Raw genomic sequence first — 383,226 nt, forward strand, 5'->3', positions numbered from 1 at the left:
ATCTTCTGTCGAACCGCACCGGTCGCGCCATGCCGTGGCCGCTCGCACGCGGCAGCGAACGTAGCGAAGTGCTGCTGCCCTCGGTGATTGCCACCAACGATACCGACGTCCATCTGGGCTGCGCGCTGGATGGCCATGGCATTGCACGCATGTCCCGGGCGACGGCCGAGCCGTACGTCAACAGTGGCCGGCTGGTGGAAGTTCTGTCCGGGTGGCAGACCGACCAGTTGCCGATCTCGGCGATGTATCCGCAGAACCGGCACCTGTCGGCCAAGGTGCGGGTGTTCGTGAACTGGGCAGCCGACATCTTTTCCCGGCATCCGCATTTCGGTGCGGAGGCGCCAAAGCTCGCGGCCTGATCGGGCCACCCCCGAGCGAATTACCCAACCTCGCAACTCATGCGCGACGCATCCCCTGGGGCGCCGCTGCCGTGTGCCGGATGTGCAGTCGGCAACTCGTTTCGCTTTGATCCTTTTGAGCACTGTATTTAGCAAAAACAGTCTCGAAATTGCTAATCCGTAGACCTAAAGTGGAGGCTCACAACTAGCAGATGAAACGAACGCGCCAGAAGACGCCCCGTCCCGCCGGAGCCCCTGGCGCATCAATCCCGAAGATCAACATGACCACCGCAATCCACATGACCAACGCCGTTATCGAATGCATCCTGAGCCGCAGCGCCGCCAAGTACTACGACCCGGCCGCCACGTTGAGTGACGACCAGATCCGCGAGCTGGTGCGCATCGGCACCTCCGCGCCAACGTCCTTCCACATGCAGAACTGGCGCTTCATCGCCGTCCGCACGCCGGCCGCCAAGGCCCGGCTGAGCCCGATTGCCTGGAGCCAGCCCCCGATCATCGATGCCGCCGTGACCTTCATCGTCATCGGCCAGTTGGCTGACGCCAGCGTGATTCCGGACCGCCTGGCGCCGCTGGTGGCGGCCGGCGTGATGCCGGCGGAGATGGTGCCCGAGTGGGAAAACCCCGCACGTGATCTCTACAAGAACTATCCGCAGCGCCAGCGCGACGAGGCCGTGCGTACCGGCACCTTCGGCGCGGCCGCGATGATCTACGCGGCCCGTTCGCTGGGCCTGGGTTCCACGCCGATGATCGGCTTCGACGCCGAAGGCGTGCATCGGGAGTTTGGACTGGCCGCCAACGAAGTGCCGGTCATGCTGCTTTCCGTGGGCGCGGAGCGTCCGGGCAACTGGGCGCAGAAGCCGCGCCTGCCCGTGGCCGATGTGCTCGATCTCGTTTAACCGTCAATCCCAATCCATCAACCCCAAGGAGTCCAAGATGGCAAGAACCGCAGTGCTGAACCCGGAACAGGTACCCGCCGAATCGAAAGCGACGCTCGATGCGTTCACCAAGAACATCGGCTTCACGCCGAACATGATGGCGAGCTTTGCGCAGAGCCCGATTGCGTTCAACGCATGGGCGACGCTGCTGGGCGGCCTGAGCAAGGCGCTCGACGTGAAGACGCGCGACGGCATCGGCCTGGCCGTGTCGGAAGTGAATGGCTGCAACTACTGCCTGACCGTTCACAGCTTCACGGCCGAGCATATGGCCAAACTGCCGGCCGATGAGATTATCCTTGCCCGCAAGGGTCACGCCAGCGAGCCGAAGCGCGACGCGGCGCTGCAGTTCGCGCGCAAGGTCATCGAGACCCGTGGCCAGGTCAGCGACGCCGACCTGAAGGCGGTGCGCGATGCTGGCTATACGGAAGCGAACGTCATCGAGATCGTCGCGCTGGTGGCCATGTACTCGCTGACCAACTTCTTCAACAACGTGTTCGATCCGGACAAGGACTTCCCGGCGGTGGCGCCGGCCGGCTCGATCTGAAGCCAGCGGGGACGTGGCCTTTGCGGTATCAAGGCTGCGTCCCGCGTGCGACAAGCAATGAGGCGTTCAAGTGGATCAATATTCCGACGGTCAGGTGTCCCGGATCGACTGGCTCAGCCAGTTGCTGCAGATGATCGACGTCACCGGCCAGCTTCAGGTGCGCTGCGTGTACGGCGCGCCATGGCGCGTGGCCTGGGACGAGTCGGCTGCGCACGAGATTCCCTATCACATGGTGCTGAAGGGGCGGGCCGTCCTGGAAGATCCGCACACGCGCACGCTTACGGAGTTGGTGGCGGGAGACATCCTGCTGCTGCCCCACGGCGCGGCGCACGTGCTCCACGATGGCAGCGGGCATGCGCCGGGCGCTACCCACAATCGCCAGGGCTCCGCGGGATGGACGCTCAGCGAGAACGATGGCAAGGGCGAGCCGCTGGACATGCTCTGCGGGCGCTTCTTTATCGGGCCGCCGCACGACCGGATGATTCGCGACTACCTGCCCGCGACCTTCGTGGTGCGGGCGACGGACGCCAACGCTGACGATGATGCCATGTCAGCCGCCAAGGATCTGGCGCGGCTGATGGGGCTCATGCGTGTGGAAAGCGCCACCGACAAGCCGGGCGGATACGCCATGCTCAACGCGCTCAGCTTTGCACTGTTCACGCTGGTGCTGCGCGCGGCGAGCGAATCGGACCAGTCTCCGGCGGGTTTGCTGGCGCTTGCCGGCCATCCACGGCTGGCCCCGGCCATTTCGGCGATGTTCGCCGATCCGGCCAAAGCCTGGAACCTGACCGAGCTGGCCGACCTGTGCAGCATGTCCCGCGCCACGTTCATGCGGCACTTCCAGTCCAGTCTGGGACGCTCGGCCAACGACCTGCTGACCGATGTCCGGATGAGCCTGGCGGCGAACGCGCTGCGCAAGCCGGGGGTCACCACCGAGGCAGTGGCCGATTCGGTCGGCTATCGATCCGTGGCGGCCTTCCGGCGTGCGTTCACCGACAAGATGGGCATGACGCCGGGGGAATGGCGCCGCATGGCACGCCCGGGCGACTGACGCACGTCATTGATCCTTTCGGGCATCTTGTTGAGCCCATGCAGTCTCGAAATTCACTTCGCGTGACGCTAGATTGAAAGGCCAGTCACCCGAGCAACCCATACGGAAAACCCAAATGACTACTCTTGCAAACCAGCTTCGGCTGCAGATCGCCGAAAAGGGCGTTGAAACACTGTCTCTGCTGGCTCCGCTCAGGTGGACGCTGGTCATCGTGTTCCTCTGGTTTGGCGGCATGAAGTTCACCGCCTACGAGGCCAGCGGCATTGCACCGTTCATCGCCAACAGCCCCATCATGAGCTGGCTGCACACCTTGTTTGGCGTGCAGGGCGCCAGCTACGTCATTGGCGTGCTGGAGCTGTCCACCGCCGGGGCACTGATTCTCGGCAGGTTCCTGCCCATCTTCTCCGCGCTGGGCGCGGCGATGTCGGCGGCGACCTACCTGATCACGCTTACGTTCTTCTTCAGCACCCCCGGTGTGGCGGAGGCGACGGCAGGCGGCTTCCCGGCCATTTCAGCCATGCCGGGTCAGTTCCTTCTCAAGGATCTTGTCTTGCTGGGTGCCTCGATTTCGCTGCTTCTGGCGTCGGTCGAGCGCCCAGGGGCCGCCGGCAAGATCGTTCGATGACCTCGAACAGGCGGCTGCACGACGCGGCGACCTGCGCTTCGGGCGCCGTTGCCACCCCCAGCAACAGGCCCGATGACGCGGGGGATGGCGCGGCGAACCACTTGGATAGCGGCGACGGTGCCATCCCGAAGTGCATCAACTCCCGCGCGATCTCGATGTCGGGCGCGCCGTCCGGGAGCCTGAGCAGTATCGCCAGGCCGGTCTTCATCCACGCGGCATCGCGCATGCGCAACTGCTCGCACAGCGCGTCACGTTGCACGGCATACAGGCGCTTGAGCCGGCGGACACGGCGAACGTAATGACCTTCCCGCATGAATTGGGCCGTGGCCAGCTGGACGATCGGGGAGGGCGCGGGCGCCAATGCCGCGGCCACTTCCGAGAACGGGTGGATCAGTTCGGCCGGTGCTACGACGAATCCGAGTCGCAACGCCGGGCTGATGGTCTTGCTGAAGGTGCCGATATGGATCACCCGGTTGCCACCGCCCAACGATGCCAGGGCGGGTGCCACCCGGCCATCGAGCTGAAGTTCGCTGAGGTAGTCGTCTTCGATGATCCAGGCGCCGCTGGCCGTCGCCCACTCAAGCAGCTGCAGCCGTCGCCTGGCTGACAGGACCGAACCCAACGGTGCCTGTTGCCCGGGCGTCACGACGGCCAGGGCGGCGTCCGGGGCGTGCTCGATGCCGTAGCCAACGTTCATGCCTTCCGCGTCCACCGGCACCGGCACGCCATGCATCCGGGCAAGCTCCAGGGCTTTGCGGGTGACCATGAATCCGGGTTCCTCCATCCAGACCTTCCGGCCATCGAGCCCGAGCACGCGCAGTGCAAGGCCCAGGCCGCCGATGTATCCGGAAGTGATGAACACCTGCTCCGGCAGGCAGTGCAGGTTGCGGGAAATGGCGAGATAGCCAGCGATCTCGCGGCGCAGTTCGAGCTCGCCTCGGGGATCGGGATAGACCAGCGACGAGAACGCGCCTGTTTTCAGGAGATTCGAAGCGCGCGCCCGCGCGAACAGCCTGTCGGGCAGTCCTTCCAGCGCTGGAACGCCGAGCTGGAAGATCGCCGGCCCGCTGTTCATCTGGAGATAGCTACGCATGAATGCCCCGGGCTCTGGTGCTTCTGGCCGGGATATCGGCGCGCGTGACCGGGGCGCGACGCGGGTGCCCCGTGCGCCGAAGGCTTCGATGATCTGTGCGTCGGACAGGCGCTCATACGCTGCTTGAACGGTGCCGCGCGCCACGCCGAGATGCGCGGCCAGGTCTTGCCACGATGGTAGGCGGGTGCCAGGTGCGAGCACACCCGAGTCGATGGCGCGGGCAATGCTCAGGCAAATCTGTTCCGACAGCGGAAGCTTTGCCTTGCGGTCGAGACGAATTTGCAGTCTCGGGTCCATTTGTTCAGTACACACGGTAATTGGAAATTGGCAGGAGACGAAAAAGTGGTACGTATCGTCACGGACGTGCATCAGAGCCGAACCATCGGCATCTGGGCCAACACGGAAGTGGAAGTCCTCGAATACGGCGAACTGCAGGACGTGGCACGCCCGATCGGATCGCAACGTGTCAGCCTGCGTGCGGCCTTGCGTGAAACCGGCGGCCGGATCGAGGCGCGCTACAAGCCATCGCAGTCGCTGGCGGGGCGCTATCACGGCAGTGATCACCTCAGCCTGATCGAACAGGGCGGCGAAGCGTACGGCTACACCCGGTTCATTCGCGGCTTCCGTTGCGTGGCGATCCACTTCGACGATACCTTGCTGGGCGAAGCCTGCGGCACCGCCAGCGGTGCGGCCCATTTCCAGTCGCGGCTGATGTTCGAGCACAAGCCGATCTGGGCCATGGCCGACCGGCTGGCCCTGGCGTGCGTGACGCCACGAATCGGACAGCGGCTCTACTGCGAGAGTCTTGTCGGCATGCTTGCCGTGGAAATCGCTGGACTCGGCGCCATCGCGCCACTGCTGGCCTGCAAGGGAGGGCTCGCGCCGTTCAGGCTGCGCCGCGTCCTCGACTACATCGAAGACCATCTTGGCGACAGCCTGGCCGTCACGGAACTGGCGGCGCTTGCCGAAGTCAGTCTCCCGCATTTCATGCGCGCCTTTCGGACGTCCACGGGAGAAGCCCCGCTGCGCTTCATCATGCGGCGGCGGGTGGTGCGCGCCACGCGGCTGCTATTGGAAACCAGCGCACCGCTGGCCACCATCGCACAGGACTGCGGCTTCGCGGACCGCTCGCATATGACCACGTGCTTTCGGCGCATTGCCGGCAATACTCCGGCGCGCATCCGTCGCGAGAGAGCATGATGGGGCGGGGACGTCATGGGGCGCTTTTCCTTGTGCATGATCGGTTGGCAGCCGATGGTATGCGAAGACCCCACCGGGTTGAACGTCTGCGCCCGATTTAGCAGCAGGCTGGCGAACAACACGATCAAGGGAAGAAAAGACCGGCGGCGGCACGCCACGCCGGCTGCACTGCAAACAAAAAAAGCCCGGCGCAAGGCCGGGCATAAATGGAAAGTGTCTGGTGCGGTAGGTATCAGAAGCGGTGGCGCACCCCCACCATGGCGCCGAACTGGTTGTCGCCCGGGACGACCAGGCTGCCGAGATTGGCGATCGATCCACGACCCTTGTCGGTGCGGTTGTAGGCGTAGCCGAGATTCAGGTAGGTGCTGGTGCGCTTGGAGAACGCGTACTCGGCCGAGGCTACGAACACGAACGGGTCGGCGCCGTACTTGGCGAAGTCGTTGTAGTAGACCGAGCCCTTCAGCGTCAGGGCCGGCGTGGCGTGGTAGCCGACGCCAACCCAGTAGAGGTTGCTGCGGACGAACAGGGGGCTCAGGCCGGTCACGTTCTCCCAGCGATAGCCGCCGAAGACCTTGGTCGGGCCAAAGGCGTAGCTGAGCGCCACCGAGGCGCGCTGGACCTTGGCATCGTCGAGCGGCTGGCGCAGGTCGTACACCACGCCCACGTTGAGCGGGCCGGTGGTGTAGCGCAGGCTGGCGGCGTACTCGCGGCCCCGCTTGTAGTTGCCCGGCACTTCGCCGTTCATGTCGTAGCCGAAGCTGTACAGCGCGGAGGCGGTCAGGCCGCCGAACTTGCCCTCGTACTTGATGGAGTTGTCGGCGCGCGAGGCCATGCCAGGGTCAATGTTCACGATCGAGTACTGCGACGTGGCAGCCATCGGATCGAAGGCAATTGTGAAATCGTAGACTGGCGTCTGGTGGCGGCCCAACGTCAGCCCGCCGTACCGGCTCTGCAGGCCCAGGTAGATCTGGCGATTGAAGAAGCGGTCGCTGGTGTTGGCGCCGTTGTCCACGTTGAAGCCGCTCTCCATGACGAAGATGCCCTTCATGCCGCCGCCCAGGTCGTCGGTGCCGCGCATGCCCCACCAGGAACCGGTGGTGATGCCGTTGCCGGACTGCATGCGGACCAGGCTGTTGTCGCTGAGCGTGCGCGACAGGTATTCCACGCCGACATCGGCAACGCCGTACAGCGTCACGCTCGACTGGGCTTGCGCGCCCATCGCAAACAACGCGGTTGCCGCGGCGGCGGCCAGTTTGATTTTCATGCCTGGATCTCCAGTTGGGGAAAAGTCCCGCAATGATCGGGAGGCATGAGGCCGGCGGCTTTGACTTGGCTCGATTCTTCGCCACTTGGCAGCGGAAAATTCTTGGCGTCGCATGTGAACAACGGCGGACGACTACTCGCGTATCGTCGTTATACGAACTTGCTTCTCGAACAGTATTAAATTTGTTGCAGCTGAGCCGGAGCGTGCATCGTCGATGCGCGGTGTCGAGTGGTTATCGCCCGACGGCGCAGCTCAGAAACTGGCGGCCAGTCCCAGCGATATCCCTGAGACGTTGTTGCCGAACACGTATCGCACCACGGCACGCACACGCGTGACGAATACCTCGTGCGCGGTGGTGTCGAGTTCCAGGCCCAGGCCTACCGACGTCAGATGCTCGAACCCCAGCACGTTGGCCTGGCTGCCCAGGTATTGCGAGTGGGAGAGTTCCAGCACGTAGCGCACGGGCCGGTCCAGCGCAAACATGCCGGTGGGGGCGCGGTAGCGCGCATAGAGATTGGCGGTCTGGGCGGTGGCCGATCCCTTGACCCCGGACGTGGTGCCGCCGAACGTCTGCAGGTAGATGTTCGTGTAGCGCAACTCCACGTCGATGTCGTGCTCGGGCCGGTAGTGTTCCCAGTCCAGCATCACCGAGCCGCCCAGCCCATAGGCATTGAGCGTGCCCCGGTCCAGGAAGTCGATGCTGCTGTCGGTGGCCCGGTTGACCGCGAACTGGGCGACGGCCAGGTCGCTGGACACATTGCCGAGCGATGCATTGAGGATCGGCCGGAACACCAGCTCCTTGTCGGCCGTCAGCGGGAAGTCCCAGCCGATGCCGACGGTGCCGGCCACGCTGTTCCAGCGCGTGGGAATCGGACGCGTCTCGGAGCCGTCGCTGGCGATGAACGTCGGATCGTAGCGGCTGTAGGCAATCGAGCCTTCCACATAGAGCGGGAACGACTTGCTCAGCGTGAAGCCGCCGCCCAGCTGCGACATCTTGATGCCGGGGTTGCCGCTGGCCGCGTTGTTGATCGACAGCGAACTCGATGTCAGGTCGGGTACCACCGAGTAGGCCATCAGGGCCAGCACGCCGTTGGCCTGCTTCTGGACGTTGGCACCCACCACGCTGAACTGGGCGTGGGCGGGCAGGCTGGCACAGAGGCACAACGCGGCAATGGAGGCGGCTTTGTGAAGCATGCGTGACGGCGCGCAGGGGGAAGGGCGCACCAATGGTCGCAAGGATCGCCGCCGGGCGGAATTCAGTTTTGTCGCGGCGTGACTTTAGCAATTCCGGTGAAACGTGCCGCCGCGCCCGGAGTGCCGCAAGCGTATCGCGGGGCGGTGTGGTGCCAGTAGCGGCGTGCGAGGGGCGGTGCAGGGGGAACATGCACGGAACGTGCAACAAAGTGGCGCTGGCACATTCCGACAGCGGATTGCGTGCGTGTCCTACACAGCAGGCCGCGCGCCGTGCCTACACTGTCAATCAGCGCCGCACCCTGCCACCGGCGCCGGCCAGAACGGGCTGGGGCAGGGCCGGACATTCTGCAACCGACCATAGGAGTACGATCATGAACAAGGACCAGGTGAAGGGCCGCATGAACGAGGCCAAGGGCAAGGCCAAGGAACTGGCCGGCAAGGTTACCGGCAAGACTTCCACGGAAATGAAGGGCAAGGCCCAGCAGGTGGCCGGCCGCACGCAGGCCGCCTATGGTGATGCCAAGGAAGACATGAAGAAGAATCCGCGCTGATAGTTCAAGTTCAGCGCCGGGCCGGCCCGCGCCAGCGTGCACGGGCCGGCCCGGACGGAGGAAGGCGGGGCTACAGCCCCGCCTTTTTCATGCCGGCCGGTCCAGTTGCGGCAGCACCCGCCCCGGGTTCAGCAGGTTTTTCGGATCGAGCGCGCGCTTGATCTGCCACATCAGTTCCAGCTCGACCGGCGACTTGTAACGGCTCAGGTCGTCGCGCTTGGCCACGCCGATGCCGTGCTCGGCCGAAATCGACCCGTTCTCGGCGTAGGCCAGCCCGTCCACCAGGTCCGACACCGGCTTGTACCACTGCGCCAGGAAGCTCTTGGCGTCGCAATCCTTGGGCCGCAACGGGTTGAAGTGGACGTTGCCGTCGCCCATGTGGCCGTAGATCACCATGCGGGTGGCCGGCTCCAGGGCCAGCACCTCGGCCGACGCCTTCTCGATGAACTGGGCGATGCGCGATACCGGCACCGAAATGTCGCACTTGATGCTGCCACCGGTGCGGGTCTGGGCATCCGAGATTTCCTCGCGGATACGCCAGAACTGCTGCACATCAGCCAGGCTCGACGCCACGGCGGCATCGACCACCCATTCCCTGGTCAGCCCGGTCTCCAGGATTTCCATCAGCATGGCGCTGAGCGTTTCCTCGTCGGTGCCCGACGTCAGCTCGATCAGCACCATCCAGTCGTGCCGGCCCGGCAGCGGCGACGGCACGTCGCCCAGGTATTCCAGCACCAGGTCTAGCGCGGGTGCCGAAATCAGCTCGAATGCGGTAACGGCGCCGCCCGAGATCGCACGCGCCTCGCCCAGCAGCTTGACTGCCGCCTCGGGGCCGTCCACGGCCACGAAGGCCACGGCGGTGGAGCGCGGCTGCGGCATCAGCTTCAGCACCGCGCCGGTGATGATGCCCAGCGTGCCTTCGGCGCCGACGAACAGGTGCTTGAGGTCGTAGCCGGTGTTGTCCTTGCGCAGCCCCTTGAGCGACGAGAAGATGCGCCCGTCGGGTAGCACCACCTCGATGCCCAGCACCAGGTCGCGCATGTTGCCGTAGCGCAGCACGGCCGTGCCGCCGGCGTTGGTGGACAGGTTGCCGCCGATCTGGCACGAGCCTTCCGAGCCGATGCGCAGCGGAAACAGCCGCCGCGCGTCATCGGCGGCCGCGCGGGCGCCGGCCAGCGTGACGCCGGCTTCCAGCGTCATGGTGTCGTTGATGGTGTCGATGGCCAGCACGCGATTCATCTTCTTCAGGCTGATGACCACGGCCGTGCCGCTGTCATCGGGCACCGCGCCGCCCATCAGCGACGTGTTGCCCCCTTGCGGCACCACCGGCACGTCGTGCGCGTGGCACCACGTCATCACCTGGCTGACCTGTTCGGTCGTGGACGGCATCACCACCAGCGGCGACTTGCCGCGATAGATGCGGCGATAGTCGGTGACAAACGGTTCGGTGTCGGCTTCGGCGGTCAGGTAGCCGTTGGGGCCGACAATGGCCAGCATGGCTTCGTGCAGTACGTCGGGCGAGGGCAGGGCTTTGGAAGGCAAGGAAGACATCTTCGATACTCAGTAGGCGGCTCCGGGCGCGGACACCTGTTGGGCGCGCTCCGGCAGGAATTCGGCGGCGAGCTTGCGGGCCGCGTTGGCGTAGACCAGCACGTCGACCCCGGTGGCCACGAACGTGCAGCCCAGGTCCAGGTATCGGCGCGCGAGCGTGTTGTCCGAAGTCAGCGTGCCGGCGGCCTTGCCGCTGGCGATGATCGTGCGCATGGCGGCTTCGATCTGCGCCTGCACTTCGGGGTGGCCGGGATTGCCGCGATGGCCCATCGACGCGGCCAGGTCGGCCGGGCCGATGAACACGCCGTCCACGCCGTCGACGGCGCAGATGGCTTCCAGGTTCTGCATGGCGGTCACGGTCTCGGCCTGCACCAGCAGGCAGACTTCGTCGTCGGCCACGGCCAGGTAGTCCTTGCGGGCGCTCCATTGCGACACGCGCGCCACGGCGCTGCCCACGCCGCGCACGCCAAACGGCGGATAGCGCGTGGCGCGCACCAGCCCGGCGGCCTGCTCGGCGGTGTCGACCATCGGAATCAGCAGCGTGCGCGCGCCCACGTCCAGCAGTTGCTTGATCAGCGCGGTGTCGCCGGACACGGCGCGCACCACGGGCTGCGAGCGGTACGGCGCCAGCACCTGCAGCGTCTGCAGGATGGTGCGCACGTCGTTGGGCGCGTGTTCGCCATCCACCAGCAGCCAGTCAAAGCCGGCCGTGGCGCTGATCTCGGCCAGGTACGGCGTGGCGGCGGACATCCAGAGTCCGATCTGGGCCTGGCGGGCGGCCAGTGCGGCCTTGAACGGGTTATGGGCGGGCATGGGTCTGGGTCTCCTCTGGGGTCTGGTGGTGCCGTTGGGGGCGTGTTCAGTTCAACTGGCCCTGGCAGAGATACTTGGTATGCATGTAGTCGTCAAGTCCGTGACGCGATCCCTCGCGGCCGTAGCCCGATTCCTTCACGCCGCCAAACGGGGCCGCCTCCGATGCCAGCGCGCCTTCGTTGATGCCGACAATGCCGGTTTCCAGCGCCTGGGCCACGCGCCAGATCCGCCGCACGTCGTTGGAATAGAAGTACGCGGCCAGCCCGAACGGCGTGTCGTTGGCGTCGCGGATCACCTCCTGCTCGTCGGTGAAGCGGAACACGGGCGCCACGGGGCCGAAGGTTTCCTCCTGCGCCAGCGCCATGGCGGGCGTGGCGCCGGCCAGCACGGTCGGTGCGTAGTAGTGCGGGCCGTCGTCCGCGCGCACGCGTTCGCCACCTACCACGACGCGCGCGCCCAGGGCTACGGCGTCGCGTACGTGGCGGTCGATCTTGTCCACGGCGCGGCCGTTGATCATCGGGCCGATCTGCGCGGCCGGCTCGGTGGCCGGGCCCACGTGCAGCGCGCCCACGCGCGCGGCCAGCTTCTCGACGAAGGCGTCGTGCACGCCGGCCTGCACATACACGCGGTTCGGGCACACGCAGGTCTGGCCACCGTTACGGAACTTGGCCGCCATCAGGCCATCGACGGCGGCATCGAGGTCGGCATCGTCGAACACGATGAACGGCGCGTTGCCGCCCAGTTCCAGCGACAGCTTCTTGAGCGTGCCGGCCGATTCGCGCGCCAGATGCTTGCCCACCGGGGTCGACCCGGTGAACGTGATCTTGCGCACACGGGCATCGGCCAGCCAGGCATCCACCACGACCTGCGTGTTGGTGCGCGACGCCGTGACGATGTTCAGCACGCCGTGCGGCAGCCCGGCCTGTTCCGCCAGATGCACCAGCGCCAGCGCGGTCAGCGGGGTGTCCTCGGCGGGCTTGGCCACCACGGTGCAGCCGGCTGCCAGTGCCGGGGCGATCTTGCGGGCGATCATCGCCAGCGGGAAGTTCCACGGCGTGATGGCGGCCACCACGCCCACGGGCTCCTTCAGCACGATCATCTTGCGGCCCGGCACGGCCTCGGCCACCACGTCGCCGCAGATGCGCGTGGCTTCCTCGGCAAACCATTCCACGTACGACGCGCCATAGCGCACTTCGCCCACGCTTTCGTGCATCGGCTTGCCTTGCTCGGCGGAGATGATGCGCGCCAGATCCTGCTCGTTGGCCAGGATCAGCGCGTGCCAGCGCTTGATGATCTGCGCACGGTCGCGTGCGGTGCGCCGGCTCCAGGCCGGAAAGGCGGCTGCGGCGGCGTCGGCGGCTCGGCGGGCATCGCCGGCGTCGCTGTCCGGCACGCTGGCGATGGCGGCGCCGGTGGCCGGGTCGGTCACGTCCATGCGGGCTTGGCTGTCGCACCATTGCTGGTCGATGAAGTTCTGCGTGCGCAGCAGGGTGGGGTCGGTGAGGGTGGTCAGCATGGGGGTGTAGTGGTGGCTGGCGTGGGTGGTGACGGGAAGGCTTGCCCTCACCCCCGGCCCCTCTCCCGGAGGGAGAGGGGAGCAAACCGAGGGGGCGGAGAGACGTAGGGCGGGAGAGGGCGGGCGTCTGGGCTAGCTCACGATCCCTACGTGCCAGGGCACGAATTCGTGGTCGCCCAGGCCCAGCAGTTCGCTCTTGGTGGGTTCGCCCGAGGCCGCGCGCAGGATGTGTTCGAAGATGCGCTCGCCCATCTGGGGCACGCTCAGTTCGCCATCGAGCACCAGCCCGCAGTTGATGTCCATGTCTTCTTCCAGCCGGCGGTACATCGGCGAATTCGACGCCAGCTTGATGGTCGGCGCGGGCTTGGAGCCGAACATCGAGCCGCGCCCCGTGGTGAAGCAGATCAGGTTGGCGCCGCTGGCGATCTGGCCCGTGGCGGCCACGGGGTCGTAGCCGGGCGAATCCATGAAGACAAAACCCGCCTTGTCGATGTGCTCGGCGTACTCGTACACGGCCTGCAGCGGCGTGGTGCCGCCCTTCATGGCCGATCCCAGCGACTTCTCGAAGATGTTGGCCAGGCCACCCTGCTGGTTGCCATGGCCTACCACGCCGTTGAACTGCGCGTTCTGCCCGGCGGTATAGCGCTCCCACCAGGCCAGGCGGTCCAGCAGCTTCTGGCCGACCTCGGGCGAAATGGCGCGGCGCGTGAGCATGTACTCCACGCCGTGGATCTCGGGGGTTTCGGACAGGATGGCCGTGCCGCCGTGGCGGACCAGGATGTCCATGGCCGCGCCCAGCGCCGGATTGGCGGTGATGCCAGAAAAACCGTCAGAGCCGCCGCATTCCAGGCCGATCTTGATATGGCTGGCGCTCACGCGCTGGCGCTGGAACGCGTTGGCCGCCGGCAGCATGGCTTCGATGGCGCGGATGCCGGCCTCGATGGTGGCGCGCGTGCCGCCGGTGTCCTGCATGACCAGCGTGTGCAGGTTCTCGCCGGGCACCAGCCCCTGCGAATCCACCAGCGACGCTACCTGGTTGCGCTCGCAGCCCAGGCCCACGATCAGCACGCCGGCCAGGTTGGGGTGCCGCGCATAGCCGGCCAGCGTCCGGCGCAGCATGTCGAAATGCTCGCTCGGCGACGACATGCCGCAGCCGCTGCTCTGCGCGAACGCGGCCACGCCGTCGACATTGGGATACGCGGCCAGCCGTTCGCGCGTGAAGTGCGCGGCGATGTGCTTGATCACGGTGGCCGAGCAGTTCACCGACGACAGGATGCCGATGAAGTTGCGCGTGCCCACGCTGCCGTCGGGGCGCACATAGCCCATGAACGTGGCCCGTTCGGCCTCGGGCACGTAGTCCACGGGCCGCACGTCCTGGCAGAACGCCGGGTCGCGGTAGAAGTCCACGAGCTTGAGGTTGTGGCTGTGCACGTGGTCGCCGGGTGCGATGTCGCGGTCGGCCACGCCGATCACGGTGTCGTACTTGCGGACCTGCTCGCCGCGCGCAATGGCCCGCGCGGCGATCTTGTGTCCGGCCGGCACCTGGGCGCGCACGCGCACGCCCAGGTCCTGCAGGGGCTGGCCCAGCGTCAGGTCGCCCCGGGCGATCAGGACGTTGTCGTTGGCATGCAGGCGGATGACGGGGTTCAGGGTCACGATTGACAGAGGCGTGGCGGGTTAGCTCTGCGAGAGCATTTCCTTCAACTTCAGGCGCTGGATCAGCTGCGTTTCCTGGTCGTAGACCGTGGAGACGTATTTCTTGTAGTCGGGGCCGTCCAGGTACATGATCGGCGCGTCGATGCGCGCGGCCACGGCCTTGAACTCGGCGCTGGCCACGGCCTGGCGGAACGCGTCGCGCAGCTTCTGCTCGATGTCGTGCGGCAGGCCCTTGGGCGCGCCGATGCCGTTGGGCGCTTCCACCACCACGTTGTAGCCCAGCTCCTTGAGCGTCGGCGTGTCCTTGAAGCGCGGCGTGCGCTGCTCGCCCCAGGTGGCCAGCAGGCGCAGCTTGCCGGCTTCCACATGCGGCGCCCACGAACTGGAATCGGCCAGCAGGTCCACCTGGTTGGCCAGCACGTCCTGCAGCGCCTGCGAGCCACCCTTGTAGGCCACGGCGTTGAACTTCACGCCGGCCGCCAGCGCAAACTGCTCCATGCCGACGTGCGTGGCGCCACCGATGCCGGCATGCGCGTAGGTGATGCGGCCCGGATTGGCCTTGGCCTCGGCAATCACGTCGGCCAGCGTCTTGAAGCGCGATCCGGCCGGTACGGCGATGCCGAAGGTCTGGCCCGAGGTGCGCGCCAGGTAGGTCAGCTCGTTGCGCGGGTCCAGTTGCAGCATGCCGAGCTGCGAAAAGCGCGTGACCGAGATCGGGATCTGGCCGATCGTGTAGCCGTCCGGATTGGCGCGGGCCAGGGCCTTGGTGCCGATCATGCCCGATGCACCGGCGCGGTTTTCCACCACGACCGACTGCTTGAGAATCCCCGACGCCACCTGGCACAGCGCGCGCATCGACTGGTCGGCCGTGCCGCCCACGGGCCACGGGCAGATGAACGTGATGGGACGGTCGGGATACGCGGCGGCGGCGCGCGCCAGGCGCGGCACTAGCAGGCTGGCCGTGCCGGTGGCGGCAACGGCGGTGGCGGCGGCGCTGCCCAGCAGAAGCTGGCGGCGCGAAAGGCTGACGGGCTTGCCTTGCGTCATGGGGGATGTCTCCAGTCTTGTTTTAGGTCGCGGACCGGCATCGATGCCAACCCGCTCTGCCTGCGATTGTGGGCGCGCCGAACATAACCATCCAATAGCAAATTGGCATTGCTTCATAACCTTCCGGTTAGGTAGACTCGCTGCCATGGCACATATCGACCGGGCTTTCCGATCCAACATCAAGCTGCGCCACCTGCAATTGCTGGTGGCGCTGGACGAATTCCGCCACCTGGGCCGCACGGCCGAATTCCTGTCGGTGAGCCAGCCGGCGGTGTCGAAGGTGCTGGCCGAAGTGGAGAAGATGCTCGGCCTGACGCTGTTCACGCGGTCCACGCGCGGCACCGAACCCACGCCGGCCGGCGAATCGCTGGTGCGCTTTGCGCGCGCGGTGCTGGCGCAGTACGACGTCACGCGCGACGAGATCGAGGCCGTGGCCAGCGGCGCGGCCGGCCGCGTGCGCGTGGGGTCGATGAGCGCCACGCTGCCCGTGCTGCTGGCGCAGGCGGTGACCCGCCTCAAGGCGCAGTCGCCGCGCGCCACGGTGCTGGTGGAGGAGGGCGACCTCACGCATCTGCTGCCGCGCCTGCGTCTGTCCGAACTCGACGTGATCGTGGGACGCCTGGAGCCGGCCTACGCCGCGCCCGACCTGCTGACCGAGGCGCTGTACGAAGACCCGATGGTGGCCATCGTCGCTGCCGGGCATCCGCTGGCGCGCAAGGCGCGTCCGGGCTGGGCCGACGTGGCGTGCCATCCGCTGGTGCTGCCGCCGCCCTGGGCGTCGCTGCGGGTCAAGATCGAGCAGGCGTTCTTCCGGCATGGACAGGTGCCGCCGGCCGACCTCGTGGAGTCGTCGTCGTACCTGGCGGTGACCACGTTCGTGGCCCAACGCCAGGCCGTGGGCTTCGTGGCCGGCACGGTGGGGCGCCAGTTGCAGGCCGAAGGGCGCTTTCATGTGCTGGCGATGCCGGTGGAGGTGGATCTGCCCCCGGTGGGCATCATCACGCTGCGCGACCGCCGGCTGCCGCCGAGCGTGGCGGAGCTGGCCCAGTGCCTGCGCGATGCAGCAGGCGAGATCGGCGGGCCTCGCAAGACAGCAAAGACAGCAAAGACCGCAAAGACAGCAAGGACCGCAGACAGGACGTCATGACCGAAGCCTCCGCAAATTCCCGTCACTCCCGTCAATCCCGCCGCACCGACGTGCTGGTGCTGGGCGCCGGCATCGTCGGCGTGTCGACGGCGCTGGCGCTGCAGCAGCGCGGCCACGCCGTCTGCCTGGTGGACCGCAACGCGCCGGGCCGCGAGACCTCGTACGGCAATGCCGGCATCATCCAGCGCGAGGCCGTGCAGCCCTATGCGTTTCCGCGCGCCTGGCAAGCCATCCTGCGCGTGGCCGCCCGGCGCGGCAACGACGTGCACTATCACCTGCGCGCGCTGCCGTCGCTGGTGCCGTCGCTGGCGCGCTACTGGCACGCGTCGGCGCCCCAACGCTACGCAGCCATCGTCGATGCCTATGCCGCGCTGATCCGCCATTGCATCGACGAGCACGCGCCGCTGATCGAGCGCGCGGGCGCGCAGGACCTGATCCGCAAATCCGGCTGGCTCGAAGCCTATCGCACACCGGCCGCGTTCGAGGCCGCCGCACGTGAGGCCGATGCCGTCGCACGTGCCCACGCGCTGCGCCATGCCGTGCTGGACAGTGCGGCACTGGCGGCGGACGAACCGGTGCTGCAGCGGCCGATGGCTGGCGCGGTGCACTGGCAAGACCCGTGGACCGTCAGCGACCCCGGCGAACTGGTGGCGCGCTACGCAGCGCTGTTCGAGCGCGAGGGTGGAATGATCCTGCGCGGCGATGCCGACACGCTGCGCCAGTCGGGCAGCGGCTGGGCGGTGGACACGGCCGATGGCCCGGTCGACGCCGAGCACGCGGTGATCGCGCTGGGCCCATGGGCCGCCGGGCTTACGCGCCGGCTGGCCTACCGGCTGCCGTTGTTCGTCAAGCGCGGCTACCACCGCCACTACGCGGTGGCCGAGATGCCGGGCAAGCCGCTGCTTGACGCGGAAAGCGGCATCCTGCTGGCGCCGATGCGGCAGGGCTTGCGGCTCACGACCGGCGCCGAGTTCGCGCATCACGACGCCGCGCCCACGCCGGTGCAGTCGGTGCGCGCCGAAATGCTGGCCGGCGACCTCGTGCGGCTGGGCAAGCCAGTGGAAGCGCAGCCGTGGATGGGCGCGCGGCCCTGTATCGCCGACATGCGCCCGGTGGTGGGGCGCGCGCCGCGCCACGCCAACCTGTGGTTCCACTTCGGCCATGGCCATCAGGGGCTGACGCTGGGGCCGGCCACGGCGCGGCTGCTGGCGGAACTGTTCGACCGCGACACGCCGTACGTGGACCCCACACCGTACGATCCGCGCCGCTTCGGCGCCTAAGCCGACACCGCGCTGGCTGCCTGCGACTTGGCCTGCGCGCGGGCCTGCAGGTGGCCGACAAAGGCCGCGGCCACGTCGGAAAGCACCTCGTTCTTGCGGGTCAGGATGCCGAAGGCCTTCATGTCCTGGCCCACCGCCACGGGCAGCGTGGCCAGCAGCGACGCGCGCACGTGGTCGCGTACCACCGACTCGGGCAGCATCGCAATGGCATCGCCGGACTGCAGCAACTGCAGCGTGGCAAAGATCGACGAACACTCGATCACGTCCTCGGGCGACGACACCTGGGCCTGCGCGAACTGGTCTTCCAGCATGAGCCGCGCCGGGCTGGTCAGCGTCTGCAGCACCCACGGCCAGCGCACCAGCTCGTCCCAGCCGATGCGCCGCCGCTCTGACAGCGGATGCCCGCTGCGCACCACGATGCGCAGCGGTTCGTCCGACAGCGCGCTGAAATCGAACTTGTTGTGATCGAGCGGGCCGGCAAAACGGCCCACCGCCAGTTCGATCTCGTGCCGCTCCAGCAAGACGCCGATCTGGTCGCTGGTCTCGCCCAGGATGCGCACGCCCAGACGTGGCCGCTCGCGCTTGATGTCGGCCACGGCAGCGGCCACCAGGTCCGGCGCCGCGCCCATGATCGCGCCAAAGACCAACTGCCCGTGGCCGCCCCGGCGGCGCACCTCCATGCCTTCCAGAAAGCGGTCCAGGCTGGCCTGGGTGTGGCGCGCGTAGGTCACCACCTCCAGGCCCAGCGCCGTGGGCCGCATGCCGCGCGCATGGCGCTCGAAGATCGCGAATCCGAACGCCTGTTCGATATCGGCCAGCATCTTGGTGGCCGACGGCTGCGTGACATTGATCAGCGCGGCGGCCTGGTTCAGCGTGGGGGTGTCGGCCAGCGCACTCAGCAGCGCCCAATGCTTGAGTTTGAGTCGGTTCACCAGGCGGCGGGTCAGCGACATGAAAGCGGTCTCCTGGGCTAATTCGAGCGGTTCCCGTGCTATTCCAGAATGGAATCGCTCGCTCTTTTAAATTGATTGGAACGATATAGCCTGTGCGCTTACAGTGCAACGGATGCTTCTCACCCCATCACCATAAAAGACAGGAGACAAGATGAAGCTGATCCGCTACGGCTCGGCCGGCCAGGAACGGCCCGGCCTGATCGACGCCCAGGGGCGCCTGCGCGACCTTTCGGCCCATGTGCCGGACATCGCCGGCGCCGCACTCGCCCCGAACAGCCTCGCCCGGCTTGCCGCCATCGACCCGGCCACGCTGCCGCTGGTGGACGGCTCGCCGCGCATCGGCGCCTGCGTGGGTAACGTGGGCAAGATGATCTGCGTGGGCCTGAACTATTCGGACCACGCCGCCGAGTCGGGCATGCCGATTCCCACCGAGCCGGTGCTGTTCATGAAGGCCACCAGCGCCATCGTCGGCCCGAATGACGATGTCGAGATCCCGCCGCGAGCCGAGAAGGTCGACTGGGAAGTGGAGCTGGGCGTGGTGATCGGCAAGACGGCGCGCTACGTGTCGAAGGCCGATGCGCTGGACTACGTGGCGGGCTACTGCATCGTCAACGACGTCTCCGAGCGCGCCTATCAGCTGGAACGTGGCGGTCAGTGGGACAAGGGCAAGGGTTGCGACACGTTCGGCCCGATGGGCCCGTGGCTGGTCACGCGCGACGAGGTACCCGACGCGCAGGCACTGGAGATGTGGCTCGACGTGGACGGCAAGCGCTACCAGCACGGCAACACCCGCACGATGATCTTCGACGTGCCGACCGTGGTGTCCTACATCAGCCAGTTCATGAGCCTGCAGCCCGGCGACGTCATCTCCACGGGCACGCCGCCCGGCGTGGGCCTGGGCCAGAAGCCGCCGGTGTACCTGACGGTGGGGCAGACCATGCGCCTGGGCATTACCGGCCTGGGTGAACAGCAGCAACGGACCGTGGCAGCCAACGTGGGAGGCGCGCAATGAACCAGCTCGATCTGAAAGGCCGTGTGGCCGTGATTACCGGTGGCGCGCAGGGCATCGGCTACGCCGTGGCAGAACGCATGCTGCAGTCGGGCGCCGTGGTGTCGCTGTGGGACGTCAACGAGGCGCAGTTGACGCGTGCTTGCGAGGCGCTGTCGCGGCTCGGCAAGGTGACCGGCGAGGTCGTGGAACTGACCAACGATGCGGCCGTGGAAGCCGCCACGCAGGCCACCGTGGACAAGCTCGGCCGCATCGATGCGCTGGTCAACAGCGCGGGCATCACCGGCGGCAACGCCACCACGTGGGAGCTTGACCCGTCGGTCTGGCGGCGCGTGATCGAGGTGAACCTGATCGGCACCTACCTGACCTGCCGCGCCGTGGTGCCGCGCATGATGGCGCAGAAGTTCGGGCGCATCGTCAATATCGCGTCGGTGGCGGGCAAGGAAGGCAATCCCAACGCGTCGCACTACAGCGCGTCCAAGGCCGGCGTGATCGGCCTGACCAAGTCGCTGGGCAAGGAACTGGCCCAGAGCGGCGTGCTGGTGAACGCGGTGACGCCCGCCGCGGCGCGCACGCCGATCTTCGATTCGATGAGCGAGCAGCACATCGCGTTCATGCTGTCGAAGATCCCGATGGCGCGCTTTCTCGAAGTGGACGAAGCCGCCGCCATGATAGCCTGGCTGACGACCGAGGACTGCGCGTTCAGCACGGGCGCGGTCTTCGACCTCTCGGGCGGCCGCGCCACCTACTGAACCCGGATCGACAGGCATAGACCCCGGCGCACGCACGCCGGGGCGGCTACCTCAACCCATGCGCCCGGGCCGTCAGGGCTCCGGCGCAGAGGAGACACTCGTCATGACCACCCATCGTTCGGGCGCCAGCCTGGATTCCGTCACGGCCAAGGCCATCGCGCGCCTGGTGCCGTTCCTGCTGCTGATGTACGTGCTGGCATTTCTGGATCGCGCCAATATCGGCTTTGCCAAGAAGGCGTTCCAGCTCGACACCGGCATCTCCGACGCGATGTTCGCGCTCGGCGCCGGTGTGTTCTTCCTGGGGTACGCGCTGCTGGAAGTGCCCAGCAACCTGATCATGCACCGCGTGGGCGCGCGTATCTGGATGTGCCGCATCATGGTGACGTGGGGCCTGGTGTCCGCCGCGCTGATGTTCGTGCATAGCGAGACCGCGTTCTACACGCTGCGCTTCCTGCTGGGCGTGGCCGAGGCGGGCTTCTTCCCGGGCGTCATCTACTACCTGACCAAGTGGTTTCCGGCCAGCTCGCGCACGCGGGTGATGGGCCTGTTCTACTTCGGCGCGCCGCTGGCCTTCATCTTCGGCAGCCCGTTGTCAGGCCTGCTGCTGGAATTCGACGGCATGATGGGCCTGAAGGGCTGGCAATGGCTGTTCCTGGTGGAAGGGCTGCTGGCCAGCGTGGTGGGCGTGTGGGCCTACTGGTACCTGGACAACGACCCGCGCGATGCACGCTGGCTCAATGCCGACGAGCGCGAGGCGCTGGCGCGGGCCATCGAAAGCGAGGAGCAGCACAAGGCCGCGCATGGCCCCAGCACCGTGCTGCGCGCACTGGGCAACGGGCGCGTGCTGTTCTTGGCGCTGATCTACTTCCTGATCCAGGCCAGCGTCTACGGCGTGGTGTTCTATCTGCCGACGCAGGTGGCGGCGCTGCTGGGCAAGAAGGTGGGCTTCGAGGTGGGGCTGGTCACGGCGATTCCCTGGGTGTGCGCGCTCGTGGCGGCATGGCTGCTGCCGCGCCTGGCCGAGCGCCATGGCAACCACGCACGGCTGGCGCTGGCCACGCTGGTGGTGTCGGCGGCGGGTATCGCGCTGTCCGTGCATACGGCATCGCCGATGCTGGCGCTGGTGGCGCTTTGCTTCGCCGCTGCCGGGTTCATCGCGGTGCAGCCGCTGTTCTGGACATTTCCCACCAACTACCTGGGCGGCGCGGCCGCGGCGGGCGGCATCGCGCTGATCAATTCGCTGGGCGCGCTGGGCGGCTTCGTGGCGCCCAACCTCAAGACCTGGGCCGAGCACGCGTTTGCGTCGTCGTCGGCCGGCATGAACCTGCTGGCGGCCGTGACGGTGCTGGCCGGGCTGCTGTTCCTGGGCCTGCGCGGCACGCAGGCTGCGGCCGGGTCGCAGCCCGCGCCGAATGCGCCCAAGCATCGCCAATTTTCCTGATCCTGGAGTCCGCAAGATGAACATGCCCACCATCCGGCACGTCCGTGCCTTCACGCTGCGTGGCGCCGGCGCCGATTACCACGACCAGGGCGCCGGGCACTGGATCGACGACCATATCGCCACGCCGATGTCACGCTACCCGGAATACCGCCAGAGCCGGCAGAGCTTCGGCATCAACGTGCTGGGCACGCTGGTGGTGGAGATCGAGGCCAGCGACGGCACCGTGGGGTTTGCCGTCACCACTGGCGGCGAACTTGGCTGCTGGATCGTCGAGAAACACCTGGCGCGCTTTATCGAAGGCCAGAAGGTAACCGACATCGAGAAGATCTGGGACCAGATGTTCAACGCCACGCTGTACTACGGGCGCAAGGGCATCGTGCTCAATACGATCTCGGGCGTGGACCTGGCGCTGTGGGACCTGCTGGCCAAGGTACGCCGCGAGCCCGTGCACGCGCTGCTGGGCGGACCGGTGCGCGACGAGTTGCAGTTCTATATGACTGGCGCGCGGCCGGATTTCGCCAAGTCGCAGGGCTTTATCGGCGGCAAGATGCCGCTGCACCATGGCCCGGCCGAAGGCGAGGCGGGATTGCGCAAGAACCTGGAGCTGCTGGGCCAGATGCGCGAGGCGTGCGGCCCGGACTTCTGGCTCATGTACGACTGCTGGATGAGCCTCGACGTGGAGTACGCCACGCGGCTGGCGCAGGCCGCGTATCACGAGTTCGGACTCAAGTGGATCGAGGAAGCGCTGCCGCCCGACGACTACTGGGGCTATGCCGAACTGCGCCGCAACGTGCCGCGCGGCATGCTGGTGACCACCGGCGAGCACGAGGCCACACGCTGGGGCTTCAGGATGCTGCTGGAAATGGGCTGCTGCGACATCATCCAGCCCGACGTGGGCTGGTGTGGCGGCATCACCGAACTGATCCGCATCTCGGCGCTGGCTGACGCGCACGGCAAGCTCGTGGTGCCGCACGGGTCGTCGGTCTACAGCTACCACTTTGTGATCACGCGCCACAACAGCCCGTTTGCCGAGTTCCTGAACATGTCGCCGGGCGCCGACCAGATCGTGCCGATGTTCGACCCGCAGTTGCTTGATGAGCCGGTGCCGGTGAACGGCCGGATGAAGGCGTCGGCGCTGGACGCGCCGGGCTTTGGCGTGCGGCTGAATCCGGAGCTGCCGCTGCACCGGCCGTATCCCCGGTAGGAAGGTGCCGCCTTTTTTTTGCTCCCCTCTCCCGCATGGCGGGAGAGGGGGTGGGGTGAGGGCCGGGCGGTGGAAATTGCGACCCCCGCCGGCAAGCAGAACCTCGCTGCCCTCACCCCCAACCCCTCTCCCACGTTGTGGGAGAGGGGAGCAAAAACCGCCGCAACCATTCACGCCGCCTGCCTGACACCCACACCGGATTCCTGTCGATCCGCGCTTTTCCCGTGTCGGCGCGCGCCGCCCGGTGGTAATCTCGCGGCAACTCCACGTCCCGCGTCCCCCGTCACCTTGCGTCCCGTCGATCCCGATCTCTGGCGTACGCCCGCCGACCAGCGCGCCTACCTGGACGCGCGCCGCCGCGTGCGTGCGCTGCGTTTCTTCTACATGCACGCGCTGGTGTATGTGGGTGTCAATGCGGTGTTGGTGGCCTACAACGTGCTCGCGGCGCCGGCCCGGCCGTGGGCGCACGCGCCGCTGATGGGCTGGGGCATTGGCCTGGCGGTGCACGGCATCATGACCTGGGGCCGCGTCGGGCTGCTGGGCCGCAACTGGGAAGAGCGCAAGATCGCCGAGTACATGGCGCGCGACCAGGTGCGCACGCTGTCCACCGAGAAGCAGCTTGTCGAAGCCCAGATGCGGCTGCTGCAGGCCCAGATCGAGCCGCACTTCCTGTTCAACACGCTGGCCAACGTGGTGAGCCTGATCGAGCCGGCGCCCGCCCGCGCCACGCTGATGCTCGAACACTTCATCGCCTACCTGCGTGCGTCGCTGGCGGCCAGCCGCGCCACGCAGGGCACGGTCGCGCAGGAGGCGCGGCTGCTGCGCGACTACCTGGCGCTGATCAAGATCCGCATGGGCGACCGCCTGCGCTACACCGTGGACGTGGACGCGTCGCTGGACGCGGTGCCGCTGGCGCCGATGCTGCTGCAGCCCGTGGTGGAAAACGCGGTCAAGCACGGGCTGGAGCCCAAGATCGAAGGCGGCCAGCTGGTCGTCAAGGTGGAGCGGCACGGCACGCGCATGCTGGCCACGATCGAGGACGACGGCATGGGCTTCAAGCCGGGCGGCAACGCCGGGGTGGGCCTGACCAACCTGCGCGAGCGGCTGGCCGTGCTGTACGACGGCGCGGCCCACGTGCGGATCGAGGACCGCGCGCCGGGCACGGCGGTGCTGATCGAGATTCCGCTGCCTCATTCCCCACAATCACCCCAGCAGCCCCGACCCAACGGAAACCCCGCATGAATCCCACCGCGCTGATTGCCGACGACGAGGAACACCTGCGCGCGCACCTGCGCGGCAAGCTGGCCCGGCTCTGGCCCGAGCTGGAGATCGTGGCCGAGGCGGCCAACGGCGTGGAGGCGGCCGACGCCATCGCGCGGCTGGCGCCGGCCGTGGCGTTCCTCGATATCAAGATGCCGGGGTTGTCGGGGCTGGAGGTAGCGCAGGGCATCGAAACCGATACACGGCTGGTGTTCGTCACCGCCTACGACGAATTCGCACTCGATGCGTTCGAGCGCGCAGCGGTGGACTACCTGGTCAAGCCGGTCAACGACGAACGGCTGGGCCGCACCATCGAGCGGCTGCGGCGCGCGCTGCAGGACGCCGCGCCGCCGCCGGAACTGGCCCAGCTACTGAGCCAGTTGACCCGCGCGCAGCAGCCGCGCGCCGACAGCGCCGGCCCGTTGCGCTGGGTGCGCGCCAGCCGGGGCAATACCACCAGCCACGTGCCGATCCAGGACGTGCTGTTCTTCCAGAGCGATGACAAATACGTGGTGGTGCATACGCGCGAGGGCGAGCACCTGATCCGCACCCCGCTGCAGGAACTGATCGACGGGCTGGACCCGGAGGTTTTCTGGCAGGTGCACCGGTCCACCATCGTCAACATGGAGCATGTGGCTGGCACGCGGCGCGACGACTCGGGGCGGTTGTTCGTGCGGATGCGCGGCAGCGACACCGAGTTGCCGGTGTCGCGCGCCTATGTGCACAGGTTCAGGCAGATGTGACCGCCTTCACCGAGGCGAGGATTACTGCCGGTCCATGAATTCCTGGATCTTGCGGGACTCCCAGTCGCGGCCCCAGCGCGACAGCCGCGTCCAGACCAGGATGCCGTGCACGGCCAGCCCGAAGCCCCAGGCCAGCGTCATGTTCAGCGGCGCCGGCCAGCCCGAGGCCATGTGGCTGGACCACGACGGCGACGGGAAGTAGGCGTAGCGCAGCCATACCCAGCTATTCACCACCACATAGACCAGCAGGTGGATATACCAGCCGCGCAGCGCCCGCATCATGCGGCGGGCGCGCCAGTAGGCCCAGGCCTGGTCGTCGTCGGATTTCGGGAAGGGAGGGTGCATGTGTCGCATGGCTCGTTTCCTTTGGGGTCAATGCCGTTGCAATGCCCAAGTTATAAGCCACGCGCAGCGCACTTGCCAGGAGCAGGGGCTGAATCGACGGGTTTGCGGCGCCAGCGACGGCAGCCCGGCGCGAATGAAGGCCGAATCGCCAGTCCGCTAATCCGCTATTCAGCCCGCGATACCTCCACCAGGCAACTCATGGCGTTCGGTCCCTGGGTCAGGTCTGACGTGCCGATATCAAGCGTCAGTGTATTGGCGGCCCCGGCCCGGTCCACGCCCTCGGCATCGGGGTCGTACCAGGCGCCGGTGGCGATCATCGCCACGCCGCGCGCCACGCCGTCACTGACCGCCAGCCCGGCCGCCAGCGTGCCACGCGCGTTGTGCACACGCACCCGCATGCCGGGGTGCAGGCCACGTGCCGCTGCGTCGGCCGGATGCAGGGTGATGCGTTCGGCACCGGCGATCTTGCCCGACTGCGCCAGCGGCGCGGGGTCCAACTGGCTGTGCAGGCGGTCGGCGGGCTGCACCGACACCAGGTGCAGCGGATGGCGTCGCGCTTCCGGAGCGCCCAGCCATTCCACCGGCGGCTGCCAGTGCGGATGGGTGCCGCAATCTTCGGACAGGCGCCCGAGCGTGGGGCTGGACAGCTCGATGCGGCCGCTCGGCGTGCGCAGCGGATTTGCCTGCGGGTCACGGCGGAAATCGTCGAACAGCACAAAGTCTTCGGTGGGCGCGGGCAGCGCCACGTGTCCGGTGCGCCAGAACGCGTCGAAATCGGGCAGTTCGATGCCGGCGCGCGCCTGGGCTTCGCGGCACCGCGCATAGATGGCGTCGATCCAGCCGCGCTCGTCGTGGCCTTCGGTGAACGCCTGGCGATAGCCAAGCCGGTCGGACAGGTCCGTGAAGATATCGAGGTCGCTGCGCGCCTGGTGCAGCGGCGCGATGGCCTGGTGCATGGCCAGCACGTAGCGGTCGCGCGACGACCCGCCGATGTCGTTGCGTTCGAGCGCCGTGGTCACCGGCAGCACGATGTCGGCGTGGCGCGCGGTGGCCGTCCAGCAGATGTCCTGCACGATCACGGTCTGCGGACGCGCCCAGGCCTGGCGCAGCCGCGCCAGTTGCTGATGGTGGTGGAACGGGTTGCCGCCGGCCCAGTGCACCAGCTTGATGTCGGGGTAGTGGCGTGTCTCGCCCTTGAAGCGGTACGCGGTGCCGGGATTCAGCAGCATGTCAGAGAGCCGCGCGCACGGAATGTCGAGCCCGGCCGGATTGCGGCCCACCGGCATCTCGGGGCCCGGCGTGGCTACGCGCGGATTGCCCACGCCGTTCATCGAGCCATGCCCGAAGCCGAAACCGCCACCGGGCAGGCCGATCTGCCCCAGCATGGCCGCCAGCGCAATCGCCATCCAGTACGGCTGCTCGCCGCGATGCTGGCGCTGCACGGCAAAGCTGCAGGTCAGGTAGCTGCGCTTGCCGGCCAGTTGCGCCGCCAGCCGCTCGATCCGTTCGGCCGGAATGCCGGTGATCGCCGCGGCCCAGCCGGCTGTCTTGGGCACGCCGTCGGCGCGGCCCAGCAGGTACGCTTCGAGTTCGGCCCAGCCGCTGCAGTGCGATTGCAGGAAATCCGCGTCGTGCGCGCTGGCGCGGCATAGCTCGCCGGCCAGCGCCAGCATCAGCGCCACGTCGGTGCCGGGCCGGATCGGAATCCACTCGGCGCCCAGGAAATCAGGGCAGTCGTCGCGCGTGGGGCTGATGTTGATGACCGTGGCGCCGCTGGCGGCCAGCTTGCGCAGCCACGACTCCTGCGTGTGTTCGGCCGCGCCGCCCGACGACACCTGGCCATTCTTGAGCGCGAGGCCGCCGAACGCCAGGAACACCTCGGTATGCGCGATCAGGCTGGGCCATGCGGTGACGCGGCCGGTCAGCGGCCGGTCGGTGCCGATCACATGCGGCAGCAAAAACTGCGCGGTGCCCCAGCTATAGTTGCCCACCTGGTCCACACACCCGCCGCCCGCGAAATGAAAGCGCCGGATCAGCGAGCGGGCATGATGCAGCCGCCCGGCCGAAGACCAGCCATACGATCCGCCGAACACGCCCGACGGCCCGTAGGTATCGCGGACGCGGGCGATTTCACCGGCGACGAGGTCCAGCGCTACCTCCCACGACACCTCGACGAATTCGTCCCGGCCGCGGGCATGGCCGTCGCTGGCCTCACGTTGCGCCAGCCAGCCGCGCCGCACCATCGGCGTACGGATGCGCGTGGGCGAATAGACCATCGGCGCAATCGAGTCCAGCAGCGGCGACGGATTGGGGTCGGCCGCGAATGGTTCGCAGCGGACCAGCCGGCCATCCTCGACGACGGCGGTGAAGGCGCCCCAGTGGGCCAGTTGCGGGTAACGGCGGACGGTCACGGTATCAGTCGCCCTGGATGCCGGCCTTGCGGATCAGATCGCCCCATTTGGCGCGCTCGGTATCGAGCAGCTTGCCGAACTGCTGCGGCGTGTCAGACGTGGCATCCATGCCGGACACTGCCAGGCGCTGGCGGATGTCGGGGTCGGCCATCACCTTGACCAGCGCCTTGTTCAGTTGCGCGACGATCTCGGGCGGGGTGCCGGCCGGCGCCACCAGGCCGTACCAGTTGGTCACCTCGTAGCCGGGCACGCCGGCTTCGGCCACCGTGGGCACGCCCGGAAACTGCGCCGACCGCTTGGCGGTGGTCACGGCCAGCGCGCGCAGCTTGCCCGAGGCGATCAGCGGCTTGGCGGACGGATCGGAGAACGTGATCGGCACCACGCCGCCCATCACGTCGGTCAGCGCTGGCGTGGTGCCCTTGTACGGCACGTGCTGCATCTGCACGCCGGCCAGCATCTTGAACTGCTCGGCCGCGATCTGGCCGATGGTGCCGTTGCCGCCCGACGCGTACGAGAACTTGCCGTTGGCGCTGCGCACGGCGGCCAGCAGGCCCTGCACGTCCTTGTAGGGCGTATCGGCGCCGGTGACCAGCACGTTGGGCATCGTCACCAGCAGGCTCACCGGCGCGAAATCTTTCAGCGGGTCGTAGTTGAGCTTGCGCAGGTTGGGCCAGATCGTGAAGGAACCCGGCGTGGCCACGTAAAGCGTATAGCCGTCGGGCGCGGACTTGGCCACGATGTCGGTGGCGATCAGGCCGCCGGCGCCGGGTCGGTTGTCGATGATGACGTTGGCCTTGAGCTGCTCGGACAACGCCGGGGCCACGGCGCGCGCCAGCGCATCGGCGCCGCCGCCGGGCGGGAAGCCGACCACCATGCGGATCGGCTTGGATGGATCAGGCCAGGCGGCATGGGCCAGTGGGGTCAGCAGGGCAAGGCTCAGAACAAGGGCGCGGCGGGCAAACATGGTGATACTCCGGCAGGCAAACAATGAAAGCGGTAGGGCGGGCTCAGATCAGCGAGATGGTGTCTCTACGGTGTCCCATTCCCACGCCACGAACGCCAGGCGCTCGCCGGTGTGGACCACGGGGTCGCTGCGCAGGCCGATCAGCACGCCGTCGCGCGGCAAGGGCTTCACCGGCGTGAGCGAGGCGTCGAGCTTGAGCGTGTCGCCGATCGACGCGCCTTCGCGCACCAGGTCGCCGGCACGCGCGGCTGGAATGAACAGGCCCCCTTCGTCGGCGGTGATCCAGCCGCGCCGCGTTACGCGCCGCAGGGTGGTGGCGGCGGGCTTTGGCGCGGGGCCGTCGAGAATGCCCATCTGTACCGCCAGCGTGTGGAATCCGGTCTCGGCCACGGCGATGTTGTTGGCTTCGAAGCGGCTGCCGCTGCCCAGTTCGAGCATGAACGCGCAGACCCCGGCGGCCAGGCACTGGTAGTCGAGCGCGCCGGCGATGTTGCCGGGCAGTTCGCCTTTGCCGCCCACGTCCTGCTGGCAGGCCACGTGCGGATGGAACGGCGCCATCGCCGCCAACACGTCGGCTTCGCTTACGTTGCTGCCCGGATGCACCTTGTAGACAGTGTACGGTCGCGCATCGAACAGCGGGTTCATCGTATGCAGGTTGATCAGCACGTCGGCCACGCCGCGCACCTCGCTGATCAGCGCGTGCGCCAGACGCTCGGACACCAGGCCACCGGCATTGCCGGGATAGGTCTGGTCCAGGTCCAGTTCATCGTACGGATTGCGCTTGCGCCGCGCATCGAGCGCCTGCGGGTTGCCGGTGGGCGTGACCACCACGTTGCCGCGCATGGTGGCGGGGTCCAGGCTGCGCGCAAAGCGCAACGCGGCCACCATGCCGTTGATCTCGTCGCCGTGCACCTGGCCATGCAGCCAGAGCGTGCGGCCCGGGTGGGCGCCGCGTACGGCCACGTAAGGCAGCGTGACGGCCATGCCCGAGGCCATCGAGCCGACGGGCAACTGGCCGCTGGTGCGGGCGGGGCCGGATTGCTGGCGCAGCCAGTCACCGATGATAGGCATGGGACTTGTCCTTTTCTGGGGATTCGATGGGAGCGATGGTGGCAATGGCGGCAAATGCCTGGTCGAGGTCGGCCAGCAGGTCGGGCACCGCTTCCAGGCCGATATGCAGGCGGATCACGGTGCCGTGCGCCGACCAGTCCGTGACGCTGCGCGCGCGGCGCATGTCGGCCAGCACGGCCAGGCTTTCGAAGCCGCCCCACGATGCGCCGATGCCGAACAGTTCGAGGCTGTCGACAAAGCGTTCCGGGGCCACCGGGGCCTGCGAACGCAGCGTGAACGACAGCAGGCCGTTGGTGCCGTGGCAGTCGCGCTGCCACAGTGCGTGGTTGGGATCGTGCGGCAGCGCGGGGCAGAACACCTCAGCCACTTCAGGGCGGTCGAGCAGCCACTGCGCCACGGCCAGCGCGCCGGCCTGATGCTGCGCGAGCCGCGCGCCAAGCGAGCGGATGCCGCGCTGCACCAGGTAGGCGTCGTCGGGGCTGACCGTCATGCCGAATGCGTCGGCCATCGTGGCCAGCGGTTGCCAGGCGGCCTCGGTGGTGCAGACCGTGCCCATCATCACGTCGGAATGGCCGCCCAGGTACTTGGTGGCGGCCATCAGCGAGATATCGGCGCCCAGCGTCAGCGGGCGGTAGATCATGCCCGAGCCCCACGTGTTGTCGGCCGCCACCAGCGCGCCGTGCGCATGGGCACGGGCCGCCAGCGCGGGCAGGTCGCACATTTCATAGACCAGCGAGCCGGGCGCTTCCACGTAGACCAGGCGCGTCTCGGGACGCAGCTTCGCGTCCAGGTCGGAGCCATCGGCCGCGTAGAAGTCCGCCGCGATGCCGTGCTGGCGCAGGAAGCCGTTGGCCAGGTTGCGCACCGGCTCGTACACGCAGTCGGGCAGCAGCACATGCTGGCCGGGGCGCACATAGGCCAGGATGGTCATGGCGGCAGCAGCCAGGCCCGACGGAAACAGCCGCGTGCGATGGCCGCCTTCGAGCGTGGTCACCATGTCTTCGAGCGCGAAGTTGGTGGGATTGCCGCGCGCGCCGTAGGTGAACAGGCGTTCCGAGTCGCGGCGCGCGCGCATCTCGCGCTGCTGCGCCACGGACTCGAACAGCACGGTGCTGGCACGCACCACGGGTGGGTTGACCGGCTGGCCGCCGGGCACGCTGGCGGTGCGGCCGGCGTGGGCGATACGTGTGGAGAGCGCTTTCGTCATGGCTTGCCTGTGGGTTGCCGCTTGATGTGTGGGGACAGTCGCAAGGCGCGTGCCCGCGTCAGTCGACGTGCGCGCCGGAGATCTTCACGATCTGCGACCAGCGCGCGATGTCCTGCTTCAGCTGCGCGGCGAACGCATCGGAGCTGTTGGCCACCACGTCGCTGCCGCCTTCGTTGATGGTTTTCACCACGTCGGGCATCTGCAGCACCTGCACGATGGCGCGGTTCAGCAGCGCCACGCGTTCGGGCGACGTGCCCGCCGGCACGAAGAAGCCGTACCAGTCCTCGAAGCGTGCATTGCGATAGCCCAGTTCTTCAAGCGTCGGCACCTTGGTGAATACCCCGAGGCGGCGCGGGCTGGTGACGGCCAGCGCACGCATGCGACCGGTCTGGATGAAGCCGGCCACCGACGACGTGGACGTGATCAGCACGTCGACCTGCCCACCCAGCAGGTCGTTGATGGCAGGTCCCGCGCCCTTGTACGGCACATGCTGCAGCCCGACGTTGCTGTCCTTGTCCAGCACCACGCCCACCAGGTGCGACAACGTGCCGTTGCCCGGCGTGGCGTAGGTGATCTTCTGCGGCTGTGCCTTGGCCTGCGTGGCCAGTTCCTCGAACGTCTTCCACGGCGCGTTGGCCGATACCACGATGGCCAGCGGGGCCGCGTTGATCTGCGTGACCGGAATGAACTGCTTGACCGGATCGAAGCCAGGCGAGCGGTACAGCGTCGGGTTGACCGCCATGATCGACACCTGCGAGGTCAGCACCGTATAGCCGTCGGCCTTGGCCTCCGCCACGTAGCGCGTGCCGATGTTGCCGCCCGCGCCGCCGCGGTTGTCGGTGACCGCGCTCTGGCCCAGCACCTGGGACAGGCGCGTGGCCACGACGCGCGTCACTGCGTCGTTGCCGCCACCAGCCGGGAACGGCGAGACGATCCGCAGCGGCTGCGACGGAAAGCCGTTGACGGCCGGCAGCGGCTGCTGCGCCAGCGCGGCGCTGGACAGCGTGACCGCGCATGCGGCAACCAGGTACTGCGACAGACGGTATGACATCGGACGGAACATGGGGGGCGACCTCGTTCTTCTATGGCAGGTTGGAAAGGGTTTGGTGCGTGGGGTGCGGGTGCGTCAGTCGAGCGATGGAAAGCGGAACGTGGCCAGTTCGTGCGCGTCGAGCTGGGCGATCAGGCCCGTTTCCCACGCCAGGTACTGGCGCGCGGCGGCCTTGTTGCCGTCGTGGCGGTCATGCACGAAAAACAGGTAGTCGATGCAGCGCGCATCGGGCAGCGTGTCGGCGCCTTCGCGCACCGCGTGGCCGGCTTCGCGCCATGCCCGCAGGCCGCCGCGCAGGCGGCGCAGGTCGCGGTATCCAAGCGCCTGCAGGTCGGCTGCGGCCAGTTCGGCGGGATCGTCCGCGTCCGCGTCGCCGATCAGCACCAGCGTGGTGTCGTGCGGCACGCCGCGCAGGTCTTGCGCCAGCCGCGCACGGGTGGCCCAGCGCGAGCCTGCGACATGCCCGGCGCGATAGGTCATGCTCCCGCGCAGGTCCAGCGCCAGCATCGACTGCGTGCTCAGGCCCGCGGCAAGCTGGTCGGCGGTAACGGCGGGCAGTGCGGTGACTTCGTGCGCGGGACCGGACGCGGCGCGCAGGCCGGCGGCGAGCCCGGCTTCGAGGCCACCGGTCAGCACCACGGCGTCATGGCCCATCTGGCGCAGCCAGCTCGCCACCAGCGGCGCACGCACGCCATCGGCGTCGAACAGCACCAGCCGTGCGCGGCGTACGCCCACGTACTGGTCCGTGGCCTGCATCAACTGGCCGCCAGGGGTGTGTTGCGCGCCGGGCAGCGATTGCGCGGCGTATTCCTCGGCGGTGCGCACGTCGCACAGGAACGTGCTGCGTTGGGCGTCGGCCAGCCATGCGGCGGCCTGGGCGGTGTCGATATGCGGCACGTCGAAGCGCTGCGTCAGCGCTTGCGCGGCGTCGCGCGCGGCGTCGAGTCCTTGCGGCTGGCCGTTGTCCGGATAGCGCGCGGTGCCGCCGTGTTCCAGCGTGAAATCGTTCAGGTACCAGCCCTGCGTGCCGTTTTCCAGCGCGTAGACGGGGTTGGCCACGCCGAAGTTGATCAGCGACTGCGCACCGATGATGCTGCGCGTGCGGCCGGCGCAATTGATGACGATGGGCGTGGTGGTGTCGGGCACCAGGTCGCGGATCCGGTAGGCCAGTTCGCCGTTGGGGCAGCAGATCGCGCCCGGAATATTCATCTTGCGGAATTCGCTGGTCGGACGGCCGTCGAGTACCACGGGCGCGTTGGGGCCGGCCTGCATCTCGGCCAGTTGCTGGGCCGTGACGCGCGGGGTGTGATAGTGGTGCTCGGCCAGTTCGCCGAAGGTCTTCGACGGCAGGTTCACGCCGGCAAACAGCGTGTAGCCGGCGGCGCGCCAGGCCGGCATGCCACCGGTCAGCACGAACAGGTTCGTGTAGCCAAGGCGGGCCAGCGCGGCGGCGGCGGACTGCGCCACGCCATCGCCGTCGTCGGCCAGTACGATGCGCGTGCCGAGGCGGGGCGCCAGGCGTCCGGCATCGAGTTCGAGGCGGCTGTAGGGCAGGGGAACCGCGTAGAACGGATGGCCCTCGCCGTACTGGCCGTGTTCACGCACGTCGAACAGCGCGATCTCGTCGGCATCGTGCAACCAGCCCTTGAGGGTCACGGCATCCACGGCGGAGAAGGCGGTCCGGGCAGCTTGGGCGGTTTGGGTAGCCTGGGTCATGAAATTTTGGGCAAAAGGGGGTCCGTCCTCGCGCCGGGCAGGGCATGGCGGAGGTGCCGGGGGGTGTTCTCAGGAGTCGGGGCGGGCATGCCGCCCCGTCAGGCAGCGGTCTAGCGGCGGGTCTGGACGCCCACGTTCATGACCTGGCAGCGACCCGTTTCCAGGTCGAAGGTCAGCCGTTCGGTCAGCGTTTCGAGCGAGCGGCCGTACATGTGCAGATGGCGGATCACGGATTCGCCGCGGATTTCCACCGCGTGGATGTCGTCGGGCAGCAGCGCGATGCCGTGGCGCGGACCCACTTCGACGGTGCGGTCGTGTTCGAGCGTGCCGACGCCGGGCTGGCTGCCGTCGTCCGTGCGGTTGTAGACGTCGTTGAACTCCACGCCGCTCACGCCGGCCACGCAGGCCCACGTGGTGTGGTTGTGCGGCGGAATGCGCTTGCCGGGCCGCATCACGTTCAGGTACAGCGCGTAGGTCTGGCCCGGATCTTCAGCGATCAGGTAGCGCGCCTGGCGCTCGTTGGCCTCGGGCGGCGGATAGTCGGCTTCGCCCCAGAATTCGGTGCGGGCGGCCAGGTCTTCCACCAGCGGCAGCACCTGGGCCAGGCTGGTGCGGGTGACACCGCCTTTGTCTACGATATTCCTAATGGATTCGATGGTGTCGCCGACGGCGTTCTGGCGCTGTTCTGCGAGGGACATGGTGCGATCAATCCTTGCAATCTCGGTTTTTCGGGGGTAGAACGTTGCTTCGTGTTTCACTGTAATGAACACCTGTCCTGAAAACCACTTAATGCGCGACGAAAATCCATTAGCGCGGCTAATGAATGCGTAATCTCGATCTGGACCTGCTCCGCACCCTTGTGGCGATTGCGGATCATGAAACGTTTGGCGCCGCGGCCGAGGCCGTGCAGCGGACCCAGTCGGCGGTCACCCAGCAGATGCAGCGGCTCGAAGAGCAGCTCGGGCTGGCGCTGTTCGAGCGGCACGGCCGGGGCAAGCAGTTCACGCGGCACGGCAAGAAGCTGCTGGAGTATGCGCGCCAGTTGCTCAGCACCAACGACGAGGCGCTGCGCGTGCTGCGCGAGGGCGACCTGACCGGGTCCCTGCGGATTGGTGCGCCGCACGATGTGGCCGATACGCTCCTGCCCGTGCTGCTGTCGCATATCGCGCGGTCGTCGCCGGCACTGCGGCTGGAAATCCACGTGGGAAGAAGTCCGTTCCTGATGGAATCGCTGCGGCGCGGCGAGATCGACCTGACGGTGTCCACCCGCGAGGACAGTGGGCTCGAAGGCATCGTGCTGCGTACCACGCCCACGATCTGGGTCTGCGCGGCCGACTTCGTCTACGAGCGCGGCACGCCCGTGCCGCTGATCCTGGCCGACGAGCCCAGCCTGTTCCGCAAGCTGTCGCTCGAAGCGCTGACGCAGGCGGGTGTGCCCTGGCGCATCGCTTACCTGGCGCCGAGCCTGATCGGCATCAAGGCGGCGCTGCGCGGCGGGCTGGGCATCACGGCGCGCAGCATCGACCTGCTGCAGGCGGACATGCGCATCCTCGGGGAGTCCGACGGACTGCCGCGGCTGCCCGATGTCACCTACTACCTGTGGGCACGTCCCAATGCGGTCAATCCTGTCGCGCGACATGTGTTCTCGATGCTCAAAACGGCCTTGCAGCGCGGACTCGCCGGCGCCTGACGTTTTTCCGGGGCGGTTGCAAAGACGTGATCGTAGGGCGGCGCGCGCAGGCCGCGAACGAAGAAGATCGCGTATCGATATTCGACGGTGCCTTTCGATTGCCTTGCAGGCTTGATGGCAGTCAAGGCCCGGTCGAAGGCTTGAGAGCCTAATCCGAAGGGCCGTTCCCGCGCGGGACGGTTCATATAACGATTCGGAGTCCTCTCATGAAGCCAAGACAGTTCCTTTCTCTCCTGCTATGGATATCCGCCGCGACGGCGGTCGGCGCCGTGCATGCCGCCAAGCCGCAAGCCGAGCCCGTGCAGCCCGTTGCGCCCGCCAAGGTCACCGACCGGGCCCGCGTGGCGCTGGGAGAAAAGCTCTGGTTCGATCCGCGGCTGTCGCGTTCGGGCTTCATTTCCTGCAACTCGTGCCACAACCTCAGCATGGGTGGGTCCGACAATCTCAAGACGTCGATTGGCGACAAGTGGAAGCAGGGCGGCATCAACTCGCCCACCGTGCTCAATTCCAGCCTGAACTTCGTGCAGTTCTGGGACGGCCGCGCCAAGGACCTGCAGGAGCAGGCGCACGGACCGATCGCCAACCCGATCGAGATGGCGTTCACGCACGAACTGGCGGTGGACACGCTGCGGTCGATTCCCGAATACGTAGGCGAATTCCGCAAGGTGTTCCGCTCGGACAAGCTGACGATGAACGAAATCACGCTGGCCATTGCCGCGTTCGAGGAAACGCTGGTCACGCCGAACGCCCGATTCGACAAATGGCTGAAGGGGGACAAGCGCGCCATCGATGCGCAGGAGCTGCGCGGCTACCAGTTGTTCAAGACGGCCGGTTGCGTGGCGTGCCACAACGGCCAGAACCTGGGCGGGATGTCGTTCCAGAAGATGGGCATCGTGGCGCCGTACCAGACCAGGAATCCGTCGGAAGGCCGCGCGGCCGTGACCGGCAAGGATGCGGACCGCTTCAACTTCAAGGTGCCGACGCTGCGCAACGTGGCGCTGACCTATCCGTACTTCCATGACGGCGAGGCGGCCACGCTGACCGAGGCGGTGGACGTGATGGGGCGCCTGCAACTGGGCCGCACGTTCAGCAAGCAGAAAAATGCCGATATCGTGGCGTTCCTGCATACACTCACCGGCGACCAGCCGCGCATTGTCATGCCCATCCTGCCGCCGTCGAACGACAACACGCCGAAGCCGCGTCCGTTCGAGTAACGGGGCAACACGCCACTCAAACATCCGCTGCAAGGCTGCCGAAAGCAGACTGAAAGCCTGCCGAAAGAAACAGAATCCATGGACATCGGTCCCGGGGTTCCGTTCTGCGAAACACATTGAAATTCACTGTTGCGTGAAACGTGTATTGCGCCGCGTCAATAATCCCCTATCTTTGCACCACTGTCGTTCAAGATTCTGACCAGGAGGTGCCGACATGAACAACACAACCCTCGACGCAGGAAGCCAAGCCATCCGCGTGCAGGCCAAAGATGACGCCGTCACGGCCATCCATCATCAGGACATCGTTGCCGCCTTTACCGCACAACACGCGGCACAACCGGACGCAGCGCCGGTAGCCGTGCTGCACATGCTCTATCCGCGCACCGATGCCCGCACGCACCGCAGCCTCGATCACCTGGTGGGCGCGCTGCGCAACCACGGGCTCCACGAGGTGGCCACGCTGGTCGAGCGCGAGGCGCATTACCTGGTCTTCAAGGACGCCGTGCAGGCATGGCGCGCGCTGCACGAAATCCGCCATGACTCGCTGGCGATTGGCGTGCATCTCTACTATCGCGGCCTGTCGGGCGACGCCGCCGAGAAAGCGCTGGATACCGAAGCGCATCGCTTGCACTGAAACGACGTGAAGACGGGGCCTCGGCCCTGTCAGACGTGTTTCAAGCATTTTGCGATTACTTCAAGGCATTTCATCCTCCAGACTTCAAGCGTTCCGCCTCATGGGGAGACGGAAAAGCAACGCAAGAAGGATTGGAAGTCGTGAAAACCTCAAAACTACTGCAAGGCCTGTTTGTGACGCTGCTGGCCACAGCCTCAGTCGGCGCGCTGGCGGCCGAATCCGCCGACCTCGCAGTGCGAGGCACGATTCGCCCGGCTGCGTGCGACGTCACGCTCTCTGGTAACGGTTCGGTGGACTTCGGCACCATCGCCTCTCGTGGCCTGAGCGCCACGGCAGCCACCAAGCTGCCCGATCGCGAGATCACCATGACCATCACCTGTGACGCGGCGGCGGCCGTCGGCTACCAGATCGTCGACAACCGGGCGGCGAGCGTCGCAAACATTCTCAACAGCGTGGATTCCACCATTGCCAACACGATGGGGTTTGGCCTGGGTGAGGTCGGCGACCGGAGGCTCGGTGCCTATGCCATCCGCGCACTGCCGGCCGACGCCAGCGGCGACGGCGGGCCAATTGCCGGCAGTTCGCGCGCCACCGTAGGCGGCGCCTGGGCAGGCACCTCGTCGGCATCGAACTACGTGGCACCTTCAACCGTGTACACGTGGTCGACGACCGACGGCGGCAACCCGAGCAGCTTCACCACCGTCTCGCAGGTACTGAAGGTGACGGGCGCGCTGAACAGCACCGCCAACCTGCCGAACCTGAGCACGAACGTGGAACTCGACGGCGCAGCCACCATCTCGCTGCGCTATCTCTAAGCCTCGGGGCAGGTTCCTGATCCCTGCCTCGGCCCGCAACTTGCGATGCGGGCTTTTTTGCGTCTGCGATCAACGCGCCTTACTGCCGCTTCAGCAGCGCCACGGGCAGGGTCGCGAATACATCCTTGGCGCGCAGCCAGCCCGCGTGCGATGTCACCGGATGGCCGGTCAGCACGTCAGTCCACTCGCCGTCGCCCGCGCGCAGGCCGGTGTCGTGCCAGCAATGGGGCGGGATGCGCGGCTGCGCCGGGTCCACGTGGTGGGCAGCCAGCCGCGTCACGGCGACCACTACCTCCACGCTTCCGCACTGGCGCGCAAACGCCAGCACCGACCCCGCCAGGTCGCCGCTGACGGATACCGGCTGGTAGCTGCCTTGCGCAAACAGCGCGGCGTGCGAGCGCCGCACGGCCAGCACGCTGCGCACCAGTTGCTGCTTGATGCGGCCATCGCGCCAGTGCGCCAACCAGTGCGACCATCCGCCCCGGCATTCGAGCTGCGACTGCAGCCGGGCATAGTCCGGCGCGCGGCGGTTGTCCGGATCGACCAGACTGAAGTCCCACGTCTCGCAACCCTGGTAGCGATCCGGCACACCCGGCGCGGTCAGTTGCAGCATGGCCTGCGCCAGGCTGTTCAGCGCCGCCGCCGTGCCGATGCGTGAGGCGAAGGCGCCGATGGATTCCAGCACGCTGTCCGCGCCACCCATCGACATGGCGGCCAGGAACGCCTCGCAGGCGGCTTCGTAGTCTTCGTCGGGATGGGTCCAGCTACCGTGGCGCTTCGCTTCGCGAATGGCCTTGCGCTGCCAGGCCAGGATGCGGTCGACAAACGCGCGCTGGGCGTCCTCGGATTCCAGCACCCGCGCATCGGCCGGCCACGCGCCGATCAGGGTCTGGTACAGCATCAGGCGGTCGACGCCATCGGGGCCTTTGGGCGACGCCACCAGCAGCGGCGCCAGTTGCGTTTCCCAGCCGGCCACGGCTTCGGCCCACGCTTCGGACAGTTCGCTCAGCACCGCCAGTCGCATGCGCGCGTCCTCGCCGCGCTTGTGGTCGTGTGTTGCCACGGCCAGCATGGCGTGCGGAAAATCGACCGAGCGTGTCTGCATGCGCGCGTGAAAGCGTTCGGCGGCCATCGCCAGTGTGCCGGGATCGCTGCCCACTTCATTGCGTGACAGCAGCCGGCCATAGCGATAGAACGCCGTGTCCTCGGTGGACTTGGCCGCCAGCGCCGGCATCAGTTGCTGGAGCTTGGTGCGCAGCCGCCCGGCGTCGCTGTCGAGCGGGGCGCCAGTGCGCAGCGCGTCCAGGATGAAGTCGAGCGCGGCGGATTCGTCGGGGGCCAGGTGACGGCGTGCGGACTCGGCTGCGGCGTTCACCATGTCGTCGTCGACGCTGGGGTCGCGCGTTTCCTTCGTTTCCTTGTCAGCCCCATCGGCCACGTAGTAGCTGCGGTACACCGGAATCGCGGTCATGAATGACATCAGCGCGTGGCGCAGCGCGTGCGGCGACAGGTCGCGCGTGGCCGGCTGGCTGCGGGCCTGGTCACGCAGGCGGTGGCACAGTGCATCGACTTCGGCAACCAGATGGCGGGCCAGCACGCGATGCCGGCCCGCATGCACATACGCGGCAAACGGGCGGTCGTCGCCGCTGATCTGCAGCCACAGCATGTTCAGGCGCGCCTCGCCGTGCAGGTCGTGCAGCACCGCGCTGGCCGCATCCATGAAGTCGTAGCCGGTGGTGCCATCGACGTTCCAGTCATGCGGCAGCGGCTCGTGCTCGCCCAGGATCTTCTCGATGACCAGCCACGGGTGCATGCGCGCCAGTTCGGCCGGCCGGCCAGGCCGCAGGGCATCGAGCCGCTCGCGCACGCGGCGGCAGTAGCCGGCCGGATCGGCCAGCCCGTCGACATGGTCGATGCGCAGGCCGTCGATCCAGCCCTCGCGGTACAGCCGGAACGGCAGCGCGTGCACAGCCTCGAACACGTCGTCGCATTCCTGGCGCACGCCCACCAGTTCGGTGATCTCGAAAAAGCGGCGCCAGTTCAGCATGGCCGCGCCGGTGCGCCACCAGGCCAGCCGGTAGTGCTGGCGTTCCAGCAGCGCATGCAGCGCCTGCGCGTCGCCGGGAGTCTCGCCGTCCGTCGCGCTCAACGGCAGGTCGTGCTCGCCATAGCGCAGCGTTGCCGTGCCGTCGTGGCCGCGCCGAACCTCGAATGCGCCGGACTCCAGCGTCTGCCAGTACGGGTCGCCCAGGATCGGCAGCAGCACCTTGCCATGCAGGTCAGCGTCGGGCGCCTGCCAGTCGATATCGAAATAGTGGGCGTGTGCGCTCTGCTGGCCGTGGGCCAGCACGTCGCGCCACCACGCGTTATGCGTGGCGTCGGCCGCCGTGTGGTTGGGCACGATGTCCAGCACGATGCCCAGGCCGGACTCGCGGGCGCGCCGGGCCAAGTCCAGGAAGGCTTCCTCGCCGCCCAGTTCGGCGTTGATCCGCGTGAAGTCGGTGACGTCGTAGCCGTGCGTCGATCGCGGCCGGGCGGTGGTGATGGGCGACAGGTACAGGTGGCTGATGCCCAGGCCGGCGTAGTAGGGCACCAGTGCGGCGGCATCGGCCAGCGTGAAACCGGCGTGCAACTGCAGCCGCGCCGTGGCGCGGGGCACGCCGGCGTGATTCAGGTCGGCGGGATCGGTCATGGCGAGGGGGCTCAGGTGTAGGTCAGGCGTGTTTCAGGCCGGCTGCAGGCAGGCGACGCAGCTATATCCGGGCAGGATGCCGGCGGCCAGCGACGCGATGGCGCCGGACTGGCTGGCGTGCAGCATGTGCCCACCTTCGCAGTCGGCGTCGACCGACGCCTCGCCAAGGTTCAGCCAGATCGACAGCAGGCTGCCGTCGCCCATGCGCCAGCGCGCCACCAGCGCACGGTCGCCCAGTGGCGTGACACCGGCCGTCCGGCACTGGCGCAGGCGCGGCATGATCTCGTGGCGCCGGATCGACAGCAGTTCGCCGTAGTAGTGGTTCCACGCGCGACAATCGCCATCGGTGTCGTCGCACACGGGGCGCGACATCTCGAAGGTCTCGCGCGCGTTGGGGTCGGCAATCCGCGCGGCATGCGCATCGTCGCGGAATGCTGTTGATGCCGCGAACTCGCGGCGGCGGCCGTCGCGCACGGCCTGCGCCAGTTCCGGCGGATGGTCGGTGAAGTACAGGAACGGCGTGCGCGCGCCGTGCTCCTCGCCCATGAAGACCAGCGGAATCTGCGGGCAGAGCAGTTGCAGCGCCACGGCCGCGCGCAGCGCGTCGGGGTCCGCCAGCATGGTCAGCCGTTCGCCGAACGCGCGATTGCCGGTCTGGTCATGGTTCTGCAGGAACAGCACGAACGCGGACGGCGGCAACGCCGCGCTCGGCTGCCCGCGCCGTACCTCGTGGCCCTTATCGCCCGCGTCGCCCAAGTTGCCGCTACGGTGCGGCGATACCTCGCCCTGCCACGCAAAGCCCTCGCCCAGCACGCGCGCCAGATAGTGCAGGGCAGGGGTGCCGGTCTCGGTTCCTGACTTCATACCCGGCGGCGCGGCCTGGTATTCGCGATAGTAGCCATCGTGCTCGCCGGTCAGCAGCACGTGCAGCGCATGGTGCGCGTCGTCGTTCCACTGCGCGTCGTAGCAGGCCTGGATCAGGGCCACGTCGTTGTGGTCGTTCTCCAGCACCAGGTGCACGTGGCGGCTGGGCAGGCAGGCGCGCAGCTCCTGCGCCAGCCGGGGCAGCCAGCCCTCGTCCTCGATGGCATGCACGGCATCGAGCCGCAGCCCGTCAAAGCGGAACGATTCCAGCCAGTAGCGCGCGTTCTCGCCAAAGAAGCGGCGTACCTCGGCACGCCGGAAATCGATGGCGGGCCCCCACGGAGTCTGGCGATCGGTGCGGAAGAACGCGCTGGCGTAGCGCGGCAGGTAGTTGCCCTCGGGTCCGAAGTGGTTGTAGACCACATCCAGCAACACCATCATGCCAAGGCCGTGCGCGGTGTCGATCAGCGTGCGCAGTTCATCGGGCGAGCCGTAGCTGCGCTCCGGCGCAAACGGCAGCACGCCGTCGTAGCCCCAGTTGCGTGCACCCGGAAACTCGGACAGCGGCATCAGTTCGATGGCCGTGAAGCCCAGCGCCGCCAGCCGGTGCAGTTCGGCGGTCACGCCCGCGTAGCCGCCCGACAGCCCGACGTGCATTTCGTAGATCACGGCCTCGTGCCAGGGGCGGCCGCGCCATTCGGTGTGCTGCCAGTGGTATTCGGCGCTTTCTTCGGGCAGGCACAGCACGCTGGCGCCATGCACGTCGTCGGCCTGCAGGCGCGAGGCGGGGTCGGGCACGATGGTGCCGTCATCAAGCCGGAACCAGTAGCGCGCGCCGTGGCAGCAGGGCGCCACGGCTTCGAACCAGCCCTGTTTGCCTTCCACCATCAGCACCGGGGCCATGCCGGCCACTTCGAGCCGCACCGCATGGCCCTGCGCGGCAGCGTCAGGCGCCCACAGCCGAAAGCGCACGCGGCCATCGGCCAGCCGCACGGGGCCGAACCAGTACGCCTCGGCGCCGTCGTCGCCGCAGGGCAGCAGCCGGGCATCGGCGCCCAGCGTCTGCCAGTTCGGGGCAGGGGGCACACCCTCGCGGGGCGTGGGGGACGGCGCGGCGTTCATCATGGCAGGTGACTTTCATGCATCCATTGCGGGGGTCCGTCACGCGGCGCTGACCGTCGCGACGGCATCGACGGGCGACAGCGCCGGTGTGTCCGAGACCACCGGCACCGCCACCGGACGGCGGCCAGTGCGCGCCGGCCGCGTGGCGGGCGCCACTTCCACAGGTTCCACCGTCGTCACTGGCATGTCCGCCAGCACCGGGGCCAAGGCACCGTACATCGCCAGGTACTGGCGTGCGGGGCCGTCCCAGCCGAAGTCGGTCTGCATGCCGGTGCGTTGCAGGCTGCGCCAGTGGCGCTGCTGGCCATACCATCCTAGTGCACGCGCCATGGCGCCGCACATGGCCTGGACGGAATCGCCGTCGAACACCACGCCGTTGGCGCGCGCCGCCGGGCTCGGGCCGTCGCCAACGTCGCGCACGGTGTCGGCCAGGCCGCCCACGCGCGACACGATGGGCACGGTGCCATAGCGCATCGCATAGACCGGCGTCAGCCCGAATGGCTCGAAGCGGCTGCCGTGCAGCAGGATGTCGGCCCCCGCATGCAGCAGGTGGGCATCTTCCTCGCGATAGCCAATGGCCACGCCCACGCGCTGCGGCGCGCGGCGGGCCAGATCGATGTAGGCGGCCTCCAGCCTGGGGTCGCCGCAGCCCAGCACCACGAATTGCGCATCGGCGTGTGTTTCAAGCGCCAGTGCGATGGCGCCGAGTGCCACGTCCGCCATCTTCTGGTGGGTCAGCCGGCTGCCCATGGCAATCAGCGGGCGGTCGGCGTCGACGGGCAGGCCATGGCGTGCCTGCAGCGCCGCCTTGCACGCGCGCTTGCCGGCCAGGCTGCGCGCGTCGTAGCGCTGCGGCAGCAGCCGGTCGGTGCGCGGCGACCACGCCTCGGTATCCACGCCATTGGGGATGGCGCCGAGCATGGCCGCGCGATGCGCCAGCAAGCCGTCCAGCCCATGGCCAAACCTGGGCGTCAGGATTTCGCGCGCATAGGTATGGCTGACCGTGGTGACGCGATCGGCATACCGGATGCCGGCTTTCAGGAAATTGAGCTTGCCCCAGAATTCGATGCCATCTGGGGTAAGGCAGTTGGCGGGCAGGCCCAGCGGGCCGGCGGCTTCCATCGGGAACACGCCCTGGAAGGCCAGATTGTGGATGGTGCAGACCGTGGGGATGCGCAGGCCGCGCGCATGCATCAGCAGTGGCGTCAGCCCCGCATGCCAGTCGTGCGCATGCACGAGGCTGGGCACCGGCAGCGGTGTTTCGCCGGCCGCAATCGCTGTCGCGGCATGCGCCAGCGCGGCAAAGCGCTGCGCGTTGTCGCAGAAGTCGCGGCCGATGGCGTCAACATAGAGCGAGCCAGGCCGGTCGTAGAGCGACGGGCAGTCGAGGAATACCACGCGTACGCCACTATCGGGCATCGTGCCTTGCAGCAGGCGGGCGGGGCTATGCCCCGGGGGCAATGCCATGCGCAGGTGGATGGCACCGAGGCTGCGCACGTCGCGTGCCGCCGCCACCGCTCGTGGGTAGCCGGGCATCAGGATCGTGACATCGGCACCGCGTTGCCGCAGCGCCTGTGCAAGTCCACCCACCACATCGGCCAGCCCGCCGGTCTTGGCCAGGGGCTGGGCTTCCGCCGCCACAAACAATGTGTTCGCGTTCAAGGGAGACTCCGCTTGGTTTTGCTCTTGGTTGCTGTTCGACTGGTCTTGGTCTGCATGACTGCGGCATCCCTCGGGGATGCCGCGACGGTACGGCAATGCGAACTCTGTGCCAGCCTGGCGTCCAGGCGGAAATCGTTGTGATGTCGAAGGCGGCCGCGTGAGCCGCGCATGGCGCTGGCAATGGCGGTGTATAAGCTGCCGGCGCCGTTGTAGAAACTGCCGCGCGCACCAGGCAGCTCCCGGAAACTGCAAACGCTTGTTCCAAAGAGCGCCCGGCTGCAGCCCGTTGCACTACTGGCAGCGCTCGCTGAATCCGCTTGCCAGATCGCCCAGCATGCTCCCCGCCATACCCACCTCGCCGCTTCGGCGCGGCCCCTGCACCTGGCCGCTCGACCGCCGCAGCAGGCAGACCGGTACGGGGTCCACGTGCCATACGCGTTCGCTGTACTCGCGGATCGCGCGGTCTGACGAGAAGCGTCCCGAGCGGGCCGACGACAGCACCGACATGCGCTGCCAGCGATCGGTGTCGGCGTAGGCCGACGACACCTCGCGCTGGCACTGCAGGTACGACGCGAAGTCGGCCATCAGCATGTATGGGTCGTGCTGCAGCAGGCCGTCGAACAGCGGGCGGAACACCGCCGCGTCGCCCTTCGAGAAGAAGCCATGCTGGATCAGGTCCACCACCGCGCGCAGTTCGGGGCTGGACTCGTGGTACGTGGACGGGTGATAGCCGGCGGCGCGCAGCGCATAGACCTCCGACGCGTTCAGGCCGAACGGGAAGAAGTTGTCGGCGCCGATGGCGTCGCGCAGTTCGATGTTGGCGCCATCCATGGTGCCGATGGTGATGGCGCCGTTCATCGCGAACTTCATGTTGCCGGTGCCGGACGCCTCCTTGCCGGCCAGCGAGATCTGCTCGGACAGGTCGGCGGCCGGATAGATCTTCTGGCCGTAGGTCACGTTGAAGTTCGGCAGGAACACCACCTTGAGCCGGTCGCGCACCTGGGGATCGCGGTTGACCACCTCGGCCACGGACGTGATGAAGCGGATCATCAGCTTGGCATAGTGATAGCCGGGCGCGGCCTTGCCCGCGAACAGGAAGGTGCGCGGCGGCACGTCGGCGCGCGAGTCGGACTTGATCTGGTGATAGAGCGCGATGATATGCAGCACGGCCAGGTGCTGGCGCTTGTACTCGTGGATGCGCTTGACCATCACGTCGAACATCGACGACGGGTCGACGACCACGCCGGTGGTGTCGCGGATCAGCTGCGCCAGGTCGCGCTTGTTGTCGCGCCGCACGGCCTGCCACTGCGCGCGGAAGCCGGCATCGTCGGCATAGGGTTCCAGCGCCTGCAGCTGGTCCAGGTCCTTGATCCAGTCGTCGCCGATGGCGTCGCTGACCAGCCGGGTCATGCGCGGATTCGACAACGCCAGCCAGCGCCGGGGCGTTACGCCGTTGGTGATGCTGGTGAACTTGTCGGGCCACATGGCATGAAAGTCCTGCAGCACGTCCTCGCGCATCAGCCGCGAATGCAGCTCGGCCACGCCGTTGATGGCATGGCTGCCGACGCAGGCCAGCCCGGCCATGCGCACGTAGCGGCCGCCATGCTCGTTGATCAGTGACAGCCGCGCCAGCCGCGATTCGTCGCCATAAAAGCGGATGCGCACCTCGTCCAGAAAGCGCGCGTTGATCTCGCAGATGATTTCCAGGTGGCGGGGCAGGATGCGGCGGAACAGTTCCAGCGGCCACTGTTCCAGTGCCTCGGGCAGCAGCGTGTGGTTGGTGTAGGCAAATGCGTTGCGGGTGATGTGCCAGGCATCGTCCCAGGCCAGGTCGTGGTCGTCCACCAGCAGGCGCATCAGCTCGGCGATGCCCACGGCGGGGTGGGTATCGTTCAGTTGCACGGCAAATTTCTCGTGGAACCGGGACACCGGAATGCCGTGCGTGGCCAGCAGGCGCAGCATGTCCTGCAGCGAGCACGCCACGAAGAAATACTGCTGCTCCAGCCGCAGCTCCTTGCCTTGCTGCGTTTCGTCGTTGGGATACAGCACCTTGGTCAGGTTCTCGGACGTGATCTTCTTGTTCACCGCGCCCAGGTAGTCGCCCCGGTTGAAGGTGTGGAAGTCGAACGCCTCGGTGGCCTCGGCGCGCCACAGCCGCAGCGTGTTCACCGTGTTCACCCGATACCCGAGTATCGGCGAGTCGAACGGAACGCCCACCACGGTCTTCTCAGGCACCCAGCGCACGCGGTAGCGGCCCCGGTCGTCGGTGTAGTGCTCGGTGTGGCCGCCCAGGCGCACCTGCACCGCCCATTCGGATCGTTGGATCTCCCACGGATTGCCGTGGCGCAGCCACGTATCGGTGGTTTCCACCTGTTGCCCGTCGATGATGTTCTGGTGAAAGATGCCGTACTCGTAGCGGATGCCGTAGCCCACCGCCGGAATTTCCAGCGTCGCCAGCGAATCCATGAAGCACGCCGCCAGCCGCCCCAGGCCGCCGTTGCCCAGCCCGGGTTCTTCCTCCTGGGACAGGATGTCGTCCAGGTCGAGGTCCAGCGCGGTCATGGCCGCGCGCACTTCGTCCATGATGCCCAGGTTGACGAGGTTGTTGCCCAGGTGCGGCCCCATCAGGAATTCGGCCGACAGGTAGGCCACGGTACGCGACGGCTGCGTCTGGTAGGTCTCGGCGGTGCTGATCCAGCGCTGCACCAGCCGGTCGCGCACCGTGTGCGCCAGGGCCTGGTACAGGTCGTTGCCGCTGGCGTGGCCGGGCAGTTTGCCCTGGGTGTAGAAGACGTGGTCCAGGAACGCGCGCCGGATCGTCGCGCTGGACATCGCGGTGCGCGTGTCGTCGGCATGTTCCTGGGCAGCGTTGGGGGTGCTACGGGTTGCATCGGCAGGGGCCGGCCGTAGCCGGGGTGCATCGGTCATCACTTCACTCCTGAAGGCGTCAATTGAGTGGATGCTGCGAATGGCAATACAAAGGGACGACGGATCTGCAGAACTGCTATCAGGCTATAAATAAATGCGTGGCATTGCCGGAAGCATCGAATGCCAACGCTGGTATGAAACCTGCGACAGGGAAGGTCTTCCCATCCCTGCGACACACTGCGAGACGCGCCATGGCTACCCATATCCCGCATGACCCGGTGCGCCGGCCGGACCGTCGGCCCGACCAGAGCCCTGATCACAACAAGGAAAAAGGGGATCAGCCCGCCCGCAACCTGCCGGACAAGCACCCGCCGCCGCCCTCGGGCCGGTACGCGGCGTCGCGTGAACACTGCTAGCGCTTTCGGCACGACCTTGTAGTTTTTGCAAACGCTGACATGCGATCTCAGACAGCCGGGCATGACCTGCTCGCGCGGGCGCTGCTGGACGCGGTGGACGACACCGCGATCTTCGCGCTCGCCTCCGACGGGAATGTGACGATGTGGACCGATGCCGCCCAGCGCGTCCTGCTCTATACCGAGGAGGAGGTCGCCGGCTGGCATCTGTCGCGTTTTCACCCCGACAGCCCCGACGGCGCCATCGCGCGGCGCGATGCCGAGCGCCTGCTGGCGACGGCGCGCGCCCAGGGCCGCGCCGAGGAAAAGGGTTGGCGCAAGCGCCGCGACGGCAGCGTGTTCTACGCCAGCGCCGTGGTGACCACGGTGCCCGGCGATGCCGGCTTCGCGGTGGTGCTGCGGGACATCACGATCCAGCTCGCGGCCGAGGAGCATGCCGATCAGGTGGCGCAGCGCTGGCAACAGCTTCTGGACCTGGTCGACGACTGCGCCATCTGCGAACTCACCGCCGAGGGCCAGATCCGCGGCTGGAATCGCGGGGCGCAGGCGCTGTTCGGCTACACGGCGCAGGAAGCGGTGGGGCAGCCGGTGTCCTTGCTCGTGCCCCAGCCTGACCCCGCCACGCAGCCGGGCGGCCACGACGGTGCGGACGACGTGCTGGAGGCCGTGCGCGCCAGCGGCGCGTGGTCCGGCGAGCAGCGGCTGCAGCGGCAGGACGGCTCGCTGGTGCGGTGCCACGTGCGGCAGGAACTGCTGCGCGATGGCGGCGAAAGCGTGTCGGGCGTGCTGTGGACCGCGCGGGATATCACGGACGTCGCGCGGCTGGCCGACCTGGAGAACGCCGGGCGCCGCGTGAATGCATTCCTGGCCATCCTGGCGCACGAACTGCGCAATCCGCTGGCCCCAATCCGCAACGCCGTGGACGTGATCCGGCTCACGCCCATCAACGATCCGCGCATCCAGCATTGTGCCGAGATCATCGGCCGGCAGTTGCAACTGCTGACGCGGCTGGTGGCCGACCTGATGGACGTGGGCCGTGTCACGGCCGGCAAGCTCAAGGTGCAGCCTGTGCCGATCCTCTACAACGAGGTGGTGAGCACGGCGATCGAGGCAATACGTCCCGCGCTGGACAATGCGGCGCAGACGTTCGCGGTCACGCTGCCGGACGAGCCGGTGTTCGTCAACGGCGACGCGGCACGGCTGGAACAGGTGCTGTCGAACCTGCTCAGCAACGCCACCAAGTACACGCCGCGCGGCGGCACGGTGACGGTGCGCGTGCGCGCCGAGGGCGGCAATATCACCACCGCGATCTGCGATACCGGGCGCGGCATCGCGCCGGAGGCGCTGGACCGCATCTTCAACCTGTTCGCGCAGGAAGGCGACGAGACCGCGCGCTCGGGGCTCGGCATCGGGCTGGCGCTGGCGCGGGCCGTGATCGAGGCGCACGGCGGTGCCATCCAGGCCATCAGCGCGGGCGAAGGCCACGGCAGCACGTTCTCGATCACGCTGCCCGAAGTGCAGATGGACGGCGCCAGCGTGCCGCGTCCCGGCGCGGCCCAGAGCGTAGGCCAGCGCATCCTGATCGTCGACGACAGTGCGGACTCCGCTGACAGCATGGCCGAACTGCTGACCGTGCTGGGCCATCAGGCGCGGCCGGTCTACACGGGGCTGCTGGCCGTGGAGGCGGTGCGCAGCTTCGCGCCCGACGTGGTGCTGCTTGACCTGGAAATGCCCGACATGAGCGGCTACGAGGTACTGCATGCGCTGCGCGAGGCGAGCCATGGCAATGCGGCCGGCACCGGCAATAGCATGCGCATCTTTGCGCTGACCGGCCGCAGTTCGCCCGAGGACCGCCGGCGCACCGAGGCGGCCGGCTTCGATGCCCACCTTGTGAAGCCGTTGACCGTCGAGGCGCTGTGCAAGGCGCTGGCGGACGTGGCGCAGGACTGACGCGCTACGCACCGTCGTCTCCTTCACTCGTCGCCGCCACGCGCCGCGCCACCTCGGGACGGTCGAACACGTCGCGTACGTCGGCATCGAGCCGCCGTTGCCAGTTCGGGTGCCCGGATACCGTGCCGGGCAGGTTGGGCTGTTCGCGTAGCGCGAGCAGGTCTTCCACCGGCACCAGCCGCAACGGCGTGGCGGCGCGATGCAGCCACCGCAGCACGGTCTCGACCGGAGCGTCGTCCACGGGCGGCTCGGCGCCGTGCGCCACGCCGCCGTCGCACATGGCCTGCCACAGCGCGCCGCGTTCGACGCCGCGCATCGCCATCAGCCCCGCTTCGGTTTCGTCTGGCCCGAGCTGGCCCAGCCGGGCACGCCAGGCGATGTCGTTGCCCGACCACCAGCCGGCAATGGTCGGCAAGTCATGCGTGGTGGTGGTGGCCACGGCCAGCGGTGGCCACTGCTCGGGGGGCAGGAACGGCGCGCTGACCGGTTCGGCGGCGGTGGGCGCGTCGCCGGCCACGGGCGGTTCCTCATCGGCGGCACCAGACTCCGACTCGGGCTCGCGCACGAACCAGAGCACGTCGATGCCCAGCACGCCGCGCGCCTCCAGCGCCGCGTCCAGGGTTTCCGGCACGGTGCCAAGGTTTTCGCCGATGATGATCGCGCGGTGCCGCCACGATTCGATGGCCACCAGCCGCAGCAGGTCGTCGAGCGGATAGGCCAGATAGGCCCCGGCGCTGGCCGGCGCGCCTTCCGGCACCAGCCACATGCGGGCCAGGCCCAGTACGTGGTCGATGCGCAGGCCGCCGGCATGGGCCAGGTTGGCGCGCAGCATCTCGATAAACGCGGCATAGCCGTTGCGGCGCAGCCCGCGCGGCGAGAACACGGCTACGCCCCAGTCCTGCCCCAGCGGGTTGTAGAGGTCCGGCGGCGCCCCGGCGTGAAAGCCGTTCAGGATCTCGGCCTGGCGCGTCCACGCATGGCTGCCGCCGGGATCGGTGCCTACGGCCAGGTCGGCGATCACGCCAATCGCCATGCCCGCCGCACGGGCCCGGCGCTGCGCGTCGTCCAGCCCATCGGCGGCCAGCCATTGCAGGAACGCGTGATAGCCGACGGCGTCCGGGTCGGTGATGGCCTTGGCCGTGACTGCGGCGGCGCCCAGACTGCGCAGCGCGGCGGGCCATCGGCGCCAGTCGGCCGCGTCCTCGTGATTGCCGGACGCGATCCGCTCCGCCTGGATGGCCTCGAAGGTCGCGTGGGCCAGCAGCGCCGTGCCGCCACGCGCGCGGAACGCCGCGAACGCCTGCTTTTGCGCGGCGGGCAGCAGTGTGTCGTGGTGTTGCCATAACCAGTGCAGCAAATTGAGGCGCAGCGCGGCAATGACTGGCCAGTCGATCTCGGTGCGGCATTCGGCTTCGGCCAGTGCGCCGCCGATGCCCAGCGCCGTCACGCCCTGGTCCACGGCCGCCTGGCCGAATACGTGCGCCGGGTCCGCGTAGAGCGGATTGAAGAAGATGCGGCTCGACGGCGAGTAGGGGCTGTAGCGCTGCGGCAGCGCCGAGAAACCGGCATGCAGCGGGTTGATCGCGATGGCGTCGGCCCCGGCCCGTGCGGCCGCTTCGGCGCCGAGCGCCAGCGTGGTGAGGTCGCCCAGGCCAACGTCGGCGCCCCGGCGCAGGCCATACAGTTGCGCCGACAGCCCCCACGGCTTACGTGCCAGCACCGTGCGTGGCGACGCGGCGAGCGCATCGGCCACGCCGAAGCAGCGCGGCGGTGCCACGGCCACGGTGGTCTGCAGATCGCCGAACGTCAGGTGGTGGTAGCCCCATTGCGCGATTGGCGCAAGTTCCATGGTGCCGGGGCCGGAACGGTGCGCGATGCCATCGACGATGGTGCCGTCTTCCATTTCCAGCCGATAGGGACGCTGCGCCGCCGTGTCGTCCGCTGGCATGCTGACGGGCTTGCCCTGGTCGGCCGTGATCAGCGGCGGCAACGCGTGCGCGGCATCGTCGGCGGCCAGGCTGGCACGCGACGCCTCGCACTCGCCCACCGTGCCACAGGGCAGGTCCAGTGCGGTCAGCACCGTGTGCAGCGCGTCGCCCGACAGCGTCTGCGGCTGGTTCCAGGCGTCGCGCCAGCTCACCTGCAGCCCGGCGCGTTCGGCCAGCAGCCGGAGCGGGTCGTTCGTGCTCATCGCGAGGGGTCCTCGTCCTTGGGTACGGCAGCCACCAGCAGCGCCAGGCCGCGTGCCGGCACCTTGTAGGCCGGGCGGCCCTCGTCGTCGAGCGAGACGGGCTCGTCCTCCAGGTCGGGCGCGGTGCTGTCGAACAGCAGATGCCAGTCCTCGCCCGGTGCCGGCATGCGGAACACCACGTCCTCGTGGCTCGCGTTCAGGCACAGCACGATGACCTCCACCTCGTCGTCGGGGCTATGCATGGCGCGGCGCAGCGCCAGCGTGCGGTCCTCGGGATTGGCCCACTGCTCGCTGGTCAGCTCGTTGCCATCGGGGCCGAACCAGGCAATGTCGGCCAGTCCTGGCGCAGGCTGCGAGCGGCCGTGGACAAAGCGGTTCTCGGTCAGCACCGGCAGTTCGCGGCGCAGCGTCAGCAGGCGGCTCACCACGCGGCGCATCGGTGCATTCGACGGCAACGCGGCATCGTCCCAGTTCAGCCACGACAGTTCGTTGTCCTGGCAGTAGGCGTTGTTGTTGCCTTGCTGGCTGCGGCTCCATTCGTCGCCGGCCGTGATCATCGGCGTGCCCTGCGACAGCAGCAGCGTGGCCATCATCGCCCGCGCCACGCGGCCGCGTGTTTCCAGCACGGCCTCGTCATCGGTCGGGCCTTCCACGCTGCCGTCGGGGCTCCAGTTGGCGCTGGCGTTGTCGTCGTTGCCGTCGCGGTTTTCCTCGTGGTTGGCTTCGTTGTGCTTGTGCGCGTAGCTGACCACGTCGGCCAGCGTGAAGCCGTCGTGCGCGGTGAGGAAGTTGACGCTGGCCCACGGCTTGCGGTGGCGGCGGTCGAACAGGTCCGCCGACCCGGTCAGGCGCGCGGCCAGTTCACCGCGCTGGCCCGCGTCGCCGCGCCAGAAGCGCCGGATGTTGTCGCGGAACTTGTCGTTCCATTCGGCAAAGCCGGGCGGATGGTTGCCCACCTGATAGCCGCCGGGGCCTAGGTCCCACGGCTCGGAGATCAGCTTCACGCGCTGCAGCACCGGGTCTTGCAGGATCGCGTCGAAGAAGCCCGAGCCGGGGTCGAAGCCGTTGCTTTCGCGGCCCAGCGTGCTGCACAGGTCAAAGCGGAAGCCGTCCACGTGGAATGCCTCCACCCAGTAGCGCAGCGAATCCATCACCATCTGCAGCACGCGCGGGTGCGACAGGTTCAGCGTGTTGCCGCAGCCCGTGTCGTTGATGTAGTGGCGCTCGTCGCCCGGCATCAGCCGGTAGTAGCTGGCGTTGTCCAGGCCGCGCCACGACATCGTGGGCCCCAGTTCATTGCCTTCGCATGTGTGGTTGTAGACCACGTCCAGGATCACCTCGATGCCGGCTGCGTGCAGCCGCCGGATGGCGATCTTGACTTCGTGCTGCTGGCGGCCCGACAGGTACAGCGGCTCGGGCGCGAAGAACGCCAGCGTGTTGTAGCCCCAGTAGTTGCGCAGGCCGCGCTCGATCAGGAAGCGGTCTTGCAGGAACGCGTGCACGGGCAGCAGTTCGATCGACGTGACGCCCAGGCTCAACAGGTGCTCGATGAAGCGCGGATCGGCCAGCGCGGCGAACGTGCCGCGATACTGGGGCAGCAGGTCCTCGCGCAGCATCGACACGCCGCGCACATGCACCTCGTAGACCGACGTGGTCGCCCACGGCACCGCCGGCGGACGGTCGTCGCCCCAGTTGAAGCTCTCGTCGATCACCACGGCCTTGGGCATGGTGGGGGCGCTGTCGCGGCGGTCTGGCGTCAGGTCGGCGCGCGGGCTGTTGAGCCGGTAGCCGAACAGCGCATCGGACCAGCGCACCGGCCCGCTCAGTGCACGGGCGTACGGGTCGAGCAGCAGCTTGTGCGGATTGAAGCGATGCCCGCGCGCGGGCTCGTACGGCCCGAACGCACGCAGGCCGTATTGCAGGCCGGGCTGGGCATGGGGCAGGTAGCCATGCCAGATCTCGTCGGTGCACTCGGGCAGCGCCAGCCGCTGCACCTCCTTGCGCCCGTTCGCGGAAAACAGGCACAGGTCGATGCGGCTGGCGTTGGCCGAGAACACCGCGAAATTGACGCCCAGCCCATCCCACTGTGCACCCAGCGGGTAGGGCTTGCCCGGTAGCAGCCGGTCAACGGTAAGGCTCGCCATGCGTGAGGCTCCTCTTTATTTTTCGATGTGTGTGGCGGCGCGCCAGTTATGCACGGGTCTCCGGTACATATCGCAACAGCAGCGTGGCCAGCGGCGGCAACGTGAGCGAGAACGACGCCGGCTGGCCGTGCGACGGGGTGTCGTCCGCCTGCACGCGCCCGCTGTTGCCGACGTTGCTGCCGCCATAGATCGCGGCATCGGTATTCAGGCATTCCTCCCAGGTGCCCGCGAACGGCACGCCAAGCCGGTAGCCTTCGCGCGGCACCGGTGTCATGTTGACCACGGCCAGCACCACGCCGTCGCTGTCGGGCGCGGCGCGGCGCAGGTAGGCAAACACGCTGTTCTGGTGGTCGTCGCCGACGATCCACTGGAAGCCCTCGGGGCGATGGTCCATCGCATGCAGTGCCGGCAGGTCGCGGTACAGGCGGTTCAGGTCGCGCACCAGCGAATGCACGCCGCGATGGGGCGCCTGGTCCAGCAGCGCCCAGTCCAGCTCGTCGTCGTGGTTCCATTCGCGCCACTGCGCGAACTCGCCGCCCATGAACAGCAGTTTCTTGCCCGGATGCGACCACATGAAGCCGTAGTAGGCGCGCAGGTTGGCAAAGCGCTGCCAGTCGTCGCCGGGCGCCTTGCCGATCATCGACCCCTTGCCGTGCACCACCTCGTCGTGCGACAGCGGCAGCACGAACGCTTCGGACCACGCGTACACCATGCCGAACGTCATGTCGCCGTGGTGCCAAGGGCGGTGTATGGGCGAGTGACCCAGGTAGCGCAGCGTGTCGTGCATCCAGCCCATGTTCCACTTGAAGTCGAAGCCCAGGCCGCCCGATGCCACGCTGGCGGTCACGCCCGGCCACGCGGTGGATTCCTCGGCGATGGTCAGCGCGCCGGGGCAGCGCTCGTGCACCACCGTGTTCATCTCGCGCAGGAACGCTACGGACTCCAGGTTCTCGCGCCCGCCAAAGCGGTTGGGCACCCACTGGCCCGCCTCGCGGCTGTAGTCGCGGTACAGCATCGACGCCACCGCATCCACGCGCAGCGCGTCAGCGTGGAAGTGTTCGAGCCAGTGCACGGCGTTGGCCAGCAGGAAGCCGCGCACCTCGTTGCGGCCCAGGTTGTAGATCAGCGTGTTCCAGTCCTGGTGATAGCCCTCGCGCGGGTCCGCGTGCTCGTAGAGCGGAGTGCCGTCGAACAGCGCCAGCCCGTGCGGATCGGTCGGAAAATGCGCGGGCACCCAGTCCAGGATCACGCCGATGCCGGCCTGGTGGCAGCGGTCGACAAACGCCGCGAAGCGCTCGGGCGAGCCCAGGCGCGCGGTGGGCGCGAACATCGACAGCGGCTGGTAGCCCCAGGACCCACCGAACGGGTGCTCGGTGATGGGCAGCAGCTCGATATGCGTGAAACCGAGGTCGCGCACGTAGGGCACCAGCCGCTCGGCCAGGATGTCCCAGCCCCGGCCGCTGTCGTTGGCGGCGCGCTGCCACGACAGCACATGCAGTTCGTAGACCGACATCGGCGCGGCGTACGGGTCGGTGCTGGCGCGCTGCGCCATCCACGCGGCATCGTTCCAGTGGTACGGCGGCGCGGCATGGCCGGCGCACGCCACCACTGACGCCGTGGCCGGTGGCAGTTCCGTGGCCTGCGCCACGGGGTCGGCCTTGTCCGGCAGGGCCTCGCCATGCGGCCCGGTCATGTCGTACTTGTAGCGGCTGCCGGGGGCGGCGCCCATGCCTTGCGGGATGAACAGCTCCCAGACCCCGGCGCCGTGACGCAGGCGCATCGGATGGCGCGCCGGGTTCCAGCCGTTGAAGTCGCCGATCACGGACACGCGGCGCGCGTTGGGCGCCCACACGGCAAAGCGCACGCCGGGCTCGCCGTCGATGGTCAGGCATTGCGCGCCCAGGCACTTGCCCAGTTCCAGGTGGCGCCCCTCGTTGAACAGGTGCAGGTCCAGGTCTCCCAGCAGCAGGCCGAATGCATAGGGGTCAGCGCCGATCTGCTCGCTGCCGTCGGGCCAGCGGATGCGCAGGCGGTAGTCGGGCGCGGCCGGCTGGCGGTCGTCAAAGTCCGGCAGGCGGCCGGCAAACACGCCATCGGCGTGCAGTGGCACCATGTCGGCCAGGAATTCGCCGTCGGCGCGGGTCAGTTGTACGGCCGCCGCGCCGGGCACGATGGTGCGGACCACGGCGCCATGTTCGTCGCGCTGCGGACCCAGTACGCCGAACGGATCGGCCAGGCGCGCTTCGCGCAGGGCGTCGATGACCGGGCCTGGCAAGGTCGGCGCAGGCGGGGCGAGCGTGACGGCATCATCTCTGGCCATCGTCGTCTCCCAGGAGTTTGCGCACCAGGCGCGCCAGCCCGCTCGCCGGCAGGTCGATCCACGCCACGCGGTTGGCCGCTTCGTAGCCCACCTCGTAGGCGGCGCGCTCCAGCAGGAACAGGTCGAGCAGCGGCTGCAACTGTTCGCGTGTGACCCACGCGTGCGGCGCCGACGCCATCGACTGCTGGTAGCAGTTCAGGAATGCGTCGCCAGCCGTGGTGCGAAAGCGGTCCAGCAACGCGGCGCGGCGTTCGGCCTGCGCCGGCGGCAACGCCGCGTGCGTGCGTTCCTGGCGGTCGGTGCCCACCGTGGCGGCGGCATAGTCGATGGAACGCAGCAGGCCGGCCACGTCGCGCAGCGGCGAGGTCTTGCGGCGCCGGAACGCCAGCGGCTGGCGCGGCTCGCCCTCGAAGTCCACCAGGTAGGTGTCGTTCTGGGCAATCAGCACCTGGCCCAGGTGGAAGTCGCCATGGATGCGCGTCTGCAGGCTGCCCGGCGCGGCGGTAGCCAGCCGTGCAACCAGATGCGGCAGCTTGCTGCGTGCGGCCAGCAGTGTGTCGATGTCCTGAGCGAGGCCACCGGTGGCGTTGGTGCGGCGCGCGGCCAGCAGGTCGAGCGCTTCCTCCAGCGATTTCAGCGCTTCGTCTGCCCATTCGGTGGCCTGCGCCTCGGCGGCCACGACCGGGGCAAAGGCGTCCTCGTCGGTGGCGCGCGCCAGCACCGCGTGCAGTTCTGCCAGCCGCCGGCCCAGTGTGCCGACCATGGTCGCGTAACCGGCCATGGCCTCGGCGAATTCATCCTCGCTCTCGGTGGCGGGCAGCGCGTCGTCGATGGATCGGCCCAGGTAGTCGAGCGTCCAGTCCCAGCCATCGCCCTGGTTGAGGATGTAGCCCTGCAGCAGCATCAGCGTATGCGGCGTTCCGTCGGCGCCGGTGCGCACCACCTCGCCCAGCAGCGCGGCGGAATGCGTGTAGCCGTGGCTGGTCAGATAGCGCGTCATCTCGGCCTCGGGATGCACGCCGCCGGCCACGCGCCGCACGAGCTTGAGCACGCCCGTATTGCCATAGGCGAGTGAGCTGTTCGACTGCTCGGCCGACATCCACTGTACGGGTTCTTCCTCCAGCCGCGCATCGGCCAGGCCCGGTTCGGCCAGGTAGCGGATGGTGCCGTGCGTGGTCTCGGCGCTGACACCATCGCGCAGCGACTGCACCACGGCCCGGGCATAGGACTCGACCACGAAGCCGTCGGTGGCCACGCCCACGCGCGGGCCGCGCCGGATGCGCGCCATCGACAGGCCCGTCATCAGTTGCGACATGCCGTCGGGGCTTTCGCGGTCCCACAGCAGTGCCACCGGCAGCTGGTAGCACTCGGTGCGGCCGGGCAGCGTTACTTCCACTTCGCAATGCCAGACTTCCTCGCTGTTGCCCACGCGGGCCACCGGCCACGCGTAGGCCACCGAGGCGCGTTCGATGCGCTCGCCCTTCGAGGCAAACCAGCGGCGCCGCGCCAGGTAGTTGGGCAGCACCTCGGTCGTCAGCGTGCGGCGCGCCGATTCGGTCAGTTCGGAGCGGCCCCCGACGTTCTGCAATACCAGCGTGACCTGATCCACCATCTGTTCCGGAGCGTTGATGTGCCACGAGGGCGGTTGCGCGTCCTCGCTGAGCACAAACCAGTAGAAGCCGTAGGGCGGCAGCGTCAGCAGGTAGGTAAGCTGGCCGATGGCCGGGAAGGGCGTGGCGCCGAGCATTTCCACGGGCACGCGGCCATTGAATTGCGACAGGTCCAGTTCCACGGCCTGCGGCGCGCGCGACAGGTTGGCCACGCACAGGATGTGCTCGCCATCGTATTCGCGCAGGTACGCCAGGATCTTGCGGTTGCCCGGAAACAGGAAGCGCAGCGTGCCGCGGCCAAACGCGCGGTGCTGGCGGCGCAGCGCCAGCATGCGGCGCATCCAGTTGAGCTGCGAATGCGGATCGCGCGTCTGCGCTTCGACGTTGACCGCCTCGTAGCCGTACAGCGGCCCCTGCAGCGGCGGTAGCACCAGCCGCTCGGGGTCCGCGTGCGAGAAGCCGCCGTTGCGGTCGGGCGACCACTGCATCGGCGTACGCACGCCGTCGCGGTCGCCCAGGTGGATGTTGTCGCCCATGCCGATCTCGTCGCCGTAATAGATCACGGGCGTGCCGGGCATCGAGAACAGCAGGCTGTTCATCAGCTCGATGCGGCGGCGGTCGCGTTCCATCAACGGTGCCAGCCGGCGGCGGATGCCCAGGTTGATGCGCGCGCGGCGGTCTGACGCGTAGACCTCCCACAGGTAGTCGCGCTCGCTGCTGGTCACCATTTCCAGCGTCAGTTCGTCGTGGTTGCGCAGGAAGATCGCCCACTGGCAGTTGGGCGGCACTTCCGGCGTCTGCCGCATGATGTCGGTAATCGGAAAGCGGTCTTCGCGCGCGATGGCCATGTACATGCGCGGCATCAGCGGGAAGTGGAACGACATATGGCATTCGTCGCCCTCGATGCCGCCGTCGGGGCTGGCCGCGCCGGTGGTGTCGGCCGTGCCGCCGCCGCTGGCACCGCCAAAGTACTGCTGGGCATCCTCTGGCCACATATTGGCCTCGGCCAGCAGCATGCGGCCCGGATAGCGCTCGTCCAGATGACGGCGGATCTTGCGGATCACCTCGTGGGTCTCGGGCAGGTTCTCATTGCTGGTGCCTTCGCGTTCCACCAAGTATGGCACGGCGTCCAGGCGCAGCCCGTCGATGCCGATGTCCAGCCAGAAGCGCATGACAGACAGCACTTCGTTGAGCACCTGCGGGTTGTCGAAGTTCAGGTCCGGCTGGTGCGAATAGAAGCGGTGCCAGAAATAGGCGCCGGCCTCGGCGTCCCAGCTCCAGTTCGACTTCTCGGTGTCGCAGAAGATGATGCGCGTGCCCGCGTACTTCTGGTCGTTGTCGGACCACACGTAGTAGTTGCGCGCGGCCGAGCCCGGCTTGGCGCGGCGGGCGCGCTGGAACCACGGGTGCTGGTCTGACGTGTGGTTGATGACCAGTTCGGTGATCACGCGCAGGCCGCGGGCATGCGCGGCCGACACGAAGCGCTTGGCCTCGGCCAGCGTGCCGTAGTCGGGGTGCACGTTGCGGTAGTCGGCAATGTCGTACCCGTCGTCGCGGCGCGGCGACGGGTAGAACGGCAGCAGCCAGATCGTGTCGACGCCCAGGTTCACCAGGTAGTCGAGCTTGGCGTGCAGGCCGGCAAAGTCGCCCACACCGTCGCCGTTGGCGTCGAAGAACGACTTGATGTGAAGCTGATAGATGACCGCGTCCTTGTACCAGAGCGGGTCCGCGTTGAGCAGGGCGAGGTTGGTGCGTTCGGAGAGGGGCTTCATGCCGAGTCTCCCGGTTGTTGTTGTGGCCTGACGTGCCAGAGCGAAAACGGTAGCTCGGTCGGGTTCAGGCGAATGCGCTGGCGCTTGCCATGCCAGGTGAAGCGCGTGCCGAACATCTGGTCTTCGGCATCCAGCGCGGCGTGGTCGGGCAGGCCCCATTCCCACAGCGGCAGTTCGATTTCGGTCTCGCGCGCATGGCGCGGGTCCAGGCTGATGGCGGCCAGCAGCACGTCGTCGCCGAACGCGCCCGCCTGCTCGGCCCCGCTGGGCACGAAGCGCGCGAAGTACAGCACAGCGTCGTCGCTGGCGTGGTAGAAGCGCACGCCCAGGTGGCTCTGCAGCGCCGGATGGTTGGCGCGGATCTGGTTCAAGCGCGAGATCTCGGCCACGATGTTGCCCGGCGCCTTCCAGTCGCGCACGCGCAGTTCGTATTTCTCGGAGTCGAGATATTCCTCGCGCTCCACGCCGTTCAGCACCAGCGGCGCGCTCTCGCAGACCTCGAAGCCGTTGTACATGCCCCACAGGCCCGACAGCAGCGCGGCCAGCGCCGCGCGGATCAGGAACGCGGGGCGGCCGCCATCGTGCAGGAAGAACGGATTGATGTCGGGCGTGTTGACGAAGAAGTGCGGCCGGTAGAACTCGCGCAGCGGGCTCTGCGTCAGCTCGGTCATGTACTCGATCAGCTCGGCCTTGGTGTTGCGCCACGTGAAGTACGTGTACGACTGCGCGAAGCCCAGCTTGGCCAGCCGCGCCATCATCTTGGGCCGCGTGAACGCTTCGGCCAGGAACAGCGCGTCCGGATACTTGGCGCGTACGTCCGCGATCATCCATTCCCAGAACGGCAGCGGCTTGGTATGCGGGTTGTCCACGCGGAAGATGCGCACGCCCTGGTCGGCCCAGAACATCACCACGTCGCGCAGCGCCTGCCAGAGCTGTTCGCCGCCGGGCGGCGTGGCATAGAAGTCGACGTTGACGATGTCCTCGTACTTCTTGGGCGGATTCTCGGCGTAGCGCAGCGTGCCGTCGGGCCGGTGCGAGAACCATTCGGGATGCTCGCGCAGCCAGGGATGGTCGGGCGAGCACTGGATGGCGAAGTCGAGCGCCAGTTCCATCCCGTTCTGCGCGGCCGCCTTGCGTAGCCGCTGGAAGTCTTCGAGCGTGCCCAGTTCGGGGTGGATGGCATCGTGGCCGCCTTCGGCGCCGCCGATGGCGTAGGGGCTGCCCACATCGTCCGGCTCGGCCTTGAGGCTGTTGTTCTTGCCCTTGCGATGCGCCTGCCCGATCGGGTGGATCGGCGGAAAGTACAGCACGTCGAAACCCATCGCCCGGATGGCCGGCAGCCGCCGGATCACGTCGTCGAACGTGCCGTGGCGGTTGACGTCGCCGCTTTCCGAGCGCGGGAACAGTTCGTACCAGCTCGCAAAACGGCCGGCCAGGCGGTCGGCTTCCACGGGCATGGTGACCGGGTAGCGGCTGGCGAACGGTCTGCCCGCCGGCGTGGCCATGGCGGCGCGCATCGCGGTTTCGGCGCGCGGCGAGAGCAGGATCTCCAGCCGCAGCGCATCGTCGCCGGCCGCGGCGGACAGATCGGCCAGGATCGCGCTGGCATCGGCAATGGCCTGGGCGTCGCGGGTGCCCAGTGTCTCGGCCACCAGCCGTGCGCCTTCCTCGATCTCTAGCTTGATGTTGACGCCGGCCTTGCGCTTCTTGCCGATCTCGTCGAGCCAGCTTGCAAAGCTGTCGCGCCACGCCTCCACCGTGAATTCGTGGCGGCCCATGGCCACCATTGGGAAGCTGCCGCGCCAGCGGTCGTTGACGATATGGACCATCGGCGCGCTCTGCCAGTTCTGCTGGCCCGGCGCGCGCCACAGCACGTTGGCGGCCAGCTTGTCGTGCCCGTCCATCCAGATATCGGCGCTGACCTCCACGCGCTCGCCCACCGTGCGGCGCACGGCAAAGCGGCCGTTGTCGGCAGTGGGCGCCAGGTTCTCGATGGCCACGCGCGGCGCTTCCATGGCCTGTGCCAGCGCCTTGTCGGCCGCGCGGCGCACGGTGCCATTGCGTTTGGCCGGCGCGGCGACGGGCGCCGGCAGCGCCTCGAACAGGCGGATATCGGCGGGCGGCAGCGTGATCGTGCTGCACGGGGTCAGGTCGGTGCCGTCTTCGAGCGTGCCGCCCGGGCCGCCATCGACCGGGGTCAGTTTGGCGGCCGGCTGCGGCAGCGCGCCGAGCACGCGGTCCACGCCGAACGTGGCGGGTTGCACGGCGCAAGGATTGAGTACGACAGTCAGCGCCTTGGGGGCGGGTTGGCTGTCGGGCGTGGCAGGGCCGTTGGCCAGATGGCGCGGCAGGCGCGCCAGGACGGTCAGCGGCGCGTCGGGGCCGCTGACCTGGCGCACTGCCACCGCTGGCTCGGGATCGCGCTCGGCCAGCCATCGGTTGGCCTGCATCACCTCGTGGGTCAGGTCGTAGGGGGCGTCGACGATGTGGCCGGCGTTGTCGGGGTGGCCGTCGGACTGCGCGCCGGGCGCGGTGTCGCGCGCGGGATGGGCGCCCGCACCGGTCTCGAAACCGGACGGCACCAGCCAGCCATCGCCAATCGCGGCAGCCGTCCACAACGCGCGGCGGGCGGCCAGCACGTCGACGCCGTCGGGTGCCAGCGCCGGCGCGGCCAACACGCGCGGAAAGCGGCGCAGGCGCGCGATTTCCTCGGTCAGCCAGGCGCTGCGATAGTCCCACCAGGGCAGCGACGAGAATGCGCCGTCGAACGGCGCTGTCGCCAGGTCATCGAGCTGTTGCGGCGTCATGCCCGGCGTCCACGCCAGGAACACCGGATTGGCGGTGCCGCTGTTGCGGCGCGTGGTATGGATCAGCTCCGCCCAGTGCCGGCCCGCCACACGCGATGGCGCGCGGCAGCAGAAGCCCCGGGCGCCCGCGTCCACGGCATTGCCGAGTTGGGCGCTCCACCAGGCCAGCAGCTGGCCGGCGATGGCATCGTCGAACCAGCGCAACCGGACGCCGGGCAGGTGGCTGTCGGTGGCTTCGGGGCTGCCCGTGGGCCGCGCATGGTCGACCCAGCCTTCATGCAGGGCCGCCGCATCGTGCGGAAAGCGGTCCAGGGACAGGTCGAGCAACGGCGCAAGACCGTGGCGGTGGCAGGCTTCGAACGCCGCATGCAGGGCGTCGGGGTTGGGGTGGGGTGCCGACCAGCCGGCCAGCAGGATATGGTCGAATCCGAGCTTGGCTGCGCGCAACAGCGCGTCGTCGTCCGGCGCCCGCGATTCTTTCAGATTGATTTGGCAAATGCGCACGTCTCACGTCCTTTGGCCGTGGGGCGCCCGGAGCAGGGGCGGGCGCGCGTTTGGGTACAGTCAATTCTGTGGGGACACGCAGAGGGCATGCCAGAGCGTGCCGGGGGGGCCCGAGTCCGGCACAAAGTGCGGTGCAGCAAGGGATAGAACAGATATCTGCCAGACGGGCAAAAATGGCAGGTATGTAATAAATACACGGTGCCCGAAGTGCCTGAAGTAGTAATGCCCTGCGGCGCTGGCAAACGCACTTTTGCGGTTGACCCGAACGGGTTATGCGCAATTTTTTGCGGTGAAACCCGAACGGGTGATGCGGGATGCTTTGCGGCTAGACCCGAACGGGGGATGCGCGAGTGTTAAGTGACCCGAATGGGTGATGCGCGCGCAGGCGGCGCGCAGGGGAGGGCAAGCGAAAGGAGCACGCGGCGGCCGGGCTTCAGCCGGCCCGGTACACGTCGAGTCGGTTGTAGAGCGTCTTGAGGCTGATGCCCAGGGCCTTGGCGGCCTGGCGCTTGTCGCCGTCGAACTTGGCCAGCGTGGCCAGGATGATCTCGCGCTGCGTGTCAGCCAGCGTGGTGCCCACGCGCACGCTGACCACGCCATCGACCGTGGTGGGGCGGGGCGGCTGGCTGGCCAGGCCCGGATTGCCGATCTCCACCTGGCGGTCGGCCAGGATGTAGGCACGGTAGATCGAGTTCTTCAGTTCGCGCACGTTTCCCGGCCAGTCGTAGCGCACCAGCCGTTCGAGCGAGCCCGGAGAGAACGTCTTCTCGGTCTGCTCCATCGTGTTGAACTCGTCCAGGAAATGCCGGGCCAGCGGAATGATGTCCTCGGTGCGTTCGCGCAGCGGCGGAATATGCAGCGGGAACACGGCCAGCCGGTACAGCAGGTCTTCACGCAGTTGCCCGCCGCGCACCGCATCCATGGGGTCGCGGTTGGTGGCGGCCAGGATGCGCACATCGCTGACCAGCGGCGAGTCGCCGCCCACGCGATGGAACGAGCGGCTTTCCAGCACGCGCAGCAGCTTGATCTGCATTTCCAGCGGCATTTCGGTGACTTCGTCCAGGAACAGCGTGCCGCCCTGTGCTTGCTCGAAGTAGCCGGCCTTCTGCTCCAGCGCACCGGTGAAGCCGCCTTTTTCGTGGCCAAACAGTTCGGATTCGATCAGCGTGGGCGCGATGGCGCCGCAGTTGACGGCCACGAACGGCCCGCTCCGGCGCGTGCTGCGCTCGTGCACGGCGCGCGCCACCACTTCCTTGCCGCTGCCGCTTTCACCGACTGCCAGCATGGTGACGTCGGTGGCGGCCACGCGGTTGAGCTGGCCGATCAGCCGCTGCATGGCTGGCGAGGTACTTTCCCAGAGCAGGGACACCTGCGCGGGCGCGGCGCGGCGGCCCGGCGTGCGGGGCGGCGGGGCGGTACGGCCGGAGGAGAACGTGGCAGTGATTGACACGGGGGCGGAGGGGGCCTGACGGTCCAGCCCGGTGTTGCGGGGGCGGACAAAGCGCGCAGGCGCGTCGGTTTGGTGGAAGATGCCTATCATGCTATCTGTTCGCACGCCGGGTGGCTACCGCCTGAAACGCTGTCGCGGCAAGGTCCCACAGGCGTGTCAGACGGACACCGGCATAATGCGCAAGGCCCGCTCGCTACACTTCAGCCTATCCTCAGGCGCGTGCTGTCCGCGTGCGCCGTGACAATCCAGATATCCGCCCGCACGGGACCATGACAACCAGACGCCGGTCAGACGACGCTACCTCGACTTTCCTATGCCACATATCCTGATCGTTGACGACGACGAAAACGCCTGCGCGGCGCTGGCGGAGATTGTTGCGATCGAAGGTTTTTCTTCCGCCACGGCCGGCAGCGTGCGCGAGGCCCGTCTGCAGATCGGCTGGCAGATGCCCGACGCCATCCTGGCGGACCTGCGCCTGCCCGACGGCAACGGCATGGAGCTGTTTGACGAAGTGGGCTCCGCCGGCGTGGAAGTGATACTGACCACCGGCTACGCCAGCGTGGAATCGGCCGTCGAGGCCCTGCGGCTGGGCGCCACCGACTACCTGGTCAAGCCGATCAACGTCACGCGGCTGCAAACGGTGCTCAAGCGCATTGCCACCACCAGCGAACTGCGCGCCGAGGTGCATTCGCTGCGCGGCGAGCTGCGCCGCTACGGCCGTTTCGGGCGCCTGCTGGGCAGCTCCGAGGCCATGCAGGTGGTGTACGACCAGTTGAGCAAGGTGGGCCCCACCGAGGCCACCGTGCTGCTGATCGGCGAAAGCGGTACGGGCAAGGAACTGGCCGCGCAGACCGTGCATGAGCTGTCGGCGCGCCGCCGCCAGCCGTTCCTGGCCGTGAACTGCGGCGCCATCTCGCCCACGCTGATCGAAACCGAGATGTTCGGCCACGAGCGCGGCAGCTTCACGGGCGCCGACCGTCAGCACAAGGGCTATTTCGAACGCGCCGACGGCGGCACGCTGTTCCTCGACGAAATCACCGAGATGCCGCTGGAACTGCAGGTCAAGCTGCTGCGCGTGCTGGAAACCGGCAGTTTCATGCGTGTGGGTACCAATCGCGAAACGCACGCCGATGTGCGCGTGCTGGCCGCCACCAACCGCAACCCCGAGGAAGCGGTGGCCGAAGGCAAGCTGCGCGCCGACCTGTACCACCGGCTCAATGTGTTCCCGATCGAACTGCCGCCGCTGCGTGCGCGTGGCGAGGACGTGGTGCAGATCGCCAACACGATGCTGGAGCAGTTGAACGGCGAGCAGGGCACGCAGCGCCGGTTCGCGGCGGCCGTGCTGGAAAGCCTGCGCATCCATTCATGGCCCGGCAACGTGCGCGAACTGCGCAACTTTGTGCAGCGCGCGTTCATCATGGCTGACCAGGACGTGATCACCGAGGTCCAGATCCCGCTGCAGGTGGCCGCGGCGCCCAATGCGGGCACGGCCGTGGTGTCGGTGCCGGTGGGCATGTCGCTGGCCGAGGCCGACCGCCAATTGATTTTTGCCACCCTTGAACAGTGCGCGGGCGTGAAAAAGCACGCAGCGGAAATTCTGGGTATCAGTTTGAAGACTTTGTACAACCGGCTGGAAGACTACGCCGCCAAGGGCGAGTTGCCGGAGTGGCTGCGCGCATCGCGCAGCAGCGACGCCAGCCCGCCGCCGGCCGCATGAAAGGCGCACCCGGCCCGAAGGCTGGCGGTGCAAAGCGTAGTCAACGCCGCGTGCGTGAGCGGTGGAAGGTCCGAGCGCACGGTTCTTGCGTGGTGGGTTCCTATGACGGTTCCCGAATTGATTGCAGACCCAATGGCTGACCATGTCTGACGACCCGCGCATGCCCCCTTCAGCAGCCGACGCGCCCGCCCCGGCGGATAGCGCCGCCGACGATACAACGTCATCGGCCGTGATCGGCATCAGCGAAGTTACCGCGCTGATCGAACAGGCCGCCCATGACCTGAGGTCGTCGCTCAACGCCATCCAGAGCTGGAGCTACGTGCTGGACCGTTCCATCGATTCGCTGGCGGCGCCGGCGCAACGCGCGCTCGACGGCATGCGCTCGGGCATGCAGCAGCAACTGGCGCTGATCGAGGAGATGGAGGAGGGCGTTCACCTGCTGGCCGACGAGCGTGCGTCGGCATGGGAAGCCACCGACCTGAGCAAGGTGGCCGGGCTGGCCATCGACGACAAGCGGCCCGCCGCCGAGGCGCGCGGCGTTATCCTGGCCTCGCTGGAATGCAATAACGACGATGGCGGCGGATACGAGGTGCCCGGCGATTCGCTGCGCATCGCCCCGCTGCTGCGGCACCTGCTGGTGCATTGCATCTGGCGCGCTGCGTCGGGTGGATCGGTGCGCGTGCATGTGAGCGCGGAGCGCGATTTCGTCAAGTTCCGCATCACCGAGAGTCCGCCCGTGGAGCGCGGGCGCGGTGCGTCGCGCCTGGCCACGCTCAGCGACTTCTTCGGCCGCCGCGTGCCCGTCGGCAGCACGCACTCGCCGCGTCAAAGCACGGCGCTGCTGCTCACGCGGCGCATGGTCGAACTCCAGGGCGCCGTGCTGAGCGCCGAGAACGAGGAATGCGGCCAGAACGATCAGGTCACCACCTGCATCGCGGTGCGCTTTCCGCGCGTTACCGTCGCCCGTCTCGCCTGAGCAGTTTTTACCGCATGGCGCACAATTTGCAGCGCCATGCCGTGCCGGTTTCCCTTCTTTTTCTCCGCTATCCCCGCGCTTTTTCCCGGCTTTTCCCCGGTTTTTCCCAGCCAGGCCGCGCTGGCCCGCCGCTTGCATTGAAACTAGACGGAACCCCGCTGACGGAACCCCGCGTGCAGGGTACCGAATTCGATACCGAACAGGAGAGATGCCATGGCACATGCCCACGCTTCGAAGGGAACCCAGAAGCCTTCGGCCAAGCCGTCAACCAAGCCGTCGACCCAAGCCTCGGACAAGACCAGCAAGGCCAAGTCGGACAAGGCCAGCAAGACCTACCAGGCCGCGGTGGACGAATCGCTGGACATGACGTTCCCGGCCAGTGATCCGATTACTCCGGGCGCGGCGGAGCACGCCGAGCGCCAGACCGCCACCGGCCGCGACGATGTGGACTGGAAGCTCAAGAAGGGCAGCGAACACCAGCCGGCCGGCGAAAAGCCCGCCGCGCATCGCACTGGCGCCAGCGACCGCGACCAGAAAAAGCGCTGACCAGAAGGCCATGAGAAAGCCGCCCATGTGGCGTTCATGTCGCGTCATATGGGGGCTCGCCCACCTTTGCACTGCAACATGCCTTGAACGGAGCCTCAGGATGTCTACGATCATCGCAGGACGATTCGATACGTTTGCCCGGGCCGAGACCACCGCATCGCGTTTGATGGCCCAGGGCGTCAGGCAGGACGATCTGACCATGTTCTATGTGAATCCACCGGGACAGCACGGCACCTATCCGATTGGCGGCGACGAGGCCGTGGATCCGGCTGCGCGCCGTGCCGGCCCGGGCGCCGGGCGCGGCATCCTGATCGGTGCCGTGGTCGGCTTTGGCATCGGTGCCTGCCTGGCAGCCGCCACGCGCGCCTGGTTTGCGCCGGAGGCGGTGCAGCCATGGGTGCTGGTGCTGGCGATGGCGATTGCCACGGGCGTTGGCGCCTATGTCGGATCGCTGATGGGTGCGCTGGCCAAGACCGATCGCAGCGCCGGGCCGGTTCGACATGCCGGGGTCTTGCTGGCTGCACATGTCAGCGAGGACAACACGTCGCTCGTGGCCGGCGAGTTGCGGCGAGGTGGCGCGCAAGACGTGGAACGGGCCGAAGGTCAGTGGCACGATGGGCACTGGGAAGATTTCGATCCGCTGGCGGCACCGGTGCCGGCGGGTCGCGTCAACGGACCGGTTTGACCGATGATGTATTCGATGGATGCGGCAAGTCCTTCTTGATTGAATTGATGCTTGCCGCCCGCTGTTCGATTTTTCACGCTGGAGGATTGACACATGAAGCCCCTGGACCCGCAAGTACCGCCGGCCGGCACCCCGCCGCGCGGCGCATCGATCATTGGTGATGTCGACCAGACCACGGCTGCGGGATGCGGGCCGTTCGTGATGGCGTCCGATACGCTCGAAGGCAACAAGGTGGTGGACCCGTCCGGCGAGGAGATCGGCACCATCGACCACATCATGCTCGACGTGCTGGGCGGCCGGATTGCCTACGTGGTGATGGCGATGGGCGGCTTTCTTGGCATTGGCGAGAAGCTGCATGCGCTGCCGTGGTCAGCGCTGACGCTGGACACGCGCCGCAAATGCTTCGTGCTGGGCGTGGAAAAGGAACGCATCAAGGCCGCGCCGGGCTTTGACAAGGAGCATTGGCCGACCATGGCCAATTCGGAATGGGCCACCAGCATCCACGAGTACTACGGCATCTCGCCGTACTGGGAAAAGGACCGCTACGACCCGTGGTCGTAATCGGCGAGGGGTCTGACCCTCTGGCCTGAAGCATGCGCATCCCCGCTTCCGCACTGGAAGCGGGGGTGTTTCGTCTTACGCACTCACACCTTGTGGTTCACCTGGCCCGGCGGCTTGCTGGCGGGGTCGGCGTGCATGCCGCTGGATTGCGGCTGGCCCGGAGGTTCGACCGGGGGCGGCACGCGCGTGGTGAGCTGGTTGGAGACGCCCAGGATGCCGGGAGGCGTGGAGGCGGCCTTTTCGATACGCTGTGCGATGTCGATGTCGTCGACCAGGCCCGTGATCGTCACGCGCCGGTCCACCACGTGCACGGCGACGCCGTCGGGCATGTCGCCGCCGCAGAATTCCGCGATACAGGTACCCACGCGCTCGCGCATCATTTCGTCCTCGTCGTCGGGGCTGGTGCGGCGGGGGGCCTGGCTTTCCGTTTCCGTCATGGCGGTCCTTGTGCGTTGAGTGAATGACGCGCGGCATGCTGCCCGCGCCCGGAATCCGGTGAGACGCAATCGCCATGCCCACCGGCGCCGCCCGGTTCCGGATCGTTGCTTGTAAAAACGACATGTCACGGTGCCGGATGACATCCTTGTAGGACGCCACCGACTGAAACTGCAAGAGGGCGCTCCCTACAATGTAGACAGTCCTGCTTATTCCGGGAGCGATTCATGTCTCAGCCCGCGCATCGCCGCCTCTTGCACCTGTTCGACCACTTCGCGGGTGCCGCGACCCGCCAGGCCGGGTCGCCGCTTGCATTCGCGCTGGCCGTCTTCGTGGTGGCCGCGTGGGCCATCAGCGGTCCGCTGTTCGGGTACTCCGAGACGTGGCAGCTCGTGATCAACACCGGCACGACGATCGTTACATTCCTGATGGTGTTCCTGATCCAGCAGAGCCAGAACAAGGACTCGATTGCCGTGCACCTGAAGCTTAACGAGTTGCTGGCGTCGCACCGCGAGGCCAGCAACCACCTGGTGGCCATCGAGGACCTGGACGAGGAAGAATTGCGCGCGCTGGTGGCGTTCTATCGTCAGCTGGCCAAACTGGCCGACGAGGAGGGCGACGTGAAATGCAGCCACTCGATCGATGAGGCGCGCCAGAATCACGAGAGCAAGGCGGCCACGCGGCGCAAACGGCAGACACGTGGCGAACCGGTGACCGTGGCGTGAGCGCCCGCATCATCTGTCGGCTGAGGTAGAGATACACGCAACACAACGCGGCACCGCCGCAGAGGAGCCTTCCTTGGCCAGTCCAGCGACTCCCGATGCAGCAAGCAAGGCAGTAACCCGATCTGTCGCGGTGGATCCCGCCCCGACGCCCGCCCCGGAGCAGCGGAAAGTACGCGTGGTGGCGTATGGCCGCGCCGACTGCGATGACCCGGCCAGCCACCAGGGCGCCTCGCTGCGCGGCATTGCGGAGCGCGTGGCCGCGTTGGCCGGCTTCGCGTTTGCCGGCACCTACGACGCCGCGCGGCAGCAGCCGGCCGACGCCACGGATGACCGCTTCTACTTTGTACCGGCCCAGACGCTGGTCGGGCTGGACATGGCCCGGCAGCTTGGCATACAGGGTTTGCAGGACCTGCTTGGCGGCGTGGTGCCGCATGCGTTCATCGGCACCAAGGCGATTTCGCACGGTCTGGTGGCGCCCGACGCCACGGCACCGGAAGGATGGCACGAGGATTTTGCGGCGCGCGTGCGCGACCATGTGCTGCCGGGCTATACGGCATTCTCGATGGACGACGCCCGCCGCGCGGGCGTGGAGATGCTGCGCGCGGGCAAGGTCCGCGTGAAGGAGCCCTGCGGCATCGGCGGCCTGGGGCAGCATGTGGTGTCGAACGAGGCCGAACTGGACCGCGTGCTGGGCGAGCTTGACGCGACGCGCGTGCGCGAGGAGGGCGTGGTGCTGGAGCGCAATCTTGACGACGTGCGCACGTTCAGCGTCGGGCAGATCGAGATCGGCGATCTGCGCGCGAGCTATTGCGGCACGCAGGACCTGACGCCGGACAATATGGGCCAGCAGGTATATGGCGGTTCAACGCTGCGCGTGGTGCGCGGGACGCTGGACGATCTGCTGGCGCATCCGATCGAGACGCACCTGCGCGACGCGGTACGCGCGGCAGTGGCGTACCACGCGGCAGCAGAAGCGTGCTTTCCGGGCGTGATGGTGTCGCGCTGCAACTACGACGTGGCGTTCGGCACTGACAACGGCCAGCCGCGCCTGGGGGTGCTGGAGCAATCGTGGCGCGTGGGCGGCGCGACTGGTGCCGAACTCGCGGCGCTGGCCGCGTTTCGCAACGATCCGCAATGCGTGCGCGCCACGGCCAGCACGCGCGAGATATATGGCAAGGGCGCAACCGTACCGGAAGATGCGGACGTCTATTTCCAGGGAGAAGACCGCAGTGTAGGCGCACTGACCAAATACGCGAGACTGGAGTCCGTATCCGATGGCCACACATGAAGAATCGATTCAGATCCATACCGAAGGGGGCATGATCGCGGGCACCGTGATCTCGCCCGCCACCAAGCTGCCCGGCGTGCTGTTCGTGCACGGCTGGGGCGGCAGCCAGCAGCAGTACCTGGCCCGCGCCCGCGAGGTGGCGGGCCTGGGCGCGGTCTGCATGACGTTCGACCTGACCGGTCACGCCGGCACGTCGGCGCAGTACGAGACCGTCAGCCGCATGCGCAACCTGGCCGACGTGCTGGCGGCGTACGACATGCTGGTGCGGCATCCCGAGGTGGACCGCAATGCCATCGCGGTGGTGGGCAGCAGCTACGGCGGCTACCTGGCCGCCGTGCTGTGCGAACTGCGGCCGGTACGCTGGCTCGCGTTCCGCGCGCCCGCGCTGTACATGGACGAAGGCTGGGAATCGCCCAAGCGCCAGTTGCATCGCGACCAGGACCTGGTGGCCTACCGGCGCAAGGTGGTGGCCGCCGATACCAACCGCGCACTCCGTGCCTGCACGAATTTCAAGGGCGACGTGCTGGTGGTGGAGTCGCAGCACGACAACATCGTGCCGCACACGGCGGTGCTGAGCTACGTCGACGCGTGCATCCAGGCCAGTTCGATCACCTATCGCGTGCTCAAGGGCGCCGATCACGGGCTGACCAACGAGGACAGCCAGCGCGCCTACACCAAACTGCTGCTCGGATGGTTGCGCGAGATGGTGACCGAGGCCCGCACGGGTCCGGCGGTGCCGGCTCGGCCCTCCAAGCCGTCTTCCGCGCCCAAGGCGCCGCATCACGATGACGGGCTGGAACCGGAACTGCAGGGCGAAGACCACGCGCGCGTGGCGGTGCTGGCCGGCGATGACGACGAGAACGATCCGCAGGTTATCGCCGCGCAGCCACGCGCCGCCCGCGCGGGCGGGTAGGGCACTCAAGGGGGGCGTAGTTACGGAGGCGATGCCCCGCATTGCATGGTTTGCAACCGTTGCTCCGGAAAGCTGTCGGGGCAGGTAAGAAATGCAAAAGCGGTCGGATTTTGCTGGCGGTCGGGATGGCATGGCTCATGCGTACCCGCATGCACATGACACCGACGCTCACCGCCGAACCCGACACCCCAGCCCTTGACGCCGCGTTGCGCAAGGCCGGGCTGCATCACGTGGACGACAGCGAGCCGGCCATCACCAGGCGACGTGCCGGAAAGGGCTTTACCTATGTCGGTCCCGACGGCCGCCGTGTGGATGACGCCACGCTGGCACGCATCAACGCGCTGGCCATTCCACCCGCCTACGAATCGGTCTGGATCTGCGACGACCCGAACGGGCACCTGCAGGCCACCGGACGCGATGCGCGCGGGCGCAAGCAATACCTCTATCACCCCGAATGGGCCGCCCTGCGCGACGCCGACAAGTACGCGCGGCTGATGGCGTTCGGCACCGCGTTGCCGCGCTTGCGCGGCCGCGTCAAGCGCGATCTCGCACGCAACGGCATGCCGCGCGAGAAGGTGCTGGCGGCCGTGGTGCTGCTGCTCGATGCCACGCTGGTACGCGTGGGCACGCCGCGCTATGCCGAAGAGAACCGCACGTATGGACTGACCACGCTGAAGCGCAAGCATGTGGCCGTGCGCGGCAGCCGGCTGCGCTTCCAGTTCACGGGCAAGAGCGGCGTCACGCACGACGTATCGGTCAACGATGCGCGGCTGGCGCGCGTGGTGCGCAACTGCGCCGAGCTGTCTGGCCAGCGTTTGTTCAAGTACAAGGACAGCGATGGCGAGATCCGGGAGATCGGCTCTTCGGACGTCAACGCCTACCTGCAGGAAATCACCGGCGGCGAGTTCACGGCCAAGGACTTCCGCACCTGGGCCGGCAGCGTGCATGCGCTGGCGCTGCTGCGCAAGACGTCCGCGGACTCCGAGACCGCGCGCAAGAAGGCGGTGGTCGAAGTCATCCGCAGCGTGGCGCAGCGGCTGCGCAATACGGTGGCCGTCTGCCGCAAGTGCTATGTGCATCCCGAAGTGCTGGCCGCGTTCATGGCCGACGCATTGCACGCTTTACCGGCACCGCGTGCAGGGGTGCGCCTGCGTACCGACGAAGCGCGCCTGCTGGCCCTGCTGGAAAGTACCGCGATGGCCGCCCAGTCGCCACGTCGGGCCGCTTGACGACGACTGCCATCACCGGCACGGCATTTGCATCGTATCCGGGTACGAACAACAAGCAGAACATGCAGATAATCGAGGCCCACGGTGGAACATGCAGTCATCGGTTGCCTTCAGGCTGACAGCAGCAGCCCGGCAACCTGCCTTCTGGAAACGCAACCTGCGTTTCCCGCTGCTGAAACGCTCTCCCACTCCGTTGCCGCGGCGACCACGATCGCCCGGCTCGTCTCGCCCGCCAGACTGGCCGCGAAGGCGCTGCACGGCAAAGGCGCCAAGGCGCGCGCGCCGCGCGGGCACGACCTGCGGCAGGCCCGGGTGTTGATGCAGGCGCTGTGCGAGATGCGGCTGGAATTGTGCAAGTCGGACGAGCCGCTGTCGGCCGCCGCTTTGGAAACGCGGCATACGGCCACCATGGCGCTGTGGCAGAACCGCACCCGTTCGCTGTACACGCAGCCGGATGTGGAGCGCGGCATCGAGGCACGTCTCGATGCGGGATTCCGGCACGCACGCGGCGGCAACCAGCGCGAGGCCGCCGTGGAATTCAAGCGTGCCTACCTGCTGCTGTGCTGCGTGCTGACGCTGGCGCGCGACAAGGCACGCGCGGACGCGCGCCGGGGCGCTGGGGCCTAGCTATTTCTTCTTGCTTTTGGTCTTGCTTTGGCTCTTGCGCTTGCGCGCGGGCTTGCAGGGCCCAAGGTAGCCTGGCAGGTCCCGCGCCTTGGCACTCCTGGCGAGCTTGCAGCCGCGCGCCAGTGCCGCCGCAAACGTGTGGTGGGTGTCCAGCGGACCGTCGATGTGCTTGCGGAAAAAATCCGCCCAGCGAAAGTCCGAATAAGCGGTGTCCACCTTCTCGTACCCACCGGACAGTTGCACGAACGCCTCGAGGCTGCGGTAAGGATCGTCGCGCATGTCGTGCACGTTGGTCGGCAGCTCGCGCACGGGCCGGCGCTGGCCGTGCTCGTCGTACGGATGGACCATGTTCTCTTCGTCCATCTTCTTCCAGAAATCCCGCTTCGACAGATGGCTCAGATCCTCGCGTACCAGCGCGGGCACCATCTCGATCCCCATCTCCTGCCACGCGCGCACCCAGTGGTGGTGGTCGGCGATATAGAGCGCATGCGCGGGGCCGATGACCACGTGCACGCGGTGCTGGTCGAGAAAGCCCGGCAGGTCGGCGTGGTCCAGCCGGCGTGTCACATGCATCTTCTGCGCGACGTGGAACGCGCCCACCGTCATCTGCGTGGGCAACAACTCGTCGATACGAACCATCAGTCCCGCATCCTTGCCGATTCGTCTGGGCGCGCGCTTGCTCATGGGTCAGGCTCTCCGCAACTGGAACTGGCACCCTAGCAGCAAGGTTTGTGCCTTATGGCGACATCTGCAGCAAGGCGCACCGGTGTGGCGGCAGGAATCCTTGCCAGCGGTTTGTAAGCGTTACGCATGACCGATGCCGCGATACCCGCTGGCGTGGCGCGGTAGCGTCCGCGACGCGCGGCACGGAATTTGCGCGGCCCGTCTTATTGACGAATCGCATCGGGAATCCGCTCATGTCCACGCCCAGCAAGCTTCCCCAACAGCACCAGGACCGCCAGCCGGGCCTGGAGAACGACATGGTGCCGCGCCCCGACAGCGGCGCCGACGACTACGTCGGCAGCGGCCGGCTGCGCGGCAAGGTGGCGCTGGTGACGGGCGGCGACAGCGGCATTGGCCGTGCGATTGCCGTGGCGTTCGCACGGGAAGGCGCCGACGTCGCATTTGCCTACCTGGACGAGCACGAAGACGCCCGGGAAACCGAGCGGCTGGTCGTCGCGGCCGGGCAGCGGGCGCTGGCGATGCCAGGCGACATCGCCGACGTGGCGCATGCGACGCGCATCGTCGACGACACCGTGAAGCAGCTGGGGCGCCTGGACGTGGTGGTCAACAATGCGGCGGAGCAGCATCCGCAGGCATCGCTCGAGGACGTCAGCGCCGAGCAACTGGAGCGCACGTTCCGGACCAACGTGTTCGCGATGTTCCACGTCACGCGCGCGGCGCTGCCGCACCTGGGGCAGGGCGCTTCCATCCTGAATACGACGTCGGTGACCGCGTACCGTGGCAGCGCCCATTTGCTGGACTACTCTGCCACCAAGGGCGCCATCGTCGCGTTCACGCGCTCGCTGGCGCTGCAGGTGGTGAAGCGTGGCATCCGCGTGAACGGGGTAGCGCCGGGGCCGATCTGGACGCCGCTGATCCCGTCGACCTTCACCGCCGAGGAAGTGGCGGAGTTTGGCAAGAAGACGCCAATGGAGCGTCCCGGCCAGCCGTTCGAGGTGGCATCCGGCTATGTGTTCCTGGCCTCGGATGCCGCGAGCTATATCACCGGACAGGTCCTCCATATCAATGGGGGCGAGGTGGTCAACGCCTGAATACAGGGAGAACGATCATGTCTTCGATTGTTGCGGGGCGCTTCGCGTCCATTCCAGAGGCCGAGCAAGCGGCCCAGAAACTCTATGACCGCGGATTCTCCGTGTGGGATGTGTCGATCATGTCAGTGGACCCCGGCGGCGCGCGCCCGCCGGGCGTGCTGCTGGCCGCGCGTGCCAAGGGCGAGCGCCGCGACGAGGTGCTCGACGTACTGCGCGACGGCGGCGCCAGCGATTGCGAGGAAGCCAAGGGCAAGTGGGAAGGGGGCCAGTGGGCTGACTTCGATCCCCGGCATGTGCCTGCGCTGGTCGATGCGGAAGGCGGGGAGTGCTGGCCGATTCCCGGCAGCGGCAAGGAAGGCGATGCCGGGTCGCGCCCCGCCCATGCGGCTCCCGTCGCGCAGGAAGCCGTGGCGGAGGACACCACCGGCAACGAAGACCCCGGCAGCGAACTGGAGCATTACGTCGACCGCCAGGTCACCAACAACAGCTGAGCACGCCGAGCGGAGCGAGGATGGCCACAAAAGCCACACATACCAAAGCGGAACTCGATACGCTGCGTCCGACGCAAATCACGCTGGGCCTGTACCAGGTGCACGAGAAGATGGATGTATCGGGCCGGGAGCGCAGCCCGGCGGCGCTCCAGCGCTTTTTGAACGAGCATCGCATCCAGACCATTGCCGGGCCCGGTGGCGCGCTGTATATCGCCGATCATCATCACTGGGCGCGTGCGTGGCTGGAACTGGGCTGGCACGAGGCGCCGGTGGCTATCGTCGACGATCTCAGTGACTTGCCACCCGGCAAGTTCTGGAAGCGCATGCGTGCGCTGGGACACCTGCATCCGTACGACGAGCATGGCAAGCACCTGACGGCCAAGGACCTGCCGTCGACGGTGATGGGCATGCGCGACGATCCGTATCGCAGCCTGGCGGCATTCACGCGCAATGCGGGCGCCTACCGCAAGCCGGGCAATGCCTACGGCGACTTCCAGTGGGCGGCGTTCTTTCGCCGGCACGTGGCGGAAGACATGCAGAGCATCGCCGGCTTTGCGCGCGCGATGACCGTGGCTATCCCGCTCGCGCGCAGTGGCAAGGCCAGAAAGCTGCCTGGATTCGTGGGGCGCTGCGACGCGGAGGCCTGAGCGCCTTGCTGAAAACACCGATCCCCTCTTGCGCACGTGGCGCAAGAGGGGATCGGGATGAGGGCAGTGCCGGCGGCGGTCTAACTCTTCGACTTGTGCGCGGGCTTTCCCTTCTGCCTGGTGCTGGCCATCTTCTTGAGTTCGGCTTCGCTCATCGACTTGGCCATCGACTTCGAGGCGCCCTTGAGCGAACTGGATTTGCGCTCGCCACGCTTTGCTGACAACGCGGCGCCCGCCGCCATCTGCTGTGCCTTGGACTTCGCTGGCATGTCGATCTCCTGCAATGGGGTGAATCAGGGCCCTAGATGCGGCCCAATACAACCAGCAGCACAACGATGACGACGATCAGCCCCAAGCCGCCGCTCGGTCCGTAGCCCCACCCTGAGCTGTACGGCCACGTTGGCAGTGCGCCAACCAGCAGCAGGACGAGAATGATCAGAAGAATGGTACCGATTGCCATGGTGCGCTCCTTTGTTGTGGTGTTGCGACGCGGCGGATATGCATTCCGCCGCGCGGCTGTCCCGGTACTTTCAGGGTAGGACAGCACCACTCCGCACTGAGGCAGTCAGGGGCTGAAATCGGTGTAGGAATAAGTCGACTTCAGAGACGATTTTTCTACTACAGCGTTACTGCAGCGCCGCGCGGTAGATCGCAAACGCGTCGCTGCGCGTCACTTCGCGCGGATTGTTGACGAGCAGGCGCGTCTGCAGCATCGCGTCGTCGGCCATGCGGTCGAGGTCTGCTTCGGTCACGCCCACTTCGCGCAATGTGCGCGGAATGCCGGTGGCCACGATCAGGCCCTCGATATGCGCGATCAGCGCGGCGGTCTTGGTCTCGTCGCTGCCGGTCGTGCCGGGCAGCACCACGTCGCACAGCTCGGCGTAGAGCTTGCACGCCGACGGCGCGTTGAACTTCATCACATGCGGCAGCACCAGCGCGTTCGACAGGCCATGCGCCACGTGGAAGATGCCGCCGATCGGATACGCCAGCGCGTGCACGGCCGCCACCGGCGAGTTGGCGAACGCCTGGCCCGCGAACATCGCGCCCAGCAGCATGGCCTCGCGCGCCGGGCGGTCGTTGCCGTTGTCGCACGCGCGCATCAGGTTCTGCGACAGCAGTTGCAGCGCGCGCACGGCCAGCATGTCCGAGATCGGATTCTTCAGGTGGGCGCTCGTGTACGCCTCGATGGCATGCACCATCGCGTCGATGCCGGTGGCGGCCGTGGCGGCGCGCGGCAGGCCCAGCGTGAGATCGGCATCGAGGATGGCCAGGTCGGCCAGCAGCTGCGGCGCCACCACGCCCATCTTGGTGGTCTCGCCGGTGGTGACGATCGACACCGCCGTGACCTCGGAGCCCGTGCCGGCAGTGGTCGGCATCTGCACCAGCGGCAGGCGCGTGCCAGTGACCTTCTTCACGCCATACATGTCCTTGATGGACTGCGTGGCTGGCAGCAGCACGGCGATCAGCTTGGCCACGTCCATCGACGACCCGCCACCCAGGCCCAGCACCACTTCGGCATCGGCCTGGCGCGCGCGCTCGGTGGCCTCCAGCACGATGTGCTCGGGCGGGTCGGCCACCACGTCGTCGATGACGGTGACCTGCCAGCCATGCTTGCCAAGGTCATCCAGCGCCGGGGCCAGCAGCCCGCTCTTGGCCAGGAAACCATCGGTCACCACGCACAGCCGGCGGGCCTGCGGATAGGCCTCGCGCAGCAGGGCGCCCAGCCGGCGCGCGGCGCCGGATTCGACGATGACCGTGGGCACGGTCTGGAAGCGGAATGGGGTCATGATGTCTCCGGATTCGATGTCCTGTCGGTCAATCTGTCTGCGGCGCGCGCCGTGCCTTACATCTGCAGGCAAAGATACTTGATCTCGAGGTATTCCTCGATGCCATGGCGCGAGCCTTCACGGCCGACACCCGATTGCTTGATGCCGCCAAACGGCGCCACCTCGTTCGAGATCAGCCCCGTGTTCAGGCCCACCATGCCGTATTCCAGGGCCTCGCCCGTGCGCCAGGCACGTGCGATGTCGCGCGTGTAGAGGTAGGCGGCCAGGCCGAATTCGGTGTCGTTGGCGGCGGCCACGGCTTCCTCATCGGTCTTGAAGCGGAACAGCGGCGCTACCGGGCCGAAGATTTCCTCGCGCGCCACGCGCATCTCGGCCGTTGCACCGGCCAGCACGGTGGGCGTGTAGAACGTGCCGCCCAGCTTGTGCTTGCCGCCGCCGGTCAGCACGCGCGCGCCCTTGGACGTGGCGTCGTCCATCAGCGAGGTCACCTTGTCGATGGCGGCATCCTCGATCAGCGGGCCGATCACCACGCCGTCTTCCAGGCCATTGCCCACGCGCAACTGGCTGGTGCGCTCGGCAAACTTGGCTGCGAAGGCGTCGTAGATACCGTCCTGAATGTAGAAGCGGTTGGCGCAGACGCAGGTCTGGCCGCCGTTGCGGTACTTGGCGGCGATAGCGCCTTCCACGGCGGCATCCACGTCGGCGTCGTCGAATACAATGAACGGCGCATTGCCGCCCAGCTCCAGCGACAGGCGCTTGACGGTAGGCGCCGACTGGGCCATCAGGATGCGGCCCACTTCGGTCGATCCGGTGAACGACAGCTTGCGCACGATGGGGCTGGACGTCAGCACGGCGCCAATCGTCCTGGCATCGCCGGTTACTACCTGCAGTACGCCAGCCGGCACGCCCGCGCGATGGGCCAGTTCAGCCAGCGCGAAAGCGGACAGCGGCGTCAGTTCAGCGGGCTTGATGACGATGGCGCAACCGGCGGCCAGCGCCGGGGCCGCCTTGCGCGTGATCATCGCGGCCGGGAAATTCCAGGGGGTGATGGCGGCGCAGACGCCCACGGGCTGGCGCAGCGTGACCAGGCGCTTGTCGGCGGCCGGGCTGGCCAGGACTTCGCCATCCACGCGCTTGGCTTCCTCGGCGAACCATTCGATGAAGCTGGCCGCATAGGCGATCTCGCCCTTGGCCTCGGCCAGCGGCTTGCCTTGCTCGCGCGTCATCAGGTAGGCCAGGTCGTCGGTGTTGGCCACCATCAGGTCGAACCAGCGGCGCAGGATGCCGGCGCGGGCCTTGCCGGTCAGGGCAGCCCAGCTCTTCTGGGCGACTTCGGCGGCGGCGACGGCACGTTCGGTTTCGGCGGCGCCCAGGTCAGCCACTTTCGCAATGATCTCGCCCGTGGCGGGGTCGTTGACGTCGAATGTGGCGCCGGAGTCGGCTCCCACCCATTGGCCGTTCACATAGGCCAGTTGCCGAAACAGCGAAGCATCCTTGAGTTGCATGGCGAATTTCCCCGGTTGTGACGGAACAGGGCAGCACCGCGTGTCAAACGGGTACTTGCCTTCGTTCAATAGATTGAACTATATTCCGTATGTCGAACGATGGACAGATCATACCCCCATGGCGGGAAGACTGCCAGAGGCCGTTCGATGTTCCGCGCTTGCCCCTTGGAATCCGCTTATGCCCAGATCCGCCTATCTCTCCGCCAACACCGAAGGCGCCGCCGAACCCGGCGCAGGGAGCCGGCCCACGTCTCCGGCCGTGGTGCGGGCCGTGCAGGTGCTCGATGCCATCGCGGCCGCCGCCGATCCGTTGACGCTGGCTGACCTGACGCGGCTGACCGGCGCGCCGAAGAGCTCGCTGCACGGCATGTGCGACACGCTGGTCCAGTTGCAACTGATCAAGCGGTTGCCCAGCGGCGCGATGGCAATGGGGCCGCACGTGATGACCTGGGCCAACGCCTTCCTGTCCCAGACGCAGATCACCGAGGAATTTCGCGCGCTGTGGGAAGAGACCGACGCGTTTCACGACGCCACGGTCACGCTGTCGATGCTGGAGGGCACCGAGGTGGTGTACCTGGCCTGCCAGAACGGCGACCGCCCGCTGGGGGTGACGTTCCGCATCGGCATGCGCCTGCCCGCGCCGTACACGGCCACCGGCAAGGCCATGCTCAGCACGCTGCCATCCGCCGACGTGAAGCGGTTGTTCGACGATGGCCTGCCGCCGGCGCTGACCCGCGCGAGCGTGCCCACAGCCGCCGCCCTGGCGGCCGAGCTGGAGCAGGTGCGGGCCGTCGGTTATTCGCTCGACCATGGCCAGATGCGCGAGGGCATGACCTGCTTTGGCGCGCCGGTGTTCGACGCGCAGCGCTCGCGTGCGGTGGGGGGCATCGCCGTCAGCTACCTGACCAGCGAAATCGATGCGGCCACCGGCGAGCGTATCGGCCGGCAGGTGCGCGCGCTGGCCGACCGGCTGTCGGCCCGGCTCGGGGCGCCGGCTGCAATGGCGTCCACCGGGCTGGGCGTGGCGGGAGATCGCTGAGCCCCTGCGTCGTTTGCGCGAAGTCAAAGGCCCACTCTCGTCGAATCGCTAGCATCCGGGGGTTCCCCTTCCCGGATCATCACGCGATGACACAAACCACGGCGCATCCCGTGCGCCGCCCCCAACTGGTAGCGCCGGCCGGATCGCTCGCGGCCCTGCGCATGGCGCTGCAGCACGGCGCCGACGCCGTCTACCTGGGCCTGCGCGATGCCACCAACGCGCGCAATTTCGGTGGCCTGAACTTCAGCGAGGACGATATCCGCACCGGCGTGGCCGAAGCCCACGCGCGCGGCGCCGAGGTGCTTTTCGCCATCAACACGTTTGCCCAGATGGGCCAGGTCGAGCGCTGGCACCATGCCGTCGATGCCGCGGCTGCGCTGGGCGCCGACGCAGTCATCATGGCCGACGCGGGCCTGATCGCCTATGCCGCCAGGCGGCACCCGTCGCTGCGCATCCATCTGTCGGTACAGGGTTCCGCCACGCATGCCGATGCCATCGAGTTGATGCGCAAGCAGTTCGGCATCCGGCGCGTGGTGCTGCCGCGCGTGCTGTCGGTGCCGCAGATCGCCAAGCTTTCAAAGCAAACCGATGTGGAGCTGGAAGTGTTCGGCTTCGGCAGCCTGTGCGTGATGGCCGAAGGCCGCTGCCTGCTGTCGTCGTATGCCACCGGCGATTCGCCGAACAACAAGGGCGTGTGCTCGCCGGCCCATGCCGTGCGCTGGGACGAGCAGGGCGGCACGATGCATGCGCGGCTGTCGGGCATCCTGATCGACAGCTACGCGCCCGGCGAACCGGCCGGCTATCCCACGCTGTGCAAGGGCCGCTTCACGGTGGAAGGCGAGCGCGGCTATGTGCTGGAGGAGCCGACCAGCCTCAACGCGGTGTCGCTGCTGCCGTCGCTGGTGGATTTGGGCATCGCGGCCATCAAGATAGAAGGGCGCCAGCGCAGCCCGCGCTACGTGGCCGATGTGGTGGGCGTGCTGCGCGCGGCCATCGACGACGCCTGCCGCGACCCCAAGCGATTTGTCCCGCGCCAGGACTGGCAGGCCACGCTGGGCCGCCACGCCGAAGGCGACCAGGTGACGCAGGGCGCCTACGACCGCCCCTGGCGCTGATCCGGCACATGCCGCGACTTGTCTCACGATCCCATCCCAATATGGCAACGACCCATCCATCGAATCCCGCGCCGTTCGGCATCGCGCTCGGCCCCCTGCTGTACTACTGGCCGCGCGCCACGCTGCTGCAGTTTTATGCGTCGATCGCCGATACGGCGGTGGAACGTGTGTACCTTGGCGAGGTGGTCTGCACGCGGCGCCACGAGATGCGGCTGGCCGACTGGCTGGAAGTGGCGCAGATGCTGCGCGACGCCGGCAAGCAGGTCGTGCTGTCCACGCCGGTACTGGTGGAATCCGACAGCGATATCGCGCTGATGCGCCGGGTTTGCGCGCAGGAAGACTTCCTGGTGGAAGCCAACGACCTGGGCGCCGTGCATTGCCTGGGCGGGCGCCCCTTCATCGGCGGCCCGCATCTGAATGTCTATCACGCCGATACGCTGGCCTGGCTGGACAGCCTGGGCGCCACCGGCTGCACGGTGCCGGTGGAGATGGATGGCGCCACGATGATTGCGTTGTCGGCGGCGCGTCCCGCCGGGCTGGCGCTGGAAGCGATGGTCTGGGGGCGCATGCCGCTGGCGTTTTCGGCGCGTTGCTTCACGGCGCGGCATCACCGGCTGCGCAAGGACGCATGCGAATTCCGCTGTATCGACTATCCCGACGGCCTGGTCGCCAACACTGGCGAGGGCCAGGCGTTCTTCACGCTGAACGGTATCCAGACGCAGTCCGCCACGTGCCTGGACCTGTGCGAGCAGGCGCCGCGCATGGCCGACGCCGGCATCGAATACCTGCGCGTCAGCCCGCACGCCACGGGCACGCTCGAAGTGATTGCCCATCTCGATGCGATGCGTCACGGCGAGGTGCCGGCGTCGCCGGCACCGCTCATGCCGGCCCAGGCGCTGCCCAGCAATGGCTACTGGAGCGGCAAGCCCGGCATCCAGTGGATGTCGCAGGAGGCCATGGCATGACGACGCTCCAGTCTCTGATGACGCGCGTGCATCGGCACATGCCCGCGCCCCTGCGCGCCGCGCCGCTGGTGGTGGGGCTGGAAGCCATGCGCCGCGCGGGCCGGCTGGAGCCGCCCGCCGCGCTCGATGGCCGCACGTTCTCGCTCACGGTTGACGATATGGGGCTGGAGGTGAGATTCCACTGCGCCAACGGCCGCTTCCTGCCGGGGCCGTTCGATGGCCGCGAGACCGACCTGACACTGCGTGCGGCCGCGCTGAGCTACCTGCAATTGATCGGCGGCGATGCCGATACCGATACGCTGTTCTTCCAGCGCCGGCTGTCGATCCGTGGCGACACGGCGCTCGGCCTCGAGGTCAAGTACTGGCTCGATGCGGCGCCGCGCCCGGCATGGCTGGAGTCGCTCGCGCAGCGGCTGTCACTGCTGTTTCCGCAGCCGCGCGGCGCCTGACCCCTGCCTGTCGATTCCTGCGTCAGAACTCCGGCATGGCACCGCCATAGCGTGTGCCACGCTGCTTGTAGCACTGGCTCGTGCGCAGCACCGCGTGCGGCGCATCGTTCAATCCGCCCACCGCGTGAAAACGCTGCAGCACCGCATGCAGTTCGCCGGCGCTGCGGGCGTGGATCATCGCGAACAGGTTGTACTGCCACGTGGGCAGCCGCCGCGCGCGCCGGAAACACATGGTGACAAACGGCACCTGGGCCAGTCGCATGCCGATGGCGTCGACCCGCGCATCGGGCACGTTCCAGACGCACATGACGTTGTGGGTATAGCCGAACGGACGATGCCGCAGGATGGCGCCGAAGCGGCGGATCACGCCCAGGCTGCGCCATTTCGCCAGTCGTGCCAGCGTCTCCGACAACGCCAGCCCCGTGCGCCGCGCCAGGTTGTGATAGGGCTGCGGCGTGAGCGTCAGTCCCGGCTCCAGCGCGGCGGCCAGGCGCCAGTCCGCTTCGTCGAACGCGGGGCACACCGGCACGCTTGGTAACGACGGCGGCAACGGCCGGCGGGCCTGGCGCGAGGTGCCCAGCGGCAGGCCGAGGTCGGTCCGGTATTCGCGCTCGAGCGGCAGGTCGATGGGCCGCTGGCCGATGTCGACGGCGATGCGTGTCAGCACGCCGTCGAGCGTGGCGCGGTCGCGCGCGCCGGCCACGAACCAGAGGTTGTAGCGATGCCCGTCGCGGGCATGGCTCTGGCTGACATCGGGATCGCCGTTGATGCGTTCGACCACGCGGTCCATGCGCGCCGACGGTATCGACAGCGCGGCCACGGTGCTCGCCCCTATCGTGTTGGGAGCAAAGACGGCGCCGATGCGGCTGATGCGGCCGTTGCCCACGTCGCGGGCCAGCAGGCTCAGCAGCGCGTGCTCGGAGAGATCGAAGGCCGCGCCGGCACGTTGGTAGGGGCGGATATCGAGGGGGAAATCGTCCTGGATGCGGTTGTAGAGTCCGAATTCGTCAATCATGGCGTCGAACATGAGCGTGTGGGCGGTCGGATCAGTGCTGGGGTAAGCACGGGGACGATGCGCAGGCGCCATGTATTGCGACGAACCCATATCCGGAAGAATCACATCCAGACAAACCGGCGTCGCGGCCAACCATCACCGCGACCCACCGGGGCACACCCGCATCGTGCGGGCATGATCGTGAAGTTCGGTCGAGGCCTCGTTGACGGTTGTCAAGCCGGATCGAGATGGTAGGCATTGCCGCTGCTCGCCGCACTGCGCTCCATGCGCACGGCCAGCAATGCGATGCCCAATGCGGCCAGCGGTGCGATGGCCGCCACCCAGGGCAAGGCGGCAAGCCCCGGGCCGTGATCCACCACGGTGCCGCCCAGCCAGGCCCCCAGGCCATTGCCCAGGTTGAAGGCCGCGATATTGAAGCTCGACGCCAGGTTCTGGCCCGCGCCCTGCGCATGGCGCAGCACGCGAAGCTGCAGCGGCGAGACCGTGGAGAAGGCCGCGATGCCCAGCACGCCGACGAAAACCACCACCGCCACAGGGCTATGCAGCGACAAGGTCATGGTGGCCAGCACCACCGTCAGCATGACCAGCGCGCCAAGCAGTGCACCGGTGGGACGGCGGTCGGCCACGCGTCCGCCAATGATGTTGCCGATGATCATGCCGCCGCCGAACAGCAGCAGGATGGGCGACACCGCGCCTTCGGCAAAACCGGTGACGCGCGTCAGCAGCGGCTGGATGTAGGTGATGACTGCAAACGTGCCCAGGGCCTGCAGCACGGTCATCAGCAGCCCCAGCAGCACCTGCGGCCGGCCGATGGTCTTCAGCTCGTCGACCAGGCGCACGGGCGCGGCGTCGTCGCGGCTGGTGCGTACCAGCAAGGCGATCACCGTCAGCGACACCAGGCCAATCGCGGTCATGGCCCAGAACGTGGAGCGCCAGCCGAAGTGCAGGCCCAGCCAGGCGCCGGCCGGCATGCCGAGCAGCGTGGCCAGCGTCAGGCCCGAGAACATCACCGAGATGGCCGACGCGCGCCGGTTGGCCGGCACCAGGCCGGTGGCCACTACAGCGCCCACGCCGAAGAACGTGCCATGCGTGAGCGACGTCACCACGCGCGCGATCATCAGCGTGGTGTAGTCGGGCGCCAGCGCGCAGGCCGCATTGCCGATGGTGTAGAGGATCATCAGCGCCATCAGCACGGCCTTGCGCGGCATGCGCCGGGTCAGCAGCGTCAGCACCGGCGCGCCGGCGAACACGCCCAGCGCGTAGCCCGAAACCAGCATGCCGGCCGCCGCGATGGTGACACCGAGGTCCGAAGACACCTGCAGCAGCAGGCCCATGATGACGAATTCCGCGCAGCCGATACCGAACGATCCGGCGGTCAGCGCGTACAGGGCCGCCGGCATGCGCGCGCGCTCGCCGGCGGAAGGAGTGGAGGGGGTGGAGAGGGGCGCAGCCATCTGGAAATCTCCGGTGAGCCGGCCAACGGCCGGCGCTCGCGTGCGTGAAGGGTGGATAAAGCGGGAAAGGCGGGAAATGCAGGAAAGGCAGCAGTGTCGGTCTTTCCTATCTTCTGAAAAACGGGCAATATCGAGAATCAGTTTCAAGTTTTCATTGAGAACCATGGATCGGATTGGGGATATCGGACTGTTCCTGCGGGTGCTCGACCTGGGATCGATCAGCGCGGCGGCGCGCAGCCTGGACATTTCCGTGGCCGTGGCAAGCCAGCGCCTGCAACGGCTGGAGCGCGATCTCGGCGTGCGGCTGCTGCATCGCACCACGCGCCGGCTGCACGCCACGCCCGAGGGCGCGGTGCTGGCCGAGCAGGGGCGGGCACTGGTGGACGACCTGGAGGCGCTGTCCAGTTCCTTGCGACAGGCCGGCACCGGCATCACGGGCACGCTGCGGCTCACCACGTCGGCATCGTTCGGACGCCAGTACGTGTCGCCGTTGCTGACCGAGTTCCTGCGCCGGTATCCAGGCATCAACGTCAGCGTCAACCTGACGGATCACGTGCTGGACCTGGTCAGCAGCGGCTTCGACCTGGCCATCCGCATTGGAACGCTCGACGATTCGACGCTGGTGGCACGCAAGCTGGCCGACAACCGGCGCCTGCTGTGCGCATCGCCCGATTACCTGCGCGAGCACGGCACGCCGAAGACGCCGGAAGACCTGGTCCGGCATCAATGCCTGGTGCTGGTGGGCGCGCAGGGTCGCGCCGATGTCTGGCGGTTCGACGATGGTCGCGGTGGGGAAACGCCAGTGCGCGTGCGCGGCCGGGTCGAGGCCAATACGGGGGAGTTGCTGGCGGACGCCGCGCTGGCGGGTTTTGGCATCGCCATGCATTCTACCTGGCATGTCTGCGAGGACTTGCGGGCGGGACGCCTGGTGCAGGTATTGGCCGACTATCCCATCGCGGTGAGCGGCATTTACGCGGTGATGCCGCAGCGCCGGCTGGTGCCGCCGCGCGTGCGCGCGTTCGTGGAGTTCCTGGCCGAGAAGTGGGGCGAGTCGCCACCGGGCATGCCGGACTTGGATCCTCGCCGATCCTGACCTAGAGTGCTTTGCTGCGGCCGTGCGTCGGCGGGTGGCGCGCCTGGGAAGCGATGGTGGTGGCGACTGACTGCCTAAATCTTGGGCAGTCCGGTGCGATGACGCACAGACTGGGCCCCGGCGCCCAGGGCAGGCAGGATATCCACAGTTTCTGTGGATATCCTCAACGTGGGGCAGCCCACGTCCGCGCCACGGCAGGCAGGGTATGCTTCGGCACCAACCTCGGTCAACTGTCAGCTTCGTGCCCGCTATGCACAGGAATCCGATTGCCGCAGTGCCTGTTGTTGTCCCCGCTGCCATGCGGGCCACGTTGCTGGCGTTATTGCCGGCCGTGCTGGCCGGCTGCGTGACATATTACCGCGTACCTTCGGACGCGCCGTTCGCCAGCGTGCGCCTGATGACCAGTACCGATGACCGGACCACATTCAACGTGCTGGACCCCGCAAGGTGTCCGTCGCCGTGGCCCCAGGTGCTGGCCGGCACGGGCAAGCAGCTCGCGGCCATGGGGCGCGACTCGACACTGGATATGGCGGGCATTCCGCCGGAGCCACCGTCGCGCGTGCGTGAGCGCAAGTTGGTGCCGGGCAAGCGGATCTATGTGGCGGTGATTTCGTATGCGGCGCCGCCCGCGGAAGATGCGCGCTGCGCGGCCGGCGTATCGTTCGTCCCGCAGGTGAACGGGCAATACGAGATCCGGTTTACGCGCGACGATAGCGCGACCCAGTGCGCGGCGCGGGTGCTGCGGCTGCAGCCCGATGCGGAGGGCGGTGCGAAGGTGGTTCAGGAACCGTCGCAGCAGGGGTTCAGGGCGTTGCGCCCCGAATACCTGTGCGAGGCACGCTAGCGCGCCTCGCGAAAACCTGGAAACCTCAGGCCTGTTCGTCGATCAGGAAGCGCTCCGGGCGCTTGCCCAGCCATGCCGGAGCACGGCCACGGCCCGACCACGTCTTGCCGGTCTTCGGATCACGATACTTCGGCGGCAGCGCCGATGCCGCTTTCTGCGCCGCGCCGCTGCCAGCCGGACGGCCGCGACGGCGCTTCGGTGCGATGTCCTCGACGGTCAGATCATAATCGGCCATCAACTGGCGGATCTGCTCGATCACGCTTGCCACTTCATTGGCGCGTACTTCGCTGAGCTTGGCTTCCAGTGCTTCTTTTTCGGCCAGCAGTTGCTTGTATGTCGGCATTTTTGGATCCCCGTTCAGATTGGCGGCCCGTTGCATACCGCTGCAAGCGAGTACCGCATAACAAAAATATTACAAAGAATTATCCGGAAAAGCACGATTCAAACACGAACGCGAAAGAAATCGTAAAGGTTCTGGCATCAAAGCGGTATGCCATCTACCTGTTATCGCTGCCTGTTATCACATTTCCGGAAAGATTTGGCGCCCGCTTCGGCGTTGCGAAAGGCGCTGGTCCGCATCCTAACCAGAATAAGCAATGGGAGGCAACCATGGATTTGGCATATTCGTAAATCGTCCAGTGCACGAGCGCGGGGAATGTGGATTTTTTTTAGCCGACCGGGTTATGCGGGAAATTCGAATGCATGGACCTGACGCTCGCCGGCATGATTGTCAGCAATGATATTTTTAGCATGTTGCTGACTGACTCAGGACATCTGCGCGAATGCGCTGACAAACACGCCGGCAATAAAAAAGCCCTCGGGGGGAAAGTCCCCGAGGGCCATCGAAATCCACCGGTCATCCCAGGTGGAGGAGACCTCGTTGTCGCCGTAATGGCGGATTTTTTTAGCGTGGCAAGCCGACCTTTTAGATGGCCCAGCCGCCTGCGTAGAACGCGGCCAGTGCCACCGCGATGGCTACCGTGCCGATATTGAGCTTGCGCCATTCACCTGCGACGATGCGGCCGATGACCAGCGTGCAGAAGCCCAGCATGATGCCGGTGACGATATTGCAGGTCAGCACGATGAACACGGCGCAGACCAGGCCGGCCAGCGAGTCGACCAGGTCGTCCATGTGCAGGCGCGACACGCTCGACAGCATCAGCAGGCCCACGTACATCAGCGCCGGGGCGGTGGCGTACGACGGCACCAGGCCGGCCAGCGGCGAGAAGAACATCACCACCAGGAACAGCACGCCAACAGTGACGGCGGCCAGGCCCGTACGGGCGCCGGCGGCTACGCCAACCGTCGATTCGATGTAGGCAGCGGCCGGTGCGCCACCGAAGAATGCCGAGAAGATCGAGCTGACCGAATCGGCGGTCAGTGCTCGGCCACCGTTGTGGATGCGGCCCGTGGCGTCGAGCTGGTTCGCCTGGCCGGCCACGGCGCGGATGGTGCCGGTGGCGTCGAAGACCGCGGTCATCACCAGTGCCAGCACGCTGGGCAGCACGGCGGCCGACAGCGCGCCACGGATGTCCATTGCACCGATCAGCGAGGCATGGCCCGGGGCCGACAGCGACGGCAGTGCGAACACGCCGGTGAACTTGACGGCCGGGTCGAAGGCCAGGCCCAGCAGCGAGATCGCCACGATCACGAGCAGGATGCCGCCCGGTACGCGGCGACGTTCCAGGCCGAAGATCGCGGCCAGGCCCAGCACCGACATCACTACCGGAAACGCCGTGATCTGGCCCAGTGCCACCGGCAGTCCGGGGCCGGGGTTCTTCACCACCAGACCCACTTCATTCGATGCGATCAGCAGCAGGAACAGGCCGATGCCGATACCTGCGCCGTGCGCCACGCCAGCGGGCAGGTTGCGCAGGATCCAGGACCGCACCCCGGTGACCGAGATGGCCGTGAACACCACGCCCATCAGGAACACGGCGCCCAGTGCCACGGCGGGCGTGAGCTTCTGGCCCAGCACCAGGCCGAAGGCCATGAATGCGGTCAGCGAGATGGCGCAGCCGATGGCGATCGGCAGCTTGGCCCAGAGGCCCATCAGCAGGGACCCGAATGCGGTGGTCAGGCACACGGCCACGAACACGGCGCTGTTGTCGAAGCCGGCCTTGCCCAGCATGCCGGGCACGACGAACACGGCGTAGACCATGGCCATGAAGGTGGTGATACCCGCCACCACTTCGCGCCGCTGCGTGCTGCCACGGGCGCTGATTCCAAAATACTGGTCGATCCTGCCGCCCGGTTGAGCCGGGGCGGGGGGCGCGTCTGCGTCCGCGACGGACGGATACGGCTGTTCGATCATGGTCTGTCTCCTTGGGGCGCTGCGCACGTCCGCGTACGGATCGGCGTCAGCCTCGTCTCACGTGGTTCCGGGTGTGGAGGTCGGAGGTCCCGTCGGGCATCGGCAAGGGGGTGCGGGTGTCTCGTTCCTCGGTGTCCGGCCACTCGGGCCGGGGGCCGGTCGGCTACCTCTGGCGGGCAGGATCCGGCGAGGCTCAAAGGTAGGCGAGGCGCCTGCCATATTCATCATCGGGGGCGCATGCGGAACATGCCCGCGTCCGAATAACCACGGTGTGCCGGTGCTTCGCAAGGCTCAGGGATTTCCCTCGGTGGCGGCGATGTGCGCCATGCGGGGCCAGCCATGCGTCACAACTGGGCCGTCATATGTAGTTAGCGCTAAAGGTCACGGCGGGGGCGCCGATAGCCCCATGGCAACACCCATATCCATACACACCGAGCCAGCGGAGCAAGAGCATGACCAGCGCGATGAGGGACATCGACGAGCGCACCAACCTGACCAACAACAACCAGTTCGAGTTGCTGTTGTTCCGACTTGGCGACGCTGCGCACACCGAACAGTCCGAACTGTTCGGCATCAACGTTTTCAAGGTCCGGGAAATCCTGGTCATGCCGCCGGTCACCACCGTGGTCGGCGCCGAGCCGTCGATCCTGGGCATGGCCGACATCCGCGGCCAGGTGATTCCGGTCATCGACCTGCCGCGCCTGCTGGAATGCAAGCCGAAGTCGGGCCTCAACATCATGCTCGTCACCGAGTACGCGCGCTCGACGCAAGGGTTCGCGGTCGAGGCCGTCGAGGAAATCGTCCGCCTGGACTGGAGCCAGGTGATCTCGGCCGAGAACAGCGTCAAGGGCGGCCTGGTGACCAGCATCGCCAAGCTCGACGTGGGCGGCGACAACGCGCGCCTGGTGCAGGTGCTGGACGTCGAGCAGATCCTGCGCGACGTGCTGCCGACGCGCCAGCCCGACGTGGACCCCGCGACGGTTGGCCCGCAACTGAACCTGCGCCCGGGCAGCAAGGTGCTGTGCGCCGATGATTCCGCGCTGGCGCGCGGCCTGATCGAGAACGGCCTCAAGGCAATGGGCGTGCAGGTGGTGATGACCAAGACCGGTCAGGAAGCCTGGGAAATGCTGGGACAGATCGCCGACCTGACGGCCAGCCAGGGCAAGTCCATCCGCGACGAAGTGGCGCTGGTGCTGACTGACCTGGAAATGCCCGAGATGGACGGCTTCACGCTGACGCGCAAGATCAAGGCCGACGCACGTCTGAAGTCACTGCCCGTGGTCATCCATTCGTCGCTGTCCGGCGAGGCCAGTGAAGAGCACGTGCGCAAGGTGGGTGCGGATGCCTACGTGTCGAAGTTCCTGGCAAAGGATCTGGCGGACACGATTCGTGGAGTGCTGGCGCGGCATCCGTAAGCGCCTGCTGAATTTGCGGTTGTGTTTTTGATTTGCCCCTCTCCCTCTGGGAGAGGGGCAGGGGTGAGGGCAGGCGGTTCAAATTGCCATTAGTCGGCAAGCAGAGCCTCCATGCCCTCACCCCCAACCCCTCTCCCGCGAGCGGGAGAGGGGAGCAGAAATCTGCGCGCGATAACCTCCAAAACCCACCCTGCATAAATCCCTTCCCCACGCAACAAAACCCCCGGAACCGGCTTTGCCCAAAAAAAAGGCAGTCCAGCTCCCTTCAATACCGGCGCGGGTTTGCGGGCTGTCAAGAGGGCGATTATCCACGTAACCTGTGGATAGTTCCACAGGCCAGATGGATTAACTCAAACAGGTATACCGCCCTCTGCGAACAGGTACCTACTTGGGCTGTGCGACGGTGCGCAGGTACGGCTTCAGCGTCTTGAAACCATCGGGATATTTCTTCTTCGCGTCATCGTCGGAAACTGAAGTCGGGATGATCACGTCGTCGCCCGGCTTCCAGTTTACGGGCGTGGCCACGGCGTGCTTGGCGTTGAGTTGCAGCGAATCGAGCAGACGCAGTACCTCGTCGAAATTGCGCCCTGCGCTCATCGGATACACCAGCATGGCCTTGATCTTCTTGTCGGGTCCGATCCAGAACACCGAGCGGATCGTGGCGTTGTCCACGGCGGTGCGTGGGCCGCTGCCGCTGGCCTCGGGGTGGATCATGTCGTAGAGCTTGGCCACGGTCAGGTCGTGGTCGCCGATCATCGGGTAGTTCACGGCGGCGCCCTGCGTTTCCTCGATGTCCTTGGCCCAGCGCGAGTGGTCGCCAACGGGGTCGATCGACAGGCCGATGACCTTGGTGTTGCGCTTGTCGAATTCGGGCTTCAGCTTTGCCATGTAGCCCAGTTCGGTGGTGCAGACCGGCGTGAAGTCCTTGGGATGCGAAAACAGGATTGCCCAGCTGTCGCCGATCCATTCGTGGAAGTTGATCTTGCCCTCGGTGGTCTCTGCGGTGAAGTCGGGGGCTGTCTCGCCAATGCGGATGGCCATGGTCAGGCTCCTTCTGGATGGGTTGCGGTGGTTGGATTGGCAGGCCCGCGCTGCGCGCGGCTATCCAGTATAGGTACTGCGCGCGACGAATGGGCTCCTGCCGATGGCGGAGGCGCAATCGGTATCGCGGGCGTCACTCAACGGGCGTTCTAGTCTGGGCGCTCCAGATCCGCGATGACGGCACGCAGAAAGCGCGCGGCCTCGCCGCCGGTGACCACGCGATGGTCGAAGGTCAGCGACAGCGGCATCACACGATGCACGGCCGGCACGCCGCCCGCGGCCACCACTTCGTCGCGGATGCGTCCGGCGCCCAGGATGGCCACCGTGGGCGGCACCACGATCGGCGCCGCGTAGCGCCCCGCGATCATGCCGAAATTCGACAGCGTGATGGTGTTGCCGCGCATCTCCTCGGGGGCGATGGTGCGGGCCTGGATATCGGCACGCATGCGGTCCAGGCCCGTGCGCAGGTCGGCCGCGTCGCGCTTGCCCACATTGCGCAGCACCGGCACGAACAGCCCTTCGGGCAGGTCCGCCGCAATGCCCACGTCGATACGTTCCAGCACATGGCGGCGGCCGGTATGGCCTTCGTACCAGGCGTTGAGCGCCGGCTCGGCGCGCACGCCAGCCACCAGCGCACGGACCAGGCGGATCGTGATGTCGTGGCCGCGCGCCGTGCCGACGGTCTGCCACGCATGCAGGTCGGCGTCGTCCATGACCGTGGCGGCGGCCACCTCGCTCTGCGCGCGCGCCATGTTCTGCGCCATCGCGCGCCGCACCCCGCGCACGATTTCGGCGGGGCCCAGTTCCGCCAGCGTGGTGGCCACGCGCTGCACGTCGGTGGCCGTGATCACGCCATCGCGGCCCGACGGCGTGACCATGGCCAGGTCCACCGACAGCTTGCGCGCCAGCGCGCGCACCGCCGGCGTGGCCTTGATGCCGTGCCCGCCCTGCACCCCGGCGGCACCCACGCGCGTATCGCCCTCGTGTACCACGTGCGTGCCCACCTTGACCGCGCCCACCACGGTGCCGGCATCGTCCGACGCGCCCGCGCCCTCGAAGCCCACCAGTGGCGCGCCAAGGTGAACGATGTCGCCCGGCTGCGCGAACAGCTTGGCTACCTGTCCGCCGAACGGCGAGGGAATCTCGACGATGGCCTTGGCCGTTTCCACCGACAGCAGCGGCTGGTCCGCCTGTATGGCATCGCCGGGCTTGACGTGCCACGTCACGATCTCGGCTTCCTGCAGGCCTTCGCCCAGGTCGGGCAGCTTGAAGATCCGCATCGTTGTCTCCTGGTTGGGCAGGGTAGGTTCAGGCGGCGTCGAGCGCGCGTCGCGCCGCGTCCACGATCCGCTGTACCGATGGCAGGTAGCTGTGCTCCAGGCGTGCCAGTGGCACCACGGTGTCATAGCCGGTCACGCGCTGCACGGGCGCGCTGAGCGAATAGAGCCCGGCTTCGGCCAGGTTCGCGGCAATCTCGGCGCCCACGCCAGCGGTGCGCGGGGCCTCATGCACGATCACGCAGCGGCTGGTTTGCGCCACCGCTTCGAGGATCGTTTCCATGTCCAGCGGCTTGAGCGTGGCCACGTCGATCACGGTGGCGGAGATGCCGTCTTCGGCCAGCGCATCGGCGGCGGCCAGCGTTTCGCGCACCATCGCGCCCCAGCTCACCAGCGTGATGTCGGTGCCGTCGCGCAGCGTGAAGCAGGCGTCCAGCGGCAGCGCCTCGCCGTTGTCCTCTACCTCCTGCCGGAACATCCGGTAGAGCCGCGTGGGCTCGAAGAAGATCACCGGGTCGGGGTCGCGAATCGCGGCCAGCAGCAGCCCGTAGGCGCGTGCCGGTGACGATGGCATGACCACGCGCAGCCCCGGGATATGCGCGAACAGCGCCTCGGGGCTTTCGGAATGATGCTCGGGCGCATGGATGCCGGCGCCGCTCGGGGCGCGCACGACCAGCGGACAACTGAGCCGCCCGCGCGTGCGATGCCGCAGGTGGCCGGCATGGTTCAGGATGTTGTCGATGGCGGGATAGATGAAGCCCGCGAACTGGATCTCGGCAACCGGCTTCAATCCCATCGCTGCCATGCCGATGGCCGCGCCGACGATGCCGCCTTCAGCCAGTGGCGTGTCCAGGACGCGCGCCTCGCCAAAGCGGCCCTGCAGCCCGACCGTGGAGCGGAACACGCCGCCATTGAGTCCGATGTCCTCGCCCAGCAGCACCACATCGGGGTCGTGTTCCAGCGCGTGGGCCAGGGCCAGGTTGATGGCTTCCACCATATGCAGTTCAGCCATGATGGGTCTCCTGGGTCGGTGCGGCGTAGCGTTGCGCGGTGTCGAGCTGGTCGGCCATGGCGGCCGGCAGCGTTTCATACAGGCAGTCGAACATCGCGGAAACATCGGGGTGGGGCAGTTGCAGATAGGCTTCCACGGCGGCCCCCACCGCTTGCTGGCATTCGCGCACCAGCGCTTCCTCGCGCCCGGCGTCCCAGGCGCCCAGCGCGGCCAGGTAGTCGCGCATCCGCTTGAGCGGCTCGTGCCGCCAGGCTTCCTTGACCGTGGCTTCGTCGCGATAGCGCGAGGCATCGTCGGCCGTGGTGTGGTCGCCCAGCCGGTAGGTCACGGCCTCGATCAGCGTGGCTCCGCCCCCATCGCGCGCGCGGCCGATGGCGTCGTCCACGCGATGGCGCACCGCGATCACGTCGTTGCCGTCCACCTGCTCGCCGGGGATGCCAGCGGCGATGGCTTTCTGCGCCAGCGTGGCGGCCGCCGTCTGCTTGGCACGCGGCATCGAGATGGCCCACTGGTTGTTGTTGATGACAATGACCAGCGGCACCTGCCACGCGCCGGCCATGTTCATGCCTTCGTAGAACGCGCCGTTCGATGTGCCGCCGTCGCCGATGATGCAGACCGCCACGCGCGGCTGGCGCCGCAGCTTGAACGCATACGCCACGCCGGCGGCGTGGCCGACCTGCGTGCCGATCGGCACGCAGTTGCCGAAGTCGTGCGGCACCGCCGCAAATCCGCTGCCGCGTTCGTCGCCGCCCCAGTAGAGCAGGCTCTCCGTCATCGTGACGCCACGCACAAACTGCGCGGCGTGATCGCGATAGGAAGGCACCAGCACGTCGTCCGGGCGCATGGCCGTGGCCACGCCTACCCCAATCGCCTCCTGGCCCAGCGCCGACGCGAACGTGCCAATCTGGCCGGTGCGCTGCATCGCGATGGCCTTGAGGTCGAACTGCCGGGTGAGCACCATGGCGCGGTACAGCGGCAGCAACGCAGCCGGGTCACGGGCAAAGGCGGGAAGGTCCGGGGCAGGAATGCCCTCGGGAGACAGGAAGCTGGTGTAATCAATGTCAAAGCGCGCAACAGTGCCCATGTGGTGGTCCCCTTGTGGTTCGCTGTGTCCTGTGCGGCGCAGCATCTTGTGAATGCTGCTGCTTTCGACTATAGGGCACGAAACAGGGGACCGGGCGTGCGGTGGCGCACTTGATGGTGAGGATGCTTGAAGCTTGCTACTTGGTTTTCTCCCCTCTCCCGCACGGCGGGAGAGGGGCCGGGGGTGAGGGCCAGGAGGGTCAAATTGCGACTTGTCGGCAAGCAGAGCCGCTATGCCCTCACCCCTAACCCCTCTCCCGCTTCGCGGGAGAGGGGAGCAACACCCGGCGCGACGCTTACGCCGGCTTCCACACCGGCGATGCCGCCACCGTTACCTTGCGGGGCAGGATCGACTGGCCCGCGAACGCATCGGCGATGCGTTGCTGTTCTTCCAGCGCGGCCGCGTCCACCGGCTGCACCTGGTACGTGCGCCGGGCGTTGGCGGCTTCCACCGTGGCGGCGTCCAGGCCGATCAGCGGCGCATGCCATGCGGCCGCTTCCGTTGGATTGGCCTTGAGCCATTCGCCCGCGCGGCGCAACTCCTGGTAGACCGTGGCCAACACGTCAGGGCGGCGCTTCGCATACGGCGTGGCAGCCAGGTAGAAGCGGCGGTAGCTCGACAGCTTCGCGCCGTCACGCAGGATGCGCGCATTGGCCTGGCGCTGCACGGCCGAAAGAAACGGGTCCCAGATCACCCAGGCCGCCACGCTGCCGCGCTCGAATGCCGCGCGCGCGTCGGCTGGTGTCAGGTAGGCGGGTTCGATGTCGCGCATCGACAAGCCCGCTTCGTTCAATGCTTCGAGCAGCAGGTAATGAGCGCCCGCGCCTTTGGAGAACGCCACGCGCTGCCCCTTGAGCTGCGCCACCGTGCGGATCGCCGAATCGTGGCGCACCACGATGGCCTGCGCGGTGGGCGACGGCGCTTCGATGGCGTAGTACGTCATGCTGGCGCCGGCTGCCAGCGCGAACGGCGGCACGGCATCGGCCACGTCGGCGGTCAGGTCCAGGTTGCCGACGTTGAGCGATTCCAGCAGCGGCAGGCCCGACGTGAATTCGTGCCATTGCACGCTGACCTTGCGCGGCGCCAGCGCCTGCTCCAGCGTCTGGCGCGACTTCAGCCAGATCATCAGCGTCGAGGACTTCTGGTAGCCGATGCGCAGCGTCTCCGGTGCATCGGCGGCCATGGAGAGGGTGGGGGCAAGCGCGGCACCCAGGCCGGCCATGCCGGTCAGCACGATGCGCCGGCGGGTGGTGTTGGGGGATGACATCGGGACAATCCTTCGGAGGAACCAACCTGTCAGCGTACGGAGCGCGGCGCCGCACGGGAACGAAGGAAAACAAGCTTGCATATGCGCCGCGCCCCATATGCGGCCATCGCATAACGGCGCGCGAATTGATTCGTTGTCCGCTGCGGCCACCATCCCTAGAGTGCAAGGCTTGTGCTTCCCCCAAGGCCAATACCTGCCATGACGATTGCCGCCGCAGAGACCCTGCAGGATTTCGAGATTAAGCCGCTGGATACCGCACTCGGTGCGGAAGTCATCGGGCTCGACCTGAATCAACCGCTTTCCACCGAAGACTTCCAGCGCATCCATCGCGCGCATCTGGACTACCACGTGATGGTGTTCCGCGACCAGCGTATTTCGCCAGACCAGCAGATCGCATTCAGCCGCCGCTTCGGGCCCCTTCAGATTCACGTGCTGCACCAGTTCCAGCTTGCCCGCCATCCCGAAATCCTGATCGTTTCCAACGTGCTGAAGGACGGCAAGCCGATTGGCCTGGGCGATGCCGGCCACTTCTGGCACTCGGACCTGTCGTACAAGGAAACCCCGAGCCTCGGGTCGCTGCTCCATGCCATCGAGTTGCCGGCCGAGGGCGGAGACACGCTGTTCGCCAACATGCATGCCGCCTACGACGGCTTGCCCGATGCGACCAAACGCCGGCTCGAAGGGCTGACCGCCGAGCACACCTATCTGGCGCGCTATGCCGAACTGCAGAAGCGCAGTCCATGGCGGCCCAACCTGACGGCCGAGCAGATCGCGCAGGTGCGCCCCGTGGTGCATCCGGTGGTGCGCACGCATCCGGAAACGGGCCGCAAGGCGCTGTTCGTCAGCGAGCATTTCACGACCCGGATCGTCGGCCTGCCCGATGACGAAAGCCGCGCGCTGCTCGACGAACTGTTCGCGCACAGCGTGAAGCCCGCCTACGTCTACCGCCATCAGTGGCGTGAGCACGACCTGGTGTTCTGGGACAACCGGTCGCTGCTGCACCTGGCCGCCGGCACACCCGATGCGCTGCGGCGCGTGATGTACCGCACCACGATCGAAGGCGACGTGCCTTTCTGACCTGTTTCGACTTTCCCAAGACCGCGCTTCCCCGGAGTTATTCGCATGTCCCTGTTTTCGTCCGCCACATCCCTGAAGCGGCGCGCCGCGCTGGCCGCGGTTGCCACACTTGTCGCCGGCCTGGCCGTCACCGGCACTGCCCATGCCGAAGGCCGGATCCGCGTCGCCGAGCAGTTCGGCGTGGTCTACCTGCTGCTGAACGTGGCGCGTGACCAGCAACTGATCGAGAAGCACGGCAAGCAGCAGGGTGTCGACGTCAAGGTGGAATGGACGCAGCTCTCGGGTGGGGCGGCGGTCAACGACGCGCTGCTGTCGGGCGCCATCGATATCGCCGGCGCGGGCGTCGGCCCGCTGCTGACGCTGTGGGATCGCACCCACGGGCGCCAGAACGTCAAGGGTGTGGCGTCGCTGGGCAACTTCCCGTACTACCTGGTCTCGAACAATCCGAAGGTCAAGTCGATTGCCGATTTCTCGGACAAGGACCGCATCGCGCTGCCGGCGGTAACGGTGTCGGTGCAGTCGCGCGTGCTGCAACTGGCGGCCGCGAAGCAGTGGGGCGACAAGGAATTCAACCGGCTCGACAAGTGGACCGTGGCCGTGCCGCATCCCGATGCCGCGGCGGCCATCATTGCCGGCGGCACGGAAATCACCGGCCACTTCGGCAACCCGCCGTTCCAGGACCAGGAACTGGCTGGCAATCCGAACGCCCGGATCGTGCTCAATTCCTATGACGTGCTCGGTGGCCCAAGCTCGGCCACGGTGCTGTACGCCACCGAGAAATTCCGCAACGAGAACCCCAAGACGTACCGCGCGTTCGTCGACGCGCTGGCCGAGGCCGCCGCGTTCGCGACCAAGGACCCCGAGGCCGCGGCCGATCTCTATATCCGCGTGAACAAGGCGAAGATCGACCGCGCGTTGCTGGTGAAGATCCTGAAGAACCCGCAGGTGCAGTTCAAGGTCACGCCGCAGAACACGTATCCGCTGGCCGATTTCATGCATCGCGTGGGCGCGATCAAGAACCGCCCGGCATCGTGGCAGGACTACTTCTTCCAGGACGCGGCCACCGCGCAGGGGAGCTGATATGGCCGACGGCCTCCAGGCAAGCGCGGCGCGGCTGCGCGTGGTGTCCCATCCGCAGCCGCTGCTGCAGGTGGACAACGTGTCGCTCGAATACCGCACGCCAAGCCGCGTGGTGCGCGCCACGCATCGCGTGAGCTTCGACGTGCATGCGTCGGACCGCTTCGTGCTGCTGGGGCCGTCCGGCTGCGGCAAGTCGACGCTGCTCAAGGCCGTGGCCGGTTTCGTGCCGCCGGCCGAGGGCGAGATCCGGCTGGACGGACAGCGTGTGCAGGCACCGGGCCCGGACCGCATCGTCGTGTTCCAGGAATTCGACCAGTTGCCGCCGTGGAAGACCGTGCGGCAGAACGTCATGTTCCCGCTGCGCCAGGCGCGCGGCATGTCGAAGGCCGAGGCCAATGACGTGGCCATGCACTACCTGGACAAGGTGGGCCTGGCTGCCTTTGCCGATGCCTATCCGCACACGTTGTCGGGCGGCATGAAGCAGCGCGTGGCGATTGCCCGCGCGCTGGCCACGCGGCCCAAGGTGCTGCTGATGGACGAACCGTTTGCCGCGCTCGATGCGCTGACGCGGCGGCGCATGCAGGAAGAGCTGCTGGCGCTGTGGGACGACGCGGCGTTCACGCTGCTGTTCGTGACCCATTCGATCGAGGAAGCGTTGGTGGTGGGCAGCCGCATCCTGCTGCTGTCGCCGCATCCGGGCCGCGTGCGCGCGGAACTCAACAGCCACCAGTTTTCGCTGGCCAGCCAGGGCAGCGCGGAATTCCAGCAGGCGGCGCAGCGTATCCACGCCATGCTGTTCGACATCCCGGCGGAAACACCGGCACAGGCAGGCGCCACCATCGACCACGCGCGCCAGGCCGCCACGCACTGACCCATCATGAGCACCATCCAACCACCCCTGCGTCCCGAATACGAGCGTGTGCTCGAACCATTCACCGCGCTTCCGCTGTCGCGCGCCTTGCCGTGGTACCGGCAACTCTGGCAGCAGGGCTGGCTGCGCCGTGCCGTGATTCTGCTGACGCTGGCCCTGGCGTGGGAAATCGTCGCCCGCGTGCAGGACAACGACCTGCTGCTGCCGACGTTCCTGGCCACCGCGCGTGCGTTTTCCGAAGCCATCGCCAGTGGCGAGCTGCCGGGCAAGGCCGCCGTGTCGCTGTCGATCCTGCTGCAGGGTTATGTGGCGGGCATCGTGCTGGCCTTTGTGCTGACTACGCTGGCGGTGTCGTCGCGCCTGGGCCGCGACCTGCTCGATACGCTGACCGCGATGTTCAACCCGCTGCCCGCCATCGCGCTGCTGCCGCTGGCGTTGCTCTGGTTCGGGCTGGGTACAGGCAGCCTCGTGTTCGTGCTGATCCATTCGGTGCTGTGGCCGCTGGCGCTGAACACCTATGCCGGATTCCGGGGCGTGCCCGAGACGCTGCGCATGGCGGGCCGCAACTATGGCCTGCGCGGCCTGCGCTACGTGGTGCTGATCCTGGTGCCGGCCGCGTTGCCGGCCATCCTGTCGGGCCTCAAGATCGGCTGGGCCTTTGCGTGGCGCACGCTGATCGCGGCCGAGCTGGTGTTTGGCGCGTCGTCGGGCAAGGGCGGGCTGGGCTGGTACATCTTTCAGAACCGCAATGAACTCTATACGGACCGCGTGTTCGCGGGGCTGGCCACGGTGATCCTGATCGGGCTGGCGGTCGAGGGGCTGGTGTTTGCCACGCTGGAGCGCCTGACGGTGCGCCGCTGGGGGCAGCAGCACTGACGCTACTTGTCGTCGTCACGAAGCCGGCGTATCGTGCCGGGTCATGACGACGATCCATCATGCCGCCGCCTCGGGCTTCTCGTCCCAGGCCGATACGTACGCCCGCGGGCGTCCCGACTATCCCGCCGCGCTTGGCACCTGGCTGCGCGACACCCTGGGCCTGGCCCCCGGCAAGACCGTGGTGGACCTGGGCGCCGGTACCGGCAAGTTCACCGGCCTGCTGCTGCCCACGGGCGCCAGCGTGATCGCGGTGGAGCCGGTCGACGCGATGCGCGCGCAGTTGTCGGCCAAGCTGCCCGACGTACGCGCGGTGCAGGGTAGTGCCGAATCCATGCCGCTGCCCGACGCCAGCGTCGACGCCGTGGTCTGCGCTCAAGCCTTTCACTGGTTTGCCAACACGGCCGCGATGCACGAGATCGCTCGCGTGCTGAAGCCGGGCGGCCGTCTTGGGCTGATCTGGAATGTGCGCGACGAGTCGGTGGGCTGGGTGTCCCGGCTGACCGAAATCATGACGCCGCACGAGGGCGATGCGCCGCGCTTCTACAAGGGTGACTGGAAGAAGGTGTTTCCGGCCGATGGTTTCGGCCCGCTCGCGCTGACGAGCTTCCCGTACACGCACGACGGCGCGCCCGAGCAGGTGATCGTGGACCGCGTGATGTCGGTCAGCTTCATCGCGTCGTTGCCGCAGGCCGGGCAGGATGCCGTGCGCGCGCAGCTGCACGAGGTCATCGCCACCGATCCGGCGCTGCATGGCCACGACCACGTGTCGTTTCCCTACAGCACCGAGGCGTACTGCTGCGTCCGCCAGTAATTCGGTCGGAAATCAGGTGGCCGGCGCGAGCCGGTCACGGTAGCGCGCGGCCAGCATCTGGCTCAGTACCAGCGCCAGCACTGCGCTGGCCGCCGCGAACAGGTAGACGGCGGGGTAGCCGCCCTGCTTGGCGATAAAGCCGGCCACCGGGCCGGTCAGGCCCAGCGCGAAGTCGAGGAACAGCGCATAGGCGCCCAGCGCCGAGCCACGATTGGTGGCAGGCACGCGCTTGACGGCTTCCATGCCCAGCGCCGGGAACACCAGCGAGAATCCAAAGCCGACCACGGCCGCGCCCGCCAGCGCCTGCCACGGGGCATGTGCCATCCAGATGATGGCCAGGCCGGCCGCTTCCACGGCAAACGACACCAGCGCCACCGGATAGCCGCCGAACTTCGAGATCGCATCTGCCATGACCAGGCGCGTCAGCACGAAGCACAGGCCAAGCGCGGTCAGCGCCAGTGCGGCGTTGTCCCAGCCGTGGCTGGCGTAGTAGAGCGTGATGAAGGCGGTGATCACGCCAAATCCGACCGAACCCAGCGCCAGGCACAGGCCGAACGGCGTCATGGCGCGGAAGACGCGACGGAACGGCAGGCGGTCTCCCTTGAGAATCGGCACCGGCGGGCGGCGGCGCGCCAGTAGCAGCGCCACGCCGGCGATCAGCGTGGTGACCATGCCGATAACACCCAGACCGCCCCAGTGCGCCAGCACCACGCCAACCGGTGCCCCCACGGCCAGCGCGCCGTAGGTGGTGATGCCATTCCACGAGATGACCTTTGCCGTATGGCGCGCGCCCGCGCTGCCAATGCCCCAGGCAATCGTGCCAGTGGTGACCAGGCTTTCGCCCGCGCCCAGCACCAGGCGTCCGGCCAGCAGCCACGCCAGCCCCAGCCAGCCGCTGTCTGCAAAGAACGATGCAATCAGCGTCAGCACGCCGCTGGCCGTGACCAGCGCCAGCCCGGTCAGCACCGAGCGCTTGGGACCCTGCGTGTCGCACAGCGTGCCGGCCCAGGGGCGGCTCATCAGCGTGGCCAGGTACTGGATGCTGACGGCCAGGCCAGCCAGCACGGCGCTATAGCCCAGGTCGCCGTGGACGAAGCCCGGCACCACGGCAATCGGCAGGCCCACCGCCAGGTAGGCGATGAAATTGAAGAAAACGACGGCAAGAATGCGGCGGGTCACATTGCCGGTGGCGGCTTCGCCATGCGGCGGGGTGACAGACGGCTGGCTATGGGCGGACATGGGGTGATGCAAGGGGCGCGAGGGCTGACGATAAGAGCCGGGTAGTGCCCGTTCGCTGTATGACGACTCAGGGAAAACCCGGAAATCGCCATCATACGGCAATGCAGCAATCCGCGTACGGTGGCGGCGCGCGGTGTGGTTCCATTGACAACACCAGGGGCGTTCTATACGGTGGACGCCCGTTCCGATTGGCCCTCCCGCCGCCCGCACCATGCCCCGCAAAGCCGCCCAGCTATCCGAAGCCGACAAGCACGCCGCCGAGGGCGGTGCCATTGCCGTCGACCGGGCGCTGTTCGTGCTGTCGGTGTTCCGCGAGGGCGACACGGCATTGGGCCTGGCCGAACTAGCCCAGCGCAGCGGCCTGTACAAGAGCACGCTGCTGCGGCTGCTGGCATCGCTGGATCACGCCCGGCTGACGCAGCGGCTGCCCGACGGCCGCTACGCGCTAGGGCCCGAGGTAGCGCGGCTCAACGCGGTCTACGCGGCGTCGTTCTCGCTGGAGCAGGTGGTGGTGCCGGCCTTGCGCGAGCTGGTGCGCGTGACGCGGGAATCGGCCGCTTTCCACGTGGAGCAGGGCGAGCACCGGCTTTGCCTGTATCGCGTGGATTCGCCCCAGCCCGTGCGCGACCACATCCGCGCCGGCGACCTGCTGCCGCGCAACCGCGGCGCGGGCGGACGCGTACTACGCGCGTTTGCCGGCGCGCGCGGCGAGATCTATCAGAGAATCCGCAACGAAGGCGTCATCGCGCTGGTGGGAGACCGCAGCCCCGACATCGCGGGCGTGTCCGCGCCGGTGTTTGGGCCCAGTGGCGACCTGAAGGGCGCGTTGACTCTGACTTGCCCGACGCCACGCTTCAACGCGGCTTTCCGTGAGCAGGTTCTGGATGCGGCGCGTGCGTTGACGCATGCGCTGGGGGGGACGTTTCCGGAGGTGATGCCGGCTGGAGATGCGGGGCAGGGTGAGGCGTTGCAGTCGGACGACTGATTGCCCGATCTTCCATGCCCCTGGTTTGCTCCCCTCTCCCGCAACGCGGGAGAGGGGCCGGGGGTGAGGGCGCAGCGGTGCAAATTGCGACAGGTCGGCAAGCAGAACCGCCGGCCCTCACCCCCAACCCCTCTCCCGGAGGGAGAGGGGAGCCAAGCCGGCGGTCAAGCCAAACTCGGGGCGTGTAATCAGGCCGCAGCCATGGCCGGCAACGCGAAACCCGCGCCGACTGCGCGGTGCGCTTCCGCCAGGGCAGCCTTGGCGATCGACGCATCGCGGCCCAGGCGCAGCAGCCCGCCAAGCTGGTTCGGGGCCTTGAGCAGGCCAAGAATGACGGCGCGGACATCGGTGGAGCCATCGGCGGCCATGCCGGCGAAGGCCAGCGGTGGCACAGCGCGGTCGGCGGGGTCGATCACCACGCGCAGCGCGGCAAAGGGAATGCCGTGGGCTTGCGCGGCGCGGGCGGCGATGTGCGATTCCATGTCGACGGCGAACGCACCGTACGCGTCATGGAGCGCCGCTTTTTCTGCGACCGTCAGCACAGGCGTGTCCGAGCCGGCCAGCAGGCCGCATTCGGCATAAGGCAGCGCACGCCGCAAGGCAGCGGTCCAGTAGGGCGAGGTGCTGTACGACGTCTGACCGCTGCGCACGGCGGTAGCCACGATCACGGTGCCGGGTGGCAGTGTTGGATCCAGGCCACCGGCCACGCCAAAACTGATCACACCAGCGCAGCCCTGCATGAGCCGGACGTCCAGCGCCCTTGCGAGCATCACGTCACGATGGCCGTACAGCGTCTGCACGCCGGCGCCTGCCGCGATGCGGGCTTCGAAATCCATGCCGCAAACGGCCAGAACCTGGGACAGCGGAGCGGTCACGGTGCTCACAATCCCCAGGCCACCGCGTGGTTGCCCTCGCGCAGCAGGTTGCGGAAACGCGCCAGTGCCCACAGCGGGAAGAAGCGCGAATAGCCGTGGTAGCGCAGATAGAACACGCGCGGAAAGCCCACGGCCGTGAAGTACGGCTCGTCCCAGAAACCATCGCTGGCCTGCGTGCGCAGCAGGTATTGCACACCGCGCGCCACGGCCGGATGGTCGCCCGCGCCGGCCGCCATCATGCCCAGCATGGCCCATGCGGTCTGCGATGCGGTGCTCGGCGCCGTCTCGTAACCACGGTATTCAAGCTTGTAGCTGTCGCCCGACTCGCCCCAGCCGCCGTCGTCGTTCTGGATCGATGCCAGCCATTGCGCGGCGCGCTGCATCTCGGGCGCGTCGGCGCCGATGCCGGCCGCGTTGAGGCCACACAGGGTGCTCCACGTGCCATAGATATAGTTGGTGCCCCAGCGGCCAAACCAGCTACCGTCCGCTTCCTGCTCGTCCAGCACGTAGCGCAGCGCGCGCGCCGCCGGCTCGCTGTTGGCCGGCATCTGGCCCAACTGGCACAGCATGGCCAGGCAGCGCGCCGACACATCGGCGGTGGGCGGGTCCAGCAGCGCGCCGTGATCGGCAAACGGGATGTTGTTCAGGTAGAGGTGCGTGTTCTCGGGCTCGAACGCGCCCCAGCCGCCGTTGCTGCTCTGCATGCCGATCACCCACTCGCAGGCGCGCGCAATGGCGGGCGTGTAGCGGTTCGAGCAGTCACCGCGCTCGGCGCGGTCCATGGCGGCGGCCACCACGGCGGTATCGTCGACGTCAGGATAGTGGGCGTTGTTGTACTGGAACGCCCAGCCGCCTGGCCGCACGTTGGGACGCCGCACGGTCCAGTCGCCGCGCAGTTCCAGCTCTTGCAGCGGCACCAGCCAGTCCAGCCCGCGCGATGCCGCGGCAATCGCGCGCGGCTCGCCCACTTCCAGCAGCGCATGGGCGGCCAGCGAGGTGTCCCAGACTGGCGACAGGCACGGCTGGCAGTAGGCTTCGTCGTCGCGCACGACCAGCAGCTTGTCGATCGACGCACGGGCAATCGCGCGGTCCGGATCGTCGGCCGGCACGCCGAGCACGTCGAACATCAACACCGAGTTGACCATGGCCGGGAAGATGGCGCCCAGGCCGTCCTCGCCATTGAGGCGCTCGACGGTGAACTTGCGGGCGCGCTCGACGGCGCGCTGGCGCATGGCACGCGGGAACATCGGCTCGGCCACGCGCACCACGGCGTCGAGCGCGCGGAACACGCTCACCCAGAGCGGGCTCTGGTGCGGCGCGCGGCGCGGCAGGCGGGTGGACTGGGCGGGCCGTACGAACAGTTCGTCGATGCCGATCTTGCGCGGGTTGCGCGCCTGCGGCCGCAGGCTGTTCAGCACCAGCAGCGGCACCACGACCGTACGCGCCCAGTACGAAACCTTGGACAGATGGAACGGAAGCCACTCGGGCAGCAGCATGATTTCCACGGGCATCATCGGCACGGCCTGCCACGGCATCACGCCGTACAGCGCCAGCAGGGTGCGCGTGAACACGTTGCTTTGCTCGGCGCCGCCCATGGCGTGGATGCGCGCGCGTGCACGCGCCATGTGCGGGGCGGCGGGGTCGTCGCCGGCCATCTTCAGGGCGAAGTACGCCTTGACGCTGGCGCTTACGTCGGCCGCGCCCGCATGGAACAGCGGCCAGCCGCCGTCGGCGTTCTGGATGCGGCGCAGGTAGTTGGCGATCTTGCCTTCGAGTACCGGGTCGGGAGTCTCGCCCAGGTAGTGCACCATCAGGATGTACTCGGCCGGGATGGTGGCATCGGCTTCGAGTTCGTAGACCCAGTGGCCGTCTTCCCGCTGCTGCGCCAGCAGTGCATCGACGGCGTGCGCGATGCCATCGTCAAGCGGATCGGGCAGGGACGCCTCGATGGTGCGCCGGGTCGGCGCATTGTCGGCAGGGCGGGTGATCGTTGCAGCCTGGTTCATCTATTCGGGGGCACTTCTCTCATGGCGATGCCGCAGCCCGGGCCGCGCGCATCGGCATTAAACAGGGGGTCATGCAATGGCATGCCGCAGCAGGATCCAGGCAAGCTTGGCCTTGGGCACACGCACGCGCGTGCGCGGCGATTGCCAGCCACGGGCCAGCAGACGCGTCAGGATCTCGTGGTAGACCTCGTACATGATGCGCGGCGAGCGCACCACGCGCGACGGGCAGCGCGCCATGATGGCGGCCGATGCGTCGTAGTGGGCCTGTGCATCGTGGGCAATGCCACGGCAGACCGTGTCGATGGCGCGATGGTCGATGACTTCGCGCGGCGTGCCGACCGGAATGCCGGCCGCGGCCAGCGACTCGGCGGGCAGGTAGAGGCGGCCGATATCGGCATCCTCGTCCAGGTCGCGCAGGATATTGGTGAGCTGTAGCGCGCGGCCCAGGTGATGGGCCAGTTCGATGCCGGGCTGTTCCTCCAGGCCGAACACGCGTACCGCCAGGCGGCCAACGGCGCTGGCCACACGGTCGCAATACAGGTCGAGCGTGGCGGCATCGGGGGCGACGATGGTGGCCACCACGTCCATGATCATGCCGTCGATGACGGCACCGAAGTCCTGCTGTTGCAGGTTGAACGTGCGGATCTGCTCGTCGAGCGCGCGCAGTGCGGCGGGGGCGTTGCCGGCATAGCAGGCCGCGATATCGGCGCGCCAGTCTTCCAGCGCCGCCAGGCGGTCGGCATGCTGCGTGTCACCATCGGCAATGTCGTCCACGGCGCGGCAAAATGCGTAGATCTCGAACATGGCCTGCCGCTGCGACGGCGGCAGGATTCGCATGGCCGTATGGAACGAGCTTCCGGAAGATACGGCGGGTCCGGCGAGCGGGGCGCCAGGCGTTGCGATTTCAGTACCGGCCACGGGTTTCCTCGGCACGCTAGATATCAGGGGGTTCCCCGGTGGAAACCGCCTGGTTTTAGGGTTTTTAAAGTCGGGCGATTATAGCAACTTCACCGATTCGACGGATTTGAGACTGATGCGCCACTTTGTGTCGGGTAGCGGGCGTATGGAACGCCACGTGCCGGCGTTGCCGTGGTCTGGTCGATCACCTTTTCCACGTCGGGGATTTCGCGCAGCGCGGCCAGGAATGCCGGCCGGTTGAAATCCGCGGCCACGCAACCCTGCACGGTCACCCAGCGGCCGCGCACCATGATCCAAAGCGAGCTGTTCTGCCAGGCGGGCAGGGTGCGGCGCAGATCCGCCAGGCGACGCTGCAGCGTATCGGCAATCTCGCGGTCGTACTGGTATGCATTGGCAAGCCTGCAGCGGCCTTCCGCATAGCAGTGGTTGCCTTCTTCAATTCTGTGGTGCGCCTCGCGTTTCCATTCTTCCTCGGAAACCCTAGGTCCGGCGGGTTCCGGACAATCGGCAATGGCACCGGATGCGTGCACAAATGGATCATTGCCATGGTTGCGCAGCGTTTGAGCATGCACAGTATTTGTCGCGCATATAAACAAGCCGACAAACACAATGCCGACAATCCATGCCATTCGACAATTAATCGACCAGCCGGTCGAAACGTCAGCAAGGCAATACATTATCGATTCCCAGAAAGCAGAAAGCCCCGCCGAAGCGGGGCTTCCCAGGCCAAGATAAATGGCCCGGCCTGTTCAGGCTCAGACTGCCTGGATCTTCGTGGCCTGTTCGCCCTTCTGACCCATTGCCTTCACGTAGCGGACCTTCTGGCCTTCCTTCAGCGACTTGAAGCCATTGCCCTCAATCGCCGAGAAATGCGCGAACAGGTCGTTGCCGCCTGCGTCCGGGGTGATGAAGCCAAAGCCCTTGGCGTCGTTGAACCACTTAACGGTACCGGTTTCCATGTTTCTATCCAAACCTTGAATTTCAGATGAGCGTGATTGCCCGACCAAGCATGTTGCCCACAACGAACCGGAGCAATAACGCTACAGGCCGGTGCACATGCGAGCAGCCATTCTGCCGGTTTTTTTTCGCCTGTCAATCAGACTATGCCCCTAACGGTATTTCGGCATGCGAACAGCAGATATTAGAGATTTCTAGATCATTTCAGGGTTTGTCTGACATCAGACCAAATTCAGCCAAAGGTACGACATGTATTTCCGTATCTGTGGTACCGGCAGTTGATACCGTGCCGCAATGCTGACGGCCGGATCTTGTCATGTATGCCACAGATTCGTTCCGCCAAGGCTACGCCATTTGGACTATGGCTACCGATGGATGATGCCGGGACAATGCTGGGCATAACCACAACCGGGTAAAACGCGCAGCGTGGCGTGCATACCGGAACAGGTGGCGCCAACGTGCGCCGAAGGCTGGAACGGGGATTCAAATGTCAATGAGCAGTTAGCCAGGAAATCTGGTACGCGGGCCGCGCGGCGTCCGCGCCGGCGTCATGCCGGCATCCTTCCTGCCGCATTTTCCTGCGATGGTCAGGCACGTGCCGTGGCAAAACCCGGCATGGTGGCGTGCGCCCGTGTCCGGCGTATGTCAAGAAGGCTTCGGCACAATTTTTGACAATCTCCCATCGGCGAATGGCCTAGCATCCGACCTGCCAAAGAATTAGTAAAAACACTAGTTCGACAGAAGGGTGACGGCATAATGCGGGGCGCACGTCGTATGAGCGGAGCGTCAGGATGCGCGGCAGCGACCGCGCGCCAAACCAACACAGAAAAAGCGGACAACAGCAGTGAAGCAATTGCAGCGTTTAATCCGGGGACTTTTCCATGAGGTTGGCGACGATGCGCCGCGTCGCTCCATGGCGCGCGTCTGCCGCAATGCGATGCTGGCCGTGGCGGCCGTGGCATCGGCGGGTGCTGTCGTGCTGGGCTCGCTGACGCCGTCGGCCGACGCGCTGGCCCAGGCCAACCCCCAAGCCACCCCCCAGGCCGTGCCGCAGGCGCCCACCGCCCCCAATGTCGCCTTCCACTATGGCAGCCGGCCGCCCGTCGACCTGCTGCAGGCGTTTGACGTGGCCGTGGTCGAACCCGACAGCGGCTTCGATCCGCGTACTGCCAAGACGCCGAATACCGCCTGGTTTGCCTACGTGAGCCTGGGCGAGGTGCTGCCCAGCCGCGCCTACTTCCCGGACATCCCCAAGAACTGGCTCACCGGCAGCAACGACGCCTGGAACGCCCGCGTGGTGGACCAGGCCGCCGATGGCTGGCCCGCGTTCTACGTGGACCGCGTGATCGCGCCACTGTGGGACCGCGGCTACCGTGGTTTCTTCATGGACACCATGGATTCGTATCACCTGGTGGCCAAGACCGACGCCGAGCGTGCCCGGCAGGAAGCCGGCATGGTGCGCGTGATCCAGGCCATCAAGGCACGCTATCCCGAGGCGAAGCTGCTGTTCAACCGTGGCTTCGAGATCCTGCCGCAGGTGCATTCGCTGGCCTACGGCGTGGTGTTTGAATCGCTGTTCCGGGGCTGGAACCAGGCGCAGGCCACCTATACCGAGGTCAGCCAGCAGGACCGCGACTGGCTCCTGAACCAGGCCCGCATCATCCGCGACCAGTACAAGCTGCCGGTCATCTCCATCGATTACTGCCCGCCGGCCGACCGCAAGTGCCAGCGCGATACCGCGCGCCGCATCCGCGCGCAGGGCATTACGCCGTACGTGACCGATTCCGGCCTGCAGACCGTGGGCGTGGGCCAGATCGAAGTGATGCCGCGCCGCGTGCTGGTGCTGCAGGAAAGCCAGCCGGGCGTGTCGATCGACAACAGCGAAGGCGTGCGCTTTGTGTCGATGCCGCTGAACTACCTTGGCTATCGCGTCGACTTCGCCGAGACCCGGGACGCGCCGCCCGAGATCACGCCTGACCGCTACGCGGGTGTGGTGGTGTGGGCCAACGGCTATTTCACGCGCAACGCCGGCCGTTACCAGGCCTGGCTGGACAAGCTGACCCAGCAGGGCATACCGGTGGTGTTCATGAATGGCTTCGGCATGCCGGCCAGTAGTCCGCTGTTGCGCAACCTGGGCCTGAAGACGGTCAAGGGGCGTCTGACGGGGCCGGTGCAGATCGTGTCGCAGGACAAGATGATGGGCTTCGAGCAGCCCGTGGCGCCCGATGCCACCGAGGCGGTGGCCGTGCAGATCCAGGACGGCGCGGCCGACACGCGCTCGCTGCTGCGCCTGCGCGCCGGCACCGTGACCTACGATGCGGCGGCCATCACGAAGTGGGGCGGCTATGTCACCGGCCCGTACGCCGTGCGCCAGAACTACGCGATTCGCCAGAATTCGTCGAGCGACCAGGACCGCTGGATCGTGCAGCCGCTGGACTTCCTGCGCGAGGCTTTGCGCCTGCGCCAGATGCCGGTGCCTGATACCACCACCGAAAGCGGGCGTCGCCTGCTGACGATCCATATCGATGGCGACGGGTTTGCCTCGAAGGCCGAAATCCCGGGCGGCGGCTTCTCGGGCGAGGTGCTGCTCCGCGAAATCTTCGACCGCTACCGCCTGCCGATGACCATGTCGGTGATCGAGGGCGAAGTGGGCAAGACGGGCATGTACCCGAAGCTGACCCCCGAACTGGAGCCGATCGCGCGCAAGATCTTTGCGCAGCCGTATGTCGAGGTGGCCAGCCACACGTATTCGCATCCGTTCGAATGGGGCCGCACGGTGCCAAATGGCCAGCCAAGCGACGCCCGGGTGACCGAAGGCGACGACGAGTATCACCTGGCGATTCCCGGCTACAAGCTCGACCTGAACCGCGAGATCGGCGGGTCCATCGACTACATCAACAAGGTGCTGTCGCCGAACAAGCCGGTGAAGATGCTGCTGTGGCCCGGCGACTGCCAGGCCCCGCCCGAGGCGATCAAGCTGACGGATGCGGCCGGCGTGCTGAACATGAACGGCGGCGACACGCTGATCACGCGCAGCAACCCCACCTGGACGGCCATCGCGCCGCTGGGCATCCACAAGGCCGACCACACGTTCCAGGTGTTCGCGACCAACCAGAACGAGAACGTCTACACGAACCTGTGGCGCGGCCCGTACTACGGTTTCGAACGCGTGATCGAAACCTGGGAGATGACCGAGAAGCCGTATCGCTTCAAGGCCGTGAACATCTACTATCACAGCTACGCGGGCACCAAGGCCGCATCGCTGAAGTCGCTGCGCAAGGTGTATGACTACGTGCTGACGCAGAACCTGCTGCCGATGCACTCCACGGACTACGTGCGCAAGGTGCTGGACTGGCAGGGCATGGCCGTGGCACGCGAACTCGGCGATGGTGCCAATGGCGCGGCGGCTGCCGGCGCCTGGCTGGTGCGCGGCGACGGCAACCTGCGCAACCTGCGCTGGACCGGCGCGGGCGTGCCCGACGTGGCCACCGCAACCGGCGTGACCGGCTCGTCGCCGGCGCCCGGCGGCGGCGTCTACGTGCACCTGGCCGGCGGCAATGCGCGCTTCAACTTTGTGCAGGCGTCCACGCGGGCCGTGCCGGAGCTGCCCGAGGCCAACGGCCTGGTGCGCGACTGGCGCCGCGACGGCAATACCACCCGCTTTGCTTTCTCCGGCTACTACAAGCCGTTCTTCCGGCTTGCCAATGCCGGCCAGTGCAGTGTGACCATCGATGGCAAGCCCGCCCGTGGCGTGCGCGAGAACAACACGCTGCGTTTCGATACTCAAGCGGTAAATGATCCGATCAATGTCCAGCAACAAGTCGAAGTCCGCTGCGGCGCCTGAGCGCGAGCGGCTGTTGCCGCCGGCGCTGGTCCTGACCTTTACCGCGATGGTGGGGGTGGGCCTGGCGCTGATGTTCCCGCGCGAAACGCTGCGCGAGCGCCTGCTTGGCCAGGGCCGTACGGTCGATGGCCTGACCGTGGCCTACCTGGAAGCCTGGTCGCGCGTGGCGCCCAACGACACCAGCTTCATGAGCGTGCTGGCCGAGCAGTACGCCCGCAGCGGCCGCCTGGACGACGCCGAGGCGATGCTGGCCCGCATGCTTGCCGTGCAGGGTCAGGACCTGACCGGCCAGATCCTGCGCACGCGTATCGAGATCACGCAGCAGCGCGCCTACGCGGCGCAACCCGATACGCCCGAGCGCGCCGAGCGCCTGGCGCTGATGAAGGACCTGCTCAAGCAGGCCACCACGGCCGACGCCATGCGCCGCTGGACGCTGGCCGACCTGCAGACGCTGGCCACGCAGTCGCGCCAGATCGGCGATGCCGATGCGGCCAACGTGCTGTTCCGCGTGTTGGGCAAGCGCGATCCGGCCAACGCCGACTTCTATAACAAGCAGCTTGCCAGCATCGCGCTGGCAGGCGGCAACTACCGCGATTCGGCGCAGGCGCTGTTCGACGCGCAGGCCCGCTCGAAGAACCTGTACGAGCAGCGCACGCTGTTCCTGCAGGCATTGCAGACGCTGCAGGCGGGCAACCTGCTGGACGATGCGCTGGTGGAAGCCGAGCGCCGTGGCGGCAAGCTGCTCGACGACCCCGAGGTGCTGCGCTACCTGACGAAGCTGGCGCTGGCCGCCAACAGGCCGGACGTGGCGGCAAAGTACGTGGAGCGGCTGCTGAAGCTGTCGGCCAACAAGCCGTCGGACGCGGCACGCTTCGCGCTGGCCGAATTGCGCCGCGAACAACTGAGCCGCGACGCGGCTGGGGCGCCCGCCGTGCGCCGCGTGTCGGACACCGAACCGTGGCTGGCCCGTGGCTACGTGTACCTGGACGGCCCGCGCGGCGTGTCCCGGCGCGAGCAGATGGGCGATTTCGGCATGCGCCGCGTGCACGCCGACGCGTCCACGGCGCCGATGCTGGCCCAGGCCACGCCGAAGCCAGGCCCCGGCAATCCGACCCAGGCCGAGGCACAGGCCTCCGCCAAGGATGAAGTGGCCGCTGCCGTGGCAGGGGGCAAGACCTTCAATGCCGACGACTACGACCTGGCGTATCGCGTGTTCCTGGCCGCCGGCAAGCTCGATCAGGCCCAGAACGTAGCGCAGCTTGCCGTGCGCAAGCTGCCCAACGAGCCGATCTGGCGCGAGCGCCTGGCGCAGGTCTCCGAATGGAACCGGCAGCCGATGATCGCGCTGCAAAGCTGGCTCGAATACGCACAGGCTACCAACGACGAGCGCGCGTGGAACAACGTGATGCGCCTGGCGCCGGGCCTCAACGACGACCGCGCCTACCTGGCCGCGCTGCGCCACCGCGCCACGGGCGGCAACCTGAAGGTCATCGACGAGGTGGTGGCGGCCTATGAACGGCTGGGCGAGCCCGAAGCCGGCATGGCATTCCTGGACGGCCTGGCCAACGGCCCCAACGGCCGGCAGGTGATGGAACGCAACGCCGACCTGGCCGAGCGCGCAGGCAAGGACGATCGCGCGTTCGAGATCTACGGCCAGCTGGAAAAGCGCTACGGACCGACGCCGCGCTACGCCATGAAGCGCGCCAACATGCTGTTCGTGCGCGGCCGCCTGAACCAGGCGATGGACGCGCTGCTGCCGGCGCGCAAGCAGGCCGGCCCGCAGGACCTGCTGTACTGGCGCACGTACACCGAGCTGGCTCGCCTGACGCAGCGCGAAGATCTGCTCAAGGACGGCTACCGGCAGATGATGCTGGCGATGGCCCAGACCCACGACGATCACTGCCAGCAGTTTCCGGCCGGTGCCGCGCGCAACGACTGTATTGCCGAAGTGCGCGATACCGAGGAGGCCGATTTCGCGAACATGGTGCAGTACTATGACCGTTCGCCGATCGACGCGGGACGTATTGCCGAGGCGGGCTGGCGCAAGAGCGGCAAGTTCGACCAGTTCCAGCTCGCCGTGTACTACTACACGCGTGCACACGCCTATCGCCGTATCGAACTGCTGATGGCGGACCTGACGCCGGCGCAGCGCCGCGAAGCCGAAGCATCGGCGCTGTTCCTGATGCGCCGGTCCGAGTACTGGCGTCTGACGGGCAATCGCGACCGCTCGCTGGCCGACCTGCGCGCCGCCGCCGGGCAGCCCGACGCGGACAGCGAGACCTTCGGCGCGCTGCTGTGGGCGCTGGTGGATACCGGCACCGACAGCGAAGTACGCGCGGCCATGCTGCGCCTGAAGCCCAGTGCGGAGAACGACCCGAACCTGTGGGGTGCGTACGCCGCGGGCGCCATGCGCTTCCAGGATGGCCGCACCGCGCTGCACTACCTGAACAAGATGCAGCAGGGCAAGCATGCCGATCCGCTCTGGCTGGGCCTGACCGCCGACGCGTACGAGGCCATTGGCCAGACGTCGACGGCGTGGCGCATCCGCCGCCAGGCATGGATCGAGCTGCACCACGCCTGGGGCGCTGGCGGCGAGAACTGGAACAACGCCGCCGAGCGTGAAGACGAGGACGACGCGCAGGATGGTCCCGTGCGGGCCGACCTGCGCCGCCAGCAGGTAGCGCTGGGCCAGGTGTTTGCGTCGGGCGATGTGTCGCGCAGCCTGGTGATCGAGATGCTGCGCCGCGACCGTGCGGAAGTGGCCGCGCGCCGCGTAGCGCCGGTCGATTCGAAGTCGACGTCGCAACTGGGCAACATACCGGGCCTGCCGCCGCTGGAGGTGGCACCCCCGGCCGCGCTGGTCGATGCGCAGAATCGTCGCCAGAGCCAGATTTCGGCTGCCAGCCGCGAAGTGGCGCTGGCATGGGCCATGTCGGCGGAGTCGAACGAACTGGCCCGCGCCTGGCTGGCGCGGCAGTACGCCAACCGGCTGCAGCGTCCCGCCTATGCCGAGATCGCGATTGCGCTCGATCGCAACGACATGGACCAGCTTGATCGCATCATGGAGCGCCAGGCTGGCCGCGTGCCCGTGACCAGCACGATCGAGGCCAACCGTCAGCTCGACCGGCTGTCCGCCGCGCAGACCCAGGCGTATGAAACGCAGGAACTGGCGCGCACCGACGATACGCTGCAACAGACGCTGGAAGACGCGCTGCTGTTCAATGCCATGGCGCTGGAGCCGCGCGTGACGTTCCAGCGGCAGAAGCCGCTCGAATACTACGAATACAGCCTGGCCGGCGGCGCGCGGCTGTGGGAAGGCTATGCGCTGAACCTGCGCGGTGTGTTCCGCGACCAGCGCTCGGCCGATTCCTCGCAGCTCGTCAATGTGCCCGGCACCGACCGCCGCGGCGAACTGGCGCTGACCTACCGCGACAGCCAGAAGAACTGGGTGCTCGGCGTGGGCCGCCGCGACGGCCTGCAGAGCTTCACCACGGCGCGGCTGACCGGCAACTGGAACCAGGAAGGCCGCGTCCAGTACACGGGTACGGTCGGCTACAACCAGACGGCCGACGAATCGGCGCAACTGCGTGTGGGCGGCATGAAGGATGTGGCGGAACTGGGTGCCACGTGGCGCCTGGGCCTGCGCGAATTCATCGGCGGCCGCGTGCAGTACAACCATTTCTACGGCCAGGACCGCACGGCGCTGGGCCACGGCATGGTGTTCGACGTCGAGGCCGGCTACCGTATCCGCACGCAGTATCCGGACTACACGGTGCGCATCGTCGGCACGCGCGGCATCTACAGCACCAATGGCGGCACGCTGTCGTCGACCATGCAGCGGCTGGTGCCGCCCGGCGACGACGAGGCAACGCCGGCGTTCTACATGCCGCAAAGCTTTACGCAGGCGGGCGTGCTGTTCGGCTTCGGCACCGACCTGATTGACGACTACACGCGCAAGTGGCGGCCGTTCATGGAAGCCGGCGCGCTGTACGACACACGCGCGGGCCACAACTTCCGTGGCCAGGTGGGTATTGCCGGGTCGGTGTTTGGCAACGACCACCTGTCGCTGTATGTCTCGCACGACACCGCGGCCCGTACCACGGGTACGCCGCTGACCGAAGTTGGCCTGCGCTATCGCTGGCTCTATTGATTTTTTCAAGATAACGAGGGGGATCTATGATGAACAGGACCAATACCCGCATGGGTCGGCTGGTGGCATGGTGTGGCGCGATCGGCGCCGCGCTGTGGCTGGCGGGCTGCGCCGTGACCGACGTGGGCCGTGCGCCGCAAATGGCCGCGGGCGACACCGTGGCCGTGCTGCCGATCGTGAACTACACGGAAACGCCGCAGGCCGGCCTGCGTGCCGAAGCCATCGCCGAGTCGCTGCTGAAGACCGGCGGCGTGGCCAACCTGAAGCGCTACCCGGCGGCCCTGAACCCGGAAACGCTGTTCGAGCCGGCCGAGCGTGAGTCGGTGGCCAAGGCGCTGGAATGGGCCCGTGGCGAGCGCGCACGCTACGCGCTGACCGGTGCCGTGCAGGAATGGCGCTACAAGGTGGGCGTGGATGGCGAGCCGGCCGTGGGCATCTCGCTGCAGCTGATCGACGTGTCCACCGGCCAGGTGGTGTGGTCGGCCACGGGCAGCAATGCCGGCTGGAGCCGCGAGTCGCTCTCCGGTGTGGCCCAGAAGCTGCTGCGCCGCCTGCTGGCACCGCTGATGCAGGGCTGAGCCAGGCGCTCGGAACAGGTTGTGTACGCGCATGCTTTCGGTGCGCGTGGATTTGAGTTGAATATAAGGACGGGTGACAAGCGTGGCTAACACCGCGGAAAAAACGCGCCAGGCAACTCGCCAGGGGCAAGGCATCGGCCTTGGCGGGCGCTATGCGCGCTGGCTGGCGCCCGCGGGAGGCGGAGCGGCGGCGGTGCTGGAAATGATCGTCGTGATGCTGGTGGCCATGGCCATTACGTGGGCGATCCTGCCGCAGAATCCGCTGCTGCTGGGCATGGGCTTTCCGTGGGCCTGGCTGCTGCCGGTGATCCTGGCGCTGCGCTACGGCACGCTGGTAGGCGTGGGCGCCGTGCTGATGCTGCTGGGCGGCTGGTTCTTCTTCGACGGCATTGGCAGCCATCACGAGGCGTTCCCGCGCATGTTCTTCCTGGGCGGCCTGTTGCTGGTGCTGGTGGCCGGGCAGTTTGGCGACGTGTGGAACACGCGCCTGGCACGGGCACGCGCCGTGAACCGCTATCTGGACGAGCGGCTGTCCGCGCTGACCAAGAACCACTACCTGCTGCGTATATCGCACGCCCGGCTGGAGAACGACCTGCTGGCGCGTCCGACCACGCTGCGCGACACGCTGTCGCAACTGCGGGCCGTGGCCTTGCAGGATGCGGCGCGCGGCGCCCGCATCGAACGCCTGGCCGGCGCGCAGCCGATGCTGCAGGTGGTGGCGCAGGCGTGCCAGGTGGAAGGCGCCGCGCTGTACGCGGTTGACGGCGAGACGCTGCTGCCTGAAGCCGTGGCCAGCATTGGCCCCGGCTTTGCGCTGGACATGAACGACCCGCTCGTGCGCCATTGCATCGACACGCGCGAACTGGCGCACCTGCGTACCACGGGCCTGCAGCAGGACGCGCAGACCCGCTACGTGGCCGTGGCGCCGGTGCTGGCTGGCTCCGACCGCCTGATCGGCGTGCTGGTGGTGGAACGCATGCCGTTCCTGTCGCTGACCTATGAAAACCTGCAGCTGCTGATGGTGCTGATGGGCTACTACGCCGATGGCGTGGAGCATGCCCAGGCCACGCACGGCATCCAGGAACTGGCGCCGGCCATTCCGTACGCGTTCGCGCTGGACTACGCGCGTCTGTCGCGCCTGCGCCGCGAGACCGGCATCGAGAGTTCGGTGGTGGCACTGGTGTTCGACCTGGACGAAGCGCGCGACGCGCTGTTCGAACAGGTGGTGCGCAGCCGCCGGGCGCTGGACGTGGCCTGGCCCGCGCGCGGCGCGCATCAGCGCGCCATGCTGACGCTGATGCCGCTGTCCGACAGCCAGGCCGTATCGGCCTACCTGGTGCGGATCGAGGACATGCTGCGTGCGCAGTTCGGCACCGATTTCGCCACTGCCCATATCGGCGTGTACACGCTGCCGGTGCCGGCCGCCGGTTCCGAAGAGGCGCTGGTGCGCCTGCTGCACCGCTGCCACCTGGACGGCAACGCCTCGGCATCGGTCATGGCCGGCGCGGCGTCCGATACCCCCTCTGGCGCGGCTCCGGCCGGCGGCCAGACGCAGGCGGGCTGACGCATGGGCAAGCTGACCATCGGCGGCACCGCCTCGCAGATCGCGGCACTGTACCTGCTGTTCCACGGCAGTACCGGCATGCCGCTGCTGCTGTCGTTCCTGGGGCTGCAGGCGCTGGCCGCCGCGCTGCTGGGGCTGGCCGTGTGGCGCCTGCTGCCGCGCCGCTTCCGCACGCCGTTCGTGTGGAGCTACGCCTACGTGGCGGCGTTCTGCTTCTTCGTGCCGCTGGGCGGGACGCTGGTCTGCCTGGGCAGCCTGCTGTTCTCGAAGCTGTTTCCGAGCCTGCGTAGCGAAGCCGGCATCGCCTCGGTGGCGCTGCCCGAGTTCGTCACGCACCTGATCCAGCGCGTGACGCACGGCGGCGGGGCGCGCCTGCGCGCCCAACTGGGCAATACGCGCGCGCCGCTGCCGGAGCGCATGACGGCGCTGGTGGCGATGCAGTCGATGCCCACGCGCACGGCCAGTCCGGTGCTGCGCGAACTGCTGGCCGACAGCACCGACGATATCCGGCTGCTGGCGTACGGCATGCTGGACGGTGCCGAAAAGCAGCTCACGCAGAAGATCCTGGCGGAACTGCCGCGCCTGGAGTCGGCGGACTCGCCGCAGGCCCGGCTGGAAATCAACAAGCGCCTGGCCGACCTGTACTGGGAACTGATCTACCAGAACCTGGTGCAGGGCGACGTGTACCGCTACACGGCCAGCCAGGTGGAACGCTACGCCAGCGCCGCGCTGGAGATCGACGACGGCAATGCGGCGCTGTGGTACATGCGCGGCCGTCTTGCTTTGTCGCGTAACGCGCCCGGCGAGGCGCGCGAGTTCCTGGGCCGTGCCGAGTCGCTGGGCTTCGCGCGTGAGCGCGTGCTGCCGCTGCTGGCGGAAGCCGCCTACCTGGAACGCGACTATGCCGCGGTGCGCCGTCTGATGGCGGCTTTCGACAGTCCTTCGCCGCTCCCGCTGGTGCGGCCCCTGCTGCGGTACTGGCAATCATGAGCGAAATACTAGTCAAGGGAACGTCGGCCGACGTCATGCTGCTGCTCGAAGGCACGTTCCCCTATGTGAGCGGGGGCGTGTCGAGCTGGGTCAACCAGATGATCCGCGCGTTCCCGGATATCCGTTTCGGCATCGTCTTCATCGGCAGCCGCCGCGAGGACTATGGCGACATGGCCTACCAGTTGCCCGAGAACGTCGTGCACCTGGAAACCCATTTCCTGTACGACTTTCCGCCGCCGCCGCTGGTGCATGGCTCCCCGGGCGACACGCACGCGTTCGACCGCGCGGATGAGCTGCACGAACTGCTGCGCGAGCCGGGCAAGGAAGCCGAGGCCGGCGCGCTGATCCGCGAGCTGATGCCGGCGCTGCGCGAGGGCGGGGCACTGTCCGAAGACGCGTTCCTTTACAGCAAGCGCGCCTGGGACACGATCACCGGGCAATACCGCCAGTTCTGCACGGACCCGTCGTTCACGGACTACTTCTGGACCATCCGCATCATGCACAAGCCGCTGTGGCAGCTGGTACGGATTGCCGACGGCCTGATTCCGGCCAAGGTCTATCACACGGTGTCCACGGGCTACGCCGGATTCCTGGGCGCGATGCTGCGGCATCGCAACGGCCGGCCGCTGCTGGTGTCGGAGCACGGCATCTACACCAAGGAACGCAAGATTGACCTGTTCCAGAGCCAGTGGATCCGCGATAACCGCAACATCTTCGAACGCGACATTTCCCAGATCAGCTACTTCCGCGAACTCTGGGTGCGTTTCTTCGAAACGCTGGGCCGCGTCTGCTACGAGGCCGGCGACGAGATCACCGCGCTCTACGAGGGCAACCGTCGCCGCCAGGTGCTTGATGGCGCCGTGGCCGACCGCACGCGCAACATCCCGAACGGCATCAACCTCCCGCGCCTCGCTGCGCTGCGCGAGAAGCGCGCGCCGGGTGTGCCGCCGGTGTTGTGCCTGATCGGCCGCGTGGTGCCGATCAAGGACATCAAGACCTTCATCCGCGCGATGCTGACCGTGGTGCGCGAGTATCCCGATGCCGAAGGCTGGATCGCCGGCCCCGAGGACGAGGATCCTGAATACGCGCGCGAATGCCGCAGCCTGGCCGAGAGTCTGGGCCTGGGCGACAAGGTGAAGTTCCTGGGCTTCCAGAGGATCGACGACCTGCTGCCCAAGGTGGGCGTGCTGGTGCTGAGCTCGATTTCCGAGGCGCTGCCGCTGGTGGTGCTAGAAGGATTCGCGGCGGGCGTGCCGTGCGTGACCACCGACGTGGGCTCGTGCAGCGAGCTGGTCTTCGGCCTGCCCGGCGACGACGCCGAGCTGGGCGCGGCCGGCGACGTGGTGCGCATTGCCGATCCGGCCGCGCTGGCCAGCGCGGCGCTGGGGCTGCTGCAGCATCCGGACCGCTGGCAGGCGGCGCAGGCGTCGGGCATCGCCCGCGTGGAAAAGTACTACACCCAGGAACAGATGGTGGGCAGCTACCGCACGCTCTATACCGAGCTGATGGAGATGCCGGACAACACGCGCCGCGAGCGGTCGCAAGGCCCGGCCAGGTGTCCGGTGCACCACGGGGCCCAGGCAGGAGGACGCTGAGATGGCAGGCATTGGATTCGAACTTCGCAAGATGCTCCGGCGGGACAGCCTGTCGGGCATGCTCAGCGCCTACGCCTATGCCGGCGTGATCAGCTCGGGCCCCTGGGTGCTGTCGATCCTGGGAATCCTGCTGATCGGCCTGCTGTCGATCGGCTGGGTCATCCCGGGTGCGCTGATCACGCAGTTCCAGGTGTCGGTGACGTACCTGATAGCGTGCAGCCTGATATTGACCGGGCCGATGCAGTTGTCGTTCACGCGCTTCACGTCGGACCGCCTGTTCGAAAAGCGCGCGGACCTGGTGCTGTCGAACTACCACGCCGTGGCGCTGCTGTGCACGGTGCTGGCCGGCGCCATCGGGCTGGCGTGCGCGTTCTGGGCCTTCGACGAGCAGTCTGTGCTGTACCGGCTGCTGATGATGGCGGGCTTCGTGATCATGAGCAACATCTGGATCGCGGCCATCTTCCTGTCGGGCATGAAGCAGTACAAGGCCATCGTGTGGACGTTCTTCGTCGGCTACACGATCACGGTGCTGGCCGCGCTGGCGCTGCGCTCGCACGGGCTGGAAGGGCTGCTGGGCGGCTTCGTGTTCGGCCAGCTCTGCCTGCTGGTGGGCATGATCACGCTGATCTACCGCAACTACACGAGCCACCGGTTCATGTCGTTCGAGGTGTTCCAGCGGCGCTTTGCCTATCCGAGCCTGATCGCCATCGGCCTGTTCTACAACCTGGGCATCTGGATCGACAAGTTCATGTTCTGGTACGCGCCGTCCACGGGCCAGCCCGTGATCGGCCCGCTGCATGCGTCGATCATCTACGACATTCCGGTGTTCCTGGCCTACCTGGCCATCATTCCGGGCATGGCCGTGTTCCTGGTGCGGATCGAGACCGACTTCGTGGAGTACTACGACGCGTTCTACAACGCCGTGCGCGGCGGCAGTTCGCTGGAACACATCGAGGACATGCGCAACACGATGGTGCAGACCATCCGCCTGGGCCTGTACGAGATCGTCAAGGTGCAGGCCATCGCGTCGCTGCTGCTGTTCGTGGTGGGGGGCTGGCTGCTGCGCCTGCTGGGCATCTCCGAGCTTTACCTGCCGCTGCTGTACGTGGACGTGATCGGCGCCAGCCTGCAGGTGGTGCTGCTGGGCGTGCTGAACATCTACTTCTACCTGGACCGCCGCCGCGAGGTGCTGCTGCTGACCGGTACGTTCGTGGTGCTCAACTTCGTGCTGACCCGCCTGACGCTGGAACTGGGCCCGGCCTGGTACGGCTACGGGTTCGCGGTGTCGCTGCTGATCGTGGTGGCGCTGTCGCTGTACCTGCTGGACCGCAAGCTCGACCGGCTGGAGTACGAGACGTACATGCTGCAGTGATGTGGATGGTCCGCCGCCCATGGTTTCGTTACGCCCGCAAGGCAGACGGCCGCCTGCCGGGCGTCTGCGGCGTGCCTGCAACACCGGGGGCGGCCACTCCCCTCTAATGTAGCCTCGACTAGCCATGGCGCGTTTCGGTAACATGACGCCGCCGCGCCAGAGACAGGCCGCTTGTCATCAGAGGGATGTAATGAGAATTGCCTCAGTAGAGGACGATGCCGCCCAGGCCGGGCAGATCCGGCAACTGCTGGAGGAGGCTGGGTATAGCTGTGCAAGTTTTGCAACCGGTGCGGCGTTCCTGCGCGCGCTGCGCGATCAGGCGTTCGACCTGATCCTCATGGACTGGCAACTTCCGGACACCAGCGGCTACGAGCTGGTGAGCTGGGTGCGCCAGCACTCTGGCCGACTGCCGCCGATCCTGTTCCTGACCAGCCGCATCGACGAAGCCGACATCGTCGCGGGCCTGAGCGTGGGTGCCGACGACTACCTGGCCAAGCCGCTGCGCCCGGCCGAGTTCGTGGCGCGCGTGCGCGCGCTGCTGCGGCGCGCCTATCCCGACACCGTGCATGACGACGAACTGATCCGCCAGGGCGACTACGTGGTGGACGCGCGCCGGCGCACCATCGCGCTGGCCGGGCAACTGGCCGACCTGTCGCCGCGCGAATTCGACCTGGCGCTGTTCCTGTTCCGCAGTATCGGCCGCCTGCTGTCGCGCGAGGTGATCGAGCAGGCCGTCTGGGGCCGCGCCATGGATGCCGGCTCACGCACCCTCGATACCCATATCTCGCGCCTGCGCATCAAGCTGGCGCTGCGCCCCGAACATGGCGTGCGGCTGACCTCGGTCTATTCGCACGGCTATCGCTTCGAGGCCGCCGGAGGCACGGACCTTGCCGAAACGGGTATCCGTTAGCCGCGCCGCTACCTTTTTCCATCGCCGCACCCGCGTCGAGTGGGCGCTGCTGCTTGCCGCCGTGGTGCTGGTCACGGCGCTGGTGGCGCGCCTGGACTGGTTCGAGCGCACCGACCTGGCGCTGCTGGATTTCTCGATTTCCAGCCAGCCGCACGCGCCGCGCAATGACATCGTGCTGGTGACGATCGACGACGCCAGCATCGGGGCGCTCGGGCGCTGGCCCTGGCGGCGCTCGGTGCTGGCGTCGCTGGTCGACCGCATCGCGGCCGACCGCCCGCGTGTGATCGGCCTGGACGTGATGCTGTCCGAGCCCGACATCCGCTACCCGGCCGACGATGTCGACCTGGCGCAGGCGATTGTCCGCGCGGGCAACGTGGTGCTGCCCGTGCTGGCCGAAGCAGGCCCGGTCGGGCCGGCGATGCGGCAGTCGCTGGAGACGTTTCCGGCCACGCGCGGCCATATCAACATGAGTCTCGACACCGACGGCGTGGCCCGCTCGGTCTACCTGCGCGAAGGCCAGGGCGATGACGATGTGCCGCCGGTCTGGCACTTTGCCGCCGCGATGGCGGCCCAGGGCCAGGCGTCGCCGCCGTCGCCGGAATCGTTCCGCCACGAGGCCGCGCGACACGTCGACAGCAGCGGGTGGGTGGGGCAGGACCGCCTGCGGATTCCCTTCGCGGGGCCGCCGGGCACGTTCTCGCGCGTGTCGGCGCTGGACGTGCTGTCGGGCCAGCCCGGCCCCGGCTTCTTCCGGGGCAAGTACGTGATCGTGGGCGCGATGGCCTCCAGCACCGGCGACACGTTCGCCACGCCGGTCTCGCATAACGGACGCGGCATGAGCGGCGTGGAAGTGCTGGCCAATGCGTTGCAGACGCTGCGCGACGGCACTGCCATCGTGCGCGTGCCCGAACTGGCGGGCTGGTTCGCCACGCTGCTGCCGGTGATGCTGGCCGCGCTGGCCGCCTGGGTGCTGACCCCGCGCGACGCGCTGATTGCCGTGGCCGTGCTGGTGGCGGCACTGATCGGCGGCAGCATCATGCTGGTGGGCAGCATGCAGCTCTGGTTCGCCCCGTCGGCCGCGGTGTTCGGCTGCCTGCTGGTGTATCCGCTGTGGAGCTGGCGGCGCCAGGAAGCCGCGCTGCGCTTCCTCTCGGAGGAACTGGCGCGGCTGGTGCGGGAGCCGGGCCTGCTGGGCGCGCCGGCACGGGTCGATCATTCGCTCGATGGCCGCATGCAGGCGGTCTACGACATGACGTCGCGGCTGCGCGACATGCGGCGCTTCCTGTCCGACGGGCTCGAAAGCCTGCCCGAGGCCACCGTGATCAGCAATCTGGACGGCGGCATCCTGGTGGCCAATCGCCGCGCGGTGGCCCTGGTGCCGGCCGTGCTGCACGGCATCAACGACCTGCCGCAACCGGCCGGCCTGGGCGGCCTGCCGAACGGGCACCTCGATGCCGGCGCTTACGACGATGCTTACGGCGGGCTCGACCGGCCCGGGCTGCCCGACATCATCGAGACGCTGTTCCCGGTGCCCGGCCCCGGGCTGGCCTACTGGGACGCGCTGTGTGACGCGCTGGACGCTGACGCGCCGGTCATGTCGTCATCGGACTCCCATGGCGTGGAGCTGGCCACCGAGGACGACCGCCGCTACCTGTTGCACGGGGCGCCGCTGCACGGCGAGACGGGCCGCCCGGCGGGCGTGATCGTCAGCCTGATCGACATCACGACCGTACGGCGCGCGGAACGCCAGCGCGAGCAGACGCTGCACTTCCTGTCGCACGACATGCGGTCGCCGCAGGCGTCGATCCTGGCGCTCATCGACCTGCAGTCGCGGCCCGAGCGGGCCTTGCCGCAGAACGAGTTGCTGCATCGCATTGGCGACCATGCGCACCGCACGCTGGCGCTGGCCGACGACTTCATCCGCCTGGCGCAGGCTGAATCGCAAAGCCTGGCGTTTGCCGAGGTGGACCTGACGACGCTGGTGCTCGATGCCACCGACGAACTCTGGGCGCTGGCCAAGGCGCGCGGCATCGACCTGCAGCTTGACCTGGACGGCGATGGTGTGACGCTGCGCGCCGCGCCGGCCTTGCTGGTGCGGGCCATCGCCAACCTGGTCAGCAACGCCATCAAGTTCAGTCCGGACGGAGCGCCGGTGACGGTGGGCCTGCGGCGCCTGGGGCCGTACATGGCCATCGAGGTGGCCGACCAGGGGCCTGGCATCGCAGCCGAGGCCCAGGCGCGCCTGTTCCGGCCGTTCAGCCGCGTGCATGCGGCCGGCAGCGATGCGCCGGCGGGTAGCGGGCTGGGTCTGGTCTTCGTGAAAACCGTGGCTGAACGCCACGGGGGGCGAGTGATGCTGCGCAGCGCGGCAGGCGAGGGCGCCACGTTCTCGATCTGGCTGCCGCTGCGTTCGCGGGCCGGGTGATGCGAGTCTGGTAACTCAGGTCAGGTGATTCGTACCTCGCCCGACACAATTGTTGGCAATCGGTTTTGAAAAAATTGCCTACGATCTGTCGGGCCACGGACACCGCATCCGATGGTCTTGGCGTCCGCGTCGTGCCCCGATGCGGACGCGCTTTTTTGGTCCCCGCAGCAGTTACTAGCCGTTACTTCGCCGTGCCCGGTGCAGGTACTGGCGTGGCTGGCGTCTCGGGCTTGGCCGTGGCATCGGGCGCCGCCTTGGGCGCGCTGCCTGCATCCGGCGCCGCCTTGCTGGCCGGTGCCGCACCCGCACCCGCACCCGGCGCGGCCGCAGGCGATTCGTCATCCTCTTCGTACGACGGCAGGGCGTCGCCGCCGCCGCTCAGCAGGTACTGCCGGCGTTGCGAGTAGGCGTCGCGCACGAACGCGTACTTGTCCAGCGCCGCCTGCGACAGCAGGTCCGTGGCACCCAGCAAGTTGGTCCGCGTGTTGATCACGTTGATGCCGAACATCGAATTGCGCCACGCCACATCGAAGTAGTGCGCCGGGTCCATGTAGATGCCGCCCAACACGCCCACGCCGTCACGGAACGAGCTCGGGCCGAACAGCGGCAGTACCAGGTACGGGCCCGAGGGCACGCCCCAGGTGCCCAGCGTCAGGCCAAAGTCCGTGTTATGGCGCGGCATGCCGGCCGCAGTGGCCACGTCGATCAGGCCGCCAAGCCCCAGCACCGTGTTGACCGCCACGCGCATCATCGTTTCCACGGCCTCCACGGGTTTGCCTTGCAGCACGTTGTTGGCAAAGTTGCCAACGTCCGAGAAGTTGTTGAAGAAGTTGGTCACGGCCATGCGCGCGGGCTCCGGCGTGACGAACTTGTAGCCCTTGGCCAGCGGCTGGGCCACATAGGTATCGGCCTTGTCGTTGACCGTGAAGACCACCCGGTTCATCGGCTCCAGCGGGTCCGCCGGGTTGGCATTGGGGCCCGTGGCGCAACCGGTGGCCAGCAGGGTCAGCGATGCCGCGGCCAGCGCGGTGGGAAACCGGGACGGGAAAGGCGCCACGGCGCGCGGGAGCAAAAGGCGGGAGAGCATGTCGAGACGATCGTTATTGTTCGGTGTCTTGTCGAGGAGGGCGGCGTGCCCCGGGGTTGCCGGGGCGTAACTGCCCGAACTGCGCTGGCCGGCGTCCGGCTGTCCGGTCTTCGGCCTATCGCCGGGACTTGCCAGAATCTGACCCTGTAGATTTATCGGCAGATTGTGCCATGGTCGTAGCCACCGTGAGTGGGGGGAGCGACGGCCCGAGCGGGTCGCCCCGGCCCGCCAACTCGCGGCGCGGCCGGCCCATCAGGATCGGCTGGAAGAACACGGCGCCAGCCAGCGTGCAGACCAGGGCCAGCGCCAGCAGCTTGCCCATGCTGGCCGTGCCCGGGTGGTGCGACAGCCAGAGGCTGCCAAACGCCGTGGCGGTGGTGGCGGCGCTGTACAGCACCGCGTGCGTGAGGCTGGACTGCAGCAGCTTGGTCTTGCCATGCCGCCACGCAATCACGTAGTAGATCTTGAACGCCACGCCAATGCCCAGCAGCAGCGGCAGCGCGATGATGTTGGCAAAGTTCAGCGAGATGCCGAACACCACGCACAGTTCCAGCGTGACCAGCCCCGAGACCAGCAGCGGGATCAGCGTACGCAGCACGTCGCTCACGCGGCGCAGCGTGATCCACAGCAGCACCGTGATCGAAATCACCGCCCAGATGCCGGCGTGGATGAACGCGGTCATGATGGTATCGGCCGACCCCTTGATCGCGATCGGGCCGCCCGTGGCGTCAGGCTGCACGCGGGCCATCACGGCGATGAAATGGTCGAGCGCGGCTTCGCGCGCGGCCTGGTTCTTCGCGCCCGGCGGCGGCAGCTTGGGGCTGATGTTGACCAGTGCCTGGCCATTGGGCGCCAGCCAGTCGCGCGCCAGCTCGGGCGGCAGCGTCTGCTGGGTAACGGGTTCGGGCTGCAGCGCACGCTGCAGCGTGGCCAGCGCCAGGCGCAGCGGCAGCGCCACGGCCAGTTCGGCGCGGTCGCGCATGGCGGGCGGCGCGTCGGCCAGGGCCTTGAGCGCGCGCGACAGGTGTTCGGCCGATTCGGCGCCGGGGCCGGGGTGATCCAGCGCGGCCAGCGACAACTGGCGCGACGTGTTGCGCAGCGATGCCACGCGCAGCGCGTCGGTGGCCGGCGACGACGTCTGCTGCGTCAGCACCGGCATCAGGCTCTTTGCCATGCCGGCGATGATGGCCAGCTTGGGCGCCTGGTTGTCGGGGATGAACGTCTTCAGCGTGACCACGCGCTCCACCTCGGGCAGCGCCTTGAGCTTTTTGGCAGTCGCCTCGGCATCCTTCAGCGTCGGGGCCAGTACCTTGATGTCGTCGGTGCCGGCCTGCGGCGCGTCCTTGAGCGCCAGCAGCGTGGCCATCGATTCGGAATGCGGGTCCTTCAGGTGCAGCGGGTCGAAGTCGAAGCGCAGGTGCGGCAGCAGCGGGGCGCCGGCAATCAGTACGCCCAGCACCCCCACCAGCGTGCCCTTGCGATGGCGTTCGAAGAACGAGTCGGCCGGCGCGAGCCACCCGAAGCCCGGCATTTCCTTCTCGCCCGGGGGCGCCAGCACGCGGATCATGGCCGGCAGCATCGTGAACGTGGTGGAGAACGCGATCATCATGCCCACGCCGGCGATCTTGCCCAGTTCGGCCACGCCACGGTAGTCGGTGGGCAGGAAGCAGAAGAATGCGGCGGCGGTGGCGGCAGCGGCCAGCGTCAGCGGCCCGGCCACGTCGCGCGCGGCCAGTGTCAGCGCCTGTTGCAGGTCGTCATGGTCGCAACGCTCGGCGCGATAGCGCACGCCGAACTGGATGCCGAAGTCCACGCCCAGGCCCACGAACAGCACGGCGAACGCCACCGAAATCATGTTCAGCGCGCCCACCATCACCAGCCCCAGCGCCGCCGTGATGATCAGGCCCGCGATCAGGCTGACCAGTACCGCTGTAATCAACCGTGCGGACCGCAGCGCCATCCACAGGATGCCGATCACCACCACCAGCGTCAGCACGCCGTTCAGCGCCGCCCCTTCGCTGACCGATGCGAATTCGTCGTCGGCCAGCGGCTGCGGGCCGGTCAGCCGCACCACGGCGCCATAGCGCTCGGCCAGCTTCAGTTCCGTGGCGGCGGCGCGGATGGCGTCGCTGGCGCCGGCGCCGGCTTTCAGGTCGCTGAAGTCCAGCACCGGAGACAGGGTGACGAAACTGAACGCGCTGCCGTCGGCATTGGGCTTCAGGCTGTCGTCGACCAGACCCATCCACGACAGCGCCGCCGGCTTGTTGGCCAGCACACCGTCGATGGTCCTGGCGCTGGCGCCCAGCAGCCGGTCCATCTCCGACAGCTTGATCTGCCCCAGTTGCAGCGGCAGGTTCAGCGTGGTGGTAAGCAGGTCGGACAGGCCGCGCAGCGTGGGATCGTGCGCCAGGTTGTTCAGCAGCGGCCGCGCCTGGCCGAGCTTGTCGGCCATGTCGTGGACGCTGGCAGTATCGGCGAACAGCAGGCCGTTGCGCTCGAAGAACGGGCCGGAGCCGGGCTGGCCCACGGCGCGAAAGCGGTTGGGCTCCTGCCGCAGAGCGTTGGCCAGTTCAGTGGCGGCGGCGTCGGCCAGTTCCTTGGCGGGCGCCTGCACCACGGCCAGGATCATCTTGTCGCGCTGCGGAAAGGCGTCGCTGATGGCTGCGTCGTTCCTGGCCCACGGTTCGTCCGATTCGAGCAGCTTGCTGATATCGGTATTGATGGCGAAGTTGCGCGCCACATAGACGCCGCTGCCAATCGTGAGCAGCATGACGATACCGATCACGAGCCAGGCGTGGACGGTGGAGAATTTGACGGTGCGAACCAGCAGCGGTCTGATCATGAGTCCTGAATTTTCAACACCCGGCGCGGCGGGGGCGCGCGGGCGGCACCCGGAGTATAGCGGTTGAAACGTGCACATTCCGCATGGCCGGCGGGCCGGGCCAACAACCCGATCCGCTATATACTGGCCCGACTGGCCAGCCCGGCCGTGTTGCCTCGATCAGTCATGAACCGTTACGGAATTCTCCCCGCCGCCCTCATCGCGCCCATTGCCGCGGTGGTCTTTGTCTCCACCGCACATGCGCAGGCCAACACCAGCGCATCGCCGGACAAGCTCGTGCAGTCCGCCGTCGAGGGCGTGATCGCCAAGATCAAGACCGATCCCGAAACCCGCGCCGGCGATCTTGCAAAAATTACCGCCGTCGTCCAGCGCGAATTCCTGCCCTATACCGATTTCGGCCGTACCACGCGGCTGGCGGTGGGCAATGCCTGGAAGCAGGCTACCCCTGAGCAGCAAAAAACGCTCCAGGACCAGTTCACGGCCCTGCTGGTGCGCAGCTACGCCGTGTCGCTGTCGCAACTGCGCGAGCAAAGCCCCAAATTCACCTACAAGCCCGCCAAGACCGGCAGCAGCGCCAACGACTCGGTAGTGGCCACGCGCGTGCTGAACAACGGCGACGAGATGCTGATCGACTACCGTCTGCAGAAGGGCGCTGACGGCTGGAAGATCTATGACATCAACATGATGGGCGCGTGGCTGATTGAGGTGTACCGCAAGCAGTTTGCCGATATCGTCGCGCGCGACGGTATCGACGGCCTGATCAAGTACCTCAACAATCACAACGCCCGGGCCTAACGCCGGCCGGCGTCGCGTTCCCAAAACAAAAACCGGGGCATGAAGCCCCGGTTTTTTATTGCGCCATTGCGTGACTGACGCTGGCTTTAGTGCACCTGTGCGGCCTGCACGGCCTCGGCACGGCTGCCCTGTGCCTTCTTCAGGTTGCCGATCTCGTTCAGCTTGATCTCAACGTGGCGCGAGAACACGTATTCGGCGGGACGCTGCTTGTCCAGCGGAATGTCCGGTGCCATGTCGCCCTCGGTCTTCACGCCGCGCAGGGTCACGGCCAGTGCCTTGAGCGGGTGCGAGAACGTGTCGGCCACTGCAGTGGCTTCGAAACCGCTGTGGACCATGCAGTTGGCGCACTTTTCGTAGTTGCCAACCCCGTAGGCGTCCCAGTCGGTGCCTTCCATCAATTCCTTGAAGGTCTTCACGTAGCCTTCGCCCACCAGGTAGCACGGACGCTGCCAGCCGAACACGGTACGTGCCGGGTTGCCCCACGGAGTGCACTTGTAGGTCTGGTTGCCGGCCAGGAAGTCCAGGAACATCGTGGACTGGCTGAACGCCCACTTCTTGCCGGCGTTGCCGCGCTTCAGGATGTCGCGGAACAGCTGCTTGGTCTTGCCGCGATGCAGGAAGTGCTGCTGGTCCGGCGCGCGCTCGTAGGCATAGCCCGGCGAGACGGTGATGCCGTCGACACCCATGGCCTTGACCGAGTCGAAGAACTGCGCCACGCGGTCCGGCTTGGCGTCGTTGAACAGCGTGCAGTTGATGTTGACGCGGAAACCACGTTCCTTGGCCATGCGGATGGCTTCGACGCAGCGGTCGTACACGCCTTCCTGGTTGACCGAGTGGTCATGCATCTCGCGGTCGCCGTCGAGGTGGATCGACCACACGAAGTACGGGCTCGGCTCGTACTGGTCGATCTTCTTTTCCATCAGCAGCGCGTTGGTGCACAGGTACACGAAGCGCTTGCGGGCGATGATGCCGCGCACGATCTCGGGCATGTCCTTGTGCAGCAGCGGCTCGCCGCCGGCAATCGACACCACCGGCGCGCCGCATTCGTCCACGGCTTCCAGGCACTCGGCCACGGACAGACGCTGGTTCAGGATGGGATCCGGATAGTCGATCTTGCCGCAGCCCGAGCAGGCGAGGTTGCAGCGGAACAGGGGTTCAAGCATCAGGGCCAGCGGGTAGCGCTTTTGCCCGGACAGATGCTTGCGTGCGATGTAGGCGCCTACGCGGGCGACCTGGAGAAACGGAATGGCCAAGGGGGTGCTTCCTGTCAGTTTCAGTGGATCGGTTCAGCCGGCCGCCGTATGGTCAACAAGCTGGGCGTCACTGATTTCAGTTGTTCTTCTGGCCCCTGGGGCCAGCGTTGCATCGGCCAGTTCGGCCGGCAGGCGGAATTGGGCATGTTCCTCGATGCCTTCCATGACCGATACATCGACCGGTCCAAGGCGTCGCAGGGCGGCAATGACATCTTCCACCATGTCCTCGGGTGCCGAAGCACCCGCGGTAATACCAACGACTCCGGCATCGCGGACCCATTCCGGGTCCAGCTCGCTGCCGTCGGCGATCAGGTAGCTCGGTACGCCGCTTTCCGTCCCGATTTCGCGCAGCCGGTTCGAATTCGAACTGTTGGTGGCGCCGATCACGAGAATGACATCGACATGCGCCGATAATTCCCGAACCGCGCTCTGCCGGTTTTGCGTGGCATAGCAGATATCGCGCGTACTCGGCCCCACCAGGTTGGAAAATCGCCGGTTGAGCGCCGCAATGATATTACGGGTGTCGTCCACGGACAACGTGGTCTGCGTGATATATGCGACGGGTGCGTCGTCGGGCAGGTCAAGTTGGGCCACTTCGGCCTCGTTCTGCACCAGCAGCACCTTACCCGGAATCTGCCCCATCGTGCCTTCCACCTCGGGGTGGCCGGCATGGCCGATCAGCACCACATGGCGCCCGGCGGCGGCGTACTGGCGGCCCTGGTTATGGACTTTGATAACGAGCGGGCACGTGGCGTCGATGGCGTGAAGCTCGCGACGCTGTGCTTCTGCGATCACATCGCGGGAGACCCCGTGGGCGCTGAAGATCGTGACGGCATCGGCGGGCACCTGGTCGAGTTCCTCGACGAACCGTGCGCCTTTTTGCCGCAATCCTTCCACGACATGCTTGTTGTGCACGATTTCGTGCCGGACATACACGGGGGCGCCGTGCTTGATCAGGGCGCGGTCGACAATGTCGATGGCTCGCACCACGCCGGCACAAAAGCCCCTTGGCTGGGCAAGTATCACCTGCATCGAGACGGCCCCCCGACCCTCTTGTGAAGATTCGAAGACATCATTTTTTTGGTATTCCGGCATCACTTTGCCGGTGGACGGTGGTTACTATATACCGGCTCGGATTTTTGCGTTGACGGCCCGTTGGCTGTCGCCAACAAGGTCAGTCCGGTGAAAATGCGCTGCCGGGCACTGGTATAACCACGGATTAACGTTCAACGTGCACGCAACGCCAACAGGGGATTTGAAATTCACAATTGCATTCTCGTGACAGGAGCCTCGGGCTTTCTGGGTTCTTCGGTCATGCGCCAGGCGCTGGAGCGCGGCTTCCAGGTGCGGGTGCTGGTGCGTGCCACCAGCCCGCGTGCCAACCTGGCCGGCCTGCCGGTGGAAGTGGTCGAGGGCGACATGCGCGATCCGGCGTCGATGGCGTGTGCCATGGCCGGGGTGCGGTACCTGTTCCACGTGGCGGCCGACTACCGGCTGTGGGCGCCCGATCCCGAGGAAATCGTCCGTTCCAACGTGGACGGCACGGTCACGACGATGAACGCCGCGCGCGACGCCGGCGTCGAGCGCATCGTCTACACCAGCAGCGTTGCCACGCTGCGCGTGGCGGGCGCCACGGGGCCGGTGGACGAGACAGCGGCCATGGCTGGCCATGAAGCCATCGGCGCCTACAAGCGCAGCAAGGTACTGGCCGAACGCGAGGTGGAGCGGCTGGTGGCCGAGGGCCTGCCGGCCGTCATCGTGAATCCGTCCACGCCCATCGGGCCGCGTGACGTACGCCCGACACCGACCGGCCGGATCATCGTCGAGGCGGCTACCGGCAAGATTCCGGCGTTCGTCGATACGGGCCTGAACCTGGCCCATGTGGACGACGTGGCGAACGGTCATTTCCTGGCGCTGGACAAAGGCCGCATCGGCGAGCGCTATATCCTGGGTGGCCAGGACGTGCTGCTGCGCCAGATGCTGGCGGACATCGCCGGCATGGCCGGACGCAAGGCGCCGACCATCGAATTGCCGCGCTGGCCGCTGTATCCAATCGCCCGGATCGCGGAAACCATCGCCCAGTTCACGAAGAAAGAGCCGTTCGTGACCGTGGACGGCTTGAAGATGTCGCAATACCGGATGTTCTTCACGTCGGCCAAGGCCGAGCGCGAGCTGGGATACACGGCCCGTCCGTACCAGGAGGCGCTGCGCGACGCGCTGGGCTGGTTCCGCGACAACGGCTACCTGAAGTAGCCGCGTCCTGCCGGACCGTGCACCTTCAGGAGCGCACCGGCGCCTGGGTGCGGCCTTTCCACTGGCCGCCCCGGCGCAGATAGAAGCGGCGCGCCGAATCGAGCGTGGCACCCAGGTAGAACAAGGCCGTTACCGGCAGCAGCGGCGCCAGCCAGGCCGGCTGGCGGTATTCGCGCAGCATCGGCCGGTAGCTGGCGGCCATCAGGATCCACGCCAGCCAGGCCGGCCACAGCGCCGCGCCGCCGGCCAGCGCCAGCAGCGGGGGCGCCAGGTACGTCAGGATCATGCCCAGCGTGGCGCCGGTCAGCATCAGCGGCGAGTAGTGCAACTGGGTGTAGGCGCTGCGCGCGATCATGTTCCAGAGGCTTTGCCAGTCGTCATAGGGGCGCAGCGACACGCTGTCGTCCGCCAGATCCAGTCGGATCGACCCGCCCGCCTTGATCTTCGCCGCCAGGCTGCAATCGTCGATCAACTCACCACGAATGGCCTCGAACCCGCCGATGCGCGCCAGCGCCGAGCGGCGTGCCAGCATGCAGCCGCCGGCCGCGCCGGCCACCTTGCTGCGCGGGTCGGCGACGCTGCGGAACGGATAGAGTTTGGCGAAATAGAACACAAATGCCGGCACGATCAGGCGTTCCCACCACGATTCGCAGCGCAGGCGGACCATCAACGACGTTAGATCGCGCTGCTCGTGCTCGGCACGGGCCACCAGTTCGGCAATGGTCTTGGGGCCGTGCCAGATGTCGGCATCGGTCAGGAATACGAAGCGGGCATCGGGCATGCGCTGGTCGGCGGCGGCCAGCCCTTCGGACTGGGCCCAGACCTTGCCGCTCCAGCCCGCCGGCAGGTCGCGGGCGCCGATCACGGTCAGCGCATCGCCCTTGCCGATCGATACGGCTGCCGCACGCGCGATGTCGGCGGTGCCGTCGGTGCTGTGGTCGTCCACGACAACCAGTTGCAGCGGGCCGGCATATTGCTGGGTCAGCACGCCGGTCACGGCCCGGGCGATCACATCGGCCTCGTTGCGCGCCGGAATCACGCCGATCACGGGCGGCCAGACGGCAGGCGAGGGGGAGGGGGCGGGCTTTTGCACGCGCCAGAATCCGGCGCGCGCGAACACCAGCACGCACCAGACCACCAGGGTCAGCAGGGACAATCCAAACAGCAGCATCATTCTTTATTTGATGAAACGTCGCGCCAGGCGAGCCAGCTTCGGGACTGTCACCGGCCGCACAAGCCGCGCATCATACCCCGCCATGCGCCGTTCGTTCTCCACCAGGCACAGGTCGATCATGGCGCCGGCCGACAGCGTCTGCCCCAGCGATTGCGCCGCGTTCATCGGAAAATTGGCGTCCTGCGCGGCGCCCTCGGCCTTGACGTCGATGCCCTTGGCCAGCCCAATGCGCTCGCGGATCAGGAACAGCCAGACGCGCGCCACCTTGAGCGCAAACGCCGGGCGGCGCCACCACGGCAGGCTGGCGCGATACCAGGCTACCCAGTTGGCAAAAAACAGGATATGGCGGCCTTCTTCCTGGATCACCGGCTCGAACGTTTCCACCAGTTCGGCCGGAAAGAAGCCCGATTCCTTGGCTGCCGCAAACAGCCCGAACGCGGCAAAGCTGTCGATGCATTCGCTGTAGCCGGTCACCAGCCAGCCCCATTCCGCGTCGGCCGGCGGCAGGTATTCGGGCTCGGGCGCCAGCGCGATACCGTACGCCTCCACCAGCTTCGACAGCACCACCTTGTGGCGGGCTTCCTCGTCGCCATCCATTTCCAGCGCGCTGCGCAGCAACGCGTTGTCCTGGCGGCTGGCAAAGCTCTGCACGCGCACCGACGCGCGGCCTTCGGTCTGCACGGCAATGTCCCAGATCGGCAGCGAGGTCACGCGCTTGAGCGCATCGGGCGGCAGCCTGGGCCAGTCGATGACCGACGGTTTGTAGGGGTTGTGGGTTTGCAGCAGCATGTTGCAGAACATGCGTAGGTGCTCGGGAGAGCCGATGCGTACCGGCCCGTCGAGCGGATCGGTCCAGTTGCGCATGGCGTGGTCGGCCTGTTCGATCGCAACGCGGGCCACCGTGGCAGCTACCGCCGCCGCGCGTGCCTCACTGGATTGCGGGTTCCACGCGGCGCGGGCAGCGGGCAGGCTGTCCACTTCGCCATCGATTTCGAATGCTTTTTTCATTGGCGCTCCGGGCAGGGGTAGCGGCAGCCATTGTAGCCAGCCGGGGCGATTGGTGCAGCAAGGGGCAGTCCGGCACAGGCCGGGCAGTCAGGGGAGGGTTGTGGGCGGATGACCGGCGCGCACGCCGGTCATCGCAAAGGGTTTCCGGGCTGGTTCAGCGCACGTGATGCGCGCGCTCCGCCGGGCCGGGGGGTTGACGGTGCCATTCCTGCGCGATGTCCGGAAAGACATCGATTTCGCCACGGACGATGTTCTCGATCGTGGCGCAAATCCCTTCGGTACCACGTGGCCCCACGCAGACGAGGCTGCGCGGATGGTCCGAATGGGCCGGGATGGCGTACACATGCATGCCCTCGCGATAGAGGGGATGCTGGGTCAGCCGCTCGTTCAGGATTTCGACAAAGCGGCTGGGGCTGACGGTCGGCTTGTCCATCGCTTTTCTCCCTTAGGGATTTCCAGCCTATGGTGGGGACCGGCCATGTTCAAGCGGCCTGATGGTGCTTCAAGCGCTCATTGGGTCTCATCGTCACCGAATGTCACGCATATTCACGTATCGCAAAGATCAGTGATGCATTCGGGAGGTGCCGGCGTCGCTTGTGATGCGGCGTCCGTCGAGCATGCCGTTGCCGGCGGCCCAGCAGGCGGCTTCGGCTTCGGCGTGGGAGGGGTAGTCGGTATAGGCTTCAATGGTGCTGTCGCAGTCGGCGCCGCCGCATTTCTCTTCGACGACGATGCGCCAGGTGTAGCGCCCTGGCGGATCTTCCAGCACGTGCATGACCAGGGTGCGGCGGTGGTCGGACAGGGACATCGGATGGGTGGCCATGAAACTTCTCCCGTGGGGCAGGGGCCCGGTGGACTTTCAACATAGCACCGGCGCACGGCAATTCCAGCAGGAATTGATGCGGTGCGGCGTGCCCGGCCTTTGCGCGGTGCATCCGGGCTGATATTGTGTGTGCCCTTGGGTTTCCAGGTGCCAAAATGATCGCTTCCACCCCCCTTGCCGACCGCATTGCCGCCTTGCTGGCGCACTTCGACACCGCCGTGCTGCCGGCATGGACTGGCCCGGGCTGGAATGCGTCGACGGCGCTGGCCCACGAGGCGCTGGAGGCTGCCAGCGGCCAGCCGCTGCCGGACAAGCGCTATCGCACCATGGCCTGCGCGCGCCAGCTCTACGTGTTTGCGACGATGGGCAACCTGCCACATGCCGCCACGCTGTTCGATTCGCTGGTGCGGCATTTTGGCGATGGCGCGGGCGGGTGGATCTACAGCATCGACGCCCAGGGCGCGCCGCTCGACGCCACGCGCGACCTCTATACCCATGCCTTCGTGGTGTTTGCCTGCGCGCACTACTACCGCGCCAGCCAGGATGCCGCGGCGCTGGAGACCATGCGCCGGACCATCACCGTGATCGAGCAGCGATTTGCCGACGGCAACGGCCTGTATCACGCGGCATTGGCCAGCAACTTCGGCACCAACGACAGTGGCGTGCTGCAGAACCCGATCATGCACCTGACTGAGGCGTATCTGGCAGCCCTGGACGTCGCGGGCGAACCCTGGCTGGCGCAGCGCCTGAAGACGCTGGCCGACGCCGTGCACGGCAACTTCGTGGACCCCGCCAACGGCTGCGTGGCGGAGTTGCCGCAGGGCACGCCGGGCAACCGGATCGAGCCGGGGCATCAGTTCGAATGGTATTCGCTGGTCATGTCGGCGCCGGCGCTGTTTGCCGATGGTCCGCTGGCCCAGGCGTTGCCGCGTGCGTACGCGTTCGCGCGCCGCCATGGCGTGGCCGACGGCACGCTTGGCGTGTGCGCCGCGCTGGACGGGCAGGGCGCGATGCAGGATGCCACCGAGCGCATCTGGGCCCAGACCGAATTTGCGCGCGCGCTGATGACCAAGGCCGTCGCCGATAACGACGCGGCGCTGCTGGCCGAACTCGAAACGTGGATCGACCGCTTTCAAGCGCGCTTCCTGCATGCCGGGGGATGGTACGAGTGCCTGGCGCCAGACGGCGCCGTGGTGCGCGCCGAAATGCCGTCGACCACGCCTTATCACCTGCTGACGTCCTGGCAGGCGCTGCGCAAGCTGCTGCCGGCAGGCTGACCGGCGCGATATCCGTCGCTATTAGTCGATACGCGAGCGCAGGTCGCTCTTGCGGATCAACTGCAGCAGCGTGTCGGCCGGGCGGGACAGCCGCCGCGCGGCCAGTGTGATGAATTCCACATCGGGCAGCGCCGGCAGGGCATCGACATTGACGGGCGGCACCAGGCCGCCACCGGTCAGGTTCTTCGCTCGCACCGTGATGCCCAGCCCGCCGCGCGCGGCGGCGATGCAGCCCGAGTGACTGCTGCTGGTGCAGACCACGCGCCAGCGCCAGCCGGCCGTGGCCAGCGTATCCAGCACGACCGAGCGCGTGACGCTGGGCTCGTTGACGAGGATCAGCGGCAGCGGTTGGCCCACATCGACCACGGTGCCAGGACGCGCCAGCCATTCGAGCTGGCCCCGAAACAGTGGCACGCCACGCCGCTCGCCTTCACGCCGCTTGCCGACGATCAGGTCGAGCGTGCCCGCTTCGATCCATTCGTAGAGCTTGCTGGTCATGCCGATCGTGATTTCGAGTTCCACGTCCGGATGGGTGGCGCGAAAGGCGGCCAGCACGTTGGGCAGCGGGCCCTGCGCCAGGTCTTCGGACGTGCCCAGGCGCACGCTGCCCTGCAGCCTCGGCGCGCTGAACTGCTGCTCGGCGCGGGCCAGCGACTCCAGGATCAGCCGCGCGTGAACCAGCAGGGCCTCGCCGTCGGGCGTCAGGGCCAGCGAATGGGTGTCGCGCACGAACAGCCGGCGGTTCACGCTTTCTTCCAGCCGGCGAATATGGTCGCTGACCGACGATTGCGATAACCCGAGCTGGCGGCCGGCATCGGTAAAGCTGTGCGCCGTGGCCACGGTGGCGAAGGTTCGGATCCAGACAGGATTGAGCATCGGGGCATTGTCATCGGACTATCCGATAACAGTCAATATAGGCAGAGGGGTTCCCGATGGGGCCCATGGTGCGTACCATTCAGCCATGTATCCGGGTTTCCCCGGATCGCAGCGCCCCCCAGATCCCCGAATGAATACCGCAACACCCTCCGCCGCCCCCGATAAGGCTTTTTCCCAGAAAGCCATGTTGTGGATCGTCTTCGCCGGCTTTTTCATGCAGACGCTGGACACCACGATCGTCAACACCGCGCTGCCGTCGATGGCGCACAGCCTGGGCGAGAAGCCGCTCGACCTGAAACCGGTGGTGGTGGCCTATACGCTGACCATGGCGATGCTGACGCCGGCGTCGGGCTGGCTGGCCGACAAGTTCGGCACGCGGCGCGTGTACTTCACCGCGATCCTGATCTTCGTGCTGGGATCGGTCTTCTGCGCCACTGCCCATACGCTGCCGCAACTGGTGATCGCGCGGGTGCTGCAGGGCGTGGGCGGGTCGATGCTGCTGCCGATCGGCCGGCTGGCCGTGCTGCGCAATATTCCGGGCGAACAGTACATCGCGGCGCTGGCGTTCGTGTCCATCGCCGGGCAGGTCGGGCCGATCTTCGGCCCGGTGCTGGGCGGCTGGCTGGTGCAGAGCGCGTCGTGGCACTGGATCTTCCTGATCAACGTGCCGGTGGGGATGGTGGGCCTGTTCGCGGTGCGCCGTTATCTGCCGGCGGGCGAGGCCGGCGTGGCGCCGCCGTTCGACTGGATCGGCTGCGGGCTGCTTTCGCTGTGCATGGTCACGTTTTCGCTGGCGCTGGAAAACGGCGCGCACAGCCCGTGGAGTGCGCTGCTGGCCGCCGTCAGCATCGCCAGCGCGCTGCTCTATATTCCACACGCCCGGCGTCATGCCACGCCGCTGTTCCGGCTGGCGCTGTTTCGCGAGCCCAACTTCAGCGTGGGCCTGATCGGCAACCTGGTGTGCCGTATCGGTTCGGGCGCGGTGCCGTTCCTGCTGCCGCTGCTGTTCCAGCTGCAGCTTGGCTATTCGCCGCTGCACTCGGGGATGATGCTGCTGCCGGTGGCCATCGCCGGCACGATTTCCAAACGGTGGATCGTGCCGCTGGTGAACCGCTTCGGCTACGACACGTTCCTGCTGGTCAACACGGTGATCGTGGGCGCGTCGATTGCGTCGTTCTCGGCGATGTCCCCGGGATGGCCGCTGGCCGTATCGATCATCCAGCTGGCCATTTTCGGCGCCGCCAATTCGATGCAGTTCGCCGCGATGAACAGCGTCACGCTCAAGGGCCTGACCCGCGAGGACGCCGGCAGCGGCAACAGCCTGTTCTCGATGGTGCAGATGCTGGCCATCGGCCTGGGCGTGACCATCGGCGGCGGCCTGGTGAGCCTGTTCTCGGCCCAGTTCGGCGTCGCGGCACCGGCCTACCGGCTGGCCTTCCTGTCCGTGGGCATCATCACGCTGCTGTCGTCACTGGTCTTCCGCCGGCTCGACGCGGAAATCCTGAACCCCAAAAGCGTGAAGCGGGCGGCGATGCAGGCGCGCTGAGGGTGGCTCAGGACGCCGACGGCGGCCAGCCGTCCCGGCCGACCAGGTCCATGAACCACTCGTGCATGGCGGAGTCCTGTACCGAGTATTCGCCCCGGGCCGACTTCCACACCAGCGCGGGCGTTCGGTCGCGCAGGCTATCCAGCGCGGCCTGTACTTTCTGCGGCGACACCGTCATACCCGGGCAGCGCTCACGGTAGAACGCGAGCGCTTCGCTGTCGTAGGGCCGGAAGTCGCGCCCCACGGCCAGCATGCGCCACATCACGGCCTGTTCCAGTGGCCGCAGTCCAAGGTAATCCGATTGCATCTGCGTGGTGTCCTGCGCCTGGCGCTTGCGCGCCGCTGCCAGCACACGCAGCTCGAACCGTTGGCCGTTGTCGGCTTCCAGCGGATTGAGGGTTTCGCCAATCGCGGCGTGAAAGAACTGCGGCCGGTAGCCGAAGCGCTGGAAGGCGTCGAGCAGGGCCAGATGGTCCACCGGTTTCAGCTCGGGGCGCTGCTGTTCGATCAGGGCGGTGACGTGGTCGACGTAGCTTTTGCCCAGCGTGGGCATCTGGTGGATCGACGATCCGTAGAACGGTGCTGCCGTGGAGTTGACCAGGCGCAGCAGCTTGTCCCGGTCGGAGCCGGACATCACGAGCATCAGCGCGACGGTCTCGGGCGTATTCATCTGGTCGCGCGCCGCTTTTAGTGCCGCCATCACGGCTTCGCCCGCCTCGCTGGTCAGCGCGTGCTGGGCCTCGTCGATCAGCAGCGCGACGGGTTTGCCTGATGCGCGATGCAGCGCCTGCAACGCCTGCGGCAGCGTGGCGCCATCGATCCTGCCGATTTTCGAGGTGTCGATCTTGAGCGTGCCGGCAATCGTCACGCTTTCCACGCCCGCATTGCGGGCGGTGCGCGCCACCACGCCCTGATGTTCGTTCAACGCCGCCGAAATGCCGTCGGCAATCAGCTCGCCGGGGTCGCGCCGCTGGTCGGACCAGAGATCGACGTAGATCACCAGCACCTGCCGCGACTCCAGCGCGGGGCGCAGGTCGTGCTGCAGGAACATCGACTTCCCGGTGCGCCGGGGTGCCGCCAGGAACAGGCCGTTCTGGGCGTCGCCGAAGATCGCCTGCCCCAGCAGTTGCGTTGCCAGTTCGGTGGCCAGGGTGGGGCGGCTGAAGAAGCGCATCATTTATCCGGAATTATTTCGATTCGGATAATTTATGGAAATCGGGATAAAAGTCAATAATTGGGTCGCGGAGATCGCCAATAAATGATGTATTAGGCGCTTTTCTGGTTAGTCTTCGACGCCGTTTTCCCGCAGCATCCGGTCGCACTCGTCGAGCATGTCGTGGGCGAAGGCGGACTGGTAGTTGGGGTCCAACGCTTCCATCATCTCGTGCGATGCGTAGAGGCCGGCTTCGCGAGACAGCGTGGCGGCCAGTTGGCGGGCCAGTTGGTCGCTGAGCTCCGACAGCAGGCGGCGCTCGGACAGCGCAAGCTGCAGCTTCGAGCGCGACAGCCAGTTTCCTGCCAGCGTGGCGCCCTGGCCATCGGTCATCCACTGGCCGTGCTCGTAGAACGCCGACAGCCGCTCGGCCATCAACGCGAACATCAGCGCCTTGCGGGTGTTGAAATCGATGCGGGGCGGCGGCGAAGCGGGAATCATGTGAGAAGGATCTGATGGACAGGGCGCGCCATGGTAGCGCACCCGGTCATCTCGTCAGGCGAATCGGGCTTGCAGCCAGTCGCCGATGTCGGCAATTTCTTCCAGGCAAACCGAGTGCGGCATGTTGGTGTACGCGTGCCACGTCACCGGCTGGTCGCGCTGGACAAGAAAATCGCGGGCGCGGGTGCCCAGCGCCATCGGCACCACTTCGTCGGCCGTGCCGTGTGCGGCAAAGACCGGCGTGTCCGCATTGGCCGGCGTGGTGCCGGCGGCGATCAGTTCGGTGGACGGAATATAGGTGGACAGTGCGATCACACCGGCCAGCGTTTCGGGATGCGTGAGCGCAGTGGTGTACGCGATGGCGCCGCCTTGCGAGAAGCCCGCCAGGACGATGTTGCCGGTGGAGATGCCTCGGGCGTTCTCCCGCTCGATCAGCGCGCGGATGGCGTCGCGCGACTGCTCGATGCCGGCAACGTCGGCCTTGCGGCCTGCTTCGTCGAGCGAGTAGATGTCGTACCACGCGGGCATCACGTGGCCGCCATTGCAGGTGACCGGAATGGCTGGTGCATGCGGAAAGATGAACCGTACCGCCACGGTATCGGGCAGGCCCAGCTCGGGCACCACGGGAACGAAGTCGCTGCCGTCGGCGCCCAGGCCATGCATCCAGATCACGGCATGGGTCGGATTGGGTGCAGTTTCGATGTCGATGGCGGGCAGCAAGCTCATGGCCGTTCCTGTGGATGCGGGAAAGCGGCCAGTATCGCACGGGCGCTTGCGCGTCCGTGCGACGACCTGGCATCAGCCATCGATGGCGGAGTCGGGGTAGGTTCAGGCGGCCGAGGGCACGATCGGGATCGTGGACAGTCCCGGCGCAATGCGGGCGGGTGCCGTCTGGAATTGGGGCGTGTCGGCTGGCGGCGACTGCGCAAAGCGCCGGTCGGCCACGCCTTCCACGCCGGTGGCGTGTACTTCCTCGAGGAAGGCGATCATGTTGCGGTAATAATCAACTTGCATCTGCGCTTCAAGCAGGCGACGTTCTGCCTGGAAAAGCGTCAGCCTCATGTCTTGCAGTTCCTTCTCGGCGATCTTCTCTGGCGTCGGCGGACTGAACAAGTTTGCAAGCGAACGCATGGCAGTTACCTCCCGGGGCTGTCGTACGGCTGATGAGTCATTCGGTTTGTGCGCGCCATGCCGTCAAATATAGACGATTCGGCGCAAGGTACACGATGGGTCACCATGGCCGATGTGGGGTCCCCCACAAGAACGATTGCCGTCACCCGAACGGTGGAGTAGATTGACCGCCCATGAGCCGGGAATTGCCGCAAGGCAAGCCCCGGCTTTGTCTTTGGCCGGACGCTCATTGTCCTTTTTACCTGCCCCCATTTTTCGGACTTGCCGATTGTGGCGAAAGCTGCCGTTTGAAACTGTTATCACCGGCCGCCGCTACAAAATTCTGCCGTCGGTAAAAAAACCACAAGGCGTCAACATCGTGCAACAGCCGGCCGCGCCATGCGCCAGGCGTCGATGACAGCGCGATGACGAGCGGCACGACCACGCGGTTAGAATGCTGCGCCGGCGTCCCTTTCGCGCCTCCGACCCATCCAGCCTGCCCCCCGACGTGTTCGTACTTTCCGCCGTGTACCGGCGTCTGCTGCCGTTCCTGATCGGCCTGTGCCTGTTGCTGCCCGCGCTGGCCGGTGCGGCGCCGGTGCGCGTGGTGGTGGTGGCGTCGCAGACCCATCTGCTGCCGGCGGCGGCCGAAGCGTTTCGCGCCGCGCACGGTAGCGGCGTGGCGGAATTCACCTTCCCGACAACCGCGCCCGATGCCGAGGTGCTGTCCCGGGCCGACGTGATCGAAGCGTGGTTCGTGCCCGGCGCGGTGCTGCGCCAGATGGCCCCGGGCGTGCAGCGAGCGCAGGCTCGGGGCGCGTTGATCCTGGCCACGCCTGCCGAGACAGCCGAGGCGAACTGGCGGGTTCGCGTCGATGCCACGCGCAACACCGCCGCCCAGGCTTACTGGGATGCCGGCGGTGTCGACAATCTCGCGGGCTTCCTGGCCTATGTGGTCGCCGCGCGGCAGCAGGCGGCCGGCGTGCCACCCATCGCCGTGCCACCGGCCAGGCCGGCACCGGCTGCCGGCATCTATCATCCGCGCGCATCGCAACCGTTTGCGTCGCTGGCCGACTACCTGCGCTGGTATCGGCGCGACGGACGCGACGGACGTGTTGGCGCCGATGCGCCATTGGTCGGCATATCGTTCTACGCCACAAACTACCGCCAGCGCGACCTGGCCCACGTGGACGCGCTGGTGGATGCGCTGGAACGGCAGGGCATCGGCGCCGTGCCGGTGTTCGGATGGCCCATCTCCAGCCTCGATGCGTTGCTGACGCAGGATGGCGCCACGCCTTTGCGCGCGCTGCTGGCGCTGAACCTGACGATTCCACGTGCCGAAGACAAGGACTGGCTGGCCCGCCATGGCCTGCACACGCTGAACCTGATCGCCACGCGCGACAGCGCGGCGGCATGGCGTGCCGATGTGCGTGGCATTGGTGGTGATCGCCTGCCGTTGCTGCTGACCGCGCCCGAGCGCAGCGGCGCCACCGAACCGATCCTGTTCGCCACGCAGGAAGACAGCGATGGCGCCAAGGCCAGTGCCGCCGTGCCGGAGCGTGTCGACGCGATTGTCGCGCGCGTGCGTCGGTGGATCGCGTTGCAGGACAAGCCGGCCGCCAGCAAGCACGTGGCGGTGCTCTACTACAACAACCCGCCCGGGCGCGGCAATATCGGCGCGAGCTATCTGGCCACGCTGCCATCGCTCACGGCGATTCTGCAGCGGCTGCGCGCGGCCGGCTACGACACCGGCCAGGCATTGCCCGATACCGCCACGCTGACTGCGCTGCTGGAGGCCAACGGCCGCAATATCGAGACCTGGTCGCCCGGCGAGCTCGACCGCATGGTGCGCGCGGGACACGTCAAGCTGCTGCCGCTGGCGCAGTACCGGCGCTGGTTCGATGCGCTGCCGGCGCCGTTCCGGCAGGCGGTGCTGCGTGCCTGGGGGCCGCCCGAACGCAACCCGCTGATGCTGGCGCGCGATGCCGATGGCCAGCCCGCTTTCGTCGTGCCGGGCCTGTTCTTCGGCAAGGTCTTCGTCGGCCCGCAGCCGCTGCGCTCGACCTTTGCCCGGGCGATGGATGCGTCGCACGACACGATCACGCCACCGCCGCATTCCTACGTAGCCGCCTACCTCTGGTACCGCCATGGGTTTGGCGCCGACGCGGTGGTACACGTGGGGCGCCATGGCACGCTGGAATGGCTGCCGGGCAAGCAGGTGGGGCAGTCCGGCGACGATGCATCGGAGGTTCTTCTGGGCGATTTGCCCAATGCCTATCTCTATATTCAGGACGGTGGCGGCGAGGCCATCCAGGCCAAGCGTCGCGGCGCCGCGGTGCTGGTCAGCCATCTGGCCCCGCTGCTGGCCGCGGCCGGGCAACCCCCGGTACTGGCATCGCTGGATGAAGCCATCGAACAGGCCGACGCCACACGCGAAAGTGCGCCCGAGTTGTCCGCGCAATACCGGCGACAGGCGCTGGAGCAGATCCGCACGCTGAAGCTGGACCAGCAACTGGGCCTGGACGCCAATGCGCCGTGGGACACCATCGAGCCAGCCATCCACGCGTTCCTGCACAAGGTGGAAGCCGAGCCGATGCCGCTGGGTATCCACGCGCTGGGCCAGATGCCTCGGGACGCTGACCAGCTCGATGCGCTGGCCATGATGCTGGGCGCCCAGGTCAAGACCGACGCGGCACGGCTGCATGGCTGGGCCGCCGACCTGCTGGCCGGACGCGAACCCACCACCGCCAGTGACGCTGAACGGCGCGCACTGGCCGCCGGCCGCCAATGGCTGGCGGATCTGCGCGCGTCGCCGCAGGCGGAGCTGGACGGGCTGGTCACGGTGCTGTCGGGCCGCTACCTGCCAAGCGGCCCGCTGGGTGACCCGGTGCGCGTGCCCGACGGCCTGCCCACGGGCCGCAATCTGCACGCGTTCGACGGTGCCCGGATTCCCACGCGCGCGGCGTGGGCGCTGGGCAAGCAGATGGCGGGGCAGACGCTGGACCGCTTCCGGCGCGAGCACGGCAAATGGCCGGATACGGTATCGATGGTGCTCTGGTACGGCGAAACGGAGCGGCACCAGGGCGCCATGGAAGCCGAGGCGCTGTACCTGATGGGCGTGGAGCCGGTCTGGAACGCGCGCGGCACGGTGGAAGACGTGCGGCTTATTCCCGATGCCGAACTGGGCCGGCCGCGCATCAATGTGCTGCTGACGACTTCCGGCATCTACCGCGACGGGTTTGGCGACAAGATCGCCTTGCTCGACAAGGCCGCGCGGCTGGCCGCCGCTGCCGGAGAAAATGCAATTAGCCGCCATGATCGGGACGTCGCCGCAGAGTTGGGCCGGCAGGGCGTGGACCCGGAACAGGCCAGCAGACTGGCCAGGGCGCGCGTATTCGCGGCCAAGCCGGGCAACTATTCCATCGGCGTGCAGCAGATGGTCGAGCAGAGCCGTGACGCGCAGGGGCCGCCAGACGCGCTGGCGCGCCAATACCTGCGCTACATGAACTTCGCCTACTCGGCCGACGGCTGGGGCGAATCGGCGCCGGGCGCGTTGTCGAGCCACCTGAAGTCCAACCAGGCGGTGCTGTTCTCGCGCGCCAGCACGCTGTACGGCGCGCTGGACAACGACGATACCTACCAGTACGCGGGCGGGCTGACTGCCGCCACGCGCGCGGTCAGCGGCACCGCGCCGCCGCTGTGGCTGCACAACCTGCGCCGAGCGGGCGAAACGCAGACCGTGGATGCCCGCACTTGGCTGGCCACCGAGCTCAACGCACGGCAGTGGAACCCGAAATGGATCACCGCGATGCAGCGCTCTGGCTACGCCGGCGCGCGCGAGATGTACAAGGAAGTGGAGCACCTGTACGGGTTCCAGGCCACCGTGCCGGAGCAAATGGCGGGCGAGTTCTGGCAACGCACGTACGACGTATATGTGGCCGACAAGTCGAACCTGGGCATGGACGCCTTCTTCCGCGAAGCCAATCCGCACGCACGGCAGGGCATTCTGGCGCGCTTGCTGGAGGTGGACCGGCAGGGCAGCTATCGCTTTGCCGATGCCGAACGCCGCGACCTGCTGCGCAAGTACGCGGAGAGCGTGCGGCGCGATGGCCTGTCGTGCACGGCCAATACCTGCGGCAATCCGGTCCTGATGGCGCATATCGCGCGCGCCGGCCGGCAGGCGGGTATCGACATGAAGCCGGTGGGTCGCGAACTGGCGCAGGCAGTGGTGGGACCTGCCGCAGCACGTGCGCAGGTCGCGCCGCGCACCGCGCCGGCACCGAAGTCCTTGTCGCCCACACCGTCGGCCGCCGCAGCCCCTGCCGCGCCTGCCAACGCGCAGGCGCCCACCGAACACGTCAGCGGCCAGCGGCTGGCACCGCGCGTGGCGCCGGCGCCCAGTAGGGCCGTCGAACATGCCGCGCATCCGTTGCTGGCTATCCTGCTGGCCGCGCTGACCCTTGGCGCGGGCGCGTATGCCGGCTGGCGCAGGGCACGGCGCGCGTAGCGGCACCGGCGGGCGGCTACCCGCCACGCCCAAATGGACAGCCTCCGCGTATGTCCGTATCCTGATCGCCTTTGCAAATCCAGCCCGATTACAGCATGCAGACTTCCAAGATTCCGGCCACCATCGTCACGGGCTTCCTGGGCAGCGGCAAGACCACCTTGCTGCGCCATATCCTCGACAACGCCAACGGCCGCCGCATCGCGGTGATCGTCAACGAGTTCGGCGAACTGGGCATCGATGGCGAGATCCTCAAGGGTTGCGGCATCGGTTGCGACGACGCTGGCGAGCCCACGGGCCAGCTCTATGAACTGGCCAATGGCTGCCTGTGCTGCACGGTGCAGGAAGAGTTCTTCCCGGTCATGGAACAGCTGCTGGAGCGCCGCGACCAGATCGACCACGTGCTGATCGAGACGTCGGGGCTGGCACTGCCCAAGCCGCTGGTGCAGGCCTTCCACTGGCCCAGCATCCGCAACGCGTTCACCGTGGACTCGGTGGTGACCGTGGTCGACGGCCCCGCCGCCGCTTCGGGCCAGTTCGCGGCCAATCCGGCCGCCGTGGACGAGCAGCGCCGCGCCGATCCGAACCTCGACCACGAATCGCCGCTGCACGAACTGTTCGAGGACCAGCTTGCCAGCGCGGACCTGGTCATCCTGAACAAGACCGACCTGATGGACGCGGCGCAGATCGCCGCCGTGGAAGCGCTGGTGCGTCCCGAGATCCCGGCCGAGGTCAAGATCGTGCCGGCACAGGCCGGTTCGCTGGATGTGAACAGCCTGCTGGGGCTGAATCGCGCGTCGGAAGACACGATCCACCTGCGTCCCGACCATCACGGCAGCGCCGACGATCCTGATCACGCCGACCATCATCACGACGAATTCGACTCGGTGGTGGTGCAGGCCGGCACGGTGGAGCGCGATGCGCTGGTGGCGGCGCTGCAGAAGCTGGTGGCCGACCACACGATCTATCGCGTGAAGGGCTTCGCCACGCTGCCGGGCAAGGCCATGCGCCTGGTGCTGCATGGCGTGGGCCAGCGCTTCGACAGCTATTTCGACCGCGCCTGGCGTGCCGGCGAGCCGCAAGGCACGCGTGTGGTGCTGATCGGGCAGGACCTGGACGGCGCCGTGCTGCAGGCGTCGCTGGATGCCGCGCTGGCGGCGTAACCGCCAAACGTAATGCACCTGCTGTCCACCCGGCCCGGCGGCTTTGTCGATGACAACGCCGTCGTGCTGCGCATCGAGCAGACGCCGGGAGACATCGTCGTCCTGAGCGCGGCCGATACCACGCTGTCGCTGCTGGCCGGCGCGGTACCCAGGCTGGGTGCCGACTATCCGGCCGTGCGGCTGGCCAACCAGATGTACCTGCGCCAGCCGGCGTCGCTCGATTTGTATATCGACGAAGTGCTGCAGCACGCGCGCGTGGTGGTGGTGGACCATCTTGGCGGCGCCAGCGACTGGGCCTACGGGCTGGAACGCCTGCCCGAACTGGCCCGTGCGCGCGGCCAGTTGCTGGTGATGTTCTCGGGCGATCTGACCGAGGACGACAACCTGGCCCGCCTGGGCAACGCGCCGCCCGGCTTGTCGCATCAGCTCTGGGGCTATCTGCGCGAGGGCGGGGCGGGCAACGCCGAGCAATTCTTCCGCTGCCTGGGGCAGCACGCCTTCGGCCATCAGGCTCCCGTGCTGCCCGTGCAGGTATTGCCGCAGGCCACGCTGTACCACCGTGCGCATGGCGTGGCGACGGTGCAGGACTGGCGGCGCGAATGGGCATTGCGCGGCTGCGCGGGCGGCCCGGTGGTGGCGCTACCGTTCTACCGGTCGCACCTGCAGGCCGGCAACACCGATGTCTTCGATGCGCTGGCCGATGCGCTGCTCGATGCCGGCATATGCCCGTTGCCACTGGCTGTGAGTTCGCTCAAGGAGCCACTGTGCCGCGAGGTGCTGCAGCGGCTGTGCGACGCGCACGGCGTGGCGCTGGTGCTCAATACCACGGCGTTCTCGGTAGCATCGCTCGATGCTGCGGCTGACGCCGACGCACCGCTGGCCAACGACGCCCCGGTGCTGCAGGTGATCCTGAGCGGCGGCAACCGCGAGGATTGGCTGGCCGACAGCCAGGGCCTGGGCACGCGCGACGTGGCCATGCACGTGGCCATGCCCGAGGTCGACGGCCGCATCATCACGCGCGCGGTCAGCTTCAAGGGCCTGGCGTATCGCTGCCCCCATACCGAGGTCGACGTGGTGCGCTACCAGCCCGACGCCGAGCGCGTGCGCTTTGTCGCCGAACTGGCGCGCCGCTGGTGCCGCCTGCGCACACTGCCGGCCGCTGAAAAGCGTGTGGCACTGGTGCTGGCCAACTATCCGGCCAGCGAAGGGCGTATCGGCAATGGCGTCGGGCTGGACACGCCCGCGTCGGTCGTGGGCATCCTGGCGATGCTGCGCGATGCCGGATATGCAGTGGGTCCGCTGCCTGCCGATGGCGATGCGCTGATGCGCGGCCTGACGCAAGGCGTCACCAACGATCTGGACCAGCACGCATGGCGGCCCGCGTTCCAGAGCGTGGCGATGGCCGACTACAAGGCGTGGCTGGCGCAGTTGCCGCAGGCCGGGCAGGATGCCATCGCGGCGCGCTGGGGTGCGCCGGAGGCCGATCCGATGGTGCGCGACGGACGCTTCATGGTGGCTGGCGTACGCACGGGCAACGTGTTCGTCGGTATCCAGCCGGCGCGCGCCTACGGCGTGGATGGCTACGCGAGTTACCACGATGCCGAGCTGGTGCCGCCGCACGGCTACCTGGCGTTCTACTTCTGGCTGCGACACGTGTTTGCCATCGACGCGGTGGTGCACGTGGGCAAGCATGGCAACCTGGAATGGCTGCCGGGCAAGAGCGTGGCGCTGTCCGCCGACTGCTGGCCCGACGCGATCCTGGGGCCGCTGCCGCATCTCTATCCGTTCATCGTCAATGACCCGGGCGAAGGCGCGCAGGCCAAGCGGCGCACCCAGGCCGTGATCATCGACCACCTGATGCCGCCGCTCACGCGCGCGGAGAACTACGGGCCGCTGCAGGACCTGGAGCGCCAGGTCGACGAATACTACGAGGCGCTGAGTATCGATCCGCGCCGCGCCAGGCTGCTGCGGCGTGAGATCCTGAAATCGATCGTCGGCCAGCAACTGCATCGCGAACTCGGCATCGACGCGCCGGCCAATGGCGCCGAGGAAGACGCGCTGTTGAACCGCACCGATGCCTGGCTGTGCGAACTCAAGGAGTCGCAGATCCGGGATGGGCTGCATGTGTTCGGCATGTCGCCGCAGGGCCGGCAGCGTCGCGATACGCTGGCCGCGCTGGGGCGATTCCCGGTGGGCGATGGCGCCGACGGCCGGTCCGGGCTGCTGACCGCGCTGGCGGCGGACCTGTCGCTGGGTGATGGCTTTGATCCGCTCGATGCCGACTGGGCCGCGCCGTGGACCGGGCCGCGTCCCGACGTACTGGCAGCCATCGACGAATCGCCGTGGCGCCACCACGGCGATACGCGCGAGCGGCTGGAAGCACTGGTGCTGCGCCTGCTCGACAACGACGCCGCGCCCGGACCGCGCTCGGCGGCCGTGCTGGCACGCCTGCGCGAACAGGTGGCGCCGCGCCTCGATGCCTGCGGCGGACAGGAACTGCTGCAACTCGAACGTGGGCTGGCGGGCCGTTTCGTGCCGGCGGGCCCGAGCGGCGCGCCGTCGCGCGGGCGTCCCGACGTATTGCCCACCGGGCGCAATTTCTATTCGGTCGATACGCGCGCGGTGCCCACGCGCACCGCATGGACGCTGGGGCTGCGCTCGGCCAGCCAGTTGATCGAGCGACATCTGCAGGAGCACGGCGAATACCCGCGCGCGGTGGGGCTGTCGGTGTGGGGCACGGCGACCATGCGCACCGGGGGCGACGATATCGCGCAGGCGATGGCGCTGCTTGGCGTGCGGCCTAAATGGGCGCACGGCAGCCATCGCGTGGTCGATTTCGAGATACTGCCGATGACGGTGTTCGACCGGCCGCGCGTGGACGTGACGCTGCGGGTGTCGGGCTTTTTCCGCGATGCGTTTGCCAACCTGGTGTCGCTGTTCGATGCCGCCGTGCGGGCCGTGGCTGCGCTCGACGAGCCGGCCGACGTGAATCCCGTGCGCGCCCGCGTGCTGGCCGAACAGGCCGAGCTGGAGGCGCAGGGCCTGCCGGCCGACGCCGCACGCGAACGTGCGAGCTGGCGCGTGTTCGGCGCGCGTCCCGGCGACTACGGCACCGGGCTGCAGAACCTGATCGATGGACGGAGCTGGCAGACCGATGGCGACCTGGCGCACGCCTACCTGCAGGCGGGGGGCTACGCCTACGGCCAGCGTGCCGATGGCATCGAGGCACGCGACACGTTTGCGGCCAGGCTGGCCGGGATCGATGCAGTGGTACAGAACCAGGACAACCGCGAGCACGACATTCTCGATGCCAACGACTACTACCAGTTCCAGGGCGGCATGGTGGCGGCGGTGCGCCATCTGGGCGGCGTGCAACCGGCGATCTATCACGGCGACCACGCCAACCCGGCGGCGCCGCGCGTGCGCACGCTCAACGAGGAAATTGCGCGCGTGATCCGTACGCGCGTGGTCAATCCGAAGTGGATCGACGGTGTGCGCCGCCACGGCTACAAGGGCGCATTCGAAATGGCCGCGACCGTGGACTACCTGTTCGGCTATGACGCCACCGCGCGCGTGGTGGGCGATCACCAGTACGCGCTGGTGGCCGACGCCTACGTGCACGACGCCGCCACGCGCGATTTCCTGGCGCAACACAATCCGCGCGCGCTGCAGTCCATCTGCGAGCGGCTGCTGGAAGCCATGGAGCGCGGGCTCTGGCAGGAGCCGGGCGACCAGAAGGCGCGGATCGAACACCATCTGCTTGACAACGAACAGCGTCTGGAAGGGATGCAATGACCCACTCGGCTCACTCGGCTCATTCGGCCCAAGGCGCGGCAATGCGCCCGATCTTTCCGTTCAGTGCCCTGGTGGGGCAGTCGGCGCTGCAGCAGGCGCTGCTGCTGGCGGCCGTGGACCCCGGCATCGGCGGCGTGCTGGTCACGGGCCCGCGCGGCACGGCCAAGTCCACGGCGGCGCGTGCGCTGGCTGAGCTGCTGCCGCATGGGCAGTTCGTGACGCTGCCGCTGGGCGCCAGCGAAGAGCAATTGACCGGCACGCTCGACCTGGGCCATGTGCTGCGGCAGGGCGAGGTGCGGTTCCAACCCGGCCTGCTGGCGCGCGCGCACGACGGCGTGCTGTACGTCGACGAAGTCAACCTGTTGCCCGATCCGCTGGTGGACCAGTTGCTCGACGTGGCGGCCAGTGGCGTCAACGTGGTGGAGCGCGACGGCGTATCGCACCAGCATCCAGCGCGGTTCGTGCTGGTCGGCACGATGAATCCGGAAGAGGGCGAGCTGCGGCCGCAATTGCTGGACCGCTTCGGGCTGGCGCTGGCCCTGTCGAACTACGACGATCCGGCCGAACGGCAGGCGATCGTGCGCGCACGGCTGGCGTTCGAGTCCGACCCCGCCGCGTTTCGTGCTGCTGTGGCGCAGCGCCAGGACGAACTGGCGCGCCAGGTGGTGCGCGCCCGCGCGGCGCTGGGTGCGCTGGATTTTGGCGATGCCGTGCACGACCGCGTCAGCGCCTTGTGCCTGGAGGCCGCCGTGGACGGCGTGCGCGCGGATCTGGTAATGCTGCGTGCCGCGCGGGCACTGGCTGCATGGCAGGGCGCGGCGGCCATCGACGCCAGTCACGTCGATGCCGTGGCCGAACTGGTGCTGCATCACCGCCGCCATACGACAGCGCCGCAGCAGCCTGCCCAGCCGGCGCCATCGTCCGCCGGCAGTCATGCCGATGATGCCGAAGGTGCCGATGGCACGAACACCGGCGATGCCGAAGCCAATCCCTGGGGCGCGATGCCGCCGCCCCAGCCGGCCGGCATTGCCAACGTCAAGCCGCTGAAGCCGTTCAGGAAGCTGCCGCCAAAAAAAGCCTGAGCCACCGGCGGCCGTCGGCAACGGACCGGCAGGGCGGCCATCGGTGGCGGACACCTCGACCCATCGCACTCCGGCATGCCGTGCAGGGCGGGCAGCCCGGCAGCCGCATCCACTGGCCGCGCACGCTCGGTGCCAAACGGCAGGCGCCGCTTGATTCCGGCCACCTGCGCTTCCGGCGCGCCGACGCGCGAGCCGGCGTACTGCATTGCTTCGTCCTGGACTGCTCGGGCTCGATGGCCCATGGCGAACAACTGGCGCTGGCCAAGGGCGTGCTGGTGCGGCTGATCGAACGCGCGTACCAGTCGCGTGCGGACGTGGCGCTGGTCTGCTTTGCCGGGCAACACGCCGAAGTGCGGCTGGCGCCATCGCGTGCACGTCCGTGGAATGACGACTGGATCCGGCCGATTGCCGGCGGTGGTGGCACGCCGCTGCGGCTGGGTGTGGCGCGTGCCGACCAGTTACTGGCCCGCCAGGCCCGCCGCCAGCCCGCGCAGCAGCGCTGGCTGTGGCTGCTGACCGATGGCCGTAGCGCCGAGGCGCCGGCGCGCCCGGACTGTGCCGATCACCTCGTGGTGGTGGACGTCGAACGCCATGCGCTGCCGCTGGGCCTCTGCCTGCGGCTGGCGAGCGAATGGGACGCCGACTACCGCACCGCTGATTCGCTTGCGATCGAGGCCTAAAGTTTTTCGCCCGTACTTCCGTTAGCCCATCGATAGCCCCGGACCACTCGGGGCGGAAACGAGGAGCGGAAACGAATCATGGCCTGGGACAACTTGAGTATGCGCACCCGCCTGGGTGCTGCATTTGGCGTCAACCTGCTGCTGATGGCGGCCATGCTGGTGCTGGCGCTGGGCCAGGTGGCGGACGGCGGCACGCGTAGCTGGCTCTGGACGCTGGCCATCGTCGTGGTGGTATTCAGCGTGATTTGCTGGTTCCGGCTGGCGCACGCGATCGAGGCCCCGCTCAAGGAGGCGGAATTCATCGCCGAGACCGTGGCGGCGGGCGACCTGAGCAAGGATTTCGAGACCGAGCGCGGCGGCGACTTTGGCCGTCTGCTGGGCGGGCTGGGCGAGATGGAAGACATGCTCACCGACCTGGTGACGCGGATCAAGGGCGCCAGCGATTCGATCTCGTCGGCCTCGCAGCAGATTGCCGTGGGCAACACCGACCTGTCGCAGCGCACCGAGGAGCAGGCTGCCACGCTGGAGGAAACCGCGTCGAGCATGGGCGAACTGACCGCCATGGTGAAGCAGAACACCGAGCGCGCCCGCACCGCCAACGGGCTGGCGGCGTCGGCATCGGGCATCGCCGAGCGCGGCGGCACGATCGTCAGCAACGTGGTGCAGACCATGGACGCCATCAGCGTCAGCTCGCGCAAGGTGACCGACATCATCGCCGTGATCGAGGGCATCGCGTTCCAGACCAACATCCTGGCCCTGAATGCCGCCGTGGAAGCAGCGCGCGCGGGCGAGCAGGGTCGCGGCTTTGCCGTGGTGGCGGGCGAGGTGCGCACGCTGGCCCAGCGCAGCGCGGCGGCGGCCAAGGAAATCAACGTCCTGATCAACGATTCCGCGCGCCAGGTGGAAAGCGGCTCGGCGCTGGTGGGCCAGGCCGGCCAGACCATGGAGGAAATCGTGCAGGCGGTGCGTCGCGTAACGCAGATCCTGGGCGAGATCGCCGTGGCATCGGAACACCAGAGCGAAGGCATCGAGCAGGTGAACGTGGCGGTCACGCAGATGGACGACGTGACGCAGCAGAACGCCGCACTGGTGGAACAAGCGGCGGCGGCATCGTCGGCGCTGGCCGATCAGGCGCAGGAACTGCAGAAGGTGGTGGGCGAGTTCAGGCTCTGAGCCCGGGCCGGCCGCTTACAGCCGGCCGCCCTGCAGCCATGCGATCACGGGCGCCCAGAAGGCCTTCATGAAGGGCGTCTCGATGGCCGCGTTGTGCGGCAGGTTCTCGAATACCACCAGCCGGCTCGGCCCCCGTGCCGCGCGGACCAGGTGCTCGGCCTGGCGGAACGGGATGGTTTCGTCGCGCCGGCTGTGAATCAGCATCAGCGGCAGCTTCGACATGCGTAGCCGCGCCACGTTGTCCCACGGATTAGGCAGCGCCCACGCCAGCCAGCGCGGTACCAGGCCGGTGGCCACCGCCGCCGCGCGCGCCGAACAGAATCCCGCTCCGATCACCAGCCCGTCCGGCAACGGCCGCAGGCCATCCAGCACATCGAGCAGCACGCCGCTGCCCAGCGAATAGCCCATGACATAGTGCCGCGCCGCCTGCGGTGTAGCCGCGCGGAACTGCGCAAACGCGGCCAGCGCGTCCTCGCGCAGATGGGCCACGCTCGGCGTGCCGGTGCTGGTGCCATAGCCGCTGTAGTCGAACACGAAGGAACTGATGCCGGCGGCATGCAGCAGCGCCTGCACGGGCGCCCAGTCCGCCAGGCATTCCTCGTCGCCATGGAAGACGGCCAGCGCTGGCGCCGCCGGATTGGCCGCCGCCACCCACGATGCGTGCAACGCGCGGTCGCCGCTCTCGAACGTGAATTGGCGCGACGTCACGCCCAGGTCGTCCGGGCGCAGGGTGCCGACCTGGCCCGGGACGAATGCCTCGCGTTCGATGGCCCGGTACAACAGCAGCCTGCCGACGCCCGCCATCACCGCCAGCCCGGCCAGGCCCAGCGCCCCCGCGAACCAGCGCCGGTATTTGAAGTGGGCAGGGCGGCGGTCGTTCGGCGTCGATGGCATGGGAATTCGGCAAACAGCGAGGGCAGGTGTGATAACCGTAGCACTTGCGGGGCCAATGGGAAGCAGGTTTGTCTGCTGTGCTTTGGCTTGCGCTGAAAAAAACCGATACAAATCAATCGGATATCTACGAAATAAACGCGCTCTATGGCTCTGATAGAAATCTTTTTGAGCCCAGTCATGAATTTCTCCTTGCTTATCTATCTACGGGTAGATAGTATTCGAGCCATGGACAGCGACGCAGCTGACGAACCGGAAGAAAAAACGGAACGGAAGAGGCGAGACGGTCCAAGCAACACCAGGCAGTTTCAGTACCGGAAGCGGTCTTTTTTAAATCCCGGTTATCTATCTATCAGTAGATAGCAGCTTGCAAGGCAGGCCGGGACAGACCGCTGAAATTGCAGCACGAACCCATTGCCACGCGATCGACAACGAACCAGATCGCCCGGCATCGCAAGGAGAGCATCATGAACGCCAAGACCATCCTGACCGCCGCCGCCCTCGCAGCCGCTTTCGTAACGGGCGCAGCCCAAGCCTCGCAGCCGACCGGTGAAGCCTACGGTTATTCGTATCGTGTGAACGACCAACGCAGCACCTTCACTGACGGCGCCCGCATCGGCAACCGTGACCCCTTTACCGACGGCGCCCGCATCGGCAACCGCGATGCCTTCACCGACGGTGCCCGCGTAACGAACCGTGATGGCCTGGTTGCCGGCATCGGTTCGCGTGATGTCTACACCGACGGTGCCCGCGTCACCAACCGCGACGGCCTGGTTGCCAGCATCGGTTCGCGTGACGTCTACACCGACGGTGCCCGCATCACCAACCGCGACGGCTTTAGCGACGGTGCCCGCACCGCCGACCCGTACCTTGATGGCGCCCGCTTCGTAGCCGGCCTGGACACCAAGGGTGTTTCGGCAAGCCCGGGCCGCACTGTCGATCCGTACCTGGACGGCGCCCGTGGCAACGGTCCGCGCAACCCGTACTTTGACGGTGCCCGCTCGACCGACGTCTACACCGACGGCGCCCTGGCCTGATCGGCCGATCGAAGAAGTTTCACCATGACCTGGTGATGAAGTAATGCAGACGGCACCCCACAAGGGTGCCCGTCTGCTTTTTGCAGGCGAACTACCATGAAAGCAGTGGGACACGATGCCCTGGTCCTGGGCGGATGGCTGGCGCTATGTGCCGCCAGTGGTGCAGCCATCACAGTGGTGGTGCAGGTACTGGCCTGATCCGCCGGAAGATTGACTCCGGGAAAATCCCGGTTGAGTATCTATCTTCGTGTAGATAAAGTGCAGCCATGAAAACGCAACCCGTCCGCGAGCAACTGCTCGAACATACGCTGGTCTTGATCCGCAGCCGTGGCGCCAATGGGTTCAGCTATCGCGACCTGGCCGAGCTGGTGGGGGTCAAGACGTCAAGCATCCACTATTACTTCCCGGCCAAGGACGATCTGGTCCTGGAAGCGGTGCAGGAGTACAGCCGGCGCATTTCCGCGCGGCTGGCTGGCATCGACGACAGCCTGCCGGTGCTGGAACAGGCCAAGCTGTACCTGGACCCGCTGCGCCAGACCTGCGGCTCGGGGCAGATCTGCCTGGCCGGCATGTTGTCCACCGAGATCCTGAGCCTGCCGGAGTCGGTGCACCATGTGCTCAAGGATTTCTACCGGATCAACGAGGCGTGGCTGACCAAGCTGCTGGAACGTGGCCAGCGCGAGCGTGAAACGCCGTACCCGGTGCCACCGGCGATGCTGGCGCAGGTGATCTACGGATCGCTGCAAAGCGGCCTGATCGCGGCGCGGCTGTTCGGCACCCATGAACGGCTGGACGCAGCGGCCGAGACACTGCTTGGCGCACTGTGCAACCAGCGCGCCAAGGCGCTGATGGACTCGCAAGTTACCTGCGGATCGCTGTAACACCAGCCCGCAACGCACGACAAACCGCCCGATGGCCCTGCCACCGGGCGGTTTTTTATTGGCCGGGCGCCGACGCACCCACCGTTTCGCAGAGCCATTGCGGGTCGTCGTGCGGCAGGTCGTGGCCGGCCCAGGGGTGGCGTGCATGTTCGGCGCTCCACGCGGTGGCCAGCCGGATCGAGCACGATGGGTTGACCAGCCGGTCGGCGTCGGACGACACGATCAAGGTGGGGCAGGCCGGCGCCGCTGACCCCGCGGAGAAGCGCGCCGCCGCTAGCAGTTGCTGCCAGGCCGCGTAGCGCGACACCGGTGCGCTCTGGCCGATCTCGACCCAGCGCGCCAGGTCGGCGTCGCGCGTGTCCAGCCGCTCGCAGGTCAACCGGTGAATGGTGCGCTCGCAGCGTGCGCGGTCGTGCCAGTGTTGCGCCATACCCAGCAGCGCGGCCCAGTTGCGCGGCCGCAGCCGCTCCGTGGCGCGGCTGAACGGCCGCATGCTCGTATTGACCAGCACCAGGCCGCCCACTTCGGCGGGCCAGGCCTCGGCCCAGTCGGTGGCTACCATCGCGCCCAGCGACATCGCCAGGATGCGCCAGGGGCCGTTGCGGTTCGATGCGTGGGCGGCGGCGCGCACGGCTTCGGTCATGCCCCGGATGGTGCCGGGAATTGGCTGGTGGCGTGCATTGCCGTTGCCCGGCAGGTCGATCATCAGCGGCGGGGGCAGGCCATGGGCCGTCCAGCGGCTCGGCAGGTCGCCCCAGTGGCGCGACTCGCGCGTCAGGCCGCGCAGGAAGATCCAGCCGCTCATGGCACGGGCTTGCCATTGCGCCAGTGCGCGCTGGCCTGCTCCAGCAGATGCTGGCGGTGCGCGCCTTGCGGCAGCCAGCGCTCCGGCGCCACTGCCACGCGGCCCAGGAAGTCGAACAGGCTCACATGCCGGCGCAGCACGCGCGCGGTGCGATGGGCCTTGATCGGATTGAAGATGCCTGCGCGCGAGAAAAGCTGGCGCGGATTCTTCTTGATCCAGAGCCACGAGCCCAGTTCCAGCGTCATCGGCAGGAACAGGCAGGCCGGCGGCGTGCGGTCGTAGGCGTAGTCCCACAGGTCGCCATGCAGCAGGTACTGGTGGCTTTGCGGCTCGAATGCGTAGCCGTGGTGCGGATGGGCCTGTTCGAACATGGTCTTGAGCAGATACATCTCCGGCAGGTGCGGCATCGGCGTGTGCGTGCGCGCATACGGAAACCAGATGCTGTCGCGCCAGCCGTAGCCCGAATGGCAATCCACGGCAAAGCTCAGCGGGCGCGGCAGCAGCTCGGACTCCACCACGCGCAGCAACGCCATGCTTTCCGCCTCCATCGGCGCGTCCGCCCGGCCCCGGTACCAGGGCAGCCAAGCGCCAATACGCTGGCCGCCGGCCAGAAACGGCACCCTGGCATCGGCATTCTGCGGCGCATTGCGCATCAGGTCCACCCCGTTCGGATTGGCACGCGTGGCCACGTACATGCCGCCCGGGTTGACGATCGGCATGAACACCAGCCGCACCGTTTCCAGTTGCCGATGCAGCAATTCGTCCCAGCTCAGCCGGCACAGCAGCGACCGCATGTAATCCAGCACAAGCTGCGTGCCGATGCGCTCCAGGCCGTGGATGCCGCCGAAGATGCCGATGGCCGGCGCGTCGGGAGAACGCGTACCCAGGCTGGCCACGTGCACGTCGAACGTGTGGCCCAGCGCATCAACGTGGCATGCGGTGCGGGTCTCGAACCACGGGGCTCCCAGTTCCAGCAGCGTCAGCAGCTGGTCGTACTCTGGAAAGCTAGAGGAGACCGGAACGGTCATTGGCGGGGGCGTGGGGGCGGGTCAGTTCAATATAGGCGCTGGCGGCGGCGCCTCGCAACGCTGGGCGCCGATGCCAACGGGCGGCACCAGACATTCCAGCAGCGCGCCCACCAGCCGCGTGTGGCGGCGCCCGGCCAGGCAGTACAGGTATTCGTGGATGACCGGTGCCTGGCTGGCAAACGGCACCACCACCAGCGCCGGATCGCGCGGCACCTCGCCCTCGGGCATCACGCTGGCGCCGAGGTTGTGGCGAATCGCCTCGCAGATGGCCTCGCGGCTGCCGATCACGGTATGCGACGGCATGTCCGCGCCGGCCGCCCGCAACGACGCCTCGGTGGCCTCGCGCGTCATCGACCCCTGTTCGCGCACCAGCAGGTGGCAGGCCGACAGCTCGGCCACCTCCACCCGCGGCCGGCGCGCCAGCGGATGCACGGGATGCACCACCAGCACCATCGGGTCGGCGGCCAGCGTCACGCGGTGCAGGCGGTCGTCGTCCAGCGCATGCGACGACACCGCTGCGTCGATGCGGTACTCGTACAGCGCGTCGATCATCTGCTTGGAATTGCCAATCTCGATGCTGATCTCGATGGCCGGATAGCGCTGCCGGAACGCCGCCACGCTGCGCAGGATGTAGTAGGGGCCAGTGGCGCCGATCCGCAGGTTGCCAAAGCGCAGGTTGCCCGCGTTGCGCAGCAGGAAATCGGCATTGCTCTCCTGCTGCATGATTTGCTCGGCCAGCGGCATCAACGCCACGCCCACGTCGCTCAGGTCCACCCGGCTGGCGCGGCGGTGGAACAGTTCCACGCCGTACAGCTCCTCCAGCTGGCGGATGCGGCCGGTCACCGTGGGCTGGCTCACGCGTAGCTGGCGCGCGGCCGTGGTGATGCTGCCCTGTCGTGCCACCTCGTAGAAGGTCATCAGCAGATCGCCAAGCATTGGGGTTCCGGGACTCATGCAATAGCGGCGGACTATAAGGCGGAATTGTGACAGCGTGACGAATCCATGCGCACCGTCAATCCGTGCCGGAGAGCGGCTGGCAATAATGCCGCCTCACGGTGCGGAAGACTTCAAGAACAGCACCGACGCCGAGGGGGATTCATTCATTCAGGAGTACAACACGATGCACAAGAGGTTACTCGGTGCGGTGGCTATCGCCGCCGCCATGGCGGTGTCTTACGGCTGTTCGGACAGCGCCGCATCGCCACCCACCTACGACAGCGCGCTCGATACCGCGTCCCGGGCCGAACAGGCCGCCACGCTGCAAACGCTTGAGGCGCTGGTCAATATCGAAACGGGGCCCAACGACGCCGTCGGCATGAAGGAGATGGGCGATTACCTGGTTCCGGGGCGCCTCGGAGATCTCGGTGCCACCGTGACGCGCCACGCCGCCGCCGCAGGCGGCGTGGGCGAGAACATCGTCGGCACGTTCCAGGGCACCGGCGGCGCGAAGATCCTGCTGATGGCGCATATGGATACCGTGTATCCGCGCGGATCGCTGGCCCGGGCGCCATTCCAGATCGACGGCAACCGCGCCTACGGGGCGGGTATTGCCGACGACAAGGCTGGCATCGCCGTCATCCTGCATGCGCTGGCCATGCTGAACGCGCGGGGCTTCCGGCAGTACGGCCACGATCACCGTGATGTTCAACACGGACGAGGAGATCGGGTCGTTCGGCTCGCGCGACCTGATCCAGCAGTTGTCGGCGTCGCATGACTACGTGTTGTCCCATGAGCCCGCCGTCGACGGTTCGGAAAGCTTTGGCATGGCGACTTCCGGCATTGCCCATGCGGAAGTCACGGTCAAGGGCGTGGCATCGCACGCGGGGGTGGCGCCCGAACTGGGCGTTAATGCGCTGACCGAGGCGGCCGACCTGATCCTGCGCACGCAGGATATCGACGACAAGGGCCGCGAGATCCGCTTCAACTGGACGCTGGCATCGGCGGGGTCGGCATCGAACGCGATTCCGGACGTGGCCAAGCTGACGGCCGACATGCGCTACGGCCGCAATGACGACTACGACGCCATCGTCGCCATGCTCGCCGAGCGTGCACAGCGCAAGCGGCTTCAAGGGTCCCAGATCGACATCGACATGAAGCGCGGGCGTCCGGCGTTCAACGCGAGCACCAAGGGCCAGGCGCTGGCAGCCAAGGGCCGGGCCATCTACGAGGAGGTGGGCGGCAAGATCTCCATCGCCAGCACGCGCACCGGCGGCGGCAGCGACGCGGCCTATGCGGCGCTGACGGGCAAGCCCGTGCTGGAGGGGATGGGCCTGCCCGGCTTCAACTACCACACGAACGCTGACGAATACGTGCTGGTCGATGCCATTCCGCGCCGCTTGTACCTGGAGACGCGCATGATCATGGATCTGGCGCAGGGCAGGTAAGCGGTTCTTGCACGCTCTCCGGCTGGCGCCGGAGAGCGTTTGCGGCAGGGGCATCAGCCACCCAGATCAGCCACCCATTTCCGGATCGGACGTGGTGTGGGTACCGTTCTCGAGCCGGCCGGCAAAGCGGCGGCTGAACCCGCCCTGTGGCGTGGTCACCGAAAAGTCGTACCAGTTGGCCTGGATGCCCACGGGGTAGTGCTGGTCCAGTTCCTTGCCGGCGGGCACTTCGAACGTCCACGGGCCGTCCTTGCGGTAGGCATTGGGCTTGACCGTGAACGTGCACGACGTGCTGCCGCGATTGATCAGCGTGAGCCAGACCTGGGCCCCGGCTTCGTCATAGCAGACGCGGATTTCGGGTGCGGCGCCGCCGCCGGCGGACTTCTGCGCCGTGATGTCGCCCACGAACGCGCGGTGGTAGCCGTTCGGACCCAGCACCCAGAAGTTGTAGCGTCCGCCGTTGCCGCTCACATCGATCTTGGCGTCGTAGGACTTGCCGGCTTCGATCGCGTAGCGACGCGGCACATCGCCCAGGTGCAGGCGGTCATAGACATGGAACACGGCGGCCTGCTGGCCATCGTTCTTGAAACGCAGCCAGAAGGTGTTGGTGGCCGGCTCTTCCAGTCCGCTGGTGTGCAGCGAATAGGGCAGGGCGCGCGACGGCCGCGTGCCGCCCAGTTGCTTGGGCATGGTCTGGGCGGTCACGGTGGGCGTGGGGACCTGCGCCTTGGCTTCCTGCGCGGTGCGGTCGGCGTCGGCGCCGGTCTTGGTCAGCGGCGTGATGCCCAGCGCGGCGTTGCCATTGGGATTGATGAAGTCGAATGCCGACATCAGGTCGCCCATGACGGCGCGGCGGTACTCGCTGATGTTGGTCTCGGCCACGCCAAAGCGCTGTTCCAGGAAGCGCAGCACCGACGTGTGGTCGAACACCTGCGAGTTGACCCAGCCGCCTCGGCTCCACGGCGACACCACGTACATCGGCACGCGCGGGCCGGGGCCGAACGGGGTCTTGTCGACGCTGTAGTACTCGGTGGACGCATCCATCGACGTGTAGCCGACGGGCTTGCCCGACGCGTCAAGCGCCGGTGCGCACGGGGGCGGCACGTGGTCGTAGAAGCCGTCGTTCTCGTCGAAATTGATCAGCAGGACAGTGCGGCTCCAGATGTCGGGATTGGCCGTCAGCGCGTCGAGCACCTGCTGGGTGTACCAGGCGCCTTGCACCGGGCTCGACGGTCCGGGGTGCTCCGAATACGTGGCCGGTGCGACGATCCAGGAGACCTGGGGCAGCGTGCCGGCCGCGATATCGTCGCGCAGCGACTGCAGGAAGCCGCCATCGGGCATGGTGTTGCCGATGCCCTTGAACAGCGGATTGGTCGTGTCGTCGGCCGGCGTGTAGGCCGGGTACGGCGAACCGTTGGCGGCGTTGCCACGCGCGGTGTTGGCGGCGCGGTATTGCTGGAAGCCGGCCAGCGGGTTGTCGGTGAAGTTGTCCGGCATGTTCTGGTAGACCTTCCAGGTCACGCCGGCGGTCTGCAGGCGTTCCGGATAGGTCGTCCAGGTGTAGTTGATGGCCGTGGCGTCCAGCGAATCGCCGCGGTTGTCGATGACCGGGCCGCCGTGGGTGCCGAACGGATCGTTGGTGCCGGTCCAGTGGAACAGGCGGTTGGTGTTGGTGCCGCCATGGAAGCTGCAGTGGTAGGCATCGCACAACGTGAAGGCATCGGCCAGCGCGTACTGGAACGTCAGTTCCTGCTTGGTGTAGTAGCCCATCGACTGCAGCTGCTTCGACGTCGGCCACGCGCTCATGCGGCCCAGGTCCCACGCGGCCTGCGCGTCGGGCTGGCTGTGCGGGGTGCCGTTGACGCGCTGCGCGTTGCCGGCGGTCTGGTCCAGGTGGTACGGCAGCACGATGCGCTTGTTGTTGCCGTTGGCGTAGGTCTGCTCGAAGACGTTGCGGCCGCCGGCCACCGGAATCGGAAAACGGTCGCCAAAGCCGCGCACGCCGTTCATGGTGCCGAAGTAGTTGTCGAACGAGCGGTTCTCCTGCATCAGGATCACCACGTATTCCACGTCGCGGATGGACTTGGTCGCGTTATTGGCCGGAATGGCCAGCGCGCGGCGGATGGCCGGCGGAAAGGCGGAGAGGGCGGCGGTGGCGGCGGCGCTGCCACCGGCCATTTTGAGGAAATTGCGTCGGCTGCTGGAAGTCATGTCGGGTTGCCTGAAGTTCGGATGCGCGGATCTATGGATTGGCGATGGAGCGTGACGCGGCAATCAGGGCGCGCACTTCATTTGCGGCTTCACCTCGGGCGTGCCGGTGCTCGGCGTGCCCGGGTTGTTCGGCGGCGTGTTGTTGTCGCTGTCGCCGCCGCAGGCGGTCAGGGCCGTGCAGAGCAGCAGGGCGGCCAGCGCGCCCAGCGGGCGCCGCCAGGCAACGGTTCGGATGGCTTCGGTCATGGTCTTTGTCTCGTGCGGGGAGGGGCAAGCTGCACCACATGGCGTGCGATGCGAAGCCGCAGCGTAAGCAGCGGACAGGTCACCCCGGTGACACGGATCACAAGATTTCCGATACCGGCATTCGCGTTTTTGGTACTCCATGTACACACATTGCATACATGGACACGATCAAGAAATGTGCATATCCGAACGCTTGTTCCATCGCGCAAGGCCGTAATTTCTGCTGCGATGCACCACGCGGTGTGCTAAGGTTTTAGACGTTTCCCTCAAAACACAGATAGCTTCGCCAAAGCAGCGAGCGTTGATGATTTCCGGGGAAGCCGCGCCAGTTCTCGCCTGCAGGGTAGTGACGCGAAACCGAGAACCTCTTGCGCCATTTTTGTTGCGGTCGCAACAAGCCGTGACCTTGCTTGTAAACGGGGCAGCCCGCCACCAAAGTGGTAGGCGGAAGGGCGTTCGCAGGAGCTGCACATGGAACAAGAAACGGATTACGTCTGGCATTACACGGTAGGTACCCCGCTGGTCGCCATTGCGCGCTCGGGGCGGCTCATGCCGGCCGTATCCCATGCGGCGGCCCCGCGTTCGGGCGACGAGATCCTCTGGTTCTCGCGCAATCAGCAATGGGACCCGTCCGCCACACGCGACGACGGGTTGAGCCACGCCAGGCAAACGCTGTCGCGTGCCGCGCTGCATGCGCGCTTCGGGCTCTACCGGTTTGGCTTGCCCGAGCGCGATATCCGGCTGTTGCCGTGGCCCACGGTCACGCGCGTGGCCGACATCGATGTCCCCGAGGCAATGACGATGGTCGCCAGCGGCCTGCGCTGCGGCGCGGCGCCCACCGACTGGATCGGCACGCTGAGTGCGATCCCGCTGCCGGAACTGCGCTTCGAACGATGGTCCGGCGCCGCCTGGGTGCCGGCCGACCTGGACGAATTGGTGGCCCAGTTCGCCTGAGCCCGAGGATAAGCGCGAGGACGAGCCTGAGCCCGACTCGCGCGTTGCCCGACTAGCGGCTCAGGCCGCGCGCCGAAATCGGCCAGACACTTTCCACCACGCCCGCCCGGATGCCCACGATCTCGTCATGGAGGTTCAGCGTGGGATCGCAATGCCCCGGCACCAGCATCATGCGGCTACCCAGCGCGGGCAACTTTCCGACCATGTCTTCATGCTTCGGCATCACGATGCCGTGTTCGTCGTTGGCGGCCACATAGTCGAGCGTGCCCGATTGCTTGCCATTGGCCCAGATCCAGGGCAGCCCCGAATCCACAGCCAGCGACTTCAGCCCCGCATCCACCACGACGCGATCTCCCGCCGCCACGCTCATCACTGCCGTCGCGACGAACAGGCTGTGCTCGAAGCGCAGCGCTCCCCCATAGGTGTTGGCGCCATAGTCGGCGTCCATGAACACGTACGAGCCCGGTTGGATCTCGGTGTACACGCCGCTGCCCATGTCGAACTCGACGCTGCCGCTGCCGCCACCCGTCACCACTTCGCATGGCACACCGGCTGCCTCCAGCCGTGCGATGAAGCTGCCGGCGCGATCGGCGGCGCGCGCGGCGCCGTCGCTTCGTTCGGCCCAGCCACGCAGATGCTGGATACCGCCGTGATAGGCCTGCAGCCCGCGCATCGTCAACTGGCCATGCGCGGCGATGCGCTCCACCAATTTCAGCATCGCGGCCGGATCGGTGACGCCGCAGCGCCCCTGGCCCACGTTGACCTCGACGAAGACATCGAGCCGCGTGCCGGCCGCGGCGGTGGCGGCGGCCAGCGTGTCGACCTGCGTCAAGTCGTCCACGCACACGCTCAGCCGTGCATGGCGCGCCAGTTCCGCCAGCAGCGCTGCCTTGGTCGGCCCGACCACTTCATTGCTGATATGGATGTCGCGCACGCCTGCCTGCATGAAGGGAATGGCTTCGGTGACCTTCTGGCAGCAGATGCCCACCGCGCCGCGCGCAATCTGCGCCAGCGAGATGTCGGGGCACTTGTGGGCCTTGGCATGCGGGCGGAGCTTGATGCCGCGCCGGTCGGCCGCGGCCTGCATGCGGTCAAGATTGGTGGCGAAGAGATCGAGGTCCAGGACCAGCGAGGGGGTGTCGATGGTGTCGGCCGGCTGGCCCGGGCGCGCGGCTGGCGGCAGATCAAAGGCGAAGGACATGTTCTGGAACGCGTGGAAGTGCGTGGTGATTGCGTGAAGTCGCGGGAAAGCGCCCGGATGTCAGGCGGGACAGAGCCGCCCACAGCGTAACACGGCGTGCGGGATGCTCCTCCTTGCGCTCCGGCCTCGGTCATCTACGATGGGTTGGGTGTCCCCGATCCTCCCGATTCCCAAGCAAAGGAGTGCTGCCATGACGTTCCTGCGTATCAAGGTGTCCCGACTTGCCGCCAGCGCGGCCGCCGCGACGGCGCTGGCCAGCCTGCCCGCCATCGCCCATCACGGCTGGTCGACCTATGACGAAACGAAGCCGCTTACCGTGACCGGCAAGATCGTGGAGACGCACTACGAGAACCCGCACGCGAGCATCCGCGTCGACGTGCAGGGCAAGCGCTGGCTGGCCGTGCTGGCCCCGGTGTCGCGCATGGAATCGCGCGGCGCCACGGCGGAGAAGGTGGCCGTGGGCAAGCAGGTCACGATGGTTGGCTACGCCAGCAAGGAAAAGGCCGACGAGATGCGCGTGGAGCGCATCACGTTCGACGGCGGCCAGACCGTGGAACTGCGCTGACCGATGGCATCGCTCGATGCCTGGGCCGGTCAGCTTTCGGCGGCGCCATTCGCGGTATGGCTGCGGGCGTCGGCCTGGGCCTATCCCGTCTGTGAAATCCTGCACCTGGCCGGCATGGCCCTGTTGTTCGGATCGATCGTGGTCGTGGATCTGCGCCTGGCCGGGTTTGGCCGTCAGTTGCCGGTGACGCTGCTGTTGCGCCATGCCCTGCCGGCGTCGCTGGTCGGCTTCGTGGTGATCGTGGCCAGCGGGGTGCTGCTGTTCGTGGCGCATGCCGACGAACTGATCGCCAATCGCGCGTTCCTGATCAAGCTGGGCCTGATCGTGTTCGGCCTGGCCAATGCCGCGTGGTTTCACGCCGGCCCGTACCGGTCGCTGCACGCCGGGCAGGGCGGCTGGGAAACGCTGCGCGCGCCGCCGCCACTGGCCCGTGTGTGCGCCGTGCTGTCGCTGGTGACCTGGGCGCTGGTCATCTGTGCCGGTCGCCTGATTGCGTACGTCTAGCCGTGAAAGTGGGCTCAAAGTGGCGTTTACATCGCATGTCTAGCCTGCAATTTGATGTAACGCAAAGAGTGTGCATCGGAGGTCTCAAGGTTTCAGGGCGCAAGACGTAAAGCTGGGCTGAACCCATACGTTTAGAGCCCCCCGATGAACAACCTGAGTATTCGCCACGGACTGCTGGCGACGCTTGTGATTTTTGGCCTGATGATCATTTTTGGCGCCGTGCTTGGCGTCAGCCAGCTAAGCGCCAGCAGCGATTCCGCGGAACGCATCCACGTGATTGCGTCGCGCGCCTTGCTGATCAACGACGCCTACAAGGACATGACGCGCGCCCGCTCGGCGCTCACGCGTGCTTACAGTTCGGCCAAGGCCAGCGGACAGGTCAACGCCGACGCGCTGGCCAGCGCGCAGAAGTCGATCAGCAAGTCGAAGGATGAACTCGACGCGTTTGACAAAGCGCCGGCCATCCGCGAGCAGGACGCTTCCACGCGCGACGACATCGTGGCCGCGGGCCGCGCCCACATGGACGTGGTGCAGCGTGGCCTCGACGCGCTGCGCGGCGGCGACCCCGATGGCTACGCTGCCATCAACGACAAGGACATCACGTCGTCGGGTGCCAAGTACTCGGCCGGCGTGGAACGCTTCCAGCAGTTCGCCTCCAAGCTCAACGACGATGCAATGGCCGAAGGCCGGACGCGGCTGAATCGCGTGATCCTGCTGGTTTGCGTGGGGCTGGCCATGTCGGTCGCGATGATCGTCGCGGTGCACCTGGCACTGCGCCGCCTGGTGGTGACGCCGCTGAACCAGGCGCGCGACCTGATCATGCGCGTGGCCGATGGCGACCTGACGATCAAGGTGCCGCAGGCGGGCCGCAATGAAATCGGCCAGTTGCTCGACGCGTTGTCGCGCATGCAGGCCGGCCTGACGCAGACCGTGTCCAAGGTGCGCCTGGGCTCGGATGCGGTGACGGTCGGCGCGCGCGAGATTGCCGCCGGCAACACCGACCTGTCGTCGCGCACGGAGGAACAATCGTCGGCACTGGAACAAACGGCGGCCAGCATGGAGCAGCTGACGTCGACCGTTGGCAACAACGCGGAAAGCGCCACCCATGCCAGCGGCCTGGCGCGCAACGCGGCGGACCTGGCCGCGCGTGGCGGCGAGGTGGTGCGCGGCGTGGTGCATACGATGAGCGAGATCAACACGAGCTCGCAGAAGATCGTCGACATCATCGGCGTGATCGACGGTATCGCGTTCCAGACCAATATCCTGGCGCTGAACGCCGCAGTGGAAGCCGCGCGGGCCGGTGAGCAAGGCCGTGGCTTTGCGGTGGTGGCGGGCGAGGTGCGCAGCCTGGCGCAACGCAGCGCCAATGCCGCCAAGGAAATCAAGGGCCTGATCGATTCGTCGGTAGGCAAGGTGGACGCCGGCACCCAGCAGGTGGAGCAGGCCGGCAGCACCATCGAGGAAATCGTGGCCGCCGTGAAGCGCCTGGCCGATACCGTGAGCGAGATCTCGGCCGCGTCGATCGAGCAGTCCAGCGGTATCACGCAGGTCAGCGAGGCCGTGTCGCAGATGGAGCAGGTGAACCAGCAGAACGCCGCGCTGGTGGAGCAGGCGGCGGCCGCCGCCGATTCGCTCGAATCGCAGGCCAACCATCTGGCAGCCGCCGTGGCTACGTTCCGGCTGGCCTGACGTAGCAACAGGGCATCAGCCGGCCAGTTGTTCCTCGACGAACAGCAGCCGGTCGTTGCCCCAGTAAAGCTTGCCTTCCACGAAGAAGCTGGGCGCGCCAAAGATGCCGCGCGCCACGGCTTCCTCGGTCACGCGTTTCAGTTCGGCCTTGACCTCGGGGTCGTCCAGCATCGCCAGCGCCTCGCGCGGGTCCAGTCCCGCCTCCACCAGCACCTTGCCGATCTCCATCGGGTCGTTGAGGTTCCTGCCCGTTTCCCACATCGCGCTGTAGATCGCGTCCACATAGCGGTGGAACTCGGCATCGCCCTTGCGTTGGTAGCCGATCGCGCCGCGCATCAGCGCCAGCGTGTTGACCGGGAAATGCGGGTTGTGCCGGAACGGCACGCCATAGCGGGCGGCCCAGCACTGCAGGTCGTGCTGCGACCAATCGCTCTTGGCCGGAATCTCCATCGGGCTATGGTTGCCCGTGCCCTTGAACACGCCCCCCAGCAGCATCGGCCGCCAGACGATGGCCGCGGCGGTGCGCGCCGCCACGCGCGGCAGTTCCTTGTAGGCCAGATACGAATAGGGGCTGCCAAAGTCGAAGAAGAATTCCACCTGTTTCTGCATTTGCATGTCTCCGTCGGGGTTGTCTCTAGTGGCCGTCGCCGAGTGACTTGCATTGTGACAGCAACTGCCCGTTCGACACCAAGGCTAAATTCCGGCTTGACTTTATATCGTACGATATATATCTTACGATACGTCTTACGACATAGCGGAGTGAAGAATGCGACACCAATTCGGTCACAGGGAACACGGTGGCCATTGCGGCCAGCACGGCAAACACCATGGCGGCGCCCGCGCCATGATGGCGATGAAGCTGATGGGCATGATGGGACGCGGCGGCGGCTTCTGGTCGCAAGGCGGCGGTGGTGATTTCGACGGCGGTGACGGCTTTGATGGCGACAACCTGCGCCGCGGCCGCAAGTTCAGCGCGGAAGATCTGCAACTGCTGCTGCTGTCGTTGCTCGACGAAAAGCCGTCGCACGGCTACGAACTGATCAAGGCGCTGGAAACACGCACTGGCGGCTTCTACAAACCGAGCCCGGGCGTGGTGTATCCCGCGCTGACCTTCCTGGAAGACGTGGGCTACGCCACGGTGGACCTGGAAGGCAACAAGAAGCGCTACCAGTTGTCGGAAGCCGGCCGCGCGCACCTGGACCAGAACCGCGCTCGGCTGGAGCAGATGGTGGCGCGCCTGCAGCATGTGGCCCGCAAGATGGACGTCATGCGCCGTGCCATGAGCGGACAGCCGCAGCGCGACGTGGACGAGGGCGGCTGGACACCCGAGCTGATACGTGCGCGTGGACGCCTGAAGCAGATGCTGATGATGCGCAGCGGTGCGACGGCCGACGAGCAGCGCCGTATCGCCGCCATCCTGGAACGCGCTGTCGACGAGATCGAACGCAGCGACAACGACCAACCGGAGACCTGAGTATGAGCGAAACCCGCGACCTGACCGTACAACGCGTGCGCCATCCGCTGAAGATGCGCCTGCTCAAGGTGCTGCGCACGCGCAAGATGTCGCCGCAATTGCTGCGCGTGACGCTGACCGGCGACGATCTGGCCGATTTCATTTCCGGATCGTTCGATGACCACGTCAAGGTGTTCTTCCCCGAGGCTGCCACCGGCCAGCCGGTGCTGCCGCAAGTGGGCCCGGAAGGCATCTCGTTTCCGGAAGGCCAGCCCCGTCCGCAGGCGCGCGACTACACGCCGCGACGCTACGACAACGCCGCGCGTGAACTCGATATCGAATTCGTGCTGCATGGCGATGGCCCCGCGTCAACCTGGGCCGCGCAGGCGCAGCCCGGCCAGTACCTGGGCGTGGGCGGCCCGCGCGGGTCGTTCGTGATTCCGCATGGGTTCGACTGGCACCTGCTGATTGGCGACGACACGGCGTTGCCAGCCATCGCGCGCCGCGTCGAGGAACTGGGCCCGGATGCGCGCGTGATCGTGGTGGCCGAGGTGGCGGACGAATCGGCGCGCATCGCGCTGGCTACCGGCCCGCTGGCCGAGGTGCACTGGATCCATCGCGACGAACATCGGAACGAGCACGGCGAAGACGCTCCGGAAGGCAGCCAGCTCACGCCCACGCTGCGCTGGCTGAGCCTGCCGGAAGGCGAGGGCTATGTGTGGGCGGCCGGCGAGGCGGCGGCCATGCGCGAGGTGCGCCAGTACCTGGTGAACGAGCGCGGCGTCCACAAGACGCGCATCCGCGCATCGGCCTACTGGAAGCGCGGCAATGCCGCCGTTCACGAAACGATCGACGACTGAACCCAAAGTATGGTTTGCGTGGGGCGGCGGCGCAGCTACACTGCGAACACGCCCATCCACGGACCTTGCCATGCCGAGCCATCGCCCGCTGCCGCTGTCTCTGATTGCCGTACTGACTGCTTCGATCGGACTGGCGGCCTGCGCGCCCGATTCGTTCCGCAACTACGAGGCGCGCGGCCTCAACAGCTATCTGGACCGCGTTCAGGACGTCTGCGCCAACACGCGGCTGGGCAGCCAGCCGCTGGGCGAATGGCTGCGCAGCGGGTCTGACGACAGCGACAGCAACTACGTCTACTGGCTCGACCAGACTTCACGGCTGTACTACAACCGCATCAGCGTGCCCCAGTATCGCGATTCCATCGCGGGCACGTTCGGCGGCGCCCAGTCCAACGCCGACGCGCTGGACTGCATCGTACGCAACCTGCCGGCGGACCGTCCTACCAGCCCGCCAGGCGGCATGTTCTGATTTTTCTCGCCGGCCTGTTGCGCAAAGGCAAACGGCTGGCTACTATCAGTCCGCAGTGGCCGAGACAACGGCCACGACGTCGCTCGGACGGTTCCGGGCGCTTACGTAAAGGACTACCCTCATGACCGCCGAATCCGGCAAGCGCCGCTTTGCGCGCATCGATCGTCTCCCCCCGTACGTCTTCAATATCACCGCCGAGCTCAAGATGGCCGCCCGCCACCGTGGCGAGGACATCATCGACATGAGCATGGGCAACCCCGACGGTGCCACGCCGCCCCATATTGTGGCCAAGCTCGTGGATGCCGCGCAGCGGCCCGATACCCATGGCTATTCGGCGTCGAAGGGCATTCCGCGCCTGCGTCGCGCCATCTCGCACTGGTACCGCGACCGCTACGCGGTGGACATCGATCCGGACAAGGAAGCGATTGTCACGATCGGCTCGAAGGAAGGGCTGGCGCACCTGATGCTGGCTACGCTGGACCGGGGCGACACGGTGCTGGTGCCCGATCCGAGCTACCCGATCCATATCTACGGCGCGGTGATTGCCGGCGCCGATATCCGGTCGGTGCCGCTCACGCCGGGCATCGATTTCTTTGCCGAGCTGGAGCGCGCGATTCGCGGCAGCTATCCCAAGCCCAAGATGATCGTGCTGGGGTTTCCGTCGAATCCGACGGCGGCCTGCGTGGAGCTGGATTTCTTCGAGCGCGTGATCGCGCTGGCGCGCAAGCACGACATCTTCGTGGTGCACGACCTGGCCTACGCCGACATCGTGTTCGATGGCTGGAAGGCGCCGTCGATCATGCAGGTGCCGGGCGCCAAGGACATTGCCGTGGAATTCTTCACGCTGTCCAAGAGCTACAACATGGCTGGCTGGCGCATCGGCTTCATGGTGGGTAATCCGGACCTCGTGGCGGCACTGACGCGCATCAAGAGCTATCATGACTACGGCACGTTCACGCCGCTGCAGGTGGCGGCCATCGCTGCGCTGGAAGGTGACCAGCAGTGCGTGAAGGAGATCGCCGCCCAATACCAGGCGCGCCGCGACGTACTGGCACGCGGCCTGATCGAAGCGGGCTGGCCGGTCGATATCCCGAAGGCGTCGATGTACATCTGGGCACGCATCCCCGAGCCGTACCGCGCGCTGGGGTCGCTGGAGTTCTCGAAGCAGCTGCTGGCCAAGGCCAAGGTGTCGGTATCGCCCGGCATCGGCTTTGGCGACTATGGCGACGAGTTCGTGCGCTTCGCGCTGATCGAAAACGAATCACGCATCCGCCAGGCCGTGCGCGGCATCAAGGCCATGTTCCGCGCAGACGGGCTGGTGAAGCCGGTGGAGGGGTAGGGCTCTCGCTTTCCGTCACCCTCTCCCTCTTGTTTTTTGCTCCCCTCTCCCACGGAGTGAGAGAGGGGTTGGGGGTGAGGGCAACGAGGTTCTGCTTGCCGACAGGTGTCGCAATTTGCGCCGCCAGCCCTCACCCCCAGCCCCTCTCCCGCACGGCGGGAGAGGGGAGCCCGTCAACGCGGATTGAGCTCATCAGAAATACCCCACAAACCGCTTCATGATCGGTGACAGCGCCTCGGCCCGATGCGCCATCAAGATACGGCTCGCCGCATCAGGTCCGGCGATCGATTGATACGCCACCCCCGGAATACCCGTCCGCGCATAAATCTCTGGCAACACCGAAACCCCCGCGCCGCTAGCCACCAGCCCAATGATCGTGGTGGCTTCACGCGCTTCCTGCGCGACGTTGGGTGCAAAGCCCGAACGGTTGCACAGCGTGGTCACATGATCGAACAGCCCGCATCCGAGCCCGCGCGGGAACAGCAGGAACCGCTCCGGTGACAGCGCGCTGATATCGATGTCCTCGCTGGCACCCGCCAGACGATGGGCTACCGGCAACACCGCCACGAGCCGGTCGGCCAGCACGTCGCGCACCGTGATGGTCGCTGGCGGCCGGAACTGCGGAGACGGCCGCAGGAAGGCTATGTCGATCTCGCCGTTCTCGAGCTGCTGCAACTGCTGCCCCGTGGACATATGCACCAGCTCCAGCTTGGCGTTGCGATGGGCTTCGCGGAACGAATGCACGGCGCGCGGAAACATGTCCTGCATCGGCACCGATGCAGTGAAGCCGACGCGGATTTCCCCAGCCTCGCCCGACGCCACCTGCTTGACCACCTCGCGTGCCTGTTCCAGGTTGGTCAGCGCCGCGCGCGCCTTGTCCAGGAACAGCTCACCGGCCGGTGTCAGGGCCACGTGGTGGCGCGAGCGCTCCAGCAGTGCGCTGCCCAGTTCATCTTCCAGCGCCTTGATCTGCACGCTGAGCGGCGGCTGACTCACATGCAGCCGGCGGGCGGCCTCGCTGAAGCTCAGCGCCTCGGCCACGGCCACGAAATAACGCAGTTGGCGAAAGTCCATTGATAGGGAATCGAAATAACGAGCTATCTGAAAACGTATTGGACAGTATCACGACCCCCGCCCAGAATGCGAGCACATCCTCACAACAACACTGGAGACGACATGCTGCGCGGGCTCGCTGGTATTTGTAATTCGCAGGGCGGGAGCCGCCCGATCATGGCAACGTTGCTGGCAGCCGCGCTGGCGGCCCTGTCATTGGGCGCCCCGGTGGCGCATGCCGACAGCTATCCGGACAAGCCGATCCGCCTGGTGGTGCCGTACGCCGCCGGCGGCGCGGTGGACATCGTGGCGCGCTCGGTGGGCCAGCGCATGAGCCAGTTGCTCAAGCAGCCGATCATCGTCGACAACCGCCCGGGTGCCAGCACCAACATCGGCCTCGATTTCGTGGCCAAGGCCCCGGCCGACGGCTACACGATCATGATGGCCTCGAACAGCCTGGCCACCAACGCGGCGCTGTTCAGCAAGCTGACCTTCAACCCGGCCACCGACTTCGCACCCGTGGCGCGCATCGGCGAAGCATCGCTGGTGGTGGTGGTGCCGGCAAAGTCGCCGATCAAGTCGCTGAAGGACCTGGTCGCGCAGGCCAAGGCCCAGCCGGGCAAGCTCAGCTATGCGTCTGCAGGCAACGGCAGCTCGGGCCATCTGGCCGGTGAAATGCTCAAGGACACCGCCGGCATCGACGTGCTGCACGTGCCCTACAAGGGTGGCTCGCCCGCCATCACCGACCTGATCGGCGAGCGCATCACGTTCATGCCGATCAACCCGCTGGAAGTGGTGTCGCATATCAAGGCCGGCACGCTGCGGCCGCTGGCAGTGGCCAGCGCCCAGCATTCGGCGCAATTGCCGAACGTGCCGACGTCGAAGGAAGAGGGCCTGCCGAACTTCACCGCATCGGTGTGGTGGGGCCTGGTCGCGCCGGCCAAGACGCCCGCGCCGATCATCAAGCAACTGAACACCGCCGCCAACACGGCACTGGCCGATCCCGAAGTGAAGAAGCAGCTGGGCCAGCTTGGCGTGACCATCGTGTCGGGCACGCCCGAGCAGTTCGGCCAGTTCGTGCGGACCGAAACCACCACGTGGAACAACGTGATTCGCAAGGCCGGCATTACCGCCGACTGACCGCCTCCACCGATACAGATTCAAGGAAGTCCAGATGTCCCAGCAACCAGCAACCCAGCCGTCGATCCTGGTGGTCAGCGCCCACGCGGCCGATTTCGTGTGGCGCGCGGGCGGTGCCATCGCGCTGTACGCCGAGCGCGGCTATCACGTGCGCATCGTGTGCCTGTCGTTTGGCGAGCGCGGCGAGTCGGCCAAGATGTGGCGCCAGCCGGGCATGACGATCGAACGCGTCAAGGCCGCCCGCCTGGAAGAAGCCCAGCACGCCGCCGACATCCTGGGCGGCACGCTTGAATGCTTCGACCTGGGCGATTACCCGCTGCGCGTGCCCGACGCGGCCCTGCTGCGCCTGGCCGATATCTACCGCGAGATCCGCCCCGAGCTGGTGCTGAGCCATTCGCGCGAAGACATCTACAACTTCGATCATCCGCTGGCCACGCACGTGGCACAGGAAGCGCGGGTCATCGCACAGGCGCACGGCTACCAGCCCGACGTGCCGGTGATCGGCGCGCCGCCGGTATTCCTGTTCGAGCCGCACCAGCCCGAGCAATGCAACTGGAAGCCCGACGTGCTGCTCGACATCTCGTCGGTGTGGGAAAAGAAGCAACGCGCGTTCACGACCATGGCCGCGCAGGAACACCTGTGGGAGTACTACACCCGCGTGGCGCTGCAACGGGGCGCGCAGGCCACGCGCAATTCGGATCGCAAGGTTCTGCATGGCGAGGGTTATGCCCGCGTCTTCCCGCAAGTGACGGAGGTTCTGGCATGAGAACGGTTGCCTATCGCAATATCCTGCGCGCCGAGTCGCGCGACATCGAATCGCTGGGCAAATATGGCGTGGCCACGGTGCACGAGGCCCAGCGCCGCACCGGCCTGATGAAGCCGTACCTGCGTCCGATCCAGTCGGGCACGGCCATCTCCGGCAGTGCCGTGACGGCGCTGATGCATCCCGGCGATAACTGGATGATCCACGTGGCCGTGGAGATGATCCAGCCCGGCGACGTACTGGTGGTGGCGCTGACCAGTGACTGCACCGACGGCGTGTTCGGCGACCTGCTGGCCACGTCGCTGAAGGCGCGCGGGGCACGTGGCCTGATCCTGGACTCGGGCTGCCGCGACGTTTCCACGCTCAACGCGATGGGCTTTCCGGTCTGGTCGCGCGCGGTGTCGGCGCAGGGCGCCGTCAAGGAAACGGTGGGCGCGGTCAACGTGCCCGTGGTGTGCGCCGGCGCCCAGGTGCGTCCCGGCGACGTGATCGTGGCCGACGACGACGGCGTGGTGGTGGTGGCGCGTCCGCAAGTCGCCGAGATCGCCCGCAAGGCAGCCGAACGCGAGGCGCTGGAAGCCGGCAAGCGCGACAAACTGGCTTCGGGCGTGCTGGGCGTCGACATGTACAACATGCGCCCCGGGCTGGCCGACAAGGGGCTGGTCTACCTGGACCAGACCGTGGACTGGTACAGCGGCGCCGACGAAGCCTGACGCTTCACGCCTTGATCCCATAGCCCCCAAGCCGGCGCGCGCCGCCGGCGTATCTGGTATAAGACCCCCCAAGAACATCGAAGCCGATTCCCGCTGGCGCGGGCCAGTCGGCCCAGCCGGGGGAGCCAGATGGAATTGCGCCAGCTTCAGTACTTCGTGCGGGTGGTCGAGCTCGGCAGCATGAGCCGTGCCGCGCTCGAACTCGACATGGTGCAATCGGCGGTCAGCCAGCAGATCAGCCGGCTGGAAAGCGAACTCGCCACACGGCTGCTGCGCCGCACACCCCAGGGCGTGACGCCCACGGAGGCCGGCCTGGCCTTCTTCCACGAAGCACAGCTCACGTTGCGCCACGCCGAGCAGGCGCGCCGCGCCGCACATCAGGCGCGGCTGTCGGGCGCGGTCAGCGTGGGCCTGGCGCCCACCACCGCGTCGGTCATCGGCGTACCGCTGATTCGCGCCATGCGCGAGCGCTATCCCGACGTGCGCCTGCATATCGTGGAAAGCCTGTCGGGACACCTGACCGCGATGCTCAATGCACGGCAGCTCGACTTGGCGGTGCTGTTCGGCACCCACGCGGCACGTCGCTGGACGGTGATGCCGTTGCTGGAAGAGACGTTGTTCCTGATCCAGTCCCGCCAGACGCTGCCCCAGGGCAAGGCCGATCCCCCCACAATGCGCGCGATGACGGACCTGTCCGACGTGCCGCTGATCATGCCGACTGGCGTTCACGGGCTGCGCAGCACGCTGGACGCCGCGTTCGCACGCGCCAAGGTGACGCCGCGCATCGTGCAGGAAGTCGATTCGCTGGCCATGCTGATGGACGCGGTGGACATGGGCTTTGGCGCCACGCTGCAGCCGTGGGCGGCCGTGGGCCGCTATCCCGATGCGGAAACCCGCTTCCACCTGGCGCAGATCGACGATCCGCAGGTGGGGCGCAAGAACCTGCTCTGCAGCCTGTCTGACGACGAGCTGTCGCCGGCCGCCCTGGCGCTGCGGGTGGTGCTGGCCGACACGGCACGCGGACTGGTGCGGTCCGGCGACTGGCGCGGCGCGCGGCTGCTGGAGAGCTAATCCGGCGCCGGGCTGGTGCAATGCCGGCCCGCTTCCTATCCTTGCTGAAGAGTGACCTGGGACAGGGTGGACGTCATGCGCGCATTGATCCTCTGTTCGGTGCAGTTTCTGCTGGCGGTGACGTGGACGCTCTACGTCGCCTTCCTGCCGCAACTGGCGGCGCAGGCGGGCATCCCGCGCGCACAGGTGGCGTGGATCCTGATGATGGATCAGGTGATCTTCGTCGTCATGGATCTGGTCATGGGCGTGGCCGCCGACCGTGTGGCCAACGCGATGCGCCGCCTGGGCGGCTGGGTGCTGGCCCTGTCGGTGGTGTCGGCGCTGGCATTCGTACTGTTGTCCGGCGTCGCGTCCCCGGCGTGGCTGGTGGCGCTGACCGCGCTGTGGGCCGCCACGTCGTCGGCGTTGCGGGCGCCGCCGATGGTCATGATCGCCCGCCGCATGCAGTGTAGTGCGCCATCGTTCCTCGTGGCGTGTTCTCTGCTCGGCATCGGCCTGGCCGGGGCGGTGGCACCCATGCTCACGGCACGGCTGCGCGATGCGTCGCCGCTGCTGCCGTTCATTGCGGCCAGCGTGGCGCTGGTGATTGCCGTGGTCGCGCTGCGCGTGGTGGAGCCGGGCGCCGTCGCCCGGGTTGCCGCCGCGCCCGCAGCAGATCGCAAGCCGCCGCCGGGGCGCGCCTGGCTGCTGTTTATCGCTTTCTGGCTGCTGGCACTGGGCTTTCAGCTTCATACTGCCGTCAACTCCGCGCCCGCCTACCTGCGCTTTGTTTCGCCCGCGCAGCTCGTGCAGGTGACCCCGGCATTCTGGATCGGCTTCGCGCTGTGCGTGCTGTTGCCCGAAAGCGCCTTGCTGCGGCGCTATCCCGCGCGGCTACTGCTGCTGTGTGCGGCCGCCCTGGGCGCGCTCGCGTTGTTTGGATTCGGCGCGGCGGGATCGCTGCGGGCCGTGCTGGTGACGCAATGCCTGGCCGGCGCGTTCTGGGGCATCCTGCTGGGCACCGCACTCAATGTCACGCTGGAAGCGGGCCACGTCGGCCGCGAAGGCGTCTTCACGGGGCTGCTGTTCGCTGTTGCGGCGGTGGCCGCGTTCGCCCGTATCGCCACGGTGGCGTCGGGCGCCAGCAAGGCCGCGCCGCTGGCGGGCTGGCTGCCGTGGCTGCCCGCCGTGGCGTGGGGCATTGCCGCGTTGCTGCTGGCGGCGTTCGTGCTGGCGCCGGGGCGCTGGCAGGTGATGGCGGGCGGCACCAGGCTTGACCGCTGACCTTTTTTCTCCCCTCTCCCGCGCGCGGGAGAGGGGAGCAAGACAGCGGTTAAAGTTCGCCGCCGACTCTTGGCACAATACCTCCTTCGTCCCGCCAACCCAGGAGCGATGACCGCATGACGGAACCCGATCCCATCCCAGGTACCCCCGCCATCGGCCTTGGCAGCGCGGCGCGCGAGCTGTATCGCGCGTTGTGGCTTCATGCCGCGGGCGTCCGCAAGCATCTGCTCGGCGCCGCCGGGCTGTTGTCGGCCGCGCAGTTGCTGCGGCTGACCATGCCGTGGCTGGCCGCGCAGGCCATCAACGCGCTGCAGCAGGGCAATATGGAAGTAGCCGGCCGCTGGATCGTCTACCTGATCGGCATCTACCTACTGTCATGGCTGGTGCATGGCCCGGGCCGCGTGCTGGAGCGCAATGTGGGTGTGCGCGTGCGAGAACGTCTGGCCGACCAACTCTATGCGCGCATCGCGGCAGCGCCGCTGGCGTGGCGCGATGGCCGGCATTCGGGCGAGCTGCAGCATCGCGTGGTGCAGTCGAGCCGCGCACTATCCGATTTCGCACAGAACCAGTTCGGCTATCTGCAAAGCGCCTTCAATTTCGTCGGGCCGATCGTGGCGCTGGCGCTGCTATCGCGTACCAGTGGTGCCATCGCGGTGACGGGCTACGTGGTGATCGCTCTGATCATCCTGCGTTTCGACCGCATCCTGATGCAGCTCGCCCGCGCCGAAAACGACGCCGAGCGCCGCTATGCCGCCGCGCTGCTCGACTTCGTCGGCAATGCCGGCACGGTGATAGGGCTGCGGCTGCAGGCCGCGTCGCGCAAGCTGCTGGGCCACCGCATGGCGGCGGTGATGGCGCCATTGCGCCGCGCGGTGATGGTCAACGAGGGCAAGTGGTTCGCCGTGGACCTGCTGGGCATGGGGCTGACCTGGATCCTGGTAGTGGTGTACGTGCTGCAGGCGCGCCAGCCGGGGCAGGCGGTGGCGCTGGGCACCGTCTTCATGATCTATCAATATGCGCAGCAGGCCGCGACGGTGGTGGGCGCGATGGCGTCGAACTTCCAGAGCTTCGCACGCATGCATACCGACTACGGCAGCGCGGAGCCGATCTGGCAGGCGCCGGGAGACCCCGACGCCGCCGTGCCGGACGTGGAGCCCAACGCGCGCTGGCAGACGCTGGAGTTGCGCGGCGCGACGTGGCGATACGCCAACGATGCGCGTGGCGGCCTGCATGGCATCGACCTGCGGCTGCAGCGCGGCGCGCGTATCGCGCTGATTGGCCCGAGCGGCGGCGGCAAGAGCACGCTGCTGCGTACGCTGGCCGGCCTGTATCGCCCGCAGCAAGGCGAACTCAGGCGCGACGGCGCCACGCAGGACTGGAACGCGCTGCGCACGCTGGCCACGCTGATTCCACAGGAAGCCGATGTATTCGAAGCCAGCGTGCAGGAGAACCTGACGTTCGGCGAGCCGGCCAATCCGGGCGCATTGCATGCCGCCGTGCATGCGGGCGTGTTCGACGAGGTGCTGGAGCGCATGCCCGATGGCCTGGCCAGCCCGCTGAGCGAACGTGGCGCCAACCTGTCGGGCGGCCAGCGCCAGCGGCTGGCGCTGGCGCGCGGTGCGCTGGCGGCGCAGGGCAGTTCGTTGTTGCTGCTCGATGAACCGACCAGCGCGCTCGACCCGCAGGCCGAGGGCCGCGTGTTCGACCGCATGTTCGCGGCGTTTCCGTCGGCGTGTATTGTGGCCTCGGTACACCGGCCAAGCCTGCTGGCAAGGTTCGACACCATCGTCGTGGTGGAGGCGGGCCGCGTGGTGGACGCCGGCCCGCGCGACGAGGTGCTGGCGCGGCGGGCTTGATGGATGTTGGATTTACTCCCCTCTCCCGCCCTGCGGGAGAGGGGGTAAAACATCGGACGGGTGACCGACTGCGTAAATGTGCAAAAATGCCACCGTTCACACGAAAACTGAAAGAAGTGGGCGTTTTCAAATTTTTCCGCAAGGCCAAGGCGAAGCCGGCTGTCAAGAAGCCGGCTCCTGTCGTTGCGCCGCCCGCGCTGTACGTCCAGGACACCACCAGCTCGTACGAGCGCGTGTTCAATCGTGTGATGGCCGACGTGGTGGGTATCTCCGAAGCGGAATCGGCCGAGATCCTGGAGTTGGTCAGGCTTAGCGGCTCCGACGGCCTGAACATGGCGGGGTATTTCGAACCGGTGTTCGCCGGTTATTTCAGGGGCCGCGACTGGACCTGGACCGAGTACGACAACTGGGTGGCGGTATTCGGCGAAATGGGCGCGTTTCCGTCGCACTGGATCGATATCGAGCTGCCGCAGAAGCCCAAGACCCGTACGGAGGAACTGCTGGGGCAGCGCCAGGGGGATATCCGCTCGTTCCTCGACGCGCAACGCGTCGAGTATCCGCCCCGTGCCACCAAGGCCCAACTGGTCGCCCTGGTCGAACTCACGCCCGGGCTCGAGGCGTCGGACTTGTGGCAGGCCGTGCTGGCCCGCAGGCAACACGATGCGGAAGCGGCGCTGGAGCGCCGTCCCCGGCTGCTCTATGACCTGCTGATGCGGACGATTGCCTACCGGGCCAAGAGCGAGCGCGATGTGGCGCGGGCCAAGGCGGCCGGCGTGAAGCGCTTCGACCTGATGCTGGCGTTCGAGGAAGACCGCAGGTTCGTCGAGGTGGCGCGCAGGAAGAGCCCCTCGACGGTGCCGCCGTTCTATCCCAACGATTTCACGCTGCTGCGCCCGATCATCGAAAACGGCGACTCCGGCCAGAAGTAGCGCGACGCGCGGCGCGCGCTGGCGGGTACGACGGTTACAATCGGTGACTTCCTCCCTGCAGCCGCGCGCTTCCGCCCCCGTCGACATGGATCACAACCTGACCCTCATCACCACGCTCGCCGCGGGCTTTGGCATCGCGCTCGTCCTTGGATTCCTGGCCGAGCGCATGAAGATACCGGCCCTGGTTGGCTATCTGGTGTCCGGCATCATCATCGGGCCGGGCACGCCCGGCTTTGTGGCCGACGTGCACCTGGCCGCCCAGTTGTCCGAGATCGGCATCATGCTGCTGATGTTCGGCGTGGGCCTGCATTTCTCGCTGAGCGACCTGCTGGCTGTGAAACGCATTGCAATACCGGGTGCCGTGGTGCAGATGGGTCTCGCCACGCTGCTGGGCATGGCGCTCGGCTGGGCCTGGGGCTGGCATTGGGGCACGGGGCTGATCTTCGGACTGTCGCTGTCGTGCGCCAGCACCGTGGTGCTGCTGAAGGCGCTGGAAAGCCGGGGCGTGCTGGAGACGATGAACGGCCGCATCGCCGTGGGCTGGCTGGTGGTGGAAGACCTGGCCACGGTGCTGGTGCTGGTGTTGCTGCCGCCGCTGGCGGGCCTGCTGGGCGGGTCGACGGGGCAGGCGGCGCAAGACTCGGGGTCGATCGGCATGACGATCTTCCAGACGCTGCTGCAGGTGGTGGCCTTTATCGCGCTGATGCTGGTGGCGGGGCGCCGCGTGCTGCCGTGGCTGCTGTGGCAAGTGGCCAAGACCGGCTCGCGCGAGCTGTTCACGCTGGCGGTGGTGGCCGTGGCGATCGGCATCGCGTTTGGCGCGGCGGAAATCTTCAGTGTGTCGTTCGCGCTGGGGGCATTCTTTGCCGGCATGGTGATGCGCGAGTCGCAGTTCAGTCATCGCGCGGCGGAAGAGTCGCTGCCGTTGCGCGACGCCTTCTCCGTGCTGTTCTTCGTGTCGGTCGGCATGCTGTTCAAGCCGGAAATCCTGGTGGAACAGCCGCTGCACGTGCTGGCCGTGGTGGCCGTGATCATCCTGGGCAAGTCGCTGGCGGCGTTCGTGCTGGTGCTGGCGTTCCGCTACCCGCTCAACACGGCGCTGACGGTGTCGGCCAGCCTGGCGCAGATCGGTGAGTTCTCGTTCATCCTGGCGGGCCTGGGCCTGACGCTGGGCTTGCTGCCGGAAGAGGGCATGAGCCTGGTGCTGGCCGGCGCGCTGATTTCCATTGCCTTGAATCCGCTGCTGTTCGCGGCGCTGGAGCCGGTCAGGCGCTGGATCCTGGCGCGTTCGGCCACGGCCCGCAGGCTGGAGCAGCGCGGCGACCCGTATGCCGAGCTGCCGATGACCACCGAGCGCAAGTACCTGCAGGGCCAGGTGGTGCTGGTCGGCTACGGCCGGGTGGGGCGCCGTATCGCTGCCGCGATGCAGGAGCGCAGCATCCCGTTCGTGATTGCCGACGAGAACCGCGAACTGGTGGAAACCCTGCGCAAGGAAGGCTTTGCGGCGGTCTCGGGCAATGCCGCGGACCCGGCTGTCCTGATCCAAGCGCATATCGCCCACGCGTCCATGCTGGTGGTGGCGGTGCCGGAACCGCTGTTCGTGCGGCAAATGGTGGAAACGGCCCGTACGCTGAATCCCGAAGTCGAGATCGTCCTGCGCACCCATAGCGAGGATGAATCGAAGCTGTTCCGCAAGGAAGGGCTGGGCACGGTGTTCTACGGCGAGGAAGAGCTTGCCAAGGGCATGTCCGGCCATGTGCTGGGCCGCTTCGTGCCCGGCAACGCCAATGGCGCCCATGGCACCAACGGCGCGGGCGCCCATCCGGTAACGCCGTAGGCACGCGTCAGAGCCAGCGCTCCGCTTCATCCAGCAGCGCGCGTGGCGACACCATGTCGCGATGCGCAAAGCTGGCCAGCGTGAAGGACCGCACCATCGGCGGATCCCCGGGAATGCGGGCGATCAGCAGGTCGATGTCCTGTGCCGGCGCCGGATTGTCCAGGGTCAGCAGCACGTTGGTGGCGCTGAGCCGTAGCGCCATATGTTCGATCGAAAACGACGTCGGCGCATCGGCGATGGTCTCGGCCAGGCATGCGAGCCGGTGGTCCAGTACATCGTGGGACGGGGTCAGTTGCGCCAGCTCGCGCTCGTTGGCGGCAATCTCGTCGCGCAGCGTGGCAGCCTCGGTGGCGCTGACCGCGGTGTCGGCGCCGAATACCGACCGCACGCCCGTGCCTTGCCGCTCCAGCAAGCGTAGACGGGCCACCAGCAGCGTATGTTCGTGGTCGAGTTCGTCCTGGCGCGACTTGCCCGCCGTGAAGCGCGCCAGCGCTTCCAGGGCTAGCTGATCGAACAACCGCCACACGATCTCGTCGCGCAGGGCCGCCTCCGAGGCGGCCATGATCGTGACCCGGTGCTCGCCGAAGCTGATATTGGTCTGGGGCACTTCAGATCGCATGACGTCGCCCTCCAGCGCCACGCCCAGCGTGCGCCGCTCGGTCATGGTCATCCCCAGGACGGTGAACGCGGTGGGTGTTCCGGGCGACTTGTCGAAGAACTCGCGCAGGTCCGGAGACCGGCTGAACGTCAGTTCCACGTCGTGTGGCGTGGCGAAGAACGCGTGGATGTACGGGTCCGTGCCCCAGGCGTGGGCCGTGGCCTCGCGCGGCGCGGGCAGGCCGTCGACCAGGCCGCGCACATGGGTCAGCGCCTGCTCCAGCGCGGGCCGCAGCCGGCGCCGATAGTGCGGCACCAGGCGCAGCCGGGGATTGAGCCGGGTGACGCGCTCGGCCAGTTCAGCCATCTCCCGCTTGCCGTGCCCGTCGCCGTGCGGCTTGTCGCGCCGCATCCACTCCAAGATGCCCATCGGTCTCTCCTGTATGAACGGCACGGTGCCTGGATTGTAGGCAATGAGGCGGTGCCCGAGCCCATCACAAATCGTGATACCCCCATGCGGCTCAAGGGCTTAGCAGGGTTCCGCCCTGCGGATAGAGTCCCGCACAGACTCACGAAGGTATAGAAAGTCGTGTCCATCCCCACTCACAATCCCTGCACACAGGGCGCCCGCGCATGATCGACGTCCTGGTAATTGGCGGCGGCAATGCCGCCCTCTGCGCCGCACTGATGGCCCGCGAAGCCGGCGCCAGCGTGATGCTGCTGGAATCGGCCCCGCGCGAATGGCGCGGCGGCAATTCGTCCCATACCCGCAACCTGCGCTGCATGCATGACGCGCCGCAGGACGTGCTGGTCGAAGCCTATCCCGAAGAAGAGTACTGGCAGGACCTGCTCAAGGTAACCGGCGGCCAGACCGACGAGACGCTGGCGCGGCTGGCCATTCGCGCGTCGTCGACGTGCCGCGACTGGATGCGCAGCCATGGCGTGCACTTCCAGCCGCCGCTGTCGGGCGCGCTGCATGTGGCGCGTACCAATGCGTTCTTCATGGGCGGCGGCAAGGCGCTGGTCAACGCGTACTACCGCAGCGCCGAGCGCCTGGGCGTGCAGATCCGCTACAACGCGCCGGTCGATGCGATCGAGCTCGACAACGGCCGCTTCGTGGCCGCGCGCATCGGCGGCGAACGCATCGAGGCCAAGGCTTGCGTGCTGGCCGCCGGCGGCTTCGAATCGAACCGCGAATGGCTGCGCGACGCCTGGGGCCAGAACGAGCGCGGCGAATGGCCGGCCGATAACTTCCTGATCCGTGGCACGCGCTTCAACATGGGCGTGCTGCTCAAGTACATGATCGACGCGGGTGCGGACACCATCGGCGATCCGTCGCAGTCGCACTGCGTGGCCATCGACGCGCGCGCGCCGCTCTACGACGGTGGCATCTGCACGCGCATCGACTGCGTGTCGCTGGGCGTGGTGCTTAACGCCAATGCTGAGCGCTTCTACGACGAGGGCGAGGACTTCTGGCCCAAGCGCTACGCGATCTGGGGCCGCCTGGTGGCGCAGCAGCCGCAGCAGATCGGCTATTCGATCATCGACGCCAAGGCCGTGGGGCGCTTCATGCCGCCGGTGTTTCCGGGCGTCAAGGCCGACACGTTGCCGGAACTGGCGCGCAAGCTGGGCCTGGACGAAGGCACGTTCATGCGCACCATCGACGACTACAACGCCGCGTGCCGTGTGGGCAAGTTCGACCATACTTCGCTGGACGACTGCCACACCGAGGGCGTGACGCCGGCCAAGACCCACTGGGCACGGCCCATCGACACCGCGCCGTTCTTCGGCTACGCGCTGCGTCCCGGCATCACCTTTACCTATCTGGGTCTCAAGGTGAACCAGGAATCGGCGGTGCACTTTGGCGGCAAGCCCAGCCAGAACCTGTTCGTGGCTGGCGAGATGATGGCCGGCAACGTGCTGGGCAAGGGCTATACGGCCGGCGTGGGCATGGCAATCGGTACGGCGTTCGGCCGCATCGCGGGCACCCAGGCGGCCAAGGCTGCTGCTTCGAACACGGCGGTATCGCATGCAACACGGGAATCGGAATATGCAACATCTTGAAGCGCTGACGCGCGAGGCGGCGGCGCTGGCCAACGGCGCGCTGCCGCTGACCACGGACGAGGCCGAAGTCGCCCGCACCCTGCAGATCTGCAATGCCTGCCGCTATTGCGAGGGCTTCTGCGCGGTGTTTCCGGCCATGACGCGCCGCCTGGAGTTTCCGAAGGCGGATATCCACTACCTGGCCAACCTGTGCCACAACTGCGGCGCCTGCTACCACGCCTGCCAATACGCGCCGCCGCACGAGTTCGCGGTGAACATCCCGCAGGCGATGGCCAAGGTGCGCGTGCAGACCTACGGCGACTATGCCTTCCCGGCCGCGCTGGGCGGCCTGTACCGCCGCGCGGGCATGACGATGGCGCTGGCGCTGGCCGGCGGCCTCGCGCTGTTCCTGCTGATGGTGCTGGCCATGCGCGGCACGCTGTGGCATGAGCCGCTGGCCGGCAACTTCTACGCGATCTTCCCGCACAACCTGCTGGCGGCGATGTTCGGCGTGGTGTTCCTGTTCGCCTGTGGCGCGCTGGGCATCGGCGTCACGCGCTTCTGGCGCAAGGTCACGCCCGGTACGCGCATCGACGACGAACGCGGCGCCGCCACGGGTGGCGCGGTGCATGACGCGCTGAAGCTCAAGTACCTGGACGGCGGCCACGGGCAGGGCTGCAACAATGACGACGACGCGTTCACGCTGCTGCGCCGCCGCTTCCACCATTTCACGTTCTACGGCTTCATGCTGTGCTTTGCGGCAACCGCCGTGGCCACGCTGTACCACTACCTGCTGGACCTGCATGCACCGTATCCGGTGACGAGCGTGCCGGTGCTGCTGGGCATCGCGGGCGGCATCGGCCTGCTGGTCGGGCCGGCGGGGCTGCTGTGGCTGAACCTGCGGCGCGACGAGCGCACGATGGACACGAAGCAGAAGCCGATGGACCGTGGCTTTATCGCGCTGCTGTTCCTGACCAGCGCAAGCGGCCTGGCGCTGCTGGCCCTGCGCGATACCGGCGCCATGGCATCGCTGCTGGCCGTGCACCTGGGTATCGTGATGGCGCTGTTCCTGACGCTGCCCTACGGCAAGTTCGCGCACGGTATCTTCCGCAGTGCGGCGCTGCTCAAGTTCCATATCGAAAAACGCCGGCCGAGCGATCTCGCGCTGGGGTCGGACTGAACCGAATCGAACCAAATAACGGAATCCCAAGGAGACACATCATGACGAAACCCGGTGTGCTGAATATCCCGTCGATGCGCGGCCAGTGCAGCGAGGCGGAATGGCAGGCGCGTGTGGACCTGGCCGCGTGCTACCGGCTGGTCGAGCTGTTTGGCATGGCCGACATGATGGCCAACCATATCTCGGTGCGCGTGCCCGACGAGGACGACGCCTTCCTGATCAACCCGTACGGGATGATGTACGAGGAAATCACGGCGTCGTGCCTGATCAAGGTGGACCATGACGGCAAGATCCTGTCCAAGCCGGACTTCGGCGCGCTGAACTACGGCATTAACAAGGCCGGCTACGTGATCCACAGCGCGGTGCACCACGCCCGCCCGGAAGTGGCCTGCGTGATCCACACCCATAGCTGGGCGTCGATGGCCGTGTCGTCGCTGGAATGCGGGCTGCTGCCTATCACGCAGACCGCCATGCGCTTCCTGAAGATCGGCTATCACGACTACCAGGGCGTGGTGCTGGACACCGCCGAGCAGGAATCGCTGATTGCCGACCTGGGTAAGGGTGAAGCACTGATCCTGCGCAACCACGGCGCCATGACCGTGGGTAACTCCGTTGGCGAGGCATTCAACTGGATGCACCGGCTGGAACTGGCCTGCCGCTCGCAGGTCGCGGCCATGTCGTGCAACACGCCGCTGCAGCAGGTGCCGGCCGACGTGCTGCAGGAAACCTGGAACAACTACCAGCCCGGCACGCGGCGCCCTTACGGCCTGATGGAATGGCCGGCACTGCTGCGCAAGCTCGATCGCCTGGACCCGAGCTATCGCGACTGACGGCACGGAAGCCACAGAAGGGACAGGCAAGTCCCCACACAAGATCAAGATTGAAGAAAGCCCCCGCAGGTGGAGAAGACAGATGAACCGCAGAACCTTGCTGGCGCAGATGCTTGCGCTTGGCGCCGCCCCGTACGTGATGGGCGCCCGTGCCCAGTCGTTGCCGAACAAGACGGTCACGCTGATCGTGCCGTTCGCGCCCGGCGGCAACCTCGACGTGGTGGCGCGTGCCATCGCGCCAGCCCTGGAGCAGAACCTCGGCCGTAACGTGATCGTCGACAACCGCCCCGGCGCGGGCGGTGTGATCGGTGCCTCGGCCGTGGCCCGTGCCGAGCCGGACGGCAGCACGCTGCTGGTGACCACGCCGAACGCGGTAGTGGTACTGCCCAAGATGGCGCGCACCAACTTCAAGCTGGCAAGCTTCAGCCCCGTGGGACTGGTGTCGACCACGTCGCTGGTGATCGTCGTGAAGGGCGGCGATACGCGGTTCAAGGACGTCGAGGCGCTGCTGGCTTATGCGCGCGCCAACGTCGGCAAGCTGGCCGCCGGCCACGCCGGGCCGGGTACCACCAACCACATGGCGCTGCTGCAACTGGAAGATGCCGCGAAGATCCGGCTCAACCAGGTGCCGTACAAGGGCTCGGCCCCGGCGCTGATCGACCTGATGGGCGGCCAGATCGACATGGTGGTGGACCAGTTGACCAGCTCCGCGCCGCATATCCAGTCTGGCGCGTTGCGCGTGCTGGCCGTGATGTCGCGCGAGCGTGATACCACGCTGCCCAAGGTGCCCACGCTGCGCGAGGCCGGCCTGGCCAACTTCGAGGCCACCACGGCCACCGGCTTGCTGGCGCCCGCCGGTACGCCGGCCGCTGTGGTCGATTCGATCAACGCGGCACTGCGCCGTGCGCTGGCCGAAGGCAGCGTGCGCAGCCGGCTGCAGAGCGTGGGCAGCGTGGCCCAGGCATCGTCGCCGCAGGAACTGCTGGCGTCGCTGCAGAAGGAAGACGCACGCGCCCAGTCGCTGGCCGCGGCCGGCCGCCTCAAGGCCGCGGAATAAGGGGCCGATGCCATGACACGACCCTGCCTGCCGCCGCTCGAAGCCGTCACGCCGCCGTCGTTCCGCGCGCCCGCCGGCGCCTGCGACAGCCATGCACATGTCTTCGGGCCCTATGCCCGCTATCCACTGGCCGACGACCGCAGCTACACGCCGGCCGAGCATCCGGCCTCTGCGTTCATCGCGCACCTGGACCAGCTTGGCCTGACGCGCGGCGTGCTGGTGACCGCCAGCGCCAGCGGCACCGATAACAGCGTGGTGATCGATGCGCTGCGCCAGTACCCTACGCGGCTGCGCGGCATCGCGGTGCCCGCGCCCGACATCTCCGATGCGCAGCTCGATGCCTGGCACGACGCCGGCGTGCGTGGCGTGCGTTTCAACCTGTACCAGGTGGATGGCCACGCGGTGTATCGCAATGGCGTGGGCATCGACGTGCTGGAAGCGCTGGCGCCACAGCTCAAGGCGCGCGGCTGGCATGCGCAGATCTGGATCCACGCCCCCGACCTGGTGGAACTGGGGCCGCGCCTGAAGGCGCTGGGCCTGCCGCTGGTGATCGACCACATGGGCCGCATGGCCACGTCGCGCGGCGTGGGCGATGCCGGATTCCAGGCGCTGTGCGCGCTGCTGGCCGAGGGCGCCGCCTGGACCAAGATCTCGGGCGCCGACCGCCTGCAACCGGCCGGCGCGCCGTACCGCGAGGTGGACCCGTTCGTGGCGGCGCTGATGTCGGCCAACCCGGAGCAGGTGGTCTGGGGCACCGACTGGCCCCACATCAACTATTTCGATCCGGCGCAGATGCCGGACGACGGCGTGCTGTTCAACCTGCTGGCGCGCTGGCTGCCCAACGAGGCAGACCGCCACCGCGTGCTGGTGACCAACCCCGCGCGGCTGTACGACTTCGGGTAGCACGCAGCCAGCCGGGCACCCAACACAACTACAACGAAGGAACGGAGACAAACCATGACCCCCATCGCCCCCCGCAAGATTGGCCGCGCCACGCCGTGGCTGCTGGCCTGCGCGCTGACCGCCGGCCTGCTGCAGGCATCGCCCGCCCGCGCCGAGGACTACCCGACCAAGCCGGTGCGCGTGGTGGTGGCCTTCACGGCGGGCGGCACCACCGACATGCTGGCACGCAGCGTGAGCCAGCAACTGGCGCAGCGGTTCAAGCAGTCGTTCGTGGTGGATAACCGGCCGGGTGCTGGCGGCAATATCGGTACCGAGTTCGTGGTGCGCGCGCCGGCCGATGGCTACACGCTGCTGGTCAACTCGGTGGGGCCGATCTCGATCAACCAGACGCTGTACAAGAAGCTCAACTACGATCCGCTGACCGATCTGGTGCCGGTCATCCAGATTGCCGATGTGCCGAACGTGCTGGTGGTGCACCCGTCGCTGCCGGTGAAGACGTTCGATGAATTCGTGGCGTATGCCAAGGCCAACCCGGGCAAGCTCAACTACAGCTCCACGGGCGTCGGCACGTCGTCGCACCTGTCGGGCTTCATGCTGACCGAACGCATGGGCACGCAGGCCACGCACATTCCGTACAAGGGTGCAGATGCGCTGAACGACCTGCTGTCGGGACGCATCCAGTTCATGTTCGCGACGATCCCGTCGGTGATGTCGCATATCCAGGCCGGCAAGCTGCGCGCGCTGGCGGTGTCCAGCGCAAAGCGCTCGCGCTCGCTGCCCGATCTGCCCACCGTGGCGGAAAAGGGCTTTCCGGGCTTCGAGGCTGGGTCGTGGTTTGGCTTCTTCGCGCCCAAGGGCACGCCGCAGGACGTGGTGACCAAGGTGAACCAGGCCGTCAACGAGATCCTGCCGTCGCTGCAGGCGCAGATGATTCGCGAAGGCGCCGACCCGGTGGGCGGCTCGCCGAAGCAGTTTGGCGATTTCACGCGCAAGGAATACGTGAAATGGAAGGCCGTGGTCAAGGCGTCCGGCGCCACCGTCGATTGAGTCACGCCATGCCAACTGAACCTCTGCGCATCCTGATGTCAGACGCCGCGCTCCAGGCGAACGGTGCGGCCATCGACGCCGCCGTCGGGGCGTCGGGCCAGCAACGCGCATGGACGCCGGTGGTGGTGCCGGCGGTTGACGATCCGCGCGAGGTGGATGCCGACGTCGCGTTTGTATCGCGCGACGTCACCGGCCTGTCGACCAAGCACGAGATCCTGCCGGCCACGCGGCGGTTCTATACGGCCATGCTGGCAGCACCGTCGCTGCGCTGGACGCATGTGCATTCGGCCGGCGCCGACCGCCCGATCTTCGGGCAGTTGCGCCAGCGCGGCGTGACGGTGACCACGTCTTCTGGTGCCAACGCGGGTGTGGTAGCCCAGACCGCGCTGGCCGGGTTGCTGGCGCTGGCACGGCACCTGCCGCAACTGATCGAGGCGCAGCGCGAAAGCCGCTGGGCGCCGCTGATCGGCAGCGGCTTGCCGCGCGACCTGCAAGGCCAGCGCGCCACGATCGTCGGCTGGGGCCCCATTGGCCAGCAGATCGGCGCGGTGCTGCGCGTGCTGGGCCTGGCGGTCACGGTGGTCAGGCAGCGCGCGGCAACGGAGGAGGGGTTCGAGACCGTCACGTTCGACCAGTTCGACGCGGTGCTGCCGCGCACCGACTGGCTGATCCTGGCCTGCCCGCTGACCGACCGCACGCGCGGCATGGTCAGCCGCGCGGCGCTGGCACGCATGCCGGCCGGCGCACGGCTGGTGAATGTGGCGCGTGGCGAGATCGTCGACGAACCGGCATTGATCGACGCGCTGCGCGCGGGCCAACTTGGCGGCGCGTACCTCGATGTGTTTGCCCACGAACCGCTGGCCGCCACGTCGCCGCTCTGGTCGCTCCCCAACGTCATCGCGACACCCCATAGCGCCGGCTTCTCCGATGGCAACGCGGCGCGCGTGGTCGACATATTCTTGGACAATCTACGACGCTGGACAGCGCATCAACCCCTCAAAAACCGGGTGGAATGAGCAATTTCAGACGCGTCTGCATGTAATTGCCTGCACAACGTGGTCGCGCGGACAATGGTGGGACGCATTTCACGACCCATCATGACCGTGTCCAAGACTGATTTTTCTACTCCCGATTTGCCGCCGACGTTGCCTCGCATCGTCGTTGCCGAAGACCATCCCGTTTGTCTGTTCGTGCTCGTCGAGCAGTTGCGCACCGTGGGCGGCTGCGAGGTGGTTGCCTGTGAGAATGGCGACGACGCCTGGGCCGCCGTGCGGCACGGCGGCGTGAGCCTGCTGCAGACCGACGTGAGCTTGCCCGGCATGGATGGCCTGGCGCTGGCGCGTGCCGTGCGCGATGCGGAGCGGCGCGACGGCGCGCCCGCGTTGCCCATCGTCGCCATCACTGCCACGGCCGACCGCAAGGCCCGGCGCGAGTGCCGGGCCGCGGGCTTCAACCTGGTGCTGGCCAAGCCGGTCAGCCTGGACATGCTCCAGTACCTGGTGAAGCGCTACGGGGCACCGCCGGCCTGACCGGCGGCGCACGCCATCAACCCTTCCAGGCCGACGCGCGGATCACGCTGCAGAAATTGCCGCGATGGAAGTGCGGGTCCTTGTCCGCCAGCACATCGGCCTTGACGTTGCCGAACGTGGTGTCGGGCTTGTGCCGGATGCCGTCGTAGAACGCCGCCAGGATGTCTTCCTTGAAGTGTGGCGTGCGCGGATGCGCATGCACCACGGCTTCGCGGTCGGCATCGGCGAAGGTCTCGTAGCGGATGCCCAGCACGTCCATCTCCACGCCAGCCGTTACCAGCGCAATCTCGGGCGCCATGAATTCGGGAATGCCGGGCGTGGTGTGCAGCGCGATGGCGGTCCAGACCTTTTCCACTTCACGCTCGCCAATGCCACGGCTGCGCAGGAAGTCGGCGGCCACGTTGGCGCCGTCAACCTCGAAGCGCTTGGCCGGGCTGCTGTGGGCGATGGTCAGGCCCATGTCGTGGAACATCGCGCCCGCATAGAGCAGTTCGGGATCGTAGTCGAGGCCGCGCTGCTTGCCAGCCAGCGCGGCCCAGTAGTACACGCGGCTCGAATGGTGAAACAGCAGCGGCGATTCGGTGTCGCGCACGAGTTCGGTGATCTCGCGGGCCAGGTGACTGTCGGGGATGGTGATGTCGCGTACGGTGAAAGGCATGGTCGACTCCAGTTCGGTGAGGGCTTGCAACGAGTCTAGGGGTGGCAGTACCATGTCTTCAATCGTACGAATACGACGAATTGAGACATCGCCCGGCAATCCGGACGATCCAGCAACATTTGCCTCGTAACGCGCACCGCCCAGCCATGCCCGCAACCCGAACCATCGGCCTTCTGGCCATCGACGGCGTCCAGCTACTGGACGTATCCGGTCCGCTCGACGTCTTTGCCGAAGCCAATGTCCAGGGCGGCGCCAAGGTGTACGAGATGAAAGTGGTGGCACTGCGGCGCGGGCCCATCACGGCGTCGTCCGGTGCCCGCCTGCTGCCGGACATCGTGATCGAGGACGATCCGGGCGGCGCCCGGCTGCCGCGCTTCCATACGCTGCTGGTGGCCGGTGCGCCGCATGCCGGCGACGCGCCGGCCGATCCGCTGGTCCTCGACTGGATTCGCCATGCGGTGCCGGGCGCACGGCGCTATGGCTCGGTGTGCAGCGGGGCGTTCCTGCTGGCCGAAGCGGGCCTGCTCGATGGCCGGCGCGTCACCACGCACTGGGCGGCCGCCGATGCGCTGGCGGCGCGGTTTCCGAACGTCACCATCGACGCCGATGCCATTCACGTGCGCGACGGCAAGTTGCGCACGGCAGCCGGGGTTACGGCGGGCATGGACCTAGCGCTGGCGCTGGTCGAGGAAGACGTGGGCCGCGAGATTGCGCTGAAGGTGGCCAGCCAACTGGTGATGTTCTTCAAGCGCCCGGGCGGGCAGGGACAGTTCAGCCGCCGTGAGGCGCCCGCCGCCGCCAACCGCGCGGCGCTGCAGGAGCTGCAGCGGTGGGTGGCCGCACACCCGGCGGCCGCGCACGACGTGCCGAGCCTGGCGGCGCGCATCGGCGTCAGTGCCAGGCATCTGTCACGGTTGTTTCAGGACGAGGTGGGCGTGACGCCGGCCAACTGGGTGGAGGCCGCGCGCGTGGCGGCGGCGCGGCAGTTGCTGGAAGAGGGCAACCTCGCCCCCAAGCAGGTGGCGGGCGAGTGCGGCTTTGCCAGTGTCGATACGTTGCGGCGCGCGTTCCTGCGCGTGCTGGGCGTCACGCCGGCCGAGTACCGCAAGCGCTTCGTGACGGTACTCGACTGACAGGACGCCTGCGCGGGCGCTACATGTTCAGCGCCCGCTTCTGCACTGCCAGCGCGGCCTCGCGCATCACTTCCGACAGCGACGGATGCGGATGGCAGATCATGCCGATGTCCTCGGACGCGGCCTTGAACTCCAGCGCGGCCACGCCTTCGGCAATCAGGTCCGACGCGTTGGCCGAGATGATGTGCACCCCCAGCAGCTCGTCGGTCTTCGCATCGGCAATCATCTTGATGAAACCGTCGGGGCGGCCCATGCCCATGGCGCGGCCGTTGGCCTGCATCGGGAACTGGCCGGTGCGGTACTCGCGGCCCTCGGCCTTCAACTGCGCCTCGGTCTTGCCCACCCAGGCGATCTCGGGTTCGGTGTAGATGACCCAAGGAATGCAGTTGTAGTCGATGTGCGGCTTCTGGCCGTCGATCACCTCGGCCACCAGAACGCCTTCGTCCTCGGCCTTGTGCGCCAGCATCGGCCCACGCACCACGTCGCCAATGGCGTAGATGCCGGGCACCGACGTGCGGCAATGGTCGTCCACCGGGACGAAGCCGCGCGCATCGACGGCCAGCCCCACGGCGTCCAGGCCCAGGTTGTCGGTATTGGGCACGCGGCCGATCGACACGATCAGGCGGTCTGCTTCGAGCTTCTGCTCGGCGCCGTCCTTGTCCTTGTAGGCAATCGTCACGCCCTTGCCCTTGACCTTCACCTCGCCGATGTTGACGCCAAGGTGAATGGCCAGCCCCTGCTTCTTGAATAGCTTGGCGGCCTCGCGCGCGATGGCGTCGTCAACGGCGCCCAGGAACGCGGGCAGCGCTTCCAGTATCGTGACCTCGGCGCCCAGCCGACGCCACACCGACCCCAGTTCAAGCCCGATTACGCCCGCGCCAATCACGGCGAGCTTCTTCGGCACGGAATCGAAAGACAGGGCGCCTTCGTTGTCGGACACGATCTTGTTGTCGACTGGCACGTCGGGCAGGTGCCGCGCCTTGGAACCCGTGGCGATGATCACGTTGCGTGCGGTGTAGGCCTTGCTGTCGGCGCCGTCAATGGCTTCCACGGTGACCACGCCATCGGCGGCCCGGCCCTTGAACTTGCCATGGCCCTTGATCCACGTGACCTTGTTCTTGCGGAACAGGAATTCCACGCCGCCCGTGAACTTGTCGACGATGGCCGCCTTGCGCTTGATCATCTGCGCCAGGTCCAGGCTGACGCCCTTGACCTGCACCCCATGCTCGGCCATGCCGTGCTGGGCGTGCTCGAAATGCTCGGACGACGCCAGCAGCGCCTTGCTGGGAATGCAGCCCACGTTCAGGCAGGTGCCGCCCAGGCGCGGCTTGCCTGCTTCGTCCTTCCATTCCTCGATGCATGCCACGGTCTTGCCCAGTTGCGCGGCGCGGATGGCGGCGATGTAGCCGCCGGGGCCGGACCCGATCACGATGATGTCGTAGTCAGCCTGCGCGGAGGCGCTCGCGCCACCGCCCACAGGCGCGGCCGATGCGGCTGCGGGGGCCGGTGCCGGCGCGGCAGCGGCAGGAGCGGGCGCCGCGGCGGGTGCGGCAGCCGGCGCGGCGGCGCTGGCCTTGCCCTCGGTATCCACCACCGCGATCACCTCGTCGGCATGCACCGTGGCGCCGTCCGGCTTGACGACCTGCGCCAGCACGCCGTTGTCCGGGCAGGGCACTTCCAGGGTGACCTTGTCCGTTTCCAGTTCCACGAGGATCTCGTCGCGCTGGACGGCCTCGCCGGGCTTCTTCTTCCACTGGAGCAACGTCGCTTCCGAAACCGATTCGGAAAGCTGGGGCACCTTCACTTCAATCTTGGCCATGGTCTTGGGGTTTCCGTGTGGCGAAAGCTTCCAGTCTAGGAGAGCACGCCTGCGACCATGCGATGGCTGACTAAGGGTTTACCCTTGATCCAATGAAAAACGGCCCGCCTGGGCAGGCGGGCCGTGATGGTGGGTGGAAAACCCCGCGTGCCGCTTAGTGGCCGGCGCTCTGGCCGCCGTCGACGTGCAGGATCTCGCCGGTCACGAACGGTGCCGATTCCAGGAACAGCACGGCTTCGGCAATATCGCTCATCTCGCCCATATGGCCCATCGGGTGCAGCGAGCCCAGTGCCTCATGGGTTTCCGGGGCGTGCATCGGCGACTTGATGATGCCGGGCGACACGGCGTTCACGCGGATGCCACGGCGGGCGTACTCGATGGCCAGCGACTTGGTGGCCGAATTGATGCCACCCTTGGTCAGCGATGCCAGCACCGACGGCACGCCCTGGATGGCATGGTCGACCAGGCTGGTGGTGATGCTCACCACGTGGCCGCCGTTGCCTTGCTTTTCCATTTCAGCGATGGCCAGTTGGGTGATGTAGAAGAAGCCGGCCAGGTTCACGCCGGTCTTGGTGACGTAGTCCTCGGCGGTGTAGCTCGTGAACGGCTTGGCGATGAAGATGCCGGCGTTGTTGACCAGCGCATCCACCCGGCCGAACTTGGCAACAGCCTGCGACACCACGCGGCGAGCCGTTTCCGGATCGGCGATGTCGCCCGGCACGGCCAGGATGTTGGCGTCGTCGGGTTGCTGGATGCTGCGAGCCGTGGCCACGACGCGGTAGCCGCGTTGGCGATATGCCTTGACCAGCTCTGCGCCGATGCCTTGCGATGCGCCAGTAATGATGGCGACCTTGTTCGTTGCCTGGGTGTTTTGCGTGTTGCTCATGATGTTTGCCTCTTTCTATCTGGTTGACCTTGGCGCTTCCGCCAATCGAACCGACGTGGTCGATGGGTGGAAATGTAGGTGAGGCAAGCCCGCCTTTGAACGGCACCGGGGCACAAACACTTATGCGTGGCGGTAACAAGTGCGCTGGCGTGGCATGATGCGGCGATCGAACACACGCCACGGAGGCCGCGATGCCAAGGCTGGGAGATGACGCACCGGACAGGCGGCCCATCGAGACGGCGGTGTTTCGCCACGATGCGCTGTCGGTCGGATTGGTGTTGCCGTTGCTGAGGAAGGGCGAGGTGACGCCCGATTTCCACGCGCAGCTCGATCTTGCGGCACGTGCCGATGCGCTGGGCTTTCGCGCGCTGTGGGTGCGGGACGTGCCGCTGAACAGCGCCGAGTATCCCGACCCGGTGGGCCATCTCGACCCGTGGGTGCTGCTTGGCGCGCTGGCCACGCGCACGCGCCGCATTGCGCTGGCCAGTGGCGCCATCGTGCTGACGCTGCGCCACCCGCTGCACATCGCCAAGGCGGCGATCTCGGTCAACGAGCTGTCGGGCCAGCGTTTCATCCTGGGGCTTGGCTCGGGCGACCGTCCGCCCGAATATGCGGCATTCGGCCAGGACACCGAGGCACGGCGCGACCTGTTTCGCGATCATTGGGAGTCGGTGGGCGCCTCGGTGGGCCTGCCGTCGCGCGTGATGCCGGACATGCGGCCCGATGGCGCGCCGGACTTCTACCTGCTGCCCCGCCAGCCGCGCGCCATGCCGCTGCTGGCGGTGGGCTCCGGCGGCCAAAGCGTCGACTGGATCGCCCGCCATGCGATTGGCTGGATGACCTACCACCGCGATCCCGAGACGCAACGCGAGCGCCACCGGCTATGGCGTACGGCCGTGGAGCGGGGCGCGCCCGAGCAGTTCCGGGCCTTCGGGGTGGCCATGCGCGTGGAACTGGACGAGCAGCCCGATGAGCCGCCCTCGCAGTTGAACCTCGGCTATCGCACCGGCGCACGCGCGCTGGTGGACCTGCTGGGGCAGATGCGCGATGCCGGCACGCATCATGTGGCGCTCAACATCACCGACTCGGCGCGGCCTCCCATCGACGTGCTGGAAGAGCTGGCGGCATCGGTGTTGCCGCACTTCCACGGCTGACCCTCCTTGTCTTGCTCCCCTCTCCCGCCTTGCGGGAGAGGGGCTGGGGGGGAGGGTCGGCGGTTCAAGTTGCGACATGTCGGCAAGCAGAAGCTCATTGCCCTCACCCCCAACCCCTCTCCCACGTGGTGGGAGAGGGGAGCAAAAAGAGCAACATAGCGCCTCATAACGCGCAAAGCGTGGCGGCGATCACCAGCGCCGTCGCGGCTACACCGAGCGGTTCGCTGAAATTGCTGCCGCCGTGCATCAGCGCGGTGGACACCAGCGGGCCGACGATCTGTCCCACGCCGTAGGCCGCGGTCATCACGGCAAACAGGTTGAACTTGACCTGGTGCGCCAGCCGGCGCGCGGCGGGCGCGGCGATGGTGACCGTGCCCATGAACGTGCCGCCCACCAGCGCGGCACTGGCCAGGTAGGCCGGCGCCGAGTGGCTGAGTGCGGGCAGCACCACGCCCAGCGCCTGCACGCCAAGATTCCATTGCATGGCGCGGCGCGTGCCCAGCTTGTCGTGCACGGTATGCCACAGGAAACAGGACGGCGCGGCGGCCAGCCCGAATACCGCCCACACATGGATGGGGTCTACCTGTCCCAGCGCGTCGCGCACGAACAGCGGCAGATAGGTGGCGGTGATGATGTAGCCAAAGCCTGCCAGTCCGTAGCTGGCGATCAGCGGCGCCGCGCCGAGCGTGGCCGCGGGCGTGCTGGTGGTGCCGGCGTTGCCCTGGCGGGCGTGCAGGCCCAGCGCCTGCCAGGCCAGCCCGCTCAGCACCAGCGCACCCACACCCAGCCCAAACCACAGGACCAGGCTGTGCCACTGCGCCAGGTTGCCCATGGCGATCAGTTCGGCGGAAATCATGATGCCGATGCCGACACCCGAGAACATCAGCGGTGCGCCATCGTGCCGGGCCCGCACGTGCAGCAGCCACGATGCCGCGCAGACCAGCGCCAACGCGCTGAGCACGCCAGCCGCGAAGCGCACGGCAATCAACACGGTATCGGGCAGCGGCAGGGCCAGCGCCACAAGCGATGCCACCGTGCCGGCCAGCGCGATGCGCGACCACAGGCCCGCCCGCGCATGGGCGATACGCGCGGCCAGCAGGGCACCGAGCAGGTAGCCCGCGTAGTTGGCCGATGCGGCCAGCGAACCCGTGGCCACGCTCATCGCGCCGTCGCGCACCATCAGCGGATACATGCCCGTGAAGGCAAAGCGCCCAAAACCCATGGCCACGGCCAAAACCAGCGCGGCGGCGATGGCTTCACGCAACGGGTGCCCGGCGCTGGCGCCAGACTGTGCCGTGATCGATGTGGGTGCGGTGAAACGGGAATTGGCCATGATCGCGCTCGCTTTCCTGCGTTCTCTAAATGAGATAAATATTTACTAAATTATCTCTTTAAAAGAATGATAGGGCAAGCCGCCGGCAATCGCCTGTTCCGCCATGTATCAAATCATGTTCTGCGGGGTCTGTTTATCGGCATGTGGCCGCCGCCTATAGTGGGTTCCACGCCGCGGCCGACCGCGCCGACAGCAAGTATCCACCCCATCCAGGAGCCACCATGTCCGTCGAATCGAAACTGGCCGCGCGCGGCCTGACGCTGCCTTCGCCCCCCCAGCCGCTGGGCAGCTACACCGCCGTAAGCCAGGCCGGCGACCTGCTGTTCATCTCGGGCCAGTTGCCGCTGCGCGATGGCAAGGTGGTCTGGCAAGGCCAGGTCGGGCAAGACCTGACCGTGGAGCAGGGCAAGCAGGCAGCCGAACTGGCCGCGCTCAATGTGCTGGCGCAGATCAACGCGCACCTGGGCGGCTTCGAGCGGCTCGACCACATCGTGCGGGTAGAGGGATACGTGACGAGCGCCCCGGGCATGGTCAGCCAGCCGGCCGTGATCGATGGCGCGTCGGACCTGTTCGCCGATGTGCTGGGCGAGCGTGCCGGCCACGCCCGCGCCGTGTACGCGCAAAGCCAGCAACCGGCCAATGCGGCGGTCATCCTGGTGGTGATCGCCCAGGTCAAGCCCGCGCGGTAAGCCGCGCCGCATCGACGACGAAGCCGACTGTTCGGATAGCGGCGGCCCAGCCAGGGTCGGTATTACCCTATCCGAACGGATGAGACGGATAAGCATCGGGCTGAAACGGGTGAGCCTGATGTACAGCAGCCAGGAAGCGCCTTGGCCGATAGGATCGATGTCATCGGTGCCAGCCCGTTCGGGCGGCACCGGACGCCGCGTCCGACGGACGCGATATCGATTTCCTTCGTCTCAAGGTATTCGCATGACGCTTCCCGTGGCCGTCTGTTCGCTGTTCCTGGAAACCAGCCGTCGTTATCTGTTGGCGGGCGCGCGCCCGGACCTGGCCGGTCTAGCCTGGCCAGTGCCAGACATCGAGCGCCAGCTTAGACCCCAATACCGCCAGGAAGGCGCCGACCACCAGGCGCTGCGCCAGCAGCCAGCGCGGGCGTCCGGTCATTAGCGCGGCAGCACGGCCCGAAGACATCGCCACCAGCGCATTGACGCCGGCAAACGCCACGGTCAGCGCCAGCCCGAGTGTCAACGTCTGGCCCAGCACGCTGCCGGCCCGGTGGTCGATGAACTGCGGCAGGATCGACAGGAAGACCAGCGCCAGCTTGGGATTGAGCAGGCTGGTCATGGCGCCCAGCGCGAACAGGCGACGCGGCGGCTCGCTGGCCACGGCCCGCACCTCCAGCGGCGACCGCCCGCCCGGCCGCAGCATCTGCCAGGCCATATACAGCAGGTAGCAGGCGCCGCAGAGGCCCAGCACGCGCCCGGCGCTGGGGATGGCCAGGAACAGTGCGCTGATGCCGAACGCGGCGCCGAGCATATAGGTCAGGTAGCCCAGCATCACGCCGGCCAGGGAAATCAGCCCGGCCCGGGTGCCCTGCGAGACCGAGCGCGCCATCACATAGACCATGTTGGGGCCGGGCGTCACCGCCAGCAGCCCGCCCACCGCCAGGAATTCGTACATCGTCCGCATCGCGTCCACTCGTTCAGTCCGTTCGCCTATGGCCGCCAGTATCGAAGCCGCCGATCAATAAGTAAAACGGGATATATTGAGCGCATTGTTCAGGTTTTCTGATCTACCCGATGCGATGAAAAAGCTCGATCTCGATGTACTGGAAATGGTGGTGACCGTGGCCGAAGCCGGGTCGTTTGCCCGCGCGGCGGAGTCGCTGCACCGCTCGCCGTCGGCCGTGAGCATGCAGATCAAGACGATCGAGGACGTGCTTGGCAAGCCGCTGTTCGTGCGCACCACCCGCAATGTGGCGCTAACCGAGGACGGCCGCACACTGGTCGACTATGGCAGGCGCATGTTGGCCATGCGTGAGGAAGCCTGGGCGGCCGTGGCCAGGCCCGAGATCCGGGGGCGGGTCACGATCGGCGTGCCTGACGACTACGCGTCGTCACTGCTGCCCACGGTGCTGCGCAAGTTCGCGGCCGCGCATCCGCGTGTGGAAATCCGCGTGATCGGCATGCCCAGCAATGGCCTGATTCCCTTGCTCAAGGACAACACGCTGGACCTGGCCTGCCTGACCAAGACCCGGGGCGTGACCGGCGAAACGATCCGGCAGGAGCCCATGGCCTGGGTGGCGGCGCGCGGTGGCCGGCCCGTGTGGAAGGAACGCCCGCTGCCGATTGCCGTATTCGCGCCCGGTAGCGCGGCGCGCGCGCATGCCGTTGCCGCGTTGCAGCAGGCCGGCATTCGCTACCGGATGTCGTATGAAAGCCCGAGCCTGCTGGGCCTGGTCAGCATGGTCGAGGCCGGGTTGGCGGTGGCGCCGCTGGCGCGCTGCAGCATCCCGTCCCACCTGGCGGTGCTGGGAGAGTCCGACGGGCTGCCGCCGCTTCCCGCGCTGGACGTGGTGCTGGCGCGCAGCGCCGGGTCCGACCGCCCGCCGTGCGACTTCCTGGCGGCGCAGATGCTGGCCGACCTGCGCATCTGAGACCCTGCTGTTGGCTTACCAGCGTTCCATGTACGGGCGCAGGTCGAGTTCGAACGTCCAGGCATCGCGCGGCTGGGTATGCAGGTACCAGTAGTTCTCGGCGATATGGTCTGGATTCAGGATCCCGTCCTGGTCCTTCAGCGCATAGCGCTCCGGAAACGTGTCGCGGATAAAGGCGGTGTCAATGGCGCCGTCCACGATCACGTGGGCCACGTGGACGTTGCGCGGCCCCAGCTCGCGCGCCATGCTCTGCGCCAGCGCGCGCAGCGCATGCTTGGCGCCCGCGAACGCGGCAAAGTTGGCCGAGCCGCGCAGCGCGGCCGTGGCACCGGTGAACAGGATGGTGCCGCGCCCGCGCGCCACCATGCGGCGCGCGGCGGCCTGCGCGTTCAGGAATCCGCTGAAGCAGGCCATCTCCCAGATCTTGAAGTACTTGCGCGGCGTTTCCTCCAGGATGCTGCATGGCACGTTGGCGCCGATGTTGAAGACCAGCACCTCGATGGGCCCGTGCTCGGCCTCGATCTGCTCGAACAACTGCGCCACGGCTTCTTCCTGGCGCGCGTCGCTGCTGTACCCGAACGCCTGGCCGCCTTCGGCGCGGATGCTGTCGACCAGCGGCTGCAGCTTGTCGGCGGTGCGGCGCGTGACGCAGGCGATGTAGCCCTCGCGGGCAAAGCGCCGGGCGATGGCGCCGCCGGTGGCGTCTCCCGCGCCGATGACCAGCGCAACCTTCGGTTGGGTTTGTGCGGTTGTCATGCAGTCTCCTGTTTTTGTGGCCAGTGGCTAGTGTAGTGGCGCGGCGGCATTCGGTCAGTGGGCATCGGCCGATGGCGCCTTGGGCGGGGCGATCTTGCGCATCAGCGGCACCAGCGGAATCGCCACGACAAAGCAGACCAGGATGACCAGGAACGCATCGGCATAGGTCAGCGTGTGGGCCTCGCGCATGGTCAGCGCCCAGAGCTGGCGGATGGCTGCCGCGTTGCCGTCGCCCACCTCGTTGCTCAGCGCCGAAAAGTGCGATGCCGACTGGTTCAGGAACGCCGCCATCGATTCATTGCGGATGTTCAACTGCTCGGCCAGCCGCAGGAAGTGCAGGTTGGTGCGGTCGTTGAGGATGGTCGCGCACGCGGCAATGCCAATGGCGCCGCCCAGGTTGCGCATCAGGTTGAACAGCCCGGACGCCAGCCGCAGCCGGGCCGGCGGCAACGCGCCCAGCGTCAGCGTGACCGTGGGTGCCACGGCAAACTGCTGGCCCATGCCGCGCAGCGCCTGCGGCAGCAGCAGTTCCGTGCTGCCCCAGTCGTGCGTGATCGGCGCGAAGCTCCACATCGACAGCGCGAACAGCGCTAGCCCGAACATCAGCAGCCACCGCAAGTCCACGCGGTTGGCCAGGAATGAGTAGATCGGAATCGACATCACCTGGAACAGGCCCGTGGAGAAGATGGCTAGCCCGGTCTGCAGCGCGCTGTAGCCGCGCACCTGTCCCAGGAACAGCGGCGTCAGGTAGATCGTGGCAAAGATGCCGATGCCGGTGACGAACGAGAAGAAGCAGCCAAGCGCGAAGTTGGGGTCTTTCAGCGCGCGCAGATCCACCACGGGATTGGCGAACGTCAGCGACCGCCACAGAAAGCCGATGCCCGCGATGCCCGAGATCCATGCCGTGGCCACGATGGTCGGGTCGCCAAACCAGTCCCAGCGCGCGCCTTCTTCCAGCGTGTATTCCAGGCAGCCTAGGAACAGCGCCAGCAGCACGATGCCGGGATAGTCCGCGCCCTTGAGCAGCGACCAGTCCGCGTGGTCGATCTTCACCAGCATCGGCACCACCACCATCACGAAGATGCCCGGTACCAGATTGATGAAGAACAGCCAGTGCCACGAGAAGTTGTCGGTGATCCAGCCGCCGATGGTGGGGCCCAGCGTGGGCGCCAGCGACGCCAGCCCGCCGATGATGGCGGCGGCGGCCACGCGCTGGCGTCCTTCGAAGAACGCGAACGCGGTGGTGAAGACCATCGGAATCATCGACCCGCCCAGAAAGCCCTGTGCAGCGCGGAACGCGATCATGCTCTGGATGTTCCAGGCCAGGCCGCACAGCAGGCTGGTGAACGTGAACCCGGCGGCCGAGGCAGCGAACAGCCAGCGCGTGGACATCACGCGCGACAGCCAGCCCGACAACGGAATGACGATGATCTCGGCGATCAGGTAGGCGGTCTGCACCCAGACGGTTTCATCGGTGCCGGCGGACAGCCCGCCGCCGATGTCGCGCAGCGACGCGGAAACGATCTGGATGTCGAGCAGGGCAATGAACATGCCCACGCACATCGTGCCGAACGCCAGCACCTTGGTGCCGATGGGCAGCGCGGACGGCGGCAGTATGGGCGGCGGAGCGAGCTTTACGGGAGCCGCCGGTGCGGCTGCGGCTGTGGAGACTGCGCTGCTCATGACTTGCTCGGCACCGCTGCTGCACGGGTATCGGCACGGGTATCGATCTCCGCCACCACCGACAGGCCGGGGCGCAGCACGCCAAGCCGCGCGTCGGCCTCGTCCAGCACGATGCGCACCGGCACGCGCTGCACGATCTTGGTGAAGTTGCCGGTGGCGTTTTCCGGCGGCAGCACGCTGAACTGGGCACCGGTGGCCGGCGCCAGGCTCTGTACACGGCCATGGAACACTTTCCCTGGCATGACGTCGGCCACGATGGTGGCGCGCATGCCGGGCTTCATATGGGCAAGCTGGCCTTCCTTGAAATTGGCGTCGACCCACAGGCCGCGGGCCGGCACGATCGACAGCAGTTGCCCGCCGCTTTGCGCGTAGGCGCCCACGCGTGCACGACGGTTGCCCACCGTACCGTCCACGGGCGCGCGCAGCTCGGTGTATCCCACATTGAGCTGCGCGATATCGCGTTCGGCCCTAGCCTGGGCCAGCGATGCCTCGGCCTGCTGCTTCTGGCTGGCGATCACGTCGAGCTGGCGGCGCGCGGCTTCGACGCTGGCCTTGGCCTTCTGGCCGTTGGCTACCGACTGCTTGAAATCGGCATCGGCCTTCTGCGAACTCTGGATCGACACGGCGGACTTGGCCACCAGGCTGGCATAGCGCGTCTGGTCGTCGCGGGCACGTACCGTTTCGGCATCGGTGGCCGCCACGTTGGCGCGCGCCTCGGCAATCACGGCGTCCTGCAGCCTGGCGCGGGCGTCCAGGTTGACGATCAGCGCCTGTTGCGACGCCACGGCGCCATCGGCCTTGGCCAGCGCGGCGCGGTAGTCGCGGTCGTCGATGCGTGCCAGCAGGTCGCCGGCATGCACTTCCTGGTTGTCGGTTACCAGCACCTCGATCAGGTAGCCGGGCACCTTGGCGGCAATCAGCGTCACGTCGCCACCCACGTAGGCGTCGTCGGTTTCCTGCATGAACCGGCCGTCAGCCCACCAGTGGTAGCCATAGCCGGCGGCGACCAGGGCAACCAGCGCGCAGCCGGCGCGGATCGCCAGGGCCTTCCTGCCGATGCCGGCCTTCGTGGGTGCGGCCTCGGCGGGGGCGCGGTCGGCGGTCGTGGTGCTGCTTGTCATGAAAATCGCTCCGTTTTACTTGAGATCGCTCGCGGCAGGCGCGGGCAGGGTGATTTGGGCAGGGGTGCCATGGGCGGGGGGCTGGGCCTCGATCGAGCGATCCAGGCGGGCGCGCAGTGCCGGGCTGGCGGCGGGGCCGGCCGCGATGTAGTGATCGGCTTCGGTGATGCGCTGGCCCGTATCGGCGTCGACCAGCGCGACGCGCACGGCACGGCCGCTCTGACGCTCCACCAGTTGCACGGTGTCGGCCTGGTCGGCGAAATGGCGCGTGCCCCAGTCCATCAGCATCAGCAGCACCGGGCGGAAATCGCGGCCCCGGGCAGTCAGCACGTAGTCGTCACGTGGCGGATGGGCGCTATACGCGCGGCGCTCCAGCAGCCCTTCGTCGACCAGCTTGGTCAGGCGCCGCGTGAGCATGTTGGGCGCAATGCCCAGCCGTTTCTGGAAGTCGTCGAAGCGCGTGGCGCCATAGAACGCCTCGCGCAGGATCAGTACGGACCACGTGTCGCCCACCCGCTCGATGGCGCGCGCCGTGGGGCAGGCCGAATGCTTATGTGATGTTTTCCGCATAACAAGGATTCCGCAAAAAACATGTTGCTATCAATATGAAAGTTAGTCTAGGCTAGTAACTATCAACATGCAAGTGAGTTTTGAGATGACAGAGCAGTCAGCAGCCGGACAAACGGGATGGACGAGCCGGGCAACCCTGGCGCTATCGGTGGCGGCGATGTTCGGGCTGGCCGCCTGCGCCGTGGGGCCGGACTACCGCGCGCCGCAGGCGGACATGCCCCAGGCATACCGGCATGCGGGCGAGGTGGCGCCCGTCAACGACGCCCGGCAGCCGGTCTCGCTGGACACGTGGTGGGAAGGCTTTGACGATCCGGTGCTGACGGGCATCGTGCAGCGAGCGCTGGACCAGAACCTGGACATGGCGGCGTCCATAGCGCGTGTGGAGCAGGCGCGCGCGGCGGCCAATTTCGCGGGCGCCGAGCTGCTGCCGCAGGGCGGCGCCTATGGCGATGTAGCCAAGCAACGGCAGTCGCTGGAAAGCCCGCTGGGCAAGATCGGCAGCACGCTGCCCGGCTACAAGCGCGGGCAGACGCTCTACGCGGTGGGTGCGGCAGCGACCTGGGAAATCGACATTGCTGGCGGGCTGCGCCGGGGCGCCGAGGCTGCCAATGCGGAACTGCAGGCGGCCGAAGCCAACCACCTGGGCGTGCGCATCCTGGTGGCGGCCGAGGCGGCCGACGCCTACTTCCGCGTGCGTGCCGCACAAAGCCGCATCGCCATTGCCGAACAGCAGGTCGATACGAACCAGCGCTTGCTGGACCTGGTGCGGCTGCGACTGGCCGACGGCATCGGCGCGGAGCGCGAGCAGGCGCAGGCCGAAGCGCAAGTGGCGCAGACGCGCGTCACGATTCCGCCGCTGCGCATCGAACTGGAAACCCAGCTAAACCGGCTGGACGTGCTGATGGGCGCGCAACCGGGCACCTATGCGGCCGAACTGCGTGCGCAGCCCGCCGCGTTGCGCGTGCCACAGGTGGCGCTGGCGCAGGGGCCCGCCAACCTGCTGCAGCGCCGCCCCGACGTGATCGCGGCCGAGCGCCGGCTGGCCGCATCGAATGCGCGCATCGGCGTGGCCACGGCCGAGTACTACCCCAAGGTTTCGCTGTCGGCGCTGTTGGGTTTCGAAAGCCTGTCGGCCAGCAAGCTGTTCACCGCGCAGGCATTCCAGCCAGCCGCCACGGCGGGTCTGCGCTGGAGGCTGTTCGATTTCGGGCGCGTCGACGCCGAGGTGGCCGGGGCCAAGGGCGCGCATGCCGAGGCACTGGCCAACTATCGCCGCGCGATGCTGCAAGCCACGGCCGATGTGGAAGACGCACTGATCACGCTGACCCAGCTCGACGCGCAAAGCCACGAACTCGACAAGGAAGTCGGCGCGCACGAACGCGCCCGCAATGCGTCGGAGCTCGCATACAAGGGCGGGGCGGTCAGCCTGTTCGAGGTGCTGGACGAAGACCGGCAACTGCTGGCGTCGCGAGACCAGCAGGCCCGCGTGCGCGCCGACAACGCCCGCGCAGCCGTGTCGGCGTTCCGCGCACTCGGGGGCGGATGGTCGTGATCGGGTGGCGGCGCCCAATGTGGACACCCTGCGTCTTTTCGTAACGGTGGGGGCGTAACCTTGGTGGGGTGACTATGCTGGTGGCGGTAACTCTATCGCCGCACGACCCCCAAGGAGTGACAGGATGATCGCCAAGAACACCGTTTGCCTGTGGTACGAACACGACGCACTGGACGCCGCCAATTTCTACGCCGAGACATTTCCCGATAGCAAGGTCGGTGCGGTGCATCGCGCACCCGGCGACTATCCCGACGGGAAGGAGGGCGAAGTCCTGACTGTGGAGTTCACCGTCGCCGGCATTCCGTGCATCGGCCTCAACGGCGGCCCGATTTTCAAGCACAGCGAGGCGTTCTCGTTTCAGATCGCGACCGACGACCAAGCGGAAACCGACCGGCTGTGGAATGCCATCGTGGGCAACGGCGGCAAGGAAAGCGAATGCGGCTGGTGCAAGGACCGCTGGGGCGTGTCGTGGCAGATCACGCCGCGCGTGCTGACGTCCGCGTACACCAACCCCGACCGCGCCGTGGCCAAACGCGCGTTCGCGGCCATGATGACCATGAAGAAAATCGACGTGGCGAAGATCGAGGCGGCCGTGCGGGGCGACGCCGCGTCGTAGTCCTGCATCCACGCTGTACCGCATGCGGCACCCGGGCGGGCGCCTTCCTTGTACGTGTCGCGATTGCACGGGTTTCGGTGAAATCCGTGAGGCGCTGGATTTCCTACAATTCCTCCATCACCTCGGATGGTGAGGTCAAGGAGGCGAAATGAGTTCGCTGTCGCAGTCGCAGCCGAATGCCGCCGGGCAGCGCATTGCCTATGTCGTGGACGATGACGAGTCGATCCGGCTGGCGCTTGGCGGGCTGTTGCGGTCGATCGGGCTGCGTGTGGAGACCTTCGAATCCACGCAGGAATTCCTGGCGTTTCCCAAGGACGAGGTGCCAAGCTGCCTGATTCTCGATGTGCGCCTGCGCGGCGAGAGCGGGCTGGCGTTCCAGGAGCAGGTGGCCCGGTGCGGCGTGCGCATGCCGATCGTCTTCATTACCGGGCACGGCGATATCGCCATGACGGTGAAGGCGATGAAGGCCGGCGCCGTCGATTTCTTCTCCAAGCCGTTCCGCGACCAGGACATGCTCGACGCCGTGACCAACGCACTGACGCGCGACGGCGACCGCCTGGCCGCCGAACAATCCACCGTGCAGCTGCGGGCCGCCTACAGTTCGCTCACGCCGCGCGAGCGCGAAGTCATGGCGTTCGTGGTCAGTGGCCTGATGAACAAGCAGATTGCGGCCGAGCTGAATCTCAGCGAAATCACCGTCAAGATCCACCGTGGGCAGGTCATGAAAAAAATGGGCTCGCGCTCGGTGCCCGACCTGGTCAGGAAATCGGCGCTGCTCGACGCCAATGCGGGGTAGCCGTTGCCAGCTTGCCAGCACTAGGGCTGGGGCAGCGCCACGCTGAGCCAGTAGCCGATGGCGTTGGCGTCCACGGGCTTGTCCAGCACGGCCAGCGCGCCATTGGCCATGGCCTTGGCCTTGAGGTCGGCCGTCGGGAATGCCGTGATGAAGATGGTGGGCGGGGTATAGCCCAGGGCCCGGATGCGGTCGTGCATGGTCACGCCCGACATGCCGGGCATCATCACGTCGGAGATCAGGCACGAGGTGTCGGCGATCTGGCCAGACTGCAGGAATTCCTCGGCGGACGCGAACATGCGGGTGGGCCAGCCGTAGGACCGCACAAGGCTTTCCGTCGCAAGGCGGACTTCCTCGTCGTCATCGACTATTGAAACCACTTGATCGGTGCGCAAGACGTTGCCTCGGCTGCGGGTCATGGGGGGCGCCTGGCTTGCCGGCGTTGTCGCCGCCTGCACCGGGCGCTGTTGTTTCAGCGTAATGGGCGCGGTGGCGGCCGAGAATAATACATACGTATAGGAGCCATTGGTAAGCGTGCCGCCCGGTGCGCGAGCCACGCATGCCGCACGTGCGGCGCCGCCGCGCGGGCCGGGGCATACCTGTGTATGAGTGCCCGAAGCCTATGTAGGACCATCGTGACCGATGCGTAGTATGGCGTTGCAGGCATGCGCGACTACCCTTGTGCCATGGCCGGTGAAATCGCAAACGGTGCACCGGCGCCAACCAGGGAAGAAGGGCATCCACCATGAATCCATCGCAAATTTCCCCGCGCCGCGCTGGCTACGGTACGGCCAGTTCCGCCGACGCCTTCCATGCGTGCTTTGCCACCAGCTACGCCGGCATCATCGCGTTCATGGCCGTGGCCAGCGAAGGCAGCTTTGCCAAGGGCGCGGAACGGCTGGGCGTGGGGCGCTCGTCGATCTGCCGCAGCGTGCAGAAGCTGGAGGCGCACCTGAGCACGCGCCTGTTCTCGCGCACCACACGTGCCACGCAACTGACGCGCGAGGGCGAGCGCTTCTTCGAAAGCTGCAGCCGGGGCGTGGGCCATATCGTCGAAGCCGTGAGCGACCTGATGGACCTGCGCGAAGGCCCGCCGCGCGGGCTGGTGCGGATCAGCGCGCCGGCCGACTTCGGGCGCCGCGTGGTGGCGCCGCTGCTGTGCCGGTTTGCCGAGGCGTATCCCGACATCGCGGTGGATCTGGTGCTGGACGACCGTCCGGCCGATTTTGTCGGCGGGCAGATCGACGTGGCGTTCCGGCACGGACGTATCGAGGACTCCAGCATCATCGCCCGGCAGCTCGTGCCGATGCAGCTCGTGCTGTGCGCGTCGCCGGCCTATGCAAGAAAGCACAAGCTGCCGTCCAGCGTGGACGAACTGGACGCGCACGACTGCATCAACCTGCGGCGCTCCACCGGCTGCATGGCCGAATGGGAATTCCAGGTCGACGGGCAGACCCGGCGCTACCTGCCGTCGGCCAGGCTCACGTTCAACGATCCCGACCTGGTGCTGGACGCCGTGCTCGACGGGCGCGGCATTGCGCAACTGGCCGGCTACCAGATCCGGCCGCACCTGGCGCGCGGCGACCTGGTCATGGCGCTGGGCATGCAGGCGCCCGACGATCGCGGCCACTACATCTGCTACCTGTGCCGCCAGCACCTGCCCAGCCGCATCCGCGTCTTCGTCGATTTCATGACCGCGCAGATCCGCGCGCTCGACCTGAATCCGACGGTCGGCATCGGCACCCATGCCGCCGAAGCCATGCCGGAAAAAATGGCGGCCTGAGCGCGCGCCGCCCGCCGGGAACATCTGGTGCCGGCAGGGCGGTGGTATATGCTGGGTAGGTGCCTGATTCCGCAGGCATGCAATGCGATGTCGGCATTGGAACGGCCAGGGTTTCGGTGCCGATGGGTGACACACTCCAGATCCTTTGGGACGATGGCGAGCGCGTGTTCTGCCGCGAGCGCCTCGATGACGGCGACACACGGCATGTCCTGGTGGCGCGGCCTGCTGTCGAGCATCCGTCGCCCGCCACGCTGGAGCGGCTGGCGCACGAATTCGATCTCCGTGACGAACTGGACGCCGCATGGGCGGTGCAACCGCTGTCGCTGGTGCGCCGGGGCGGCCAGACCGCGCTGGTGCTGCGCGACCCCGGCGGCCAGCCGCTGTCGAAACTGCTGGGCCAGCCGATGCGCGTGGAGGATGCGCTGCGGCTTGGCTGCGGCATTGCCGCCGCGCTGGGCCGCCTGCATCAGCGCGATATCGTCCACAAGGACCTGAAGCCCACCCACGTGGTGGTCGACTGTGATGACGGGCAGCCGCGCCTGACCGGCTTTGGGCTGGCCTCGCGGCTGCCGCGCGAGCGCCAGGCGCCGGAGCCGCCCGAGACCATTGCCGGCACGCTGGCCTACATGGCCCCCGAGCAGACCGGGCGCATGAACCGTTCGATCGACTCGCGCAGCGATCTCTATGCCTTGGGCGTCACGCTCTACGAGATGCTGGCCGGCGCGCTGCCATTTACGGCCAGCGACCCGATGGAATGGGTGCACTGCCATATCGCGCGGGTGCCCATGCCACCCGACGAGCGCGTCGAGGGCATCCCCGGCATGGTGTCCCGCATCGTCATGCGGCTGCTGGCCAAGACCGCCGAGGACCGCTACCAGACCGCGTCCGGCGTGGAGCGCGACCTGTTGCGCTGCCTGGAAGACTGGCGGCGCCAGGGCCGTATCGACGATTTCCCGCTGGACGAGCACGGCACGCCGGACCGGCTGCTGATTCCCGAAAAGCTCTATGGCCGCGAGCGCGAAGTCGGCACGCTGGTGGAGGCGTTCGCGCGCATTGTGCGCAGCAGCACGCCGGAACTGGTGCTGGTGTCCGGCTACTCGGGCATCGGCAAATCGTCGGTGGTCAACGAGCTGCACAAGGTACTGGTGCCGCCACGGGGCATCTTCGCGGCGGGCAAGTTCGACCAGTACAAGCGCAACATCCCGTATTCCACGCTGGTGCAGGCATTCCAGGGCCTGGTGCGCACGCTGCTGGGCAAGCGCGACGCCGAACTGGCAAGCTGGCGCGCCGCGCTGCTGGAGGCACTCGACCCCAACGCGCGGCTGATGACCGACCTGATTCCCGAGTTGAAGCACATCATCGGCGAGCCGCCGCCGGTGCCCGACCTGGAGCCGCAGCAGGCGCAGCGCCGCTTCCTGCTGGTGTTCCGGCGCTTCATCGGCGTGTTCGCGCGGCCCGAGCATCCGCTCGCGCTGTTCCTGGACGATCTGCAGTGGCTCGACGCGGCAACGCTCGACCTGATGGAAGACCTGCTGACCGGCGCCGACATGCACCACCTGATGCTGATCGGCGCCTACCGCGACAACGAGGTGGACGCCACGCACCCGCTGGCGGTGAAGCTGCAGGCGATTTGCCGTTCGGGCGCCCGCATCGACGAGATCACGCTGGCGCCGCTGGCGGCCGGGCATATCGAGCAACTGATCGCCGAGGCGCTGCACGCCAGTCCGGCGCACGTGGCGTCGCTGGCGCGGCTGGTGCAGGACAAGACGGCCGGCAATCCGTTCTTCGTGATCCAGTTCCTGCACGCGCTGGTGGAGGAAGGGCTGCTTGTGTTCGATCACGGCACCCGCCAGTGGCGCTGGAACCCCGAGCGCATCCACGCCAAGGGCTACACCGACAACGTGGTGGACCTGATGGTCGGCAAGCTGGCGCGCCTGCCCGAACCGACGCAGCAGGCATTGCAGAAACTGGCCTGCCTGGGCAACGTGGCCACGGTGGCCACATTGCGCAGCGTGCTGGGTTGTCCGGAGCGCGCGCTGCACGCCGACATGTGGGAGGCGGTGCGCCAGGAGCTGGTGGAGCGGCGCGAGGGCTGCTACGCGTTTGTCCACGACCGTGTGCACGAGGCGGCGTACTCGCTGATTCCGGCTGCGTCGCGCGTGGACGCGCATTTGCGGATTGGCCGGCTGCTGGCCGCGCAGACGCCGCAGGACAGGCTGGAGGAAGCAATTTTTGAGATCGTCGGCCAGCTCAACCGGGGCGCCGCGCAGATCACGGCGCCCGAGGAGCGCCAACAACTGGCCGGCTTCAACCTGGTGGCGGGTCGGCGCGCCAAGGCATCCACGGCCTATGCCTCGGCGCTGGCCTACTTGGTGGCGGGTGCTGACTTGCTGGGCGAGGATGGCGACGATGGAGGAACAGCGCCGCACGATCTGACTTTCGGCCTGGCGCTGAACCGCGCCGAATGCGAGTTCCTGACCGGGCAACTGCATGCTGCCGACGCGCGCCTGATCGCGCTGTCCGGGCGCGCCCGCACCACCGTGGAACGAGCGCTGGTAGCCTGCCTGCAGCTCGATGTCTATCTGGTGCTGGACCGCAGTGACCGCGCCGTGCAGGTGTGCCTCGACTACCTGCGCCATGTCGGCATCGATTGGTCGCCGCATCCGGACGACGACGCGGTGCGCGGCGAATACGACGTGATCTGGCAACAACTGGGCGAGCGCCCCATCGAGTCGTTGATCGACCTGCCGCTGATGGACGACCCGGCCTGGCTGGGCACGGTCGAGGCGCTCAGCAAGCTGTTCGCGCCGGCGCTGCAGACCGATGCCAACCTGGCATGCCTGACGATCTGCAAGGCGGTCAACCTGAGCCTGCTGCACGGTAACTGCGATGCGTCGTGCGTGCTTTATGCCAATGTCGGGCGCGTTGCCGGCCGCCGCTTTGGCGACTACCAGGCCGGCCTGCGCTTCGGCCAACTGGGCTGCGACCTCGTGGACCGGCGCGGCTTGCGGCGCTTCGAGGCCAAGACCTATCTGTGCTTCTCGATCTTCGTGGTGCGCTGGCTCAAGCCGGTGCGGCTGTGCCGCGAACTGCTGCGCCGCGCGTTCGCGGCAGCCAATCGCATTGGCGATCTGCCGTACGGCGCCTACGCGGGCAACAGCCTCAACTCGGACTTGCTGTTTGCCGGCGAGCCGCTGGCCGACGTGCAGGTGGAGGCCGAGCGCGGCCTTGCCTACGCGGAGCGCGTGCGCTTTGGCCTGGTGGTCGATTTCATCGGCACGCAACTGGCGTCGATCCGCATGCTGCGTGGCTTGACGCCGAACTTCGGTTGCTTCGACGACGGCCATGTGTCGGAGGCCGCCATGGAAGATCACCTGGGCGGCAGCAGCGACCTGGCACTGGCCGAATGCTGGTACTGGGTGCGCAAGCTGCAGGCGCGCTATCTGGCCGGCGATTGCGCCAGCGCGCTGCTGGCCGCGACCAATGCGGAGCGGCTGCTCTGGACGTCGAGCTTGTTCTACGAGGAGGCCGAGTATCACTTCTATGCGGCCCTGACCCGGGCGGCCTGTTGCGCGGACAAGCCCGACGACCCGGTCCATCGCGACGCGCTGGCTGCCCACCAGCGCCAGCTACGCGTGTGGGCGGACGATTGCTGTCCCGAGAACTTTGGCAGCCGGGCGGCGCTGGTCGATGCCGAGATCGCACGGCTGGACGGACGCCCGGCGGAAGCGGAGCAGCTTTACGAGCAGTCGATCCGGCTGGCGCAGGACAACGGGTTCGTGCATATCGAGGCGCTGGCCAATGAACTGGCGTCGCGGTTCTACGCGGCGCGCGGGCTGGCCAAGGTTGCACGGGTCTATCTGCAGGACGCGCGCTACGGCTACATGCGCTGGGGCGCCGACGGCAAGGTGCGGCATCTGGAAGCCAGCCATCCGTACCTGCGCACCACAGAGCCCGTGCACGGCGCCACCGATACCATCGCGGCACCGGTCGAGCAGCTCGATCTGGCTACCGTGATCAGGGTGTCGCAGGCCGCGTCCGGCGACATCGTGCTGGACAAGCTGATCGGCATGGTCATGCGCACGGCCATCGAACAGGCTGGCGCCGCGCGTGGGCTGCTGATCGTGTCGGAGTGCGGCGACCCGCATGTGGTAGCCGAGGCCACCACGGTGGGCAACACGATCCGGCTCGCGCAGAACGACATGCCGGCCAGCGCCGAGGTGTTGCCGGAGTCGATCCTGTACCACGTGCTGCGCAGCCGCGAGCCGGTGCTGCTGGACGACGCGGCGGCCGACCCTGCCTTCGGCGCCGACGCCTACCTGCGCCAGCACCGTACGCGATCGATCTTGTGCCTGCCGCTGGTGAACCAGGCCAAGCTCGTCGGGGCGCTTTACCTAGAGAACAACCTCACGGCCGGCGCCTTCAGCCCGGGCCGCATCGCCGTGCTCAAGCTGCTGGCGTCGCAGGCGGCCATCTCGCTGGAGAACGCGCGGCTCTATCGCGATGTGGCGGAGCGCGAGGCCAAGATCCAGCGCCTGGTGGATGCCAACATCATCGGCATCATCGGCTGGAATGCCAGCGGCGACATCCATGAAGCCAACGACGCGTTCCTGCGCATGGTGGGCTACGAGCGCGACGACCTGGTGTCCGGCCGTGTGCGCTGGGTGGACCTGACGCCGCAGGAATACCGGCAGGGCAGTGCGCATGCGCTGATGGAGGCCCGCCGCACGGGCCGCGCCCAGCCCTACGAGAAGGAGTACATCCGCAAGGACGGCAGTCGGGTGCCTGTGATCGTGGGGCTTGCCGCGTTCGAGACGGGCGGCAAGAAGGGCGTGGCGTTCGTGCTCGACCTGACAGAGCGCAAGCAGGCCGAGGACCGCATCCGCGACAGCGAACGGCGCTATCGCGAGGTGCAGACCGAACTGGCGCGCGCCAACCGCATCGCCACGATGGGGCAACTGGCCGCGTCGATCGCCCACGAGATCAACCAGCCGATCGCGGCCACCGTGACCAACGCGCAGGCCGCGCTGCGCTGGCTGGGCGCGCAGACGCCCAACCTGGACGAAGCCGGGCAGGCCATCGGTCGCATCGTCAAGGACGCCAACCGCGCCGGCGATGTGCTGGGCAGGATCCGCGCGATGATCCGCAACGCCCCGCCGCGCAAGGAGCCGGTGGATATCAACGCGGCCATCCTGGAAGTCATCGGGCTCACGCGCGGCGAGGCCAGCAAGTGCGGCGCCATCGTCGAGACCGCGTTGAGCGATGGCCTGCCGTGGATCGAAGGCGACCGCGTGGAGCTGCAGCAGGTGCTGCTGAACCTGATCCTGAACGCGCTCGAAGCGATGAACGAGATCGGCGATGGCGAGCGGCAACTGCACCTGAGCACTGGCGCGTCGGATGCCGGCCGGGTTGTGGTGGCGGTACGCGATTCGGGGCCGGGGTTCGCGCCCGATACGGCGCAACGGATCTTCGCCCCGTTCTACACCACCAAGGCCACGGGGCTTGGCATGGGGTTGTCGATCTGCCGCTCGATCATCGACGCGCACGGGGGCGAGCTATGGGTCAGTGCCAACGACCCCCGGGGCGCCGTGGTGCAGTTCACCGTGCCGGCGTGGGCGGCGGCCGGTGCGTCAGCCGGGCCAGGTGCGTAGCGTGAATTCGAAAGTGGCGCCGGGCGTGCCGGCGTCGCACAGCCGCAGGCTTCCGCCGTGGGCTTCCACGATGGACCTGCAGATGGCCAGCCCCATGCCCATGCCGTGTTCCTTGGTCGTGTGGAACGGTTCGAAGACTTCCTCGGCGCATGTCAGCGAGACGCCGGGACCGGTGTCGGTCACGGTCACCGTCACGGCATCGGGCGCGTGCGTGGCGGTACGCACCGTGAGCTTGCGCGGGCCGACCTTCTGCGTGCTCATGGCTTCCATGGCATTGACGATCAGGTTCAGGATGGCCTGCTGAAGCTGTATGCGGTCGCCCTGCACCGGCGCCAGGTCCGTTGCCAGGTCGGCCTGCATGGTCACCTCGTGCCTGATGGCCTCGGCGTGCGTCAGCACCATGACGTCGCGGATCGCGTCGTTGATCTGCACCGGCTGCTTTTCCAGCGGCGCGTGTTTGAACAGCTCGCGGATGTGGGTCATGATCTCGCCGGCCGTGCGGGCATTCTTGCCGATGCGCCGGAATGCCTGGCGTGCCTCTTCCAGGTCGGGCGCGGCGCGGCCCAGCCAGCGCAGCCCCGCATCGGCATTGATCGCGCAGGCGCTGATCGGCTGCTTGAGCTGGTGGCTGATCGACGCCGTGAGCTGCCCCATGGTGGTGACGCGGTTGGCGTGCGCCAGCGCTACCTGGATCTCGCGATGGCGGCGGTCGCTCTCGCGCGCTTCGGCCTCGGCGGCCTTGCGCTCGGTCTGGTCGAGCATGAACGCCACGGCCTGGTTGCCTTCCTCGCCATAGCGCGCCACGCCCATCAGCACCGGTATCCGGTGCCCGTCCTTGTGCACGTATTCCTTCTCGAACGGCTGCAGCCGGCCGGCCCGCTTGAGCTCGGGCAGCCGCGTGCTCAGGTCGCGCTCCAGCCACTCGGGCGGCGTGAGTGCCGTCCAGCGCAGGCGCCGCGCCGCCACGTCGTCTCGGTCGTAGCCGACGATGCGCAGGAAGGCGTCGTTGGCCTCGACGATGGTCTGGCTGTCGATCTCCCAGATGAAGATGCCGATGATGTCCGCATCGACCAGCCGCTGGATCTTGGCCTCGTGCTCGTGCAGCCGCCGGTCCAGCGACATCAGCAGGTTCAGGTCGGCTTCGAGGATGTCGCGGCACAGGCCGAGCAGTCGCATGAACAGGTCGCTGTACGCGTTCTTCTTGCTGTCGAGCACGCAGATGGTGCCGAAGACGTCGCCGTCGGGCCAGCGGATCGGCAGGCCCATGTACGAGATCATGCCCAGCCCGATGTCGGGATTCGACTTCCAGGCGTCGTCCTGCAAGGCGTCGGGCACCACCAGCAGCCGCTGCTCGCTCATGACCGTCTCGCAGTACAGCCCCGAATTCAGCGGCGCGGTTTCGGCGGCTTCGTAGGGGTTGCCCTGGCTCTCGCTGGCTACCAGCACCTCGATGGCTGGCGGGCGCGTGCGCATGATCAGCGCGGACGGCACGCCCATCATGTCCGCGACCAGATTGACAATTTCCTGCCACTTGCCAACGGTTTGCGGCGGGACATCGATGGCATGTGGCATGGTCGCGGCGGCCTTTTGCGGATGCGTGGAATGCGTTCGACTTCGCTGGATGACCGATGGTCCACGCGCCTTGCACGAGACGCGGGCGCCACCGGCGCGGGCTGTCGGCGTGGCGTCGCCGATGCTTGTTCAATGCTAGCGCCAGTTGCCGGCAATTGCGAGGGACCCGCCGTCATACCCCAGTATGAGTACGCGATGCCTATGTAGGAGTTGGCGTCACCTGTCCGTAGGCTGGTGCGGCCGGTCCCGCGTTTGTACGCTTGTCATACGCGTTGGCGAACGGATGAGGGTGGGCGATGACACGAACGGCAAGGACGACGGCGGTGGTAATGGCAGTGGCACAGCGTGCCGTTCCGGCCCTGCGGCAGCTTGGCTGCATGGCCGTGGTCCTGTCGCTGGTCGGTTGCGCCAGCATGAACGGGCTCAAAACCCAGGCCAGGGTCGACGATGCCAACCGGCTGGAGGCCAGCGAGTCGCTGGCGGCGGCGCGTGTGTCGCCGGCCGCATGGCCCGAGCGTGCCTGGTGGCGGACCTTTGGCGACCCGCAGCTTGATGCGCTGGTGGAAGCGGCGCTGGCGGGGCAGCCATCGCTGCGCGTGGCGGCGGCGCGAGTGCGCCAGGCCGAGGCGCTGGCGGGCGGCGCTGAAGCCGCGCTGTCGCCGCAGGCCAATCTGTTCGGACGCACCACGCGCCAGCGCTTCAGCGAAAACGGCCTGGCACCCAAGCCCCTGGCGGGTAGCTGGAAATGGGCCAGCGACCTGCAGCTTGGACTCAGCTACGAACTCGATTTCTGGGGCAAGAACCAGGCAACGTTCGACGCGGCGCTGGACCGTGCGCGGGCCGCCGAGGTGGACTATCACGCCGCCGAACTGATGCTGACCACATCGGTGGTGCACGCCTACCTGCGGCTCGACGCCGCGCACGCGCTGCGCCAACTGGCCGAGGACACCTACCGCCAGCGGCAGAACACGCTGGCGCTGACGCAGCAGCGCGTGGCCGCGCAGCTTGATTCGCGGCTCGACATGAAGCAGGCCGAAGCCGCGCTGCCGGCCACGCGCGAACGGCTGGCGGCCATCAATGAAGTCATCGCGCTGACCCGCAACCAGCTTGCCGCGCTGGCAGGGCAGGGGCCCGATGCCGGTGCCAGGATCGGCCGCCCGCAACTGCGCACGGTGTTCGACGAGGCCGTGCCGGCATCGTTGCCGGCCGAACTGGTGGGCCGGCGCCCGGACGTGGTGGCGCAGCGCTGGCGCGTGGAAGCGGCCGGGCAGGAGATCAAGGCGGCCAAGGCGCAGTTCTATCCGAACATCAGCCTGACTGCCTTTGCCGGGCTGCAGAGCCTGAGCCTGTCCGATTTCTTCACGGCGGGCAGCCGCACCATGGGCATTGGCCCGGCGCTGTCATTGCCGATCTTCGATGGCGGCCGCCTGCGCGCGAATCTGGGCGTGCGGCACGCCGAATACGACGCGGCGGTCGAGCAATACAACGCCACGCTGATCACGGCGCTGCACGATGTGGTCAATCAACTGGTGTCGCTGCACTGGCTGGCCGAGCGCGCCGGCGAGCAGCGCGAGGCGCTGCGGCTGACGCAGGAGGCGTATGACATGTCCGTGGCCCGCTACCGCAGCGGCGTGGGCAATTACCTGCAGGTGTTGTCGGCGGAAGGCCAGGTGCTGAACCAGAAGCAGCTTCTGATCGACCTGGAGACGCAGCAGCAGTCGTTGCACCTGGAACTGATCCGCGCACTCGGTGGCGGATACGCATCCGCAGCCACCCCGTCAACAAGGAATGCATCATGAATCCGGCCAGCCAGCAGAACGCCGCAAACACGCCGCCGGCAACAGAACCCGTAGCACCGGCCCCGATTCCCCCGCGCAAGCCGTGGCGCATGGTGGCGCTGTCCGTTACCGCCATCGCCGTGATCGGGGCCATCGGCTATCACCTGCAGTTCGGACGCCAGCAGGTATCCACCGAGAACGCCTATGTCGAAGGCAACGTCGTGCAGGTGACCTCGCAGGTGGGCGGCGTGGTCACGGCCATCCTGGCCGACAACACGGACCTGGTGGCATCGGGCAAGACGCTGGTCGAACTCAATGGCGTGGACGCGCAGCTTGCGCTGACCGCCGCGCAGGCGCAACTGGCGCGCGCGGTGCGGCAGGTACGCGGCCAGTTTGCCGCCGCTGGCCAGGATCGCGCCAACGTGGAACTGCGCTCGGTGGACCTGGCGCGCGCGCAGGACAATCTCTCGCGCCGCTCGGCGCTGGTGGCCTCGGGCGCGATCTCGGGCGAGGAACTGATCCACGCCACGCAGGAGGTACGCGCCGCAAAGGCGGCGCTGGCCGTGGCCATGGAACAGCTCAAGCGCAACCAGGCGCTGGTGGAGCGCACGTCGGTGGCGTCGCATCCCGATGTGCTGGCGGCTGCGTCGCAGGTGCGCAATGCCAGCATCGCGCTGGCGCGCACGCGCATTCCGGCGCCGGCGGGCGGCGTGGTGACCAAGCGTTCGGTCCAGGTGGGGCAGCGCGTCAGCGCCGGGGTGCCGATGATGTCGGTGGTGCCGCTGAACGAACTGTGGGTGACGGCCAACCTGAAGGAGTCGCAACTGCGCGACGTGCGGCTGGGCCAGCCCGTCACGCTGACCACGGACCTGTACGGCGACGGCGTGGTGTACCACGGCCGCATCGTCGGGCAGGACGCCGGCACCGGCAGCGCGTTTGCGCTGCTGCCCGCGCAGAACGCCACCGGCAACTGGATCAAGGTGGTGCAGCGCGTGCCGGTGCGCATCGCGCTGACGCCGGCGGAGGTGGCGGCGAATCCGCTGCAGATCGGGCTCTCGATGAACGTGTCGATCGATACGCACGAGCGCGGCGGCAAGCGGCTGGTGGCCGTGGACACCGGACGCCAGAACTACCGCACCACGGTGTTCGCCGACGAAATGGCGCAGGCCGACGAACTGGTGCGCCGGATCGTGGCAGAGAACAGCTAGGTCGAAGAGAGCCGCCAGGAGACAAACGCGATGCAGACAGCTATCCCCCGGCACCTGTTGCTGCTGGCCATTGGCGCGCTGACGCTGATCGACTTCCTGCAGGGCGGCATGGTGGCCTTTGCCGCCACGCCCATCATGGGCGAGATCGGCGCGAGCCCCGAGGAATACAGCACGGTGGCGGCGGCCTACGCCAGCGTGGCGGTGGTGGCCATCGCACTGCAGCGCTGGGTCGTGGAGCGCGTGGGCTGGCGGCGCTATGTGCAGGGTGCGCTCTGTGCAACGGCGGCCGGCGCCATCCTGTGCGCCCATGCCGGCAGCTATCAGGAATTCCTGGTCGGGCGCATGGTGACGGCGCTGGGGTGCGCCGGCATGGTCACGTCGTCGCGGCTGATGGTGAACCTGATTCCGCCGGGTCCCGCGCGCTTTACGGGCATCACGGCGCTGGTGTCGGGCGTGTGCGTGGGCATGGCCGTCGCGCCGTGGCTGGCGTCGCTGATTGTCACGGCCGACCGCTGGCCATTGATCTTCTGGCTGGCCGCGGCCGCCGCGCTGGCGGCGCTGCCGGCCATCAGCGTGCTGCCCGAGGGCACGGTGGCCCCCGCGCAGCGCTCCGGCGCGCGGCCGCTGCGCTTGGTGGCGCTGGCGGTGGGCAGCTTCCTGGTGCTGTACGTGCTGCAGCGCTCCTACTACGACTTCTACGCGGACCGCCTGTGGCTGCTGCTGGGCACGGTGGTGGGCGTGGGCGCACTGGTGGCGTTCGTGCTGCTGGAATCGGGCAGCGATCGGCCGCTGCTGGCGCTGCGCAGCCTGGTGGAACCCCGCTACCTGGCGGGCCTGACGCTCTTCACGTTCTGCTACGTCACGCTGGGCGCCAACGGCTACCTGCTGCCCGTGATGCTGCAGCGGTCGCTGGGGCATTCGTGGGCCACCGCCGGGCAGTTCTACGCGATGGGCCTGGCCGCCGGCGTGGTGACGTGGATGACGATGACGCGCCTGCTGCCGCGCTGGCCCAGCCCGCGCAAGTACTTCGTGGCCGGGTTCCTGGCGCTGGCCGGGTCGGCCTGGCTGATGAGCCGGATGCCGCCGGCGCCGGACCTGTGGGTGCACGTGCTGCCCGCGCTGGCGCTCTACGGGGTGTTCATCATGACGATGATTCCGGTCACGGCCATGCAGACCTTTAGCGGCGTGGCGTACGACGAATCGGTGTTCTCGCATGCGCAGCAGAGCAAGAACATGCTCGGGCAGATGGGGACGGCGCTGGGGGTGACCGTCGCCACGGTGGGCCAGCAGTGGCTGACCACGATGCACTACAGCACGCTCCACGACCGGATCCATCCGAACAGCCTGCAGTTCCAGGAAACGCTGGCGCAGCACGCGGCGGCATTGTCGGCGTCGGTCGATCCGAACCGCGCGGCGGAAATGGCGCTGGCACAGATTGCGCAGGCGCTGGGCCAGCAGTCCGCACTACTGGCCAACCTCGACCACTTTCGCGCGCTGGCGCTGATTGCCGTGCTGGCGGTCGGCGTCAGCCTGGTGCAGAAGGTGATTCGGTAGTCATACCAAATCCCACCTTGCATTTAGCTGACAAGTCAGCTATCTTTCCGGCAGGGCGCCTCGCGGCTCGATTTTGCGAGGCCTTTTGTTTATGGATTTAACTGACGCATCAGATAATGGTTAGGCAATCACCTCAGCGGATTTCGTGGCGGATTGGCACCGTCGTGGCGGCAATGGCGGTCTTGCAGGCCGGCTGCGCCAACTATGCGGGCATCGGCAGCGACAGCACGATGGCGCCGCCCGACAAGTACGAGTCGGCCCAGAGCCTGCCGTCCGGTGGCGGCCATTGGCCCCCGGCCGCATGGGCCAGCCAGTTCGGCGACGTCCAGCTCGACGCCTTGATCGCCGAAGCGCTGAAGGACAGCCCGACGATCGAGCGCGCCCGTGCCCGGGTGGCGGCAGCGGCGGCCTTCACCGAAACGGCCAATGCCAACACGCTGCCGCAGGTGGGGGCGGGCTATAGCTGGACGCGCCAGCGCCTGACCGAGAGCACGTTCATTCCGCCCGCGTTTGCCGGGTCGTGGCAGTCCGAGAACAAGGCCATCATCAGCGCCAGCTACGAGCTGGACCTGTGGGGCAAGAACCGCGAAGCGCTGCGCTCGGCCGTGTCCGAGCACAAGGCCACCGTGGCGGAGGCCGAACAGGTGCGCCTGACGCTGAGCAGCAGCATCGCCCGCAGCTACAACGAACTGGGCCGGCTGCATGCATTGCTGGACATCGCGAAGGACGAAGTGGCCCAGCGTGCCGAAGTGCTGCGCATCACGCGCGGCCGGGTGCGGATGGGGCTGGAAACCGAAGTCGAGCAGCAGACCGCCGAAGCCAATCTGGCGGCGGCGAGCGTGTCCGTGTCGGCGCTGGAGGGCAACATCCTGCGCACGCGCTACCAGCTTGGTGCGCTGCTGGGACAGGGTCCCGACCGGGGCCTGGCCATCGCGTGGCCCGCGCTGGGCAATGGCGATGACGTGAGCCTGCCGGCGAATCTGCCGGCCGACCTCGTGGCACGCCGCCCCGACATCGTCGCGGCGCGCTGGCGTGTGGACGCCACCACGCACGACATCAAGGTGGCCAAGGCCGAGTTCTATCCCGACATCAACCTGAGCGCCGCAATCGGGCTCGATGCATTTGGCTGGGGCCGCTTCCTGCGTGCCGCCAGCCGCACGGCATCGGCAGGCTCGGCCATCCATCTGCCGATCTTCGATGGCGGTGCGTTGCGCGCGCAGCTCAAGGGCCGCTATGCGGCCTTCGACTTCGCGGTGTCCAACTACAACGACACCGTGATCAATGCGCTGACCGACGTGGCCACGCAGCTATCCGATATCCGCGCCGTCGATGCGCAACTCGTCGACGCCGTGCGCAGCGATGCGGCGGCACAGCGTGCGCTGAAGCTGGCGCTGGCGCAATACCAGGGCGGGCTCACCACGCAACTGACCGTGCTCAACGCCCAGACCACCGCGCTGGCCAGCCGCCAGGGCGTGACCAACCTGCGCTTGCAACGCCGCGACCGCCAGATCGCGTTGGCCGCAGCGCTCGGCGGCGGATACACCGACAGCGCCGAACCGAACCAGCCGGCGGCTTCTCGCTGATCGCTATCCCTTAATTGCCAGTGACATCATGAATTCGCCTGCATCGTCCCCGACATCTTCCACCTCGACTCCCAACCGCACCCGCAAGCGCCTGCTGGCGCTGCTCGGCCTGACCACGCTGGCGTGCGGCGCCGGCTATGGCGCCTACTACTACAGCGTGGCCCGCTTCCACGAACACACCGACGACGCCTACGTCAACGGCCACCTGGTGCAACTGACGCCCCAGGTGAGCGGCACGGTGGTATCGGTCAACGCCGACGACACCGAGATCGTCAAGGCCGGCGACCCCGTGGTGACGCTCGACCCGGCCGACGCGCGCATTGCGCTGGCCAATGCCGAGGCCGCGCTGGGCCAGACCGTGCGGCAGGTGAGCGCGCTCTACGTCAACAACAACGTGCTGGCGTCGGTGCTGAAGCAGCGCGAGGCCGATCTGGCCAAGGCGCGCGACGACCTGCGCCGTCGCACGCAGGTGGCTGAAGCCGGCGCGGTAGCCGCTGAAGACATCGCCCACGCGCGTGATGCGGTGAAGACCGCCGAGGCCGCGCTCGAAACCGCGCGCCAGCAACTGGCGTCGAACCATGCGCTGACCGACCAGGCCACCGTGGAAGACCATCCCAGTGTGCAGGCCGCCGCTGCCCGTGTGCGCGACGCGTACCTGGCCAGCGCGCGCAACACGCTGCCGGCACCCGTGACCGGCTATGTGGCGCGGCGCTCGGTGCAGGTGGGCCAGCGCGTGGCGCCCGGCAATCCGCTGATGGCCATCGTGCCGCTCGACGGCGTCTGGGTCGATGCCAATTTCAAGGAAGTGCAGCTGAGCCACATCCGCATCGGCCAGCCGGTCACGCTGAGCGCCGACCTGTACGGCAGCAAGGTCACGTATCGGGGCAAGGTGGTGGGCTTCTCGGCCGGAACGGGCAGCGCGTTCTCGTCGCTGCCGGCGCAGAACGCCACCGGCAACTGGATCAAGGTGGTGCAGCGCCTGCCGGTGCGCATCGCGCTGGATCCCGACGAACTGCGCGCGCATCCGCTGAAGATCGGCCTGTCGATGCAGGTGGACGTGGAGACCCGGCAGCGCGGCGGCGCGGGCCTGGATGGCACGGCCCAGGCGGCCACGCGCAACAAGTACGGCACCGATGTGTTCAAGCGGTACGGCGTCGAGGCCGAAGGCGAGATCGCCCGCATCATCGCGCGCAACGCTCTGCGCAAGCCTTCGTAATTTGCAGCGAGACGCGCCATGTCCAACCCGACCGCCATGCTTCCACCTCCACCCCTGACCGGCGGCAAGCTGGTGCTGGGCAGCTTTGCCGTGGCGCTGGCCACGTTCATGAACGTGCTGGATTCGTCGATTGCTAACGTGGCGATTCCGACCATCTCCGGCAACCTCGGCGTGTCGATCCACGAAGGCACGTGGGTCATCACGCTGTTCGCGGCGTCCAATGCCGTGGCAATTCCGCTGACGGGCTGGCTGACCCAGCGCATCGGCCAGGTGCGGCTGTTCGTCGGCGCGCTGCTGCTGTTCGTGCTGGCGTCATGGCTGTGCGGCATCGCGCCCAACCTGGAGGTGCTGCTGGCCGCGCGGATCCTGCAGGGCGCGGTGGCCGGGCCGCTGATTCCGCTGTCGCAGGCCATCCTGCTCGGGTCGTTCCCGAAGGAGAAGAGCTCTCACGCTCTGGCGCTGTGGGCCATGACAGCCACGGTGGGCCCGATTGCCGGCCCGGCGCTGGGCGGCTGGATGACCGACTCCTATTCCTGGTCCTGGATCTTCTATATCAACATCCCGGTGGGCCTGTTTGCCGCGGCGGTCACCTGGGCCGTCTATCGCGACCGCGAATCGCTGGTGCGCAAGCTGCCCATCGATACCGTGGGCCTGGCTTCGCTGATCGTCTGGGTCGGCGCGCTGCAGATCATGCTCGACAAGGGCAAGGACCTCGACTGGTTTGCGTCGCCGGTGATCATCGCGCTGGCCATCGTCGCGTTGGTGAGCTTCGTGTTCTTCGTGATCTGGGAACTGACCGACCCCAATCCGATCATCGATTTGCGCCTGTTCAAGGGCCGCAACTTCCTGTTCGGCACGGCAGCCATCTCGGTAGGCTTTGCGTTGTTCTTTGCAAACCTCGTGGTGCTGCCGCAATGGATGCAGCAGTACCTGGCCTATCCGGCCGTGAACGCCGGACTGGTCACCGCGCCGCTGGGCATCTTTGCCGTGCTGCTGGCGCCGGTGGTGGGCAAGGTGTTGCCGAAGGCCGAACTGCGCGTGCTGGCCACGGTGGCCTTCCTGGGGTTTGCCGGTGTGTTCTACATGCGCTCGGGCTACACGACCGGGGTGGATACCTTCACGCTGGTGCTGCCCACGCTGCTGCAGGGCATACCGATGGCGCTGTTCTTCGTACCGCTGACTGCGATCATCCTGTCTGGGCAGCCGCCGGAAAAGATTCCGGCTGCGGCGGGGCTGTCGAACTTCGTGCGGATCTTCTTTGGCGCCGCCGGTACGTCACTGGCCACCACGGTCTGGAACGACCGCGCGGTCATGCATCACGTCCGGCTGGTGGAGCATGCCAACCCGGACAGCCCGCTGCATGCAGCGGCGGCCGGGGCGATCCAGTCGGCTGCGGGCCTGTCGCCGGCCCAGGCGACGGCGGTCTTCGAAAAGCTGCTGAACGCCGAGGCGATCATGCTGGGGCTCAACGACATCTTCTGGATCTCGGCCGTGATCTTCATCGGCATCATTCCGCTGATCTGGTTGACCAAACCGGCAAAGGGGCCGATGTCCGGCGCGGCTGCGGCGGCGCACTGAGCAGGCGCTTTTCAGTCAGGTTCTCCGTCGGATTCGGCGTCAATTTCGCTTAATTCCCGCGATCAGAACATTCAGCACGGCAGGGTGCCGATGCCGTCACGCGTTGCGATATTCTGGGGCGGCGATTTTTCACGCCTGCATTCCGACGCTGAACCCTGACGGAGAACCCAAATGGCACGGTCCAAGCTGCTGCTGTCCGCGCTGCTGCTGGCAGCATCCACCTCCAGCCTTGCGCAAGGCACGGCCTACATCTTCGAGCGCGGCTATCCCACGTCGCAGACTTCGAAGGCCGCGCGCAACGATGCCGACTTCCAGCGGGCCATGACGGCCTACCGGTTCTGGTATCCGACGGTCTCGGTGGAAGGCATCTTCAACGGCAACCGCGAACTGGGCATCAAGGACGGCGAGGCTTGGGGCATGGCCGCCGCCGGACCCCGGCAGGTTGGCTTCACGCTCAACTCGGACACGCCGTATGGTTCGGCCGTGATCGACCTGAGCCAGGGGCCGGTGGTCATCGAGCTACCGCCAGGGCCGTACATCGGCCTGGTGAACGACCATAACCAGGGATGGGTGCAGGACCTGGGCCTGCCTGGGCCCGACGCGGCCAAGGGCGGCAAGCACCTGGTGGTGCCCAGCGGCTGGAAGGGGCAGATTCCGAAGGGGTACCACGTCGGCACGTCGCCATCGATCAAGAACCTGTTCGCGGTGCGTGCGTTGCCGGTGGGCGGCGATGTGCCGCGCGCGCTCAACGCACTGCGCGCGGTCAAGATCTACACGCTGTCGTCGGCCGCCAAGCCGAGCGTGCTGAGAGTCACCGACACCAGCGAGCAGCGCATGGACAGCTCGTCGCTGCGCTGGGAAGACAACCTCCAGTTCTGGCAGGTGCTGCAAAAGATCATCAACGACGAAAAGATAGTGCCGCAGTTCCTGCCGATGTACGGGCTGCTGGCCGAGCTGGGCATCGAGAAGGGCAAGCCGTTCAACCCGGATGCCCGCATGAAGGACATCCTGGAACGCGCGGCCAAGGCCGCGCGCGACCAGATGCTGGTGTCCGCGTTTGACAGCGCGCGCGCCGACCGCGTGCACTGGCCTGACCGCAAGTGGGAGTGGGTGGGTCTGACGCCGGGCAGCGCCCAGTTCGAAACGCCGGGCGGCATGGACCTGGAGGCGCGCGACCGCTGGTTCGCGCAGGCCATCGTGACCTCGCCGGCCATGTTCCGCCGCAGCGCTGGCGCCGGTTCGCTGTACTGGATGGCGGTGCGCGACAACAGCGGCGCGTATCTCGATGGCGGCAAGAACTACAAGCTGACCATTCCGCAGCCGGTGCCCGGCAAGCTGTTCTGGTCGGTCACGATCTACGACAGCGCCACGCGCTCGCAGGTGCAGACGGACCAGGATAAGGCCGCGCTGCGGTCGCTGTTCGAGCTCAAGGATGCACCGAAGGACGCGCCGCTGGACCTCTACGTCGGGCCGACACCGCCGGCCGACAAGGAAGGGCGCTGGATCAAGACCACGCCGGGCAAGGGCTGGTTTGCCTACATCCGCATCTATGGCCCCGAGGCCGCTGCGTTCGACAAGAGCTGGAAGCCTGGTGACTTCGAACCGGTGAAGTAAGCAGGGCCGTGCTCAGAGCACCAGCGGGACGTCCACCGCCGCTGGTGCGACGTATTCCGTCATGCGCCGGCGCGACAGATCCATGTGGGCACGCACGATATTGCCGGCCTCTTCGACATCGCGGCGCGCGATCGCATCGATGATCTGGTCGTGCTGGTCGGCCGCCTTGCCCAGGTCCAGCTCCATGTCGGTAGTGGTCGGATGGCGGTAGAAGATCTTGCCCAGCCGCGCATGGTCGATCAGGATGCGGCGCAGGCTCGGCATCAGATACGGGTTGTGCGCCATCTTGCCGATCTGCAGATGGAACTGGTCGTTGTTCAGCACGCGGTTCTCGACGTCGTTACGCTCGATGGCATCGCGGAATCGTTCCTGGATCTGCTTCAGTTCGTCGATCTCGTGCGCGGTGGCGTTGGTGGCCGCCAGCTGGGTCGTGGCGATGTAGATCATCGGCGCAGCCAGGAAGAAGTTGCGCAGCGACTGGTGGTTCATTGACGACACGCGCGCCGCGCGATTCGCCTCCAGCTCGATATATCCCTCGGCCGCCATCTGGCGCATCAGTTCGCGCACCGGCGGGCGCGACAGGCCAAATTCCTCGCTCAGCGCCAGTTCATCCACCACGGCGCCGGGCGCCATCTCCATGCTGACGATACGGCGCCGCAGCGCCTCGGCCAGCAGCGCCTTGCGATCCACCGAAGCGTCGGCATTCGACGCGTCTTCCGCGCCAGCCTTGGTTCTTGCCATCTCAGACCCCTGTCTATCAATCGTAGACATTCTATGGCATCGACTCGCGCATGGCGCATGCGCCAATTTCAAAAAGTATATCTTTCGCCATTTTTACGACCCGCAAGGTCCGCGCGTAAACCCTCATAGTTGTTTGTCTATCCGTGAAATATTCTCTGTCTACAAATGATAGACATAAAAAACGAACGGACAGATCAGACAGGACGCAGCCGATGCCGCATGGCGGGCGGGGTCCTGGAGCGAGGCAACATGACGAAAGTAACTGCGATACCGGCCGACGATTCCACCTGCGGGTGGTTCCACCTGAGCCGCCCGCGCCAGCCAATGCCGGCGCATTCGGGCAAGACGTCCGTGCGCTGGGCTGTGGTCGGCGCCGGCTTTACCGGGCTGGCGGCAGCCCGCCAACTGGCGCAGCGGTTTCCGCACGACACCGTGGCGCTGGTCGAAGCCCAGCAGGTTGGTTTTGGCTCGTCGGGCCGCAATGCCGGGTTTGCCATCGATCTGCCGCACGACATCGGCGCCGATGACTACATTGGAGACATCGCCACCGCGCGGCACTGCATGAACCTGAACCTGACCGGCCAGCGCATCCTGAAGGCACTGGTCGACCAGCACCGGATCGACTGCCAGTTCCGCGCGTCGGGCAAGTACCAGGCGGCCATCGAGGATCGCGGCATCGCGGTGCTGGATGCCTACCGGCGCGGTCTGGACAAGCTGGGGCAGCCGTACGACATGATCGAGGGCGCGGATCTGCCCGATCACATCGGCACGTCGTTCTACCGGCGTGCGCTGTTCACGCCCGGCACGGCGCTGATCCAGCCGGCGGCACTGGTGAAGGGGCTGGCGGACAGCCTGCCGGCCAACGTGGAGCTGTACGAAAACACGGCGATTACCGACGTGGAATATGGCGACAAGATCGTGCTCACGCATCGCGGCGGCAGCATCGCCGCCGACACGCTGGTGCTGACCAACAACGCGTTTGGCCAGCGCTTCGGTTTCCTGCGCGGCACGATGCTGCCGGTGTTCACGTATGCCAGCCTGACGCGGCCGCTGACGCTGGACGAACAGGCGCGGCTGGGCGGCAAGGAGTTCTGGGGCCTGATTCCGGCCGATCCGTACGGCACGACGCTGCGCCGCACGCACGACAACCGCATCCTGGTGCGCAACAGCTTCAGCTTCAACCGCGACGGCCGCGCCAATCCCCGCTATCTCGAACGCTTTGCCAGGACGCATCGCGAATCGTTCGAGCGCCGCTTTCCGATGCTGCCGGGCGTGGCATTCGATTACACCTGGGGCGGGTCGCTGGCGCTGTCGCGCAACCACATGGGCCACTTTGGCCAGCTTGCCCCCAACGTCTACGGCGCGCTGTGCTGCAACGGGCTGGGCATCACGCGCGGCACGGTGACGGGCCATCTGCTGGCGGAACATCTGGCCGGCGAGCGCAACGACCTGATCGACTTTCTGCTGGCATCGCCGGGACCGAACCGCAATCCGCCGGAGCCGTTCCTGTCGGTGGGCGTCAACGCCAACCTGTGGCTGGGCCAGCGCCGCGCGGGCAGGGAAGTCTGACCCGCCATACGGCACCGCATCGAAAACCAAATCCAGCCGGACCCGAAGCAGGTCCGAGCGATATCCGGTCATCAAGGAGACAAACGGTGGCAAACAATGTGTCAATCGAGGACGTTCCTCTCAATGGGTTTCATCAACTGCTATGCGTGCGGTCGGGCGGCGGCTGGCTGCTGGACGGCTATGTGCTGAGCATCATCGGCGTGGCCATGGTGCCGCTGGCGGCGGCGCTGGGGCTCTCCAGCTTCTGGCAAGGGATGGTGGCAGCGTCGGCGCTGATCGGCATCTTCTGCGGCGGCTTCCTGGGCGGCCTGCTGACCTGTCGGCTGGGGCGCAAGAAGCTGTACTTCGTGGGGCCAACGATCTTCGTGATCTGCTCGCTGCTGCAGTACTGGGCAAACTCGGGCGCCGAACTGTTCTTCATGCGCTTTCTGATCGGCATCGGCGTCGGGTTTGAATACCCGGTGGCCGGCGCGCTGCTGGTGGAATTCCTGCCGAAGAAGTATCGCGGCCCGCGCCTGGCGATGCTGACCATCCTCTGGTTCGCTGGCGCGGCGCTGGCCTACATCGTCGGCAATGCGGTGCTGGGCGCCGGCCGCGACGATGCGTGGCGCCTGGTGCTGGCCAGCCCGGCCATCATCGGCCTGGTACTGCTGGTGATCCGCATGGGTACGCCGGAGTCGCCGCGCTGGCTGCTGAGCAAGGGCAGGGCGTCCGAGGCCGAACGCATCATCCGCAAGGTCTACGGCCCGACGTTCTCGCTGCGCAACCTGCCCGAGCAGACGGCCGAGAAGAAGGTGTCGCTGCTGGCGCTGCTGCACTCGGGCTACGGCAAGCGCATGCTGTTCGTGGCGGTGTTCTGGAGCTGCTCGGTGATTCCGGTCTTCGCCGTCTACGCATTCGCCCCCACCGTGCTGCAGGCGCTGAACCTGAAGGGCGACTGGGCATCGTTCGGATCGGTGGCCATCACCATGCTGTTCGTGGTGGGCTGCATCATCGCCACACGCCTGATCAACATCATCGGCCGCCGCAGCATGCTGATCCACAGCTTCCTGTGGTCGGGGCTGGCCCTGCTGGGGCTGGGCGCCTGTTCCGATGGCAACCAGATGCTGGTGCTGGCGCTGTTCGGGGCCTACGCGCTGTTCATCGGCGGCGCCCAGGTGCTGCAACTGGTGTACCCCAACGAACTGTTCCCCACCGAAATCCGCTCGGCGGCGGTGGGCATGGGCGCGTCGCTGTCTCGCATCGGCGCGGCGGTGGGTACGTGGCTCGTGCCGATATCGCTGCAGACCATCGGCATCGGCCACACGATGTACGCGGCGGCCGGCGTCACGCTGGTGGGCCTGCTGGTGTCGCTGCTGCTGGCGCCCGAAACGCGATCGCTCAGTCTCCAGGAAGCGGCATCGCTAAGCCGCTAATCACTCTCACACCGCTTTATCTGCACATCGAATTCACGGAGTCATCATGAAGTTTGAAGGTATCTACACCCCGGCCATCACGCCGCTCGCCGCCGACGGCAAGATCGACCACGCCGCATTTGGCGAAGTGCTGGAGTTCCTGATCGATGCCGGCGTGCACGGCATCATCATCGGCGGGTCCACTGGCGAATACTATGCGCACACCACCGAAGAGCGGCTGGCCCTGGCGGCCTATGCCCGCGAAGTGATTGGTACTCGTGTGCCGCTGATCATCGGCACCGGCGCCGTGCGCACCGAGGACTCGGTCGAGTTTGCCAAGGGCGCCAAGGCCATCATGGCCGACGCCATCCTGGTGGGCTCGCCGCCGTACGCGCTGCCGACCGAAGCCGAGAACGCCGCCCACGCACTGGCCGTGGACCGCGCCGCAGGTCTGCCGGTCATGCTCTACAACTATCCGGGCCGGATGGGCGTGTCGATGGGCCGCGAGTTCTTCCGCACGGTCACGTCGGCGTCGAAGAACTTCGTCGCCATCAAGGAAAGCTCGGGCCAGACGTCGCAACTGCACATGCTGGCCACTGAGTTCCACGACATCGACGTTTCGTGCGGCTGGGACGACCAGGCGCTGGAGTTCTTCGCATGGGGCGCGCGTAGCTGGGTGTGCGCGGGGTCCAACTTCATCCCGCGCGAGCACATCGCGCTGTATCAGGCATGCGTGGTCGACAAGGACTTCGACAAGGGCCGCCGCATCATGTCGGCCATGATGCCGCTGATGGACTTCCTGGAAGGTGGCAAGTTCGTGCAGTCGATCAAGCACGGCTGCGCGCTGGCCGGCATGAAGCCGGGCGGCGTACGTGCGCCGCTGGGGGAACTCGACGATGCGGAGAAGCGCCGCCTGCAGGCCGTGGTCGACGAACTGAAGCGCACCGTGGCGGGCATCGTCGGGGAGCGCGCGTAATGGCACAGCTTCTGACCGCCGCCGAATACGCCGCCATCGCGGACAAGATCACGCTGCCGACCCAGGCTTTCATCGACGGCGCCTTCGTGCCCGCCGTATCGGGCAACACGTTCCAGACCACCAACCCGGCCACGGGCCAGTTGCTGGCCGAGATCGCCGCGTGCGACTCCCGTGACGTCGATATCGCCGTGGCGCGTGCCAAGGCCGCGTTCGAGGATGGCCGCTGGCATCGCCAGTCGCCGAGCCAGCGCAAGGCCGTGCTGCTGAAGTTTGCCGACCTGCTGGAGCAGCACGCCCACGAGCTGGCCGTGATGGAAAGCCTGGACAGCGGCAAGCCGATCCGCGAATGCCAGAACACCGACCTGCCGGAGACCATCCACACCATCCGCTGGCATGCCGAGCTGATCGACAAGATCTACGACAGCACCGCGCCCGTGGGGCCGGCGGCGCTGTCGCTGGTAGTGCGCGAGCCGATTGGCGTGGTGGGCCTGGTGCTGCCGTGGAATTTTCCGCTGCTGATGCTGGCGTGGAAGATTGGCCCGTCGCTGGCGGCCGGTTGCTCCATCGTCGTCAAGCCGGCCAAGGAAACCACGCTGACCGCGTTGCGCGTGGCCGAGCTGGCGCATCAGGCCGGGGTGCCGGCCGGCGTGTTCAACGTGCTGCCGGGCGGCGGCAAGGAAGTGGGCGAGCCGCTGGGGCTGCACATGGACGTGTCGATGGTCAGCTTCACCGGGTCTACCGCCACGGGCCGGCTGTTCCTGAAGTACGCGGCCGATTCGAACCTGAAGCGTATCGTGCTGGAATGCGGCGGCAAGAACCCGGCCGTGGTGATGAAGGACGTCGACGATATCGATGCCGTGGCCCAGCACATCGTGAACGGTGCGTTCTGGAACATGGGGGAAAACTGCTCGGCATCGTCGCGGCTGATCGTTCATGCCGACGTCAAGGACGCGCTGCTGGCCCGCATCGGCGTGCATATGCGCGACTGGAAGATGGGCGATCCGCTGGACCCCGCCCACCGCATCGGCTCGCTGGTCAGCGAAGCGCACTTCCGCAAGGTGCGGTCGTACATCGAGCAGGCCGGCGCCGAGAACCTGCGCGTGGCGTTTGGCGGCGGCACCCGGGGCGACTCGTTTGTCGAGCCCACGGTGGTCGATGACGTGCCCACGGACAGCCGGCTGTTCCGCGAGGAGATCTTCGGGCCGATCCTGTCGGTGACCCCGTTCGACAGTCCCGAGCAGGCCATCGCGCTGGCCAACGACTCGGTCTACGGCCTGGCGGCATCGGTCTACACCAGCAACCTGAACCATGCGATCCGGCTGTCGCGCGAGATCCGCGCGGGCGTGGTGACCGTGAACTGCTTTGGTGAAGGCGACATCACCACGCCGTTCGGCGGCTACAAGGAGTCGGGTTTCGGCGGGCGCGACAAGTCGGTCTGGGCGCACGATCAGTACACGGAGATCAAGACCATCTGGATCGACGTGCCGGCGCAGGACAGGTAAAGTGCGGGCCCTCCCGTACGTTTCGATGGTTTACCCACATGGCAGTCATGAAAGCAAAACAGGCAACGCTGATCGGGCTCGTCGCGGTGCTCCTCTGGAGTTCGATTGTCGGCTTGATCCGTGGCGTCAGCGAAAGCTTTGGCGCGACGGGCGGGGCGGCGCTGATGTACACGGTTGCGTCGGTGCTGCTCTGGATCTCGGTGGGGCCGGTGCGGATCCGCACGCTGCCCAGGTCGTACCTGCTGTGGGGCAGCCTGCTGTTCGTCACGTACGAGCTCTGCCTGTCGCTGTCGATCGGCTACGCCAATACCGGCAGGCAGGCCATCGAGGTGGGCATGGTCAACTACCTGTGGCCCACGTTCACGATGCTGGCGGCGATCCTGTTCAACGGGCAGCGCGCCAACTGGCTGATCGTGCCCGGCTTTCTGGTGGCCATCCTCGGTATCGCCTCGGTACTGGGCGGTGACCAGGGGCTGGACCTGCCGAGCATGGCCGCCAACGTGCGCGACAACCCGCTGAGCTACGGGCTGGCGTTTGCCGGCGCGGTGATCTGGGCGGGCTACTGCACGGTGACCGCGCGTATCGCCCAGGGCAAGAACGGCGTCACGCTGTTCTTCATCCTGACCGCGCTGGCACTGTGGGTGAAGTTCGCGTTCACGGGCGGCGAGGCGATGGGCTTCAGCGTCGGCGGCGTGATCTACCTGGCGCTGGCGGCCTGCGCGATGGGCTTTGGCTATGCCGCGTGGAACGTGGGCATCCTGCACGGCAACGTGACGGTGCTGGCCGGCGCGTCGTACTTCATTCCGGTACTGTCGGCCACGCTGGCCGCTGCACTGCTGCGTACGCCGCTATCGCTCGCGTTCTGGAAGGGCGCGGCGATGGTCTGCGCGGGTTCCATCCTTTGCTGGCTCGCCACGCGCGGGCGCAGCGCACCGGCAGCCAAGTCGTCGGGCTCCAGCCAGACGACCTAGCCGGTCATCCCCGGGGGCGATGTACCCCCAAGGAATTCCTATGAAAACGGAGAGAGACAAGCACGCCGCGTGGCTGTGCGGGGCCACGCTGTGCGCGATTTTCGCGTCGGCTTCGACATCGGCATCGGCGCAAGGCAATGTCACGTTGTATGGCGTGCTCGACGAGGGCATCAACTACACCAACAACGTGGGCGGCCACAGCCAGGTGGCCATGGCCAGCGGCTTCCCGCACGGTAGCCGCTGGGGCCTGAAGGGCAACGAGAACCTGGGCGGCGGCACCACGGCGATTTTCCAGCTGGAGAACGGTTTCGATGTCGACAACGGCCGCGCGTTCCAGGGCGGCGCGCTGTTCGGGCGCCAGGCGTACGTCGGGTTGAGCAATACGCGCTGGGGCACGGTCACGCTGGGGCGCCAGTACGACTCGGTGGTCGACTACCTGGCGCAGACGTCGGCGGGCGGCACCTGGGGCGGCTACATGTTTGCGCACCCCTACGACAACGACAACCTGATCAACACGTTCCGTGTGAACAACGCGGTCAAGTACGCGAGCCCGGACCTGGGCGGGATCAAGTTCGGCGGGCTGTACGGCTTCAGCGACGACACCAAGTTCTCGAAAAACCGCGTGATGAGCGCAGGCGGGCAATATGCCAAGGGTGGACTCGTGCTGTCGGCCGCGTACCTGCAGGCCGACAATCCATCGGCCACGTCATACGGCGCCCTCAACAACGGCGGCGACCAGAACCTGCCCGGCAGCCGGCTGCGGATCTGGGGAGCGGGCGGCACCTATGAGTGGGGCAAGACTTCGCTGGGCATCTCGTACGCCCATACCGAGGTGACCGACCCGCGCAGTTCGGCCTATGTCGGGGATATCGTGCCGCCGTCGGGCACGCTGACCGCGCTGCGCTTCCAGAACATCGAGGCCAACATCAAGTACCAGGCCAGCCCGACGTACTGGTTCGGCGCGATGTATGCCTATACCCGGGCCACCTTCGACACCACGTCAGGCAAGCAGCATCCGGTCTACCACTCGGTCGGCCTGATGGCGGACTACGCGTTCTCGAAGCGTACTGACGTCTACGTGCAGGCCGTGTATCAGCACGTGGCCGGCGACAAGACCGGCAGCGTGCTCGATGCGGCCTATGTGGTGGGCGCGGCCAACGTGGCGTCGGGAACCAGCCAGACGATGGTGCGCCTGGGGATCCGGCACTTCTTCTGAGCCGGTTTCTTCTAAGCCGATGCTCGCGTCAGGCTTTCACAGGCTTGAAGATCAGCCCCTGCTGGGCCACGCCGACCGGCCCCAGCGCATCGTGGAGCGTGGTCCGGGCCAGGCCAATGCCGTTCTGCTGGACGATGGTTTCCGATTCGGCCGCCACCCATTCGCCCTGCGGCAGCCGATGCAGATACACGGTCAGGTCGGCATTGGCGAACGCAAAGCGGTTCAACGGCACGGCCCAGCTGATGCCGTTGCCGAAGTCGGCCGCCGCAATGGCGCGGGCGGCGGGGGTGACGGGCGAGTCCTCCAGGAACGGGATGGCCACGCGGAACCAGACGGCGGCAGGGCCGGCTTCGGTGACGGTGCCGGTGGCCACGCGGCTTTCCATCGCCGTGTAGTGGAACGACGTCTGCGGTTGCATGCCCGGAATCAGGATCGGGGTGTGGCAGGCATCGGGCGGCGGCAGGGTGGGCGCGAGTGCGCTGGGCTGCAGGTCCAGGTCGCGCTCGCGCATGTAGACCGCCGTGCCCTGCAAGACGGGCACATCGTCATGCAGCAGTTCCAGCCGCACGCGCCGTACCGCGCCGCCAGGCTGCGGTTCGATCACCGCGCGCAGATTGGCCACCGGCACGGGACGCACGAACTCCAGCGTCAGCCGCACCATCGCCCAGCCGGGTTCCTGCGCCATCGCGCGATCTGCCAGTGTCACTAGCAATCCTCCGGGTGCGCCGCCATGCTGGGCGCCCGGATTCCACGGCCCGCGAGACAGCACCGTGGACTCGATCAGATCACCTGACACCTTAAAAATGCTGGACGGAATGGACACCGGGTGACTCCATGTAAGCGTGGGTTGGCGCATCTTACGCCAGGGCGCCGGTTCGCGTGGCCGGGGGTATCTGACCGATACGACGACGCTAATCACTGCGCAGAAAACTTTCACTTCCGGGTCTCAAGACCCGATGGGACGATGCCCGTCTCGGGGCGGGCTGCCACGAACGCTTTTGCTCCGGCGCTTCGGGGCAACTCATGGGGAGGGCAGTACGATGCACACGGTCAAAACCAAGGACGGTATCGACATCTTCTACAAGGATTGGGGGAGCGGGCAGCCCATCGTGTTTTCCCATGGCTGGCCGCTGAGCGCCGACGACTGGGACACCCAGATGATGTTCTTCCTCAATCACGGCTTTCGCGTGATCGCCCATGACCGGCGCGGCCACGGCCGGTCCACGCAGACCGGCGAAGGGCACGACATGGATCACTACGCCGATGACCTGGCTGCGGTGACCGCCCATCTGGACCTCAAGAACGCGATTCACGTCGGCCATTCAACCGGTGGCGGCGAGGTGGTGCGCTACCTGGCGCGCCATGGCGAGAGCCGCGTGGCCAAGGCGGTGCTGATTGCCGCCGTGCCGCCGCTGATGGTCAAGACCGAAGCCAACCCGGGCGGCTTGCCCAAGGAGGTATTCGATGGCTTCCAGGCACAGGTGGCCAACAACCGGGCGCAGTTCTACCGCGACGTGCCGGCCGGCCCGTTCTATGGCTACAACCGCCCGGGCACGAAGGCCGACGAAGGCGTGATCGCGAACTGGTGGCGCCAGGGCATGCAAGGCGGCGCCAAGGCGCACTACGACGGCATCGTCGCGTTCTCGCAGACCGACTTCACCGAAGACCTGAAGAAGATCGCGGTGCCGACGCTGGTGATGCACGGTGACGACGACCAGATCGTGCCCTATGCCGATTCGGGCCCGCTGTCGGCCAAGCTGCTGCGCAACGGCACGCTGAAGACCTACAAGGGCTTTCCGCACGGCATGCCCACCACGCACGCCGACACGATCAACGCCGACCTGCTGGCGTTCATCAAATCCTGAGATTGTCGGGTAGCACCGCGTCCGTGTCGTCGCCGGCACGGGCGCGGTCCTGCAGGAAGTCGACCAGCAGCTTGCCGGCCGGCGACAGCGTGTCGAAGTCGCGCGAACAGATGGCAAACCGGCGGCGCGCCCATTCGTCGCGCAGCGGGACGGCGCGGATGCCAAGCGCCTGCGCCACCGGTTCTGCAATCTCAAGCGGAATGATGGCCAGTCCCAGGTCGGCCCGCACGCAACGCAACGCGGCGTCGAACGTGGAAACGACGGCGCGGTAGTCGATGCGGCGGCCAAGAATGGCGGCATGGCGATTCAGCATCGTCTGCACGGCGGTTTGCGCCGGCATGCCGATATGCCGGTATTCCAGCGTTTGCGCAAAGTCGCACAGGTCGGCGCGCGCCAATGCATGCGAGGCATGCACGATGGCCGCCAGGCGATCGGTCCGGTACGGCCGCGTCTGGAAGCCTTCCAGGTCGGCGGCATCCCAGCAGATGGCCAGCGGCGCCGAGCCTTCGCGCAGCGACCGGACCACGTCGATACTCAGGCTTTCTTCAATCGTGATGCCGATATCCTGGTGACCGGGAATCTGCAGGAATGCGGCGATATCGTCGGGAAGCGATTCGGCCATCGACGACACCGTGGCCAGCAGACGCACTTGGCCGCGAATGCCGGTGCCGTAGTCGACCATGTCGCGCGCCACACGGTCTGCGGCCGCCAGCATGGCGCGTGCGTGTGTGAGCACGATTTCTCCGGCGGCCGTGGGCACCACGCCGCGCCGGCGCCGGTCCAGCAGCGGGGCGCCCACGGTTTCTTCCAGTTGGGCCAGCCGCTTGCTGATGGCGGACGCCACGATGTGGTGCTGCTCGCCCGCGCGCGCGATGTTCTGGGTCTCGCACACGGCGACGAACAGCCGCAGGGTTGTGAGGTCGAGGTCTCTCATGCCGGGATTGTAGGTCGAGACATTCCGGTTGGGAACGCTTGCGATGTCGAATGATCGCTTCAGGTCATTTACGGAACGGCATAAAGTTGTCCGTATCCCCCGACACCGGGCGCCTGACGGCCCCGCAAGCCATGACCGCTGTGATCCCCGCTGTGATCCTCCAATCCCCGCCTGCCACCTGGCCAGCGCGCGCCGTCATCCGCGAAGTTGGCCTGCGCGACGGCCTGCAGAGCATCCGAACCATCGTCCCCACCGAGCAGAAGAAAGCCTGGATTCGCGCCGCCCACGCGGCGGGACAGCGCGAGATCGAGGTTGGCTCGTTTGTGCCGGCACGGCTGTTGCCGCAACTGGCCGATACCGGCGAACTGGTGGCATTTGCCCGTTCGCTGCCGGGGCTGTTCGCCTCGGTGCTGGTGCCGAACCTGCGCGGCGCGGAGGCCGCCATCGACAGCGGCGCCGACCTGATGATCGTGCCGCTCTCCGCCAGCCACGCGCACAGCCTTGCCAACCTGCGCAAGACGCCGGACGACGTGGTGGCCGAGGTGGCCCGCATCCGCGCGGCGCGCGACGCGGCCGGGTCCAGGACGCTGATCGAAGGCGGCGTGGGCACGGCCTTCGGCTGCACGCTGCAGGGCCATGTGCAGCCTGAGGAAGTGCTGCGCCTGATGCAGGCGCTGCTCGATGCGGGCGCCGATCGCGTGAGCCTGGCCGATACGGTCGGCTATGCCGATCCGCGCGCGGTGCGCGAGCTGTTCGAGCGCGCCATGGCCATTGCCGGCGACCGCTTCTGGTGCGGCCACTTCCACGATACGCGCGGCCTGGGCCTGGCCAACGTGCTGGCGGCGTTGCAGGCCGGCGTCACGCGCTTCGATGCCTGTCTGGCGGGCATTGGCGGCTGCCCTCATGCACCGGGCGCCAGCGGCAACGTGGCCACCGAGGACCTGGCCTACATGCTGTCCAGCATGGAGATCGACACCGGCGTCGACATCGGCGCGCTGCTGGCGCTGCGCGAGCAGGTGGCGGACTGGCTGGCTGGCGAAACACTGCACGGCACGCTGTGGCGCGCCGGGATTCCGCGAACCCTGGCTACCGGCACGCGCCGCGTGGCGGCCTGATCGACATCCAATTCGACATCCAACAAACGGAACCATGGAACAAGAGAACTCATCGCTGCCGCTGGCCGGCATCCGCGTCGTCGAATTCACCCATATGGTGATGGGCCCCACCTGCGGCATGATCCTGGCCGACCTGGGCGCCGAGGTGATCAAGGTGGAGCCGCCCGGCGGCGACAAGACGCGCAACCTGCCGGGCCTGGGCATTGGCTTCTTCCGGGCCTTCAACCGCAACAAGAAGAGCGTGGTGCTGGATATCACCACCGAGGAAGGGCGTGCGGCGGCGGCCGAACTGGCGGGGCAGAGCGACGTGCTGCTGGAGAACTTCCGCCCCGGGCTGATGGAAAAACTCGGGCTCGACTACGCGACGCTGGCCGAAAGGTATCCGCACCTGATCTATGTGTCGCACAAGGGCTTTCTGCCCGGACCGTACGAGAAGCGGCTGGCGCTGGACGAGGTGGTGCAGATGATGGGCGGGCTCTCGTACATGACCGGGCCGAAAGGCCGACCGCTGCGCGCGGGGACGTCGGTCAACGACATCATGGGCGGCATGTTCGGGGCGATTGGCGTGCTGGCGGCGCTGCGCGAGCGCGACCGCACTGGGCGTGGACAGGAAATCCAGAGCGCGCTGTTCGAGAACTGTGTGTTCCTGGCATCGCAGCACATGCAGCAGTTTGCGATGACCGGCGAGGCGCCGCCGCCGATGCCTTCGCGCGTGTCGGCATGGAGCGTCTACGACGTGTTCACGCTGGCCGAAGGCGAGCAGCTTTTCATCGGCGCGGTCAGCGACAAGCAGTTTGTGACGCTCTGCCAGGTGCTGGGCCATCCGCAACTGACGGAGCGGCCGGAATATCGCGACAACGCCTCACGCGTGGCCGTGCGTCCGGGTCTGCTGGAAGAGCTGGGCGCCATCCTCCAGCGCCATCGCGCCGACGTCTTGATGCCGCAGCTTGAGGCAGCCGGTATTCCCTACGCACCGATCGTGCGGCCAGACCAGTTGCTGGACGATCCGCACCTGAAGGAAAGCGGTGGCCTGGTGCCGATGCTGGCGGACGATGGTTCCATCACCCCAACCGTGCTGTTGCCGCTGCTCATGGGCGGCAGGCGCCCCGGCGTCAGGCATCCGTTGCCGAAGCCCGGCGAGCATAACGACGAAGTGCTCGGACGCATCGGCATGCCCGGCTGACGCCGCCCTGCAATACCGCAGTACCGTAGTGCCCAGAACAGAAGATCACAGAACATGACGGAGACAACCATGCATTCCCGATCCCCCTCGCGCCGTCCGGCGACCCACCCGTATCTGCGCCATTTTTTACGCGTCGCGGCCACCATCGCCGCCTTCTCGTTCTGCGCCGCGCTGCCCGCGCAGGCCCAGGGCGGCAAGCCCGTGCGGCTGATCCTGCCGATCAGCGCGGGTTCGGGTGTCGACGCCATCGTGCGCACTGCCGGGCCGGCGCTTGGCAAGGCGATGGGTCAGCCCGTGGTGATCGAGAACCTGCCTGGCGCGGGCGGCATCACGGGTGCCGCCGCCGTGGTCAAGGCCCAGCCTGACGGGCTGACACTGGGGCTGGTGTCGAACAACCACGTGATCAATCCAAGCGTGTTCAAGTCGATGCCGTTCGATCCGGTCAAGGACGTGACGCCGATCAGCGTGCTGGGCGCGACGCAGCTCGTGCTGGTGGTCAATCCGAAAGTGCCGGCGAAGAACGTGAAGGAACTGGTGGCGCTGCTCAAGGCGAAGCCCGACGCCTACAACTACGCGTCTTCCGGCAACGGCACCATCATCCACCTGGCTGGCGAGATGTTCCTGAGCGAAGCCGGCGTCAAGGCCAATCACATCCCGTACAAGGGCACCGGCCCGATGGTGACGGATCTACTGGGCGGACAGGTGGACATGGGCGTGGTGGCGCTTAATGCCGCGTTGCCGTACCTGAAGGCCGGCACCTTGCGCGCTATCGGCCTGTGTGGCGATGCGCGGTCTCCGGTGGCGCCCGATGTGCCGACCATCGCCGAACAGGGTTTGCCCGGCTACCACGTCGAGGGCTGGTTCGCCGTCATCGGTCCCGCCCACATGAAGCCCGCCGACGTGAAGCGCGTGCACGATGCGTTTGCCGCGGCGTTCACGAGCCCCGAGGTGGTAGAGGCCCTGAAGAAGCAGGCAACCGTCATCAAGCCCGGCACGCCGGAAGCCGCCGTGCAGTTCTTCCGGTCCGAAGCAGATCGCTACGCCAGCCTGGTGAAGAAAGCCAACGTGAAAGTGGAGTGAGGATGGAGTGAGGGTGGAGTGACCGCGCCCGCCAGGCCAGCCCCGGCCGATGTCTCCCAGCCTATACCCCACTAAAGTTGGGTTCAGGATATTGCCCGCAAGGCCGTTTCCCGAAGCGACAGTTGGCGCCAATGTTCGTCGACTACGCGGCAGTACATCCAGGGAAATGACGTCCAGCCTACTGCCCCATGGCGTAGGCGTATCGGAGCAAGTATGGCTTTCATCGGCAGTATGAAGATTGGCAGGCGGTTGGCTATTGGTTTCGCACTGATTCTTGCGTTCTCGATCGTGATCACCGCCATTGGCATCTGGCGGCTCGACAACGTGTCCACCGCGACGCGGGAAATGATGAACGTGCCGCTGCTCAAGGAGCGGTTGATGGGCGACTGGTACGCCAATCTTGCCTCGGGCATCCGTCGCACGATGGCCATCGCCAAGAGTACCGATCCGTCGCTCGGCCCGTACTTTGCGGAAGACGCGGCGCAGTCGTCGAAGAGCTCGAGCGAACTGCAGAAGAAGGTGGAAGGGCTGCTTTCGACCGACGAGGAAAAGGCCCTGTTCGCCAAGATCGGCGAGCAGCGCAAGGTCTACCTGAGCTCGCGCGACGAGATCAACAAGGTCAAGGCCTCCGGCAACGTCGAGGAAGCCGCTCGTCTGCTGGAGAAGGTGTTCACGCCGGCCGCCAATGCGTACCAGGACACGATGCGCCAGTTGGTGGAAATGCAGCGCCGCACGATTGACAGCACCGCGCGCGACATCGACGCGATTGCCGCCAAGAGCCGCACGCTGCTGCTGATCCTGGAAGGGCTGATCCTGGTGCTGGGCATCATCTGCGCCTACTTCCTGACGGTGAGCATTACCGCGCCGCTGAAGCAGGCCGTTGGCATCTCCCGTCGCGTGGCTGACGGCGACCTGTCCAGCGAGATCGAGGTCAAGTCCACCGACGAGACCGGCGAGCTGCTGCAGGCGCTGAAGGACATGAACGACAAGCTTGGCGGTACGGTGGGCAATATCCGCACCGCCAGCGAGGCGGTAGCCAGCGCGGCAGGGCAGATCGCCGCCGGCAACATGGACCTGTCTTCGCGCACCGAGGAACAGGCTGCCTCCATCGAGCAAACGGCCGCCAGCATGGCCGGGCTGACCGAGACCGTGGGCCAGAATGCCGACAACGCGCGTCAGGCGACGTCGCTGGCCGGCAGTGCCAAGGCCATGACGGAATCGGGCCGCGTCGATGTTGCCGCGATGGTGCAGACCGTCAACGAGGTCAGCGCCGAGTCCAGGAAGATCGCGGAAATCACCGGCATGATCGAGGGCATCGCGTTCCAGACCAATATCCTGGCGCTCAACGCTGCCGTCGAGGCAGCGCGTGCGGGCGAGCAGGGCCGTGGCTTCGCGGTGGTGGCTGGCGAGGTGCGGTCGCTGGCGCAGCGTGCGTCGGGGGCAGCCAAGGAAATCAAGGAACTGATCGAGACGTCGACGGTGAAGGTCCAGATGGGCGCCCAGCAGGCCGAGGGCGTCAGCGCCGCGATGGAACGGGTCAGCGTGGCCATCGAGCGCGTGTCGGACATCATCGGGGAAATCTCCGCCGCGTCCGACGAGCAGAGCAAGAACCTGGAGCAGGTAAGCCACGCCATCGCCCAGATCGACCAGGTGACCCAGCAGAACGCCTCGCTGGTGGAGGAGTCCGCCGCGGCCGCCCAGGCCCTGCGCGAGCAGGCCGAAGGCATGAAGGACGACGTGATGTACTTCAGGGTCACCGGGCCGTCCCGGACCGTGGCGCCGCGTGCGCTGATCGCCGCCTGAACCCGCTGTTGCGCGGATCCCACGGCGACTTACGAGGAAATACGGCGAAAATCTGGAGAAAAGTGATTCAAGCGCGGTATTGGGTTGGCGGAAGTGCGTCATCGGGCTCTAGGTATTTACCCTATGCGATGGCAAAGCCAACCCGAGAGATACGCACTATTACCTAATGCTGCGATGCGGCAATCGTTCTGCTACAATTCGGGAAAACCCCATAAGGGTAATCCCTGTAAGGAGCGACGCCATGAACACCCAATCCGATATCAAGCTGACCGACCAACTCGAACGTGACCTGATCGACCGCGAACTGGGCACCCAGAGCCTGGGCTTTGCCAACGACGTGAAGCGCGTGATCGCCACCGTGCAGAACGTTTTCACCCGCCTGCAAGCGGAAGCGCGCAAGGCCAAGGTGGTCTACGCGAACGGCTGATCGGCACTCGCTGGTAGCAAGAAGTTAGAAGGGCGGCGCATCTGGCGCCGCAAGCATTGAAAACCGGCCCGCCGCATACCCAGAAGGTATGCGGCGGGCCGGTTTTTTTGTTTGCGCGGGGCGCGGCCGTCAACGTTGCGGCCGATCCTCGGATTGCAGGATCCGTTCCGTATCCTCGCCCAAGCGGGGTGCGGGTTTGTAGATCGAGGTGGGCGTCTTCGAGAACAGGGCGGTCGGGCGGGTGGTGACGATGTCGCCCTCGGTGGGGTGCGTCATGGTCTGGAACAGCCCGGTACTCTGCACGTGGGGATGCGATTGAATGGTGTGGATCGAGTACATCTCGGCGACCGGGATATCCATCTCCCGGCACACGTCCATCATCTCCTGGGTCGTGTACTGCGCGGTGATCTTGCGCAGCTCCGCATAGATCGCCTGGATGTTCTTGTTGCGCTCGACGCGACTGCTGATATTGAACTGGTCGATAAACTCGCCGCGCCCGAATCGGTGGAAGAACGATTTCCAGTGCTGTTCCGTATAGGGCAGCACGGCGATGTAGCCGTCCCGGGTGGGTGATGGCTTGCGCCCGCCCTTGAGCAGGCGTGCATAGCCGGCATCGCCGATGGCCGGATGAAAGCCGTGGCCGCCCAGATGCTCCGTCATCGTGAAAGCGACCATCGTCTCGAACATCGGTACCTCGACGTACTGGCCTTCGCCGGTGCGTGCCTTGTGTACCAGGGCGCCCAGGATGGCATTGGCGGTGGCGAGGCCCGCAATCTTGTCCGCGAGCAACGTGGGCGGGTAGTCCGGCACGCCGGTTTCATGACCCACCAGATGGGCCAGGCCGCAGGCCCCCTGGATGATGTCGTCGAACGCTGGCTGGCCGGCAAAGGTGCCGCCCTCGCCAAAGCCCGTGGCGGCACAGTAAATGATGCCCGGATTCATCTGCGCCACGGCCTCGTAGCCAAAGCCCAGCCGCTCGATCGCCTTGACACGAATGTTGTGCACCAGCACGTCGCTGTCGGCGATAAGCTGCCGCAGCGCCGCCTTGCCCGATTCGGTCTTGAGGTCGATACACACCGAACTCTTGTTGCGGTTGATGTTCATGAACGTCGAGCTCATGCCGGGTGTGCGACTCACGCCATTCGCCCGCATCAGGTCGCCATCGGGCGGCTCCACCTTGATGACCTCGGCCCCATAGTCCGCCAGCACCTGCGTCGCGACGGGGCCAAGTACCACCGCCGTCAGATCCAGTACGCGGATGCCCGCAAGCGGCCCCGTGCGGGCCGGTACGTCCTGCGTCCTGCCGGTGGTCGCATCGTTAGGGGGCGGGGTGGTCTGGCTTCTCATCGTAATTACCTAGAGCGGATTCGATGGTTGGACTATAAAGTTTTGCTTGTTCGCAAGCAAGTAAGGATAAACATGGATACGTTACACATCGAGGTGGGTGACTTGCCGCCTGAATGCGAGGCGCTCCGGGGAGAGGTCAGGGAGTTTGCCAAGACACACATGACGAAATATTCGCGTGTGGACCGGGCGCACAACTGGTCGGGCCGTGATCCCGCCTTCTCGAAAAAGATGGGCGAAAAGGGGTGGCTGGGCATGACCTGGCCGACCGAGGCCGGTGGCGGTGGCAAAAGCATGCTGGAGCGGTACGTGATGCTTGAAGAACTGCTGGCCGTGGGGGCGCCGATGGGCGCTCACTGGGCTGCCGACCGGCAAATGGGACCACTGCTCATCCGCTACAGCCGGGACAAGCTCGCTCCCGCCATCATCCCCCAGATCCGCCGGGGCGAGGCATTCATCTGCATCGGCATGAGCGAACCGGACTCGGGGTCGGACCTTGCCTCGATCCGTACCCGGGGCACCAAGGTGGATGGCGGCTGGAAGATCAACGGACGGAAGGTGTGGACATCCGGTGCGCATCACGCGCACTACATGGTGGCCCTGGTGCGTACCAGCGAGCGTGGAGAGAACCGCCACGCCGGCATGAGCCAGATCTTCATCGAAATGGACCGGCCGGGCGTGGAGGTGCGGCCCATCGTCTCGCAACTGGGCACCCGTATCTTCAACGAGGTCATCCTCGACGACGTGTTCGTGCCCGACGACCACCTGGTGGGCGAAGAAGGCAAGGGCTGGGATCAGGTCATCAACGAACTGAAGTATGAGCGGTCGGGCGCGGAGCGCTTTCTGAGCAGCACCCAATTGCTGCTGGAAATGCTGGACGCGGCGGACGGCAACAACCGCCAGCAGGCGGTGGCGATTGGCAAGGTGATCGCCCGTTATGCCACCTTGCGGCAAATGTCGCAGGGTATCGCGCTGATGATGGCCCAGGGGCAAGACCCGTCGCTGGCTGCATCCATCGTCAAGGACCAGGGCGCACTGCTGGAGCAGTCGTTGCCCGATATCGCCTACGAGGTGTTTCCCGACAGGCTGAGCGATGGCAGCGAATTCGACCAGGTGCTGAACCTGGTGACACTGGCGGCGCCATCGTTCTCGCTGCGCGGCGGCACGCGGGAAATTCTGCGCGGGATCATTGCGAAAGGACTGGGGCTGCGATGAGCGACAACATGATCGAAGAAACCGTCAAGCGGCTGCTTGGCAACGAGGTGAGCCGCGAACTGCTGACCGCCGTCGAGGCTGGAGACTTTGCGCACGCGCTGTGGCAAACCATGGCCGAGGCCGGCATGACGAAGATCCTCTGCCGTGAGGCGCATGGCGGCATCGAGGCCGCGTGGCTGGACGCTCAGCCGCTCTTCTACCAGACGGGCTATACGCAGGCGCCGGTGCCGCTCGCCCAGGCGGTGGTGGGACAGTACCTGGCATCGCGATGCGGATTGGACCTGGCGGCCGACGGCGTGTTTGCGCTGGCCGCCGGCGCCCAGTCACGGCCGTTGACGTTGCACTGCGACGATGCGGGGGCACCAACCAGCGTGGCTGGCACGATGAAGGCGGTGAAATGGGCGCGTCACGCGCATTGGCTCGTCATCGAGGTGGGCAATCAGATCTGTCTGGTGGATGCCCGCGGCGCTGGCGTGCGGGTAGAACCCAAGGCCGATGCCGCATCGTTGCCGTCCGATACGGTGGTGCTGGACCATGCCCACGTTGTGCACGTGCTGACCGCCGGCATCGCGGACCTGCCGCGTCCGCTGGAAGTGTTCTACGCGGTTGCCACGGCCGCCCAGCTGGCCGGCGCGCTGGAATACACGCTCGACCTGGCGGTGCAGTACGTCAAGGATCGCGTGCAGTTTGGCAAGCCCATCGGCAAGAATCAGGCAATCCAGCAGCAGCTCGCCGTACTGGCGGGCGAGGTGGCCTGTTCCTATGCCGCCGCAACCACCGCGTTGCGCGATCTGCCGGCCATGCCGCAGGACAGTGCGGCCCAGGCGGAATTCAGCGCGGCGGTTGCCAAGGTGACGGCGAGCGACGCCGTACGTACCGGGGCCTCCATCGCGCACCAGGTACATGGCGCCATCGGCTTTACCTACGAATACCCGCTGAACTTTGCCACGCGCCGGCTTTGGGCGTGGCGTGCCGAGGCGGGCAGCAGTACGGAATGGGCGGAGCGCCTTGGTCAGGCCTTTATCCAGGCCGGCTCGCAGCAGTTCTGGCCGCACCTGACCGCACGTACGCTGCCCAATGCCAATGTCCCGCGCCGTCAAAACAATGCCGAAGGAACCCCGAATCATGTCTGAGACACCGGATCAAGCGATCGTGACGCGTCGCGATGGCCACGTCGCCATCATCGAACTGAGCCGCCCGCCGCATAACTACTTCGATGTGGACATGATTGCCCAGATCGCGGACGAGCTGGACCGGCTGCAGGCCGACAAGACCTGCCGCGCGGTGGTGCTGCAGGCGGACGGCAGCGCGTTCTGCGCGGGGGCGGATTTTTCCCGGCGCAACGGTGCCGCCGCGCCACGCAGCGCGTCGCGCATCAACCCGATCTACCTGGAGGCATTGCGCATCTTCAGCTTTGGCAAACCGATCGTGGCCGCCATCGAAGGGCCTGCCGTGGGTGGCGGCCTGGGGCTGGCGTTGGCGGCGGACTTCCGCGTGTCTTGCGGCGAGGCGCGCTTTTCCGCGAACTTCAACCGGCTGGGATTTCATCCGGGATTTGCCCTCTCGTACACCTTGCCGGCGCTGATCGGCAAGCAGATGGGCGCGTGGATGCTGTACACGGGCACCCGGATCGATGGGCTGCGTGCCAGGGAGCTGGGGCTGGTGGACTTCATCGTGCCCAAGGCGGAAGTCCGCGACGCGGCGATGGCGCTGGCCAGGGATATGGCCGTCTCGTCGCCACGCGCGCTGCAGTCCACGCGCCAGACGTTGAAGGGCGATTCGCTCAGTCGCATCCGCGACGCCATCTCGCGCGAGAGCGCGGAGCAGGCGATTCAGTTCGCGGGCCCCGATCTGGCGGAAGGGGTGAAAGCCATGGCCGAACGGCGCTTGCCGGCCTTTGAAGACTGAGGCTGCACGCCAGGCACAGACCATACATAAAACGGAGACAAGTTCATGCAACGGAGACAATTTGGTGCCACGGTGTTGGCCGGCGCGGCGGCGCTGGGCTTCCCCTATCTCGCCCGGGCGCAGGGCAAGGTGATTCGCGTCATCGTGCCGTTCACGGCCGGCAGTGGATCGGATGAGGGCGCGCGCTTTTACGCCGAACTGATTTCCAAGTCGCTGGGGCGCTCGATCGTGGTGGAGAACAAACCGGGGGCAAGCGGCCTCATTGCCGTGCGGACCGTGCTGGCGGAACCGGCGGACGGCAATACCATCCTGCTGGGCAGCAACTCGCTGATCGCGGTGAACCCCGTGATGGTGAAGAACCTGGGCTACGACCCGTTCAAGGAGCTTGTGCCGTTGCATGGCCTGGCGATCTCGGCCGCGGCCTTCGTGACCAGCAACGAGTCGCCTTTCCACAGCATTGCCGACGTCGTGGCGCGCTACAAGGCATCCGGAAAGCCGATTTCGATCGGCAATTATTCGGAAGGCTACCGCCTGGTTGGCGAATGGCTGGCGCAGGAAACGGACATCAAGACCACGCCCGTGCCCTACAAGGGCGGCGCGCCGATGGTGACGGATCTGGTCGGGAACCGCCTGGACATTGCGCTCAACGATATTACCGGCATCGCGCAAATGGCGAAGGCAAACAAGTTGCGCGTGCTCGCCATCACTGGCGGCACGCGGGACAGGCTGCTGCCCGATACCCCCACGATGAAGGAGCTGGGATACGCGGGCTTCGAGTCCTATGTGTGGTCATCCTTCTCGATGAAAGCGGGTACCCCGGCGGACAAGATGAAGGAGCTCGCCGCGGCCATTTCCGCCGCGCAGGCTACGGACGCGGCAAAGGCCTACCAGACCCGGCGAGCAGGCACCTTCCTGACCAAGTCGCTCGGGGAGCTGGGAGAATTCCAGCGTTCGGAGTACCAGCGCTTCAAGCGAGTGGCAGAAAAGGCCAACATCCAGCCGAGTTGAACCGCGAACATGCCGTGCCGCGCCGATTCCTGCCAATACAGGGGTCGGCATTTCTGGTCCGGTTCGTCGCCAACTGGAAGCCAGCCGGTCCCATTCGGTACAATCCGCGCCATCGGTCATGACGACTGTTAGACAACCCATCCGGCGACGCCGTACGAACGGCTGCCTTGACGGCACATTGCCAGCTTTGGCGATACAACTCTCAATGAAACAGCCATCCAGTCGCACTCAGGAGCAACGGCGCGAGGAGTCCGTCAGCCGTATGGTGCAGGCCGCTATCGAACTGATTTCCGACAAAGGCCTCGCGGGGCTGACGATGAATGAAGTCGGCATCAAGGCGGGCTATAGCCGCGGTCTGGCGCACAATCACTTCGGCACCAAGGAGAAACTCCTGGAGGAGTGTCTGGAGCAGCTTTCACGTGAATTCAATGCCGAGCGCAAGAAGGATGGCAGCGACACGCGCGGCATTCATGGCATTCATTCGCTGGTCGATGCCTATACACAGCGGCCGGAAGACGCGGTCAACCGTATCCGCGCAATGTTCTTCATCGTTCTCGACTCGTCGGTCGCCGACTCGCCGTTGTATGGCTTTGTCCATGACTACAACGAGAAGAACATGGCCTACGTGGAATTCAAACTCAACGAGGCGAAAGCCCTGGGGCAGATCAGGCAGGACGTGGACGCAAAATCCGCGGCCTTCATCATCATGAGTTTGCTGCGCGGGATCTCGGTCCATCGCCTGAACAAGGCTTCCATGGACCCTGCAGCGGTGAAAGCCGAAATCCTGCGAATGATTGCCCAGTGGCTGCTGTAGCGCGGGTTTAGCGCTGGATGTCGATGCTATCGACCCGGTCCGGGTAGAACGCCACGTATCCCGCGATCTCTGCCACGGCGTCGTGGGGGTGCTCGTAGGTCCACACCGCGTTCGTGCCGCGCGGGCTGGCGGCGATGCTGAAGTAGGTGGCGTCGCCCTTGTAAGGGCAGTGGCTGGTGTGCGATGTGGGTGTCAGTTGCGCCATGTCGACGTCATCGCGCGGGATGTACTGCACGGCGGGATACGACGCCTCCTGCAGGTTCAGGGCGCGCGTGGTGTCGGCAATGACGTGGCCGCCGGCCTTGACGACGACGCGTGCGGGCTGGGCGGTAACGGTGATGGGGTGATCGGGGCCGGGGATTTTGACGGACTTGCCTGCCATGACGACTCCTGGGGCTGGAACGGCGGAAAAAAGATGAGGCGCGGCAAGAGTTGCCGCGCCCGCGCCGGCCATGCCATACGCCTGAGAGACGTACGTGCCCGCGCCAATCATGAAAAAACCGCCACGGAGGTGACGTGAGGCCGGAAGGGAGAGAAAGCCTGCGGCCTCAGGCAATACGATAGCGCCCCCTATCGTTGTGAAAAAGCGCAACGGCGGAACACACCTTTCAGCCCGGTAAAACAATGGCCCCGCCAGGGCGGGGCCAGAGGGCATTCAAGGAGGCCAGGGGAGGCTACAGCGGTCAGCTACCCGACTGTTCCTCGATCCACAGCGACAGCCGCACCTTGTAGGCCTGCTGGATATGCCGGCGGGTGATTTTCTCGGCCTGCTCGGGGTTGCGCGCTTCCAGCGCCTCGACCAGTGCCATGTGCTCTTCATAGGATCCGCGCGCACGGCCCGGCACCGCCAGCGTGGAGCGACCCAGCAGCGCCATCGACTCGTGCAGCGACCGCAGCGTCTTGAGCAGGTAGCGGTTGTGCGCGCAGCGGTGCAGCGTCTCGTGGAACAGGCGATTGTTCATCGCCAGCTTGTCCGGGTCTTCGGCAAACGACAGGTCGCGCTCGACGATATCGCGCAGCAGCGAGATTTCCACGTCTGTGGCGTGGCGCGCCGCGAGCGCGGCTGCCGTCGACTCCAGCACTTCGCGCATCACGTAGAGCTCGCTGACCATGCTGGCGTCCAGCCGCGTGACCATCATGCCGCGGTTCGGCTCGTTGACCACCAGCCCTTCGGATTCCAGTCGTGACAATGCTTCGCGAACCGGCGTGCGGGACAGGCCGAGCGTTTCCGCCAGTTCCACTTCACGCAGACGGGTGCCCGGTAGCAGTTGGCCTGCCTGAATGGCGGCGCGCAATTGTTGATAGGCCCGCTCGGAACGCGGCAACGAAGCACTCTGGTCGCCGTCGGCGCCAGCCAGGTCCGTAGGAAGCATGAAAACGTATGTGGGTAACCAAGAGATTGAGAGTCTACCCGAGATCGCCCCCTCGACTTTTGTTCAGATGGGGAATTGCGTCGTCGACATCACCTGTTTGAGCACCATGAACGAGCGGATCTGGCGCACGCCCGGCAGGTAGAGCAACTGCTCCGCGTGAAGACGGTTGAAGCTCTCGCTGTCCCGCGTACGGACCAGCATGAAGTAGTCGAATTCGCCGGTGACCACGTGGCATTCCATGCAGCCGGACACCTTCTGGGCCGCGGTCTCGAATTGCGCGAAGGATTCGGGCGTGGAACGGTCCAGCACCACGCCGATCATCACGAGCATGCCCGCGTCGAGCGCCTTGGGGTCCAGCAGTGCCACGATGCCCCGGATCAGGCCCATCTCCTTCAGGCGCTCTACACGCCGCAGGCACGCGGGCGGGCTCAGGTTGACCTTGGCGGCCAGCGCTACGTTGGAGATCGACGCATCCTGCTGCAGCGCGCGCAGGATGGCCTTGTCGGCGCGGTCCAGTGCATCGACGTGGGGCGAGGCTGCCGGGGGTGCCTCGGTCGGTGCATTCGGGGTGGGCTTTTTGGTGCGAAATTTTGTTTCTTTCATTGGTGCTCTGGCGGAATTTATGAAAGAAGAATATGGATTTGATCGTGAAATAGTCTGCGGGAAGCTAATTATTTGCAAGCACGTTTCGCGGGTTTTTTTCTAGGATTGAGCCTGCCGCCACGCCTGTGAGGCAAGCCGCGGGCAGTGCGGCGCCGCCCCCCATCCATCCTGGAGTTCTCCATGAACCTGAAGCAATTCGCCCGCTACCACCTGACGTTCGGCCCCACCCCGATCCAGCCGCTGAAGCGCCTGTCTGCCCATCTGGGTGGCAAGGTGGAGCTGTATGCCAAGCGCGAGGATTGCAATAGCGGTCTGGCCTTTGGCGGAAACAAGACCCGCAAGCTCGAATACCTGATTCCCGAGGCGCTGGCGCAGGGCTGCGACACGCTGGTATCGATCGGCGGCATCCAGTCGAACCAGACCCGGCAGGTGGCGGCCGTGGCTGCGCACCTGGGTCTCAAATGCGTGCTGGTGCAGGAAAACTGGGTCAACTACGCCGATGCCGTCTATGACCGCGTTGGCAATATCCAGATGTCGCGCATGATGGGCGCCGACGTGCGGCTGGTGGCCGATGGTTTTGACATCGGCATCCGCCGTAGCTGGGAAGAGGCGATGGAGAGCGTGCGCAGTGCCGGTGGCAAGCCGTATCCGATCCCGGCCGGTTGCTCGGAGCATCCGTACGGCGGCCTCGGGTTTGTCGGCTTTGCCGAGGAGGTGAGGGCGCAGGAAGCCGAACTGGGGTTCAAGTTCGACTACATCGTCGTGTGCTCGGTCACGGGCAGCACGCAGGCGGGCATGGTGGTGGGCTTTGCCGCCGATGGCCGTGCAGATCGCGTCATCGGCATCGACGCGTCGGCCAAGCCGGAGCAGACGCGCGCGCAGATCCTGCGCATCGCCAAAAATACGGCTGGACTGGTGGAGCTGGAGCGCGACATCGTCGATGCCGATGTGGTGCTCGACACCCGCTATGGTGGCCCTGAATACGGCCTGCCGTCGGAGGGCACGATGGAGGCCATCCGCACCTGCGCGCGCTATGAAGGCGTGATGACCGATCCCGTGTACGAGGGCAAGTCGATGCACGGGATGATCGACATGGTGCGGCAGGGCGAATTTCCGGCCGGCTCGCGCGTGCTGTACGCACACCTGGGCGGTGCGCCCGCATTGAGCGCGTACAGCTTCCTGTTCCGCAACGGCTGAGCGAGGCAGGCCCCGGTACTGCCCGACGCCTTACTCGGGTGTGCCGCGCTTGCCGGGAATCCTGCCCACCGTTTCGGCCGCGCGCAGGAAGTCGAAGTCCACGCCCTGGTCCGCCTGGTTGACGGTGGTGAGAAAGAGCTTGCGGTAGCCACGGTCGGCCGTCGGCACCACCACGGGCTTTTCCTGCGCGCGGCGGGCCAGTTCCTCGTCGGTGACCTGCAGCGTCAGTTCGCGGCGCGATACCGAAAGGCTGATGCGGTCGCCGTTGCGCACGTGTGCCAGCGGGCCGCCGATGGCCGATTCGGGCGTCACGTGCAGCACGATGGTGCCGAACGCGGTGCCGCTCATGCGGCCGTCCGAGATACGCACGATGTCCTTCACCCCGGCACGGGCGAGCTTGCGCGGAATCGGGATGTAGCCGGCTTCGGGCATGCCGGGTGCGCCCTTGGGGCCGATGTTCTTCAGCACCAGGATGTCGTCGGCGGTCACGTCCAGGTCGTCGCTGTCGATGCGGTTGGCCAGGTCCTCGGCGTTCTCGAACACCACCGCGCGTCCTTCGTGCTCCATCAGTTTCGGGTGTGCCGCCGACTGCTTGATGATGGCGCCGCCCGGCGCCAGGTTGCCGCGCAGCACGGCAATGCCACCCTGCGGATAGATCGGGTTGTCGCGCGAGCGCACCACGTCTTGCTGGAAGCCGGGGCCGGCGCGCTCGATTTCCTCGCCCAGCGTGCGCCCGGTGACGGTCATCGCATCGAGGTTCAGCAACGGCTTCAGTTCGCGCAGCAGCGTGGCCATGCCGCCGGCATGGTGGAAGTCTTCCATGTAGTGATCGCCCGACGGCTTCAGGTCCAGCAGCACAGGCGTATCGCGGCCCATGCGGTCCAGTTCGGCCAGGTCGATGTCGTAGCCAAGCCGGCCCGCGATGGCAGCCAGGTGGACGATGCCGTTGGTGGATCCGCCAATCGCCAGCAGCACGCGCATGGCGTTCTCGAACGCGGTGGGCGTCAGGATCCGATCGATTGTCAGGCGTTCGTGCGCAATGCGCACGGCTTCGGTGCCGGTCTGCTCGGCCACGCGGATGCGGTCCGCCGTGACGGCGGGCGGCGACGCGCCACCGGGCACCGTCATGCCAAGTGCCTCCGCAATGCAGGCCATGGTGCTGGCCGTACCCATGACCGAGCAGGTGCCCACGCTGGCCACGAGCTGGTTGTTGACGTCGTCGATCTCCTCGGCGTCGACTTCCTCGGCCCGGAATTTGGCCCAGTACCGGCGGCAGTCAGTGCAGGCGCCCACGCGTTCGCCGCGATGCGAGCCGGTCAGCATCGAACCGGTGATGAGCTGGATGGCCGGAATGCCGGCCGATGCCGCACCCATCAGTTGCGCCGGCACGGTCTTGTCGCAGCCGCCAATCAGCACGACGGCGTCCATGGGCTGCGCGCGAATCATTTCCTCGGTGTCCATCGACATGAGGTTGCGCAGGTACATGCTGGTGGGCGCCGAGAAACTCTCGTGGATCGAGATCGTCGGGAAGTCCATCGGCAGGCCGCCGGCCAGCATGATGCCGCGCTTCACGGCTTCGACGAGCTGCGGCGCATTGCCGTGGCACGGGTTGTAGGCGCTGCCCGTATTGACGATGCCGATGACCGGACGTTCCAGCGCGGCATCGGTGTAGCCCGCGCCCTTGATGAACGCCTTGCGCAGGAACAGCGAAAAGCCGCGATCCCCGTAATTGGTCAGGCCCTTGGAAATGCCCGTGGCCGAATCGGCGGGTGCGATGTCATGGCGCGCCGGGGCGCCTTTGGGATGCTGGTCTTGGTTGGACATGGGAGCGGTGTGGGGTGCCGGGACGCCGGTCTGGTATGGGTAGGGATGCAGGACCTAAGGATAGTCCAACGCGCTGGGCGCGGCGGGGCTCAATCCAGCGCGCGATTCCGCGATTCGACGTTGACCGCGCTCACTGCCACCGCGGCCACGGCCAGCATGGTCGAGATCATGGCCAGCGCGAGCGTGAAGTGCGTCGCCATGACCGGGGCAATGATCGCCGGGGCGAACAACCCGCCAAAGCGCGCTACCGCGCCGGCGGTGCCCATGCCCGTGGCCCGCAGATTGGTGGGGTAGACCTCAGGCGTGAACGCGTACAGCGCGCCCCAGGTGCCCAGCAGCGCAAAGCTCATCAGCAGGGTGGAACCGACCACCACGACCGGTGCGGTGCCCAGGCTGTACAGCATGCAGCCCACCGCGCTGAGCAGCAGGAAGCCGATCAGGGTCGGCTTGCGTCCCCATCGCTCCACGCCATACGCGGCCAGCACATAGCCGGGCAGTTGCACGAGGGCCAGGATGACCAGGAACGCCTGCCCGCGCATGAACCCGAATCCGGCGCTGCTCAGGCGGATCGGCAGATAGACGAACACGGCGTAATAGGCCACCGAGATCAGTAGCCAGGCGGCAAAGAGGGCAAGCGTGCGGCGGCGGAACTTGCCGGCAAACAGCGCGAAGACCGATTGCCGCTCGGGCTGTTCGGACTGCAGCTTGGGGATGGTCACGTTCCTGCCGTTGGTCATGGCCACGCGCTCCAGCACCTGGCGGGCCTGCTCGGACTTGCCGTTCCGGTTCAGGAACAGCGGCGACTCCGGCACGTACATGCGCGGGATCACGCCAACCAGCGCGGGCAGGCCAGTGACGAAGAAGATGATGCGCCAGGCATCGTCGCCGTGGCTGGCGGCCGCCAGGGCCAGCAGGGCCAGGCAGATCGTGCCGAGCGCCCAGAACGATTCCAGCAGCACGAGCCAGCGGCCGCGGCGGTCGCGCGGCAGGAATTCGGCCAGCATCGTGTAGTCGACCGGCAGCGTCCCGCCCACGCCGATGCCGGTGAGAAACCGCAGCACCATCAACCAGGACAGGCTCGGCGCAAACGCCGACGCCACGCCGCAGGCCGCATCGATGACGACGGCCAGCATCAGGGCCGGGCGCCGGCCGATGCGGTCGGCGATGCGGCCGAAGCAGAAGGCACCCAGCAGCATGCCGACGAAGAACGTGGTGCCGGTCTGCAGTGCCTGGGGTACGGTGACGCCGAACGTGCTGGCGATCGAGGGCGCGCTGAAGCCGATGGACAGCACCTGCATCGCATCGGCCATCCACACCAGTCCGAAGATGACGAACAGCCGGTACTGGAACTTGCCAACACCGGCGGTCCGGATGGCCTCTTCAAAGTTCATCAGCGAGGTCGTCATGCTGGCAGTCGTGGGTTCGGCAAGTGGAAAGGGGCGGGGTGCCGGCCGGGCGGGCCAGTCGGCACGTTCGCGGACATTCTAACTGTGTGAAGCGGACTGCCAAGCCCCGCTGCGCGCTATTCGCCCGTGGCCGCCTTGCCGCGCGCGCGTTCGCGACGGCGCCGCGCCACCATGTTCAGGCCCTCGACGGCCGTGGAGAACGCCATGGCCGTATAGATATAGCCCTTCGGCACGTGATGGCCCAGCCCGTCCGCGATCAGCGTCATGCCGATCATGATCAGGAAGGCCAGCGCCAGCATGACGATGGTCGGATTGTTGTTGATGAAGTTGGCCAGCGGGGTGGCGGCCACCAGCATTACGGTCACGGCCGCGATCACGGCGACGAACATGATGGGGATGTGGTCGGTCATGCCGACGGCGGTGATGATGCTGTCGATCGAGAACACGATGTCCAACACCAGGATCTGCCCGATGGCCGCCGCAAAGCCTGGCACCGCGCGTGCCACCACCGATTCATCCTCGTGTTCCGGTTCGGGCGCCACGTGCTGGTGAATCTCGCGGGTGGCCTTCCAGACCAGGAAGGCGCCACCGGCGATCAGGATGATGTCGCGCCAGGAAATGCCCTTGCCGAAGATGGTGAAGACCGGTTCGGTCAGCGCCACGATGATCGCGATGGTGGCCAGCAGCCCCAGTCGCAGGAACAGCGCCAGGCTGATACCGATGCGGCGCGCCTTTTCCCGGTTCTCCTCGGGCAGCTTGTTGGTCAGGATGGAGATGAAAATCAGGTTGTCGATACCGAGCACGATCTCCATGGCGACCAGCGTGGCCAGGGCGGCCCAGGCGGACGGGTCGCGAACCAGTTCGAGCAGCGTTTCCATGCGGACATTTCTCCGTGTCTGTAGGGGGACAGGCCGGGGAGGCGGCCCGCAAGCGGACAACTGCCGACATGGTAGCGCACACCTTGGGCCGGGCGGAACCGGTACAGCGTGTACGGAATGCCCCGCCATCGGCCTCGGTGAAGAAGAGGGTTGTCGAATTGCGATTGTGAAATATAGTATGTGATATACCAAAGATTCCAATCGCACGACTATCACGACAAATCGAGGAGACAACCCATGAAGATCTGTATCTACGGTGCCGGGGCCATTGGTGGCTACATGGGCGCCCAGCTGGCATTGGCGGGCGCCGACGTCAGCTTTATCGCCCGGGGGCCGCACCTGGCGGCCATGCAGGCCAACGGGGTGCGGCTGCAGATCGAGGGCGAGGAGCGGGTGGCCAAGGTACGCTGTACCAGCGATCCGCGCGAACTTGGGCCCCAGGACTACGTGTTCATTACGCTCAAGGCGCACCAGGTGCCGGGCGTGGTCGATCAGATGCAGGCGCTGCTGGGGCCCGAGACGGCCGTGGTGACGGGCGTCAACGGCATTCCCTACTGGTATTTCCACAAGCACGGCGGCGAATTTGCCGGGCGCACGCTGGAAAGCGTGGACCCCGGTGCCACGCAGTGGCGGGGCCTGGGGCCCGAGCGCGCCATCGGCTGCGTGCTGTACCCCGCGGCCGAAATCATCGCGCCGGGCGTCATCAAGCACGTCTATGGCAAGAAATTTCCGATTGGAGAACCTGATGGCACCCGTTCGGAACGGGTGACGCGCCTGGCCGAGATGATGGCCAAGGCCGACCTGGATGCGCCGGTGCGCGACAACATCCGGGACGAAATCTGGCTGAAGTTGTGGGGCAATCTCTGCTTCAACCCGATCAGCGCGCTGACGCATGGCACGCTGGACATCATCACGTCCGACCCCGCCACGCGTGCGTTGTCCAAGCAGATGATGCTGGAAGCCAAGGACATCGCCGAGAGTTTCGGCGTGCATTTCCGCGTAGATGTGGAGCGCCGCATCGACGGCGCCGGGGCGGTGGGCGCGCACAAGACATCGATGCTGCAGGACCTGGAGGCGGGCAGGGCCATGGAGATCGATCCGCTGCTGACCGTGGTCCAGGAAATGGGCAGGATGACCGGCCGAGCCACGCCGATGATCGACGCCGTGCTGGGTCTGATCAAGCAGCGCGACCGAATGGCGCAGGCTGCCGTTGCCAGCGCCGCTCCGGTCAAGGTGGCCAAGGCCGCCTGAAGGACGCAGGGCAATGCCCCTCGGTAGTGCCGGAAGTGCCGTCATTGTGATATACCATATACGATAGGCCGGACCCGTCCCATCCAGGGCGTCTTGGCGCCGCAAGGCGCCAGATTGATGAGCAGAGCGCATGACGGCATGCCAAACTGATCTCATGACGTTCACGGGACGGGTGCTACCGGACGCCAGACCGGCGTTCGGGGCACCGGCCACTGACGAGTGCATTCATGTCTGCCCAAAGCCAACCTGAAGTCCAGCAGCAGGTGCAGCCCCAAGGGCTGTCCCTGTCGCTGCAACCGATCAATGCGGGCGCCAGCCTGCGAGACCAGGCGTATGCGATGCTGCGCCAGGCCATTGCCGACGCCGACATCTACCAGTCGCGCGAAGAGGTTCGACTCGACGAACGCGTGCTGTCCGAAGCGCTGGGCGTGAGCCGCACGCCGATCCGCGAAGCCATGACGCTGCTGGAGCAGGAAGGGTTCCTGCGCACGGTGCCACGTCGCGGTATCTACATCACGCGCAAGACCAAGCGTGAAATCGTCGAGATGATCCAGGTGTGGGCCGCGCTGGAAAGCATGGCCGCGCGCCTGGCCACGCAAAATGCCACCGACGAGGAAATCGGCAAGCTGCGCAGCATGTTCGACAGCTTCCGCGATTCCACGCCGGCCGAGCATATCGAGGAATACTCCGACGCCAACATCGTGTTCCACCAGGCGATCGTGCAGCTCTCGAAGTCGCAGATCATCATGGACCAGATCAAGAACATCTTTGTCCATGTGCGCGCGATCCGGAAGATGACGATCTCGCAGAGCGACCGTGCGGCCCGTTCCATCGTGGACCACCTGCGGATCATCGAGGCGCTGGAAAGACGCGACACGGAACTGGCAGAACGGCTGGTGCGCCAGCATTCGCTGGACCTGGCCGAGTACGTGGAAAAGAACTGCGACTTCCTGGACTGACCCGCCGCCGATGTAGGGCGTGCTGTTCGCCACATCCTGCAACCCCAACGCCTTCCGGGCGTTGGGGTTTTTCTTTGCCTTTCGTTGCCGTTTGAACGGCATGAATCGATAGAAATCCTGCATGAATCCCGCCGAGGAGGCGGGCCGCTAGGGCAGGTGTGGCAACGCTTCAGGCGGATTGCTGCGGCGCGTCATCGAAACTCCCTGAATTCGGGTTTAAACCCCCTTGCATCTTCGTGATATACCACATACTGTATGTCAACAGAACGAGATACAACATCAGGAGACGCAGCATGGCCCAGCCCCAGAACCACAGCCAGACCAGCAGCCCCGAGCAACGCAAAGCCCTGGACGGCATTCGCATCCTGGACATGACCCACGTGCAGGCCGGCCCATCGGCGACGCAGCTGATGGCCTGGATGGGGGCCGACGTGATCAAGGTCGAAATGCCGGGACGCGGCGACATCACGCGTAGCCAGCTGCGTGATGTGCCGAATGCCGACAGCCTGTACTTCACCATGCTGAACAGCAACAAGCGCAGCCTGACGCTCAACATGAAGACCCCGGAAGGCAAGGCGCTGCTGGAAGACCTGATCCAGCAGAGCGACGTGCTGATCGAGAACTTCGGCCCGGGCGTGCTGGCCCGCGCCGGCTTTGACTGGGACCATATCCAGGACCTGAATCCGCGCATGATCTATGCGTCGATCAAGGGCTTCGGCCCGGGCCCGTACCAGGACTGCAAGGCGTACGAAAACGTGGCGCAGTGCATGGGCGGTTCGGCATCGACGACCGGTGACGCCACCGGCATGCCGACGGTGACGGGCGCGCAGATCGGCGATTCGGGCACCGGTGTGCATTGCGTGGTGGGTATCCTGGCCGCGCTGCTGCACCGCGAGCATTCGGGCCGCGGCCAGCGCGTGGAAGTGGCCATGCAGGACGCCGTACTGAACCTGTGCCGCGTGAAGCTGCGCGACCAGCAACGCCTGGACGCCGGTCCGCTGCGCGAATACCCCAACGACCAGTTCGACGACCACGTGCCGCGCGCCGGCAATGCGTCGGGCGGCGGCCAGCCTGGCGCGGCGCTGCGCTGCGCACCGGGCGGCCCGAACGACTACGTGTACGTCATCATCCAGCCGCAGGGCTGGGAGCCGCTGATGCGCCTGTGCCGCCGCGAAGACCTGATCACCGATCCGGAATTCGCCACGCCGGAAGTGCGCCTGAAAAAGCTGGCCGCCTGCTTCGGCATCATCGAGCAATGGACGCTGGGCCGCACCAAGTTCGAGGTGATGAACGCGCTCAACGAGGTGGACGTGCCGTGCGGCCCGATCCTGTCGATGAAGGACCTGATCCAGGACCAGTCGATGTACGAGCGCGGCTACCTGGTGGAGCTGGACCATCCGGCGCGCGGCAAGTACGTGCAGCTGGGCTCGCCGATCACGTTGTCCGACTCGCCCGTGGAGGTGGAGCGCTCGCCGCTGCTGGGCGAGCACACCGACGAGATCCTCGAATGGCTGGGACGCTCGCCGGCACAGATCGCGGCGCTGCGCGTGGCAGGCGCGGTCTGACCCAGGGCGCCTGCCTGTCTCCACGGCCCCTGCACCTGACAGGGGCCCCATTCCTGCTGAATTGCTGAGAGCAGGCGCGCCGGGTGCGCGCCTGCCAGAGGAGCTCTGTCGTGCAAACCTGGATCCGCTTCCGTCGTCCTGACGGTGACACCGCATACGGCCGGCTCGATGAGCGTGATGCCGACCGCGTCATCGAATGCGAGGGCCCTGGCTATACCGATCCGCGTCCCACGGGCAACACCTACAGTTACGCCGCGCTGGAACTGCTGGCGCCGTGCGAGCCCGGCAAGATCGTGGCGCTGTGGAACAACTTCCACGCGCTCGCGGCCCGGCTGGAGAAATCGGTGCCGGTGCATCCGCTGTTCCTGCTCAAGCCGGCCAGTTCGCTGGCCGGTCCTGGCGACGCCATCGAGCGGCCCAGCGGCTACACCGGCAAGATCGCCTATGAAGGCGAACTCGGCATCGTCATCGGCCGCAAATGTCGGAACGTGCCGCTTGCCGAGGCGGCGTCGCACATCTTCGGCTACACCGTCGTCAATGACGTCACGGCGGGCGAGCTGCTCAATGCCGATCCCAATTTCCCGCAGTGGACCCGCGCCAAGGGTTCGGACACCTTCGGCTGTATCGGTCCCGCCATCGTCACCGGTTTCGACTGGCGCGGCGCCAGCGTGGTGACGCGCCTGGATGGCGTCGAACGCCAGAACTATCCGCTATCCGACATCGTTTTCTCGCCAGAAGAGCAGGTCAGCCGGCTGTCGCAGGACATGACGCTGATGCCGGGTGACGTGATTGCCGTCGGCACCTCGATCGGGGTCGGGTCGATGAAGGCCGGCTCGGTCGTGGAAGTGTCGATCGCGGGCATCGGATCGCTGGTCAACCATATGAGCGGCTGACGTCCGGGACAGCATTTGCCCGCAGTTTTCGTTCAGAAGTTTGGTATGTGATATATCGCGAAGCGATTGGAAATCAGTGATTTCCCTTATCTTTCGCTAAGTTACAAGAAAATGCTGCGATGCATCGACGAAAGTTTGCCGAAGTCCTTGCTCATCGTTGATATATCACATACCGTATCCACACAAAAGATCGCTACCTGCAGCGAATCGTCAAGGAGGAGACATCGTGAAGGCCGAAGTAGCCAGGCGGGACGCGAGCAACCGCTGAAGACATCCTGAAGCAGAAGTTTTTCCATTCCCGTCAATTTGTATAGAAGGAAGCAACCATGGCAGAAGTCGGAAATGAGGTGCAGCGTCACGCCGCCGAAGAACAACAGGCACAAACCGATGGTTTTCATCTGGTCATCGACGCACTGAAGCTGAACGGCATCGAAAACATCTACGGCCTGCCCGGCATTCCGGTCACGGACCTGGCCCGACTGGCACAGGCCAACGGCATGCGCGTCATCAGTTTTCGCCATGAGCAGAATGCAGGTAACGCCGCGGCGATTGCCGGCTTCCTGACGCAGAAGCCGGGCGTTTGCCTGACCGTTTCCGCTCCCGGCTTCCTGAACGGGCTGACGGCGCTGGCCAATGCCACCACCAACTGCTTCCCGATGATCCTGATCAGCGGCTCCAGCGAGCGCGAGATCGTCGACCTGCAGCAGGGTGACTACGAAGAGATGGACCAACTGGCCATCGCCCGTCCGCACGCCAAGGCTGCCTTCCGCGTGCTGCACGCCGAAGACATCGGTGTGGCAGTGGCACGTGCCATCCGCGCCGCCGTGTCGGGCCGTCCGGGCGGTGTGTACCTGGACCTGCCGGCCAAGCTGCTGGCCCAGTCGATGGAAGCCGAGAAGGGCCGCAAGTCGCTGATCAAGGTAGTGGATCCGGCTCCGCGCCAACTGCCGGCACCGGACTCGATCGACCGCGCCGTGGCACTGCTGAAGGGCGCCAAGCGTCCGCTGATCCTGCTGGGCAAGGGCGCCGCATACGCACGTGCCGATGCCGATATCCGCGCGCTGGTCGAGAAGACCGGCATTCCGTACCTGCCGATGTCGATGGCCAAGGGCCTGATTCCCGATACGCATCCGCAATCGGCCTCGGCCGCGCGGTCGTACGTGCTGGCGGAAGCCGACGTGGTGATGCTGGTGGGCGCGCGCCTGAACTGGCTGCTGTCGCACGGCAAGGGCAAGACCTGGGGCAAGCCGAAGCAGTTCATCCAGATCGACATCTCGCCGACCGAAATGGACAGCAACGTGGCCATCGCCGCGCCGGTAGTAGGCGACATCGGCTCGTGCGTAGCGGCACTGCTCGACAAGGTCGGCAACGACTTCACCAAGCCGGGCGCTGACTGGCTGGGCGCGGTGGAAGAGAAAAAGGAAAAGAACCTGGCGAAGATGGCCGAGACGCTGGCCAAGGACGTATCGCCGATGAACTTCCACAGCGCACTGCGCGCGCTGAAGGACGTGGTCAAGGCCAATCCGGACATCTCGTTCGTCAACGAAGGCGCCAACACGCTGGACTACGCCCGTGCCGTGATCGACATGTACGAGCCACGCAAGCGCCTGGACGTGGGCACCTGGGGCGTGATGGGCGTGGGCATGGGCTACGCGGTGGCCGCGGCGGTGGAAACCAACAAGCCGGTGCTGGCGCTGTGCGGTGACAGTGCGTTCGGTTTCTCGGGCATGGAGGTGGAAACGATCTGCCGCTACAACCTGCCGATCTGCGTGGTCATCTTCAACAACAACGGCGTCTACAAGGGCATCGACGTGAACCCGACCGGCGGCAACGACCCGGCGGTGACGATGTTCGTCAAGGGCGCTCGCTACGACAAGATGATGGAAGCATTCGGCGGCGTTGGTCACAACGTCACTACGCCGGAGGAACTCGAAGCCGCCGTGAACGAGGCGCTGCGCTCTGGCAAGCCGACGCTGGTCAACGCCGTCATCGACCCGGCAGCCGGTACCGAAAGCGGCCGCCTGACCAACCTGAATCCGCAAAGCTCGGCCAGCAAGTAACCGCTAGCAAGTATTCGTATTCCACCCAAGTTTCACCCTCTATTCCAATAGGAGAGCGAAAGTGAACCTCCCACTCAATGGCATCAAGATCATCGACTTCACGCACGTACAGGCCGGCCCCGCCTGCACCCAGCTTCTCGCGTGGTTTGGCGCGGACGTCATCAAGGTGGAACGTCCGGGCTCCGGCGACGTCACCCGCACGCAGCTGCGTGACATTCCCGACGCCGATGCGCTGTACTTCACCATGCTGAACAGCAACAAGCGCTCGCTGACGCTGGATACCAAGAAGCCGGAAGGCAAGAAGATCCTGGAGCAGCTGATCCGTGAATCGGACGTGCTGGTGGAAAACTTTGGCCCGGGTGCGCTGGACCGCATGGGCTTCTCGTGGGCCCGCATCAAGGAACTGAACCCGAAGATGATCGTGGCATCGGTCAAGGGCTTCAGCGATGGCCACCACTATGAAGACCTGAAGGTGTACGAGAACGTGGCACAGTGCGCCGGCGGCGCCGCGTCGACCACCGGTTTCTGGGACGGCCCGCCGACCGTGTCCGCCGCTGCCCTGGGCGACACGAACACCGGCATGCACCTGGCCATCGGCATCCTGACCGCGATCATCGGTCGCCAGCAGACCGGCCAGGGCCAGAAGGTGGCCGTGTCGATGCAGGACGCCGTGCTGAACCTGTGCCGCGTGAAGCTGCGCGACCAGCAGCGCCTGGACCGCCAGGGCTACCTGGAAGAGTATCCGCAGTACCCGCATGGCACGTTCAGCGACGTGGTGCCCCGTGGCGGCAACGCCGGCGGTGGCGGCCAGCCGGGCTGGGTGCTGAAGTGCAAGGGCTGGGAGACCGATCCGAACGCCTACATCTACTTCACGGTGCAGGGCCATGCCTGGGAGCCGATCTGCAAGGCACTGGGCCGCGAAGAGTGGATCGACGATCCCAACTACAACACGGCCAAGGCCCGTCAGCCGCACATCTTCGAGATCTTCAAGACGATCGAAGAGTGGCTCGCCGACAAGACCAAGTACGAAGCAGTGGATATCCTGCGCAAGTTCGATATTCCTTGCTCGCCGGTGCTGTCGATGAAGGAAATCGCGGCTGATGAATCGCTGCGCAAGAGCGGCTCGATCGTGGAAGTCCCGCACAAGGAACGTGGCACGTACCTGACCGTGGGCAGCCCGATCAAGTTCTCGGACATGAAGCCCGAAATCACCGGTTCGCCGCTGCTGGGCGAGCACAGCGACGAAGTGCTGGCCGGCCTGGGCTACGGTGCCGAGGAAATCGCGAGCCTGCGTGACGCCAACGTGATCTGAGCGGGACAACAACAACACTGCCAGTGCCCACCATGGTGACAATGGGCCAGACTGGAGCGCCGGGGAATGCGTGGACTGGATGTACCACGCGCCCCGGCGCTTTTTTGCTTGGACGTCAACCTGACGGACGGGCAGGGCGGACAGTGCCACAATGACACCCCGGACACCGGGCGACGAAGAAAGCCACCCCCTATTCCCCACAAAGGAAAAAGACCATGCAGGCAGCGATCGACTTTGAACAACTGGTGTCAGCCATCGGCGACGCCGTCATCATCTCCGGCCCCGACGGTGCGATCACGTTGTGGAACCCGGCTGCGGAGTACATGTTCGGCTACACCCAGGAAGAAGCCCTTGGCAAGTCGCTGGACCTGATCATTCCCGAGCGGCTGCGCGCGCGGCACTGGGAGGGCTACGACAAGACCATGGCGACGGGCCAGACCCGCTATGGCCATGACCTGCTCAAGGTGCCGGCGATCAACAAGAAGGGCGATCCGATGTCGATTGCTTTCACCGTGGCGCTGCTGCATGGCGACGGCGGCGAGATCACCGGCATCGTGGCGGTGATCCGCGACGAGACCGTGCGCTTTCAGGAAGAGCGGGCGCTGCGCAAGCGCATCACGGAGCTGGAAGCGAAAGCGGGCGCTGCGGCCGGCGCCGCCTGAAGCTTCGCACCCGCGCGCTGGTTTCGGGTGCGCGGGCTACCGCATCGCGGCGGCCATGGTCTTGCCGAGCGCCGCCGGCGAGGCAGCCATATGGATGCCGGCTTCGCGCATGGCATCGATCTTCGCGTCCGCCGTGCCTGCGGCACCCAGGAGGATCGCGCCAGCATGGCCCCTGTGACACCCCTGCGGGGCCGTGGTGCCCGCGATCAAGCCCACTACTGGTTTGGGTTTGCGCGTGCGCGCATCGCGCAGGAAGCGGGCCGCATCTTCCTCCGCCGATCCGCCAGTCTCGCCGATCATGATGATGCCTTCGGTCTGGTCGTCGGCCAGGAACATCTCCAGGCAGTCGATGAAGCTGGTGCCGCTCAGCGCGTCGCCACCAATGCCGATGCAGGTTGATTGCCCCAGTCCGGCCGCCGTGGTCTGCGCCACGGCCTCATAGGCCAACGTACCCGAGCGCGACACCACGCCGATCTTGCCCGGGCTATGGATGTGGTCCGGCATGATGCCGATCTTGCACCGCCCCGGCGCGATGACCCCGGAGCAATTCGGGCCGACCAGGCGCGTGCCGGAGCCCGACAGCGCCCGCTTGACCCGCACCATGTCCATGACGGGAATGCCTTCGGTGATGCAGACGATCAGCGCAATGCCGGCATCGGCGGCTTCCATGATGGCGTCGGCGGCAAATGGCGCCGGCACATAGATGACCGATGCCTCGGCACCGGTGGCATCGACCGCTTCGGCCACCGTATCGAAGACAGGCAGCCCCAGGTGCGACGCCCCGCCTTTGCCGGGCGTGACACCGCCCACCAGCTTCGTGCCATAGGCCAGTGCCTGTTCCGAATGGAACGTGCCTTGTGCGCCGGTGAAGCCCTGGCAGACCACGCGGGTGTTCTGGTCGATCAGCACGGCCATGTCACTTGCCTCCGTTCTTCTGCGTGGCACGCACGGCGCCCACCACTTTCTCGGCCGCATCGGCCAGATGGCTGGCGGACAGGATCGGCAGGCCCGAATCGCGCAGGATCTGCCGGCCCAGGTCCGCATTCGTGCCGGCGAGCCGCACCACCAGCGGGACGGTCAGGCCGGTTGCATGCGCGGCTGCGACCACGCCTTCGGCGATCTCGTCGCAGCGTGTGAGGCCGCCGAAGACGTTCACCAGGATGCCTTCGACCTTGGGGTCGGCCAGCATCAGCCGGAAAGCGGCTGAAACGTCGTTGGTGGCGCCGTCGCCCGCCAGGCCGAGGATGTTGGCCGGCTCGCCGCCATGCAGCCTGAGGATGTCCATGGTGGCCATCGCCAGGCCCGCGCCATTCACCATGCAGCCGATGTTGCCGCCCAGGCGCAAGCAGTGCAGGGCGTGCCGAGCGGCCTCGGTCTCGGTGGGGTCTTCCTCGCCCTCGTCGCGCAGGGCCTCGATTTCAGGGTGGCGGAAGAGGGCGTTGTCGTCGAAGCTGAGCCTGGCGTCGAGCGCCATCAGGTTGCCGCAGCCGGTGACCACCAGCGGATTGATCTCAACGATCGACGCGTCTAGCTCGGTAAATGCGCGGTAGGCCGACAGGATGAAACGCGTGGCCGCGCCCACCTGCTTGCCCGACAGCCCCATGCCAAATGCCAGCCGGCGCGCATGAAACGGCTGGATGCCGCTGACCGGATCGATTGCCATCTTCAGGATTGTTTCGGGCGCACGTGCGGCGGCCTCCTCGATGGCCATGCCGCCCTCGGCGGACGCCATGATCGTGACGCGCGACGTAGCGGGATCGATCGCGATGCCCAGGTACAGTTCGCGGGCGATATCGCAACCTTTCTCGATATAGAGGCGCCGCACCACGCGGCCAGCCGCGCCGGTCTGCCGGGTGACCAGGGTCGTGCCCAGCATCTGCGCCGCGCTGGCGTGCACGTCATCGATTGACTTCACCACGCGCACGCCGGCACCACGGCCGCCTGCGTGGATCTGCGATTTCACCACCCAGACCGCGCCGCCCAGCTTGCGGGCGGCATGGGCAGCCTCGTCCGGCGTAAAGGCCACGCAGCCTTGCGGCACGGGCACGTCATAGCGCCTGAGCAACTCCTTGGCCTGATATTCGTGAATGTTCACGTGTCTCCTCGCTTGAAAGCGTCGGGTAGCGCAGGGCAGTTGCCTGTCTTGTTTTACGAAGACTAAAATATGGTATGTAATATATCAACAGAATTTAGCCAAAAATGCGTGGAAATGCCTACGCGAGAGATGGGCACGAGGTCGTCGATGAGGTTCCCGCATCAATGCGGCGCGATTGATCGCAATGGCTTCTTAGCCCGGTTTCTTGTGGGATAACGCCAGGTTGGCACGAAAGCCTTGTTGCGACGCAGGATGGAAAGTCGGCATTCAGTTGATTTTCTTCTTGTTGTGACTTGATATATCACATACCGTGTTAAACAAGGTCGGCGCATCGCCAGCGGCGCCCGACAGTGATTCCTGTGAAACAAGGAGACGATAACGGCATGGAAACCAAGGCTCTGGAAGGGGTGCGCATCCTGGACATGACCCACGTGCAGGCCGGTCCGTCGGCCACGCAACTGATGGCCTGGCTGGGCGCCGATGTGATCAAGGTGGAAATGCCGGGCCGGGGTGACATCACGCGCGGCCAGCTGCGCGATGTACCCAACGCGGACAGCCTCTACTTCACGATGCTGAACTCGAACAAACGCAGCGTGACGGTCAATATGAAGTCGCCCGATGGCAAGGCCGTGCTGGAAGACCTGATCCGGCAATGCGACGTGCTGGTCGAGAACTTCGGCCCCGGCGTGCTGGATCGGGCCGGGTTCGATTGGCCCCGCGTGCAGGAACTGAACCCACGCATGATCTATGCGTCGATCAAAGGCTTTGGTCCCGGCCCGTACGTGGACTGCAAGGCGTACGAGAACGTGGCCCAGTGCATGGGCGGCTCCGCCAGCACCACGGGCACCGACGATGGGGAACCGACCGTGACCGGCGCGCAGATTGGCGATTCGGGTACCGGCGTGCATTGCGTGGTGGGCATCCTGGCCGCGCTGATCCAGCGTCAGACCAGCGGACGTGGCCAGCGCGTGGAAGTGGCCATGCAGGATGCCGTGCTGAACCTGTGCCGCGTGAAGCTGCGCGACCAGCAGCGCCTGGCGGCTGGCGCGCTCAAGGAGTATCCGAATCCCGAGTTCGGCGACTTCGTGCCGCGTGCCGGCAATGCGTCTGGCGGGGGCCAGCCTGGCGCCGCGCTGCGATGCTCGCCGGGCGGGGCCAACGACTACGTCTACGTCATCATCCAGCCCCAGGGCTGGGAACCGCTGATGCGCCTGTGCGGCCGCGAGGACCTGATCACGCATCCCGATTTCTCCACGCCGGAAGCGCGCCTGAAGATCCTGGGCGAATGCTTCGGCGTGATCGAGAAATGGACCAGGAGCAAGAGCAAGTTCGAGGTCATGGCGGCGCTGAACGACGTGGACGTGCCATGCGGCCCGATCCTGTCGATGAAGGACCTGATCGAGGATGCGTCGCTGTACGAGCGCGGCTACCTGGTGGAGCTGGACCATCCGCAGCGCGGCAAGTACGTGCAGCTGGGCAGTCCGATCACGCTTTCGGCATCGCCCGTGGAGATCGAGCGCTCGCCGCTGCTGGGTGAGCACACCGATGAGGTTCTGGAATGGCTGGGCCGCACGCCGGCGCAGATCGCTGCGCTGAAGGCGGCCGGGGCAGTGTAGCGCCAGAAAAGACAAAGGGCCCCGTGACGGGGCCCTTGTCGCCAGGCGGACGCCGGAAACTCAGTTCGCTCCGGCCCCTGCCACGCCGCGCAGGTACTCGTTCTTCTTGTCGAAGATCAGTTGGCTGAGGAACGGCGCGTCGTACGCGTTCAGCAGGTGGGCGTGGTACTGCTCGATATAGCGCGTGACGCGCGTTTTCTCGCACTCGATGCCGCAGAGCCACTCGAACATCGGCGCGTCCCAGCGGAAACGCAGGCCAAGTTCGGTGAAGGCGGCATTGTAGGCGGCCAGATGGATCTCACGATCAGGGTGGCGCATCTCGCTGACGGCCGCCGACATTGCGGCGGTGGCGGGCGCGTCTGACTGGAGGTGGTTCATGATCGTCTCCTGAGGGTTGCACACGTCTCGGCGTGTGATGTCAGGAGCTTAGACAGCGCGAACGATTTACGATAATTAAAGTTTCAAGGCAAAATCATAAGTCATCGCTTATGCATGGAATGACTGGGCCTGCTGGGGCCGGATCAGTCCTTCCACGCCGGTGATCTGTTCGATCAAGGTATGACCTTCTTCCATCAGGAACTGCTTGAACGCCAATGCCACGGGTGGCAGGCGCTTGTTCTTGCGGTGGACCACGTACCAGTTCAGCATCACCGGAAAGCCTTCGATATCGAGCACCGCGAGCTTGCCGGTCTGCAGTTCCAGGCCGACGGTGTGCGCGGACAGGAAGGCGATGCCCATGTTGGCGATCACCGCCTGCTTGATGGTTTCGGTGCTCTTGATCTCCATCGCGATGCGCAGGTTGGAGAGCCGTCCCGCGAAACCTTCCTGCATCGAGTTCCACGTGTCCGAGCCTTTTTCGCGCGACACGAACGCTTCCTCTGCCAGGCCGGCCAGCGGAATCTGGCGCTGGCCCACCATCGGATGGTTGGGTGCGGCAACGATGACGTAGGGGTGGGGCGCGAACGACTCGGCAATGGTGTCCATGGCCTCGGGCGGGCGGACCATGACGGCGAGGTCGGTCAGGTTGCCGGCCAGCTGGTGCAGCAGTTCCTCGCGATTGTGCACTGCAAGGTTCAGCGTGACCGAATCATGCCGATTCATGAATTCGGCCAGCAGGCGGGGGAAGAAGTAGTCGCCCGCGCTGATCACGGCCACGTTGAGGCGACCCCCGGAGATACCCTTAAGCTGCGCCATTGCGTCTTCCGCTTCGCGGAATTGCTGAATGATGCTGCGGCTATAGTGAAGCATCTCGGTGCCCGCTGGCGTCAGGTAGATGCGCTTGCCGAGCTGCTCGAAAAGCGGCAGTCCCACATGCAGTTCGAGCTGCCGAACCTGTGTAGAAACAGCGGGTTGCGTGAGGTGGAGCTCTTCCGCAGCACGCGAAAAACTCAGGTGGCGGGCCACCGTTTCGAACACTTTCAACTGACGCAGCGTGGCATTTTTCATTGCACCGTATCCTGCAATCTATAAAGGATCGTCAATGATCATAATAAAAAACTTTATGCTGTGCTGATCTAAGTTTGAAGTAGCATCAATCCACGAATTACGTGCCGCAATGTCAGGCGCGCTCATTCAGTAGTGCAAAACGGGCGTCCCCCACAGGCCAGCCCACCACGCGCGCCGCAGAGCGCGCACGACACTAATGCAAGGAGACACGACATGGCGCAATTCGATGCGGCAGGCCCCGCCATGGGCAATTCCAACGGCGGGTTGCTCCGCAACCGCTGGTTTCAGCTGTTTATCGGCGTGATCTGTATGGGACTTGTGGCCAACCTCCAGTATGGCTGGACGTTGTTCGTAGGACCCATGAACGCGAAGCATCATTGGGGCGACTCTGCAATCCAGGTCGCCTTTTCTATTTTTATCGTCACTGAAACCTGGCTCGTGCCGCTGGAAGGCTGGCTCGTCGACAAGTTCGGGCCGCGCCCCGTGGTGGCCGGCGGTGCGATCTGCGCCGGGCTGGCGTGGGTCCTGAATTCCTATGCCACGTCGCTGCCGATGCTCTATACAGCAGCCGTGATCGCCGGCATCGGCGCGGGTGGCGTGTATGGCACCTGCGTGGGCAATGCGCTCAAGTGGTTCCCGGACAAGCGCGGCCTGGCCGCCGGCCTGACGGCCGCGGGCTTTGGCGCTGGCTCCGCACTGACGGTGATTCCGATCGCCAACATGATCCAGACCTCGGGTTATGAGCATGCGTTCTTCACGTTCGGCATCCTGCAGGGCGTGCTGATCCTGGCCATGGCCTTGCTGCTGGTGAAGCCGCAGCCGCCGAAGGGCGCCATCGCCAACAAGAAAATCCTGACCAACCCGGTGGAATTCACGCCGGGGCAGATGGTGCGCACGCCGGTGTTCTGGGTGATCTACGTATCGTTCGTTGCCGTGGCAGCGGGCGGCATCATGGCCACCGCGCAACTGGGCCCGATCGCCAAGGACTTCGGCTTTGCCTCGATGCCGGTGACGATGCTTGGCTTCACGCTGCCGCTGCTGACGATGACGCTGTCCATCGACAACCTCTGCAACGGGCTGACCCGGCCGCTGTGCGGGTTTGTCTCGGACCGTATCGGCCGCGAGAACACCATGTTCCTGATCTTCATCGGCGAAGGTCTGTCGTTGATCGGCCTGCTGGAGATGGGACACAACCCGTACTGGTTCATGTTCTTCGCCGCACTCACGTTCCTGTTCTGGGGCGAGATCTTCTCGATCTTCCCGGCGCTGTGTGCCGATACCTTCGGTAGCAAGTTTGCCGCAGCCAATGCCGGCACGCTCTACACCGCCAAGGGCACGGCTGCGCTGCTGGTGCCGGTGGCGTCGATCCTGTCGCACTCGGGCGGATGGAACCTGGTGTTCGCAGTGGCCGCCGTGATGACAGTGGCGGCAGGGATATCGGCGAAGTTCGTGCTGCAGCCGATGCGCAGGCGCTTTATCACGGGCCATGCCTCGGCAGTGCCCGTCAGTGACACCGCTACGTACATGGCGGGTTTCTCAACCGGCAAGGGTGAATAGCAGGGCCCCTTGCCCACGACAACAGCAGTCCCAGCAAGGAAGGAGCGGCACCATGAATGTTTCGCTTCCTCAGTTGAAGGCCTTTGCCGCAGTGGCGCGCCAGAAAAGCTTTACGCGCGCCGCGGCGGAACTGGGCCTCACGCAATCGGCGATCAGCCGTAGTGTGCGAGAGCTAGAAGAAGAAATTGACCAGCGCCTGTTCGATCGCACCACGCGACAGGTGGAGCTGACCGATGCCGGTGAAACGCTGTCGCAACGCATCTGCCATCTGATCGAGGAAGTCGAGCAGACGCTGCGGGAAAGCCATGGCACCGGCAAGCCGTCGCAGGGAACGGTGCAGATCGCGACCGACCCGGTGCTGTCCTCGATGTCGTTGCCGATGTGGGTGGCGGGTTGCCGCAAGGCGTGGCCCGGCATCGGCATCACGCTGCGCGACCGTTCGCACGAGAGTGTCTTGCAGAGCGTGCGTAGCGGCGAGGTGGACTTCGGCATCGCCAGCAATCCGGGGCCTTGCGACGACCTGTATTGCGAGCCGCTTTGCGCGGACCCGCTGCAGGCGGTGCTGCCCGCGGACCATCCGCTGGCGGCGCGGGATTCGCTGGGATGGGGAGAGCTGGCCGACGCCTCGGTGCTGGCCCTGGATCAGAACTCCGGCGTCCAGCCCGCAGTCGAACGGGCGCTCTCGACGTATCACGTGCGGCCCGGCTCCTTGCAGTTGCTCGGGCATTTCGCCGCCATCTTCGGGATGGTGGCGATGGGGCTGGGCATCGGCGTGGTGCCGTCGCGTGCGCAGGCCAGCGGCATGGCTCCCGCCGCTGTCCTGCGACCGTTGCGGCCGCAGGTGACATCCAATGTCATGCTGGTTCGACGCAAGTCACGCTCGCTCAAGCCGAACGCCGCTGCCGTGTGGGACAACCTGCGCGCGCAGGAATACGACCAGGCCCTGTTGAAGAAAGTAGGGTAGGGCGATGAACGGGATTCACGTACCGCGCTGCAAAAATATTTTTTGCGGCGCATCGTGCATCTTTTAGCCCGGAAAGCCCACTTTCGACGGCGATTCGTCGGATTTTGAGACTAACAACGCACCCCATGGGGTGCGTTGTTGTTTTTAGAGCCAAGCCTCCACTGATATACCACATACCAAATATTTACAGACCTCGCAGTGCAGCATATAATGAATCCACCTTGATCCTTACGACTTAGGAGTTTTCATGAACGCTACCCTGCTTACCATCCTCGCCCTCGGTGTTGTTTCGCTTGGCGTCACCGTGACTTATGTGCTGGCCACCTTCCTGCCGATGGGTCTGCTGACCACCGCCCAGGAACACGGCCGTTTCGCTGGCCTGGGTTCGTCGGACGAGTCCACCGGCATCGGCAGCTCGGCATCGGACATGATCCTGCAACCGCGCTTCATGCACGCCTGATAGAGGCAACGGTTTTTCGTAGTGCCCGCAGTACCCGTAGTACCCGCAGTTTGGTTGAAGTTTGGTTGTACTGAAGTGAATGGGATGTTGTAGCGGCCGGCAACTCCCGCAGTACGTATTGCCCGCAGTCCTCAGCGGCCGTTTTCTTCTGCTTTCCCCAGCAGTTCTCCCGTGCCTCTGCGCCCGTCGACCTAAGGTCCCGCGACGCAGTCTGGCATGCGTCTCCCGAGGCCTCCCGGGACGATCTGATTCCCTGTCTTTCTGCCTTTTTCCCTTTTTGTCCTATCCGTTGCGCTGGTTTCTTTCATTCGCTCTGTGACTGAATGCTTGCGAATTCAGTCGCTTCATTTCTGATTCAGGCATCGAAAGCGGGTCGGTATTTTCCCTACGGCGGGTTTATCCGCGACATGCGCCGCAGCAATTTCCATTGATGCGCGATCCATGGCCAAGCTCTTGATTTGAAAGGAATGAAGGCCGTGTGAAAGGAGGGTTTTCATGCCCCCACTGCACCAGTCGCACGCTTCACTCGACTGCATGCTTTCGAATGTCTGCCTGATAAGTCAGGCAGCGCGCCGAATCGACTTGACTTGGTTGATATACCACATACTGTATAGCACTAGGACGGCTAAGCCGTTCGACACATAAAAGCAAAAAAGCAGAAAAGTACAAAAGCAAAAAGTCGGAATAACAAGGCAACACACACCACTGGCATCCAATGCAGATGCCCATTCCACAACGGCGGGCCCACCCGTCAGAAGGAGACACCATGGAAATTCAGCAAAGCGCACGCGCGCAGGCGTCCTGGTATGCATCGCCGTGGATGCAACTTGTGTTTGGCGTGATCTGTATGGCAATGATCGCCAACATGCAGTACGGCTGGACCCTCTTCGTCAATCCCATCGACGAGAAGTACAACTGGGGCCGCACGGCCATCCAGGTGGCATTCACCATCTTCGTGGTTACTGAAACTTGGCTGGTGCCGATCGAAGGTTATCTCGTCGACAAGTACGGCCCGCGCCCGGTAGTGGTGGGTGGCGGCCTGCTGTGCGCGGTGGCCTGGGCGCTGAATTCGGTGGCCTCGACGCTGCCGATGCTCTACGTGGCCGCGGCAATTGGTGGCGTAGGTGCCGGCGCGGTGTACGGCACCTGCGTGGGTAATGCGCTCAAGTGGTTCCCGAATCGCCGGGGCCTGGCGGCCGGGTTGACCGCCGCGGGGTTTGGCGCAGGCTCGGCAGCCACCGTGGTGCCGATCGCCAACATGATCAAGTCCAGCGGCTATGAGGCAACGTTCCTGTACTTCGGTCTGGGGCAGGGCATCATCGTCATGATCCTGGGCGTGCTGCTGCTGCCGCCGTCGGCCAAGATCCTGGCGGACGTGAAGTCCGCGCTCAAGGCTACCGCCACCTATAACGCGTCGCCGCGCCAGGTGCTGTCGTCGCCGATCTTCTGGGTCATGTACGCGATGTTCGTGATGATGGCGGCGGGTGGCCTGATGGCCACCGCGCAGCTGGGTCCGATCGCCAAGGACTTTGGCCTGCACGATTCGCCTGTGTCGATCTGGGGCCTGACCCTTCCGGCACTGACGTTCGCGCTGACCATCGACCGCGTGCTCAACGGCCTGACGCGCCCGTTCTTCGGCTGGGTGTCCGATAACATCGGTCGCGAGAACACCATGTTCCTGGCGTTCGCCGTGGAAGCCGTCGGTATTCTGCTGCTGGCACGATACGGCCATAACCCGGTCGCGTTCGTGGTGCTGACCGGTATCGTGTTCTTTGCCTGGGGCGAAATCTACAGCCTGTTCCCGGCAACCTGCGGCGATACCTTCGGGCCGAAGTTCGCAGCGACCAACGCCGGCATGCTCTACACGGCCAAGGGTACGGCCGCGTTGCTGGTGCCGTTCTCCAGCGTGATCACGGCGGCTACGGGCGACTGGTATGCGGTGTTCATGCTGGCCTCCGGCATGGCTGCGGTGTCCGCGCTGCTGGCCATCTTCGTGCTCAAGCCGATGCGCGAGGCCCATGCCAGAAAATACGTCCAGGACAACACTACGGCGCCGATGGGATATCGGGCAGTACCGGACGACCTGACCTGAGTCTGACCCGCTCGACAAAAAGCCCGCTGTAAGCGGGCTTTTTGTTTTCCTGCCGCCTTATTGCGGCGCGGGCGTTCTGGACACGATTCGTGGCGCGGCGGGGGCGGCCGCCAATCCGCAGACAAAGCGCGTCACGTGCGCAGCCACATCGGGATCGCGCAGGATGCGCCGATGACCCAGGCCCTCGGTGGTCACCAGGCGCGAATCGGGCCAGGCGCCTGCGATGGCCGCGCCATCTTCCCAGCGAACCTCGCGGTCGTTGCGGTCATGGATCACCAGCAGCGGCGGCACGGGTCGCGTGCGGCCAACATCGGGCACATTGAACGTGGCCCAGCTCGCGCCCAGCCATTGCTCGCTGCGTTGCTGCATGCGGTCCAGCACATGCGGCGCGATACCCAGTTGCCATGCCAGTGACGAGCAGGCGTCGTACATGTCTGCCGGCGCGCCGATCATGGCCACGCCGCGTGCGGGCAATCCTTCGCGAATAGCCTGGGCTGCCGCTGCGCCACCCAGCGAATGCGCCACTACGGCATGCACCGGTCCCACGTGCCATGCCACGGCAAGCAGCGAGCGGGCCATCTCCAGGATCGAGGTCTGCTGCTGGCCACGGGCGCCGGCATCGGATGCCCCGTGCGACAGCGCGTCGAATGCCACCACGCGCATGCCGGCGGACAGCAGGCCGGTGACCACCGTATGCCACTGGCCGGCATTGCCACCCCAGCCGTGGGCCAGCAGCACGACGGGTCCCTTGCTACCCCAGCGATACACTCGCACGCGGCGGCTGGCGCCCTGGCCGGTCACGAGTGCCCACTCGGTGCGCGCGGTATCCAGAAGCCGACGGCCCTCTGGACTGGTCTTGCCGCGCGGCGGGCTGAACCACAGCCGCTCCAGCGCCGTGGCCGTTGCTGCCGGAAACAGCAGGCTGCCCGCCTGCCAGCGCAGCCTGCGCCATGCCATCACGCCGGCCGCAAGTGCATCGGACACGCCACGCGGGCCGTGGGGGAGGGTGCCGCGCGATTCCGTAGCGGCGGCGGTTTGCGATGTGGATGACAGCACTTGCGGCACGACGAACTCCTCCAACGGATCAAATACCGACCTGGCCGATGACAAGACCCCATTGGCCTTATCTTTTTTATGCTTTACGACCGACCAGTCGTGCTATTTTCTGTGCAAGAAAATACGGCAAGAATGCCGTCTGTATCACGCGACGCTGCCTGGCGATCGGTGGGTGCAACGCTGCGGCAACCCGGCCCGATCAGTCTGTACCGGTAGCCTCGCTGGCGCGATTCTCCTTCACGTCATTGACGAGCCGGGCAAACGCGCGTCGTGCCATGACTTCCGCATCGCCGCGTGCCATCAGCCGGGACGACGATTGAAACGACATCCCGATGCCCACCATTTCGAACGCGAACTGGCGTGGATTGGTATCGGCGCGCAGGTCGCCTTCATCGGCGGCGTCGGTGATGACACGCACGATGGTGCTGTGCCAGTCCTTGAACGCCTGCACCAGCCCGTCACGGATGACGCCAGGACGATTGCGGTACTCCTGCGACAGTGCCATGAACACGCAACCGCCTTCGATCACGGCGCCGGCAATCCACGTCAGATATCCGTCGAACAGCTTTTCCAGCCTGGTGATGCCGCGCTTCTCGCGCATGGCCGGCTGCACGACGATTTCGGAGAAACGCTCCATCGCACGTGCGAGCACCGCCTCCTGCAACGCTTCCTTTGACTTGAAGTGAGCGTAGAGCCCGCTTTTCGACATATTGGTGTCGGCGGCCAGCGTGGCGAGCGACAACTGCTCGAAGCCGACCTGTGTCGCCGACTCCAGGGCTTGTTCGATGATCGCAGTGCGCGTGAGCTGTCCTTTTTGCATGGGCTTGAGAATAGCACGACCGGTCGGTTTGTCAACTTGCCTTGTGCCACACATGGACGATACTGATGTGACGTCAACGCAAAGCGTGCACTACCGTTATGTGTTGGCGGCAGCAGGATGCTGTGCTTTATCCGCCGTTTGGATGAGAGTCTTGCGGCAGAGATCAAGCCATCATAAGAAATCTGTAAAAGTGTTCCACAACAGACCTTACGGAATGCTTTACGTGCTCTATACTCGAATGCACGTCCGCGCACTTTTTTTTCACTGGTGACTGGAGACCGACATGAACAGTACAGCCGTGCCAAGAGGCGCTAGCGAACCGTTCCGGCAACTGCGGGCGTTGCGTCGAGCGCGCAAGCTCAAGCAGGAGGACGTCGCCCGTAAGGCCGGGATTTCCCGTGAGGCATATTTGCGTGCCGAATCGGGTCAGGCCGATCCGCGTATGTCCACTTTCCTGGCGGCCTGCGAGGCGCTGGGGCTTGAAGTGGTGCTGGCACCGCAACATCTTGCCGCCGATGTAAACGCGTTCATTGCCAGCCGCAACGGCGGCGTGACGGCCGCCTCGATGGCTGGCCAGCCCGCCGCACCCGCAGCCCAGCCCGCATCCGCGCCGTCGACCGGCGGATTCGGTTCGGGGCCTGCATCGGGAGAGGGCCACAAGCCCGTCTGATCCCACTGGATTCGTGACAGGACAGGACAATCGTCCAGTCCTGTCACGAATTCGATCACAGTGTCTGCAGGCTGACGCCTGTGCGCTGCCGTTTCATCACGGCCGTCCCCCCGCGCGCCGTGACTGTCTGCTGCACGCCCTGCAGCGCGCGCGTTCGCGCGTGCACTTCACTTCTTTCCCGTTTTTTCTCCTGCTTTCGTTCGCGCGTCTCATTCGCTGCCCGGCTGCTCGCCTTGGCGCGACCGTGTTCGCCGGCCGTCGCCTATCGTAATTGTGGTTTGACATCGTTTCCTGCTGAGATTACGATCTGGTAAATCAATTTTACTAAACGTAATTTTAGCTTGTTGATGGAAGGATGCGGCCTTCGCGCCATATCCATGACAACACCACGAGAACATGCCGGCGTCCGAGCTGGCGAAGGTGTGAGAGGAAGACTTCATGACGCAAACACAATTGCCCGAGCAGGACACGGTGACGGCCGAGTACATGTCCGGCTTCGCCAACGAGTTCGCCACCGAGGCGCTGCCCGGCGCATTGCCAGTTGGCCGCAATTCGCCGCAGCGCGCGCCCTATGGCCTGTATGCCGAACAGCTTTCCGGCACGGCGTTCACCGCGCCGCGTGCGCACAACCGTCGTTCCTGGCTGTACCGGATTCGCCCGGCGGCCATGCACAAGCCGTTCACGCGGATCGAGCAGGACCGCTGGATGAGCCGGTTCGACGAAGTGCCGCCGTCGCCAAACCAGTTGCGCTGGAGCCCGCCGCCCATGCCGACGGTGCCCACCGATTTCGTGGACGGCATTGTCACCATGGCGGGCAATGGCGGCCCCGATGCGCAGACCGGCTGCGGCATCCACCTGTATCTGGCCAACCAGTCGATGCAGGATCGCTTCTTCTATAACGCCGACGGCGAGATGCTGATCGTGCCGCAGCAGGGCCGATTGCTGATCAGCACCGAAATGGGCCGCCTGGCCGTCGAGCCGCAGGAAATCGTGGTCATTCCGCGAGGCGTTCGCTTCCGTGTGGAACTGCCGGATGGCGAGGCGCGCGGCTATATCTGCGAGAACTTCGGCGCGCTGTTCAAGCTGCCGGACCTGGGCGTGATCGGTTCCAACGGTCTGGCCAATCCGCGAGACTTCTTGACGCCGGTGGCCAGCTACGAAGATCGCGAAGGCAAATTCGAACTGGTGGCACGTTTCCAGGGCAACCTCTGGCGGGCCGAGATCGACCACTCGCCGCTGGACGTGGTGGCGTGGCATGGCAACTACGCGCCGTACAAGTACGACCTGCGACACTTCAACACGATTGGTTCGATCAGCTTCGATCATCCCGATCCATCGATCTTCCTGGTGCTGCAGTCGCCGTCCGACACGCCGGGCGTGGATACCATCGATTTCGTGATCTTTGGCCCGCGCTGGCTGGCGGCGCAAGATACGTTCCGCCCGCCCTGGTTCCATCGCAATATCGCCAGCGAGTTCATGGGCCTGATTGCCGGCGTCTACGACGCCAAGGCCGAAGGATTCGCGCCGGGCGGCGCCAGCCTGCACAATTGCATGAGCGGGCATGGCCCAGACGCCGAGACCTTCGAACGTGCCTCGGCGTCCGACACCGGCACGCCGCACCACATCACGGACACCATGGCCTTCATGTTCGAAACGCCGGGCGTGATCCGACCCACCCGACACGCCGCCGAATCAGCGCTGCTGCAGCACGACTACTACACGTGCTGGCAGGGCCTGAAGAAGCATTTCAATCCGAACGTGCGCTGATTTCCGGAGTTTCACGACAATGACCGCCCCTAAGACCAGCTGGGTCGACTCGGCCAACGACGGCCAGACCCATTTCCCGCTGCAGAACCTGCCGTACGGCATCTTTTCAACTGGCAACGGCGCGCCGCGCGTGGGCGTGGCGATTGGCGACCAGGTGCTGGACCTGTCCGTGCTGGACGATGCCGGCCTGCTGCCCGCCGCGGCCAAGGGCACGTTTGCCGCCGCCACGCTGAACGGCTTCATTGCGCTGGGCAAACCGGTGTGGACGGAGACCCGCGCCCGCCTGACGCAGCTGCTGTCCGCCGATGACAAGACGCTGGCCGGCAACGCCGCGCTGCGCGACAAGGCGCTGGTGCCGATGTCGTCGGCTACGCTGCACCTGCCGGTAAATATCCCCGGTTACACGGATTTCTATTCGTCGCGCGAGCACGCCACCAATGTCGGCCGCATGTTCCGCGACCCGGCCAACGCGTTGCTGCCGAACTGGCTGGAAATTCCGATCGGCTACAACGGCCGGGCCAGCTCGGTGGTGGTCAGCGGCACGCCGCTGCGCCGCCCCAACGGCCAGATCAAGCTGCCGGACGAAGCGCGCCCGGTGTTCAGCCCGTGCCGCAAGCTCGATTACGAACTGGAAATGGCCTTCATCGTCGGCCAGCCGTCGAACCTGGGCGAGCCGGTCAGCACCGCCGACGCACCCGCGCACATGTTCGGCATGGTGATCCTGAACGACTGGAGCGCGCGCGACATCCAGCAATGGGAATACGTGCCGCTGGGTCCGTTCAACAGCAAGGGCTTCGGTACGTCGATCTCGCCCTGGGTGGTGACGATGGACGCCCTCGATCCGTTCCGTAGCGACAATCCCGAACAGTCGCCCGAGCCGCTGGAGTACCTGCGCCAACCGGCGCGCAATGCCTACGACATCGGCCTGGAGGTCGCCATCCAGCCGCAGGGCGCGGCGACGGCCACCACAGTGTGCCGCACCAACTTCAAGGCGATGTACTGGACCATGGCACAGCAACTGGCCCACCACACGGTGTCCGGCTGCAACGTACGTGTGGGCGACCTGATGGGCTCGGGCACGATCAGCGGCACCACGCTCGATTCGTTCGGCAGCCTGCTGGAAACCACGCGTAACGGCGCCGAGCGCGTGACGCTGGCCGGCGGCTCCACGCGCGGCTTCCTGGAAGACGGCGACACCGTGGTGATGACGGGCTGGTGCCAGGGCGATGGCTACCGCGTGGGCTTTGGCGAAGTGAGCGGAACGATCCTGCCAGCGCCTCGCTGACCCCCTCCAATGCCATGCGCCCACTGGCGGCGCATACGACAGGGCAGATCCGGCAGAGTGCCGCATCTGCCCTGTTACAATTTTGCGCTCCAGTTACGTTCTGGCACAGCCAGCCCTGGGAGCGGCGTGGGAGAATGCGTCGCCGACCAGATATCCCAGGCTGACAGCAGACCAGATCACTTTCTCCCCACGCGCACGGCATGGCACTTCAATTCGACATTCGCGCATGGGCTGCCTGTGCGCCGGCATTGCAGGCCGCCTCGGACTGGCGAGCGTGGAGCCGTGCGCCGTGGCTGCCGGAAGGGACCGATCTGCCACCTCTTGCGGCGATGGCGCCGATGCTGCGCCGTCGCGTCAACCTGACCGGCCGCGCCGCATTGCTTCCCGCCTATGGCCTCGCCGCAGGCGAGGGCGCGCCTGATGCCTTGCCGGCCGTATTTGCATCGCGCCATGGCGATTCCCACCGTGCCTTCGAAATGCTGAACGAACTGGCGGCCACGCAGCCCCTGTCGCCAACAGCGTTCGGGCTTTCCGTTCACAACGCCATCGGCGCGCTGTTTTCCATCGACCGTCACGATCCGTCCAACATGCAGGCCATCGCGGCTGGCCGCGACACCGTGGAGAACGCGCTGGTCGAGGCGTGCGGCATGCTGGCCGACGGCGCTCCCGAGGTGCTGGTGGTCTGCTACGACGCGCCGCTTCCCCAACCGTACCTCGACTTCGCCGACGAGCCGCAGTGCCTGTTTGGCTGGGCCTGGCGCGTCGGCAAGCCGGAAGGGGGCCATGCGGCCTTCAGCCTCGAAATCGTCGATCCAGGCAGCCTGTCATCGACGCCCCCGGGCGACGCGCTGCTGCCCCATGGCCTCGACGTGCTTCGCTTCGTGCTGTCCGACGACCAGACGCTCACGCATCGTGGCGAGCACGCCGCATGGAGGTGGCAGCGACATGGCTGACCACATCGAGCGTGGCTGGCGGGTGCTGGCCACGGCACTTTGCTTTGGCGTCTTCGGCATCGGCGGCTTGCTGGTGCGACTGGTGGTGTTTCCGCTGCTGGCGCTGATGCCGTGGTCGCCCGCCACCCATCGCCGGGTTTGCCGCGACGTCATCCACCATGCACTGCGCTTTTTTCTCTGGCTGATGCGGGCGCTCGGCGTGATCCAGTACCAGGTGCGCAACGGCGAACGGCTGCGCCGCGGCGGGCTGCTGATCGTTGCCAATCACCCTTCGCTGATCGATATCGTGTTCCTGATGGCGCTCACGCGCGGGGCCGATTGCGTGGTCAAGGCAGCACTGGCCCGCAACCCGTTCACGCGCGGCACGGTAGCGGCAGCCGGATGGATTCGAAACGATGCCGGCGGCATGTCGCTGGTGGAAGACTGCATCGCGTCACTGAAGGCGGGCAGCAACCTGATCATTTTTCCGGAGGGCACGCGTACGCGCCCGGGCGAGCCGCTGCTGCTGCAGCGCGGCGCGGCCAACGTGGCGGTGCGGGGTGGCTTTGACCTGACGCCGGTGGTGATTCGCTGCGAACCGCCTACGCTGACAAAAGGAGAGAAGTGGTATCGCGTACCATCGCGGCGGCCGCGCTACGAGATCGATGTCCATCCCGATTTCAGCGTGGCGCCGTGGATGCCGGGCGATACCGAGGTCGTGCAGGCAGTCAGGCGCCTGACGCGGTCGCTATCCGAATTTTTTACGAGGGAGATCCGCCGTGAAGGCGCTTGAACAGGAAATCAAGGAACTCATCATCGCGTCGCTGTCTCTCGAAGACATCAAGCCGGACGACATCGATGCCGAGGCGCCGTTGTTTGTCGAAGGCCTGGGGCTCGATTCCATCGATGCGCTCGAACTGGGGCTGGCGCTCCAGAAGAAGTACGGCATCACGATGAAGGGCGACAAGGAAGAGATGCGCGCCAGGTTTGCCAACGTGGCCACGCTGGCGGCGTTTGTGCAGGCGCAACGGGACAAGTCGGGCAGTTGAACGGCCGATCGGGCACCTGCAAGTGTATTTATATCAACATTTTCGACGGGGGAATGCGGAGCAAACCATGACGCACGACGACATCCTTGCACGCGTGGTGGCGGTGCTCGAACAGATGTTCGAGATCGCGCCCGAGCGGATCACGCTCGAAGCCCGCCTCTACGACGATCTCGATATCGACAGCATCGACGCGGTTGACCTGCTTGTCAGACTGAAACCGATGTTGGACCGGCCCCTGAAACCGGAACAATTCAAGTCGGTGAGGACGGTGGGCGATGTGGTGAATACGCTCGCCCAGTTGATCGATTCCCCGGCGGCCACCGCCTGAACCCAGACCGGCATGAGATGGCGCAAATGGGGGCTGGGACTGCTGACGATGGCATACCCGCTCGTAATCTATTTTGGCTTACAGCACTATTCGCCGCGTGTGATGGCGCTGGCGCTGCTCGCGCTCGCGCTGCTGCGCGCCACCACCAGCCGCCAGGCGGGGTGGCGCGTGCTGGCGTTGCTGGCCGGGCTGCTGGCCATGGCGGTGCTGGTTTCCGACCATGCGCTGCCACTGAAGGTCTATCCGGTGCTGGTGAACGTGGGGCTGCTGGCCGTCTTCGGCTGGAGCCTGGCCCATCCGCCGACGCTGGTGGAGCGGCTGGCCCGTCTGCGCGAGCCTGATCTGCCGGCGCACGGCGTGGCCTATACGCGTCGGGTGACGCAGGCCTGGTGTGTGTTCTTCGTCTGCAATGGCGCGATTGCTGCCATCACGACGTTTGCCGCCAGCGACCGGGTTTGGGCGCTCTATAACGGCGCCATTGCCTATGGCCTGATCGGTGCCATGTTTGCCGGCGAATGGCTGGTGCGCCAGCGCGTCCGGGCGCGGCACGCGGAGCGGCATCATGGCTGAGTACCCGATCGACGTGCGGGGCGTGATGCACCGACTGGCCATGCAGGCCGACGACCCGAGTGGTTTCGTGGCGCGCGCAGCCGCATGGCGCCACGCGTTCGCGTCGCGGCCGGGGCAGCGCTGGGTTCTTTACTTCGAACGTCCCGATGAATTCGCGGCGGCCTTGTTTGGCGCATGGCACGCCGGCAAGCATGTGGTGCTGCCGGGCGATGCGCGCCCGCAAACCATCGCGGCGCTGGGCGACACCGTGGACGGCCTGGCGGGCGATCTGCCGCACGCGCTGCAGGCCGCGCCCGATGTCCCGGCATTCGACTGGCAGCCGCTGGCGCCCCGCGATACCTGGCTCACGCTGTTCACATCGGGATCGACCGGCGCACCCGTGGCGTTGCCCAAGCGACTGGCTCAGCTCGACGCCGAGATCGCGGCATTGCAGCAGGCGTTCGGCGCGAAATTTCCGGCCGAGGCGCGCGTCTTCACCACGGTATCGCACCAGCACATCTATGGATTGCTGTTCACGGTCCTGTGGCCGCTGGCGACAGGGCGTGCCATGCCGCAGGCGCGGCTGGCGTTCCTGGAGGAACTGTCGAGCGAATGCGCCGATGATTCCACGCCGGTAATACTGGTCAGCAGCCCGGCGCATCTGAAGCGCCTGCCGCTGGCCGACTGGTCCGCAACGCAAACGGTGTTGCGCGCCGTATTCTCGTCGGGCGGCCCGCTGCCTGCCGATGCCTCGACCGAAGTGCTGCGTTGCCTGGGGCAGTCGCCCATCGAGGTGTTCGGCAGCTCCGAGACCGGCGGCGTGGCGTGGCGCCAGCGTGCGCTGCACGACGATGCCTGGACGCCGCTGCCCGGTGTGGCGTGGCGACTCCAGGACGGACAGCTCGCGGTACGTTCCGCGCATCTGCCCGACGACAACTGGCATGTCTGCGCGGATCGCGCGCTGCCCACCCAGGAAGGCGGCTTCGTGCTGGCCGGCCGGGCCGACCGCATCGTCAAGATCGAGGAAAAGCGCATTTCGCTCAGCGCCATCGAGCAGCGTCTTGCCGCGTCGCCGCTGGTGCGCGAAGCCCGCGTGGCGATGATTGCCACGGCCGTGGGCGAACGCGTCGGCGCTGTGGTGGTGCTGGCCGATGCAGGGCGGGCGCTGATCGATACGGAAGGCCGCCCCGCGATGAACCGCGCCTTGCGTACGTGGCTGGGCGGCTCCGTCGATCCCGTGGCACTGCCGCGCCGCTGGCTCTATACGCGCGAATTGCCCGCCAATGCACAAGGCAAGACCACCGAGGCCATGCTGCGCGAACTGTTCCGGCACGTGGTGCCGGCGGCGCACTGGCTCGATGCCGACGCCACATCGGCGCAGGCCGAGCTTGATATCGCCGAGGATCTGGCTGTATTCGACGGCCACTTTCCCGGCATGCCCATCGTGCCGGGCGTGGCGCAGGTGGACTGGGTCATGGCGCTGGCGCCCGAGCGGCTGGCCATTCCGCCGCGCGACCGCTTTGCGCGGCTCGACATGCTCAAGTTCCATGCCGTGATTCGCCCCGGCGCCCGCGTCAGGTTGTCGCTGGAGTGGCAGCCGGCCGAATGCGTACTGGGTTTCCGATTCACCTCCGATGCCGGCGCGCATGCGAGCGGCAAGATCATTTTTCACCCCATAGCTTCATGAGCGCAGCGTTTCGTCCCATCGTGCTGGTTCCGGTCTACGACCACGAGCATGCCATTGGCGCCATGGTCGAGGCCATCCTGCGCCATCCGTGGCCGTGCCTGCTGGTCGACGATGGCAGCGGCCCCGCGTGCGAGACCGTGCTGCGCCAGATCGCCGATGCGAACCCGGGCCGCGTGCTGCTGGAGCGCCTGCCCCACAACCAGGGCAAGGGCGCGGCGATGATGGCCGGATTCCAGACGGCGGCGCGCCTGGGCTACACGCATGCGCTGCAGATCGACGCCGACGGCCAGCACGACGCCAATGACATCCCGCGCTTTCTGGCGCTGGCACAGTCGCATCCGGACGCGGTGGTCGCCGGGTATCCGGTCTACGACAAGACCGTGCCGATGCATCGTTTCTACTTCCGCTACCTGACGCACATCCTGGTCTGGCTGATTACGCTGTCGTTCGACATCCGCGACTCCATGTGCGGGCTGCGCGTGTACCCGCTGCACGCGGTGACGGCGCTGATGGCCGATACGCGCCTGGGCCACCACATGGAGTTCGACACCGAGGTCATCGTCAGGCTGTACTGGCGCGGCGCGACCGTCATCAACGTGCCCACGCGGGTCACGTATCCGTCCGATGGGGTATCGCACTTCCGCATGCTGCACGACAACGTGCTGATGGCCGGCATGCTGTCGAAGCTGTTCGTCGGCATGATCTGGCGCATGCCGTCGCTGCTGTGGCGCAAGGGGAGGGCGGCATGAGTATCGTCCATCCCGACCGGTCGGAGCACACACGGGAATCGTCGTCATCGCGCCACTGGAGCGCGCTTGGCGAGGCCACGTGCGTATGGGGCATCTGGCTGCTCTATGCGCTGTACCGCGTGTTCGGGCGCGTGCTGTTCCGTGCGGTGATGGTGCCCGTGGTGGCGTACTTCTGGCTGGCCTATCCGCTGGCGCGCCGGTCGTCGGGCGACTACTTGCGGCGCCTGGAAGCCGCCACCGGTGCCATCGGCACGCGGCCTACGTGGCGCCACTCGCTGTTCCACCTGTTCTCGTTCGGCGACACGATCCTGGACAAGCTGCTGGCCATCGGCGGCCGCTATCGCTTCGAGCACGTGACCAAGGAAGGTGCCGACGTCCTGCTCAAGCAGATTGCCAGCCGCCAGGGCGGCATCATCATGACGGCCCACGTGGGCTGCCTGGAGCTGTGCCGTGCCATGGCCAACCGCATCGACGGGCTGCGCCTGACCGTGCTGGTGCATTCGGCGCACGCCGAGCAGTTCAATCGCATCCTCGCGCGGCTCGACCCCGATTCGACGCTGCAGCTCTACCAGATCGACGATATCTCGCCGGCCACGGCCATCGAACTGTCGGCGCGCGTGCAGGCGGGCGAGTTCGTGGCGATTGCCGGCGACCGCGCGCCCGCGCATGGTGGCCGCGCTGTACGCGTGCCGTTCCTGGGCGCACCGGCGCGCTTTCCGGTCGGGCCATACGTGCTGGCCGCATTGCTCAAGTGCCCGTTGTTCGCGATGGGCTGCGTGCGTGCGGGCAACGGCCACGTGATCCGCTTCGCGGAGCTGGCCCGCGACGTGACGCTGCCGCGCGCCCACCGCGAGGCGCGGCTCGTGGAGCTGGCGCAGCGTTATGCGGCCTGGCTGGAACTGCTGGTCGTGCGCTCGCCGTTCGACTGGTTCAATTTCTACGAATTCTGGGCCGATGATCCGATCAGCGTCGGACGGCTAGATCCCTTGCAGGCAGCGCGCGACCATGATGCCGAACGTCCTGAGCCATGAAATCGAGCTGACGCCCGCCTTTCACGACCTCGATCCGATGGACGTGGTGTGGCATGGCAACTACTTGCGCTACTTCGAACTGGCGCGTTGCGCGTTGCTGCAGCAGATCGACTACGACTACCCGCAGATGCGCGAATCGGGCTATGCGTGGCCCATCATCGATATCCGGGTCAAGTATGTGCGTCCGCTGCGCTACGGCCAGCCGGTCATCGTGCGCGCCACGTTTGCCGAATGGGAGCACCGGCTCAAGATCCACTACGAGGCGCGCGACGCAGCCACCGGCAAGCGCCTGACGCGCGGCTTCTCGATCCAGGTGGCCGTGGACCTGGCGACGCAGGAGATGTTGTACGCCAGCCCGCCTGTGCTGCTGCAACGACTGGGAGTGCAATCATGATGCGCCGCGACGCATTGCGCATGCTGGCGGCCCTGGGCTGCCTGGCGGCGCTGCCGCTGCATGCCGAGGACCTGACCGCGGCCGTGGCCGCACGGCTCACCGATGCGCCGGTCATCCGGGGCAAGTTCGAGCAGACGCGGCGGCTGGCCGGCTTCAGCAATCCGTTGGTGTCGCACGGCGAATTCATCGTCGTTCGTGGCCGTGGTGTGCTGTGGAATACGCGTGACCCGGTCTCGTCGAGCCTGCTCGTCACGCCGCAAAAGCTCGTCATGCGCGGCGCCGACGGCAAGGTGCAGCAGCAACTGCAGGCCGACACCCAGCCCGCCATGCGCGTGGTGGGCGAGTCGATCATCGCCATGCTGCGGGGCGATTTCCGCAGCCTGTCCGCGCGCTTTGACGTGACCGGCAAGCTGGGCGCCGGCAAGGGCTGGACGCTCACGCTGGTACCGACCGATGCCGGCATGCGCCGCGCGTTCTCGCGCATCGACCTGTCCGGCGACCAGTTCGTGCGCGACGTGAAGCTGTCCGAGCCCAACGGCGACAGCACGGTCGTGAAGATGCTCGATCCCGCGGCGGCAAGCCGGCTCGATGCCACCGAGGAGCAGCGTTTTGAGTAATGTGGCAGGCGGGCTCGCGATGCAAGGCACGCTCACGCGACGCGATCGCGTGCTGGCCATCGCATGGCTGCTGCTGGTGCTGGCCGTGGCAGTGCACCAGCTACAGTTCTGGCGCGCATCCCGCCTGGATACCGATGTGATGGCGCTGCTGCCCGGCAGCGAGCGCACGGCCACGGCAGACCGTGTGCTGCGCCAGCTTGGCGAGGGCGTGTCGCGCGAGGTGGTGGTGCTGGTCGGCAGCAACGACTGGACGCGCACACGAGATGCGGCCCAGCGCTTCAGGCAGGCGATCGGGCGCGACAATGCGCTGCTGCAACCGCAGGACAAGATCGGCGCCTTCGATTTCGATGCCGCGCTGGCGTTCTATCGTCCCTGGCGCGACCGCCTGCTGACCGATGCCCAGCGCCAGCAACTGGCCACGGCAAGCCCTGATGCGCTCGCGCAGCAGTCGCTGGCGCGGCTTTACCAGCTGTCGATGGGTCCCCGGCTGACCGACTGGGCCGCCGATCCACTCGGCCTGTGGCAGCAGTGGTGGCTGGACCGCGCGGCGGCCACGCGCGTGCGCGAACGTGACGGCATGGCAACCGTGACCGGCGACGGCAAGGATTGGGCCGTGCTGACCTTCCGCACCAGCAAGTCGGGATTCTCGGCCAACGGCAACACCGACTACGGCGATCTTTTGGGCCGGGCCGAATCGGCCGCACGCAGCGGCGACGGTGCGGTGCGCGTGATCCTGGCCGGCATTCCGCTGCATGCCGAGGCGGCGGCCTCGCAGGCCAACTGGGAAATGAACGTGATTGGCCTGGGCTCGCTGGCGGCGGTGCTGTTGCTGGTCTGGTTGGCGTTTCGCTCGCTGCGGCCCATCGTGCTGGTGGGACTTTCACTACTGATCGGTACCGGCATGGCGATATCCGCCACCGCCATCGTGTTCGATCGCGTGCACCTGATCGCGCTGGTGTTTGGCGCGAGCCTGATGGGCGTGGCCGAGGATTTCGGCATCCACTATTTCGTCACGCGCCAGGCCATGCCGCGCGCCACACCGCCATCGGTGATGCGCTTCCTGCTGCCGGGCTTGTCGCTGGCATTGCTGACCAGCGTCATGGCCTATCTGGCGCTGGGCATCGCGCCGTTCCCCGGGCTGCGCCAGATGGCGCTGTTCTCGGCCGTGGGGCTGACCGGGGCGTTCCTGACCGTGGTGTTCTGGTTTCCGTTGCTCGATCGCGGCACGCCACGTGCCACACGCCTGTCGACGTGGCTTTCCGACAGCCTGGCCCGCTGGCCACGCGTCCGCAACGACCGGCGCACCTGGGTAGCACTGGGTCTGCTGATGGCATTCATCGGGACCGGGGTGTGGCAGGTACGTGTGGTCGACGACGTGCGGCAACTGCAAAGCTCGCCGCCGGCGCTGATCGAGGCGCAGCGCACAGTTGGCCGCTTGCTGGGTTCGCCCAGTCCCGCGCAATTCGTGCTCGTGCGCGGCGCCACGCCAGACGAGGTGCTGGCGCGCGAGGAGGCCGTCAAGTCGAGTCTGGCCGGTGCCTTGCAGCATCAAGAACTCGCGGGCTTCGTGGCGATTTCCGATTGGGTGCCATCAGCCGCCCGCCAGCGCGCCGACGCGGCGCTGGCCGACCGGCAGGAAGCGGCCGTGCGCGAGCGTGTGTCCAAGGCACTGGGCGGCACGGTCGCCGCGCCCGCGGCCAGCCCCGGCGCCGACGTCCTGACGTTGCAGGCGTGGCTGGATCATCCGGTATCCGACACGCTGCGCAATCTCTGGCTGGGGCTGGATGGCAATGGCTACGCCAGCGTGATGCTGCTGCGCGGCCTGGAGAACGCGCAAGCCATGCGCGACATCGCCACCACGGTCAGGCAGGTGCCCGGCGCGGAGTGGGTAGACCGCGTGGCCGACTATTCGTCACTGCTGCATCACTATCGCGTGCTGATGAGCTGGCTGCTGCTGGCTGGTGCGGCCATGGTGGCGCTGCTGCTGGCGTGGCGCTATGGCCGGTCCGGCTGGCGCGCGCTGGCACCGACGCTGCTGGCCGCCGCGTTCAGCGTGGCCATGCTCGGGTGGCTGCAGGTGCCGCTACAGCTGTTTTCGATCCTCGCGCTCGCTTTGCTGCTGGGCGTTGGCGTCGATTACGGGATCTTCTTGCTGGAGCATCCGGGCGATGGCGTGTCGTGGACAGCCATTGTGCTGGGCGCGGCCAGCACGCTGCTGGCCTTCGGATTGCTGGCTTTGTCCTCGACGCCGGCATTGCATGCGTTTGGCATGACGATGCTGTCGGGCGTCGGGGCGGTATGGGTATTGTCGCCATGGTTCAGGCCCGCAGCGGCGAACGTGGCGCAACAGGAGAAACATTGATGAGAACCGAACGAGCCGAAGTAGTCATCGTGGGAGCCGGCCCCGCCGGTTCTGTGGCCGCCGGGCTGCTGCGCAAGCAGGGCATCGGCGTGCTGGTGCTTGAGAAAGAGACGTTCCCGCGTTTTTCGATTGGCGAAAGCCTGCTGCCGCAAAGCATGGCGTACATCGAAGAAGCGGGCATGCTGCAGGCCGTGGTCGAGGCCGGCTTCCAGTACAAGAACGGCGCCGCGTTTGCGCGTGGCGACAAGTACACCGATTTCGATTTCCGCGAGAAATTCTCGGCCGGATGGGGCACGACCTACCAGGTGCAACGCGCCCATTTCGATGACGTGCTGATCCGCGAGGCGCAGAAGCAGGGCGCCGAAGTGCGTTTCCGCCATGTAGTGGAGGCCGTGGACGTCGACGGTTCCGCGCCGGTGGTCACGGTACGCGCCGACGACGGCACGCGCTATCAGGTCGAAGCGAAATTCCTGCTCGATGCATCCGGCTTCGGCCGCATCCTGCCGCGCCTGCTGGACCTGGAAACGCCGTCGAACTTCCCGGTGCGCGCCGCCATCTTCACGCACGTGGCCGATGGCATTCCGCCGGGCACGTTCGACCGCAACAAGATCCGCGTGGGCGTGCATCCGGAGCATGACGACGTCTGGTACTGGACCATTCCGTTCTCGAACGGCCGATGCTCGCTGGGCGTGGTGGCCGAGAAGGCGTTCCTCGACCGGTACGAGGGCGACGAAATGACCAGGCTGCGCGCGCTGGTCGATGAGGATCCCAACCTGGCCACGTTGCTCAAGGACGTGCAGTGGGACACGCCGGCGCGCCAGATCGCGGGCTATGCAGCCAATGTGCGCTCGCTCTGGGGCAATGGATACGCACTGCTCGGCAATGCCGGCGAATTCCTGGACCCCGTGTTCTCGTCGGGCGTGACGATTGCGTTCAAGTCGGCCAGCCTGGCCACGGCCTGTCTGGCGCGCCTGCTTGCCGGCGAGCCGGTGGACTGGGAAGCCGAATTCGCCCGGCCACTGAAGGCCGGCGTCGACTGCTTCCGCGTGTTCGTCGAGGCCTGGTACGAGGGGCGTTTCCAGCGCGTGATCTTCCACGAGGATGCGCCGCCCGAGATTCGCGCCATGATCTCGTCCATTCTGGCTGGTTACGCGTGGGATACGTCGAATCCATTCGTCGCCGATGCGCGCCGCCGTCTTGGCGTAGTGGAGCAGCTTTGCAACGCATGAACTGGCCCTCCCTGGTGGCGGCGTGTGCGCTTGTAGCGGGCTTGGCGGGCTGTGCCACCGTGGCACCGAAGCCTGCCGAGGCGCCGCTGTTGCGGCTGTCGCCGGCGTCGCTGGGTCGCACGTTGAACCTGCAACAGCAGATCACCGTGCAGTATCCGTCGCCACAGGGCGAACAGACGCGCGAGATGCTGGCGCTGCTGGAAGCCGATGCCGACCACACGCGGCTGGCCGCGATGGCGGGCAACCAGGTGCTGGCGCGGATCGACTGGGATGGGCACGACCTGCGCGTGACGCGATCGCCGTGGGCCCCGCCGGAGCTGAAGCCGGAGCGCATCCTCAGCGACATGCAACTGTCGCTCTGGCCGGTGCCGGCCATCCAGGCCGCGCTGCCGTCCGGCTGGCGCGTCGAAGCCACGGATGGTGGACGTCAGTTATGGGCCGGCTCGGAAGTGGTGGCGGAGGTCCGCTATCCCGATGCCGCCACCACGCTGTTCACGCAGCGGCGCGACGGCTACCGGCTGACCATCCGTACCTTGCGCGACAACGGGAGTGGGCGATGACGGTGTACCTGCACGACATGAACGTGGTGTGCGCGCTGGGCAGCGGCACCGACGCCGTTCGCGCCGCGCTGTGGCGTAGCGATGGCCCATCCGGCGGCACGGTCACCGACCTGTACACGCCGGGCGAGCCATTGCACCTGGGCGCCATAGCCGAGTCCATCGACGTGTCGCAACTGCCGCCCGATACGCCGCCGTCGCAGGCCAGCCGCAACAATGCCGTGCTTGAACGCGCGCTGGCGCCGCTGCATGCTGCCGTCGAAGCGGCGATGGCCCGCGTCGGGCCCACGCGCGTGGCCATTGTGCTGGGTACCAGTACGTCGGGTATCCACGAAGGGGAGCTTGCCGTGCGCATGCGCACCGCCACGGGCGCATGGCCGTTTGGCTTCCACTACAGCCAGCAGGAGCTAGATTCACCGGCACGCTACCTGGCGCGCCGGCTCGGTACTGCTGGACCCGCCTACACGATTTCCACCGCCTGCTCGTCGAGCGCCAAGGCGCTCAGTGCCGCCGCGCGGCTGCTGGAGCACGGCCTGGCTGATGTGGCCATCGCGGGCGGCGTCGATACGCTGTGCAGTTTCACCATTGCGGGTTTTCGCTCGCTCGATGCGGTCAGCGCCACGCGCTGCAATCCGCTGTCGGCGCATCGCCAGGGCATCAACCTGGGCGAGGGCGCGGCGCTGTTCCTGATGTCGCGCGAGCCGGGGCCGGTGAGGCTGGCCGGCTGGGGCGAAACCGGGGACGCCCATCACATTTCCGCACCCGATCCCACGGGCACCGGCGCGCGCGTGGCCATGCAGCAGGCGCTGGCGCGCGCGGGACTGCAGCCTGGCGATATCGACTACCTGAACCTGCATGGCACGGCCACCGAGCAGAACGACGCCATGGAAGCACGCGCCGTGACCGAGCTGTTCGGCGCCGATATCGCGGTCAGTTCCACCAAGCCGCAGACTGGTCATACGCTGGGCGCCGCCGGTGCCGTGGAGGCCGCGCTGCTGTACCTGACGCTGGATGGCAACCCGCAGGGCCGGCTGCCCGCGCACTGGTGGGACGGCGTGCTGGACCCGGTCATCGCGTCGCTGCATGTGGTGGGTGCCGACGAAATGCTGGGGCGGCCGGTGCGGCACGCAATGAGCAATTCGTTCGCGTTCGGCGGCAGCAACTGCGTGCTGGTGATGAGCGGGAGCTAAAGATGGCTGGCGCCGATCCGTTATCGACTGCACGGAGGCCGTTGCCGCCCATCGGCGAGCTGGTGCCCCATGCGGGTGCCATGCGCCTGGTCGACGAACTGCTGGAGGCCGATGCCACACACGCCGTGGCGCGGGCCACGGTGCGTCCGACGCAGCTATTTGTAGATGAAGCCGGCATGCCGGCGTGGATCGGCATCGAGTACATGGCCCAGACCATCGCGGCCTGGGCCGGCATGCGGGCGCGCGAGACGGGCAACAAGCCCGTGCCGGGTTTCCTGCTGGGCACGCGGCGCTATGCCTGCAACACGGCGGCGTTCGCGGCCGGCAGTGTGTTGACCATCCACGTGCAGCTGGAGATGGCTGGCGACGATGGCATGTCGATGTTCGCCTGCACGCTGGCGCAGGATGGCAACGAAGTTGCCCGTGCCACGGTTTCCGTATATGCGCCTGCCGATGCGCAGGCATTCCTCGAAGGACAGCAGACATGACGAACCAGACGGTGCTCGTGACAGGCGCGTCGCGCGGTATCGGCCGCGCCATTGCCTTGCGCCTGGCGCGCGACGGCTACGACGTGGTGGTGCATTGCCGCGCCAGCCGCGACGAGGCCGAGTCCGTGGCCGATGCGGTGCGCGCATTCGGCCGCAACGCGCGCGTGCTGGCGTTCGACGTCAGTCAGCGCGAGGCCGCGGCCCAGGTGCTGCTGGCCGATATCGAACAGCATGGCTGCTACTACGGCGTGGTGTGCAATGCCGGGCTGGCCCGCGATGCCGCGTTTCCGGCCATGACCGGCGAGGAATGGGACGAGGTAGTGCATACCAACCTGGACGCGTTCTACAACGTGCTCAATCCGCTGGTGATGCCGATGGTGCAGCGGCGCCGTCCGGGCCGCATCGTGACGCTGTCGTCGGTGTCGGGGCTGGTCGGCAACCGGGGGCAGACCAACTACAGCGCGGCCAAGGCCGGCATCATCGGCGCGAGCAAGGCGCTGGCGATCGAACTGGCCAAGCGGCAGATCACGGTGAACTGCGTGGCACCTGGGTTGATCGATACCGACATGGTCGATGCCCACGTGCGCGACGAGGCGCTGAAAATCATCCCCGCGCGGCGTTTGGGTACCCCGGATGAGGTAGCTGCAACGGTCGCCTTTCTGCTTTCGGCCGATGCCGGTTACATTACGCGGCAAGTGATATCGGTCAACGGAGGCATGTTCGGATGAAGCGGGTGGTGGTGACGGGCGCGGGTGCCGTCAGTGCGTTGGGCAATGACTGGACAACGGTGAGCGGCAAGTTGGCCACCGGCCGGAATGCGGTCGTGCGCATGGACGAGTGGGTCGGCATTCGCGGGCTCAACACCCAGCTTGGCGCACCGGTGCCGCCGTTCACGCTACCGTCGCACTACACGCGCAAGCTGATGCGCACGATGGGCCGCGTGTCGCAGATGGCCGTGCTGGCCAGCGAGGCCGCGCTGGCCGATGCCGGGCTGGCGGGTCATCCGCTGGTTACGGATGGGCGCATGGGCATCGCCTACGGCTCGTCGACGGGTACGCCATCGGCCGCGCAGGACTTCGCGCGCATGATGAGCGACCGCACGACCGAAGGCATCAATGCCACCACCTATATCCGGATGATGGCCCACACCACCGCCGTCAATATCGGACTGTTCTTCGGCGTGACGGGGCGCATCCTGACCACGTCCAGCGCGTGCACGTCGGGCAGCCATGGCATTGGCTACGCCTTCGAGACCATCGCCATGGGCCGCCAGGTGGCCATGCTGGCCGGTGGCGCGGAAGAACTCGACGCCACCGAGGCGGCCGTCTTCGACACCCTGTTCGCAGCCAGCACGCGCAACGATGCGCCCGAGTCCACGCCGCGCCCGTTTGATGCCGCGCGTGATGGGCTGGTGCTGGGCGAAGGCGCGGGCACGCTGGTGCTGGAAGAGTTGGACCATGCGCGGGCGCGTGGCGCGCGCATTCTGGCCGAGGTTGTCGGGTATGGCACCAACAGCGACGGCAACCACGTCACGCAGGCGCAACCCGAAACCATGGCGCGGGCAATGCGCATGGCGCTGGACGATGCGGGGCTGACGCCGGACCGCATCGGCTACGTCAACGCCCACGGCACCGCCACGGAGCAGGGCGACCTGGCCGAGGCAGAGGCCACGCATGCCGTGTTCGGCGCAGGCGTGCCGATCAGTTCGCTGAAGAGTTATCTTGGCCACACGCTGGGCGCCTGCGGGGCGCTGGAAGCGTGGATGACCATCGAGATGATGCGCGACGGGTGGTTCGCGCCCACCCTCAACCTCGACCGGCCCGACCCGCGTTGCGCGCCGCTGGACCATATCGTCGGGGAAGGGCGCCGGCTCGATGTCGACCATGTCATGAGCAACAATTTCGCGTTCGGGGGCATCAATACGTCGCTGATCTTTCGCCGCTGGACCGACTCAGAGCCCCACTGACCATGCCGCTTGCCTTGCGTACCGGATCGGTCATGGCCTTTGCCGCCATGGCGCCACCTGTCAGCCGCTGGATGTCGGCGGAGGAACTGGCACGGCTGGCGGACATGCGCGCGCAGCAGCGTGCGGAGCAGTTCGCGGCAGGGCGCTGGCTGGCGCGCCGCCTGCTGGCCGTGACGTTCGGTGGCGACGCATCGGAATGGGCGCTGTCCGCTGCCGAGGACGCGCCGCCGCTGGCCACGCATACGGCCGGCGCGGTGGGCACGCCGGTTTTCGTGTCGCTTGCCCACTCGGGCGACCATCTGGCCTGCGCGGTATCGGACCTGCCAGTGGGCGTCGACATCGAGGAGATGCAGCCGCGCAAGCACCTGGGCACGCTGATCGAGGCCACCACCACCGAGGCCGAGCGCACCGCGCTGCCGCAGTTGCTGGCCAATGACGATGACGATGCCCGCATGCTGGCGTTTTTCCAGCTATGGACGCTCAAGGAAGCGTGGATCAAGTGCCATGGCGGCAACCTGTTCCAGACGATGATGGGGCATGTGGTGGAAGCCGTGCCATCGGCGCGGGAGCAGGCCAACGGTCTGACGTGGCGCCGCAAGAATGCCGTGCTGGCGCTGGCCGCCACGACCCTGGTCGACGACCTCGACCTGCCCCAGGCCACCGGCTGGCGGCTGCACGCGCGCGAAACGGTCGACTGAGCGTCGATCGGGCGTTTGCTCAGGTCTTTTCCAGCGAGGCACAGGCCGCGCGCAGGATGGCGGCGTAACGCTCCAGATGCGGCTCGATCCGGTACACGGGCCCCGCAATAGAAATTGCATAGCACTCGCCCGACAGCCGCACCGGCCAGGCCAGCGCGCCCACGTCGGGCATCGACTCGCTCAGATTCACGTAGGCGCCGCGCTCGCGCGACTGGCGCAGGTTTTCCTCGAGCGTATCCGGTGTGGTCAGCGTGCGCGGCGTAAAGCCCTGGAACGGCAGCCGTGGCAGCAGCGCGGCACGCTCGGCATCGTCCATCGCGGCCAGCAGGGCCTTGCCGATGGAATTGGCGTGCAGCTCGCGCCGTTCGCCGGCCGTTGCGATATAGCGGATCGCGTGCGGGGATTCGAGAACATCCAGGTAGACCACGGCCGTGCCTTCGTGCAGCTTGCCGATGACCACCGTCTCGCCGGTGGCGTCGCGCAGTTCGCTCATCGTGCCGTGCACCCGGTCCAGCACGGGGTCGTGACGGGCAATCTGCTGCGCCATCGCCAGCAGCCGGCCGGTGGGATAGTAGCCCTGGCGGCGCGCCGTTTCGTACAGATAACCCAGTGAAGTCAGCGTGCGGATCAGCGCCAGGCAACTGGACGCCGGCACTGCCAGCAGGCGGGCCAGTTCCGAAAGCGACAGGGCGCGCCGTTCGCGTGCGAAGGTCTCGATGATCTCGATGACGCGCAAGGCGGTCTTGACGTTCATCGCCGGGGACTTGGCGACGGAAGGCTCGGCTGGGCGCTCTGGCTGCTCTGACATGGGCGGTGGGTCGGGGTTCGGATGGCCGGACGCCATCGGGCCGGACTGTAGCACGGCCCCGGACGTGGTGCGAGCCGGCCGGTGTTTTACAACCTATCCGTTGTAAATGCGTTTTACAACCCATCCGCTGTATTCCGCCCCCGCGCTGCTTCCATGGCCACCACCTATCCCATTCGCATCCAGACCCAGTTGAGCCCCGTACTGCAGGGCTTGCGCAAGTCGCGCGGCCTGACCCAGGCGGACGTTGCGGCGCGCCTGGGCGTCACCCAGCAGAGCTACGCGCGGCTCGAGGCAAATCCGGCCCGCGCCAGCATGGCGCGCGTGCTGGCGGCGCTGCAGGTGCTGGAAGTGGACCTCGCGCTGACGCCGCGTGCCGCGCCGAATGCCAAACGTGGCGCGGCAGCCAAGGCTGGGGCGGTGGCCCGGACACCCAAGGCGGTCAAGGCAGTCAAGTCGGCGGTCAAGGCCGCGGTCAAGCCGGCCTCACGGCGCAAGCCGGACCCTGGCCCAGGCGAGGACTGGTAATGGGCAGGCGCGCGCTCAGGCGCAGGCTTGGCGTCTGGATGAATGGCTGGCTGACCGGTACCTGGGAGCGCGGTACCGACGGCGAGTCGCTCACCTACGATGCAGGCTGGATGGACAGCACCCAGGGGCGGCCGTTGTCGCTCTCGCTGCCGTTCCGCGCCGATGCCGCGCCATACCGGGGCAGGGTGGTCACCGACTACTTCGACAATCTGCTGCCGGACAGCGATGCCATCCGCCGGCGCCTGGCGCAACGCCATCGCACGCAGGGCACGGGTCCGTTCGATCTGCTGGCCGCGCTGGGGCGCGACTGCGTTGGCGCATTGCAGTTGCTGCCCGAGGGGGACGAGCCCGAAGACCTGCGCACCATCCAGGGCACGCCGATGGATGAAGCCGCCATCGCGCGGCTGCTGCGCGAGCTACGCGCAACGCGCCGCTGGGGCAGCACGACGACGAGGCCGATCTGCGCTTGTCGATCGCCGGCGCGCAGGAAAAGACGGCGCTGCTGCATCACGGCGGCCAGTGGCTGCTGCCGCATGGCAGCACGCCCACCACGCATATCCTCAAGCTGCCGCTGGGGCTGGTGGGCAACATGCGCGCCGACATGCGCACGTCGGTCGAGAACGAATGGCTGTGCGCGCAGCTTGTGCGCAATTTCGGGTTGCCGATCGCCGACTGCGACATCGGCACGTTCGAGGACCAGAAGGTGCTGGTGGTGGAACGGTTCGACCGCCGCCTGGCGCCCGACGATAGCTGGATCATCCGCCTGCCGCAGGAGGACTTCTGCCAGGCGCTGGGGCTCTCGCCGTTGTCGAAGTACCAGGCCGACGGCGGGCTGGGCATTGCCGACATCATGTCGGTGCTGGCCGGCTCCGAAGCCCCGCAGCCAGACCGGCGCAACTTCTTCGGCACGCAGATCCTGTTCTGGATGCTGGCCGCCACCGATGGTCATGCCAAGAACTTCAGCCTGTCGATCGGGCCGGGCGGCCGTTACTGGTCCACGCCACTCTACGACGTGCTTTCCGCATTCCCGATCATGGGGACTGGCGCAAATCAACTGGCACCGCAGAAGGCGCTCATGGCCATGGCCGTGCGCGGCGCGCAGAACCACTACCGTATCGCGCAGATCATGCGCCGGCAATGGCTGGAGCAGGGGCGCCAGGTGGGCCTGCCCGCCAACGAGGTCGAGCAAATCCTTGCCGAACTGAAAGACGCGGTCGAGCCGGCGATTGCTGCCACCGCCGCTCAGCTACCAAGCGATTTTCCGCAGGACGTGGTCGAACGCGTCTTCACCGGGCTCCGCGCCCAGGCCAAACGCATCTGAACCCTCCGCCACCACGGCACGCCGGGATTTGTACCGTTCTGTATCGACGGGCAGATCCGATACGTCGCCACACGTAAGGGCCGTCTCCGCCACACGGACGCGATACGTCCAACCGTTCCAATAGGCTCCATGGCAAAAGCGCGCGGTGCGCCGCCAATAACCGGTCCGGCAGGAGCCGCCCATGTCGAAATTCAACATCGTGTTGCAGCTGGCGAGAGGCACGTTCTCGTCGCTGCCGCCTGGCGCGCTCCAGGGGCTCACGCTTGCCGCGGCAGTCATGGCCGTGGCCACTTGCTGCATGGCCCTGGCCGTTGCACGGCAGGCGCGGCCCGTTCCGGCCTTCAACAACCAAGCTGGGAGAAATTGAACAATGTGGAAACGAACGATTGCATCGGTGGCCGTGGCCGCCATGGGGCTGGGCGCCGCCACGGCAGCCTTTGCCGCCGACTCGCAGCAGCCGTCGGTGGTGATCGTGCACGGCGCGTTTGCCGATGGCTCGGACTGGGCCCGCGTCATCCCGCTGCTGCAGGCCAAGGGGGTGAAGGTGCAGGCGGTGCAGAGCGGGCTGGAATCGCTGGCCGGCGACGTGGCGGCCACGCGGCGCGCCATCGACAGCCAGCCGGGCAAGGTCGTGCTGGTGGGGCATTCGTGGGGTGGCACCGTGATTACCGAGGCTGGCGCCAATGACAAGGTGTCCGCGCTGGTCTACGTGGCGGCCTTCGCGCCAGAAGCCGGCCAGTCCACCGAGGAAGCCGGCAAGGCGTTCCCGCCCGCTCCGGGCATCGGCAAGCTGGTGGCGGACAAGGACGGCTACCTGTCGCTGCCGCCGGCCGCCGTGGCCAGCGACTTCGCGCAGGACGTGCCCGCCGCCCGGGCGCGCGTGATGGCTGCCACCCAGGGCCCGATCCAGGCGAAGGCGTTTGGCGACAAGACCACGGTTGCCGCCTGGGCCAGCCGGCCGTCGTGGTACATCGTCAGCGCCAACGACCGCATGATCCCGCCCGACCTGGAACGTGCCATGGCCAAGCGGATCAACGCGACAGTGACCACGCTGCCCACCAGCCACGTCCCGCAGCAATCACGTCCGGCCGACGTGGCCAAGGTGATTCTCGACGCGGTACAGGCGGTGCAGGCGCAGAAGTAAGCATCACGGGCCACCCGGCGGCCCGGCCTGGCTTACTTGTTGGGCGTGGCCGCCGGGCCAGCAGGCAGCGGCTCGATGCCGTCGCGCTTGATGTACGTGACCGACGTCACGTGAGCGGTGGTGGTGTACTTTTCCGCGCCGTTCGCGCCCTGGCGCTCGCCCGGTGCCGGATCGTTATGCGCGATCTCGGCCACGTACATGCCTTTCCACGGCATGTCGAACGTCACCACGCCGTGTTCGTCGGTGTGGCCTTCCTTGGCCCAGCCCGACTGCGTGACCAGTTGGACCTTGGCCTTGGGCAGCGGCTTGCCCTGGTAGAACGCCTTGAATGCGCCAGGCTGGCCGGCGGGTACCAGGTCGAGCGTCAGCTTGGGCTGCTGGGCCGTGAAATCGGACACCCAGCGCGCGGCCGGATAGTAGCGGCTGGTGACTTCGGTGTCGCCGCGCTTGAACGTGCGCAGCGGATACCGTGGGTCCTCGGCCACCAGCGAGTCGCGCTCGCCAAGCGTGAACGGTAGCGTGAAGCCGTTGGCCGTCTTCACGCCACTGGCGGTCTTGTCGCCGCTGGCCGCAAGCAGCGTCGCCGTGGGCGTGCCGAAGCGGTCGAGCAGGCCCGGCGAGACCTCGCGCAGGTTTTCACCAAATTCGCCGAAGCGGATCGATGCCGGCTGCCCGGCCGGCTGCTCGATCCAGATCTGATGGGCGTGGGCCGCGCCGGACAGGGCAAGCAGGGCGGCGGCAAGGGAAATGGTCTTGTTCATCTGGAACATGCCTCTTCTTGTTGGCGTCAGAAATCGAACTGCGCGGAAAGGAATACTGTGCGCGGTGCCGCAACAGTAGCGTAAGTGCCGCTGACGAGCCAGTAGTTCGAGTTGAAAAGGTTCTCGACGTTGGCGCGGAATACCACCGACTTGCCCATGACCTTGGTACGGTAGCGGGCGCCGATGTCATAGCGCGTCCAGCTCGGCATGCTGAGCGTGTTCGTGGCGTTGAAGTACAGCGACGACGTGTGGATGACCCGGCCGTTCAGGCTCAGGCCCGGCACCCAGGGCACATCCCAGTCGGCGCCCAGGTTGAACGTGTTGTTCGGCACGCCATTGGCCTTGTTGCCGTCGTTCACGCCGCCGGCGGTCTGGGTCAGCTTGGCGTCGTAGAACGTGGCGCTGGCCATCAGGCGCAGGCCGCGCACCACTTCGCCAAACGCGGACAGTTCGATACCACGGTTGCGCTGTTCGCCGTCGAAGCTGTAGAGGTTGGTGGCGGGGTCCGTCACCGCGCTCGGGCGTTCGATCTGGAAGGCCGACACGATCGTCGAGATCGTGCCCCAGTCCACCTTCACGCCGCCTTCGTACTGGTTCGACTTGTACGGCGGGAACACCTGGCCCGCATTGGCGGCCGTGGTGGGCGCCACGCCGCCGCGCGACAGGCCAGACGTGAAGTTACCGTACAGCGACACGTTCTTCACCGGCTTGACCACGATGCCGGCCACCGGCGACACGGCGCTTTCGTCGTAGTTCGACAGCTTGGCGCCCGTGGTGGTGCTGAAGTTGTCCAGCGCCACGCGCTGGTGGCGGAAGCCACCCGTCAGCAGCAGGCGGTCATCGAACATGGCCAGCGTGTCGGTCAGCGTGAAGCTGGTGAGCGCCGTGTCCGATGCCTTGGTGGCGTCGATGCGGTTGCCCACCACTGGGGTCAACGGTACCGGGTTGTAGATGTTCGATGCCTGCGCGGCGGCCAACGACGGAATGTAGGCGTTGCCGAGTTCCTGATCCAGGCGCGTGAAGCTGGCCGTGACCGTATGGCCGATGCCGAACGTGCTGAACGACGAGCGCACGCCCACGTCGGCTGTCCACGTCTTGCTGTACGAATCGTAGAACGAGTTCGTGACGTTGAAGTTGCCCTGCGCATTGGCCGGACCCAGCGGGAAGGTCTGGTAGGCCGTGCCGTCACGATAGCCGCCGGCTGCGTACACGGTCAGGTTCGGCAGGATGTCGTATTCGAGTCGCGACATGACAGCCGTGTCATGCAACGCCAGTTCGGTACCGGGGTAGAAGTTGCGATGGCCGGACGGCGCGTCGGGAATCTTCGTCACGCCGGCCTGGAAGCCGATCTGCGGGCGGAAGTTGTCGGTGCCTTCGTGCTGCGTGTAGGTGTCCAGCGACCAGCGCAGCTTCTTGCCGCGATAGTCCAGCGCCAGCGCGCCGACGCCCAGCTTCTGGCGTCCGTCGTCGATGGTGGTGTCGCCCCCGCGGAACACACCATTGACGCGTACGCCCCATTCCTTGTTCTCGCCGAAGCGGCGGCCCACGTCGGCCTGCACGCCGAACTGCGACTTGCTCTCGTAGGTCGTGGTCAGGCGGGTCAGCGGTTCGTCGCCAGCACGCTTGGTGACTACGTTGATGGCGCCGCCGATGCTGCCGCTCGGGCCGATACCGTACATCAGCGTGCCGGGGCCCTTGAGTACTTCCACGCGCTCCATGATGGCGGCGGGCATGCGGCTGGACGACGCCATGCCGTACAGCCCGTTCAGGCCCACGTCGCTGCTCGACACCGTGTAGCCGCGAATCTGGAAGTCCTCGCCGAAGCCGCCGCGCGAGGTCAGCGTACGCACCGAGGAATCGTTGATCACCACGTCGGCCAGCGTCTTGGCCTGCGTGTTGTCGATCATCTCGCTCGTGTAGTTCGTGGTGCTGAACGGCTGGTCCATCACGTCGGTCGTGCCCAGCACGCCCAGGCCGCCGCCGCGCGCCACCTGGCCGCCGGCATAGGGGGCGGGCAGGTCGTGGGCGGCCGTGGCGGACACCGTGACCACGGGCAGGGTGGTGGTGCCTGGCGCCGTGCCGGCGGCCACCGGACCATTGATCAGGTAGCTGCCGTTGGCTTGCTGGGCCACTTCCAGCCCTGTGTTGGCCAGCAGGGTATCCAGGCCGGCACGCGGCGTGTAGTTGCCGTTCAGGCCCTTGCTCTGCTTGCCCGCCGTGATCTCGGGCTTGAACGACAGCATGATGCCGGCGTCGCGCCCGAAGCGGCTCAGCGCGTCTTCGAGCGAACCCGCCGGAATGCTGTAGGCGCGCGCGGCGGCCTGGGCGTGCGCCACAACCGGCGCCATCAGGGCGGGCGCTGCGACGGCGGTGCCCAGGACGATGCGGCCGACCAGCGACGTCAGCAGCTTGCGGCGGAAAACACGATTTGACTGACGCTGGCGCGCCTGGACCGGACCCATGTACAACCCTTTCGAATGGAGGAATGGAGGAGAGATGACGTTCTTGCCCTCCTTGACCCGCGAAAAACAAAAACGGATCAGATCCGCCAGACTTTTTTTTCCGCTCAGGTGCGGGGTGCCGGTATCAGGCGGATTTCGTCCTGGCCCCAGAGGCGGGTCATGGTCTCCTTCTGCAGGTTCAACGTGGAGCCCAGGGTCTGCAGGACCTTGCCCGGGTCGTCGAGCGGGAACGACCCGGAAACCCTGAGGCCGGCAATCGCGGGGTCGCACGACAGTGATGCGCGGCTGTAGCGGCGCAGTTCGGCGATGAACGCGTCCAGGCGCATGCTGCGGGCGACGATGAAGCCTTCCGCCCAGGCGATGCGGGCCGCCTCGGCCGGAGTGGCGGGCGAGACAGCCATGTCCGTGTAGCGTGCGCAGGTACCGGCCTGCAGCACACGCGGCTGCCCTGCGGCGTCGCGCGGGCGGATTTCCACGGCACCCTGGAACACGCAGACTTCGGTATCGGCGGCGGCCTGGCGCACCATGTAGCGCGTGCCCAGCGCGTGGGCCGTGCCGTGCGTGGTGTCGACCAGGAAGGGACGCGGCGCCGGATGGGGGTCCTTGGCCGTGGTGACCAGGATCTCCCCGGACAGCAGCATGACGCGCCGCTCGACGGCATCAAAACGGATGTCCACGGCGCTGTCGGTGTTCAGCATCAGTTGCGTGCCGTCGGACAGCATCACCGTGCGCCGTTCCCCCACGGCGGTGCGGTAGTCCGCCACCCATTGGCGCCAGGGCGTGTATTCGCGTGCGGTCCACGCCAGCCCGCTGGCAAAGGCCAGCGTCGCCAGTGCCTTGATGGCGTGGCGGCGCGACCCGGTGGCCGGTGCGGACAGCGCGGCGCGCGCCAGGTTAGACGTACCGGGCAGGGCCAGCGGGTCCAGCCGGTTGCGGACGGATTCAATGCGTTGCCAGGCGCGTTCGTGATCGGGATGCTCGGCGCGCCAGTTGGCGCATGCCTGCCGCACTTGCGGCGTCGCATCGTCGGCCTGCAATTCCACCAGCCATTCGAGCGCGCGCTCGGCCACGCTGGGGGGAATGGTCGCGGCCTCGGCAGTGGCCTGGTACCAGGAAGATGTCGGCACGCGTCAGCCCGCGAACGAGAGATCGGCAAAGTAGCATTGCTGCAATCCCATGACGATGTAGCGCTTGACCGTGGGAATCGAGATGCCGAGGGCTTCGGCCACCTGTGCGTGCGTTTGTCCGTCGAGCTGCGACAGCAGGAACGCCTGCCTGACCAACGGCGGCAGGCCGTCGAGCAGTTGGTCCAGTTCCAGCAGCGTTTCCAGCAGGATGGCGCGGTCTTCGGGAGAAATCTCCACTTCGCGCGGCGCCTGTGCCAGGGCATCCAGATAGGCGCGCTCCAGTTGCTCGCGGCGCCAGTGATTCGACATCAGGTTCCTGGCCACCGTGGTCAGATAGGCACGGGGCTCGTCCAGCGTCGCGGGCATGCGCTCGCTGTTGAGCAGCCGGACGAAGGTGTCTTGTGCCAGGTCAGCCGCCTGTTCGGCACTGCCCAGACGCCTGTGCAGCCAGCCCTTGAGCCATGAATGGTGGTCGCAGTAGAGCGACTCGATGGTCGAAGGGTAAAAGGCGCCTGCCGTACTCATGATCTAGCTGTCGTCGGTCGACTACACGCAGCCTCCGGCTAGTCATGCAGCGGTATCAAGACACTCAAATGATAATCATTATTAGTAACAGAAAAGCCGGGTGACTGTCAAACAACCTTGCCGATGCATCGCCTTTGTTGCGTTGTTCGCACAAGACAGACATTTGCCGACACTTCGCAAGTGATGCGTTCGGCATCGCACGGAGGCCCGCCAAACACGGCAATGGATTTGGCCGATTTTCTTTTCGCCAATGGGAAAAATTGTTTTCTGACAAAAATGTAATGATTTTTGATTAAGAGAAAACCCTGAAAACGGTAATGGGCGTTAAAAACTTCACCTATAACTAGAGCCTACGTGTTGCGAACTGGTGTCACGCACCACGCCTCCGCCCGCTTGTGCTAGCCTGCGGGCTTTTTTTTGTCCGCATAATCATGCATTACCGCTAGTTGTTAATGCATTTCGGTTGATTTTTCCCAGTAATGAATTGTCTCGGGTGACATGGTGAAAACCCTGCCAGCGCTTTATCTTGACTATGCTGGCATATCACATACCTTGTAACCATCGCGTCGCTCGATTACGCGAACATTACGCCGAAGATTACAAACCTGTAATCATTCCGGGATTTTAAATATGGAGGAGATTTCAGATGAAACGCGAATAGCCAAATTGGCAACTGCCTGGAAACCAAGGCTGGCAAAGGGTTTCGGCGCGCATTCGGTACCTACTCGTGGTTTGAGCAATGGCGGTCCTGGCGCAAGGGTTTCAGAAGCGAAACCGGAAAGACCAAAACAACTACAAGAAAGATGACACAGGAGACACGCAAATGCTTGCGACTACCTTCAGGTTCGAATGCACGGTGCCAGTGCTTCGAGCCGCATCCCCACGACATACCGACCATTCGACATCAGGGAGCGCGCAATGACTCATGCACAGACAGGTGCCTTGCACCCCAATCCTCAGGTTTCCGATAGCAGACGCTGGTTCCAGTTGCTGGTAGGCGTGGTTTGCATGATTGCCACGGCGAATATCCAGTACGCCTGGACGCTTTTCGTTCCGGAAATCCAGGACACCTTCGGCTGGTCACGGGCGAATATCCAGATCGCCTTTACGATCTTCGTGCTGGTCCAGACCTGGCTCGCACCGATCGAAGGGTATTTCATCGATAAATTCGGCCCTCGCCTTATGGTGGCGTTCGGCGCACTTTTTATCGGCTTCGCCTGGATGATCAATTCGCAGGCCACCACGCTGATGGGTTTCTACGTCGGTGCCGCAGTAGGCGGCCTGGGCGTGGGTTCGATCTACGCCACCTGTATCAACAACGCGATCAAGTGGTTCCCGGACCGGCGCGGCCTGGCAGTGGGCCTGACGGCGGGCGGCTACGGTGCCGGCTCGGCCGCCACCATCCTGCCGATCGCCGCGATGATCGAGTCGCAGGGCTTCCAGCACACGTTCATGTTCTTCGGCATCCTGCAAGGGTCGCTGGCGTTCCTGGCGGCCTGGTTCCTGCGCGCGCCGAAGCAGAACGAAGTGAAGGCGTCCAGCAAGATCTACCAGTCGACGCGCGACTACACGCTGGGCGAGGCGCTGCGCACCAAGCTGTTCTGGCTGATGCTGGTGATGTTCGTGCTGGTGGTGACGGGCGGCATGATGGCCGTGGCGCAGCTCGGCGTTATCGCCAAGGACCTGGGCGTCAAGGAGTTCAAGGTCGACCTGTACTTCTTCACGATGGCTGCGCTGCCGCTGGCGCTGATGCTCGACCGGGTCATGAACGGCATCTCGCGACCGTTGTTCGGCTGGATCTCGGACAACATCGGGCGAGAGAAGACCATGGTGATCGCGTTCACGCTGGAAGGCATCGGGATCATCGCGCTGGGCTACTTCGGTAGCAATCCGTACGCGTTCCTGATTCTTTCCGGTGTGGTGTTCCTGGCGTGGGGTGAGGTCTACTCGCTGTTCTCTGCGCTGTCCGGCGATGCCTTCGGTACCAAGCACATCGGCAAGATCTATGGCGTGCTGTACACGGCCAAGGGTATCGGGGCGCTGTTCGTGCCGATCGGCAACCTGATGATGGAAGCCACGGGCACGTGGTCGACCGTGCTCTACACGGTGGCGACGATGGACTTGCTGGCGGCGTTCCTGGCGTTCACAGTACTGCGGCCAGTGTTCGCGAACCACGTGGCGGTATCGAAACGACGATACGCCGACGAGCAGGCGGGTGCTACGCAGGTGCCGGCGTAGGTTTCTAGCTCACCGCTTGAGTGGTTTGTTTGGCTCCCCTCTCCCGCGAAGTGGGAGAGGGGCAGGGGGTGAGGGCACAGCGGTTCAAATTGCAATCTGTTGGCAAGCAGAGCCGCTGGCCCTCACCCCCACCCCCACCCCCTCTCCCGCAGGCGGGAGAGGGGAGCAAGACCCCTCACACGCCTACAGCTTCTTCCGCGCGCTTCACGTCCGTCTTCTTGTTCCCCATCGTCAGCCGCCGGTACCTGCCCAGCGCCCACAGCGGAAAGTACGCCGTGTAGCCGTGGTACTTGAGGTGGAAGATGCGCGGAAAGCCCGGCGCGTTGTGGAACGGATGGGTCCAGAAACCGTCCTCGCCCTGCGTGCGCACCAGATAGTCCACGCCGCGCTTCACCGATCCGGATTCGTGTTCACCCAGCGCCAGCTGGCCCAGCAGCGCCCAGGCCGTGTGCTCGGCGGTGCTACCCGCGTCGTGCGTGCCGGCCAGTTCGGGGTGCTGGTAGCTGTCGTTCGTCTCGCCCCAGCCGCCGTCGGCGTTCTGCTTGCCGCGCAGCCAGTCCACCGCGCGGCGCACCAGCGGCAGCTTGCGGTCCACGCCGGCCAGCGCCAGGCCGGCCAGCACGCTCCACGTGCCATAGATATAGTTGGTGCCCCAGCGGCCCCACCAGCTACCGTCGGCTTGCTGCGTGTCGCGCAGGTAGTCGACGCAGCGTGCGCGCGACGTGGCGTCCTGCGGGCGGTTGGTGACGCCCATCGCCAGCAGCATGCGGCCCGACACGTCCTCGGTGGGCGGATCGAGCAGGGCGCCGTGATCGGCGAACGGAATCGCGTTCAGGTAGTTGCGGTCGCAATCGGCGTCGAATGCGCCAAAGCCGCCATTCTTCGACTGCAGCCCGATCGACCAGTCCAGCGCGCGGTCGACGTGCGGCTGGAACCGCGCGGTCTGTCCCGTGCGCTTGCCGTGTGCGTGCAGCATCGCCAGCACCACGGCCGTATCGTCGATATCGGGGTAGTACGGGTTCTCGTACTGGAACGCCCAGCCGCCAGGCTTTGTCCCGGGCGCCGCGTTGTGTTGCCAGTCGCCCACCAGGTCGAATTCCTGGCGTGCCGCCAGCCAGTCGTAGCCACTTGCGATGGCGGCCGTCGAACGCTCGCTGGCCGGTGCCTGCTCCAGCGCCATCAAAGCCCATGCGGTATCCCACACGGGCGACAGGCAGGGCTGGCAATACGAGATGCCGTCGTCGCGATGCACGATCAGCTTCTTCAGCGCGTCCATGCAGTCGCGCCGCATCGGATGGTCCTTGGCATAGCCTCTGAGCACCATCATCTCGTAGGCGTAGACCATGGGCGGGAAGATGCCGCCAAAGCCGTCCTCGCCGTTCATCCGCTCTTCGCTCCACCGTACCGCGCGCTCGATGGCACGGCGGCGCAGCGCGCGCGGGATCAGCGGCTCAACGTGGCGTACCACGCGGTCCAGCTTCAGGAACAGCCCCTGCAGTCCGGTCTTGCGCGGAAAGTATTCCGTCTCCAGTTCGGGCGGCGTGACAAACAGTTCCTGCACGTGCACGCCGAGCGGGTTTTTGGCCCGTGCGCGCATCGAGCACAGCACCAGCAGCGGCACCATGGTCGTGCGGGCCCAGTAGGCCACTTTATCCATATGGATCGGTGCCCAACGCGGAAACAGCACGAATTCCACCGGCATGAACGGCGTGGCGCGCCAGGGCACCTCGCCAAACGTGGCCAGCAGGATGCGCGTGAAAACGTTCGACTTCGCGGCACCGCCGCGCTGCAGGATGGCTTCGCGGGCACGCACCATGTGCGGGGCGTCGGGCGAATCGCCGGCCGCCTTCAGCGCGAAGTACGCCTTGACACTGCACGAGATGTCCACGTCGCCGCCGTAGTACAGGTCCCAGGCGCCGTGACGGTCCAGTCGCTGGAGCGCGCGCAGGTAGCGGGCCATGCGGGTTTGCAGCGCCGTGTCGATCTCGTCGACGAAATGCATCATCAAGATGTATTCCGCGGTAATCGTGGCGTCGGATTCGAGCTCGAAGCACCAGTGGCCGTCGCTGGCCTGCTTGTCCAGCAATGCGTCGCGTGCGCGGGCGAGAACGGCATCCAGATCGGACGCCGGAATTTGATGGGGTGTCATGCCTTGTTGCATGGCGGCGGACGATACCATCCACCCGCCATGTTTGCAATGTAATGCATCGGCCACTTATCCCATGGTCTTATTGTCTACATATGTCTACATGACGTCTGGAGCCTACAACCATCAACGATCCCAGCCGTTAGTGCGCTGCAGCATCGACCCTCGGCCCTGTCATCCATGCCAAGCAAACTTTCGATTCGATTCCGCCTCAACGCGGCCCTGGCCATCCTGGCCGCCCTGCTGACCCTGATCGGCATCATCGGCGTATTCGGCATGCGTGCCTCGATTGCCGATATTCGCGAGATCTACACCAACCAGCTCGCTTCCACACGATTTGTGGCGGCTTCTCAACTTAACGCTGCGGTAGTGCGCACTACGCTGGACCGCGCGGTATTCCATCCCGATTCCGGCGACGTGCCGGCCACTATCGACAAGGCGGCCGCCTATCGCGAGAAATCCGAGAAAGCCTGGAGCGCCTACCAGGCGCTGGCCAAGTCCGCCGAGGAAAAGGCGCTGTCCGACAAGGTGGAAGCGCTGCGCGGCAGGTTCTTCAAGGAAGGCGTGGAGCCGCTGGTGGCTGCGCTGCGCGCCCAGGACGCCGCCGCCATCGACGCGCAGGTGATGGCGAAGATCCCGCCGATCTTCGTGGAGCTGACGGCGGCGGTGAACGCGCTGGAGCGCAACCAGAGCGATCAGGCGCAGGCCATGTACGAACACGCCACCGAGCGCTCGCAGCGCTTCCTGTGGATGGTGGTGGGTGCCATCGGCATCGGTATCGTCGGCGCGCTGCTGTGCGCCATCGGCTTGCGCCGCGCGATTTCCGAGCCGCTCGTGCGCATGCTCGAAAGCTTCGGCCGGATTTCGCAGGGCGACCTGACAGAGCGGATCCGCACGACCAGCCAGGACGAGATGGGTGACCTGACGCAGGGCCTGGGGAAAATGCAGGCGGGCCTGATCGAGGCGATCCAGACCATGCGCGGCGGCAGCGATGCCATCGCCACGGCCACGCGCCAGATCGCGGCGGGCAACCTGGACCTGTCGCAACGCACCGAGCAGCAGGCCAGCGCGCTACAGGAAACCGCCGCCAGCATGGAGGAACTGACTGCCATCGTGCGGCAGAACGCCGAGAACGCGCATCAGGCCAACGAACTGGCCACCGCGGCGTCGGCCACCGCATCGCGCGGCGGCGAAGACATGCGCAACGTGGTGTCCACCATGAGCGGCATCCAGCATGCATCGCGCAAGATTGGGGAGATTACGGCGGTCATTGAAGGCATTGCGTTCCAGACCAACATCCTCGCGCTGAACGCGGCCGTGGAAGCGGCGCGCGCTGGCGAGCAGGGCCGTGGTTTCGCGGTGGTGGCGGGCGAGGTGCGCGAACTGGCACAACGCTCGGCATCGGCAGCCAAGGAAATCGTGCAACTGATCAATGACACCGTGAGCCAGGTGGAAGCTGGCACGCAGCAGGTGGACAAGGCCGGCACCACGATGCAGGACCTCGTGCAGGCCGTGGGCCGAGTCACGTCGATCATGGGCGAGATCAGCACGGCGTCGCGCGAGCAGAGCGCCGGCATCGAGCAGGTGGGCAAGGCCGTGACGCAGATGGACCAGATGACGCAGCAGAACGCCGCGCTGGTGGAAGAGGCTGCCGCGGCCGCCCAGGCGCTGGAAGAACAGGCCGATGTGCTGCGCGCGTCGGTGTCGTCGTTCCAGGTGCCGGCGGCGGCCTGACGGCCGTTGCCTCAGGCGAGCGGCACGAAACGCAGCCGCTCGTCGTCAAGCCGCCCGTGGAACATCTCCGCCGGGCGCACCCACGGCGACGTGTCGTGCGGCCAGATATGGACGTACACGGTCAGCACTTCGTCGTGCTCGCTGTGCTTGGCTTCAAAGATGCGCCGGTACAGGCCGCCCTTGTAGTGGCGATGGGTGGCCAGCTTCAGTGCCTCGGCCTCGCTGGCTACCTTGTAGCGCGGGGTCTTGCCCTCGCCAAACGCGCTGACCAGCGCAAACGCTTCGGTAATGGCGGTGATGTCGGAATCTTGCATGGGGCGGTGTATTGCGGTGTTTCGCGGAAGAAGGGCCGCCATTCTAGCCCCAGCAGTCAGATTGCCTGCTGCCGCGTCAGCCGCGCACGGCAATGGATGCACGCATCGCGCACCATGAAGTTCACCAGCGTGGGCGATACGCCAAGCTGCGACGCGATGTCCTTCTGCGCCATGCCCTGCACGCGGCACATCTCGAACGCGCGCTGCGTGCGCTCGGGCAATTCGGCCAGCGCCCCGGCCAGCGCGCACAGCGCCTGCCTGCCAATGACGATCAGGTCTGGCGACGTAGCCAGCGACGCGGCATCCATGCCCTCGTCCTCGGGGGCCATCCATTTCTGTTCCAGCGCCTGGCGGCGGTAGGTGTCGATGGCCAGGTTGCGCACTACCTGGAACAGGTAGCTGAGCCGGCAGCGGATAGCGCCGTCGTCGGTGGCGTCGCGCAGTCGCAGGAAGGCGTCCTGCACCACGTCCTCGGCCATGTCACGCGAACCGACGATGCGCGCGGCGGCGCCCACCAGCGCGCGACGGTTCTCCATGAACAGCCCAAGCAGCGTCTCTCCGCCCATGGGCGGCGCCGGGCGGTTGCCAATTTCTGTAGCGGGAATCACGGGGGCGGCTCCATTGAGCATTACGTTGATGTAATGCGGAGCACGTACGTTAATAAGAATGAGAATGAGTGTCAATTAACTAAAAAGTAACCCTGTTGTTACTATAGGTGCAATTTTTGTCACAGTTTCAGGATGTGGGAGCTATTAAATTTCACGGCACGTCGCTCGTCTTAAGCGCGGATTAAGACGCGGCCGGCGGACTAAATATCCAGAAGGCCCATTCGTCTTGGCTTAGATGGACGTTCGAAACTTGACCTTCGCCGCGATGTGGATCCCAAGGCAACTGCCCAGCCCGGTGCCTCAGGTGGCGCTTTGGCAACTCGATCTGGAAGCCCCCAGCAGTGGGGAGATGGCGACGGACTGCCTAAGCGCCGCCGAGCGCGCGCACGTCGCCGCGCTACGCCGGCCGGCCGACCGGCAGCGCTTTGCCGCCACGCGCACCGCATTGCGCCGGTTGCTGGGGCAGGCGCTTGGTTGCGCGCCGGAAGCGCTGATGCTGGAAGCCGGGCCGCACGGCAAGCCGGTGCTGTCGATGCCGGGGGCGCCGGCCTTCAACGTGTCGCACGCGGGCGATCACGCCTGGATTGCGCTGACGCAGGCCCATCCGGGCGGTGGTGAACAGGTGGGCGTTGATATCGAATGGATGGACCCGGCGCTGGACCGCGACACGCTGCGCGGCATGGCCGAGCACTGCCTGACGCCGCGCGAGCGTGCCTGGCTGGAATCGCTGCCGCCACAGGCGTGGCGGCACGGGTTCTTCACACTCTGGACTGCCAAGGAAGCCTTGCTGAAGGCGCTGGGCGTTGGCATTGCCGATCACCTTCAGCATGTGTCGGTGGTGCCTGGCGCCGACGGCGCTGTGCGCCGCCACGCCGTGCTGCCCGAGCCGGGGCAGGGCGCCGCGCCGATGGCCGCGCATGCGGCCGCGCTGGCGCGGATCCAGCTCTATGGGCTGCAGGCGCCCGCCGGCTACGCGGCCGCAATGGCCTGGCTGCCGCCGGCCTGAACCGGTTGCGCGGTCCAGCCGCGTCCCGGGTGCAGTGCGTCGTGAATGGCGCCCGCGATTTCCTCGGCGCGCGTCGGCAGCACCGACAGCAGCGTATCGCTGAGGCCATGGCTGCTCTGGCAGAAGCCCTGCAGGTACACCGGCACGGCCAGTTCCGGCGCGGTTTGCACGCGATAGTTGCGATCCACCGAGAAGTCGCCCAGATAGCCAGCCAGCGGCGCCAGCAGGCGGCGATGGCTTTCGCGCTCGTATCCGGTGGCCAGCACCACGGCATCGTAGCGGCGGGTCTCGCAATCGGCGGTGGCCGCCGTGCTGGGCGCAGTGCTGGCAATCGTCAGCTCCACGCCGTGGGCGCCTCCATGGGCGGCCTGCACGGCCTTGCACGTCAACAGGTTCACGCGGAACTGGCCGCTGACCTTCTGGCGGTACAGCATCGCGTAGATGCGCTCGATCAGGTCGGCGTCGATCACCGAGTAGTTGGTGTTCAGGTATTCGTCGATCAGGTGGTCGCGGCCGGCCTGGGTCTGCTCGAACACCACGTCGGTGTAGGCCGGCGCGAAGATCTCGTTGACGAACGGGCTGTCGTCAGCCGGCTTCAGCGCCGCGCCGCGCACCAGCCAGTCCACCTTGGCCGACGGATAGTTGTCGTGCAGGTCGATAAACGCCTCGGCCGCGCTTTGCCCGGCGCCGATCACGGCGATGCGCATCGGCTTGCCCTCTGCGCACGGCTGCTTGAGGATCCAGTTCAGGTAGCCGCTGTGATGGCTGATGCGCGCATCGTCGCGCACGCCGGCAAACGCTTCCGGAATGCGCGGCGTGCCACCCGTGGACAGCACCACCGACCGCGCCACGCGCACGCGCTCGCGGCCCTGGGCGTCCACCGACACCACGCGCACGCGGTCGATGCGGCCGCCATCGGCCTTGCCATCGGGCTCGATGCGCTGCACGCTCTCGCCGTTGCTGCACTGGCTGGCGAAGTGGCTGGCCGTCCAGCGCAGGTAGTCGTTGTACTCCATGCGGCTGGGGTAGAACGTGCGCAGGTTGATGAAGTCCACCAGGCGCCCGTGGCGATGCAGGTAGTTCACAAAGCTGTACGGGCTGGTCGGATTGCGCATCGACACCAGGTCTTTGAGGAACGAGATCTGCATCTCGCTCTGGGACACCAGCGTGTTGCCGTGCCACTGGTAGTGCTGCTGCTTTTCCAGGAAGTGGGCGTCCAGCGGGCGGCCGGCGCCAGCCTGTTCCTGCAGCGCGATGGCCAGGGCCAGGTTGGACGGCCCGAAGCCGATGCCGATCAGGTCGTGGACGGCGGGAGAGATGTCGCGAAGCGTCATGGGTTCGGTCCTAAGCTGAAGTCGGAAGGAGGGAAGGGGCACGCCCCTTCGGTACGGATAGGTCAGGCGCGCGGTGCGTCGGGCGTCGAGGGTGCCGCCGGGGCCGGCAAGAGCAGGTGTTCGCCGAAGAACCGCTCGCGCAGCAGCATCACCAGCATGGCGCGCTTGTGCGGGAAGTCGAATTCCTTGATCTTCGAGAAGCCTGCCTTGTCCAGGTTGGCGATCTGGCGCACGTGGTCGGCGCGCGGCTCTCCCACGATGCGCTGCGTGCGCGAATCGTCCAGGAACTGGAAGTGCTGGATAGCCGGAAACCACGCGGTCAGGAACGCCTTGCCCCGGAACGCCGGCTCACCGATCAGCACGTGCCAGCCACGGTCGTGGTCCTGCGCGTCGTAGAACGGGGCGATGCGGTTTTCCTTGGCCCAGTACACCTCGAAGTAGCCGAACGGCTCGTCGTCGAACGCCGCAATCAGCGGCAGCATGTGCGGATCGTCGATCAACCCCTGCAGGTACGCGCGATGCTTGGCCTCGTCGCCTTCCTCGTTCCAGAAGTAGGCCACGTCGGGGTCGTTCATCCAGCGGTGCAGCAGCGGCAGGTCGCGCTCCAGCTCGGCCGCGCGCAGCGTCAGCGTCTTGCCAAGCCAGGGGATATGGCGCGCGTACACCACGCCGGCCGGCTTGGGCGGGCGCAGCGGATGGCGGCTGGCACCGGTCATCGTGTACTGCAGCGGATAGGCGCCGGCCGACGCTGCCATGTACAGCTCGGCACGCTGCCACAACTGGCTGGCCTGCGCCACGTTGGCGCGCGTCAGCACGCCAGCGTCCTGCAGCCGGCGCGTGGCGGCGCGCGATTCCACCTCAACGCGCAGCGTGTATGGCGCGCCGTGCGCGAACGCGGCGTCCAGCGCGGCCATCGTGGCGTGCGCCAGTGCCTGGCTGTCGGCATCGCCGTCCAGCAGGCGCAGCGTGGCGCCGTCGTACGAAAAACGGGCCGGCTGGTGGCCGTCGCGCGTGACGGTCAGCACATTGCCGTCGAGGCGGCTTTCGCAGCGCAGCGCGGGCTGGGCGGCGAAGGACAGGTGGCGTGAGAAAGGCGTGAGCTGAGTCGGCATATGGGTGTGTTCCTGACGATGCGTTGTTGTTGTCGTGACGATGCAGGGCGCGCCGAATTTAGATGGCGGCTGCCAGTTGCTCGTGGGCTTTGCGGGCGTACATCGCACCGGCCAGCGCCCGCGCGATGTCTTCGTGCGCCTGCGCTGCCTCGGCCACGATGTTGCCCATGCGCAGGAACTCGTGGACCATGCCCGCGTACTCCCGCACCGTCACGGGCACGCCGGCATCGGCCAGCTTGCGCGCATAGGCGTGGCCTTCGTCGCACAGCGGATCACACTCGGCCAGCACGATCCAGGCCGGTGCCACGCCCCGATGATCGGACGCGCGCAGCGGCGCGAAGCGCCAGTCCTGACGGTCTTGCGCATCGCGCAGGTACTGGTTGTAGAACCAGTCGATGGTCTCGGTATCGAGCAGATGGCCTTGCCCGTATTGCCGATGAGATGGGCTATCCGTGTCGCCGCCCAGCCCCGCGTAGCAGAGCACCTGCAGGCACGGCTGCGGCAGGCTTGGATCGTCGCGTGCGGCCAGCGCCAGCATGGCGCTGAGCGTGCCGCCCGCGCTGTCGCCGCCCACGGCGATCCGTGTAGGGTCGAGCCCCAGCGCGGCGGCGTGCGTGCCAAGCCAGGCGAGTGCATCGATGGCGTCGTGCGCGGCAGTCGGGAATTTGTGCTCCGGCGCCAGACGGTAGGCCACCGATATCACCGCGCAGGGCGTTCGTGCGGACAGCGCGCTGCATAGCGAGGTGTGGGAGTCGAGGCTGCCCACCGTGAAGCCGCCGCTGTGAAAATGCAGCAGCACCGGCAGGGCAGGGCCGTCGCCACGTGCGCGCGGCGCATACAGGCGCGCATCGATGTGCGAGCCGTCGCGCGTGGCGATTTGCAGCGCTTCCACGCGCGCCAGCGGTTCGGGCGGCAGATCGAGCGCGGTGGACGCCTCGTCGAATTCGCGCCGCGCCTGCGCGGGCGTCAGTTCATGGATGACCGGGCGTTTGCCCGTGGCGGTGGCAATCTCCACCATGTCCAGCAGGGCTTCGAGGTCGGGATGCAGCGGCATTGGCGCGTCTCCGGTGTAGGTAGGTCAGGCGGCGGAGGCCACTGCCAGCGGCGATGGCGTGGTGGGCGTGGCATGCGCAGCGTGCGATGCCGAATCGGCCACGATCTGCCCGTTCTCGATCTTGATCATGCGGTCGGCCAGGTCGAAGTAGCGGTCGTCGTGCGAGATCACCAGCACGGCCTTGCCCTGCGCGCGCAGTTCCGGCAGCACTTCGCGATAGAAGATGTCCTTGAACAGCGGGTCCTGATCGGCGGCCCATTCGTCCAGGATCAGCACCGGGCGCCGCTCCAGGCAGGCCACGATCAGCGCCAGCCGCTTGCGCTGGCCTTGCGACAGCGCCTGCGTGGTGAAGCGTCCGTCGCGCACGGCCACCTTGTGGCCGAGCTGGAAGCGCTGGATCAGGTGATTGGCCAGCGCCTCGTCCTGCGGGTCGTGGGCCAGCAGCGTGTCGAACAGGTGAAAGTCCGAGAACACCGCCGAGAACAGCGCGCGGTAGTCGGCCAGGTGCGCCGCATCGGCGGCCTTGCCGTTGTGCAGCAGGTGACCGGCCAGCGGCGGATACAGCCCGGCGATCAGCTTGGCCAGCGTGGTCTTGCCGCTGCCGTTGCCACCCACCAGGAACACGATTTCGCCGGCGTGCAGCGTCAGATCGACCGGACCCAGCGCGAAGAAGCTGTTCTCGGCCTCGTGGAAGTAGCGATGGCTGGCACCGTCCAGCGCCACCGAAGCAAACGGCGTGCTGGCCGTGGCGCGCGGCGGCGCCTCGGGGTCGGCATCGGCGCCCAGCGCCTCGATGCGGGCATAGGCCACGCGCCCCATGCTCAGCGCCGGCAGCGCGTTGAGCAGCGACTCCAGCGGCGACATGATGTACAGGAACATGATCGTGAAGCCGGTCATCACGGCCGGGTCCAGCGGCGTGGCGCGCGGAAAGAACAGCACGCCGCCGATCACCGCGAAGAACAGGAAGCTGCCAAAGCCCAGCGCGACGAAGAAGATCGACAGGCCGCGCGTGCGCGCGCTGCGTACCGCTTCGAGCGTGGCGCCCAGGCTGTCACGCAGAAAACTCTGCTGCTTGCCGTGGTTCAGCTTCAGTTCGCGCGCACCGGACACCAGCGCCTTGAACTGCCCGTGCAGCGCGTCCTGCGCGGCGCCCGCCTTCTTCAGGTGCACCAGCGCGCGCCGGTGGTTCAGGTGGTAGACCCACGAGCCGATGCCAAGGATGGCGCACGCGATGCCGAACGTCGGCAGCGACAGCCAGGCCAGGTAGCCCAGGCAGCCCAGCACGACCATGGCGTTGGTCAGCACCACCGGAATCACGGACAGGCCATTGGCCACGTGCTGGCTGTCATCGGCCAGCGCGGCCTGCACGCGTGCATTGCCGGTCTGTTCGATATGCGGATAGGGGGCGCCGATAAAGCGCTCGCAGATCTGTGCGCGAATGCGGGCCAGTGCACTCTGGCTCACGCGTACGAACAGCGTGGACGCCAGCGTACGGCACGCCAGCACGGCGATTGCCAGCGCCGCGAACGGCAAGGCGAGCCGGGGCGCGTCGGCGCCTTGCGTGGCCAGCACGCGGTTGATCAGGGCGACCATGCTCACGGCACAAAGGCCGGCGGCAAGGCTGGCAGCAGCGGCCAGCACGATGGTCATGCGCAGTTTGCGCGGCAGGGAGGCGATTAGCGACATGCGGACGAGGGGTAAGGGCGGATCCTGTCCTGAAAGACGCGTGGCCCCGGCGGAAAGTTAATTTCCTGCGGCCCTGGCTCGTCATGCGTAATGGGCCAGTCGTGCCGCCGGAAACCCGGGCGCGCCACTGGCCCCGATCCCCGATTTCGCCCGGCCATCCACCCGCATGCTCGACTTTCTTGCCCCTTTCTTCACTGGCCCGCTGCGACCCTTCGGCGACCGCCTGCACGCCGGCGGCGTGCCGACCACGCACGCAGCATGGTCGGCCGAGGCACTGGCCCGCTGCGCGCGGACGATGGCTTGCGACGACCCCCGCGCGCTGGCGGCGGCCTGGTTTCGGGATTACACGAAGGCGGTGTTGCCAGGTGCGCTGGTCGCCGCCACGGTATTCCGGCGCCGGCTGCCGTTCGACACGGCCGGCATCGAGATCGGCGACGACGGCCTGCTCGCCGCGCTACGTCTGGTCGATGTGGGAAAGAGTACGGAAGAGAGCCTGCCGGCGCTGCTGTCACCGCTGATGGATGTGCACCTGCCGCAGTTGGTGGAGGCGCTGTTGGTGGCGAGCCGCGCATCGCAGCGGCTGCTGTGGTGTACGGGCGGCGTCTCCGCGCACGGCATTGCCCGCCAGCTCGCCGCGCATCCGGCGCTTGGCGCCGAACGCCGTGCGGAATTGCTGGCGTGGATCCGCAACGGCGTATCGGCCGATGGCTACCAGAATCCGCTGCACGGTGCGTTCCGACCCGGCACGGAACCGGAGACGCCCGGCGTGGCGCCGGTACGGCGCGTCTGCTGCCTTAGCTATCGCCTGCCCGGCGAAGGGCATTGCGGCACGTGTCCGCGCGTGGCGGCTATCGCTGCGCGCCGCGAGCGCGCCACTGACGCCACAGCCACCACGCCGTAACGCCCACGGGCACGCCCAGGCCGACCCAGCACAGTGCGTCCCAGGCGCCATCGCCAAAAATGCCGGCGGCCAGGCCGCCCAGCGACAGCACGCCCAGCAGCGCGGGCATCGGCCAGGTATCGTCGATCAGCTTCATGCCTGGTCTCCGGACAGTTGCGGCGGCAGCGTCGAGCGCGCGTCCTCGCGGCTGCGGCGCGGGCGCTTGAGCCAGAAGATGAAGCCCGTCACCGTGGCACCGGCCGTGATAAGGGTCAGCAGCGCCCACAGGATCTGCAGCGGACGGCCCGCGTAGTCGCCAAAGTGGAATGGTGCCGACAGCAGCAGCACCTGCAGATACCATGGCATGCCGCGCACGGCGGCCACGCTGCCGTCACCGGCATCCACCAGCACGATCGCGTAGACGCGCTTCTGCAGTTCGGTATGGCCACGCAGCACCACACCATAGTGGCGGCCCGTGGAAAACTCGGTATTCGGATAGAACACAAAGGCCGCGTCCTTGCCCGGCACGGCCTGGTTGGCGGCCGCCAGCGCGCGGTCCACCGGCACCAGCGACGGCGGCGTCGGCCCGGGCAGCGTGGCAATCAGGTGCTGCAGCTCGGTCTTCTGCCAGACGCCGATGATCAGCGGCGAAAACGACAGGAAGGTGCCGGTCAGGCCCACCACCAGCGCCCACACCATCACGACGATGCCGAACAGGTTGTGCAGGTCGGCCTGCACGATGCGCACCGGCTTGCCAAAACGCACCAGCCCGAAGGCCAGCTTGCGCATGAACGGGCCATACACCACCAGGCCGCTGATCAGGCTCAGCGTGAACAGCACGCCGATTAAGCCGATGAAGAACTGGCCCGGTAGCCCCAGGAACAGGTTCAGGTGCAGCTTGAGGATAAAGCCGCTGAAGGTCTCGCCCGGCGGCCCCGGCTTGCGCGTGGCGCCCGTGGCGGCATCGAACTGCGTGGTGGTGCCATTGCGCAGCTTGGGCTCGCCCGCCGGCCCCACGCGCACGCCCACGGCGTCGGCATCGTCATCGGCGAACGAGATCGATTTGGTGACCTGGCCCGGATGGGCAGCCTGCGCGGTATCGACCAGCGACTGCAGCGACGGACGCTCGGCCGGCAAGGCCACGGTGCGCTCGGCGGCTACCTGGCCGTGGTGTTCCTGGCCCAGCAGCGCGTCGATGTCCTCGTGGAAGATCAGCAGCAGGCCGGTCACGCACAGCACCAGCAGGTTCAGCGTGCAGAGCAGGCTGGTCCATCGGTGGATCGCGTACCAGATGCGTAGCGTGGGGGCTTTCATGTTCTTGTACTCCTGCAAAGCAAAACGGCCCGCCCCGGATTGCGGGCGGGCCGTCAGGTGCTGCTTACCAGCGGTAGCTGGCCGTGCCGATGATGGTGCGGCGGCGGCCGTAGTAGCAGTTGGTCGCGCTGTCGCACGCCGCCACGTAGGTCTTGTCCAGCAGGTTGTTGATGTTCAGGCGCAGCGTGTAGTGCTTGGCAAACGTATAGCTCGCGGCCAGGTCGAACAGCGTGAACGACGGCACCGTCGTCACGTTGGTCTGGTCGTAGGTCTTGCTCACGTAGCGCACGCCACCGCCCAGCCACACCCCTTGCAGGAAGCCGAAGTCGCTGCCCAGGCGGTAGTCCGCCCACAGCGAAGCCATGTGCTTCGGAATGTACTGCGGCGTCTTGCCTGCGTTCGGCGCGGCCGGGCCGGCTTCGGTCACTTCGGCATCGGTGTAGGTGTACGACGCCAGGACGTTGAAGTTCGGCGTCACAGCCCACGTGCCTTCCAGTTCCACGCCACGCGACCGCACTTCACCGATCTGCGAGAACTGGCCCAGAACCGGCGACGTGGTCAGCACGTTCTGCTGCGTCAGGTTGAACAGCGACAACTGCGCAAAGCTGCGGCTGCCCACCGGCTGGAACTTCAGGCCGGCTTCGTACTGCTTGCCGGTGGTGGGCTTGGGCGAACCGCCGCCATACAGCGTGGTGGCGCCGGTCGGCTCGAACGACGTCGAGTACGCGAAGTACGGCGACAGTCCGTACGGGCCTTCCCACAGCACGCCGGCACGGCCGGTGAACTTGCCGTCGTTGGTGCCGGTGTTGGCCACGGCGTTGGTGGCGATGGTACGCGTATCGGTATCGACGCGCGCCTTGTCGTAGCGGCCGGCTGCCTGGAACACCAGGCGGTCTGCCACGCGCAGCATGTCCTGCAGGTAGAAGCCGATCTGGCTGCGGCGCACGTCGCTGTCGGTCTGGTAGGCCGTCCGCACGAAATTGCCGTAGACCGGATTGAAGACGTTCAGCGCCGGCTCGGTGGTCGCCGTGCTGATGCCGTTGGCCGGCGTTACCGCGGTCTGGCCCAGCAGGCGGTCGAAATGCGAGTACGTGTAGTCAACGCCGGCCAGGATCGTGTGGTCAAACATGCCATGCTTGACCTTGACCTGTGCCTGGTTGTCCACCGTGAACACATCGAACGATTCGGTCGAGCGCAGGCCCAGGCGGCGCAGCAGGTACGGGCCATTCGGCGGGTTGGCCACCAGGCCGCTGTTGCTGCCGATGTTCTCGTAGCTCACGTACTGGTGCGCGTAGCGCAGGTTCTGGCGCAGCGTCAGCGTCTCGTTCACGCGGTGCGAGAACTCGTAGCCGGCGATGTACTGCTCGCGCTTGAAGCGGTCAAAGCCCGGTTCGCCCGTGAACAGGCTGGTCGGGATCTTGGAACCGTTGGCCAGCGGCGTGATGGTGCCCAGCGCCGGCAGGAAGTTGGCGCTGTTGCCGGCGTTGTCGTGATAGATCTGCGTGTAGAGCGTGAAATTGGTGTCCGCGCTCGGGCGCCACGTGATCTGCGGCGCGATGAACAGGCGGTCGTCGCCGGCCTTGTCGGTCTGCGTGCCGCTGTCGCGTGCCAGCGCGGTCAGGCGGTACAGCACCTTGCCGTCCTGGTCCAGGGCGCCGGTGAAGTCACCCGATACTTCCTTGCGGTCGTAGTTGCCGAAGCTCAGGTTGATCTCGTTCGACGATTCGGCCTGCGGACGCTTGCTGACCTGGTTCACCAGGCCGCCCGGCGACGTCTGGCCATACAGCACCGACGACGGCCCGCGCACGATGTCCACGCGCTCCAGGCTGTACGGATCGATGTCCCAGTAGCCGTAGCCACCCGACCATGGCAGCTTCAGGCCGTCCAGGTACTGGCCGTTCTGCGCCGCGTTGAAGCCGCGGATGTAGAACGTGCCGCGCCGGGTGTCGACGATCGGCTGGGTACGCACGCCGGCGCTGTAGCGCAGCGATTCCTCGATGCTGGTCGAGCCCTGGCTGCGGATCTGGTCAGCGGTGATCACGCTGATCGACTGCGGCGTGTCCTCGATCGGTACGTCGGACTTGGTGCCCGACGTCGATTTCTTGCCAACCGGGCCGTAGTTCTCGGCCACGGTGTCGGCGCGCACGCTGACGGTCGGCAGCGTGGCCTCGCCGGTGGCTGCCGGCGTGGCGGTCTGCGTGGTGGTCTGCGCATATGCAGCCTGCATCGATACGGCCAATGCCAGCGCGGTCAGCGCGAACGCTTGACGGCTCCCCTGGGTCTGGGCAGACCCGCCGTTTTTACCCCTTTTCATATTTCTCCTGTTTTCTGCAGTTTTTCTGATGGCGCCCGACATTCTAAATACAAATAATTCGCATTTCCATGACAAGGGTGTTGCACTTTACCTACGTCGGGAGGGTTGCGGGCCGAGTGTCCACGGCGGCCGCAGGGGATTGGCGGTCGCGTGAATTCCCCGTGTCAGTGGCGAGCTGTTGGCCAATATCGGCCAGCAGCCGGGCATCGCGGACGATTGCATGGTGGTCGACGCCATCGAGCGCGGCCTCGCGCCACGGCGCTCCCTGCCAGCCGGCGAGTCGCGCGATGGCGTCATCCCGACCCGTACGCCACCACACAGAGCGTGGCGCCTGCACGACAGGTATGGCGGATTCGCGTGCCACAAGCGCCCCGAGCCGATGCGCGGCGACGAACATCTGCGCCAGTTCGTCGGCGCCAAGGCCCGCCGAAGGCGCGCGTGTTGACCCCACAAGCGGCGCCAGCAATGCGCTGACGCTGGCGGTATCGGGGGCCTGGGCGGTGCTATCAGGCACCGTCAGCGGACCCGCGCCCGGCAGCAGCTGCGCGGCAAACTCGGCCAGGGCAGCTGGCCAGCCCGCCCGGTTGGCGTCAGCGACGCTCTCCGGGACGAATGGATCGACCAGACCGAGCCACTGCACGGTCTGCCCCTGCGCTTCGAGTTCGCGGGCCATCCACGTCGCCAGCGTGGCGCCCAGCGACCAGCCCAGCAGCAGGTACGGGCCCTGCGGCTGCGCCGCGCGCCATTCGCGCACGTAGTCGGCGGCAATGGCGGCCAGCGAGCCGTCCTGCCAGGCCGGATCGACCAGTGCACGGGACTGGAAGCCATACACGGTGCGCTGGCTGCCTAGCTGCGCGACGATGGCGTCGTAGTCGAACAGCGTGCCCAGCGCCGCGTGCACGCAGGCCACGGGCGGTAGCGTGCCACCGGCCGGGCCTTGCGCCAGCACGCGCAGCGCGGCCGGCGGGGCGGCGGCTGGCGTGCCATCGGCCGCGTCATCGGGCAGCAACTGGCCGATAGTCGGCGTGCGCATCAGGTCACGCAATTTGAGGTCGATTCCCAGCGCCTTGTTGGCCCGCACGCGCGAAATCACCTTCAGGCTCAGCAGCGAATCGCCGCCAAGCGTGAAGAAGTTGTCGTCCAGACCCACGCGCTCCACGCCCAGTACGTCCTGCCACACCCCGGCCAGCCAACGCTGCGCCTCGCTGCGCGGCGCAACATAGCGGTCGGCGTGATCGGCCTCCGGCGCGGGCAGCACACGGCGGTCGAGCTTGCCGTTGGGCGTGAGCGGCAGGGCGTCGAGCACCACGAAGGCAGCCGGCACCATGTAGTCGGGCAGTTCGGCGGCCAGGGCGGTGCGGACGGCCCGGACATCGACCGTGGCGCCGTTGGTCGGCACCACGTAGGCGGCCAACCGCGCACCGGAAGGCCCTTCGACGGCCAGCACGGCCGCTTCGGCCACGTTTGGCTGGGCGGCGATACGGGCTTCGATTTCACCGGGTTCGATCCGGAAACCCCGGATCTTGAGCTGCTGGTCGATGCGGCCCAGGTATTCAAGCTGGCCATCGGGCAGCCAGCGTGCGAGGTCGCCGGTGCGGTACAACCGGGCGCCGTTGTCGGCAAACGGGTCAGGGATGAAACGCTCGGCAGTCATGCCGGGGCGGTTCAGGTAGCCACGTGCCAACCCTTCGCCACCGATGTACAACTCGCCAGCCACGCCGGGCGGCACGAGGTTGAGTTCGGCGTCGAGCAGATAGCAGCGGCGATCGCCCACCGGGCGGCCGATCGGCGCGTACGTGCCGGCAAAATCGGCACCCGGCGCATCGGCGCGCACCTTCCAGACCATCGGCGTGACCACGGTTTCGGTCGGGCCGTAGCCGTTGATATAGGTCTGTGCCCCCAACGCCCGACGGGCCTGGGCGAAGCCGGCACGCGACATCGCCTCGCCACCGAACGAGTACAGCGATACCGGCGGATGCTGGCCGGTCTGCTCGCAGTACTCGGCCAACTGGCGCAGGTACGCGGGCGGGAACCCGGCGTTGGTGACGCCGTGCCGGGCCATGGCCGAAGCGGCCTGCTCGGGCGTCCACAGTGCATCGTCGCGCAATACCAGCGAACCGCCGCAAGCCAGCGCGCTGAGCCAGCGCTCGTGGGCGCCATCGAACGCGAACGACAGGAAATGCAGTTCGCGCGAATGGGTGCCCATCTCGTAGGCATCGATAGTGGCCGCAATATGCATCGCCAGCGGTCCATGGGCCACGCAGACGCCCTTGGGGCGTCCGGTGGAGCCCGAGGTGTAGATCACGTAGGCCAACTGGTCCGGATGCACGGCGACCTCGGCCAATGGCGCCACGTCGGCCGGGACCATGTCGAGCGTGAGCACGGGCAGGGCGGCCGGGGCGGGCAGGCTGTCGAGCAAGGCCGGCTCGGTCACCAGCAGACGGATTGCGCTGTCGTCGAACAGATAGGCCAGACGGTCCTTGGGATAGGCCGGGTCGAACGGTACGTAGGCCGCCCCGGCCCGCATCACAGCCAGCAATGCGACGACGATGTCGGGCGAGCGGGACAGCGCGATGCCGACGCGGTCGTCCGGGCCGATGCCACGTGCGTGCAGCACGGCGGCCAGGCGGTCGGCGCGGTTCAGCAGGTCGCCGTACCGCAGCGTTTGCTCGCCGCAGATCACGGCCACGGCATCGGGCTGCGCGGCAGCATGGCGGGCGATATGGGCGTGCACCGGCAGGCCGTCGGCGGCGGGAATCTCGCCCTGACCCAGCGCCAGCAGCGCGCGGCGCTCGTCGGGGCTCAGCAGGCCGAGTTCGCCGACGGTTTGCGCCGTGCCGACCGACGCCAGCAGCGCCATCATCTGCGCGCAAATCCGCTCCACCTGCGTGGCGTCGAATGCGCGCCGCATATAGGTGAAGCTGAGCCGCAGCGTCTGCCGCAGGCTGACCTCGACGTCCATCTCGTATTCGGTCAGGCCCGTGCTGCCTTGCGTTTCCAGGCGCAGGCCGCTGCGCGTGGCCGAGTCCAGCGCGTCTTCGAGCGGGAAGTTCTCGAACACGAGGATGCTGTCGAACAGGCGCTGGCCGGCCTGGCCGCCCCAGCGCTGGATGTCCGAGAGCGGCGTGTGGCCGTGCTCGCGCGCCGACAGGTTGAACGACTGCAGTTCGCGCAGCCAGTCGCCCACGTCCTGCCCCGCGCTCGGCGTAGCCAGTACCGGCAGCGTGTTGATGAACAGCCCCAGCATCTGCTGGGCGCCCGGCACCTCGGCCGGGCGGCCGGCCACCGTGGCGCCAAATGCCACGCGCTGCTGGCCCGTATATCGCTGCAACAGCAGCAGCCACGCAGCTTGCACCACGGTATTGATCGTGACCTTCTGCGCGCGGGCGTAGGCCGCCAGGCGCTCGGTCATCTCGGCGCTGCAGGCATGCTGCAGCAGGCCGTAGCCGTCACCGCTGGCCGGCGTCGGCAGTGTCTCGGCCAGGCGCGTCGGGGTGTCGAAGCCCGCTAGCGCACCAGACCAGAACGATTGGGCGGCATCGGCGTCGCGCGTCTGCAGCCAGCCGATATAGTCGGCAAAGCGGCCTTCCGGCGCGGCCACGTGCTGGCCGGCATAGCGCTGGAGCACTTCGCCCAGCAGTTGCGACGTGCTCCAGCCGTCCACCAGCAGATGGTGCACGGTCCACACGAGGTGATGGCGCGCAGCACCGGTGCGGACCAGCGCCAGTCGCATCAGCGGCGGCCGTTCGAGATCGAAGCCACGCGCCAGTTCGGCGGCGGCCAGCGCGTCGAGCGCTGCCGGCACTGATTCGGCATCGTGCCCGGTCCAGTCGTGCGCATCGAACGGTAGCGGCACGTCGTGCGCCACCCATTGCAACGGCTGGTCGCCGCGCGGAATGAAGCCCGTGCGCAGCGTGTCGTGGCTGGCCAGCGTGTCGCGCCACGCCTGCACGAAGCGCTCGGGTTCGAGCCCGTCGATGTCGACGCGCAACTGGTTGATATAGGCATTGCCGGCATCGGCACGCGCCACGCTGTGGTACAGCATGCCGGCCTGCATCGGCGACAGCGGATAGATGTCCTGCACCTGCGCGGCTTCCAGGCCCAGACCGTCGAGTTGCGGCTGCGCCAGCCTCGCCAGCGGGAAGTCCTCGCTGCGCAGGGTGTCCCGGACGTCGCGGCGCAGGGTGGAAGCGGCCGGCACAGCCGGCGCGCGCTCGGCCAGCGGCGTCACTGCAGCGGCCACCTCGGCCAGCGTCTGGCGTTCGAACAGTTGCTTGGGCGTCAGATGCCAGCCCGCCGCACGCATGCGCGCGACAATTTGCAGGCTCAGGATCGAATCGCCGCCCAGTTCGAAGAAGTTGTCGGCGCGGCCCACGCGCGCCAGCTTGAGCACGGCGCTCCAGACGTCGGCCAGCGTGGCTTCGATGCCTTCGGCCGGCGCCTCGTACACGGCAGTGCCCGTGAACTCGGGCGCCGGCAGCGCGCGGCGGTCGAGCTTGCCGTTGGGCGTGACCGGCATGCGATCCAGCACGATCAGCGCGCCCGGCACCATGTAGTCGGGCAGCGCCTCGGCCAGCCAGTCGCGCAGCGTGTCGGTGTCGATCACGGCATCGGCGGCGGCCACCAGGTAGGCCACCAGCCGCGCCGGACCTTCCTCGGTGCGCGCGATGACAATCGCTTCGCGCACGCTCTCGTGCGCCAGCAGCCGGGCCTCGATCTCACCCAGTTCGATGCGCAGGCCGCGAATCTTGACCTGGTGGTCGAGCCGGCCCAGATATTCGATCTGGCCATCGTCGCGACGCCGCGCCAGGTCGCCGGTGCGGTACAGGCGCTCGCCGTGCTGGCTGTGAGGATCGGCGACAAAGCGCTCGGACGTCAACGCCGCGCGGCCCAGGTAGCCACGTCCCAGTCCGGCGCCGCCCAGGTACAGCTCGCCCGCCACGCCGGTGGGCACCGGATGCAGCGCTGCGTCCAGCACGTACGCGCTGACGTTGGCGATGGGGCGCCCGATCGGCACCGAATGGCCGGCGTCGTCGCGGCAGGTCCAGTGCGTGACGTCGATGGCCGCTTCGGTCGGTCCGTAGAGGTTATGCAGACCGGCGTGCGGCAGCAGCGTCATCGCGCGGCGTGCCAGGTCGGCGGGCAGCGCCTCGCCGCTGCAGACGATATGGCGCAGGCTGCTGCACGATGCCGCGATGCTGTCGTCGGCGACGAACGCCTGCAGCATCGACGGCACGAAGTGCAGTGTCGTGATGCGATGGTGCGCGATCAGCGCGGCAATCCGCTGCGGATCGCGATGGTCTCCGGGCGCCGCCAGCGCCAGCTGCGCACCGGTCATCAGCGGCCAGAAGAACTCCCAGACCGACACGTCGAAGCTGAACGGTGTCTTCTGCAGCACCGTGTCGGCGGAATCGAGCCGGTATTGCCGCTGCATCCACCAGAGCCGGTTGAACAGCGCGCCGTGCCGGTTGCCGGCACCTTTCGGCCGCCCGGTGGACCCGGACGTATAGATCACGTAGGCCAGATGTTCCGGCGACAGGGCCGGGGCGGGATTGGTGTCGCCGCCGTCGGCGTACAAGGCCGGGGCGGTCAGGTCGAGTGTTTCGACGGGGCGGGACAGCGCGGGCATGGCATCAGGCCGCTGCACCAGCACCAGCGCCACGCCGCTGTCCTCGATCATGTACGCCAGCCGGTCGGCCGGGTAGTCGGGGTCGAACGGCACATAGGCGCCGCCGGCCTTCATGATGGCGAGCAGCGCCACCACCATTTCCACCGAACGCTCGGCCAGCACGCCGACGGCCACGTCAGGCCCCACACCACGCGCGACGAGCCGGTGTGCGAGCGCGTTGGCGCGGCGATTCAGCGCGGCGTAGGTCAGCAACTGGTCGCCGAAGCACAGCGCGATGGCATCGGGCTGTTCGGCGGCACGCACCTCGAACAGCCGGTGCACGGGGGTGGCTGCGGGATAGGGCTCCGTGGCGGTGCCCAGCGCCAGCGCGGCTTGTGCGTCGGCGGGCGCCAGCAGGCCGATGGCCGCGAGCGGGCGCGTGGCATCGGCCGCCATCTGACGCAGCATGGCGAACAGGCTGTCCGCCAGTTGCCGCGCTTCGACGCCGCCCAGCAGCGCGCGGTCGAAGCGGCAGGTCAGGTGCAGCGTATCGGTGTGGGCGAACAGCAGCGTCAGCGGGTAATTGGTTTCCGCCACGTTGCGCACGCCCGAGAACGCGACGCCGTCCGGCGTGCGGCGCAGTGCGGCGTCCACCGGGTAGTTTTCGAAGACGACGATCGAGTCGAACAGCGCCTGGCCGCTCTGGCCGGCCCAGCGCTGCACCTCGTAGAGCGGCGTGTGCTCGTGCTCGCGCAGGGCCAGGTTCAGCGCCTGCACGTGGCGCAGCCAGTCGCCCACGGGTTGCTGCGGCTGCGGCGCCGCCACCACGGGCAGCGTGTTGATGAACAGCCCCAGCATCTGCTGCGATGCCGGCAGTTCGGCCGGACGTCCGGCCACGGTGGCGCCAAACGCCACGCAGGGCTGGCTGGTGCAGCGCTGGAGCACCAGCAGCCACGCGGCCTGCACCAGCGTGTTCAGCGTCACCTTCTGCGTGCGCGCAAACGCGGCCAGCGCGGCGGTCTCGCCGGCATCGAGTTCATGCTGCTGCTCGCCCTGGCCCGTCTCGCCGGTCACGGGTGCCGGCAGTGCGGTCAGCAGGCGCGTGGGTTCGTCCAGCGGCAGCAGTTGCCCCTGCCAGAACGCGCGGCTCGCGTCGGTATCGCGCGACTGCAGCCAGCCGATGTAGTCGGCGAAGCGGCCCGCCGTGGGCGCCAGCGCGTCGCCCGCATAGTGGCGCAGCACTTCGCCCAGCAGTTGCGCAGTGCTCCAGCCATCCAGCAGCAGGTGGTGGACGGTCCAGACCAGGTGATGTCGCGTGGTGCCCGTGCGCAGCAGCGCCACGCGCATCAGCGGCGGCTGTTCCAGGTCGAAGCCCTGGGCGCGCTGGCTGGCGGCGAACGCGTCGATTTCGGCGGCGTCGCGGCCGGTCCAGTCCTCGACGGTCACCGGCAGCGTCACGTGCTTTGCCACCCACTGCAGCGGCTGGCCGGCGCGATGCAGGAAGCCGCAGCGCAGGCTGTCGTGCCGCGCCAGCGCGGCCTGCCAGGCAGCAGTGAAGCGCTGCGGGTCGACGCCATCGATGTCGACGCGCAACTGGTTGGTGTAGGCGCTGCCGTGATCGGAAAACACGCTGTGGAACAGCATGCCGGCCTGCATTGGCGACAGCGGATAGACGTCTTGCGTGGTGGCTGGATCGAGCGCCAGCGCGTCGAGTTCGGCCTGCGACACGCGTGCCAGCGGAAAGTCCGATGGCGTCAGCCCGGCGGCACCGGACGTGCAGTGATCCACCACGGCCTGCAGTTCGTCGCGGAATGCGGCGGCCAGCGCTTCGATCGTCGACGCCTGATAGCGGGTGCCGGCGTAGGCCAGCGACAGCGTCAACTGGCCGTTGCGCACCTGCCCGCTGACCGACAACGGATGCGAGAGCGGCGTGGCCGGGTCCTGGTTGGCGCCGGTACCGGCAGCGGAAAGCTGCCAGGGCGCGTCGTCGGCCAGGCTGGAATCGACCTGACCCAGGTAGTTGAATACCACCTCGGGCTTGGGTACTGCCGCCAGCGCCTGTTGCTGGGCGGGCGAGCCAAGGCGGCGCAGCAGGCCAAAGCCAATGCCCTCGCCGGGCACGGCGCGCAGTTGTTCCTTCACTGCCTGGATGGCCGGGCCGATGTTCCCGGTGGCATCGAGCGCCACCGGAAACATCGTCGTGAACCAGCCGACCGTGCGGCTCAGGTCGATGGCGTCGTCCACGCCGGCGGCGCGGCCGTGGCTCTCCAGGTCGATCAGTACCTGCGGCCGCGCGGACCAGCCCGACAGGGCGCGGGCGAGCGCCGTCAGCAGCAGGTCGTTGACGCGTGTGCGATAGGCGCCGGGCGCGCGCTGCAGCAGCGCCTGCGTGACCTCGGCGGGCAGGGTCACGGCGACGCTTGCGCGGTCTGAAATGGTTGGCGAGGTATCGCTGTGATCGGAGGGCAGCGTGCCGTCGATGGCGGCCAGCGCCTGCCAATGTTCCAGTTCGTCCGTGATGCGGGCGGCGTGGTCGCGCAGCGCCAGCGACCAGCGCTGGTACGACGCGGTACGGGCCAACGTGGGCGGCGTGCCCTGCAGCCGCTGACGGTAAGCGGCGAACAGGTCATCGACCAGCACGCGCCACGACACGCTATCGACCACCAGGTGGTGCACCACGAGCAGCAGTTGCCACTGATCGGCGGTTTGTACTGCCACCGCGCGCAGCAGCGGCCCCTGCGTGATATCGAGGCTGCGCTGGGCGGCCTCGCAGTGGGCCAGGCGTTCGGCTTCCGATGTGGCCGCGCGCACCCAGAGCAGGTCCGCGCACGACTCGGCATCGGCATAGGACTGCCGCCAGGCACCCGCTACCTGCGTGAAACGCAGGCGCAGCGCGTCGTGACGGGCCACGACATCGGCCAGTGCCAGCCGCAGCGCGTCGGTATCGAGGGCGTCGCGGCAATCGAGCAGCACCGACTGGTTCCAGTGGTTACGCCGGGGCATCGGCGTCACGAAGTAGTCGGACTGGATGGGCAGCAGCGGCACGTCGCCGGTGGGCGTCGCGTCATCGACATTGACCTGGTCGGCCACGGGCGCGGCCACGGCGGCCAGTTCCGCCAGCGTCTGGCGTTCGAACATCTGGCGTGGCGTGATCACCCAGCCGGCCGACCGGGCGCGCGCCACGATTTGCAGGCTCAGGATCGAGTCGCCGCCGAGTTCGAAGAAATTGTCGGCACGGCCCACGCGCGGCAGGCCCAGTATCTCGGCCCAGATCGCGGCCAGCGCGGTTTCGGCGCCGGTCTCGGGCGCGACAAACTCTTGCGCGCTGTCGAACACGGGCGCGGGCAGCGCGCGGCGGTCGAGCTTGCCGTTGGGCGTGAGCGGCAGGGCGTCTAGCACCACGAAGGCGGCCGGCACCATGTAGTCGGGCAGTTCGGCGGCCAGTGCGGTGCGGATTTTTTGGACATCGACAGTGGCACCGTTGGCGGGTACGACATAGGCAGCCAGTCGCGCACCGGAAGGCCCTTCAACGGCCAGCACGGCCGCTTCGGCCACGTCTGGCTGGGCGGCGATACGGGCCTCGATTTCGCCGGGCTCGATGCGGAAGCCGCGAATCTTGAGCTGCTGGTCGATACGGCCCAGGTATTCAAGCTGGCCATCGGGCAGCCAGCGTGCGAGGTCGCCAGTGCGGTACAACCGGGCGCCGTTATCGGCGAACGGGTCCGGAATAAAGCGCTCGGCGGTCATGCCGGGGCGGTTCAGGTAGCCACGTGCCAGCCCTTCGCCGCCGATGTACAACTCGCCAGCCACGCCGGACGGCACGAGGTTGAGTTCGGCATCGAGCAGATAGCAGCGGCGATCACCCACGGGGCGGCCGATGGGCGCGTACGTGCCGGCAAAATCGGCACCCGGCGCATCGGCGCGCACCTTCCAGACCATCGGCGTGACCACGGTTTCGGTCGGGCCGTAGCCGTTGATATAGGTCTGTGCCCCCAACGCCCGACGGGCCTGGGCGAAGCCGGCACGCGACATCGCCTCGCCACCGAACGAGTAGAGCGATACCGGCGGATGCTGGCCCGTGTGCTCGCAGTACTCGGCCAACTGGCGCAGGTACGCGGGCGGAAAGCCTGCATTGGTGACGCCGTGCCGAGCCATGGCCGAAGCGGTCTGCTCGGACGTCCACAGTGTGTCGTCGCGCAGCACCAGCGAACCGCCGCAAGCCAGCGCGCTGAGCCAACGCTCATGGGCGCCATCGAACGCGAACGACAGGAAGTGCAGTTCGCGCGAGTGGGTGCCCATCTCGTAGGCGTCGATTGTCGCGGCGATATGCATCGCCAGCGGGCCATGGGCCACGCAGACGCCCTTGGGTCGGCCCGTAGAGCCCGAGGTGTAGATCACGTAAGCGAGCTGATCTGGATGCACGGCGATCTCGGCCAGCGGCGCCGTGTCGGCTGAGACCATGTCGAGCGTGAGCACGGGTAACGCAGCGGGAGCGGGCAACGTGTCGAGCAGCGCCGGCTCGGTGACCAGCAGGCGGATCGCACTGTCGTCGAACAGGTAGGCCAGACGGTCCTTGGGATAGGCCGGGTCGAACGGTACGTAGGCCGCCCCGGCCCGCATCACAGCCAGCAACGCGACGATGATGTCGGGCGAGCGGGATAGCGCAATGCCGACGCGGTCGTCCGGGCCGATGCCACGTGCATGCAGCACGGCGGCCAGGCGGTCGGCGCGGTCCAGCAGGTCACCATACCGCAGCGTTTGCTCCCCACAGATCACGGCCACGGCATCGGGGTGCGCGGCGGCGTGGCGGGCGATGTGGGCGTGCACGGGCATGCAGTCGTCGGCCGGCACCTCGCCGTGGCCTAGCGCCAGCAGGCTGTCGCGCTCGGCGGGGTCGAGCAGGTCGACGGCATCAAGGGCCAGTGCGGGATCGTCGGCCAGTTGGCGCAGCAGCCGCAGGTAGTGGCGCGCCAGCCGGTGGGCGGTGGCGGCGTCGAACAGCTCCTGCGCATAGTGGAAGCACGCGTGCACGCGTCCGGCGGAGTCCTCGCGCGTGTCGAGCGTCAACTCCAGCGCCGTGGTGCGTTCGCCCACCGGCGCGCTTTCAAGTTCCAGGCCCGGCAGCGACACACGCGCCGCACGGTCGCCCCGGCGGTGGTTGTGCACCACCTGGAACAGCGGGTGGTAGCTCATGCTGCGCTCGGGCTGCAGCGCATCCACCAATTGCTCGAACGGCAGGTCCTGATGCGCCTGCGCGCCCAGCACGGCCTGCCGCACGCCGTCGAGCAGCGCCGACAACGGCTGGCGGCCGTCGATGCGGGCGCGCACGATCTGCGTGTTGACGAACAGGCCCACTACGCGCTCGGTTTCAATGCGGTTGCGGCCCGCCACCGGCATGCCCACGCAGATATCGGCGCTGCCCGTATAGCGATAGAGCAGCGCATGAAAGCCCGCCAGCAAGGCCATGGACAGCGTGCCGCCCTTGGCCTGGGCGCGTTCGCGCAAGGCGGTGGCGAGCGCGTCGGGGATGTCGATCTCGCACCGCTGCGCCACATAGGTCGCGGTGGCGGGGCGCGGCCGGTCGGCGGGCAGCGCCAGCACATCGGGCGCGCCGGCCAGCGTATCGCACCACCAGGACAGTTGGCGCGCCTGTTCGCCGGCTTCGAGCCAGTTCCGTTGCCAGGCCGCATAGTCGGCATAGCCAATCGGCGCGACCGGCAGCGACAACGCCTGTCCCGCAGACTGCGCACGGTACGCGGCGGCCAGTTCGTCGATCAGCAACTGCATCGACCAGCCGTCGGACACGATGTGGTGCATCACCAGCACCAGGCGGTGCGTCTGGGGGCCGAGCTTCAGCAGGTGCACGCGCAGCAGCGGGGCGCGTGCCAGGTCGAACGGGGCTTCGGCCAGCGCGGCGGCCTGGTCGTCGGCGGCGGCAGGGTCGGCCGACAGGTCCGTCAGCGGCAGGGCGATGGTGGCGGCCGGGTGGACCACCTGGCGCACATTGCCGTCGGCATCGGCCACGAACGCGCTGCGCAGCGCTTCATGGCGCGCGGCCAGCGTGGCAAATGCCGCGTGCAGGGCGGTGACGTCGAGCGTGCCGCGCAGGTCCACGCTGCTGCTGATGTGGTACGCAGCGCTATCGGGCTCGAAGCGGTGCAGGAACCACTGGCGCTGCTGGGCGTACGACAGCGGCGCATCAAACGGAGACGACGCCTGCGCGCGCGGCAGTGCGGGAATGGGCAGTTGCGAGAACGCGATGCCTTGCTCGGCCATCTTGTCGAGAAAGGCGCGGCGCTGCGCCGGCGCCAGCGTGGCAAAACGCGCGGCCAGACGGGCCGCGGTGTTGGCTTCGATCATTCAGACTGACTCCAGGGAATTGGCGAACGCTTCGAGTTCCAGCAGGGCGGCTTCATCGGCATGGCGATGCTGCGCGGGCAGCGCAGCGGCCAGTTCGGCCAGCGACGCGGCGCCGAACAGCAGCGCCAGCGGCGCGTCGATACCGAGTTCGCCCTGGATGCGGGACAGAAGCTGGACGGCCAGCAGGGAATGGCCGCCCAATGCAAAGAAGTTGTCGTGGCGGCTCACAGCCGGCACGTGCAGCAGGTCTTGCCAGATGGCGGCCAGCCGCGTTTCCAGATCGCCCTGCGGCGGCTCGCCGGCAACCGGGGCCGGCGCATCGGCGCGGGGCAGCGCGCGGCGGTCGAGCTTGCCGTTGGCGGTCAGCGGCAAGGCGTCGAGCACGACGATCGCGGCCGGCACCATATGGCCCGGCAGTACGGCGGCCAGTGCGCGGCGTAGTTCTGCGGCATCGGCCTGCGTACCGGCATCGGGCACCGCGTAACCGACCAGTTGCAGGCCGCTGTCGGTGGATTCCGCCACGACGGCCGCCTGCCGAATGCCAGGCAGCGCGGCCAGTTGCGCACCGATTTCGCCCGGTTCCACACGGAAGCCGCGAATCTTGACCTGGTCGTCGATACGGCCCAGGTATTCGAACAGGCCATCGGCGCGGCGCCGCACGCGGTCGCCGGTGCGATAGAGCCGCGCGCCGCGTTGCGAGAACGGATCGGGCACGAAGCGGTCTGCCGTCAGCGCGGCACGGCCCAGGTAGCCGCGCGCCAGGCCGGGGCCGCCCAGGTACAGCTCGCCGGCCACGCCGTCAGGCAGCGGCGCCAGTGCGGCGTCGAGTACGTATGCGACGGTATCGGGCAGCGGCTGGCCCAGTGGCAGGCCCGCGCCCGGTTGCGGCGTGGTACCGGCCACGTGCACCAGCACGCCAACCGTGGTTTCGGTCGGGCCATAGTGGTTGACCAGCCGGCAGCCGGGGCGGTCGGCATGGATGCGCGCACGCAGTGCCGCGTCGCAGGCTTCGCCGCCGAGCACCAGCGTGTGGGCCGGCAGCACGTCGTGCGGGGCCGCACCGGCAGCCGCCGCGCCATCGAGCAGCGCACGCAGATGGCTGGGCACGATCTTGAGCACGTCGATGCGGTGCGCGGCCATATAGCGCGCGAACGCGGCAGCGTCGAACACGCAACGGCGCTCGGGCAGGTGCAGCGCGGCGCCGCTGGCCAGCGCGCCGAACAGCACCGTATGGCCCAGGTCGGCGGCTGGCGTGGACACCATCGCCATACGCAGCCCAGGCGGCAGCGCCAGTTCCCCGAGCACGCCTTGTAGGTAGTGCGCGAGCGCGCCGTGGGACACGCCCACGCCCTTGGGCTGCCCCGTGGAGCCCGAGGTGTAGATCACGTAGGCCAGGTGGCTCGCGTGCAGGTTGACGGCTGGATTGGTGGCATCGCCCGCGTCCTGAGACTGACGGGACAGGTCGATGACATCGAGCGAGGCCGGCAGCGCAGGCAGCCGCTCCGCGTGCTGGGCCAGCAGCAGGGTCGCGCCGCTGTTGCCGATCATGTAGGCCAGGCGGTCGGCCGGGTACTCGGGGTCGAGCGGCACGTAGGCGCCACCCGCCTTCAGGATTGCCAGCAACGCCACGACCATCTCGGCCGAGCGTTCGGCCAGGACCGCCACGGGCACGTCGGCGCCTATGCCGCGCGCCATCAGGTCGCGGGCCAGCAGGTTGGCGCGACGGTTCAGTTCGCGGTAGGTCAGGGTCTGGCCATCGGCCACCAGCGCCACGGCGTCGGGCGTGGTGGCGGCGTGGGCCTCGAAGCGGTAGTGCGCGAACGGGGGGATGGACGCGGGAGTTTGGCCTTGCTCCCAGTCGCTCCATATGTGGCTCCCCTCTCCCGCGCTGCGGGAGAGGGGTTGGGGGTGAGGGTGTCGAGGCTCTGCTTGCCGATCCGTCTCAATTTGCACCGCCAAGCCCTCACCCCCAGCCCCTCTCCCGCCTTGCGGGAGAGGGGAGCAAACCAAGGGTGTCGGGTTGGTTATGCCGATCTGCCCCAGCGCCCGGGCTGCATCGGCCGCCATCTGCTGCATTACAGCCAGCAGGCTTTGCGCCAGCATGCGTGCCTGCGCTTCGCCCAGCACGGCGCGGTCGAAGCGGCAGGTCAGGCGCAGCGTATCGGTGTGGGCCAGCACCAGCGTAAGCGGGTAGTTGGTTTCGGCGCGATTGCCGACGTTGCTGAACTGCAGGCCGCCGGGCGCGGTGCGCAGCGCCGCGTCGACCGGGTAGTTCTCGAACACGACGATCGAGTCGAACAGCGCCTGGCCCGCGTGGCCGGCCCAGCGTTGTATGTCATACAGCGGCGTGTGCTCGTGCTCGCGCAGGGCCAGGTTCAACGCCTGCACGTCGCGCAGCCAGTCGCCCACGGCCTGACGCGGCTGCGGTGCGGCCACCACGGGCAGCGTGTTGATGAACAGGCCGAGCATGCGCTCGGCGGCGGGCAGGTCGGCAGGGCGGCCAGCGACCGTGGCGCCAAATGCCACGCACGGCTGCCCGGTGCAACGCTGCAGCACCAGCAGCCACGCGGCTTGCACCAGCGTGTTCAGCGTCACCTTCTGCGCGCGTGCGAAGTTGGCCAGCGCGGTGGTATTGGCGGCATCGAGCATCAGGTGCTGCTCGGTGTGCCCGTGGCCCGCGTCGGGCGACGGCAGCGCGGCCAGCAGCCGGGTCGGTTGGTCGAGCGCCTGCAACTGGCCGGTCCAGAACGATTCGCTCGCCGCGCCATCGCGCGCCTGCAGCCAGCCGATGTAGTCGGCAAAGCGGCTGCCGCTCGCTGCCATGGGCTCGCCCGCATAGTGGCGCAGCACCTCGCCCAGCAACTGCGCGGTGCTCCAGCCGTCCAGCAGCAGGTGGTGCACGGTCCAGACCAGATGGTGGCGCGTGGCGCCCGTGCGCAGCAGCGCCAGACGCATCAACGGCGGCGCGTTCAGGTCGAAGCGCTGGGCCAGTTGATCGGCCGCGAATCGGTCCAGGTCGACGGCATCGCGTCCGGTCCAGTCCTCGGCGATCACGGGCAGCGTCACATCCCTGGCCACCCATTGCAGCGGTTGATCTCCGCGATGGATAAAGCCGCAGCGCAGGCTGTCATGGCGGGCCAGCGCCGCCTGCCACGCGGCAATAAAGCGATCCGGGTCCAGGCCGTCGACGTCGACACGCAACTGGTTCGTATACGCACTGCCTTCGGGCGCATAGACGCAGTGGAACAGCATGCCAGACTGCATCGCCGACAGCGGGTACACGTCCTGAACACGCGCCGGGTCGAGTCCGAGCGCATCGAGCCGGGCCTGCGACAGCCGCGCCAGCGGGAAGTCGGACGGCGTGAAGCCGCGTGCCTGGGCGCCGCAATGGCCGATTACGGCTTCCAGCTCGCGGCGCAGCGCTTGCGCCAGCCGTTCGATGGTGCTGGCCTGGTGCCGGGCGCAGCTGCAGGCCAGCGTCAGGCGCAACTGCCCGTCGATGACCTGGCCACCCACCGATAACGGGTGCGACAGCGGCGCGGTGGGGTCCTGCGTGGCGCCCGTGGCGGCGGTGGAAAGCTGCCACGGCGCGTTGTCGGCCAGCGTGGCATCGAACTGGCCCAGGTAGTTGAAGACCACCTCGGGCGTTGGCACGGCGGCCAGCGCATTACGTTGAGCGGGCGTGCCCAGGCGTTGCATCAGCCCGAAGCCGATGCCTTCGCCAGGTACCGCACGCAGTTGTTCCTTCACCGCCTGGATGGCCGGGCCGATGTCGGCCGTGGCATCAAGCGCCACCGGGTACAGCGTGGTGAACCAGCCGACCGTGCGGCTCAGGTCCAGCGCGTCGTCGACGCCGGTCACACGGCCGTGGCTTTCCAGGTCGACCAGCACTTGGGCGCGTCCGGTCCAGTCGGCCAGGGCGCGGGCCAGCGCGGTCAGCAGCAGATCGTTGACGCGCGTGCGGTAGGCCACGGGCGCTTGTTGCAGCAGCGCCTGGGTCAGCGCGGCCGGCAGCGACAGCGTGATCTCGGCGCGGTCGGCTACGCGCAGCGCGGCGCCAGGGTTGTCGGCCGGCAGCGAGCCGTCGATGCCGCGCAGCGATTGCCAGTGCGCCAGTTCTGCGTCACGTGACGCGGCATCGGCGCGCAGTGCGTGGGACCACTGCTGGTACGAAGCGGTGCGCGCGGGCAGCGTCGGCGCCGTGCCTTGCTGGCGCTGGCGATAGGCGGTCAGCAGGTCTTCGATCAGCACGCGCCACGACACACCGTCAACGGCCAGGTGGTGGATTGCGACCAGCAGTTGCCAGTGGCCGGCGGTGTCCAGCGCCACGGCGCGCAGCAGCGGGCCTTGCGCGATATCGAGGCTGCGCTGAACGGCGTCGCAATGGGCCACGCGTTCGGCTTCGGATGCGGCCTGGCGGACCCACAGCAGGTCCGTGGACGGTTCGGCGTCGGCATAGGATTGCTGCCAGCCGTCAGGTGTCTCGGCAAAGCGCAGGCGCAGCGCGTCGTGATGGGCGACGACATCGGCCAGGGCCAGGCCCAGTGCCGCGATGTCGGGCGCTTCGCTGCAATCGAGCAGTATGGCCTGGTTCCAGTGGTTGCGATTGCCCACAGGCATGGAGAGGAAGGCGTCCTGGATCGGCAGCAACGGCACGTCGCCGGTTGGGATGGCCTGGGCGGCGGCAACATCGTGCGCGACCGGGGTCGCAACGGCTGCCAGCTCGCCCAGCGTCTGGCGCTCGAACAACTGGCGCGGCGTGACCACCCAGCCTGCGGCGCGGGCGCGCGCCACGATTTGCAGGCTCAGGATCGAGTCGCCGCCGAGTTCGAAGAAATTGTCGGCGCGGCCGATGCGCGGCACGCCCAGCACCTCGGCCCAGATCCCGGCCAGCGCGATTTCGGCGGCGCCTTCGGGCGGCACGAACGCCTGGCCGCCATCGAATGACGGCTGCGGCAGCGCGTGGCGGTTCAGCTTGCCATTGGGCGTGAGCGGCAGCGCGGGCACCAGGACGAATGCGGCTGGCACCATGTAGTCCGGCAGTTCGGCGGCCAGGGCGTTCCGCAGCGCGGCGATGTCCGGCGCGCTGCCGGCCGCCGGCACCACGTAGGCCACCAGCCGTGCGCCAGCCGGGCCATCGACGGCCAGTACCGCGACATTGCCAACCGCGCCATGCGCCAGGATGCGCGCCTCGATCTCGCCCGGCTCGATACGGAAGCCGCGAATCTTGACCTGCTGGTCGATCCGGCCCAGGTATTCGAGCTGGCCGTCGGGCAGCCAGCGTGCCAGGTCGCCGGTGCGGTAGAGCCGCGCGCCATCATCGGCGAACGGGTCGGGAATGAAGCGTTCGGCGGTCAGCCCGGCCCGGTTCAGGTAGCCACGCGCCAGGCCGTCGCCGGCGATATGGAGTTCTCCGGCCACGCCGGGCGCCACCGGGTTCAGGCCCGGATCGAGCACGCGCATGCCAAGGTCCGGAATGCGGTCGCCAATCGGGCTGCGCGCGCGGCTGGCAGGGTCCAGATCGGCACGCGTGATCGGGCGATACGTGACATGCACCGTGGTTTCGGTGATGCCGTACATATTGATCAGTTGCGGCGTGGCGTCACCAAAATGGTCGATCCACGGCTGTAGCGCCTGCGGGTCGAGCGCTTCGCCGCCAAAGATCACGTGACGCAACGCCAGCGGCGCGCCATACAGATCGGGCTGCGCCAGCAGCGCGCGGAAGGCCGACGGGGTCTGGTTCAGCACCGTCACGCGCTCGCGCTGCAGCAGCGCCACGAAGTCCTGCGGCGAGCGGCTCACGTCGAACGGCACGATCACAAGCTCGCCGCCATGGCACAGCGCGCCGAAGATCTCCCAGACCGAGAAATCGAATGCGTAGGAGTGGAACAGCGTCCAGACGTCGTCGGCACAGAAGCCGAACCAGTGCTGCGTGGACGCCAGCAGCCGCGACAGGTTGCCGTGCTGCAGTTGCGCACCCTTGGGGCGTCCCGTGGAGCCGGAGGTGTAGATCACGTAGGCCAGGTGGTCGGGGCGAACCAGCACGTCCGGCGCGGTCTCGGGCCAGTTTCCGCCGTCGTCGGCATCGAGTTCCAGCGCCGGCAGGCCGTCGCGCTGCGGCAGCAGCCCGCGCAGACTGGCTTGCGTCAGCAGCGCGGAGATGCCGCTGTCGTCGAACAGGTAGGCCAGGCGCTCGGCCGGGTAGGCGGGGTCGAACGGCACGTAGGCGCCGCCAGCCTTGAGGATGGCTAGCAGGCCCACGATCATCGCGGGGGAGCGTTCGACGGCGATGCCGACGCGCACTTCGGGGCCCACGCCCAGCGCGATCAGGCGGTGCGCGAGCCGGTTGGCACGGCGTTCCAGCTCGCCATAGCTGACGCTGGTGTCGCCGTGGCGCAGCGCGATGGCGTCGGGCCGCGATTCGGCCTGGCGCTGGATCTGGCGATGGGCCGGCTCGGGCGACGGCACGCGCTGCAACGGACGGCCGGCGGCGAGCTGGTTGGCGAGGAACGCGTCGTCGCCGCCATCGGGCAGGCAATGGGCGGTCAGCGGCAGATCGGGCTGGGCCAGCAGGCCGGACAACTGCGTGACGTAGTGGCGCAGCATGCGCTGGGCCGTGGCGGCGTCGAACAGCGTGCTGTCGTATTCGAGCTGGAGCGTGATGGCGCCGACGCCGGGCCGGGTATCGATCTCGACGTCGAGGATCAGGTCGAATTTGGCGCCGGTGGCGCGTGCTTCGACGGGCACGGTTTGCAGGCCGGGCAGCGCCAGTGCGGCCGGGCCGGTGGTGGTGCGGAGGTTGAACATGACCTGGAACAGCGGGCTGCGGCCGGCATCGCGCGGCACCTGCATGGTGTCGAGCAGCACTTCGAATGGCAGGTCGGCGTGTTGCAGGGCGCCCAGCGCATCAGCGCGCACCGCGTCGCACAGCGCGCGGCCTGTGATGCCGGGCACGGTGCGCGAGCGGTAGACATGGGTGTTGGCGAAGAAGCCCACCACATCGTCGTGGCCGTCGTCGCCGCGGCCCGCGTGCGGCACGCCTACCGCGAAATCGTCCTGGCCGGCATAGCGGGCCAGCAACGCCTGCCACGCCGCCAGCAGCGCCACGAACGGCGTGCTGCGCTGGGCCACGCAGAAGCCTTGCAGCGCGCTGGCCAGCGACGCGGGCAGCGTGGTCTCGACGCGCCGTGCAAGGCGCGCCGCATCGCCGCCATGCGGACGGTCGGTGGGCAGTTGCAGCGTGGGAACGTGGCTGCCCAGCATGTGCTGCCACCAGTCGCGCTGCGTGTCGAGCGCACCGCTGTCCAGCCGCTCGCGCTGGCGCCGCGCGTGGGCGGCAAAGCTGGCGGCCGGGGCGGGCAGGTTGGCGTCGTCGTCGGCCAGTGCCTGTGCGTAGGCCGAGGCCAGGTCACGCGCGATAATCGCGTTGGATACGGCGTCGGACACGATATGGTGCAGCGACAGCAGCAGCACGTGATCGTCGGCGGCACGGGGCAGCAGCGTGGCGCGCAGCAGCGGCGCCTGGCCGAGATCGAACGGGCGCGCGGCTTCGGCGTCGATGCATGCCTGCAGCGCGTCGCCACCGGCGGCGAGCGGGGCCTGCCGCAGCGCGAACGGCGGCGCGTGCTCCACGACTTGCCGGGGCAGCGCGCCGGGCGTGGCGGCGTCGGCAACGAAGCGCGTGCGCAGCGCAGGGTGGCGCGCGATCACGGCCCGCAGCGCGGCTTCCAGCGCGGCATGGTCCAGCGCGCCGCGCAGCACGAACGCGCGGGTCTGGTTATAGGCGGTGCTGCCCGGTTCGTACTGCAGCAGGAACCACAGCCGTTGCTGCGAGAACGACAGCGGTGCGTCGTCCGGGTTGGCTGCGGTGTCGGCAACGGGCACCGCGTCGGCGTCCTGTTCCAGCAGCAGCGCCAGCAGCGCTGCCTGATCGGAGGTCGAATGGGGCGTCATGAATCGGGTCCTGAAAGCGAAGTTATGCCGTGGCGGCGGCGCTGGCGCGCAGGGCGGCAAGCGCCTCGGGCGACATGGCCGCGAGCTGGCGCTGCAGGCCGGCCAGCGTCTCCAGGCCCTCGGGCTCGGGGCTGGCGGCACGCAGCGCGGTGGCCAGGGCGGCAGCGCTGGGGGCGTCGAAGACCACGGCGGGAGCGATGTCGAGCTTGAGCAGCTTGCGCACGCGTGCCACCAGCTTGATGACCAGCAGCGAATGGCCGCCCGCCTCGAACAGGTCTTCGGTGACGCCAAGCTGCGGCGCGCCGAGCAGGTCACGCATCTGGTCGAGCAGCAGCGCTTCGAGTGCCGTGGCCGGCTCGCGGTGCGGCACGTTGGCGGTGTCCGGTGCGGCCGCCGCGTTTGCGATCAGCGCGCGGCGGTCGATCTTGCCGTTGGGCAGGCGCGGCAGATCGGCGATGGCGAACCACTGGGTCGGGATCATCGGCTCGGGCAGGCGCTCGGCCAGCGCCTGGCGCAGCGCCTGACGCTGGGCGGCGGAAAGCGGCCCGCCGTTCGCGTTGGCATCGGCCGGCACCAGCCACGCGGCCAGTTGCGTGGCGCCGCCGTCGTGCGTGAGCGGCAGCACCACGGCATGGCGCACGCCGGGCAGCGTCGACAGCGCGTGCTCCACCTCGCCGCATTCGATGCGGAAGCCGCGCACCTTGACCTGGCTGTCGGCACGGCCGATCAGTTCGATACCGCCGTGTGGCAGGTATCGAGCCAGGTCGCCGCTGCGATAGAGCCGCTGGCCGGCATGGTCGGGGTGCGCGACAAACGTGTCGGTATTGGCGTCCCGATTGATATAGCCGGCGCAGAGCTGGGCGCCGCCGAGGTACAGCTCGCCCGTTTCGCCCACCGTGGCCGGATGGCCGGCCGCCGTGCGCACGCGCACCTCGCAGTTGGCCAGCACGCGCGTCAGCGGCAGCGCCGCACCGGACAGGCCGGAGGCCAGCCCGGCGTCGTGGACCAGGATGCCGACCGTGGTTTCGGTCGGGCCGTAGTGGTTGAACAGCTGGGCGGCCGGCGCACGGTCGCGCAGGCGGGCCAGGAACGCGGGCGAAGCCGATTCGCCGCCCACCACGATCACCGCGTGCGGCGGCAGCGGCAGGGGCGCGCCATCGCCTTCGATCAGTGCATCGAGGTGCGACGGCACGATCTTGAGGCAGTCCACGTGCTCGCGCGCCAGGAACGCGGCAAAGCCTGCGGCGTGCTGCATGTCGGCGTCATCGGCCACGCATAGGCAGGCGCCGTGCCACAGCGCGCCGAACAGCGTGGTGTTGCCAAGGTCGGCCGCCACCGTGGACGTCAGCGCGAAGCGCTCGCAGCGCTCCAAGCCCAGCGCCTGTCCGGACGCCGCCACGTAGTTCAGCAACTGGCCGTGCGTGATGGCCACGCCCTTGGGCGTGCCGGTCGAGCCCGAGGTGTAGAGCACGTAGGCGGGCTGGCTGGCTTGCGGGAAAGGCAGCGGCGTTTGGGCCACGCTGTCTTCGCCGGCAAGTTGTGCCATATCGGACAGCACCAGCGTGGCGCCCGCATCGGCCAGGATCTGTGCGCGGCGTTGTTCCGGCCAAGCCGGGTCCAACGGCAGGTAGGCGGCACCGGCGCGCATGACGGCCAGCAGCGCGATGACCAGGTCGGCGGAACGCGGCAGCAGCAGGCCCACCGGCTGGCCGGGCTGGAGCCCCAACGCAGGCAGGCGGCTCGCCACGGCGTCCACGCGCCGCGACAGCTCGGCGTAGGTCCAGCGCTGGCCGGCGGCCGACAGGGCGATGTCATTCGGGCGCTCGCTGGCCCAGCGGGCCAGCCGTTGCGGCAGCAGTTCGGCACCGAAGTCGACGGCGGGCGCGTGCATGGCATCGGCGCGCGCCAGGTCGGCGGCGGTGGCCAGCGGCAGCGCGCCGATGCCGGTGTCGGGCTGCGCGCGCAGCGTCTGCAGCAGCGTGCGGTACTGGTCGAGCAGGCACGCCATCGCATCGGCGGCATGGTGGCGGTCGTGATGCAGCACCAGCGTGCGCGGCTGGCCGGCGTCGTCGAGGCTCACGTGCAGCGCGATCTCGATGCCGGGCACCGGGGCTACCGGTGCGCCGATGTGCCATGACTGTCCGTTATGGGTGACGGTTGCCGTGGCGGGGCCAGACACGCCGAACGCAATGCGGCCCGGTGCGTTGGTGGCGATGTCGGCCGGGGCGTGTTCACGCCAGTCCAGGTGTTGCTGGAGTTGCGCGGCAAAGCTGGCCAGCCAATCGCCGAACGACGTTGCCGGATCGAATTGAACCACCACGGGCAGTAGCGACGCGTAGCGGCCGACCGCACCGGCCAGCGCCTCGAAGTCGTCGCGGCAGTCGTTGTGCCAGTCGCCACGGAACGCGCCCGTGCCGTCGAGGCGGGCCAGCAACAGCCACCAGGCGGCTTGCAGCACGTGGGCCGGCGGGCAAATCAACTGGGCGGCCCAGGCGGCCACGCTGGCCGCTTCGGCATCGTCGAGATCAACGGTCAGCGTTTGCATGGCGCCGGGCGCGGCTTCCGTTTGACGCCACGGTAGCCGTGGCGCGTCGAGCGCGGAGAGGCGGTCGCGCTGGGCTTGCCAGTAGTCGCGGCCAGCGTCGCTGTTGTCCTGCGCCAGACCGGCCGTCCAGTCGAGATAGTCCACATACGAAAGCGGCGCTTCGCAGGCTGGCGCGGCGTCGTCGGCGTAGGCCTGGGCCAGTTCGCGCATCAGCGTGGTCAGGCTGGCGCCGTCGACGGCCAGCGGATGGGCGGCCAGCGTCAGTTGTGTGCGTTGCGGATCGAGCGTGCGTACGCTGGCCTGCAGGGTCGACAAATCGCTTGCCTCGCCCCAGACCGGCGCCGTGCCCGCGAACTGCTGCCGCAGGCCGCGCAGGCCATCGACGCGGCCAAAGGCGAGGCCGGTGGCGGGGTGGCGCTCGGCCACTCGGGACAGCGCACGTTCGAGGCGTGCGGTGTCGAGCGGGCCGTCGATATTGGCGGTCAGCGTGACCGGCTGACTGGTATGGGCTTCGATGGCGCGTTGCTCGCGGCCCAGCGCCTGGGCGTGGCCGGCCAGATCGGTAACGATGGCGTTCATCGATCAGCCCTCCACCGTTGCGGCCAGCACGTTGCCGGCGTTCTGCGGCGTGGCCGGGCCGGCGTCGAGTGCGGGCAGGTCGCTGCGCTCGAACATGTCGCCCATGGCCACCACGATCTTGCGCGGGCCCTGGTAGGGGTCGCGGGCGTGGGCTGCCAGCATGTTGTCGAGCATCACCACGTCGCCCTGGCGCCAGTCGAACCGGACCGCGCAGGCTTCATACAGGTCGCCGATCAGCGCCATGGTGGCATCGTCGATGGGGCTGCCGTCGCCAAACGTCACCTGGCGCGGCATGCGCTCCGGGCCGACGATTTCCAGCAGGTCGCGCCGGACTTCGGCGTCCAGGCAGGCCGTGTGGTGCAACTGCACCTGGTTGAAGAAGCTGCGCTCGCCGGTGACGGGGTGGGCGATCACGGCCGGGCACAGTTCGCGGGTCTGCAGCGTGTCGGCGTCAAACCACGTGAAATCGGTGCCCGATGCGCGCAGGCGCGCTTCCACGTCATCACGGGAATCAGTCTTGAAGAAATCGCGCCAGCTCACGTCGAGCTTGTCGTTGAACGTGCGCACGTAGCGCAGGCCCTTGCTTTCGAATTGCGCGGCCAGTTCGCGCGGCAGGCAGCGGTACATCTCGCGGCAGTCGACGATGGGCGTGGCGCCGCCCACCGGCGACGGCAGCTCGCAGAAGAACCACTGCTTGCGCGGCCAGCGCGACAGGTGCGCGCTTTCGTTGTGGAACAGGATCATTTCGCGCTCGGGGTACGGCGTGGAGCGGTAGGTGTTGCGGCCGCCTTCCTTCTTCGGCAGGTCGCCGTAGGCGCCGTAAAGACCCGGTTCGATAGATTCCGCGAACGCTTCGAATTCCTGCGGCGTGCGCAGCCCGAAGCCGCGCAGCAGGATGCCGCCGTGGCGGCACAGCGTGGCCTCGATGTCGTGGCGATGCGCGAGCGCCCAGGCCACGGGGTCCAGGTCCGGCGAGGCGGGCTCGATCACGATGGGGAAGGTGCGGTCCGGCGCCAGGAACGATGTGCGTACCAGCGATGCCGGCGCCGCCGGTTGTGCAGCTTGAGCGGGCTGCCGGGCGAGCTTGCCCAGTTTTGCGAGCTTGTCGAGTTTGCTGGGGCTGGAAACTTGGCTGGAAGTCATGGCGGGCTTGTCGGTGGCGGGTTCGCAAAGGCCGGCCGGCACATCGAGGCCGGACAGCAGGCAGGCGGGATCGGCCACGGCCTGCGCCAGCACGGCGCCATAGGCGTCGGCCATGCGCTGCACCGTGGCGCGCGGGAACAGCGCGGTGGCGTACACCCATTCGGCGCGCAGGCCGTCGGGCTGGGGGTCAAGGAACACGGCGAGATCGAACTTGGCCGCGTGGACGGGCGTGGGCAGGCGCTGGGCCTGCAGGCCGTGGAACGGGCGGGCATCGGCGGGGGTGTTCTGCAGCACGAACAGCATCTGCACCAGCGGGTGCCACGCGCGTTCGCGCGGCACGCCGGCGGCCTCGACGATGCGCTCGAACGGCAGTGCCTGGTGGTCGAAGGCGGCCAGCGTCTGCGCGCGTACCTGATCGAGCAGGTCGACGAACGACATCGCGGCACGGGGCTGCGTGCGCAACGGCAGTACGTTGACGAAGAAGCCGATCAGGTCTTCGAGCTCGCGGCGCGTGCGGCCGGCCACGTCGATCCCGACCAGCTGGTCCTCGGCGCCGCCCAGGCGGTGCAGCAGCGCGTGGAACGCGGCCAGCAGCACCATGTAGCGCGTGGCACCGTGGCGGCGCGCCACGGCGTCTGCCTGCGCCAGCAACGCGGCGGGCAGATCGCTGTAGCAGGCATCGCCGGCGGCCGAGGCCACGGGCGGGCGGCGGTTCGGCGTGGGCAGCGTAGGCAGGCGCGGCGCCCCTTCGAGGGCGGCGCGCCAGTAGGCGGTATCGGCCACGCTCTGCGGGCCGTGGTCTTCGGCCTGCTGGTGCTGCGCGTAGTCGGCGTACTGCACCGTCAGCGCGGGCAGGTCGATGGACTGGCCGGCGCGGGCGGCGTTGTAGCCGGCGGCCAGCGTGTCGAGCAGGATGCCGATGGACCAGCCGTCGCCGACGATATGGTGCAGCGTGACCAGCAGCGCGTGATCATCCTCGGCCATCCGCACCAGCCGGGCGCGCAGCAGCGGCGCACGGGCCAGGTCGAATGGCTCGCGTGCCTGCACATCGGCCAGTTCGCGCAGCGCGGCGTCACGTGAGGTGGCGTTCAGCGTGGACAGGTCGCTGTGCGGCACGTCGATGGTGATGCTGTCGGCGATGCTGGCATACGGCGCGCCGTGGGCATCGGCCGGATAGCCGGTGCGCAGGATCTCGTGGCGAGCCACCAGCACGGCCAGACTGGCGTGCAGCGCCGCGATGTCGAGCGTGCCGTGCAGGCGCAGGCCGCCGGCCATGTTGTAGGTCCAGCGGTCGGCTGGCGCGGCGATGCGGTCGGCCAGCCAGAGCCGGTGCTGGGCTGGCGCCAGCGGCATCCGGGCGGTGCGTGGGGCCGTGGCGATGGTCTGGGGCATCGACGTCGTAGTGCCAGCCGGCAGTTGTTCAAGCGCGGCGGCGCAGGCGGTCAGCGTCGGATGGTCGAACGGCAGCCGCATCGGCACGGCGGCGCCGAATTGCTCGCGCAGCCGCGCCACGAGTCGCGCGGCGGTCAGCGAGTTGCCGCCGCTGGCGAAGAAGTGTGCGTGCCGGTCGACGGGCGCCGTGCCGAGTAGTTCCTGCCACAGCGCAGCAAGCGCGATTTCGGTATCGCCCTGCGGCGGCTCGGCGGCCTGTGCGGCCACGCCGCCAGCCGTGGTGCCGCCCACCGTGAACGTGCCATGCGCCCAGATCGCGCAGGCGTCTAGGCTGTGGTCGAGCCAGCCCTGGCGGCACGCGCTGCGCTGCAGCTTGCCGCTGGTTGTCTTGGGCAGGCCGCCCGGGTTCAGCAGCAGCGCCACGGCCAGCGGTGCGCCGCAGGCATTGCCAACCGCTTCGGCCAGCGCCTGCACCAGCGCCACGTGGCCCACGCGCTTCTGGTCCGGGCGCGAGATCTCGGCGGCGACGCCGATCGCTTCGCCGTCAGGCGTCTGCACCGGGAACGCAGCCACGCGGCCACGGCGGGCGGCGGGGACGTGATGTTCGACGGCGCGCTCGATGTCCTGCGGATAGAGATTCTGGCCGCGCACGATGATCAGGTCCTTGCGGCGGCCGGCGATATAGAGCTGGCCGTCGCGCAGCAGGCCAAGGTCGCCGGTGCGCAGCCAGCCATCGCCGTTGCCGCCGTTGAAGGTGGCGGCCGTGGCGTCGGCATTGCGCCAGTAGCCATGCGTGACGCTGGCGCCGGCCACCTCGATTTCACCGACCTGGCCGTCGGGCAGGGTGCGGCCGTCGGCCGTGGCGATGCGGACGGTGTGCGCACTGCGCGGGAATCCGCAGGCGACCAGTTCCAGGCCGTCTTGCGCCGCCTCGCCGTGACCCTGCGCGAGCGCGCTGGCATCGAACGTCGTGCACAGCATGCCGCTGCCACGCTTGCCGCCGGTGACGAACAGCGTGGCCTCGGCCAGGCCGTAGCACGGATACAGCGCCTGCTCGCTGAAGCCTGCCGGCGCAAAGCGATCGCGGAACGCGCGCAGCGTATCGGCGCGTACGGGCTCGGCGCCCGAATAGGCAACCTTCCAGCAGGACAGGTCGAGCCCTTCCAGATGGCTGTCGCGTACGCGTTCCACGCAGAGCCGGTACGCAAAGTCGGGGCCGCCCGAGACCGTGGCGCGATGGCGGCTGATGGCCTGCAGCCAGCGGGCCGGACGCTCCAGGAAGAACTGCGGCGACATCATCACCACGGGCACGCCGGTGTACACCGGCTGCAGCAGGCCGCCGATCAGGCCCATGTCGTGGTAGAGCGGCAGCCACGTGGCAATCACGTCGTCAGGGCCGATGCCCATGCCGTCCGCGATGGCCACCTCGTTCGCCATCACGTTGCCATGGCTGACCATCACGCCCTTGGGCGCGGCGGTGGAGCCCGACGTGTATTGCAGGAAGGCCAGCGTGTCGGGCGTGGCGGCATACGGCCGCCAGCCGTCGGGGGCCGGTGCGTGGGGGCCATCGGCCAGCACGATGCGGGCATCGGGGGCGATGGCGCCCAGCGCCTCGGCGTGCAGCGTTGCCTGCGCGGCCGTGGTGATGATCAGTGCGGGCTCGGCGTCGGCGGCGATGGCGCGCAGGCGTGCCACTTGCGCGGAGCGCACGGCGCCGGGCTCGAAGGCCGGCACGGCGGTCAGTCCCGCGTACAGGCAGGCAAAGAACGCGGTGACATAGTCGATGCCGCTGTCCATCAGCAGCAGCGCGCGCTCTGCCGGCGCGGCGGCGCGGGCGAGTTCGGCCGCCAGGTTGCGCACGCGGGCGTGCAGGGCGGCGTAGTCGTAGCGGGTTTCGCCAGTGGCGTCGATGGTGATCAGCGCCGTGTCGCCGGCACGCTGCGCGGCCAGACGGCCGAGGTGAGCCACCAGCGTGGCCGGGACGTTCGGATCGGACTGCATTGGAATCGGCTTTCCAGGAAGACGGTTGGCGGTGGAGGCGATGTGGCGCGCGGGTCAGGCCGGCGCGGGCACGGGGGCGGTGGACGGCGAGGGCAGGCGAGGCAGGGTCAGGCAGGCGACCAGGCTGCGCACCACATCGGCCTGGCTGTCGTGCACGAAGAAATGCCCGCCGGCGAACCATTCGAGCGTATAGCCGGCGAGCGTTTCGGCGGCCCAGGCGTGCAGGTCGGGCGGGGCGATCGGATCGTCATGGCCGGCAAACACGTGCAGCGGCATGGGCAGCGGCGCCACGTTGGTGCGACGGAAGCTTTCGCAGACGCGATAGTCGGCGTCGAGCACATCCAGCGTCAGGCGCAGCAGTTCCGCATCGGCGAACACGACCTCGGGCGTACCGCCGTGCCGGCGCAGGTCGGCCACCAGCGCCGCGTCGCCGCGCAGTGCGGCCAGCCGTTGCGGATCGCGCCGGCTGGGCGCCGCGCTGCCCGATACGATCAGCCGCTGCGGCAACGGCAGGCCGCGCTCGCGCAGCATGTGGCAGACGCGCCAGCCGAGCAGGCCGCCCATGCTGTGGCCAAAGATCGCGTACGGCGTGGCGGCGTGCGCTTGCTGGCCGAGCCGGTGGGCCAGCATGTCGGTCATCTCGGCGGCCAGCGGCTCGAACTCGCGCAGGAGGGGTTCGTCGAGCCGCGCGCCGCGACCCGGGGGCTCCAGCGCGATCAGCTCGATGGCGGCCGGCAGCAGCCGGCGCCAGCGCAGGTACGCCGTGGCACTGGACCCGGCATGGGGCAGGCAGAACAGTTGCAGCGCCGGCATGGTCAGGCATCCGCCCGCGTTGGCTCCTCCATGAAGCGGCGCAGGCTCAGCGGGCGCATGTCGGTCCAGACGCGTTCGATATGGTCCAGGCAAGCCTGCTTGTTGCCGCTGAAGCCGTCGAGCCGCCAGCCGCCGGGCACGGGCTTGTAGTCGGGCCAGATCGAGTACTGCTCTTCGTGGTTGACGAGAACCAGGAACGTGGCGTCGTCGCGGTCGAAACTCATGAAAGGCTCCCTTTCGGTACGGGTGGTGTCTGTGGCGCCACGAAAACTTGGTGGTGCATCACCCTGTTCGACGAAAGGGGCCGGGGATTATTTAGTGGAGGGGGCGGCGAGGCCGGCGGCGAGCGCCGCCGGAGGGGTGGGTAAGTGCCTGATTCTTATGGCGGGTTGCCGCGTGGCGTCACGGCGTGATGGCCACCTTCAGCACGCCGTCGCGCTGGTTGGCAAAGAGGTCGTAGGCGGCTTCGATGTCGGCCAGCTTGTATTGATGGGTGACCAGCGGTGCCAGGTCCACACGATGCGTTTCGATCACGTTCATCAGCCGGCGCATGCGTTCTTTTCCGCCCGGGCACAGCGACGTGACGATGCGATGGTCGCCCAGTCCGGCCGCGAATGGCCCCAGCGGAATGCGCAGGTCGGTGGAGTACACGCCCAGGCTCGACAGCGTGCCGCCCGGCTTCAGCACCCGCAGCGCGGCCTCGAACGTGGCCTGGGTGCCCAGCGCTTCGATCGATGCGTCGACGCCGCGCCCGTCGGTAAGGCGCAGGATTTCGTCGACGACATCGACCTTGCGGAAGTTCACGGTGGCATCGGCGCCCATATGGCGGGCGATGGCCAGCCGCTCGTCGATGCCGTCGACGACGATGATCCGTGCGGCGCCGCGCAGCCGCGCCCCGGCCGTGGCGCACAGCCCGATGGGGCCCTGCGCGAACACGGCGACGATATCGCCGATCTTGATATTGGCCTGCTCGGCGCCGGCAAAGCCCGTGGACATGATGTCCGGGCACATCAGCACCTGCTCGTCGGTCAGGCCATCGGGAATCGGCGCCAGGTTGGCCTGGGCATCGGGTACCAGCACGTACTCGGCCTGCGTGCCGTCGATGGTGTTGCCAAAGCGCCAGCCGCCCATGGGCTTGTAGCCATGGCCGTGCGCCTGGCCGTCCTGCGACGCGCAGCCGTCCTGGCAGGCATAGGAATGGAAGCTCGGGCAGATGGCGCCCGCGATCACACGCTGGCCCTCGCGATAGCCGGTGACGTTGCTGCCCAGCTTCTCGATCACGCCAACGGGCTCGTGGCCGATGGTCAGGCCCGGCTGCACCGGGTATTCGCCTTTGAGGATGTGAACGTCGGTGCCGCAGATCGTGGTGGTGGTGATCCGGATCAGGGCGTCGCCGGGCCCCACGTCGGGGATGGGCTTCTCCTGAAGAACGATCTTTCCTGGACCTTGGAAGACTGCGGCGCGCATGGTGGGCATGGTTCGGCTCCTGGTGACTTCGGAAGGGGGAGAGGCCGCGTGGCGGCTACGCCAACCAGTCTATTGCCACGGATCGCGGGCGATGTTGATCAGAGTCCAGCCGTGCAGAAGCTGCGCCGGTTTTGTGCCGGGCCGGCGTGACGGAACGGAGACTTCGGGCGGTGCGGGCTGCTCGGTGGCCTGCCTGGCGCTATACCCCCGTATAACCCGCCGAATCCAACGTAGAACCTGCGCGAGCCATCCGTAGAATGGTTTCGCGGTGCCACCGTTCCTACTATTTCATCAAGGCCGCTGCACAACGTGCCGTTAGTTCCGGCACAAGGCAATGGCCAGCGCCGCCGCCCAACCTGGCGTGGCGGCGCAACGAATCCCGACGCTGTTCCTATCGTCGCCAGGGCAGAAATGCCCTGCGGAGAGAGGCTTTTCGCCTGCTTTCCGAGGGGATGCCGGTCGGGGGGCTTGGTGGAAGACATCGTGACAGGCGGTTCACCATGGACACACTACATCTCGGTCTGCTTGCGGTTGGTCCGGCACTGGACGACCTGGCGCGCACCCTTGGCGTGGGTGCCCATCTGGTCAGCGCGCGCGACGGCTACGCGCACCATGGCATCTATGTGGGCGATGGCCAGGTCATTCACTACGGCGGCTTCGACCGCGCCGCGACGCGGCGTCCCGTGGAGTACGTGTCGCTGCACCGCTTTGCGGCGGGCGTGGGCGTCAGCGTCCATCCCGAGCCGGATGCTACCTACGGCGCCCACGACGTGGTGGCACGCGCCAAGTCGCGGCTGGGCGAAGACCGCTATCGGCTGCTGACCAACAACTGCGAGCATTTCTGCACCTGGTGCGTGTCCGGCGTGGCGCGCAGCGAACAGGTGGGCCGCTGCCTGCGCAATCCGTGGCATGGCTTCAAGACTGCGCTGGCATTGGCGCGCAGCTTCGTGCCAGACTGGACCGTGGCACCGGCATCGGTAGCAACCCCTAGTTGACTCCATTTTTCATGGGCATAAAATCTGTTTCACAAACATGAAAACAGGGCGCCGGCCAGCCGGCACGGTGCCCGATGTTGGAGACAGCCCACCCATGACAGCATCCTCGGCCGCCAAGCAGGCGGCGCCCACCTATTTCGTCCGTACCGAAGACGTGGCCGGTTATCACCCGGCCAATCACGTCGGCACGCTCAATCGCCGCATCATCGGCCGCGAGAACGTGGGCGCGACGCAGCTCGAAGTGATCCACGGCACCATCGAGCGCGGCAAGGGCGCGCTGCCGCATGCGCACCCGGGCATCGAGCAGGTCTGCTACGTGCTGGAAGGCCGGGCGCGCGCCGAGGTCAACGGCCAGGCGCGCGACCTGGGCCCGGGCGACTGCTGCTTCTTTCCGGCCGATGCCATGCATGTGTTCACGGTGATCAGCGACGAACCCGTGAAGCTGCTGGTGATCTACGCCCCGCCGTACGAGGAATCGCCGGACCGCGTGATCCGTCCGGCCTGAGCACGCCATTCCCATAAAGGGCGCTGCAGCCGCCCAACCATCTGGAGGAGACCACCATGCCGAACTTCCGCGTGCGGCGCACGCTTGCCGCCGCTATCCTGGCGTTGCCCGCCGTGGCCCTGCCGCTGGCGGTGCACGCCGCCGACAGCTATCCGAGCCGGCCGATCCGGCTGGTCGTGCCGTTCGCGGCAGGCAGCGGCACCGATGCGGTGGCGCGCATCACGGCCAAGGAACTGGGCGACGCGCTGGGGCAGAACGTGGTGGTCGACAACCGGCCCGGCGCCAATGGCGCGATTGCCGCCGAACTGGTGGCGCAGGCCGCGCCCGACGGCTACACGCTGTTCATGACGACGAACACCACGCATTCGGCCAATCCGTCGTTGATGAAGAAGCTGCCGTATGACCCGATCAAGGACTTCACGCCGGTGGCGCGCATGGGCAACCTGCCGTTCATGCTGGTGATCAACCCGAAGCTGCCGGTCAAGACCGTGGGTGAGCTGATTGCCTACGCCAAGGCGCATCCGGGCATGTCGTACGCCAGCGGCAACAGCACCGGCATCGTGTCGGGCGCCACGCTGGGCCGCATGGCCAATATCGACCTGCTGCACGTGCCGTACAAGAGCACGCCGCCGGCCATGACTGACGTGATCGCCGGGCAGGTGCCGATGATGTTCGTCGACGTGGCGGCCGGCATCGCCAACGTCAAGGCGGGCAAGATGCGCGCGCTGGCCGTGACCACGGCGCAGCGCAGCCGCCTGCTGCCCGACCTGCCGCCGATTGCCGATACGCCGGAGCTGAAGGGGTTCGACATCACGTCGTGGAACGGGGTATTCGCGCCGGCCAAGACGCCGCAGCCGATTGTGGAGCGGCTGAACCGCGAGCTGTCGAAGATCGCGTCGAGCAAGGACGTGGCGCCGAAGTTCGAGGCGCTGGGCTTCGAGGCGTTCGGCCAGACACCGCAGCAGTTTGCGGGGTTTGTCGGCAGCGAGCTGGTGAAGTGGAACAAGCTCGTCAAGGACGCGGGCATCCAGCCGGAATAAGGAGCACCGGATGAATTTTGAACGCACCCCAGAGCAGAACGCGATTGTCGACGCCGTTACGCAGCTCTGCAGCGACTTCGGCCCCGAATACTGGGCCGAACTGGACCGCGAGCACCGGTTTCCGGAGGCATTCCACCAGGCCATGGCGGGGGCTGGCTGGCTGGGCATCGCGATGCCGGAGAAGTTTGGCGGGGCGGGGCTGGGCATCACCGAGGCGGCGCTGATCATGCAGACGGTGTCGGCGTCCGGCGCGGGATTCTCGGGGGCGTCGTCCATCCACATGAACGTGTTCGGCCTGAACCCGGTGGTGGTGTTTGGCACCGACGCCCAGCAGGCCGCCGCGCTGCCGCCGCTGATCGAGGGTCGCGACAAGGCGTGCTTTGCCGTGACCGAGCCCGACGCCGGGCTGGACACCACGCACCTGAAGACGCAGGCGGTGCGCACCGCCGATGGCAGCGCCTATCGCGTGGATGGCCGCAAGATCTGGATTTCGACGGCGCAGGTGGCCACGCGCATGCTGCTGCTGGCGCGCACCACGCCGCTCGACGCCGTGAGCAAGCCCACGCAGGGGCTGAGCCTGTTCTACACCCGGCTCGACCGCGACCACATCGAAGTGCGCGAGATCGACAAGATGGGGCGCGGCGCGGTGGACTCGAACATGCTGTTCATCGACGGGCTGATGGTGCCTGCCGAGGATCGCATTGGCGAGGAGGGCAGGGGGTTCGAGTACATCCTTCACGGGCTGAACCCGGAGCGCATCCTGATTGCGGCGGAAGCGGTGGGCCTGGGCCGCGCCGCGCTGGACGCCGCCACGCGCTACGCACGCGAGCGCACCGTGTTCGGCCGGCCGATTGGCCAGAACCAGGGCATCCAGCACCCGCTGGCGCAGGCGTGGATGGCGCTGGAGGCGGCCGACATGATGGTGTGGAAGGCGGCCTGGCTCTACGACAACGGCAAGCCCTGCGGCGCCGAGGCCAACGCGGCCAAGTACCTGGCGGCCGAAGCCGCGCACCAGGCTTGCCAGACGGCGGTACTGACGCTAGGCGGGATGGGGTATGCGCGGGAATATCACGTGGAGCGGTATCTGCGGGAGTCTTATATTCCGCGTATTGCGCCGGTCAGCGCGCAACTGATCATGTGCCATATTGCGGAGAGGGTGCTGGGGTTGCCGAAGTCGTATTGACGCTTCCCGCATGCTGATTGGGTGCTCCCCTCTCAATTTGAGCTCCCCTCTCCCGCAACGCGGGAGAGGGGTCGGGGGTGAGGGCGCAGCGGTTCAAATTGCGATTTGTCGGCAAGCAGAGCCTCAGGCCCTCACCCCCAGCCCCTCTCCCGCAAGCGGGAGAGGGGAGTAGTAGGGCGCGGGAGAGGGGAGCAACCCACGCTCAACCGAGCAACACCCAGAGCCCCCAAACGCAAAAAGCCCCGGACCAAAAATCCGGGGCTTTCCACTTTGCAGGTTTCCCGCTGCCGCGCCATGACGATCCTAAGATCTGTCGCCGTTGAATGCCGCGATGCCTTTCAGCGATGAAAACGTCCGGTCATCGTTGAAGGACACAGCAGCCGACGCTCATGGCGCGGCGCGCGGCGGCATGGTCTTCCCATCAAAGAAACCATGCCGCGCAAACCTGGACGACCCTGCCCGCCGTCCCGGCCGCGGAAATCGATAATTCCGTCAATTACTTCCCAAGCTCGTGGCCGATCACGCCGCCCACCACCGCACCGCCAATCGTGCCGGCGGTGCTGCCGCCCGTGGCCTCATGGCCCACCACGCCGCCTGCCACCGCACCGGTTGCAGTACAGCCCGACAGGGCCCAGCAACATGCGCCGATGGCGATCACGCCTGTGAGTCGTTTCCACATGGTGTTCTCCTGCAGTAGCGTCGCCCCCGATACTCCTTGCGTTGCGTGGCGACGTCTGTCGTTCATCACGCCTCAAGCATAGGTGCGAGGGCGTGGCTGGCATCTCCGGCGGGCGCTGATTGCGATGTCAGCGTTTGTCGGACGGCTGCAACATGACACGGCCGGGGTGTCAACCGAGCAGGTGCGGCAGCAAATGAATCGATGCACAATCCCGCTTCAGTCTGGGCTGCAACGGCCGATAACCTTAGCGGAAGCGCGGAAATTTCACGCCTGACTTGCCCGTCCCCCTCAGAATGGCGGGCCTGCGAAGCCACTGCCCCGTCACCTGCCGCCATGATGTCCCCCAGTTACGACCCATCCCTTGTCCTGATTTCCGTGCTTGTTGCCGTGCTTGCCTCGTATACGGCGCTGGACATGGCTGGTCGCATTTCCACGGCGGCGCGGGGGCGCTACGCGAGGATGTGGCTGGCCGGCGGGGCTGCGGCCATGGGTGTGGGCATCTGGTCGATGCATTTCATCGGCATGCTGGCCTTCCGCCTGCCGATTCCGCTGGGCTACGACCCCGTCATCACGGCCGTGTCGTTGCTGATCGCGATGCTGGCGTCGGCGTTCGCGCTGCATCAGGCCAGCCAGGAATACCTGCCGCGCCAGCGACTGGCGCTGGGCGCGCTGGCGCTTGGGGCCGCGATATCGAGCATGCACTACACCGGCATGGCGGCGCTGCGCATGCAACCCGGCATCGACTACGATCCGTGGCTGTTCCTGCTGTCGATTGCAATTGCCGTGGCGGCGTCGGGGGCTGCGCTATGGATCGCGTTCCGCCTGCGTCGCAGCATGCCGCGCGTTCACCAGCTGCGGTTTGGCGCGGCCGTGGTGATGGGCGGGGCCATCGCCTCGATGCACTACACGGGCATGGCGGCGGCACGCTTTCCGCTGGGCAGCGTCTGCGGCGCGGTGCGCTCTGGCGTGGACAGCGGCGCGCTGGCGTTGCCCATCATCGTGATCACGGTGTGCGTGCTGGCCGTGGCGCTGATTACGTCGATCCTCGACATGCGGCTGGAGATGCGGACCGCCGTGCTGGCCGATGCGTTGGGCGCGGCCAACAAGGAACTGGAGTTCCTGGCGCTGCACGACAAGCTCACGCACCTGCCCAACCGCGTGCTGCTGGAAGACCGCTTCGAACAGGCGATCCAGTCGGCCATGCGCCATACCAGCACGTTTGGCGCGCTGTTCGTCGATCTCGATGGCTTCAAGGGCGTCAACGATACCTATGGCCACCAGGTGGGCGACGGCCTGCTGGTGGAGATTGCCAACAGGCTGCGCACGTCGATACGGTCCGAAGACACGATCTCGCGCGTGGGTGGCGACGAATTCGTCCTGCTGGTGCGCGTGGAGGAGCCCGCCGATGCCGGCGTGGTGGCCGAGAAGCTGATCGAGGCGCTGCGCCAGCCGGTGATCGTCGAGGGACACACGCTGCACGTGTCGGGCAGTATCGGGATCGCCCTGTTTCCGGCCGACGGCACCGACCAGGACACGCTGATGACCAATGCCGATGCCGCGATGTATCACGCCAAGGCATCGGGCCGCAACGCGTACTGCTTCTTCGAAAGCTCGATGAATCATCAGGCGCGCGTGCAGCAGACGCTGATCCAGGACCTGCGCGGCGTGGTGCGCAAGGGCCAGCTCGAATTGCACTACCAGCCGAAATTTTCGGCTGCCGACAATCGCATGGTGGGGGCCGAGGCGCTGGTGCGCTGGAACCATCCGACGCAAGGGCTGCTGATGCCGGACCAGTTCATCGGCCTGGCCGAGAAGACCGGCGCCATCGTACCCATCGGCAAGTGGGTGCTGGACGAAGCCTGTCGCCAACTGGCAGCATGGCACGCCATGGGGCACGACGACTGGTCGATGGCGGTGAACCTGTCGGCGCTGCAGTTCTGCCATGCGACGATGGTGCAGACGGTGTCCGAGACGTTGGCGCTGCACGGTATTCCGGCCCCGTGCTTGACGCTGGAAATCACGGAAAGCACCGCGATGCGCGACGTGGAAGAAACGCTGGTGATCATGACCGAGCTCGACCGCATGGGTGTGCGCATTGCCATCGACGACTTTGGTACCGGCTATTCGAGCCTGCTGCACCTGAAGCGTATTCCGGCCAGCGAACTCAAGATCGATCGCGGTTTTGTGCGTGACCTGGCGGAAGATTCGGAGGATGCGGCCATTGTCTCGGCCATCGTGGCGCTGGGCCGTACATTGAAACTGCAGGTGGTGGCGGAAGGTGTGGAAACCGCTGCGCAGCAAGCGTTTCTGGCAGGGCTGGGATGCGATGCGCTGCAGGGTTACCTGCTTGGCAGGCCGGTGCCGGCGGCGCAATTCATGAGCCAGGCGGCGGCGCAGTAAGCGCCGCCGCTGGCGGGTTGGGCCGTATCAGCCCAGGTCAGGCCACGCGTGGCCATGCCTGAAATCAGGCGCCGTCGGTGAACGAGCTGCGCGCGTCGCGCACGTCATGCGCGCCATCGAAAAACGGGTTGCGTGCATCGCGCACGTCACGGGCACCGTCGGTGAACACGTCACGCGTGCCGAGGCGCTCCACCAGTCCGTCGCGGTTGGTGACGCGCGAGCCATCGGTGAACGGATCGACACTGCGCGGCGCGGCGTTGGCCATGGTGGCCGCGCCTGCGAGCGTGGTGGCCAGGGCGGTGTAGAGCAGGGCTTTCTTGAGCATGTGGAACTCCTTAAGTTCGAGATGCGGGAATCGAGGATCGAAGCAGCTTCGTAGTTCGTACCAGTCGTCATGCGACCTTGGCATGCAGTCTAGAAACGGCGCAGCCACGCCAACATGACCCACGCATGACATGTATGTCATACGCTCGGAACGTGATGCGCATGGCGTACGCGAGCCATCACGCTTGCCGCTTATCTGCGGCATTTGCACCGATTGCGAACACACTGTTCGGCGAACATTCCGCGTCCATTTGGGCGGTTGCGGCGATGCCGACCCCAACACCCTGTAGAATCCAGGTCTGGCCCGCCGGATTTCCTGCGCAGGCCGTTCCCCCAAACGATTTCCCCAGCCCGCCTGAACAGCGGCGGGCGCGCACGATAAGTCATGTCCCAGTCTGAAGCAGCCAAACAAGCCGCAGTGGCGTGGATCCGCGAGCAGATGGATCATCACGGCCTGACGTTCGACCACCTTGTCGAAGCGGGCTGCTTTGCCGATGTCGATACCGAGGACGGCGCCGAAGCCGAAGCCGCAGCACCCGAGGCAAGCCCGGCCGCACCCGCCAGCACCGCCCCGCGCGTCCTGTATCGCAACGCGATGGGACAGACCTGGGACGGCACTGGCGAATATCCGGACTGGCTGCAGCGCGCCGTCAACGCCGGACAATCGATTGATTTCTATCGCGTGGACTGAGGCGCCTCAGGCTCCGTGTACTCAAACGCGACCGTCCCCTTGGGATGCCGATACCAGCCCGGGTCGCGGTAATCGTTCGGGGCCAGGCCCGCGCGCACCTTCAGCGTTGTAAACATCCCGCCCATCTCGATGGGGCCGAACGGCCCCTGGCCGCTCATCATCGGTAGCGTGTTCTCCGGCAGCGGCATTTTCATGCTGCCCATGTCGGCCATGCCGGCTTCTCCCATTGCCATGTAGTCGGGCACCAGCGCGTTCATGCGGCTGGCCAGGTCCTTCTGCTTGACCCCGATCATCGTTGGCATGTTGTGGCCCATCGCGTTCATCGTGTGATGCGATTTGTGGCAGTGAAACGCCCAGTCCCCGGGGTTGTCGGCCACGAACTCGATGGCACGCATCTGGCCCACGGCCACATCGGTGGTGACCTCGGGCCAGCGTGCCGATGGGGGCACCCAGCCGCCGTCGGTGCCGGTGACCTCGAAGCGGTGGCCGTGCAGGTGGATCGGGTGGTTGGTCATCGTGAGGTTGCCCATGCGGATGCGCACGCGGTCGCCCAGCCTTACCGGCAGTACGTCGATGCCTGGGAACACGCGGCTGTTCCAGGTCCACATGTTGAAGTCGGTCATCTCGGCCACGCGCGGCGTGTAGGATCCGGGGTCGATGTCGTACGCGGCAATCAGGAACACGAAGTCGCGGTCCACGCGCATGGCGGCCGGATTGCGCGGGTGCACGACGATAAAGCCCATCATGCCCATCGCCATCTGCACCATCTCGTCGGAATGCGGGTGATACATGAACGTGCCCGCATGGCGCATCTCGAATTCGTAGACGAAGGTCTTGCCGGGCGGGATATGCGGTTGCGACAGACCGCCCACGCCATCCATGCCGGCCGGCAGGATCATGCCGTGCCAGTGGACCGTGGTGTGCTCGGGCAGCTTGTTGGTGACGAAGATCCGCACGCGGTCGCCTTCCACGCATTCGATCGTGGGGCCGGGGCTCTGGCCGTTGTAGCCCCACAGGTGGGCTGTCATGCCGGGAGCCATCTCGCGTTCCACGGGTTCGGCCACGAGGTGGAATTCCTTCCAGCCGTTGCGCATGCGCCAGGGTAGCGTCCAGCCGTTGAGCGTGACCACGGGCTGGTAGGGCCGGCCGTTGCCGGGCGGCAGCGGTGCCTGCGTGGCGGCGCTGGACTGCAGCGGAGCTTCTGGCAACACGGCCGCGCCAGCGCGCGACACTATGGCGGTGCCCAGCATGGCGGCCGCCGATTGCCCCAGGAAATTGCGTCGGGAAACCATTGTCATTGTCCTTGTTTGGCGGGGGCCGTGGGGGCGTCGGCGGGCAGGCGTCCGCCCAGCGCGCTGCGCAGGTCCGATTCGGCCAGCCAGAAATCGCGCTGTGCATCGAGATAGCCGTTGACCGCGTTGACCTGCTCGCGTGCGTCGGTCAGCAGTTCGAACACGCTGACCAGCATGCCGTTGTAGCGCAGCAGGTTCTCGTCGCCGATGCGCTTGCGCAGTGGCACCACCTCGTCGCGGTAGTGCAGCGCGATGTCGTAGCGCGCCTGGTAGCCGGCATAGGTTTCGCGCACCACCGAGCGCGCGTTGATGGCCTGCTCGGCCAGCCGTGCAGCGGCCTGCATGTACACCGCCTCGGCGCGCGCCACGCGGGCGCCGCCCCAATCGAACAGCGGCACCTCGATGTCGATGCCATAGCCGGTTTCGCGGGCCCGGTTGGTCTCGGAGTTATGCAGGTAGCTGACGTCGAGCACGCTGATGAAGCGCGTGGCACGTGTCAGGCCGAGCGAACGCGACAGGCTGTCGAGTTGCTGGCGACCGGCCTGCAGGTCGAGCCGGTTCGAGATCGCCACGCTTTCCAGGTCCTGTATGGCCGGCCGCGCGCGGGGCAGGTCGGGCAGCCGTTCTGGCAGCGTGTAGCCGATGTCGTTACCCCACAAGCCCATCTCGCGCGTCAGTTGCTCGCGCGCGGACAGGGCCCGTTCGCGTGCGCGGGCCAGTTGCGCGGCGGCGTCGGCGTAGAACGCCTGTTCGCGTGCGTGATCGAGGGCGCTGACATTGCCCGCGCGTGCCAGGTCGCGTGCGAACAGGGCGCCGGTTTCGGCGGCACGCCGCACCTGCTCGGCATAGCGGGCTGCTTGCTCGGCGGCCACTGCGCGCACCCACGCGCGCCGCGCCGATTCGGCCCGACGCAGCGTGGCGTCCGCCACGGCCAGGCGCGTCTGCGCGAATCGGCCTTGCTCGATGCGCGCGGCAAACGGCAGCGCCAGCAGGTTCATGAAACCGATGGTGACCGCGCGGTCGATCTTCAGATCGTCGCCCGAGCTCTTGCGGCTGAAGGAAAAGCCCGGGTTCGGCAGGCGCGTGGCCTGCACGTAGTCGGCCTCGGCAATGCCCAGGTCGGCGAATTGCGCCTGCAGGCCGGCGTTGTTGAGCAGCGCCACCTGGACCGCGCGCTCGGCGTCGAGCGGCTGAGCCAGCAGTTCGCGGGTGCGGTCGCGCACGGCCTGGCGGTCGGCATCGCTGCGCACCCACAGGGCGTCCTGGCCCAGTCGTTCGCGGGCGGTATCGGCAACCGGGCCAAAGCCGCCGTCGGGCGCAAAGCCCGCGCATCCGGCCAGCAGCAGCGCGGCGGCCAGCGGCAGGCCGGCGCGCTTGAGGAGAGCAAGCATCATGAATGGTCTCTCGTCAGTGGGCGTGATGGCCGGCGTGGCCTTCATGGCCTTCGTGGCCGGTCGCCGGTGCCGGCGCGGGGGCGGGCGCTGGTTCGGGCGCGGATGCCGGTGCCGATGCGGCGCCGTGCATCATCATGTGGTGCCCGGCATGCGGGTCAGCGGCCGGCTGGGCGCCCGGTGCCACGTCGGCATTCGACTGGCGCCAGGACGAGACCTTCGGGCTCTGGTAGGGGACGTAACCCGCCATCGCGGCGGTATCGGGCAGGGCCGGTACCGGTGCGGCGGGGTTGGTAGGGTCAGACAAATCGGCGGCAGGCGCGGATGCCTGGGCCACGGCAAGGGCCGGGGCCAGCATCAGCAGCCACGCCATGGCGACAGTGCGCACGGCTGGCATGACAACCTCTTGAAATCGGGTCGCCCGCACGGCGCTTCAGCCTGTGCGGCGATGGGATATGTGGGGCGAGCGGTGCGGCCGTTGGTGCGCGAAATGCGTCAGCGGGGCCTGCTCAGTGCGTGGGCGAGGGTGCGATGGACGCACCTCGGGCGTCAGCAGTGACGGGCAGGCGGCCGGTCGGCGGGCAGGGAGGCTTGGCTGGCAAAGCTGACCGGGCTGGCCAGCGGCAGGCTGTGGCGATGGTGTTGCAGTGCCACGAGGGGAATTTCAGGCAGCAGCATGGCGCCAGCCGCGCAGGCGCCACAGGCGCTGCAATGGCCGGCAGCGTGGTGTGCATGCTGCGAGCGGTCGGTCGAGGAATCGTGGGTGGCGCCGTTAGGCTGGGCATCGTGCCAGACCGGCACGTCGGCGCTGTCGCTGGCGGTGGCCTCCTGACAGTGCGCGTGGTCCATGTTGCCTGCGTGGTCCATCGTGGCTTCCGCTTCTGCCACGGCCTTGATGGCCGCGTGGCGCTCCGGCATCGACAGGCCCGCCGCTTCCGAAACGCTGCACACCATCATGGCTGCCGCGACGGCACCCTGAACGGGCAGCGCGAACATGGCAAAGCACAACAGGAAGCTGGCAAACAGGCGTTTCATCAAGAAATCAACTTGGCAGGGCGCTGGAGGCCATGCCCGGGGGCGACGGAGCTGCCACAATCGGGGCAGCCGGCATTGTACTGTGTTTGACGGAGAAAAATCGTCGATACACCATGACATTCCTGCAATGTTCCACAAAATGCGTCTAACCTCGGATAGTGTCGAGGTTCTGCAATAAACCATAAGGCGGAACTGGCGTGTGCGGCCGGGTCCAGAAGTGAATCACCATGCGTATCCTGATTGTCGAAGACGAACCCAAGGCGGGCGATTACCTGCTCAAGGGGCTGACGGAGTCCGGCTTCGTGGCCGATCTGGCCCGCGACGGCGTGGACGGCCTGTCCCATGCCCGCGAGCAGCACTACGACCTGATCGTGCTGGACGTGATGCTGCCCGGCATCGACGGCTGGCAGGTGCTGCGCGAACTGCGCCGCGACAAGGACACCCCCGTGCTGTGCCTGACCGCGCGCGACGAACTGTCCGATCGCCTGAAGGGCCTGGAACTGGGCGCCGACGACTACATGGTCAAGCCGTTCGCGTTCGCCGAACTGGTGGCGCGCATCCGCACCATCCTGCGGCGCGGGCCGCTGCGCGAGAGCGAGTTCATGGAGGTGGCGGACCTGCAGATCGACACCATCCGCCGCCGCGTGACGCGCGCGGGCCAGAAGATCGACCTGACGTCGAAGGAATTCGCGCTGCTGCAACTGCTGGCGCGGCGCCGGGGCGAGGTGCTGTCGCGCTCGCTGATCGCGTCGCAGGTGTGGGACATGAACTTCGACAGCAACACCAACGTGGTGGATGTGTCGATTCGCCGCCTGCGCGCCAAGGTGGACGATCCGTTCCCGAAGAAGCTGATCCATACGCGCCGTGGCATGGGCTACGTGCTCGATGAGTCCGAAGAAGCATGAGCGCCGCGGCATGAGGCGGCTCGTGCGCATGCGGCGCGCGGTGGAGGCATGGATGCCGGCGTCGCTGACCACGCGGCTGGCGCTGGCCTACGGCCTGACTACAGCCGCGATCCTGGTGGGCGTGGCCACGTACCTGTCCAGCGCGCTGGGCAGCCAGTTGCAGTCGCACGATGAAAGCGAACTGGTGGGCGAGATCCTGCTGGTGCGCCACCTGTTGCGCGAGGTGGCCGACGAGACCGAGATCCGCACGGATACGCACCGTTTTGCCGATATCGCGATGGGGCACGAAGGGCTGATCCTGGTCGTGCGTTCCGCGTCGGGAGACCCGCTGATCTCGCTCAATCCCCACAACGAACCGCTGCCGCCACTGCGCGTGCTGCCGCTGGCCACTACCCCGGAAAAAGCGCTGCTGCAGACCTGGCATCCGCGCAACGGGGTGCCGTCTCGCGGCATGGCAGCGCTGGGGCAGATTGGCGATACCGGCAAGACCGTGGAGATCATCGTGCTCAGCGATGCGGGCTACCGCGTGGCGCTGATGCGCGAGTACCGGGGCGAGTTGCTGGGCGCCGTGCTGTGCGGCGCCATCGTGGCGGCTGCGCTGGGCTACCTGCTGGCCAGGCGCGGACTGCGCAGCCTGCGCCGGATGGCCAACGATGCCGCCGCAGTGACCACCAGCCGGCTGGCCACGCGGCTCGACGTGGGTGGCGCCCCCGAGGAACTGCGCGAACTGGCGGGCGCGCTCAATGGCATGCTGGCGCGGCTGCAGGACAGTTTCACGCGGCTGTCCCAGTTTTCGGCCGACCTTGCGCACGATTTCCGTACGCCGATCAGCAACCTTGTTGGCCAGACGCAGGTGACGCTGGCCCAGCGCCGCACGCCGGCCGAGTACGAGACGGTGCTGGAATCGAACCTGGAGGAATACGAGCGCCTGTCGCGCATGATCGAGAACATGCTGTTCCTGGCGCGCGCGGACAACGCGCAGGTGGCGCTGGGTGCGCGGCCGCTCGACGCGCGCGCGGAACTCGACAAGGTGGCCGAGTATTTCGAGGCGGTTGCGGCGGACCGCAACCTGACGGTAACCGTGTCGGGCAACGCGTCGGTGGTGGCGGACCAGACCTTGCTGCGGCGCGCCATCATCAACCTGCTGGACAACGCCTTGCGCCACGCGCCGGTCGGTAGCGGCGTGCACATGGCCGTGAGCCGCAACGGCGCGGACATGACCGCCATCAGCGTCACCAATGGTGGCCCGGCCATCGAGGCCGAAGCACTTCCGCATCTGTTCGGACGCTTCTACCGGGCCGACCCGTCGCGGCGCAATTCGTCCGGCTCCACCGGCCTGGGGCTGGCCATCGTCGACACGATCATGCGGCTGCATGGCGGCAGCGTGACGGTGACAAGCCTCGACGAGCAAACCTGTTTCGAACTCGAGTTTCCTGACAAATCTGTCAGTAGGGCAGGCGCATAATGCCGCCACGCGGACCTTGGGTCCGCGCCTGAACAGGAGACCGACATGCAGGTGCAACCGTATCTAGACTTTGGCGGACGATTCGACGAGGCCATGGCTTTCTATGGCCAGGTGCTGGGCGCGAAGGTGACATTCCTGATGCGCTACAAGGACACCCCGCCCGGCAACGGCGAAGCGCCGTCGCCGACATGGGCCGAGAAGGTCATGCACGCCAATATCCAGATCGGCGACAGCCAGATCATGGCGTCGGACGGCCGCGAGGGGCAGACCCCGGCGTTCTCGGGCTTCATGCTGTCCGTGGGCTATGTGCCCAACGCCGAAGGCAAGCGCATCTTCGAGGCGCTGTCCGAAGGCGGCCAGGTCATCATGCCGTACCAGAAGACCTTCTGGGCTGAAGGCTTCGGCATGGTGGTCGACAAGTTCAAGATGACCTGGATGGTGAACTGCGAGCACTAGGCGTCAACCAGGGCGGCGGCTTCAGGGGCGCGCCGCCCGTGCGCCCACCGATACAGCACCGGCAGCACCAGCAGCGTCAGCGCCGTGGATGACAGGATGCCGCCGATCACCACCGTTGCCAGCGGCCGCTGCACCTCGGCGCCCGTGCCCGTGGCAATCGCCATCGGCACGAAGCCCAGCGAAGCCACCAGCGCCGTCATCAGCACCGGGCGCAAGCGCGTCAGCGCGCCGTCGAAAACCGCTTCGTCCAGCGTGCGTCCTTCCTCGCGCAGACCACGGATAAAGGACAGCATCACCAGCCCGTTCAGCACCGCCACCCCGGACAGCGCGATAAAGCCCACCGCAGCCGAGATCGACAGCGGGATGCCGCGCAGCCATAACGCCAGCACGCCACCGGTCAGCGCGAACGGGATGCCGGTGAACACCAGCAGGCCGTCACGCACATTGCCGAACATCACGAACAGCAGCACGAACACCAGCGCAAGCGCCACCGGCACAACGATGCGCAGCCGTGCCGTGGCGGACTGCAACTGCTCGAACGTGCCGCCCCAGGCGATCCAGTAACCGGCGGGAATCCTGACCTTGCTCTCGATGGCCGCAGCGGCCTCGGGTACGAAGCCGCCAACGTCGCGCCCGCGCACGTTGGCGCTGATCACGATGCGGCGCTTGCCGTCCTCGCGCGAGACCTGGTTGGGACCCGGTGCCACGGCAAGCGTCGCCACTTCGCCCAGCGGGATATAACTGGTGCCGGCGCTTGTGCCGGAACTGCCGCCGCGCGGCAGCGGAATCGGCAGGCGCCGCAGCGCGTCCACATCCGAACGGACGCCCTCCGGCAGCCGCACGCCGATGCTGAAGCGCCGGTCGCCCTGGTAGAACACACCGGCATCGCGGCCGCCGATGGCGATGGCCACGGTGTCCTGCACGTCGACCATGTTCAGGCCGTAGCGCGCGGCGCGGGCGCGGTCGACGTCGACAGTCAGAACGGGCAGGCCGGTGGTCTGCTCCACCTTGACGTCGGTGGCGCCCGGCACCGCCTGCAGCACTTGCGCGATCTTCTGCGCGGTGGTGTCGAGCACGGCGTTGTCATCGCCGAACAGCTTTACCGCCACATCGCTGCGCACGCCGGAAATCAGCTCGTTGAAGCGTAGCTGGATCGGCTGCGAGAACTCGTAGCGGTTGCCCGGGATGGCTTCCAGCTCGGCTTCCATCGCGGCGCGCAGCGATTCGCGCGAGCGGCCCGGATCGGGCCACTGGTCGCGCGGCTTCAGCATGATGTAGGCATCTGATGCGTTGGGCGGCATCGGGTCGGACGCAATCTCGGCCGTGCCGGTGCGCGAAAAGACCCGCTCGATCTCCGGAAACTTCTCCTTGAGCCGGGCCTCGACCTGCTGCTGCATCGCCACCGACTGCGTCAGGCTGGTGCCCGGAATCCGCAGCGCCTGCACCGAGAAATCCCCCTCGTTCAGGTTGGGAATGAACTCGCTGCCGAGCCGCGTGGTCATCAGGCCGCCCAGCAGCACGGCCACCACGGCGGCGGTCAGCACCACCGGCGTATTGGCCAGCGCGCGGCGCAGCGCGGGCTCGTACCAGCGGCGCGCCCAGCGCATGACGCGGTTTTCCTTTTCGTCGACGCGGTCGCCGATAAACAGCGCCACGGCGGCCGGCACGAAAGTCACCGACAGGATCAGCGCGCCCAGCAGCGCCACCACCACCGTCATCGCCATCGGATGGAACATCTTTCCTTCCACGCCGGTCAGCGCAAAGATCGGCACGTAGACGATCATGATGATCAGCTGCCCGTACACCAGCGGGCGGCGGGCCTCGCGCGCGGCGGCAAACACTTCCTCGAATCGTTCCTCGCGCGTGAGCGGCCGGCCCAGCCGTTCGCGCGCATGCGCCAGCCGGCGCACGCAGTTCTCGACGATCACCACCGCGCCGTCCACGATGATGCCGAAGTCCAGTGCGCCCAGGCTCATCAGGTTGGCGCTGATGCGGTACGTGACCATGCCCGTGAACGTGAACAGCATCGACAGCGGAATGATCATCGCCGTGATCAGCGCCGCGCGCAGGTTGCCCAGGAACAGGAACAGCACCGCGATCACCAGCACCGCGCCTTCGAGCAGGTTCTTCTTGACCGTGGCGATGGCCTTGTCGACCAGGTTCGTGCGGTCGTAGACGGTAACGGCCTTGACCCCTTCGGGCAGCGACTTGTTGATGGTGGCCATGCGGGCATCCACCGCCCGCGATACGGCGCGGCTGTTCTCGCCAATCAGCATGAACACGGTGCCCAGCACCACCTCGCGGCCGTTGTCGGTGGCCGCGCCGGTGCGTAGTTCACGACCCAGGCCCACTTCGGCCAGGTCGCGTACGCGGATCGGCTGGCCCTGCGCCGTGCCGACGATGACCTCGCCGATGTCGTCGATCGACTTGACCTGGCCCGGCGCACGCACCAGGTACTGCTCGCCGCGCCGCTCGATGTAGCCGGCGCCCACGTTGCTGTTGTTACGCTCCAGCGCCTGCACCACGTCCTGCAGCGACAGGCCATACGACGCCATCTTTTCCGAATTCGGGGCCACCAGGTACTCGCGGGCGAAGCCGCCAATCGAGTTGATCTCGGTGACGCCGGCCACGGTGCGTAGTTGCGGCTTGATGATCCAGTCCTGGATCTCGCGCAGGTCGGTTGGCGTGTAAGGCGTGCCATCGGGCTTGCGCGCCTCGGGCTCGGCTTCCACAGTCCACAGGTAGATCTCGCCCAGGCCGGTGGAGATCGGCCCCATCTGCGGCGCGATGCCCGATGGCAGATGTGCGCGTGCTTCCTGCATGCGCTGGTTGACCAATTGCCGCGCAAAGTAGATGTCGGTGCCGTCCTTGAAGATGACCGTGATCTGCGACAGGCCATAGCGCGACAGCGAGCGGGTCTGTTCCAGCCCCGGCAGCCCGGACATGGCGGCTTCCAGCGGATACGTCACGCGCTGCTCGGCTTCTAACGGCGAGTAGCCAGGCGCCTCGGTGTTGATTTGTACCTGGACGTTGGTGATGTCTGGTACGGCGTCGATGGGCAGGCGGCTGTAGTTGTAGATGCCAAGCCCGGCCATGCCGAGCACGGCCAGCATGACCAGCCAGCGCTGCGCGATGGAAAATCTGAGAATTCGTTCGAACATGGTGGGCTCCGGTCAGTGCGCGTGCTCGGCGCTGGCCTTGCCCTGTTCCGCCTTCAGCACGAAGCTGTTTGCGGCCACGTAGCCCTGTCCGGTTTGCAGGCCCTCGACGATCTCGATGCGCTTGCCGTCGGTGCGTCCCGTCTTGACCGGCCGCGCCGCAAAGCCGCCGGGCACCTCGACGTAGACCTGCTGGCGGTCGCCGTCGGTCTGCAGCGCTTCGTTGTCGATGACCACGGCGGCATCGGCCTCGCCGGTGGCCACGCTGACCGTCACGAACAGGCCCGGCCGCCACGCCATCTGCGGGTTGGCCAGCGTCACGCGGGCCGTGGCCGTGCGGGTCTGGGGACCCAGCAGGGCGCCTACGTACGAGATCGTGCCCTCGGCCTTGCCGTCGAATGCCGCCGATGTCACGCGCACGGGCTCGCCGAGCCGGACGTGGTTCAGGTCCTTGGCGGCGATCACGAACTCTGCCCATACCGAATTGAGGTCCGAGATCGTGAAGACCGCGGTTTCCGCGGCCACCGCCTCGCCCAGCGCCAGGTGCTTCTCCACGACGATGCCGTCGAATGGCGCCCGCAACTCGAACTGGTTGATGGCGCGCGCCGACGTCGTGGCGCCAATCGCGGTGAGTTTCTGCCGGGCATTGCGTTCGGCGATCTCGGCTTCCTGCAGGGCGGTGCGCGCGCTCAGGAAGTCCTGTTCGGCCGATACCTTGTCTTCCCAGAGCTTCTTCTCGCGCGCATAGGTGGTGCGTGCCAGCTCCAGCCGACGTTGCGCGGCCAGCAGTTCGCTGCGCTGGTCCGATAGCTGGGTGCTGGCGAACACGGCCAGCAGGTCGCCTTTCTTCACGCGCTGGCCCAGGTTCGCCACCACGGATTCGGCCACGCCGGCTACGCGCGGCACCACGTGCGCGGTGCGGTCCTCGTTGAACTTGATTTCGCCGGGAAACTCCACGGCGCTGCGGATGCGCCCCGGCCCAGCCTTGGCGATCACCAGGTGGGCGTTGCGGATCTGCTCGGGTGTCATCGCGATCAGCCCGGGCGGTTCGTTGGCGTGGTCGGCTGCGGCTGCGGCGGGCTTGCCGTGCGCGGCTTCCTCACCTGCCTCGTGGCTGCCATGGTCGTCGTGGTCGTGGCCGTCGCCACGTCCCACCAGTAGCAGGGCCAGCGCGGCAATCAGGCCGGCAATCACGATGGTGGCGATGGCCACGCCCTGTTTGCGAGTCAATGTCATGACGGTATTCCTTCGGTGGGCGCCTCAGCGGCCCAGGATTCGATCGATCGTGGTGGCGGCCTGCCAGCTGTTGGCCACCACGCCGAGATAGCGGATGCGGGCCTGGAACAGCGTGCGCTGGGCGTCCAGCACTTCGAGATAGTTGAACTTGCCGGCCTCGAACCCCTGCGTGGCCGCCTGGAAGGCGCGTTCGGCGGCGGGCAGCACGGTTTCACGTAGGGTCAGCGCCGAGGTGCGCGACACGCCGAGCTGGTTGGCTGCCTGCTGCAGGTCGTGGTCCAGCCGCAGGCGCGTGGCGCGCAGTTCGTCGGCGGCCTTGTCGGCCTGCCGGATCGCCGTGTAGAGGTTGCCCTGGTTGCGGTCGAACAGGGGCAGAGGCAGGGCGATGCCCAGCACCGGGAACGTGCCGCGCTCGGGCGCGCCGTTGTCGCGCTTGGCGCCGACGCTCACCGTGACGTCCGGATACTGGCGGCTGCGCTGCACGTTGATGTCGGCCTGGCGGCGGTCCAGTTCGCGCTCGCTGGCCAGCAACGCGGGGGCGTTGTCCAGCGACTGGCGCAGCAAGGCCGCTTCGGGGCGTGCGGGCAGGTTGTCGAGCTTGCCGTCGGCCTCGGAAAAGCGCGGCGCCGGGTTTCCCCAGAGCGTGCTCAGCGTCTGGCGGGCGGCCACCAGCCCGGCATCGGCCTCGGCACGTTCAAGCTGGGCGTTGGCCAGTTCCACCTGGGCCTTGGTTTCCTCGACTGGCGAAATCTTGCCGGCAGCCACGCGCCGCGCCGCTGCGTCGGCGCCACGGCGGGCGATATCGACCGAGCCGGCCGCCAGCCGGATACGTTCCTGGGCGATCAGTACATTGAAGAACGCGCCAATCACGGTGGCGCGCAGGTCCGCCTGCACCGTGCCCAATTGCGCCTGCGCCACGTCGCGGGCGCGCTGGGCGGCGCCAATGCGCGCGCTGCGTTTGCCGCCAAGTTCCACGGGCAGGTTCATCTGGGCTGTGGTGGTGCGCGTGGCCTGGCGCGTGTCTTCCATCTGCACCGAGATTTCGGGATTCGGAATGACGCGAGCCTGCGTGATGCCGCCTTCGCTGGCATCGACTTCGATTCGCGCGGCCGACAGCGTTGGGTTCTGCGCGCCCGCCAGCGCCAGCGCGGTGTCCAGCGTCAATTGGCCCGGGGGCTCAAGGACGGTAGCGGTGGCGTCCTGCGCGGACGCCCATGGGCTGAAGAATGGACTGCACAACGTGGCCGCCAGCCCCAGCGGCAATAAAAGGCTTCTCATCGATCTCACCAGAACACACAGGAGAAAATCGGCGAGACGCGTTGCCGGTACCGTCGTAGCAGTACCGCGATGACAGGGTCACTGAAGCGTCCCGCCGGCTAGGCGGAACGCGGCCACTGAGGGCGATCGGGGACGGGAGAGGGGATGGAGCCGAACGCGTACTGGCGCGGCGTGTAGCGCAAGGTGACATAGCGATAGTCACCGGGCACGTGGAATTCGGCGAAGACGCCGTGCGAGCCTGGGAAGTGGCACGCGGTGCAATCGGCATCGGGCAGCGCCAGGGACTTGCCTGCGCTCTTGCCAATGCCCTTGTCGGACGAATGTGCGTCGGCCTGGTGCTGATGCGTGTGATGGCCGAAGTGGCTGGTGACCGCAGCAGGCTGGTCCGCGCTTTCATGTGCGCAATAGGCCGCGGCGCCGGCCCAGGCAAACTGGAGCGGCAGCAGGATCGACAGGAAGACGAGCAGCAGGCGGCGCATGGGCAGCGATTATAGGCGCGGGCGTTGGGGCCGGGCATTACGTTGCTGTCATCGAAAGGGTCTTTGTAGGGCCCACTTGACCTTAAAGCGGCTACAGGGTCTTGAATGGCAGGCAACAACGCAAAACTGGATACCTCCATGGCTCGTTCCACGCCTGAAAACCTGCTGCCGCCGTCTTCGGCGGCGCGTGGTCATGGGCACGACCACGACCACGACCACGATCACGATCATTCCCACGGGCACGACCATGCCCACGATCACGGGCACGACCACCGCCACGCCCACAGCCACGGCCACGCGCATGAGGCGGCAGACAGCTGCTGCGGTTCGTCGTGTGGCGCCAGCATCACCGTCAGCACGCCAGTAGCGGCGCCGGCGGGTACACGGTCGGCCGCTTACCGTATCGAGGCAATGGACTGCCCGACCGAGGAAACGCTGATCCGCAACAAGATTGGCGCCATGGCCGGTGTGGCGGCGCTCGATTTCAACCTGATGCAACGTGTGCTGACCGTGCACCACACGCTCGATTCGCTCGATCCGGTGGTCAAGGCCATCGCGTCGCTGGGCATGAAGGCCGAACCGCTGTCGGATGCCAGCGCCGAGGCGGCGGTGGCCGAGCCGGGCAAGTCCTGGTGGCCGCTGGCGCTGGCGGGCGCGGCAGCCATCGGCGCCGAAGCGGCCGAATGGTTCCAGGTGGCGGCCCCTTATCTGCCGGCTGCGCTGGCGCTGGCCACCGTGCTGATTGCCGGGCTGGGCGTGTATCGCAAGGGCTGGATCGCGGTGCGCAACGGCAACCTGAACATCAACGCGCTCATGAGTATCGCGGTGACGGGCGCGATGGTGATCGGCCAGTGGCCGGAAGCAGCCATGGTGATGGTGCTGTTCGCGGTGGCCGAGCGAATCGAAGCCGCTTCGCTGGATCGTGCGCGCAACGCCGTGCGAGGCCTGATGGCCATGGCGCCCGAGCAGGCCACGGTGCTGCAGCCCGACGGCAACTGGCAGGCCATCGCCGCCCGCGACGTGGCGGTGGGCGCCACCGTGCGGCTGCGCCCCGGTGAACGGGTAGCGCTTGATGGCCGCGTGGTGCGTGGCCAGTCCGCGCTGGACCAGGCGCCAATTACGGGCGAAAGCGTGCCCGTCGACAAATCGGCCGGCGATCCGCTCTACGCGGGGTCGATCAACCAGTCGGGCGAGCTGGAATACACGGTGACTGCGCCGGCCAATGATTCCACGCTCTCGCGCATCATTCTCGCGGTGGAAGCCGCGCAGGGCAGCCGCGCGCCGACGCAGCGCTTTGTCGACCAGTTCGCGCGCATCTACACGCCGGTCGTCTTCGTCATCGCGCTGGGCGTGGCGGTGCTGCCTCCGCTGTTGCTGGACGGGGCATGGATGGCGTGGATCTACAAGGCGCTGGTGTTGCTGGTCATTGCCTGCCCGTGCGCGCTGGTGATCTCGACCCCCGTGACGATCGTCAGCGGGCTGGCGGCGGCTGCGCGACGCGGCATCCTGATCAAGGGTGGCGTGTACCTGGAGCAGGGGCGCCATCTGTCCTGGCTGGCGCTCGACAAGACCGGCACCCTGACGCACGGCAAGCCCGCGCAGACCGATATCGCGCTGCTGGTGGATGAAGTTCCGGGCAGCCGCGACATCCGTGCCATCGCCGCCAGCCTGGCGGGCCGTTCCGATCATCCGGTGTCACGCGCGGTGGCTACGGCAGCCGATGCGGAAGGCATCGCACGCCTGGAAGTGAGCGACTTCGAGGCGCTGGCGGGGCAGGGCGTGCGGGGTACCGTGGATGGTGTGGCGTACTGCCTTGGCAATCACCGTCTGATCCACGACCTGGGCGCGTGCTCGCCGGCGCTGGAGGCGCGCCTGGAAGCCATCGAGCGGCAGGGCAAGACCATCGTGATGCTGGCGGCGATGCCGCATGATGCGGTGCCGGCCCAGGCGCTGGCCCTGTTCGGTGTGGCCGACACCGTGCGCGACACCAGCCGGCAGGCCATCGAGCAGTTGCATGAATTGGGCATCAGGACGCTGATGCTGTCCGGCGACAATCCGCATACCGCGTCGGCGATCGGGCAAGCAGTGGGTATCGACGAGGCGCGCGGCAATCAGTTGCCGCAGGACAAGGCGGACGCCATCGCCGCGCTCACGGCCCAGGCGCATACGCATGCCGGCAAGGTTGGGATGGTGGGCGACGGCATCAACGACGCGCCGGCGCTGGCGCGTGCCGATATCGGCATTGCGATGGGCGCGGCGGGCACCGATACCGCTATCGAGACGGCCGATGTGGCGCTGATGGACGACGACTTGCGCAAGATTCCCGCGTTCGTGCGGCTCTCGCGCCGGACGTCAGCGATCCTCAAGCAGAACATCGCGCTCGCGCTGGGCATCAAGGTCGTCTTCCTGGCCCTGACCGTCATGGGCATGAGCACGATGTGGATGGCCGTGTTCGCCGATATGGGCGCGAGTTTGCTGGTGGTGTTTAATGGGTTGCGGTTGACGCGGGAGAATGGCTGAGCGGTGGTTTGTTTTGCTCCCCTCTCCCGCAAGGCGGGAGAGGGGCAGGGGGTGAGGGTCAGCGGTTCAATTTGAGACAGGTCAGATTTTGAGTCGCCGGCCCTCACCCCCAACCCCTCTCCCAAAGGGAGAGGGGAGAAAACACACAGGGGGCACATGAAACTCAAGGCTGAATAATCAGCTCTCCACTGCGTCCCGGAATCTCCCCCCACGTCACCGGCAATAGCGGCAGGTTGGTCCGGTCGATATGCCGGTAGTACGTGGCCATCGACACCAGTTCATGCCCTTGCGCGCGCCAGCCGGCCAGCAGCCGTTTGAATACCGGTGCCAGTTTGCCGCCTTCCAGTTCGGTGTGGAGCGTGAAGATGTGGTCGGCGTCGCCTTCGGTCAGCTTCAGCACGGCCTGGTGGACGTTGTCCTCGGTCAGGTCGTCCACGCCGATCAGTTCGTCCAGCGTCGGCAGCGTGGTGGGCATCTGCACGTGGCGGCACGGCTTGCCGTCCACCGTGGGAATGTACGGTCCCGTGCCTCGGCCGTCGGACGCGTAGACCATGCCCCAGTCGTCGATCTGGAGGAAAGCTTCGTCGTTCATCTGCCAGCCGGCCGCGCCATGGGTGGGCGGTGGAGCGCCGAAGATGGCGACGAAACGGTCGAACGATTGCTGCATCTGGCGGCGCGTCCACGCGGCATCGCGGCCGCGCACGTTGTCCTGCCAGTAGACGTGGTCCCAGGTGTGGATGCCGCATTCGTGCCCGGCAGCCGCGGCCGCGCGCATTTCGGCGGCGCCCTTGCGGCCGATGTCGGGGCCGGGCAGCAGCACGCCGTACATCAGCGTGCGCAGGCCGTAGTTGGACACCACCGACGTGCGCGACACCTTCTTCAGGAAGCCGGGCCGGAAGACGCGGCGCAGCGCCCAGCCCGTATGGTCGGGACCTAGGCTGAACAGGAACGTGGCTTCCGCCTGATGTGCGGACAGCATCGACAGCAGCGCCGGCACGCCTTCGCGTGTGCCGCGCAGCGTGTCGACGTCGACTTTCAGGGCAATGCGGGCCATGCCGGTCAGTTGTTGCCGTCGACCAGCGTGCGGGCGTCCACCACCTTGTCGCGGTACGCCTCGAAGATGCGACGTAGCGCCTGCTCCATCGTCACCTCGGGCTTCCAGCCCAGCTCGTCCATGGTGTTGTCGATCTTCGGCACGCGGTGCTGCACGTCCTGGTAGCCCTTGCCGTAGAACTCGCCCGACGACGTTTCCACGATCTGCGTCTTGCGGGCTTCCTCGGCGTACTCGGGGTAGTCGGCCGCCATCGTCAGCATCATCTCGGCCAGCTCGCGTACCGAGTGGATGTTGGCTGGGTTGCCGATGTTGAAGATCTTGCCGCTGGCCACGCCATCCTTGTTCTCGATGATGTGCATCAGCGCCGAGATGCCGTCCGAGATATCGGCGAAGGCACGCTTCTGCGCGCCGCCATCCACCAGCT

311 protein-coding genes and 1 pseudogene (1 of these 312 cut by a window edge) are annotated in these 383,226 nt (G+C 67.1%); 179 read left to right on the top strand and 133 right to left on the bottom strand.

Going from position 1 to position 383,226, the window contains the following annotated elements; translation table 11 throughout:
- The 5 genes from MFF62_RS11605 to MFF62_RS11625 all read left to right on the top strand — a co-directional run.
- Positions 1 to 359, top strand: partial view of a LysR family transcriptional regulator gene (locus tag MFF62_RS11605; RefSeq protein ID WP_238263269.1) — the 3' end only. 568 nt of this gene lie to the left of the window's left edge; 359 of the gene's 927 nt are visible here — the last part of the coding sequence; its start codon lies beyond the left edge, outside the window; it ends in the stop codon at positions 357 to 359.
- A 260-nt stretch (positions 360 to 619) separates the two neighbouring features.
- Positions 620 to 1,255 carry a nitroreductase family protein gene (locus MFF62_RS11610; protein WP_238263270.1) on the top strand — a complete coding sequence of 212 codons (636 nt, stop codon included), beginning with the start codon at positions 620 to 622 and terminating at the stop codon, positions 1,253 to 1,255.
- 37 nt (positions 1,256 to 1,292) lie between these two features.
- Positions 1,293 to 1,838 carry a carboxymuconolactone decarboxylase family protein gene (locus tag MFF62_RS11615; protein ID WP_238263271.1) on the top strand — a complete coding sequence of 182 codons (546 nt, stop codon included), beginning with the start codon at positions 1,293 to 1,295 and terminating at the stop codon, positions 1,836 to 1,838.
- Positions 1,839 to 1,932: 94 nt separating this feature from the next.
- Entirely contained in the window at positions 1,933 to 2,889 is a 957-nt protein-coding gene (locus tag MFF62_RS11620) for an AraC family transcriptional regulator (RefSeq protein ID WP_238263557.1), read from the top strand.
- Positions 2,890 to 3,004: 115 nt separating this feature from the next.
- The gene (locus tag MFF62_RS11625; RefSeq protein ID WP_238263272.1) at positions 3,005 to 3,514 is read left to right on the top strand and encodes a YkgB family protein; all 510 of its coding nucleotides are present in this window, start codon (positions 3,005 to 3,007) and stop codon (positions 3,512 to 3,514) included.
- Here MFF62_RS11625 and pdxR read toward each other — a convergent pair.
- Positions 3,426 to 4,904 carry a MocR-like pyridoxine biosynthesis transcription factor PdxR gene (pdxR, locus tag MFF62_RS11630; RefSeq protein ID WP_238263273.1) on the bottom strand — a complete coding sequence of 493 codons (1,479 nt, stop codon included), beginning with the start codon at positions 4,902 to 4,904 and terminating at the stop codon, positions 3,426 to 3,428. The genes MFF62_RS11625 and pdxR overlap by 89 nt on opposite strands.
- 45 nt (positions 4,905 to 4,949) lie before the next feature.
- Between pdxR and MFF62_RS11635 the strand changes: the two genes are divergently transcribed.
- Positions 4,950 to 5,807, top strand: a complete 858-nt coding sequence (locus MFF62_RS11635) for an AraC family transcriptional regulator (RefSeq protein ID WP_238263274.1) — start codon at positions 4,950 to 4,952, stop codon at positions 5,805 to 5,807.
- A 232-nt stretch (positions 5,808 to 6,039) separates the two neighbouring features.
- Here the strand turns inward: MFF62_RS11635 and MFF62_RS11640 are convergent, their stop codons facing one another.
- Both MFF62_RS11640 and MFF62_RS11645 read right to left on the bottom strand, forming a co-directional pair.
- A complete protein-coding gene (locus tag MFF62_RS11640) occupies positions 6,040 to 7,071 on the bottom strand; it encodes a porin (protein WP_238263275.1) in 1,032 nt (343 codons plus the stop codon).
- 252 nt (positions 7,072 to 7,323) lie between these two features.
- Positions 7,324 to 8,265 carry a hypothetical protein gene (locus MFF62_RS11645; protein ID WP_238263276.1) on the bottom strand — a complete coding sequence of 314 codons (942 nt, stop codon included), beginning with the start codon at positions 8,263 to 8,265 and terminating at the stop codon, positions 7,324 to 7,326.
- Between the two features lie 371 nt (positions 8,266 to 8,636).
- Between MFF62_RS11645 and MFF62_RS11650 the strand changes: the two genes are divergently transcribed.
- Positions 8,637 to 8,816: a CsbD family protein gene (locus MFF62_RS11650; protein ID WP_238263277.1), complete on the top strand. Its 180-nt coding sequence runs from the start codon at positions 8,637 to 8,639 to the stop codon at positions 8,814 to 8,816.
- A gap of 87 nt (positions 8,817 to 8,903) precedes the next feature.
- Here the strand turns inward: MFF62_RS11650 and MFF62_RS11655 are convergent, their stop codons facing one another.
- The 5 genes from MFF62_RS11655 to MFF62_RS11675 all read right to left on the bottom strand — a co-directional run bounded on the left by MFF62_RS11655 (position 8,904) and on the right by MFF62_RS11675 (position 15,399).
- The gene (locus MFF62_RS11655) at positions 8,904 to 10,313 is read right to left on the bottom strand and encodes an FAD-binding oxidoreductase (protein WP_238263558.1); all 1,410 of its coding nucleotides are present in this window, start codon (positions 10,311 to 10,313) and stop codon (positions 8,904 to 8,906) included.
- A gap of 63 nt (positions 10,314 to 10,376) precedes the next feature.
- The gene (hpaI, locus tag MFF62_RS11660) at positions 10,377 to 11,180 is read right to left on the bottom strand and encodes a 4-hydroxy-2-oxoheptanedioate aldolase (RefSeq protein ID WP_238263278.1); all 804 of its coding nucleotides are present in this window, start codon (positions 11,178 to 11,180) and stop codon (positions 10,377 to 10,379) included.
- A gap of 46 nt (positions 11,181 to 11,226) precedes the next feature.
- Positions 11,227 to 12,696 carry an NAD-dependent succinate-semialdehyde dehydrogenase gene (locus tag MFF62_RS11665; RefSeq protein ID WP_238263279.1) on the bottom strand — a complete coding sequence of 490 codons (1,470 nt, stop codon included), beginning with the start codon at positions 12,694 to 12,696 and terminating at the stop codon, positions 11,227 to 11,229.
- A 132-nt stretch (positions 12,697 to 12,828) separates the two neighbouring features.
- The gene (locus MFF62_RS11670) at positions 12,829 to 14,352 is read right to left on the bottom strand and encodes a UxaA family hydrolase (RefSeq protein WP_238263280.1); all 1,524 of its coding nucleotides are present in this window, start codon (positions 14,350 to 14,352) and stop codon (positions 12,829 to 12,831) included.
- A gap of 21 nt (positions 14,353 to 14,373) precedes the next feature.
- Positions 14,374 to 15,399, bottom strand: a complete 1,026-nt coding sequence (locus MFF62_RS11675) for a tripartite tricarboxylate transporter substrate binding protein (protein WP_238263281.1) — start codon at positions 15,397 to 15,399, stop codon at positions 14,374 to 14,376.
- Between the two features lie 145 nt (positions 15,400 to 15,544).
- On the opposite strand from MFF62_RS11675, the gene MFF62_RS11680 reads away from it, so the two are divergent.
- Both MFF62_RS11680 and MFF62_RS11685 read left to right on the top strand, forming a co-directional pair.
- Complete coding sequence (locus MFF62_RS11680) at positions 15,545 to 16,546, top strand: LysR substrate-binding domain-containing protein (RefSeq protein WP_238263282.1); 1,002 nt, start codon at positions 15,545 to 15,547, stop codon at positions 16,544 to 16,546.
- On the top strand, positions 16,543 to 17,826 hold the full coding sequence (locus MFF62_RS11685; RefSeq protein ID WP_238263283.1) for an NAD(P)/FAD-dependent oxidoreductase: 1,284 nt from the start codon (positions 16,543 to 16,545) through the stop codon (positions 17,824 to 17,826). Before MFF62_RS11680 ends, MFF62_RS11685 begins: the two co-directional genes overlap by 4 nt.
- Here MFF62_RS11685 and MFF62_RS11690 read toward each other — a convergent pair.
- A complete protein-coding gene (locus tag MFF62_RS11690) occupies positions 17,823 to 18,779 on the bottom strand; it encodes a LysR family transcriptional regulator (protein ID WP_238263284.1) in 957 nt (318 codons plus the stop codon). The two genes, MFF62_RS11685 and MFF62_RS11690, sit on opposite strands and share 4 nt — an antisense overlap.
- A 151-nt stretch (positions 18,780 to 18,930) precedes the next feature.
- Between MFF62_RS11690 and MFF62_RS11695 the strand changes: the two genes are divergently transcribed.
- From MFF62_RS11695 to MFF62_RS11720, 6 genes are all read left to right on the top strand, one after another.
- Complete coding sequence (locus MFF62_RS11695) at positions 18,931 to 19,791, top strand: fumarylacetoacetate hydrolase family protein (RefSeq protein ID WP_238263285.1); 861 nt, start codon at positions 18,931 to 18,933, stop codon at positions 19,789 to 19,791.
- The gene (locus MFF62_RS11700; RefSeq protein ID WP_238263286.1) at positions 19,788 to 20,540 is read left to right on the top strand and encodes an SDR family NAD(P)-dependent oxidoreductase; all 753 of its coding nucleotides are present in this window, start codon (positions 19,788 to 19,790) and stop codon (positions 20,538 to 20,540) included. The genes MFF62_RS11695 and MFF62_RS11700 overlap by 4 nt, the downstream gene beginning before the upstream one ends.
- 103 nt (positions 20,541 to 20,643) lie before the next feature.
- Positions 20,644 to 21,981, top strand: a complete 1,338-nt coding sequence (locus MFF62_RS11705; protein ID WP_238263287.1) for an MFS transporter — start codon at positions 20,644 to 20,646, stop codon at positions 21,979 to 21,981.
- Positions 21,982 to 21,997: 16 nt separating this feature from the next.
- On the top strand, positions 21,998 to 23,185 hold the full coding sequence (rhmD, locus tag MFF62_RS11710; protein ID WP_238263288.1) for an L-rhamnonate dehydratase: 1,188 nt from the start codon (positions 21,998 to 22,000) through the stop codon (positions 23,183 to 23,185).
- Positions 23,186 to 23,545: 360 nt separating this feature from the next.
- On the top strand, positions 23,546 to 24,427 hold the full coding sequence (locus MFF62_RS11715) for a sensor histidine kinase (protein WP_283205341.1): 882 nt from the start codon (positions 23,546 to 23,548) through the stop codon (positions 24,425 to 24,427).
- On the top strand, positions 24,424 to 25,188 hold the full coding sequence (locus MFF62_RS11720; protein ID WP_238263290.1) for a LytR/AlgR family response regulator transcription factor: 765 nt from the start codon (positions 24,424 to 24,426) through the stop codon (positions 25,186 to 25,188). Before MFF62_RS11715 ends, MFF62_RS11720 begins: the two co-directional genes overlap by 4 nt.
- A 21-nt stretch (positions 25,189 to 25,209) precedes the next feature.
- Here the strand turns inward: MFF62_RS11720 and MFF62_RS11725 are convergent, their stop codons facing one another.
- The 8 genes from MFF62_RS11725 to MFF62_RS11760 form a co-directional block, all read right to left on the bottom strand.
- Positions 25,210 to 25,533 carry a 2TM domain-containing protein gene (locus tag MFF62_RS11725; RefSeq protein ID WP_238263559.1) on the bottom strand — a complete coding sequence of 108 codons (324 nt, stop codon included), beginning with the start codon at positions 25,531 to 25,533 and terminating at the stop codon, positions 25,210 to 25,212.
- Positions 25,534 to 25,697: 164 nt separating this feature from the next.
- On the bottom strand, positions 25,698 to 27,944 hold the full coding sequence (locus MFF62_RS11730) for a molybdopterin-dependent oxidoreductase (RefSeq protein ID WP_238263291.1): 2,247 nt from the start codon (positions 27,942 to 27,944) through the stop codon (positions 25,698 to 25,700).
- Positions 27,945 to 27,948: 4 nt separating this feature from the next.
- Positions 27,949 to 28,908, bottom strand: coding sequence for a Bug family tripartite tricarboxylate transporter substrate binding protein (locus MFF62_RS11735; protein WP_238263292.1), 960 nt, complete (start codon positions 28,906 to 28,908; stop codon positions 27,949 to 27,951).
- A gap of 48 nt (positions 28,909 to 28,956) precedes the next feature.
- On the bottom strand, positions 28,957 to 29,979 hold the full coding sequence (locus MFF62_RS11740) for a M14 family metallopeptidase (protein ID WP_238263293.1): 1,023 nt from the start codon (positions 29,977 to 29,979) through the stop codon (positions 28,957 to 28,959).
- Positions 29,963 to 31,186 carry a cystathionine beta-lyase gene (metC, locus tag MFF62_RS11745; RefSeq protein ID WP_238263294.1) on the bottom strand — a complete coding sequence of 408 codons (1,224 nt, stop codon included), beginning with the start codon at positions 31,184 to 31,186 and terminating at the stop codon, positions 29,963 to 29,965. The genes MFF62_RS11740 and metC overlap by 17 nt, the downstream gene beginning before the upstream one ends.
- Before the next feature lie 58 nt (positions 31,187 to 31,244).
- Positions 31,245 to 32,249, bottom strand: a complete 1,005-nt coding sequence (locus MFF62_RS11750) for a Bug family tripartite tricarboxylate transporter substrate binding protein (RefSeq protein ID WP_404990733.1) — start codon at positions 32,247 to 32,249, stop codon at positions 31,245 to 31,247.
- A gap of 63 nt (positions 32,250 to 32,312) precedes the next feature.
- Positions 32,313 to 33,953, bottom strand: a complete 1,641-nt coding sequence (locus tag MFF62_RS11755; RefSeq protein ID WP_238263295.1) for a rhodanese-like domain-containing protein — start codon at positions 33,951 to 33,953, stop codon at positions 32,313 to 32,315.
- A gap of 110 nt (positions 33,954 to 34,063) precedes the next feature.
- Entirely contained in the window at positions 34,064 to 34,651 is a 588-nt protein-coding gene (locus tag MFF62_RS11760) for a cysteine dioxygenase family protein (RefSeq protein WP_238263296.1), read from the bottom strand.
- A gap of 125 nt (positions 34,652 to 34,776) precedes the next feature.
- On the opposite strand from MFF62_RS11760, the gene MFF62_RS11765 reads away from it, so the two are divergent.
- From MFF62_RS11765 to MFF62_RS11780, 4 genes are all read left to right on the top strand, one after another.
- Positions 34,777 to 35,643, top strand: coding sequence for a LysR substrate-binding domain-containing protein (locus MFF62_RS11765; RefSeq protein ID WP_238263297.1), 867 nt, complete (start codon positions 34,777 to 34,779; stop codon positions 35,641 to 35,643).
- A gap of 206 nt (positions 35,644 to 35,849) precedes the next feature.
- Entirely contained in the window at positions 35,850 to 36,857 is a 1,008-nt protein-coding gene (locus MFF62_RS11770; protein WP_238263298.1) for a cytochrome-c peroxidase, read from the top strand.
- A gap of 214 nt (positions 36,858 to 37,071) precedes the next feature.
- The gene (locus MFF62_RS11775; RefSeq protein WP_238263299.1) at positions 37,072 to 37,491 is read left to right on the top strand and encodes a hypothetical protein; all 420 of its coding nucleotides are present in this window, start codon (positions 37,072 to 37,074) and stop codon (positions 37,489 to 37,491) included.
- Positions 37,492 to 37,631: 140 nt separating this feature from the next.
- The gene (locus MFF62_RS11780; RefSeq protein ID WP_238263300.1) at positions 37,632 to 38,306 is read left to right on the top strand and encodes a DUF1120 domain-containing protein; all 675 of its coding nucleotides are present in this window, start codon (positions 37,632 to 37,634) and stop codon (positions 38,304 to 38,306) included.
- 79 nt (positions 38,307 to 38,385) lie between these two features.
- Here MFF62_RS11780 and treY read toward each other — a convergent pair whose 3' ends face one another.
- The 4 genes from treY to MFF62_RS11800 all read right to left on the bottom strand — a co-directional run bounded on the left by treY (position 38,386) and on the right by MFF62_RS11800 (position 47,478).
- A complete protein-coding gene (gene treY, locus MFF62_RS11785) occupies positions 38,386 to 40,998 on the bottom strand; it encodes a malto-oligosyltrehalose synthase (protein WP_238263301.1) in 2,613 nt (870 codons plus the stop codon).
- Positions 40,999 to 41,031: 33 nt separating this feature from the next.
- Positions 41,032 to 42,984: a malto-oligosyltrehalose trehalohydrolase gene (gene treZ, locus MFF62_RS11790; RefSeq protein WP_404990741.1), complete on the bottom strand. Its 1,953-nt coding sequence runs from the start codon at positions 42,982 to 42,984 to the stop codon at positions 41,032 to 41,034.
- A 39-nt stretch (positions 42,985 to 43,023) separates the two neighbouring features.
- Positions 43,024 to 44,646: a glycogen synthase GlgA gene (gene glgA, locus MFF62_RS11795; protein WP_238263303.1), complete on the bottom strand. Its 1,623-nt coding sequence runs from the start codon at positions 44,644 to 44,646 to the stop codon at positions 43,024 to 43,026.
- 291 nt (positions 44,647 to 44,937) lie between these two features.
- Positions 44,938 to 47,478, bottom strand: a complete 2,541-nt coding sequence (locus tag MFF62_RS11800) for a glycogen/starch/alpha-glucan phosphorylase (protein ID WP_238263561.1) — start codon at positions 47,476 to 47,478, stop codon at positions 44,938 to 44,940.
- Positions 47,479 to 47,765: 287 nt separating this feature from the next.
- Here MFF62_RS11800 and MFF62_RS11805 point away from each other — a divergent pair, with 287 nt between their 5' ends.
- Both MFF62_RS11805 and MFF62_RS11810 read left to right on the top strand, forming a co-directional pair.
- Positions 47,766 to 47,930, top strand: a complete 165-nt coding sequence (locus MFF62_RS11805) for a hypothetical protein (RefSeq protein WP_238263304.1) — start codon at positions 47,766 to 47,768, stop codon at positions 47,928 to 47,930.
- A gap of 39 nt (positions 47,931 to 47,969) precedes the next feature.
- Positions 47,970 to 49,877 (top strand): hybrid sensor histidine kinase/response regulator, encoded by a 1,908-nt coding sequence (locus tag MFF62_RS11810; protein ID WP_238263305.1) that lies wholly within the window; start codon positions 47,970 to 47,972, stop codon positions 49,875 to 49,877.
- 4 nt (positions 49,878 to 49,881) lie between these two features.
- Here MFF62_RS11810 and malQ read toward each other — a convergent pair whose 3' ends face one another.
- The 6 genes from malQ to MFF62_RS11840 all read right to left on the bottom strand — a co-directional run bounded on the left by malQ (position 49,882) and on the right by MFF62_RS11840 (position 64,675).
- Positions 49,882 to 52,068 carry a 4-alpha-glucanotransferase gene (gene malQ / locus MFF62_RS11815; protein ID WP_238263306.1) on the bottom strand — a complete coding sequence of 729 codons (2,187 nt, stop codon included), beginning with the start codon at positions 52,066 to 52,068 and terminating at the stop codon, positions 49,882 to 49,884.
- Positions 52,065 to 54,212: a glycogen debranching protein GlgX gene (gene glgX, locus MFF62_RS11820; RefSeq protein WP_238263307.1), complete on the bottom strand. Its 2,148-nt coding sequence runs from the start codon at positions 54,210 to 54,212 to the stop codon at positions 52,065 to 52,067. The genes malQ and glgX overlap by 4 nt, the downstream gene beginning before the upstream one ends.
- A gap of 46 nt (positions 54,213 to 54,258) precedes the next feature.
- On the bottom strand, positions 54,259 to 56,532 hold the full coding sequence (gene glgB, locus MFF62_RS11825; RefSeq protein ID WP_238263308.1) for a 1,4-alpha-glucan branching protein GlgB: 2,274 nt from the start codon (positions 56,530 to 56,532) through the stop codon (positions 54,259 to 54,261).
- A complete protein-coding gene (gene treS / locus MFF62_RS11830; protein WP_238263309.1) occupies positions 56,519 to 59,914 on the bottom strand; it encodes a maltose alpha-D-glucosyltransferase in 3,396 nt (1,131 codons plus the stop codon). Before treS ends, glgB begins: the two co-directional genes overlap by 14 nt.
- Positions 59,911 to 63,225, bottom strand: a complete 3,315-nt coding sequence (locus MFF62_RS11835) for an alpha-1,4-glucan--maltose-1-phosphate maltosyltransferase (RefSeq protein WP_238263310.1) — start codon at positions 63,223 to 63,225, stop codon at positions 59,911 to 59,913. The genes treS and MFF62_RS11835 overlap by 4 nt, the downstream gene beginning before the upstream one ends.
- 433 nt (positions 63,226 to 63,658) lie before the next feature.
- Positions 63,659 to 64,675 (bottom strand): sigma-54 interaction domain-containing protein, encoded by a 1,017-nt coding sequence (locus MFF62_RS11840; protein WP_404990734.1) that lies wholly within the window; start codon positions 64,673 to 64,675, stop codon positions 63,659 to 63,661.
- Positions 64,676 to 64,988: 313 nt separating this feature from the next.
- Between MFF62_RS11840 and MFF62_RS11845 the strand changes: the two genes are divergently transcribed.
- From MFF62_RS11845 to MFF62_RS11865, 5 genes are all read left to right on the top strand, one after another.
- Complete coding sequence (locus MFF62_RS11845; RefSeq protein WP_238263311.1) at positions 64,989 to 66,392, top strand: sigma-54-dependent transcriptional regulator; 1,404 nt, start codon at positions 64,989 to 64,991, stop codon at positions 66,390 to 66,392.
- Between the two features lie 160 nt (positions 66,393 to 66,552).
- Entirely contained in the window at positions 66,553 to 67,368 is an 816-nt protein-coding gene (locus tag MFF62_RS11850; RefSeq protein WP_238263312.1) for a sensor histidine kinase, read from the top strand.
- Positions 67,369 to 67,581: 213 nt separating this feature from the next.
- Positions 67,582 to 67,914, top strand: a complete 333-nt coding sequence (locus MFF62_RS11855; RefSeq protein WP_238263313.1) for a hypothetical protein — start codon at positions 67,582 to 67,584, stop codon at positions 67,912 to 67,914.
- Positions 67,915 to 68,014: 100 nt separating this feature from the next.
- Entirely contained in the window at positions 68,015 to 68,599 is a 585-nt protein-coding gene (locus tag MFF62_RS11860) for a hypothetical protein (protein WP_238263314.1), read from the top strand.
- 93 nt (positions 68,600 to 68,692) lie between these two features.
- Complete coding sequence (locus tag MFF62_RS11865) at positions 68,693 to 69,160, top strand: PRC-barrel domain-containing protein (protein ID WP_238263315.1); 468 nt, start codon at positions 68,693 to 68,695, stop codon at positions 69,158 to 69,160.
- 83 nt (positions 69,161 to 69,243) lie between these two features.
- Here MFF62_RS11865 and MFF62_RS11870 read toward each other — a convergent pair whose 3' ends face one another.
- Positions 69,244 to 69,597 carry a BON domain-containing protein gene (locus tag MFF62_RS11870; protein ID WP_238263316.1) on the bottom strand — a complete coding sequence of 118 codons (354 nt, stop codon included), beginning with the start codon at positions 69,595 to 69,597 and terminating at the stop codon, positions 69,244 to 69,246.
- A 225-nt stretch (positions 69,598 to 69,822) separates the two neighbouring features.
- Between MFF62_RS11870 and MFF62_RS11875 the strand changes: the two genes are divergently transcribed.
- The 5 genes from MFF62_RS11875 (at position 69,823) to MFF62_RS11895 (ending at position 74,377) form a co-directional block, all read left to right on the top strand.
- The gene (locus MFF62_RS11875) at positions 69,823 to 70,320 is read left to right on the top strand and encodes a low affinity iron permease family protein (protein ID WP_238263317.1); all 498 of its coding nucleotides are present in this window, start codon (positions 69,823 to 69,825) and stop codon (positions 70,318 to 70,320) included.
- 130 nt (positions 70,321 to 70,450) lie between these two features.
- Positions 70,451 to 71,608, top strand: coding sequence for a DUF3182 family protein (locus tag MFF62_RS11880; RefSeq protein ID WP_238263318.1), 1,158 nt, complete (start codon positions 70,451 to 70,453; stop codon positions 71,606 to 71,608).
- Positions 71,595 to 72,521, top strand: a complete 927-nt coding sequence (locus MFF62_RS11885) for an alpha/beta hydrolase family protein (protein ID WP_238263319.1) — start codon at positions 71,595 to 71,597, stop codon at positions 72,519 to 72,521. Before MFF62_RS11880 ends, MFF62_RS11885 begins: the two co-directional genes overlap by 14 nt.
- A 137-nt stretch (positions 72,522 to 72,658) precedes the next feature.
- Entirely contained in the window at positions 72,659 to 73,750 is a 1,092-nt protein-coding gene (locus MFF62_RS11890) for a DNA topoisomerase IB (RefSeq protein WP_238263320.1), read from the top strand.
- Between the two features lie 84 nt (positions 73,751 to 73,834).
- A complete protein-coding gene (locus MFF62_RS11895) occupies positions 73,835 to 74,377 on the top strand; it encodes a hypothetical protein (RefSeq protein ID WP_238263321.1) in 543 nt (180 codons plus the stop codon).
- On the opposite strand, the gene MFF62_RS11900 is transcribed toward MFF62_RS11895, so the two are convergent.
- Entirely contained in the window at positions 74,378 to 75,061 is a 684-nt protein-coding gene (locus MFF62_RS11900; protein ID WP_238263322.1) for a ParB-like protein, read from the bottom strand.
- Positions 75,062 to 75,294: 233 nt separating this feature from the next.
- On the opposite strand from MFF62_RS11900, the gene MFF62_RS11905 reads away from it, so the two are divergent.
- From MFF62_RS11905 to MFF62_RS11915, 3 genes are read left to right on the top strand one after another with little or no spacing between them, the layout of a single operon-like run.
- Positions 75,295 to 76,152 carry an SDR family oxidoreductase gene (locus MFF62_RS11905; protein WP_238263323.1) on the top strand — a complete coding sequence of 286 codons (858 nt, stop codon included), beginning with the start codon at positions 75,295 to 75,297 and terminating at the stop codon, positions 76,150 to 76,152.
- Positions 76,153 to 76,169: 17 nt separating this feature from the next.
- Positions 76,170 to 76,643 carry a hypothetical protein gene (locus tag MFF62_RS11910; protein ID WP_238263324.1) on the top strand — a complete coding sequence of 158 codons (474 nt, stop codon included), beginning with the start codon at positions 76,170 to 76,172 and terminating at the stop codon, positions 76,641 to 76,643.
- Positions 76,644 to 76,663: 20 nt separating this feature from the next.
- Positions 76,664 to 77,290, top strand: coding sequence for a ParB/Srx family N-terminal domain-containing protein (locus MFF62_RS11915; protein ID WP_238263325.1), 627 nt, complete (start codon positions 76,664 to 76,666; stop codon positions 77,288 to 77,290).
- 80 nt (positions 77,291 to 77,370) lie between these two features.
- Here MFF62_RS11915 and MFF62_RS11920 read toward each other — a convergent pair whose 3' ends face one another.
- The 4 genes from MFF62_RS11920 to MFF62_RS11935 all read right to left on the bottom strand — a co-directional run bounded on the left by MFF62_RS11920 (position 77,371) and on the right by MFF62_RS11935 (position 80,582).
- Positions 77,371 to 77,559 carry a DUF3008 family protein gene (locus MFF62_RS11920; RefSeq protein ID WP_238263326.1) on the bottom strand — a complete coding sequence of 63 codons (189 nt, stop codon included), beginning with the start codon at positions 77,557 to 77,559 and terminating at the stop codon, positions 77,371 to 77,373.
- Positions 77,560 to 77,591: 32 nt separating this feature from the next.
- On the bottom strand, positions 77,592 to 77,750 hold the full coding sequence (locus tag MFF62_RS11925; RefSeq protein ID WP_238263327.1) for a DUF3309 family protein: 159 nt from the start codon (positions 77,748 to 77,750) through the stop codon (positions 77,592 to 77,594).
- Between the two features lie 166 nt (positions 77,751 to 77,916).
- The gene (locus MFF62_RS11930; protein WP_238263328.1) at positions 77,917 to 79,077 is read right to left on the bottom strand and encodes an iron-containing alcohol dehydrogenase; all 1,161 of its coding nucleotides are present in this window, start codon (positions 79,075 to 79,077) and stop codon (positions 77,917 to 77,919) included.
- A gap of 56 nt (positions 79,078 to 79,133) precedes the next feature.
- Positions 79,134 to 80,582 (bottom strand): NAD-dependent succinate-semialdehyde dehydrogenase, encoded by a 1,449-nt coding sequence (locus MFF62_RS11935; RefSeq protein WP_238263329.1) that lies wholly within the window; start codon positions 80,580 to 80,582, stop codon positions 79,134 to 79,136.
- A 178-nt stretch (positions 80,583 to 80,760) separates the two neighbouring features.
- Between MFF62_RS11935 and MFF62_RS11940 the strand changes: the two genes are divergently transcribed.
- From MFF62_RS11940 to ubiT, 4 genes are all read left to right on the top strand, one after another.
- The gene (locus MFF62_RS11940; protein WP_238263330.1) at positions 80,761 to 81,621 is read left to right on the top strand and encodes an IclR family transcriptional regulator; all 861 of its coding nucleotides are present in this window, start codon (positions 80,761 to 80,763) and stop codon (positions 81,619 to 81,621) included.
- 86 nt (positions 81,622 to 81,707) lie between these two features.
- The gene (ubiU, locus tag MFF62_RS11945) at positions 81,708 to 82,736 is read left to right on the top strand and encodes a ubiquinone anaerobic biosynthesis protein UbiU (RefSeq protein WP_238263331.1); all 1,029 of its coding nucleotides are present in this window, start codon (positions 81,708 to 81,710) and stop codon (positions 82,734 to 82,736) included.
- A 41-nt stretch (positions 82,737 to 82,777) separates the two neighbouring features.
- Positions 82,778 to 83,701, top strand: coding sequence for a U32 family peptidase (locus tag MFF62_RS11950; protein WP_238263332.1), 924 nt, complete (start codon positions 82,778 to 82,780; stop codon positions 83,699 to 83,701).
- Positions 83,698 to 84,150 (top strand): ubiquinone anaerobic biosynthesis accessory factor UbiT, encoded by a 453-nt coding sequence (gene ubiT / locus MFF62_RS11955; RefSeq protein ID WP_238263333.1) that lies wholly within the window; start codon positions 83,698 to 83,700, stop codon positions 84,148 to 84,150. Before MFF62_RS11950 ends, ubiT begins: the two co-directional genes overlap by 4 nt.
- A gap of 22 nt (positions 84,151 to 84,172) precedes the next feature.
- Here ubiT and ahbB read toward each other — a convergent pair whose 3' ends face one another.
- The gene (ahbB, locus tag MFF62_RS11960; protein WP_238263334.1) at positions 84,173 to 85,165 is read right to left on the bottom strand and encodes a siroheme decarboxylase subunit beta; all 993 of its coding nucleotides are present in this window, start codon (positions 85,163 to 85,165) and stop codon (positions 84,173 to 84,175) included.
- A gap of 212 nt (positions 85,166 to 85,377) precedes the next feature.
- Entirely contained in the window at positions 85,378 to 86,619 is a 1,242-nt protein-coding gene (locus MFF62_RS11965; RefSeq protein WP_238263335.1) for an MFS transporter, read from the bottom strand.
- 163 nt (positions 86,620 to 86,782) lie between these two features.
- Here MFF62_RS11965 and MFF62_RS11970 point away from each other — a divergent pair, with 163 nt between their 5' ends.
- Positions 86,783 to 87,712, top strand: coding sequence for a LysR family transcriptional regulator (locus MFF62_RS11970; protein ID WP_238263336.1), 930 nt, complete (start codon positions 86,783 to 86,785; stop codon positions 87,710 to 87,712).
- A 274-nt stretch (positions 87,713 to 87,986) separates the two neighbouring features.
- Positions 87,987 to 88,556 carry a hypothetical protein gene (locus MFF62_RS11975; RefSeq protein WP_238263337.1) on the top strand — a complete coding sequence of 190 codons (570 nt, stop codon included), beginning with the start codon at positions 87,987 to 87,989 and terminating at the stop codon, positions 88,554 to 88,556.
- Positions 88,557 to 88,581: 25 nt separating this feature from the next.
- Here the strand turns inward: MFF62_RS11975 and MFF62_RS11980 are convergent, their stop codons facing one another.
- Positions 88,582 to 88,899: an H-NS histone family protein gene (locus tag MFF62_RS11980; RefSeq protein ID WP_238263338.1), complete on the bottom strand. Its 318-nt coding sequence runs from the start codon at positions 88,897 to 88,899 to the stop codon at positions 88,582 to 88,584.
- A gap of 582 nt (positions 88,900 to 89,481) precedes the next feature.
- Entirely contained in the window at positions 89,482 to 90,870 is a 1,389-nt protein-coding gene (locus MFF62_RS11985) for an NCS2 family permease (protein ID WP_238263339.1), read from the bottom strand.
- A 452-nt stretch (positions 90,871 to 91,322) separates the two neighbouring features.
- On the opposite strand from MFF62_RS11985, the gene MFF62_RS11990 reads away from it, so the two are divergent.
- Positions 91,323 to 92,285: a chemotaxis protein gene (locus MFF62_RS11990; protein ID WP_238263340.1), complete on the top strand. Its 963-nt coding sequence runs from the start codon at positions 91,323 to 91,325 to the stop codon at positions 92,283 to 92,285.
- Between the two features lie 384 nt (positions 92,286 to 92,669).
- On the opposite strand, the gene MFF62_RS11995 is transcribed toward MFF62_RS11990, so the two are convergent.
- From MFF62_RS11995 to MFF62_RS12015, 5 genes are all read right to left on the bottom strand, one after another.
- Positions 92,670 to 93,326, bottom strand: a complete 657-nt coding sequence (locus tag MFF62_RS11995) for a peroxiredoxin (RefSeq protein ID WP_238263341.1) — start codon at positions 93,324 to 93,326, stop codon at positions 92,670 to 92,672.
- A gap of 149 nt (positions 93,327 to 93,475) precedes the next feature.
- Positions 93,476 to 94,606: a dihydrolipoamide acetyltransferase family protein gene (locus MFF62_RS12000; RefSeq protein WP_238263342.1), complete on the bottom strand. Its 1,131-nt coding sequence runs from the start codon at positions 94,604 to 94,606 to the stop codon at positions 93,476 to 93,478.
- Between the two features lie 28 nt (positions 94,607 to 94,634).
- Positions 94,635 to 95,615, bottom strand: a complete 981-nt coding sequence (locus tag MFF62_RS12005; protein ID WP_238263343.1) for an alpha-ketoacid dehydrogenase subunit beta — start codon at positions 95,613 to 95,615, stop codon at positions 94,635 to 94,637.
- A complete protein-coding gene (gene pdhA / locus MFF62_RS12010; protein WP_238263344.1) occupies positions 95,608 to 96,699 on the bottom strand; it encodes a pyruvate dehydrogenase (acetyl-transferring) E1 component subunit alpha in 1,092 nt (363 codons plus the stop codon). Before pdhA ends, MFF62_RS12005 begins: the two co-directional genes overlap by 8 nt.
- A gap of 295 nt (positions 96,700 to 96,994) precedes the next feature.
- Positions 96,995 to 97,966, bottom strand: coding sequence for an aliphatic sulfonate ABC transporter substrate-binding protein (locus tag MFF62_RS12015; RefSeq protein WP_238263345.1), 972 nt, complete (start codon positions 97,964 to 97,966; stop codon positions 96,995 to 96,997).
- Between the two features lie 198 nt (positions 97,967 to 98,164).
- On the opposite strand from MFF62_RS12015, the gene MFF62_RS12020 reads away from it, so the two are divergent.
- From MFF62_RS12020 to MFF62_RS12040, 5 genes are read left to right on the top strand one after another with little or no spacing between them, the layout of a single operon-like run.
- The gene (locus MFF62_RS12020) at positions 98,165 to 99,043 is read left to right on the top strand and encodes a TauD/TfdA dioxygenase family protein (protein WP_238263346.1); all 879 of its coding nucleotides are present in this window, start codon (positions 98,165 to 98,167) and stop codon (positions 99,041 to 99,043) included.
- Positions 99,044 to 99,088: 45 nt separating this feature from the next.
- The gene (locus tag MFF62_RS12025) at positions 99,089 to 100,123 is read left to right on the top strand and encodes an ABC transporter substrate-binding protein (RefSeq protein ID WP_238263347.1); all 1,035 of its coding nucleotides are present in this window, start codon (positions 99,089 to 99,091) and stop codon (positions 100,121 to 100,123) included.
- A gap of 1 nt (position 100,124) precedes the next feature.
- Entirely contained in the window at positions 100,125 to 100,994 is an 870-nt protein-coding gene (locus tag MFF62_RS12030) for an ABC transporter ATP-binding protein (protein ID WP_238263348.1), read from the top strand.
- A 6-nt stretch (positions 100,995 to 101,000) separates the two neighbouring features.
- Complete coding sequence (locus tag MFF62_RS12035; RefSeq protein WP_238263349.1) at positions 101,001 to 101,870, top strand: ABC transporter permease; 870 nt, start codon at positions 101,001 to 101,003, stop codon at positions 101,868 to 101,870.
- Between the two features lie 43 nt (positions 101,871 to 101,913).
- Positions 101,914 to 102,681 carry a class I SAM-dependent methyltransferase gene (locus MFF62_RS12040; RefSeq protein ID WP_238263350.1) on the top strand — a complete coding sequence of 256 codons (768 nt, stop codon included), beginning with the start codon at positions 101,914 to 101,916 and terminating at the stop codon, positions 102,679 to 102,681.
- Positions 102,682 to 102,693: 12 nt separating this feature from the next.
- On the opposite strand, the gene MFF62_RS12045 is transcribed toward MFF62_RS12040, so the two are convergent.
- On the bottom strand, positions 102,694 to 103,920 hold the full coding sequence (locus MFF62_RS12045) for an MFS transporter (RefSeq protein WP_238263351.1): 1,227 nt from the start codon (positions 103,918 to 103,920) through the stop codon (positions 102,694 to 102,696).
- A 211-nt stretch (positions 103,921 to 104,131) separates the two neighbouring features.
- Between MFF62_RS12045 and MFF62_RS12050 the strand changes: the two genes are divergently transcribed.
- Positions 104,132 to 104,905 carry an IclR family transcriptional regulator gene (locus MFF62_RS12050; RefSeq protein ID WP_238263352.1) on the top strand — a complete coding sequence of 258 codons (774 nt, stop codon included), beginning with the start codon at positions 104,132 to 104,134 and terminating at the stop codon, positions 104,903 to 104,905.
- A 188-nt stretch (positions 104,906 to 105,093) separates the two neighbouring features.
- Here the strand turns inward: MFF62_RS12050 and MFF62_RS12055 are convergent, their stop codons facing one another.
- The 5 genes from MFF62_RS12055 to MFF62_RS12075 all read right to left on the bottom strand — a co-directional run bounded on the left by MFF62_RS12055 (position 105,094) and on the right by MFF62_RS12075 (position 109,663).
- Entirely contained in the window at positions 105,094 to 105,780 is a 687-nt protein-coding gene (locus tag MFF62_RS12055) for a phosphorylase (RefSeq protein WP_283205332.1), read from the bottom strand.
- Positions 105,781 to 105,785: 5 nt separating this feature from the next.
- Positions 105,786 to 107,786, bottom strand: coding sequence for a squalene--hopene cyclase (shc, locus tag MFF62_RS12060; RefSeq protein WP_238263353.1), 2,001 nt, complete (start codon positions 107,784 to 107,786; stop codon positions 105,786 to 105,788).
- A 69-nt stretch (positions 107,787 to 107,855) separates the two neighbouring features.
- Positions 107,856 to 108,704 (bottom strand): presqualene diphosphate synthase HpnD, encoded by an 849-nt coding sequence (gene hpnD, locus MFF62_RS12065; protein ID WP_238263354.1) that lies wholly within the window; start codon positions 108,702 to 108,704, stop codon positions 107,856 to 107,858.
- Positions 108,705 to 108,793: 89 nt separating this feature from the next.
- Positions 108,794 to 109,333, bottom strand: a complete 540-nt coding sequence (locus MFF62_RS12070; RefSeq protein ID WP_238263355.1) for a BON domain-containing protein — start codon at positions 109,331 to 109,333, stop codon at positions 108,794 to 108,796.
- 126 nt (positions 109,334 to 109,459) lie between these two features.
- A complete protein-coding gene (locus MFF62_RS12075; RefSeq protein ID WP_039009350.1) occupies positions 109,460 to 109,663 on the bottom strand; it encodes a cold-shock protein in 204 nt (67 codons plus the stop codon).
- Positions 109,664 to 110,598: 935 nt separating this feature from the next.
- Here MFF62_RS12075 and MFF62_RS12080 point away from each other — a divergent pair.
- From MFF62_RS12080 to MFF62_RS12120, 9 genes are all read left to right on the top strand, one after another.
- Positions 110,599 to 113,505 carry a bifunctional glycoside hydrolase/polysaccharide deacetylase family protein gene (locus MFF62_RS12080; protein ID WP_238263564.1) on the top strand — a complete coding sequence of 969 codons (2,907 nt, stop codon included), beginning with the start codon at positions 110,599 to 110,601 and terminating at the stop codon, positions 113,503 to 113,505.
- On the top strand, positions 113,468 to 117,655 hold the full coding sequence (locus MFF62_RS12085) for a tetratricopeptide repeat protein (protein WP_238263356.1): 4,188 nt from the start codon (positions 113,468 to 113,470) through the stop codon (positions 117,653 to 117,655). The genes MFF62_RS12080 and MFF62_RS12085 overlap by 38 nt, the downstream gene beginning before the upstream one ends.
- A 29-nt stretch (positions 117,656 to 117,684) precedes the next feature.
- Entirely contained in the window at positions 117,685 to 118,233 is a 549-nt protein-coding gene (locus MFF62_RS12090; protein ID WP_238263565.1) for a penicillin-binding protein activator LpoB, read from the top strand.
- 73 nt (positions 118,234 to 118,306) lie between these two features.
- On the top strand, positions 118,307 to 119,797 hold the full coding sequence (locus MFF62_RS12095; protein ID WP_404990735.1) for a PelD GGDEF domain-containing protein: 1,491 nt from the start codon (positions 118,307 to 118,309) through the stop codon (positions 119,795 to 119,797).
- 3 nt (positions 119,798 to 119,800) lie between these two features.
- Positions 119,801 to 120,787 carry a tetratricopeptide repeat protein gene (locus tag MFF62_RS12100; protein ID WP_238263357.1) on the top strand — a complete coding sequence of 329 codons (987 nt, stop codon included), beginning with the start codon at positions 119,801 to 119,803 and terminating at the stop codon, positions 120,785 to 120,787.
- Positions 120,784 to 122,382: a GT4 family glycosyltransferase PelF gene (pelF, locus tag MFF62_RS12105; RefSeq protein WP_238263358.1), complete on the top strand. Its 1,599-nt coding sequence runs from the start codon at positions 120,784 to 120,786 to the stop codon at positions 122,380 to 122,382. Before MFF62_RS12100 ends, pelF begins: the two co-directional genes overlap by 4 nt.
- 1 nt (position 122,383) lies before the next feature.
- The gene (pelG, locus tag MFF62_RS12110; RefSeq protein WP_238263359.1) at positions 122,384 to 123,754 is read left to right on the top strand and encodes an exopolysaccharide Pel transporter PelG; all 1,371 of its coding nucleotides are present in this window, start codon (positions 122,384 to 122,386) and stop codon (positions 123,752 to 123,754) included.
- Positions 123,755 to 123,944: 190 nt separating this feature from the next.
- On the top strand, positions 123,945 to 124,664 hold the full coding sequence (locus MFF62_RS12115) for a response regulator transcription factor (protein WP_238263360.1): 720 nt from the start codon (positions 123,945 to 123,947) through the stop codon (positions 124,662 to 124,664).
- A complete protein-coding gene (locus MFF62_RS12120; RefSeq protein WP_238263361.1) occupies positions 124,642 to 127,089 on the top strand; it encodes a CHASE2 and HATPase_c domain-containing protein in 2,448 nt (815 codons plus the stop codon). The genes MFF62_RS12115 and MFF62_RS12120 overlap by 23 nt, the downstream gene beginning before the upstream one ends.
- 181 nt (positions 127,090 to 127,270) lie before the next feature.
- On the opposite strand, the gene MFF62_RS12125 is transcribed toward MFF62_RS12120, so the two are convergent.
- Together MFF62_RS12125 and hpnN are read right to left on the bottom strand one after the other, a co-directional pair.
- Complete coding sequence (locus MFF62_RS12125) at positions 127,271 to 128,176, bottom strand: MlaA family lipoprotein (protein WP_238263362.1); 906 nt, start codon at positions 128,174 to 128,176, stop codon at positions 127,271 to 127,273.
- Between the two features lie 115 nt (positions 128,177 to 128,291).
- Positions 128,292 to 131,018 (bottom strand): hopanoid transporter HpnN, encoded by a 2,727-nt coding sequence (gene hpnN / locus MFF62_RS12130; RefSeq protein ID WP_238263363.1) that lies wholly within the window; start codon positions 131,016 to 131,018, stop codon positions 128,292 to 128,294.
- Positions 131,019 to 131,183: 165 nt separating this feature from the next.
- On the opposite strand from hpnN, the gene MFF62_RS12135 reads away from it, so the two are divergent.
- Positions 131,184 to 131,813, top strand: coding sequence for an MlaC/ttg2D family ABC transporter substrate-binding protein (locus MFF62_RS12135; RefSeq protein WP_238263364.1), 630 nt, complete (start codon positions 131,184 to 131,186; stop codon positions 131,811 to 131,813).
- Positions 131,814 to 131,899: 86 nt separating this feature from the next.
- Here the strand turns inward: MFF62_RS12135 and hpnH are convergent, their stop codons facing one another.
- Positions 131,900 to 133,066 (bottom strand): adenosyl-hopene transferase HpnH, encoded by a 1,167-nt coding sequence (gene hpnH, locus MFF62_RS12140; protein WP_238263365.1) that lies wholly within the window; start codon positions 133,064 to 133,066, stop codon positions 131,900 to 131,902.
- Positions 133,067 to 133,099: 33 nt separating this feature from the next.
- The gene (gene ispH, locus MFF62_RS12145; protein WP_238263567.1) at positions 133,100 to 134,098 is read right to left on the bottom strand and encodes a 4-hydroxy-3-methylbut-2-enyl diphosphate reductase; all 999 of its coding nucleotides are present in this window, start codon (positions 134,096 to 134,098) and stop codon (positions 133,100 to 133,102) included.
- 240 nt (positions 134,099 to 134,338) lie between these two features.
- On the opposite strand from ispH, the gene hpnA reads away from it, so the two are divergent.
- The gene (gene hpnA, locus MFF62_RS12150; protein ID WP_404990742.1) at positions 134,339 to 135,319 is read left to right on the top strand and encodes a hopanoid-associated sugar epimerase; all 981 of its coding nucleotides are present in this window, start codon (positions 134,339 to 134,341) and stop codon (positions 135,317 to 135,319) included.
- A 25-nt stretch (positions 135,320 to 135,344) separates the two neighbouring features.
- Here the strand turns inward: hpnA and MFF62_RS12155 are convergent, their stop codons facing one another.
- The 4 genes from MFF62_RS12155 to MFF62_RS12170 all read right to left on the bottom strand — a co-directional run bounded on the left by MFF62_RS12155 (position 135,345) and on the right by MFF62_RS12170 (position 138,324).
- Positions 135,345 to 136,493, bottom strand: a complete 1,149-nt coding sequence (locus MFF62_RS12155) for a glycosyltransferase (RefSeq protein ID WP_238263366.1) — start codon at positions 136,491 to 136,493, stop codon at positions 135,345 to 135,347.
- A 3-nt stretch (positions 136,494 to 136,496) separates the two neighbouring features.
- Entirely contained in the window at positions 136,497 to 137,501 is a 1,005-nt protein-coding gene (locus MFF62_RS12160; RefSeq protein ID WP_238263367.1) for a ferritin-like domain-containing protein, read from the bottom strand.
- 154 nt (positions 137,502 to 137,655) lie between these two features.
- Positions 137,656 to 137,934, bottom strand: coding sequence for a hypothetical protein (locus MFF62_RS12165; RefSeq protein WP_238263368.1), 279 nt, complete (start codon positions 137,932 to 137,934; stop codon positions 137,656 to 137,658).
- Between the two features lie 129 nt (positions 137,935 to 138,063).
- Positions 138,064 to 138,324 carry a hypothetical protein gene (locus MFF62_RS12170; protein WP_238263370.1) on the bottom strand — a complete coding sequence of 87 codons (261 nt, stop codon included), beginning with the start codon at positions 138,322 to 138,324 and terminating at the stop codon, positions 138,064 to 138,066.
- Positions 138,325 to 138,479: 155 nt separating this feature from the next.
- Between MFF62_RS12170 and MFF62_RS12175 the strand changes: the two genes are divergently transcribed.
- Positions 138,480 to 139,601, top strand: a complete 1,122-nt coding sequence (locus MFF62_RS12175; RefSeq protein WP_238263371.1) for an AGE family epimerase/isomerase — start codon at positions 138,480 to 138,482, stop codon at positions 139,599 to 139,601.
- Between the two features lie 21 nt (positions 139,602 to 139,622).
- Here the strand turns inward: MFF62_RS12175 and MFF62_RS12180 are convergent, their stop codons facing one another.
- Positions 139,623 to 140,477, bottom strand: a complete 855-nt coding sequence (locus MFF62_RS12180; protein WP_238263372.1) for a LysR family transcriptional regulator — start codon at positions 140,475 to 140,477, stop codon at positions 139,623 to 139,625.
- Between the two features lie 130 nt (positions 140,478 to 140,607).
- Between MFF62_RS12180 and mdtD the strand changes: the two genes are divergently transcribed.
- Positions 140,608 to 142,023 carry a multidrug transporter subunit MdtD gene (gene mdtD / locus MFF62_RS12185; RefSeq protein WP_238263373.1) on the top strand — a complete coding sequence of 472 codons (1,416 nt, stop codon included), beginning with the start codon at positions 140,608 to 140,610 and terminating at the stop codon, positions 142,021 to 142,023.
- Positions 142,024 to 142,030: 7 nt separating this feature from the next.
- Here mdtD and MFF62_RS12190 read toward each other — a convergent pair whose 3' ends face one another.
- The 4 genes from MFF62_RS12190 to MFF62_RS12205 form a co-directional block, all read right to left on the bottom strand.
- Positions 142,031 to 143,200, bottom strand: a complete 1,170-nt coding sequence (locus tag MFF62_RS12190; protein WP_238263374.1) for an ATP-binding protein — start codon at positions 143,198 to 143,200, stop codon at positions 142,031 to 142,033.
- Between the two features lie 105 nt (positions 143,201 to 143,305).
- Positions 143,306 to 143,677 carry a hypothetical protein gene (locus MFF62_RS12195; RefSeq protein WP_238263375.1) on the bottom strand — a complete coding sequence of 124 codons (372 nt, stop codon included), beginning with the start codon at positions 143,675 to 143,677 and terminating at the stop codon, positions 143,306 to 143,308.
- Positions 143,678 to 143,731: 54 nt separating this feature from the next.
- Positions 143,732 to 144,403: an alpha/beta hydrolase gene (locus tag MFF62_RS12200; protein ID WP_238263376.1), complete on the bottom strand. Its 672-nt coding sequence runs from the start codon at positions 144,401 to 144,403 to the stop codon at positions 143,732 to 143,734.
- Between the two features lie 102 nt (positions 144,404 to 144,505).
- Positions 144,506 to 144,808, bottom strand: coding sequence for a hypothetical protein (locus tag MFF62_RS12205; RefSeq protein WP_238263377.1), 303 nt, complete (start codon positions 144,806 to 144,808; stop codon positions 144,506 to 144,508).
- 487 nt (positions 144,809 to 145,295) lie between these two features.
- Between MFF62_RS12205 and MFF62_RS12210 the strand changes: the two genes are divergently transcribed.
- From MFF62_RS12210 to MFF62_RS12235, 6 genes are all read left to right on the top strand, one after another.
- On the top strand, positions 145,296 to 149,294 hold the full coding sequence (locus MFF62_RS12210) for a cobaltochelatase subunit CobN (protein ID WP_238263378.1): 3,999 nt from the start codon (positions 145,296 to 145,298) through the stop codon (positions 149,292 to 149,294).
- A gap of 95 nt (positions 149,295 to 149,389) precedes the next feature.
- Positions 149,390 to 150,454: a cobalamin biosynthesis protein CobW gene (cobW, locus tag MFF62_RS12215; protein ID WP_238263379.1), complete on the top strand. Its 1,065-nt coding sequence runs from the start codon at positions 149,390 to 149,392 to the stop codon at positions 150,452 to 150,454.
- A 12-nt stretch (positions 150,455 to 150,466) separates the two neighbouring features.
- A complete protein-coding gene (gene cobN, locus MFF62_RS12220) occupies positions 150,467 to 154,249 on the top strand; it encodes a cobaltochelatase subunit CobN (protein WP_238263380.1) in 3,783 nt (1,260 codons plus the stop codon).
- A 41-nt stretch (positions 154,250 to 154,290) separates the two neighbouring features.
- A complete protein-coding gene (locus tag MFF62_RS12225; protein WP_238263381.1) occupies positions 154,291 to 155,331 on the top strand; it encodes a magnesium chelatase ATPase subunit I in 1,041 nt (346 codons plus the stop codon).
- Positions 155,332 to 155,411: 80 nt separating this feature from the next.
- On the top strand, positions 155,412 to 156,011 hold the full coding sequence (locus tag MFF62_RS12230; protein WP_238263382.1) for a vWA domain-containing protein: 600 nt from the start codon (positions 155,412 to 155,414) through the stop codon (positions 156,009 to 156,011).
- 99 nt (positions 156,012 to 156,110) lie between these two features.
- A complete protein-coding gene (locus tag MFF62_RS12235) occupies positions 156,111 to 157,184 on the top strand; it encodes a methyl-accepting chemotaxis protein (protein WP_238263569.1) in 1,074 nt (357 codons plus the stop codon).
- 15 nt (positions 157,185 to 157,199) lie between these two features.
- Here MFF62_RS12235 and MFF62_RS12240 read toward each other — a convergent pair whose 3' ends face one another.
- Complete coding sequence (locus MFF62_RS12240) at positions 157,200 to 158,078, bottom strand: alpha/beta hydrolase (protein WP_238263383.1); 879 nt, start codon at positions 158,076 to 158,078, stop codon at positions 157,200 to 157,202.
- A gap of 464 nt (positions 158,079 to 158,542) precedes the next feature.
- Here MFF62_RS12240 and MFF62_RS12245 point away from each other — a divergent pair, with 464 nt between their 5' ends.
- Both MFF62_RS12245 and MFF62_RS12250 read left to right on the top strand, forming a co-directional pair.
- The gene (locus MFF62_RS12245; protein WP_238263384.1) at positions 158,543 to 159,112 is read left to right on the top strand and encodes a copper resistance protein CopQ; all 570 of its coding nucleotides are present in this window, start codon (positions 158,543 to 158,545) and stop codon (positions 159,110 to 159,112) included.
- 266 nt (positions 159,113 to 159,378) lie between these two features.
- The gene (locus MFF62_RS12250) at positions 159,379 to 159,993 is read left to right on the top strand and encodes a TetR/AcrR family transcriptional regulator (RefSeq protein ID WP_238263385.1); all 615 of its coding nucleotides are present in this window, start codon (positions 159,379 to 159,381) and stop codon (positions 159,991 to 159,993) included.
- Positions 159,994 to 160,048: 55 nt separating this feature from the next.
- Here MFF62_RS12250 and MFF62_RS12255 read toward each other — a convergent pair whose 3' ends face one another.
- From MFF62_RS12255 to MFF62_RS12265, 3 genes are read right to left on the bottom strand one after another with little or no spacing between them, the layout of a single operon-like run.
- Positions 160,049 to 160,798 carry an alpha/beta fold hydrolase gene (locus tag MFF62_RS12255; RefSeq protein WP_238263386.1) on the bottom strand — a complete coding sequence of 250 codons (750 nt, stop codon included), beginning with the start codon at positions 160,796 to 160,798 and terminating at the stop codon, positions 160,049 to 160,051.
- On the bottom strand, positions 160,795 to 161,826 hold the full coding sequence (locus MFF62_RS12260; protein ID WP_238263387.1) for a M14 family zinc carboxypeptidase: 1,032 nt from the start codon (positions 161,824 to 161,826) through the stop codon (positions 160,795 to 160,797). Before MFF62_RS12260 ends, MFF62_RS12255 begins: the two co-directional genes overlap by 4 nt.
- Positions 161,827 to 161,847: 21 nt before the next feature.
- Entirely contained in the window at positions 161,848 to 162,762 is a 915-nt protein-coding gene (locus MFF62_RS12265) for a LysR substrate-binding domain-containing protein (RefSeq protein WP_238263388.1), read from the bottom strand.
- A gap of 106 nt (positions 162,763 to 162,868) precedes the next feature.
- Between MFF62_RS12265 and MFF62_RS30780 the strand changes: the two genes are divergently transcribed.
- Positions 162,869 to 163,540, top strand: a complete 672-nt coding sequence (locus MFF62_RS30780; protein ID WP_283205333.1) for a M20/M25/M40 family metallo-hydrolase — start codon at positions 162,869 to 162,871, stop codon at positions 163,538 to 163,540.
- Positions 163,467 to 164,210 carry a M20/M25/M40 family metallo-hydrolase gene (locus tag MFF62_RS12270; RefSeq protein WP_283205334.1) on the top strand — a complete coding sequence of 248 codons (744 nt, stop codon included), beginning with the start codon at positions 163,467 to 163,469 and terminating at the stop codon, positions 164,208 to 164,210. Before MFF62_RS30780 ends, MFF62_RS12270 begins: the two co-directional genes overlap by 74 nt.
- A gap of 66 nt (positions 164,211 to 164,276) precedes the next feature.
- Here MFF62_RS12270 and MFF62_RS12275 read toward each other — a convergent pair whose 3' ends face one another.
- Both MFF62_RS12275 and MFF62_RS12280 read right to left on the bottom strand, forming a co-directional pair.
- Positions 164,277 to 166,421 (bottom strand): phosphocholine-specific phospholipase C, encoded by a 2,145-nt coding sequence (locus MFF62_RS12275; protein ID WP_238263389.1) that lies wholly within the window; start codon positions 166,419 to 166,421, stop codon positions 164,277 to 164,279.
- A gap of 63 nt (positions 166,422 to 166,484) precedes the next feature.
- Positions 166,485 to 166,667, bottom strand: coding sequence for a hypothetical protein (locus tag MFF62_RS12280; RefSeq protein ID WP_238263390.1), 183 nt, complete (start codon positions 166,665 to 166,667; stop codon positions 166,485 to 166,487).
- A 471-nt stretch (positions 166,668 to 167,138) separates the two neighbouring features.
- Between MFF62_RS12280 and MFF62_RS12285 the strand changes: the two genes are divergently transcribed.
- Positions 167,139 to 167,621: a hypothetical protein gene (locus tag MFF62_RS12285; protein ID WP_238263391.1), complete on the top strand. Its 483-nt coding sequence runs from the start codon at positions 167,139 to 167,141 to the stop codon at positions 167,619 to 167,621.
- A 52-nt stretch (positions 167,622 to 167,673) separates the two neighbouring features.
- Here MFF62_RS12285 and MFF62_RS12290 read toward each other — a convergent pair whose 3' ends face one another.
- Complete coding sequence (locus tag MFF62_RS12290; RefSeq protein WP_238263392.1) at positions 167,674 to 168,822, bottom strand: DSD1 family PLP-dependent enzyme; 1,149 nt, start codon at positions 168,820 to 168,822, stop codon at positions 167,674 to 167,676.
- Positions 168,823 to 169,012: 190 nt separating this feature from the next.
- On the opposite strand from MFF62_RS12290, the gene MFF62_RS12295 reads away from it, so the two are divergent.
- The 3 genes from MFF62_RS12295 (at position 169,013) to MFF62_RS12305 (ending at position 171,580) form a co-directional block, all read left to right on the top strand.
- The gene (locus tag MFF62_RS12295) at positions 169,013 to 169,387 is read left to right on the top strand and encodes a DUF6152 family protein (protein WP_238263393.1); all 375 of its coding nucleotides are present in this window, start codon (positions 169,013 to 169,015) and stop codon (positions 169,385 to 169,387) included.
- Between the two features lie 3 nt (positions 169,388 to 169,390).
- A complete protein-coding gene (locus MFF62_RS12300) occupies positions 169,391 to 169,891 on the top strand; it encodes a DUF6644 family protein (RefSeq protein ID WP_238263394.1) in 501 nt (166 codons plus the stop codon).
- Positions 169,892 to 170,035: 144 nt separating this feature from the next.
- On the top strand, positions 170,036 to 171,580 hold the full coding sequence (locus MFF62_RS12305; RefSeq protein ID WP_238263395.1) for a methyl-accepting chemotaxis protein: 1,545 nt from the start codon (positions 170,036 to 170,038) through the stop codon (positions 171,578 to 171,580).
- 15 nt (positions 171,581 to 171,595) lie between these two features.
- On the opposite strand, the gene MFF62_RS12310 is transcribed toward MFF62_RS12305, so the two are convergent.
- Complete coding sequence (locus tag MFF62_RS12310; RefSeq protein WP_238263570.1) at positions 171,596 to 172,189, bottom strand: 2-hydroxychromene-2-carboxylate isomerase; 594 nt, start codon at positions 172,187 to 172,189, stop codon at positions 171,596 to 171,598.
- A gap of 157 nt (positions 172,190 to 172,346) precedes the next feature.
- Here MFF62_RS12310 and MFF62_RS12315 point away from each other — a divergent pair, with 157 nt between their 5' ends.
- The 4 genes from MFF62_RS12315 (at position 172,347) to alaC (ending at position 175,698) form a co-directional block, all read left to right on the top strand.
- Positions 172,347 to 173,054, top strand: coding sequence for a PadR family transcriptional regulator (locus MFF62_RS12315; RefSeq protein ID WP_238263396.1), 708 nt, complete (start codon positions 172,347 to 172,349; stop codon positions 173,052 to 173,054).
- Positions 173,055 to 173,056: 2 nt separating this feature from the next.
- Positions 173,057 to 173,893 (top strand): siderophore-interacting protein, encoded by an 837-nt coding sequence (locus MFF62_RS12320; protein WP_238263397.1) that lies wholly within the window; start codon positions 173,057 to 173,059, stop codon positions 173,891 to 173,893.
- A 70-nt stretch (positions 173,894 to 173,963) separates the two neighbouring features.
- Positions 173,964 to 174,359 carry a hypothetical protein gene (locus MFF62_RS12325; protein WP_238263398.1) on the top strand — a complete coding sequence of 132 codons (396 nt, stop codon included), beginning with the start codon at positions 173,964 to 173,966 and terminating at the stop codon, positions 174,357 to 174,359.
- A gap of 121 nt (positions 174,360 to 174,480) precedes the next feature.
- On the top strand, positions 174,481 to 175,698 hold the full coding sequence (gene alaC / locus MFF62_RS12330; RefSeq protein ID WP_238263399.1) for an alanine transaminase: 1,218 nt from the start codon (positions 174,481 to 174,483) through the stop codon (positions 175,696 to 175,698).
- A 192-nt stretch (positions 175,699 to 175,890) separates the two neighbouring features.
- Here the strand turns inward: alaC and MFF62_RS12335 are convergent, their stop codons facing one another.
- Positions 175,891 to 176,772, bottom strand: a complete 882-nt coding sequence (locus MFF62_RS12335) for a LysR substrate-binding domain-containing protein (protein WP_238263400.1) — start codon at positions 176,770 to 176,772, stop codon at positions 175,891 to 175,893.
- A gap of 102 nt (positions 176,773 to 176,874) precedes the next feature.
- Here MFF62_RS12335 and MFF62_RS12340 point away from each other — a divergent pair, with 102 nt between their 5' ends.
- From MFF62_RS12340 to MFF62_RS12375, 8 genes are all read left to right on the top strand, one after another.
- Entirely contained in the window at positions 176,875 to 177,891 is a 1,017-nt protein-coding gene (locus MFF62_RS12340; RefSeq protein ID WP_238263401.1) for a tripartite tricarboxylate transporter substrate binding protein, read from the top strand.
- A gap of 34 nt (positions 177,892 to 177,925) precedes the next feature.
- Positions 177,926 to 178,657 carry a PIG-L deacetylase family protein gene (locus MFF62_RS12345; protein WP_238263402.1) on the top strand — a complete coding sequence of 244 codons (732 nt, stop codon included), beginning with the start codon at positions 177,926 to 177,928 and terminating at the stop codon, positions 178,655 to 178,657.
- Positions 178,654 to 179,367 carry a 4-carboxy-4-hydroxy-2-oxoadipate aldolase/oxaloacetate decarboxylase gene (locus tag MFF62_RS12350; RefSeq protein ID WP_238263403.1) on the top strand — a complete coding sequence of 238 codons (714 nt, stop codon included), beginning with the start codon at positions 178,654 to 178,656 and terminating at the stop codon, positions 179,365 to 179,367. Before MFF62_RS12345 ends, MFF62_RS12350 begins: the two co-directional genes overlap by 4 nt.
- A gap of 129 nt (positions 179,368 to 179,496) precedes the next feature.
- Positions 179,497 to 180,438: a LysR family transcriptional regulator gene (locus MFF62_RS12355; RefSeq protein WP_238263404.1), complete on the top strand. Its 942-nt coding sequence runs from the start codon at positions 179,497 to 179,499 to the stop codon at positions 180,436 to 180,438.
- Between the two features lie 75 nt (positions 180,439 to 180,513).
- Positions 180,514 to 181,701 carry an MFS transporter gene (locus tag MFF62_RS12360; protein WP_238263405.1) on the top strand — a complete coding sequence of 396 codons (1,188 nt, stop codon included), beginning with the start codon at positions 180,514 to 180,516 and terminating at the stop codon, positions 181,699 to 181,701.
- Positions 181,702 to 181,817: 116 nt separating this feature from the next.
- Entirely contained in the window at positions 181,818 to 183,557 is a 1,740-nt protein-coding gene (locus tag MFF62_RS12365; protein WP_238263406.1) for an ATP-binding cassette domain-containing protein, read from the top strand.
- A gap of 116 nt (positions 183,558 to 183,673) precedes the next feature.
- Positions 183,674 to 184,486, top strand: coding sequence for a hypothetical protein (locus MFF62_RS12370; RefSeq protein WP_238263407.1), 813 nt, complete (start codon positions 183,674 to 183,676; stop codon positions 184,484 to 184,486).
- 85 nt (positions 184,487 to 184,571) lie between these two features.
- Positions 184,572 to 186,323: a cation:proton antiporter domain-containing protein gene (locus MFF62_RS12375; protein WP_238263571.1), complete on the top strand. Its 1,752-nt coding sequence runs from the start codon at positions 184,572 to 184,574 to the stop codon at positions 186,321 to 186,323.
- 7 nt (positions 186,324 to 186,330) lie between these two features.
- Here MFF62_RS12375 and MFF62_RS12380 read toward each other — a convergent pair whose 3' ends face one another.
- On the bottom strand, positions 186,331 to 187,350 hold the full coding sequence (locus MFF62_RS12380) for a hypothetical protein (protein WP_238263408.1): 1,020 nt from the start codon (positions 187,348 to 187,350) through the stop codon (positions 186,331 to 186,333).
- A 203-nt stretch (positions 187,351 to 187,553) separates the two neighbouring features.
- On the opposite strand from MFF62_RS12380, the gene tcuA reads away from it, so the two are divergent.
- From tcuA to MFF62_RS12420, 8 genes are all read left to right on the top strand, one after another.
- Complete coding sequence (tcuA, locus tag MFF62_RS12385; RefSeq protein WP_238263409.1) at positions 187,554 to 188,984, top strand: FAD-dependent tricarballylate dehydrogenase TcuA; 1,431 nt, start codon at positions 187,554 to 187,556, stop codon at positions 188,982 to 188,984.
- Positions 188,971 to 190,143: a tricarballylate utilization 4Fe-4S protein TcuB gene (gene tcuB, locus MFF62_RS12390; RefSeq protein ID WP_238263410.1), complete on the top strand. Its 1,173-nt coding sequence runs from the start codon at positions 188,971 to 188,973 to the stop codon at positions 190,141 to 190,143. The genes tcuA and tcuB overlap by 14 nt, the downstream gene beginning before the upstream one ends.
- Before the next feature lie 41 nt (positions 190,144 to 190,184).
- Positions 190,185 to 190,973 (top strand): class II aldolase/adducin family protein, encoded by a 789-nt coding sequence (locus MFF62_RS12395; RefSeq protein WP_238263411.1) that lies wholly within the window; start codon positions 190,185 to 190,187, stop codon positions 190,971 to 190,973.
- Between the two features lie 82 nt (positions 190,974 to 191,055).
- Positions 191,056 to 192,030, top strand: a complete 975-nt coding sequence (locus MFF62_RS12400) for a Bug family tripartite tricarboxylate transporter substrate binding protein (RefSeq protein WP_238263412.1) — start codon at positions 191,056 to 191,058, stop codon at positions 192,028 to 192,030.
- 12 nt (positions 192,031 to 192,042) lie between these two features.
- Positions 192,043 to 192,933 carry an amidohydrolase family protein gene (locus MFF62_RS12405; RefSeq protein WP_238263413.1) on the top strand — a complete coding sequence of 297 codons (891 nt, stop codon included), beginning with the start codon at positions 192,043 to 192,045 and terminating at the stop codon, positions 192,931 to 192,933.
- 54 nt (positions 192,934 to 192,987) lie between these two features.
- Positions 192,988 to 193,980, top strand: coding sequence for a Bug family tripartite tricarboxylate transporter substrate binding protein (locus MFF62_RS12410; RefSeq protein WP_238263414.1), 993 nt, complete (start codon positions 192,988 to 192,990; stop codon positions 193,978 to 193,980).
- Positions 193,981 to 193,988: 8 nt separating this feature from the next.
- Positions 193,989 to 194,996: a D-2-hydroxyacid dehydrogenase gene (locus MFF62_RS12415; protein WP_238263415.1), complete on the top strand. Its 1,008-nt coding sequence runs from the start codon at positions 193,989 to 193,991 to the stop codon at positions 194,994 to 194,996.
- Positions 194,997 to 195,077: 81 nt separating this feature from the next.
- Positions 195,078 to 195,509, top strand: coding sequence for a response regulator (locus tag MFF62_RS12420; protein WP_238263416.1), 432 nt, complete (start codon positions 195,078 to 195,080; stop codon positions 195,507 to 195,509).
- Between the two features lie 16 nt (positions 195,510 to 195,525).
- Here MFF62_RS12420 and MFF62_RS12425 read toward each other — a convergent pair whose 3' ends face one another.
- Complete coding sequence (locus MFF62_RS12425) at positions 195,526 to 196,167, bottom strand: HD domain-containing protein (RefSeq protein WP_238263417.1); 642 nt, start codon at positions 196,165 to 196,167, stop codon at positions 195,526 to 195,528.
- Between the two features lie 146 nt (positions 196,168 to 196,313).
- Between MFF62_RS12425 and MFF62_RS12430 the strand changes: the two genes are divergently transcribed.
- Complete coding sequence (locus MFF62_RS12430; RefSeq protein ID WP_238263418.1) at positions 196,314 to 197,300, top strand: GlxA family transcriptional regulator; 987 nt, start codon at positions 196,314 to 196,316, stop codon at positions 197,298 to 197,300.
- Between the two features lie 19 nt (positions 197,301 to 197,319).
- Here the strand turns inward: MFF62_RS12430 and lpdA are convergent, their stop codons facing one another.
- Positions 197,320 to 199,119, bottom strand: coding sequence for a dihydrolipoyl dehydrogenase (gene lpdA, locus MFF62_RS12435; RefSeq protein WP_404990736.1), 1,800 nt, complete (start codon positions 199,117 to 199,119; stop codon positions 197,320 to 197,322).
- Positions 199,120 to 199,273: 154 nt separating this feature from the next.
- Positions 199,274 to 200,005, bottom strand: coding sequence for an SDR family NAD(P)-dependent oxidoreductase (locus MFF62_RS12445; RefSeq protein WP_238263419.1), 732 nt, complete (start codon positions 200,003 to 200,005; stop codon positions 199,274 to 199,276).
- Between the two features lie 191 nt (positions 200,006 to 200,196).
- Between MFF62_RS12445 and MFF62_RS12450 the strand changes: the two genes are divergently transcribed.
- Positions 200,197 to 201,159, top strand: coding sequence for an LLM class oxidoreductase (locus tag MFF62_RS12450; protein WP_238263420.1), 963 nt, complete (start codon positions 200,197 to 200,199; stop codon positions 201,157 to 201,159).
- A gap of 163 nt (positions 201,160 to 201,322) precedes the next feature.
- Here the strand turns inward: MFF62_RS12450 and MFF62_RS12455 are convergent, their stop codons facing one another.
- Entirely contained in the window at positions 201,323 to 202,492 is a 1,170-nt protein-coding gene (locus MFF62_RS12455; RefSeq protein WP_238263421.1) for a YbfB/YjiJ family MFS transporter, read from the bottom strand.
- Between the two features lie 221 nt (positions 202,493 to 202,713).
- On the opposite strand from MFF62_RS12455, the gene MFF62_RS12460 reads away from it, so the two are divergent.
- Entirely contained in the window at positions 202,714 to 203,181 is a 468-nt protein-coding gene (locus MFF62_RS12460) for a RidA family protein (protein WP_238263422.1), read from the top strand.
- Between the two features lie 331 nt (positions 203,182 to 203,512).
- On the opposite strand, the gene MFF62_RS12465 is transcribed toward MFF62_RS12460, so the two are convergent.
- The gene (locus MFF62_RS12465) at positions 203,513 to 204,145 is read right to left on the bottom strand and encodes a LysE family translocator (RefSeq protein ID WP_238263423.1); all 633 of its coding nucleotides are present in this window, start codon (positions 204,143 to 204,145) and stop codon (positions 203,513 to 203,515) included.
- A 115-nt stretch (positions 204,146 to 204,260) separates the two neighbouring features.
- On the opposite strand from MFF62_RS12465, the gene MFF62_RS12470 reads away from it, so the two are divergent.
- Entirely contained in the window at positions 204,261 to 205,112 is an 852-nt protein-coding gene (locus MFF62_RS12470; protein WP_238263424.1) for a LysR substrate-binding domain-containing protein, read from the top strand.
- 15 nt (positions 205,113 to 205,127) lie between these two features.
- Here the strand turns inward: MFF62_RS12470 and MFF62_RS12475 are convergent, their stop codons facing one another.
- The 4 genes from MFF62_RS12475 to MFF62_RS12490 are packed head-to-tail and all read right to left on the bottom strand — an operon-like array spanning position 205,128 to position 209,242.
- Positions 205,128 to 205,868, bottom strand: a complete 741-nt coding sequence (locus MFF62_RS12475) for an SDR family oxidoreductase (RefSeq protein WP_238263425.1) — start codon at positions 205,866 to 205,868, stop codon at positions 205,128 to 205,130.
- 54 nt (positions 205,869 to 205,922) lie between these two features.
- Positions 205,923 to 207,551: a DHA2 family efflux MFS transporter permease subunit gene (locus MFF62_RS12480; protein ID WP_283205335.1), complete on the bottom strand. Its 1,629-nt coding sequence runs from the start codon at positions 207,549 to 207,551 to the stop codon at positions 205,923 to 205,925.
- Positions 207,548 to 208,672, bottom strand: coding sequence for an HlyD family secretion protein (locus MFF62_RS12485; RefSeq protein WP_238263426.1), 1,125 nt, complete (start codon positions 208,670 to 208,672; stop codon positions 207,548 to 207,550). The genes MFF62_RS12480 and MFF62_RS12485 overlap by 4 nt, the downstream gene beginning before the upstream one ends.
- A 15-nt stretch (positions 208,673 to 208,687) precedes the next feature.
- Positions 208,688 to 209,242, bottom strand: a complete 555-nt coding sequence (locus MFF62_RS12490; RefSeq protein WP_238263427.1) for a winged helix-turn-helix transcriptional regulator — start codon at positions 209,240 to 209,242, stop codon at positions 208,688 to 208,690.
- A gap of 85 nt (positions 209,243 to 209,327) precedes the next feature.
- On the opposite strand from MFF62_RS12490, the gene MFF62_RS12495 reads away from it, so the two are divergent.
- The 3 genes from MFF62_RS12495 (at position 209,328) to MFF62_RS12505 (ending at position 212,206) form a co-directional block, all read left to right on the top strand.
- The gene (locus tag MFF62_RS12495; RefSeq protein WP_238263428.1) at positions 209,328 to 210,794 is read left to right on the top strand and encodes an efflux transporter outer membrane subunit; all 1,467 of its coding nucleotides are present in this window, start codon (positions 209,328 to 209,330) and stop codon (positions 210,792 to 210,794) included.
- Between the two features lie 124 nt (positions 210,795 to 210,918).
- On the top strand, positions 210,919 to 211,410 hold the full coding sequence (locus MFF62_RS12500; RefSeq protein ID WP_238263429.1) for a VOC family protein: 492 nt from the start codon (positions 210,919 to 210,921) through the stop codon (positions 211,408 to 211,410).
- A gap of 148 nt (positions 211,411 to 211,558) precedes the next feature.
- A complete protein-coding gene (locus MFF62_RS12505; RefSeq protein ID WP_238263430.1) occupies positions 211,559 to 212,206 on the top strand; it encodes a response regulator transcription factor in 648 nt (215 codons plus the stop codon).
- Positions 212,207 to 212,226: 20 nt separating this feature from the next.
- On the opposite strand, the gene MFF62_RS12510 is transcribed toward MFF62_RS12505, so the two are convergent.
- Positions 212,227 to 212,622 (bottom strand): response regulator transcription factor, encoded by a 396-nt coding sequence (locus MFF62_RS12510; RefSeq protein ID WP_404990737.1) that lies wholly within the window; start codon positions 212,620 to 212,622, stop codon positions 212,227 to 212,229.
- A gap of 326 nt (positions 212,623 to 212,948) precedes the next feature.
- Between MFF62_RS12510 and MFF62_RS12515 the strand changes: the two genes are divergently transcribed.
- Entirely contained in the window at positions 212,949 to 213,986 is a 1,038-nt protein-coding gene (locus MFF62_RS12515) for a LysR family transcriptional regulator (RefSeq protein WP_238263431.1), read from the top strand.
- 122 nt (positions 213,987 to 214,108) lie between these two features.
- Positions 214,109 to 219,637 carry an AAA family ATPase gene (locus tag MFF62_RS12520; protein ID WP_238263432.1) on the top strand — a complete coding sequence of 1,843 codons (5,529 nt, stop codon included), beginning with the start codon at positions 214,109 to 214,111 and terminating at the stop codon, positions 219,635 to 219,637.
- On the opposite strand, the gene MFF62_RS12525 is transcribed toward MFF62_RS12520, so the two are convergent.
- Positions 219,617 to 221,209 carry an ATP-binding protein gene (locus MFF62_RS12525; protein ID WP_238263433.1) on the bottom strand — a complete coding sequence of 531 codons (1,593 nt, stop codon included), beginning with the start codon at positions 221,207 to 221,209 and terminating at the stop codon, positions 219,617 to 219,619. The two genes, MFF62_RS12520 and MFF62_RS12525, sit on opposite strands and share 21 nt — an antisense overlap.
- Positions 221,210 to 221,538: 329 nt before the next feature.
- Here MFF62_RS12525 and MFF62_RS12530 point away from each other — a divergent pair, with 329 nt between their 5' ends.
- From MFF62_RS12530 to MFF62_RS12560, 7 genes are all read left to right on the top strand, one after another.
- Positions 221,539 to 223,008, top strand: a complete 1,470-nt coding sequence (locus MFF62_RS12530) for an efflux transporter outer membrane subunit (RefSeq protein ID WP_238263434.1) — start codon at positions 221,539 to 221,541, stop codon at positions 223,006 to 223,008.
- Complete coding sequence (locus MFF62_RS12535; RefSeq protein WP_238263435.1) at positions 223,005 to 224,195, top strand: HlyD/EmrA/EmrK family protein; 1,191 nt, start codon at positions 223,005 to 223,007, stop codon at positions 224,193 to 224,195. The genes MFF62_RS12530 and MFF62_RS12535 overlap by 4 nt, the downstream gene beginning before the upstream one ends.
- 30 nt (positions 224,196 to 224,225) lie before the next feature.
- Entirely contained in the window at positions 224,226 to 225,749 is a 1,524-nt protein-coding gene (locus MFF62_RS12540; protein WP_238263436.1) for an MFS transporter, read from the top strand.
- Between the two features lie 173 nt (positions 225,750 to 225,922).
- Entirely contained in the window at positions 225,923 to 227,332 is a 1,410-nt protein-coding gene (locus MFF62_RS12545) for an efflux transporter outer membrane subunit (protein WP_238263437.1), read from the top strand.
- A gap of 28 nt (positions 227,333 to 227,360) precedes the next feature.
- Positions 227,361 to 228,548, top strand: a complete 1,188-nt coding sequence (locus tag MFF62_RS12550) for an HlyD/EmrA/EmrK family protein (protein ID WP_238263438.1) — start codon at positions 227,361 to 227,363, stop codon at positions 228,546 to 228,548.
- An 18-nt stretch (positions 228,549 to 228,566) separates the two neighbouring features.
- On the top strand, positions 228,567 to 230,126 hold the full coding sequence (locus tag MFF62_RS12555) for a DHA2 family efflux MFS transporter permease subunit (protein ID WP_238263439.1): 1,560 nt from the start codon (positions 228,567 to 228,569) through the stop codon (positions 230,124 to 230,126).
- 171 nt (positions 230,127 to 230,297) lie between these two features.
- Positions 230,298 to 231,740: a DUF1254 domain-containing protein gene (locus MFF62_RS12560; protein WP_238263440.1), complete on the top strand. Its 1,443-nt coding sequence runs from the start codon at positions 230,298 to 230,300 to the stop codon at positions 231,738 to 231,740.
- A gap of 12 nt (positions 231,741 to 231,752) precedes the next feature.
- Here the strand turns inward: MFF62_RS12560 and MFF62_RS12565 are convergent, their stop codons facing one another.
- Positions 231,753 to 232,481 (bottom strand): GntR family transcriptional regulator, encoded by a 729-nt coding sequence (locus MFF62_RS12565; RefSeq protein ID WP_238263441.1) that lies wholly within the window; start codon positions 232,479 to 232,481, stop codon positions 231,753 to 231,755.
- Between the two features lie 249 nt (positions 232,482 to 232,730).
- On the opposite strand from MFF62_RS12565, the gene MFF62_RS12570 reads away from it, so the two are divergent.
- The 6 genes from MFF62_RS12570 (at position 232,731) to MFF62_RS12595 (ending at position 240,109) form a co-directional block, all read left to right on the top strand.
- Complete coding sequence (locus tag MFF62_RS12570; protein ID WP_238263442.1) at positions 232,731 to 234,050, top strand: NAD(P)/FAD-dependent oxidoreductase; 1,320 nt, start codon at positions 232,731 to 232,733, stop codon at positions 234,048 to 234,050.
- 86 nt (positions 234,051 to 234,136) lie between these two features.
- Positions 234,137 to 235,465, top strand: a complete 1,329-nt coding sequence (locus tag MFF62_RS12575) for an MFS transporter (protein ID WP_238263443.1) — start codon at positions 234,137 to 234,139, stop codon at positions 235,463 to 235,465.
- 46 nt (positions 235,466 to 235,511) lie between these two features.
- Positions 235,512 to 236,420: a dihydrodipicolinate synthase family protein gene (locus tag MFF62_RS12580; RefSeq protein ID WP_238263444.1), complete on the top strand. Its 909-nt coding sequence runs from the start codon at positions 235,512 to 235,514 to the stop codon at positions 236,418 to 236,420.
- A complete protein-coding gene (locus MFF62_RS12585; RefSeq protein WP_238263445.1) occupies positions 236,420 to 237,922 on the top strand; it encodes an aldehyde dehydrogenase in 1,503 nt (500 codons plus the stop codon). The genes MFF62_RS12580 and MFF62_RS12585 overlap by 1 nt, the downstream gene beginning before the upstream one ends.
- A gap of 38 nt (positions 237,923 to 237,960) precedes the next feature.
- Positions 237,961 to 238,893 (top strand): aromatic amino acid DMT transporter YddG, encoded by a 933-nt coding sequence (yddG, locus tag MFF62_RS12590; RefSeq protein WP_283205336.1) that lies wholly within the window; start codon positions 237,961 to 237,963, stop codon positions 238,891 to 238,893.
- A gap of 40 nt (positions 238,894 to 238,933) precedes the next feature.
- On the top strand, positions 238,934 to 240,109 hold the full coding sequence (locus MFF62_RS12595) for a porin (RefSeq protein WP_238263447.1): 1,176 nt from the start codon (positions 238,934 to 238,936) through the stop codon (positions 240,107 to 240,109).
- Between the two features lie 28 nt (positions 240,110 to 240,137).
- Here the strand turns inward: MFF62_RS12595 and MFF62_RS12600 are convergent, their stop codons facing one another.
- A complete protein-coding gene (locus MFF62_RS12600) occupies positions 240,138 to 240,932 on the bottom strand; it encodes a thioesterase family protein (protein WP_238263448.1) in 795 nt (264 codons plus the stop codon).
- 217 nt (positions 240,933 to 241,149) lie between these two features.
- On the opposite strand from MFF62_RS12600, the gene MFF62_RS12605 reads away from it, so the two are divergent.
- A complete protein-coding gene (locus MFF62_RS12605) occupies positions 241,150 to 241,974 on the top strand; it encodes an alpha/beta fold hydrolase (RefSeq protein WP_238263449.1) in 825 nt (274 codons plus the stop codon).
- On the opposite strand, the gene MFF62_RS12610 is transcribed toward MFF62_RS12605, so the two are convergent.
- Positions 241,964 to 242,908: a LysR family transcriptional regulator gene (locus tag MFF62_RS12610; protein ID WP_238263450.1), complete on the bottom strand. Its 945-nt coding sequence runs from the start codon at positions 242,906 to 242,908 to the stop codon at positions 241,964 to 241,966. The two genes, MFF62_RS12605 and MFF62_RS12610, sit on opposite strands and share 11 nt — an antisense overlap.
- Positions 242,909 to 243,039: 131 nt before the next feature.
- Here MFF62_RS12610 and MFF62_RS12615 point away from each other — a divergent pair, with 131 nt between their 5' ends.
- The 5 genes from MFF62_RS12615 (at position 243,040) to MFF62_RS12635 (ending at position 248,516) form a co-directional block, all read left to right on the top strand.
- Positions 243,040 to 244,023, top strand: coding sequence for a hydroxymethylglutaryl-CoA lyase (locus tag MFF62_RS12615; RefSeq protein WP_238263451.1), 984 nt, complete (start codon positions 243,040 to 243,042; stop codon positions 244,021 to 244,023).
- A 34-nt stretch (positions 244,024 to 244,057) separates the two neighbouring features.
- On the top strand, positions 244,058 to 245,206 hold the full coding sequence (locus MFF62_RS12620) for a CaiB/BaiF CoA transferase family protein (RefSeq protein WP_238263452.1): 1,149 nt from the start codon (positions 244,058 to 244,060) through the stop codon (positions 245,204 to 245,206).
- Between the two features lie 69 nt (positions 245,207 to 245,275).
- A complete protein-coding gene (locus MFF62_RS12625; RefSeq protein WP_238263453.1) occupies positions 245,276 to 246,286 on the top strand; it encodes a Bug family tripartite tricarboxylate transporter substrate binding protein in 1,011 nt (336 codons plus the stop codon).
- A 213-nt stretch (positions 246,287 to 246,499) separates the two neighbouring features.
- Positions 246,500 to 248,089 carry a methyl-accepting chemotaxis protein gene (locus tag MFF62_RS12630; protein ID WP_238263454.1) on the top strand — a complete coding sequence of 530 codons (1,590 nt, stop codon included), beginning with the start codon at positions 246,500 to 246,502 and terminating at the stop codon, positions 248,087 to 248,089.
- Between the two features lie 241 nt (positions 248,090 to 248,330).
- Positions 248,331 to 248,516, top strand: coding sequence for a hypothetical protein (locus tag MFF62_RS12635; protein WP_238263455.1), 186 nt, complete (start codon positions 248,331 to 248,333; stop codon positions 248,514 to 248,516).
- Between the two features lie 129 nt (positions 248,517 to 248,645).
- Here the strand turns inward: MFF62_RS12635 and MFF62_RS12640 are convergent, their stop codons facing one another.
- Positions 248,646 to 249,863 carry a CaiB/BaiF CoA transferase family protein gene (locus tag MFF62_RS12640; protein ID WP_238263456.1) on the bottom strand — a complete coding sequence of 406 codons (1,218 nt, stop codon included), beginning with the start codon at positions 249,861 to 249,863 and terminating at the stop codon, positions 248,646 to 248,648.
- Between the two features lie 72 nt (positions 249,864 to 249,935).
- Between MFF62_RS12640 and MFF62_RS12645 the strand changes: the two genes are divergently transcribed.
- From MFF62_RS12645 to MFF62_RS12665, 5 genes are all read left to right on the top strand, one after another.
- Positions 249,936 to 251,075 carry an acyl-CoA dehydrogenase family protein gene (locus MFF62_RS12645; RefSeq protein ID WP_283205337.1) on the top strand — a complete coding sequence of 380 codons (1,140 nt, stop codon included), beginning with the start codon at positions 249,936 to 249,938 and terminating at the stop codon, positions 251,073 to 251,075.
- Between the two features lie 8 nt (positions 251,076 to 251,083).
- Positions 251,084 to 252,208: an acyl-CoA dehydrogenase family protein gene (locus MFF62_RS12650; RefSeq protein ID WP_238263458.1), complete on the top strand. Its 1,125-nt coding sequence runs from the start codon at positions 251,084 to 251,086 to the stop codon at positions 252,206 to 252,208.
- Complete coding sequence (locus MFF62_RS12655; protein ID WP_238263459.1) at positions 252,201 to 252,983, top strand: enoyl-CoA hydratase/isomerase family protein; 783 nt, start codon at positions 252,201 to 252,203, stop codon at positions 252,981 to 252,983. Before MFF62_RS12650 ends, MFF62_RS12655 begins: the two co-directional genes overlap by 8 nt.
- A gap of 72 nt (positions 252,984 to 253,055) precedes the next feature.
- Complete coding sequence (locus MFF62_RS12660; RefSeq protein ID WP_238263460.1) at positions 253,056 to 253,991, top strand: Bug family tripartite tricarboxylate transporter substrate binding protein; 936 nt, start codon at positions 253,056 to 253,058, stop codon at positions 253,989 to 253,991.
- Between the two features lie 205 nt (positions 253,992 to 254,196).
- Positions 254,197 to 254,805, top strand: coding sequence for a TetR/AcrR family transcriptional regulator (locus MFF62_RS12665; RefSeq protein WP_238263461.1), 609 nt, complete (start codon positions 254,197 to 254,199; stop codon positions 254,803 to 254,805).
- Between the two features lie 7 nt (positions 254,806 to 254,812).
- Here the strand turns inward: MFF62_RS12665 and MFF62_RS12670 are convergent, their stop codons facing one another.
- From MFF62_RS12670 to MFF62_RS12680, 3 genes are all read right to left on the bottom strand, one after another.
- Positions 254,813 to 255,187: a DUF427 domain-containing protein gene (locus tag MFF62_RS12670; protein ID WP_238263462.1), complete on the bottom strand. Its 375-nt coding sequence runs from the start codon at positions 255,185 to 255,187 to the stop codon at positions 254,813 to 254,815.
- A 301-nt stretch (positions 255,188 to 255,488) separates the two neighbouring features.
- Positions 255,489 to 256,178, bottom strand: a complete 690-nt coding sequence (locus MFF62_RS12675; RefSeq protein ID WP_238263463.1) for a GntR family transcriptional regulator — start codon at positions 256,176 to 256,178, stop codon at positions 255,489 to 255,491.
- 63 nt (positions 256,179 to 256,241) lie between these two features.
- Positions 256,242 to 256,781 (bottom strand): Lrp/AsnC family transcriptional regulator, encoded by a 540-nt coding sequence (locus tag MFF62_RS12680; protein WP_238263464.1) that lies wholly within the window; start codon positions 256,779 to 256,781, stop codon positions 256,242 to 256,244.
- Between the two features lie 180 nt (positions 256,782 to 256,961).
- Here MFF62_RS12680 and MFF62_RS12685 point away from each other — a divergent pair, with 180 nt between their 5' ends.
- Positions 256,962 to 257,978, top strand: coding sequence for a 1-aminocyclopropane-1-carboxylate deaminase (locus MFF62_RS12685; protein WP_238263465.1), 1,017 nt, complete (start codon positions 256,962 to 256,964; stop codon positions 257,976 to 257,978).
- 30 nt (positions 257,979 to 258,008) lie between these two features.
- Here the strand turns inward: MFF62_RS12685 and MFF62_RS12690 are convergent, their stop codons facing one another.
- From MFF62_RS12690 to MFF62_RS12700, 3 genes are all read right to left on the bottom strand, one after another.
- Positions 258,009 to 259,802 carry an IlvD/Edd family dehydratase gene (locus tag MFF62_RS12690; RefSeq protein WP_238263466.1) on the bottom strand — a complete coding sequence of 598 codons (1,794 nt, stop codon included), beginning with the start codon at positions 259,800 to 259,802 and terminating at the stop codon, positions 258,009 to 258,011.
- A gap of 89 nt (positions 259,803 to 259,891) precedes the next feature.
- Positions 259,892 to 261,208 (bottom strand): MFS transporter, encoded by a 1,317-nt coding sequence (locus MFF62_RS12695; protein WP_238263467.1) that lies wholly within the window; start codon positions 261,206 to 261,208, stop codon positions 259,892 to 259,894.
- Between the two features lie 116 nt (positions 261,209 to 261,324).
- Positions 261,325 to 262,086, bottom strand: coding sequence for a TerC family protein (locus MFF62_RS12700; protein ID WP_238263468.1), 762 nt, complete (start codon positions 262,084 to 262,086; stop codon positions 261,325 to 261,327).
- Between the two features lie 237 nt (positions 262,087 to 262,323).
- Between MFF62_RS12700 and MFF62_RS12705 the strand changes: the two genes are divergently transcribed.
- The 7 genes from MFF62_RS12705 (at position 262,324) to MFF62_RS12735 (ending at position 270,788) form a co-directional block, all read left to right on the top strand.
- Entirely contained in the window at positions 262,324 to 263,337 is a 1,014-nt protein-coding gene (locus tag MFF62_RS12705) for a 2-dehydropantoate 2-reductase (protein ID WP_238263469.1), read from the top strand.
- Positions 263,338 to 263,564: 227 nt separating this feature from the next.
- Positions 263,565 to 264,296, top strand: a complete 732-nt coding sequence (locus tag MFF62_RS12710; RefSeq protein ID WP_238263470.1) for a GntR family transcriptional regulator — start codon at positions 263,565 to 263,567, stop codon at positions 264,294 to 264,296.
- A 293-nt stretch (positions 264,297 to 264,589) separates the two neighbouring features.
- On the top strand, positions 264,590 to 265,861 hold the full coding sequence (gene frc, locus MFF62_RS12715; protein ID WP_238263471.1) for a formyl-CoA transferase: 1,272 nt from the start codon (positions 264,590 to 264,592) through the stop codon (positions 265,859 to 265,861).
- A 110-nt stretch (positions 265,862 to 265,971) separates the two neighbouring features.
- Positions 265,972 to 266,754 (top strand): fumarylacetoacetate hydrolase family protein, encoded by a 783-nt coding sequence (locus MFF62_RS12720; protein WP_238263472.1) that lies wholly within the window; start codon positions 265,972 to 265,974, stop codon positions 266,752 to 266,754.
- A gap of 326 nt (positions 266,755 to 267,080) precedes the next feature.
- Entirely contained in the window at positions 267,081 to 268,814 is a 1,734-nt protein-coding gene (gene oxc, locus MFF62_RS12725; protein WP_238263473.1) for an oxalyl-CoA decarboxylase, read from the top strand.
- Between the two features lie 61 nt (positions 268,815 to 268,875).
- Entirely contained in the window at positions 268,876 to 270,126 is a 1,251-nt protein-coding gene (gene frc, locus MFF62_RS12730) for a formyl-CoA transferase (RefSeq protein ID WP_238263474.1), read from the top strand.
- Positions 270,127 to 270,341: 215 nt separating this feature from the next.
- On the top strand, positions 270,342 to 270,788 hold the full coding sequence (locus MFF62_RS12735) for a PAS domain-containing protein (RefSeq protein ID WP_238263475.1): 447 nt from the start codon (positions 270,342 to 270,344) through the stop codon (positions 270,786 to 270,788).
- Positions 270,789 to 270,824: 36 nt separating this feature from the next.
- Here MFF62_RS12735 and sucD read toward each other — a convergent pair whose 3' ends face one another.
- Together sucD and sucC are read right to left on the bottom strand one after the other, a co-directional pair.
- Entirely contained in the window at positions 270,825 to 271,703 is an 879-nt protein-coding gene (sucD, locus tag MFF62_RS12740; RefSeq protein WP_238263476.1) for a succinate--CoA ligase subunit alpha, read from the bottom strand.
- A gap of 1 nt (position 271,704) precedes the next feature.
- Complete coding sequence (gene sucC / locus MFF62_RS12745) at positions 271,705 to 272,883, bottom strand: ADP-forming succinate--CoA ligase subunit beta (RefSeq protein ID WP_238263477.1); 1,179 nt, start codon at positions 272,881 to 272,883, stop codon at positions 271,705 to 271,707.
- A gap of 383 nt (positions 272,884 to 273,266) precedes the next feature.
- On the opposite strand from sucC, the gene frc (MFF62_RS12750) reads away from it, so the two are divergent.
- Complete coding sequence (frc, locus tag MFF62_RS12750; RefSeq protein ID WP_238263478.1) at positions 273,267 to 274,499, top strand: formyl-CoA transferase; 1,233 nt, start codon at positions 273,267 to 273,269, stop codon at positions 274,497 to 274,499.
- 60 nt (positions 274,500 to 274,559) lie between these two features.
- On the opposite strand, the gene MFF62_RS12755 is transcribed toward frc (MFF62_RS12750), so the two are convergent.
- Both MFF62_RS12755 and MFF62_RS12760 read right to left on the bottom strand, forming a co-directional pair.
- A complete protein-coding gene (locus tag MFF62_RS12755) occupies positions 274,560 to 274,877 on the bottom strand; it encodes a LysR family transcriptional regulator (RefSeq protein ID WP_238263479.1) in 318 nt (105 codons plus the stop codon).
- A gap of 108 nt (positions 274,878 to 274,985) precedes the next feature.
- Complete coding sequence (locus MFF62_RS12760) at positions 274,986 to 275,945, bottom strand: LysR family transcriptional regulator (protein WP_238263480.1); 960 nt, start codon at positions 275,943 to 275,945, stop codon at positions 274,986 to 274,988.
- Positions 275,946 to 276,158: 213 nt separating this feature from the next.
- Between MFF62_RS12760 and oxlT (MFF62_RS12765) the strand changes: the two genes are divergently transcribed.
- From oxlT (MFF62_RS12765) to MFF62_RS12775, 3 genes are all read left to right on the top strand, one after another.
- Entirely contained in the window at positions 276,159 to 277,502 is a 1,344-nt protein-coding gene (gene oxlT / locus MFF62_RS12765; protein WP_238263481.1) for an oxalate/formate MFS antiporter, read from the top strand.
- Between the two features lie 52 nt (positions 277,503 to 277,554).
- Entirely contained in the window at positions 277,555 to 278,466 is a 912-nt protein-coding gene (locus MFF62_RS12770; RefSeq protein WP_238263482.1) for a LysR family transcriptional regulator, read from the top strand.
- Between the two features lie 247 nt (positions 278,467 to 278,713).
- Entirely contained in the window at positions 278,714 to 278,926 is a 213-nt protein-coding gene (locus tag MFF62_RS12775; RefSeq protein WP_238263483.1) for a hypothetical protein, read from the top strand.
- A 344-nt stretch (positions 278,927 to 279,270) separates the two neighbouring features.
- Here MFF62_RS12775 and MFF62_RS12780 read toward each other — a convergent pair whose 3' ends face one another.
- On the bottom strand, positions 279,271 to 279,423 hold the full coding sequence (locus tag MFF62_RS12780; RefSeq protein ID WP_238263484.1) for a hypothetical protein: 153 nt from the start codon (positions 279,421 to 279,423) through the stop codon (positions 279,271 to 279,273).
- A gap of 269 nt (positions 279,424 to 279,692) precedes the next feature.
- Here MFF62_RS12780 and oxlT (MFF62_RS12785) point away from each other — a divergent pair, with 269 nt between their 5' ends.
- Positions 279,693 to 281,018 carry an oxalate/formate MFS antiporter gene (oxlT, locus tag MFF62_RS12785; protein WP_238263485.1) on the top strand — a complete coding sequence of 442 codons (1,326 nt, stop codon included), beginning with the start codon at positions 279,693 to 279,695 and terminating at the stop codon, positions 281,016 to 281,018.
- Positions 281,019 to 281,075: 57 nt separating this feature from the next.
- Here the strand turns inward: oxlT (MFF62_RS12785) and MFF62_RS12790 are convergent, their stop codons facing one another.
- On the bottom strand, positions 281,076 to 281,975 hold the full coding sequence (locus tag MFF62_RS12790) for an alpha/beta fold hydrolase (RefSeq protein ID WP_238263575.1): 900 nt from the start codon (positions 281,973 to 281,975) through the stop codon (positions 281,076 to 281,078).
- A 298-nt stretch (positions 281,976 to 282,273) separates the two neighbouring features.
- Positions 282,274 to 282,894, bottom strand: coding sequence for a TetR/AcrR family transcriptional regulator (locus tag MFF62_RS12795; RefSeq protein ID WP_238263486.1), 621 nt, complete (start codon positions 282,892 to 282,894; stop codon positions 282,274 to 282,276).
- Between the two features lie 283 nt (positions 282,895 to 283,177).
- Here MFF62_RS12795 and MFF62_RS12800 point away from each other — a divergent pair, with 283 nt between their 5' ends.
- The 21 genes from MFF62_RS12800 to MFF62_RS12900 all read left to right on the top strand — a co-directional run bounded on the left by MFF62_RS12800 (position 283,178) and on the right by MFF62_RS12900 (position 302,442).
- A complete protein-coding gene (locus MFF62_RS12800) occupies positions 283,178 to 283,564 on the top strand; it encodes a helix-turn-helix domain-containing protein (protein WP_238263487.1) in 387 nt (128 codons plus the stop codon).
- A 438-nt stretch (positions 283,565 to 284,002) separates the two neighbouring features.
- Entirely contained in the window at positions 284,003 to 285,331 is a 1,329-nt protein-coding gene (gene hmgA / locus MFF62_RS12805) for a homogentisate 1,2-dioxygenase (protein WP_238263488.1), read from the top strand.
- 19 nt (positions 285,332 to 285,350) lie between these two features.
- A complete protein-coding gene (gene fahA, locus MFF62_RS12810) occupies positions 285,351 to 286,616 on the top strand; it encodes a fumarylacetoacetase (RefSeq protein ID WP_238263489.1) in 1,266 nt (421 codons plus the stop codon).
- A 200-nt stretch (positions 286,617 to 286,816) separates the two neighbouring features.
- Positions 286,817 to 287,569 carry a beta-ketoacyl synthase chain length factor gene (locus MFF62_RS12815; RefSeq protein ID WP_238263490.1) on the top strand — a complete coding sequence of 251 codons (753 nt, stop codon included), beginning with the start codon at positions 286,817 to 286,819 and terminating at the stop codon, positions 287,567 to 287,569.
- The gene (locus tag MFF62_RS12820; RefSeq protein ID WP_238263491.1) at positions 287,562 to 288,341 is read left to right on the top strand and encodes a lysophospholipid acyltransferase family protein; all 780 of its coding nucleotides are present in this window, start codon (positions 287,562 to 287,564) and stop codon (positions 288,339 to 288,341) included. The genes MFF62_RS12815 and MFF62_RS12820 overlap by 8 nt, the downstream gene beginning before the upstream one ends.
- Positions 288,328 to 288,597 (top strand): phosphopantetheine-binding protein, encoded by a 270-nt coding sequence (locus tag MFF62_RS12825; protein ID WP_238263492.1) that lies wholly within the window; start codon positions 288,328 to 288,330, stop codon positions 288,595 to 288,597. The genes MFF62_RS12820 and MFF62_RS12825 overlap by 14 nt, the downstream gene beginning before the upstream one ends.
- Before the next feature lie 67 nt (positions 288,598 to 288,664).
- The gene (locus MFF62_RS12830; RefSeq protein ID WP_238263493.1) at positions 288,665 to 288,925 is read left to right on the top strand and encodes an acyl carrier protein; all 261 of its coding nucleotides are present in this window, start codon (positions 288,665 to 288,667) and stop codon (positions 288,923 to 288,925) included.
- A gap of 12 nt (positions 288,926 to 288,937) precedes the next feature.
- A complete protein-coding gene (locus MFF62_RS12835) occupies positions 288,938 to 289,495 on the top strand; it encodes a COG4648 family protein (RefSeq protein ID WP_238263494.1) in 558 nt (185 codons plus the stop codon).
- Complete coding sequence (locus MFF62_RS12840) at positions 289,488 to 291,161, top strand: ApeI family dehydratase (protein WP_238263495.1); 1,674 nt, start codon at positions 289,488 to 289,490, stop codon at positions 291,159 to 291,161. Before MFF62_RS12835 ends, MFF62_RS12840 begins: the two co-directional genes overlap by 8 nt.
- Complete coding sequence (locus MFF62_RS12845) at positions 291,158 to 291,910, top strand: glycosyltransferase family 2 protein (RefSeq protein ID WP_238263496.1); 753 nt, start codon at positions 291,158 to 291,160, stop codon at positions 291,908 to 291,910. The genes MFF62_RS12840 and MFF62_RS12845 overlap by 4 nt, the downstream gene beginning before the upstream one ends.
- Positions 291,907 to 292,941 (top strand): LpxL/LpxP family acyltransferase, encoded by a 1,035-nt coding sequence (locus MFF62_RS12850; RefSeq protein ID WP_238263497.1) that lies wholly within the window; start codon positions 291,907 to 291,909, stop codon positions 292,939 to 292,941. The genes MFF62_RS12845 and MFF62_RS12850 overlap by 4 nt, the downstream gene beginning before the upstream one ends.
- Positions 292,919 to 293,335, top strand: a complete 417-nt coding sequence (locus tag MFF62_RS12855; protein ID WP_238263576.1) for an acyl-CoA thioesterase — start codon at positions 292,919 to 292,921, stop codon at positions 293,333 to 293,335. The genes MFF62_RS12850 and MFF62_RS12855 overlap by 23 nt, the downstream gene beginning before the upstream one ends.
- Entirely contained in the window at positions 293,332 to 293,952 is a 621-nt protein-coding gene (locus tag MFF62_RS12860; protein WP_238263498.1) for an outer membrane lipoprotein carrier protein LolA, read from the top strand. Before MFF62_RS12855 ends, MFF62_RS12860 begins: the two co-directional genes overlap by 4 nt.
- Position 293,953: 1 nt before the next feature.
- Positions 293,954 to 296,314 carry an MMPL family transporter gene (locus tag MFF62_RS12865; protein WP_238263577.1) on the top strand — a complete coding sequence of 787 codons (2,361 nt, stop codon included), beginning with the start codon at positions 293,954 to 293,956 and terminating at the stop codon, positions 296,312 to 296,314.
- A complete protein-coding gene (locus tag MFF62_RS12870) occupies positions 296,314 to 297,543 on the top strand; it encodes an NAD(P)/FAD-dependent oxidoreductase (RefSeq protein ID WP_238263499.1) in 1,230 nt (409 codons plus the stop codon). Before MFF62_RS12865 ends, MFF62_RS12870 begins: the two co-directional genes overlap by 1 nt.
- Positions 297,540 to 298,103 carry a DUF3261 domain-containing protein gene (locus MFF62_RS12875; RefSeq protein WP_238263500.1) on the top strand — a complete coding sequence of 188 codons (564 nt, stop codon included), beginning with the start codon at positions 297,540 to 297,542 and terminating at the stop codon, positions 298,101 to 298,103. Before MFF62_RS12870 ends, MFF62_RS12875 begins: the two co-directional genes overlap by 4 nt.
- Positions 298,100 to 299,290, top strand: a complete 1,191-nt coding sequence (locus MFF62_RS12880; RefSeq protein WP_238263501.1) for a beta-ketoacyl-ACP synthase — start codon at positions 298,100 to 298,102, stop codon at positions 299,288 to 299,290. Before MFF62_RS12875 ends, MFF62_RS12880 begins: the two co-directional genes overlap by 4 nt.
- Positions 299,291 to 299,292: 2 nt before the next feature.
- On the top strand, positions 299,293 to 299,778 hold the full coding sequence (locus MFF62_RS12885; protein WP_238263502.1) for a hotdog family protein: 486 nt from the start codon (positions 299,293 to 299,295) through the stop codon (positions 299,776 to 299,778).
- Positions 299,775 to 300,506: a 3-oxoacyl-ACP reductase FabG gene (gene fabG / locus MFF62_RS12890; protein ID WP_238263503.1), complete on the top strand. Its 732-nt coding sequence runs from the start codon at positions 299,775 to 299,777 to the stop codon at positions 300,504 to 300,506. The genes MFF62_RS12885 and fabG overlap by 4 nt, the downstream gene beginning before the upstream one ends.
- Positions 300,503 to 301,744 carry a beta-ketoacyl-ACP synthase gene (locus tag MFF62_RS12895; protein ID WP_238263504.1) on the top strand — a complete coding sequence of 414 codons (1,242 nt, stop codon included), beginning with the start codon at positions 300,503 to 300,505 and terminating at the stop codon, positions 301,742 to 301,744. Before fabG ends, MFF62_RS12895 begins: the two co-directional genes overlap by 4 nt.
- 2 nt (positions 301,745 to 301,746) lie before the next feature.
- Positions 301,747 to 302,442: a 4'-phosphopantetheinyl transferase family protein gene (locus tag MFF62_RS12900; protein ID WP_238263505.1), complete on the top strand. Its 696-nt coding sequence runs from the start codon at positions 301,747 to 301,749 to the stop codon at positions 302,440 to 302,442.
- Between the two features lie 19 nt (positions 302,443 to 302,461).
- Here MFF62_RS12900 and MFF62_RS12905 read toward each other — a convergent pair whose 3' ends face one another.
- Positions 302,462 to 303,196, bottom strand: coding sequence for an IclR family transcriptional regulator (locus tag MFF62_RS12905; protein ID WP_238263506.1), 735 nt, complete (start codon positions 303,194 to 303,196; stop codon positions 302,462 to 302,464).
- Positions 303,197 to 303,403: 207 nt separating this feature from the next.
- On the opposite strand from MFF62_RS12905, the gene MFF62_RS12910 reads away from it, so the two are divergent.
- From MFF62_RS12910 to MFF62_RS12925, 4 genes and pseudogenes are all read left to right on the top strand, one after another.
- The gene (locus MFF62_RS12910) at positions 303,404 to 303,775 is read left to right on the top strand and encodes a helix-turn-helix domain-containing protein (protein ID WP_238263507.1); all 372 of its coding nucleotides are present in this window, start codon (positions 303,404 to 303,406) and stop codon (positions 303,773 to 303,775) included.
- A pseudogene (locus tag MFF62_RS12915) lies at positions 303,775 to 305,096 on the top strand (type II toxin-antitoxin system HipA family toxin). The gene MFF62_RS12910 and the pseudogene MFF62_RS12915 overlap by 1 nt, the downstream one beginning before the upstream one ends.
- A gap of 181 nt (positions 305,097 to 305,277) precedes the next feature.
- Positions 305,278 to 305,463, top strand: coding sequence for a hypothetical protein (locus MFF62_RS12920; protein WP_238263508.1), 186 nt, complete (start codon positions 305,278 to 305,280; stop codon positions 305,461 to 305,463).
- 3 nt (positions 305,464 to 305,466) lie between these two features.
- Positions 305,467 to 306,240, top strand: a complete 774-nt coding sequence (locus tag MFF62_RS12925) for an alpha/beta fold hydrolase (RefSeq protein ID WP_238263509.1) — start codon at positions 305,467 to 305,469, stop codon at positions 306,238 to 306,240.
- Positions 306,241 to 306,272: 32 nt separating this feature from the next.
- Here MFF62_RS12925 and MFF62_RS12930 read toward each other — a convergent pair whose 3' ends face one another.
- From MFF62_RS12930 to MFF62_RS12945, 4 genes are all read right to left on the bottom strand, one after another.
- Complete coding sequence (locus MFF62_RS12930; RefSeq protein ID WP_238263510.1) at positions 306,273 to 307,010, bottom strand: DUF4198 domain-containing protein; 738 nt, start codon at positions 307,008 to 307,010, stop codon at positions 306,273 to 306,275.
- 17 nt (positions 307,011 to 307,027) lie between these two features.
- Entirely contained in the window at positions 307,028 to 309,463 is a 2,436-nt protein-coding gene (locus MFF62_RS12935) for a TonB-dependent receptor (RefSeq protein ID WP_238263511.1), read from the bottom strand.
- A gap of 104 nt (positions 309,464 to 309,567) precedes the next feature.
- Positions 309,568 to 310,590, bottom strand: coding sequence for a FecR domain-containing protein (locus MFF62_RS12940; RefSeq protein ID WP_238263512.1), 1,023 nt, complete (start codon positions 310,588 to 310,590; stop codon positions 309,568 to 309,570).
- A 3-nt stretch (positions 310,591 to 310,593) separates the two neighbouring features.
- Positions 310,594 to 311,115, bottom strand: coding sequence for a sigma-70 family RNA polymerase sigma factor (locus tag MFF62_RS12945; RefSeq protein WP_238263513.1), 522 nt, complete (start codon positions 311,113 to 311,115; stop codon positions 310,594 to 310,596).
- A gap of 918 nt (positions 311,116 to 312,033) precedes the next feature.
- On the opposite strand from MFF62_RS12945, the gene oxlT (MFF62_RS12950) reads away from it, so the two are divergent.
- Entirely contained in the window at positions 312,034 to 313,353 is a 1,320-nt protein-coding gene (oxlT, locus tag MFF62_RS12950) for an oxalate/formate MFS antiporter (protein WP_238263514.1), read from the top strand.
- 175 nt (positions 313,354 to 313,528) lie between these two features.
- Here the strand turns inward: oxlT (MFF62_RS12950) and shc (MFF62_RS12955) are convergent, their stop codons facing one another.
- The gene (gene shc / locus MFF62_RS12955) at positions 313,529 to 315,502 is read right to left on the bottom strand and encodes a squalene--hopene cyclase (RefSeq protein WP_238263515.1); all 1,974 of its coding nucleotides are present in this window, start codon (positions 315,500 to 315,502) and stop codon (positions 313,529 to 313,531) included.
- Positions 315,503 to 315,679: 177 nt separating this feature from the next.
- Between shc (MFF62_RS12955) and MFF62_RS12960 the strand changes: the two genes are divergently transcribed.
- Entirely contained in the window at positions 315,680 to 317,233 is a 1,554-nt protein-coding gene (locus MFF62_RS12960; RefSeq protein WP_238263516.1) for a methyl-accepting chemotaxis protein, read from the top strand.
- An 11-nt stretch (positions 317,234 to 317,244) separates the two neighbouring features.
- Here MFF62_RS12960 and MFF62_RS12965 read toward each other — a convergent pair whose 3' ends face one another.
- Positions 317,245 to 317,547: a DUF1653 domain-containing protein gene (locus MFF62_RS12965; protein WP_404990738.1), complete on the bottom strand. Its 303-nt coding sequence runs from the start codon at positions 317,545 to 317,547 to the stop codon at positions 317,245 to 317,247.
- Between the two features lie 56 nt (positions 317,548 to 317,603).
- Positions 317,604 to 318,155, bottom strand: a complete 552-nt coding sequence (locus tag MFF62_RS12970) for an RNA polymerase factor sigma-70 (protein WP_283205338.1) — start codon at positions 318,153 to 318,155, stop codon at positions 317,604 to 317,606.
- Between the two features lie 349 nt (positions 318,156 to 318,504).
- Here MFF62_RS12970 and MFF62_RS12975 point away from each other — a divergent pair, with 349 nt between their 5' ends.
- Entirely contained in the window at positions 318,505 to 319,161 is a 657-nt protein-coding gene (locus MFF62_RS12975) for a 4'-phosphopantetheinyl transferase family protein (protein WP_238263517.1), read from the top strand.
- On the opposite strand, the gene MFF62_RS12980 is transcribed toward MFF62_RS12975, so the two are convergent.
- The 4 genes from MFF62_RS12980 to MFF62_RS12995 all read right to left on the bottom strand — a co-directional run bounded on the left by MFF62_RS12980 (position 319,125) and on the right by MFF62_RS12995 (position 324,311).
- Positions 319,125 to 320,495, bottom strand: a complete 1,371-nt coding sequence (locus MFF62_RS12980; RefSeq protein ID WP_238263518.1) for a lysine N(6)-hydroxylase/L-ornithine N(5)-oxygenase family protein — start codon at positions 320,493 to 320,495, stop codon at positions 319,125 to 319,127. The genes MFF62_RS12975 and MFF62_RS12980 overlap by 37 nt on opposite strands.
- A 62-nt stretch (positions 320,496 to 320,557) precedes the next feature.
- Positions 320,558 to 321,607 carry a GNAT family N-acetyltransferase gene (locus MFF62_RS12985; RefSeq protein WP_238263519.1) on the bottom strand — a complete coding sequence of 350 codons (1,050 nt, stop codon included), beginning with the start codon at positions 321,605 to 321,607 and terminating at the stop codon, positions 320,558 to 320,560.
- Between the two features lie 58 nt (positions 321,608 to 321,665).
- Positions 321,666 to 322,661, bottom strand: coding sequence for an alpha/beta hydrolase (locus MFF62_RS12990; RefSeq protein WP_238263520.1), 996 nt, complete (start codon positions 322,659 to 322,661; stop codon positions 321,666 to 321,668).
- A 24-nt stretch (positions 322,662 to 322,685) separates the two neighbouring features.
- Positions 322,686 to 324,311 carry a cyclic peptide export ABC transporter gene (locus tag MFF62_RS12995; RefSeq protein WP_238263521.1) on the bottom strand — a complete coding sequence of 542 codons (1,626 nt, stop codon included), beginning with the start codon at positions 324,309 to 324,311 and terminating at the stop codon, positions 322,686 to 322,688.
- Between the two features lie 202 nt (positions 324,312 to 324,513).
- Between MFF62_RS12995 and fhuF the strand changes: the two genes are divergently transcribed.
- A complete protein-coding gene (gene fhuF, locus MFF62_RS13000; RefSeq protein WP_238263522.1) occupies positions 324,514 to 325,248 on the top strand; it encodes a siderophore-iron reductase FhuF in 735 nt (244 codons plus the stop codon).
- Here fhuF and MFF62_RS13005 read toward each other — a convergent pair.
- From MFF62_RS13005 to MFF62_RS13050, 10 genes are all read right to left on the bottom strand, one after another.
- Positions 325,196 to 325,384, bottom strand: a complete 189-nt coding sequence (locus tag MFF62_RS13005) for a hypothetical protein (protein ID WP_238263523.1) — start codon at positions 325,382 to 325,384, stop codon at positions 325,196 to 325,198. The genes fhuF and MFF62_RS13005 overlap by 53 nt on opposite strands.
- The gene (locus MFF62_RS13010) at positions 325,381 to 326,541 is read right to left on the bottom strand and encodes a PepSY-associated TM helix domain-containing protein (protein WP_238263524.1); all 1,161 of its coding nucleotides are present in this window, start codon (positions 326,539 to 326,541) and stop codon (positions 325,381 to 325,383) included. Before MFF62_RS13010 ends, MFF62_RS13005 begins: the two co-directional genes overlap by 4 nt.
- A 64-nt stretch (positions 326,542 to 326,605) precedes the next feature.
- On the bottom strand, positions 326,606 to 328,855 hold the full coding sequence (locus MFF62_RS13015; RefSeq protein WP_238263525.1) for a TonB-dependent siderophore receptor: 2,250 nt from the start codon (positions 328,853 to 328,855) through the stop codon (positions 326,606 to 326,608).
- Positions 328,856 to 328,946: 91 nt separating this feature from the next.
- Positions 328,947 to 340,823 carry a non-ribosomal peptide synthetase gene (locus tag MFF62_RS13020; RefSeq protein ID WP_238263526.1) on the bottom strand — a complete coding sequence of 3,959 codons (11,877 nt, stop codon included), beginning with the start codon at positions 340,821 to 340,823 and terminating at the stop codon, positions 328,947 to 328,949.
- Positions 340,824 to 348,776: a non-ribosomal peptide synthetase gene (locus tag MFF62_RS13025; protein WP_238263527.1), complete on the bottom strand. Its 7,953-nt coding sequence runs from the start codon at positions 348,774 to 348,776 to the stop codon at positions 340,824 to 340,826.
- 22 nt (positions 348,777 to 348,798) lie between these two features.
- Positions 348,799 to 351,900 (bottom strand): non-ribosomal peptide synthetase, encoded by a 3,102-nt coding sequence (locus MFF62_RS13030; protein ID WP_238263528.1) that lies wholly within the window; start codon positions 351,898 to 351,900, stop codon positions 348,799 to 348,801.
- A gap of 3 nt (positions 351,901 to 351,903) precedes the next feature.
- On the bottom strand, positions 351,904 to 356,436 hold the full coding sequence (locus tag MFF62_RS13035) for a condensation domain-containing protein (protein ID WP_238263529.1): 4,533 nt from the start codon (positions 356,434 to 356,436) through the stop codon (positions 351,904 to 351,906).
- Positions 356,437 to 356,490: 54 nt separating this feature from the next.
- Positions 356,491 to 357,249, bottom strand: coding sequence for a thioesterase II family protein (locus tag MFF62_RS13040; RefSeq protein ID WP_238263530.1), 759 nt, complete (start codon positions 357,247 to 357,249; stop codon positions 356,491 to 356,493).
- Positions 357,250 to 357,251: 2 nt separating this feature from the next.
- Positions 357,252 to 357,473: an MbtH family protein gene (locus MFF62_RS13045; protein WP_238263531.1), complete on the bottom strand. Its 222-nt coding sequence runs from the start codon at positions 357,471 to 357,473 to the stop codon at positions 357,252 to 357,254.
- Positions 357,474 to 357,651: 178 nt separating this feature from the next.
- Positions 357,652 to 358,725 carry an NAD(P)-dependent alcohol dehydrogenase gene (locus tag MFF62_RS13050; RefSeq protein ID WP_238263532.1) on the bottom strand — a complete coding sequence of 358 codons (1,074 nt, stop codon included), beginning with the start codon at positions 358,723 to 358,725 and terminating at the stop codon, positions 357,652 to 357,654.
- 491 nt (positions 358,726 to 359,216) lie between these two features.
- On the opposite strand from MFF62_RS13050, the gene MFF62_RS13055 reads away from it, so the two are divergent.
- The 4 genes from MFF62_RS13055 (at position 359,217) to MFF62_RS13070 (ending at position 362,439) form a co-directional block, all read left to right on the top strand.
- A complete protein-coding gene (locus tag MFF62_RS13055) occupies positions 359,217 to 359,711 on the top strand; it encodes a lecithin retinol acyltransferase family protein (RefSeq protein ID WP_238263533.1) in 495 nt (164 codons plus the stop codon).
- A 94-nt stretch (positions 359,712 to 359,805) separates the two neighbouring features.
- Positions 359,806 to 360,216 carry a cupin domain-containing protein gene (locus tag MFF62_RS13060; protein ID WP_238263534.1) on the top strand — a complete coding sequence of 137 codons (411 nt, stop codon included), beginning with the start codon at positions 359,806 to 359,808 and terminating at the stop codon, positions 360,214 to 360,216.
- A gap of 56 nt (positions 360,217 to 360,272) precedes the next feature.
- Positions 360,273 to 361,256, top strand: a complete 984-nt coding sequence (locus MFF62_RS13065; protein ID WP_238263535.1) for a Bug family tripartite tricarboxylate transporter substrate binding protein — start codon at positions 360,273 to 360,275, stop codon at positions 361,254 to 361,256.
- A 10-nt stretch (positions 361,257 to 361,266) separates the two neighbouring features.
- Entirely contained in the window at positions 361,267 to 362,439 is a 1,173-nt protein-coding gene (locus tag MFF62_RS13070) for an acyl-CoA dehydrogenase family protein (protein ID WP_238263536.1), read from the top strand.
- Positions 362,440 to 362,935: 496 nt separating this feature from the next.
- Here MFF62_RS13070 and MFF62_RS13075 read toward each other — a convergent pair whose 3' ends face one another.
- A complete protein-coding gene (locus MFF62_RS13075; RefSeq protein ID WP_238263537.1) occupies positions 362,936 to 363,118 on the bottom strand; it encodes a glycine zipper 2TM domain-containing protein in 183 nt (60 codons plus the stop codon).
- Positions 363,119 to 363,451: 333 nt separating this feature from the next.
- Here MFF62_RS13075 and MFF62_RS13080 point away from each other — a divergent pair, with 333 nt between their 5' ends.
- Positions 363,452 to 365,518 carry a putative bifunctional diguanylate cyclase/phosphodiesterase gene (locus MFF62_RS13080; protein WP_238263538.1) on the top strand — a complete coding sequence of 689 codons (2,067 nt, stop codon included), beginning with the start codon at positions 363,452 to 363,454 and terminating at the stop codon, positions 365,516 to 365,518.
- A gap of 64 nt (positions 365,519 to 365,582) precedes the next feature.
- Here MFF62_RS13080 and MFF62_RS13085 read toward each other — a convergent pair whose 3' ends face one another.
- A complete protein-coding gene (locus tag MFF62_RS13085) occupies positions 365,583 to 365,843 on the bottom strand; it encodes a copper resistance protein CopQ (protein ID WP_238263539.1) in 261 nt (86 codons plus the stop codon).
- 384 nt (positions 365,844 to 366,227) lie between these two features.
- On the opposite strand from MFF62_RS13085, the gene MFF62_RS13090 reads away from it, so the two are divergent.
- Complete coding sequence (locus tag MFF62_RS13090; RefSeq protein WP_238263540.1) at positions 366,228 to 366,533, top strand: H-NS family nucleoid-associated regulatory protein; 306 nt, start codon at positions 366,228 to 366,230, stop codon at positions 366,531 to 366,533.
- On the opposite strand, the gene MFF62_RS13095 is transcribed toward MFF62_RS13090, so the two are convergent.
- The 4 genes from MFF62_RS13095 to MFF62_RS13110 form a co-directional block, all read right to left on the bottom strand.
- Positions 366,518 to 367,825, bottom strand: a complete 1,308-nt coding sequence (locus MFF62_RS13095) for a multicopper oxidase family protein (protein WP_238263541.1) — start codon at positions 367,823 to 367,825, stop codon at positions 366,518 to 366,520. The genes MFF62_RS13090 and MFF62_RS13095 overlap by 16 nt on opposite strands.
- A 2-nt stretch (positions 367,826 to 367,827) precedes the next feature.
- Positions 367,828 to 369,219 carry a TolC family protein gene (locus tag MFF62_RS13100; protein ID WP_238263542.1) on the bottom strand — a complete coding sequence of 464 codons (1,392 nt, stop codon included), beginning with the start codon at positions 369,217 to 369,219 and terminating at the stop codon, positions 367,828 to 367,830.
- Between the two features lie 13 nt (positions 369,220 to 369,232).
- On the bottom strand, positions 369,233 to 369,613 hold the full coding sequence (locus MFF62_RS13105; protein WP_238263543.1) for a hypothetical protein: 381 nt from the start codon (positions 369,611 to 369,613) through the stop codon (positions 369,233 to 369,235).
- Positions 369,614 to 369,765: 152 nt separating this feature from the next.
- A complete protein-coding gene (locus MFF62_RS13110; protein ID WP_238263544.1) occupies positions 369,766 to 370,251 on the bottom strand; it encodes a hypothetical protein in 486 nt (161 codons plus the stop codon).
- A gap of 227 nt (positions 370,252 to 370,478) precedes the next feature.
- Between MFF62_RS13110 and MFF62_RS13115 the strand changes: the two genes are divergently transcribed.
- From MFF62_RS13115 to MFF62_RS13125, 3 genes are read left to right on the top strand one after another with little or no spacing between them, the layout of a single operon-like run.
- Complete coding sequence (locus tag MFF62_RS13115; protein WP_092598032.1) at positions 370,479 to 371,156, top strand: heavy metal response regulator transcription factor; 678 nt, start codon at positions 370,479 to 370,481, stop codon at positions 371,154 to 371,156.
- 10 nt (positions 371,157 to 371,166) lie between these two features.
- On the top strand, positions 371,167 to 372,621 hold the full coding sequence (locus MFF62_RS13120) for a heavy metal sensor histidine kinase (RefSeq protein WP_238263545.1): 1,455 nt from the start codon (positions 371,167 to 371,169) through the stop codon (positions 372,619 to 372,621).
- A 45-nt stretch (positions 372,622 to 372,666) separates the two neighbouring features.
- Positions 372,667 to 373,077 (top strand): VOC family protein, encoded by a 411-nt coding sequence (locus MFF62_RS13125; RefSeq protein ID WP_238263546.1) that lies wholly within the window; start codon positions 372,667 to 372,669, stop codon positions 373,075 to 373,077.
- Here MFF62_RS13125 and MFF62_RS13130 read toward each other — a convergent pair.
- The 4 genes from MFF62_RS13130 to czcI form a co-directional block, all read right to left on the bottom strand.
- Positions 373,074 to 376,238 carry an efflux RND transporter permease subunit gene (locus MFF62_RS13130; protein ID WP_238263547.1) on the bottom strand — a complete coding sequence of 1,055 codons (3,165 nt, stop codon included), beginning with the start codon at positions 376,236 to 376,238 and terminating at the stop codon, positions 373,074 to 373,076. The genes MFF62_RS13125 and MFF62_RS13130 overlap by 4 nt on opposite strands.
- A gap of 12 nt (positions 376,239 to 376,250) precedes the next feature.
- On the bottom strand, positions 376,251 to 377,471 hold the full coding sequence (locus MFF62_RS13135) for an efflux RND transporter periplasmic adaptor subunit (RefSeq protein WP_238263548.1): 1,221 nt from the start codon (positions 377,469 to 377,471) through the stop codon (positions 376,251 to 376,253).
- Positions 377,472 to 377,495: 24 nt separating this feature from the next.
- Complete coding sequence (locus MFF62_RS13140) at positions 377,496 to 378,749, bottom strand: TolC family protein (protein WP_238263549.1); 1,254 nt, start codon at positions 378,747 to 378,749, stop codon at positions 377,496 to 377,498.
- Positions 378,750 to 378,847: 98 nt separating this feature from the next.
- Positions 378,848 to 379,228, bottom strand: a complete 381-nt coding sequence (gene czcI / locus MFF62_RS13145; protein WP_238263550.1) for a cation efflux protein, CzcI family — start codon at positions 379,226 to 379,228, stop codon at positions 378,848 to 378,850.
- Positions 379,229 to 379,366: 138 nt separating this feature from the next.
- On the opposite strand from czcI, the gene MFF62_RS13150 reads away from it, so the two are divergent.
- The gene (locus MFF62_RS13150) at positions 379,367 to 381,748 is read left to right on the top strand and encodes a heavy metal translocating P-type ATPase (RefSeq protein ID WP_238263551.1); all 2,382 of its coding nucleotides are present in this window, start codon (positions 379,367 to 379,369) and stop codon (positions 381,746 to 381,748) included.
- Positions 381,749 to 381,911: 163 nt separating this feature from the next.
- Here MFF62_RS13150 and MFF62_RS13155 read toward each other — a convergent pair whose 3' ends face one another.
- Both MFF62_RS13155 and MFF62_RS13160 read right to left on the bottom strand, forming a co-directional pair.
- Entirely contained in the window at positions 381,912 to 382,802 is an 891-nt protein-coding gene (locus MFF62_RS13155) for a polysaccharide deacetylase family protein (RefSeq protein WP_238263552.1), read from the bottom strand.
- Between the two features lie 5 nt (positions 382,803 to 382,807).
- On the bottom strand, positions 382,808 to 383,226 hold a 419-nt coding region (locus MFF62_RS13160; RefSeq protein ID WP_473700885.1), incomplete at its 5' end, for a Rossmann-fold NAD(P)-binding domain-containing protein.

It is taken from the genome of Cupriavidus pauculus (assembly GCF_022179805.1).
GTDB classification, from domain to species: Bacteria; Pseudomonadota; Gammaproteobacteria; order Burkholderiales; family Burkholderiaceae; genus Cupriavidus; species Cupriavidus pauculus_E.

Excerpts from the sequence above, each read along its gene's own strand:
- MFF62_RS11610 (WP_238263270.1), top strand. The coding sequence starts at position 620 with ATGACCACCGCAATCCACATGACCAACGCCGTTATCGAATGCATCCTG.
- MFF62_RS11615 (WP_238263271.1), top strand. The coding sequence starts at position 1,293 with ATGGCAAGAACCGCAGTGCTGAACCCGGAACAGGTACCCGCCGAATCG.
- MFF62_RS11625 (WP_238263272.1), top strand. The coding sequence starts at position 3,005 with ATGACTACTCTTGCAAACCAGCTTCGGCTGCAGATCGCCGAAAAGGGC.
- pdxR (WP_238263273.1), bottom strand. The coding sequence starts at position 4,904 with ATGGACCCGAGACTGCAAATTCGTCTCGACCGCAAGGCAAAGCTTCCG.
- MFF62_RS11640 (WP_238263275.1), bottom strand. The coding sequence starts at position 7,071 with ATGAAAATCAAACTGGCCGCCGCCGCGGCAACCGCGTTGTTTGCGATG.
- MFF62_RS11645 (WP_238263276.1), bottom strand. The coding sequence starts at position 8,265 with ATGCTTCACAAAGCCGCCTCCATTGCCGCGTTGTGCCTCTGTGCCAGC.
- MFF62_RS11650 (WP_238263277.1), top strand. The coding sequence starts at position 8,637 with ATGAACAAGGACCAGGTGAAGGGCCGCATGAACGAGGCCAAGGGCAAG.
- MFF62_RS11655 (WP_238263558.1), bottom strand. The coding sequence starts at position 10,313 with ATGCTGGCCATTGTCGGCCCCAACGGCTACCTGACCGCCGAAGCCGAC.
- hpaI (WP_238263278.1), bottom strand. The coding sequence starts at position 11,180 with ATGCCCGCCCATAACCCGTTCAAGGCCGCACTGGCCGCCCGCCAGGCC.
- MFF62_RS11665 (WP_238263279.1), bottom strand. The coding sequence starts at position 12,696 with ATGCTGACCACCCTCACCGACCCCACCCTGCTGCGCACGCAGAACTTC.
- MFF62_RS11675 (WP_238263281.1), bottom strand. The coding sequence starts at position 15,399 with ATGACGCAAGGCAAGCCCGTCAGCCTTTCGCGCCGCCAGCTTCTGCTG.
- MFF62_RS11680 (WP_238263282.1), top strand. The coding sequence starts at position 15,545 with ATGGCACATATCGACCGGGCTTTCCGATCCAACATCAAGCTGCGCCAC.
- MFF62_RS11685 (WP_238263283.1), top strand. The coding sequence starts at position 16,543 with ATGACCGAAGCCTCCGCAAATTCCCGTCACTCCCGTCAATCCCGCCGC.
- MFF62_RS11690 (WP_238263284.1), bottom strand. The coding sequence starts at position 18,779 with ATGTCGCTGACCCGCCGCCTGGTGAACCGACTCAAACTCAAGCATTGG.
- MFF62_RS11695 (WP_238263285.1), top strand. The coding sequence starts at position 18,931 with ATGAAGCTGATCCGCTACGGCTCGGCCGGCCAGGAACGGCCCGGCCTG.
- MFF62_RS11700 (WP_238263286.1), top strand. The coding sequence starts at position 19,788 with ATGAACCAGCTCGATCTGAAAGGCCGTGTGGCCGTGATTACCGGTGGC.
- MFF62_RS11705 (WP_238263287.1), top strand. The coding sequence starts at position 20,644 with ATGACCACCCATCGTTCGGGCGCCAGCCTGGATTCCGTCACGGCCAAG.
- rhmD (WP_238263288.1), top strand. The coding sequence starts at position 21,998 with ATGAACATGCCCACCATCCGGCACGTCCGTGCCTTCACGCTGCGTGGC.
- MFF62_RS11720 (WP_238263290.1), top strand. The coding sequence starts at position 24,424 with ATGAATCCCACCGCGCTGATTGCCGACGACGAGGAACACCTGCGCGCG.
- MFF62_RS11725 (WP_238263559.1), bottom strand. The coding sequence starts at position 25,533 with ATGCACCCTCCCTTCCCGAAATCCGACGACGACCAGGCCTGGGCCTAC.
- MFF62_RS11735 (WP_238263292.1), bottom strand. The coding sequence starts at position 28,908 with ATGTTTGCCCGCCGCGCCCTTGTTCTGAGCCTTGCCCTGCTGACCCCA.
- MFF62_RS11740 (WP_238263293.1), bottom strand. The coding sequence starts at position 29,979 with ATGCCTATCATCGGTGACTGGCTGCGCCAGCAATCCGGCCCCGCCCGC.
- metC (WP_238263294.1), bottom strand. The coding sequence starts at position 31,186 with ATGACGAAAGCGCTCTCCACACGTATCGCCCACGCCGGCCGCACCGCC.
- MFF62_RS11750 (WP_404990733.1), bottom strand. The coding sequence starts at position 32,249 with ATGTTCCGTCCGATGTCATACCGTCTGTCGCAGTACCTGGTTGCCGCA.
- MFF62_RS11755 (WP_238263295.1), bottom strand. The coding sequence starts at position 33,953 with ATGACCCAGGCTACCCAAACCGCCCAAGCTGCCCGGACCGCCTTCTCC.
- MFF62_RS11760 (WP_238263296.1), bottom strand. The coding sequence starts at position 34,651 with ATGTCCCTCGCAGAACAGCGCCAGAACGCCGTCGGCGACACCATCGAA.
- MFF62_RS11765 (WP_238263297.1), top strand. The coding sequence starts at position 34,777 with ATGCGTAATCTCGATCTGGACCTGCTCCGCACCCTTGTGGCGATTGCG.
- MFF62_RS11770 (WP_238263298.1), top strand. The coding sequence starts at position 35,850 with ATGAAGCCAAGACAGTTCCTTTCTCTCCTGCTATGGATATCCGCCGCG.
- MFF62_RS11775 (WP_238263299.1), top strand. The coding sequence starts at position 37,072 with ATGAACAACACAACCCTCGACGCAGGAAGCCAAGCCATCCGCGTGCAG.
- treY (WP_238263301.1), bottom strand. The coding sequence starts at position 40,998 with ATGACCGATCCCGCCGACCTGAATCACGCCGGCGTGCCCCGCGCCACG.
- treZ (WP_404990741.1), bottom strand. The coding sequence starts at position 42,984 with ATGAACGCCGCGCCGTCCCCCACGCCCCGCGAGGGTGTGCCCCCTGCC.
- MFF62_RS11800 (WP_238263561.1), bottom strand. The coding sequence starts at position 47,478 with ATGTCCAGCGCGACGATCCGGCGCGCGTTCCTGGACCACGTCTTCTAC.
- MFF62_RS11805 (WP_238263304.1), top strand. The coding sequence starts at position 47,766 with ATGGCTACCCATATCCCGCATGACCCGGTGCGCCGGCCGGACCGTCGG.
- MFF62_RS11810 (WP_238263305.1), top strand. The coding sequence starts at position 47,970 with ATGCGATCTCAGACAGCCGGGCATGACCTGCTCGCGCGGGCGCTGCTG.
- malQ (WP_238263306.1), bottom strand. The coding sequence starts at position 52,068 with ATGAGCACGAACGACCCGCTCCGGCTGCTGGCCGAACGCGCCGGGCTG.
- glgX (WP_238263307.1), bottom strand. The coding sequence starts at position 54,212 with ATGGCGAGCCTTACCGTTGACCGGCTGCTACCGGGCAAGCCCTACCCG.
- glgB (WP_238263308.1), bottom strand. The coding sequence starts at position 56,532 with ATGGCCAGAGATGATGCCGTCACGCTCGCCCCGCCTGCGCCGACCTTG.
- treS (WP_238263309.1), bottom strand. The coding sequence starts at position 59,914 with ATGAAGCCCCTCTCCGAACGCACCAACCTCGCCCTGCTCAACGCGGAC.
- MFF62_RS11845 (WP_238263311.1), top strand. The coding sequence starts at position 64,989 with ATGCCACATATCCTGATCGTTGACGACGACGAAAACGCCTGCGCGGCG.
- MFF62_RS11850 (WP_238263312.1), top strand. The coding sequence starts at position 66,553 with ATGCCCCCTTCAGCAGCCGACGCGCCCGCCCCGGCGGATAGCGCCGCC.
- MFF62_RS11855 (WP_238263313.1), top strand. The coding sequence starts at position 67,582 with ATGGCACATGCCCACGCTTCGAAGGGAACCCAGAAGCCTTCGGCCAAG.
- MFF62_RS11860 (WP_238263314.1), top strand. The coding sequence starts at position 68,015 with ATGTCTACGATCATCGCAGGACGATTCGATACGTTTGCCCGGGCCGAG.
- MFF62_RS11865 (WP_238263315.1), top strand. The coding sequence starts at position 68,693 with ATGAAGCCCCTGGACCCGCAAGTACCGCCGGCCGGCACCCCGCCGCGC.
- MFF62_RS11870 (WP_238263316.1), bottom strand. The coding sequence starts at position 69,597 with ATGACGGAAACGGAAAGCCAGGCCCCCCGCCGCACCAGCCCCGACGAC.
- MFF62_RS11875 (WP_238263317.1), top strand. The coding sequence starts at position 69,823 with ATGTCTCAGCCCGCGCATCGCCGCCTCTTGCACCTGTTCGACCACTTC.
- MFF62_RS11885 (WP_238263319.1), top strand. The coding sequence starts at position 71,595 with ATGGCCACACATGAAGAATCGATTCAGATCCATACCGAAGGGGGCATG.
- MFF62_RS11890 (WP_238263320.1), top strand. The coding sequence starts at position 72,659 with ATGCGTACCCGCATGCACATGACACCGACGCTCACCGCCGAACCCGAC.
- MFF62_RS11900 (WP_238263322.1), bottom strand. The coding sequence starts at position 75,061 with ATGAGCAAGCGCGCGCCCAGACGAATCGGCAAGGATGCGGGACTGATG.
- MFF62_RS11905 (WP_238263323.1), top strand. The coding sequence starts at position 75,295 with ATGTCCACGCCCAGCAAGCTTCCCCAACAGCACCAGGACCGCCAGCCG.
- MFF62_RS11910 (WP_238263324.1), top strand. The coding sequence starts at position 76,170 with ATGTCTTCGATTGTTGCGGGGCGCTTCGCGTCCATTCCAGAGGCCGAG.
- MFF62_RS11915 (WP_238263325.1), top strand. The coding sequence starts at position 76,664 with ATGGCCACAAAAGCCACACATACCAAAGCGGAACTCGATACGCTGCGT.
- MFF62_RS11920 (WP_238263326.1), bottom strand. The coding sequence starts at position 77,559 with ATGCCAGCGAAGTCCAAGGCACAGCAGATGGCGGCGGGCGCCGCGTTG.
- MFF62_RS11925 (WP_238263327.1), bottom strand. The coding sequence starts at position 77,750 with ATGGCAATCGGTACCATTCTTCTGATCATTCTCGTCCTGCTGCTGGTT.
- MFF62_RS11930 (WP_238263328.1), bottom strand. The coding sequence starts at position 79,077 with ATGACCCCATTCCGCTTCCAGACCGTGCCCACGGTCATCGTCGAATCC.
- MFF62_RS11935 (WP_238263329.1), bottom strand. The coding sequence starts at position 80,582 with ATGCAACTCAAGGATGCTTCGCTGTTTCGGCAACTGGCCTATGTGAAC.
- MFF62_RS11940 (WP_238263330.1), top strand. The coding sequence starts at position 80,761 with ATGCCCAGATCCGCCTATCTCTCCGCCAACACCGAAGGCGCCGCCGAA.
- ubiU (WP_238263331.1), top strand. The coding sequence starts at position 81,708 with ATGACACAAACCACGGCGCATCCCGTGCGCCGCCCCCAACTGGTAGCG.
- MFF62_RS11950 (WP_238263332.1), top strand. The coding sequence starts at position 82,778 with ATGGCAACGACCCATCCATCGAATCCCGCGCCGTTCGGCATCGCGCTC.
- ubiT (WP_238263333.1), top strand. The coding sequence starts at position 83,698 with ATGACGACGCTCCAGTCTCTGATGACGCGCGTGCATCGGCACATGCCC.
- ahbB (WP_238263334.1), bottom strand. The coding sequence starts at position 85,165 with ATGATTGACGAATTCGGACTCTACAACCGCATCCAGGACGATTTCCCC.
- MFF62_RS11965 (WP_238263335.1), bottom strand. The coding sequence starts at position 86,619 with ATGGCTGCGCCCCTCTCCACCCCCTCCACTCCTTCCGCCGGCGAGCGC.
- MFF62_RS11970 (WP_238263336.1), top strand. The coding sequence starts at position 86,783 with ATGGATCGGATTGGGGATATCGGACTGTTCCTGCGGGTGCTCGACCTG.
- MFF62_RS11980 (WP_238263338.1), bottom strand. The coding sequence starts at position 88,899 with ATGCCGACATACAAGCAACTGCTGGCCGAAAAAGAAGCACTGGAAGCC.
- MFF62_RS11985 (WP_238263339.1), bottom strand. The coding sequence starts at position 90,870 with ATGATCGAACAGCCGTATCCGTCCGTCGCGGACGCAGACGCGCCCCCC.
- MFF62_RS11990 (WP_238263340.1), top strand. The coding sequence starts at position 91,323 with ATGACCAGCGCGATGAGGGACATCGACGAGCGCACCAACCTGACCAAC.
- MFF62_RS11995 (WP_238263341.1), bottom strand. The coding sequence starts at position 93,326 with ATGGCCATCCGCATTGGCGAGACAGCCCCCGACTTCACCGCAGAGACC.
- MFF62_RS12000 (WP_238263342.1), bottom strand. The coding sequence starts at position 94,606 with ATGCGGATCTTCAAGCTGCCCGACCTGGGCGAAGGCCTGCAGGAAGCC.
- MFF62_RS12005 (WP_238263343.1), bottom strand. The coding sequence starts at position 95,615 with ATGGCTGAACTGCATATGGTGGAAGCCATCAACCTGGCCCTGGCCCAC.
- pdhA (WP_238263344.1), bottom strand. The coding sequence starts at position 96,699 with ATGGGCACTGTTGCGCGCTTTGACATTGATTACACCAGCTTCCTGTCT.
- MFF62_RS12015 (WP_238263345.1), bottom strand. The coding sequence starts at position 97,966 with ATGTCATCCCCCAACACCACCCGCCGGCGCATCGTGCTGACCGGCATG.
- MFF62_RS12020 (WP_238263346.1), top strand. The coding sequence starts at position 98,165 with ATGACGATTGCCGCCGCAGAGACCCTGCAGGATTTCGAGATTAAGCCG.
- MFF62_RS12025 (WP_238263347.1), top strand. The coding sequence starts at position 99,089 with ATGTCCCTGTTTTCGTCCGCCACATCCCTGAAGCGGCGCGCCGCGCTG.
- MFF62_RS12030 (WP_238263348.1), top strand. The coding sequence starts at position 100,125 with ATGGCCGACGGCCTCCAGGCAAGCGCGGCGCGGCTGCGCGTGGTGTCC.
- MFF62_RS12035 (WP_238263349.1), top strand. The coding sequence starts at position 101,001 with ATGAGCACCATCCAACCACCCCTGCGTCCCGAATACGAGCGTGTGCTC.
- MFF62_RS12040 (WP_238263350.1), top strand. The coding sequence starts at position 101,914 with ATGACGACGATCCATCATGCCGCCGCCTCGGGCTTCTCGTCCCAGGCC.
- MFF62_RS12045 (WP_238263351.1), bottom strand. The coding sequence starts at position 103,920 with ATGTCCGCCCATAGCCAGCCGTCTGTCACCCCGCCGCATGGCGAAGCC.
- MFF62_RS12050 (WP_238263352.1), top strand. The coding sequence starts at position 104,132 with ATGCCCCGCAAAGCCGCCCAGCTATCCGAAGCCGACAAGCACGCCGCC.
- shc (WP_238263353.1), bottom strand. The coding sequence starts at position 107,786 with ATGAACCAGGCTGCAACGATCACCCGCCCTGCCGACAATGCGCCGACC.
- MFF62_RS12070 (WP_238263355.1), bottom strand. The coding sequence starts at position 109,333 with ATGGCATGGATTGTCGGCATTGTGTTTGTCGGCTTGTTTATATGCGCG.
- MFF62_RS12075 (WP_039009350.1), bottom strand. The coding sequence starts at position 109,663 with ATGGAAACCGGTACCGTTAAGTGGTTCAACGACGCCAAGGGCTTTGGC.
- MFF62_RS12080 (WP_238263564.1), top strand. The coding sequence starts at position 110,599 with ATGCTGGCCGTGGCGGCCGTGGCATCGGCGGGTGCTGTCGTGCTGGGC.
- MFF62_RS12085 (WP_238263356.1), top strand. The coding sequence starts at position 113,468 with ATGTCCAGCAACAAGTCGAAGTCCGCTGCGGCGCCTGAGCGCGAGCGG.
- MFF62_RS12090 (WP_238263565.1), top strand. The coding sequence starts at position 117,685 with ATGAACAGGACCAATACCCGCATGGGTCGGCTGGTGGCATGGTGTGGC.
- MFF62_RS12100 (WP_238263357.1), top strand. The coding sequence starts at position 119,801 with ATGGGCAAGCTGACCATCGGCGGCACCGCCTCGCAGATCGCGGCACTG.
- pelF (WP_238263358.1), top strand. The coding sequence starts at position 120,784 with ATGAGCGAAATACTAGTCAAGGGAACGTCGGCCGACGTCATGCTGCTG.
- pelG (WP_238263359.1), top strand. The coding sequence starts at position 122,384 with ATGGCAGGCATTGGATTCGAACTTCGCAAGATGCTCCGGCGGGACAGC.
- MFF62_RS12115 (WP_238263360.1), top strand. The coding sequence starts at position 123,945 with ATGAGAATTGCCTCAGTAGAGGACGATGCCGCCCAGGCCGGGCAGATC.
- MFF62_RS12125 (WP_238263362.1), bottom strand. The coding sequence starts at position 128,176 with ATGCTCTCCCGCCTTTTGCTCCCGCGCGCCGTGGCGCCTTTCCCGTCC.
- hpnN (WP_238263363.1), bottom strand. The coding sequence starts at position 131,018 with ATGATCAGACCGCTGCTGGTTCGCACCGTCAAATTCTCCACCGTCCAC.
- MFF62_RS12135 (WP_238263364.1), top strand. The coding sequence starts at position 131,184 with ATGAACCGTTACGGAATTCTCCCCGCCGCCCTCATCGCGCCCATTGCC.
- ispH (WP_238263567.1), bottom strand. The coding sequence starts at position 134,098 with ATGCAGGTGATACTTGCCCAGCCAAGGGGCTTTTGTGCCGGCGTGGTG.
- MFF62_RS12155 (WP_238263366.1), bottom strand. The coding sequence starts at position 136,493 with ATGATGCTGCTGTTTGGATTGTCCCTGCTGACCCTGGTGGTCTGGTGC.
- MFF62_RS12160 (WP_238263367.1), bottom strand. The coding sequence starts at position 137,501 with ATGAAAAAAGCATTCGAAATCGATGGCGAAGTGGACAGCCTGCCCGCT.
- MFF62_RS12165 (WP_238263368.1), bottom strand. The coding sequence starts at position 137,934 with ATGGACAAGCCGACCGTCAGCCCCAGCCGCTTTGTCGAAATCCTGAAC.
- MFF62_RS12170 (WP_238263370.1), bottom strand. The coding sequence starts at position 138,324 with ATGGCCACCCATCCGATGTCCCTGTCCGACCACCGCCGCACCCTGGTC.
- MFF62_RS12175 (WP_238263371.1), top strand. The coding sequence starts at position 138,480 with ATGATCGCTTCCACCCCCCTTGCCGACCGCATTGCCGCCTTGCTGGCG.
- MFF62_RS12180 (WP_238263372.1), bottom strand. The coding sequence starts at position 140,477 with ATGCTCAATCCTGTCTGGATCCGAACCTTCGCCACCGTGGCCACGGCG.
- mdtD (WP_238263373.1), top strand. The coding sequence starts at position 140,608 with ATGAATACCGCAACACCCTCCGCCGCCCCCGATAAGGCTTTTTCCCAG.
- MFF62_RS12190 (WP_238263374.1), bottom strand. The coding sequence starts at position 143,200 with ATGATGCGCTTCTTCAGCCGCCCCACCCTGGCCACCGAACTGGCAACG.
- MFF62_RS12195 (WP_238263375.1), bottom strand. The coding sequence starts at position 143,677 with ATGATTCCCGCTTCGCCGCCGCCCCGCATCGATTTCAACACCCGCAAG.
- MFF62_RS12200 (WP_238263376.1), bottom strand. The coding sequence starts at position 144,403 with ATGAGCTTGCTGCCCGCCATCGACATCGAAACTGCACCCAATCCGACC.
- MFF62_RS12205 (WP_238263377.1), bottom strand. The coding sequence starts at position 144,808 with ATGCGTTCGCTTGCAAACTTGTTCAGTCCGCCGACGCCAGAGAAGATC.
- cobW (WP_238263379.1), top strand. The coding sequence starts at position 149,390 with ATGCAGACTTCCAAGATTCCGGCCACCATCGTCACGGGCTTCCTGGGC.
- cobN (WP_238263380.1), top strand. The coding sequence starts at position 150,467 with ATGCACCTGCTGTCCACCCGGCCCGGCGGCTTTGTCGATGACAACGCC.
- MFF62_RS12225 (WP_238263381.1), top strand. The coding sequence starts at position 154,291 with ATGCGCCCGATCTTTCCGTTCAGTGCCCTGGTGGGGCAGTCGGCGCTG.
- MFF62_RS12235 (WP_238263569.1), top strand. The coding sequence starts at position 156,111 with ATGCGCACCCGCCTGGGTGCTGCATTTGGCGTCAACCTGCTGCTGATG.
- MFF62_RS12240 (WP_238263383.1), bottom strand. The coding sequence starts at position 158,078 with ATGCCATCGACGCCGAACGACCGCCGCCCTGCCCACTTCAAATACCGG.
- MFF62_RS12245 (WP_238263384.1), top strand. The coding sequence starts at position 158,543 with ATGAACGCCAAGACCATCCTGACCGCCGCCGCCCTCGCAGCCGCTTTC.
- MFF62_RS12250 (WP_238263385.1), top strand. The coding sequence starts at position 159,379 with ATGAAAACGCAACCCGTCCGCGAGCAACTGCTCGAACATACGCTGGTC.
- MFF62_RS12255 (WP_238263386.1), bottom strand. The coding sequence starts at position 160,798 with ATGAGCGGCTGGATCTTCCTGCGCGGCCTGACGCGCGAGTCGCGCCAC.
- MFF62_RS12260 (WP_238263387.1), bottom strand. The coding sequence starts at position 161,826 with ATGACCGTTCCGGTCTCCTCTAGCTTTCCAGAGTACGACCAGCTGCTG.
- MFF62_RS12265 (WP_238263388.1), bottom strand. The coding sequence starts at position 162,762 with ATGCTTGGCGATCTGCTGATGACCTTCTACGAGGTGGCACGACAGGGC.
- MFF62_RS30780 (WP_283205333.1), top strand. The coding sequence starts at position 162,869 with ATGCCGCCTCACGGTGCGGAAGACTTCAAGAACAGCACCGACGCCGAG.
- MFF62_RS12270 (WP_283205334.1), top strand. The coding sequence starts at position 163,467 with ATGTTCAACACGGACGAGGAGATCGGGTCGTTCGGCTCGCGCGACCTG.
- MFF62_RS12275 (WP_238263389.1), bottom strand. The coding sequence starts at position 166,421 with ATGACTTCCAGCAGCCGACGCAATTTCCTCAAAATGGCCGGTGGCAGC.
- MFF62_RS12280 (WP_238263390.1), bottom strand. The coding sequence starts at position 166,667 with ATGACCGAAGCCATCCGAACCGTTGCCTGGCGGCGCCCGCTGGGCGCG.
- MFF62_RS12285 (WP_238263391.1), top strand. The coding sequence starts at position 167,139 with ATGGAACAAGAAACGGATTACGTCTGGCATTACACGGTAGGTACCCCG.
- MFF62_RS12290 (WP_238263392.1), bottom strand. The coding sequence starts at position 168,822 with ATGTCCTTCGCCTTTGATCTGCCGCCAGCCGCGCGCCCGGGCCAGCCG.
- MFF62_RS12295 (WP_238263393.1), top strand. The coding sequence starts at position 169,013 with ATGACGTTCCTGCGTATCAAGGTGTCCCGACTTGCCGCCAGCGCGGCC.
- MFF62_RS12300 (WP_238263394.1), top strand. The coding sequence starts at position 169,391 with ATGGCATCGCTCGATGCCTGGGCCGGTCAGCTTTCGGCGGCGCCATTC.
- MFF62_RS12305 (WP_238263395.1), top strand. The coding sequence starts at position 170,036 with ATGAACAACCTGAGTATTCGCCACGGACTGCTGGCGACGCTTGTGATT.
- MFF62_RS12310 (WP_238263570.1), bottom strand. The coding sequence starts at position 172,189 with ATGCAGAAACAGGTGGAATTCTTCTTCGACTTTGGCAGCCCCTATTCG.
- MFF62_RS12315 (WP_238263396.1), top strand. The coding sequence starts at position 172,347 with ATGCGACACCAATTCGGTCACAGGGAACACGGTGGCCATTGCGGCCAG.
- MFF62_RS12320 (WP_238263397.1), top strand. The coding sequence starts at position 173,057 with ATGAGCGAAACCCGCGACCTGACCGTACAACGCGTGCGCCATCCGCTG.
- MFF62_RS12325 (WP_238263398.1), top strand. The coding sequence starts at position 173,964 with ATGCCGAGCCATCGCCCGCTGCCGCTGTCTCTGATTGCCGTACTGACT.
- alaC (WP_238263399.1), top strand. The coding sequence starts at position 174,481 with ATGACCGCCGAATCCGGCAAGCGCCGCTTTGCGCGCATCGATCGTCTC.
- MFF62_RS12335 (WP_238263400.1), bottom strand. The coding sequence starts at position 176,772 with ATGGACTTTCGCCAACTGCGTTATTTCGTGGCCGTGGCCGAGGCGCTG.
- MFF62_RS12340 (WP_238263401.1), top strand. The coding sequence starts at position 176,875 with ATGCTGCGCGGGCTCGCTGGTATTTGTAATTCGCAGGGCGGGAGCCGC.
- MFF62_RS12345 (WP_238263402.1), top strand. The coding sequence starts at position 177,926 with ATGTCCCAGCAACCAGCAACCCAGCCGTCGATCCTGGTGGTCAGCGCC.
- MFF62_RS12350 (WP_238263403.1), top strand. The coding sequence starts at position 178,654 with ATGAGAACGGTTGCCTATCGCAATATCCTGCGCGCCGAGTCGCGCGAC.
- MFF62_RS12355 (WP_238263404.1), top strand. The coding sequence starts at position 179,497 with ATGGAATTGCGCCAGCTTCAGTACTTCGTGCGGGTGGTCGAGCTCGGC.
- MFF62_RS12360 (WP_238263405.1), top strand. The coding sequence starts at position 180,514 with ATGCGCGCATTGATCCTCTGTTCGGTGCAGTTTCTGCTGGCGGTGACG.
- MFF62_RS12365 (WP_238263406.1), top strand. The coding sequence starts at position 181,818 with ATGACGGAACCCGATCCCATCCCAGGTACCCCCGCCATCGGCCTTGGC.
- MFF62_RS12375 (WP_238263571.1), top strand. The coding sequence starts at position 184,572 with ATGGATCACAACCTGACCCTCATCACCACGCTCGCCGCGGGCTTTGGC.
- MFF62_RS12380 (WP_238263408.1), bottom strand. The coding sequence starts at position 187,350 with ATGGGCATCTTGGAGTGGATGCGGCGCGACAAGCCGCACGGCGACGGG.
- tcuA (WP_238263409.1), top strand. The coding sequence starts at position 187,554 with ATGATCGACGTCCTGGTAATTGGCGGCGGCAATGCCGCCCTCTGCGCC.
- tcuB (WP_238263410.1), top strand. The coding sequence starts at position 188,971 with ATGCAACATCTTGAAGCGCTGACGCGCGAGGCGGCGGCGCTGGCCAAC.
- MFF62_RS12395 (WP_238263411.1), top strand. The coding sequence starts at position 190,185 with ATGACGAAACCCGGTGTGCTGAATATCCCGTCGATGCGCGGCCAGTGC.
- MFF62_RS12400 (WP_238263412.1), top strand. The coding sequence starts at position 191,056 with ATGAACCGCAGAACCTTGCTGGCGCAGATGCTTGCGCTTGGCGCCGCC.
- MFF62_RS12405 (WP_238263413.1), top strand. The coding sequence starts at position 192,043 with ATGACACGACCCTGCCTGCCGCCGCTCGAAGCCGTCACGCCGCCGTCG.
- MFF62_RS12410 (WP_238263414.1), top strand. The coding sequence starts at position 192,988 with ATGACCCCCATCGCCCCCCGCAAGATTGGCCGCGCCACGCCGTGGCTG.
- MFF62_RS12415 (WP_238263415.1), top strand. The coding sequence starts at position 193,989 with ATGCCAACTGAACCTCTGCGCATCCTGATGTCAGACGCCGCGCTCCAG.
- MFF62_RS12420 (WP_238263416.1), top strand. The coding sequence starts at position 195,078 with ATGACCGTGTCCAAGACTGATTTTTCTACTCCCGATTTGCCGCCGACG.
- MFF62_RS12425 (WP_238263417.1), bottom strand. The coding sequence starts at position 196,167 with ATGCCTTTCACCGTACGCGACATCACCATCCCCGACAGTCACCTGGCC.
- MFF62_RS12430 (WP_238263418.1), top strand. The coding sequence starts at position 196,314 with ATGCCCGCAACCCGAACCATCGGCCTTCTGGCCATCGACGGCGTCCAG.
- lpdA (WP_404990736.1), bottom strand. The coding sequence starts at position 199,119 with ATGGCCAAGATTGAAGTGAAGGTGCCCCAGCTTTCCGAATCGGTTTCG.
- MFF62_RS12445 (WP_238263419.1), bottom strand. The coding sequence starts at position 200,005 with ATGAGCAACACGCAAAACACCCAGGCAACGAACAAGGTCGCCATCATT.
- MFF62_RS12450 (WP_238263420.1), top strand. The coding sequence starts at position 200,197 with ATGCCAAGGCTGGGAGATGACGCACCGGACAGGCGGCCCATCGAGACG.
- MFF62_RS12455 (WP_238263421.1), bottom strand. The coding sequence starts at position 202,492 with ATGGCCAATTCCCGTTTCACCGCACCCACATCGATCACGGCACAGTCT.
- MFF62_RS12460 (WP_238263422.1), top strand. The coding sequence starts at position 202,714 with ATGTCCGTCGAATCGAAACTGGCCGCGCGCGGCCTGACGCTGCCTTCG.
- MFF62_RS12465 (WP_238263423.1), bottom strand. The coding sequence starts at position 204,145 with ATGCGGACGATGTACGAATTCCTGGCGGTGGGCGGGCTGCTGGCGGTG.
- MFF62_RS12470 (WP_238263424.1), top strand. The coding sequence starts at position 204,261 with ATGAAAAAGCTCGATCTCGATGTACTGGAAATGGTGGTGACCGTGGCC.
- MFF62_RS12475 (WP_238263425.1), bottom strand. The coding sequence starts at position 205,868 with ATGACAACCGCACAAACCCAACCGAAGGTTGCGCTGGTCATCGGCGCG.
- MFF62_RS12480 (WP_283205335.1), bottom strand. The coding sequence starts at position 207,551 with ATGAGCAGCGCAGTCTCCACAGCCGCAGCCGCACCGGCGGCTCCCGTA.
- MFF62_RS12485 (WP_238263426.1), bottom strand. The coding sequence starts at position 208,672 with ATGACAAGCAGCACCACGACCGCCGACCGCGCCCCCGCCGAGGCCGCA.
- MFF62_RS12490 (WP_238263427.1), bottom strand. The coding sequence starts at position 209,242 with ATGCGGAAAACATCACATAAGCATTCGGCCTGCCCCACGGCGCGCGCC.
- MFF62_RS12495 (WP_238263428.1), top strand. The coding sequence starts at position 209,328 with ATGACAGAGCAGTCAGCAGCCGGACAAACGGGATGGACGAGCCGGGCA.
- MFF62_RS12500 (WP_238263429.1), top strand. The coding sequence starts at position 210,919 with ATGATCGCCAAGAACACCGTTTGCCTGTGGTACGAACACGACGCACTG.
- MFF62_RS12505 (WP_238263430.1), top strand. The coding sequence starts at position 211,559 with ATGAGTTCGCTGTCGCAGTCGCAGCCGAATGCCGCCGGGCAGCGCATT.
- MFF62_RS12510 (WP_404990737.1), bottom strand. The coding sequence starts at position 212,622 with ATGACCCGCAGCCGAGGCAACGTCTTGCGCACCGATCAAGTGGTTTCA.
- MFF62_RS12515 (WP_238263431.1), top strand. The coding sequence starts at position 212,949 with ATGAATCCATCGCAAATTTCCCCGCGCCGCGCTGGCTACGGTACGGCC.
- MFF62_RS12520 (WP_238263432.1), top strand. The coding sequence starts at position 214,109 with ATGGGTGACACACTCCAGATCCTTTGGGACGATGGCGAGCGCGTGTTC.
- MFF62_RS12525 (WP_238263433.1), bottom strand. The coding sequence starts at position 221,209 with ATGCCACATGCCATCGATGTCCCGCCGCAAACCGTTGGCAAGTGGCAG.
- MFF62_RS12530 (WP_238263434.1), top strand. The coding sequence starts at position 221,539 with ATGGCAGTGGCACAGCGTGCCGTTCCGGCCCTGCGGCAGCTTGGCTGC.
- MFF62_RS12535 (WP_238263435.1), top strand. The coding sequence starts at position 223,005 with ATGAATCCGGCCAGCCAGCAGAACGCCGCAAACACGCCGCCGGCAACA.
- MFF62_RS12540 (WP_238263436.1), top strand. The coding sequence starts at position 224,226 with ATGCAGACAGCTATCCCCCGGCACCTGTTGCTGCTGGCCATTGGCGCG.
- MFF62_RS12545 (WP_238263437.1), top strand. The coding sequence starts at position 225,923 with ATGGCGGTCTTGCAGGCCGGCTGCGCCAACTATGCGGGCATCGGCAGC.
- MFF62_RS12550 (WP_238263438.1), top strand. The coding sequence starts at position 227,361 with ATGAATTCGCCTGCATCGTCCCCGACATCTTCCACCTCGACTCCCAAC.
- MFF62_RS12555 (WP_238263439.1), top strand. The coding sequence starts at position 228,567 with ATGTCCAACCCGACCGCCATGCTTCCACCTCCACCCCTGACCGGCGGC.
- MFF62_RS12560 (WP_238263440.1), top strand. The coding sequence starts at position 230,298 with ATGGCACGGTCCAAGCTGCTGCTGTCCGCGCTGCTGCTGGCAGCATCC.
- MFF62_RS12565 (WP_238263441.1), bottom strand. The coding sequence starts at position 232,481 with ATGGCAAGAACCAAGGCTGGCGCGGAAGACGCGTCGAATGCCGACGCT.
- MFF62_RS12570 (WP_238263442.1), top strand. The coding sequence starts at position 232,731 with ATGACGAAAGTAACTGCGATACCGGCCGACGATTCCACCTGCGGGTGG.
- MFF62_RS12580 (WP_238263444.1), top strand. The coding sequence starts at position 235,512 with ATGAAGTTTGAAGGTATCTACACCCCGGCCATCACGCCGCTCGCCGCC.
- MFF62_RS12585 (WP_238263445.1), top strand. The coding sequence starts at position 236,420 with ATGGCACAGCTTCTGACCGCCGCCGAATACGCCGCCATCGCGGACAAG.
- yddG (WP_283205336.1), top strand. The coding sequence starts at position 237,961 with ATGGCAGTCATGAAAGCAAAACAGGCAACGCTGATCGGGCTCGTCGCG.
- MFF62_RS12595 (WP_238263447.1), top strand. The coding sequence starts at position 238,934 with ATGAAAACGGAGAGAGACAAGCACGCCGCGTGGCTGTGCGGGGCCACG.
- MFF62_RS12605 (WP_238263449.1), top strand. The coding sequence starts at position 241,150 with ATGCACACGGTCAAAACCAAGGACGGTATCGACATCTTCTACAAGGAT.
- MFF62_RS12610 (WP_238263450.1), bottom strand. The coding sequence starts at position 242,908 with ATGAGAGACCTCGACCTCACAACCCTGCGGCTGTTCGTCGCCGTGTGC.
- MFF62_RS12615 (WP_238263451.1), top strand. The coding sequence starts at position 243,040 with ATGACCGCTGTGATCCCCGCTGTGATCCTCCAATCCCCGCCTGCCACC.
- MFF62_RS12620 (WP_238263452.1), top strand. The coding sequence starts at position 244,058 with ATGGAACAAGAGAACTCATCGCTGCCGCTGGCCGGCATCCGCGTCGTC.
- MFF62_RS12625 (WP_238263453.1), top strand. The coding sequence starts at position 245,276 with ATGCATTCCCGATCCCCCTCGCGCCGTCCGGCGACCCACCCGTATCTG.
- MFF62_RS12630 (WP_238263454.1), top strand. The coding sequence starts at position 246,500 with ATGGCTTTCATCGGCAGTATGAAGATTGGCAGGCGGTTGGCTATTGGT.
- MFF62_RS12635 (WP_238263455.1), top strand. The coding sequence starts at position 248,331 with ATGAACACCCAATCCGATATCAAGCTGACCGACCAACTCGAACGTGAC.
- MFF62_RS12640 (WP_238263456.1), bottom strand. The coding sequence starts at position 249,863 with ATGAGAAGCCAGACCACCCCGCCCCCTAACGATGCGACCACCGGCAGG.
- MFF62_RS12645 (WP_283205337.1), top strand. The coding sequence starts at position 249,936 with ATGGATACGTTACACATCGAGGTGGGTGACTTGCCGCCTGAATGCGAG.
- MFF62_RS12650 (WP_238263458.1), top strand. The coding sequence starts at position 251,084 with ATGATCGAAGAAACCGTCAAGCGGCTGCTTGGCAACGAGGTGAGCCGC.
- MFF62_RS12655 (WP_238263459.1), top strand. The coding sequence starts at position 252,201 with ATGTCTGAGACACCGGATCAAGCGATCGTGACGCGTCGCGATGGCCAC.
- MFF62_RS12665 (WP_238263461.1), top strand. The coding sequence starts at position 254,197 with ATGAAACAGCCATCCAGTCGCACTCAGGAGCAACGGCGCGAGGAGTCC.
- MFF62_RS12670 (WP_238263462.1), bottom strand. The coding sequence starts at position 255,187 with ATGGCAGGCAAGTCCGTCAAAATCCCCGGCCCCGATCACCCCATCACC.
- MFF62_RS12675 (WP_238263463.1), bottom strand. The coding sequence starts at position 256,178 with ATGCTTCCTACGGACCTGGCTGGCGCCGACGGCGACCAGAGTGCTTCG.
- MFF62_RS12680 (WP_238263464.1), bottom strand. The coding sequence starts at position 256,781 with ATGAAAGAAACAAAATTTCGCACCAAAAAGCCCACCCCGAATGCACCG.
- MFF62_RS12685 (WP_238263465.1), top strand. The coding sequence starts at position 256,962 with ATGAACCTGAAGCAATTCGCCCGCTACCACCTGACGTTCGGCCCCACC.
- MFF62_RS12690 (WP_238263466.1), bottom strand. The coding sequence starts at position 259,802 with ATGTCCAACCAAGACCAGCATCCCAAAGGCGCCCCGGCGCGCCATGAC.
- MFF62_RS12695 (WP_238263467.1), bottom strand. The coding sequence starts at position 261,208 with ATGACGACCTCGCTGATGAACTTTGAAGAGGCCATCCGGACCGCCGGT.
- MFF62_RS12700 (WP_238263468.1), bottom strand. The coding sequence starts at position 262,086 with ATGGAAACGCTGCTCGAACTGGTTCGCGACCCGTCCGCCTGGGCCGCC.
- MFF62_RS12705 (WP_238263469.1), top strand. The coding sequence starts at position 262,324 with ATGAAGATCTGTATCTACGGTGCCGGGGCCATTGGTGGCTACATGGGC.
- MFF62_RS12710 (WP_238263470.1), top strand. The coding sequence starts at position 263,565 with ATGTCTGCCCAAAGCCAACCTGAAGTCCAGCAGCAGGTGCAGCCCCAA.
- frc (WP_238263471.1), top strand. The coding sequence starts at position 264,590 with ATGGCCCAGCCCCAGAACCACAGCCAGACCAGCAGCCCCGAGCAACGC.
- oxc (WP_238263473.1), top strand. The coding sequence starts at position 267,081 with ATGGCAGAAGTCGGAAATGAGGTGCAGCGTCACGCCGCCGAAGAACAA.
- MFF62_RS12735 (WP_238263475.1), top strand. The coding sequence starts at position 270,342 with ATGCAGGCAGCGATCGACTTTGAACAACTGGTGTCAGCCATCGGCGAC.
- sucD (WP_238263476.1), bottom strand. The coding sequence starts at position 271,703 with ATGGCCGTGCTGATCGACCAGAACACCCGCGTGGTCTGCCAGGGCTTC.
- frc (WP_238263478.1), top strand. The coding sequence starts at position 273,267 with ATGGAAACCAAGGCTCTGGAAGGGGTGCGCATCCTGGACATGACCCAC.
- MFF62_RS12755 (WP_238263479.1), bottom strand. The coding sequence starts at position 274,877 with ATGAACCACCTCCAGTCAGACGCGCCCGCCACCGCCGCAATGTCGGCG.
- MFF62_RS12760 (WP_238263480.1), bottom strand. The coding sequence starts at position 275,945 with ATGAAAAATGCCACGCTGCGTCAGTTGAAAGTGTTCGAAACGGTGGCC.
- oxlT (WP_238263481.1), top strand. The coding sequence starts at position 276,159 with ATGGCGCAATTCGATGCGGCAGGCCCCGCCATGGGCAATTCCAACGGC.
- MFF62_RS12770 (WP_238263482.1), top strand. The coding sequence starts at position 277,555 with ATGAATGTTTCGCTTCCTCAGTTGAAGGCCTTTGCCGCAGTGGCGCGC.
- MFF62_RS12775 (WP_238263483.1), top strand. The coding sequence starts at position 278,714 with ATGAACGCTACCCTGCTTACCATCCTCGCCCTCGGTGTTGTTTCGCTT.
- MFF62_RS12780 (WP_238263484.1), bottom strand. The coding sequence starts at position 279,423 with ATGAAAACCCTCCTTTCACACGGCCTTCATTCCTTTCAAATCAAGAGC.
- oxlT (WP_238263485.1), top strand. The coding sequence starts at position 279,693 with ATGGAAATTCAGCAAAGCGCACGCGCGCAGGCGTCCTGGTATGCATCG.
- MFF62_RS12790 (WP_238263575.1), bottom strand. The coding sequence starts at position 281,975 with ATGGCATGGCGCAGGCTGCGCTGGCAGGCGGGCAGCCTGCTGTTTCCG.
- MFF62_RS12795 (WP_238263486.1), bottom strand. The coding sequence starts at position 282,894 with ATGCAAAAAGGACAGCTCACGCGCACTGCGATCATCGAACAAGCCCTG.
- MFF62_RS12800 (WP_238263487.1), top strand. The coding sequence starts at position 283,178 with ATGAACAGTACAGCCGTGCCAAGAGGCGCTAGCGAACCGTTCCGGCAA.
- hmgA (WP_238263488.1), top strand. The coding sequence starts at position 284,003 with ATGACGCAAACACAATTGCCCGAGCAGGACACGGTGACGGCCGAGTAC.
- fahA (WP_238263489.1), top strand. The coding sequence starts at position 285,351 with ATGACCGCCCCTAAGACCAGCTGGGTCGACTCGGCCAACGACGGCCAG.
- MFF62_RS12815 (WP_238263490.1), top strand. The coding sequence starts at position 286,817 with ATGGCACTTCAATTCGACATTCGCGCATGGGCTGCCTGTGCGCCGGCA.
- MFF62_RS12820 (WP_238263491.1), top strand. The coding sequence starts at position 287,562 with ATGGCTGACCACATCGAGCGTGGCTGGCGGGTGCTGGCCACGGCACTT.
- MFF62_RS12830 (WP_238263493.1), top strand. The coding sequence starts at position 288,665 with ATGACGCACGACGACATCCTTGCACGCGTGGTGGCGGTGCTCGAACAG.
- MFF62_RS12835 (WP_238263494.1), top strand. The coding sequence starts at position 288,938 with ATGAGATGGCGCAAATGGGGGCTGGGACTGCTGACGATGGCATACCCG.
- MFF62_RS12840 (WP_238263495.1), top strand. The coding sequence starts at position 289,488 with ATGGCTGAGTACCCGATCGACGTGCGGGGCGTGATGCACCGACTGGCC.
- MFF62_RS12845 (WP_238263496.1), top strand. The coding sequence starts at position 291,158 with ATGAGCGCAGCGTTTCGTCCCATCGTGCTGGTTCCGGTCTACGACCAC.
- MFF62_RS12850 (WP_238263497.1), top strand. The coding sequence starts at position 291,907 with ATGAGTATCGTCCATCCCGACCGGTCGGAGCACACACGGGAATCGTCG.
- MFF62_RS12855 (WP_238263576.1), top strand. The coding sequence starts at position 292,919 with ATGCCGAACGTCCTGAGCCATGAAATCGAGCTGACGCCCGCCTTTCAC.
- MFF62_RS12860 (WP_238263498.1), top strand. The coding sequence starts at position 293,332 with ATGATGCGCCGCGACGCATTGCGCATGCTGGCGGCCCTGGGCTGCCTG.
- MFF62_RS12870 (WP_238263499.1), top strand. The coding sequence starts at position 296,314 with ATGAGAACCGAACGAGCCGAAGTAGTCATCGTGGGAGCCGGCCCCGCC.
- MFF62_RS12875 (WP_238263500.1), top strand. The coding sequence starts at position 297,540 with ATGAACTGGCCCTCCCTGGTGGCGGCGTGTGCGCTTGTAGCGGGCTTG.
- MFF62_RS12880 (WP_238263501.1), top strand. The coding sequence starts at position 298,100 with ATGACGGTGTACCTGCACGACATGAACGTGGTGTGCGCGCTGGGCAGC.
- MFF62_RS12885 (WP_238263502.1), top strand. The coding sequence starts at position 299,293 with ATGGCTGGCGCCGATCCGTTATCGACTGCACGGAGGCCGTTGCCGCCC.
- fabG (WP_238263503.1), top strand. The coding sequence starts at position 299,775 with ATGACGAACCAGACGGTGCTCGTGACAGGCGCGTCGCGCGGTATCGGC.
- MFF62_RS12895 (WP_238263504.1), top strand. The coding sequence starts at position 300,503 with ATGAAGCGGGTGGTGGTGACGGGCGCGGGTGCCGTCAGTGCGTTGGGC.
- MFF62_RS12900 (WP_238263505.1), top strand. The coding sequence starts at position 301,747 with ATGCCGCTTGCCTTGCGTACCGGATCGGTCATGGCCTTTGCCGCCATG.
- MFF62_RS12905 (WP_238263506.1), bottom strand. The coding sequence starts at position 303,196 with ATGAACGTCAAGACCGCCTTGCGCGTCATCGAGATCATCGAGACCTTC.
- MFF62_RS12910 (WP_238263507.1), top strand. The coding sequence starts at position 303,404 with ATGGCCACCACCTATCCCATTCGCATCCAGACCCAGTTGAGCCCCGTA.
- MFF62_RS12920 (WP_238263508.1), top strand. The coding sequence starts at position 305,278 with ATGTCGAAATTCAACATCGTGTTGCAGCTGGCGAGAGGCACGTTCTCG.
- MFF62_RS12925 (WP_238263509.1), top strand. The coding sequence starts at position 305,467 with ATGTGGAAACGAACGATTGCATCGGTGGCCGTGGCCGCCATGGGGCTG.
- MFF62_RS12930 (WP_238263510.1), bottom strand. The coding sequence starts at position 307,010 with ATGTTCCAGATGAACAAGACCATTTCCCTTGCCGCCGCCCTGCTTGCC.
- MFF62_RS12935 (WP_238263511.1), bottom strand. The coding sequence starts at position 309,463 with ATGGGTCCGGTCCAGGCGCGCCAGCGTCAGTCAAATCGTGTTTTCCGC.
- MFF62_RS12945 (WP_238263513.1), bottom strand. The coding sequence starts at position 311,115 with ATGAGTACGGCAGGCGCCTTTTACCCTTCGACCATCGAGTCGCTCTAC.
- oxlT (WP_238263514.1), top strand. The coding sequence starts at position 312,034 with ATGACTCATGCACAGACAGGTGCCTTGCACCCCAATCCTCAGGTTTCC.
- shc (WP_238263515.1), bottom strand. The coding sequence starts at position 315,502 with ATGACACCCCATCAAATTCCGGCGTCCGATCTGGATGCCGTTCTCGCC.
- MFF62_RS12960 (WP_238263516.1), top strand. The coding sequence starts at position 315,680 with ATGCCAAGCAAACTTTCGATTCGATTCCGCCTCAACGCGGCCCTGGCC.
- MFF62_RS12965 (WP_404990738.1), bottom strand. The coding sequence starts at position 317,547 with ATGCAAGATTCCGACATCACCGCCATTACCGAAGCGTTTGCGCTGGTC.
- MFF62_RS12975 (WP_238263517.1), top strand. The coding sequence starts at position 318,505 with ATGGCGACGGACTGCCTAAGCGCCGCCGAGCGCGCGCACGTCGCCGCG.
- MFF62_RS12980 (WP_238263518.1), bottom strand. The coding sequence starts at position 320,495 with ATGACGCTTCGCGACATCTCTCCCGCCGTCCACGACCTGATCGGCATC.
- MFF62_RS12985 (WP_238263519.1), bottom strand. The coding sequence starts at position 321,607 with ATGCCGACTCAGCTCACGCCTTTCTCACGCCACCTGTCCTTCGCCGCC.
- MFF62_RS12990 (WP_238263520.1), bottom strand. The coding sequence starts at position 322,661 with ATGCCGCTGCATCCCGACCTCGAAGCCCTGCTGGACATGGTGGAGATT.
- MFF62_RS12995 (WP_238263521.1), bottom strand. The coding sequence starts at position 324,311 with ATGACCATCGTGCTGGCCGCTGCTGCCAGCCTTGCCGCCGGCCTTTGT.
- fhuF (WP_238263522.1), top strand. The coding sequence starts at position 324,514 with ATGCTCGACTTTCTTGCCCCTTTCTTCACTGGCCCGCTGCGACCCTTC.
- MFF62_RS13005 (WP_238263523.1), bottom strand. The coding sequence starts at position 325,384 with ATGAAGCTGATCGACGATACCTGGCCGATGCCCGCGCTGCTGGGCGTG.
- MFF62_RS13010 (WP_238263524.1), bottom strand. The coding sequence starts at position 326,541 with ATGAAAGCCCCCACGCTACGCATCTGGTACGCGATCCACCGATGGACC.
- MFF62_RS13015 (WP_238263525.1), bottom strand. The coding sequence starts at position 328,855 with ATGAAAAGGGGTAAAAACGGCGGGTCTGCCCAGACCCAGGGGAGCCGT.
- MFF62_RS13020 (WP_238263526.1), bottom strand. The coding sequence starts at position 340,823 with ATGATCGAAGCCAACACCGCGGCCCGTCTGGCCGCGCGTTTTGCCACG.
- MFF62_RS13025 (WP_238263527.1), bottom strand. The coding sequence starts at position 348,776 with ATGACGCCCCATTCGACCTCCGATCAGGCAGCGCTGCTGGCGCTGCTG.
- MFF62_RS13030 (WP_238263528.1), bottom strand. The coding sequence starts at position 351,900 with ATGAACGCCATCGTTACCGATCTGGCCGGCCACGCCCAGGCGCTGGGC.
- MFF62_RS13035 (WP_238263529.1), bottom strand. The coding sequence starts at position 356,436 with ATGCAGTCCGATCCGAACGTCCCGGCCACGCTGGTGGCTCACCTCGGC.
- MFF62_RS13040 (WP_238263530.1), bottom strand. The coding sequence starts at position 357,249 with ATGCCGGCGCTGCAACTGTTCTGCCTGCCCCATGCCGGGTCCAGTGCC.
- MFF62_RS13045 (WP_238263531.1), bottom strand. The coding sequence starts at position 357,473 with ATGAGTTTCGACCGCGACGACGCCACGTTCCTGGTTCTCGTCAACCAC.
- MFF62_RS13050 (WP_238263532.1), bottom strand. The coding sequence starts at position 358,725 with ATGCCCACCATGCGCGCCGCAGTCTTCCAAGGTCCAGGAAAGATCGTT.
- MFF62_RS13055 (WP_238263533.1), top strand. The coding sequence starts at position 359,217 with ATGGACACACTACATCTCGGTCTGCTTGCGGTTGGTCCGGCACTGGAC.
- MFF62_RS13060 (WP_238263534.1), top strand. The coding sequence starts at position 359,806 with ATGACAGCATCCTCGGCCGCCAAGCAGGCGGCGCCCACCTATTTCGTC.
- MFF62_RS13065 (WP_238263535.1), top strand. The coding sequence starts at position 360,273 with ATGCCGAACTTCCGCGTGCGGCGCACGCTTGCCGCCGCTATCCTGGCG.
- MFF62_RS13070 (WP_238263536.1), top strand. The coding sequence starts at position 361,267 with ATGAATTTTGAACGCACCCCAGAGCAGAACGCGATTGTCGACGCCGTT.
- MFF62_RS13075 (WP_238263537.1), bottom strand. The coding sequence starts at position 363,118 with ATGTGGAAACGACTCACAGGCGTGATCGCCATCGGCGCATGTTGCTGG.
- MFF62_RS13080 (WP_238263538.1), top strand. The coding sequence starts at position 363,452 with ATGATGTCCCCCAGTTACGACCCATCCCTTGTCCTGATTTCCGTGCTT.
- MFF62_RS13085 (WP_238263539.1), bottom strand. The coding sequence starts at position 365,843 with ATGCTCAAGAAAGCCCTGCTCTACACCGCCCTGGCCACCACGCTCGCA.
- MFF62_RS13090 (WP_238263540.1), top strand. The coding sequence starts at position 366,228 with ATGTCCCAGTCTGAAGCAGCCAAACAAGCCGCAGTGGCGTGGATCCGC.
- MFF62_RS13095 (WP_238263541.1), bottom strand. The coding sequence starts at position 367,825 with ATGGTTTCCCGACGCAATTTCCTGGGGCAATCGGCGGCCGCCATGCTG.
- MFF62_RS13100 (WP_238263542.1), bottom strand. The coding sequence starts at position 369,219 with ATGATGCTTGCTCTCCTCAAGCGCGCCGGCCTGCCGCTGGCCGCCGCG.
- MFF62_RS13105 (WP_238263543.1), bottom strand. The coding sequence starts at position 369,613 with ATGCCAGCCGTGCGCACTGTCGCCATGGCGTGGCTGCTGATGCTGGCC.
- MFF62_RS13110 (WP_238263544.1), bottom strand. The coding sequence starts at position 370,251 with ATGAAACGCCTGTTTGCCAGCTTCCTGTTGTGCTTTGCCATGTTCGCG.
- MFF62_RS13115 (WP_092598032.1), top strand. The coding sequence starts at position 370,479 with ATGCGTATCCTGATTGTCGAAGACGAACCCAAGGCGGGCGATTACCTG.
- MFF62_RS13120 (WP_238263545.1), top strand. The coding sequence starts at position 371,167 with ATGAGGCGGCTCGTGCGCATGCGGCGCGCGGTGGAGGCATGGATGCCG.
- MFF62_RS13125 (WP_238263546.1), top strand. The coding sequence starts at position 372,667 with ATGCAGGTGCAACCGTATCTAGACTTTGGCGGACGATTCGACGAGGCC.
- MFF62_RS13130 (WP_238263547.1), bottom strand. The coding sequence starts at position 376,238 with ATGTTCGAACGAATTCTCAGATTTTCCATCGCGCAGCGCTGGCTGGTC.
- MFF62_RS13135 (WP_238263548.1), bottom strand. The coding sequence starts at position 377,471 with ATGACATTGACTCGCAAACAGGGCGTGGCCATCGCCACCATCGTGATT.
- MFF62_RS13140 (WP_238263549.1), bottom strand. The coding sequence starts at position 378,749 with ATGAGAAGCCTTTTATTGCCGCTGGGGCTGGCGGCCACGTTGTGCAGT.
- czcI (WP_238263550.1), bottom strand. The coding sequence starts at position 379,228 with ATGCGCCGCCTGCTGCTCGTCTTCCTGTCGATCCTGCTGCCGCTCCAG.
- MFF62_RS13150 (WP_238263551.1), top strand. The coding sequence starts at position 379,367 with ATGGCTCGTTCCACGCCTGAAAACCTGCTGCCGCCGTCTTCGGCGGCG.
- MFF62_RS13155 (WP_238263552.1), bottom strand. The coding sequence starts at position 382,802 with ATGGCCCGCATTGCCCTGAAAGTCGACGTCGACACGCTGCGCGGCACA.